Origin of the sequence: Flavobacterium daejeonense DSM 17708 (assembly GCF_000425425.1) — a bacterium.
GTDB classification, from domain to species: domain Bacteria; phylum Bacteroidota; class Bacteroidia; order Flavobacteriales; family Flavobacteriaceae; genus Flavobacterium; species Flavobacterium daejeonense.
In genome coordinates this window covers 1-354,128 of sequence record NZ_AUDK01000002.1, presented here as the reverse complement: position 1 = coordinate 354,128, position 354,128 = coordinate 1, and the positions used below count along the sequence as shown (strand labels likewise).

297 protein-coding genes, 2 tRNA genes, 2 pseudogenes and 2 riboswitches are annotated in these 354,128 nt (G+C 34.6%); of the genes and pseudogenes, 133 read left to right on the top strand and 168 right to left on the bottom strand.

Translation table 11 applies throughout. From position 1 onward, the window contains the following. Positions 1-261: transposase (locus tag H599_RS0103375; protein ID WP_026712829.1), on the top strand; the 261-nt coding region annotated here is incomplete at its 5' end. Positions 262-433: 172 nt separating this feature from the next. On the opposite strand, the gene H599_RS0103370 is transcribed toward H599_RS0103375, so the two are convergent. From H599_RS0103370 to H599_RS19145, 5 genes are all read right to left on the bottom strand, one after another. Continuing rightward, on the bottom strand, positions 434-1,606 hold the full coding sequence (locus H599_RS0103370; RefSeq protein ID WP_026712828.1) for a trans-sulfuration enzyme family protein: 1,173 nt from the start codon (positions 1,604-1,606) through the stop codon (positions 434-436). A gap of 123 nt (positions 1,607-1,729) precedes the next feature. Next, complete coding sequence (locus H599_RS0103365; RefSeq protein ID WP_026712827.1) at positions 1,730-2,161, bottom strand: OsmC family protein; 432 nt, start codon at positions 2,159-2,161, stop codon at positions 1,730-1,732. A 115-nt stretch (positions 2,162-2,276) separates the two neighbouring features. Continuing rightward, positions 2,277-4,688: a bifunctional aspartate kinase/homoserine dehydrogenase I gene (gene thrA / locus H599_RS0103360; RefSeq protein WP_026712826.1), complete on the bottom strand. Its 2,412-nt coding sequence runs from the start codon at positions 4,686-4,688 to the stop codon at positions 2,277-2,279. 23 nt (positions 4,689-4,711) lie between these two features. Then, positions 4,712-5,674, bottom strand: coding sequence for an alpha/beta fold hydrolase (locus tag H599_RS0103355; RefSeq protein WP_245600479.1), 963 nt, complete (start codon positions 5,672-5,674; stop codon positions 4,712-4,714). 71 nt (positions 5,675-5,745) lie between these two features. Continuing rightward, a riboswitch (SAM riboswitch) is annotated at positions 5,746-5,854 on the bottom strand. Between the two features lie 173 nt (positions 5,855-6,027). Beyond that, positions 6,028-6,234: a hypothetical protein gene (locus H599_RS19145; protein WP_026712824.1), complete on the bottom strand. Its 207-nt coding sequence runs from the start codon at positions 6,232-6,234 to the stop codon at positions 6,028-6,030. A 966-nt stretch (positions 6,235-7,200) separates the two neighbouring features. Here H599_RS19145 and metK point away from each other — a divergent pair. Beyond that, positions 7,201-8,451 (top strand): methionine adenosyltransferase, encoded by a 1,251-nt coding sequence (metK, locus tag H599_RS0103345; protein WP_026712823.1) that lies wholly within the window; start codon positions 7,201-7,203, stop codon positions 8,449-8,451. 169 nt (positions 8,452-8,620) lie between these two features. Beyond that, positions 8,621-9,235, top strand: coding sequence for a deoxynucleoside kinase (locus H599_RS0103340; protein ID WP_026712822.1), 615 nt, complete (start codon positions 8,621-8,623; stop codon positions 9,233-9,235). Between the two features lie 69 nt (positions 9,236-9,304). On the opposite strand, the gene H599_RS19140 is transcribed toward H599_RS0103340, so the two are convergent. The 4 genes from H599_RS19140 to H599_RS0103320 all read right to left on the bottom strand — a co-directional run bounded on the left by H599_RS19140 (position 9,305) and on the right by H599_RS0103320 (position 16,002). Continuing rightward, a complete protein-coding gene (locus tag H599_RS19140) occupies positions 9,305-11,707 on the bottom strand; it encodes a sodium-translocating pyrophosphatase (protein ID WP_081810497.1) in 2,403 nt (800 codons plus the stop codon). Positions 11,708-11,816: 109 nt separating this feature from the next. Next, the gene (locus H599_RS0103330; RefSeq protein WP_026712821.1) at positions 11,817-12,347 is read right to left on the bottom strand and encodes an inorganic diphosphatase; all 531 of its coding nucleotides are present in this window, start codon (positions 12,345-12,347) and stop codon (positions 11,817-11,819) included. Between the two features lie 109 nt (positions 12,348-12,456). Beyond that, positions 12,457-14,946: a DUF5686 and carboxypeptidase-like regulatory domain-containing protein gene (locus H599_RS0103325; RefSeq protein ID WP_026712820.1), complete on the bottom strand. Its 2,490-nt coding sequence runs from the start codon at positions 14,944-14,946 to the stop codon at positions 12,457-12,459. A 69-nt stretch (positions 14,947-15,015) separates the two neighbouring features. After that, on the bottom strand, positions 15,016-16,002 hold the full coding sequence (locus tag H599_RS0103320; protein ID WP_262493877.1) for a pyruvate dehydrogenase complex E1 component subunit beta: 987 nt from the start codon (positions 16,000-16,002) through the stop codon (positions 15,016-15,018). A gap of 256 nt (positions 16,003-16,258) precedes the next feature. On the opposite strand from H599_RS0103320, the gene H599_RS0103315 reads away from it, so the two are divergent. The 4 genes from H599_RS0103315 (at position 16,259) to H599_RS0103300 (ending at position 19,727) form a co-directional block, all read left to right on the top strand. Beyond that, positions 16,259-17,005, top strand: coding sequence for an electron transfer flavoprotein subunit beta/FixA family protein (locus H599_RS0103315; protein ID WP_026712818.1), 747 nt, complete (start codon positions 16,259-16,261; stop codon positions 17,003-17,005). An 82-nt stretch (positions 17,006-17,087) separates the two neighbouring features. Further along, on the top strand, positions 17,088-18,056 hold the full coding sequence (locus tag H599_RS0103310) for an electron transfer flavoprotein subunit alpha/FixB family protein (protein WP_026712817.1): 969 nt from the start codon (positions 17,088-17,090) through the stop codon (positions 18,054-18,056). 146 nt (positions 18,057-18,202) lie between these two features. Beyond that, on the top strand, positions 18,203-18,820 hold the full coding sequence (locus H599_RS0103305) for a bifunctional nuclease family protein (RefSeq protein WP_026712816.1): 618 nt from the start codon (positions 18,203-18,205) through the stop codon (positions 18,818-18,820). 82 nt (positions 18,821-18,902) lie between these two features. Then, positions 18,903-19,727, top strand: a complete 825-nt coding sequence (locus H599_RS0103300) for a thymidylate synthase (protein WP_026712815.1) — start codon at positions 18,903-18,905, stop codon at positions 19,725-19,727. A 24-nt stretch (positions 19,728-19,751) separates the two neighbouring features. On the opposite strand, the gene H599_RS0103295 is transcribed toward H599_RS0103300, so the two are convergent. Then, positions 19,752-20,048 (bottom strand): isoamylase early set domain-containing protein, encoded by a 297-nt coding sequence (locus H599_RS0103295; RefSeq protein ID WP_026712814.1) that lies wholly within the window; start codon positions 20,046-20,048, stop codon positions 19,752-19,754. Positions 20,049-20,285: 237 nt separating this feature from the next. Here H599_RS0103295 and H599_RS0103290 point away from each other — a divergent pair, with 237 nt between their 5' ends. Together H599_RS0103290 and H599_RS0103285 are read left to right on the top strand one after the other, a co-directional pair. Continuing rightward, complete coding sequence (locus H599_RS0103290) at positions 20,286-20,621, top strand: 2TM domain-containing protein (protein WP_026712813.1); 336 nt, start codon at positions 20,286-20,288, stop codon at positions 20,619-20,621. 6 nt (positions 20,622-20,627) lie between these two features. Continuing rightward, positions 20,628-21,125, top strand: coding sequence for a dihydrofolate reductase (locus tag H599_RS0103285; protein WP_026712812.1), 498 nt, complete (start codon positions 20,628-20,630; stop codon positions 21,123-21,125). 48 nt (positions 21,126-21,173) lie between these two features. On the opposite strand, the gene H599_RS0103280 is transcribed toward H599_RS0103285, so the two are convergent. Then, the gene (locus tag H599_RS0103280) at positions 21,174-21,509 is read right to left on the bottom strand and encodes a hypothetical protein (protein ID WP_026712811.1); all 336 of its coding nucleotides are present in this window, start codon (positions 21,507-21,509) and stop codon (positions 21,174-21,176) included. 149 nt (positions 21,510-21,658) lie between these two features. Between H599_RS0103280 and ubiE the strand changes: the two genes are divergently transcribed. Both ubiE and porT read left to right on the top strand, forming a co-directional pair. Further along, the gene (gene ubiE / locus H599_RS0103275; RefSeq protein WP_026712810.1) at positions 21,659-22,390 is read left to right on the top strand and encodes a bifunctional demethylmenaquinone methyltransferase/2-methoxy-6-polyprenyl-1,4-benzoquinol methylase UbiE; all 732 of its coding nucleotides are present in this window, start codon (positions 21,659-21,661) and stop codon (positions 22,388-22,390) included. Positions 22,391-22,405: 15 nt separating this feature from the next. Then, on the top strand, positions 22,406-23,107 hold the full coding sequence (porT, locus tag H599_RS0103270) for a type IX secretion/gliding motility protein PorT/SprT (RefSeq protein WP_026712809.1): 702 nt from the start codon (positions 22,406-22,408) through the stop codon (positions 23,105-23,107). A gap of 3 nt (positions 23,108-23,110) precedes the next feature. Here the strand turns inward: porT and H599_RS0103265 are convergent, their stop codons facing one another. After that, positions 23,111-23,842 (bottom strand): TrmH family RNA methyltransferase, encoded by a 732-nt coding sequence (locus H599_RS0103265; RefSeq protein ID WP_026712808.1) that lies wholly within the window; start codon positions 23,840-23,842, stop codon positions 23,111-23,113. A 37-nt stretch (positions 23,843-23,879) separates the two neighbouring features. On the opposite strand from H599_RS0103265, the gene tamL reads away from it, so the two are divergent. The 4 genes from tamL to H599_RS0103245 all read left to right on the top strand — a co-directional run bounded on the left by tamL (position 23,880) and on the right by H599_RS0103245 (position 29,183). Further along, positions 23,880-26,429 (top strand): translocation and assembly module lipoprotein TamL, encoded by a 2,550-nt coding sequence (tamL, locus tag H599_RS0103260; RefSeq protein WP_026712807.1) that lies wholly within the window; start codon positions 23,880-23,882, stop codon positions 26,427-26,429. 69 nt (positions 26,430-26,498) lie between these two features. Then, complete coding sequence (gene fbaA, locus H599_RS0103255) at positions 26,499-27,566, top strand: class II fructose-bisphosphate aldolase (protein WP_026712806.1); 1,068 nt, start codon at positions 26,499-26,501, stop codon at positions 27,564-27,566. An 82-nt stretch (positions 27,567-27,648) separates the two neighbouring features. Beyond that, positions 27,649-28,503: an acetyl-CoA carboxylase, carboxyltransferase subunit beta gene (gene accD / locus H599_RS0103250; protein ID WP_026712805.1), complete on the top strand. Its 855-nt coding sequence runs from the start codon at positions 27,649-27,651 to the stop codon at positions 28,501-28,503. Between the two features lie 80 nt (positions 28,504-28,583). Continuing rightward, positions 28,584-29,183: a hypothetical protein gene (locus tag H599_RS0103245; RefSeq protein WP_026712804.1), complete on the top strand. Its 600-nt coding sequence runs from the start codon at positions 28,584-28,586 to the stop codon at positions 29,181-29,183. Between the two features lie 238 nt (positions 29,184-29,421). Here H599_RS0103245 and H599_RS0103235 read toward each other — a convergent pair whose 3' ends face one another. Beyond that, positions 29,422-30,672, bottom strand: a complete 1,251-nt coding sequence (locus H599_RS0103235) for an ABC transporter permease (protein ID WP_026712803.1) — start codon at positions 30,670-30,672, stop codon at positions 29,422-29,424. Positions 30,673-30,867: 195 nt separating this feature from the next. On the opposite strand from H599_RS0103235, the gene purH reads away from it, so the two are divergent. The 6 genes from purH to rodA all read left to right on the top strand — a co-directional run bounded on the left by purH (position 30,868) and on the right by rodA (position 38,092). Beyond that, entirely contained in the window at positions 30,868-32,394 is a 1,527-nt protein-coding gene (purH, locus tag H599_RS0103230; protein ID WP_026712802.1) for a bifunctional phosphoribosylaminoimidazolecarboxamide formyltransferase/IMP cyclohydrolase, read from the top strand. Positions 32,395-32,448: 54 nt separating this feature from the next. Beyond that, positions 32,449-33,477, top strand: coding sequence for a rod shape-determining protein (locus H599_RS0103225; RefSeq protein WP_026712801.1), 1,029 nt, complete (start codon positions 32,449-32,451; stop codon positions 33,475-33,477). Positions 33,478-33,568: 91 nt separating this feature from the next. After that, on the top strand, positions 33,569-34,396 hold the full coding sequence (gene mreC, locus H599_RS0103220) for a rod shape-determining protein MreC (protein ID WP_026712800.1): 828 nt from the start codon (positions 33,569-33,571) through the stop codon (positions 34,394-34,396). Continuing rightward, a complete protein-coding gene (locus tag H599_RS0103215; RefSeq protein ID WP_026712799.1) occupies positions 34,389-34,895 on the top strand; it encodes a hypothetical protein in 507 nt (168 codons plus the stop codon). Before mreC ends, H599_RS0103215 begins: the two co-directional genes overlap by 8 nt. Beyond that, positions 34,892-36,844, top strand: a complete 1,953-nt coding sequence (gene mrdA / locus H599_RS0103210) for a penicillin-binding protein 2 (RefSeq protein WP_026712798.1) — start codon at positions 34,892-34,894, stop codon at positions 36,842-36,844. The genes H599_RS0103215 and mrdA overlap by 4 nt, the downstream gene beginning before the upstream one ends. A gap of 15 nt (positions 36,845-36,859) precedes the next feature. Beyond that, positions 36,860-38,092 (top strand): rod shape-determining protein RodA, encoded by a 1,233-nt coding sequence (gene rodA / locus H599_RS0103205; RefSeq protein WP_026712797.1) that lies wholly within the window; start codon positions 36,860-36,862, stop codon positions 38,090-38,092. Here the strand turns inward: rodA and H599_RS0103200 are convergent, their stop codons facing one another. The 9 genes and pseudogenes from H599_RS0103200 to H599_RS21135 form a co-directional block, all read right to left on the bottom strand. Continuing rightward, complete coding sequence (locus H599_RS0103200; protein ID WP_051590621.1) at positions 38,093-38,449, bottom strand: HlyD family secretion protein; 357 nt, start codon at positions 38,447-38,449, stop codon at positions 38,093-38,095. A 92-nt stretch (positions 38,450-38,541) separates the two neighbouring features. After that, positions 38,542-39,468 (bottom strand): TlpA family protein disulfide reductase, encoded by a 927-nt coding sequence (locus tag H599_RS0103195; protein WP_035141080.1) that lies wholly within the window; start codon positions 39,466-39,468, stop codon positions 38,542-38,544. 123 nt (positions 39,469-39,591) lie between these two features. Beyond that, entirely contained in the window at positions 39,592-41,169 is a 1,578-nt protein-coding gene (locus tag H599_RS0103190) for a vitamin K epoxide reductase family protein (RefSeq protein ID WP_026712794.1), read from the bottom strand. Between the two features lie 137 nt (positions 41,170-41,306). Beyond that, positions 41,307-41,453: a hypothetical protein gene (locus tag H599_RS0103185; RefSeq protein WP_155960734.1), complete on the bottom strand. Its 147-nt coding sequence runs from the start codon at positions 41,451-41,453 to the stop codon at positions 41,307-41,309. A gap of 1,039 nt (positions 41,454-42,492) precedes the next feature. Then, on the bottom strand, positions 42,493-43,416 hold the full coding sequence (locus H599_RS0103180) for a carboxypeptidase-like regulatory domain-containing protein (protein ID WP_026712792.1): 924 nt from the start codon (positions 43,414-43,416) through the stop codon (positions 42,493-42,495). 86 nt (positions 43,417-43,502) lie between these two features. Then, entirely contained in the window at positions 43,503-43,676 is a 174-nt protein-coding gene (locus H599_RS20705; RefSeq protein WP_155960733.1) for a hypothetical protein, read from the bottom strand. A gap of 429 nt (positions 43,677-44,105) precedes the next feature. Next, a complete protein-coding gene (locus tag H599_RS0103170; protein WP_026712791.1) occupies positions 44,106-45,005 on the bottom strand; it encodes a peptidase associated/transthyretin-like domain-containing protein in 900 nt (299 codons plus the stop codon). A gap of 141 nt (positions 45,006-45,146) precedes the next feature. Beyond that, positions 45,147-45,356: a hypothetical protein gene (locus tag H599_RS0103165; protein ID WP_026712790.1), complete on the bottom strand. Its 210-nt coding sequence runs from the start codon at positions 45,354-45,356 to the stop codon at positions 45,147-45,149. Between the two features lie 263 nt (positions 45,357-45,619). Continuing rightward, positions 45,620-45,840: pseudogene (locus tag H599_RS21135) on the bottom strand (IS982 family transposase); the annotation flags it as partial. A 141-nt stretch (positions 45,841-45,981) separates the two neighbouring features. Between H599_RS21135 and H599_RS0103160 the strand changes: the two are divergent. The 4 genes from H599_RS0103160 to H599_RS21455 all read left to right on the top strand — a co-directional run bounded on the left by H599_RS0103160 (position 45,982) and on the right by H599_RS21455 (position 47,301). Further along, positions 45,982-46,329 carry an ISAon1 family transposase N-terminal region protein gene (locus tag H599_RS0103160; protein ID WP_026712789.1) on the top strand — a complete coding sequence of 116 codons (348 nt, stop codon included), beginning with the start codon at positions 45,982-45,984 and terminating at the stop codon, positions 46,327-46,329. A 145-nt stretch (positions 46,330-46,474) separates the two neighbouring features. Further along, positions 46,475-46,762, top strand: coding sequence for a transposase (locus H599_RS21465; RefSeq protein ID WP_449403923.1), 288 nt, complete (start codon positions 46,475-46,477; stop codon positions 46,760-46,762). A gap of 40 nt (positions 46,763-46,802) precedes the next feature. Further along, complete coding sequence (locus H599_RS21460; RefSeq protein WP_449403922.1) at positions 46,803-46,979, top strand: hypothetical protein; 177 nt, start codon at positions 46,803-46,805, stop codon at positions 46,977-46,979. Beyond that, complete coding sequence (locus tag H599_RS21455; protein WP_449403921.1) at positions 46,957-47,301, top strand: transposase; 345 nt, start codon at positions 46,957-46,959, stop codon at positions 47,299-47,301. The genes H599_RS21460 and H599_RS21455 overlap by 23 nt, the downstream gene beginning before the upstream one ends. 278 nt (positions 47,302-47,579) lie before the next feature. Here the strand turns inward: H599_RS21455 and H599_RS0103150 are convergent, their stop codons facing one another. The 3 genes from H599_RS0103150 to H599_RS0103140 form a co-directional block, all read right to left on the bottom strand. Continuing rightward, a complete protein-coding gene (locus tag H599_RS0103150) occupies positions 47,580-47,885 on the bottom strand; it encodes a hypothetical protein (protein WP_026712788.1) in 306 nt (101 codons plus the stop codon). A gap of 311 nt (positions 47,886-48,196) precedes the next feature. After that, positions 48,197-48,424: a hypothetical protein gene (locus H599_RS0103145; protein WP_026712787.1), complete on the bottom strand. Its 228-nt coding sequence runs from the start codon at positions 48,422-48,424 to the stop codon at positions 48,197-48,199. A 400-nt stretch (positions 48,425-48,824) separates the two neighbouring features. Continuing rightward, a complete protein-coding gene (locus H599_RS0103140) occupies positions 48,825-49,502 on the bottom strand; it encodes an ATP-binding cassette domain-containing protein (RefSeq protein WP_026712786.1) in 678 nt (225 codons plus the stop codon). Between the two features lie 997 nt (positions 49,503-50,499). On the opposite strand from H599_RS0103140, the gene H599_RS0103135 reads away from it, so the two are divergent. Beyond that, positions 50,500-51,276, top strand: a complete 777-nt coding sequence (locus tag H599_RS0103135) for a DUF3405 domain-containing protein (protein ID WP_026712785.1) — start codon at positions 50,500-50,502, stop codon at positions 51,274-51,276. A 14-nt stretch (positions 51,277-51,290) separates the two neighbouring features. Here the strand turns inward: H599_RS0103135 and glf (H599_RS0103130) are convergent, their stop codons facing one another. From glf (H599_RS0103130) to H599_RS0103115, 4 genes are all read right to left on the bottom strand, one after another. Continuing rightward, complete coding sequence (gene glf, locus H599_RS0103130; protein ID WP_026712784.1) at positions 51,291-52,400, bottom strand: UDP-galactopyranose mutase; 1,110 nt, start codon at positions 52,398-52,400, stop codon at positions 51,291-51,293. After that, positions 52,401-53,042, bottom strand: coding sequence for a DUF707 domain-containing protein (locus H599_RS19130; RefSeq protein ID WP_081810496.1), 642 nt, complete (start codon positions 53,040-53,042; stop codon positions 52,401-52,403). Positions 53,043-53,183: 141 nt separating this feature from the next. Further along, positions 53,184-53,996, bottom strand: a complete 813-nt coding sequence (locus H599_RS0103120; protein WP_026712783.1) for a DNA/RNA non-specific endonuclease — start codon at positions 53,994-53,996, stop codon at positions 53,184-53,186. A gap of 72 nt (positions 53,997-54,068) precedes the next feature. Next, positions 54,069-56,336 (bottom strand): carboxy terminal-processing peptidase, encoded by a 2,268-nt coding sequence (locus tag H599_RS0103115; RefSeq protein WP_026712782.1) that lies wholly within the window; start codon positions 56,334-56,336, stop codon positions 54,069-54,071. Positions 56,337-56,523: 187 nt separating this feature from the next. Between H599_RS0103115 and surE the strand changes: the two genes are divergently transcribed. From surE to H599_RS0103095, 4 genes are read left to right on the top strand one after another with little or no spacing between them, the layout of a single operon-like run. Next, entirely contained in the window at positions 56,524-57,303 is a 780-nt protein-coding gene (gene surE / locus H599_RS0103110; protein WP_026712781.1) for a 5'/3'-nucleotidase SurE, read from the top strand. 37 nt (positions 57,304-57,340) lie between these two features. After that, positions 57,341-58,456, top strand: coding sequence for a lipid-A-disaccharide synthase (gene lpxB, locus H599_RS0103105; RefSeq protein ID WP_026712780.1), 1,116 nt, complete (start codon positions 57,341-57,343; stop codon positions 58,454-58,456). Then, complete coding sequence (locus H599_RS0103100; protein WP_026712779.1) at positions 58,449-58,949, top strand: C40 family peptidase; 501 nt, start codon at positions 58,449-58,451, stop codon at positions 58,947-58,949. Before lpxB ends, H599_RS0103100 begins: the two co-directional genes overlap by 8 nt. Before the next feature lie 38 nt (positions 58,950-58,987). Then, on the top strand, positions 58,988-61,015 hold the full coding sequence (locus H599_RS0103095) for a ComEC/Rec2 family competence protein (RefSeq protein ID WP_026712778.1): 2,028 nt from the start codon (positions 58,988-58,990) through the stop codon (positions 61,013-61,015). Between the two features lie 8 nt (positions 61,016-61,023). Here the strand turns inward: H599_RS0103095 and H599_RS0103090 are convergent, their stop codons facing one another. From H599_RS0103090 to H599_RS0103080, 3 genes are all read right to left on the bottom strand, one after another. After that, complete coding sequence (locus H599_RS0103090) at positions 61,024-61,488, bottom strand: thioredoxin family protein (RefSeq protein ID WP_026712777.1); 465 nt, start codon at positions 61,486-61,488, stop codon at positions 61,024-61,026. 45 nt (positions 61,489-61,533) lie between these two features. Further along, the gene (locus H599_RS0103085; RefSeq protein ID WP_026712776.1) at positions 61,534-63,075 is read right to left on the bottom strand and encodes a peptide MFS transporter; all 1,542 of its coding nucleotides are present in this window, start codon (positions 63,073-63,075) and stop codon (positions 61,534-61,536) included. Between the two features lie 74 nt (positions 63,076-63,149). After that, positions 63,150-65,318 (bottom strand): S9 family peptidase, encoded by a 2,169-nt coding sequence (locus H599_RS0103080; RefSeq protein ID WP_026712775.1) that lies wholly within the window; start codon positions 65,316-65,318, stop codon positions 63,150-63,152. A gap of 179 nt (positions 65,319-65,497) precedes the next feature. On the opposite strand from H599_RS0103080, the gene H599_RS0103075 reads away from it, so the two are divergent. Both H599_RS0103075 and H599_RS0103070 read left to right on the top strand, forming a co-directional pair. After that, positions 65,498-66,817, top strand: coding sequence for a hydroxymethylglutaryl-CoA reductase, degradative (locus H599_RS0103075; RefSeq protein ID WP_026712774.1), 1,320 nt, complete (start codon positions 65,498-65,500; stop codon positions 66,815-66,817). A gap of 29 nt (positions 66,818-66,846) precedes the next feature. After that, on the top strand, positions 66,847-67,770 hold the full coding sequence (locus H599_RS0103070) for a GYDIA family GHMP kinase (RefSeq protein ID WP_026712773.1): 924 nt from the start codon (positions 66,847-66,849) through the stop codon (positions 67,768-67,770). Positions 67,771-67,856: 86 nt separating this feature from the next. Here H599_RS0103070 and H599_RS0103065 read toward each other — a convergent pair whose 3' ends face one another. From H599_RS0103065 to H599_RS0103040, 6 genes are all read right to left on the bottom strand, one after another. Continuing rightward, complete coding sequence (locus H599_RS0103065) at positions 67,857-69,956, bottom strand: peptidylprolyl isomerase (protein ID WP_026712772.1); 2,100 nt, start codon at positions 69,954-69,956, stop codon at positions 67,857-67,859. Between the two features lie 107 nt (positions 69,957-70,063). Beyond that, positions 70,064-71,323 (bottom strand): hemolysin family protein, encoded by a 1,260-nt coding sequence (locus H599_RS0103060; protein WP_026712771.1) that lies wholly within the window; start codon positions 71,321-71,323, stop codon positions 70,064-70,066. A 3-nt stretch (positions 71,324-71,326) separates the two neighbouring features. Continuing rightward, positions 71,327-71,521: a hypothetical protein gene (locus H599_RS0103055; RefSeq protein ID WP_026712770.1), complete on the bottom strand. Its 195-nt coding sequence runs from the start codon at positions 71,519-71,521 to the stop codon at positions 71,327-71,329. An 18-nt stretch (positions 71,522-71,539) separates the two neighbouring features. Beyond that, positions 71,540-72,094 (bottom strand): LPS export ABC transporter periplasmic protein LptC, encoded by a 555-nt coding sequence (gene lptC / locus H599_RS0103050; RefSeq protein ID WP_026712769.1) that lies wholly within the window; start codon positions 72,092-72,094, stop codon positions 71,540-71,542. 39 nt (positions 72,095-72,133) lie between these two features. Further along, complete coding sequence (locus tag H599_RS0103045) at positions 72,134-73,387, bottom strand: membrane protein (protein ID WP_026712768.1); 1,254 nt, start codon at positions 73,385-73,387, stop codon at positions 72,134-72,136. Further along, a complete protein-coding gene (locus H599_RS0103040) occupies positions 73,380-74,114 on the bottom strand; it encodes a type III pantothenate kinase (RefSeq protein WP_026712767.1) in 735 nt (244 codons plus the stop codon). The genes H599_RS0103045 and H599_RS0103040 overlap by 8 nt, the downstream gene beginning before the upstream one ends. A 99-nt stretch (positions 74,115-74,213) precedes the next feature. On the opposite strand from H599_RS0103040, the gene H599_RS0103035 reads away from it, so the two are divergent. Continuing rightward, positions 74,214-74,286, top strand: a tRNA-Phe gene (locus tag H599_RS0103035). A gap of 165 nt (positions 74,287-74,451) precedes the next feature. On the opposite strand, the gene chrA is transcribed toward H599_RS0103035, so the two are convergent. From chrA to H599_RS0102975, 12 genes are all read right to left on the bottom strand, one after another. Beyond that, positions 74,452-75,582 carry a chromate efflux transporter gene (gene chrA / locus H599_RS0103030; RefSeq protein ID WP_026712766.1) on the bottom strand — a complete coding sequence of 377 codons (1,131 nt, stop codon included), beginning with the start codon at positions 75,580-75,582 and terminating at the stop codon, positions 74,452-74,454. After that, entirely contained in the window at positions 75,572-76,003 is a 432-nt protein-coding gene (locus H599_RS0103025; protein WP_026712765.1) for a DoxX family protein, read from the bottom strand. The genes chrA and H599_RS0103025 overlap by 11 nt, the downstream gene beginning before the upstream one ends. A 1-nt stretch (position 76,004) precedes the next feature. Continuing rightward, on the bottom strand, positions 76,005-76,478 hold the full coding sequence (locus tag H599_RS0103020; protein WP_026712764.1) for a hypothetical protein: 474 nt from the start codon (positions 76,476-76,478) through the stop codon (positions 76,005-76,007). A gap of 85 nt (positions 76,479-76,563) precedes the next feature. Then, positions 76,564-77,358, bottom strand: coding sequence for an AraC family transcriptional regulator (locus H599_RS0103015; protein ID WP_026712763.1), 795 nt, complete (start codon positions 77,356-77,358; stop codon positions 76,564-76,566). 55 nt (positions 77,359-77,413) lie between these two features. After that, a complete protein-coding gene (locus tag H599_RS0103010) occupies positions 77,414-79,786 on the bottom strand; it encodes a beta-L-arabinofuranosidase domain-containing protein (RefSeq protein WP_155960732.1) in 2,373 nt (790 codons plus the stop codon). Positions 79,787-80,024: 238 nt separating this feature from the next. Then, complete coding sequence (locus tag H599_RS0103005) at positions 80,025-81,227, bottom strand: hypothetical protein (RefSeq protein WP_026712761.1); 1,203 nt, start codon at positions 81,225-81,227, stop codon at positions 80,025-80,027. 47 nt (positions 81,228-81,274) lie between these two features. Beyond that, positions 81,275-82,624, bottom strand: coding sequence for a vanadium-dependent haloperoxidase (locus tag H599_RS0103000; RefSeq protein WP_035141076.1), 1,350 nt, complete (start codon positions 82,622-82,624; stop codon positions 81,275-81,277). Between the two features lie 30 nt (positions 82,625-82,654). Further along, positions 82,655-86,068, bottom strand: coding sequence for a VCBS repeat-containing protein (locus H599_RS19125; RefSeq protein WP_051590620.1), 3,414 nt, complete (start codon positions 86,066-86,068; stop codon positions 82,655-82,657). A 150-nt stretch (positions 86,069-86,218) separates the two neighbouring features. Further along, complete coding sequence (locus H599_RS0102990; protein ID WP_051590619.1) at positions 86,219-87,874, bottom strand: RagB/SusD family nutrient uptake outer membrane protein; 1,656 nt, start codon at positions 87,872-87,874, stop codon at positions 86,219-86,221. A 10-nt stretch (positions 87,875-87,884) separates the two neighbouring features. Next, positions 87,885-91,274 (bottom strand): TonB-dependent receptor, encoded by a 3,390-nt coding sequence (locus H599_RS19120; RefSeq protein WP_051590618.1) that lies wholly within the window; start codon positions 91,272-91,274, stop codon positions 87,885-87,887. A gap of 139 nt (positions 91,275-91,413) precedes the next feature. Continuing rightward, positions 91,414-92,529 (bottom strand): FecR family protein, encoded by a 1,116-nt coding sequence (locus tag H599_RS0102980; RefSeq protein ID WP_026712758.1) that lies wholly within the window; start codon positions 92,527-92,529, stop codon positions 91,414-91,416. Between the two features lie 74 nt (positions 92,530-92,603). Continuing rightward, on the bottom strand, positions 92,604-93,206 hold the full coding sequence (locus H599_RS0102975; RefSeq protein ID WP_026712757.1) for an RNA polymerase sigma factor: 603 nt from the start codon (positions 93,204-93,206) through the stop codon (positions 92,604-92,606). Positions 93,207-93,550: 344 nt separating this feature from the next. Here H599_RS0102975 and H599_RS0102970 point away from each other — a divergent pair, with 344 nt between their 5' ends. The 16 genes from H599_RS0102970 to H599_RS0102895 all read left to right on the top strand — a co-directional run bounded on the left by H599_RS0102970 (position 93,551) and on the right by H599_RS0102895 (position 113,913). Then, positions 93,551-93,970 (top strand): IS1/IS1595 family N-terminal zinc-binding domain-containing protein, encoded by a 420-nt coding sequence (locus H599_RS0102970; RefSeq protein ID WP_026712756.1) that lies wholly within the window; start codon positions 93,551-93,553, stop codon positions 93,968-93,970. A 136-nt stretch (positions 93,971-94,106) separates the two neighbouring features. Then, complete coding sequence (locus tag H599_RS0102965; RefSeq protein ID WP_026712755.1) at positions 94,107-94,667, top strand: acetate uptake transporter; 561 nt, start codon at positions 94,107-94,109, stop codon at positions 94,665-94,667. Between the two features lie 330 nt (positions 94,668-94,997). Further along, complete coding sequence (locus tag H599_RS0102960) at positions 94,998-97,700, top strand: sensor histidine kinase (protein ID WP_026712754.1); 2,703 nt, start codon at positions 94,998-95,000, stop codon at positions 97,698-97,700. Further along, the gene (locus H599_RS0102955) at positions 97,697-98,059 is read left to right on the top strand and encodes a response regulator transcription factor (protein ID WP_026712753.1); all 363 of its coding nucleotides are present in this window, start codon (positions 97,697-97,699) and stop codon (positions 98,057-98,059) included. The genes H599_RS0102960 and H599_RS0102955 overlap by 4 nt, the downstream gene beginning before the upstream one ends. 24 nt (positions 98,060-98,083) lie before the next feature. After that, positions 98,084-99,991 carry an acetate--CoA ligase gene (gene acs, locus H599_RS0102950; protein ID WP_026712752.1) on the top strand — a complete coding sequence of 636 codons (1,908 nt, stop codon included), beginning with the start codon at positions 98,084-98,086 and terminating at the stop codon, positions 99,989-99,991. Between the two features lie 157 nt (positions 99,992-100,148). Continuing rightward, the gene (locus tag H599_RS0102945) at positions 100,149-101,954 is read left to right on the top strand and encodes a glycoside hydrolase family 13 protein (RefSeq protein ID WP_035141074.1); all 1,806 of its coding nucleotides are present in this window, start codon (positions 100,149-100,151) and stop codon (positions 101,952-101,954) included. A gap of 43 nt (positions 101,955-101,997) precedes the next feature. Beyond that, positions 101,998-102,678, top strand: coding sequence for a glycerophosphodiester phosphodiesterase (locus H599_RS0102940; RefSeq protein ID WP_026712750.1), 681 nt, complete (start codon positions 101,998-102,000; stop codon positions 102,676-102,678). 42 nt (positions 102,679-102,720) lie between these two features. Beyond that, entirely contained in the window at positions 102,721-103,128 is a 408-nt protein-coding gene (locus H599_RS0102935; RefSeq protein WP_026712749.1) for a GxxExxY protein, read from the top strand. Positions 103,129-103,208: 80 nt separating this feature from the next. Then, positions 103,209-104,417 (top strand): BaiN/RdsA family NAD(P)/FAD-dependent oxidoreductase, encoded by a 1,209-nt coding sequence (locus H599_RS0102930; RefSeq protein ID WP_026712748.1) that lies wholly within the window; start codon positions 103,209-103,211, stop codon positions 104,415-104,417. A gap of 85 nt (positions 104,418-104,502) precedes the next feature. Then, a complete protein-coding gene (locus H599_RS0102925) occupies positions 104,503-105,756 on the top strand; it encodes a hypothetical protein (RefSeq protein WP_026712747.1) in 1,254 nt (417 codons plus the stop codon). 130 nt (positions 105,757-105,886) lie between these two features. Then, positions 105,887-107,311: a rhamnogalacturonan acetylesterase gene (locus H599_RS0102920; protein ID WP_081810494.1), complete on the top strand. Its 1,425-nt coding sequence runs from the start codon at positions 105,887-105,889 to the stop codon at positions 107,309-107,311. A 128-nt stretch (positions 107,312-107,439) separates the two neighbouring features. Beyond that, positions 107,440-108,204: a sialate O-acetylesterase gene (locus H599_RS0102915; protein WP_211253735.1), complete on the top strand. Its 765-nt coding sequence runs from the start codon at positions 107,440-107,442 to the stop codon at positions 108,202-108,204. A 137-nt stretch (positions 108,205-108,341) separates the two neighbouring features. Further along, the gene (locus H599_RS0102910; protein WP_245600478.1) at positions 108,342-109,775 is read left to right on the top strand and encodes a glycoside hydrolase family 28 protein; all 1,434 of its coding nucleotides are present in this window, start codon (positions 108,342-108,344) and stop codon (positions 109,773-109,775) included. Positions 109,776-109,782: 7 nt separating this feature from the next. Beyond that, positions 109,783-112,632, top strand: a complete 2,850-nt coding sequence (locus H599_RS0102905; RefSeq protein WP_211253734.1) for a glycoside hydrolase family 2 protein — start codon at positions 109,783-109,785, stop codon at positions 112,630-112,632. 174 nt (positions 112,633-112,806) lie between these two features. Next, positions 112,807-113,550: a hypothetical protein gene (locus H599_RS0102900; RefSeq protein ID WP_026712742.1), complete on the top strand. Its 744-nt coding sequence runs from the start codon at positions 112,807-112,809 to the stop codon at positions 113,548-113,550. A gap of 9 nt (positions 113,551-113,559) precedes the next feature. Then, positions 113,560-113,913: an iron chaperone gene (locus H599_RS0102895; RefSeq protein ID WP_026712741.1), complete on the top strand. Its 354-nt coding sequence runs from the start codon at positions 113,560-113,562 to the stop codon at positions 113,911-113,913. A 62-nt stretch (positions 113,914-113,975) separates the two neighbouring features. Here H599_RS0102895 and H599_RS0102890 read toward each other — a convergent pair whose 3' ends face one another. Then, complete coding sequence (locus H599_RS0102890; RefSeq protein ID WP_026712740.1) at positions 113,976-114,452, bottom strand: TspO/MBR family protein; 477 nt, start codon at positions 114,450-114,452, stop codon at positions 113,976-113,978. Positions 114,453-114,606: 154 nt separating this feature from the next. Between H599_RS0102890 and H599_RS0102885 the strand changes: the two genes are divergently transcribed. From H599_RS0102885 to H599_RS0102855, 7 genes are all read left to right on the top strand, one after another. Beyond that, positions 114,607-115,701 (top strand): diphosphomevalonate/mevalonate 3,5-bisphosphate decarboxylase family protein, encoded by a 1,095-nt coding sequence (locus H599_RS0102885; protein ID WP_026712739.1) that lies wholly within the window; start codon positions 114,607-114,609, stop codon positions 115,699-115,701. A 23-nt stretch (positions 115,702-115,724) separates the two neighbouring features. Beyond that, positions 115,725-115,943 carry a hypothetical protein gene (locus H599_RS0102880; protein WP_026712738.1) on the top strand — a complete coding sequence of 73 codons (219 nt, stop codon included), beginning with the start codon at positions 115,725-115,727 and terminating at the stop codon, positions 115,941-115,943. Further along, complete coding sequence (locus tag H599_RS19115; protein ID WP_051590616.1) at positions 115,944-116,144, top strand: type II toxin-antitoxin system RelE/ParE family toxin; 201 nt, start codon at positions 115,944-115,946, stop codon at positions 116,142-116,144. It abuts the gene before it with no gap. A gap of 105 nt (positions 116,145-116,249) precedes the next feature. Next, positions 116,250-117,188, top strand: coding sequence for a mevalonate kinase family protein (locus H599_RS0102870; RefSeq protein ID WP_026712737.1), 939 nt, complete (start codon positions 116,250-116,252; stop codon positions 117,186-117,188). A 202-nt stretch (positions 117,189-117,390) separates the two neighbouring features. Continuing rightward, positions 117,391-118,827, top strand: a complete 1,437-nt coding sequence (locus H599_RS0102865) for a sensor histidine kinase (RefSeq protein WP_026712736.1) — start codon at positions 117,391-117,393, stop codon at positions 118,825-118,827. 133 nt (positions 118,828-118,960) lie between these two features. After that, positions 118,961-119,917, top strand: coding sequence for a geranylgeranylglycerol-phosphate geranylgeranyltransferase (locus tag H599_RS0102860; RefSeq protein ID WP_026712735.1), 957 nt, complete (start codon positions 118,961-118,963; stop codon positions 119,915-119,917). Between the two features lie 114 nt (positions 119,918-120,031). Beyond that, a complete protein-coding gene (locus tag H599_RS0102855) occupies positions 120,032-120,940 on the top strand; it encodes a pseudouridine synthase (RefSeq protein ID WP_026712734.1) in 909 nt (302 codons plus the stop codon). Between the two features lie 176 nt (positions 120,941-121,116). Here the strand turns inward: H599_RS0102855 and H599_RS0102850 are convergent, their stop codons facing one another. Genes H599_RS0102850 through H599_RS0102820 form a run of 7 tightly spaced genes read right to left on the bottom strand, consistent with a single transcriptional unit; the run spans position 121,117 to position 136,550 of the window. Further along, positions 121,117-122,865, bottom strand: a complete 1,749-nt coding sequence (locus tag H599_RS0102850; RefSeq protein ID WP_035141071.1) for a RagB/SusD family nutrient uptake outer membrane protein — start codon at positions 122,863-122,865, stop codon at positions 121,117-121,119. A 27-nt stretch (positions 122,866-122,892) separates the two neighbouring features. Next, complete coding sequence (locus tag H599_RS0102845; RefSeq protein WP_026712732.1) at positions 122,893-126,078, bottom strand: SusC/RagA family TonB-linked outer membrane protein; 3,186 nt, start codon at positions 126,076-126,078, stop codon at positions 122,893-122,895. A gap of 20 nt (positions 126,079-126,098) precedes the next feature. Continuing rightward, positions 126,099-127,601, bottom strand: coding sequence for a fasciclin domain-containing protein (locus tag H599_RS0102840; RefSeq protein ID WP_026712731.1), 1,503 nt, complete (start codon positions 127,599-127,601; stop codon positions 126,099-126,101). Positions 127,602-127,640: 39 nt separating this feature from the next. Next, positions 127,641-129,479 (bottom strand): fasciclin domain-containing protein, encoded by a 1,839-nt coding sequence (locus tag H599_RS19110; protein ID WP_081810493.1) that lies wholly within the window; start codon positions 129,477-129,479, stop codon positions 127,641-127,643. 15 nt (positions 129,480-129,494) lie between these two features. Continuing rightward, positions 129,495-131,015: a RagB/SusD family nutrient uptake outer membrane protein gene (locus H599_RS0102830; protein ID WP_026712730.1), complete on the bottom strand. Its 1,521-nt coding sequence runs from the start codon at positions 131,013-131,015 to the stop codon at positions 129,495-129,497. Between the two features lie 17 nt (positions 131,016-131,032). Next, positions 131,033-134,308, bottom strand: a complete 3,276-nt coding sequence (locus H599_RS0102825; protein ID WP_026712729.1) for a SusC/RagA family TonB-linked outer membrane protein — start codon at positions 134,306-134,308, stop codon at positions 131,033-131,035. A 1-nt stretch (position 134,309) separates the two neighbouring features. Next, on the bottom strand, positions 134,310-136,550 hold the full coding sequence (locus tag H599_RS0102820) for a fasciclin domain-containing protein (RefSeq protein WP_026712728.1): 2,241 nt from the start codon (positions 136,548-136,550) through the stop codon (positions 134,310-134,312). Positions 136,551-137,091: 541 nt separating this feature from the next. Between H599_RS0102820 and H599_RS0102810 the strand changes: the two genes are divergently transcribed. The 16 genes from H599_RS0102810 to H599_RS0102735 all read left to right on the top strand — a co-directional run bounded on the left by H599_RS0102810 (position 137,092) and on the right by H599_RS0102735 (position 161,116). After that, on the top strand, positions 137,092-137,829 hold the full coding sequence (locus H599_RS0102810; RefSeq protein WP_026712727.1) for an SDR family NAD(P)-dependent oxidoreductase: 738 nt from the start codon (positions 137,092-137,094) through the stop codon (positions 137,827-137,829). 148 nt (positions 137,830-137,977) lie between these two features. Then, on the top strand, positions 137,978-138,976 hold the full coding sequence (locus H599_RS0102805) for a GntR family transcriptional regulator (RefSeq protein WP_026712726.1): 999 nt from the start codon (positions 137,978-137,980) through the stop codon (positions 138,974-138,976). A gap of 3 nt (positions 138,977-138,979) precedes the next feature. Then, positions 138,980-140,461, top strand: coding sequence for a xylulokinase (locus tag H599_RS0102800; protein WP_026712725.1), 1,482 nt, complete (start codon positions 138,980-138,982; stop codon positions 140,459-140,461). Between the two features lie 15 nt (positions 140,462-140,476). Beyond that, positions 140,477-141,802 carry a xylose isomerase gene (xylA, locus tag H599_RS0102795; RefSeq protein ID WP_026712724.1) on the top strand — a complete coding sequence of 442 codons (1,326 nt, stop codon included), beginning with the start codon at positions 140,477-140,479 and terminating at the stop codon, positions 141,800-141,802. Positions 141,803-142,175: 373 nt separating this feature from the next. Continuing rightward, the gene (locus H599_RS0102790) at positions 142,176-143,288 is read left to right on the top strand and encodes a PKD domain-containing protein (RefSeq protein WP_081810492.1); all 1,113 of its coding nucleotides are present in this window, start codon (positions 142,176-142,178) and stop codon (positions 143,286-143,288) included. Between the two features lie 56 nt (positions 143,289-143,344). Then, the gene (locus H599_RS0102785) at positions 143,345-144,712 is read left to right on the top strand and encodes a glycoside hydrolase family 88/105 protein (RefSeq protein WP_245600477.1); all 1,368 of its coding nucleotides are present in this window, start codon (positions 143,345-143,347) and stop codon (positions 144,710-144,712) included. Positions 144,713-144,729: 17 nt separating this feature from the next. Then, positions 144,730-146,085, top strand: a complete 1,356-nt coding sequence (locus tag H599_RS0102780; RefSeq protein ID WP_026712721.1) for a sulfatase family protein — start codon at positions 144,730-144,732, stop codon at positions 146,083-146,085. A 149-nt stretch (positions 146,086-146,234) separates the two neighbouring features. Further along, a complete protein-coding gene (locus H599_RS19105) occupies positions 146,235-147,692 on the top strand; it encodes a glycoside hydrolase family 28 protein (RefSeq protein ID WP_035141069.1) in 1,458 nt (485 codons plus the stop codon). Between the two features lie 79 nt (positions 147,693-147,771). Continuing rightward, entirely contained in the window at positions 147,772-151,401 is a 3,630-nt protein-coding gene (locus H599_RS0102770; RefSeq protein ID WP_026712720.1) for a DUF4450 domain-containing protein, read from the top strand. Between the two features lies 1 nt (position 151,402). Beyond that, entirely contained in the window at positions 151,403-152,473 is a 1,071-nt protein-coding gene (locus tag H599_RS0102765) for a glycoside hydrolase family protein (protein ID WP_035141067.1), read from the top strand. A 10-nt stretch (positions 152,474-152,483) separates the two neighbouring features. Next, a complete protein-coding gene (locus H599_RS0102760) occupies positions 152,484-154,616 on the top strand; it encodes a hypothetical protein (protein ID WP_026712718.1) in 2,133 nt (710 codons plus the stop codon). 387 nt (positions 154,617-155,003) lie between these two features. Continuing rightward, entirely contained in the window at positions 155,004-156,782 is a 1,779-nt protein-coding gene (locus tag H599_RS0102755; RefSeq protein WP_211253733.1) for a rhamnogalacturonan lyase, read from the top strand. A gap of 346 nt (positions 156,783-157,128) precedes the next feature. Continuing rightward, the gene (locus tag H599_RS0102750) at positions 157,129-157,551 is read left to right on the top strand and encodes a VOC family protein (RefSeq protein WP_026712716.1); all 423 of its coding nucleotides are present in this window, start codon (positions 157,129-157,131) and stop codon (positions 157,549-157,551) included. Then, positions 157,551-157,826, top strand: coding sequence for a helix-hairpin-helix domain-containing protein (locus tag H599_RS0102745; RefSeq protein ID WP_026712715.1), 276 nt, complete (start codon positions 157,551-157,553; stop codon positions 157,824-157,826). The genes H599_RS0102750 and H599_RS0102745 overlap by 1 nt, the downstream gene beginning before the upstream one ends. Before the next feature lie 144 nt (positions 157,827-157,970). Further along, positions 157,971-158,366: a hypothetical protein gene (locus H599_RS0102740; RefSeq protein ID WP_155960731.1), complete on the top strand. Its 396-nt coding sequence runs from the start codon at positions 157,971-157,973 to the stop codon at positions 158,364-158,366. A 524-nt stretch (positions 158,367-158,890) separates the two neighbouring features. Beyond that, positions 158,891-161,116 (top strand): cbb3-type cytochrome c oxidase subunit I, encoded by a 2,226-nt coding sequence (locus H599_RS0102735; RefSeq protein ID WP_026712713.1) that lies wholly within the window; start codon positions 158,891-158,893, stop codon positions 161,114-161,116. A 58-nt stretch (positions 161,117-161,174) separates the two neighbouring features. Here H599_RS0102735 and H599_RS0102730 read toward each other — a convergent pair whose 3' ends face one another. From H599_RS0102730 to H599_RS0102640, 19 genes and pseudogenes are all read right to left on the bottom strand, one after another. Then, positions 161,175-161,984: an MOSC domain-containing protein gene (locus H599_RS0102730; RefSeq protein WP_026712712.1), complete on the bottom strand. Its 810-nt coding sequence runs from the start codon at positions 161,982-161,984 to the stop codon at positions 161,175-161,177. 173 nt (positions 161,985-162,157) lie between these two features. After that, a complete protein-coding gene (locus H599_RS0102725; RefSeq protein WP_026712711.1) occupies positions 162,158-164,701 on the bottom strand; it encodes a heavy metal translocating P-type ATPase in 2,544 nt (847 codons plus the stop codon). Positions 164,702-164,774: 73 nt separating this feature from the next. Beyond that, the gene (locus H599_RS0102720) at positions 164,775-165,140 is read right to left on the bottom strand and encodes a heavy metal-binding domain-containing protein (RefSeq protein ID WP_026712710.1); all 366 of its coding nucleotides are present in this window, start codon (positions 165,138-165,140) and stop codon (positions 164,775-164,777) included. Between the two features lie 96 nt (positions 165,141-165,236). Then, positions 165,237-165,797, bottom strand: coding sequence for an AraC family transcriptional regulator (locus H599_RS0102715; RefSeq protein WP_026712709.1), 561 nt, complete (start codon positions 165,795-165,797; stop codon positions 165,237-165,239). A gap of 108 nt (positions 165,798-165,905) precedes the next feature. Then, positions 165,906-166,604 (bottom strand): DUF3347 domain-containing protein, encoded by a 699-nt coding sequence (locus H599_RS0102710; RefSeq protein ID WP_026712708.1) that lies wholly within the window; start codon positions 166,602-166,604, stop codon positions 165,906-165,908. A gap of 165 nt (positions 166,605-166,769) precedes the next feature. Then, on the bottom strand, positions 166,770-167,981 hold the full coding sequence (locus tag H599_RS0102705; protein WP_026712707.1) for an efflux RND transporter periplasmic adaptor subunit: 1,212 nt from the start codon (positions 167,979-167,981) through the stop codon (positions 166,770-166,772). 47 nt (positions 167,982-168,028) lie between these two features. Beyond that, complete coding sequence (locus tag H599_RS0102700) at positions 168,029-169,261, bottom strand: efflux RND transporter periplasmic adaptor subunit (protein ID WP_035141065.1); 1,233 nt, start codon at positions 169,259-169,261, stop codon at positions 168,029-168,031. Between the two features lie 2 nt (positions 169,262-169,263). After that, positions 169,264-170,517, bottom strand: coding sequence for a TolC family protein (locus tag H599_RS0102695; RefSeq protein ID WP_026712705.1), 1,254 nt, complete (start codon positions 170,515-170,517; stop codon positions 169,264-169,266). Beyond that, on the bottom strand, positions 170,507-172,441 hold the full coding sequence (locus H599_RS21310; RefSeq protein WP_026712704.1) for an efflux RND transporter permease subunit: 1,935 nt from the start codon (positions 172,439-172,441) through the stop codon (positions 170,507-170,509). Before H599_RS21310 ends, H599_RS0102695 begins: the two co-directional genes overlap by 11 nt. 8 nt (positions 172,442-172,449) lie before the next feature. Next, on the bottom strand, positions 172,450-173,730 hold the full coding sequence (locus H599_RS21305) for an efflux RND transporter permease subunit (protein WP_035141063.1): 1,281 nt from the start codon (positions 173,728-173,730) through the stop codon (positions 172,450-172,452). 11 nt (positions 173,731-173,741) lie between these two features. Further along, entirely contained in the window at positions 173,742-174,206 is a 465-nt protein-coding gene (locus H599_RS0102680) for a heme-binding domain-containing protein (protein WP_026712702.1), read from the bottom strand. A 1-nt stretch (position 174,207) separates the two neighbouring features. Continuing rightward, the gene (locus H599_RS0102675; RefSeq protein WP_026712701.1) at positions 174,208-174,768 is read right to left on the bottom strand and encodes a DUF3347 domain-containing protein; all 561 of its coding nucleotides are present in this window, start codon (positions 174,766-174,768) and stop codon (positions 174,208-174,210) included. Between the two features lie 55 nt (positions 174,769-174,823). Further along, positions 174,824-175,159 (bottom strand): annotated as a pseudogene (locus H599_RS19100) (heavy-metal-associated domain-containing protein); the annotation flags it as partial. Positions 175,160-175,302: 143 nt separating this feature from the next. After that, positions 175,303-175,674 carry a hypothetical protein gene (locus tag H599_RS0102665; RefSeq protein ID WP_026712700.1) on the bottom strand — a complete coding sequence of 124 codons (372 nt, stop codon included), beginning with the start codon at positions 175,672-175,674 and terminating at the stop codon, positions 175,303-175,305. Between the two features lie 90 nt (positions 175,675-175,764). Continuing rightward, complete coding sequence (locus tag H599_RS0102660; RefSeq protein WP_026712699.1) at positions 175,765-176,106, bottom strand: phage holin family protein; 342 nt, start codon at positions 176,104-176,106, stop codon at positions 175,765-175,767. A gap of 87 nt (positions 176,107-176,193) precedes the next feature. Continuing rightward, entirely contained in the window at positions 176,194-178,110 is a 1,917-nt protein-coding gene (locus H599_RS20475; RefSeq protein ID WP_155960730.1) for a family 43 glycosylhydrolase, read from the bottom strand. Between the two features lie 13 nt (positions 178,111-178,123). Next, complete coding sequence (locus H599_RS0102650) at positions 178,124-179,221, bottom strand: glycoside hydrolase family 43 protein (protein WP_081810490.1); 1,098 nt, start codon at positions 179,219-179,221, stop codon at positions 178,124-178,126. A 144-nt stretch (positions 179,222-179,365) separates the two neighbouring features. After that, positions 179,366-180,127, bottom strand: a complete 762-nt coding sequence (locus H599_RS0102645; RefSeq protein WP_026712696.1) for an alpha/beta fold hydrolase — start codon at positions 180,125-180,127, stop codon at positions 179,366-179,368. A gap of 128 nt (positions 180,128-180,255) precedes the next feature. Further along, on the bottom strand, positions 180,256-180,969 hold the full coding sequence (locus tag H599_RS0102640) for a pyridoxine 5'-phosphate synthase (RefSeq protein WP_026712695.1): 714 nt from the start codon (positions 180,967-180,969) through the stop codon (positions 180,256-180,258). Positions 180,970-181,084: 115 nt separating this feature from the next. Between H599_RS0102640 and H599_RS0102635 the strand changes: the two genes are divergently transcribed. The 8 genes from H599_RS0102635 to murI all read left to right on the top strand — a co-directional run bounded on the left by H599_RS0102635 (position 181,085) and on the right by murI (position 189,380). Beyond that, the gene (locus H599_RS0102635; protein WP_026712694.1) at positions 181,085-181,741 is read left to right on the top strand and encodes a CBS domain-containing protein; all 657 of its coding nucleotides are present in this window, start codon (positions 181,085-181,087) and stop codon (positions 181,739-181,741) included. Between the two features lie 5 nt (positions 181,742-181,746). Next, positions 181,747-182,631, top strand: a complete 885-nt coding sequence (locus H599_RS0102630) for an NAD kinase (protein ID WP_026712693.1) — start codon at positions 181,747-181,749, stop codon at positions 182,629-182,631. Between the two features lie 170 nt (positions 182,632-182,801). Next, a complete protein-coding gene (gene porG / locus H599_RS0102625) occupies positions 182,802-183,485 on the top strand; it encodes a type IX secretion system protein PorG (RefSeq protein WP_026712692.1) in 684 nt (227 codons plus the stop codon). A 4-nt stretch (positions 183,486-183,489) separates the two neighbouring features. Continuing rightward, positions 183,490-184,230, top strand: a complete 741-nt coding sequence (locus tag H599_RS0102620) for an isoprenyl transferase (RefSeq protein WP_026712691.1) — start codon at positions 183,490-183,492, stop codon at positions 184,228-184,230. After that, positions 184,163-186,913, top strand: a complete 2,751-nt coding sequence (gene bamA / locus H599_RS0102615) for an outer membrane protein assembly factor BamA (protein ID WP_026712690.1) — start codon at positions 184,163-184,165, stop codon at positions 186,911-186,913. The genes H599_RS0102620 and bamA overlap by 68 nt, the downstream gene beginning before the upstream one ends. Before the next feature lie 37 nt (positions 186,914-186,950). Continuing rightward, complete coding sequence (locus H599_RS0102610) at positions 186,951-187,967, top strand: OmpH family outer membrane protein (RefSeq protein ID WP_026712689.1); 1,017 nt, start codon at positions 186,951-186,953, stop codon at positions 187,965-187,967. Positions 187,968-187,993: 26 nt separating this feature from the next. Beyond that, positions 187,994-188,494, top strand: a complete 501-nt coding sequence (locus H599_RS0102605; protein WP_026712688.1) for an OmpH family outer membrane protein — start codon at positions 187,994-187,996, stop codon at positions 188,492-188,494. A gap of 112 nt (positions 188,495-188,606) precedes the next feature. Next, on the top strand, positions 188,607-189,380 hold the full coding sequence (gene murI, locus H599_RS0102600; RefSeq protein ID WP_026712687.1) for a glutamate racemase: 774 nt from the start codon (positions 188,607-188,609) through the stop codon (positions 189,378-189,380). 1 nt (position 189,381) lies between these two features. On the opposite strand, the gene H599_RS0102595 is transcribed toward murI, so the two are convergent. Together H599_RS0102595 and H599_RS0102590 are read right to left on the bottom strand one after the other, a co-directional pair. After that, positions 189,382-190,623 (bottom strand): PorV/PorQ family protein, encoded by a 1,242-nt coding sequence (locus H599_RS0102595; RefSeq protein ID WP_026712686.1) that lies wholly within the window; start codon positions 190,621-190,623, stop codon positions 189,382-189,384. Continuing rightward, the gene (locus tag H599_RS0102590) at positions 190,624-191,946 is read right to left on the bottom strand and encodes a DUF4270 family protein (protein ID WP_026712685.1); all 1,323 of its coding nucleotides are present in this window, start codon (positions 191,944-191,946) and stop codon (positions 190,624-190,626) included. Between the two features lie 263 nt (positions 191,947-192,209). On the opposite strand from H599_RS0102590, the gene H599_RS0102585 reads away from it, so the two are divergent. From H599_RS0102585 to H599_RS0102565, 5 genes are read left to right on the top strand one after another with little or no spacing between them, the layout of a single operon-like run. Continuing rightward, complete coding sequence (locus H599_RS0102585; protein WP_155960729.1) at positions 192,210-193,025, top strand: DUF6268 family outer membrane beta-barrel protein; 816 nt, start codon at positions 192,210-192,212, stop codon at positions 193,023-193,025. Positions 193,026-193,040: 15 nt separating this feature from the next. Continuing rightward, the gene (locus H599_RS0102580; RefSeq protein WP_026712683.1) at positions 193,041-194,045 is read left to right on the top strand and encodes a Kelch repeat-containing protein; all 1,005 of its coding nucleotides are present in this window, start codon (positions 193,041-193,043) and stop codon (positions 194,043-194,045) included. After that, positions 194,035-194,391 (top strand): DUF4907 domain-containing protein, encoded by a 357-nt coding sequence (locus H599_RS0102575; protein ID WP_026712682.1) that lies wholly within the window; start codon positions 194,035-194,037, stop codon positions 194,389-194,391. Before H599_RS0102580 ends, H599_RS0102575 begins: the two co-directional genes overlap by 11 nt. Beyond that, positions 194,392-195,480: a sensor histidine kinase gene (locus H599_RS0102570; protein ID WP_026712681.1), complete on the top strand. Its 1,089-nt coding sequence runs from the start codon at positions 194,392-194,394 to the stop codon at positions 195,478-195,480. It abuts the gene before it with no gap. 5 nt (positions 195,481-195,485) lie between these two features. Further along, complete coding sequence (locus H599_RS0102565) at positions 195,486-196,202, top strand: LytR/AlgR family response regulator transcription factor (protein WP_026712680.1); 717 nt, start codon at positions 195,486-195,488, stop codon at positions 196,200-196,202. Between the two features lie 95 nt (positions 196,203-196,297). Here the strand turns inward: H599_RS0102565 and H599_RS0102560 are convergent, their stop codons facing one another. Next, a complete protein-coding gene (locus H599_RS0102560; protein ID WP_026712679.1) occupies positions 196,298-196,810 on the bottom strand; it encodes a gamma carbonic anhydrase family protein in 513 nt (170 codons plus the stop codon). An 11-nt stretch (positions 196,811-196,821) separates the two neighbouring features. After that, a complete protein-coding gene (locus H599_RS0102555; protein WP_026712678.1) occupies positions 196,822-197,820 on the bottom strand; it encodes a PorP/SprF family type IX secretion system membrane protein in 999 nt (332 codons plus the stop codon). A 125-nt stretch (positions 197,821-197,945) separates the two neighbouring features. Here H599_RS0102555 and H599_RS0102550 point away from each other — a divergent pair, with 125 nt between their 5' ends. Then, the gene (locus H599_RS0102550) at positions 197,946-198,845 is read left to right on the top strand and encodes a NifU family protein (protein ID WP_026712677.1); all 900 of its coding nucleotides are present in this window, start codon (positions 197,946-197,948) and stop codon (positions 198,843-198,845) included. 132 nt (positions 198,846-198,977) lie between these two features. On the opposite strand, the gene tsaB is transcribed toward H599_RS0102550, so the two are convergent. The 3 genes from tsaB to H599_RS0102535 form a co-directional block, all read right to left on the bottom strand. After that, positions 198,978-199,646 carry a tRNA (adenosine(37)-N6)-threonylcarbamoyltransferase complex dimerization subunit type 1 TsaB gene (tsaB, locus tag H599_RS0102545; protein WP_026712676.1) on the bottom strand — a complete coding sequence of 223 codons (669 nt, stop codon included), beginning with the start codon at positions 199,644-199,646 and terminating at the stop codon, positions 198,978-198,980. Between the two features lie 62 nt (positions 199,647-199,708). Further along, positions 199,709-201,004 (bottom strand): efflux RND transporter periplasmic adaptor subunit, encoded by a 1,296-nt coding sequence (locus tag H599_RS0102540; RefSeq protein WP_026712675.1) that lies wholly within the window; start codon positions 201,002-201,004, stop codon positions 199,709-199,711. 10 nt (positions 201,005-201,014) lie between these two features. Then, the gene (locus tag H599_RS0102535) at positions 201,015-202,388 is read right to left on the bottom strand and encodes a TolC family protein (RefSeq protein ID WP_026712674.1); all 1,374 of its coding nucleotides are present in this window, start codon (positions 202,386-202,388) and stop codon (positions 201,015-201,017) included. Between the two features lie 179 nt (positions 202,389-202,567). On the opposite strand from H599_RS0102535, the gene H599_RS0102530 reads away from it, so the two are divergent. Beyond that, on the top strand, positions 202,568-203,974 hold the full coding sequence (locus H599_RS0102530) for a DUF4403 family protein (RefSeq protein WP_026712673.1): 1,407 nt from the start codon (positions 202,568-202,570) through the stop codon (positions 203,972-203,974). Between the two features lie 81 nt (positions 203,975-204,055). Here the strand turns inward: H599_RS0102530 and H599_RS0102525 are convergent, their stop codons facing one another. The 27 genes from H599_RS0102525 to H599_RS0102395 form a co-directional block, all read right to left on the bottom strand. Continuing rightward, positions 204,056-204,274, bottom strand: a complete 219-nt coding sequence (locus H599_RS0102525; protein ID WP_051590624.1) for a hypothetical protein — start codon at positions 204,272-204,274, stop codon at positions 204,056-204,058. A gap of 67 nt (positions 204,275-204,341) precedes the next feature. Then, entirely contained in the window at positions 204,342-204,884 is a 543-nt protein-coding gene (locus tag H599_RS0102520) for a DUF420 domain-containing protein (RefSeq protein ID WP_026712671.1), read from the bottom strand. Positions 204,885-204,887: 3 nt separating this feature from the next. Further along, positions 204,888-205,574, bottom strand: a complete 687-nt coding sequence (locus H599_RS0102515) for an SCO family protein (protein ID WP_026712670.1) — start codon at positions 205,572-205,574, stop codon at positions 204,888-204,890. A gap of 9 nt (positions 205,575-205,583) precedes the next feature. Further along, complete coding sequence (locus H599_RS0102510) at positions 205,584-206,225, bottom strand: hypothetical protein (RefSeq protein WP_026712669.1); 642 nt, start codon at positions 206,223-206,225, stop codon at positions 205,584-205,586. Between the two features lie 75 nt (positions 206,226-206,300). Then, positions 206,301-206,651 carry a cytochrome C oxidase subunit IV family protein gene (locus H599_RS0102505; protein WP_026712668.1) on the bottom strand — a complete coding sequence of 117 codons (351 nt, stop codon included), beginning with the start codon at positions 206,649-206,651 and terminating at the stop codon, positions 206,301-206,303. Positions 206,652-206,671: 20 nt separating this feature from the next. Then, complete coding sequence (locus tag H599_RS0102500) at positions 206,672-207,643, bottom strand: cytochrome c oxidase subunit 3 (RefSeq protein ID WP_026712667.1); 972 nt, start codon at positions 207,641-207,643, stop codon at positions 206,672-206,674. Positions 207,644-207,686: 43 nt separating this feature from the next. Beyond that, on the bottom strand, positions 207,687-208,274 hold the full coding sequence (locus H599_RS0102495) for a cytochrome c oxidase subunit 3 (protein WP_026712666.1): 588 nt from the start codon (positions 208,272-208,274) through the stop codon (positions 207,687-207,689). A 2-nt stretch (positions 208,275-208,276) separates the two neighbouring features. Beyond that, complete coding sequence (gene cyoE / locus H599_RS0102490) at positions 208,277-209,191, bottom strand: heme o synthase (RefSeq protein ID WP_026712665.1); 915 nt, start codon at positions 209,189-209,191, stop codon at positions 208,277-208,279. 142 nt (positions 209,192-209,333) lie between these two features. Continuing rightward, positions 209,334-209,714 carry a DUF2750 domain-containing protein gene (locus H599_RS0102485; protein WP_026712664.1) on the bottom strand — a complete coding sequence of 127 codons (381 nt, stop codon included), beginning with the start codon at positions 209,712-209,714 and terminating at the stop codon, positions 209,334-209,336. A 48-nt stretch (positions 209,715-209,762) separates the two neighbouring features. Next, entirely contained in the window at positions 209,763-211,877 is a 2,115-nt protein-coding gene (locus tag H599_RS0102480) for an energy transducer TonB (protein WP_026712663.1), read from the bottom strand. 17 nt (positions 211,878-211,894) lie between these two features. Continuing rightward, positions 211,895-212,638, bottom strand: a complete 744-nt coding sequence (deoC, locus tag H599_RS0102475) for a deoxyribose-phosphate aldolase (protein ID WP_026712662.1) — start codon at positions 212,636-212,638, stop codon at positions 211,895-211,897. A gap of 145 nt (positions 212,639-212,783) precedes the next feature. Next, entirely contained in the window at positions 212,784-213,161 is a 378-nt protein-coding gene (locus H599_RS0102470; RefSeq protein WP_035141102.1) for a VanZ family protein, read from the bottom strand. Then, positions 213,154-213,534: a glycine cleavage system protein GcvH gene (gcvH, locus tag H599_RS0102465; protein WP_026712660.1), complete on the bottom strand. Its 381-nt coding sequence runs from the start codon at positions 213,532-213,534 to the stop codon at positions 213,154-213,156. Before gcvH ends, H599_RS0102470 begins: the two co-directional genes overlap by 8 nt. Positions 213,535-213,616: 82 nt before the next feature. Continuing rightward, positions 213,617-220,846: a T9SS outer membrane translocon Sov/SprA gene (gene sov / locus H599_RS0102460; RefSeq protein ID WP_026712659.1), complete on the bottom strand. Its 7,230-nt coding sequence runs from the start codon at positions 220,844-220,846 to the stop codon at positions 213,617-213,619. Positions 220,847-220,870: 24 nt separating this feature from the next. After that, entirely contained in the window at positions 220,871-221,452 is a 582-nt protein-coding gene (gene ruvA / locus H599_RS0102455) for a Holliday junction branch migration protein RuvA (protein WP_026712658.1), read from the bottom strand. Positions 221,453-221,464: 12 nt separating this feature from the next. Beyond that, positions 221,465-223,756, bottom strand: coding sequence for an NADP-dependent malic enzyme (locus H599_RS0102450; protein ID WP_026712657.1), 2,292 nt, complete (start codon positions 223,754-223,756; stop codon positions 221,465-221,467). Positions 223,757-223,905: 149 nt separating this feature from the next. After that, positions 223,906-224,340 carry a CBS domain-containing protein gene (locus H599_RS0102445; RefSeq protein ID WP_026712656.1) on the bottom strand — a complete coding sequence of 145 codons (435 nt, stop codon included), beginning with the start codon at positions 224,338-224,340 and terminating at the stop codon, positions 223,906-223,908. A 78-nt stretch (positions 224,341-224,418) separates the two neighbouring features. After that, entirely contained in the window at positions 224,419-225,342 is a 924-nt protein-coding gene (gene queG, locus H599_RS0102440; RefSeq protein WP_026712655.1) for a tRNA epoxyqueuosine(34) reductase QueG, read from the bottom strand. A 70-nt stretch (positions 225,343-225,412) separates the two neighbouring features. Beyond that, positions 225,413-226,435: a Holliday junction branch migration DNA helicase RuvB gene (gene ruvB, locus H599_RS0102435; protein WP_026712654.1), complete on the bottom strand. Its 1,023-nt coding sequence runs from the start codon at positions 226,433-226,435 to the stop codon at positions 225,413-225,415. A 99-nt stretch (positions 226,436-226,534) separates the two neighbouring features. Continuing rightward, on the bottom strand, positions 226,535-228,331 hold the full coding sequence (locus H599_RS0102430; protein WP_026712653.1) for a cytochrome c oxidase subunit I: 1,797 nt from the start codon (positions 228,329-228,331) through the stop codon (positions 226,535-226,537). A gap of 27 nt (positions 228,332-228,358) precedes the next feature. Then, positions 228,359-229,513 (bottom strand): cytochrome c oxidase subunit II, encoded by a 1,155-nt coding sequence (locus H599_RS0102425; RefSeq protein ID WP_026712652.1) that lies wholly within the window; start codon positions 229,511-229,513, stop codon positions 228,359-228,361. 19 nt (positions 229,514-229,532) lie between these two features. Beyond that, positions 229,533-230,897: a cation-translocating P-type ATPase gene (locus H599_RS0102420; RefSeq protein ID WP_026712651.1), complete on the bottom strand. Its 1,365-nt coding sequence runs from the start codon at positions 230,895-230,897 to the stop codon at positions 229,533-229,535. Positions 230,898-230,924: 27 nt separating this feature from the next. Next, positions 230,925-231,470 carry a c-type cytochrome gene (locus H599_RS0102415; protein WP_026712650.1) on the bottom strand — a complete coding sequence of 182 codons (546 nt, stop codon included), beginning with the start codon at positions 231,468-231,470 and terminating at the stop codon, positions 230,925-230,927. Positions 231,471-231,477: 7 nt separating this feature from the next. Beyond that, a complete protein-coding gene (locus H599_RS0102410) occupies positions 231,478-232,002 on the bottom strand; it encodes a DUF3341 domain-containing protein (protein WP_026712649.1) in 525 nt (174 codons plus the stop codon). Beyond that, on the bottom strand, positions 231,995-233,398 hold the full coding sequence (gene nrfD / locus H599_RS0102405; protein WP_026712648.1) for an NrfD/PsrC family molybdoenzyme membrane anchor subunit: 1,404 nt from the start codon (positions 233,396-233,398) through the stop codon (positions 231,995-231,997). Before nrfD ends, H599_RS0102410 begins: the two co-directional genes overlap by 8 nt. Before the next feature lie 29 nt (positions 233,399-233,427). After that, complete coding sequence (locus H599_RS0102400; RefSeq protein ID WP_026712647.1) at positions 233,428-236,478, bottom strand: TAT-variant-translocated molybdopterin oxidoreductase; 3,051 nt, start codon at positions 236,476-236,478, stop codon at positions 233,428-233,430. Positions 236,479-236,510: 32 nt separating this feature from the next. Continuing rightward, positions 236,511-237,839, bottom strand: coding sequence for a c-type cytochrome (locus H599_RS0102395; protein ID WP_026712646.1), 1,329 nt, complete (start codon positions 237,837-237,839; stop codon positions 236,511-236,513). Between the two features lie 218 nt (positions 237,840-238,057). On the opposite strand from H599_RS0102395, the gene H599_RS0102390 reads away from it, so the two are divergent. Continuing rightward, positions 238,058-238,447, top strand: coding sequence for an SPOR domain-containing protein (locus H599_RS0102390; protein WP_026712645.1), 390 nt, complete (start codon positions 238,058-238,060; stop codon positions 238,445-238,447). A gap of 327 nt (positions 238,448-238,774) precedes the next feature. Here the strand turns inward: H599_RS0102390 and H599_RS0102385 are convergent, their stop codons facing one another. The 21 genes from H599_RS0102385 to H599_RS0102285 all read right to left on the bottom strand — a co-directional run bounded on the left by H599_RS0102385 (position 238,775) and on the right by H599_RS0102285 (position 274,769). Further along, positions 238,775-239,809 carry a hypothetical protein gene (locus tag H599_RS0102385; protein ID WP_155960728.1) on the bottom strand — a complete coding sequence of 345 codons (1,035 nt, stop codon included), beginning with the start codon at positions 239,807-239,809 and terminating at the stop codon, positions 238,775-238,777. A gap of 143 nt (positions 239,810-239,952) precedes the next feature. Then, entirely contained in the window at positions 239,953-242,850 is a 2,898-nt protein-coding gene (gene infB, locus H599_RS0102380; protein WP_026712643.1) for a translation initiation factor IF-2, read from the bottom strand. A gap of 49 nt (positions 242,851-242,899) precedes the next feature. Continuing rightward, positions 242,900-244,153, bottom strand: coding sequence for a transcription termination factor NusA (gene nusA, locus H599_RS0102375; protein ID WP_026712642.1), 1,254 nt, complete (start codon positions 244,151-244,153; stop codon positions 242,900-242,902). A gap of 13 nt (positions 244,154-244,166) precedes the next feature. Next, complete coding sequence (rimP, locus tag H599_RS0102370; protein WP_026712641.1) at positions 244,167-244,631, bottom strand: ribosome assembly cofactor RimP; 465 nt, start codon at positions 244,629-244,631, stop codon at positions 244,167-244,169. A 191-nt stretch (positions 244,632-244,822) separates the two neighbouring features. Continuing rightward, on the bottom strand, positions 244,823-246,043 hold the full coding sequence (locus H599_RS0102365; protein ID WP_035141057.1) for a M24 family metallopeptidase: 1,221 nt from the start codon (positions 246,041-246,043) through the stop codon (positions 244,823-244,825). Between the two features lie 45 nt (positions 246,044-246,088). Next, positions 246,089-247,051: an ornithine cyclodeaminase family protein gene (locus H599_RS0102360; protein WP_026712639.1), complete on the bottom strand. Its 963-nt coding sequence runs from the start codon at positions 247,049-247,051 to the stop codon at positions 246,089-246,091. 16 nt (positions 247,052-247,067) lie between these two features. Continuing rightward, on the bottom strand, positions 247,068-249,269 hold the full coding sequence (locus tag H599_RS0102355; protein ID WP_026712638.1) for an alpha-galactosidase: 2,202 nt from the start codon (positions 249,267-249,269) through the stop codon (positions 247,068-247,070). A 40-nt stretch (positions 249,270-249,309) separates the two neighbouring features. After that, positions 249,310-250,683, bottom strand: coding sequence for a DUF6055 domain-containing protein (locus H599_RS0102350; RefSeq protein WP_155960727.1), 1,374 nt, complete (start codon positions 250,681-250,683; stop codon positions 249,310-249,312). A gap of 24 nt (positions 250,684-250,707) precedes the next feature. Continuing rightward, a complete protein-coding gene (locus tag H599_RS0102345; protein ID WP_245600476.1) occupies positions 250,708-252,873 on the bottom strand; it encodes a family 43 glycosylhydrolase in 2,166 nt (721 codons plus the stop codon). A gap of 11 nt (positions 252,874-252,884) precedes the next feature. Continuing rightward, positions 252,885-254,987 carry a beta-galactosidase gene (locus H599_RS0102340; RefSeq protein ID WP_155960726.1) on the bottom strand — a complete coding sequence of 701 codons (2,103 nt, stop codon included), beginning with the start codon at positions 254,985-254,987 and terminating at the stop codon, positions 252,885-252,887. Between the two features lie 5 nt (positions 254,988-254,992). Beyond that, entirely contained in the window at positions 254,993-257,680 is a 2,688-nt protein-coding gene (locus H599_RS0102335) for a DUF5695 domain-containing protein (RefSeq protein ID WP_026712634.1), read from the bottom strand. 9 nt (positions 257,681-257,689) lie between these two features. Next, complete coding sequence (locus H599_RS0102330; protein WP_026712633.1) at positions 257,690-259,381, bottom strand: DUF885 family protein; 1,692 nt, start codon at positions 259,379-259,381, stop codon at positions 257,690-257,692. A 40-nt stretch (positions 259,382-259,421) separates the two neighbouring features. Then, entirely contained in the window at positions 259,422-262,481 is a 3,060-nt protein-coding gene (locus tag H599_RS0102325) for a beta-L-arabinofuranosidase domain-containing protein (RefSeq protein ID WP_026712632.1), read from the bottom strand. A 143-nt stretch (positions 262,482-262,624) separates the two neighbouring features. Then, entirely contained in the window at positions 262,625-264,877 is a 2,253-nt protein-coding gene (locus H599_RS0102320) for a S9 family peptidase (protein WP_035141055.1), read from the bottom strand. A 238-nt stretch (positions 264,878-265,115) separates the two neighbouring features. Further along, positions 265,116-265,994, bottom strand: coding sequence for a phosphate acyltransferase (locus H599_RS19095; RefSeq protein WP_316930433.1), 879 nt, complete (start codon positions 265,992-265,994; stop codon positions 265,116-265,118). A 235-nt stretch (positions 265,995-266,229) separates the two neighbouring features. Beyond that, complete coding sequence (locus H599_RS0102310) at positions 266,230-267,639, bottom strand: APC family permease (RefSeq protein WP_026712630.1); 1,410 nt, start codon at positions 267,637-267,639, stop codon at positions 266,230-266,232. 72 nt (positions 267,640-267,711) lie between these two features. Beyond that, positions 267,712-269,871, bottom strand: coding sequence for a S9 family peptidase (locus tag H599_RS0102305; RefSeq protein WP_026712629.1), 2,160 nt, complete (start codon positions 269,869-269,871; stop codon positions 267,712-267,714). Between the two features lie 64 nt (positions 269,872-269,935). Continuing rightward, on the bottom strand, positions 269,936-271,168 hold the full coding sequence (locus H599_RS0102300; protein WP_026712628.1) for an NAD(P)/FAD-dependent oxidoreductase: 1,233 nt from the start codon (positions 271,166-271,168) through the stop codon (positions 269,936-269,938). Between the two features lie 80 nt (positions 271,169-271,248). Next, positions 271,249-272,259, bottom strand: coding sequence for a 4-hydroxyproline epimerase (locus tag H599_RS0102295; protein ID WP_026712627.1), 1,011 nt, complete (start codon positions 272,257-272,259; stop codon positions 271,249-271,251). Between the two features lie 3 nt (positions 272,260-272,262). Then, the gene (locus H599_RS0102290) at positions 272,263-273,831 is read right to left on the bottom strand and encodes an aldehyde dehydrogenase (NADP(+)) (RefSeq protein WP_026712626.1); all 1,569 of its coding nucleotides are present in this window, start codon (positions 273,829-273,831) and stop codon (positions 272,263-272,265) included. Positions 273,832-273,854: 23 nt separating this feature from the next. Next, positions 273,855-274,769 (bottom strand): dihydrodipicolinate synthase family protein, encoded by a 915-nt coding sequence (locus H599_RS0102285; RefSeq protein ID WP_026712625.1) that lies wholly within the window; start codon positions 274,767-274,769, stop codon positions 273,855-273,857. 141 nt (positions 274,770-274,910) lie between these two features. Here H599_RS0102285 and H599_RS0102280 point away from each other — a divergent pair, with 141 nt between their 5' ends. The 3 genes from H599_RS0102280 (at position 274,911) to H599_RS21120 (ending at position 277,142) form a co-directional block, all read left to right on the top strand. Then, positions 274,911-275,753, top strand: coding sequence for an AraC family transcriptional regulator (locus H599_RS0102280; protein WP_026712624.1), 843 nt, complete (start codon positions 274,911-274,913; stop codon positions 275,751-275,753). A 171-nt stretch (positions 275,754-275,924) separates the two neighbouring features. Next, positions 275,925-276,548 carry a hypothetical protein gene (locus H599_RS21125; RefSeq protein WP_245600475.1) on the top strand — a complete coding sequence of 208 codons (624 nt, stop codon included), beginning with the start codon at positions 275,925-275,927 and terminating at the stop codon, positions 276,546-276,548. A 9-nt stretch (positions 276,549-276,557) separates the two neighbouring features. Beyond that, positions 276,558-277,142 (top strand): transposase, encoded by a 585-nt coding sequence (locus tag H599_RS21120; protein ID WP_245600474.1) that lies wholly within the window; start codon positions 276,558-276,560, stop codon positions 277,140-277,142. A gap of 57 nt (positions 277,143-277,199) precedes the next feature. Here the strand turns inward: H599_RS21120 and H599_RS0102270 are convergent, their stop codons facing one another. The 3 genes from H599_RS0102270 to H599_RS0102260 form a co-directional block, all read right to left on the bottom strand. Then, complete coding sequence (locus H599_RS0102270; RefSeq protein ID WP_026712623.1) at positions 277,200-279,599, bottom strand: glycoside hydrolase family 127 protein; 2,400 nt, start codon at positions 279,597-279,599, stop codon at positions 277,200-277,202. Positions 279,600-279,695: 96 nt separating this feature from the next. Beyond that, a complete protein-coding gene (locus H599_RS0102265; RefSeq protein ID WP_211253732.1) occupies positions 279,696-281,156 on the bottom strand; it encodes a RagB/SusD family nutrient uptake outer membrane protein in 1,461 nt (486 codons plus the stop codon). A gap of 154 nt (positions 281,157-281,310) precedes the next feature. Then, positions 281,311-284,307: a SusC/RagA family TonB-linked outer membrane protein gene (locus tag H599_RS0102260; RefSeq protein WP_026712621.1), complete on the bottom strand. Its 2,997-nt coding sequence runs from the start codon at positions 284,305-284,307 to the stop codon at positions 281,311-281,313. Positions 284,308-284,773: 466 nt separating this feature from the next. On the opposite strand from H599_RS0102260, the gene H599_RS0102255 reads away from it, so the two are divergent. Further along, entirely contained in the window at positions 284,774-285,598 is an 825-nt protein-coding gene (locus H599_RS0102255; RefSeq protein ID WP_026712620.1) for a universal stress protein, read from the top strand. Positions 285,599-285,649: 51 nt separating this feature from the next. Here the strand turns inward: H599_RS0102255 and H599_RS0102250 are convergent. Further along, positions 285,650-285,720 (bottom strand) — tRNA-Gln (locus H599_RS0102250). 239 nt (positions 285,721-285,959) lie between these two features. Here H599_RS0102250 and H599_RS0102240 point away from each other — a divergent pair. Both H599_RS0102240 and H599_RS0102235 read left to right on the top strand, forming a co-directional pair. Further along, positions 285,960-289,238, top strand: a complete 3,279-nt coding sequence (locus H599_RS0102240) for a glycosyltransferase family 117 protein (protein WP_026712619.1) — start codon at positions 285,960-285,962, stop codon at positions 289,236-289,238. Positions 289,239-289,327: 89 nt separating this feature from the next. Beyond that, the gene (locus H599_RS0102235; protein WP_026712618.1) at positions 289,328-289,993 is read left to right on the top strand and encodes a polysaccharide deacetylase family protein; all 666 of its coding nucleotides are present in this window, start codon (positions 289,328-289,330) and stop codon (positions 289,991-289,993) included. Here the strand turns inward: H599_RS0102235 and H599_RS0102230 are convergent. After that, complete coding sequence (locus tag H599_RS0102230) at positions 289,990-290,286, bottom strand: thioredoxin family protein (protein ID WP_026712617.1); 297 nt, start codon at positions 290,284-290,286, stop codon at positions 289,990-289,992. The two genes, H599_RS0102235 and H599_RS0102230, sit on opposite strands and share 4 nt — an antisense overlap. Before the next feature lie 75 nt (positions 290,287-290,361). After that, complete coding sequence (locus H599_RS0102225; protein WP_026712616.1) at positions 290,362-291,594, bottom strand: metallophosphoesterase; 1,233 nt, start codon at positions 291,592-291,594, stop codon at positions 290,362-290,364. 194 nt (positions 291,595-291,788) lie between these two features. Between H599_RS0102225 and H599_RS0102220 the strand changes: the two genes are divergently transcribed. The 4 genes from H599_RS0102220 to polA all read left to right on the top strand — a co-directional run bounded on the left by H599_RS0102220 (position 291,789) and on the right by polA (position 296,160). Then, positions 291,789-292,247 carry a hypothetical protein gene (locus tag H599_RS0102220; protein ID WP_026712615.1) on the top strand — a complete coding sequence of 153 codons (459 nt, stop codon included), beginning with the start codon at positions 291,789-291,791 and terminating at the stop codon, positions 292,245-292,247. 72 nt (positions 292,248-292,319) lie between these two features. Continuing rightward, entirely contained in the window at positions 292,320-292,520 is a 201-nt protein-coding gene (locus tag H599_RS0102215) for a hypothetical protein (protein WP_026712614.1), read from the top strand. Continuing rightward, positions 292,508-292,633: a hypothetical protein gene (locus H599_RS21300; protein ID WP_262493876.1), complete on the top strand. Its 126-nt coding sequence runs from the start codon at positions 292,508-292,510 to the stop codon at positions 292,631-292,633. The genes H599_RS0102215 and H599_RS21300 overlap by 13 nt, the downstream gene beginning before the upstream one ends. A gap of 671 nt (positions 292,634-293,304) precedes the next feature. After that, complete coding sequence (gene polA, locus H599_RS19085) at positions 293,305-296,160, top strand: DNA polymerase I (protein ID WP_035141052.1); 2,856 nt, start codon at positions 293,305-293,307, stop codon at positions 296,158-296,160. A 61-nt stretch (positions 296,161-296,221) separates the two neighbouring features. Here the strand turns inward: polA and H599_RS0102190 are convergent, their stop codons facing one another. Continuing rightward, positions 296,222-297,268, bottom strand: a complete 1,047-nt coding sequence (locus tag H599_RS0102190) for a LacI family DNA-binding transcriptional regulator (RefSeq protein WP_026712613.1) — start codon at positions 297,266-297,268, stop codon at positions 296,222-296,224. A gap of 361 nt (positions 297,269-297,629) precedes the next feature. Between H599_RS0102190 and rplM the strand changes: the two genes are divergently transcribed. The 4 genes from rplM (at position 297,630) to tsf (ending at position 300,490) form a co-directional block, all read left to right on the top strand. Then, the gene (gene rplM, locus H599_RS0102185; RefSeq protein WP_026712612.1) at positions 297,630-298,085 is read left to right on the top strand and encodes a 50S ribosomal protein L13; all 456 of its coding nucleotides are present in this window, start codon (positions 297,630-297,632) and stop codon (positions 298,083-298,085) included. Next, on the top strand, positions 298,085-298,471 hold the full coding sequence (rpsI, locus tag H599_RS0102180) for a 30S ribosomal protein S9 (protein WP_026712611.1): 387 nt from the start codon (positions 298,085-298,087) through the stop codon (positions 298,469-298,471). Before rplM ends, rpsI begins: the two co-directional genes overlap by 1 nt. 176 nt (positions 298,472-298,647) lie before the next feature. After that, complete coding sequence (gene rpsB / locus H599_RS0102175) at positions 298,648-299,400, top strand: 30S ribosomal protein S2 (RefSeq protein ID WP_026712610.1); 753 nt, start codon at positions 298,648-298,650, stop codon at positions 299,398-299,400. A 127-nt stretch (positions 299,401-299,527) separates the two neighbouring features. Then, positions 299,528-300,490: a translation elongation factor Ts gene (gene tsf, locus H599_RS0102170; protein ID WP_026712609.1), complete on the top strand. Its 963-nt coding sequence runs from the start codon at positions 299,528-299,530 to the stop codon at positions 300,488-300,490. A 53-nt stretch (positions 300,491-300,543) separates the two neighbouring features. On the opposite strand, the gene H599_RS0102165 is transcribed toward tsf, so the two are convergent. Beyond that, entirely contained in the window at positions 300,544-301,578 is a 1,035-nt protein-coding gene (locus H599_RS0102165; RefSeq protein ID WP_026712608.1) for a LacI family DNA-binding transcriptional regulator, read from the bottom strand. Between the two features lie 153 nt (positions 301,579-301,731). Here H599_RS0102165 and H599_RS0102160 point away from each other — a divergent pair, with 153 nt between their 5' ends. The 15 genes from H599_RS0102160 (at position 301,732) to H599_RS0102090 (ending at position 316,943) form a co-directional block, all read left to right on the top strand. Further along, positions 301,732-304,359 (top strand): TonB-dependent receptor, encoded by a 2,628-nt coding sequence (locus H599_RS0102160; protein WP_051590614.1) that lies wholly within the window; start codon positions 301,732-301,734, stop codon positions 304,357-304,359. Positions 304,360-304,453: 94 nt separating this feature from the next. Continuing rightward, positions 304,454-305,755 (top strand): MFS transporter, encoded by a 1,302-nt coding sequence (locus H599_RS0102155; RefSeq protein WP_026712606.1) that lies wholly within the window; start codon positions 304,454-304,456, stop codon positions 305,753-305,755. Positions 305,756-305,759: 4 nt separating this feature from the next. Continuing rightward, positions 305,760-306,941: a glycoside hydrolase 100 family protein gene (locus tag H599_RS0102150; RefSeq protein WP_026712605.1), complete on the top strand. Its 1,182-nt coding sequence runs from the start codon at positions 305,760-305,762 to the stop codon at positions 306,939-306,941. Position 306,942: 1 nt separating this feature from the next. After that, positions 306,943-307,866 carry a carbohydrate kinase family protein gene (locus H599_RS0102145; protein ID WP_026712604.1) on the top strand — a complete coding sequence of 308 codons (924 nt, stop codon included), beginning with the start codon at positions 306,943-306,945 and terminating at the stop codon, positions 307,864-307,866. Positions 307,867-308,015: 149 nt separating this feature from the next. Beyond that, on the top strand, positions 308,016-308,663 hold the full coding sequence (locus H599_RS0102140) for a queuosine precursor transporter (protein ID WP_026712603.1): 648 nt from the start codon (positions 308,016-308,018) through the stop codon (positions 308,661-308,663). 2 nt (positions 308,664-308,665) lie between these two features. Beyond that, a complete protein-coding gene (locus H599_RS0102135; protein WP_026712602.1) occupies positions 308,666-309,229 on the top strand; it encodes a DNA-3-methyladenine glycosylase I in 564 nt (187 codons plus the stop codon). An 88-nt stretch (positions 309,230-309,317) separates the two neighbouring features. After that, positions 309,318-309,425: riboswitch (TPP riboswitch) on the top strand. A 65-nt stretch (positions 309,426-309,490) separates the two neighbouring features. After that, positions 309,491-309,697, top strand: coding sequence for a sulfur carrier protein ThiS (thiS, locus tag H599_RS0102130; RefSeq protein WP_026712601.1), 207 nt, complete (start codon positions 309,491-309,493; stop codon positions 309,695-309,697). 142 nt (positions 309,698-309,839) lie between these two features. Continuing rightward, positions 309,840-311,663 carry a phosphomethylpyrimidine synthase ThiC gene (gene thiC / locus H599_RS0102125; RefSeq protein ID WP_026712600.1) on the top strand — a complete coding sequence of 608 codons (1,824 nt, stop codon included), beginning with the start codon at positions 309,840-309,842 and terminating at the stop codon, positions 311,661-311,663. A gap of 84 nt (positions 311,664-311,747) precedes the next feature. Further along, positions 311,748-312,329 (top strand): thiamine phosphate synthase, encoded by a 582-nt coding sequence (locus H599_RS0102120; RefSeq protein ID WP_026712599.1) that lies wholly within the window; start codon positions 311,748-311,750, stop codon positions 312,327-312,329. Then, entirely contained in the window at positions 312,302-313,057 is a 756-nt protein-coding gene (locus H599_RS0102115) for a hydroxymethylpyrimidine/phosphomethylpyrimidine kinase (protein ID WP_026712598.1), read from the top strand. Before H599_RS0102120 ends, H599_RS0102115 begins: the two co-directional genes overlap by 28 nt. Continuing rightward, a complete protein-coding gene (locus tag H599_RS0102110) occupies positions 313,050-313,688 on the top strand; it encodes a thiamine phosphate synthase (RefSeq protein WP_026712597.1) in 639 nt (212 codons plus the stop codon). The genes H599_RS0102115 and H599_RS0102110 overlap by 8 nt, the downstream gene beginning before the upstream one ends. Then, positions 313,669-314,445 (top strand): thiazole synthase, encoded by a 777-nt coding sequence (locus tag H599_RS0102105; protein ID WP_026712596.1) that lies wholly within the window; start codon positions 313,669-313,671, stop codon positions 314,443-314,445. Before H599_RS0102110 ends, H599_RS0102105 begins: the two co-directional genes overlap by 20 nt. A 288-nt stretch (positions 314,446-314,733) precedes the next feature. Continuing rightward, positions 314,734-314,991, top strand: a complete 258-nt coding sequence (locus H599_RS19080; protein WP_316930432.1) for a GxxExxY protein — start codon at positions 314,734-314,736, stop codon at positions 314,989-314,991. A 46-nt stretch (positions 314,992-315,037) separates the two neighbouring features. After that, entirely contained in the window at positions 315,038-316,195 is a 1,158-nt protein-coding gene (gene thiH, locus H599_RS0102095; protein ID WP_026712595.1) for a 2-iminoacetate synthase ThiH, read from the top strand. Between the two features lie 37 nt (positions 316,196-316,232). Continuing rightward, positions 316,233-316,943, top strand: coding sequence for a HesA/MoeB/ThiF family protein (locus tag H599_RS0102090; protein WP_026712594.1), 711 nt, complete (start codon positions 316,233-316,235; stop codon positions 316,941-316,943). Between the two features lie 78 nt (positions 316,944-317,021). Here the strand turns inward: H599_RS0102090 and aat are convergent, their stop codons facing one another. Together aat and H599_RS0102080 are read right to left on the bottom strand one after the other, a co-directional pair. Then, on the bottom strand, positions 317,022-317,663 hold the full coding sequence (gene aat / locus H599_RS0102085; RefSeq protein WP_026712593.1) for a leucyl/phenylalanyl-tRNA--protein transferase: 642 nt from the start codon (positions 317,661-317,663) through the stop codon (positions 317,022-317,024). A gap of 128 nt (positions 317,664-317,791) precedes the next feature. After that, complete coding sequence (locus H599_RS0102080) at positions 317,792-318,169, bottom strand: DUF3127 domain-containing protein (RefSeq protein ID WP_026712592.1); 378 nt, start codon at positions 318,167-318,169, stop codon at positions 317,792-317,794. Between the two features lie 329 nt (positions 318,170-318,498). Here H599_RS0102080 and H599_RS0102075 point away from each other — a divergent pair, with 329 nt between their 5' ends. Continuing rightward, entirely contained in the window at positions 318,499-319,647 is a 1,149-nt protein-coding gene (locus tag H599_RS0102075; protein WP_026712591.1) for a sensor histidine kinase, read from the top strand. 5 nt (positions 319,648-319,652) lie between these two features. Here the strand turns inward: H599_RS0102075 and H599_RS0102070 are convergent, their stop codons facing one another. The 3 genes from H599_RS0102070 to greA form a co-directional block, all read right to left on the bottom strand. Beyond that, positions 319,653-320,834, bottom strand: a complete 1,182-nt coding sequence (locus H599_RS0102070) for a transglutaminase domain-containing protein (protein WP_026712590.1) — start codon at positions 320,832-320,834, stop codon at positions 319,653-319,655. A gap of 174 nt (positions 320,835-321,008) precedes the next feature. Continuing rightward, complete coding sequence (locus H599_RS0102065) at positions 321,009-321,398, bottom strand: HIT family protein (protein WP_026712589.1); 390 nt, start codon at positions 321,396-321,398, stop codon at positions 321,009-321,011. Between the two features lie 64 nt (positions 321,399-321,462). Continuing rightward, complete coding sequence (gene greA / locus H599_RS0102060; RefSeq protein WP_026712588.1) at positions 321,463-321,939, bottom strand: transcription elongation factor GreA; 477 nt, start codon at positions 321,937-321,939, stop codon at positions 321,463-321,465. Between the two features lie 161 nt (positions 321,940-322,100). Here greA and H599_RS0102055 point away from each other — a divergent pair, with 161 nt between their 5' ends. Further along, a complete protein-coding gene (locus H599_RS0102055; protein ID WP_026712587.1) occupies positions 322,101-322,520 on the top strand; it encodes a Rieske (2Fe-2S) protein in 420 nt (139 codons plus the stop codon). A gap of 59 nt (positions 322,521-322,579) precedes the next feature. Here the strand turns inward: H599_RS0102055 and H599_RS0102050 are convergent, their stop codons facing one another. The 6 genes from H599_RS0102050 to H599_RS0102025 form a co-directional block, all read right to left on the bottom strand. After that, positions 322,580-324,799 (bottom strand): TonB-dependent receptor, encoded by a 2,220-nt coding sequence (locus tag H599_RS0102050; protein ID WP_026712586.1) that lies wholly within the window; start codon positions 324,797-324,799, stop codon positions 322,580-322,582. A gap of 220 nt (positions 324,800-325,019) precedes the next feature. Continuing rightward, positions 325,020-325,283 (bottom strand): hypothetical protein, encoded by a 264-nt coding sequence (locus H599_RS0102045; protein ID WP_026712585.1) that lies wholly within the window; start codon positions 325,281-325,283, stop codon positions 325,020-325,022. A gap of 3 nt (positions 325,284-325,286) precedes the next feature. Further along, positions 325,287-325,688, bottom strand: coding sequence for an alternative ribosome rescue aminoacyl-tRNA hydrolase ArfB (arfB, locus tag H599_RS0102040; protein WP_026712584.1), 402 nt, complete (start codon positions 325,686-325,688; stop codon positions 325,287-325,289). Positions 325,689-325,690: 2 nt separating this feature from the next. Next, positions 325,691-327,250: a DUF4301 family protein gene (locus H599_RS19075; protein WP_081810488.1), complete on the bottom strand. Its 1,560-nt coding sequence runs from the start codon at positions 327,248-327,250 to the stop codon at positions 325,691-325,693. Between the two features lie 60 nt (positions 327,251-327,310). Beyond that, entirely contained in the window at positions 327,311-327,940 is a 630-nt protein-coding gene (gene pnuC, locus H599_RS0102030; RefSeq protein ID WP_026712583.1) for a nicotinamide riboside transporter PnuC, read from the bottom strand. A 3-nt stretch (positions 327,941-327,943) separates the two neighbouring features. Beyond that, positions 327,944-328,675 carry a geranylgeranylglyceryl/heptaprenylglyceryl phosphate synthase gene (locus H599_RS0102025; protein ID WP_026712582.1) on the bottom strand — a complete coding sequence of 244 codons (732 nt, stop codon included), beginning with the start codon at positions 328,673-328,675 and terminating at the stop codon, positions 327,944-327,946. Between the two features lie 91 nt (positions 328,676-328,766). Here H599_RS0102025 and H599_RS0102020 point away from each other — a divergent pair, with 91 nt between their 5' ends. The 3 genes from H599_RS0102020 to H599_RS0102010 all read left to right on the top strand — a co-directional run bounded on the left by H599_RS0102020 (position 328,767) and on the right by H599_RS0102010 (position 330,110). Further along, positions 328,767-329,363, top strand: a complete 597-nt coding sequence (locus H599_RS0102020; protein ID WP_026712581.1) for a Crp/Fnr family transcriptional regulator — start codon at positions 328,767-328,769, stop codon at positions 329,361-329,363. A gap of 74 nt (positions 329,364-329,437) precedes the next feature. After that, positions 329,438-329,716 carry a hypothetical protein gene (locus H599_RS0102015; RefSeq protein ID WP_026712580.1) on the top strand — a complete coding sequence of 93 codons (279 nt, stop codon included), beginning with the start codon at positions 329,438-329,440 and terminating at the stop codon, positions 329,714-329,716. Between the two features lies 1 nt (position 329,717). Then, positions 329,718-330,110, top strand: a complete 393-nt coding sequence (locus tag H599_RS0102010; protein WP_026712579.1) for a group III truncated hemoglobin — start codon at positions 329,718-329,720, stop codon at positions 330,108-330,110. A 1-nt stretch (position 330,111) separates the two neighbouring features. On the opposite strand, the gene H599_RS0102005 is transcribed toward H599_RS0102010, so the two are convergent. Continuing rightward, positions 330,112-330,744 (bottom strand): 4'-phosphopantetheinyl transferase family protein, encoded by a 633-nt coding sequence (locus H599_RS0102005; RefSeq protein WP_026712578.1) that lies wholly within the window; start codon positions 330,742-330,744, stop codon positions 330,112-330,114. 277 nt (positions 330,745-331,021) lie between these two features. Between H599_RS0102005 and ahcY the strand changes: the two genes are divergently transcribed. Further along, positions 331,022-332,338 (top strand): adenosylhomocysteinase, encoded by a 1,317-nt coding sequence (gene ahcY, locus H599_RS0102000; RefSeq protein ID WP_026712577.1) that lies wholly within the window; start codon positions 331,022-331,024, stop codon positions 332,336-332,338. 106 nt (positions 332,339-332,444) lie between these two features. Here the strand turns inward: ahcY and H599_RS19070 are convergent, their stop codons facing one another. Beyond that, entirely contained in the window at positions 332,445-332,699 is a 255-nt protein-coding gene (locus tag H599_RS19070) for a helix-turn-helix domain-containing protein (RefSeq protein WP_051590613.1), read from the bottom strand. Between the two features lie 106 nt (positions 332,700-332,805). Here H599_RS19070 and H599_RS0101990 point away from each other — a divergent pair, with 106 nt between their 5' ends. Continuing rightward, on the top strand, positions 332,806-333,204 hold the full coding sequence (locus tag H599_RS0101990; RefSeq protein WP_162174243.1) for a tetratricopeptide repeat protein: 399 nt from the start codon (positions 332,806-332,808) through the stop codon (positions 333,202-333,204). A 5-nt stretch (positions 333,205-333,209) separates the two neighbouring features. After that, positions 333,210-333,341: a hypothetical protein gene (locus H599_RS21295; protein WP_262493875.1), complete on the top strand. Its 132-nt coding sequence runs from the start codon at positions 333,210-333,212 to the stop codon at positions 333,339-333,341. A gap of 84 nt (positions 333,342-333,425) precedes the next feature. Here H599_RS21295 and H599_RS19065 read toward each other — a convergent pair whose 3' ends face one another. Both H599_RS19065 and H599_RS0101975 read right to left on the bottom strand, forming a co-directional pair. Next, positions 333,426-333,644, bottom strand: coding sequence for a HepT-like ribonuclease domain-containing protein (locus H599_RS19065; RefSeq protein ID WP_051590612.1), 219 nt, complete (start codon positions 333,642-333,644; stop codon positions 333,426-333,428). Beyond that, complete coding sequence (locus tag H599_RS0101975) at positions 333,634-333,927, bottom strand: nucleotidyltransferase family protein (RefSeq protein WP_026712575.1); 294 nt, start codon at positions 333,925-333,927, stop codon at positions 333,634-333,636. The genes H599_RS19065 and H599_RS0101975 overlap by 11 nt, the downstream gene beginning before the upstream one ends. 263 nt (positions 333,928-334,190) lie before the next feature. On the opposite strand from H599_RS0101975, the gene H599_RS0101970 reads away from it, so the two are divergent. Next, positions 334,191-335,909, top strand: a complete 1,719-nt coding sequence (locus tag H599_RS0101970) for a tetratricopeptide repeat protein (RefSeq protein WP_026712574.1) — start codon at positions 334,191-334,193, stop codon at positions 335,907-335,909. Between the two features lie 82 nt (positions 335,910-335,991). Further along, positions 335,992-338,814, top strand: a complete 2,823-nt coding sequence (locus tag H599_RS19060; protein WP_051590611.1) for an outer membrane beta-barrel protein — start codon at positions 335,992-335,994, stop codon at positions 338,812-338,814. Positions 338,815-339,057: 243 nt separating this feature from the next. Here the strand turns inward: H599_RS19060 and rpmA are convergent, their stop codons facing one another. Both rpmA and rplU read right to left on the bottom strand, forming a co-directional pair. Then, a complete protein-coding gene (gene rpmA / locus H599_RS0101960; protein ID WP_026712573.1) occupies positions 339,058-339,324 on the bottom strand; it encodes a 50S ribosomal protein L27 in 267 nt (88 codons plus the stop codon). 24 nt (positions 339,325-339,348) lie between these two features. Further along, on the bottom strand, positions 339,349-339,771 hold the full coding sequence (gene rplU, locus H599_RS0101955; protein WP_026712572.1) for a 50S ribosomal protein L21: 423 nt from the start codon (positions 339,769-339,771) through the stop codon (positions 339,349-339,351). A 242-nt stretch (positions 339,772-340,013) separates the two neighbouring features. Here rplU and H599_RS0101945 point away from each other — a divergent pair, with 242 nt between their 5' ends. Further along, on the top strand, positions 340,014-341,339 hold the full coding sequence (locus tag H599_RS0101945; protein WP_026712570.1) for a M16 family metallopeptidase: 1,326 nt from the start codon (positions 340,014-340,016) through the stop codon (positions 341,337-341,339). A 13-nt stretch (positions 341,340-341,352) separates the two neighbouring features. Further along, the gene (locus tag H599_RS0101940; protein WP_026712569.1) at positions 341,353-342,768 is read left to right on the top strand and encodes a M16 family metallopeptidase; all 1,416 of its coding nucleotides are present in this window, start codon (positions 341,353-341,355) and stop codon (positions 342,766-342,768) included. A gap of 70 nt (positions 342,769-342,838) precedes the next feature. Here the strand turns inward: H599_RS0101940 and H599_RS0101935 are convergent, their stop codons facing one another. Next, positions 342,839-343,705 (bottom strand): DMT family transporter, encoded by an 867-nt coding sequence (locus H599_RS0101935; protein WP_026712568.1) that lies wholly within the window; start codon positions 343,703-343,705, stop codon positions 342,839-342,841. A 150-nt stretch (positions 343,706-343,855) separates the two neighbouring features. Between H599_RS0101935 and H599_RS19055 the strand changes: the two genes are divergently transcribed. Then, entirely contained in the window at positions 343,856-344,506 is a 651-nt protein-coding gene (locus H599_RS19055; RefSeq protein ID WP_081810486.1) for a DUF707 domain-containing protein, read from the top strand. Beyond that, the gene (gene glf / locus H599_RS0101925) at positions 344,506-345,615 is read left to right on the top strand and encodes a UDP-galactopyranose mutase (protein WP_026712567.1); all 1,110 of its coding nucleotides are present in this window, start codon (positions 344,506-344,508) and stop codon (positions 345,613-345,615) included. The genes H599_RS19055 and glf (H599_RS0101925) overlap by 1 nt, the downstream gene beginning before the upstream one ends. On the opposite strand, the gene H599_RS19050 is transcribed toward glf (H599_RS0101925), so the two are convergent. From H599_RS19050 to H599_RS0101895, 6 genes are all read right to left on the bottom strand, one after another. Then, complete coding sequence (locus H599_RS19050; protein WP_035141091.1) at positions 345,612-346,388, bottom strand: DUF3405 domain-containing protein; 777 nt, start codon at positions 346,386-346,388, stop codon at positions 345,612-345,614. The genes glf (H599_RS0101925) and H599_RS19050 overlap by 4 nt on opposite strands. A 39-nt stretch (positions 346,389-346,427) precedes the next feature. Beyond that, the gene (locus H599_RS0101915; protein ID WP_026712566.1) at positions 346,428-347,261 is read right to left on the bottom strand and encodes a glycosyl transferase family 90; all 834 of its coding nucleotides are present in this window, start codon (positions 347,259-347,261) and stop codon (positions 346,428-346,430) included. 137 nt (positions 347,262-347,398) lie between these two features. Beyond that, positions 347,399-348,154 (bottom strand): galactosyltransferase-related protein, encoded by a 756-nt coding sequence (locus tag H599_RS19045; RefSeq protein ID WP_035141048.1) that lies wholly within the window; start codon positions 348,152-348,154, stop codon positions 347,399-347,401. Next, positions 348,151-349,161 (bottom strand): glycoside hydrolase family protein, encoded by a 1,011-nt coding sequence (locus H599_RS0101905; RefSeq protein WP_026712565.1) that lies wholly within the window; start codon positions 349,159-349,161, stop codon positions 348,151-348,153. Before H599_RS0101905 ends, H599_RS19045 begins: the two co-directional genes overlap by 4 nt. After that, positions 349,161-350,348, bottom strand: a complete 1,188-nt coding sequence (locus H599_RS0101900; RefSeq protein WP_026712564.1) for an alpha/beta hydrolase — start codon at positions 350,346-350,348, stop codon at positions 349,161-349,163. Before H599_RS0101900 ends, H599_RS0101905 begins: the two co-directional genes overlap by 1 nt. Positions 350,349-350,436: 88 nt before the next feature. Further along, a complete protein-coding gene (locus H599_RS0101895; protein WP_155960724.1) occupies positions 350,437-350,919 on the bottom strand; it encodes a hypothetical protein in 483 nt (160 codons plus the stop codon). A 179-nt stretch (positions 350,920-351,098) separates the two neighbouring features. Between H599_RS0101895 and H599_RS0101890 the strand changes: the two genes are divergently transcribed. Next, positions 351,099-351,278: a cysteine peptidase family C39 domain-containing protein gene (locus tag H599_RS0101890; protein WP_026712562.1), complete on the top strand. Its 180-nt coding sequence runs from the start codon at positions 351,099-351,101 to the stop codon at positions 351,276-351,278. Here the strand turns inward: H599_RS0101890 and H599_RS20700 are convergent. The 4 genes from H599_RS20700 to H599_RS0101870 all read right to left on the bottom strand — a co-directional run bounded on the left by H599_RS20700 (position 351,275) and on the right by H599_RS0101870 (position 353,768). After that, on the bottom strand, positions 351,275-351,451 hold the full coding sequence (locus H599_RS20700; RefSeq protein WP_155960723.1) for a hypothetical protein: 177 nt from the start codon (positions 351,449-351,451) through the stop codon (positions 351,275-351,277). The genes H599_RS0101890 and H599_RS20700 overlap by 4 nt on opposite strands. 206 nt (positions 351,452-351,657) lie before the next feature. Next, a complete protein-coding gene (locus H599_RS0101880) occupies positions 351,658-352,251 on the bottom strand; it encodes a hypothetical protein (protein ID WP_026712561.1) in 594 nt (197 codons plus the stop codon). A 1-nt stretch (position 352,252) separates the two neighbouring features. Then, the gene (locus H599_RS20215; RefSeq protein WP_155960722.1) at positions 352,253-353,119 is read right to left on the bottom strand and encodes a globin family protein; all 867 of its coding nucleotides are present in this window, start codon (positions 353,117-353,119) and stop codon (positions 352,253-352,255) included. A gap of 10 nt (positions 353,120-353,129) precedes the next feature. Continuing rightward, positions 353,130-353,768, bottom strand: a complete 639-nt coding sequence (locus tag H599_RS0101870) for a hypothetical protein (RefSeq protein ID WP_026712560.1) — start codon at positions 353,766-353,768, stop codon at positions 353,130-353,132. A 133-nt stretch (positions 353,769-353,901) separates the two neighbouring features. Between H599_RS0101870 and H599_RS21395 the strand changes: the two genes are divergently transcribed. After that, entirely contained in the window at positions 353,902-354,081 is a 180-nt protein-coding gene (locus H599_RS21395) for a cysteine peptidase family C39 domain-containing protein (RefSeq protein WP_026712559.1), read from the top strand. Positions 354,082-354,128: the final 47 nt, after the last annotated feature.

Below are 354,128 nucleotides of genomic sequence, written 5' to 3'. Positions count from 1 at the left end.
CAGTCAGGAACGTCTGTAAAAGGCAAACCGAAAATATCGAAGAAAGGAAATCGATATTTGAGAAGTGCTTTACATTTACCGGCACTTAGCACGATAAAATGGAATGATAACTTTCGAGATCAATACGCAAGAATAGTAGCAAAACACGGAATTAAAATGAAAGCATGCGTGTCTGTACAGAGAAAATTATTGGAACTGATATATGTTATTTATAAAAACAAAACAGTATATGACAAGGGGTATGAATTAAAAAAAAAATAGCGTGCTAGCACAAAAGGCATAAACACGCTATACAGTCTGGCTCTAAGACCGACTTAGACGACAAAATTAAGAATATTAAACATAGAAAAGGCTTCCCGATGAAAATAAAATTTAGTTTTATTAGGAAATCAACACAGAATCTATCGGGACGTTAATCAGAAGTCTTAAATCACTAAGAAAGCGCCTGCTCTAAATCGGCAATGACATCTTTTACGGTTTCTAAACCTACAGAAACACGAACTAAACCTTCGGTAATTCCAACCGCAAGTTTTTCTTCCGTTGATAATTTACTGTGTGTTGTAGAAGCCGGATGCGTTACAATCGTTTTAGCATCTCCGATATTTGCGGATAGCGAACATAATTTTATTTTATCCAAAAACGCTCTTCCAGCCTCAATACCACCTTTAATTTCAAAAGCAATAATATTTCCTCCTAAAAGCATTTGTTTTTTAGCCACTTCATATTTAGGATGCGACTTCAAAAAAGGATATTTCACACTGTTTACATTAGGGTGATTTTCTAAAAACTCAGCCACTTTCATTGCATTTTCACAATGTCTTTCTACTCTTAAAGCTAAAGTTTCTATACTTTTCGACAATACCCAGGCATTAAATGGTGACATTGCAGGACCTGTATTTCTGGAAAACAAATAAATCTGACGAATCAAATCGGCGTTACCCACAGCAATTCCCCCTAAAACACGTCCTTGTCCGTCCATTAATTTCGTTGCCGAATGAATCACAATATGTGCGCCGTATTTCATTGGTTGTTGAATATAAGGCGTTGCAAAACAGTTATCCACAATTAAAATCAAATTGTGTTTTTCAGCAATCTGTCCCAACAATTCCAAATCAATCACATCCACACCCGGATTCGTTGGCGTTTCAACATATAAAATTTTAGTATTTGGCTGAATGAAACTTTCAATTGTATCCGGCTCATTGATATCAAAATACGAAGTAGTAATATTCCATTTTGGAAAATAAGTCATAAACAACGCATGCGTAGAACCAAAAACACTTCCTGCTGAAACAATATGATCTCCTGAGCTCAACAAAGCTGCCAAAGAAGAATAAATCGCTGCCATTCCGGTTGCAAAGGCATAACCTGCCTCAGCGCCTTCCATAGTACAAACTTTATCTACAAACTCCGTTGTATTAGGATTCGAAAAACGGCTGTAAATATTACGTACTTTTTCCTCTGTAAACGAAGCTCTCATGTCCTCAGCATCTTCAAACACAAAGCTTGAAGATAAAAACAAAGGCGTTGAATGTTCCTGATAAGACGTTCTGTCGATATGTGTACGAATGGCTTGAGTTTCAAAACCAAATTCTTGTTCTTCCATTTTTTTCTTATTTTTTAAACACAAATTGCACTCCCGATAGCTATCAGGATAGCACAAATTCATATTGTTTTAATTTCACTAATTAAACTTTATAAAACAGTTTAATCTTTATTTATATTCTAATTACTTTGCTAATTCTACTCCGTTCAAAATTACTTTGTAATGGATTGTTGCAGTAGGTTCTACCGTTTTAGAAACAGAGCAATATTTTTCGAAAGACAATTGAGCCGCTTTAGCCGCTTTGTCTTCTTTAATGTTTCCTTCCAAAGAAAAAACCACATAAATATTCCTGAAAGGTTTCGCTTCTCCTACCTGAACTCTTTCACCTTCTACCTCAGCTTTGAAAGAAGTAATTTCCTGACGTTGTTTTTTCAAAATTGAAATCATATCAATTCCGCTGCATCCTGCCACTCCCATCAAAACCAATTCCATCGGACTTGGTCCCATATCATTTCCTCCAAAATCCGGACGCGCATCCACATTTACAATATGTCCTCTTTCATTTTTTAATTGAAAATGAAAGTTCTCGTTTACTCTGTCTAATGTTATTTTCATAATACTATTTATTTATGATACACGGATGAAACGAATTTCAAACGTGAATTTTTATTTTTTTAAATCTGAAATCAATCCCGATAGTTATCGGGACGTTAATCCTTAATCTAAAATTCTAACCTTTATCGGACAATCTCAAAATATCTCCAAAAACGCCTCTTGCCGTTACAGCCGATCCTGCACCTGCTCCCTGAATTACAATTGGTCTGTCTCCATAAGATTCCGTGTAAATTTCGAAGAAAGAATCCGAACCTTTCAATCCTCCTAAAGCGGTATCGGAAGGAACCGAAACTAATTTTACTTCTAAGATTCCTTTATCGTTTTGTAAATCTCCTGATAATTCACCTATATAACGCAATACGTGATTTGGTTCCTGCTCTTCTTTTATCTTACTATAAATTGGATCAAACTCTTTTAGTTTGGTTAGAAAATCTGCAACATTCCCTTCACGCAAATGTTCTGGAATCAGGTTTTGAATAGCAACTTCATCAAATTCGTTTTGCAAATCCAATTCACGCGCTAAAATCAATAATTTTCTACCTACGTCATTTCCGCATAAATCCTCACGTGGATCCGGCTCTGTATAACCATTATCAATTGCTTCTTTCAAAATATCACTAAACGGAACCTCTTTGGCTGAAAAATTATTGAATAAATAACTCAACGTTCCCGAAAACACTCCTTTGATTTTGGTGATATTCTCACCGGAAAGATGCAACAATTTAATGGTATCAATCAATGGCAATCCTGCACCCACATTGGTTTCATACAAATAGCTCTTTTGATTTTCAGCCAATACTTTCCTCAATTCTTTATAAAAACCATAACTTAATGTATTGGCTACTTTATTAGAAGAAATCAAATCAAAACCATTTTCAACCAATGGAATGTAATTTTCCACAAACGCTGCGCTGGCAGTATTATCAACAGCAATTAAATTAGCCAAATGATTCTCATTTGCGTAAGCAACAACATCATCAATAGTATAAGAGAATCCGTTAGTCTGAATTTCGTTTGTCCAATTTGGCGTTACACCATCTTTGTTAAACAACACACTTTTAGAATTGGCAATAGCAAAAACATTCAGCTTGATGTCTTTTCTTTTCTCGATAGCCACTGCTGATTCTAAAATTTGATTAATCAAAGTTCCTCCCACTAGTCCGTGACCAAAAACAGCAATATTTATTTTTTTAGAGACCCCGAAAATCTCACCGTGAATAACGTTTAACGCCTTATGCAGTTCGTGTTTTTTTACCACCAAACTCACGTTTTTCCCCGTAACGGTATTATTGAATAAAATCGGGATAATTTTGTTTCGAATTAAAGCCGTGTAAGGTTTATGAAAGGTACTCAAATCCTGACCAATAATCGAAATTACCGAAACATCATCGGTTACCGAAATCTTGTTGACATCCTTAGAATAAAAATCATTTTCAAATTCTTTTTCTAATTCAATCATCGCTTTAGTAGCCTGAGATTCGGCTACAACCAAACCAATTCCTCTTTCGGAAGATCCCTGAGAAATAATACTCACACTGATATTATTATCGCCCATTACTTTAAAAATTCGGGCGTCAACTCCGGTCTTTCCAAGTAACCCTCTCCCTTCTAAATTCACCAAAGCCAAATCTTCCAAAACAGAAAGCGTTTTAATACCGCCTGACGTTGAAGTTGCCGTAATTAAAGTTCCTTCATTTTCGTGATTGAACGTATTTAATATTCGCAACGGAATATTTTTCTCTAACAAAGGAATAATGGTTTTAGCATGCAAAATAGTCGCTCCAAAATTAGCCAACTCATTTGCTTCATTAAAAGTCAAATGATCAATTTTCTTAGCATCAGCTACTAAATCCGGATTGGCCGTATAAATACCATCTACGTGCGTATAATTCTGAAGCTCTGTCGCATTCAAATAATTAGCTAACAAAGAAGCCGTATAATTACTACCATTACGTCCTAAAGTAGTTGTAATTCCGTTAATATTCGAAGCAATAAAACCGGTTACAATATTTACAAATGCCGCATTATCTTTAAAATACTGAATTACATTTTTCTTTGAAACCTGTTCCAACGGCTGTGCATCGCCAAATTTTGAATCGGTTTTTAGAAAAATTCTGGAATCAGCAAACTTGGCGTTGATTCCTTTTTCAACTAAAATTGCCGTTAATAATTTTGCCGAAAGCAATTCGCCAACGGACAAAATCTGATCTTTAATTTTAGAACTATAATCACCTATTAAGCTTACTCCTTCATATAATTTATCCAAAACAGCAAATTCTTCCGACAAATCAACCGCGGTATAATCATTCTGCTGATACTGCTTGAATTTTTCAAGCAACGATTTATAATCGCCATTTTTAGCCGCTACAGCAAGAATTGCTTCTAATTCATCAGTTGCACTTCCACGAGCCGAAACCACAACAGCAATTTGCTCTCCCTGATTCACTTTATCAGTAATTATGGGAACCACTTTATTGATGCCTTCTCCATTCGATAAAGATTTTCCTCCAAATTTTAATATTTTCATCTCAAATATATTTTGTATTGCTGCTAAAAAATAGGAGCAAGTAAATTATTTAATTGTTCATACTCAATCAAAAAAGCATCATGTCCGTGAACAGACTTTATTTCTTTATAAGAAACATTTACATGATGCTTTTTTAACTCTTCATAAGTATCTTTATTTTCCTGTGCTGTAAAAAACAAATCTGAATTTATACCTATGATATGTATTGTGGCTTCAATTTTAGAAGCAAAAACTTCAAATGAATCGCTATTTCGGGTAACATCTATGGTTTTCAATAACTGATTCATCATTTTATATGAAGCTAACTGAAACCGTTTTTGTAACTTTTTCCCATGATGTAACAACCAGCTTTCGATATTAAATATAGCTAATTCTTCATTAATGGTTCTGTCAAATTTCAATTTAAAAGATTCCGGCGTTCTGTAACACAACATGGCATGAATACGGGCATCTTCAATTGGATTAGACGAATTTTTTAAAATTTGTTCCTGCAAAAAACAGTTAGCAATTAACCAATCGGTCGATTTCCAGTCGGTTGCAATAGGAATTAGATTTAGTGTCAATTTAGGTTCCAAAGCAATCATTTCCCAGGCAATTCCTCCACCTACTGAGCCACCAATAATAGCATACAATTGCTGAATTTTCAAAAATCTGACTCCTTCAACAAAAAGTCGGGCAATATCTCTGGCTGTAAAATCAGCATAGTTTTCTATAATTACTTCATCAAAACCATTTCCCGGAACATTAAAAGCCAGAATAGAATATTTATGGGTATCAATCGTTTTATTTTCACCAATTAAATCATTCCACCATCCATTCTCTCCAATAACCTGAGCGTTGCCCGTTAAAGCATGATTAACTAAAACAACAGGAGCCGTATGAAGCTCCGGACCAAAAATCTGGTAACTTAAATTAATAACAGGATAAAATGCACCACTCTCGGTAGTGAAATTTTCTATGATAATAGGAATGGGATTATTTTCCAATTTCAAATCTTTAAATAGGTTTGATGATGGAAACATTAAAAAGAAAGCTCAATAAACTAGAAGAATTTGCGTTGTTATCTTTCCACATTTTTTTGTGGTAGAATGCAGCACCTTCTTCGACAAATCGAAGGGTTGCTAAGGCATCATCGGGTCTAATCCCTCGTCCTTTCTTTATAACATTTCAATACGTTTATGAACTTAAAGCCACAAAGTAACTACTATTTTTTCAAACAAACAAATTTTGCCGACCCAGTTTTAAATCAGCAACTATATATCAAACAAACGCAAGTCATCACTGAACACAAAAATTCAGAAATCACCTGCGTTTGAGCCCTATATTCAAAATACTACAATTAGATAAACAGTGCTTCATTTTCCTTAGAATACATCATAAACGTTAATGAATTAGATGCTTTTTTTTGATCTTTCAAATCTGCATCTGTATTAATACCAAATCTGCTGTCGGTTAATTCTATCCTATTTTCTTTTTCTGCATTGTTAGTAGCCCTTATTTCTCTTATAAAGTCTAATGCCCTTGTGATCATTCTTTTTGTGTTCATGATGTTTAAATTTAATTTATTTGACTTATTTTTTGTTTGTTCTATTTTTTTGTGTTGTATAAAAAAACCCTTTTGATACTGCACCAAAAGGGTTTATATAAATTTATAAACGAATCTTTTGGATATCAACAGACCAGCTTTTGCACACAAAGTACAGCCGCCGAAAATTGCTTATTCATCTTAATGTTATTCTTAATACTAATCATCTGTTGTAATCTTGAAATCTTATTATTTGTATTTTAAACAAAAAAGCCTCCTAAATTTCTTTAGGAGGCTTTTGCTATATTTCATCTTATTTGAATAAAAAGAATTAAGCTACTGCACTCCTGCAGACCTCCTTTGCTTTAACCATCGATTTTTTACAAATAATAAAATTCATTTTTTCTTTTTCTTTAGTGACACAAAGATATAAAAAAATCTTTATCACCAATTACATTTTTAAAAAATTTACAACCAAATAAACTAATTAACAGTTTATTATGGATTTTTATATCTATTTTAAGACTCTGCCTGCAAAAACAAATCAAAAAAGAGCTTTTTCGCTCGGAAAATTCACTAAATCATCCTTATTCCACTCTCCTGATTTGATGTTTCAAAGATACACACAAACTCCTTTTGTCATGTTAGCTTAATTTTAAATTAAAATTATCAAAAGGATTCAAATCTTTAGCTATTACAACCCAAAACCACACATCAATTCTTTATAGAAAACCAAGCTGCATCGCCTCAAAAATTTAATATTAAAATTTTAGCTAAGTTTAATTTACAATTTAAAAATGGTTTTATACCTTTGCACCACAAAATACAAGAGGAAAAATTTGAACTGATTGCAACCTCTTCATAACGAAAGCTCTTCGTTATGGGTACTGAAAAAAATTTCAGTAGAAAAAAATGCTAAAGCAGAAACCCTCCTTTAGCCTTTTTCGGCAGTCTGTTTTCCTCGCTTAATTTTAAAAAAAAATTATTATGGCTTATTTATTTACGTCAGAATCTGTGAGCGAAGGACATCCGGATAAAGTAGCAGATCAAATTTCAGATGCACTAATTGATAATTTCCTGGCATTTGACGCAGACTCAAAAGTTGCTTGCGAAACATTAGTAACTACTGGTCAGGTTATTTTAGCCGGTGAGGTAAAATCAAACACTTATTTAGATGTACAACAAATTGCCCGCGATGTAATCAAAAAAATTGGATACACGAAAAGCGAGTACATGTTTGAAGCTAATTCCTGCGGTGTTCTTTCAGCTATCCACGAACAATCAGCTGATATTAACCAGGGAGTTGACCGAAAAATTCCTGAAGAGCAAGGTGCCGGAGATCAGGGAATGATGTTTGGTTATGCAACTAACGAGACTGAAAATTATATGCCATTGGCACTTGATTTATCGCACAAACTTTTAAAAGAATTAGCAGCTTTAAGACGCGAAAATGCAGCAATCACGTATTTACGTCCTGATGCGAAATCTCAGGTAACTCTTGAGTATAGCGATGACAACGTACCCGTACGTATCGATGCTATTGTTATTTCTACTCAGCACGATGATTTTGATGAAGAAACAGCTATGCTGGCTAAAATCAAAAAAGATATTATCGAAATTTTGATTCCCAGAATCATAGCTAAAAACCCGGAACACGCACATTTATTCAACGATAAAATCAACTACCACATTAATCCAACAGGAAAATTCGTAATTGGAGGACCTCACGGTGATACTGGTTTAACAGGAAGAAAAATTATCGTGGATACTTATGGTGGAAAAGGAGCTCACGGAGGTGGTGCTTTCTCTGGTAAAGATCCAAGTAAAGTAGACCGAAGTGCTGCTTATGCAACCCGCCATATTGCTAAAAACTTAGTAGCCGCCGGTGTTGCCGATGAAATCTTAGTTCAGGTTTCTTATGCAATTGGTGTAGCTGAGCCAATGGGAATTTTTATAGAGACTTACGGAACTTCAAAAGTAAATTTAACTAATGGAGAAATTGCTAAAAAAGTAGCTGCTATTTTTGATATGCGTCCTTATTTTATCGAACAACGTTTAAAATTAAGAAATCCTATTTACAGCGAAACTGCTGCTTACGGACACATGGGACGTACTCCTGAAGTAGTTACTAAAACTTTCTCTGCTCCTGGTGGCGAAGAAAAAACAGTAACCGTAGAATTATTCACTTGGGAAAAATTAGATTACGTTGACCAAATCAAAACTGCATTTGGTTTATAATCACTCTTCAATAATTTCAGAAAGCCATTCGCAAAAACGAATGGTTTTTTTATTTTACAAACCTCCGCGATAAAATTCAAAATCAATCTGATTTCTCCTGACAAAGACTATTTTTTTTTCTATTTTTACAACTTAAGTTAAATACAAATCATAAAAAGCTAACAACATAATGCACATAGCAGTAGCAGGAAATATAGGCTCAGGAAAAACCACATTAACCGCTTTACTCTCCAAACATTTTAAATGGGAACCCCATTACGAGGACGTAGTAGACAATCCTTATTTAGATGATTTTTACCATCAAATGGAACGCTGGTCCTTTAACCTTCAAATCTATTTCCTGAACAGTCGTTTTCGTCAGGTAATACAAATTCGCGAAAGCGGAAAAAAAGTCATCCAGGACAGAACGATTTATGAAGATGCTCATATTTTTGCACCCAATCTTTATGCTATGGGCTTAATGGCAACACGTGATTTCCAGAATTACTCTTCTCTTTTTGAATTGATGGAAGCCACGGTTAAAGCACCTGATTTATTAATTTATTTAAGAAGCTCCATTCCAAATTTAGTAGGGCAAATTCATAAACGCGGACGCGAATATGAAAATTCAATTTCTATTGATTATTTAAGCCGCCTGAACGAACGCTATGAAGCCTGGATACAAACTTACAGCAGAGGAAAACTATTAATTATTGATGTAGACAAAATCAATTTTGTTGACAATCCTGAAGATTTAGGAAATATTATTGAAAGAATCAATGCTGAGTTAAACGGACTATTTTAATCAAAAAAAACAAAAAATAAAAATGCCCCGATTATAAATTTCGGGGCATTTTTATTTTTTGCTATCAGCTTACTTTTTATGAACACAACTATTCTTCTTTAAAGACGAAGCCGAACCAATAAACCTACCATTCACATCATAATGAGACAAACAAACTTCTTTTTGCTCTGATGTACAGCCCAAACTATCACACATTTTCGCGCATTCTTCCTTAGTCATCATAGCACATTTGCTTAAATCGCAATGTCCGTCCATATGAATCCCCATCATGTGCCCTTCACTTTCAATGGTAGCACTTCCGCTTCCTAAGATGGGTGCAATAACCAAACCAATCAAGCAGGTTAACTTAATCAAAATATTCATCGAAGGCCCTGAGGTATCTTTAAACGGATCTCCAACTGTGTCTCCGGTTACAGCCGCTTTATGTGCATCAGATCCTTTATAGGTCATCTCGCCATTAATCATTACTCCGGCTTCAAAAGACTTTTTGGCGTTGTCCCAGGCACCTCCGGCATTGTTTTGAAAAACAGCCCAAAGCACTCCTGAAACGGTAACTCCTGCCATATAACCACCAAGCATTTCTGCAATTAATTGATTGTTATCTCCGTAAACTAATTTACCAATTAGTACAATTGCTATAGGAAAACCAATAGTCAAAACTCCCGGCAGCATCATTTCGCGCAAAGCGGCTTTAGTGGAAATATCCACACATTTAGCATATTCCGGTTTTGCTGTTCCTTCCATAATTCCGGGAATTTCCTTAAACTGACGACGTACTTCATACACCATATCCATAGCTGCTTTTCCAACCGAATTCATTGCTAATGCTGAAAAAACTACCGGAATCATTCCACCTACAAACAACATCGCTAAAACAGGCGCTTTGAAAATATTAATTCCGTCGATTCCTGTAAAAGTTACATAAGCCGCAAATAAAGCCAGTGAAGTTAATGCTGCAGAAGCTATTGCAAATCCTTTTCCTGTAGCAGCAGTTGTGTTTCCAACGGAATCTAAAATATCGGTACGAGTTCTAACTTCTTTTGGTAATTCGCTCATTTCAGCAATTCCTCCCGCATTATCAGATATTGGTCCAAAAGCATCAATAGCCAATTGCATGGCTGTGGTAGCCATCATAGCTGAAGCGGCCAGTGCTACTCCATAAAAACCTGCCAAAGCATACGAAGTCCAAATTGCTATTGCAAATAATAAAACTGTTGGAAAAGTAGAAACCATTCCTGTTGCTAAACCAGCAATTACATTCGTTCCCGCTCCCGTACTTGATTTTTGAACAATAGCCATTACCGGTTTTGTCCCTAAACCTGTATAATATTCGGTAACCGAAGAAATCACTCCCCCTACTATCAATCCGATAATAGTGGCGTAAAAAACCCGCATTGATGAAATTTCCTGACTTCCTTCTCCGAAAAATTCCATTCTCATAGTTTGTGGCAGCATGTATTGCACTAAAAAGAAACAACTAATAGCCGTTAAAACAATCGCAACCCAATTTCCTTTATTCAATGCTTTTTGCACCTGTGCTTCTTTAGCATTATCGTCAGTTATCTTAACTAATAAGGTTCCAATAATCGAGAATAGAATCCCAAAACCTGCAATGGACATGGGCAATAAAACAGGCCCAATTCCACCAAAAACATCCTGAATATTTCCTCCCATATCTTTGATAACATAATTTCCAAGAACCATAGCCGCCAAAACGGTAGCCACATAAGAACCGAACAAATCGGCCCCCATTCCGGCAACATCCCCTACATTATCCCCTACGTTATCTGCAATGGTTGCCGGATTTCGAGGATCATCTTCAGGAATTCCAGCTTCCACTTTCCCAACTAAATCTGCTCCAACATCGGCGGCTTTGGTGTAAATTCCGCCTCCAACTCTGGCAAACAAAGCTATAGATTCTGCTCCTAATGAAAAACCAGCCAGAGTTTCTAAAACAACTGTCATGTCTTCGGTAGAAGTCCAGGAACCATTCATAAAAAAATGGAAAAAGAAAATAAAAAAAGAAGTCAATCCTAAAACTGCCAATCCGGCTACTCCTAAGCCCATTACTGTTCCCCCACCAAAAGAAACTTTTAAAGCCTGAGGCAAACTGCTGCGAGCAGCCTGAGTTGTCCTTACATTGGTTTTTGTTGCTATTTTCATCCCCATATTTCCTGCTAAAGCAGAAAAGAAAGCACCAATAACAAAAGCTACTACAATTAATAAATGTGTTTTAACTCCGGGTAGAAAAGTAATTCCTGCTAAAACAATACTGGCAAAAAGAACAAAAACGGCAAGTAACCGATACTCGGCTTTTAGAAAAGCCAAAGCTCCTTCGTAAATATAATCCGAAATAGAAGCCATTTTACCATCGCCGGCGTCTTGTTTCAAAACCCAGGCTCTCTTTAAAAACATAAAACTAAGTCCAATCAAGGCCATTATAACTGGCACCCAAATCATAATTGTATTCATAAATTCGTTTTTGGTTAAGATTAATAATCAACAGCATACAAACGAATTTAAACAAAAAAAGCAATATTTCTGAGAAATATTGCTTTTTTATAAGATTTATAACCAAAAACTATTTAATACTAAATAATCCTTCTGGTTTGTTTTCAATTGCGTTAAAACGATCAGTACACTCTTTGATGATTGCTTTTGCTTCACTCAAATCTCCCCAACCTTCAACATCTACTTGTTTATTTTCAAGATCTTTGTACACTTGGAAGAAATGCTCGATTTCCTTCAATAAGTGTGCGTTAACATCTGATAAATCATTTAATTTATTCCAAATAGGATCAGATACAGGTACACAAACAATTTTCTCATCTGGTCCTTTATCATCTGCCATGTGGAAAACACCGATAGGCTTTACTTCCATAACACAACCTGGAAAAGTAGGCTCATTTACTAAAACCAAAACATCTAACGGATCTCCGTCTAAAGCTAAAGTTTCAGGAATAAATCCGTAATCAGCAGGATACATCATTGAAGAGAATAACATTCTGTCGAAACGCATTCTTTTGATTCCGAAATCATATTCGTATTTATTTCTACTTCCTCTAGGAATTTCGATTAAAACATCGAAAGTGTTTATTTTGTCTGCAGTCATTTTTTAATTATCTTAAGTTGAATTTATTTGGGCACAAAAGTAATTTAATTCCTCATTTATAGCAAAACATTTGTACTGAAAAAGAAGAACAAAACTTTTATTTAATGTTTTAGAAATAAAAACCAAATGAGCCTTTTACAGAAAATTTCTGTGCATCAGGAGCGTTCAAATAATTCCCTCTCCAGGTAAAATCGATTCGGAAGACTTTAAAAATATTTCCAATTCCGGCACTGTACTCCCAATATCCATTTTCAGGCGACTGATAAATTAAGCCGGAAGCATTAATGGCTCTGTTAGCATCTGAAATCGTTCCAAAAACCCCTCTGGCACCAATGATTTCCCTCCAATTTAACTTTCTCATAAAAGGAATTCTGGAAAACAAACGTCCTCCAAAATTATGCTCCCATTGTAAAGTAGCATATTGATCTGCTACAAACTCATAGAAATTAAGGTTTGTAAAAGTATTTTCAATGGTAAAATACGACTGATTCCCCGGAATCACACTCATCAAGCCTAAAGGAATAGTTCCAAATGTTTTTCCTAATTCCAAAGTCAAATTAGTACGTCCGAGAGGCCCGATAATAATAGGTTGCTTATAATACAATTGCAGTTTATCGTAATCAAAATCGCTATTGAACAAGCCTTTAAATCCATGACTGTAATTGATATAAAAACGACTAAACGGACTATCTACCACATTTCTTTCCACACCAAAACCTATCATTTTTCGATTTGGCGCCAATTCGACCTGGAAACTCACTTCTGATTGTTTTACATCGCTTTTGGTAGTCATAGTATTCAAATCGGTATAATAATCCAATTTAAAAGTGTCTGAAGCAGATTCTAAAGTTCTATACGAAAATCCTGCCTGAAACATCAGGTTTTTAACCGGCTCGATTTCAACTGCTAAATTCGACAAATTAATATTTGTCAATTTTCCGTTACTACTGGTTGAAACCAATGAAGACGACGCAAAACTTCTTCCTAAAACATCATTTGTTGTAGTTAAGCTCGCCCCGATTTGCTCTACATCCCGACGGTTTCCTCCCGAAATAATGATTCGGTTTTTCTTATCCACCATCCATTTTCCGGAAATACCGTATTTGAATTTATTATCATCAAAACCATAAGCAGTATATCCCTGAAGTCTCCACGGATCATTTGGACCAAAATAAGTTCGTCCTCCTGTTCGGATTCGGATTCCCTCTACCTGATTGTATCCAAAAGTGGAAAAAACAGGTCCATAATCAAAGTGTCCAAACTGAATATATCCACTACCCAGAATCGAAACCAGATTGTACAAACGCTTGAATTTCTTCACCGTTTGCAACGTATCCAGCATTTTATAAATTCCTTTTTCGTCTTTATTCAGATTTTCAAAACGGTTTTCTTCCCAATATTTATCCGATTTATTATAAACTTCATTGTCTATATAATTCACTTCCTCTTTATAAAAAGAAGCCGGTTTTTCGATATTGAATTTATGATTCTGATATAAAGTAGTACGTTTTCCATAAACTCCTCTGGATTCATCTTTTTTTCTCAAAGCAAAATCCGACATCATATAATCACGGGTTAACAAGAAAACCGAATCATTTTCCACCTCAAATTCCTGTTCGATGTATATATCTTTTACCCAGTTAATATTGGCACTTTTAGTTACTGCCATATTAATTTTTTTGATGGCAAAAGTGGTATCGTTTACCCAAAAATCACCTTTAAAAGTCAGCTCATTTTTTCTTCTCGGATAAAAAATAATGTTGTAACACCATTTTTTATCAATAAAAGCACTGTCCTTCAGGATATAATTATAAGTATCAATTCCAGTTTTTGACAAAGGACTCGTGAAACTTTTATCAAAAAAAGTCATGTGATTATTATAAATATCATAATCGGAATACAAGTCTTTTACAAAAGATAAAATCTGCTGATTATCACTAAATCCGGAGTTTTTATTAGCCTTAAGTTTCTCTTTTACCTTTTTAAGTTTATTATTTCCATAAACATCCATTAAAGACTCATTGATAAAAATAGGCAAATAGGTTTTTCCGGTAACTCTGGAAGTATCAACATGTTTAAAAACAAATTCCATCCCTTTGAAAAGTTTGCTTTTCATAAAAGCACTATCAATAGTATTCATATCGAATTCTACTTTTTCGTACTTCTCCATTTGATATTGATCAAACTGATACAAGCCGTTTTTACGTTTTCTTTCCCAAATTTTTCGAAGAATTTCCAAAGCCGGATTATTCTTTTTGGAAGTTTTACCGGTATAAATAACTACTTCTTTGAGTTCTTCGGCATCTTTTAAAACAATTTTAAAATTATAATTCACCGCTTTCTCCAAAGTAATTTCCTTATCCGAAAAACCTACCGAAGAAACCACTAAAATATTATAGGTATTTGGAGATTCAATATAAAAACGTCCGTCTTCATTAGACATCACCCCCCGATTAGAACCTTTCAAAACAACATTTGCAAAAGGAACCGGCTGATTGTTTTTATCCACAACCATTCCGCTCACTTTAGTCTGAGCAAAAAGTGTTGTAAAAACAGAAAAAATAAAAACCAATGCTAAAAATAAGTACTTCTTACTCATATAGTAAATTTAAAAAAAAAGCTTCATCAAACTAACGTAAGATGAAGCCTTCATAGTATTTATGATGTATTATTTATACATTACTTTCTTTACCGCTTTTACAACATCAGCTGCATTAGGCAACCATTCTTTCAATAATACCGGAGAATATGGCGCTGGTGTATCAGCCGTTGTGATTCTTTGAATAGGTGCATCTAAGAAATCAAAAGCCTGCTCCTGAACGATATACGTAATCTCAGAAGAAATACTTGCCACTGGCCAGGCTTCTTCAAGAATTACTAAACGATTTGTTTTCTTCACTGATTTCAAGATAGCTTCCTGATCCATTGGACGAACGGTTCTCAAGTCGATAATCTCACAAGAGATTCCTTCTTTAGCCAATTCATCAGCAGCAATAAAAGCTTCTTTGATAATTTTTCCAAAAGAAACGATAGTTACATCTGTCCCTTCTCTTTTGATATCCGCAACTCCAATTGGAATTACATATTCTCCTTCAGGAACTTCACCTTTGTCACCGTACATTTGCTCAGATTCCATGAAAATAACAGGATCGTTATCACGAATAGCTGCTTTCAAAAGACCTTTTGCATCATAAGGTGTTGAAGGCACAATCACTTTAAGCCCCGGAGTATTTGCAAACCAGTTTTCTAAAGCTTGCGAGTGTGTTGCTCCTAGCTGACCAGCAGAAGCTGTTGGTCCACGAAAAACGATAGGCACGTTAAATTGTCCACCTGTCATTTGACGCATTTTAGCAGCATTATTTATAATTTGATCAATACCAACTAAACAGAAATTGAAAGTCATGTATTCAACAATTGGTCTGCAACCATTCATTGCTGAACCTACAGCAATACCTGAAAAACCTAACTCTGCAATTGGAGTATCAATAACTCTTTTATCTCCAAATTCAGCAAGCATCCCTTTAGATGCTTTATAAGCTCCATTGTACTCTGCAACTTCTTCACCCATTAAATATATGGACTCATCACGACGCATTTCCTCACTCATCGCTTCGCAAATGGCCTCTCTAAATTGTATCGTTCTCATATTAGATATAGTATGTATATAATTTTCAAAGCAGCAAAAATAAATATTTTAAACCATTTAAGCATCAATTAAGCTAAATATTCCGCTTTAAATTCTAACATCTTATTATTCGTATGTGAATATCTTCTGTTTATCGCTCAATTTCGCAGCTAAAAAACAAACAAAAACAATTTTCAAAACCGCTAAGTAGTTATTAATAACAAATTATTCGAAATATTGTTCTAATTTTGTGACTCAATCTACGAAATATATAAAATATCCAAACATGAAAATACTAGTTTGCATCAGTCATGTTCCTGATACTACCTCAAAAATTAATTTTACCAACAACGATACTGAATTTGACACCAATGGTGTACAATATGTTATCAATCCTAATGATGAATTCGGACTAACCCGTGCCATTTGGTTCCAAGAACAACAAGGCGCAACTGTAACCGTAGTAAATGTAGGCGGTCCGGAAACCGAACCAACTTTAAGAAAAGCTTTAGCCATTGGAGCCAATGAGGCTATTCGTATCAACGCAACTCCTACAGATGGTTTTTTTGTTGCCAAACAATTAGCGGAAGTAATTAAAAACGGTGCTTACGATTTAGTAATTGCCGGTAAAGAATCATTAGATTATAATGGAGGAATGGTTCCGGGAATGACCGCAGCGCTTTCAGGATATAACTTCTTAAATTCATGTATTGATATTGCAGTTGACGGAAACAATGTAAAAGCCGTTCGCGAAATTGACGGAGGAAAAGAAACTGTTTCTACTTCATTACCATTAATTATCGGTACTCAAAAAGGAATCGTTGAAGAAAAAGATTTACGTATTCCAAACATGAGGGGAATCATGACTGCCAGAACAAAACCTTTAAATATTACAGAAGCTGTTGATGCTCCTGCAAATACCAAAGCAGTAAAATTTGAAAAACCGGCTCCAAAATCAGCAATCAAAATGATTTCTCCTGATAATTTAGACGAGCTAATCGACTTATTACACAACGAAGCGAAAGTAATTTAGTATTCAGTTAGCAGTCGCAGTAATCAGTTTTTCATTGCGACAAAAGACCGAATAAACAAATAACCGAATAAACATAAAGAATATGTCTATATTAATATATGCCGAATCAGCCGAAGGAAAATTTAAAAAAGTAGCTTTTGAAATTGCTTCTTACGCAAAAAAAGTAGCTGATTCTTTGGATACAACTGTAACCGCCTTAACTATAAACAATGACAATGTTGCTGATTTAGCAAAATACGGAATTGACAAAGTTTTAAAAGTAAACAATGACAAACTTGTCTCTTTCAATGCTAAAGCTTATGCCGATGTAATCAAACAGGCAGCGCAACAGGAAAACACCAAATTAGTAATCCTTTCTTCCAGCACCGACAGTATTTATCTTTCTTCTCTGGTTGCTGTAAATTTAGAAGCCGGTTTAGCTTCTAACGTTGTGGGATTACCTCTAAGCACTACGCCGTTTCAGGTAAAAAGAAATGCTTTTTCTAACAAAGCTTTCAACATTACCGAAATCAACACCGATGTAAAAGTAATTGGACTTGCCAAAAACTCTTATGGTCTTTTTGAAAACGCTTCAACATTAACCGAAGAAGCTTTCAACCCAAATCTTGATGACAATGATTTCGAAATCAAAGTAGAATCTGTTGAAAAAACATCCGGAAAAGTTTCCATTGCCGATGCTGACATTGTGGTTTCAGGAGGACGTGGATTAAAAGGACCTGAAAACTGGGGATTAATCGAAGATTTAGCCGCTGTTCTTGGAGCTGCTACTGCCTGTTCTAAACCCGTTTCTGATTTAGGATGGAGACCTCACGGAGAGCACGTAGGACAAACAGGAAAACCGGTTGCAACCAATTTATACATTGCTATTGGAATTTCGGGAGCTATCCAGCACATCGCCGGAATCAATGCTTCTAAAGTAAAAGTAGTTATCAACACTGATCCGGAAGCACCTTTCTTTAAAGTTGCCGATTACGGAATTGTAGGCGATGCTTTTGATGTAGTTCCAAGACTAATTGAAAAACTAAAAGCATTTAAAGCGCAAAACGCATAAAAGCATTTTCGAATTGAAAATTCTGCCTAATAAAATAAGATAATCGTATCTTTGTTTATTGGCAGATTTTTTAGTTAATATTGCAACCCAAATCAGTTTAAATTAAAGTCCAATAATAAAAAAAGATACTTTTCATTTCAACAATTATGAGCTTAGTAAAATTATCCATAAAAGGAATTTCATACAGCCAAACACAAAATGGAGCCTACGCTTTGATTTTGAATGAAGTAGATGGCGAACGAAAACTTCCTATCGTAATAGGTGCTTTCGAAGCTCAGTCTATTGCTATTGCTTTAGAAAAAGAAATAAAACCACCACGTCCGTTAACTCACGATTTATTTAAAAATTTTGCCGAACGATTCGACATCGTGGTCAAACAGGTTATTATCCACAAATTAGTTGACGGTGTTTTTTACTCAAGTATTATTTGTGAAAGAGATAAAATTGAAGAAATAATAGACGCCAGAACCTCTGACGCCATTGCTTTAGCATTACGTTTTAATGCGCCAATTTTTACCTATAAAAACATTCTTGATAAAGCCGGTATTTACCTAAAAACTAATCCTTCCGAGTCTGAAAAAGAAGAACCGGTAGACGATGTTATTTCTAATCCCGAATCTTTTTCAACCGAAGCCGAAAGCGGCAGAGCCTATATCAAATACAGCCTTCAGGAATTAAACGATTTATTAATTCAGGCTGTGGAGCAGGAAGATTACGAAAAAGCCGCAAAAATAAGAGACGAAATTTCAAAAAGAGAATCATAAAATAATGTTTAATCGTGGATTTGTTTATTCGTTTAATCGATTAAAAACTCCACAATTAAGCAATTAAACGATTAAACACGTTATGAAGCAATACCTAGATTTAGTAAAACATGTAATGGAAAACGGCTGCCAAAAAGGCGACCGTACCGGAACAGGAACTAAAAGTGTTTTTGGTTACCAAATGCGTTTTGATTTAAGCGAAGGATTTCCAATGGTTACCACCAAAAAATTACATTTAAAATCTATTATTTACGAATTGCTTTGGTTTTTGAAAGGCGAAACCAACATTGGTTACCTCAAAGAACACAACGTAAAAATATGGGATGCCTGGGCTGATAAAAATGGCGACTTAGGCCCGGTTTACGGACACCAATGGCGCAATTGGAACAGTGAAGAAATTGACCAAATCTCTGATTTAATCAAGGAATTAAAAACCAATCCAAACAGCCGCAGAATGCTGGTTTCGGCTTGGAATCCTTCGGTATTACCGGATACTACAAAATCATTCGAAGAAAATGTAGCCAATAACAAAGCCGCTTTACCACCTTGCCACGCTTTCTTCCAATTTTATGTTGCCGATAGCAAACTTTCCTGTCAGCTCTACCAAAGAAGTGCCGACATCTTTTTAGGTGTTCCGTTCAATATTGCATCTTATGCACTATTAACCATGATGATTGCTCAGGTGTGCGACTTAGAACCGGGAGAATTTATTCACACTTTTGGTGATGCACACATCTACAACAATCATTTTGAGCAATTGGAACTGCAATTATCACGCGAACCAAGACCATTACCGAAAATGATTTTAAATCCGGAGATAAAAAACATCTTCGATTTTGACTATAACGATTTTACACTCGTAGGCTACGAACCACACGAGACTATCAAAGGGAATGTTGCCGTATAAAACAAATAAAAAAAGCGTTTTAGATTAAATCTCTAAAACGCTGTTTTCTGCTCCTGCAAATTCGTTCCATTTATAAGAATCCGCTTCGCTTTCGTTGATATATTCTCCGTCAACCAGATATTTAAATTCGTAGGCAGCATCTTTATTTAAATCAAAAACACCTTTAAAAGTACCATTTTTTAATTTATTTAAAGCTCCTTCTTCCGGATTCCAGTTATTAAAATCTCCAACTACTGAAGCCTGAGCGGCTTCTTTAGCTTCAATAGAAAATGTTACTTTACAAACCGGTTTTGATTTTACAAACTGTTTTTTTATTGACATAACTGTTTCATTTTTAGTTTTATGAAACAAAGTAAGTCATTTTATTCGAACTAAGAACATCCGAAAGACACTTTTAGCAAAAACTTAATAAAACGTTAAAATTAAAGCAATTCAACAAATTAACTTTCGTATTTTTTGCAATAAATAAAAACCTAGTGCAGCCTTATTATTATTTTTTTAAGCATAAATAAGGATTTCAAAATTAAATTTTATCTTTATAAACAAAAAAACCAACCTATGAAATCCGAACAACATGAATTATACGAGTATGCCAGAAGACGTATAAAACAAAAAAAAAGGGTTTATTTTCATTTTGTTTTATTGTTTTTAGCCGGTATATTTTTATTTATTGCTACTAAAGTTTTTAATTTCAACCAAGATGCTCACTGGCACATTTGGCTCATAACAGCCTGGCTTTTTTTATTTATTTTACATTTTATTAAAGTTTTCATCACCGATCGTTTTATGGACAAAAATTGGGAAAGAGAACAAATCGACCGCTTAGTTGCACTACAGGAAAAGAAAATAGCCGAATTAAGCAACCAAATCAACGAAGAACCTCCTACTAAATAAACACGAATGATTACAATGATTGCTGCTGCTGCCGAAAACAGAGCACTGGGAAAAGACAACCAATTAGTTTGGCACCTGCCAAATGATTTTAAAAGATTTAAAAACTTAACCACCCGTCATCATATAATTATGGGAAGGAAAACCTTTGAAAGCTTCCCAAAACCATTACCTAACCGCACTCACATTATTATTACCCGACAAACAAACTATCAGGCTGAAGGTTGTATAGTTGTTAGCAGCATTGAAGAAGCCATTGAAAAATGTCCAAAAAACGAGGATGCTTTTATTATTGGCGGAGGTGAAATTTACAATTTAGCAATGCCTTTTGCCGATAAAATAGAACTAACCGTAGTTCATCACAATTTTGAAGCCGATGCATTTTTTCCGGAAATAAAGACAGAAGACTGGGAACTCATCAACAGTGATTTTCAGGCAAAAGATGACAAACACCTTTATGATTACACCTTTGAAACTTATATAAAGAAACAAAAAACACCTCAATAAAAGAGGTGTTTTTTTTTGACTCATTACAATACTTTTAGAACTGCTGTTCTATTCCTGAAAGATAATTTGACACATCAATACCAAATTCACAAATAATAAACTCATTCCCGAAACGAGAATAATAATATTTGCAATTTTTCGAGAAAACATCTCGAAATAGCCTTTTATACCAAATACCACAAAGATGCAAAAGGCAATGAAAATTAAAATTTCCAAAAACAAATTTAATCCTAAGAACGTGTTTTGCGCCTGAACCCTAACACCACTTTTAACCAAAGCGGCACCGTCAAAATACCCCACAAGAACAAATGAGATTGCCAACGCAAAAAACAACCATTTGAGCTGAACAAGTAGTTCTTTATTATGTATTGCAAAGAAATTCATTTGGTAAATTTAGGCACAAATAATCTGTCATACAATACCCACTTTTAGTGATATTTCAAAAAACCAAAAATTGCTATTTCAGTCAAATTGAAATTCAATTTAAAGACCAACTTAAAAGGCATTGTACTATATTTGTCAAAATTTAAAAAATGGCAAAAAATATCACTCCTTATAAAGATTCCACTTTAGGCAAAAAAGAACAGGTTGCAAAAATGTTTGACACGATTTCCGGAAATTACGACAATTTAAACCGTGTAATTTCTTTTGGAATTGATGTTAAATGGAGAAAGAAAGTTCTCAAAATAGTTGCCAACACCCAACCGGAAACTATTTTAGATATCGCAACCGGAACCGGCGACCTTGCTATTTTAATGGCAAACAGCAGCGCAAAAAAAATCACCGGTTTAGATATTTCTTCAGGAATGCTGGAAGTTGGAGTAAAAAAAATTGCTCAAAAAAACTTATCCGACCGAATTGAAATGATTTTAGGAGACTCGGAAAAAATTCCTTTTGACGACAATCATTTTGATGCTATAACTGTTGCCTTTGGTGTTCGAAATTTTGAAAATCTGGAAAAAGGTTTAGCGGAAATATTGCGCGTTCTAAAACCAAACGGCACATTTGTAATCTTAGAAACTTCAGTTCCTGAAAAAACACCTTACAAGCAAGGCTACTACTTTTACAGTAAAAACATCCTTCCAATCATTGGAAAATTATTCTCAAAAGACAATGTTGCCTACGGGTATCTTTCAGAATCGGCAGCAGCATTTCCTTACGGTGAAGCCTTAAACAATATTTTAAGAAAAATTGGGTTTATAGAAGTGAAAGCATTACCACAAACATTTGGTGTTGCTACGATATATACAGCTTCCAAAAAATAACCTAAGTTACTTAAAATGAAAAAAATAGTTGTCTTTCTTCTACTCCTACTTTGTTTTAGCGTTCATTCGCAATCTACCGGTATGTTTAGCAAAGACCCTATTATCAATTTAGAGAACTTTCAAAAACAACGCCTGTATTTTGGCTACTACTTAGGATTTAGCTCTTTTGATTTTAAAATAGACTACAAAACCGCAGGGCCTGATATTCAAACACAAAAATCCACCGGTTTTAATGTGGGTGTAGTGGCCGATTTAAAATTGCAGGAATACATCAACCTTCGTTTTGAACCCGGATTGTATTACACCAAAAGAACACTGCATTATCCTAATTTCACCAACGAAAATGACGCCTTGAGAGAAGTAAGCAGTACTTATATTCATTTTCCGCTGTTGTTAAAATTTTCTGCGCTGCGAACAGGAAACATCCGTCCTTACATTGTGGGCGGATTATCGACAACTTTAAATTTATCCGGAAATTCTAAATCTATAGACGACAATCAGCAGCAAAAATTCAGAGTAAAGCCCTGGAGCAATAATTATGAATTAGGTTTTGGTATTGATTTTTTCTCCGAATATTTTATTTTCTCACCTTCTATTCGAGGTTGTTTTAGTTTAAAAGACGAGCTTATTCGGGACAACGATCCTAACAGTCCCTGGACAGGAAACATCGAATCGATGAAAAGCAGAGCTATTTTCATCAACTTTACTTTCCACTAAAAACTAAGCTAATTTTCGTTTAAATTCACTCAGAATAATAGCCGTTGCAGTGGCTACATTTAAACTTTCAGTTTTTTGTAAATCTCCAAATCGGGGAATTGAAATTCTTTTTTGAACCAAATTCTCAATGGATGCAGAAATACCATTAGCTTCATTTCCCATAACCACAACTCCCTCCTGAGGCAAGTTGTTTTTATAGATATTTTCGCCATCCATAAAAGTGCCAAAAACCGGCAGTTTAGTTTGAGACAGATAATCTTCTAAATCCGCATAAGCAATAGTAACTCTGCTTATAGAACCCATCGTTGCCTGAACCACTTTTGGATTATAAACATCCACCGTTTCTTTCGAACAAACCAGCTGTTTCACTCCAAACCAATCGCACAAACGCAATATAGTTCCTAAATTTCCGGGATCACGAATATCATCCAGAGCGATAACCAAACCGGAATCGATAATATTTTTTTCTTCGGGAATTTTAAACACCGCCAGACAACTATTGGCTGTTGCCAAAGCACTGATTTTTTTTAAATCATTTTCGTGGATTAATGATTTTTTATGGGATGAAACTTCCTCAAAATCGTCCTGAGTCGTGTACAAATGTTCTAATTCAAAATTAGACTGCAAAAGTTCCTGAATCACCTTGACACCTTCTGCAAAAAACAATTGATGCTGGTTTCTATACTTTTTTTGCTGTAAACTAGTTATAAGTTTTATTTGGTTTTTACTAACCATAAAAATATGTACTTTTGAATTAAATTTTTTAGACCTCTTGAGAAAAGTTTCGACAAAAATATCACTATTTATTCTAATAGGAATAATAATATCCGCCTGTAACGCCGAAAAAAGAGTTCCGGACGGAAAACAACTCCTTGCCGGCAACCAAATTATTGTAAATGGCAAAAAAATCAATGATGAAGACGTTCACAATCAATTGTACCAAAAACCAAACGGCACCTTTTTAGGTTATCGCTTGCGATTAAATTTATACAATTTAGCCAATTTAAATCCCGACTCTACTTATCAGGCAAAATTTACCAATCATCCCGGGAAATACGAACGCAAAGCCAAATGGCTTTCGGCAAAACAGGTGGATCGCCTTGGAAAATCATTTTGGTATCACGGCATTCACGATTTCCTGAAAAAAACAGGAGAAGCGCCGGTAATTATTGATTCTGTCAAAACACAAAAATCGATTTCCCGATTACAATATTATTATTTCAACAATGGTTTTTTTGATGTAAAAGTCAACTCTCAGCACGACACAATCCGTCCCAAAAGAGGAAAAATAAAATACGAAATCACCACAAACGAGCCCTATACTCTGGATTCTATAAAAGCCACCATTAGTTCGGCTGCCTTAGATTCTTTGTACCAAAAAGCTAAAGAAGACGCGCTTATTCAATCAGGAAACCAATACAAAACGGTTGATTTCTCGGATGAAAAAAATCGCCTTTCGGCCTATTTCAGAAATCACGGCGCTTATTATTTCCAACCGACTTCGATTGTTTTTGATATTGACACCATTGGTAAAAAACACAAAGCCGATGTCAATGTTAACATTGGTAATTATAGTTATCAGGACAAAGATTCAACAAAAACAGAACCTTTTAAACTATACAAAATCAGCAAAGTTGATATTTATACCGATTATGCGCCGAATACCAGCAAACAAAATATCACCGACAGTGTTTCCTATCAAAATTTCAACCTCTACAGTCGCGAGAAATTAAAATACAAACCGCATGCAATAACGGATGCTATTTTTATTACAAAAGGAACTTCCTTTGCCGATTACAAAACCGTTTTAACGTCGCGTTATTTAACCAATCTTAAAATATTTAATCCACCAAGTATTCAATATGAAGTAGACAAAAAAGATACGCTGAACAATTCACTTATCGCAAAAATTTATCTGACACCAAGAAAAAAATACAGTTTTCAGGCTTCATTTGACCTTACACACTCTAACATTCAGGATATAGGAATTTCGTTTAGTCCGTCGCTTACCATCCGAAATATTTTTAACGGAGCGGAAACTTTGGAAATTTCGACCAGAGCCAATCTTGGATCTTCAAAAGATTTGGCTAATCCAAACAATCAGTTTTTTAATGTTTCGGAATACGGACTAAATTTCAAACTGAATTTTCCCAGAATATTTCTGCCTTTTTCTACCGAAAAAATCATCCCGAAAAGCATGATTCCTTCGACCCAAATCAGCGTGGGTTATGCTACTCAAAAAAATATCGGATTGGACAAAGAAAACTTCACCGGAATTTTCTCTTACAACTGGAATCCCAAAAGAAACAACACGGCTCGTTTTGACCTTTTTAACATCCAATTTGTCCGCAACTTAAATTCACAAAATTACTTTAACGTTTACGGCTCTTCCTATAATGCACTCAACGAAATTGGGCAATTATACAACACTAATCCGGATTATATTAACAACAACAACAATTTGATTATTGAATCCGGAACTTCAGGATTTACCAAAGACGTTTTAAACAGAACCATAAACGTACCGCAAAGCAGTTATGATGATGTAAAAAGTATCGAAGAAAGACGAGTGCGTCTAACCGAAAACGATTTTATTTTAGCGACTAATTTTACTTTTAGCAAAACCACCAAAACCGATTTAGCCGATAATAATTTTTATTTGTTCAAAACCAAAATCGAATCGGCGGGTTCTTTATTATCGCTTATTTCTAATTTGAGTAATCAAAAATTAAATTCTAACGGACATCATGAATTCTTTAATTTAGAATATTCCGAATACATTAAAACCGAATTTGATTTTATCAAGCACTGGGATTTAAGCAAGGAAAAAATTCTGGCGGTACGCAGTTTTTTTGGAATTGCCATTCCGTTTGGCAACTCTGATTACATTCCTTTTTCCCGAAGTTATTTCTCAGGAGGCTCCAATGATAATCGTGCCTGGCAGCCTTATAGCCTGGGACCTGGGCGCACCGGAGCGACAAACGATTTTAACGAAGCCAATATGAAAATTGCTCTTAGCGCCGAATTTAGATTTAAAATTCTGGGCGATTTAAAAGGAGCTTTTTTCGCCGATGCCGGTAATATTTGGAATGTATTTGACAATGTCACCGACGAAAAAGCAACTTTTAAAAATTTTTCCAGTTTAAAAGATATTGCTTTGGGTTCGGGATTTGGTCTTAGATACGATTTAAATTTCTTTGTAGTCCGCTTTGATTTTGGTTTTAAAACCTATAATCCGGCCGAAGAAACTGGCAAAAAATGGTTTAGAGATTACAATTTCGGACACTCCGTTTTAAATTTTGGAATAAATTATCCGTTCTAATCCTAATAAATTCTTATTTTTGCGGTCTTAATCTAAAAACAAAAAATCTAACTAAAAACAAAAAACAAAATGGGACACAACATTAAGCCTGGTGTAGCAACTGGAGACCAAGTACAGGAAATATTTAATTATGCTAAAGAAAAAGGCTTTGCACTTCCTGCCGTAAACGTTACAGGTTCTGACACTATCAATGGTGTACTTGAAACAGCTGCAAAATTAAATGCGCCTGTTATCATCCAATTTTCAAACGGAGGAGCGCAGTTTAATGCAGGAAAAGGACTTTCAAATGCAGGTGAAAAAGCAGCTATCGCCGGAGCTATTGCCGGAGCAAAAAGCATCCACACTTTAGCAGAAGCTTACGGTGCTACTGTAATTTTACATACTGACCACTGTGCAAAAAAATTATTACCTTGGATTGACGGTTTATTGGATGCTTCTGAAGCACATTTTGCTGCTACCGGAAAATCTTTGTTCAGTTCTCATATGATTGACTTATCTGAAGAGCCAATCGAAGAAAACATCGAAATTTGCAAAACTTACCTTGAAAGAATGAGCAAAATCGGGATGACATTAGAAATCGAACTTGGGATCACCGGAGGTGAAGAAGACGGAGTAGACAACTCTGATGTTGACAGCTCAAAATTATACACACAACCGGAAGAAGTAGCTTATGCTTACGAAGAACTTTCTAAAGTAAGCCCAAGATTCACAATCGCTGCTGCTTTTGGAAACGTTCACGGAGTTTACAAGCCTGGAAACGTTAAATTAACTCCAAAAATCTTAAAAAACTCTCAGGATTTCGTTCAACAAAAATTCAACACAGGACACAATCCTGTTGATTTTGTATTCCACGGAGGTTCTGGTTCTACATTAGAAGAAATCAGAGAAGGAATTAGCTACGGAGTAATCAAAATGAACATTGATACCGATTTACAATTTGCTTTCACAGAAGGAATTCGTGACTTCATGGTAAACAACATTGATTACTTAAAAACACAAATTGGTAACCCAACTGGCCCTGATGCTCCAAACAAAAAGTATTATGACCCAAGAAAATGGTTACGTGAAGGTGAAGTAACTTTCAACGCAAGATTGGAACAAGCTTTTGCTGACCTGAACAACGTAAATACACTATAATTTTAGATTGCTGATTTTAGATTTTAGATTTTTCGAAATCTAAAATCTAAAATCTAAAGTCTAAAATCTAAAATCTAAAAAAATGGCCTGGTTTAAAAGACAAGAAAAAGGAATCACAACTCCTACCGAACAAAAAATGGATGTTCCAAAAGGACTTTGGTACAAATCTCCAACCGGAAAAATTATTGATGCAGAAGAATTGGAACGCAACCTGTTTGTGAGTCCGGAAGATGGTTTCCACGTGAGAATAGGTAGTGCAACTTATTTTGAAATCTTATTCGATAACAATGAGTTTACCGAATTAGACCCCAACCTGACTTCTAAAGACAGCTTGCATTTTGTGGACACTAAGAAATATTCGGACCGTTTGAAAGATGTAATGGAAAAAACCAAACTGAAAGATGCGGTACGTACAGCTGTTGGAAAATCCAAAGGAAAAGATTTAGTAATCTGCTGTATGGATTTTGCCTTCATCGGAGGTTCTATGGGAGCGGTTGTAGGTGAAAAAATTGCCAGAGGAATTGATTACGCCATCAAAAACAAATTACCATTTGTGATGATTTCAAAATCAGGAGGTGCCCGTATGATGGAAGCTGCTTATTCTTTGATGCAATTGGCTAAAACTTCGGTTAAATTAGCTCAACTTTCTGAAGCTAAATTACCTTACATTTCTTTGTGTACCGATCCAACAACAGGAGGAACAACGGCTTCTTACGCTATGCTGGGAGATATCAACATTGCTGAGCCTGGTGCCTTAATTGGTTTTGCCGGCCCACGTGTGGTAAAAGACACTACAGGTAAAGATTTACCGGAAGGTTTCCAAACTGCCGAATTCCTTTTAGAGCACGGTTTCTTAGACTTTATTACCGCCAGAAAAGAATTAAAAGACAAAATTAACTTGTACTTAGATTTGATTCAGAATAACGAAATTAGATAGTTTTTAACTCCTAATACACAAAATCCCGTTTGCAATGCAAGCGGGATTTTTTTTATAGCTTTATTTCAAATCTTTCAATTATGAAAAGAATAATTATTGGTTTTATAATTTGTTTGCTTTTTGCAAATTGTAATAAAAAAGAAAAGAGAATTACCCATCTAAGAGATTCTTACATCATTTCTTATGAAGACAAAAAAATAAAAAATTATTACGATTCTATTGAAAGAAAAAACAAGATAAAAATCCCTCCTCCACCTCGCAAAGTATTTTATTCAGACAACCAACTTATCATAGACAATCAAAACAATTTATTTTTTTATCAAAAAGAATATATTCAAATTCTTTGTGATTTTGGTTTTATAGATGACTCAATCCCTGAATTCCTTGGAATCAAGCCAAAAGATATTGTTAAGATTCCTCAAAATAGTTTAAATGATTTTTTATCTGAAAACACCCTAACAAAAGACAGACAAATTTTAATTATTGCATCACAAAATGACACCATAAAAAACAAATCTTTCTTACACTTTTTAGATCACAACAAAATCCCAACATATCTCATCAGAAGAACAACTCAAGAAGAAGATACCGTTCTCCACTACAAAAAGACCAAGAAATATTATTATTCAGATGAAATTAAATGGGATACCACCAGAATTAAACTTCCAACTAAAAACTAAATATCATATCGTTCCTACGGAACTCTTGGATTCCATTTTTCATTTTCAACGGAATGAATTCCGTTGCTACAAAATATTTCATTCCTACGGAATTATCTTCAATACGAACCCAATGCGCTGGCGCAAGCATCTTGCTTGTGCACGCAAAGAATTTCAAAACTAGATGGAATTTCTTCGTGTGATTGCTTCGTTCCGATAGCTATCGGAACTCGCAATGACTCAGAACACTGAACGAAAACTACATTCCTGTTCTAATCGCTTCCACAGGATCTAATTTGGAGGCTGAAATTGCCGGTACAATACCGGAAATCAAACCGATGATTCCTGCCAGTCCGGCGCCTAAAAGAATATTATCCAATCCCAATACAAACTGAAAATCTAAAGCTTTGGTCAGGCCAACAGCAATCCCCCAAACCATCAGTAAACCAACCACTCCGCCAATTACAGATAGAATAATCGCTTCAAACAAAAACTGAAATAAAATAAATCGGTTTTTAGCACCTAATGATTTTTGAATTCCTATTAAATGGGTGCGTTCTTTTACCGAAACAAACATGATATTGGCAATTCCGAAACCGCCTACCAATAACGAAAATCCGCTTATCACCCAGCCTCCTAATTTCATACTTCCGATGATTCCATCGATAAAATCAGTAAATCCGGAAAAAACATTGATAAAGAAATTGTCAATTTCTCCGGCTTTAATTCCGCGAAAGGCTCGCAGTTTTTGAGAAATCTCCGCTTTATAAGCTTCCATATCTACGCCATCTTCGGGTTTAAAAATAATCACATTGGTTAACGAATCATTATTATCTCCAAATTTCTGCCGAACAAAATTCACCGGAATAAACACCGCCGAATCATTACTATCTCCAAAAAGCCCAGCTCCTTTTTTCTTCAAAACTCCAATAACCGTAAAACGCTGCCCGTAAAGTCGAACATCTTTCCCTAGCGGATCCAAATCATCAAAAAGATTAGTCGCAATATCATTTCCCAACACAATTACTTTAGCACCGGAATTCGATTCCGATTCATTATAAAAACGTCCTTTTTCAAATTCCAATCCCTGAATATCGATAAATTCATGTGAAACCGGAACAATATTCACATCACTTACCACCTTCGAATCGTACTTAATATTCTCGGTTTTGGTAAAAATCTGATAGCCCAATTCGGCAGTATGCGTCATTGCACCTTTTAAATACACATACTCGTCATATTTCACATTTGGAAATTGTTCTCTTTTCCATTTTGGAATATCCGAAGGACCAAAAGAAAATTTCATCAAATAAATGGTATTCTTATCCAAACCACTCAAATCACCGGCTATTTTCCGATCCAAGGAATCCACAGCAGCCAAAACCGCAATGATTGAAAAGATTCCAATGGTTACACCAAGTAAAGAAAGCAAGGTGCGTAATTTATTATTTCGCAAGGCATTAAGCGCAAAAGCAAAACTCTCTTTGAGTAATCGAAGATATAACAACATAAAAAATTGATTTTTAATAAGGTAAAATTCTGTAAATAATATTCAATTTCCTAATAAAAAATTCTTTTAACACAATAAAACACAGCGTTTTCAACAAGTTTTAATAAAAATAAATTAATTAAAAATTATCTCATTTTTTGATAGCCAATTTTAACATTAAAAAACTATTTTTGCATTTTATAATTTAAACTATTCATGAGCACATCAAAAACAATTCAATCTGCATTAATTTCGGTTTTTTCGAAAGAGGGTCTTGAGCCTATTGTTAAATTATTACACAGTCAAAATGTTACTCTTTATTCTACAGGAGGAACTGAGGAATTTATCAAAAATCTAGGCATACCTGTTGTTGCTGTTGAAGACATAACTGCATTTCCTGAAATTTTAGGCGGAAGAGTAAAAACATTACACCCAAAAATTTTTGGAGGAATTTTGAACCGTCAGGACAATGAGAGTGATGTGCAACAAATGACGGAATTCAACATTCCGCAGATTGACTTAGTTATTGTAGATTTATATCCATTTGAAAAAACAGTAGCTTCCGGAGCCAGCGAACAGGATATTATTGAAAAAATTGACATCGGTGGAATTTCATTAATCCGTGCCGCTGCTAAAAACTTTAAAGACACTGTAATTGTGCCTTCTATGAACGAATATGCTTTGTTCTTAGACATGATTACGAAACAAAACGGAGCAACTTCCTTAGAAGACCGAAAATTATTAGCTACCAAAGCATTCCACGTATCTTCTCACTATGACGGAGCTATTTTTGGTTATTTCAATACTGACGAAACGATTTACAAAGCAAGTATTGCCAACGGACAAGTATTGCGTTACGGAGAAAATCCACACCAAAAAGGATTTTTCTTTGGAGATTTTGACGCAATGTTCAAAAAATTACACGGAAAAGAATTATCATACAACAACTTATTAGATGTAGATGCTGCGGTGAATTTGATTAACGAATTCAAAAATGACGGTCCTACATTTGCAATCTTAAAACACAACAACGCATGCGGATTAGCTTCGAGAAATACTATTGCAGAAGCCTACTTAGCAGCATTAGCCTGTGATCCGACATCTGCTTTTGGAGGTGTTTTAATTTCAAATACTAAAATTGACGTTGCTACAGCAACCGAAATCAATAAACTATTCTGTGAAGTGGTAATTGCTCCTTCTTATGATGACGAAGCTATTACAATTTTACAAGAAAAGAAAAACAGAATTATTTTAGTGCAAAACGATGTTGAATTACCTCAAAAACAAGTTCGTACCTGCCTTAACGGATTGTTAATTCAGGAAAGAAACAACATCACAGACAATAAAAAAGATTTAACTACCGTTACCATAACAAGTCCAACAGAGCAAGAAATTGAAGATTTGATTTTTGCTTCTAAAATTTGTAAAAACACTAAATCAAACACAATTGTTTTTGCTAAAAACGGAACTTTAATTTCCTCAGGTACAGGTCAGACTTCAAGAGTAGATGCTTTACAACAGGCTGTTGAAAAAGCAAAACATTTTGGATTTGATTTAAAAGGCGCTTCCATGGCAAGTGATGCTTTTTTTCCTTTCCCTGATTGTGTTGCCTTAGCAAAAGAAGCCGGAATTACAGCTGTAATCCAACCTGGCGGATCTATTAAAGACCAATTAAGCATTGACTATTGCAACGAAAATAATTTGGCAATGGTATTTACAGGGACCCGTCATTTCAAACATTAATTTGTTTAACTTTGTGTGCTCCTAATTTTTAACTTTTAAACCCCTAAAAATCGTATGGGATTTTTTGATTTCATGACCGAGGATATTGCAATTGACCTTGGTACCGCTAACACACTAATCATTCACAATGACAAGGTAGTTATTGATAGTCCGTCAATCGTTGCCAGAAACCGAATAACGGGAAAAATCATTGCTGTTGGTAAAGAAGCCAACCTAATGCAAGGTAAAACTCATGAAAACATTAAAACCATAAGGCCTTTAAAAGACGGTGTAATCGCTGATTTTGATGCTTCGGAACAAATGATAAAAATGTTTATCAACAGCATTCCTGCATTGAAAAAAAGAATGTTTACTCCGGCTTTAAGAATGGTGGTTTGTATTCCATCCGGAATTACCGAAGTGGAGATGAGAGCCGTAAAAGAATCCTGTGAACGCGTAAACGGAAAAGAAGTTTATTTGATTCATGAACCAATGGCAGCCGCAATCGGTATTGGAATCGACATCATGCAACCAAAAGGAAACATGATTGTAGATATCGGAGGTGGTACTACTGAAATTGCTGTAATTGCTTTAGGCGGAATTGTGTGTGACAAATCGGTAAAAATTGCCGGTGACGTTTTTACTAACGATATTGTTTATTACATGCGTACACAACACAACTTATTTGTTGGAGAAAGTACTGCTGAGAAAATTAAAATTCAAATTGGTGCCGCCATTGAAGATTTAGAAACACCTCCTGAAGATATGTCTGTACAGGGTAGAGACTTATTGACGGGAAAACCAAAACAGGTTGATGTTTCATACAGAGAAATTGCTAAAGCTTTAGACAAATCAATTCAACGAATTGAAGATGCTGTAATGGAAACTTTGTCTCAAACTCCTCCTGAATTAGCAGCCGATATCTACAACACAGGTATTTACCTTGCCGGTGGAGGTTCGATGTTAAGAGGATTAGACAAACGTATTTCTCAAAAAACAGATTTACCAGTTTACATTGCCGAAGATCCGTTGAGAGCTGTAGTAAGAGGAACAGGAATGGCTTTGAAAAACATTGGAAAATTCAAAAGCATATTAATAAAATAAGCTTAACAAATGTCTTTAATTCTTAAGCTGTACTGGTTTTAAGAATTAAACACATTACAGCATACCCTTAAATTTATAACCTAATAAGAGAATGCAGCAAATATTTAATTTTATATTCAAAAACAGTAGTAGATTACTGTTTTTGCTGTTATTAAGCGTTTCGCTTTTGCTTACCATACAGTCTCATTCTTACCATAAAAGCAGAATTATCAGTTCAGCTAACTTTTTAACGGGCGGTGTTTATGAAAAAATAAACAACATCACCGAATATTTAAATCTTAAAACAGAAAATGATGCTTTGGCTCTTGAAAATGCAAGGCTCAAAAGCATGCTTTTCAACATGAAAGATACCGCCTCTGTAAAAAAGGTTGAAAATCTTAAAGGGGTTGCTCCCGAAGACATTGTTGTTTCAAAAGTAATTCACAACACTTACAACACACACGAAAACTTCCTGACTTTAAATTCCGGAGCTAATGACGGGGTAAAACCAGACATGGGAGTAATTAATAGTTTAGGAATCGTTGGAATCATTGACAAAACCTCTCCTAAATATTCGACGGTGGTAAGTATCCTGAATGTAAAATCTCAGATTAACGCCAAAATCAAAAAGTCCAATCATTTTGGTTCGCTGACCTGGAATGGAAAAAGTACCGGTTTTGTTCAGTTAATCGACGTACCAAGATTAGCTAATATTAGAAAAGGTGATACCATTGTAACTGGTGGACAATCGGTGATATTCCCGGAAAATATAAACATTGGGACAATTCACAAAGTTTACACACAGACAGAAACAAACTATTATGTAATAGATGTGAAACTATTCAACGACATGACTAATTTAGGTCACGTTTATATCATTAAAAGTAAAGACAGAGACGAAGTTAACAACCTGGAAAAAGAAAGCAAATCAAATGAATAGCACGCTGTTAGTTAATATTTTAAGATTTATCTTATTGCTAGCCCTTCAAATTGGCGTATTCAACAATATGACTTTTTTAGGCTATATCATGCCGTTGCCTTATATGTTGTTTATAATCTTATATCCGGTAAACTCTAATCGTTCGGCTTTGTTAATCAGCAGTTTTTTTCTTGGATTAATAATGGATTTATTTTCTAATTCAGGAGGAATTCACGCTACTGCCTGTCTTCTTTTAGCCTTTTACCGACCTTATTTGTTTAAATTTGCATTTGGTGTGAGTTACGAATACCAAACCATTAAATTAAATGAAGCACTAACCCCTGAAAGATTTACATTTATTCTTCTTGCTGTGGTAATTCATCATTTTACCTTATTCATTCTGGAAGCCTTTCAGGTTAGTTTTATTTGGGACATTTTACTCAGAACAGTATTGAGTACCATATTTACAATCATTAGTTGTATTATCATAATATACCTTATTAAGCCAAACAAACGATGAGAAAACTTCTGCTGCCTTCTATTATTATTGTTGCAGCATCCCTGCTCCTGATTCGGATTTTTTACTTGCAGGTTATCAATGATACTTTCAAATTAAAATCGGAAAACAACGCTATTAAAATAAAATACGAATATCCGGAAAGAGGTTATATCTACGACAGAAACGGTAAACTTTTAGTAGCTAATCAGGCTTCTTATGACATTATGGTTATCCCGAGAGAAATTAAAAATCTGGATACCGTAGAATTTTGTCAGTTATTAGACATTACCAAAGACGATTTTTTAAAGAAAATTGCCAAAGCAAAAATCTATAGTCCGAGATTGCCCTCTGTTTTTTTAGCCCAATTAAACAAAAGCGAATATGCCGCTTTTCAGGAAAAAATCAGAAAATTTGAAGGTTTCTATGTTCAAAAGCGTTCCCTTCGTGATTATGAAGTCGATTTTGGCGCGAATATCTTTGGATTCATTACTCAGGTTAGCGAAGGAATTATCGAAAAAAATCCGTACTACAAAAGCGGAGATTTAATTGGGAAGCAAGGAGTTGAGGAATATTACGAAGAAATTTTACGAGGAATCAAAGGAGTAAAATACATCCAAAAAGACAAATACAATCGTGAAATAGGTTCGTACAAAAACGGAAGATACGACACAATTGCCGTTCAGGGAGAAGACATCAACCTGACTATTGACGCCGAAATTCAGCGTTACGGAGAACAATTAATGATTAATAAACGAGGCGGAATTGTAGCTATTGAACCTAAAACAGGAGAAATTCTGACATTAGTAACCGCTCCTTCTTACGATCCATCTATTTTGGTAGGAAGACAACGTTCTAAGAACTACACACTGCTTTATCACGATTCGATTGCAAATCCATTATACGATAGAAGTTTATTAGCCGAATATCCCCCAGGTTCACCATTCAAAATCTTAACAGGACTAGTAGCTTTACAGGAAGGCGCTATTGACGAAAACACAACCGTATTTTGCCATCATGGTTTTAGTTACGCCAGAGGTCGCTTTATGCGTTGTCACTGTCATGGAGGTGCTTTACAATTGCATCGCGGGATTTATGAATCCTGTAATGCTTACTTTGGAACTGCTTATATGCGAACTATCAATAAATATGTAAAACCATCTTATGCGGTGGATGTTTGGAGTAAGCATGTTAAAAGTTTTGGTCTAGGACAATTCATGGGTTACGATTTACCTACCGGAAGAAGAGGAAATATTCCGGATTCTAAAACTTACAAGCGCATTTATCCAAATGGTGGATGGAGAAGTACCGCGATAGTTTCTAACGGAATCGGACAAGGAGAGGTTTTGATGACTCCGATTCAACTGGCTAATATGATGGCTACGGTTGCTAATGAAGGTTATTACTACACCCCTCATATCATTAAGAAAATAAAAGGCGGTACAATTGATCCTAAATTTAAGGAAAAACACCTAACAACCATCAACAAAGAATTATTCAAACCCATTATAAGCGGATTATTTGATGTATATAATTTAGGAACAGCCCGCGGCGTTCGTGTTGAAGGAATTGACATCTGCGGAAAAACCGGAACCGCTGAAAACTATACTAAAATTGACGGTAAAAGAGTAAAACTTCAAGACCACTCTATTTTCGTGGCTTTTGCTCCAAAAGACAACCCAAAAATTGCAATCGCGGTACTGGTTGAAAACGGAGGTTTTGGTTCGACCATTGCAGGACCAATTGCCAGCTTGATGATAGAGAAATATTTGAGAAAAAAAATCACCAGAACCGATTTAGAAAAAAGAATTTTAGAAACAAGTCTCAGAGACCGTTATGCGATTTTAGGAGGAATGAAGGAAGCCAGTGCTATCGAAAGTTCCCCAAAAGACAGTGTGCTTAAAAAAAGAGTTTTCCAACCCAAAACCGTAAGCACAACGGCGACTAAAGACAGTACACAAAAAATTAATTAAGACATTCTTTTACAAATGAAAAATCAAAGTGTAAAGAAAAATATCGATTGGATATGTGTTATTATTTACAGCGTTTTAGTTATAATGGGCTGGCTTAACATTTATTCTTCCTCTTTATCTTCAATGGAAGGAACTTCAAACAAACAATTAATGTTTATTGTTCTGACTATTCCCTTGATTTTTACTTTACTATTTGTCGATGGAAAATTTTACGAAAAATATGCCAGCGTCATCTATGTCATAGGACTGCTCTCCTTGGCCGGTTTATTCGTTTTTGGAAAAACGATTAAAGGTCAGGCCAACTGGTATTCCTTTGGTTCTTTTGGTATTCAGCCTTCCGAGTTTGTTAAATCGGCTACAGCCCTGGCTTTGGCTAAATATCTGAGTGATTCACAAATTAACTTAAAAGATGTTAACCGACAGTTTCAGGTATTAAGCATATTAGGATTACCTATTTTACTGATTGTTTTTCACGATCCGGGAAGTGCTTTAATCTATTGTTTTCTTATTATTGTCCTTTACCGCGAAGGTCTGCCAGCCTGGTATATCTGGACAGTATTTATAGCCATATTACTCTTTGTACTCACACTTATACTCCAGCCGCAATATGTCATTTTATTAGCGTTTATTACTACTGTAATTGTTTATTGGAGATCGCGTTTAGCCAACAGAAATATCATAGCCAGCACCCTTTTATTTGCTTTGATGTCCGGATTTGTTTTATCCGTAAATTATGTTTTTGAGAATGTATTCAAGCAACACCACAGAGACCGTTTCAATATTTTATTAGGTAAAACCGTTGATTTAAAAGGAATCGGATACAACACCAATCAATCTGAAATTGCGATTGGTTCGGGAGGTTGGTTTGGCAAAGGCTTTTTAGAAGGCACCCAAACCAAAGGCGGTTTCGTCCCTGAACAACACACCGATTATATCTTTACCACTGTGGGTGAAGAATGGGGTTTTGTGGGTTCGGTTGTGGTAGTTGCACTCTTTGTAACTCTTTTTCTAAGAATTATTTATCTGGCCGAAAGACAAAAAACCAAATTCAGCCGCGTGTATGGCTACTGTACCGCCGCCATCTTATTCATTCATTTCTTTGTAAACATTGCGATGGTTATTGGAATTTTCCCAACTATCGGGGTACCATTGCCTTTCTTTTCTTATGGAGGTTCCGGACTTTGGGGATTTACCATTTTGCTGTTTATCTTCCTTAAAATGGATGCTAATAAAGTAAATGAGTGGTAGTTATCTCTTAAAAACATCCCTAAACTGATACAATAATCGTTCTATTAAACGTAAATCTTCTGTAACAATTTCTGCTGTTCCAGACATTTCTTGTTGGAATGGAATTATTTTATGATATGATGTTTCTAGTTTTTTTGGAAAAATTACATCTATCAATAAATTACCTTCTTTATCTGGTGTAAGTGAAATATTTTTTATTACCCCCTGTAACATACCAAACTCATTATCAGGAAAGTTAGAAAGTCTGACATTTACTTTTTGCCCAGTTTTTATTTTTCCTGAATTGAGTACAGGAGCTTTTATCTTTCCTATAAATCCCTTTTCTTTATCTGGAATAATTACAAACACATTTTCCATATATTAATTACAACTCTAATTGATTCAATAACAAAAATTATTTTCTATATCGATTACTCTAAACAATAAGAAATATCCACCAAAACATACTCTTAATTATTAATTTCTTCTTCAAGCTTTGCTTCTAATTCTTTCATATTCAATTCTCCTGAATTTTTCCATTTTCCGATTATAATTCCAGTTTTATCAATTAAGACGTAATGAGGTATTGCACTTACAAAATAGTGTACATCTATAGAATGATTTTCATCTTTCAAATCATTGGAACAAATATTTAAATCACTTTCAATACATACTTGCTTCCAAATATTTGTTTTATGTTTTAAAATAGCATTTTTCCATTGTAATTTATCTGTATCTCTGGAAATACTTATAATTTCAAAATCTTTGTTGCTAAACTTGCTGTATATTTTTTTTAAATATTTTTGATCGGCGATACAAGGGGCGCACCAGCTTGCCCAAAAATCCAATAAAATATATTTTTTATCTCTAAAATCACTTAAAGCTAATTTTTGTCCATTAATATCTAAAACACTAAAATCAGGAGCGATACTTCCTACTTTACTCTGCTTAAAATATTTCAACTTTTCAGCCATTTTTTTCCCTTCTTCAGTTAATTTAATTTCTTCGGAAAAATTCTGAAAAACTTCTTCATATTGATCATAAAAGGTTAATCCTTCCTGTGTTTGTACACTACTTAATAGCAATTTAAGACATGAATGAGAATTAGGATGTAATTTAGCAAAATCAAGATCTTTTTGAACCTCTTCTTTCAAACTTTTGTCCAATTTACTCCACAAATCAGTGAGTTTTTTATCAAATTTCTTCTTTATAATTGAATCAGAAACTTTGTCCATCTCCAAATTGCAAGATTTAATTAAAACACTAATTGAATCTTGGTACTTTTTTAAGTCCTTATGAAGTTCTTTTATCTGCTGTTGTATAACAATTTCTTGTGCCTCTATTTGACAAGTGATATTTAATGAAATAATTGTTAAAATTAGTACTAACTTTTTCATATACATAAAAATTATTTATTATCCTTTTAATGAATTATCAAAATTTATTTTTTATCCATTTTCTTTTATTTCCTTACAAACAAAAAATTAACTTAAGTTTTTGACAATTCCATCCAAAATAAGTTATCTATTACAAAATGATTCATCATCAATCAATTCCCCTACAAAAAAGTTCAGCGATTCTCTCTCGTAAGTTCTTGGATAAGGATATTCATTAATATAAATCGCAGGAGTGAAATATAAATTATTTGATATGCACCATTGATTTTGGAAATCATATAGCAAATCAATTTTTTCTTCATCATAATCCAATTTATATTTTTTTATCCAATCTGTTAAATTTTTATTTTTGAACCAATCATGAAGTGCCTCTAAAAACAAATCTTCTCCTCTATCAATATAAATAGTCATTAGAATTCTAAAAAAAATCTTTTTTTCATCGTTCAAATTTTTTATATCAGCGTTTATTAATATTTTTATTTTTAAATCATCCTTGTATGAAAGTAGTATTTTTTCTAAAATTTTATGTGCATCTTTACAATAGCCACAAAAAGGACTTGTAATTATTGCAATTTCAAGGTCGCTTTCTTTGTTTCCTAAAATAATAGGGCTAAATGCTAATTCCATTTTTTCAGTGGCCACTAACGTATTCTTGAAAATTTCATAATTATTCATGAAGCGATTGGCTTTGATTTTGAATTCTTTTAATTCTTTTTGTAAAGTCAATAATCCTTTCAGTTTATCCCATAAAAATACTACGGTAACAAGAACAAAACTAAAAACACAAAATTCACTAACTGAAATATTTAAAATTATATTCTTTATGAATAATAAATAAAATAATTCAAATAAAATTATACCAATAATTGCTAAACAAATAGGACACCATTTTTTCTCTACAAATTTCTGATAATAAATAGAAATCAATATTATTGGTATAGCACAAACGAGCATTATCTTTTGAATATTAAAATAGGCCTCTACATCTGCCATAAAAATAAATAGAATCAACCCTAAAAATTGTGAAGTAAAAAATATGATACTTAAATCACTAAAATTAACCTTTTCAAAAATTTTCCATTTGTCCGAGCCCACAACTGATGTACAGCTACTAGAAACTGTCAAATTACAAAAACGATTCAGTAATTCACTTTTAGTACCAAATAAATCTTTTAACGCCGCTATTGAAAAAAAAACACCTAAAATTGGAAAAATAAAGAAAGTTTTATCGAGTAAGTCTATTTGAAACTGTAGAACAGTATAAAAAAATGAAACCAAGCTTAAAAAAAACAAGGTTGTAAACCAGGTTTTCTTGTTAGATTTAAAGTTATTTTGCTGGTTTTCAACTAATAACACCAAGCTATCCCATTGGTTTTCTAACTCTTTCTTTGAAATGACAGATAATTTATTATCTCTAGTAATACGATAAATTTCTTCATTTTTTTTCTCAATGTAATAAAATTTTGACTGATTTTGCTCTTCTTTTAATAATGCTATAAAACGATTAGGTAAAGATTCAATATCAGAGAAATTAATTCTCATTGCTCCATTATCAATATTAAAAAATAATAAAGTATCAGAAATAGTTAATAAGGATGGATAATCGGGATGTGACTGGGCTTGAAATTTAAATTCTTCTTGATTAATATTTATATTTTCACCTTTCAGATATTTAAAAAGGGCAGGTATACTCTCAATCATTTTTTTGTGTTTTTTTTTGTAAATTTTAAATTTTGTTTACTCAAAATTATTCCGCAATAAATTTCAAATAACAAGCTATCAAAGATATTACCATAAAAGAATATCTTTGATTAGCTAAGTAGGCCTAATAAAGGTAATTAACCTTCAATGCAAGTACAGGCTGGACCACAAACACCGCAAGTACCTTGGCACACTACACCATTATCTCCACACTCTTCTCCACAACCGGGAGTTGCACTGTAATACCCTCCACTAATTGCTTTCATTTCCTTTCTAGAAAGCATGTTTTTAGCATTTTTTAAACTTAATTTTTTCATAATTTAATTTCTTCATAATTTAATTTTTTAGTTAAATAAAATTCAATATTTCTTACTTAATATTCAACAAATAGCTCACGTGCACTTAAGTTTTATCAAATCTTAAAGTAAGATTATTTTTTCAAATATAAAAAAGATAAAAAATCACACCGTAAAAGTAGTGTTAATTTTTTCTTAAAAAAATAATGAATAATAAAACAATATATACCCTCATAGGTTTTAAAACTATTTATTATATATTGAAATAGTTTTTTTCAGAATGAGTGAACAAATAAAAAAGAGAGATTATAATTTATAAAAAACCGATAACATAAAAACTCTTGACATAATAAATGTTTTTTGTTCACTAATCAAATAATCGGAAAATAAATAATTACTTTTAGCTTTATTATTCTGTAAGTTATTTACAAAAATTTCGAATCCTATAGGACTGTTTTTCTTTTGGTAGCTGAAGAATGTATTTACTACTTCATAAAAATTAGCATGATTATTACTATTCGATTTTTTAATTTTTTATATCCCAATTTATAATTAAAACATTTCAAAAAAGCTATTTCGAAGCTAGAAATTATTGCATCCTTTTGATAACTTTATTGAGCTTCATAATTCTGAACACAAGGTTTTTAGGTTATTAATTCAACTAAAAATGAATTTATTGAAATTATGTCAGTTTCGGACTTATTCATACTTGTAAAACTAACCAGAGCGCTTGATTTTACTAGCGTAAAACCAAAACTTTCTAAATCTATTCTAACTCTAAGGGAAGTATTCTTTAAAATAAAGTCATATTTTCCTTAAAGATTGACTTCATTTTTAATTATTATATTATAAAATTTCCCAATTCTTTTTAAAGTGGCATCTATAGAAACATTAGATAATAAAAAATAATACTGTTTTCTGTATTTGCGGTTTCATTCTCATTAATAACCTCTTCCAGTTTGTCTTTATTTATGTATATTCATTTTGGGCTTAAATATAAAATTAAAGTAATTATAAAAATACATGTCTATTTTTCTAAAACTATAACAAGATCAACATTCATTGTCCATTGCTTTTTTATATTATTATCCATAAATCGTGTAAATGGTTCAAAGTCAAATTTATTTTCATATCTACATCTACTCCAAGATGTTTTGGGGTAAAGTTCTTTCTTTCCGGAAAAACCCATATTTGGTCCAATAAAGGCAAATGATTGCTTTGGATTTATATATTTTGTATTTATTAATTCGACACCTACACAAACACCATTTTCAGGAAAATCTATGTGTAATGAATCTAAATCAACTTTTAATAAATACGTTTTATTTTCAGGCTCTATAATGATATTTTTATCATAAATTTCGGTATCTGGTCCCCCTTTTTTATTGTTATAATTATAAAATTTAATATTATAAGCCGCTAAATAATCAACTTTGTACTTTTTGTTTATTAAATACCCTTTAGTTTTTTTTAAATCTAAACTTATAGATTTTATTTTACCTTTTTTTTTATACGGATTTTCGATATAAGTACAATTTTCTGTTCCAAACTGAAATCCCATAATTATCTCATTTTCGCGTTTGGTTTTCAAAACCTTCTCCCAAGTGTATTCTGTTTTTTTATTCTTAATTATAATCTCGTCTAATTGTTCTATTTTGGGGCTTAGATAGAAGACGGTTTCATATACTTTTTGATTATTAAAATCCGACAGAAGTATATTTTTATTCTTATAGCCAATTGCAGAAATTAATAAATTGTCTTTGGAGTTAGTAATATTAATTTTAAATTTTCCTTGTAAATCAGTAAAAACACCAAAACGAGTACTGAGAAAACTTATATTTACGCCCTCTATAGCCTTATGCGTAATACTATCAAGAATTTGCCCCGACAGAATTTGCGCATCCGAATAGTTAAAAAATAAACCCAATATTATAATGAGAAATCTTATCATAAAGTTATTTTTAAAAGCATGGAATGATTTAACATTCCATGCTTTTTGATTTTATCCATTCTTACTTAAGAATAAAATATTCTTTTTTAACCAGGGTAATATACTCCCATGTCTATATAGCTGCCTTGATAGCAAACCCATAAATGGTGATTTGAATCAATGTAATTACCGCTAGTACAACTACCATAACCACCATTAATCATTTTCATTTCTTTTCTGCTAAGCATGCTTTCAGCATTTTTTAAACTTAATTTTTTCATAATTTAATTTTTTTTAGTTAAATAAAATCCAATACTTCTTACTTAATATCCAACAAATAGCTCATGTGCACTTGAGTTAATTGGTTTTTAAGTAAGATTATTTCTTCAAATATCACTAAAACAAATTAATATAAAATAAAAATACTGTTAATTTTCTCTTAAACGATTGAAAAATGACTCTGTTAAATTGTTGATTTCAAAAAAATTGATTTTTCCGTACTTGTCTAAAATGTATTTTAACACACTATTTTACGCTTTATAGTTTATTGTTTTTTAATTAGGTATTTGTTAGTTGTTTTTTATTTCTAATCATAAGGGAGATTGATTAATATTTAAAAAATCCTTGCTTTTATTCTAATTGATAAATCATATATAATCGAGTTTTCAGTATTTATAGATAATAATACTCAATCAATTGATGATTGATAATCAATTATATTCAACATCAATCATATAATGCAGTTTTTGAAGAAGCCAAATATTACATTTATCCAAATAATTACACTCTCTAAACAAGTATGATTTTCGAATATACTGATCATCATATTTATACGCTTTCAGTGCGGGAACTGCTGATATCTTTCCGTATTTTGAATTAATGAAGTTTTGTTTATAGTTTTTTTCTTCTAAAATAATAAAAACAACAAAAATACCCTCATCTGGAATTATTATTTTAGATTTTGAAACATCAACCTTTGTCCAATTTTCATTATCTGTTTTTGTAACTAAAATATCTTCATTTAAAATAGGCTTAGATGGCAGTCCTATACTATCAACAGTATATAGATTTGTTTTGAATGGTAAATATTTTAAATTTTTAACTCCTCCATAATCAGAAACAGCAAATATGAGATTTTTAATATATTCATTACTTTTATTACTTTTAGGGATAAAAATAGCCGCTTTATTATTCCAACTGAAGTTAGTTTCAAAACTATTTAACTTTTCAAAAAAAGAAAGATGATTTTTGATTTTTGTATCTGGTTTAATAATAACTTCTGATAATTGATTTTGGTCATTATCCAAATAAATGGTGTCTAAGATTTTTTTGTCTATTCTTTTTTTATAGCCTAATGAAGAAACTTCAATAGAATCTATTGTGTTGTTTGGTATTTCAAATTTTCCGTTTTCATCAGTTATAAAATACTTTGATATATTATTTGAATATATTTTTAAATTTACATTTTCAATTGGTAATCGTTTGTCACTTGAATAAACATATCCCCAAATTATATGGTTATTGTTTTTGTGCAGTCTTTCTTGTGAAAAAATATTCTGAAGAAATAAGAACAAAATAAAACTTATTTTTAAAAAAAAATTTATGCTCATAATGTATTTAAAATTTAATAAAAGAGGCAGTGCTAAAAAGAGCACTAGCCTTCTTTTATTCAGGTAGCTTTCTAGAAAATATTATTAAAATATAATATTATCAAAAATGCTTTGGGCTTTTTGGATAAACTCATAGAAATATTAACCCCAAACAGAGCAACCACCCCATCTTAATTCTCCACCACAATTCCATTCGCAAACATAACTAACTGGTTCGCCCCCAGAATAAAGTATTTTTTCTTCCCCAGTAAGAGTGCAACCACTACCATAACCACCATAACCACCATTAATAGCTTTCATTTCCTTTCTTGAAAGCATATTTTCTGCATTTTTCAAACTTAATTTTTTCATAATAAAATTTTTAAAGTTAAATAGACTAATATTCTTACTTTCTTTAATTTTTTAAATGGCTCACGTGCACTTGAGTTTAATAGTACATTTTAAGTAAGATTATTTTTTCAAATGTAAAAAATATAAAAAAATCTTAAGCTAAAAGTATTGTTAATTTTTTCTTAAAAAGAGACATTATGATTTTTAGTTAATAAATAAAATTTGAAGAATAACAAAATATGACCTCAAGGGTTTAAATTATGAGACTTAAAAATTTATAATTCTTAACCAGTAGAGCATTTAGTCAAATTGATTTTTAAGTTATTAAATATTCCAGTTTGCATTTTTATTAATTATCTGTATAATAGTCATCGTTGTTATTTTAGATTATTCTTGTTTTAAATCCTAAATAGCTCTTGCATAATTTTCTCCTAATCATAAACTGGTCACATACTTGAGAAAACAAAGTTTCTATCATCTCGCTGGATTTCCGTATTATGTATGGCAGGTTTAACGGATAACTACATGTGTGTTTTTTATTTGGTAGTATTTACAGTTAGTATATACCGCTTAATTTCGGATAACGAACAAAACCTGGGAGGAAAAGTAAAAATAAATTCAGAACTTTGGAATTTAAGAATTACGTATGACTTCAATAGAGCTTTTAAAATTTATGCTTCCCGATTTTTTAGTAGACCACTTCGAAGCAGTCTCCACTACAAATACAGAAGAAATATTGCATTTGTATTTTGAGGAAAAAATCAATCCTCCAGAAGAGTTTAATGGACTTGAACTGGTTTCCAAAGGTTTTCTCGATGAGTTTACTATTCAGGATTTTCCCTTGCGGGGTAAATTTGTGTATCTGCATATAAAAAGACGCCGTTGGACCAATAAAGCCAATGGAGAGATTATTAAAAGAGACTGGACTCTAGTGGTTAAAGGAACTCGCATGACTCAGGAGTTTGCGGCTTTTTTTAAAGAAATTAATAGATAACAGTGCTATAGATTGTCATACCATTGGAGGATTCTTTGGTGTCAATGGTAAAAAACTCCAGAGACAATATAAAAAACATCTGAGTTCTTTTACTGCATGGGCTCAAAGAGAACATGCTCATCAATGGATTCTTTACCCAGAGAATATGGGAACTCATCTCTCTATTGATGAAGTAGCTTTGTCTCAGGGAGAACTCTATACAATTGTAACCAATAAAAGCTTTAAAGGCAAAAAAGGCTCCTTAGTTGCTATTGTTGCCGGAACAAAGGCTGATCAGGTCATAGAGCATATATCTAAGATTGATTATAAAAAAAGATGCCGTGTAAAAGAAATTACACTTGATATGGCTAACACAATGAAGTTAATCTCAAAGAAGTGTTTCCCAAAAGCGGTACAGGTTACCATAGATTTCATGTTCAGAATTAGCCCTTGAGGCTTTACAGGAGATCAGGATCAAACATCGCTGGGAAGCTATGGATCTAGAGAATCAATCTATAATAAAGGCTAAGGAAGAAAATAAAAAATATTTTGCGGAACTTTTACCAAACGGAGACTCTAAAAAACAATTATTAGCCAGGAGCAGATATTTACTGTATAAATCTCGTGAAAAATGGACTGAAAGTCAAAATGAAAGAGCAAATGATCTTTAGTTTATATCCCGATATTAAGACAACATACAATCTAAATCAACAACTCAGAGGAATCTACAATAACAATAATGATAAACACATTGCGATGACAAAACTAGCACATTGGTATAGGAATGTAGAGGAATCAGGCTTTAAAAACTTCAATATTCTACTCAATACTAAAACTCTTAATTATCAGTCAATCTTAAATTATTTTGATAATAGAAGCACAAATGCTTCTGCTGAATCTTTCAATGCTAAAATAAAAGCTTTCAGATCTCAATTTAGAGGAGTACGTAATGTAGACTTCTTCTTATTCAGATTATCCAATCTTTTTGCCTAATCCCCAACTTTTGAACCTGATCCTGAATTTCACTGAATATTTTCTCATCTTGATGTGTGTTCAATAAAAAAATAAATCTTTTAAAAAGAGTCTTTTTTTTAATGCTCTTTTTAAAAGATTTATTTTTTTATTTCTCGCTAGACAATTATTATTACATCAAAGATTAGATATTCATTCTAGTAAATAAAACACATAATTATTTTAGATATAGATGAACCAAAATTTTTATCATACTACTGGTGATATCTTTCGTTTTCTAGCAAGTATTCTCAGTAATCTTATTGCTTTTTTTTCTTTGTCATTTCAATAATTCTATTTTTTTTATCGATATTAATAGAATATTTTTGCATATTTAAAGTATCTAGAACCAATCTTATTTTTGATTTTTCTATTTTTCTTTTATCAATTATAAATGTTGTAGAAGTTGTGTCAATTGAATTATAAATTGTTTTTAAATCATTATTAGTACGAAAGTTTGCATCCAAATTAATACCTTCTATTTTGTTTTTTTTTATGTTTTTATTTACATTACAAGAATAAAACAAAATTAAAAATAGAAATCCAAAGATTGATTTTTTTTTCATTATAGTTGATTTTTATGAAGTTGTGAATTAAAATTATATCGTAAAAGTAATCAATATAGAGATTAAATTTTATATTTCTCAACTAGTTTAAAAAGTATTTTAAAATAACACTATCTAAATTTTTTAAAAAAGTGTAATTGAAAATATAAATCTATTCTCATTAATAATAATTAATTTGTATATCTATAATGTTTTCAACTAAGTTTTGGATTATAACCTTTCACATAAACTCAATTAGCATAAATGCGAGTTTGTTTTAAAAACTCTTTTTAAGTTCTAAAGACAGTACAACTTTGTTTTAATCCAATGAATTATGCAACATTTCCCCACCCACAAATATTATTCAAATATTGAGTTGCAGCACTTCCAGGAATAAAAAGACGTTCTCCATTATCTCCAGTAACCCAAGTTCCTGCTATCCAACAATCTTTACCATCATAAAAATATCCCGGTGCTGTTCCATAATACCCCCCACTAATTGCTTTCATTTCTTTTCGAGAAAGGATGTTTTTTGCATTTTTTAAACTTAATTTTTTCATAATTTAATTTTTTTAGTTAAATAAAATCCAATACTTCTTACTTAATATCCAACAAATAGCTCATGTGCACTTGAGTTAATAGGAATTAAACGAGTTAAGATTATTATTTCAAATATCATTAAAATTTATTATTGTTTGGTGTAAAATATTGTTAATTTTTATCAAATAATGAAAATTAATACATCATTCAAAAGTTAATTTAATTGAGGAGGTTAAATCGATCTAGGAGACAATATTATTTGACGAAATTAATATGTCATTAAATTTCGAATTGAGTCCTTACAAAATGGCAAATTGAATGAAAAAATAATAATTATTTTGTATCTAGATATTAAAGATTTTTTTGCGAATTTTAATTTTAAAATTAACTTTTGATATAGGAAACATAGTTGAGAAATAGTTAAGAATACAAGCGATTTTCTGATAAATAGCCAAAATTAATTAGGTCTTCTTTGTTTTTTAATAAGATTGTTTTTCCATCTTTTATAAGATATAATTTATTAGCTATATTCAAGACATTTAGATAATCATGATCAGTTATGATAATTCCTTTATTAGCAGAAGCGATTTGAATTAATTTTTTTACTTTTTCTATATAAATTGGAGATAATCCCATAAAAGGCTCGTCTAAAAATGAAAATTTTGTTTTTGAAAGTAGTATTAATTTTATTTCAAAATATCGTAGTTCTCCACCAGAAAGATTTTTCACTTTTTTATCTATAATCAAATTAATAATTTGATCGTTTAAAAACTCATGTTTAAAGTCAAAGTCTATGTATAGATTAATTATTTTGATAACTGTTAAATATTTAGGTAGAAAACTATCTTGCGGTAAAAAGGAAATATAGTTATTATTTAAATACCCTTTTTTTAATACTTTCTGGTCAATTTTTATAAATTTATTTTCGGCATCTTCAATTCCATAAATGATTTTAAGTAAAGTCGATTTTCCAATTCCATTTCTTCCAAAAAGGCCTATAATATCATTTGTTTTACAATTTATGTAAACATCTGAAAGTATAAAATTATTTCTGAAACGTTTTATTATACTATCAATAATTAAAGTGTGATTACCCATATTAATGTTTTTAATATTATTGATAAAATAATATTTAATATTAGACAATAAGCAAATAATTCTGCTTTGGAAAAGCTATTGTTGAAATAGAAAAAATATTCATTTTTTCTATAATTTTCTTTAAACAAAATACTTCCTAGTAAACCAATTAATATAAAAGAGTTAAAAAAAAAGGTTAAGTTAAAGGTTAATAAATAAATTAGAATAGACAATGGTAAGTTTATCAATAGTGTTGATTTATAAAACTCCCAAAATAAAAGAAACTTTCTTTTTTTTAACATTTTAAAATAAATTATCTCATTTACTATAGAACCTTAAATTTATTAAAAAAATTTAAGGTTCTGAATTTAATAATTAATGATTAACAACCATATACTAAGCTGCAATACCAACTATAATATTGTTTTAAACAAGTACAACATGTGAAATCTGTTGCTCCAAGACAACTCGTTCCACTACCCGCCATAATATTTTTCATTTCTTTTCTAGTAAGCTTGCCTTCTATATTGGCAAGACTCATTTTTTTTTAATTGTTTCATAATTAAATTTTTTAAAATTAATATAGGTATTATACTTACTTTGTTTATTTTTAGTATGTCACGTGCACTTGAGTTAACAAAAAGTAACTAGTAAGATTAACATTTCAAATATTGTAAATAACTAATAATATTCGATTAAAAATATTGTTAATTATTTCTTAAATAAACAAGTTTAATAATTTAACAAGATTCTTTGTCTTGAGTGATAAAATAAATAAAATTTATTTTGAGTACAGTAATTGTGTTCAAAGAATTGATTTTTTTATAATTTATAAATTTCGAAATTTCTAATTTATAGTATTTATATTTTTCATAGTTATTATTATATTTTTTGTTTTTTTAGCTGTCTTAGATTGATTTGGAAAAAATGATAATATTTATTTAAGATATTTAAAGAAAAAACAATACTGAAATTTTAAAAAAAAATACTACATTTATTTTTTAATTATTATTTTTTTATGAAACAAGCGTTTTTACTACTATCCTGTCACCTCTCTAATGCTGTAATTAACAGCTTTAATGAAATTGTGACAGCAACAAATTCCGAGAAGAATATAACATGTCTTTTATACCATCAAAAAGGGGATAATCTTCAAAAACAGATAAGCAATAATGATGTTTTTTATTTTTCAGATGATATATTAACTAATCTTAATTACAAACCCTTAGGCGAAAAACTAATTCCAGGGAATAACCATTTCCCATTATTGAAATTCTACAAGGAAAATCCCGATTATGATTATTATTGGTGTATTGAAGATGATGTTCGATATACAGGAAATTGGGCTCATTTTTTTGAGTACTTTGAAAAATTTGACAAATCTTTTATCAGTTCTCATATTCAAAGATTTACTGATGATCCACACTGGCCGTGGTGGAGGACATTATTGTACAATGGCAAAACATTAGAAACAGAATATCTGATACGATCATTTAACCCAATATATCGAATATCGAAAGAAGCACTGAGTTTTATTGATCAAGAATTATTAAATGGATGGCAAGGACATCACGAGGTATTATTTCCTACGCTTTTGAATGCTGCAGGGGCTGATTTAATGGATTTTGGAGGTAAAGGGGAATTTGTTTCACCTGGTGATGAAAATAAATTTTATTTGGGGAACTATACACAAAATAGTCATTTAGAAAACAGAGAATCAACTTTTAAATGGAGACCTGTTCTTGAAAAAATGGGAGATATACCCAATAAGTTATACCATCCTGTAAAAGATTAAAATATGGACCAAAATTAAAAAGTATCTTTTATAGTCTTTACTTTTGTAAGTGCTGCAGCAATTACCTGATGCATATCATAATATTTATATTCCGCTAAGCGTCCTCCAAAAATAACATGTCGTTCACTTTTTGCTAATTCATTATATTGACCAAATCTATTTGTGTTATTCACATCATTTATTGGGTAATAAGCCTCCAATCCAGGTTTCCATTCCTGAGGGTATTCTTTGGTTATAACAGTACCGGTTTGTTTACCAAATTCAAAATGTTTATGTTCTATTATCCGGGTATAAGGAATCGTTTTTTCGGTAAAATTTATAACCGAAACACCTTGATAGTTTGGAATATTCATGTACTCATGTTCAAATCGTAAACTTCGATATTCTAAATATCCAAATTTATAATTATAAAATTCATCTAGTTTTCCAGTATATACAATGCGGTTAGCTAATTTGCTAAGTTCATAACGATCTTTAAAAAAATCAACACCTGTTCTTACTTCGATACCAGCTAAAAGACCTTCAATTAATTTATTATACCCTCCAATTGGGATACCCTGATACTTATCGGTAAAATAATTGTTATCAAAAGTAAGCCTTACAGGTAGGCGTTTAATAATAAATGTTGGAAGATCTATGGCTTTTCGCCCCCATTGTTTTTCGGTATATCCTTTTATTAGTATTTCATAAATATCTTTACCTACCATGTTGATAGCTTGTTCTTCTAAATTTGACGGTTTAATACACCCTGCAATTTCAACTTGATTTTTGATTTTTTCTGCAACTTCCACAGGACTTTTTATATTCCATAACTGATAAAAAGTATTCATATTGAAAGGTAAATTATATAATGATTCTTTATAATTTGCCAACGGTGAATATATAAAGTTATTAAACTCTACATAAGAGTTTACATAATCCCAAATTTTTTTATCATTTGTATGAAATATATGGGGGCCATATTTATGAATATTGATCCCTTCTGTGTTTTCACAATAGATATTTCCTCCAGTATGAGATCTTTTATCTATGACAATACATTTCTTTCCTAAATTTGTCATTTCACGTGCAAATACAGCACCGTAGAGTCCAGACCCAACAATTAAAAAATCATATTCTTTCATTTAAGTGCTATAAATAGTGTAATTTAAATTGTATTTTTCCATATAATCAGACAATTCCTGATGATGATTAGATTGAACGGGTCTTGTGTGTATAGAATCAATATCGTCAATAATAGCCATGTTATATTCAGTATAGTCTAAAATTTTCCCCCAGTGAAAATCAATCCCCCAGCCACTTATGGTCTCATCAAAAGTAAATAACACTTTTTTAAGAGCTTCTCTGGAAAAACAAGGCTGCATAATTTCAACAAAATTTGTATGTCGAAGTATTGAATTTTCTTGTTTTGTAGTATGTGGATATGAAAAAAAAGAATTGGATATAGCAGGTTGTGCAATTTCCAATTGATACTTTTTCATGTACCTGAACAACTTTTTTATATTGGTAGTTGATATTTCAATATCATCATCTGGCATATAAAAATAGTCGTATTTTTCAATTAACTCAGGGTTATCACTTAAATAGTTATATATCAATTTAAATTTATAACCTTTGGATGCTGTAACATAAGGACTGTCATTTTTGAATAATTCATAGGAATCATCATAAACAATTAAATGTAAATCAAATGTAGCGCGTTTGCTAATCCATTGATGATGTAAACTTGAAGCTCCTATTGTAGCCAATACACAGTTTTTATTCATAGATTTTTTTTATTACAAATCAAATACCAACAAATTCTAACAATATAAAGTCACTAAATTTCAAAAACGCATACTTTAAAGAAATGCGTATTAGATAATTCAAAAAAGAGACCAATATAGATTGGAGTAAATATATTACAATTATTTAGATAGCCAAGAGTTAAGATTTACATTCTTTTCTAAACTATTTTCTAGCTTATCTTCTAATTTTGGAAAGAAATCAATTCCGGTTTTTGACTCAATTTCATCAACCGAAACCACATAATCAAAAATAGATTTACTACTTTTTTTATTGGGAACTAAAAAAGCAATGACTTTATAATTCCCTTTGGTATAATTCAAAGCTATTTTATAAAAATACTCAGGTACTTTTACATTTTCGCTGCCAATTGTTTTCAAATTTCCTTTCAAAACACCGCCGGTAACTACAATCAGCCCGTCATATTTAACGGCCCAAAAACGAATTTTCTGTTCCAGTCGGTTCCATATTCCGGAATTAAAATCGTGGTTTTGCGGACTGATATTCGAAGTAAAAAAAGTATCCTTATAAGCTGAAAGATTAAATTCCATGTCGGCTGCCGGACACAAATGACCTTTGTCATAACCCGAATTTTTATAACTTCTCCAATCTGCCGATTGCGAACTCACTTTGGGATCTTCAATAAAAAAAGGACGTTTAAAATCACTATTTTTCACATAATCTTTCTTCAGTTCATAAGCGACCCATTCGGCCTGCTCGGCATTTTCATTATAAGACAACGTAAAATAATCGTGTTTCACAATTTGAGCATTAGCCGATTTTGGCAAATAAAAATTTAAATCCTGCGCGGATTGCTTCCCTTCTATATCAACTACTTTTATCTTTTCATCTGAAAACTTTAGGGTTTCCTTTTGCTTACACGCTAAAAAAACAAACCCCAAAATGACGAACAGTACGCCAAACTTTTTATTCATAGTCTTTTTTTAAATAAAAACGCTCTGAAAACCGAATCAATTTCCAGAGCGTCCTCTATATTCAATATTTTATTATGATTTCGCTAAATTAGCTTTTTTCAGTTTATTAGCCGGAATCGTATTGTTTTTCAAATTTACTTTGGTTTGTAAATCATCTAAAACATTTAAGGCTTCTTCAACATAAATATCTTTAGACAAACTTTCGTGCCAACGATCTCTTTTCTCTTTCAAAATATTGTCTTTACTCATTTGCTCTGTTTCATAAGGCAGAGAAGTAAATTTCAAATTATTTTTATATTCAAAAATTGGCTTAAATTTCTTAGCTTTTTCCTCAATGGCACTCTGCGCTTTTCTAAACTTATCAATATTTAAACTATACTCATTTTCTTCACTACGGGCATCAATCCATTTGGCATTTTCCTCAATCAGCTTAAATTGCGGATTAGCCTCAATTCGCTCTTTACTGTGTGAAATAGCCTTGCTAAAATTAGCATTGTTATTCCAAACACTATAATCAGCAGCATCAATCTTATCCCAAGGCATTGCATTTTCTACATCGCGCTCTCCCATTTTTAAATAAGAATAACGATCCGGCATCACCACATCACTGCTCACACCTTCTAACTGAGTTGAACCTCCGTTGATTCTGTAAAACTTCTGTGTCGTAGTTTTTAGCGCTCCTAAATCGCCCACCGCACTGTTACGAACAAACTGGTTTAAATCAATCACATTCTGTACTGTTCCTTTACCATAAGTTTGTTTACTACCAATGATAACACCACGTTTATAATCCTGAATAGCAGCCGCCAAAATCTCTGAAGCTGAAGCCGAAAAACTGTTTACCATAACCACCAACGGTCCGTCCCATTCGATTTTCTTATCTCTGTCATACAAAACTTCTTTTTTTCTTCCGGAAGATTTGATTTGAACAATTGGTCCCTGCTCGATAAACAATCCGGCGATGTCCACAACTGTAGATAACGAACCTCCTCCGTCATCACGAACGTCCAGTACAATTCCGTCTACTTTAGCCTGTTTCAGTCTTTCAACCTCTAAAGCAATATCTTTACCGGCATCTCTTCCGTCTTTGTTTTCAAAATTGATATAGAATTTAGGCAAATAAATCACCCCGTATTTCAATCCGTTTTTGTTAACGATACTTGATTTAGCATAAGTTTCTTCAATCTCAACAATATCTCTGATAATCGAAATTACTTTAATCGTACCATCAACTTTTTTAACGGTTAAACGAACTTCAGTACCTTTTGGCCCTTTGATTTTTTTCACTACATCGTCTAAACGCATCCCAACGACATCAACCGGCTGCCCCTCTCCCTGAGCCACTTTCATCACAAGATCTCCGGCTTCCAACTCTTTTCCTCTCCAAGCCGGTCCGCCAGAAATCAATTCGGAGATTTCAGTGTAATCGTTTTTCTTTTGTAAACGGGCACCAATTCCTTCCAGAGTTCCACTCATACTTACATCAAAACGCTCTTTTTCTTCCGGTGCAAAATAATTGGTGTGCGGATCAAAACGGGCTGTAATGGAATTGATATAAACCGAAAACCAGTCGTTACGGTTTAAATCTTTCATAAAACCAAAATATTCGTCCAAAGATTTAGAAGTACTCTCTCTGGTTTCTTTTTCTAATTCTGCAAAAGATTTAGGTTTACTGTCTGCAGCAATGTCTTTTTTAGTCTCAGTTGGAACAACAGTCTCCCCGTCATTTTCTAAAGGATTAGAAAGTAATTCGGTTTCTTCTTTAGAAAGTTTCCCTTTATTTTCCTGCATTTTCAAACGATCAGTCAAGGAAGAAAGCGTTGTTAACTTCAACTGTTTTCTCCAACGCTCTTTAAGCTCCGCTTCATTTTTTGCGTAAGGCGCTTTTTCATAATCCGTATTAAAACTTTCATCGATATTAAAATCAAAAGGAGCTTTTAAAATTTCCTTATACAATCCCTGACTTTCTTTCATACGCTGCATCAAACGTTCGTAAGTCAACGTAAAAAAAGTTAAATCTCTGTTCATTAACTCATCATCCAATTCTAATTCGTACTTAGAAAATTCGTCAATATCCGATTGTAAAAAGAAACGTTTGGAAGGATCCAACGCCTGAATATAATCTTTATAAACCCCTTTAGAAAAATCATCATCTATAGTTGCCGGACTGTAATGTCCTTTTTCAATAACAAAAGTCAATAATTCTAAAAGTAATTTATCTTTATCCGGATCGACATCTGAAGCCGATTTTATTTTAAATGCAAATAGCGCTACCGATAAAAAAACAACGGTAAGAAGTAATTTATAATTTCTCTTCATAAGACTAATAATAGTATTCATTCATTTTTTTAAACTAAGTTAAGGGAAAAACCAAGTCAAGAATAATAAGGCTTCCATAATTTTTTGTTAAAGATATAAAATTGTTTTTTTCTTAATCCCAATAATCTGCCAACTGAATAAAATTTGTTTACTTTGTTTCAAATATGACTTTTTATCTGTCAAAAGTTCACAAAAATCATTCCTAAAAATGAAACAAAGCAAACCCTTAATTTTAATTACAAACGATGATGGTGTTTCGGCTCCGGGAATCAAAGCTCTAATTGATGTAATGTCCGAAATTGGCGAAATTGTAGTTGTTGCCCCTGATAAACCGCAAAGCGGCATGGGACATGCTATCACGACCAACGAGACTTTGTACCTGAATCCTATTTCGACCGAAAACGATCCGATTCGCATTTACAGTTGTTCCGGAACTCCCGCCGATTGTGTAAAAATTGCGGTTAACGAAGTTTTAAAACGAAAGCCGGATTTGTGTGTTTCAGGTGTAAATCACGGTTCCAATTCGTCGATAAACATCATTTATTCGGGAACGATGAGCGCCGCCATTGAAGCCGGAATTGAAGGAATTCCAGCGATTGGTTTCTCGCTTTTGGATTTTGACTGGAATGCTAATTTTGAAGAAATTAAACCGTACATCAAAAAAATAACTCTGGAAGCTTTAGAGAACAAACTTCCGAAAGACGTAGTTTTAAATGTAAATTTCCCCAAACTAAAAAAAGAAGAAATCAGGGGAATTAAAATTTGCCGTCAGGCTAAGGCTTTTTGGAAAGAATTATTCCACAAACGAAAAACGCCGCAGGGACGTGATTATTACTGGCTTTCGGGTGAATTTATAAATCAGGATCACGGCGAAGATACTGACGAGTGGGCATTGAAAAACGGTTACATTTCTGTTGTTCCTGTACAATTTGACCTGACCGCTTATCATGTCACACAACAACTCAACAGCTGGAATTGGAACGAATAATTCCAGTATTTTTACAGTTTTAAATTAAACAACAACAATGAAATACTACATTATAGCCGGAGAAGCCTCGGGTGATTTACACGGTTCCAACTTAATGAAAGCGCTGCTTAAACAGGATTCTAATGCCGAAATCCGTTTTTGGGGCGGCGACTTGATGCAGGCTGCCGGCGGAACTTTGGTCAAACATTATCGGGATTTGGCTTTTATGGGATTTGCAGAAGTATTGTTTAATTTGAAAACCATTTTAAACAATATCAAGTTTTGCAAAGAAGACATTCTTCAATTCCAACCTGATGTCATTATTTTTATTGATTATCCCGGTTTTAATATGCGTATTGCGCAATGGGCAAAAGAAAAAGGCATCAAAACCCATTATTATATTTCGCCACAAATTTGGGCCTGGAAAGAAAACCGCATCAAAGCCATCAAAAGAGATGTGGACAAAATGTATGTGATTTTGCCTTTTGAAAAAAACTTTTACGAAGACAAACACCATTATCCGGTGGAATTTGTGGGACATCCGCTAATTGATGCGATTCAGAATCAAAAAACAATTGACATTACCACTTTTAAAGCAGAAAATAATCTAAACGAAAAACCTATCATTGCCTTACTTCCCGGCAGCCGGAAACAGGAAATTACTAAAATGCTTTCGCTAATGCTGAGTGTGGTGGACGATTTTCCTGATTACCAATTTGTAATTGCAGGTGCTCCCAGTCAGGAATATGATTTTTACAAGGACTTTATTACAAAAAATAATATCAAATTCATTTCGAACAAAACTTATGATTTGTTAAAAATAGCTCATGCTGCCTTAGTCACTTCGGGAACAGCGACTTTAGAAACAGCACTTTTTAAGGTTCCGGAAGTGGTTTGTTACCGTGGAAACTGGATTTCGTACCAAATTGCCAAACGCATTATTACCTTAAAATACATTTCTTTAGTCAACTTGATTATGGACAAAGAAGTTGTAACCGAATTAATTCAGGATGCCTGCAATACTAAAAACATAAAAAAAGAGTTAACTAAAATATTAGATCCGGAATACCGAAAGAATCTTTTGACTAACTATGATCTTTTAGAACAAAAATTAGGCGGAACCGGAGCCAGCGAAAAAACAGCCCAATTAATTATTGCCGATTTGAATGCGTAACACCAGTCTCTTAAAACCGTTATTTACTTTAATTTTTATTTCAATTCTTTTTGCTTCCTGTAAATCAGCTTCGGGAATAAACAGCAACACCAGAAACCGTAATCATCTGGCGGAAGAAATCATCCACTCGGCTTCCGAAAACATTGGCGTTCCTTATAAATATGCCGGAACTACCAAGGCCGGATTTGACTGTTCGGGATTGGTTTTTACAACCTTTAACCAATTTGACATTAAACTTCCCAGAAGCTCGTATGAACAGGCAAAAATTGGCACCGACTTAGGGAAAAATGTTTCAAAAGCACAAAAAGGTGATTTGATATTTTTCAAAACCAATAACCGAAATCGGATTAATCACGTAGGAATTATTGTTGACACCAAAGATGACGAACTGCAATTTATCCATGCTTCAACTTCCAGAGGCGTTATAATTTCCTCAACCAAAGAAGCTTATTACGAAAAAGCTTTTGCTCAACTAAACAGAATTCTGCCTTAAAAAAACTTTTTGTTGCCGAAAATTCGTACTTTAGAATTATGAAAGTACTGCAATATCCTTTGGCAAAAATTACAATGGGTTTCTTATCAGGAATCCTGTTTGCTTTTTATTGGCAAGCGGATATTTATCTGGTCTTTAGCACATTATTGTTGCTATTAATGGTAGCGGCTATTTTATTTTTTGGAGCACGAAATATCAAAAAAAGTAAACTCTTTTTTTCGCTCCTCTCCTACGCGATTTCTTTTTTAACTGGAATGAGCAGCTTGATCATTCAAACTGAGGCTTTCCGGAAAGACAATTACAGCAATCTAATATCGGTTTTTGAAAAAGAATCCAAAATAAATCTGGTAATCAGAGAAAAACTAAAAAGTTCTCCGTACCATCAGCGGTATATTGCTGTAATTCAAGCCATCGACCACAAAAAATACAGCGGTCGCATTTTACTGAATCTTCCTAAAGAAACGATACCAAATTCATTCCGGGTGGGAACAATTATGGAAATTGAAGGTCATTTGCAAAAAAACCGAAAACCGGACAATCCCATGCAGTTTGATTATGGCAACTACCTGAACAAGAAACAAATTTACGCTCAACTATACAGCACTCCGGAACATCTTAAAATTGGAATCCATCTTCAAAAAGACATTTGGTTTTACATTGCTCAAATCAGAACCGGAATAATCTCCAACTTAGAGCACCGCGCTTTTAATGCAAATGCTCTTGCGGTTGCATCAGCCCTTATTTTAGGGCAACGCCAGGAACTTTCTTCTGAAATTATTCAGGATTACCAATATGCCGGAGCTATTCATATTTTATCGGTTTCAGGTTTACATGTAGGATTTATTTTCCTGTTCCTTAATTTTATACTCAAACCCATTCCAAATCATCAAAAAGGTGTCACCATCAAACTGACAATAGTCCTGACAAGCTTATTTTTATTTGCGTTGCTTGCCGGATTATCCCCTTCAATTGTTCGTTCAGTCACAATGTTTTCCTTTATGGCAATCGGTTTATACCTACGGAGAGGTGTCAATATTTTTCACACTTTGTTCGTTTCAATGCTGATAATATTGCTTTTTGAACCTTACTTTTTATTCGATGTTGGATTCCAACTGAGTTATCTTGCCGTATTTTTTATTGTTTGGTTTCAGCCGGTTTTGGCTTCTTTTTGGAAACCTGAAAATAAAATCACAAAATACTTTTGGGATATTCTAAGTGTTTCAATTGCGGCTCAACTGGGCACACTTCCTCTGAGTTTGTATTATTTTCATCAATTCCCGGGATTATTTTTTGTTACCAATTTGATTGTTATCCCTTTACTCAGCCTGATTATGTTTGTTGGAATTATTGTAATGTTTCTGGCAGCATTAGGACTCACTCCTTTTTGGCTTCTAAAAGCTTTTGAATGGAGTATTCTTTCCCTTAATAAAATTATTAACGGAATTGCTTCTTTAGAAAATTTTATCATCAAAGACATTCCTTTCAACTTTTATCTGGTTATTAGTAGTTATCTGCTTATTTGTACGATTATCATCTGGCTCACAAAACCTCATTTTAAAAGACTTTTGACGCTTTTATCTGCAATACTCTTTTTCCAGCTCATACTATTATTCAATCATTGGCAGATTCAAAATCAGAACGAATGGATTGTTTTGAATGCAAAAAGAAGAACAATCCTTGTAGAACGACATGGACAGAAAGTCTTTCTGTATTCCAATGACAGTTTGATCAAAAACCACAAACTCCTGAAAAGCTATTTAACGGGGAACTTTAGCCATTTGGTAAAACAACAAAAACTCCAACATACCGCTTATTTTAAAGGCACTAAGATTTTGATTTTGGACAGTCTTGGACTTTTTCCAAAAAATTGCAAGCCTGACATTATCCTGCTTACACAAACTCCAAAAATCAATATTGACCGAATGTTACGCACCTTAAAACCTAAATTGCTTATTGCCGATGGTTCTAATTATAAATCTGTTTTAACGCATTGGGAAAGCAGTTGCCGGAAACAAAAAATCCCTTTTCATGCTACTGCCGAAAAGGGATATTTCCAATTAAAGTAAAGATACTTTTATTTCTGATTTAAAATTCCATTGGCTACTTCCAGCCAGGCTACCGGACCTCCGGGAACATAACCTGTTTTTCCAAGTCCCTGAAAATTTATTTTACCATCTTCACGAGTGGAAGCTGTAGCAAAATAAACGGTTGGGTAACCCTGCACACCAAAGGCATTTTGCAATTCGTAATTTTGTTTTTTAACCTCTTGGGTTTGAGGTACGCTTCTTGGATAATCCAATTCAACCAAAACTACTTTTTCTTTTGCCCATTTAATGAACTCCGGCGTTAACAAAACTTCTTTTTGCAAACGAATACACCAACCACACCAGTCACTTCCTGTAAAAAACAACAGCAATGGTTTGTGTTCTTTGTTCCCAATAGCAATTGCTTCCTTAACATCAGTATGCCATTTGAGTTCCTGAGCCTGAGTTACAACCAGACCTAAAAAGAAAACAGCAATTAAATATATTTTTTTCATAATTGTTTTTTTTAAAATAACAAAAACAATATTAGTGAAATAAAATTAATTTACACCATGCATTAACTTTTTCATCACAGGTGTTAACAACAACATGATTACTCCTAATCCTATTGGAATAATCGTAAAAATCAAAAAGAATGTTGACAAGCTGTACTCCTGACTAATCGTTTCAATTAAACCTCCCATAGAACCGGCTAATTTATTCCCCATTCCTAAAAACAGATAATACACTCCAAACATAATGCCAATCCAGCTGGCCGGAATTAATTTACTGATATATGACAAACTCACCGGAGAAATACACAATTCTCCCAAAGTATGGAATAAATAAGCCGCAATAAGCCAAACCATACTTACACGCACCACAGAATCAGTGCTAATACCCATACTTCCGTAAGCCAAAAATCCGAAACCTAGCCCTAACAAAGTTAAACCAAGTCCAAATTTCATTGGTCCGGAAATATTATACTTACTTTCCCACCATTTTGAGAAAAAAGGAGCAAAACAAATAATGAATAAAGAGTTTAAAATTCCAAACCAGGAAGCCGGCACTTCGGCTTCTGTTGCTGAGAAATCCCTGTTGATTTTCCAAATTACAATTCCCCAGATAATGATAAAACTCAATGCCAGAATACTGTTTCCTAATGCGTATTCTTTTACCGTTTTGGAGAATAATTTCACTAAAACATAACTAATAACCAATAATGGCATAATAGTCAATAAAGCATCCACAATCTTGAAAGTCCAGGCAGCATTCCCAAACAATTCTCTTTGGGTAAATTTTTCTGCAAAAATAGTCATCGAACCTCCGGCCTGTTCAAAAGAAGCCCAGAAGAAAACCGAAAAAACCGAAAAGATAACCACTGCGATGATTCGGTCACGAATAATATGTGGCGCATCATTTTCCTGTGCTTCCTTCTCTTTAATCGCTTTTTTAGTTTCGGCTGTTGGTGGCAATCCAATATTTCCAAAAATATTTTGTGTAAAATAAAATTGTAACATTCCAAAAAACATAAAGATTCCGGCTAAACCAAAACCTAAACTCCAGGACACTTTTTCGCCAATATATCCGCAAAGCATAATCCCTAAAAAAGCTCCGGCATTTACTCCCATATAAAACAACGAATAAGCTCCATCTTTTTTTTCCGGGTGTTTAGCATAAGCATTTGAAATAATAGAAGTCATATTAGGCTTAAAAAAACCATTCCCTATCATTAAACAAACGATACCAATATATAAAAACGTCGGGGTTTCAATTGCCATCGAAGCATGTCCTAAGGTCATAATCAAAGCTCCAATAACTACAGCACGACGGTAACCCAAAAAGCGATCGGCTAAATAACCTCCAATAATTGGTGTAAAATAAACCACCATGGTGTAGGTTCCGTACAAAGCCATAGCATCTTCTACATTCCATGCCCAACCTCCATCTGCGATTGAAGTTGTTAAGAATAAAACCAACAATGCGCGCATTCCGTAATAAGAAAAACGCTCCCACATTTCGGTGAAGAAAAGCACAAATAAACCTGCCGGATGTCCCAGAACAGATTTTTTAAAAAAATCATTTTGATTGTCTTGATTCATAAACTTCAATATTAAATTTTTCTTTCTTTCTATTTTTATCGCGAATATTTTAAAACTAAATATCTTTCCGTGAGCTACAAATTTTCATGAATAAAATTGGTTATCTTATTAAATAACTGAATGCGCGTCATTCCCCCGTAAATTCCGTGATTGCAATCCGGATAAATTTGAGATTCAAATTGTTTATTAGCCTGAATTAAAGCCGACATCATTTGCATTGTATTTTGCAAATGCACATTATCATCGGCGCTACCATGAATCAAAAGATATTTTCCCTTTAATTGTTTGGCAAAATTAATCGGCGAATTATCGTCATAACCTCCCGCATTTTCCTGGGGTGTTTGCATGTATCTTTCGGTATAAACCGAATCATAAAAACGCCAGTTAGTCACCGGAGCCACCGCAACAGCCATTTTAAAAATATCATTCCCTTTCAAAATACAATTAGAAGCCATAAAACCACCAAAAGACCATCCGAAAATTCCAATTCTGTTTTTGTCCACATAAGGATAATTCCCTATTGTTTTAGCAGCATCAATCTGATCTTCCACTTCATATTTGCCCAATTGTAGCTGTGTTACTTTTTTAAAAGCAGCCCCCTTAAAACCGGTTCCGCGTCCATCCACACAAACCACAATATACCCCTGCTGCGCCAGCATCATGTACCAATAATCATCAATCGTATTCCATTTATTAGCTACCTGTTGTGAACCAGGTCCCGAATACTGTGTCATGAAAACCGGATATTTTTTGTTGGCATCAAAATCCTTAGGTTTTAAAATCCAGGTATTTAATTCGTTGCCTTTCTCGGTTTTTAACACAAAGAATTCTTTTTGAGGCAAATTAAAGCTTTTCAAACCGGAACTAAGTGCCGTATTATTTTCAATAACTTTTAATTCTTTCCCGGATTTAGTTTCATTTAAAGTATAAGTTGTAGGCTGACTGGCACTTGAAAAGGTCTGAATAAAATAACTAAAATCCGCACTAAAAGTAGCTTCATACGTTCCTGTTCCATTTGACAAAGCCACTTTATTATTTCCTTTCAACCCTATTTTATAGATAGCTCTGTTTATCGAACCATTTTCCGTTGACTGATAAAAAAGTGTATTTGTCTTTTCATCCAATCCGTAAAAAGAAGTTATTTCCCAGTTTCCTTTGGTTAGCTGATTTTTTAATTTGCCGTTTTTATCATAATAATAAATATGATTAAAACCGTCTTTTTCGCTGGTCCAAATAAAACTATTGTCTTTTAAAAAGGTTAAATTATCGGTTACATCAATATAAGCTTTGTCTTTTTCGTTCAAAACAACTTTTGCACCAGCTGTTGTCCCGTCAATAAAAAGTAAATCCAAATTATCCTGATGGCGGTTTAAAATCTGAGCCGATAAAACATTCGCATCATTAGTCCATTGCAGTCTGGCAATATAAAAATCGGAGTAATTACTTAGATTGACTTTTTGCGTTTGCTGGGAATTAATATCACAAATATGAAGAGAAACTTCGGAGTTTCTTTCTCCGGCTTTTGGATACTTAAAAGTTACCATCTGTGGATACAAACTTTCTCCGTAAACCGGCATAGAAACTTCCGGAACCTGAGACTCATCAAATCGGATGTACGCAATTTTCTTACTGTCTTTGGACCAGTCAAAAGCTCTCACGAAAGCAAACTCCTCTTCGTAAACCCAATCACAAATCCCGTTGATTACGGCATTTTTAACTCCGTCTTTGGTAATTTGAATTGTATTTTTAGAGGCAATATCATATACAAACAAATTATTATCACGGGCAAAAGCTATCTTTTTGCCATCAGGAGAAAAAGTAGGTTCCTGAATTTGAAAATCAAATAATTTGGTTATTTGCTTATTTGAAAGATCATATAAATAGTAATCGGCAGTAAAAGAGTGACGGTACATAGCATTCGAATTACAAGCCAGCAATATCATTTTTTCATCTGCATCAAAACTATAACTGTCCACCATTGGCATTCCCTGATGGGACTGTGTATCGATAAAAGTTGCCACTTTTTGAAGATTTGCAAAATCATACAAATCTATTTGTGTAGATCGGGTTGTGGGTACATAATTTAAAACGGTATATTGATTGCTTTTCTTCAGCGCCTGCAATTCATCCATATCCTGAGTTCTAAATCGCCCTCTGTAAATGGATTCTACGGTGATATTTTGTTGTCCAAATGCGACAACACCAATAAAAAACAAAACAAATGGATACAATTTATACTTCATAAACTTATACTCTAATTAAAATCTATTCAATTTTAATAAAAAAATAACAATAACACTTCATTTAACACCTAAAAATACATTTCGTAAATTACTACAATCTCATTATTGACACTAAATTAATGGCAAATAAAGGCTGTAAAACGTATATTTGCCGCTCATTACTTTATAATTCATTGAAAATGAACAAAGCCGTAACAGGATTCTCAAAACTATCAAAAGAAGAAAAAATAAGCTGGATTGCCTCTACCTATTTTTCTAATCCCGGGAACACTATTCAATTATTAAAAAAATACTGGAACAGTGACGAGAAACTTCAAAAACTACATGATGAATTCATAGAAAACACCATCAGTAACTTCTATATTCCGCTGGGAGTAGCTCCAAATTTCGTCATTAACGAAAAAAATTATACCATTCCAATGGCAATTGAGGAAAGTTCGGTGGTGGCCGCCGCTTCCAAATCGGCTAAATTTTGGGCAACAAGAGGAGGCTTTAAAGCAACTGTTCTGAACACCGAAAAAATTGGCCAGGTTCATTTTATTTACAAAGGGGACATTTCGAAATTAGAGCTATTCTTTGCTCAAACCAAGTCCAAATTTTTCTCAGAAACCGAAAGTCTGACCAAAAACATGCAACAACGTGGCGGCGGAATTCTGGACATCACTTTGGAAGACAAAACCCAATTGTTGCCAAATTATTTCCAACTACATGCTACTTTTGAAACCAAAGACAGCATGGGAGCTAATTTTATCAACTCCTGTTTGGAACAATTTGCTACAATTTTAAAAACAGAAGCACTGGCTTACGAACTTTTTTCGGAAAAAGAAAAAAACATCGAAGTAGTGATGAGTATTCTTTCGAATTATGTCCCAAACTGCATTGTCAGAGCCGAAGTTTCCTGTCCGATTGAAGCATTAGCCGAAAAACATATCCCGGATCCGCAGGCTTTTGCCGAACGTTTTGTTCAGGCGGTTCAAATTGCCGAAGCAGAACCTTTTCGCGCTGTTACTCACAACAAAGGAATCATGAACGGTATTGATGCCGTAATTTTAGCCACTGGAAATGATTTCAGAGCCGTTGAAGCCGGTGTCCACGCTTATGCCGCTAAAAAGGGACAATACAGCAGTTTATCACATGCTAAAACAGAAAACGGGATTTTTAGTTTCTGGATCGAAGTTCCTTTAGCCTTAGGGACCGTCGGCGGATTGACAACTTTGCATCCTTTGGTGAAATTATCATTAGAAATGTTGGAAAACCCTTCGGCCAAAGAACTCATGGAAATTGTAGCCGTAGCCGGACTAGCACAAAACTTTGCCGCTTTGCGTTCTTTAACCACTACAGGAATTCAGGACGGACACATGAAAATGCATCTGAACAACATTTTAAACCAATTAGAAGCCACCAACGAAGAACGTCATTTGGTACAAAAACACTTTAAAAACCATGTAGTTTCACATAGTGGTGTGGTAAATTTTGTAAATGATTTAAGGAAAAAATAAGTTTCTCCAAAGAATAACCCAATTCGTAAATGGATACAAAACAAACTTTTTACAGCAACGGAAAATTATTAATTACTGCCGAATACCTGGTTTTAGACGGCGCAAAAGCATTGGCTTTGCCTACAAAATTTGGTCAAAATTTAATTGTAGAAAAAAATAACACTGCACAAATCAGTTGGAAAAGCTACGATGCTGATGGCAGTATTTGGTTTGAAGACAATATTAGCTTTACTGAAATAGAAAAACCCAGTACGACCGATGAGGAATCGATTAGAAAAACTTTAATCAAAATTTTGCACGAAGCTTTTCTTTTAAATCCGGATTTTATAAAAGAAAACACGGGTTACCAAATCACCACCGAATTGACTTTTCCAAAAAAATGGGGATTAGGCACTTCGTCAACGCTTATCAATAATATTGCCCAATGGCTCCAAATTGACGCTTTTACTTTATTAGAAAACAGTTTTGGCGGCAGCGGATACGATATTGCCTGTGCGCAGAATGACAGCCCGATTATCTATCAACGAAAATCAGGAAAACCAAAAGTAGAAACCATACATTACCACCCTAATTTTACGGACAGTATTTATTTTGTGTATTTGAATAAAAAACAAAGCAGCAAAACAGCTATTGCCAATTATCAAAGAAACAAAACCTCAGATAACGAAAAAAACATTGCTAAAATTGACAAACTGACTCAGGAAATCATTCACGCAAAAACAACTCATGCTATGGCAGCTTCCATCGCCAAACACGAAGCTATTATGAGCACCATTTTAGAAACCAATACCGTTAAAGAAGATTTGTTTTCTGATTTTATTGGCGAAATAAAAAGCCTTGGTGCCTGGGGCGGCGATTTTATCATGGTGCTATCCGAAATTAATCCAAAAACCTATTTTATTTCCAAAGGATACCAAACTGTCATTCCTTACAAAGACATAATTTTAGAATAATTTAAAACCAAGCATATAAAAAAAATGTCCCGATTGTTATCGGGACATTTTTTATGAAATTAAAATTAATCTATACTATAAAAATTCTAGAAATTAAATTGCTTTCTGTTATCTTTAATATCAGCAATATCTTTAAGAGCCGGTAAAACTCTGTTTACATCAGCCGCAGATTGCGCTTTTACTTTTGCCACATAAGGAGCTACATCTTTTACAGCCGGAGCTTTCGCAATACTAATTGTTTTCACCACATAAACTCCTGTATTTCCTTCGATAGGCGCCGACATTTTGTTAGCAGCCAAAGCAAATGCATTCCCAACTACTCTTGGTTCCTGGCCTACCCCTCCGTTTAATACCGGATTATCTAAGGTAACATTCGTAGCCTGTTCTACTTTACTTCCAGTTGCTTTAGCGATAGCCTCTAAAGAAGAAGCTGTCATTTTAGCTTTCAACATTTCAGCTTTTTTCGCTTTTTTCAATTTTGACTCAATAAACGGTCTTACCTGTTCTATCGGAGCTAATCCTGAATCGTCAATGTTTTTCACCGTAGCAATTACATGACCTAAATTAGCTACTTCAAAACGTTTTACCGAACCTACTTTAGTATCGTCATCAAAAGCCCATCTTACAATAGCTCTTTGATTTCCTAACGGACCAAAATTTTCATCCAAAGCCCCTACAGTTACAGCCGGAGCAACCGTTAACTTCATTTCTTTAGCTACTTTTTTGAAATCATTATCAGCAGCTTCCATTTCAAATTTAGTTGCCTGAGTAAACACTTTATCAGAAGTAGCTTCTGAAGCTTCTAATTTTTGAGCTACAGTTGCCAAACGAATTCCATCTTGTTTATCGGTAATTTTAATAATATGGAATCCAAAAGGAGTTTCTACCATACCAATTTTTCCAATTCCGTTATTAAACACAAAATCATTGAAGTTTTTCACCATTTGACCAGGTCCGAAATAACCTAAATCACCACCTTGTTGTGCAGATGAATCATCAGAATATTGGAAAGCCAACATCATAAAACTATCCGGATTAGCCATTACCTGAGCTAACACTTCTTCTGCTTTTGCTTTTGCTTCTTCTTTCGTTCTTTTCTCTCTTTGGTTAGGAACCTGAGCTCCTTCATAACTAATTAAGATATGACTTGCTTTAGCATTCACACCTAATTTTTTACCCAAAGATCTTGAAATACAGTAGTAGTCTCCAAAAACATACGGTCCGTAAACCTGCCCCGGAGCTAAGTTAAATAACTGATCAGCATCAACAGCCGGTAAATCTTTCTTAGCTACATAAGTAGAATCATAAGGAATATCCGAATTCGCATTTACAAATTCGATTGGGTTAGCTGTAGTTCTAAAACCAGCCAAAGTATCATTTTTACCAGTTGCCTGATTGTAAACCACACTTCCTGACAACAAACTGCTGATTTTAGCTTTTACCTCAGCAATATCTTCTTTAGAAGCTTTGTCTTCTACTAAAACATATTCAATAGAGCGAGATTCCTCCGCTTTATATCTTTTATCGTCTTTCTTCATGTAGTCTAAAATCTCAGCATCAGTAACTTTTACATCACTGTCTTTGATAGAAGAATACATAGCTCCAACGTAAGAGAAATTAGCCTTATTAGCTTCCATTTCGTATTTCAATTTCCCTTCGGCTTTTGTAGTATATGAAGCCGATCTTACCAAAGTGCTGTAAATTTGGTATTTAGCATTCAATTCAGCGTCTTTTTCTCTTTCTTTAAGGAATTCAGCCTGAGCAGGATTAGCTTTGAAGTATTCTTTAAATTTAGCCAAATCAAACATTCCCGCAGCATTTAAGAACATAGGATTTTGACCAATATTTTGATCAGATTTTAAGATTTCAATAATGTGTTTTTCACCTACTCTTAATCCTAATTTTTCAAATTCAGAAGTTAATAAAGCTACAGAAACTTCCTGTTCCCATACTCTATTTGCCGCAGCTGTTGCAGTGATCCCCTGACCACTTTTTTCAACATTACTTACTTTAATTCTAAAATCCTCAAACGAAATATCTTTTCCGTTGATGCTTCCTACATCTTTCGAAGTACTGCTAAAGCTACCGCTTTTGAACAAATCTCCGATGATGAATGCAAATAAAGCTAGCGCAATAACTGCAATCATTAAAGCAGATCGTTGTCTAATTTTTGATAAAACTGCCATTTTTATTGTTGTTAATTTTATATTCAGTTTGCGAAAATACAATTATCTCGCTAATAACAATACAAGTAACGTTTTATTTTAAAAGATTTTTCACTTTTCTAAAAAAATCACTCTTTTACCGTCATTTTTACTAATTCGATTTTTTTGTTGGTCGCCTCTTCTATCACAAAATGATAGTTCCCAATGGTGATTACATCTCCTTTTTGCGGGATTTCTTTGGTAAAATCGACAATAAATCCACCTAAAGTTCCGTAAGAATCACTTTCCGGAATTTGAAATTTATAGGTTTGATTTAAATATTCCACATCAAAACGGGTCGAAAAGAGATATACATTTTCTTCCAATTCTTTCTCTATTAATTCCTCATCCGAATCGTGTTCGTCTTCAATTTCACCAAAAAGCTCTTCCACAATATCTTCCACGGTAATAATTCCCGAAGTTCCGCCGTATTCATCCAAAACCACCGCGACACTTTTTCGCTTTTTAATCAGCAAATCCATGACATCTTTGATAAAAATAGTTTCCGGAACAAATTCGACCGCAATCACCACCGATTTTATTTTTTTAGGTTTTTTGAACAAATCGAATGAATGCACGTAACCTACCATCTCATCCAAAGAATTTTCGTAAACCATAATTTTAGAATAACCGGTTTCCACAAATAATTCTTTTAATTCCGAAACCGAATCAAACAAATCCACAGCCACAATTTCCGTACGCGGCGTCATAATATCACGCGCTTTCACTCCTGAAAACTCTAAGGCATTTTGAAAAATCTGGATTTCCGAATCCACTTCTTCATCATCTTCCACCGTACTCATTTGTTCGGTAATATAATTCCCTAATTCTACTTTGGAAAAATACAATTGCACCTGATCGCCTTCGGTTTTAAAAAATCGTTTTAAAACAAAATCAGAAACCCACATGAAGAAGGACGAAATAAAATAAAACAACAGGTAAAAAAAGTAAGCCGGAACGGCAAAAAACTTAATTAAGGTATTGGAATAAATTTGAAAAAAAACCTTCGGAAAAAACTCCGCCGTAATCAAAACTATCAAAGTGGAAAGTGAGGTTTGAACAAACAAACTCACCACATCAGAAAATGGATAACTAAACGATTTTATCCATCCCATCAAAAGATCGCCCATAAAAAAACCATACACAACCAGGGCAATATTATTCCCGACGAGCATGGCCGCGATAAACTTAGAAGGTTTCTCGGTAAGTTTAGTTAAAATTTTAGAAACAAATCCTTCCTGTTTTTTTTCAATTTCAAGATAAATTCGGTTCGAGGAGACGAAAGCAATTTCCATCCCCGAAAAAAAAGCAGACAGTATTAGGCATAATATGATAATCCCAATTTCCATACATTAGGATTTTGGGTTACGGTTTTGCATTTTTTTAGCAAAATTTCTTCTGAAGAAAAACATAAAAACACCTAAAGCTGCAATGAAAAGACTCAAATAAGGCGTTTCATTAGGCTCATTCCATTTTTCGTAAGCATCGTAAACAAAAAAAGCGGCAAAAACTAAATAAAAATAAGGGGTATATTTTAAATAACTCATGGTATAATAAATTAAAAATTATTCGGCGGTAAGTACTTCACCGGTTATTCTTTGCGAATTAATCACTTTAAAGTCTTTACTAAAGTCAATTCCCTGACCGTTAGAACCTCCTTTTAAATCGGTAAATTTATATTTTCTCTCGGTAAAAAACCATTCATTTTTCTGGTCAAAATACAATTGCTCGGTTTCCAGCATCTGTCCGTCCTGAGAAACAATTTTTACTTTTCCCTGCAAATCGATGATATGGGTAAACTTGTACGAAATCGCGTAATTAGCGGTGATATGCGTTTTTTTGGCTTTGCTATCATAAACCGTCACATCAATTCCATTTGGAAATTCGGTAAACGGAAAATCCACCGCAGCATAATCCAACATTTTAGAACTTACTAAGACTGCTTTAATCAAACCCGAATCGGTATATTTCAGATTCACATTATCAGCATCACCTGTTGGGGTAAATTCGGTAAAATTATTTTGCTGAACTTTTTTAAAATTACTTTCACACCCAAAAAAGAGAGTCACGGCTATCGCCATGACTGCTATAAAAAATTTGTCTTTTTTTAATAAAAACATAAACAAGTACTACTAATTACAACTATTAGCATGGATTGATTAATCATACTTTCTCTTCACAAACCATCTGTCGTTTAACGAAAGTCCTACACTAAATTTAGCATAATTTTCCTGAATTAAACCTGCCGAAGTTGTTCCGCGTTTTCCAAATTCAAATCCAAAATTCACATTAGAAAAACTCCCTGTAATTGGCAATCCAAATCCTAAACTAAAACCTTTATCCTTAATTGATTCTGAATTCACAACCAATCCCGTTTCTTCATATTTCAAACCGGCTCTGTAAACCACTCTCTTGAAATATCCGGAAAAAGCACCGTAATTAGGAATAAAATAACCTCCAATACTATACTTCATTGCTTTTTCATACGATACATTTGGAGCTGCGTTATAGGTATTTTCTAAATCACCTTTACTTGCTGAGATAACCTGAGCACCTACCAACCATTTTTTTGATTCTCCAATTCCCAAACCAAATTTCAATTCGCCAGGCAACGTCAGGTTTTTTCTGTAACTATCATCACCTTCTGCTTGTACAATTGAATAATCATAACCTGAACTATAACTGATTGTAGCAATATTTCGGGTATTACGAGAAGCTAATTTACTTTCAAATCGGTAACTCAAACTACTAAACAACGTTAATTTCTTAGCTAATTTAGCCTGGTACATCGCCCCGAAAGTAAAGTTCACTCCGGATAAATCGGCTTTATTCAATTCACGACTTCCGGTAGACACACCATTTATTGCCTTAATATTAGTTGCTTCAATTGTTCCAAAATTATAATCTACACTGGCGCCAAAATTAAGATGAGGCAAAAGTTTATAAGAAGCTGCAAAAAACGCTTTATTCATTCCACCATTCCCCTTGTATTCTTCAAGTTTCGTAATATCTTCAACAGTTGTTATTTCTCTTATTTTATAACCCACAGAAGAATACGGAATTAAACCAAAGCCAACGCCTAATTTTCCCATTGGCAAACCAACCGCCAAATAATCAAAAGTGGTTCTCTTTGCTTTTTCAGAACTGCTTTCGTTTTTCAAAGTAGTTAAATTATAAGTCCCTCCTACGGTAAAAGTAGTCAACTTCAAATTAGAGAAACTCGCCGGATTATCCAAATTGATATGAATACTATCCTGCTCTACCTGAATTCCGGCCATCGAACGACTTTCTATAGTTCCTTTAAACCGGACATCTCCAATTCCGTAAAAAGAATAAGGAGACGAAGTTCCTTCCTGAGCAAAAGACACTACTGAAAAAAGCAAGCAAAGACCTGATATAATTTTTTTAATCATTGTTGATTGTGTATTGAAATGTTTGGTTCAAACTCTCCAAAAGGAAATTTGAATTGGCAAATATGGTATTTTTTAATCGTTTAGCCAAAAAATCTGCATCACCACCCGTTAAAATTATGATAATTTTCGGATAGACTGCCTTATATTCCTCTATAAAACCATCAATCTCATAGACCAAGCCGTTTACCACACCCGAATGCATCGACGAAGCTGTCGATTTTCCGATAAACGTTTCCGGGCTTTTTAAAGTCAGTAACGGAAGTTTTGCCGTATAATGATGCATCGATTCGTAGCGCAAACGCAATCCCGGCGAAATAGCACCTCCCTGATACACATTATGTTCATCGACAAAATCATAGGTAACACAGGTACCAGCATCTATCACTAACCGATTTTGACCCGGGTACAACAAAGTTGCTCCGGCAGCCAGCACCATGCGATCAATTCCCAGTGTTTTAGGTGTTCCGTAATTATTTACAAACGGAAACACATCTTCATGAGAAACAAAATGTACTTTTAGTCTATTCTCGAATTTCCGAAAAGCTTGCATTTCGACCTCTCCCACCGAAGAAACCACTAAAGTTACAACCAATGGAAAATCTGCTATAATTTTTTGAACATTTCCCTGAAGCCTCTCTTTTTCAAAAACAAAGCTTCCCAAAATAGTATCTCCCTCAAAAACAACAGCTTTAATTCGGGTATTCCCCACATCAATGGCTAGTATCATATTTCTCATTTTGATGTCACGAAGATACAAATAGATTTTTTCTTAAAATTGTTTTGCATATATTAAAAATGGTTCTATATTTGCACCCGCAACAAGCACGGTACCTTAGCTCAGATGGTAGAGCAATGGACTGAAAATCCATGTGTCCCTGGTTCGATCCCTGGAGGTACCACAAAACCCGAATTCTAAGAATTCGGGTTTTTTGTTTTTATAGGTCTTGAAAAAGTTATGGAACGCTGATGATGGATCAATCCTAAAACGGATCAATACAAAAAGCCATGAATAACTAAAAATAATTATTGGAATTTGGAATTTAAAAAATTGTATTTTTTTTCAATCAAATTAAAGCTAACAAATAACCCAGTAAAGAACCCCCAAGAACAACAAATGCGCTGTTTATTTTTTTGTAACCAAATGCAATTGCAATACTCAAAGCGGCTATAAAAATAGTTTTCCAGTCGGTAATAGTTTCTTTGCCCATAGCAATACAAACAGCAACAATAATAGCCACCGAAGCCACATTTACCGCATCTAAAAAAACAGAAAACATTTTTGAGTTTCGCATTTTCTTAACCAAAGGACTCAACAAGGCTACAAAAACAAAAGAAGACAGAAATATTCCGACAGTGGAAACAATAGCTCCTGAAAACCCATTAATTTGATAACCAATAAACGTTACCGAAGAAAAAACAGGCCCCGGTGTAAATTGACCAACAGCTATTGCGTCAATCAGTTGTTCTCTTGTTAAAAGCCCTGTTGACACCAACTCAGCATCCAAAAAAGCAAACAAAACATAACCGCTGCCATAAAGTATAGCTCCGATTTTTAGAAATATAAAAAACAGATTCGTGTTGGTTGCCGAAAGAAATACGGTATTGCTTATTTGCAAAAAAGTTAAAGGGAAAACACTATTCATATTTCCGTGCTTCCTATTCTGGATATAAGACAGAAACAAAGCCAGAAAACCCGCTCCAAACATCAGGTAAACTTCATTAAAATTCAATAAAGAACAGCTTAAAACGATAAGCCCAATAATTACCAGTTCGATTGATTTCAATGATTTTTTGGCTAACGGAAAAACAGCTGCAAGAATAATGGCAATAATGGCTGGTTTGATTCCATAAACAAAAGGCTGTACTTCCGGAATTTGTCCGTATTGTTTGTAAAGCCATGCAAAAATTCCTGTTATAAAAACAGCGGGCAAAATAAAACAAAGTCCCGCTACCAACAAACCTTTCCAACCTGCTTTTTCATGCCCAATATGAATGGCCATTTCAGTACTGTTAGGTCCGGGAATTAAATTGGTCGCACCTATTAGATCTAAAAAATGCTGTTCGCTGAACCATTTCCTCTTTACAACTACTTCTTCCCGCATCATTGCAATATGAGCTGCAGGACCACCAAAACCAATTATACCCAGTTTTAAAAAAAGCTTTGCCAGCTCTTTTAAGTCGGTCTTAATTTCCATTATTCATTAATCTTTTATCAAGTGACCAGAAACCACTGCCTTCGATTAATAAAAAAACACTACCTAAAAGCATCGCCCAATCGGTTCTGCTCCCGTGGAGCAATTCCCAAAATCCTTCTTCCAAATAAACTTCTGATTTTGTTGTTACCAATGCTACAAGCATAATTATAATTAAAGGTACACTCGCCAACCTTGAAAACAATCCGATTAGCAGTAACAAACCGCAAATGATTTCAAATGTCCCTACAAAACCACCCAAAAACTCCGGCGAAGGCAAGCCTATTTTTTCAAATCGCCCTGCACCACGGCTAGCGGGAAATAAAAACTTTTGAATTCCTTCTGATAAAAATACCGCTCCCACAATAAAACGAATAAGTATTGTAGTTTTAGAATCGCTGGTACTGATGATTTTTTCTAACATATTATTTTTTAATTGGTGATTGTCTGTCTGTTGGTGTTTTCACACTAAAATAAGGAACTTTTTCCATAGCGTGGCAATTGTTACAATTAACCGTTAAATCTTGAAAACTTTTATTGAATACTAAACTGTCTTTTTTTTCTAAGGATTTTTTCATTTCCGGCAAAACAGAGGTCAAAAAATATGCTGCCGATTTTGCTCTTTTAGGTCTTCGTTCCAATCCGTTTTCAATAGCTTTTTGTATCTTTTCCAATTGATATTCGGCATATTCCCAATTTTTATCCTGCCCCGCCCAATACAATTCCTGATAACGATATCCTGTTTCTACCATAGCATTATCAAAACCACGAAACTGATTTTCAATCTTTTCCAACTTTTGCTGCTCTGTCCCTACAATCCATTTTCCTTGTGCGGTTTCTGTATTTTGATTACAAGCTGAAAAAAGAACAAATCCTATTACTAACGAAAAATACTTCATACCTAATTCTATTTTATTGAATAGAGCAAAATTGATACAACAAAATAATATTCTACGGTATATTTGAAAATAACACGGTCTTTACTTATTCCTTGCGAAATAACTGTGGTGTTTTGAATGTATAACGTTTAAAATACTTTATAAAATGTGAACTATCATTAAACCCCAATGAAAAAGCGATTTCCGAAACCGTATTATCAGTATATAACAGCAATCGTTTTGCTTCATTGATAATACATTCCGACAAAATATCCGTAGCTGATAAATTAACGCTTTTTTTACAAATAGCGTTCAGATTCTGAGGGGTGGTATTCAACTGTTCTGCATAATGAGAAACGCTGTTTTTTAGCTCATCGGTTTTGCTTAACAAATCTCTGTAAGATTGAAAAAGATTAGTTGTCGTTTCTATTTTATTGATGAATGGATTTGCTGTTTCAAAAATTTTAGCAAACAAGGCTTTCAATAATCCTTCTACAATGGTAAAATTATTTTCTTTGATAAGTAATTCAAAAAGCTGCTCAATGGTTTCGTTTTCTTTTGGCTGTAACGAAACCAATCCACTCAATTTAGAAAGCAGTTTTTTTAATTCGTTATCATAACTTTCTTCGACAAACTCTTTTTTAATGATAAGCACATAACCTTCCGGAACACTCTGAATATCCCAATGATGGATTTGCTCCTTTCGAACAAAAAAGAAAATAGGCGGTTTAATTTGAAAAGTAGTATGATCAATATGATGCGTTCCATCACCTTTTGACAAGTAAATAATTTCAAAATAGCTTTTATGTCTGTGCACTTCGGTTTTCCTAATGTCTTTTTTAAAAGGAGCTACCTTGATAAACGTATCGCTATCAATTTTATTTTTTATCGCAATTTTCAATTTCAAATCGATTAGAGCCTTTAGAAAAATTATTTACAGAAAATTTTCAGTTCATCTATTTCATCAAACGTACTTCGTAAATACCCGTAATGGACGAATTAGATTTCGCCTGGAATTTTACTTCCAGCAATTTTGGATTTGACTTTAAAATTTCAGCAGGAATTGCAATCATTTTATCAATAAACTGATTGCCTTCTTTTCCATCCATTGCTATCGAAGCAACCAGAACAGAATTTAAATAAACATCAAAATTTCTGTTTTTATCCGAACCAAAATAAGTGATTCTTACATTACGTGCTTCCCCTTTTGGGTTTTTCAATTCGTAACTAAAAAATCCTGTTCCGTTTCGGTAATGACGCTCTTTATAAATTCCTGTATCGGTTTTTTCTCCCTTAAAATTATGATCATTTTCGGGTTGTTGTTCACCGGCAGTAACTAAATCTACTGTTACCGCTTCTAATTTCATTTTAGCCGCTTCTCTTTCTTTTATTGCTGCCTGTAATTCCGGTAATTTTTCTTTTGTGGTATAAGGCCAATATAACATATATCGGGCATCGTGGATTTCGAAAAAAGGAATTAGTTTTAAATTCTTAAACTTGTCCTGATACGTAATGTCTGAAACCGAAAAACTAAAAGGCTGGCTTTTTATTTCTTTCAATGATTGCGCTAAATCATTTTTATTTGAAACTAACATTGGCGCTTCTTCAATTGGATAGATAGGCCCGCTGGCAATATGCCCCATTCGGCTGCCGTCGGCTCTTAAACCATTTAAATCCGCGGTATCTGTAACGGCAGCCAAAACAATTGGTCCATGTACAAAGGAAACCCAGGCTGATTTATCCGGTAATTGTTCTGCGGAATTATGCATAGGCAACACAATCGAAATCACATCACCCGATTTCCATTTTCGATTAATCGAAACATACGAATTCGCATCTTTCTCAATCGCAACTTCCTTTCCATTAACTTTAATTTTTAATGCTCCATTAGTTACCCAGGAAGGATATCTGAATTTAACAGCAAACTTTTGCGCTTTTTTCAAATCCAACATAAAAGTGGATTGTTCTTCAAAAGGAAACTTCGTATTCTGAGTAACTTTTAACCCTTTTTCTTTCCATTCCAAAGTGGAAGGAATAAACAAATTCACATACAAATTAGTAGCATCATGAGCATAAATCATTTCGCCATATTTTCCGTGATTTTCCAATCCGGAACCCACACAACACCAAAAAGATTCCTGCGGCTCCGAATACACCCGATAATGACGCGGACGAATAGGTGTAAAATACACAAATCCCCCATCGGGATGTTGTGACGACAAAATATGATTGTAAGTGGTGCGTTCGTAATAATCCATGTACTTTGCCTGCGGATGCGCCAGAAACAAATGCTTACTCAACTTGAGCATATTGTAACTATTACAAGTTTCCGGACCTTCCCGGGATTCTAACATGGACGAGAAATCATTTTCCGGATTAAAATGTTCTCTCACACTGTTTCCTCCTATCGAAATGGTTCGGTTTTCGACTACGGTATTCCAAAAAAAGTTAGCTGCATCCGCCCATTTCGCATCACCACCTGCTTCGGCAACCCGCATGAAACCAATTACTTTAGGAATTTGGGTATTGGCATGCATTCCGTTCAACTTATCCTCATCCTTTAATAAGGGATCTAAAATAACCTTATGCGAAAATTTTTCAGCTAAAACCAAATATTTTTTGTCTCCGGTAAAATCAGCTACGTCAGCCAACACTTCGTTCATTCCGCCATGTTCGCTTTTTAGCATCATCTGGATTTGCTCATCAGACAAATTCGCCGTCAATTTCAAACACCAATCTGATAAATGAATCAGCATTTTTTTAGCTTTTTCATTCCCCGTTAAACGATAGGCATCGTCCAATCCGGCAAAAATTTTGTGAATATTATACCAAGGCACCCATTTCCCATTTAACGAAAAACCTCCTGCATCAATCTTGCCTTTAGCAATATCAGCCCATAAAGCTTTGCTTCCCGGCACACCACCAATGTAACCGTCTCCATTTTTTATCTGGCATTTTTCCAAATTATCCAGCATATAATCCAGACGCTCTTTTATTTGTGGATTTCCCGTTGCGGCATACATCTCCGACAAAGCCGACACATAATGTCCGCCAATATGCCCATCGAGCCCCGTATTTTCCCAGTTGCCGTAATTGTCTTTTAAAGGCGTAATCCCTGCCTCTTTTAAATACGGTGCCAATAATCGGTCGGCATTGAGTTCTAAAATGTATTTCATATCGGTTTGTTGTGCCTTTTGAAAAGGACTTTCCAACAAACGAACCGAGGACAATGGAAAACTTTGCAATTGTCCTTGTTGCCCATAAGCAGCAATACTTAAAGTAACTAAAACAACCGACCACAGATTGTTTTTTGTTTTTTTCAATATCATAATTTTTAGTTTAGGTTAATTTTAAGAAAAAACAAATACTCCCTTAGCTGTTTTTCAAATTCCGGTTATATAATTAAATCTTAACTTCTTATCAAAAAAAACAAAAAGCCTGAATTAACAAATGTAAAAAAAACATTTATTAATTCAGACTTTATAAAACAAAAAACTTTTTTAAAAATTAATTACCATGACCCAAATTTTGATCTAACACCGCATTCATGTTAATATTGATTTTGCTTTATGGTTTAATTTTCATTGAGACCTTCATTTTTTTTGCCAAACCAAATCTATAGGAATAACCAACATTGATAGAGTAATCAGCAAAAGCGGCATCACCCTGAACGTGTACATATTTGCTTGGATCTGTGATTACTGAATTTTGGAGATTTTGACTCGCAATATCAGCGGCACTCTGAATACGGTTTTTTACCACATTATAAGGGATAAATAAACTAAAGCCATGTTTTCCCAATCGATATGAGAAGCCGTATTCAACTGCAATAACATTTCCAGGACGACGATAAGCCACTTGTCCGCCAAAGGCATCATACGCTGGAATACCTTCAAATCTTCCTGCTAGTGATACCATGAAATTTTCTTTTTTGTCTACTGCGGCCATGAATCCTGCACGTCCAAAATATTGGTCAGGGCTTGCGTAAATTTCATACCCTTCCAGTCCTGATTTTGGTGCTGATTTAAAAGTACCATTCGATTCTCTTGGGTTAAACAAATAATAGCCATTTACAAATCCATATAAGCGCCCAGTCAATTTTCTGAATGCCTGTAATTCTACTGAAACTCCAATACCGCCGTCACCAGGTTGAATGGCTTGATCCATAACTACATTCTTAATTGTTCCGTCAGTTTGTGGTGCATCATCGGTTTTGTCATGACTTCCGTTATTTAATTTTACACCTAAGCCTAACATTATATTTCCTTTGTCTGCTTTTATTGGATCAATAAACCAATAGTTGATACTTAATCGGGCATCAGCAATTCCATTTGCATATACACTATAGCGTAATGTATTGATTACGGGTGTTTTTTGTCTTAGTACTTGTGAACGCTCATTGTTTACATAAGGTAAAGTAGCGTTTAACTGAATACGGTCTGTTAATCCGTAAGAAATATTTAAATCGACAGCATGGGAATAAATATTCACCGCATTACCTCTTTCTTTGCCATTTGCATCATGCCCTCCTCCGGTTGTTTGGCGGTGTAACTGTTCTTCTGTACCTACAAAATGTCTCCAGGAATGAAAATAGCGGTAATTTACTCCTACTTGAAACTCCCCTTTGTCTAAATTATAAGAATTGGAAGAATTCATATTTTGCCCCCCCATTTGGCGAACAGCCACACAACCTTGAGCCGTAATTTTTTCTGCTTGGAAAGTGATTAATATAAAAAAGAATACTGTGTGTAATGAGGATAATTTTTTCATGTTTTTGCATTAGTTTTTTTGTATTGTAATTGCTTCGCAGTTCTACCTCACAGCTTGCGTTTAACCCGATTCATCTCAAGCTTACTTACGATGTAATGCCCTAAACTTCTTCCTTGCAGTATTCCATTTTCAACAGCAGATCTGTAATGTATTCCTCCGTACATTCTACTCATCGCAGCTTCATTTGCAGCTTGATTAAAAGAATTAAAACTTCGAACTGGGATACCAAACTGCATTTCGGTATCATCATCAAATTGAAAATTATCCCCAAAAACATCGGTCAAGACTACTGCAGCTGCACCAGAAACAACACTATGACCACTTGAGTATTCTGGAAAAGGAGGCGTTTGTAATAATGGTTTCCAGTTTTGATCGATATATTTATTGATTAGCGTTTCTGGCCTTACTACATTACTTCTGTATTTTTCATCCCAACAACTGATGAATCCATCTGCTATGGCTAGAGCAGTTTTGGTATAAGCATACACAGTTTGGTCAAAATTATAATTGGCTTTTTTACAAGCAATTTTAGCAATTCCAATCCAATGAGCTCCAGGTGTAATTTTTTTCACTGCATACATCATGTGTCCATGTGTAACAGAAACATAAGGATTACAATCCCAAAAACGGGCTGTTTTAATTCCAACACAGGTATCTCCTTTTTTTACAATATCATTTCCGATATCATATACTTCTTTTAATTCTTTATAAAAAAGACTGCCTTTATCTAAAGAATACTTTGGAGGTGGAGGAGGAGCAAATTGATTGGCAGAATCGATTACAAAAGTTCTAATTTTACTCCAATGTGGTTCAATTCCGTCCATGTAGGCAGGTGGAGTTGGTTGCCACTTTGATGGATCATTGGTTCTAATGGTATATTTAGGCATTGATCTAGTTTCTTTGTAATGATCTTTACTTAGCCATTTTTTTATATGACTGGCCACTTCTAAACCGTATTCTTTAGCATTATTAAATTCGACTTTATTAGTGTTTTCCCACTTGGTATATAAACTATCTCTATACTTCACTATTGGTTCTTCAGAAAAAATCATTTCCTTACTCACATCAATATAAGCAACTAAAGCGGCTAACTGAACATTCAAATGGCCTTTGGATTTATCATAATTAGGAATTGGAGTCAATCCAGATAATTGTCCGCTTAATGATTTAAAGTCTTTATTATTGGTTGCTATAATTTCATATGCTGCGACATTAGGATAAGCAAAAATTCTGCTGGCAACAGGTGGCGAAAAAATATCATGAATCATTACATTAATAATTTGATCCATTGAATTATGATAATTATCTGGTGTAATTACAATTGATTTATCCTCTTTTTTGCAACCCAAAAACAGAATCATTACAATGAATAGAGCGGTATGTTTTATAAATTTCATTCTTTTTAAATGTTTAAGATTTAAAATATTCTATTTTGTAACTCCATTATTTAATGGATTGTTTTTGTTTAAAAACTCAATAGTTTGCATTTTGTCATCATTCTTTGATAGGACTATATTAAGGTGTTTACCTCCTTTTAATACTTTCATATCTCTCACATCACCACTAAGCCAAACGCCTAATTTATTTGTGTCCATTGGAGTAAAATTGCCTTTTCCATTTCCTTTCAGCAACAATCCTTTTGCAGCATCACAAGGCCCATATTGTACCCTGAAAGGATAATAATTCCCTGAAATAAGAATGTCAAGAATACCATCTCCAGTAAAATCATGTACAACTATTCCTTGTACTGCAGAGAACTGTGCATTTATTGGCAAAGGATGAATTTTAAAACCATTTCCGGTATTTTCTAAATACAAACTTTGGAGTTGATTGACACTGAAATGATTCGCTTTTTTTAATTGATCTGATGACAGTACATCATCCAAAGTTGCCGATGCATATTTATTATAGGTTAAGAATTTCTTTTTCAAGAATGGAAAAGCATCTTGCATTTCATCTAAGGAAGCAATAGGATATCTTTTTCCTTGTATATAAGTACTAATAACCGTATTTAAAAAGCCATCTCCTCTAAAATCCCCTACATAAGCTTCTAACGGTTCTTTTTCAGAAACTTTAAAGGGAACATTTAATCCTAAATTCCCAACAATAAAATCTAAATCTCCATCTCCATCCATGTCTGCTTTTTCAATACTCTGCCACATTCCATTAGTATTTGCGAGATTAAATTCTTTTGTTTTTTCAGTTAATTTCCCTTTTTCATTAATGAAAATCCGAATTGGCATCCATTCACCAATTAAAATTAAATCTAATGATTTATTATTGTCAATATCTGCCCAGATTGCTCCAGTAATTAATCCAGCTTGTCTTAAAGCAGGGTTTACATCCTTTGTTACAACAGTAAATTTGACTGCTCCAGTTTTAGGATTACTATCATTTCTTAAAATCCCCCCTAATGTACTTAATGGATAATTCCCGGAAACATTCCCCCCGCCTACAAACAAATCCTCGTCGCCATCGCCATCATAATCTCCTGCTGCAACACAACTCCCATTAGAATAGGCTTCGGGTAAGGCGCCCTGAGGGGCTTGTTTAAAATTCCCTTTACCTGTATTGATATAAAGTCGATCCATTAATTGAGGCGCACCTGATGTGAATTCACTTCCACCACTAACAACATATATATCTTTATCTCCATCACCATCAGCATCAAAGAACACTGAACCAGTTGTCTCAAAATTTTTATCTTTTTCAAAACACTCATTATTTGATTTATAAAATTTTCCATCAGGTCTCGATAAAAACAATTGGTCACTTTGTCCGGCAGCCCCTCCTATAAAAACATCATCAATACCGTCGTTATTAATATCCGAAACGGCCATTTTGGAACCTGATTTTGAGCTTTGTTTCAACGTAAGACGATCTATTTTAAATTCAATATAATCATTTTCATGATGGATAAAATCAAGACCTAAAGAGGTTGTAACATCTTTAAAGTAAGCTTGTTCAACTGTGTCTGGTTTTTCTATATCAAATTTAACTTTGTTTTGATCAAATACTAAAAGACTATTTAACTTAACATTTTTACTAATAGATATTTTCCCATCTGGCCATTGAATTTTTAAATCTGCTTTTTTTGATTTTCCCAGTCCAAAATAAAGAATAGGATCAACAGAAGATTGAAATCCACGAATGGTGTAATTTTCAATAAATTGTGTTGAAGAGTCGGTTGTTATCCAAATTTTTGCTCCCAGTCCATTCGTATTTTTACCTTTACCTTTTAATTTAATTCTGATAAAATTATTTTTTTGACTCTCTACTGTGTTTTTATAGACTCCAACGGCTTCATTCGAATTATTGACAATTAAATCTAAATCTCCATCATTGTCTAAATCAGCATAAACCGCACCTGCAGAAACATTAGGATTCGACAAACCCCATTGATTGGTCTTGTTTTCAAAAGTAAGATTACCATTATTTTTGTAGATATAATTGGAAACTTTTGATGAGGGCATCTTTTTTACTAAATCATAAATAAGACTTGAATAAGCTCTCTTACCATTATTGTCAAATAATTCTCCACCGCCATTTGCTCTTACTTTCTCCATGGCGTCATTGACTTCATACTTCATGAAATCTTTATTGGTATAATCCCGTAAATAACCATTGGTGATAAAAATATCTTTTTCACCATCACTATCAAAATCAGCGATAAGTGACGACCAACTCCAATCTGTATTTGAAATTCCTGCTAATTCCCCAATTTCACTAAATACAGGAACACCCTCTGCATCATTCCCTTGATTCAATTGCAACATATTACGCATTTGCTGTTTGTGATAACTACTATCAACCGCTAATTGGTATCGATCATATTCATCGGGACCTTTTAATAATTGTTGCCTAAAATTATCCTCTGGCAGCATATCTAAAGTAATCAAATCAACAAGACCATCGTTATTCAAGTCTGAAGCATCATTACCCATAGAGTATTTTGAAATGTGACCAAATGATTTTTTAGTAGCGTCTAGAAAAGTCCCATCTCCTTTATTGAGATATAAAAAATCTTGTTCATCATAATCATTAGTAACATAAATATCTGGCAGACCATCTTGATTGAAATCACTTATTGCAACCCCCAATCCAAAATTTAAACCACTTCCATAAATCCCAGCAGTTTCACTAACATTTATAAAATGTCCATTGTCATTTTTATACAAAGAATTTCCAAAATAAGGGTGTCTTGAATTTCTTAATTTGGTACTATTGTAAAAAGGAGAGTAAAAAGTTTTAGAATGGTTTAATAAAAACATATCTAAATCTCCATCAAGGTCATAATCAAAAAAGGCGGCCTGAGTACTAAAACTTCCCGGTGCATCCAGACCATATTCTGCGGCTTCATCAACAAATGTTGGTACATTATCCTTGTTATTCCCTTTGTTTATAAACAATTGATTTTTACGATCTTCTTTAGTCCCTAAACCAGAATAACAAACATAGATATCAAGTAGCCCATCTCCATTAACATCTGCCACACTTGTTCCTGTTTTCCACCCTTTTTTACCTCCAACACCAGCTAATTGAGTAATATCTTCAAATTTAAAATCCCCTTTATTAATATAAAGCTTATTTTCAACAGCATTCCCAGTTAGGTAAATATCAACCAAGCCATCATCATTAAAGTCTCCAACACCGACACCTCCTCCATTGTAAAGGTATTCGTATTGCATTATGTTTAATGATTCTGTTTCTGTAATTGTATTTACAAATGTGATACCTGTTTGATCTGCATCTAAACTTACAAATAAGGTAGTTTCTTTGTTTTTACAAGCTGTAATGACTAAAAAACAACTTAAGATTAAAAGGGTATTTTTTTTTTTCATTCTCTACATATTATTAAATAACAGTCAATTTACATTAATTTATTAGAATTCGAATGACAAGTTTAGCTATATAAAGCCTTTTATTTGACGTTAATATTAAAAAAAGCTGCGAATAGAATATTCGCAGCTTTTTATTTTTTATTTAAAAAACTACCATCCATTAATTTGCTTTGCAGCAGGATTTTTATCTCTTTCACTTTGAGGTATAGGCAAAACATATAATCTTTCTGGAAAACTACGTGTTTCTACGATTTGCTTTTGATATGAAAAACTTCCATCAAGATTCTTTGTTATTTTCATACCATAGACAGGCTTTCCATCTAATAAATTTTGAGCAATTTTCCATCTTCTTATATCGAAGAATCTATGCTCTTCAAAAGCTAATTCTATACGTCTTTCATTTCTAATTTTTTCACGCATTACACTCTTACTCAATCCTGCTGGTAAATCAGGATTGGTAATTCCTGCTCTTTGACGTATTTCTTTAATCGCATCATAAACAGAAGCATCTGGTCCTACAGCTTCATTTTGAGCTTCAGCATAGTTTAGCAATACTTCAGCATATCTTATAAATATCCAATCTTGATCACTTGAACGCGAATAAAGAGACAATGTTTCATCATGAAATTTACGTAGAAAATATCTCGTAAACTCAAAAGCACCTGGATCACCTTCTCTTCCTCCTTCAAACATTTCAATTACTCTTCCTCTAAAAGTAGATCCGTTATGTACAACTGTAGCCTCAAATCTAGGGTCTAAATTCACGTACGGATTGTTAGGGTCAAAAAGAGATGATGTTGCTTGTGATTCTCCATCAGCCATATCATAAGAATCTACAAAATTTTGGGTTACTAAATTACCTCCCCATCCACCATCACTAGTTCCTTTAAATGTATTTGGACTATTGTATACATCCCAACCAGCGTTAGGAGTTCCTCCAGCATTAGTTTGATGAGTTTTGTCTGGACCTTGGAATTTTTTAGCAAAAATAATCTCATCATTGTTTTTTACTAGAAATAACTTTCTATAATCTGGATAAAGTGTATATCCTACAACTAATTTTGCTGCAGCAGCAGCCTCTGCCCAGCGTTCTGCATAAAGCAATACTCTACTTTTTAATGCATAAGCCGCTCCTGAAGTTGCTCTTCCAGCTTCTATATTTCCTTTAGATGGAAGTAAGGATACTGCTTTATCTAAATCACCAATAATAAAATTCACGACATCATCATAACTAGATCTGTTAATTTGCAAATCATCATCCAATGTTAGAACTTTATCTATAATTGGTACCCCAGTTGGATCAGCTCCTGTAGACTTGATACCGTATAACCTTAATAGTTCGTGATAACAAAATGCTCTTAAAAAATGAACTTCTCCTTTAAGTCTGTTTCTAAGCACCTCATCTTGAAGACGGTCTAGATTTTCTAAAGCTAAATTTGTTTTACGAATCAATGCATAATAATCACCCCAAGTTTGCCCCCAAGGCACATTATCAGGTGTAAATTGTGCGTTTTGAAGAACAGTAGAATGCGTCCAACCCATACTTACATCTCCATCGTCAGTACATCCGTCTAAAAGGTAAAGTCCTTTAGCCCATCCATCATAATTACGATCAAATCCAGATTGCATTCCTCCATAAATACCATTAACAAATTGAATTGCTCCTTGTGGATCCGACCATACTAATTCTTCAGTAAGTGAGTCTTTAGGTGTTTGATCTAATATATCGCTACTACAGCTAAACAACATTGTAATGCACATTAAAGTACATCCAAATTGTATTATATTTTTAATTTTTCTGTTCATTATAAATAATTTAAAAATTAACGTTTAAACCTATATTCCAAATTCTTAACTGTGGATATCCCCAACCCCTACCTTGGCTGTTTTCAGGATCGAAGTCTTTAATCTTTGTTATTGTAAATACATTATTTGCATTGACATAAAGACGAGCGCTATTAATTAGATTTAGTTTAAGTAATTTTACTGGTACATTATAGGCTATTTCTACATTTTTAAGACGTAAATATGACGCGTCTCTTAGCCAAAAAGTAGATCCTCTACGATTTTGTGCCCCATCTAATAAAACACGCGGTTCACTAGCATCAGGATTATCAGGAGTCCATCGGTCTAAATTATGCACATAAGCAGGTCCTGTCCCTAAAAAGAAAGGTACAGATGCTTCGCCACCATAAGATTGTTTTATTTTTCCTGCGCCTTGAAATAGACAGGATAACTCTAAATTTTTATACTGTATACCAAGATTAAATCCATAGATAATTTCAGGCGTAAACGAACCACCAATTATGGTTTCATCGTATCTATCCACTACACCATCTGGCACACCATCTGGACCATTGATATCGGCATATCTAATATCACCAGGCGCTAATACATCATTAAACTGATGCGGAGCATTATCTATCTCCTCTTGAGATTGAAAAAGACCTGTAGCTATCAACCCTTGTTGTGACCCAATAGGATTTCCCGTTCTTCTTATCAGCAGATTGTCGGACGCTGGTTCATCTATAAAAACAATTTTATTTTTAGTATAAGTAAAATTTCCATTAATGGTATAACTTAAATTATCACTAATATTATTTTTATGTCCCAACTCAATTTCAAATCCTCTGTTGTTTACTTTAGCTAAATTTTCAACTGGTAAAGATGCACCTAAAAGAGCAGGAACAGAAAGATTTCGTTGTCCTAAAATATCACTTCTTTTGTCACTAAAATAATCGAAGTTTAGAGATAGTTTGTTATTAAACAATCTAGAATCAAAACCAATATTTAATTTTTTTACTGTTTCCCATGTTACATCTGGACTAGGTAAACGCCCTTCAGCAATTGCTTGTTGTACATCTGCATCACCAAAAACAGCATTACCGTTTGCATTAAAAGATTGTAAATAAAGGAATCTTTGTTCTTGATTATTAATTCTTAATCGATCATTTCCTAAAATACCATAAGATCCTCTTAGTTTTAACAAGTTTATTGGTTTTACATTTTGTAAAAAATCTTCTTTAGAAATTACGTAAGCAAAAGATCCTGAAGGAAAGTACCCCCATCTATTTCCTGGAGCAAATTGTTCGGATGCATCTGCACGAAAACTGGCTTCTAAAGTATATTTTTCATTGTAAGTCCAATTCACCCTACTAACTATACCTTGTCGTCCACTACTACCAGAATAACCACCATTTTCTCTAGTAGAAGCATTACCATAATTCATTTCGTCAATACCCAACTTAAATTCCTTTCTTCTAGCACTTAAAAAATTCCATTTTTCTCCCGTTTGGGTATATAAAACTAATCCTGTAAAATCATTATTTCCTATCTTTTTTTTGTAATTTAAATGCGCTTCGTAGGTAATGGATTGATAATCATTATGATCTTCATATAGAGATGATGCACCATCTGCTCCATATGCACTTTCTTCAAAAGTTCCATCAGCTTTATTTATAGTATAAAAAGGGATTTTAAGAAAAGACCAATTCTTATTGTCTGTAAATGTTTTGTCATATGAAATAATTCCCTTGACAGAAAGTCCATCAATAGGCAATTGCTGCTCTAATTGTATACGACCTTGAAATACTTGATTTCTTTTTCTTCTATATCCATTATCTGATAAAGTTAAATAAGCTGGCCCACTTGAATACCCCCCATTTGAAAATTTTATTGGTGCTAAATCTGGTTTAGCAGAAACTAACCATCTAAATACTTCTTCACCAGCAACAGAATTAATTTTCTCATCTCTACCAGAAACATCAAAAGATAGTTTAGTTGTATTGGTTACATCAGCATCAATATTGGATCTAAAATTAACCCTTCTAAAATCATCTGAATCTAGAAGCCCCTGTTGATCCAAAAGACTAATGGAAGTAGCATATCTTATTTTATCTGTACCTCCATTAGCAGACAAACTACTTGTTCTTATCGGTGAAGTTTTCTTTAGTACAGACATCCAATTTACATCTGGATGAGTATCTGGACTGCTCCCGTCTTTAAACTTTTGAAGATCACTATCAGAATATACAATTGGATCTCCATTATTCACACGAGCTTCATTATATAGTTTAGCATATTCGTAGGAGCCTAAAAACTCTGGTTCTCTTGTTCTTTCTTGAATACCAAAGTTGGAAGAAAAACTAATTTGCATTTTTCCTTCTTTTCCTCTTTTTGTAGTAACCATAATAACACCGTTACCACCACGGACACCAAAAACAGCCGCACTTGCAGCATCTTTTAATACAGAAAATGAAGCAATCTCGCTAGAGTTAAGTTGTGAAAAATCTCTAGCAGAGCGAACTATACCATCTATAACATAAATTGGACTTGCATCACCAGTAGTACCAACACCTCTAATAAAAACATCTGAATCATCTCTACCAGGCTCACCAGTTGTTTGTCTAGCAATAATACCCGTTGCCTGACCTACTAAAGCGTTACTAATATTTGCTGTAGGATTTTTAGCAATTTCTTTTTGGCTAATTTCAGAAACAGAACCTGAAATTTTACTACGTTTTTGCTCCCCGTAACCAATAACTACAACTTCCTCTAGTTTAGAAACATCTTCAATTAATGATACATTAATTATTTTTTGTCCTGAAACTGAGATTTCTTTTGATACATATCCAATATAAGAAATTACTAAAACATCAGTATCTAAAGCAGTAATACTATAACTCCCATCTAAGTCTGTAGTGGTACTTTTACCTGAGCTTTTGACAAGTATTGTTGCTCCAGGCAATGACACTCCTTGTTCATCAGTTATTTTACCTTTGATTATGATATCAGCACTTGTAGACTTTAATTGTTCTATTTCCCGTTGATTTTCATTTAAGGCATTTCCTTTTTGCAATACAATTTGATTACTAACTACTGCATAAGTAATATTTAGTGGTTTTAATATTCTTGAAAGTACTGCCGACAATACCTCACCCTCAGCTTTAACACTTACTTTTTGATCAAAAGGAACCATTCTGGAGTTATACGAAAACTTCACATCGGCTGATTTACCCAGTTCTTTCAAGGCATTATTTAAGTTCATATCTGTTATAGATATGGTAACTTTTGTATCTAATTTTCCCTGTCCATTTAGGCTATTTGCTGTGGCAACAGTCGAAAAAATGAGTGCTAATACAAATTGATATAATGTCATCTTCATGAGTCGGATTAGTAATCGTTGTTTTACTACGGTTTTTTTCATAATTTTGGTTTGTTTTGATTAATACTATTTTGAGGGTATTTAAGAAACATTTCAAACTCACTTTACAGAGTGAGAATGAAGCTTTATAGCGTCGATTGTATTGCAGTACATCGACGCTTTTTTTATTTATTTTATATAACTAATTACATCCTTTAGACAAAATGGTTATTTGATTTCCATTCATGGTATAACTGGAATTATTCCCTATACTTTTGCAAATAATTTTCAATTTTTCAGGCAAGGGTTGGTCACTTAACGAAGTCGTTAAATGGCATTTTTCAAATTCCTGTTTTGGAAAATCTATTTCTACTGAATAAGCTTGCTCAATTGTTTTAAAAATCTGTGCAACCGGTATATCCGTAAATTCAAAACTCAACTGCTCAATACTTTTTACTGAGTTTCGTAGCGACTTATCTATAGTTATATCAGTAATTTTATCAAAAGTCTGATTCTTACGTTCAAATCGAAGTGCCTGATTAGGCAACAACACAATTTCTTTTTGATTTGATTTACTACTTCCTTTTTCCGAATTCACTTTTACCTTTCCTGTTCGTACCAAAATCTCTACATCAGATTGATTTTCATAAGCTTTAATCCGGAAACTGGTTCCTACTACTTTAGTAACAATCTCATTAGCATGAACAAAAAAGGGCTTTTTTGGGTTTTTACTAATTTCAAAAAAAGCTTCTCCGGATAAAAAAACCTTGCGTTCATTTCCTGTAAAAATTTTAGGATAACTTAATTTACTTTTAGGCTGTAGTAATACCGAACTTCCATCAGAAAGAGTCACAATTTGAGGCCTGTTAGAATTATTAATTTGTTCCAATAAACCATCTTCATCAAGACCTTTTACAATTTGACTGTAATCATAATACAATTGTTCAGCAGCGAAATACTTGGTATAAGTATAAAAAGAAAGTAACCCAATAACAAAAATGGCAGCTATTTTTCTGAACCACCCTGTTTGCCATAATTGGATAAGCTGAATTTCCATTTTACTTTCCCGTTCTCTTTTCTCAATTTCCATCCAGGCATTTTGCAAAGCAACACCTACCTCTTCCTGAGACAAATCATCATTTGGCACTTTCATAGCAAGCAACCACAAACGGGCTTCTTCTACCAATTTAGCTCTTTTGGGATGTTCTAAGGTCCATTCTTCCCAACCATCAACATTTTTTTGAGAGCGCATCCATAAACAAAATGATTCGTCTGCCAAAAAGTCTTCTACTTCCCTATATTGATTTCGTTCTTTCATTTTTAAAGTATTTCTGCTATCTTAAAGGACAGCATCAAAATTACATACTCACTAATCCCTAATTATTCCCACAATTATTTTAACAACAACATTGTCAATAATAGCAATGCTCCATTCCATCCTTTACGAATATAAACCAAGGCACGATGCAATAAATTACTCGCCGATTGATAATTCACATTTAAAATCACAGCTATTTCATCTATATTCAAACTATTATGATATCTTAAATACAGTGCTTCTTTTTGTCTGGCAGGCAACTTATTCAGCACCTTATTAAGTTTCATAGCTCTGTTAGCGGTCAACTCATCAGAAATCAACTGTTGTTCAACGGAGAAATCCAACAAAAACACAGAATCATCGACCGATTTCGATCTATTAAAAACTTTATCACGTTGTTGCAAACGTACAATACGTTTTCTTACACTGGAAAGCAAATAAGCTTTAACAACAACTGTTTCACTCAAACTGTTGCGATAAATCCATACATCCGTAAAAACATCCTGAACACAATCCTGATTTTTTTCTGAAAACGGAGATAATGTATTTGCATATTGAACCAAACAATTGTAATATTTTTTAAAGAGAATTGAAAAAGCCTTTTCATTCCCAGCCTTTAGCTCAACCCACAATTCATCATCATTCAGAATATTCTTTTGGGAAACTTGATTTTTCAAATTCAAAACATTTTAAATTCAGTAATTCACTTTCTCTCTTTTCTTTTCTCCTAAATTTAGAAAAAGAAGAGTTGTCATCAAAAACAACAACTCTTTCACCTTAATAACATGACTAACCAAATCACATAACAGAAAAGCTCTTTTACACATAAAGGACAACTTTTTTATTATATACTCATTAAATTATAATTTTTTTTCATAAAATTAAAAAATACCAAATATCAATTTCGTAACACATAAAAAAACAGAGGTTTTTCAAAAATAAATTCAGAAAAAAGTATAAAAAAACAAATCTCAAAAAAACTTATTTGCTAAATTAGTATATTTATGCAAAAATTATATACATGGAACCCATCAGCTGTCCCAAATGTCAGAACAATAAAATTGTAAAAAGTGGCATTATCAACGAAAAACAAAGGTATTTATGCAAAAACTGCAACTACTTTTTTACCGTAGCTAAAATTGGAAAAAAAATAGACGACTACTATGTTACCAAAGCTTTACAGCTATACCTTGAAGGATTGAGCTATCGGGAAATCGAACGTATTATTGGCGTTTCACATGTCAGCATCAGCAATTGGATTAAATCTTTTAATATTAAAAAACCAGTTAACACCAATTACCACCCAACCTACAAAATACTAAATCACTTAGAACTAATAGAATACATCCGGGTTAAAGACACACTTTCGGGAGCCGGAATGATTATAACCGAATTAGGCGACAAATTCATGGTCATTAAATGGGAACGCTTTAAAAAATAACTATAGTATTAACACATATATATGTCCTATTTTTTTTTATTGGCAAAAAAGCTGAATTTGCTAATCTATTTAAACCAACCCATTATTTGAATATTAATTTTTAAAACCAAAATCAACCTTAACATTTTAACCCCTTATGGAACAAATTTTTAAAGACACGACAGCTAATCCGGCTCCGCTGGGCCTTTTTGGATTCGGAATGACTACTATGTTATTAAACATTCACAATGCCGGATTCTTCGAGCTCAATTCGATGATTATGGGAATGGGAATCTTTTTTGGAGGAACTCAACAAGTAATTGCCGGAATCATGGAGTGGAAAAAAGGTAATGGTTTTGCCATGGCTGCTTTTACCTCTTATGGCTTTTTCTGGATTTCACTCGTAACACTATGGCTGCTTCCTTTAATTGGAGTAACTAAACCGGACGGCCCTTCAATGGGATGCTATTTAGGAATTTGGGGGTTATTCACTCTGGCTTTTTTCATTGGCACACTGAACGGAAATACCATTGGAAAATTGATATTTGGTTCATTAGTGATTCTTTTTGGATTACTATCGGCAGCCAGTTTTACAGGAAGCGAAAGTATTCATACTTTGGCAGGTTACGAAGGAATTTTGTGCGGTTTTTTTGCCTTTTATGAAGCAGCAGCAATTGTTATCAATGAAAAATTAGGCAAACAAGTTTTACCTTTATAAAACACCCCGGTCTTCGACCACCCCTCTAAAAGAGGGGAATAACGCTCGGAATCCCCCTCCTTTGGAGGGGTGCCCAACGGGCGGGGTGGTTATAATAACATTCATATAATGCACTAAAAGTGTATTGTATTTTTATTATTTAAATGAAAAAGAGACACGAACAGAAACTAATTATTCTGTCAATGCTGATGATTTTAGCATTGAACATCCCTCTTATTCTCTTATTTGACAGTTCCAAACCATTATTTGGCTTCCCGATTATCTACATCTATTTTTTTTCAGTCTGGCTATTTTCAATTGGCATAACCTACTTAATTATCAAAAAATATTATGAGTAGCTTAGGACTGTTATTAATTTTAGTCGTCTATGTGGTCATTTTATTTTACATTGCCCACTGGTCAGAAAAAAGAAGCCATTCTAAATGGACGAACAATCCCTATATCTACTCTTTTTCTTTAGCCGTTTATTGTACTGCCTGGACGTATTACGGAAGTATCGGAATGGCAGCTAAATCCGGATTAGATTATTTACCTATTTACTTAGGACCAATAATCATCATCCCGACCTGGATTATTATTCTTAAAAGAATTATTCGAATAACCCGGATTAACAAAATAACCAGCATTGCTGATTTTATTTCGCTTCGCTATGGCAACAGCCGCTCACTGGGAGCACTGGTAACATTAATCTCAATTTTCGGGATTGTACCTTATATTGCTTTGCAGTTAAAAGCCATTTCTGACACTTACCATATTGTCACTAAAACCCAACCGCATTCTAATATTTTTACGGACAACACCACTTATATTTGTATTGCTCTGGCTTTATTTGCTTCTTATTACGGCAATAAATATGTAGATGCTTCTGAAAAAAGGCGCGGAATTGTAACTGCAATTGCTATAGAATCAATTTTAAAACTCGTTTTCTTTTCTATCATCGGAATTTATGTTACCTATTTTGTTTTTGACGGTTTTGATGATATTTATACCAAAGCTTCAGTCTTGGAAGACTTTAATAAAAAAAACACCATTGGTTCTTTAAGCAACGGAATCAACTGGTTCTTTTTGTGCCTTATTTCCATGTTTGCCATTTTTATTTTACCAAGACAATTTCACACTGCAATTGTAGAAAACAATCAGGAAAAACACATCCGAACGGCCATTTGGCTCTTTCCGCTTTATTTATTACTGTTTAATGTTTTTGTTTTCCCAATAGCCTGGGGAGGCAACATTCTTTTTGGGTCGCAAGGCCTGAATTCGGACACTTATTCCCTATTAATTCCACAGCATTTCAATAATAATTTCCTGACCGTTATTGTATTTCTGGGGGGATTTTCGGCAGCGATTTCTATGATTATCGTTTCATCAATCGCACTGGCAACAATGTTAAGTAACAACCTTTTAATTCCGTATGGTTTTATTGGTTCTCTAAAAAATATTTCTCCTGAAAAAAATACTAAAAGAATTGTTCTCAGCAGAAAAATTGGAATCTTTTCGCTCATTATTTTAGCTTACATTATTTATCGCGTTTTTATCTTAGATTACACTTTGGTCTCCATCGGATTGCTTTCGTTTGTTATCATCGCCCAATTAGCACCGTCATTTTTTGGTGCTTTATTTTGGAAACGCGGTTCTAAAAAAGGCGCTGTGACCGGAATTATTCTCGGCTTTTCAGTTTGCTTCTACACATTATTAGTTCCCTATGCTATTGGCACCACAAAATCGTCCAGTACTTTTGTGCAGGAAGGTGCCTGGGGAATCGAATTATTAAAACCTTTTCAGCTTTTTGGACTGGATTATTTGGATCCAATTCCACAAGCGGTTTTTTGGAGTTTATTAGTCAATATCTTAAGCTATTTAGCCATTTCTGTTAGTTTCAGCGGTAATTACAGAGAACGAAATTATGCCGAAATGTTTGTTGACATAGACAAATACATCAACAATCACGAAAATGCTTATGTATGGAAAGGAACCGCTAACATCTCGGATATTACAAAAATTCTGGAACGCTTTTTAGGAACCGAAAGAACCCAACGCGCCCTTACTATTTTTAATCTTAAATACAATATTGACAAAAACAACAATATTGCTGATGCCCGTTTTATCAAATTTGCCGAAAATTTACTCACAGGACATATCGGAACGGCTTCCGCCAAAATTGTAATTTCCAGTGTAGCCAAAGAAGACAAAATCAGTTTGCCGGAAGTACTGCGAATTTTGGAAGAATCCAAAGAAAATATTATCATCAATAAAATGCTGGTTGAAAATTCGAACGAATTAAAAACCTTATCCGAAAAACTACAAAGAGCCAATCAGGAACTCATTAACAAAGACATTCAAAAAGACGAATTTCTGGATACTGTAACCCATGAATTACGAACTCCGATTACAGCCATTAGAGCCGCAACCGAAATTTTGCACGATGATGAAAATATACCAACAGAAGTTCGTCAAAAATTCCTCCAAAACATCATTACCGAATCAGACCGACTGAATCGTTTGATTGACAAAATATTAGATTTAGAAAAATTTGAAACCGGAAAGCAAAAAATTTACCTGTCTAAAAATAACATTTGTCAAACGATTAACAACACTTTAGAATCTTTACAACAATTAATCGTTAACAAAAAAATTAAGGTAGATTTTGAGACAAAAACCTTTGAAATAAAAGCCATTTATGATGAAGAACGCATTATTCAGGTGTTAAATAATTTATTTTCAAATGCTATTAAATTTAGTTCTGAAACTGAAGGAAAAATAAAAATTACCATTACAGAAAACAATGATTTTACGGCGGTGAGCATTCATAACAACGGTAAAGCAATCAATCCGGAAGACTTGGAAGCTATTTTTGATAAATTTTATCAGGCCAGAAATCAGAATATCAAAAAACCAATTGGAAGCGGCTTAGGATTAGCCATTTGCAAAAAAATAATAGAACATCATAAAGGAAAAATTTGGGCCGAAAGCAGCGAAAGTGGCGGAACAACCATTACCTTTACATTACCCAATTACAATACTAGTGAAACATGAAAAAAATACTAATTGTAGATGACGAACCTAACATTGTCATGTCGCTGGAATACACCTTCAAAAAAAATAATTTTGAAGTCTTTATTGCCCGTGATGGACAGGAAGCGCTGGATACTTTAAAACATCAGCATCCTGATCTCATCATTCTTGATGTGATGATGCCAATGGTTGACGGTTACAGCACTTTGGAACAAATTAAACAAAACCCGGAACTGGAAAACTGCAAAGTCATTTTCCTTTCGGCAAAAAACAAAGAACAGGATATTGAAAAAGGGCTTTCGCTTGGTGCAAACCTATATATTACCAAACCCTTTTCTATAAAAAAACTGGTTGAACAAGTACAGAATTTATTAAACTAACAAAAACTATATAAACACAAAATCATGAGTCGTTACAAAATAAGCAATTTTGAAGAGTACTTTAAAGAATACAAAAAATCAATAAAAGACCCGAAAAAATTCTGGGATAAGATTGCATCCGAAAACTTTACCTGGTACCAGGAATGGGACAAAGTAGTTGATTTTAATATGGCCGACGCCCAAATTAAATGGTTTACAGATGCCAAGGTAAACATCACTAAAAACTGTATTGATCGTCATTTGGCTAAAAAAGGAGATAAAACAGCCATCATTTTCGAACCTAACAATCCGGACGAAGCAACACAATCCTTTACTTACAACGAATTGCACCAACAAGTGAGCAAAATGGCGAATGTACTGTTAAGCCAGGGCATTCAAAAAGGGGACCGCGTATGTATTTACCTGCCTATGATTCCTGAACTGGCGATTACTACTTTAGCCTGCGCCCGCATTGGAGCGATTCACTCGGTTGTTTTTGCCGGTTTTTCTGCCTCAGCACTTGCTGCCCGAATTAACGACAGCGAATGTAAAATGGTAGTTACTTCTGACGGAGCTTACCGCGGTAATAAAACTATCGACTTAAAAGGCATTGTGGATGAAGCATTAACCAACTGTCCTTCGGTAGCAACAACATTAGTAGTAAAAAGAACCAATGCTGACATCCAAATGAAAGAAGGTCGTGACCAATGGTTAGCCCCTCTTTTTGATCAGGCTTCAGATAACAATACTGCCGAAATTATGGATGCCGAAGATCCATTGTTTATTTTGTATACTTCCGGTTCAACGGGAAAACCAAAAGGAATGGTACACACCACTGCAGGTTACATGGTTTACACCGCTTATACTTTCCAAAATGTATTTAATTACGAAGAAAATGACATCTTTTGGTGTACAGCCGATATTGGCTGGATTACCGGACACTCCTACATTCTATACGGACCTCTGTTAAACGGAGCAACTACTGTGATTTTCGAAGGTGTTCCTTCTTATCCGGATTTCAGTCGTTTTTGGCAAATTATCGAAAAACACAAAGTAAACCAATTCTATACAGCACCAACAGCCATTAGAGCTTTGGCTAAAGAAAGTTTAGATTATGTTCAAAAATACCCGCTAAGTTCTTTAAAAGTTATCGGATCGGTAGGAGAACCAATCAACGAGGAAGCCTGGCACTGGTACAACGACCACGTAGGCGGCAAACGTTGTCCGGTTGTGGATACCTGGTGGCAAACAGAAACCGGAGGAATTATGATTTCGCCATTGGCGTTTATCACACCAACGAAACCAACTTATGCCACACTTCCATTACCGGGAATTCAGGCAGTTTTAATGGATGAAAAACGCAACGAAATCGAAGACAATCAGGTTGTAGGAAGCTTGTGTATCAAATATCCCTGGCCTGGAATTGCCAGAACGATCTGGGGAGACCACCAACGTTATAAAGACACTTACTTCTCTACTTTCCCCGGAAAATATTTCAGTGGTGACGGCGCTTTACGTGACGAAGTAGGTTATTACCGTATTACCGGACGTGTAGATGATGTCATTATTGTATCCGGACATAACTTAGGAACGGCACCTATTGAAGATGCCATCAACGAGCATCCGGCGGTTGCCGAAAGTGCCATTGTAGGTTTCCCTCATGACATCAAAGGAAATGCTTTGTATGGTTTTGTGATTCTAAAAGAAACAGGAGAGAAACGAGACAAAACAAACCTTGCAAAAGAAATCAATCAACACATTTCGGAACACATTGGACCTATTGCCAAATTAGACAAAATTCAGTTTGTTACCGGTTTACCAAAAACCCGTTCCGGAAAGATTATGAGACGTATTCTTCGTAAAATTGCCGAAGGAGATTTTTCTAATTTCGGAGACACTACCACCCTTTTAAATCCGGAAATTGTTGAAGAAATTAAAGAGAGACGTCTTTAAAAATCAATAACTAAAACCTAAAGCTGCTCGACATTGGGCAGCTTTTTTCGTTTTAAAAAAGCTTCTCCAAATAATAACACCGTAAAAAAATTATTTTTAGTAAATTCGTTTACAACAATGCCATCATTTGGGAAACAACCAAGAATCAGGTCGGATTATGAAAACAGCCTCCAAAAATCTTATCCAGAGAATCGAACCTCCTTTTTGGTTTTCTGACATGCACAATCCGGAACTTCAAATTCTTTTTTATGGACAAAATATCGCGCAATTCCAAATAACGATTGAAAACAGCTCCGCTATAACCAACGTAAAACGAACTGACAACCCCAATTTTATTTTTGTAACAATTGACACCAGAGCAATACAAAACAAGATATTTGAATTTATTTTTAAGCTCAAAAACAGAATTGTATTCATTCAAAAATATGAATTAAAAAAACGAAGGCACAACTCGGCTCTGCGCCAAAGCTTTGATGCTTCAGATGTAATTTACCTCCTTATGCCGGATCGGTTTGCCAACGGAAACGACAACAACCAAAACGATGGTCATTTAAACGAAAAATACAATCGGGAACTCTCCGGAGGACGACATGGCGGAGATATCGAAGGAATCATTCAACATTTAAACTACATTCAATCCCTTGGAGCAACGGCTATTTGGTGTACACCACTTTGCGAAGACAACGAAAAAGAATTCTCCTATCACGGTTATGCCCAATCGGATGTTTATAAAATCGACCCCCGATTTGGAACTAATGAAGATTATCTTCGCCTATCCGAAGAAGCGCATCGTCGGGGTTTAAAATTAATCATGGATTATGTTACCAATCACTGGGGACTGGAACACTGGATGGTTAAAGATTCTCCCTCTCCGGACTGGATTCACCGCTTTGAAAATTACACCCAAACCAACCATAAACGCAGCACTATCAGCGACATCAATGCCGCTGAAATTGACCGTTTTATTTGCCTCAACGGCTGGTTTGTTCCCTCCATGCCCGACCTCAACATTAGCAATCCGTTAGTCTTTACTTACCTTTGTCAAAATGCCATCTGGTGGATTGAATATGCGAATCTGGACGGTTTCAGAGTGGACACTTACAATTATTCCGAACCTGAATGTATTGCCCAATGGACCAAAGCGATTACCGATGAATACCCTAATTTCAATCTGGTTGGCGAAATTACCATGCGTAATCAGGGACTGCTTTCTTATTGGCAAAAAGACAGTCCCATTGGAAAAATCCAAAATTACAATTCTAATTTACCTTCGGTCATGGATTTTGCGCTTTCAGATGCCTTGCAAATTGTTTTTAACGAAGATGATGATAGCTGGGATCAGGGAATTACCCAAATTTATGATTTGTTATCTAAAGATTTTTTGTTCCCAAACATCAATAACTTACTAATTTTTGGAGAAAACCACGATAGCAAACGCCTGAATCAGATTTACAATAACGATATTCGAAAATACAAATTAGCCATGACCATGCTGGCTACTTTACGCGGCATTCCACAACTCTATTACGGCACCGAAATTGGTATGGCAGGTGACCAGAACTTAGGCGATGCCGATATTCGCAGGGATTTTCCCGGAGGATGGAAAGAAGACGAAAACAATGCTTTTAATCCGGAAACACGAACCGAATGTCAAAATGCATATTTTAATTTTACTTCCAAATTATTCCACTGGCGTAAAACAAATCAAGCAGTTCATTTTGGAAAAACAACGCATTACATTCCGGAGAATAATATTTATGTTTACTTTAGGCACAACAGCAACCAAACCGTCATGGTTATCATTAATAATCATCCTGAAAACCAAGAACTCAACACCAGCAGATTCAAAGAAAATATCAAAAATCACAAAACCGGAAAAGACGTTTTATCCAAAAAACAATTCAAATTACCTGAAAACATCCACCTCGAAGGGAAGTCAGCCTTAATTTTAGAATTAGAATAAACCTTAATTCCCCTATTTATTATCTTTGCAAAAAACACAATTTATGTTCAAAATTGGTCATCGTGGGGCTAAAGGTTACGAACCCGAAAACACCTTGAGAAGTTTTCAAAAAGCTATTGATTTACATGTTGACCGAATCGAACTTGATGTTCATCTAAGTTCCGACAAAGAAATCATCGTCATTCACGATGAGACAGTTGACAGAGTTACAAACAAAACAGGATTGATAAAAGAATTAACTCTCCCTCAAATAAAACGATTACGAATTGAAAAAAAATATCAAATTCCAACTTTGACTCAGGTCTTAAACCTTATCAATCAAAGATGTGAAGTTAATATTGAAATAAAATCTTTTGAAGCCACTAAAAAAGTTGTGGCACTGATTGAAAAATATATTGAAGAAAAAAAATGGAATTACAGTCAATTTATCATTTCCAGTTTTGATTGGAATGCTTTACGAGAAGTCCATTTTTTGAATCAGAATATCCGTATTGGGGTATTAACAGAAAGCGATTTAGATTTGGCTTTTTCTTTTGCTCAAAGCATTCATGCCAAATCCATTCATCCTTATTTTCACTTACTGACTGCCGAAACTACACAAAAAATGCAGCAGGCCGGTTTTGAAGTCTATCCCTGGACGGTAAATGAGCCGGAAGATATACAACAAATGAAATCCTTTAACGTAAACGGAATTATCTCTGATTTTCCAGACAGAGTTTTCTAAACCATGAAGAAAATTAAGTTAATTTATTAAAATAACAGACCGATGACTAAAAAAGAAATAACTCAACTTTCTTATGAAATAATTGGATATGCGATAAAAGTTCACAAAAAACTAGGACCGGGTTTATTAGAAAAAATATATGAAGAATGTTTAAAATATGAACTCGAAAAAAACGAACACAAAGTCAAGCAACAAATTAATGTACCAATCGATTATTATAATTTAGAACTATCAAATCCGCTTCGATTAGATTTACTTATCAATGATTGCATCATAGTTGAATTAAAAACAGTAGATAAATTCCATCCCATAGACGAAGCTAAACTATTAACTTACATGAAACTATTAAGTATTCCACAAGGTTTACTCATTAACTTTAACACCACCAATATTACAAAATCATATAAACCATTAATAAATGAATATTTTTCAAAACTCGCAGATGGATAGACAACTTAAAAACAATCACAAATATTCATATTAAGAGACAAATAAATCTTAACTTTCTTAACTCCCTTAATGGTTTTTAAATGAATCAAAACTTTGATATAATTATTGTAGGCGGCGGTGCAGCAGGATTTTTCACAGCCATCAATATTGCCGAAAAAAATCCGAAATTAAAAATAGCGATTTTGGAACGCGCTGCCGATGTTTTGCAAAAAGTGCGTATTTCGGGCGGTGGTCGTTGCAATGTAACTCATGCCTGTTTTGAACCGAATGAATTAGTCAAATTTTACCCTCGGGGCGAAAAAGAATTACGAGGTCCTTTTCATCAGTTTTGTTCCGGAGATACGATTGAATGGTTTGAAAAACATGGGGTTGAACTCAAAATTGAAGAAGACGGCAGGATGTTTCCGGTTTCCAATTCATCCCAAACCATCATTGATTGTTTCCTCAAAGCGACTCAAAAACTGGGCGTTCAGGTACTTACCGGACAAAGCGTTCAATCTATTTTTAAAAAAGATTCTATTTGGAAAATTGATACCCGAAACCACCAATTCATTTGCGAAAAATTGGTTTTGGCCACAGGCAGTAACCCAAAAATTTGGGACATGTTACAACAACAAGGCCATGCAATTATAGCTCCGGTTCCTTCACTATTTACTTTTAACATTAAAGATAGCCGCATCAAGGAATTACCGGGAGTTTCGGCACAGGTTTCGGTAAAAGTAAAAGATAGCAAATTAGCATCAACCGGACCTTTATTAATCACGCATTGGGGTATGAGCGGCCCGGCTATTTTAAAACTTTCGGCTTGGGGAGCACGCATTTTACACGACAAAAATTACCAATTCAGCATTTTTGTCAATTGGTTAAACGATATCGATTTGGAAGAAGCCGAACAACTTTTGAAAGAAATCAAACAGGAACAACCCAAAAAAACCGTTGCTAAAAAATCCCCATTTGAAATCACAAACCGACTATGGGAAAGTCTGGTGCTGGCTTCGGGAATTTCATCAGAAACCAAATGGGCTGATTTGTCCAAAATCCAAATTCAAAATTTAGCCCGGCAATTAACTAATGCTACTTTTCAGGTTAATGGAAAAAGCACTTTCAAAGAAGAATTTGTTACCGCCGGCGGAATCAATTTGAAAGAAATCAACTTTAAAACCATGGAAAGTAAATTACACAAAAACCTCTATTTTGCAGGAGAAATTATGAATATCGACGCTATAACCGGAGGCTTCAATTTCCAGAATGCCTGGACCAGTGGTTTTATAGTGGCGAATGCTATTTGAGTTTTTCTTTCAAAAACTTGGTAGAAACTTATTCGATAAGTAAATTTGATTTTTACCTTAATTTTTAAAAAATCCACACATAAAAATGGATAAACGACTACAACTTAAAGTAATTATTAAAAAATGTGAGCAAAAATTTGGTCGCGGAGATGCTGAAAATTGGAAACATAATGATTTCAATGATTTTAGTGCGGTCATTTTAGAGGAAACAAAAATTAACATAAGCCCAAACACTTTAAAACGTATTTTCGGAAAAATCCCAACAGATAAATATTACCTGCCACAACAAGCTACTTTTGATGCTTTGATAAGTTATTCAGAAATAGATGAAAATGAATTAGCTGATGAAACTAGTAATGCTGCAACAATTCCAGTTACTAATAAAACGAAAATAAAACCTAAGAATTCAAAAATTAAACTTGGAATATTTGCTTTATTATTGATTGCATTATTTGCTTTTGCTTACATTTATTTTGACAAATCTGGCATCGACACAAATGAAATTCAATTAAAACTTTCCTCATCTGAAGGACTATTACCCAAAACTTGTTATTTTGATATCAAACTACCAAACACAAATGAGAATTTATACATCGATTTTGGAGATCGTTCGCCTTTAATCAATTTGCAACCTAAGCAAAAAATAATTTCGCATACTTATTACATACCAGGCGTATTTGATGTGAGCATCACCAATAAAGTAAAAAAACTTAGTAAATCTAAAGTATTTGTATCTACAGACAACGAGTGGTATATGTTGGGATTTCAAAGACAGCGTATCATACCTGATAATTATTATGCGGTCCAGGTGCAAAAAAACCAGGATAGTTTATTTTATATTTCAAATAATCAGTTGCTCAAACAAGGCATAGATACCATTCAGCCCTTTTTTATCAGAGTTTGTAATTATGCACCTATAAAACAAAATGCAGATAATTTTATTTTTGAAGCTACATTTAAAAAAGGAGTACAGTATAATGCAATTTCATGCAATGGATTAGTCTTTAAAATTTCCGGAAGCCAAAATTATATTCGCTTCAATTTTGTTAATCCTGGTTGCAGTTCCAGAATAACAAACATCATTAGTGAAAAAACAATCAAAGGAACCAATCATAATTTATCTCCTTTTGTTGTTGATTTTCAAAAATGGAACACCATAAAACTAATCAACAAAGACAAAAAGCTACGCCTTTTTGTAAATGATTCTCCCATTTATGAAACTGTTTACAATAATTCATTGGGAGACCTAAGAGGTTTATTTGTGGAGTTTGAACGGAACGGTTTATTCAAAAATTGCCATTTAAGCTCTTTGAATGGCGAAATACTATATCAATTCTAAAAGACCATAAACCACTGACAACAAGCCTTTACAGCACATCCAAAATTATGGATAAGCTTTGATCAATACCTTTTAGCGCAAAATAGTTAGATATTTTTATTTTTGATATTCGATCATAAAATTTTGTGCTATGAATAGTAACCTGTCAACCTACTTATTTAAAAATTTCATTTTTAAAATTATTCCAAATTTAAAATTGGCGCTCCTATTAATATTCGTTTTTTGTTTTAGCCAAACTTGGTCAAAACCAAAAACTACCAATCCAAAGAAAATCAAAGAAATCCCAATCAGCTTTAAATTTGATTTTGGAAAAGGGAAAGCAGAAGCGGGATACTTAAAAGTATTACCGGAAACAATATATTCAGCTGAAAAAGGTTACGGGATCGATTTTGGAACATCGACAACAGCAAATACAAAAACAGGAAAGCAGGCATTGACCGATGGATTTCTGACTTCTGATAAACCTTTTTATTTCTCAGTAAAATTACCGGAAGGGAACTATCATATTAAAGTAACATTAGGAGATGACTCAGCTATTTCAGAAACAGTAATTAGAGCTGAAAACCGACGAATGATGGTTTACAGATTGCAAACAGAAAGCGGAAAACACAAGGTTGTTGAGTTTACACTTCACATTCGCGACAGCCTTATTCGTGGAGGTAAATATAAAAAGGTAAGTCTTAAACCAAGAGAAAAAGATAATTATCAATGGGATGATAAGCTAACTCTTGAATTTAATGGATTAAGTCCAAAGGTGAATGCTATTGAAATATATCCTGAGAATACTAATGTTACTACGCTTTTTCTAACCGGAGATTCTACAGTAGTAGATCAATCTAATGAGCCATGGGCTTCCTGGGGACAAATGATTCCGGCTTTTTTCAAAGCTGGCGAAGTAGCCGTAGCTAATTATGCCGAATCAGGAGAAACTTTGAGTAGTTCGATTGCTCAACATCGATTTGATAAAGTATATAGTTTGTTGAAACCCGGTGATTATGTTTTTATAGAATTCGGGCATAACGATCAAAAACAAAAAGGAGAAAACTACGGTGCTTTTAAAAATTACAAGACAAATTTAGAAAAAGTAATTGCCGAAATAAAGAAAAAGGGGGGGATTCCTGTTTTGGTAACTTCTGTTCAAAGAAGAAGATTTGATAAAACCGGAAAAATTTTGGAAACTCTGGGCGATTATCCTGAAGCGGTAAGAGTAACTGCCAAAGAACAAAATGTAGCATTAATTGACTTAAATACCATGTCAAAAATAATGTACGAAGCTTTAGGAGAAAAGGAATCGATTAAAGCATTTGTTCATTATCCGGCAAATATGTTCCCGGGAAAAGACAAGCCATTAGCCGATAACACGCACTTTAGGCCTTATGGAGCTTATGAAATAGCAAAGTTAGTTGTTAAAGGAATTAGAGATAATCATATGAAATTAGCTAATTCAATTTTAGCTGTTGTACCCGCAATAGATCCTGCAAAACCGGGAACTTTTGAAGATTTTTACTGGCCTTTAAGTCCGCTTAAAGAAGTTGTAAAACCAGATGGTAACTAAAGATTTTAAAAATTTAAATTAATTGAGTTGACCAATAAATTTATTTGCAGCAAATGAAAGTATATAATAAAAAATATGTCTTAATCTCGATCTTATTGTTTCAGTGCTTTTGTACCATGGCACAAAAAATGGATGAAGAAAGGACTAGAAACTTTCCACATAAGGAGGAAAAAGTAGTTACAATTCCCAATAAATCGAAAGTTTGGGTTTTTATAATGGCAGGTCAGTCTAATATGGAGGGACGCGGTTTAGTAGAACCCCAAGATACTATTGCCAATAACAGAATTTTAACCATAAATAGTAAAAACGAACTTATTGTTGCAAAAGAACCGATTCATTTTAGTACTCCGGCCTATAGAGGTTTGGATTGTGGAATGTCTTTTGCAAATGAGTTGTTAAAAAGTATTCCCAAAGACATAGTTATACTATTGCTTCCAACAGCTGTTGGCGGAAGTCCGATTGAAAAATGGATACAAGATTTACCACACCGTAAAATAAATCTGTATTCAAACTTTAAAGAGAAGCTTGCATTAGGAAAACAATATGGGAATATAAAAGGCATATTATGGCATCAGGGAGAATCGGATGCTAATAAAGAAGGGATTTCAAATCGCAATCAAAATCTAAAAACTCTTTTTGGCTCTTTTAGAAAAGACGTTGGAAATGAAAAATTACCAATATTAATCGGTGAAATAGGCTCTTTTTCAAAAGAACCGCAATTATGGGCAGAGATAAATAACGAAAGCCACAAATATATTCAGGAAGATAAATATGCAGATATAGTTGAAACTGCCGATTTAAAAGACAAGGGTGATAAAGTTCATTTTGATGGCGAAAGTCAAAGAGAAATGGGAAAAAGATTTGCAAAAAAGTACATTAAACGTTTTCTATGAAAAACATTCTAATACTGTTAGTAATTAATAGACCATACAAAACAACGATATAGAGATTTCTAAAACAAAACTTCTCTTTGAAATCAAATTGACAAAACCATATAGAGATAATTCCTACAAAAATAACTTAAAAAAAGATGAATATAAAAAAACTATTCACCATAGAAATTCCTTTGCTTATTCTATCCATTTTGCTTTTAGCATTAACAGCAAAGGAAGAACCTAAAAGATGGACTTCATCAGGACAGGCATTAAAAGAAATTGCCGCAATAAAAAAACAAATCAAAGCTCCCAAATTCAAGAATAGAGAATATCTCGTTACTAATTTTGGTGCTAAAGGAGACGGAGTGACTAAGAATACCGCTGCTTTTAAAAAAGCAATTGAAGCCTGCAATAAAGCTGGCGGAGGTAAAGTAGTAGTCCCTGCCGGAAACTTTCTCACAGGACCAATTTATCTAAAAAGCAATGTCAATTTGCATTTAAGCGAAGGAGCAACCATCATATTCTCTCAGGATACTAAAGATTATCCTTTGGTATTGACACGTTGGGAAGGTATGGATTGCATGAATTATTCTCCGCAAATTTATGCCTATAACGAGCAAAATATTGCCATAACCGGAAAAGGAACACTAAATGGGAATGCAGACAAAACCCACTGGTGGCCGTGGAAAGGAAGAGCACAATACGGTTGGAAAAAAGACGCACCAAATCAGTTTAAAGCCAGAGAAAGTCTGCATGTGATGATGCGCGAAAAAGTAGATCCACGAAAAAGAATCTTTGGGGACGGTCATTATCTAAGACCATATATGATTCAGCCTTATAACTGCAAAAACTTATTGATTTCAGGAGTTACATTAATCGATTCGCCTATGTGGTTTGTAAGTCCTGTAATGTGTGAAAATGTAACTATCGAAAAGATTAAAATTGATTCTGAAGGCCCCAATACAGATGGTATTGATCCTGATGCCTGTAAAAATGTACTCATCAAAGATTGTTATTTAAACACAGGAGATGATTGTATTGCTATAAAATCAGGCCGGGATGAAGACGGCAGAGACAATAAAAAACCTGCCGAGAATCATATTATTGAAGGTTGTGAGATGAAAAACGGGCATGGCGGTATCGTCATTGGTAGTGAAATTGCAGGAGGAGCTAAAAATATTTATGCGGTTAATTGCAAAATGGACAGCAAAAATCTGGACAGAGTATTACGGGTTAAAACATCATCATCCAGAGGAGGAACTATCGAGAATATTTTCCTGAAAGACATTACAGTGGGGAGTTATGGCGAATCGGCCATTCATTTCAATATGTTTTACGAAGATCCCGGGAAATTCATGCCTGTCATTCGTAATATTTGGGTAGAAAACTTAAATGTGGAAAAAGGCGGTGAATATGCGATATGGGTTAATGCCTATAAAGAATCCCCGATAGAAAATCTTAAAGTAATTAATTGCAAGTTTAATGGTATTAAAACCCCGTTGAAAATCGACAATGTAAAAAACATGCAATTAGAAAATGTAATCGTAAACGGAGAAATTTTTAAATACAATGCTAATCAAAAGAAATAAAATACTAATGAAATATTCTTTAAAAACTAATTCTCTGGCTCTTGTCTTATTTCTTTTGAGTATCCTGAATTCATTTGGTCAATCCGGCATTCAAAAAGAAATCCAATATCTTTCCGGCACCGATGTTACACATTCCAAAACCTGGAACTTTTGGGTAACAGCTGGATGTAACAGCGGAAAATGGACTACTATTCAGGTTCCCGGGCATTGGGAACAACAAGGTTTTGGTGGCTACAATTACGGAAGAGACAATGTTACCAATGGGAAAAATTTCCATTACAATGATGAAAAAGGGTTTTATAAATATGAATTTGAGGTACCTGATTCATGGGACAATAAGGAAGTAAATATTGTTTTTGAAGGGTCTATGACGGATACCGAAGTGAAAATTAATGGAAAGTTAGTTGGGCCAGTACATCAGGGAGCTTTTTATCGATTTAAATACAATATTGGTAATCAATTAAAATTTGGTCAAAAGAATTTATTGGAGGTATTAGTAAGCAAAATGTCAGCTGATAAATCAGTGAATGGAGCGGAACGTTTGGCTGATTATTGGATTTTTGGCGGCATTTTTAGGCCTGTATATTTAGAGGCTTTACCTAAAGCGAATATTGCCTGGACTTCTATAGATGCAAAGGCAACAGGTGCTTTTAGTATGAATGTTCATTTAAATAACAAATTAGATGGATATGATATTTTTGCTGAAATTATAGATGCTAAAGGTTTGGTAGTAGGAACAACAACCGCTAGAACAGTCGCTGCCGATTCTGTAATAAATCTTAAAACAACCGTTAAAAAACCAAAACTCTGGTCTGCTGAAAGTCCTAATTTGTATAGCGTAAAAGTTTCCCTTAAAAAAGGAGCTGATAAAGTTTATGAAACCTCAGATAAATTTGGTTTCAGAACTATTGAAGTTCGAAAAGGAGACGGAATTTATCTGAATGGAACCAAAATTAAAATCAAAGGGGTAAACCGTCATGTTTTTTGGCCTGAATACGGTCGTGCTACTTATCCTGAAGCCGATTTGATGGATGTAAAACTCATCAAAGAAATGAACATGAATGCCGTGCGTTGTTCTCATTATCCTCCGGATAAAAATTTCCTTCGTGTGTGCGACTCTTTAGGACTTTATGTAATTGACGAATTAGCAGGCTGGCAAAAAGCATATACAACTAAAGCCGGTGAGCCGTTAGTGAAAGAAATGGTGATCAGGGATGCTAATCATCCTTCAATAATTTTCTGGAGTAATGGTAACGAAGGCGGCCATAACTTTGATTTTGATGATGATTTTGGAAAGTACGATTTGTCCAATCGTACGGTAATCCATGCACATCATAAACCGGGAAATGCTATTAATGGTATCGATTGTAACCATTATGAAGATTACTATAGTACTAAAAAGCTTGTTACAGACGCTAATATTTATATGCCTACGGAGTTTTTACATGCTATGCAGGACGGAGGTGCCGGAGCAGCTTTAGCCGATATGTGGGAATTGCACTGGAATTCTGTTAAAGGTGCCGGTGGATTTATTTGGGATTTTGCTGATGAGGGCGTTGTACGTACGGATTTAAATAATATGATTGATGTAAACGGTAACAATGCAGCTGATGGAATTCTAGGGCCACATCGTGAGAAAGAAGGTAGTTTTAGTGCAATTAAAGAGATCTATTCGCCGGTACACATAACACTTAAGGAATTGCCTGAAGACTTTAAAGGAGAAATTCCAGTTGAAAATCGTTATCATTTTACCAATTTAAACCAATGTAATTTCAAATGGGAATTGATACGTTTTAATGAAAAACAGGATGAAACTATCGGACATATCGTACTAAATTCTGGCAGTGCCAAAGAATCGAATATCACTCCTATGGGCAAAGGAAAATTAAAAATAAACCTTCCAGCTGATTGGAAAAACGCCGATGCTTTGACTTTGACTGCTTATGGAACAGATGCTAATGAAATTTATAAATGGGTTTGGAAAATAAAATCCAATACAGATTTATTGAAAACTATTTTGACTGCAGAAACACCAAAAACAGTAGCAGTAAAAGAAGAAGAAAATATTTTAACCATTACAGCTAATGCCATTACAGTAACTTTTGATAAAAAAACAGGAGAAATTACAAAAGTAAAAAATGAAAATGGTGCTGCTTTGTCTTTCAACAAAGGACCGGTTTTAGTCAGTGGCACTACTAACTTTACCTCTTTAAAACATTATAAAGAAGGAGATACTTATGTAGTAGAAGCTAGTTATTCCGGCAACTTGAATTATGTCCGTTGGAAAATGCAACCTACCGGATGGTTAGAAATGAGTTATCAATATACTCTTGACGGTGGTTATCCTTTTGCGGGAATTAGTTTTAGTTATCCGGAAGGATTGGTTATGGGGGCTAAATGGTTAGGTAAAGGTCCAGGTCGTGTATGGAAAAATCGTTTACAGGGAGTTACTTTAGATGTTTATCAAAATCGATATAATACTACACAAACAGGGAATTTTCCTTGGATTTATCCGGAATTTAAAGGTTATTTTTCCGATATCGTGTGGATGGAGTTGAGTACATTGGAAGGTAAGTTTACCATTGCTTCTCCTGATAAAGATCTTTTTGTACGATTGTTTGATTTTTATGCTATTAATGCTAATAAGCCTCATCCTAAATTGCCAATAGGCAATATTTCTTTTCTTGATGGAATTCCTCCGGTAGGATCAAAAATGGGAGTTAATGATTCAAACGTCAGAGGATTTGGTCCCAATAGTGAATTGAACGCAATTCATAAATCGATTAAACGTAGTCTTTATTTTTATTTTGGCAGTCCAAAATTGAAAATTCAAAAAGAAGAAAAATTGCCTCAATAAAGTTTTTATATCTGTCCGCCCGCAAATTAGATAAACGTTATACGCTGGATATGAAAAAATGGCAAAAGGATAAACAGGAATAACGTTTTGTTTGTAAAAGGGTTTGATTATGTTTCTTAGTTTTGGATTAAAAATAATTGTATTTTTATAAAATATCTAGTTCAATTCAATCCCATGAAAACAAAATTGTTCTTACTTCTATTTACCTGTTTCTGTCAGTTTGTACTTGCTCAAAACCATAAATTACTTCGGGGGAAAGTCATGTCTGATCATTTTGTATTAGAAAATGTAGATGTGATTAATAAAAACACTGAAATGGTTACCAAAACCAATGAAAAGGGAGAATTCATTCTGGCTGCAAGTGTAAATGACAGTATTTTATTTTACGATAAGGATTACCATTTGAAAGGTATCAAATTGAGTTTGGAAGATTTAGAAGCTAACAATATGGTTGTTACTATTGACCAAAAACCGGAAGAATTAAAAGAAATTGTGATTCGGAAAGTAAGCGTTGATTGGGAATTTGACAAAAAGTGGGAACAACTCAAAAGAGATGAAGTAGCCGTTTACAGACAGTCCAATCAATTAAAAAATCCCGGTGTAAATGACGGAACTATTACTAATGGAATGGATTTTGTAAAAATTGGAAAATTACTTTTTGGCGACAAACTGAAACGAAAAAAGAATGCGGTTGCCAATGTTGAATTTAAAGATGTCGCTACCAATAATTTCGACGAAAAATTCTTTACCGAAACCCTGCAACTCAAAAAAGAAGAAATCGAGGCTTTCTTAACATTTTGCAATTTTGATCCCGAATCAAAAAAAATACTCGCAGATAAAAATTCCAATTCTCTTGTTTTAATGGATTATTTGTACCAAAAAAGTTTCGAATTTAAAAAAGTAAATGCTCCTGAATAAATTAAAACAATGGAAACAATTGAACAATATATAGCGGCGCTTCCCGCAGAAATTCAAGTAATTGCAGAACAAATAAGGCAAATAATTAAAAAAGAAGCTCCCGATTGTCAGGAAAATATCGCCTACGGCATGCCCGCCTACAAAACTTTTGGAAAACCTTTGGTGTATTTTGCCGCTTATAAAAACCACATTGGCCTATATGCTACTCCTTCGGGACACAACCATTTTTCAAAGGAATTAGCCAACTACAAACAAGGGAAAGGTTCAGTTCAGTTTCCACTCAACTCCCCTGTTCCTTATGAACTCATTCAACAAATAGTAGCTTTTCGTGTCAAAGAAAACGAAACTAAATACAGGAAATAATTACTCCGTTTAACCTACAGAAATTTGAATTTTGTATTGAAATTGTCATTGCTATTGATTTTTTATCGGTTCAACCACCAAATAGCAGCATTCAAAACTGCCGCAAAACTCACCCAAGCCAAATAAGGAATGAACAGATAACCCGAAATTTTATTGATTTTAAAAAATTGTAAATAAGTTTCATAAATCATCAACCACAAAAGAATAATTTCCAATCCCGCTAACATCGGATTGTGCAAACCAAAAAACAAATACGACCAAAGTGCATTTAAAGCCAACTGAACTGCAAAAACAATCAAAGCTTTTTTGACGATTTCTTTTTCAAAATCTATTCGGTTCCAAACCAATCCGGCAGCTACTCCCATCATAATATACAACAGCGTCCAAACCGGAGCAAAAACCCAATTGGGCGGATTAAAACTTGGTTTTATCAAAGTGGGATACCAATCTACAATTGCTGAACGGGTTACAATTCCGGAAAAATAACCAACAGCCAGACAAGTGACCACAACCGTGAGGATTTTTGTAATTTTATTCATTATCGAAATTATTTTTGACAAAAATAAGAAAACAGAACACTTTTCAGCCTACACAACATTATTTTAAAAACACTAATTATTTCGGAGTAAACGAGCAAAAAATCTGCGAATCTGCGGTTAGAAAAAAGTATCTTTGCGACAAATTTTAGCAAAAATGTTTACAGCAAACGATTTTATTCCTTCGTCTTATTCACAAACCATCGAAAAAGGTTCTTTTGAATGGAGCGCACCCAGCAACATCGCGCTGGTGAAATATTGGGGAAAAAAGGCAAACCAAATTCCTGCCAATCCATCGGTGAGTTTTACTTTGAAAAACTGTAAAACCATTACCAATTTAGTTTTTACTAAAAAAAACAATTCTGAGAATTTCTCCTTTGACTTGTTATTTGAAGGAAAACCCAAAGAAGATTTCAAACCTAAAATTCAGAAATTCTTTGAAAGAATTGAAAAATATTTACCGTTTTTAAAAGACTATTATTTTACGATTGATACACAAAACACCTTTCCGCATAGTTCTGGTATCGCATCTTCAGCTTCGGGAATGGCAGCTTTAGCAATGAATTTAATGAGTTTGGAAAAAGCTTTAAACCCTGAAATGAGCGAAGACTATTTTTATCAAAAAGCTTCTTTTTTGGCGCGTTTGGGTTCCGGCAGCGCTTGTCGAAGTGTAAAAGGTAAAATTGTTGCCTGGGGAAGTCACGTTAATATTGAAGGAAGTTCGGATGAATTCGGTCTTGAATTCCCGTATTCGATTCACAAAAATTTCAAAAATTATCAGGATACTATTTTATTGGTTGACAAAGGCGAAAAGCAGGTTTCCAGCACTGTTGGTCATGATTTAATGCACAACCATCCTTTTGCCGAAAGGCGATTTGCGCAAGCGCATGAAAACTTAGATAAATTAATAAACATTTTCGAAAACGGAAATCTGGAAGCATTTATCGAAATTGTAGAAAGCGAAGCTTTGACGCTGCATGCTATGATGATGACTTCGACGCCTTATTTTATCCTGATGAAACCTAATACTCTGGAAATCATTAATGCGATTTGGAAATTCCGAAAAGCAACCCAAATTCCGGTTTGTTTTACACTGGATGCGGGAGCTAACGTACATGTTTTGTATCCTGAAAATGTAAAAGACGAAGTGTTGCAATTTATTCAGGACGAATTAGTTGGCTATTGTCAAAATGCGCAGTACATTTGTGACGAAATTGGAGAAGGTGCTACTAAAATCAATTCATTTATTTAGTATCTTTAATGAAAATTTAGATTATGGATATTCAATTAGAAAAATTAGAACTAATAAAATTATTGGCTGAAACCAATGATGAGTCTATTATTCGGTCTATCAAATCTATTTTCAACAAGAAACAAAAAGATTTTTGGAACGATTTAACAGAGGAACAACAAAATATATTAAATGAATCTTTTGAAGAATATGAAAAAGGAAATTTTTCTTCATTTGACGAATTCATAAAACCACATCTTTAGATGATAAGGGAAGTTGTAATTACTCCCAGGGCAAAGAGAGAAATCAAAAATATTTTTGATTTTATAGAAGCAAAATGGAATATTGAAGTAAAAAGAAAACTTTCAAATAAAATAAATACTTGTATAAAATTAATCATTAAAACCCCTGAGTTATTTCCAATTTCAAATTCTAATAAAAAAAATAAGAAAAGTAGTAATTAGCAAACAAACAAGTTTGTTTTATCATTTCAATCAAAAACACATTGTTATTGTAGCTGTTTTTGACAGCAGACAAAACCCAAATAAACTAAAAGATTTAAAATAAATATGAAAGGACCTTTATTTTATTCAAAAATATTACTCTTTGGTGAATACGGAATTATCCGTGATTCGAAAGGGCTTTCTATTCCGTATAATTTTTATAACGGAGCCTTGAAAAAAAATGAAAATCCTTCGGCAGAGGCTTTAGCTTCGAACGCCAGTTTAAAGCGTTTTGCTGATTATTTAGAAAAATTGGAAAACGAAAAAACCAATTTGGTTTCTTTTGATTTACCATCTTTAAAAAACGACATTGATACGGGAATGTATTTTGATTCCAGTATCCCGCAGGGTTACGGAGTTGGAAGCAGCGGTGCTTTGGTTGCTGCTATTTACGACAAATATGCGTTAAACAAAATCACCGTTTTAGAGAATTTAACCCGTGAAAAACTGTTACAGCTTAAAAATATATTTGGACAAATGGAGAGTTTTTTCCACGGAAAAAGTTCCGGTTTAGATCCATTGAACAGTTATTTGAGTATTCCGATTTTGATAAACTCTAAAGACCATATCGAAGCAACAGGAATTCCTACCCAAAGCTTCGATGGCAAAGCCGCAGTTTTCCTTCTAGATTCCGGAATTATTGGCGAAACAGCCCCAATGATTAACATTTTTATGGAAAACCTGAAAGACAGAGGGTTCCGTGCCATGTTAAAAAATCAGTTTGTTAAATATACCGATGCCTGTGTGGAAAACTTCCTGGGTGGCGACATGAAATCATTGTTCAGCAATACCAAAAAATTGTCCCGTGTGGTTTTGAATCATTTCAAGCCAATGATTCCGGAGCAGTTTCATGAAATTTGGCAAAAAGGAATCGAAACTAATGATTACTATTTAAAACTTTGCGGTTCCGGAGGCGGTGGTTACATCCTTGGTTTTACCGAAGATTTAGAACGTGCCAAAGCTTCTCTAAAAGATTATAAACTGGAAGTTGTTTATCAGTTTTAAAAAAAAACTCCATTCTGACACCAATAAAGCATTAAACAACTGATGCTTTATTGGTGTTTTCATTTAACTAAGGAAAAAAATCTCCACTCCAATCAATAGTTTTTATTTTACTAAACAGATTGATAAATTCTTACATTTCAATCAAAAAAACGATGTATCTTTAAGTTACAGTTTTCATTTGTTAAACTAAAATAAAAACGATATGCTTAACAATACGCTCCTCAAAAAAATTAAGCTAGGCAATGTTTTCATTCCGTTACTAATCGTTACTCTTTCCTGCACTTTACTAATAATAAGTAATTATTTTACCATAAAAATTCTGTCAGCTTCCAGAGCCTATATTAATGGAGAATCACATTATTCCAAAGGGCAAAATAATGCTACACGTCACTTAACCACTTATCTTTTTACCAAAGATGTTGCCGAATGGAAATCTTTCAATAAAGAACTGAATGTTCCTTATGGAGACCAAATTGCCCGAATGGGTTTACTCAACAATGCACCAATAGAAACAGTGGAAGCCGGCCTTAAAGCAGGACGAAACAATCCTAAAGACTTTGATGACTTAATTTGGCTTTTTAAAAATTTCAAATCGGTTTCTTTTTTTGAAAAAGCAATAAAAGAATGGGAAAAAGGAGATTTATTAATTGATGAATTAAACCTTTTAGGACAGGAAGTACATCAAAAAACAACCACAAACAGTTTAAGTAGTACTGACCAACAAAACATTCTAAAAAAAATTAGCCGATTAAGCATTAAAATTAATCAACATGAAAGAGCTTTTTCGGAAAAACTGAGTTCAGGCTCACGCGCTATCAAAAGCCTTCTTTTAATAATCAATATTTTTTTTTTACTAATTATTATTGGAAGTGTCAGTATTTATTATCTGGTAATTGTTAACCGACTGAAACGTTCCAAAACAGAGACGGAGGAAACTAACAAAAATCTGACTATCGTCAACACCGAACTGGACAAATTTGTGTACAGTGCCTCACATGATTTAAGATCGCCAATTTCTTCGTTAAAAGGATTAATCGAAATCATGAATACCGAAAACAACATTACTCAATTGCGGGCATATTTGGCGCTTATGAATCAAAATCTGGATAAACAAGACCAATTTATAAAAGACATCATTAATTATTCCAGAAACAAAAAAGCCAAAATGGCTATATCCAATGTAAGTCTAGTGCAAATAATAGAAGACGCAATCAGCTTAAATCAATACAGACAGGAAACACAGCAAATAAAAATTAACAAAACACTGCATATTGACAACATTCTTAGCGATGAATTGAAACTAAAAACCATCATCAACAATTTACTGACGAATGCTATCAAATATTCGGATAGCGGAAAAGAAAATCGTTATATAACCATCAACACTTATGAAGACTATCAGAGTAATAAAATTGTAATTTCTGATAACGGTATTGGAATAAAACCGGAATACCAACATAAAATATTTGATATGTTTTTTGTGACCAATAATAGCAACAAAGGCACCGGTTTGGGACTTTATCTGGTAAAAGACGCTATCAAAGCACTTAACGGAACTATCGAAATTTCTTCAAAAATTGACATTGGTACAAAATTCACCATAAATTTGCCTAAAAAATACGATTCTCTCATCTCGTAATCCCAATAATGGAACTCATAATTATTAGTTATTTTATTCAATTGAAGTGTATTTTAAAAAACAAACCCTTAAATTTGATTTAAAAATTACTCTTTCGGTAAATCACAACAAATCAATTGACTAAAAAACAGTAATGTTTAGTAGAAAAAACAGACTCTTAGCGTTAAAAATTATCAGTTTGTTCTCTGTGGTCAGAGGCTACAATATTCCAATTATCATTCTGGCGCAATACTTATCGGCTATATTTATTCTGGCTCCCGAAATAAGGGCTTTGGATATTTTACTGGATTTCAATCTGTTTTTAATTGTTTTTACTTCCTCGTTAACTATTGCTTCGGGCTACATCATCAATAACTTTTACGACAGTAAAAAAGACTTAATCAATCGTCCTAATAAATCGATGCTGGATCGTTTGGTCAGCCAGTCAACCAAACTTAAAGTTTATTTTAGCCTAAATTTTATTGTAGCTATCATTGCCTGGTTTATTTCCTGGCGGGCTTTATTATTTTTTTCTGTGTATATTTTTTTGATTTGGTTTTATTCCCATAAAATCAAAAGATACCCTTTAATTGGAAATCTGATGGCCGCATTAATGGCAGTGTTGCCTTTTTTTGCCATTTTGCTGTATTATTACACGAAACTGCCTTTGTACGAAATCGAAAGTTACAAAAGCCAGTTCATGGTTATTTTTGCCCACGCCACATTTTTATTTTTATTGTTACTCATCAGAGAGATGATTAAAGATTTAGAAAATATTAAAGGTGATATTGCTGACAATTACCAAACCATTCCGGTACTTTACGGCGAGCAGAATTCTAAAAAAATAATTACTTTATTAACCTTTTTAACATTATTCCCCATTTACATTTTAATCGAAATTTACGATGTAGGCTACATGGACATCTATTTTTATTCCAGCCTGATCATCCTGATTTTTTTCCTGATGTATTTATGGAAATCCTCAACTAAAATCCAGTTCTTAATCCTTCATAACGTTTTGAAATTTCTAATCGTATCAGGAGTTTTTTGTATCGTATTGATTGACCCGAATGTTTTATGGCATGGTAAAAAATTACTGTTGTCGTTTTAGAAAAAGTCATAATTAACAAAAATCACTTTTTCTAAACACACTTTCAGTTTTATAATTTCCTTTTATCACTTAGCAATCATATAAATACTATCTTTGCAAAAATTATCTACGATTATGAATAATAAGGAAGGCAATAATAAAAGAGGTGGTTCCAGACCAAATAGTTCCAGACCAAGCTCTAACAAGCCGAAAGCTGCGTTGCCAAAAAGAGCACAAAGCCCTAAAAAAGCAAAACCACATACAAAAGCTACTGAAGTTTCTTCAAATAAAGTTGAGAAAAAACCAAATCCAACTGCCAAAAGACCTAAAGCAAAAGACGAAATTCGTTTAAACAAATACATCTCAAATTCGGGAGTTTGTTCCCGTCGCGATGCCGATATTTACATCCAGTCAGGAAATGTAAAAGTCAATGGTGTTCCGGTAACCGAAATGGGTTATTTAGTAAAACCAGGCGATGTTGTAAACTTTGACGGAGTAACCTTAACCCCTGAAAAGAAAGTATATATCTTATTGAACAAACCTAAAAACTTCACCACTGCTCTTGACGAAGGTCAGGAATACCGCAATGTGTTAGAATTAGTAAAAGGCTCTACCACTTCTAAAATTGCAGCTGTGGGAAGAATGGACAAAAACACAACCGGTCTTTTATTGTTCACGAATGACACCGATTTGATTCGTAAATTTTCGCTTCCTAATCAAAAATCATCCAAAATATACCAGGTTTCTTTAGATAAAAATCTAAAATTTGAAGATTTGGAAAAAATCAGCAAAGGTTTGTTTATTGACGGACACCGTGTTTTTGTAGAAGAAGTAAGCTACATTGAAGGAGAAGCCAAAAGCGAAATTGGACTTAAACTAAAAACGACTAACATCAAAGTAGTGCGTAACATTTTTGAACATTTAGATTATGATGTTTTAAGAGTAGATCGCGTTGCCTTTGCCGGATTGACCAAAAAGAATTTACCACGCGGTAACTGGAGACTCCTTACCGATCAGGAAATCATTAATATCAAGAACGCTTAAGTTTTTACCTGAATAAAATCTCAAAGCCGCTTTAGAATTGAATTCTAAAGCGGCTTTGAGATTTTTTTTGGGTGGTGATGTGGTAAAAAAGAGTTGGTAAAAATGCGGTAGGACAATAAAAAAACCGCCCTAATGTATCAAGGACGGCTTTTCACTACAATATTCAATTATTTAAACTACCAGTTAAAAGGCAGGTACCAGTTATCTGGATTCATTAATTTAGCTTTTACATTTTCAGCTTCAGCATTACCTTCTTTACTTAACTTATCGTAAATTTTATTCGCTAAGTAAGAAGGGTCATTTCTACGTCTTGCAATACGCACTAAATCTTCCCATCGGTTTCCTTCATAAGCCAATTCTAATGCTGCCTCATCAATAAGATTATTTTCTATAGAAATCAAACTATCACCTACAACTTCTTTTCTTAGTAAATTTGCTCTACCTCTAACTCCTAATGAAGCACGATACCAATCATCTCTGTAATAAGGAAATTGACCTTCACGACATTTAAAATCATAAGGAAATGGCTTATGAGTTTGCATCTCATTCGTAACATCATCTGAACCAGTATTTAGACCTGGACGAGTAAAAGCTCCTCTAATTCCACCTCTATTATATATACCATCAGCAATTCTATGCTCATTATCCCTATTAGCCGCTTCAGCATATCGCAAATGTAACTTAGCAGCACGATATAAAAACCAATCTCCTTCTGTCTTAAAAGGATCGCCAGCCGATTCATATTTATAAAGATACTTCATGATAACCGGCTCACCACCTACCATTTTATAAGTGTATTTAGGACCGCGGGCATCATAAGGGAAACCATTAGTCTGAGTTTCTGAATTCCATCTATCCATAGCACTTTGTGATGGTTTTGCCTGATAATCTCCTGAATTTTTAGAGAAAAACGAAATAAAAGGATTAGCAGGAGCAAATTCACTATCAAAAGGAAGAGACCAAATCCATTCATAAGTCCACTGTGCATCTACAGGTCTCGAAAAAATAGACCTCCATCCCTCAGTATCAGAATTTAACAAGCCATTAGTATCTAATTCACGCCCACTTATATAACTAACCATTATATTCGCAGCAGACCAACTTAAACGGTATTTATCAAACAAATATGCTGAAGATGCAGCACCGGTGGAAGTTTCCAACACTTTCTTATAGTAAGAAGCCGCCATAAGATAATCTCCTTTCCACAAGTTCAAATCACCTAAAAGACATTCTTTATTAATAAAAAAATATTCCGTACTGTATCCATCAACAGAGGTTCTCAAATTAGTGCCTTCAGGATAAGGTTTTTTGAAAGGTAAATTCTCCGTAAAATCAACCAAATTTTCAATTAATTGATTAAATGAAATTCTTGGATATTTAGAAATATTTTTAACATCATCAATATTTTCAATAGGATCTGTTATATAAGGAACACTGCCGTATTGAATTCCTAACTGCAAATACACCCAGGAACGAATACATCCAATATCCGAATAACGTTGATTGTACTCTTCCTGCTTAAATCTTTTTTCAGCAAGCATAATATCGAAATTCTTTAAAGCATCATTACAATTAAGAATCAATTCATAAAAATCCTTAGGACTAACATAAGGATTATCAGCGGTTTCATTATGCTCTGATAATTGTTTCAAATAAGGGCTGGAATTAGCAGTAGTCGTCATCAAATCGGCACGCATTTCATTCAAAATAACGTATTTTTTAGCTAATCCCATAAATTTCCCATAAATCCCTATTACGGCCGCATCGGCATCATTAACATTACGATACATCTGCTCCTCTGCTAACTTATCTTCCGGTTGAACATCCAAAAAATCCTGACAGGAACCAAGGCTTAACAGTAGTGTCATTGCTGACACCACTGATATAATTCCCTTAGTAGTTTTTGTTTTAATTGTTGTTATCATCTGTAAATTGTTTCTTGAATTAAAAAATTATAGTCCTAAACGTAATCCTAACTGAAGTGTTCTGAACTGTGGAGCTAAACCAATATCTGTTCCCTGTCCAAAAATTGATGAAGTAGGACTAAACTCAGGGTCATAACCTAAATACTTCGTAAAAGTTAGCAGGTTATTAGCCGTTGCATAAAGTTTAATATACTTAACATAATTAGCATCATTCACTTTAAAATCATAACCTAAAACTAAGGTTTTTAGTCTTAAGTAAGAACCGTCTTCAATCCAACGACTTGAGAAATCTGCATTCCCCATTGGATCTCCCCAGGTTGCTCTAGGAATATCCGTTTGTTGACCTTCGGCTCTCCATCGATTAGCTACAGCAACAGTTTGATTTTCGTAACCACTCATTTTCTCTAAATTATTACGTAACCCATTGTAGATATCATTTCCTACTGAGAAATTAAACAGAGCCTGTAAACTAAAACGCTTATAAGTAAAATTAGCCGAAACATTACCTGTTAAATCCGGATTTGGATTTCCAATTACCATGCGGTCATTTTCGTCGATAATATTATTACCATCAACATCTGCATAATGCATATCCCCTGCCCCAAATGGAACTAAATTACCGTTTTCCAAACGCTTATTTAAACCTGCAGCATTTGCCTCTGCAGTAGTACTAAACACACCCAAAGATTTCAAGCCATAGAATAAATTAGCATCCTTACCCACTGAAGTCAAATAAGTAGCACCAGCAAACTGAGTCAAGATATCACCATCAGGTAAGCCTTGTATTTCATTTTTATAACGACTCAGATTAATACCCAAATCAAAAGTAAAATCAGTAGATTTGATAACACGGGCATTCAATGCTAATTCAGCACCGGTAGTACGCATTGCTCCACTATTAACAGGCATATAATCAAAACCTGTTGCATTTGGGATTGATTTATAAACAATCATATTACGAGTCCTGTTAGTAAAATAATCCATGGAAGCATTTAATCTTTCGTTAAAAATCCCAAAATCGACACCTACATTAAATTTCTTTACCGTTTCCCATTCTAAGTCTGGATTTGCAATATTGCCTCTTACTAAACCTTGCATTCCAAGAAAATTTTGAGACACATAATATTGTTGAGCTGCAAAATTCCCTATATCATCATTTCCACTGTAACCATAACTAGCTCTCAATTTTAAATAATCAACAGCCTTCATATTTTTCATAAATCCTTCTGAAGAAACCATCCAGGCTCCTGACAATGAGGACATCAAAGCATATTTATTAGCTCCATTCATTTTATCTCCAAAACGGCTGGAACCATCTACAGCATAATTAGTAGTCAGGAAATATTTATTACGATAATTATAATCAGCATTAGCATAAATATTCATCCAATTCCACTCATTTAAAGCACCACCAATCTGACGCAACAAGCTAGAACTAGCTCCTACAGTAGTAAAATCATCTGTTGATGAATTATAACCTAAACCTAAATCACTTTCCGATTTATTACTTTGGGTTCGAACCCCAAAACGGGCATTAAAATTATGATCATTATTGATATGCTTCATATAATTAGCATAAGTATCGGTATAAATACTTTTGTAAACCTGAACCTCACTACCGGATTGATTAGTGCCAATAGCTGTTGGTAAAACAAAAGAAGCTATACCATAGTCCGGAATAAAGAAAGTTTTTCTCTCTTTATTATAAGTCAAACCTAAAATGGTGTTGATATCCCAATCTTTATTTAAGGCATAAGTAAATTTCAAATCACCAAAGAAACGATAGTTCTTATTCAATCCAAAACCATTTTGTAAAATAGCATTAGGATTTCCAATGTTAAAATAATCTACATCCGCTAAATTAGGAGAAACCTCACCGACATCATCAACTAATTGCTTAGCAAGCAAAGGCGATTTTGTCAAGGATAAATATAACGGGCTTGTAAAAGAAGCTCCCTGATTCCACTGATCCTGCTGATTTTGAACAAAAGACAAATTAGCATCTACAGTTAATTTATTAGTCAATTTTAATGCAGCATTCAAACGGGTACTGTAACGCTTACTCTCTGTTTTATCGATAGTACCTTTACTATCCAAATAACCTACCGACAATCCGAATTTTGCAATATCATCTCCACCACGAATCTTAACATAATAATTTTGATTTACGCTGGATTTCAAGACTTCATTCTGCCAATTCGTATTATTATGATAAGTATAATAGCCGGTTGATCCTACCTCATCATTCATATAGGGCAAAGCAGCAATTTGCGACTGTGTCAAACCTCTACTTGCTTCTAATTGTGACATATAAGTACGATACCCATTAGCTCCCAATAATGGTAATTGATCCGGAGTCTGATTCACTCCGCCATACATCGTAAAATCAATTTTAGTAGTCAACTCTGTTGGGCGTATTGTAGTAATCTTGATCACTCCATTAGCTCCTTTAGTTCCATATAATGAAGATCCGTCTTTAATTACGGTAATATCTTCAATATCTTTTACATCAATATTAGCTAATGGTGATGAAGAAGTATTTTGAATAATTCCTGAACCATAATCCTCATCATCATAGATCATCCCATCTACAACAATCAATGGTTTATTAGTTCCATACAAGGAGGTCATTCCACGAAGTGATAAATAACTACCTGCACCAGGGGTTCCGGAATTACGCACTGTATTTAAACCTGCTACTTTTCCCTGAAGAAAACCTCCTACGGCCTCGTTAAGCGGATTAGACCATTGGTCTTTATCAAAATCAACTACGGTGGCAGCATGGGTATTGTTGTATTGCATTTTAGAACCCTGTGCCATATCTGCAATTTGGTAAGCAGCTGCATAATTTGGCTCACTTAAATAAATTCCAATTCCGTCTTTCTGATTACGCAAAGGATGAACTTCAGTTTGGTAATTTTCCCCACTAATTTTAAGTAAAGCTTCCAAATTAGGTACTTTAATTTCAAAACTTCCATCATCATTGGTAATTGCTGAAGAGAACCCTTCTACAGCAACATTGATTCCGGATAAGGCTTTATTAGTGGCAGCACTTTTAACCACCCCTTTTACCAAAATCCCTTTTGTTTTATTATTTATAGTTGTATTTGCTGTAGTTTTTGGCTTTTGAGTTTCCTGCGCATACATTGGTACATAAAGACCACCGGCAAAAAAAAGACTCGCTAAGCAGCTTATTTTTATATTTTTTAGCATAACTAATTTTTTATAGTATATTATGGTATAGGTTTAACTTGAGGAACAAATTTCAAATAATCCAATGTAAGTGAGTTATTTCCGTTAGTTGTATTATCTGCAGCAATTAAGGATATTAAATCTAAATTACGTGCCGTATCTAATGTAAACTCACCAATATAAACTTCAGTATAAACATTTGGTTGAACAGCTACAGGATCAAAATGTTCAACTAAATCAGAAACTGTTCTTGTATCTCCCTCAAACTTAAATTTCCCGGCTACTCTTAAACTTTGATTGATAACATTAGTCTGAAAATCATTGATTGCTCTCCAATACACTTTATAAGTTGTACTGTACAAATCTTTTGCATTATAATCAAGCATAAATCTCCCAGTACCTGGATTAGTCACAATTACATCATAAAATAATGTTGGTTCTGGATAAAAAGCTAATGAATTATCCTTCTTATCACGATATTTAATTGCACTTCGAGGACCATTAATAAAACTAATATTTTTTTCTCCTTCAATCTGTCTTGTTAATAAACGACTGCTAAGAGGTACTTCCACCTGATCCATAATGTAAACAATTCCGTTACTTAAATGAATTTCTTCAACAATTTTAGTTTGATCAATTGGCACTTCCACTCCAAATTGCGACACTAAGGAAGCCGGTAATTCACTCTTTTTATATTTTTTGGCAAAAGCCAAATCTCTCAAAGTAAAATAACCCGCATATATCGCTGTAGAATCTACCGTAACATCATTAGATACTTTTATAGTATAAGGTTTCATCTTATTAACTTCTGTAGAATAACCAGCATCTTTCATTAAGAAAAGCGTATAATTATTTCTTTCATTATTCAAATTATACACATTCTTTAAATAAGAATTAGTCAATGAATCGGCACGATATCCCGCACCTTCCTCTTCAGACAAAGCTTTAGCATCAATATCTGATTCATAAATACTAAACTCTTTTAAACTCAATAAATAATCCGCCATAGCCGAGGTACCTGCCTGAGAATTTACATATTCCCAAATATTTAATTTTGGGGTTAAGGCATGATCAATAATATGAAACACACCATTTGCTGCATAATGATCCGCAGTAATAATAGTAGCTCCATCTATATCAGAAGTTCCTTCAAAATCCAAATATTTATTGCTTAACATTCTTACACGAACATCTTCAGAGCGCACCGAAGAATAAGCCGTTAAAGCAATATGATTAGCTACAAATTGTTTCAATGCATCAGCATCATCCAATATAGCAGTATCTACTTCAGCCATAGCAGCATTAGTAGGAGCAAAAACGGTATAAGTCTTAGATGCAGCTAATACTTTATCGTAACCTGTTTCTTTTAATAAAGCTGCGAATTGCGAAATTTCAGAACTATTAGAAATTGCTTCTGTTAAAGTAACACTCAGGTTGGCATCGTCATTGTTTTCACGATCATCCCAAGGATTAGAACAGGAGATTACTGCCAGTGCTAAAACACCGGCAAATAATCTTTTATAGTTATTTTTTAATGATATCATTTTTTGTTGATTAGTTTGTACTTATATTCAATTATAATTTTAATAACCATTATTTCCGTTATCTCCTTTGTCAGCCTCTTCTCTGGAAATCAAATAATCTCCATTTAAATCGTTCCCACTAGAAACTCCTGGTTGACTTTTATAACCTGCTCGGAATTTTGGCCATATTTGATCCATATCTACCGGACGGAATTCCACAACATCCCATCTGTCAGCATCTCCACCACCACAACCGGAACAAGAAGTAGTAACAAATTTAATTTTATGTCTTCCGGTTGTTTCCACTTCTACAATACCTGCTAATCTGGAGTACAAACGACTAGAGTGAACATAAGGGAAGATATAACGCTTATACCCCTGAGACTCCAGCACCCTGTCTGTCAAACCACTTGTAAGATTAGCCGGATCATTTGGATACTCACGCTGATTAATAAGTCTGGAGGTTTGCACACCATTAAAAAACACCTTGGTATCAGTAGAAGCTCTAGGATTTTGACAATAAGAAACCCAAATTTTATAACGTCCTTTTATAATTACCGGAGTAGTAAACTCAATGTCATTTAATCCTCCCGAACCTACACGGAAACGGAAAACTCTGCATAGATCTCCATTAGCAGCAGTTCCATAAGGATTCCAATCTAAAGTATAACTACTACTTCCTGTCCAGATAACATCAGCCATATCTCCTTTTTTAAATCCAAAACTTAATCCTCCGTCCTTTCTGTAATTTGCGGTATTGTTTGCATATTCAGGCTGGTCACACAAATCAAAATAAACCGGAGATGGTAAACGTTTTTTAATAGAGAAATTTCCATCTACATAATGCAACACTCCATTGGAACAGGTCTCATCACTTAGTGTTCTTATCATTCCAACACCTTCTTCGAGAACACCATTGAAAACATCCTCATTCAATAAAATATCCTGCCCTTTTAATTTTGAACTAATTACTTCCAGAGGTGCTTTTGTTAAAAATACCGGAGTAGTAGCAAAATCAGCCAAATAATTTAATCCTGGTATGATACGGTATTGCACATATAAATTCAAACTGTCAGCTGGATTAGTAGGATCCGCCGGATTATTCCCAATAGGTTTACTATATCTTAATTTTAAATTCTCTATCGTATTCAAAGTTATTGTTTGTCCATTAGCAGGATTTTTCCAAGTGGTAGTATTATACACTTCATTTGTTTGCGCTAATACCGTAAGAAAGTTACTTACATTATTCTCATCCGAAGTAATAGGCTGATTTAGTTTTTCATACCATCCGGTCGCTTTTAAAACTTCTGTGAATAAAGAAAGATTTGGATCAGCTTCTATTCGCTCTGCCAAAGTTTTAGTAGCTACACGTAAAACCTGATCAATTACATGGATAATTCCATTACCTGTTTCAATATTAGAAACAACAACATTTGCTGTCTTATTGACAGTTGTACTGGAAACATTATTATTATTTGCAGCACCAGTTATCAAATATTGTCCATACATACTTGGAGTAGCCAACTTTCCGTCAGTAAATTCCGTAGTATTAATTTTTTGCTCAAGAATATGCAATTTAACCAAAGCCTGTAAATCATCTAATGGAATTTGTGATAAAGAATTTACTCCCAAATCACTCATATACTCCTGTACCGCCTCATTGGTAGGCAAAAACATCGTATAAGTCCCATAGGTATTCATAAAGGAGGCATAATTAGTAATATCCAAAATTTCTAAAAACAGGGAATAATCCGGATTAGCTCTTATAAACTCTGTAATATTTGGAGTTTCATCGGTACTTTCTTTTATTTTTTGCTCTGAACAGCTTTGAAACACCAAAGCAATCAAAAACAACAAAGTAAGTCTCCACACACTAGGTAATCTTAATAATCTTTTCATGACTTAATTTTTTTATTATTTATAAAATGGATTTTGCTCAAGAGCTTTATTGGTATAAAGTTCGTAAGTATTAATTGGTAAATAATGACTATTATAATCTCTTAATTTAGCAATAATAGACTGTTGCTGATTGGCCGGAGCAGTTTTTACCGCTAAATCAATTAATAAATTCAAACGAGCATAATTATTAGCGCGAGCAACACGCAACACATCATACCAACGTTTCCCTTCAAAAGCCAATTCTCTGGCACGTTCCGCTAAAATATAATCAATTATACCATCAGGATCTCCTGCACTTACATTCTGTTCTGTTTGAAGAAGTGCTTTACGCTTTAGTCTAAGATTTGCAATAATATCAAGTGCCTCTTGTCCCTTACCTTCTTGACCTTGTCCTTGTAATCTCGCCGAAGCTTCTGCCTGCATTAACAATACATCAGCATAACGATATACAAACCAATGCGTATCTGAATCCTGTAACGCTTTACGCTCTTCATTATTCAATCCTGTAAATTTATAGATTTCTCCAGTAGCACCAACCAATGAAGCTCTGTCACCACGAATATCCTTTGTATTTACCGGATCATCAAAATCAATTCCGAATACCTCTTCCATCACCAAAGCTCCGGCTCTAAATTGTGGTCTTTGTAAAAAGATGTTATAAAAAGGAGGCAAATTTGAACTGGTATATTGGAACTCAAAAATACTTTCCGAAGAATTTCCAACAGCAAAAACACTATTATACCAGGTTGAAGCAGAAGCTTCTATTAAAGCAAATTTTCCTGAATCCGTCACTTTTTTAGTAGCATCATAAGCTTCCTGATAGCTCTCTGTCCATAAATAAACATCTGCCAACATTGCATTAATAGCATAAGAAGTAATACGTCCTTTGTTTGAAGCATTATCTCCGTAATCTTCAACAGCATATTCATCAGCTAATTTTAAATCTTTAATTACCTGAGCAAAAACCTCTGCCTGAGTACTTACAGGAATTTGATAATTATCCTGATCAGTCAAAGTAGCTTTCAATTTAAGAGGTACATCCTTAAAAGTACGAGCCAAAGTAAAATACAAATACCCTCTTATCGCCAAAGCTTCAGAAAGAAAATGATTTAACTGCATTTGAGTTAAAGTCGGATCCTCACTACGTACAGCAGGAGCTAAATCGATTACCGTATTACAATAGTTAATGGTTCTGTAAAAAGCAGCCCAGGATGTTAATTCATTAGAAGCGATAATATTCGCATTCATAATATCTCTTTGATCCTCACTTACATTAGGACCGGCAAGCAACATATCACCCCTTAATTCTCCGTACATAAAAAGATATTCAGTCAATGTTAAATCGCTAACATCAGGTGGTGAATTCAACATTGAGGAATAAATACCTATTACAGCAGCCTGTATATCTTCTTTTGTTTTCCAAAATTCATCACGTACGATACCATTCTCAGGACGTAAATCCAGATAATTATCACAGGAACTTGCCGAAACAAACAGGATAAATAAGGCTATTATTGTTTTTATTTTAGTTTGCATAAATCAAATATTTTGTATTAAAAACGGGTTGTTAAACCAAATGTGAAACGTTTAGTAGGTGGTGTAGCTTCTCCATCGATTGCAATTCCAAAAGGATCTCCACCCTTCATACTTACTTCAGGATCCTGACCTGTGTATTTCGTAAATGTGTATAAGTTATCAGCAGTTACCCAAAAACGAAGATCTTCTAAATTTAACTTTTTCAACAATTTTTTCCCTAAATTATAACTAAGTGTTACCGAACGTAAACGACAGAAAGAAGCATCTTCAACATAGCGATCGGAACCTAACCAGTTATATCCTGAACCAAAAACAGCTCTAGGCATATCAGTCACGTCACCAGGATTACGCCATCTTGATAAGACAGCTGTACTTTGATTACTCCATCCGTACATATTAGTCGTATTCATTTCAGTGCCATTTACAATATCATAATTCAAACGATAGGTAAAATACATCAACAATTTAAATTTATCATAACTTATTGAGGGACCAAAACCTCCGGCTAATTTAGGATTACTGTTTCCTAAATATACCACATCACGACTGTCTATATTACCATCTTTATTAATGTCTTCATAAATTGCATCTCCTGGTTGGAATGTATAATCAACTGCGGGGTAATTAAAACGCATAAACACTTCCTGACCATTTGGTCCTATAATAACGTTTCCGGCAGCATCTCTGGCTTTTGTAGCTTCTAAATCAGTATAAACTCCTTTGAAACGATATCCGTAAAAAGAACCAAATGGATTATCTACCTGAAGAAAACGTTTAAACTGCCCATTTCTGTCCGTATTTCCACTCTCACTTGGGTAAAACTCTGATATCTCTTTAATTATGTTCTGATTAGCAGAAATATTAAAATTAAAATCTACTCTCCATTTTTTTGATTTATAAGGAGTACTGTTTAAACCAATCTCCCATCCCTGATTTTGCATACTACCAACATTTTGATCAGAAATACTAGAATAACCGGAAACCGAACTAATATCAAGATCTCTAAACAACATATCTTTAGTTGTATTACGATAAATCTCAGCATCTATAGACAAACGCTTATTAAACATTTGCAAGTTAAAACCTAAGTTAGTACCTATTAATTTTTCCCATCGTAAATTACTTAACTCCATATTACCGGGAACAACTCCGTTTAGTCCTAAATATTGAGTATTGTAATTATCATATACATTAAAAAAACGATAATCATAACGCGGTGCTCTACCGGAATGACCATAACTCAAACGCATACTTAAATCATCAATACTGGTAAATTTTTCCATAAATTTCTCTCCTGAAATTCTCCAACGGGTAGAAATAGATGGAAACAATCCATATCGGTTATTAGCAGCAAATTTTGAATTCCCATCGCCACGTAAACCTACGTTAACAATATAACGATCTAACAATCCATATTGTAAGCTTACTAAAGCACCTACATCTCTTGATTGTCCATTTCCGTTTGACAAAGCAGTTCCTGAACCAGATGTCCTTCCGGGAACAGAAGGATCAGTCAATAAAGAAGAAGCAGTATTAGTTGTCATTACATAATGGCTAGAGCCACGATAATCATTAGACTGCAAAGACAATAAGGCCTGTAAGGTCTGATTCTTTCCAATACTTGGTGTATAAACAAAATTAGTTTTTGTTGTAATACCAACACCATCAGAATCCGAGTCTCCCGCTCTGTTCACCACTGATTCTGTAAATGGCCTACCGGTTGCACTCTGAGGTAAAAAGTTGTGTACTTTTAATCCTCTGAAATCAAATTGTATGTCAAAAGTCGAAATTAATCTATCTGGAATAAGATCCACTTTTACATTAAAGTGAGGCACAATACGGTCTTCCGTTTGGGTATTTAAAGCATACTCGCCCATGGCTACCGGGTTATAAGTCCCTGAATAGGTTCCCTGTACATTGGCAGCCGGAGTAAAATAATTAGGTGTTAAATTGCCCATCTCATCATATTCATAAATACTCATATTAGGCATTTTAGTATAAGCGACCCCTCTTAATCGGTCTCTATCTGTAGTACCATAACTATTTACATAATTACGTAAGGTTTCCGAATGGGTATAAGCAATATCTGTTCGAAAACGAATACGATCTGATACTACGTAATCTAAATTCAAACGGGCATTCAATCTCTCTAAACCAGTTCCAATAGTAACTCCTCTACCTTTATAATACCCCACAGAAGTAAAATACCTTGCTTTTTCTCCTCCTCCTTGTAAAGAAAGGTTATGATCTCCTGTTAAAGCAGTTTGCGTAATAGCATCTATCCAATTGGTATTTTGGCTGTAATTTTTATAATAATATACATCTTGTGGATCGTATTGAAACTCTTTAACCGTAAGTGTATTCAAAGGCACTCCGTTTCTGTTCATATATGCCTCCGGAATCAACTGTGAATATTGATCTCCTGTTAACATTGGAATCGTTGGAGGTAACTTTGAATAGGTTCCTCTAAAGCTATACGAAATTTTTGGTGCACTTACAGCTCCACGTTTGGTAGTAATCAACAACACCCCACTGGCAGCACGAGCTCCCCAAACTGCCGTTGCAGCAGCATCTTTCAAAATGGTAATCGTTTCAATATCTGAAGGAGCAATGTTCAATAAAGCCGCATAACCTTGCTCATCAGCCGAACCAAAATTAAAATCATCCGGAACAGATGTTTCATAAGGCATTCCATCCACCACAATTAATGGATCAGAAGAACCTGTAATAGAAGAGGTTCCACGAATACGGATTTGCATCCCAGCTCCCGGATCACCACTATTCGCAACGATATCAACACCTGGCATACGCCCTTGTAAAGCCTCATCAATAGAAGCTGCCTGCGTATTCTCTAAATCTGCAGCGTTAATAGAAACCGCAGCGGTAGTACGGTTACGATCGGCAATACTCATCAAACCATTATCAGACATTTTTTCTGATCTTACCACAATTTCTTTTAATTGTTCCGTACTGGATACTAAGGAAATTTTAATAGAAGCTTTTCCATTAATAGATACCGTTTTCGTTTTATAACCGATAGTTGATATTTGTAATTTATTATTTGGGTTTTTTACACGAATAGCAAAGTTTCCATCAAAATCGGTCACAACACCTCCTACGGTTCTATTGTCTGAATCTTGTTCAGCAATCGTTGCCCCTGGAATCGTTTGATTGTCAGCTGCATCAATTACCTGACCACGAACCAACAAAGTTGTTTGCTGCTGTTGCGCAATTACCGGTAAGGCTGCCAAAAATAATATAGCAAATGTAATTTTATAAATATATTGTTTCATTTTATTGCTGAGGTTTAGGGAATTTAAGATAGTTATCTACTAAATGAATTAAGGATCTATCCGCTAAGTTATTACTACTGGCCAGAATAAAATTAGCCGCTGGATTTCCACCTGAAGAAGCTTCAGGTGTACCATCTTTAAAAGACAATGAACCTCCTGAACTCGCTATATTCACATAAGTTTTTTCTCCAAATTCATCTTTCCTTAAGGTTTCACGTAAACCGGTAACCAATCCGTCATTTGAAGCTGTTGCGTTAACAATAATATGGTAACGGATAAAATCAGCCACAACATCTCTTTCTCCTGCAGTTCCGGGATTATTAGAAGCCGGAAGTTCCCCATCTAAGACTGCTTTGGCAATAGCTGCGTTATTAGGAACTACAAAAGTACAGGATGTACCTAGTTCAATTCCCTCAATTTTCCCTGTAGAACTGTTATAGACTGAAGAATTTTTTAGATACTGAAAAAAACTATTAAACTCAGTATTTGAAGTTGCCAAACGCTCAATTACTTTACCTTGCAAACCAGGATAATCGATAGAAAATTGTGGTACATTATCAATGTAATAAGCTGTTCCGTTTTCCTGAACATCACTACCTACTATATTAGCATAAGTACCTTTCTCAATATTACCTGCCGCCTGAATTCTATTATTGTCATATCTGATGTATTCCCCCGGAAGATCATAATCTCCTGTGCGAATTACTCCTGAAGAATTCGCAATATTATCCAATTCCCCATTAGGTGTATAAACAATACAGTTATATAATAATCTTACCAATCGGTTTCTTGCTGCTGTAGCTCCGTCAGCTGTTCCATTAGAAGGATTCACATAAACCCATTCCTGACGAAGTGAATTATACTCAAAACCTAAACCTCTTAAAACATTATCCGAAGGCAAGAAAATAGTGAATTTTTGATGAATATTACTAATCATATCTCTATACCCCGAACCATCATTAAAAATTCTGGTTGCAAAAGAATATTTAGGATCTAAATAAGCCGAAGTATAAACACTATAAAACAAATCGGAATGTTGAACTTTACTTGAACCATAGAAGAATCCATTACTCAACACTTTTTTATCGGTAATATCAGTATTGATATTGAATCTTAAATCTTCTTTTAAATAATTATTATAATCTCCGAATTTGGAAGGCCATGCGGCCCCCTGAATCATATGAGCATTTATGAAATCCTGAAAAACATAAATTGGCAACTGAGCTATGTTATCAAAATGCTTCAACAACACCGTATCTATAAATTCTTGTAAAGCATTATTTTCAGGCACAATCATAGTGTAAGCTTCCGATTGACCATCATTATCTTCCGCTTTTAAATAATTCTCATTATTAGGAGCAAAAGCAAGGGTTGGATCATAAACTTTCACAAAGACATCATCTGGCTGTCCTGTATAATTGCGATAAGCTGTTGTTGCTGTCTGATCAAAAACATACTTAACTAAGTAATCTTCCATTATACTTCGAAAGGTGCTATAATTAGAATTCCCTTCTAAGTATTGGTCTAAATTTAGTTTTGGTAGATTTACCTGATCTACCTCATGAATCACTCCATTTTCAGCAACAATATCTGCCTCAGTAACCTTTCCTTCAAAAAGATTCAAACCGGTATATTCTGCACCAGGATAAAAGAAATTGAAATCATTTGCAGTCAAACCTCGCTCTGTAAAATAATCTTCAGCAAAATAAGTCACATACTTATTATTATTATCTCCTGAAACATAATAAGATGCTCCATTCCTGTTAGAACCTACTATTATTTTAGGTTGGCCATTGATTGTTTTTGAAACAAAGCCATCGTAAAAAGCTGTTCTTCTTCTGAATGCGCTATTCTCAATCCATCCTCTTGAGGATTGATAATCTGAAAGTTGATCTTCTCTAAATTTATTATAAACTAAGGCATATTTTACAATTTTAGAAGCTGTAGCTGCATCAATTGCGCTTACATCAGCAATTCCGTTGTCCTGAAAATATTTTGCAAATGCAGCATCATTAGGCGCAAACATCGTCCAATAGCCTGATTTACTTAAAATATCCTTATAACCTGCTTTCTCAATTAAAGCAGTAAAGTTCTTAAAATTCCCCCTGGCATCCAGTTGTTGGTAAATAGGATCTTCCAGATAATCCGGACGCCCATAGAACTCATTAAAAGCGTCTCGGCTACAACTGGCAAATAGAGCCAGCAGCGGTAGAATTAATAAATAGTTAAATTTTCTCTTCATTATTTGGTTAGCTTTATAAAATGGTGAATAAATTAATTTGTGTTTTTTTTAACTTTTCAAATTTATAGGTTCAACTTTTTACATCTATCCTGCACTATCCTGTTTTTTATTATATATATAAAAAAAAAACATAATAAATACACACAACACATTCTTTATGTTATTATTTTAGCAATAGCAAATCCTCTATATTTATTGAAACTAAAGCATATTGCTAACATATTGTTAAAAATCAAAAAGCCATGTATATCAAATTAACACTTATTTTATATTTTTTTAGAAAACTTCAGTAAACAACAGGATAACATCTTTAACACTTTGTTTACATTCTTTTTTTGTAAGATTAAATGCTTTAAAAACATTCAGCCTAATAAACACTAACATTATTTTTTAATCTTCGACCAATCCAAAAAAAAGTAAAAAGCTAAAAATCAAACCACTACACCAAATAAATTTCAAGCATAAACCCGCACAACAACAGAAAATAATTATCCATAAAAAAAATCAACTATTTTTGACATAAAATCTAAACAACACACAAATGAAGACAAAAACAGCCATTGTAACCGGAGGAAACTCAGGCTTGGGTTTTGCCACTGCAAAAAAATTATGCGATAACGGAATTAAGACTTATATAATAGGAAGAACCAAAGACAAAACCGAAGCAGCCTGCTCCGAAATAGGCTCAAATGCTATTCCGGTTATTTTTGACTTAAATAATCTGGAAGGAATTCCTGATATGATTGCCGAACTTTGTAAAGAAGCTCCAATAGACATTCTGGTTAACAATGCGGGAATCAATTTAAAAAAAGAATTCACCGATGTTACTGACGAAGATTTTCTATCCGTGATTCACACCAATCTCTTAAGTGTTTTTGCTGTAAGCCGTGAAGTAGTAAAAAACATGAAAACACAAAATAACGGAAGTATTATCAATATCAGTTCTATGGCCTCGCAATACGGAATCCCAAAAGTCATCGGATACTCAGCCAGCAAAGGAGCTATTGAAGCTATGACCCGAGCTATGGCAGTCGAATTAGCACAATTTGGAATTCGTGTTAATTGTATTGCTCCGGGATTTATCAAAACTAAAATGTCAGCCAAAGCACTGGACACCGATCCGGAAAGAAAAAACAAAGTTTTAGGACGAACTCCTATGGGATTTTTAGGAGAACCGGATGATATTGCCGACGCCGCCTATTTCTTTGCTACAGCTGAATCTAAATATGTAACCGGAACTATCCTGCCTGTTGATGGCGGAAACAGTATTGGTTTCTAAAATAATTTCTCTAACGAAGTACAACAGCTTTAAACTCCAGCCTCATTTCTTTTTAGAAAATGAGGCTGATTTTTTTTTTTAGAAATTTTCTAAAAATATTTTTTAAAATCAAAAACTAATCTATATTTGCATACCGGAACAGAACAGCATGGGAAAATCATTTAGCTTTACAATCAATCACGACAGTGATACTCCAAAGTATCAGCAACTCGTGGACGCTATTAACAATGCGATTGCCGAGAACATTTTAGCCAAAGGAGACCAACTTCCTTCAGTAAACAACATTTGCATCAAAAACAAATTATCAAGAGACACTGTTTTCAAAGCCTATTCTTATTTAAAAGAACAAAAGATCATCGATTCTGTACCGAACAAAGGCTATTTCGTAGCTGGCGAAACCCGAAAAGTACTTTTGGTTTTAGATACTTTCAAAGCTTACAAAGAAGTACTTTATCATTCTTTTGTAAACAATCTGGCCGAAAATATTATTGTTGATGTGCAATTCCATCACTATAACATAGACAACTTTAAAACTATTATCAACAATAGCATTGGAAAATACTATAAATATGTAGTAATGACTTTTGATCATAAAGAAATTGCTCCTGCCCTTACAGTTATTTCAAATGAAAAACTATTATTAATTGACTGGAACATTCATTCTAAATCTAAAAACAATTATGTTTTTCAGGATTTTGGAAAAGCCTTTTATCAAGCCTTAAAAGAAGGTGAAAGCTTTTTTAAAAAATATTCTGAAATCGTTTTTGTGTATCCAACATATACTTTTCACCCAAAAGAAACACTAACTTATTTTAAAAACTTTTGTAATGATTTTAATTTCAAATATAAAATCAGTACCAATCCAAAAGATTTTACTATCGAAAAAGGAATCGCCTACATCAGTGTCAGCGACCGGATTTTAGGAAACTTTTTGGAACAGTGTCGGGAAAAAAATTTAGAACCCGGAAAAGATGTTGGCTTTTTATCCTACAACGAAACCCCGATGAAGAAATTCATCTACAAAGGAATTTCGGTAATTACCACCGATTTTGAAGCTTTAGGAAGCAAATCGGCGGAATTCATCAGCAATGAAGAACCAATGCAACTATACATACCAACAAAATTAATTTTACGCGAATCATTATAAATTATGTATTACATAGGATACGATCTGGGAAGTTCCTCCGTTAAAGTCGCCATCGTAGAAGCGGCAACAGGAAAAAAAATCATTAGCCTTAATGAACCGGCTAACGAAATGGAAATTATTGCTTATCACAAGGACTGGGCCGAACAGGATCCTGAAATGTGGTGGGAATATTGCTGTATAGCTACCAAAAGAGCCATCAAAGAAGCCGGTATTGATGCTTCCAAAATAACCGGTGTGGGTATTTCCTATCAAATGCACGGCCTGGTGGTGGTTGATAAAGAAGGGAAATCACTGCGTAATTCCATCATTTGGTGCGACAGTCGCGCTGTTGAAATTGGCGACCACGCTTTTGAAGAAATCGGAGAAGAACAATGTACTTCTCATTTGCTGAATTCTCCCGGAAATTTTACCGCATCCAAATTGGTTTGGGTCAAAGACAACGAACCTGAAATTTACAATCAAATTTATAAATACATGCTTCCGGGTGATTTCATTGCCTTTAAGTTAACCGGCGAAATCAACACCACCAAAAACGGTCTTTCGGAAGGTATGCTTTGGGACTATAAAGAAAATGAAGTTGCCGAATGGCTTTTAAGATACTATGGAATAGATTATTCTCTAACGCCGACAATTGTAGAGAATTTTACCAACCAATGTTTTTTAGACGAAAAAGGAGCTGCTGCATCCGGTTTACCTGTTGGAATTCCGGTGGTTTACCGTGCCGGTGACCAGCCAAATAACGCCCTTTCGTTAAACATTTTAAAACCGGGTGAAGTCGCTGCAACAGGCGGAACATCCGGAGTGATTTATGCGGTTACCGATCAGTTAAAATCCAAAGAATCTTCCCGAATTAACAGTTTTGTACATGTAAATTATATGCAATCAAAACCAACCGTGGGGAAATTATTATGTATCAACGGATCGGGAATTCAATACCGCTGGCTGCGCAATCATTGCGGATTAGATTCTTATGAAAATATGAATCAAAAAGCCGAAGAAATCGCTGTAGGTTCTGACGGCGTTATGGTGATTCCTTTTGGAAACGGCGCCGAACGTATGTTTAACAACAAAACCATCGGCAGTCATTTCCTGAATCTGAACCTCAACAAACACAGCCACGGACATTTGTACCGCGCCACACTGGAAGGAATTGCTTTCTCATTTGTATATGGAATGGAAATTTTAAAAAATGATAACGCTCAAATCAACGTTATTCGTGCCGGAAACGACAATTTATTCCGCTCCGAAATTTTCTCAAATACGGTTGCCACACTCATTGGTCACGAAATAGAAATTTACAACACCACCGGAGCCGTAGGAGCAGCGAGAGCCGTTGGTTTAATCGACGGCGATTACGAAACCTTTGGTAACAATATCATCAAAAACGACCACGTCATGACTTATATGCCTTTGCAAAACAGTCAACCCTATCTGGAAGCCTATCAAAAATGGAAAAAAGAATTAGAATACATTATAAACAAATAACTAAAAATAAAAAAAATGGCACTAATCGGAAACAAAGAATACTTTAAAGGTATTGGAGAAATTAAATTTGAAGGGGCAGCATCAGACAATCCTTTAGCATTCAAATATTACAACCCGGAACAAATTGTAGCCGGAAAAACGATGCGCGAGCATTTCAAATTTGCAATTGCGTACTGGCATACTTTCTGCGGACAGGGTTCGGATCCATTTGGTCCCGGAACTCAAAATTTTGCATGGGATCAGGCTAATGATTCTATTCAGGCAGCTAAAGACAAAGCAGATGCTGCCTTTGAATTTATCACAAAAATGGGTTTTGATTACTACTGCTTTCACGATGTAGATTTGGTAAGCGAAGGAAATTCTCTATCCGATTTAGAAAATAATTTGGCTTTAATCACAGAATATGTTAAAGAAAAGCAGGCTGCTTCCGGGGTAAAATTGCTTTGGGGAACTGCCAATTGTTTTTCGCATCCGCGTTACATGAACGGAGCCTCTACTAATCCTGACTTTAAGGTTTTGGCCAGAGCCGGAGCTCAAATAAAATTAGCAATGGATGCTACAATTGCTTTGGGTGGTGAAAACTATGTATTCTGGGGAGGTCGTGAAGGTTATATGTCATTACTAAATACGGATATGGGACGCGAACTGGACCACATGGGACAATTTTTGGCTAAAGCCAGAGACTACGCCCGTGCACAAGGATTCAAAGGAAACTTCTTCATTGAACCAAAACCAATGGAACCAATGAAACACCAATACGATTTTGATTCGGCTACAGCAATCGGATTTTTGCATAAATATGGTTTGGAAAAAGATTTCAAAATCAACATCGAAGTAAACCACGCAACATTGGCGCAGCATACTTTCCAACACGAAATTGAAGTAGCTGCCAATGCCGGAATGTTAGGAAGTTTGGATGCCAACCGTGGTGATTACCAAAATGGTTGGGATACAGACCAATTTCCAAACAACATTCAGGAAATTACCGAAGCCATGTTGGTATTCTTAAAAGCTGGCGGATTGCAAGGCGGAGGAGTTAATTTTGATGCTAAAATCAGAAGAAACTCAACCGATATGGAAGATGTATTCTTAGCTCATATTGGTGGTGCAGATACTTTTGCAAGAGCCTTACTAACTGCTGACAAAATTATTTCTTCTTCACCTTATGACAAATTAAGAGCCCAACGATACAGCTCATTTGATTCCGGAAAAGGAAAAGATTTCGAAAACGGAAAATTAGGTTTAGAAGATTTATACAAAATCGCTCAGGAAAACGGAGAATTGCAATTGCAAAGTGGTAAACAAGAGCTTTTTGAAAACATTATTAACCAATACATCTAAAAATTTTTCTTTTAAAATTACCAAAAATACCCCGGCAGCAATGTCGGGGTATTTTTTATTACTCCATTTCAAAATTAATTTTCATAAAAGCAGGACAGTACAGGATTCTAAATAAAAAAAACAATAGTAATATTGAATAGTTCAAAAATTTACAACAAATTCTTTTTTTGAATAGTTATAAATTTAGTTTTTAGTTTAGTTTTAGTGTGAGTTTTTTAGTTCTAAGCCCTGGCAACTGTTAGGGCTTTTTTTAATAAAAACCACTTTTTTAAAAGGAATTTAAAAACTGCTTTTTGACAATGCTGCCAAAATTTATGATATTTTTGAGTCAAAACAACGGTCTCTTTAAAGAAAAACAAATCTAAAAAACATCATGATTAACTTACGCCAGACATTCTTTTACCAAGCCCTGAAAAATAAATTTCTGCTGTCCTGCTGTGCCGTTTTAGCTATTATTTTTCAAATAAAAGCACAAGACAACAGAAGTTTTCAAATTTTTCAATTTCCTGCCAATAAAATCCCGACGATTGACGGAAATACAGACGATTGGAAAATAGTTCCCAAAAATTACGTTGTGGGCATGAATGAATTATGGGATGACAGCGGCAAACAACCGAAAGCCGATCCTAAAAATCTGGATATTAGTGTAAAAGTAGGCTGGGTAAAAGGACTCAATCGTTTGTATTTTCTCTATGAAGCCTATGATGATTATTGGGATTTTTCTTTGTCCGGATTACATAATGACACCTTTGAACTAATAATCGATGCCGATCAGTCCGGTGGTCCGTTTATTGATCGTTTTCACCCAAATAAAAGCCTGACCAATACGATGGAGGCTTATTTTTCCTATCATGGCGTTCATGCACAAAACTATCATATTTTTACTCCCGCCGTAGAAAAAGACTGGACGATGGTTTGGGGCAGCCAGCCTTGGATTAAAAATTTACCTTATGCGAATGCTGCTTATCATTACGATTTCAAACCGGGACAGGCTGGAAAATTAACGCTGGAATTCTGGATTACTCCTTTTGATTATGCAGGTAATGATCCTGCCAGAGCTATAGAATCTGTTTTAGAAGAAAACAAAAACGTCAGACTTTGCTGGGCAGTAATCGATTATGACGATGTCAATAAAACCGAAAATAATGGTTTTTGGAACCTTTCCAAAGAACACACTATGTACGGAAATGCTTCTTTCGCTTTACCTTTTAAACTAATGCCTTTGGAAGCGCAATTCAAAAAAGAAATTGAAGCCAAATGGACGCATAAAATCATCAATATGGAAAAACGGGAAATCGCTTTTATAGATAAATCAGAAGGAGAAATCAACTCCTGGAATTGGGATTTTGGTGACGGAATCACTTCCTCTGAACAAAATCCAATTCACCAATACAAAGATGCCGGAAAATATATTGTAATTTTAAAAATTCGTGGTCCAAAAGGCGAATCTAAACTTTCAAAAGTCTGGGATGTAGCCGTAAAATGACCAACAAAAATTAATATCAACAAAAACAACTATCAAACCATTAATACCAAACCAAAATGAAAACCACCTTAATTACCCGCGGAATCAAAACGGTTGTAGCTTCAGCTATGATTAGCATTCCTTTTAACGCTTCGGCACAAAATCCTGTAAATGATGCCACTACTCCACTGCATCTCTTACAACCTGATTATCCTACCCCTTACGGAGCCAAAACTCCTCAGGAAATCAAAGCTACAATAGACAAAATATACAATTTCCTTGAAAAAACAACTCCGGCGGGATTAATCAATAGTAAAACCCAACAACCCTTTACGGATTTAAAAAAGCTGGACGAAAACAGCATTTTTACGCCGGGAACTTTCCGACTGACCAGCTACGAATGGGGTGTAACCTATGCCGCTATGCTCTTAGCTACCGAAGCAACCGGAGATCAAAAATATGCCGATTACACCAATAAACGCCTACAATTAATGGCTGATATTGCTCCTTATTACAAAAAACAACTGGCTAAAAACAATAAATTTCCTTCACCAATTCACGGCTTTTTAATGCCACATGCTTTAGATGACGGCGGTGCTGTTACTGCTGCCATGATTAAAGCACAACGAGCCGGATTAAAAGCGGATCTAAAACCTTTGATTGACCATTTCATGGATTATATCAGCAATAAGGAATTTCGCTTAACCGACGGAACTTTAGCCAGAAACAGACCGCAACCGAATACCTTATGGCTGGACGACATGTTTATGGGCGTACCTGCTTTGGCACAAATGGGTAAACTAACCGGAGATGTAAAATACTATGATGATGCGGTAAAACAAGTGAAGCAATTTTCCGAAAGAATGTTCAACAGTCAAAAAAACTTATACATGCATGGCTGGGTACAATCGATGGAAGAACATCCTCAATTTCACTGGGCTCGTGCCAATGGCTGGGCCGTGATGACTTTAGTCGAATTACTAGAAGTATTACCAAAAGACCACCCGGAATACAATATAGTTTTAAACCAATTAAGAGCACATATCAAAGGATTGGTTGCTTATCAGGACGGAACCGGTTTTTGGCATCAGTTAATTGACCGCAATGATACTTATCTGGAAACATCGGCAACAGCAATTTATGCTTATTCCATTACAAGAGCCATTAACAGAGGCTATATTGACAAAGCCGCTTATGCTCCTGCAGCATTATTAGCCTGGAATGCCGTAGCTACCAAAGTAAACGACAAAGGTCAGGTAGAAGGCACCTGCGTAGGAACCGGAATGGGATTTGATCCTGCTTTTTACTACTATCGCCCCATCAATGTTTTTGCCGCACATGGTTATGGTCCGGTAATTTTAGCCGGTTCAGAGATTATTTTGATGCTTAAAAACAACGAATTCGAAATTAACGACAGTTCATTACAATTAAAAACCCGTAAATAATCTTAAAAATACATTTCATGAACAGACTCATCATCAGTAGCCTTGTCTTAGTCAACTCGTTTTTATCTTTTGGTCAATCAATGGATTCTCCCAAGAGGCCTAATTTCGTAGTAATCGTTGCTGATGATGCCGGCTGGAATGATGTGGGCTATAACGGTTCGGAAATTCATACCCCGAATATTGACTGGTTGGCCAAAAACGGAACCCAACTCAACCGCTTATATGCCGCTCCAACCTGTTCCCCTTCCCGAGCTAGTTTCTTTACCGGAAGACCTTCCAGCCGTATGGGGATTGTAGCTCCGATAAGCGATAAAAGTAATTTAAGTCTGCCAAATGATGTTACCACTTTACCGCAGGCTTTGCATCAGCAACATTACCAAACTGCTTTATTTGGCAAATGGCATTTAGGACTCAATCCGTCCAGCGGACCAAAAGCCTATGGTTTTGATTATTCTTATGGCTTTTTGCACGGACAAATTGACCAATACAGTCATGAATATAAAAACGGCGACCCAAGTTGGCATCGAAATGGTGTTTTCATCACCGAAGAAGGCCATGTAACCGATTTAGTAGAAAAAGAAGCCATCAACTGGTTGAAAACCCAAAGAAATTCAGACCAAAATTTCTACATCCAATTGAGTTACAGCGCCCCACATTTTCCTTTACAGGAAGAAGAGAAATGGAAAAAACCTTATCTAAAAACTATCAAAAACAAATCCCGAAGAGATTATGCCGCTGCTATGTCGCATTTGGATTATAGCATTGGACAAATATTAAAAACTTTAAAGCAACAGCATTTAGACCAAAATACCGTTGTTATTTTCATGAGCGACAATGGTGCAATGGAAAACTGGATTCCGGGTAATCAGTACCAGGGAAGACATGCCGCTAATGACGTTTTAGGAAGTAATTTCCCTTTGCGTGACTGGAAAACTACCAATTATGAAGGCGCTGTAAGAGTCCCTGCAATTGTCTATTGGAAAAATAAAATAGATCATTCGCTGAACCAAAATTATTTTTCAGTAAATGATTTAATGCCAACCATTTTAACTTTGGCCGGAGCCAAAACCATTCCGGCAACAGTAGAAGGAAAAAACATTTGGAATGCCATTAAAAATAATGATTCTATTTCAAATCAGCAAATTTACATCAGGGGACATTTACAAGAAAGCATTATAGAAAAACCCTGGAAATTAATCCGTACCCGACACAAAAATGCACCAACAGTTTTCGAACTTTTTAACCTCGAAAAAGATCCTGAGGAAAAAGAAAACCTGATGCTGTCACACCCAAATATTGCAACTAAATTACAACAGGATTTAGAAATTCAGTTTAGTAAAGATGCTAAAGAAGTCAATCTGGGCATCGAATAAAATCATTAATCCGCTATTCGAAAATCATAATAAAATTATCCAAAACTATCTCAATTTTATCCATTCAAACATTTTTAATCAAAAAACAGACCAGTACAGGATAGTTTTTAGAAAGGAAATAAAGATTTTCGGAAATAAAACCCATTCAAATGAAAATCGCTCCCCTTTTTTTAAATATATTGTGTTGCTTATTTTTTTCCTGCAAAGAAACTGCTCAAATTACTAAAAGCAAATCCAATTTTGAACCCGAATGGATTAACAAAGTTGGTGCAAAAAAAAATACTTTCAGTCCAAAAATCTATTATACTAATGATTTTGGTGCAGTAAATGATGGCGTAACACTCTCCACAAAAAGCATTCAAAAAGCCATCGACGAATGCAGTAAAAATGGCGGTGGAACCGTCACTTTTAAATCTGGAAAATATCTGATTGGTTCTTTATTTATAAAAGAAGGCGTTCATTTTAATGTTCCGGAAAACGTGACACTTTTAGGAAGTGAAAACATAGCTGATTATCCGGAAATTGACACTCGTGTTGCCGGAATTGAGATGAAATGGCCGGCAGCTTTAATCAATGTTTTAGACCAAAAAAATATCACTTTGGATGGCGAAGGAACTATTGACGGACAGGGGAAAGTCTATTGGGATTATTATTGGAATTTACGTAAAGAATACGAAGCCAAAAATTTACGCTGGATTGTAGATTATGATGCCAAACGCCCGCGAACTATCTTAATTTCTAATTCCAAAAATGTATTTCTTAAAAATTTAAATATTCAAAGAGCCGGCTTTTGGACCGTTCAGGTACTGTATTCCGAATATGTTACCGTTGACGGCATCAAAATCAGAAACAACATTGGCGGACACGGTCCAAGTACCGATGGTGTAGATATCGATTCTTCCCGATGGATTTTGGTTCAAAACTGTGACATCGATTGTAACGACGATAATTTTTGCCTCAAAGCAGGTCGTGACTGGGACGGACTGCGTATCAACAAACCAACCGAATATGTCGTGGTTCGCAATTGCATCGCCCGTCAGGGAGCTGGTCTATTTACTTTAGGCAGCGAAACTTCCGGAAGCATTCGTCACGTTTATGCTTCGAATATTCAAGGTTTTGGAACCAAAAACGGACTCAACATTAAATCAGCAACCAATCGGGGAGGAACGGTGGAAGACGTTTATATGGAAAACATCAAAATGGAAAGTGTAGGCACTTTTATCACAATTTCGATGAACTGGAATCCGGCTTACAGCTATTCCAAATTACCTGAAGGTTATACTGAGGAAAGTTTGCCACCACATTGGAAAAAAATGCTCACCAAAGTCGAACCGGAATCTAAAGGAATTCCAACATTCAAAAATATCTACTTAAAAAATATCGACATCAAAGGCGCTAAAAAAGCCATTTCAGTAAGCGGATTAAAGGAGTCAATTGTGGAAAATGTCCATCTAAAAAACGTTCATATTACAGCCCAAACCGCCGGAAGTATCAATTTTAGCCAAAATTGGTTTTTAGACGATGTAAGCATAAATGCCTTAGATAATTCGACACTAAAAATTGAAAATTCCACGAATGTAGATTTTTCAAAAGTTGCAAACAGATAATAAAAAATAAAGCCACGAATTCACTATGAAAATTATAAATAACACTCATGAATTAGCGGCAAAAAACAATTATTTTATAATGAAATCCAAAATCTCTATTTCCCTGTTACTTCTTTCTCTTTCTATATCTAATTTGTCTGTTCAAAGTCAAAATTTATGGCACGGAGAAAAACGAAAAATCCATTACAGCCCGGAAGGGAAAAGTTTTGTTTTACAAAATGGCTCCCGAAAATTCAATCGTGCTTTATACGGAAGTAACACCGCTTTTAGAGTGGAAGCCGGAGATTTACCGGAATTTGCCCTATACATGCCGGGAATGGGAGGCAATTTCAAACTGGGAATTAGTAATGGCAAAAACAGCAAATGGATTAACGAAGCCAGCAATATTAGCACCAAATACACACCGGGAACGGTTGAATATTTGATAAAAGACAGCCTTCTTGAAAATGGTTCTTTAAGTATTCAAATTGTAGCTTTGAACGACAGCGAAGGATTTATTATTAAAATTTCAGCAAACAATATATCTAAAACCAGCTCCTTATTTTGGGCTTTTGGTGGTGCCAGTGGCAAAAAATTCTCCCGAAATGGAGATATTGGTGGTGACCCGGAATCTGTTTTTTATTTGCATCCTGAAAATTGCATCAACAATCAATACCAAATAAGCAAAAACAGTTTTACACTTTCTTATGGGTCTGAAAGCAGTAAAAAAATAACCGAAAACAATCAAAATCTTACCGGAATATTCCCAGATTCCAAAGTACAAATATCAAGTGCTAATTTTCTAAAAAATCCTTTAGAGAATTGGGCTTCAAAAACAGATTCGGCTCCGATGCTGATTGGTCAATTAAATGAATTTTCGAAAAATGGAGATTATTGGCTAATTGAAAACATCAAAAAAGTTGAAAATGCAACTCAAAAAGGGCTAGCTGAAAAATTCCAAAAAGCGCTCCATCAAAGTGAAACTTTAGCCAACCGAATCAAAGTCAACACCCCTGATCCTTACATTAATACTTTGGGGGGCGCACTGGCGATGGCTGCTGACGCTATATGGGAAAATCCGGCTTATTTGCACGGTGCTATTGCCTGGAGAATGTACCTGAATGCCTGGCGAGGCGCTTATGTTGCCAATCCTTTGGGCTGGCATGACAGAGCCAAAACCCATTTTGAAAGCTATGGAAATTCTCAGGTTATCGAACCGGAATCAGGCCCTGTTGTACCAGATACAACCCGCAATTATGCCCGTCAACTCGAAAAAATAGGCACTTCAATGTTTAGTAGTGGCTATATTAGTCGCAATCCAAACAAAAACACCGTCGCTCATCATTACGATATGAATTTGGTTTTTATTGACCAATTAATTCGACATTTTAAATGGACGGGTGATAAAGATTTTCTCAAAAAAATGTGGCCCGTAATCAGCAGACATCTGGCTTGGGAAAAGCGAAATTATGATACAGACGGCGATGGCTTATATGATGCCTACGCAGCTATTTGGGCCAGTGACGGTCTGGGTTATAGCGGCGGTGGCGTGGTTTACACCTCAGCTTATAACTATTACGCAAATAAAATGGCTGCCGAATTAGCCAACATTATAGGCGAAGATGGTTCGGCCTACGCCAAAGAAGCGCAGCATATTTATGATACCATTCAGCAAAATTTATGGCTCAACAACAAAGGTACTTTTGCCGAATACAAAGATCTTTTGGGCAATCAATTAACACATGATACTCCGGGAATTTGGAGTATATACCACACGTTGGACAGCGAAGTAGCCAATCCATTTCAGGCTTATCAGGCTTTGCGATACATTGACAACGAAATTCCGCATATTCCGGTTCAGGCTGAAGGTTTGGATAAAAACAATCTGGAATTAATTTCAACGACCAATTGGCAACCTTACACCTGGTCTGTAAACAATGTGGCATTGGCTGAGATATTACACACTTCCCTCGCCTACTGGCAGGGCGGACAAGCCGAAAAAGCCTACCAACTTTGGGAAAGCGGACTCATTGAAAGTATGTATTTGGGAGCTTGCCCGGGCGGATTTGAACAGTTGTTATTTCAGGATGCGATTCGTGGCGAATTGTACCGTGACTTTGCCGATCCTGTGGGAATGACAGGAAGAACTTTAGTAGAAGGACTTTTTGGGATTCAACCCGATGCTTTAAAAAATACTTTAACTATCCAACCGGGATTACCAAGAGCTTGGAATGAGGCTTCGTTGGAAATTCCGGATGTTGCTTTTACTTTTGAAAGAAAGAACAATACCGACGGCTATCAAATTACTCCTCATTTTTCAACAAAAATGAATCTAAAATTAGTCGTTAATGCAACACATGAGAACATCAGCAAAGTCACTGTAAACGGTAAGGAAGTTTCCTGGAAACCAATTGAAGGAACGGTTGGAAACCCAAAAATCAGTATCGAAAGTCCTTATGCAGATAAATACCAAATCGAAATTATTTGGAAAGGCGAAAAACCTGAAAAAATCAGCTCTGATTTTAGCATTTGCGAAGGCGAAAAACTCAACATAAAAACCCAAAAAGCAACTATTTTAGAAATCAAAGACAGTCAAAATTGTTTGGAACAAATCAACCAAAAAAATCAGGAAATAGCTGCAGTTTCCAATGGTTTAGGTAATAAATCTTTCTTTATCAAACTACAACAAAAAGACATGATTTGGTGGCAGGCGATTGATCTAAAAATCAATCCTAAAATAGCAATTGTTTCGAATGAAATAAAATCTGAAAAAGTAATTTTGACATTTAAAAATCATTCAAATTCTAGCTTAAAAGCTTCCTTTGTTGTTAATCAAAATACAAACAACACAAATACAATTTTCGAAGCAAATTCAGAAAAAACTATTGAAATTCCCGTAAACCAATTGCATTCCGGAACCAACCAAATCGAGCTAAATTGGGATAACGGAACCAAAACCAAACTGACTTTTACCAATTGGGATATTGCAAGCCTTCCAAAAACAAAATGGGAGACTATAAAACTAGACGGAATTTTCAATGATAAAGTGACGAATATTTTTGAAAATAAATACCTCAGCCCAAGAGCGCAATCGCCTAGTTTGCAAATCCCTACTCAGGGCATTGGTAACTGGTGCTACCCTTTTATAAAACCTGAAATTGACGATTCAGGATTAAGAAAATTAGCAGGAATTAAAAACCAAATTACGAGTCCGCAGGGAGTTCCCTTCACAACAGCTTCATTGGCTACCGAAAAAAATATAGCCTTTGTATCCCAATGGGATAATTTCCAAAAAAGCATCAGTATTCTCCTTTCGGGAAAAGCTTCTCAGGTCTATTTGCTGATGGCAGGAACTACCAATCCGATGCAAAGCCGTTTTACCAATGGCGAAATAATTGTAACTTACAGCGATGGAAGCAGCGAAAAACTGGAACTGAAAAATCCGGAAAACTGGTGGCCTATTGAGCAGGATTATTATACCGATGGCTATGCTTTTACAACTAATGCTCCAAAACCGCCAAGAGTCTATTTAAAATCAGGAATCATTACCCGAGATTTCAATGACTTCAAAACGATTAAAGGTTTTAGTGATTTTGGTGTGGAAGGCGGTGCCGGAACGATTCTTGATATTCCATTGGACAAAAATAAAAAGCTAAAAAGTCTGGAAATCAAAGCCGTTGCTAATGAAGTATTGATTGGAATAATGAGTCTAACATTAAAAAGAGACTAAAATGAACAGAAAAGAATTTATAAGCAGTACTTTGCTGGCTTCTCTGGCAGCTATGCTTCCTGTACATGCGCATGATTTTTTGACTTCTGACAAAGAACCCAAACTTTCTGATTTTGCCAAAAGTTTAACGCCTGTGGGGCGTGCTTTGGAATTGGAAGACTATTACGTTTGGTGCAATAGTCCCCTTGAAGGACCGGATGGAAAAATCCATGTCTTTTTCTCCCGCTGGCCTAAAACTAAAGGAATGGGCGGCTGGATTAACAGTTCTGAAATTGCCCATGCCGTTGCCGATAAACCCGAAGGTCCTTACGAATATGTGAGTACCGTACTTGCACCAAGAGGTCCCGGTTTTTGGGATGCTACTACCTGCCACAACCCAAGTATCCATTATGTAGATGGAAAATATGCCTTATTCTTTTTAGGAAATTCCAATGGAAAAATGAACAGCAAACGCATCGGATTAGCAACCGCCGATTCTCTTTATGGTCCCTGGAAAAGACCCGATGAACCTTTACTGCTTCCGGGAAAAGAAGGCGAATGGGATGATTTATTGACTACGAATCCTTCTTTTATCAAACATAATGGTAAGTATTGGCTATATTACAAATCATTGGACACCGAAGGTTATGTACATCCAAAATTTGAAATCAAAGGCAATCGAAAATACGGTCTGGCTATTGCTGATTCACTTGAAGGCCCTTATATCAAATACGAAGGCAATCCTGTAGTTGATTTCCATAAAATGGGCAATAATCAGCAATGCGAAGATGCCTATGTATGGTATGAAAACAGCAAATTCAAAATGATTGCCCGCGACATGGGCGTTTTTGGCATGGACAAAGGTTTGTATCTGGAATCCAAAGATGGTAAGCATTGGTCGAAACCACAAATTGGCTATCAGGAACTCAGCAAATACATTGAGCAACCGCCTGCTCCCAAACATTTAAACCGATACGGCAGAGTCGAAAGACCACAACTCTTATTTCAAAACGGAAAACCTACTTATCTGTTTACTGCTTCACAAGGCGGAAAATATGAAACGGCTTCCGCTTTTATTTTTAAAATCAATTAAATTATAATTTATGCAAAAATTATTAATCAGCCTCTCTTTATGTTTGCTGCTAACCACAGCAAAGGCACAGCAAAAAATTGACCGAAAAGCCGTTGTAACCAGGCATAATGTCAATATTACCAAAATTGACACCTTAGCTTCTTTATCGGTGGGCAACGGAACTTTTGCTTTTACCGTTGATGCCACCGGATTGCAAAGTTTTCCCGACTATTATCAGGCGGGAGTCCCTCTGGGAACCCAATCGGAATGGGGTTGGGACGCCATTCCAAATACAGAAAATTACAAATTTGAGGAAACCCTTCGAAATTTTGAACAACATGGCAGACAGGTTCCTTATTCTATGCAACAAAAATCACCGGAACATGCTGCAAAAGCTGTGGAATATTTCCGTGCCAATGCGCATCGTTTACAATTGGGAAATTTAGGTTTTGAATTGTACAAAAAAAATGGAGCTCTGGCTCAACCGTCAGACATAAAAAACATTAAACAAATGCTGAATGTATGGACGGGAGAGATTGAAAGTTCATTTACATTTGAAGGAACACCAGTAAAAGTCTGGACAGCTTCTCACCAAGAAAAAGATGTTATTGGTGTAAAAGTAGCCTCCGATTTGATGAAAAAAGGACAACTAAAAATTCGTGTTCGAATCCCTTTTCCAACGATGAAATGGGGTGATAACGGCAACCTTTGGAAAGCTGATTTGGCTTATACCAGCACCCTTTCCAACAAAAGCAAAAATGAGGCGATAATCAATCATAAAATGGATTCCATCACTTATAACATTGGTCTAAAATGGAAAGGGAACGCAAGTATTGCCAAAAAAGTAGCGCATTATTTTCTTTTGACTCCAGCCAAAAGCAACAACTTTGAATTCAGTTGCGAATTTGCTCCGGCTCATAAAGGAAATCTAAACATTCCGGATGTTGCAGCGGTGCAAACAAGCAGTATTTCAGCCTGGGAAAAATTCTGGAAAAGCGGCGCTGCCGTTGATTTTTCGCAATGTACTGATGCCCGCGCTTTCGAATTGGAGCGCAGAATTGTATTATCACAATATTTAACCAAATTACAATGTACCGGAACAGAGCCTCCACAGGAAACCGGATTGACCTATAACAGCTGGTACGGAAAACCACACTTAGAAATGCATTGGTGGCATGGCGTACATTTTCCTTTATGGGGCAGAGCCAATCTATTAGAAAAAAGCCTGCCTTGGTACAATAAAGTGTACAATAATGCCAAAAAAATTGCCGAACGTCAAGGATTTGATGGCGTAAGATGGCAAAAAATGACTGACCCGGATGGTAACGAAGCACCATCATCCATTGGAGCCTTATTAATTTGGCAACAGCCACATTTCATTACTTATGCCGAGTTGATGTATCGCGACCACAAAGACAAAGCCACTTTAAATTTATACAAAAAACGCGTTTTTGCCACTGCCGATTTTATGGCTTCTTTTGCTTATTACGACAAAGAGCAAAAAAGATACATTTTAGGACCAGGCGTAATTCCGGCGCAGGAGCGATTTGTTGCTGCCGAAACTTACAATCCAACCTATGAATTAGCTTATTGGAATTGGGCTTTAAATACCGCTTTAGAATGGAAAAAACGATTAGGTGAACCGGAAGTTGCCAAATGGAAAGACGTGGTAACTCAATTATCTAAATTACCGGTTCAAAACAATGTGTATCTGGCTACCGAAAGCGCCACCGATTCTTATACCAATCCGGAATATAAAACCGATCATCCTTCTGTTTTTGGGACATTTGGTATGTTGCCGGAAACGACTTTATTGGATAAAAAAATCATGAGAAATACTTTTGATTTGATTTGGGACACCTGGTCGTGGAAAGAAACCTGGGGCTGGGATTTCCCAATGACAGCGATGACTGCAGCCCGATTAGGAATGCCGGAAAAAGCAGTTGAGGCCTTGTTTATGGACGTACAAACCAACACTTATTTGGTTAACGGACACAACTATCAGGAAGGTCGTTTGCCTATTTATTTACCTGGTAATGGTGGAATCCTAACAGCAGTTGCCATGATGTGCGCGGGTTGGGATGGTACTACCGAAAACAATCCGGGTTTTCCAAAAGATGGTAAATGGAATGTAAAATGGGAAGGTCTTGAAAAGATGTTTTAAAGGGTAACTTCTTTCATATATAGAAAAGCCACCCCGCCCGTTGGGCACCCCTCCAAAGGAGGGGAAGTCTCGTAATTTCCTCTCCTTTGGAGGGGTGCCTGAAAGGCGGGGTGGTTTATTTGCTATTGCTTATGTTAATTACATTAAGCTTTAGCCGAATGAAACTAAATCCTGAGAGTTTTTGATTCTCAGGATTTTTTTTAACAAAAAAACTTCCTTCCCATTAAACATTTTCACTTTTTTGCAGTCAAACGGTATAAAAATTGATAAATACAGTTTTTTCTATAACCAAACCAACAAAAAACCATGAAAACCCATTGGAATAAAAATCTCATTCTGCTATTCATTTTTCAACTATCCAGTTCTTTATTATTTAGTCAAAGACAAATGGAAAAACTGGACCGCGGACTCATCGCAGTCAAAGAAAAAGGTCATTTCTACATTAGTTGGCGTGTTCTGGGCACCGACCCTGATAATGTAGCTTTTAATTTGTATCGAAAAAGTAGCAACAAGGCTCCTGTTCGTGTCAACGAAAAACCCATTAGCGGCGCAACCAATCTGATCGATGAAAAAGCAAATCCCGCCGAAGAAAATACCTGGTTTGTAAAAACAGTGCTGAATGGTGTTGAAAAAGAAACCAAAGGAAATTTTAGCCTGGCAGCTAATAGTCCCGATAAAAACTATTTATCCATTCCGTTAAAAGCCATTCCGGGCTATACTCCCAACGATTGTTCGGTAGGAGATTTAGACGGAGACGGCCGCTATGAACTTGTGGTTCACATGACCGGAAAAGGAGCCGACAATTCGTTTACCGGATTGACCGACCCTCCTGTTTTTCAGGCTTATACCCTGGAAGGGAAATTTTTATGGGAAATTAATTTAGGGAAAAACATTCGCGAAGGCGCTCATTACACTCAATTTATGGTCTATGATTTGGACGGTGACGGCATAGCTGAATTAGTTTGTAAAACCGCCGATGGAACAACAGATAATACCCAAAATGTAGTAGGAGATGCCACCAAAGACTGGAGAGATTTGAATCCGAAATCAGGAACTTTTGGGAAAATTTTACAAGGACCGGAATACCTTTCGGTTTTTGACGGAAAAACAGGAAACCTAGTGACTACTGTTCCTTACATCCCCGAAAGAGGAAATATTGGAAAATGGGGCGGCAAAGGCGGCAACGGAAAAAATGACAATACCGGAAACCGTGTCGATCGTTTTACGGCTTGTGTGGCTTACCTGGACGGTATACACCCAAGTGTGGTTATGTGTCGCGGTTATTACGGTCGTATTGTGATGGCAGCTTTTGATTTTAAAGATAAAAAACTGACTTCGCGATGGGTTTTTGATACAAAAGACGGCAGTAATCCTTATTCCGGAATGGGAAATCACGGACTCTCGGTTGCCGATGTCGATAACGACGGAAAAGACGAAATTATTTATGGTTCGATGGTGGTTGATGACGACGGAAAAGGATTGTACACTACCGGATTTCGTCATGGCGATGCGCTTCATGTAAGCGATTTAGATCCTGAAATTCCGGGTCAGGAAGTTTTTGGGGTACACGAAATCGAAGAAGGCACTAAAGGTCCCGGAGTTACTTTGTTTTCGGCTGCGGATGGAAAAGTGTTGTTTACCGCAGCTCCTAATGAAGATGTAGGTCGTGGCGTAGCCGATAACATTGATGCAACGCGAACAGGCGCTCAAATGTGGTGGTCCGGTTCCAAAGGTTTGTATGACATCAAAGGAAATAGAATTGGCGATGCGCCTCGCTCTACCAATTTCTTAATTTACTGGGATGGCGATGCTTCGAGAGAAATTTTAAACGGGAACTATATTGACAAATATGGCACAGGCAGAATCTTTACCGCCGAAGGTGCCCGTTCTAATAATGGAACCAAATCTACTCCTGCCCTTTCAGCGGATATTTTAGGCGACTGGAGAGAAGAACTTATTTTAAGAAGTAACGACAACAGCGAATTGCGTATTTATTCTACCACGATTCCAACTACAATTAGGCAATACACCTTAATGCACGATTCCCAATACCGACTGGCGATTGCCTGGCAAAATGTAGGCTACAACCAGCCGCCACACACCAGTTTTTATATGGGAACCGGAATGAAAGCAGCTCCAAAACCGAATATTAAACTAGTTCCTTAATAGTTATTATTTAAAGATGCTTTCCAAAAAGCTTCTATCAAAGTGCAGTTTGTCACTCCGACGAAAGAAGGAGTCTCATTATGTGATTTGCTTTGCCTGTTCGAGCAAAGCTCTTGAGTCTCCCTTTGGTCAAAATGACACTCGAGACTAAGACAACTTTTAAATATATTTTAAAAAGCACAGCTAATACCGTGTTTTTTTGTATGAAAATGTTTTTATTTATTTTAGCGAAATAACAAAAAACAGCAACAATCTACCTAAATTTGGGTGTATAGGCGCTAATTGATAGCGGTTATAAACAAGTTAGTGGCAATTATACAGACAGACACATCAAAAACAATAGACAATGCGACAAAAATTGAATTTAATAACACTTGGAACTGACGACTTTGAAAAATCGTTAGACTTTTACGAAAACGGACTTGGTTGGAAAAAATCTGATAAAAGTATGGACGGCTTGGCTTTGTTTGACTTGGGCGGAATCATTTTGGCATTGCACCCAAGACACGAACTTGCGGACGACACGACATTGACATATCAACCGACAACATTTTCGGGACTAACTATTTCGCACAACACAAAATCGGAAAAAGATGTGGACGAAATTTTAGAAAAGGTTGCGAAACTTGGTGCGACAATCGTAAAACCTGCACAGAAAGTTTATTGGGGCGGTTACAGCGGTTACTTCAAAGACCTGGACGGACATTTGTTTGAAGTTGCTTACAATCCGTTTTGGAAACTTGACGAAAACGACAACGTAAAACTTTAATGACAGCAACGCAGACAATAAAAGCATTGACAATAATTCCGGGTGTTGGAAAATCTATTGCGACTGATTTATACAACATCGGCATTAGACACATTGACAACTTAAAAGGCAAAGACCCAGAAGTGCTTTACGACAATTCAAACCTTTTTGCAGGTTGCGTTCAAGACAGGTGTTTACTTTATGTTTTTAGGTGTGCCGTATATTTTGCAGAAACACCGACAAACATACAATACAGCGAAAAACTAAAATGGTGGAATTGGAAAGACAAAAAATAACTGCCACTACACGGGTTTTGCGTCAGGCGGGCTTACGTGCAAACTTGGAGCTTTGTGCTTCTATTCAAGTTCAGTGCTGGCAGACAGTTTTGTGCTCCGAAACCAGCCCGAACGCAAAGCCAGAAACCGTTATGCGCAACTAATATGAATTACTACGTTAAAATAATTTTAATCTTAATTTTTTATTTCATAATAAATCCTATTCTCGTTGGTGTTTATTTAGACATTTCTGGCTTGCCGGGTGGGAATGTAGGAATGTTGCCTTTATTAATTTTAATTGCGGTTATTATCACTATTCCGATTTCTTTACTCATTCTTTATGTGATAAGACTAAGAAAAGCAATCGAAATCGGTCAGTCAATAATGGTGAATAATTTTATTTACATTACTGTTCTTGTTTATTTTGGAATTAATCCATTTTATAGTGAATTGGGGCAAGAATATGCAAAACTTGATTTCATAATTCTTTTGATTTCCTTAATATCTTCAGTAATATCATTTGTAGTTTTTAAAATATTTAATAAAGTTGGCAGCACATAACCCCATCTCGTGCGCGAAATGAAATTCAGCGAAGCTAATCCTTTCGCATTCGAAATAGCAAATTTTCACGCAGATTTTGCAGATTTCCGCAGATTAAATAATATTCTTCTCAAATCTGCCAAATCTGCGTGCCATTGTATTATTGCTCCGCAAAGTCCCCCATCTGGCTCGTTTGCAACGAGTACCCACTTACTTTAAAAACTAAATAAAGCATTTGCCACGCGACTCTTAAAAAAATCTTTCGCGTTCGAAACAGTAAATCTTCACGCAGATTTTGCAGATTTCCGCAGATTACCGAATAAATTTTCAGCTCAAATCTGCAAAGTCTTCGTGCTAAATTTTAATAAAGGATGTTTTTGTCTTTTATTAAAATTAGTGTACTTTTGTATCGAATAATTAAAACCTTTACACAAAATGAAAAATCAACATCTGGCAGTAAACAATAAAAGATAAAAAACTCTTTTTATCTTTTATCAAAAGAAAAAAGTAAAAAAATCACAACAAATTAATTCCAATTAAATAAAATGAAAATGAAAAAAACGTGGTTAGCCTTTATAAGTGTGGTAATCATCTCATTTATAGTCCTTCTGGGAGTGGGGAAAGAAATCTATCAAACACAGCCTCCTATTCCGGAAAAAGTAATCTTAAAAAACACAGGAACGGTAATTTATACCAAAGAAGATATTCAAACCGGCCAAAATGTATGGGAATCCATTGGCGGAATGGAAGTAGGTTCGGTTTGGGGACACGGGAGTTATGTAGCTCCGGACTGGACCGCCGAATGGATTCATAAAGAAGCCGTTTTCATGCTGGACAATTGGGCAAAAGCCTTTAACACTTCTTATGACAATTTAGATGTTGAAAAAAAAGCGGCGCTAAAAGCCCGATTAATCCAGGACATCCGAACCAATACTTATGATGAAGCCACAAAAACCATCAGTATTTCGGAAGAACGCTACAATGCCATCAAAAACAATACGGCACACTTTAGCAGTATTTTTTCAGAAGGAAATGCCGAATATGCTATCCAGAAAAAAGCATTAACCGACAGCAAAAAATTAGCTCAGCTAAATGCTTTTTTATTCTGGACTTCCTGGGCTGCCAGTACCAACAGACCCAACGCCGATTATACATATACGTCTAACTGGCCGCACGAACCCTTGATTGACAATAACATTACCAACAGCTCGGTGATTTGGTCAGGTTTGTCAATTGTATTGTTGTTATTGTTCATCGGAATATTAACTTACTATTACCTTCTTAATCATGAAAAAGGCGAATTGCTGGACAAACCACAAAGCAATCCGTTACAGGACTTAAAATTATTGCCTTCTCAAAAAGCAGTTTTAAAATATTTCCTGGTTATTTCATTATTAATCGTTTTACAAATTGTTTTAGGAATTGTCACGGTGCATTATACCGTAGAAGGTCAGGCGTTTTTTGGTTTCGAAATTTCCAAATTCCTGCCTTATTCTGTCACAAGAACCTGGCATACGCAGTTGGCTGTATTTTGGATTGCCGCAACCTGGTTAGCCACCGGATTATTCCTGGCACCGATGATTTCCGGAAAAGAAATCAAAAAACACATTTTGGGAATCAATTTTCTGTTCATTGCCTTACTGATTATTGTATTGGGTTCTATGTTTGGCGAATGGCTTGGAATACACCAATTCTTAAGTCTTACAACCAACTTTTTCTTCGGGCATCAGGGCTATGAATACATGGATTTAGGACGTTTTTGGCAAATATTACTGGGAGTAGGATTGGTTTTATGGGTTCTTATGGTAAGTCAGCACATTATTTTTGCCATACGTAAAAACGATCATTCTAAAACATTGCTCACCATATTATTGATTTCGGTAATGGCCATCGGAATGTTCTTCTTCTCAGGATTAATGTATGGCGAAAACAGCAGCTTGCCGGTTATTAATTACTGGAGATGGTGGCTGGTTCACCTTTGGGTAGAAGGTTTCTTTGAAGTATTTGCCACGGTGGTGATTGCTTATATTTTCTCTCAAATGAAAATAATTTCAGCCAAAACAGCGGGAAGAGTTTCAGTAGCATCAGCGACCATCTTTTTAGCCGGAGGGATTTTGGGAACTTTGCACCATTTGTATTTTTCAGGAACTCCGGTAAAAGCCATTGCTTTGGGAGCTACTTTTAGTGCTTTAGAAGTTGTGCCGCTTACTTTAATGGGATTTGAAATCAGAGAAAACTGGAATTTATTAAAAAGTACTGCCTGGATGCAAAAATACAAATGGCCTATTTTCTTTTTCATTGCCGTCGCTTTTTGGAATTTTATGGGAGCCGGAGTATTTGGATTCTTAATCAATCCGCCAATTGCTTTGTATTATATTCAGGGATTAAATACAACAGCTGTTCATGCCCATACTGCTTTATTTGGCGTATATGGAATGCTCGGAATGGGATTCATTTTAATTTGTTTGCGTTTCTATTCAGACAGAGACTGGGATAACAGCAAACTTAAAAAAGCTTTTTGGGCTTTGAACATCGGTCTTGTTGCAATGGTTCTTTTTAGCTTATTGCCAATTGGAATTATTCAGGCATACACCTCAATTACCAAAGGCTATTCCTTTGCCAGAGAAAGCGAATTACTGTACTCTCCAACCATACAAACCTTAAAATGGTTGCGCATGATTGGTGATATTATTTTCTCAGTGGGTATTTTTTACTTCTGTTGGTTTACCGTAAGTGAAACCATTTATAATTTAAAAAGAAAAATAAAATAACGCTTTCCTTTTTTTAAACGAAAGCCTGTCAGGAATCATGAAATCCCCGGCAGGCTTTTTATTTTTTCAATGCGATTGCAGCTCCGGTTGCAAGAACTCCCTCCTGCTGCGCGATTACATTTTGCCCGAAAATCACCTTATTCCCTGCTTTTTTATACGTAGACAGTGTATATAAAGGTTCTTTTCCTGCAAAAACTCCTTTTTCAAAATCAATGGTCGTCATAATACAACGTCCGCAGGGCTTAACCCCGTAAAAAGTATGTGTGCTAATTTGAAATTCCCGCCATTTTTCTTCTTCATAAGCCTTTCCTCCGCTAAACACAAAATTAGGCCGAAAACGTCGGATAGAAACCGGATTTTCCAATCGGGTATTTAAATCGTCTAATGAAGCCTGTCCAATAAGCAAAAACGGAAATCCATCCGAAAAGGAAGTAATATCATCCGGAGTAACGGCATAATCCGGATCTACTTTGCGCAAACTGCCTTCGGGCATATAAACCAATCGGACTTTAATGCCTAAAATTTCCGAAAACCAGTCCGAAACCGCTTCGTCCACCTCAACAGCCTGCACAACATCTTCCCAAACCATTACTTCTTCTAAAAGACTTTCCTCTTTTGGCGAAAGCGGAAAACGAATACTTCCTTTAGCAGCATCATTGTGAGAAATTTGTAAAAAACTGTCTTCAATTTGAGGGTGAAATAATGCCAATTCCGGATGTTTACGTTGGCTAACAAAAACGCCATTTTCATCCACCAGCATCCATCTTCGGTCAAATTCCAACCCTCTTGGAGTGACTTTTGCTTTTTCCAAACGAATGCCGGCAAGCGATTTTACCGGATAAATCCAAATTTCAGAGAGTTGCATCATTTTGTCTTTTTTTCAAAAATAATAAATTAAAATCTTAACCATATAAGTTCATTTAGTCAATGATAAACTTATACAGTAAAAAAAACAGGAATCAAACAAGCAGATTTTAGCCCTTAAAACTTATCTGCGGTAATCTGCTAAAATCCGTTTCATCTGTGTCCCAATTTATATTTTTATAATTTCAAATTTCGCAATCGCAACGCATTGGTAATCACTGAAACCGAACTAAAACTCATGGCCAAAGCCGCAATCATGGGTGACAATAAAATTCCAAAAACAGGATATAAAACCCCTGCCGCAATTGGAATTCCGATAACATTATAGAAAAAGGCAAAAAACAAATTCTGATGAATGTTTTTCATTACCGCCTGGCTCAATTCTTTGGCTTTCACAATTCCCTGTAAATCGCCTTTTACCAAAGTAATTTTAGCACTTTCAATCGCCACATCGGTTCCGGTACCCATGGCAATCCCCACATCCGACTGTGCCAATGCCGGTGCGTCGTTAATTCCGTCTCCCGCCATCGCTACCATTTTACCTTCATTTTGCAATTTCTGAATCACTTTCAGTTTGTCTTCCGGCAAACATCCCGCCTGAAAAGAGCTCAATTGCAAAGCATTGGCCACTGCCTCAGCCGTATTTTTATTATCTCCGGTCAGCATCACCACTTCCACACCTTTTTGCATCAACTCTTTGACCGCCGCCGCGCTATTGGTTTTTATAGCGTCAGTAATCACCACAAATCCCAAAACCGAACGATCAACAGCAATATAAGAAACGGTTTTCCCCAGTTTTTGCTCGGTAATAACCTGCTCCTCCATCTCAGAAGGAATTTCGGCCTGAATTTCTTCCATAAGCTTGCTGTTTCCTAAAGCAACCCGTTTTCCGCTCACAATGCCGCTTACTCCTTTTCCGGTAATCGCTTCAAAGTTTTCAGCCGCAGTTAAAGTTATGTTTTTCGCTTTCGCAAAAGAAACGATGGCTTGTGCCAAAGGATGTTCGCTGTATTGATTAACAGATGCAATTGCCTCAAGCGCCACATTTTCCTTTTCGTCAGAAACCTGAATGTGCTCCACCGAAGGTTTTCCTTCTGTCAAGGTTCCGGTTTTATCCGTAATTAAAACATTTACCTTATTCATGTTCTCCAAAGCTTCGGCATTTTTTATCAAAACCCCCAATTGCGCTCCCTTACCCACTCCAACCATTACCGACATAGGTGTTGCCAATCCCAAAGCACAGGGACAGGCAATAATTAAAACCGCAACAGCATTGATAAATCCGTAAATCAAAGCATTTTCTTCCGGACCAAATTGAGCCCAAACCAAAAAAGTAATTACAGCCACGGCAACGACAATAGGTACAAAATATTTAGAAATTCTGTCGGCTAATTTTTGAATGGGCGCTCTGGAACGGCTGGCATCATTCACCATTTGTACAATTTGTGACAATAAGGTTTCGGCTCCTACTTTTTCGGCCAGCATTAAAAAAGATTTATTTCCGTTGATGGTCCCCGCCACCACCGCATCGGCTGTCTTTTTATCCACCGGAATGGGTTCGCCCGTCAACATCGATTCGTCAATAGTGCTTTCTCCTTCGATGATTTTTCCATCCACCGGAATTTTATCGCCCGGTTTTACACGCAATAAATCGCCTTTTTTAATTGCATCGATAGCAATCACTTTATCTGTACCATTTTCTACCAAAATGGCTTCTGTAGGAGCTAATTTCAACAATTCCTTAATGGCACCACTGGTTCGGCTGTGGGCTCTGGCTTCTAACAACTGTCCTAACAAAACCAGTGTCAAAATCACGGTTGTGGCTTCAAAATACAAATGCACCGTTCCCATTTCAGTTTTAAATTCTGCCGGAAAAAAATCAGGAAACAACAAACCAAATACACTGAACAAGAAAGCCACACCAGCACCAATTCCGATAAGCGTGAACATATTCAAATTCCAACTTATTATTGATTTCCAGGCGCGTTCAAAAAACATCCAACAGGCATAAAAAACAACCGGTAAAGACAATACAAACTGCACCCAATTCCAGCTTTCCATATCCATCACTTTCATTAACGGATTATTAGGAATCATATCCGACATGGCAATAATGAAAATAGGCAGCGTAAATACTACGGCAATTTTCATTTTTTTAAGTAAATCGGTATAAGTTTTATTATCCTCGTTTTCTACAGCTTTCATGGGTACCAAATCCATTCCGCAAATAGGACAGGAACCCGGTTCGTCCTTAATCACTTCCGGATGCATGGGACAACTATATTGGGTTTTAGCAGCGGTTATTTCAGGGGCTTTTACTAAATCCATTCCGCAAACCGGACAACTTCCGGGTTTATCATACACCTTATCTCCTTCGCAAAACATAGGGCAATAATATTTCCCGGCTTGTTTTGCGGACAATTCCGGATTCTCTTTTGGCTGATGATGATGCGAATGAGAAGAAGTCCCGCAACAGGATTTGGATTCCGGTTTCGGTTTATCTTTAGCTTCCGGATGAGCCATTTCGATGGTATAATTTCCGGCATTTGCCAAAACTTCCTGTAATTGTGAAACAGGCAGATGTTTTTCCATTTGGATAATAGCTTCCGGCGGATTCAACGTAACCTTTGCTTCAATGCCTTCAATAGTATTCAGCGTTTTTTCAACCTTGGTTCGACAACCGTCGCAACTCATTCCTGTGACTGTATAAGTATGTTTCATGATTATAAACGATAAAAATAAGTCCCGTAAATACAGGACTCTTCAATTAAAAAATATAAATTCTAAAAACTATTTATTCTTCCGAATCCATGTTTTTATGCATCTCTTCTTTCATCTTAGGCATGTCTTCTTTCATATTTTTCATCGCTTTCATATCCATACCACATTTAGGACATTTGCCCGGTTTGTCACTCATTTCGTTAGGATGCATCGGACAGCAAAATTTATCAGCATGCTTCTCGGCTTTCATTTTTTTAGCCACTAAATCCATCCCGCATTTAGGACATTTTCCGGGTTGGTCACTTTTCACTTCCGGATGCATCGGACAAGTGTACATGGCTTTTTGAGCTTCATTTTTAGAAGCTTTTTCGGTGGTTTGAGCAACAGCTGTTACCGAAACCGCTAAGAACAGGCTTAGCAAAAGGAGTATTTTTTTCATGATTTTATTAATTTATTTTTGGTTATTTTCTTAATACAAAGTTCAGAAAATCATGCATTTTTTGCCTTGTACAATTTTGATAAAGATTTGTAAAATTTACAATTTATCAATCTGTTTCCGGCTATTTTCCTGAGATTGTTTGTAAGCCGTAGGCGAAAATCCGGTAATTTTTTTAAACTGATTACTCAAATGTGCCACATCGGTATAATTGAGCTGAAAAGCAATTTCGCTCAAACTTAATTCGTTGTAATTCATCAGTTCTTTTACTTTCTCAATCTTTTGTGTAATAAAATAATGCTCGATGGTAATGCCTTCATTTTCCGAAAACAAATTGCTTAACGCATTATAATCCTGTTTTAAATCTTCGGCGAGATATGTGGACAAATTAATTTTGAGCTGGTCTTTTTGATAATGCACCAAATTGACAATCAGTTTTTTTATTCGCTCAATAGTTTGGCTTATTTTGTCATCCAATAATTCAAAACCCAAGTCTTTCAAATTTTCAGACAACTGTTGTTTTTCGGTTTCCGTAAGCGGATTTTCAATTTCAGCTTCTCCTAATTTTAAGGTGCGCACCGAAATATCCATTTCTTCCAATAGCTTTTTGACGGCCATTTCGCAACGGGCACAAACCATATTTTTGATATAAATTTTCATTTGAAAAATTATTTTAAAACTACTTTAAACAAAAAAATCCCAACTTAGAAAAACGAAGTCAGGATTTGGATTGCTTTCATCAACTACAATAATTAAGTTGGAAAAAGATTATTTAATTTCTTTAATCATACCTCCGCATTCAAGCATTTCGGAACCATAATACGGATTTTTGATGGCTTTAAATTCACTAATCCAATACCCGCTTTTTCCTTCGTTATACATTGGGCAATAATCCTGATACAAATGCTGACTGCTCCCAAAAGTGGCAATCAAAGTTGAAATATCTTTGCTTAAAACCGCAAAATACTTTCTTTGCAAATCCATTTTAGTCTCATTTTTAGCGATTAATCCGGCTTGGATTTTAGCATCGTCAGTACTATTTAAATATTTTGTCAATAATTTGGAATCAATTTTTGTAACATCAGTTGCCGAAACTGCTTTTTCAAAATCGGCTGCTACGGTAGCTGCTTCTTTTGCATTATCGGCTGCCAAGGCGTTTTTGATTTTCAAATAAGCATTAATAATCGCATCAGTAGAAACAGAAGCTTTCACAGCATCGCTTACTTCTGCAATTTCAACTTTAGTGTCTGCCGATTCTTCTCCTGATTTTGCGGGTTCTAAATCCATTCTGCATTTACTGCACACATCGCCTTTTTTTCCTGTAATTTCCGGATGCATCGGACAGCTGTATTGCACATCGGATTTGACAATTACCTGTCCTTCTGTTTCTTTTTCTTCTTTATTCTTTTGATTACAACTTACTAAGGCAAGTGTTAACATGAAGCAGGAAAACATTATTTTTTTCATTTTTTTTATTTTTTAATCTTTAAAATTAATTGGTTCTTTTTATAATTTATTTTCACGTAAACTGTACCGAAGGTACGACATCTGGATAAAATTTCCCATTTTTGATGACATGCTTTGTTTAAAAATTTCAATCTCAGCGCATCTTTTATACCAAAAATGATTCCGCTACATTTTCATTCCCGCCATAGGATCTTTTCCTTTTCTAAATTTATATTCACTGTTAATGGCATAAGCACCGGTAATTACCACTTTTTTATCTGAATCCAACGGGGAAGTAATTTCAACCATCCCCCCCGATTCTACACCGGTTGTTACCATCACATTTTCAAAAACACCGTGACTTTTTTCCAGCCAGATAAACGTGGCATTTTCATCTCTGATGACCGCATCAACAGGAACAAAAATTCCTTTTCGTATCGTCATTTTTAATCGGGCAATAGCCTGCATTCCCGGTTTTAAATCCAAACGAGGATTAGGAACTTCCATTCGGACGAATAACAATCTAGAATTAGGATCAATTTCCGGATTAATAAAAATCACCTGTGCCCGCACAACCTGATTCGGATAATCCACAAAAGACAAAGTTGCCTTTTGTCCCAGATGCAGTTTTTTAGCATAATTAACATTAATCTGAGTTTCGAGCCACAAACTCCCTAAATCGGCCAGTTTAAGTATCGGTGTTCCTTCCATTACATAACTGCCTTCGGTAATGGCAATTTCCGAAACCGTTCCGCTGTAAGTGCTGTAAAAAGTGGTATAAGGAGAAACCTCTTTTTGCGTTTTAATGGCTTCAATCTGTTTTGGCGACAAGCCGTAAAACAACAGTTTCTCTTTGGCTGAGGCCAAAATATTTTGGGCATTTTTACCAAAATTTCCCGGCATACTCAGTTGTTTAAAAGCCGCCAGAAAATCCTGTTTGGCTATCGCCAAATCTTCACTGTACAACTGATACACCGCCTGATTTTTTTGTACAAAATCACCTTCGGTTTTAACATACAACTTTTCTATTCTTCCCATCGCTCTGGACGAAATACTCTTAATTCGTTCCTGATTAACGGCCAGTATTCCGTTATAGCTTTCCTCCGGACTAGCTTGTGAAGCAACTAACGGAGCGGTTGTGATATTCCCTAACTTTAGCTGTTGGTCGCTCAACGAAATTTCATTTGACTGGTCTTTATCTTTTTTCATCAAAGTTAATTCCATGTGACAAATAGGGCATTTTCCCGGTTTGTCTTCTTTTACCTGAGGATCCATCGAGCAGGTATAATACGCCTCTTCCTCAGAATGAAGATGCGCATCCTTACTCTTGGAATTACAGGACAAAAGCAAAACAAAAACCAATAAGCTAAGCCAACTTATTTTTCTAGATACTTTCATTTCTTCTCTATTTTTTAGAATCGTTTTTTCTATTTCAACAATAATTTCTAGCGAATAAAACTTTCACTGTCCATCAGATAGTATCCGTTTTCGGCTACCTCCTCTTCGGTGCTTATTCCGCTTAAAATTTGTATCCAGCCCTTTCTTTCAACTCCGGTTTTTACCTTAGTCGATTGGAATCCGTTACCTTTTTTTACAAATACAAGCTGATGACTTCCTAAACTCACCAAAGTTTGTTTGGGAAGCCAGATTCCCTTTTGCGAAAGCGTTTCAATCTTTCCTTCTAATCGCAAACCAATTGGGAACTGCCGTTGCGCATTATTGAGGTACACCCTGATGCGATTGGTTTTTTCCGAAGGATTGAGTTGGGCTTCTACAAAATCTACTTTAGCATTCACTACCTCATCCGAATCTAATTCGCTCCTAATCTCAATAGACTGCCCTACTTTAATTTGCCCGGCATAACCCTGTATCACATTAAATACGCCCCAGACTTTATCAGTACTAACCAACTGAAAAACCACGGTATTTTTAGTAATATAATAGCCTTCTTTCAACAAAGGAGCTCCCGAAGCAGCGGTAGTTTTCATCGCATCATTAACAGTTGTACTTTTTGAACCACTCACAACACCACTAACCGGACTGTAAATTGAAATTATCGGGTGGACTCTTTGTGTTGTAACCAACGAATTAATCTGGTTTTTAGTCATGCCGTAAAGCAGTAATTTTTGTTTTAAAGCGTTTATAATAGGCTTGTTTTCTGAATCATTATGAATCAAATACAGGAAATTTTGCTGCTCGGTAAGCAATTCCGGACTGTACAAATCGAATAATTTTTGTCCTTTTATTACTTTTTGGTATGCATAATTCACATACATTTTTTCGATTCTTCCGTTTACTCTTGCTGCAATATTTTCATAGGAATTCGCGTCATAAGTAACAATTCCCGGTAACTTTAACTCGCTGCTTATTGCGGTATCTTTGGCTTGGGTAGTTTTAAAATTTCCCGCCACAAACTGATTGCCCGGCTGAAGTAATTCTTCAACATCGGGACTTTGTGACTTTTCTCCTTCTACTGTTTTTTTGACCAAATCCATGCCGCAAATGGGACATTGTCCGGGTGCATTTCGAATGATTTCCGGATGCATCGGGCAGGTATAAACGGCTTCTTCATGCGAATGAGCGGACTCATTTTTAGATGTACCAACAAAATAATACACCGCAAATCCCAGCAATACAACTGCTATAGCCAACAAACCATATTTTAGATAGTTATTCATGTTTATTTTCTTTCTAGTTGTTTTTCAATTTCTACCTGAACATTCAAAATCATTTGCAATTTATCCAGCTTTTCCATTTGCGCCATATTGAGTGCTTCCCAGGCATCCAGTACCACAAATAAATCGCCGGTATTGTTTTGCCAGGCTAAAACCGCCGTATCATAATTACGCTTTAAAGCCGGAATAATGTGCTTTTCTGCAATATCGTATTGCTTTTTCAGGCTGCTCCATTCTGCCTGCATACCGGCAATCATTCCCGAAACTTCATTCAGAATCATTTGTTTTTGCCATTCCAGACTTTCGTTTTTAATCTTAAAACTATTAGCATTCGCCTTATTCATTTTAGTGGACCAGGGCATTGGCAGTTTGATCATTCCCATTAAAGTAAATTGTTGGGGCATTTGACCAAAAGCAAACATGTGATCGTATTTTATGCCAAATTCCGGCAGCTGTTTTGACTTTTCAATTTCCATTTTAAGTTCATTCAACTCCATCGTTTTTTCGATTGCCTTAACATCGCTTCGGTTTTGAGCAAGCATAGTCACATCCGTTTGAAACGAATCGGCTTCTTTGAGCGTATAATTCGAATCAATTTCAAAAAGCAAATTTTTATCTCTTGCCATCAGCGTATTGAGTGCAATTCGTTTTTGGGAAATTTCATTTTGCAGCATTAGCGCTTCACTTTGCAAAGCACTGTATTTGGATTTGGCCTTATAATACGTGGGCAATTTATCCATATTATACTGATAGCGGATTTCCATACTTTTAATCATGTAATCCAACAGCAACAGATTCTCTTTGATAATTTTAATTTTTTTATCTAAAACCAGCCATTGGTAATAATTGGCTTTGGCCAAAGCATTCAACTGATTACCGGTATATTTTTTATTTTCGGCTTCCACCGAAGACATGGTGTTCATGTAATTAGCTTCGGCTTTTTGTCGGGAAGCATTAGGAATCATTTGAGTAAAACCAACCATATACGAACCCATTCCCCGGCTCATTTCATCGGCTTTCCACATTTTAGTATTGTAAGGCGTCATAAAAAACCCGGTACTAATTTCGGGAGCCATCCAGCTTTTTGCTCCTTTTGCAGCGGCATCCATACTTTGAATATCGGCTTCGTACATTTTAAGCTGAGGATTATTGTTTTGAATTTGCATCAAAATTTCATCCAATGAAAGCGTTTGTCCTGCAGCTGCTAAGGCATTTAAAAGCAAAAAAACTATACTGATGTAATATTTACTAATTTGCATCGATAATATCTATTTTCCCTTTTGTTTTCAATTCTCTTAATTTGGTGATTTCAAAAACAACAGGGGTTACTAATAATACATAAATAACAGAGGAAATTGTTCCTCCAATCAAGGGTACGGTAATTGGAACCATCACGTCGGCGCCGGTTCCGGAAGACCAGAGTATTGGCACTAACCCAAAAAGTGATACCGAAACCGTCATTAATTTTGGTCGCAATCTTTTTGCCGAACCTTCAATAACATATTCCCGTATAATATCTTCGTTGAGAGTTTTGCTGCTGTTTCCATATTTGGCAATCATTTTATCCATTGCTTCATTGAGGTAAATGGTCATCAACATAGCGGTTTCGACCGCCATTCCAAACAAAGCGATGAAACCTACAGCAACAGCCACTGACAAATTGATTCCGTAGAAATACACCATAAATATTCCTCCAATTAGAGCAAAAGGAACAGTTATCATCGTGATTAAAGCTTCCTTCATGGAACGATACGTGAAATACAAAATCATAAAAATAATGAGGACAACAATCGGTAAAATCAGACTTAAGGTTTGGTTTGCCCGAATTTGATTTTCCCATTGACCGCTCCATTCCAAATAATAACCTTTAGGCATTTTAGCCATCATAGCATTGAGTTTATCCTGAGCTTCTTTTACGGTACTGCCCAAATCCCGGTCGCGTACATTAAACAAAACACTTCCGCGAAGCATGGCATTTTCGCTATTAATCATCGGCGGTCCGTCACTTATTTTAACTTCGGCAACTGATTCGAGAGGAATTGGTCCAAATTCCATGGTTTGAAGTTGTAATTGCTTTAAGGCGCTCAGACTGTTTCTGTATTCCTGAGCATATCTCGCATTGACCGAAAAACGTTGCCTCCCTTCGATGGTAGAAGTCAGCGTCATTCCGCCAATGGCAGTTTCTACCACATTGTTTACCTCATCAACACTAAGACCGTAGCGGCCAATTTCTTCTCTTTTGGGAATAATATCGATGTATTTTCCGCCGGTAATAGGTTCGGCAAATAAATCTTTGATCCCCGAAGTGCCTTCTAATGCATTTTTAATTTTTTGGGATAAAGCATCAATAGTATCCAGACTGGTTCCGTAAACCTTAATCCCAACATCGGTTCGGATTCCGGTTGAAAGCATATTAATCCGATTGATAATTGGCTGAGTAAAACCATTGGTTACTCCGGGAATTTGAAGTTTATTATTAATTTCGGTAATAATATCATTCTTCGTTATTCCGTCTCTCCATTCGCTTTGCGGTTTGAGTAATATTATGGTCTCAATCATACTTATCGGACTGTTATCGGTCGCTGTATTGGCTCTTCCGGCTTTTCCTAAAACATGAGTTACTTCGGGAATTGAGCGGATTAATTTATCCTGAACCTGCAAAATTCGTTTGATTTCCGTATTCGAAACATCCGGTAAAGTCACCGGCATAAACAAAATGGATCCTTCATCTAAAGGTGGCATAAATTCCGAACCCAATCGGGTGAACATAAAACCACCAATTAACAAGGCTGCTACATTTATGGCCAAAATTGTTTTTCGCCATTTTAAACAAAAAATCAAAACCGGTGTATAAACCTTTTCTAATTTTCTGTTTATCGGATTTTTTTCTTCAGAACGCAATTTGCCTTTGAGCAAAAAACTAATCAACACCGGAGTGAGCGTTATTGCCAAGAAAGCATCAACAATCAAAATAAATGATTTTGTCCAGGCCAGCGGACTAAACAGCTTTCCTTCCATTCCCGTTAACAAAAACACGGGCAGAAAAGAAGCAATAACTATAAGCGTAGAATAGAAAACTCCCGGACCGACTAGTTTGGAAGAATCTTCAATAATCTTCATTCGCTCCTCGGAAGATAAAGAATCCTGCTCTTTATTAAACCTATTTTTAAATATATTTTTCATAGTTCCGCTTATTGAATTATACCTTTTTCTTCCTGTTTTTCCGAAAGTCCCCGATAGGCATTTTCAACCATAACAATTCCGTCATCCACTACAACACCAATTGCCAGAGCAATTCCGGTGAGCGACATAATATTGGAAGAAATTCCAAAAGCTTCTAAAAGAATAAACCCCACAGCCACCGAAATAGGCAATTGTATCAGGATAATCAATGCGCTGCGCCAATGAAAAAGGAAAAGAAGAATTACGATAGATACTGCAATCATTTCCTCTATCAAAGTTCCTTTAACCGAATCGATAGCCTTTTCAATCAGCTCGCTGCGATCGTAAGAAGTTTTGAAAGTAACGCCTTCCGGCAAACCTTTTTCGACTTCTTTCATTTTGACTTTTACAGCCTCAATAACTTTATCGGCATTCTCTCCGTATCGCATGACCACAATTCCGCCTACTACTTCTCCTTCGCCATTGCCATCAAAAATTCCCAGACGCAAATCGCCACCCATTTGTACCGAACCGATATCACTCACCTTTACCGGTACCGAATTGTAATTCTTGATGGCTATGTTCTCAATATCTTTGATATTTTTAATATAGCCCAATCCTCTCACAATATAAGCCCGGTCGCTCATTTCGAATTTTCTTCCGCCTACATCGTTGTTACTGGTTTTTACCGCCTGCATCACTTCCATCATACTGACATTGTAGTATTGCATTTTGAGTGGATCCAAAACCAGCTGGTATTGTTTTTCAAACCCTCCAAAAGAAGCTACTTCGGCTACTCCCGGAACAGTTTGCAAAGCAAATTTCACATACCAATCCTGTAAAGCGCGCTGCTCTCCCAAATCCATTCCATCTGTTTCCAGATGATACCAAAACACATGACCTACTCCGGTTCCGTCAGGCCCCAGAGTGGGTACCACATTTTGAGGTAAGAGACGCTGAGCATAATTCAATCGTTCCAATACCCGGGTTCTTGCCCAATACGGATCAACCTTGTCCTCAAAAATGATATAAACAAAGCTCATCCCAAACATCGAGGAAGCGCGGATATTTTTAATTTTTGGAATTCCCTGTAAATTGGAAACTAGCGGATAGGTCACCTGATCTTCAATTACCTGCGGACTTCTTCCCATCCACTCCGTAAAGACGATAATTTGATTTTCAGACAAATCCGGAATAGCATCAATAGGATTTTGTTGTACACTGTAAACGCCCCAACCAAATAAAAAAGCGGAAATCAACAGAACAATTATCCTGTTTTGTAATGCCAGTGCTATTATTTTTTTGACCATTTTTCTATATTTTATAACGAGATACTATCTTTTATTTTATTCATCCAATAAATTACTTCCTTTTTTTGAGCGGTCGTAAGAATTGCTTCTTTATGGATTAAAGTATATGAACTTAAAGGCATTTCATCTGATTTTATTTGTTTCACAATTCCATCCAATTTACTTTTTTGCTTTCGTTTAGAATAATTTCCAAATTCATCAAAGTTTAAATCCTTTTTTCCCTTCTCTATATGACTATCCATAAAAAAACGTATTGGCTGAATATTAGAATACCAAGGATAATAAGTGTTATTACTGTGACAATCATAACAAGAAGTACGTAAAACAGTCTTGATATTCTCAGGAACTGTATACACCCTGACAAAACTTTCAGTCATCTCTTTTTTACTGCCTTCATTACGAGAAGGCTGATACAACTGCATCAGCAAAAAAACAATTGTCCCAATAAAAAGTATCCTTTTGGTAATCTTTTTCATTTTAGAATTCTTTTTTTACAGAACCACAGCTAAGCATTTGTGAACCAAAATATGGATTTTTGATTTCTTCTTTTTCACTTATCCAAACAGCTCCTTTGTTTTCATCTGCCATTGGACAAAAATCCAAATAGAGCTTTTTATTGGTTCCAAATAATTCAATTAAATCCTCTATATCCTTACTTAAGGTTACAAAATGCTCTCTTTGATGCGCTATATTGTCAGCATTTGCACCTATGTGATCGGCATGTTCTTTGGCATCTTCTAAAATATCAGCATATTCTTTTTTTAATTCCTGCTCTATTTTATCAGTATTTAAATCGTTTAATGTTACTGCTAATTCTTTTCCTGACTGAGCGGCTTCTTCTGAATTGTCTTCAACTAAAGCATTTTTCAATTTTAGATAATTGTCCAAAATAGTTTCTATCGAAAAAGAAGTCTGGCTTTTCTTAGTTGTTGGTTGGTTACTCTCCTCAACTGTCTCTTTATTTCCTGATTTGTTATCCTTACATGAAGCAAAAACTACCATCAGAACTAATATGCTTATTTTTAAAATATTTTTCATTTTTATATCTTTTAATTGTTTTGTTGTTTAATCTATTTTAATCCTTTTTTTAATTTCTATCGTATTGACAACAACCAGGAAGGGCATTGTAAGCGGCAGCTGAAGCTTTATTTTTTTTACTGTCGTAACCCGCAGCAGCAATGCGCTTTAAAATCTCCTCTTGGTTTGTTTTCTCCACATTATACGTTATAGTAGCTATTTTTGTCTCCTTATTCCAATTAACCTCAGCCACGTCCTTAAGATTTCCGGCTTTTTCGATTGTCTTTTTACACATTCCACAGTTTCCGTATATTTTTACCGTTTCAGTTTTTGCATTTTTTATTTGTGCCTGTACAGCAACACCTGACAACAATACAATGATTGCCATCAATACTTTTTTGATTGATTTCATGATGTTAAATTTAATAAGAGAAAATAGTTAACCAATAGCAAAACGGTTCAAAAAACCATTATGACATTGTACTAACAAAAAAATGAATGGGTAAAGCAAATATGCTTTGAATTTGATGCACTTTTGGCTATCAAAAAAGAAGTTTAGCCTATTTTAGGAATAAGCCAAAGAGAGGTATATCCGTCCGAAAGAACAGATATTAATGAAGAAAAATTTTGTTTTTTTGAAGAAAAACCAAAATGCGTTTGCAGCATTTCGTATGCTATTGAAGTGGTATTTCCAATATTCACGGAAGACACACCACACATTGCTTGTCCGCATTTACCGGAACAACCTTTATGACCTTTGGTTTCTTTAGATTTAGAATCTTTACAGCAACAAGCTTTCATTTTGGTTTTAGAAGACATTTCCATTTTACAGGAATGCTTACCTGAACCTGATCCACAAGCATAGGCTTTTGCCGGCAACAAAAAAAAGCCTAAAAGCAAAATCAATATGAGGCAGAATTTATTCATTTCTAAATCGTTAATGCTACAAAGTTACTATTTTTTATATTGTATAAATAAAAGCCAAAGTCATTTATGCTTTTTTTATACTTTCTAATTTTACTTATCTCCGATAAAAAGATTGACAATCGATTGGGAAACCGACAAAATAATACTGAATAACAGCGCTGTAAAAAAAGTATCTACATCAAAACCTCCCACAATATTATCGCAAAGTATAATAATCAAACCATTAATAACCAGCAAAAATAATCCTAATGTAACAAAAGTAATTGGCAACGTAAACAAAACCAAAATAGGTTTGATAAAAATATTCAGCAAGCCCAAAACAATAGCTACAAAAATGGCTGTTGAAAAACTGGCTACATGAACGCCTTTCATAAAGTGCGAAATCAGTAATACCAAAATGGAAGTAGTAAGTACTCTTAAAATTAATTTCATTTACCGTATTTTAATAGGTCAAAAATACTCTTTTTTAGATTACAGCAATTTGTTTTAAAAAGAAATTGCTGTAATCTGTTTAGAATCTTATTTTGAAACACCTTCAGAAGTCATCATAACTCTTTTTAAACTCCCATCAGTATTATATTCTAATTGATCAATACAAACCGAGCGGCTGTAACTTCCGCCGTTAGTTTGAATGGCACCGTTGTGATAAATAAAATAAGGTTTCCCTTTAAACTCTAAAATCGCCTGATGATTGGTGTTAGAATTTCCGGCAATTTCGTTTAATATTCCTTGATATTCATAAGGTCCTTCAATAGAATCTGCCATAGCGTATGCTATTTTTTCCGGAAAACCGCTGGCATAACTCAGGTAATATTTACCATTCTTTTTGTGTACCCAAGGCGCTTCGGTAAATTGTAATCCATTAAAATCAATTTTCTTAACCGGACCATCAATTTCAATCATATTTTCTTTTAGTTTGGCATAATAACAAACCCCATTCCCCCAAAACAACCAGGCTTGCCCGTCATCATCAATAAAAACAGCAGGATCGATACAAGTCCAACCATGAGTAGAAGCAAAACAATCAGCATTTGTTAAAAGTGGTTTCCCAATTGCATCTTTATAAGGACCTTGAGGCCTATCAGCTACTGCTACACCTATTCCGGAACCATTGGTACTGATATACCAATAATACTTTCCATTTCTTTTAATGGCTTGTCCGGCATAAGCATCATTGGTTTTATCCCATTTAAAATCTTCTATTTTCAACGGAACAGGATATTCGGTCCAATTTTCCAAATCGGTCGTTGAAAAAACCAACCAATCTTTCAATTTATAACCCTTTTGTCCACCTTCAAAATCATGTCCGGTAAACAACCACAAAGTATCGTTCTCCACGAAAGCGGCAGGATCTGCGGTATATTTATGCTTGATAATCGGATTCCCTGTGGATTGAAAACGATACAATCCGTCTTCTGACAACAACAAACTTTGAGGCACTCCACCCCATTTTTCGTTCAATTGTTGTGCTTCTTCCTTAGTTATACTAATCACACTTCCGTGTCTCGGAAAGAAATCTTTAGTAAAAGATTCGGTCTTTTCAGTAAAATGATACAAATCTTTAGAACGCTGAAACTCATATCGCCCGCTTGAATACAAATCATACATCAAAATATACTCATCACTGTTATTTAATTTAAATACAGAAGAACCTTCTACACCGGTTTTATCATTCGCATAAGCATCCAAGTACTCAAAACTTTCTTTCCAAGGTCCTAAGAGTTTTTTACTTGTTGCTTGTTTAATTCCGTTTTTTATTTCTTTTCCGTTTGCATCTTTGGTATTTCCTTTATAAAACAAATGATACACTCCGTCTTTATAAATGATATCGCCATCAATAGCACCATCTTTGGCACTGTACAATAATTTTGGTTCTGCTTCCAGAGCAGTAAAATCTTTATTGGCATAGGCACAATAAAAATCCAATTTTTCATTGTATTTGAAACGTACCGTAAAGTATACCAAATACTTTTTGGCTTTTGCATCGTAAAAAGTTTGCGGTGCCCAAACCCATTTGATATCCTTAAATTTCTTAGGATATAATTTTTCCAAATCAATAACCGATGATTTCCAGTCCAAAAGATTTTTTGATTGCATCAGGACGATTCCAGGATTATAATCCCATCCATTTTTCTTAGTATTCATATCAGTTGCAACGATATAAAATCCGTTTCCATCTGCTTTTCTAAGAATATGCGGGTCACGAATTCCGCCGGTATTAGAAATATCTTTTGACGATATAATAGATTCATTATTATTTAATGCTCTCCAGTTTACCGCATCTTCACTCACAGCAAAACGCAACTGTTCCTGCTGACTGGCAGCACCTTTTCCTTCAAAATAAGCAAAAAGATAGCCTTTAAAATCTTTGTTTTGAGCGTACAAATTGGATAAACTTAATACCGTAAAAAAGACAATTTTATATACTTTTTTCATACTTTTCTAATTCTTAAAATAAAAAATTCAAATTCCAATGTTTGGCCAAACGTTCGGCTTCTTTTTTAGTCAAATGGATCACCGCTCCGTGTTTTTGAACTGAAAAATTAGTACGCTTCATAACTCCCTCATCAAAATGCCCCAAATTGGTGAAATTTTTAAAATCACTAGTTTCAGCAAACCCGAAATTATGTGGGTTTACACTAAAAATATCGTACATCAGCACCCATTTATTATCACTTAAACGTTTAAAAACATTTGGCGCTTCACATGATTTCTTTTCAAAATCAATTTGTTCCGGCTGATATACATAACCCGAGTTAATACTTTTTGAAAATGCCATTTTTATACCACCCGGATTTTCCTGAGCTACATACATCATACAAAATCTTCCATCAGGCAGTTTGGTAATGTCTGCATCCAAAATCTGTTTCGTACTATCAGGATATTCAAAAAGAATTTCAGGAGTGGTTTCCAAAGCTGTAAAATCTTTATTCATATAGGCATAATACAACTTAGTTTTCCCTTTTCCTTTTCGCATCGTAAAATAAATCATAATTCTGTCCTTTGCTTCATCATAAATCAGCTCAGGCGCCCAAACACAACCTACATTCCATTCCGGATAAGCCTTATCGATATCTAAAATAGAATGCGACCAATGAATCAAATCTTTGGATTTCATCAAAACCAAATCACGGTTATTTCCCCAGTCGTATTTTTCTCCCGGACGCTCCCACTCGGTATCGCGATAGCCTTTTTGTTTGCCATAAATATGCAAATCAGTCATCGCAATATAAAAATAACCGTCGTTACCGCGCATGATATAAGGATCCCGAATTCCTTTTTGTTCAGCAATCGTATCGCCCGCAATTACGGGCTTGGCATTATTCACATCGGTAAAAGTATAGCCGTCTTTACTCAAAGCAAAGTATAATCCGTGAGTGTCGTCTTTAAAATAAGTTAGTAAATAGGCGGCCATTTTGTCTTTTGAGGTATTACTTTTTCCGTTTTTCACCGAACTACAGGCAGAAAAAAGAAAAATGCCTCCCAAAAGCATTGCCAACTGTTTGACAATTTTATGTTGCCCTAAAAAAAGATTGAATATTTTCATTTGAATTGGTTTATAGATTTTATGGTTAATTTTAGTTAGGTAACAAACTTAAGTGTTTTTTTTACATTTATCAAAATAACAAATAAAAAAAAAACAGCAACTTCAAAAAAAGTTACTGTTTCTATATTCTTAAAATCGAAAAGATTATTTCAAAAACGAAATTACCATTTGATAAAACAAAGCAGGATTCTCAGCATGCAACCAATGTCCGGCATTTGGTATAGTTTTTAATTGCATCAGCGGAAAATGTTCTCTGATACTTTCAATATCCGAATCTAAAACATAATCCGAATTCCCTCCGCGAATAAACAATGTAGGTTTATCGAATACTAATCCATTTGGTAATGCCACACCAATTTCCTCAATTTTTTCATTAAAAACAGCCAGATTAAAACGGAATGCTAATTGTCCCGGTTCCAGCCAATAAAGGTTTTTTAATAAAAATTGTTTGGTTCCAAAATCATGGATATACTGACCAATAATTGCTTCCACCTCTGCTCTAGTTGGTTTTACAGAGAAATCAACCGCATTCAAAGCAGCTAAAATAGCTTGGTGGTGTGGTGCATAATATTTTGGACCAATATCGGCCACGATTAACTTATCGACTAAATCAGGGAAACGCGTAGCAAAAAGCATAGCAATTTTCCCGCCCATAGAATGACCTAAAATGTTGATATTCTCTAAAGCATGTTCCTGACAATAGGCAAAAACATCCTCAACCATCAACTCATAATTAAATTCATCCGACTGAAAACTGCGCCCGTGATTGCGCATATCCAGCATGTGCACCTGAAAACCTTCGCTGGCAAACTGCTGCCCTAAGGTTTTCCAATTGTCTGACATTCCCAGAAATCCGTGTATAATTAAAAAAGGTTTTCCTTCGCCTTCTATTTTTGAATATAACATTTATTAGATTTTAAAAATTATTTCGCAGAGATTCACAAAACAGACACAGAGATACACTAAGCTATTTAAAACCACTCCTTCTTTGTTACTCTCTGCGAAATCCTTGACGTATCTTTGTGAAACAAAAATTATTTTAATTTTCGCAAGTACATGTTCACTACGTTTTCCAAACCAAGATATAAAGCTTCGGAAATCAATGCGTGACCGATGGAAACTTCCAATAATCCCGGAATATTTTGTTTAAAAAACTGAATATTATCCAAACTCAAATCATGTCCGGCGTTGATTCCTAATTCTAATTCGTTAGCCAATTTGGCTGCGGTCACATACAGATCAATTCCTTTTTCGTTTCCTAAACTGTATTGATGAGCAAAAGATTCGGTATACAATTCAATGCGGTCAGTTCCAGTTTTCTTAGCACCTTCAATCATTTCCAAAACGGGATCCACAAAAATAGAAGTACGGATTCCGTTGTTTTGAAATTCCTGAATCATTTCGGTTAAATAAGCCTGATTTTTTACGGTATCCCAACCTGCAGAAGAAGTAATCGCTCCGATAGCATCCGGCACTAAAGTCACCTGATCCGGTTTGCACTCCAAAACTAAATCCACAAAATTATGCTGCGGATTGCCTTCAATATTGTATTCGGTATAAACTATCGCTTTCAAATCGCGGGCATCCTGATAACGAATGTGACGCTCATCGGGACGTGGATGAATAGTGATTCCCTGTCCCCCAAATTTTTGAATATCGCTGGCTACTTTTAATAAATCGGGTACATTTCCACCGCGTGCATTACGCAAAGTAGCTATTTTATTGATGTTTACACTTAATTTTGTCATTAGAACGTATTTTGATTACGAAAAACTATATTTTGGTTACAAAAATACAAAGTAAAAGCTAGGCGTTTTTGCCTTTTTTTGATTATTTTGCATAAAAATTGAGCCCTCAAAGAAAATGGAAATTACAAATTACATAACAAATGATTTCAAACCTATTGACAGTCAGGAAACTATTGAGGTCGCAAGAGATTTTTTGAGCGATTTCAATTTTTCGCATTTCCCTGTTGTCGAACATGGCGTTTATATCGGAAGTATTTCGGCAGAAGATGTGGAAACTTTTGATGAACAAAAAAAAGTCGCCGACTACAAATACAGCCTGGAAACTTTTTTCATCAGAACCGATGCGCTTTGGTTAGAAGTTTTAGAAGTTTTTGCCAAAAATCATTCTAATTTGATTCCGGTTTTAGACGAAAACAACAAATATGTAGGCTACTACGAAATGGAGGATATTATTAATTTCTTCCACCAGACTCCTTTTATTAAAGAGCAAGGGGTTATCATTAAAATCAGAAAAGGGATTTTAGATTATTCCATGAGCCAAATCACGCAGATTGTTGAAAGCAACAACGGAAAACTTCTGGGTTTGTTCATCTCTGAATCGGATATCAACAGTGTGGAAATTACCATAAAAATAAGCTCAGGAGCTATCAACGAAATTATCCAGACTTTCAGAAGATACAATTACGAAATCATATCCGAACATCACGAAGATTCTTATATCGCTAATTTAAAAGAACGTTCAGACTATTTAGACAAATATCTTAACATGTAACCTCAATGAAAATAGCCATTTACGGTCAATATTATCAAAATAGTACAGAACCTATCATCAAAGACATCTTCGTTTTTTTTAACAAAAGAAATATCGAAATTGTTATCGAATCCAATTTTCTGGCTTTAATTCAGGAAAAAAAAATCATCGAAAAAGAATACAAAACTTTTTGTTCGCATACCGAACTGGATTCCAGTTTTGACATGTTACTCAGCATTGGCGGTGACGGAACTATTTTAAGAGCAGCCACTTTAGTTAGAAATTCCGGCATTCCAATTTTAGGAATCAACGCCGGAAGACTGGGTTTTCTTGCCACAGTACAAAAAGAAAATATCGATGAATTTTTACAAATGGTTCTTGACAAAAAATACACCCTTTCTAAAAGAACCTTATTAAGCCTTACTTCTTCGCCAGAGAACGAAGCTTTAAACGATATTAACTTTGCCATGAATGAAGTTTCGGTGAGCCGAAAAGACACTACTTCGATGATTACTATTGATACCTATCTGAATGGCGAAATCTTAAATTCCTATTGGGCTGATGGCTTAATTATTTCAACTCCGACGGGTTCTACAGGCTATTCTTTAAGTTGCGGAGGACCAATACTTACGCCGGATGTTACCAGTTTAGTAATCACTCCTATTGCTCCACATAACCTGAATGCCAGACCTCTGGTAATTCCTGACGATACCGAAATTAAACTAAAAGTATCCGGCAGGGAAGAAAATTATTTGGTTTCTCTTGATTCCAGAATTACATCAGTAGGCAATGAAACCATTTTAACGGTAAAGAAAACCCCTTTTCAAATTAACATGGTCGAAATTCCCAATGAAACCTTCTTAAAAACCTTAAGAAGTAAATTGCTTTGGGGAGAAGACAAAAGAAATTAATTTTTTCAGTTGCCATTTATACAATATCATTCGTTTTTAGCGTTTTAGTACAACAAAAAACAAATTCCCATTAAAACAAGCGTATCTTTTTTCAAAAAAAAGTACATTTATTTTATTGGGCATTGATTCGTATTGATAATTATTATATTTGCAGGCAATTTTCTATGAAAATGAAAAAAATTTTAAGCGTACTGGTAGTTTTTTTTCTATGCACAAAAGCACAGGCTCAAATACATGAAATAGGTGTTTTTCTGGGTGGCAGCAACTACATTGGCGATGTGGGCAAAACTACCTATATTGCTCCAAATGAGCTTGCTTTTGGAGTTTTGTACAAATGGAACAGAAGTCCGAGACATGCTTGGAGAATTTCCTACATGCAGTCAACAATAAGTGCTGACGATCTGGATTCTGAAGAACCCGGCAGAAGTCTGAGAGGCTATAATTTTGAAAATAGCATAAAAGAACTATCTTTAGGGCTTGAATTCAACTTTTTTGATTTCAATCTTCATACTTTAGCACAAAAATTCACCCCTTATGTAAGCTCCGGAGTGAATTTCTTTACGTATGAAAATATGTATATTGAATTAGGAGAAACAAAAAAAATAAACAGAAAGAACTCCATTGCAATCCCAATGATTCTTGGAATAAAAACAAATATTTCCAGAAGTTTGGTACTTGGAGCTGAAGTAGGAGCCCGATATACATTTTCGGACAATCTTGACGGGAGCAATCCTAAAAAAGAAAATCTGAGTGCATTTCGGTTTGGAAATTTAAATAATAATGATTGGTATGTTTTCTCAGGTATAACATTAACCTATACCTTTGGCGAAAAACCCTGCTATTGTCCGCAATAAAAAAATGAGTGTATTAAATACAATAAATAAAGATAATCTCCCAAAACACCTTGCCATTATCATGGACGGCAATGGGCGATGGGCTAAACAACAAGGTCTTTTAAGAACAATTGGCCACGAAAACGGCACCAAATCAGTACGAATCACCATCGAGAACTGTGCAAAATTAGGAATTGAAAACCTGACTTTATATGCCTTTTCGACCGAAAACTGGAACCGGCCTAAATTAGAGGTTGAAACCTTAATGAAGTTATTGATTAAATCTTTGCAAAAAGAATTAATTACTTTGCAAAACAACAACATCCGACTTAACGCCATCGGGAATCTCGATATGATGCCAAAATCGGCTCAGAAAGAGCTTCTGGAGGTGATGGAAAAGACCAAGAATAATACTCAAATGACCCTGACACTTGCCCTCAGTTATGGTTCCAGAGAAGAAATAGTTAGCGCTGTAAAAAAGATTGCAGATAAAGTTAAAAATAATATAATTTCAATCGATTCTATTGACGATTCAATTATTAATAAGCATCTTTACACGCAAAATTTACCTGATGTAGATTTATTAATCAGAACGAGTGGAGAACACAGGATAAGCAATTTTCTATTATGGCAAATTGCTTATGCTGAATTGTTTTTTTCTGAAGTTATGTGGCCTGATTTCAGAGAGGAGCACCTTTATGAGGCGCTTATTAGTTATCAAAAAAGAGAACGTAGATTTGGAAAAACAAGTGAACAAATTAAATAATTTTTTAGTGTTGAATAAGAGTATCAAAGCATTACTTACCCTTGTTTTTTTGGGTAGTTTTTCACAAATAAAGGCACAAGACAGAGTACCATTCGACCAAGGTAAAAAATACATATTGGCTAAAGTTGAACTCACTAACAAACTTAGTTTTAATGACCAAACCGTGGTAACATTTGCCGGTTTGCAAAAAGGCCAGGAAATCACCGTACCCGGAGAACAAATTAGTGCAGCCATCAAAAAACTGGGAAAACTGGGGCTTTTTGATGAAATTGCATTTTACATCAATCACATCGACAACGATAGTATTTATCTGGATCTGGACATTAAGGAACTTCCTAAACTAAATGACGTAAAATTTGTTGGCGTTAAAAAAGGAAAAACCGAAACCTTCATCAAAGACAATGGTTTGACAAAAGGAAAAGTAGTCAATGAAAACCTCATTACCACAACTAAAAATTACATTGAAAACAAATACAAAAAAGACGGTTATTTTAACACCAAAGTTAATATCAATACTGTAAAAGACACTACTGCCGGTAATTTAGTAAATATGGTGGTTAGCGTTGACAAAGGTGATAAAATTAAAATCAGCCATATTGATTTCGTGGGCAACAGCAAGTTGACAGACAAAAGCCTGCGCAAGGCCATGAAAAACACCAAACAAAGAAATCCTATCCGATTACTAAAAGCTTCTAAATTTGTAAAAGACAAATACAAAGAAGACTTAGAAAAAGTAATCGAAACCTACAAAGAAAAAGGTTATCGTGATGCCCGAATTGTTTCGGACAGCGTAACTTACAATAAAGAAAAAAACAAGCTGGCTATTAAGATTCATGTTGAAGAAGGGAACAAATATTACTTTGGAAACATCAAATTCTTAGGAAACACCGTATATTCTGACCAACAATTAAATCGTTATTTAGGCATCAAAAAAGGAGAAACTTACAACGGTGTTTTATTAGAAAAAAGAATTGCCGACAAAACAAAACCGGATGGAGAAGACATTACTAATTTATACCAAAACAACGGATATTTGTTCTCAAGCATCAATCCGGTTGAGGTAAAAACGGCTAACGACACAATTGATTTCGAAATCAGAATCACCGAAGGACCGATTGCCTATTTTAACCACATTACAGTAGTAGGAAATGACAAAACCAATGACCGCGTTATTTACCGTGAATTAAGAACAAAACCAGGAGAAAAATACAGCAAAGAAGAATTGGTAAGAACCGTTCGTGAAATTGGACAATTAGGTTATTTTGACCCGGAAGCGATTGATCCAAAATTCAAAAACGTTGATGGTGCTGCCGGAACGGTTGACATCGAATACAACTTAGTAGAAAAAGGATCGAGCCAAATCGAACTTCAGGGAGGTTACGGAGGCGGAGGTTTCATTGGAACCTTAGGACTTTCGTTCAATAACTTTTCAGCCAGAAACATTGGAAACAAAGCCGCCTACAAACCACTTCCAATGGGAGACGGTCAAAAAGTTTCTTTACGTTTACAGGGAAGTACTTATTTCCAAACTTATAGTGTTTCTTTCTCTGAGCCTTGGTTTGGACAAAAAAAACCAGTACAATTTAGTACCTCGATTTCATACAGTAAGCAATTCTTAAACAACTATATTACTTACAAAGTAGATAAATCAAAAAGCTTTAACATCTTTACCGTATCGGTAGGACTTGCTAAAAGATTAACCGTTCCGGATGATTTCTTTGTATTGTCACAGGCAATTAGTTACCAAAACTATGATTTGAACAATTACAATACCGGTTTGTTTACTTTTGGAGACGGATCATCTAAAAACTTTGCTTACACTATTGGACTTTCGAGAAGTAACAAAGGGGTAAATCCAATTTTCCCAAATTATGGTTCTGAATTTAGTATTTCGGCTAAAGTTACCCCTCCTTATTCCTTATTCAACGGTGTGGATTATGCCAACTTAAAAAACCAGAAAGAAAACAAATTACAATATGATTCTTCTAATCCAACTCGTGTAACATTGGATCAAAATTACACTTACACTAATGGGGAATATTTAAAAGAAACCTATAGCGGATCCGGAGTATATACCAAAGCTACTTCTGCTGACGATGCTTCGGCAGATGCCTCTAAAGTGGATCAAAAGAAATTTAATTGGCTGGAATATTATAAAATTAAATTCAAAGCCGACTGGTATACAAAAGTTTATGGTAAATTTGTTTTAAGAACATTAACTGAATTTGGATTCCTGGGTGCCTACAATCAGGACAGAGGACTGGTTCCTTTTGAACGTTTTTATGTAGGAGGAGACGGAATGGCTAACTACTCTATGGATGGTAGAGAAACGGTACAGTTGAGAGGTTACCAAAACAACTCTTTAACCCCAATCAATAGTGCCGGGCAACAAATTGGAGCTACAGTATATAATAAATTCTCTATGGAATTACGTTATCCTATAACATTAAAAGCAGCAGCCTCAATTTATGCCTTAGCATTTTTAGAAGCGGGTAATTCATTTGAAAGCTTTAAAACTTACAATCCGTTTGACATTAAACGTTCGGCGGGTGTGGGTCTGAGAGTATTCATGCCGGCATTTGGTTTATTAGGAATTGATTTTGGTCACGGATTTGATGCTATGCCAGGAACAACAACACCTAGCGGATGGCAAACCCATTTCATCATTGGACAGCAATTCTAAAAAATTGGTTTCTGATTTTTTCTAATACTTAAAAGCTATGAGAAAACATTTTTTATTTCTATTTTTAGCCGCTTTAGCCAGCAACAGCCTTAGCGCGCAGGCACGTGGCAACCGTGTGGGTTTTATAGACATGGAATACATTTTAGAAAATGTAAATAGCTATAAGGAATCGAATGCGCTTCTGGAAGAAAAAGCAGAGAAATGGAGACAGGAAACAGAAGCTAAAAAAACAGAAATTAACAAGGTTAAAGAAGCCCTCGCAGCCGAGAAGCCGCTTTTAACTAAATCATTAATCGAAGAAAGAGAAACCGAAATCACGTTTCTGGAAAACGAATTATTAGATTTACAACAAAAACGTTTTGGCCCAAACGGCTTATTAATGAATCAAAAAGCATTATTAGCCAAACCGATACAGGATCAGGTTTTTACTGCCGTTCAGGACATTGCTGAAGCAAAAAAATATGATTTCATATTTGACAAATCCTCTGACTTAACGCTGCTTTTCGCCGACAAACGATTTGACATCAGCGATCAGGTGTTAAGAGTCATTAACCGAACTGAAAAAAGAGAACAGCTAAGCAAAAAGGAATTAGCAGCCGAACAGGAAAAAGAAAATAAAGAAGATGCTATATCCGATAATCCGGAACTTGCCGAAAGACAAAGAATCTTAGACGAAAGAAAAGCGGCAAGAGATAAAATTATGGCCGACAGAAAAGCTGCTATAGAACAAAAGAAGAAAGAATACGAAGAAAGAAGACAAAAAATATTAGACGAAAGAGCCGCTAAAAAAAATGGCACGGTTTCTGAAACAGCTAAAACAGCAGCCGCTGTGACTACTGCTAAAACAACAGTTAAAAAAGACACCACCGCTACAAATGCTCCAACAGAAGCCGAATTAGCCCGACAAAAAGCAGAAGAAACAAAAGCTAAAACACTGGAAGAAAGAAAAAAAATTATTGAAGACCGTAAAAAAGCATTAGAAGAAAGAAGATTAAAAATTATCCGAGAAAGAGACTCTATCAAAAAAGCTAGAGAAGAAAAATTAAAACAATAAATTAATTACTTAATATTTTAAAACCAATGAAACAAATTAAAACTTTATTAATTGCCGCTCTTTTCGTTTTAGGAGCAAACCAAACCATCAATGCACAAGCAAAGACTGCCCATGTAGATGTTAGTGAGATTATGGCAAAAATGCCGGCTATGCTAGATGCTCAAAACCAATTAGAAAAACTCAGCACTACATACGACGCCGATTACAAAAAAATGGTAGAAGAATACCAGGCTAAATTAAAAAAATACGAAGCTGAATCTTCTACAGTAACTGACGCTGTAAACGGAGAACGTTCTAAAGAGGTTCAGGACATGCAAAAAAGAATTGTTGACTTTAGAGATAACGCTCAAAAAGAATTGCAACAAAAAGAATCTGACATCGTAAAACCATTAATGGAAAAAGTAAGAGCTTCTATCCAAAAAGTAGGTAAAGCTAAAGGCTTCCAATACGTTTTAGACGGTTCTTCACTTTTATTAGCTGATGGTCCAAACATCACTGCTGACGTTAAAAAAGATTTAGGATTCTAAGATTCTGATTCTAAAACATATTAAAAAACCGCTCTTTTTGTATGCAAAAACGAGCGGTTTTTTTACAGCTTATTTTTAGGAAAATTAATTCATAGCTATTAAATTTGTTGCAATGGACAACAAACAACCCATAGGTGTTTTTGACTCCGGCATTGGAGGAACTTCGATTTGGAAAGAGATACATCATCTTTTACCTAACGAAAAAACAATCTATTTAGCCGACAGCAAAAACGCTCCTTATGGAGAAAAATCCAAAGAAGAAATCATTCGGTTAAGTATGAAAAACACCGATTTTTTACTCGACATGGGTTGCAAATTAATCGTTGTAGCCTGCAATACGGCAACCACCAATGCCATCAGAGAATTAAGAGCAAAATACAATGTTCCATTCATTGGTATCGAACCTGCCATAAAACCAGCTGCCATAAACTCCAAAACCCAAATAATAGGCATTCTGGCTACAAAAGGAACCCTAAACAGCGAGTTATTTAACAAAACCACCGAAATGTTCTTTGAAACTAAAATCATTGAACAAATTGGTTATGGATTAGTCGAACTCATTGAAAATGGTCAAATCGATTCTCCTGAAATGGAACAATTGCTTCGCTCCTATTTAAATCCAATGATTGAAGCCAATATCGATTTTCTTGTACTGGGCTGCAGTCATTATCCCTATCTCATCCCTCAAATAAGAAAAATTATCCCCAATCATATTCAGATAATCGATTCTGGTTTGGCCGTGGCAAGACAAACGCAAAATATATTAAAAGAAATCGGTTTTAATCCGGATAACAACAACGAGCCCATTTTTTATACCAATACCAACCCAAAAGTTTTAGAGAACATCCTGGGCAGCGAGTACATAGTACAAGAAAAAGATTTTTAACCTAATCAAATTTTCTTTTTACAAACCAAATTCCGTCTAAAGACAGATTAAGCGATATTTTGTGATAATTCTCTTTTATCAGTCCGTTACTGATTCTTCCTTTTTGTCCATAAGAATACGAAATATTCAACACTGAAAAAGTATTCTCAATTGGCAACGAAACCCCAAAAGAAATCGCTGTATTTTCTATCCTTTTATTATCTATTTCCAAAAATCCGGTATCATAACTGAAACCTGTTGAAAACTGAATACCATCAAAGTAACTTCTTTGATTTTTCCCTCTTCGATAAGACAATCCCATCTTAAATTTTTCCTGATTCAAATAATTCCCGTACAAATCGGCCTGATTGGTATTTCCCCAAAAAGCCATTTCATAATCCATCGTCAGATTCAGATTATTTTTAAATTTCTTACTTAATCCCGCCGAAAATTCGAAAGGCAAATAATAATCATCCGTATCGGATGCTGCATTAGTTTCCACCGTATTTGATGCTTCCAACTCTGAATTATACGTAACCACCGATTGGACTTTAGTAGCATTTACTTTTGCGGGAGATTTCAATGTAGTTCCAATCGTAAAAGTGGAATCAATTTTAAATTGGCCGCCAAAATTAAATCTCGTACCATTATAAGACGATTCTTTAGCGATAGTCGTGATCGAATTGGAGATGATATATTCTCTGGAATCCTTGGTGCTTCCAAAAAGAATTGAGGTCGATAAACCCAAAGACAATTTATTTCCAATGCGGTGTGCATAAGAAATATCAAAATTATTCAATCCTCCGGTTCCCGTAGCGCTTAAAGTGTATTCTTCATTACTGTCCTGAATAGGTAACTTATAATCAGAGATTTTAAACCCGGCACTCGAATAAGGTTTTAAAGCTACACTTACTGCCGATTTAGAACTTAACGGAAAAGCAAAAGCAATATGTGAAAACTGCACATTATTGCGGCTTTCTTTTCTGGATAAATTTTGATACGAAGTCTGAATCGCATTACCTCCCACATCAAAAATAAAATGATTTTTATACATGAATCCCAAAGAAGCCGGATTCAAATTATTAATAAATCTATCAGACGGCAAAGCTGCTCCGGAACCTCCAATACCCGGAAGCGAACCAAAATCGGATTCATACAAACTTCCTAATCCGAAAATAGAATACGGAGAACTGGACAAACTTTGTGCATAAGAGCTAAAAGATGCGACAATCAAAAAGCTTATTATTGCGATTATTTTTTTCATCTAATAAGAGATATAATATATTTTCAACTGAACTTTATTACCGGTATTTTTTTGATTCCCTAACACCAAACGATCTACAGCCTTAGAAATATTAGGAATCGTTAAAATCAAAGACAATCTGGAATCGGATTGCTTAATCATTTCGTTTTGCATAAAAGTTCCCAAAGGAATGCTGTAACCAATATTTTCGTCAAACTCGTCATTATCTTTATTCAACACTGCATAAATGGGATAACCGGAAGACGAATTCAAAGTTCCTTTCAATCGGTTTAAATCATCAGCGAGATAAACATTCAAAGAATCAGCTAGCGGATACACAGCCGAATATGTATTATTCACTGGTCGGATAACTAATTTCGCATCCACAATAGCCCCTTTTTCTGTAATATATTTCAACTGCTTAATATTAGGAAAATCAATTCTGCAAGCCAGTCCCGTACCTGACTGGATAAAGGATTTGTTCTCGGTTAGATTACTGGACAAACGCTCCGTGGTTCCTGGCAAATCTTTCAAAACCGTTCCGGTTCGGTCTAAAGTAATTCGGTTAAATTGCTTTGAAGCATCCGTAATAGTGAATTCTTTCAAGATGGAAGTTTGTGCATCGGTTACTTTTTTCGAATAATACAATTGCATCAAACTCGTCGTTTTAAAACCCATCACACAAGAAGAGGTTTCTGACACCGAACGAATAACTAATCCTTTGAAATACTCAATAAACTGATCTTCGGTAGTAATCTCACGCTTTTTTAATTTTTGAAAAAGAGCCTCACCAAAAGTAGTATCCAGTTTTACAAAAATACTGTCCTGTCTTAAAGGCATGGAACTAAAAGTAACCGTGGCAAGACTGTTAGAATCATAACTCAAAGCCGAATTATTATAAAAACTATCGTCATCCGTATTCGGTTTTACCTTTTGCAACAAACGATGAATACTTATTGACTGAGTCTTAGTGGTATCGCTGTAATAATATTTATCCGGAATTAATACCATTCGAATAGAATCGAAAACATAATTAGCCCCTTCCAAATCCGAACTGGTGGTCTGCAAAGCAAAACTTGAAGAACTTAACTGAAAATAACTATCCGATTTTACTTTTCCAAATATAGGATCATCATAATTCCCCAAAAGAATTCTGCTTTGACCGGAAGTAGCCAGGGAATCAAAATTAATCGTCGAAACCTCAACAGTAGCGGTATCAATTAAAACAACCTTATTCGTAATCGCTAAATTATCTGAGCCTACGACAAATTCTCCCGCATCAACATCCGAATTACACGAAGTGAACAACGCTCCAAAAATCAAGACTATAATGAATCTGTACATAAAAAATTTTTGAACAAATATAGCAGAGCACCTTCTACAAAGCCTAACAACATATACAATCCCGTATTTTATATCTATAAATTCCTTTTTTTTATCTACATATCCAAATAGAAAATCCAAATCGGATTCAACGGAATAAAACGGGGTTTTGTCTATGAAAAAAAGGTATCTATATATCTTCTTTTTTTAAAATAAGGAATGCACATACTTTTGAAGCAATAAAAAATTAAATGAAATTAAAATATTTTATAAGCCTGATTTGTATGATTTCAATTCTCAAAACAACAGCTCAAAGTGGCTATTCTTTAGAATTGAACATTAAAACCGTTCCTGCCGAAATGACTACAAAAAATGAAACAGGAGCCAGTTTTTCATTGTATGACAATTGGAATACCAAAAATAAAATAAGCAATACAATCAGCTATAAAAACACAGGACTCAATTTTGACTTAGACGATTACTATTCAAACGACATAGATTATCGTTTGAACCGAATAGAAAACAATTTGGAATTGAGTCATAAATTCAACAAAAAATTAAGTCTCGATTTAGAATTTAAAACTGTCGCGGCTTTTGAAAACAATTTCGGCATTTCAGACGTTAGCATTTTTGGAGGAGCCGAAATACGTTATTCATTTAACGAAAAAAACAGCCTGGAGTTAGGTGTAAAAAGAATGCGTGTTTTTGGAAAAGCAGCCATATTACCTACTCTTGCTTTTTACAGCAAACTCAATCCGGACACTGATATTGAAATTGGATTTCCTAATTCGGCAATTCATTATTCAAACAACGAACGCAACCATTTTAACCTAACCAATAGTTTTGATGGGGAATATTACAAATTAGATCAAAGCAAAAAAATCGAGAGCAATCAGACGGCTTCGAGAATCAGTTTTTCTCAAATGACAACAGTATTTGAATACGAAAGAAATATAGATAAAAATTGGTTTCTAAGTTTTCAGGGTGGGTATCAGTTTAACAAAAAATACAGATTAACAGATAATAGAGGAACAACAAAATTTAATTTCGATGCTAATGATGGAACCCTTTTCAATATTGGCATAAAATACAAACAATAACAAATAAACTAAATTATGACTATTTTTAAAGGAAGAACACTAATCGCCATGCTATTGATGAGTTTGGTATTTGTAGGTTGCAGCAATGATGACGATGAAGAATTGACTGGTAACTGGATCAAAAAATCCTCATTTGACGGCCCGGCAAGATCAAGCGCAGCGAGTTTCGTTATTGGTTCTTATGCTTATGTGGCTACAGGATATACCGGAGATGAATATCTAAAAGACCTTTGGGCCTATAACTCTGATGGTGATTATTGGGAACAAAAAGCCGATTTTACAGGTATTGCCCGAAGTTCCGCTTCAGGATTTAGCATTGACGGAAATGGTTATATCGGACTTGGTTATGACGGAATAAACAAATTAAACGATTTTTTTCAATACAATCCAGACAATAACACCTGGACTCAAAAAGCGGATTTTACAGGAACAGCTCGTTATTCGGCTGTTGGATTTCAGGTAGGCGGAAAAGGGTATTTTGGAACCGGATACGACGGAAACTACCTGAAAGATTTCTATCAGTATGATGCTAATTCCGACACCTGGACACAATTAAATGGTTTTAGCGGAAATAAAAGAAGAAATGCAGCTGTTTTTGTAATTGACGACAAAGCTTATTTAGGAACCGGAGTTAACAACGGTTCTTATCAGGTGGATTTTTGGATGTTTGATCCAAGTGACGAAAGCTGGACCCGAAAACGTGATATCGATCAGGATACAGACGATGATGAATCTTACAACGACGATTACGTAATTGTACGTTCGAATGCTTCTGCATTTACGATGAACGGATTAGGTTATATTGCCTGCGGTGAAAGTTCGAAAACAATTTGGGAATACGATCCGGCAACTGATGTTTGGAAAGAAAGAACTGCGCTTGAAGGTTCAGGAAGAACTGATGCAATAGGATTCTCAATCAACGAAAGAGGATTTGTTTTACTAGGACGTTCCGGTTCTTCTTATTATGATGATATTTGGGAATTTAGACCACAAGACGAACAAAATGACGATGACAACTAATACAAAAACAAAATTCTTCTGGGGCATTTCCCGGAAGAATTTTTCATTCAGCACAGCCAAAACACTTATTTTAAGCAGCTTTTTACTGATTCTCCTGGCCTGTAACCACAACAAAGGATTAACTTTAGAATCCTTAAAAACCGACAATGGCTGGGGTTATATTATTAAAAACAACGATAAAATTATTATCAAACAGTCGATAATTCCAGTAATTCAAAATCAAAAATCATTTGAAAACGAAGAAGATGCACTAAAAGTTGGTAATTTAGTACTCAAAAAACTGGAAGCACATTCATCGCCGACAATTACAAAAAAAGATTTAATTTTATTATCAATTAAAACCTAAATGAACTTAGAGGGCATCACCACCAACAACCATTCAAACAAAATACTGATACACAGTATTGTTTGGTGCTTTTTAATAATTGCCTCACTGTTACCTTTTTATCAAAACTTCACCGGAATTAACGCCGAATTTTACGTTCAGTGGTCCAGTGGCATCTTATTATTTTATGCCAATTATTTTTATTTTGTACCTAATTTACTTTTGCAAAAAAAATACGTCGCTTATCTGGGAATCATCTTCGGAATTATAGCTATTTTAACCTCTATTAAAATCGTTTATTTTAGTCCGGATTTTCATAATTTACCACAACATCAGCGAATATTTGATATTCACGGAAAAGAAATCATTCGTGACAAACGTTTTTTAAGAAAACCTCCTCCGTTTTTTTTCAAATTTTTCCCTTCGCTTTTCTATCTGTTTATCATCACGATAAGTACTATTATTAAAACGCTTTCGGAATTTTACACCAATCAACAAAACAAATTAATTTCTGAAACCAGTAAAACTTCTACCGAGTTAAACTATTTAAGAAAACAAACCAATCCGCATTTTTTATTCAATGCTTTGAACAGTATTTATTCGCTGGCTTATAAAAAATCCGATTTAGTTCCCGATGCCATTGTAACTTTGTCCGAAATGATGCGCTATATGTTGTATGAAACTGACAACAAAGCAGTATCTTTAGAAAAAGAAATCAACTATATTAAAAACTATATCGAATTACAAAAATTACGATTAAACAATATTGAAAACATTTTTATAAATATTCACGGCGATACCCGAAACAAATCGATTGAACCTTTGTTACTAATTTCGTTTATCGAAAATGCCTTTAAATACGGCACCGATTACAAGGGAGCTGCTTTTGTAAAAATTAAAATTAGTATTGAAGACAATGTTTTGGATTTTTGGATTGAAAATAAAATAGAGAACCAGATAAAAGATCCTAACAATTCCGGAATTGGCCTGAATAATATAAAAAACCGACTGACTATTTTGTATCCTAATGCACATCAGTTACACATTAAACAAGAGGATAACAAATACAAAGTGTATTTAAAATTAGAACTAGAACCTTTGGAAAATTAAACAAAATGAAGTGCGTAATTATTGATGACGAACCTTTAGCAGTCGATTTAATTAAAGAATTTGTGAGCAAAGTAGAAAGTCTTGAACTCATCAATACTTTCAACAATGCTATTGATGCCATCGTGATGATTAACACTTCCAATGTGGATTTGATTTTTTTAGACATCGAAATGCCTCATTTTTCCGGAATTGATTTCCTGAATGCGATTGACAAGAAACCTTTGGTTATTTTCACCACTGCTTACTCTGACTATGCCGTAGAAGGGTTCAACTTGGGTGCGGTAGATTATTTGGTAAAACCAATTCCTTTTAACCGTTTTTTAAAATCGGTTATGCGGGCACAGCAATTATTTCTTTCCAATAAAATAGTTCCTAACACCACAACGCCAACAGTAGTTCCCGAAAACGAACCCGATTTTATGTTTGTGCGTTCGGAATACGAAAACGTAAAAATTAACTTTTCGGATATTTTATTTATTGAAGGACTGAAAGATTATGTAAAAATTTACACCACCGACAATAAATTTACGCTCACCTTAACCAGCCTAATCAAACTGGAAAACATGCTTTCTTCAAAAGGTTTTGCGCGAATTCACCGTTCATACATTATCAATATCAAATACGTAAAATCAATACAAAAAAACAAAGTCTTACTGGCCGACAAACGCATTCCTATTAGTGAAAGCTATAAAAATGCTTTCTTTGAAAAAATCAATTTGTAGTTTTTAAAATCCCAAACAGAAAATTCCAAATTCCAATATTATTCAAACTACATTGAAATTTGGAATTTAAAATATAGGTTTTTATATTTTGAAAATTATTCCTTAAACCAACTGGAATACATCAGATAATTATTGGCAATTCGCTCAATTTCGCCTGCAAAACCCGATTGATTTATATCTTTTACTTTTTTAGCCGGAACTCCCGCCCATATCGAACCGGATTCCACCACCGTATTTTGAGTAATTACGGCACCAGCGGCAATAATAGAATTACTTTCGATAGTGCAATTATCCATAACAATCGCTCCCATTCCTATCAAAACATTGTCATGAACCACACAACCATGCACAATGGCATTGTGCCCAATAGATACATTATTCCCTATAATTGTTGGATATTTTTGATAGGTACAATGAATCACAGCTCCATCCTGAATATTTACTTTGTTTCCAATTTTAATATAATTCACATCCCCACGCACCACCGCATTAAACCACACACTGCAGGAAGTTCCAAAACTCACATCCCCAACAATAGTCGCATTTTCAGCCACATAACAATCTTCCGGAATTAGTGGCAATTTTCCGTTAACCGATTTTATCAACATAATCAAAGAAATTAATTAATAGCAGGGCAATAACATTCATACTTCTCCCGACGGCAGAACAAATCAAGTCCCAAAGTAATTTGGTGAAAACCTCCGGTATCAAATTTCACATCACCCGCTAAGTGAGAATAGGTGTAAGCAAACATAAAGTTTTTATAATTCACCCCTATAATTGGATTAAAAGACTGGTATCTTTGTTTTGAAGTACCGCTACCATTACTATATTCGGCACCATCAAAACTGGTTCTATATGATAAACCGCCCCATAATCTTCCAAAATCCATATTTTTATAAGCTTTCAAATTAAAATCGATCGCTTTTTCTTTGGTCAAATCAGCATATTGAAACATGATGGAAGGCTCCCATAAAATACGGTCTCTGTTTCCAAAAATATAACCCGAACTCAGGATAAATTTTCTCAAATTATCACTTTCGTATCCGGTGTAAATTTCCCTGCGGGTTTCAATCGCATTTTTAATGGTGGCATGCACATAAAAATCAAGATAATTGTAGGACATTCCAAAATCAATATTGAAATAAGAATCTTTCTGAACAATCGTTCCATCTACAATTGGGTCATAATCTCCTGATTGCAAAAACTTAGTTTCATCCAGCTGACTTTGAATTAATCCTCCGCTAATACCAAAAGACAACTGATTCAAATCGATTTCATCTCTGGAAAACATCAAATGATAGGCATAGGTAAACTTCACTCCTTTTTGAGAATGATACCCGTTTTTATCATTAAAAAGAATAATTCCCCCTCCGGCTTTCTCTCCAATTCTCCCGTTATAACTCAGCGTTTGAAGCGCAGGAGCATCTTCCTGATCAAACCATTGTTTACGGGCTGTTAATCGCAATTTTGCACAATTAGAAGCTCCCGCCATCGAAGGATGTAACAAATAATAATTATCGGAAAGATAATCTGAATATACCGGAATCCCTTCCTGTGAATAGGCAGTTATTCCAACAAACAAACAGATTAATAAGAATTTTATTTTGCTATACATTTATAATAGAATTTATCAGGATGTACGGAAATAACTAAAGTTAAGTTAATTTATTCATTAATAATCCAAATATAGTTATTCGCTGAAAATAACTTTACTAAATTTGTAAAAATTTACAAAAAATCATGACAAAAATAACAATTAAAGAAACTCAGAATCCAACGATTTTAAAGTTTGAATTTGAGGATTTTATTACCCGAAACGAAAGTTTTGAGTTTAAAAATATAGACGAGGCCAAATCTTCTCCCCTTGCCCAACAATTATTTTATTTACCATTTGTAAAAACGGTTTATATTTCGGGTAATTTTATTGCTATTGAACGATTTAGCATTGTAGAATGGGAAGATGTTCAGGACGCTGTAGCCGAACAAATTGAAAAATACGTAAACAATGGCGGTGTAATCATCAATCTTGATGAAAACAAACCTAAAAAACAACCGATCACGGTTTACGGAGAAACAACTCCAAATCCTTCGGCTTTGAAGTTTGTAGTAAGCCGAATGCTGACTAAAACAGCTGTTGAATTCAAAAATATTGACCAAACGGCTTCTTCACCATTGGCTAAGGAATTGTTCAAATTCCCTTATGTAAAAGAAATTTTCATTGACGAAAATTACATTTCGGTAACTAAATACGATTTAAACAGCTGGGATGAAATCACCTTAGAACTTCGAACTTTTATCAAACAATACATTGAAAACGGAGGAATTGTTCTGGATGACAGCGTTGCGGCTAATGCTGAAAAACAGGAACAAATCAAGAATGAAGAATTCGAAAAACTGGATGTAACTTCGCAACAAATCGTAAATATTTTAGAAGAATATGTAAAACCTGCCGTTGCTGCCGATGGCGGAAATATTGCTTTTGAATCTTATGACGAAGAAAGCAAAACGGTAAAAGTAATTCTTCAGGGTGCCTGTAGTGGTTGCCCTTCTTCAACTTTTACTTTGAAATCCGGAATAGAAAACATGTTGAAAAGCATGTTGAATGACAACAGCATTCAGGTGGAAGCTATTAATGCTTAAAATATTATTAAATAAAACAGAAAAGCGTTTCAATTGAAACGCTTTTCTTGTTTGTTTTCATAAACGATTTATCATTATTCCTTTCATTAAATCATTAAGCCTTAATTTCTTAATGGTGAAATATATATATTCTTATTTTTTTGAAGTAGTCACCATAAAATCTTTTAGGTAATAAGGCTCAAAATAAGCCACATCCGCAAAATCATTTTTAAGGAATTTATCATAACTAAAAGCACTCATCTCTTTAGCAGACGGGTATACAATTTCATCCAAAAACACAAAATTAGCTTTAGTCAAAACAGCTTTGCATTTTTCGGCGCAGTCACCCACAAAATAAAGTGTCTCCTCAAATTCCTGAAAAGAATTTTCGTCAATAATCTCAGCCTGAATTGCTCTTTTCGACTCCAAATTTGTCGAAAAAACAGCACTATACACTTCCATTCTTCGGGCGTCTAACATGGGAATAATTAAGCCAGAATCTACCTTAGCCTGATCCGCCAAGGCTTTTAAAGTATCTACCGCAATTAACGGAATCCCCAAAGCAAAACACAAGCCCTTTGCCGCCGAAACTCCAATCCGAAGTCCGGTATAAGAACCCGGCCCCTGACTCACTGCAACAGCAACTAAATCCTGATACGTTATTCCGGCTCCCTTAATACTTTCTTCAATAAAAACATGTAATTTTTCTGCGTGAGAATAACCTTCTTCGGCTATTTCATTACAAACAATCGTTTTTCCTTCTTTGGCAATGGAAACGGAACATTTTTTAGTTGCCGTTTCTATATTAAGTATGTAGCTCAATGGTATATTTTTTTTTTGCAAAGGTCTGAAAAAATTCAATTTTCCGGGTCTAAAGAACTAAATTATTTCTTTTTCCCCTCTGTTTTGAGTTTCACTTTATCTCCGGAATTCAATTCTTTACTTACCGTTGTATAAGGTCCGGTTATCACTTCGTCTCCATTTTTAACGCCGCTTAAAATTTCGATATTCGTATCGTCCTGAATTCCTGTTTTTACGATTTTAATTTTCGCTTTTTCACCCGATTTGATAAAAACGCATTCCAGTTTTTTATCGTTTTTAGGAACTACATTTTTCTCTTCTTTTGGATCCGGTATTTTTTTATCTGAAACCTTAACCGCAGCCGTATCCGATTTCACAACCACAGCACTAATAGGCACTGCCAAAACATTTTTCTTAGTTTTTGTAATAATATCAACCGTGGCGGTCATTCCCGGTCTGAAAGGCGAATAAGTAGCCGGTTTTCCTTCTAATAAATCTTCGTAGGATTCTTTTAAAATGCGAACTTTTACTTTAAAATTGGTCACCTGATCTGCAGTTAAAGTAGAACTTGCCGAGTTAGAAATACTCGTCACCACGCCTTTGAATTGTTTTTTTAAATAAGCATCGACTTCCACTTTTGCTAAATCCCCTTCTTTGATTTTAACAATATCATTTTCATTCACATCCACTTCCACTTCCATATTGTTCAAATTGGCTACACGCATCAATTCGGTTCCGGCCATTTGCTGTGTTCCCAAAACTCTTTCGCCTAATTCTACGTTTAGCACCGAAATCGTTCCATCGGCAGGCGCATAAATATTGGTTCGTCCTAAATTATCTTTAGCCTCATTCACGGAAGCCGAAGCACTCTGCACATTATAATAAGCCGATTGTTTGGTAGCTTTTGCAACTTCGAAAGAAGCGATGGATTTATCCCAATCGGATTTGGAAATAATTCCTTTTTCAAATAAAACTTTATTGCGCTCATAACTGGCTTTGGCTTCTTTAAACTGAGCTTCACTCTGCGTCAGTCCCGCCTTGGAACCGGACAATCCGGCAACAGTTCTGTTCAAACTGGACAAATACAAATCGGGATTTATCTTAACTAGCAAATCACCTTTTTTAACTATCTGACCTTCTTTTACCGGCAAATCGATAATTTCTCCCGAAACCATCGAAGCAATTTTCACTTCAATTTCCGGTTGGATTTTTCCGGTTGCCGAAACGGTTTCCACAATAGTCATTGGAACCACTTTGGCAATTTCAATCTCTTTTGCATCGTCTTTATTTCCTAAAAGACCTTTTTTCCCCAGATACAAAAGCACTCCAAGAACTACTACAAAAACAGCAAGAAGGATATAAATATTTTTCTTTGACATAATGATGGTTTTATTTTTTTATGATTGGAATTCCAAAATAGAATTCTACTATTTTCGTTTTAAAAATGTAATCGTATTTGGCTCTCAACACCTCCGATTGCGCTGCCGACAACAAAGTTTGCGACTGACTCAATTCGAAAGCATTCATCAAACCTACTTCAAATTTTTCTTTGGCATAATTGTACGATTCCAAACGGGAATCCAACGCCTGAACCGCTGATTCATACGCTTTTAAAGCTCCTTTTGCATCGGTAAAAGCCGTATAAACATTGCGTTGCAAATCTAATTCCTGTTGTTCCAAGGCTATTTTTGATTTTTCAAAACTCACTTTTGAACGCTCTACATTGTTTCGAACAGCAAATCCGCTAAAAATCGGAATATTCAATTGCGCACCGAAAGACTGCCCTTTATTATCATTAAACTGATCGAAAAATTTAGGCGGTGGTTGAGTTCCAATTATTGCTCCTGTTGTTGGATCTCTTAACGCAACATCGGCATAAGATACACGGGTATTGAAATTATAAAAACCTCTTAATGTAGGCTGGTAAGCGCCTTTAGCAATACTCACATTTTTTTGGGCAATTTCAAGATTGGTCTGCGCTATTTTCAACTCGGCTCTTTCCTGTTTGGCTTTATTATAAATGGATGTTGGCGTTTGATTTAAAATCGACTGATTCATTTGAAATTCCTCCGAATCAGCGACATCAAAATTATCAAAACTGTCTAATTGTAATAATTGCGCCAGACTCAATTTGGAAATCAACAAAGCATTTTCCGCAGCAATTACCTTTTGATTATCGGCAGCAATAGTCGCTTTTACATCCAGCAAATCTCCTTTTGGCAAATTTCCGGCGTTGACTAATTCCTGAGTTCTTTTTAATTGCTTGTTATCGATAGCCAATTGCTCATTTTGAACCTTTAAATTTTCTTTATTAAAAAGCACCTGCAAAAAAGCATTGGCAACATTCAACGCGATATCTTCCTGCATTTTTTGCAATTGATACCGGGAAGCTAAAAGTGATAATTTGGCTTTTCGCAAATTATTTACATTTTGCAAACCTTTATAAATATCAATTCCCACATTAGCACCAGCCGAAGTAAACTGCGTTGTTTGATTTTTTAAAAGTCCTGTGGTAATATCCTGATTCAATCCAATATTCCAGGAATGCGAAGCTGAAGCCGATACTGAAGGCATAAATTTACCATAAGCATCTTTCTTGTCAATTACGGCTGTTTGAGTATCTAATTCCGATTGTCGAATAGAAATATTATGATCCAAAGCATATTTCACGCATTCTTCCAAGTTCCATTTTCGGGTTTGTCCCATCGAATAAAAATGAGTTAAAACCAGAAGCAGTAAACTAAAATATTTTTTTCGGTTCATAAGATTCAGATAAAATGAAGTAAAGTTACTACACAAAAATAAGTTTTTCTGATTAAGAATCATACATATAAAGAAAACATTTGAAAATCTTAAAAATGAAAACAAAATCTACTTTGACAAATTCTTTTTCAAACAAAAAATCAAAGCTTTTTCTAAATTTACGACTTCAAATTGAACCCATGAAAAAAACTGCTTTTTCCCTTATTTCTTTGAGCCTGCTAACAATTATGAGTTGCTCTACTTCTCAAAAACTTGCTACCTTAAAACCGGAACCGGACGATGCCAGCCCTATTGTTTACAACAATGTTCCTTCGTTTATCAACATGCCGATAAATATAAAACTTAATGACATTGAAAACAAAACCAACAGCTTTTTGAACGGTTTGATTTACGAAGACAACGACATTGAAGATGACGATATTGAAATGAAAATTTGGAAATTAGCTCCTATTTCTATCAAAAACAGCAATGAAGTCAATGCAGATAAAATTACTACTGTACTTCCGTTAAAAGCAACTATAAAATACCGCATTGGCACTCAAACAATGGGAGTAAATCTGTACAACACCAAAGAATTTCATCTGAATGGCGTTGTAACACTAAACAGCAAAGTGAATTTAAACAACTGGAAACTAAAAACACAAACCGAGTTAAAATCATTAGACTGGAATGAAAGTCCGACGATGAGTATTTTTGGCAAAAACATGCCGGTAACTTATTTGATCAATCCTTCTATAAAACTTTTTAAAGCTAAAATTGAGAAAAAAATTGATACAGCTATTGAAAAAGCAACAGATTTCAAGCCGAATGTTTTAGCAGCATTGGAAAAAATTTGTACACCTTTCCAAATGAATGAGGCTTATGAGAGTTGGCTGCGAATTGTTCCAACAGAAATCTACTCCACCGCTTCTCATTTAAAAAACGATTCTTTTGTATTGCAAATGGGAGTAAAATGCAACATGGAAACCATCATCGGTCAGGTTCCCGAAACCCAATTTGATGCAGAAAAAATTGTTTTAAAAGCAGTAAGTAAAATCCCGAATCAAATAACCGCCAACATTGTAGCTGTTTCCAGCTATCAGGATGCTTCCCGTATTATAAAAAAGAATTTTGCCGGAGAAAGTTTTAGTTCCGGTTCCAGAAAAGTAACCGTTCAGGATGTTTCTATTTGGCACAAAAGCGGCAAAATGGTCATCGCTCTGGACTTAATTGGTTCCCTGAACGGAACGATTTACCTGGCGGGATTTCCTAAATATAATTCGGAGAAAAAAGAAATTTATTTTGACGAGCTGGATTATGTTTTGGATACCAAAAACAAATTATTACGAACTGCTAACTGGCTCGCTCAGGGAATTATTCTGAAAAAAATTCAGCAAAATTGCCGTTATTCTATTCAGCCAAATTTAGACGAAGGCAAGAAAACCATGCTGAATTACCTCAACAATTATTCGCCAATGAAAGGTGTTTTTGTAAACGGTAAAATGGAAGACATTCAATTTCAGAAAATAGAATTGAGTCAAAATGCCATTATTGCATTTGTAAAAGTAAACGGAGAAATCAACATTGCTGTTGACGGATTAGAATAAACGATTGAAATGACAATTTCAGTTTCAATGGCAATATCAAATATCAATTAATCCTAAATTAGAAATTTCCTTTATATAGAATTATTCAGATTTTGACTTGGATTTTCTCATTTTGTAAACAAAATAACCAACGAGAGCAACCAACAAATAAGGAATCACCATCAGGTAAACAATACCATCGTTAACCGCTTTTGCCTGCTCAATATTTCCATCATTTGTCAAAGCAGCTCTACACATGGCGCATTGCGCATAAGTTGAAATTCCAAAAAACAAAAAACAAATTCCAAAAAAAATTGTCATAGTTTTAGAATTTAGAATTTGAGATTTGGGACTTTCTCCCCTAACTTCTAACATCAGACTTTTAACTTTAGTGCGCATAATAAGGAGCAATCATTAAATAAACCACTACACCGGTTACAGCTACGTACAACCAAATAGGATAGGTAATTTTAGCAATCTTTTTATGCTTATCAAATACCTTTGCCAAAGCACGCACATACGTAATTAAAACCAATGGAATAATCACAATAGAAAGTACAATATGGGTTACCAAAATAAAATAGTAGATGTATTTTATTATTCCTTCACCACCAAATTTAGTCGAATCAGATGTCATATGATAAGCCACATACATTCCTAAAAAAGCTACCGAACAGCCAATAGCTGTTTTCATCAGGTTTTCGTGTAATTTTACTTTTCCGTTTTTTATAGCGTTAACAGCCAGTAATAATAAAATAGCAGTTATACCATTAATCGTAGCATAGATAGGAGGCAAAAAAGATAATGGTTCTACATCATAACCCATTTTTCTTAAATTCACTCCAAAAAGCAAAGCCACCACTAAAGGTATCGCTACAGATAATACTACAATCCACTTGTTGTATTTGGTTTCCAAATTTTGTTTTTCCATTACTTATTCTGCTAATAAAATACTGATATCCTGTTGAATATCCCTAACTCCTTTTTTGTCTAAGCCGTCATAATATAAAATCGGATTTCCAAATTCATCTTTTCTGCAACGAATATTACCGTTTTTATCAATTAAAGCAAACATTCCGGAATGCTCAAAACCGCCGTTTACTTTACTGTTTTCTCCTGCATACAAATTGAATCCTTTGTTAGCCAAATCAAAAATAGTTTGACGGTCTCCGGTTAAGAAATTCCAGTTGGATGATTTTACCCCAATCAGTTCGGCATGTGATTTTAAAACTTCCGGTGTATCATGCATCGGATCAATGGTGATAGAAACAATTCCGAAATTAGGATTTCCAAAAAATTTCTTTTCGATAATCAACATGCTTTGATTCATTTTAGGACAAATGGAAGGACAGGTCGTAAAGAAAAATTCCAAAACATATACCTTCCCTTTATAAGTTTCATTAGTAACTTTTTTTCCGTCCTGATTTATCAAATCGAATTTGGGAGCCGGACCAATTTTTTCTAAAGCCACTTCGGCATTCGAATCGGAAGAAAGTTTATCCAAACGATCTGCTTTTACGACATCAGAATTTTGAATTCGGGAAACAATCTTTGGAACAGCATAAATTCCAAAAATTAAAACGATAAATGCAATTCCGATATAGGATTTATTTTTAAACATAATAACTATTTACAATTGTTTAGTTGCGTTGTGATTCTTTTTCAATGCTGCACGATATTCGTAAAGAATAATTTTAAAATCGTCTAGCATTTCATTACTCAAATCAGACGGATGAAAAGTATCATAACCTTCTTTATAATCTTTGTCGCCATTTCTTCCTCTCAAATTTCTCTCCTTATCTACGATATACACATTTGAAGTCCCAAAGTTAGCGCCTAAACTTTCTTTTAATTTCAACTGACTGTAATAGTTTTTGATTTCTTCAGGAGTTGTAAAAACAAAATACCAATGTGACACATCGGTAAAATCATCGAAAGCATCCATGATACTTTTGACATCTTTTTCAGTTCCTAACGGGCAAACCATTACAAACTGTAAATCTTTAAAATTGTGATAACGTTGGTAGATTTTTTCGTTTAGATTGAATAGATTTCCTCTGTTTTTCAAAACCTCAGTCCCCGAAAAACCCAAAATGGTAATTTTATTATTCAAACTTACTTTCTCTCCTCTTAATGACTCCCAATTTCCTAAGTCGACAACTTTAGGCGTAATGACAGGTAATTTTGTAAAACTGTTAACTCCTGAAGCAAAAAAGAGATAAGCAACAATTGGCAACACAAAAAGTACAAAAAGAACAATATTTTTTTTCATTAGGGAAAGTAATTTTAATTGCAAAAATAAAAAAAGGCACGCAATAGCGTGCCCTTTTTTTGAATTAATATAGTGTTAAAAATTCCATTTAATGGTTGAATCTTTAAAAACCCCATAAATATAATGCCCTTCAGTCAACAGAATGAAAAGTAAGTATAAGACAAGAAAAACAATAGGTAAAACGATAGACCATCTAAGGCTAGGTTTTTCACCTTCTAAGTGCATAAAAGCCCAAACAATGTAATAAGCTTTAAATACTGTAAGCGCGTAGAAAATCCAATTCAACAAGCTTAACCCAAGGAAGTACTGACGATGAATAACATCTGGTTTATAAATCCCTAAAAGTACCTCTATAATTGTAACTACTGATAAAATTCCAAATACTTTCCAAATTCTACCTGCATTTGATTCATGTGCGTGTGCCATAATATAAAAACTTTAAAAAATTAAACTAGATAGAAAACTGTAAATACAAATACCCACACTAAATCTACAAAGTGCCAGTACAATCCAACTTTTTCTACCATTTCGTAACTTTTTCTTTTCTCATATGTTCCTATCAACACATTAAAGAAAATAACGATATTAATAATAACTCCCGAGAACACGTGGAATCCGTGGAAACCAGTAATAAAGAAGAAGAAATCAGCAAACAATTTATTACCATATTCATTTCTTACTAAGTTAGCCCCTTCAACAACATAAGCAGCGTCTTTTAATCTTACTTCAGATTCTGCTCTTGAAAGAATAACTTTGCTTTTATCATGAATCAATTCCGTTCTGATTAACACATCAGGATGCGCTTTGAAACCAGCCTGAATTTCAGCTACAGAATAAGAAGGCAAGCTTGATTCTTCCATAAACCATGTTGCACGGCTTCTTGACAATTGCTCCCTTTCTTCAGGCAACTTTACTGCAAAATCAGCAAGAGCAATTTGTTTACCATCTTTAACAAACTGAAGAACACTTCCTCCTTTTGTTTCAATAGCTCCGTACTCTCCTTTGATGAAGTTTTTCCACTCCCAAGCTTGAGAACCAACGAAAATTAAACCCCCAATAATAGTTAAAAACATGTAAAGTGTCACTTTATTTTTCTTCATTTGGTGACCTGCATCAACAGCTAAAACCATTGTTACAGATGAGAAGATCAAAATAAAAGTCATAAATGCCACATAGTACATTGGAGCAGAAACTCCATGCATAAATGGGAAGTGCGTAAACACCTCATCGGCCAATGGCCAAGTTTCAATAAATTTAAATCTTGAAAAACCGTAAGCTGCTAAAAATCCCGAGAAAGTCAAGGCATCAGACATGATAAAGAACCACATCATCATTTTACCATAACTTGCTCTCATTGGCTCATTGCCGCCTCCCCAAGTTGTTCCTTCGTTATTTGCAGTAGTAACTGTCGCTTCCATATAAAGATATTCGTTAAAAAGTTCCCAAATTTACGTTTTTTTCTTATTTAAAGAAATATATAAATAAAAATAATAAAACCCACAGTAAGTCCAGAAAGTGCCAATACATCGCACCTAGTTCTATACCAAGAGTTTGAGCTGAATTGTATTTTTGTTTAAAATGATTATAAATTATGATTAAAAGCGAAATTATCCCTCCCGCCAGGTGCAGCAAGTGCATAAACGCTATAATATATAAGAAAGTTACTGTTATCGAACTCCCTTCTCCGGTCATATAATAACCACTTTCGATGATTTGTCCAAAACCAGCAAACTGTGAAATCACAAATACAACACCTAAAGCCAATGTAGCTAACAACATCGCCGTAGTTTTAGAACGGTTATCCTGCTGAATTGCTTTTTTAGCCAAATGAAAAGTTACACTACAAGCCAAAATAACTGCCGTACTAAAGTAAAAAGCCGTTGGTAATTGAAAATTATTCAACCAGTCCACCCTTGACTTACTTACAATAAAAGCACTCGTCAATCCGGCAAACATCATAAACATACTCACCATTGCAAACAACAAAATCATTTTGGACGATTTTGCACTTCGCTCTTTTTGCTCTTCCGCTGTGATTGAAACACTCATAACTATCTTAAAAATTTATCAATTATATAAACCAATTGCAACAAGGAAATATACGATACGCTCACCAACATTAAGGTTCGGGCCGCCTTTGCTGTTTTTATTTTATGCAATCGCACTGCATAATACAGCATCCAAAGTCCTAATAAAAATACCGCAACAGCCGCATAAGGAGAAATAAACAATTTTCCGGTATAACCTAAACTTGGCAAAAGCGAAGCAATAATCAACCAAATCGTATATAAAATTACCTGCAAAGCCGTTCCGTTATCTTTTTTACCCGTTGGCAACATATAAAAACCGGCTTTCGCATAATCATCATATAAAAACCAGCCAATAGCCCAGAAATGAGGAAATTGCCAGAAAAACTGAATCAAAAACAAAGTCCCGGCCTCAATTCCAAAATCACCAGTCGCAGCCACCCAGCCTAACATAAAAGGAATCGCTCCCGGAAAAGCCCCCACAAATACCGATAAAGAAGTAATGGTTTTAAGCGGCGTATAAACACTGGTATATAAAAAAATGGAAATCGCCCCAAACATCGCTGTTTTAGGATTAATCATATACAACAATGTAATTCCCGCAATGGTCAGTAAACTAGCCACAACCAAAGCAACATTTGGCGCCATTCTTCCTGAAGGCACCGGACGGTTTTTAGTTCGATCCATCAAGGCGTCCAAATCTCTTTCGATTACCTGATTGAAAGCATTGGAAGCCCCTACCATGCAATAACCACCTACACAAAGCATTAATAACACCGACCACTCAAAAGGTTGCGCATCATTAAAACCTAAAAGATAACCCGCAATAGACGAAAACAACACACTAATGGCTAATCCTGCCTTAGTGATTTCTTTAAAATCGGTAAAAATTGATTTCAGGGAAACTGTATGTGTAGTTGTGCTCAATGCCGTTTTCATTAGGTTTTTGTAAAACTGCTGCAAAAGTAACGCATCAAAAGGGAATTGACAAAAAACTAATCATAAAATATTGTTGAAGAAAAATTTAAGTTGTTTTAGAATAATATTTTTAAACATTAACTTAATAAGCCCCTTGAAAAAACTAATAATTCTCTAATTCATCGCTTAAATCTCTTGCAAACTCATCTAAACCAACCACAAAACCTGATTTTCCATTCACAGGAAAAACATTAATTAAATAATTTTCAGATGCTATTAAATCAAATATTTCATCCTCTAAATCTCCCAGTGTTAATTTTTTAGGTCTGCAATTTTCCCATCCATTATTTAAATTCGAATTAACGAATTCTTTAGCAGACCAAAATGAAATCAATACTTTACCGTCAATATCAGAAAGAGCAAAATCTCCACTACCATTAATTATCGTCCACAATTCTTCAAAATCTGCAATCTTTTTAATAAAATATTGATACCTTTTAAAAGGCTCTAAATTTGATACGCTTTCAATTTCTTTATCATTCATATCTCTTTTTATTAAAATTAATGCCAAACTACGATTTTGAATATACTATCAATAATCAAAATACCAGTTAAAAATATCCGAGCGTATTCCAATTGAAAACCAATGAGTGCTTTCTTTAAATACTGTAGTTGTATTTTCTATTGGGTTGAAATCCCTGTAGATATAACTCGCAAATAATTTCAAATTAGTGGACGGATTAATCAAATAACCGCCCTGAACATCGGTCATGAAAAAATTGGTTTTATTTCCTTGCCCCACTTTTACACCTGAATTAGCAAAACGCTCTTCATCATAATCACGATAAATATTCGTTCCGTAATTAGAATTGGCTCCCGAAGCGACAAAATCAAATCCTCTTATAGCACTGGTTACTTTCAAATCAGCAAACCATCTTCCCTGGTGGTAACGGGCAATAGCGATGAATTCGCCAAAATTAGCTCCCCACTGATGCCCTAAACTTTGGTTATTATGTCCGTAATTAGTAATTGGTTCACTGTGCGAATACACATAAGGTCGCACTCTATTATATTCCACTTGCAATAACAAATTTGGCACATGGAATGCATTGTAATATTTTGCACCTACTTGATAGCCATATTTATTTTTCCAGCTATTATTGCCTTCTTTAATATCATTCAAAGAAAATTCGTCTAAGAGAAATTGTCCGTAAAAATTAAGCTGATTATTCCATTTGTATTTAAATGTCAAACCAAGTAAGGCATTCCCCGACTTAGAAGAAGACCCAAATTCCACCGCGCGATAAAAAATAATCGGATTTACAAAACTGGCATCAAAACCTCTGTCGTTTCCATTCGTCCACACCACCGATTCAAAAAATCCTAAATTCAATCGATTGGACACATTCCAACTCAAATAATGATTCGCCATAAACTTAGTCGCATAGGTTTTATCCTCCGTTACTTCCGGACGAATATCTTTGAGCCACATATAAGTGTTTGTATATTTTATCTTCCAAAACTTTGTATTCAGCTTAAAATAAGGATACGGACTCGCGCCATCACTTTCCAACAAAGAACGATAACCATCACCAATAAAATTTCTGCCATATCCCAATTGCATATCCATAAATTTATTGGGAGTAAAAGTAATATTGGCTTCTGCCATCGGAAAATCATAAGCATCCGTTTTAAATTCTTTGGCTATCCCAATTCCCGGAACAACCGCCGGATTTCCCCCCGAAGGTTTAATCGATTCGGCATATTGGTTATAATAATCCGCAAAACGCCCCTGGCTTTCAAAAATAGTAGTCGAAAAATTAAGCTTATCACCTAAACCTCCTCTAAAATTAATGGCTCGGGTATTGACAAAAGTATTCACATTGGTATTCCCGGAAGACCTCCCTAACTGCAAATCAAAAACCGGATTTAACGTAAACCAATAATCTTCTCCTTTAATCTCAACCGTGTTTTCATTCCATAATTTTCGGGTCCACCAGCCGGTAGTTTGTTTCTTCAATTGCTCATTGACTTTTTTAAAATCATAATATTTAGCTACTTCTGCATACGTATAAGGCTTTGAAGCGGTATGATTATTACTTCCTACTTGATTAATTGCAGCATCAAATTGTGCATAATAGCTATGTGAAAAAGGAATATTTAAATGACTTTCTAACTCCGGATTATTATATTTATGATATACCATGCTATCCAATTCGGTCAATTGTTGGGTTGTATTTCTAAGAATATCGGCTTTCGCCAAATTCTCAGCTGCCAGAGTCGCAGCACTTTTTAATGGTATGGCTATTGTTATGTTATATTTCGAATATTCCGGTTTTCCATTATATGTTGCCGGAGTAATTTTTGGAAATTTTGAAAAAACTCTTTTGGTTTCCTCAATTAATTTTTCGTCAACGGCGTTCACATAAATCACTTTGAAAACCCCTTTGGCATTGACTTCAAAAAGCACTTTTACATTTCCTTTGAAATTATTTCGAACTAAATCTTCAGGAACCACAAAATTCTGAAAAACAAAATCCTGCACTTCGGTATAAAAACAATTTTGCAATTCCTGATTTTCCAGATTTTCACAACTTGAAAAAACCGGAAAACGGGAAGTATTAACGGTACCTAAAGAATTCAAATTTGTATTTTGGGCAAAACCCAAAACGGAAGTAAAAAACAAAACCAGCCAGCTTTTTTTCATATATTTTAATCTAAATCTTAATATCCTTTTTGCACTTTTCCTCCGTTAACAATTGCTAAAGCCGATGAAGTCCCGATACGTTTAACACCCAGTTTAATCATCGCCTCCGCCTCTTCATAAGTACGAACGCCTCCGGCTGCTTTTACCGGAAGTGGCGAAGCATTTTCTAACATCATTATAATCGCTTCTTTAGTCGCTCCGTTAGGTTCATTATTAGGCATTTTATAAAATCCTGTAGAAGATTTCACAAAAACAGCCGAATAATCAGCTTCTTTAAAATGAGCCATAACCACATTTTTAATCAAAGCAGAAAGCTGAATAATTTGTTTATCGGTCAGCGCTGCTACTTCGATAATCCATTTTATAATTTTATGATTGGTCAAAGCCAGTTGAGTCCCTCTCAAAATTTCGCCTTTGACTAAATCGACAGCTCCGTTTTTAAAAGCTTCGTAATTACAAACAAAATCCAATTCGTCAGCACCGTCGGCAATAGCCTGAGCAGCCTCTTTTAATTTTACTTCAATAGTTGCATTTCCTTCCGGAAAATCAATCACCGTTCCCACTTTTACATTCGAAGCCGCATTCACAATCATTTGCTTAGCCAATGACACCATTTCGGGTCGAATCATCACCAACTTAAAGCTTTCCCTAATGGCTTCTTCAACCAAAGTTGCTACGACTTCCTGATTTCGTTCCTCATTTAGTCCGGATTGTGAAAACGTTTTTAAATACGTAGAATCTATATACGACCTGATATCCATACTTCAGCTTTTAGGTTGGTGTTTACACAAAAATACATTTAAATTTTAAATGGATTCCTGTTCTGTTCTTTTTGATGAAATCAAATGCAACTGAATGACGAAAACAAAGTTATCAATAAAAAAATCCCGCCGAAGCAGGATTTCTTTATTTACAATTGAATTTTTTATTCAAAATCTGTATGGTTAAAATTGCCAGTAATGCTCCGGTAGAATTTGCCAAAACATCAACTGCATCTCCGTTTCGGGTTACCATTAAATAGGTTTGAAAAAGCTCAATTGCAATTCCGAAAACCAAAGACATTACAAAAACGATACTTAATAATTTTACACGATGAACCATTTTGAATGAAAAACGAAAAGCATAAAACCACAATAAACTAAATACAAAATGGAAAATAGCATGAACGTACTTGTCTATATAAGGAATCGTTATTTGAGGAAGTTCACTGGCTTTTATCAAACAGAGATAAATAATATTCCCTGTCCAGGCGAGTGCTGCTCCCAAGCAAATTTTCTTAAGCACCAATCAACGCTTTATAACCTTCGCTGTCTAACAAAGTATCAAATTCAGCTAAATCTGAAACTTTCACTTTAATCATCCAACCTTCTCCGTAAGGATCAGAATTCACTAATTCAGGTGCATCTTCCAAACCTGTGTTAAATTCAATGATTTCGCCAGATAAAGGTAAAAACAAATCCGAAACCGTTTTAACAGCTTCTACAGTACCAAAAACTTCATCTTTATCAAGAGTTTGATCTAAAGTTTCTACTTCTACATAAACAATATCACCCAACTCTTTTTGGGCAAAATGTGTAATTCCAACTGTTGCAATATCTCCGTCTAAACTTACCCATTCGTGGTCTTTAGTGTACTTTAAATCTGCTGGTATGCTCATAATAATAGTATTTGAAATATGAAATTTATTTTTTTGGCAAATGTAACAATCTTCAACTTAAATTATATGTAGATTTCACAAATTAATTACCAAAATTATATCGAAGTGTAAATCCGGAACGAATATTCGTAATCGGATACGAAGTCGATATTACTGCTTTTGAAAATGAATGGTCATAATAGAAAATCGCCGTAAGGTTTTTACTAAACGAATAATCAGCTGTTACTTTCAAAGACCATAAATTTTGCCCGCCAGCCAATTGGTTATTATCATAATCCAAATAACGCACTATCGTTTGATTGTTTCGATATGACAAATCGGCTTTTAAATTAATATCTCCTTTGATAACCCCCGTAGGATTATCAGCTAATCGGGAAGAGAAAACCACATTTTTAAAGCGATAACCCAAACCTACGATATATTCAATTCCTTTTACTTCGGTCAATAAATTATTATCAAAACTCATCGACAAAGCGCGGTCCTTTTTAATCTCGGTAAGCACTTTTAAGGAATTTTTCAATTCGAAATCCAATCGCACCAAAGGACTAAACTGCTCCACTAAATTGACATTCGAAATAAGTGTTTTGTTGTAAAAATTTCCGCTATCATCCATTCCTGACGAATCATTATCATAATCAAAATTAGAACGGAATTGATTAATGGTATAAGAAGCCCTGTAACTGTGTTGTAAAGAAAAACGCTTGAAAGTTTTTTTAAAAGTTTCATAACGCATCAATCCATTGTATTTTATCGTCCAGTTAGGAATCGGGAAATTTCTGAAAATACCCGTCGAAACTTTTGAAGCATCCGTTCCGGAATAAGCTGCTATAAAGGCCGGCAACAACACCGCTTGATTATTTTTTCCAAAACCTATCGGATATCCATCATTTACAATAATTCTTTTTCGCTCCGGATTGTTAGGATTCGCCAAATCAGTTTCATCTGCGGCTGGATTCTCAGCAGGAAGCGATGCTGCATCATATCTTTGAATTATACCTCCTGCATAAAGCTCAGGATGTTCAGCAGCTAACCTATTAGCTACTGTAAGTCGGTTACTTCTAAAATCATCAAAAGCAGCCGAAGAATTTTCGTCACTTTGTAAAAAAGCCGTCTTGATTAAGACTGTCGAAATAGAAAACATTCCGTAATTGTATGGTGAACGCGAGTTGTACGTTCCGTCGGCTGAAACATCGTACTGTTCAGAATAATTTTCCGAAAACGATCGGTCCATATTCAAATCAATTTTGAAATCCGGGAACAAATCCACATTAGCCGTAGCACGCAATACCTTATTACTTACCTGCGTGTAATTTTGGCTAAATTCCTGATAATTGGTCAGCCAACCATTTTTAGCCGCTTCATAACGCACATCGTCCTGACTGCCAAAAATAAATCCTAACGAAGGTCTTGAAGAACCTAAGAAACCAATACTTGGTGTATAACCCGGCAGGAGCGTTCCGCTATTTTCCGAATAATTAATCTGAATATTTTTAACACTGGTTAGCACACCTAATAATCCGTCCACAAACGGATTAGACTGAACCTGAGGTTTAGGAGCGGCGGTAATTTTCTGTCCTGGTTTAGGTGCAACAGCAGGCGCTTTTCTAACCGGAGTTTTAGCTTTTGGAGACAATCCTAAATATTTGTACAACATATCCATGTTGAAACTGGCATTCAAATTATTAGTTCGGGCATTTTGAATTGTATTCCCTAAGTTATAATTCATTCCATCCACAACAATTTCCGACAATGCATTAGCTGATTTTTGCCAACTATAATCTCCCGTATAAGAATAATTTGCCTTCACAAAACTAAACAACGGAATCTTATTAATTGGAAGATCGTAATTCAAAATAATTTGTTGGGTATGACGGTTTGGATCTCCAATATCCCAATAGCTGTCCCAAATAGAGAAATCTTCTATTGGCTGATCGCTATCATCCAAATAATTCTTAACCAAATTATTGGTTGAAGCCGCATAACTGAATTTTAATGATTTTGTTAAATTAAAGTTGAAACCATAATTATAATTAAAACCAAAATTTCGGCGGTACAACGGTTGCAACTCTAAGCCGGGAACATTATCCACCTGTCTGTATTGCTGACGATTGTATTGACGGTTAATATTAGTATTGAAAGTAATATTAGATGGCAAATAATTAAAATTAAAATCACTCAGCAACTTCCAATAACTACTTTTCTTCATGAATTTTGTTTTCTTGAAAGGCTCTACCGGTTTGTTTTCAAAACTATAAGCATAATCTACGGTTGTACTTGCCTGCTGATCTAAATAGTCTTCAATTTCATAATCATGACGCTCCACTTTATTAAACGATTGCGAAAAAGTAAAGTTCTCCGGATCATAAACATGTGGTTTTTGCTCGGCACTTCTTTGTTTTCTCACCCCAATAAAATTAATGCTGGTACGCTTCGTATAATCAATGGCGCGGTTTCTTAAATTTGCTCTAGTATCGGCATCATCCGTTTCTTTTAAAAGCTGTTTCAATTTAATATCCTGATTAAACGGATCGTATTCAGGCTTAATGGTTTCTTCGCCTACACTATAATTAAACGGCAAATTAATTCCCCATCTGTTAGGCAACAGCTTTCCTAGATTGATATTAGTTACAATATTGTATTGCTGAATATCCTCTCTGCTTCTTTCATTCGGACCTTGCTCAATAGTTCCAAAACCGACAGTACTCATTTTTCCGGTAGCGGAAACAGTAGCAAAATCGGCAAAATTAGTATCCACATTCAATACAGCAGCCATACCGCCATGATTGTCCATTTCAGCCAAACGAAGTTCGTTAAACCAAACTTCTCCTTTAATTTTTTGACGCGTATCATTACTTTTTACTCCAACCATCAAAGTACGCACCATTCCAAAATTAGGATTCCCTTTAATTCCTAATCTTAGTTTGTTAACTTTATTAGCCAAATCTCCATCCAGTTCATCTTCATTTTTATAATAAATTCCGTCCAATGGCAAAGTGCTTGCATCCACGCTCATGGATTCGATTTTTAATTTGGTAAGCAATGACAAAGCCAAGTCAATTTCATTGGCATCCGGCCAAACTTCACTGGCGGTATATTTACAATTACCGTCCGTTGTAGCGGTAACTTTTAACGGAATCTCAATTTGGTAGAAGTTTTGCGTAAAATCATTACCAAAACGAATAAATCCAACCATTTGGTCATCTGTTAACGGAATCTCCCCTTTTAACGATTCAGCATGTAAAAACATTTTCAGTCTTTTAAACTGACGCATATCGACACTCACATTTTTGAAAACCGCTCTGGAATCTTCTGTTTCTAAACCGTCTCCGCTAACTCTTAACGATAAGGATTGTTCGTTTTGATTAATCAGCGTATTATTGTTATACAACTGCTCGCGGATAACGCCCGGAGGAGTAACATAATTTACCGGACATCTTTCGTCATTTTCCTGAATATTAACCGCGGTAATGTCTAATTCGGTGTTATCATCATCTACATTGGTATCATTAGGATCCAGAGTTGTGGTATATCTTCTCCACTCGCCGCGAACCAAATCCAAAGCACCAAAACGTACTGTAACTTCATTCTCAAATCCGGTCATGAACATTCGCATAAAACGAACAGATCTAAAATCACTAATGTTTCCAATGGTATTCTCCGGCTGAGAAACCGGAATTTTAAACTGAATCCATCGGGCATCTGTTGTCCCTCCATTGGGTAATGGCACGGTGGTTTCTCTAATATCAGTAATATAATTTTCACCCACTTTCATATCGGGTCTAACTTCAATGCTGTATTCATAATAAGCATTGATCGTATTCATCGTATTATCCCTGTTGATGTCTTCTACATCCGGAACGGTAGTAGCACCACGGTTAGGATCGTTTATATCAACAGCCGAATTACCATCTACACCATTATAATTTTTATAGCGCTCTTTAACACCTCCGGAAGTATTCAAATAATAGGTATAATCATCGGCTGCAGGATCAGATTCGCCGGCAAAATTAGTATAAACCGCCGCCTCATCATTATTAGTCAAACCATCCAAACCAACATCCTGATTTTTTCTGTTATTGGCATCGGCATCAAAAGCATAAATCAACGATTGCGAAGCCGGAACATCTCCCCAAACTGGTCTTGGATTAGTCATAATCTGATCCGGACCTAATCCGTTTTCGTATTGTTTTCTTCCGTCTTTTAAAATATCTTCTGAAATTTCACCCAGATTAAAATAAATTTTACCAGTATTTGTTGCGTCTGATTTTCCATTACCTACATAAGGATCTAAAACCCATAACTGGATGTACTCCACATTCCCCTGTTCGAAATTCGTGGAACTGATGGAACGCATAATCCCTCCGTAATTTTCTTTGGGAGTCAAATTAAAACTGGAATTATTGTTATACGGTCCTCTTTCGGATGGAAAATAAGACAAATCCAAGGTGTTAATTACCTGTGTTTGCCCTTGCGCAATATCCAGATTAGGATACAATTCTTCACTATAAATCCTTCTGGTAGCGTTTAACGAAATATCATCATTTGAAATTCCCGATGGTCTTTGAACATAAAAAATCGGATCGATGGTGTACCAAGCCAATTTGGCTCTTTTAAAACCATAACTTAAATCATTTGCCGAAGCATTAAAATTATACGTACTGTTCGTATTATTTTCAGGTGTTGAAGCCAAACTCCAGGAATAAGCCGAACGCATATCGATCGTGGACTGAGAACCTTCAAAATCGTCAACATACAAAGTTGATTCCCCCTGAAACTGGTCGGCTTTAGAAGTTCCCGGTTTTAGGAAAGCAACTTCTCCTCTAACCGATAAATTAGACGGCACATCGGTATCTACGTTAGGCAACATATTTACTAATCTGGTAAAGAAAGGAACTTCGGCAGAGAAATTAGTATTAAACCCAAAAATGGTATTATTAACCGATTCCTGACCATAATTGGATTTTTGAGTAAATGGTTTTTCGGTCATTTTCAAAAAGGTTCCACCCAAGGTAAAGTTATCCGAAAATTTATGTTCAACATTTACCCCCATAAATCTTCTGGTTTGCTGACCAAAAACGGTATTGTTTTCCAAAGAAACATTAATCGGCGTGTTAGATGCCTGCAGGGAAGGATCCAAAATCTGAACACGCCCCAATCGATAATTCACGCTATAATCTACACCTTCAACTAAAACTCTTCCTCCTGCTGTAACCACCACAGAACCTTGTGGCACGTTATAAGCTCCAATCGGGATTCCGTCGCCGGCAGATGATTTATATTTTCCTCGTAAAAGAAATTTATTTTTATCACTATCTTCTAAAGCTTTCGCCTGTGTTTTTCGATACATTGCTGTAAAAACATACTTGCTTTGGTTTGTATTATACGTGGAAGCATTAGCATAATCTTCACCGGCATTATTAGATAATTTTTTAAATAACAACTCCCCAAAAGGCTCTTTAGTGGTAAAAATAATTCGCCCGTTTTGAGTGTCCATAGTTAATCCCGAAACAAAATCAAAGAAACCGTCTCCGCCAGCCTGACGGTCGTTGTTATAATTTAATTTATCCAAATTGAATACATTCAACAAAGGAGTTTCAGCTACTTTATCATCCGGAGAAGGATTTACCGGAAAAGGATTTCCGGCTACCGGAGTAATGTAATTTAACGGTGAAGGATCGGTATAAAGAATGTTAAATCTAAAATCTTCCTGTTTAATTTGGTAAGCACCCGGAATTTGATAAATGTTTTTCATCATCAGGTTCCACACCGGATTAGAAACATTGGTCAAATTACTTTTCAACATTTTCAAAATCAAACTTTGGGTAACCACCGCCTGTGTACTTTGAGGAGTTCCGGTTACTAAAGTAGCATCAACGCCGTCATTTCCAAATTCACCTACCTGATATACTTTGTCTCCGATGGTATATTCATAAGCCACCGCTAAAATCTCATCATTGGATAACCTTTGCTGCAACGAAATATATCCTAATTGCGGGTGGTAAGTAAATTCATTGGTTGTTAATTTGCGGGCATTTTCCAGTTTGGAATAATCCTGTCCTTCGGTTACTGACACTTTAAAACCCGATGCTGCCGTAGCCATTTCACGAATGGAAGTTGTCAGATAACCATCTGCCTGACCAATTTTAGACGGATCAAATTTATTATTGGCATTATCTGACGGAGTATCAGCAGGAACATTAAACATTCCTGTGGAAGGATTTAAAACCACTACTTCATTATCATCTAGTCCGTTTAATTGTGATTCTCCTAAATCCTGCAGCGCAATTACATTTCTAAGGTTATTAGAAGTGGTATTCAAACGTGTTTGCTTGTTAGTTACCCAAACTTCAATTCGGGTAATTTGCACCCGACTGTCAATAAAAGGATAACTTTTTAAAGCCACATCGTATCGGTTTCTAAAATATTGTGATAAAAAGAAGTGTCGGTCATTATCATAATCCAAGGCAAATAAATCAAAATCCTGAATAGTTCCTCCACCTTGAGAAACAACCGTTTTTGTTTGCGATTTTTGCTCGGAGAAAACTCCGGTAACCGTTGTTTTTCCAAATTGCAACTGCGCCTTCACCCCAAATAAACTCTGCGCTCCTCTAATCAGGGAACTGTTTAAAGGCATACTTACATTTCCAACTTCAATTTTTTGAATAATATCATCTTCTGTTGGCGCATATTCTAATTTTAACAGATTTTGAAAAGCAAAAGAAGACTGCGTATCATAATTAGCATTAACACTCAATCGGGTTCCCACTTTCCCCATCAGACTCATACTAATTCTTTGGTCAAAATCAAAAGCCAGATTGGTTCTGTTTCTTGGCGAAAACGAAGGATTATCCTGTTTAGTAAATCGGGCTCCCATATCCATTTCTACCGAACCCGTTGGTTTTACATCTATGGTATTACTTCCAAAAATAGATTCAAACAAACCTGAATTCACGTAATATCTGGGCAACAAATCTTTTTTAGCGGCTTCACTTCCTTCTTTTTTCCCGTCAATAGCATCCGATTTTTTTTTGAAATAATCCTTCATTGATTCTTTCAAAACCAAATTTTCATATTCTTTTGGCGTTAGAATAACGGGATACTTTATTGAAAATCCGTCAACCGAATTCGTATAGATATAACGATCTGTTTTAGGATCATAAGTATAAGCCGACAAGATACTCTTTGGGTCTTTCATCTGAACTTTCCCTAAAGAATAGGTTGCTTTAGTTGTGTCCTGAGCCGGCTGATTTACCTGAGCCAAGGATACAAAACTGCATAATAAAACTGCCCAAACAATACAAATTTTATGCATACAATGTTTTTTTTTGCGGTGCTTTTATAAGCTTTTTAAGGCTTGTTTAATAATCGATTCTACGGAGGCATCCGGATTCTCTTTCACAATTTTATCAATCACTTTTTCAGAAGCCTTTCTTACAAAACCTAAAACTTCTAATGCAGATAACGCTTCATCACGGTTTGTATTGTTTTGAGCAATGGAAACTTCGTCTAAATCGTACAATTTCAATACTTTTTCTTTCAAATCCAAAATTACGCGCTGCGCTGTTTTTCCTCCAATTCCTTTTATTGACTGGATTGTACTTACATCAGCCGAAGCAATAGCGTTAATAATTTGCTTAGGTTCTAATGACGACAACATGGTTCTGGCAATTCCGGCTCCAATACCTGAAACTGACAATAACATTTTAAATATTTCCCTTTCGGATTTTTCCACAAAACCAAAAATAGTATGTGCATCTTCTTTTATCTGAAGATAAGTAAACACCTTAACAAAATCTGAATTAGGAAGTAATGAATAAGTATGCAGTGAAATATGAACTTCATAGCCCACACCTCCACAATCAATAACGAGCTGTGTTGGTGTTTTTTCAACTAACTTCCCCTGTAAATGCGCAATCATCTATTTATCTAACTATTTATTTAACTTTTTTTCTCTGTTTTCTTTTTCCTGTGCATCTATAACGGTAATAGCAGCCATATTTACCATTTCTTCCACACTTGCACCTAATTGAAAAATATGGACCGGTTTTCCCATTCCCATCATAATAGGACCTATGGAACCGGTTTTGTATAATTCTTTCATCAATTTATAAGTAATGTTTGCCGAATCCAGATTGGGAAAAATTAAGGTATTTACCTTTTTTCCGGCTAATTTAGAAAATGGAAATTTCTCGGTTAACATTTCAGGATTCAAAGCAAAGTCGGCCTGAATATCGCCATCAACAATCAAATCAGGATGATTTTCATGCAAATAAGCTACGGCATCTCTAATTTTTGAGGCATTTTCATGAGTTGACGAACCAAAATTAGAATAGGAAACCATTGCAATTACCGGTTCAAGGCCAAACATACGGGCGGTTTTGGCCGTCATTACCGCAATTTTAACCAATTCCTCCGAAGACGGATTAATGTTAATCGCTGTATCGGACAAAAACATTGGCCCCCGGCTGGTCATCATCATATTGGAAGTGGCAACTAAAGAAGCTCCCTGTGCTTTATCAATCAATTGCAACATCGGTTTTACCACCGTCGAATAACTTCTGGAATAACCGGTAACTAAACCGTCGGCCTCGCCGGTATTAACCATCATCGCGGCAAAATAATTCCGTTCACGCATTAATCTTTGAGCGTCTAACAACGAAATTCCCCGGCGCTTTCTGGATTGCCAATAAGTTGTAGCATACCGGTTTCTTCTTTCTATCTCGCTTTTGGATTTTGGGTCAATGATTTCAACTTCGGCATCAAAACCTAATTCCTTCATTAATTCTTTTATAATGTCACGACTTCCTAATAAAATTGGAAAACCAATTCCTTCTTCGTAAACAATTTGTGCTGCTTTTAGCACATCCAAATGATCAGCTTCCGAAAAAACAATTCGTTTCGGATCCATTTTAGCCCGATTGCTAATCAATCGAACCATTTTATTATCATTCCCTAAACGTTCTAAAAGTTCTTCTTCATATTTATCCCAATCGGCAATTGGGTTTTTAGCAATCCCTGATTCAATGGCTGCTTTTGCAACAGCAGGAGAAACAGTATTAATCAAACGCGGATCAAAAGGTTTCGGAATAATATATTCGCGACCAAACCCTAATTTAGTGGCTCCATAAGCTACATTTACCTGTTCCGGAACCGACTCTTTTGCTAAAGCTGCCAAAGCACGAACCGCTGCCATTTTCATTTCTTCGTTAATTTTAGTTGCACGCACATCCAACGCTCCTCTAAAAATATATGGAAAACCTAAAACGTTATTAATTTGATTTGGAAAATCCGAACGACCGGTGGCCATAATCACATCTTTTCGGGTTTCTACGGCTAAGTTGTAATCAATTTCAGGATTAGGATTAGCCATTGCAAAAACTATCGGATTTTTGTTCATCGACAACAACATTTCAGGCAACAGAATATTTCCTGAAGAAAGTCCGATAAAAACATCCGATCCTTTCATCGCTTCTGCTAAAGAAACTGCATCGCCTTCTACCGCAAATTTCAATTGCATTTCCGTAAGTGACGGATTGTTTTTAGTTAACAAACCTTTACTGTTAAACATCAAAATATTTTCGCGTTTCACACCAACAGCAATATACAAATCAGCACAGGCCAAAGCCGCCGATCCGGCACCGGAAATCACCATTTTTACTTCTTCCGGTTTTTTTCCGGCTATTTCTAATGCATTAATCAATCCGGCTGCCGAAATAATTGCCGTTCCATGCTGATCATCATGCATCACAGGAATATTCAATTCTTCAACCAATCGTCTTTCTATTTCAAAAGATTCCGGCGCTTTGATATCTTCCAGATTAATTCCTCCAAAAGTTGGCGCTATATTTTTTACTGTTTGAATAAATTCTTCAACATTTTTGGTATCCACTTCTATATCAAAAACGTCAATGTCAGCAAAAATTTTAAACAATAAACCTTTCCCTTCCATAACAGGTTTTCCGGCTTCGGGACCTATATCTCCCAAACCTAAAACAGCTGTACCATTACTAATTACAGCCACCAAATTTCCTTTGGCCGTATATTTATAAACGTTTTCTACGTCTTTTTCTATTTCTAAACAAGGTTCGGCTACACCCGGCGAATAGGCTAAAGACAAATCCCTTTGGGTAGCATATCTTTTTGTTGGAACAACCTGAATTTTCCCCGGAGTAGGTTTCGCATGATATAATAACGCTTCTCTCCTTTTGCTTTCTTTATTCATAATAGCAGTTTTATCTTATATACAAAGATAGAAGTCTTAACTTAAAAAGTTAACATTTTCATAATTCTTTTAAAATAATCTACAAATAAGTTCATAAAAAAAGCCACTAAAATTAGCGGCTTCTTCTATTCAATAACTTTACAAAAAAATCAGGACTGTGTTCCATTGATATAAGAATCTAACAACTGAATGGTTTCCTTCTGTTTTTCTATAATACATTTTACAACATCTCCAATCGAAATAAGTCCAACAACCTTATCATTTTCCACAACCGGTAAATGACGAATCCTTCTCGAAATCATCAATTCCATACAATTATCAATATCATCCGTTGGATTAACCGTAATAACATTACTAATCATTATTTCCTGAACCAAAGTAGTTTTAGACGCCTTATCTTTAAGAACAATTTTTCGGGCATAATCCCTCTCAGACAAAATCCCTTTCAGTTGGCCGTCTTCGATGACCAAAATAGCACCAACATTTTTCTCACCCATTACTTTTATAGCATCATAAACGCTAATAGTAGAAACAACTGAATATACATCGTTCCCTTTCGTACTTAATATTTGATTTACAGTCATATCGAGATTTTTTTAAGAGATATAAATATAAAAAAAAATCATCAAAAACAACTTTAAGATGATTCATAATTTAAATTTTTATTTTTTTAAAAAACTGATATTCCGCTGTAAGCCCTGAAATTTCGTTCTTTTAACCGCCGAATCCTTAAACACAACCCTAAAAGTTTCTTCGGTCATTTCTTCCCAATCTTTTTTTGACATAGAGAGTATTTCAGGATTTGGGTTAAACAAAGGCTCTTTATGACTTTTAGAAAATCGATTCCAGGGACAAACATCCTGACAGGCATCACAACCAAAGGCCCAATCATCAAATTGTCCCTTCATCTCATGAGGAATGTTTTCTTTTAATTCGATAGTAAAATACGAAATACATTTACTTCCGTCAACTACATAAGGCGCCACAATTGCCTGCGTTGGACAGGCATCAATACAAGCCGTACAACTGCCACAGTGATTTGTAACAGCATGATCATATTCTAAATCCAAATCAATAATGAGTTCTGCTATAAAATAAAAAGAACCTATTTTTTGAGTTAACAGATTACTGTTTTTTCCAATCCATCCCAAACCGCTCTTAGCTGCCCAGGCTTTATCCATAACCGGAGCCGAATCAACAAAAACTCTTCCGGAAACCTCGCCGATATTCTCCTGAATAGAAAACAATAATTCTTTTAATTTGTCCTTGATTACAAAATGATAATCTTTTCCATAAGCATATTTGGAAATTTTATAAGAATCAGGATTTTGTTCTTTTTCTGGATAATAATTTAACAGAAGCGAAACGACACTTTTGGCATCATCCACAAGCAAGGTCGGATTAAGTCTTTTATCAAAATGATTTTCCATATAAGCCATTTGACCATTTCGATTATTTTTCAGCCAATTCTCTAATCGGGGAGCTTCCTCCTCTAAAAAACCCGCTTTCGAAATACCACAAGACAAAAATCCGAGGCGTTTGGCTTCGGATTTGATAAACTGCGTGTATTTAGCTTTTAAGTCTATGGGTTATGAGTTATGGGTTATGGGTTATGAGTTTCATACCATACTCATAACTTTTAACTTGTTTACAAAATTAGAAAAGTCCCCCCTGAATATTAGCTCTGACTTTTCCCAAATGTTTATAGGCTTTCTCCGTAACTTCACGGCCACGTGGTGTACGCATAATAAAACCTTCCTGAATTAAAAAGGGTTCGTAAACTTCCTCAATGGTTTCACTGCTTTCTGAAACGGCTGTTGCCAAAGTAGTAAGTCCAACCGGACCTCCTTTAAACTTATCAATAATAGTATTCAGAATTTTGTTGTCCATTTCGTCCAAACCATGTACATCGACATTTAATGCTTTTAAGGCATATTTAGAAATTTCAACATCAATAGTACCATTCCCTTTTATTTGTGCAAAATCACGAACTCTTCTCAGCAAGGCATTTGCTATCCTTGGTGTTCCACGGCTTCTTCCGGCAATTTCTATAGCGGCTTCCATAGTAATTGGCATTTTTAAAATAGAAGCACTTCTTTGAATAATAGTAGTTAATAACTCGACCGTATAATATTGTAGTCTTGAAGAAATACCAAAACGAGCTCGCATCGGTGCTGTTAAAAGTCCGGAACGGGTGGTAGCACCAATTAAGGTAAATGGATTCAGATTGATTTGAACCGTTCTGGCATTAGGACCCGATTCTATCATAATATCAATCTTAAAATCTTCCATTGCCGAATATAAATATTCTTCAACAATTGGACTCAAACGATGGATTTCATCAATAAACAAAACATCACGTTCATCCAAATTGGTCAATAAACCAGCCAAATCGCCAGGTTTATCTAAAACCGGACCTGAAGTAATTTTGATACCAACTTCCAACTCATTCGCTAAAATATTAGCCAAAGTCGTCTTACCTAATCCAGGTGGTCCATGAAACAAAGCATGATCAAGTGCTTCCTTTCGCTGATTGGCAGCAGCCACAAAAACCTTTAAATTTTCTAAAACCTGATCCTGCCCAGCAAAGTCATCAAAACTAAGCGGTCTCAATCTTTTATCCAGATCAAGTTCTTCAGGATTATATCCTCTTGTTGTTGGGTCTAAGTTTTCATTCATTTAGCAAAGATAAAGAAAACGGATTGTGATTGCTAAATAATACATACAACAAAATAAGGCATAAAAAAAACCTCTGCCGAAGCAGAGGTTTTAAATATATTAGTGGTGTAAAACTGATTCACCTGGTTTCATTGGAACCGTTTGAGGAACGAAATCTTCTTCGTGCTCCGGGTTACTGTAATCATAAGCCCAACGGTGAACTTCTGGAATTTCACCTGGCCAGTTACCATGAATATGTTCTACCGGTGTAGTCCACTCTAATGTAGTAGATCTCCATGGGTTTTGTTCCGCTTTCTTACCGTAGAAAATACTACTAAAGAAGTTATATAAGAATACTAATTGGAAAGCACCTCCTACTAAAGCAAATGTTGTAATTAAAACATTCACATTTTGTAAATCATCAAATAATGGGAAGTTCGTATTAGTATAATAACGTCTTGGTAAACCTGCTAATCCAATGAAGTGCATTGGGAAGAAAACTCCATAAGCACAAACAGCCGTTACCCAGAAGTGAACATAACCTAAGTTCTTGTTTAACATTCTTCCGTACATTTTAGGGAACCAGTGGTAGATTCCTGCAAACATTCCATAAAGAGCAGATATACCCATTACTAAGTGGAAGTGTGCAATTACAAAGTAAGTATCGTGAACGTTAATATCTAATGTACTATCTCCTAAAATAATCCCTGTTAAACCTCCGGTGATGAATGTTGAAACCATTCCGATAGAGAATAACATAGCTGGGTTCATTTGTAAGTTACCTTTCCATAAAGTTGTAATCCAGTTGAACGCTTTTACAGCAGACGGAATTGCAATCAATAAAGTGGTAAATGTAAATACAGATCCTAAGAAAGGATTCATACCCGAAATAAACATGTGGTGACCCCATACAATTGTAGAAAGGAAAGCAATTGCAAGAACTGACATAATCATCGCTCTGTAACCAAAGATTGGTTTACGAGAGTTTGTTGCCATAATTTCAGACACAAGTCCCATTGCAGGCAAGATTACGATATATACTTCAGGGTGCCCTAAGAACCAGAACAAGTGTTCGAATAATACAGGAGAACCACCTTGGTAATGTAAAACTTCTCCAGCGATATAAATATCAGACAAGAAGAATGAAGTACCAAAACTTCTATCGAAGATTAATAATAATGCTGCAGATAATAATACAGGGAAAGATAAAACCCCGATAATTGCAGTTACAAAAAACGTCCAAATTGTAAGTGGAAGTCTGGTCATAGACATCCCTTTAGTTCTTAAGTTAATAACTGTAACAATGTAATTTAAAGATCCCATTAAAGAAGAAGCAATAAATATAGCCATAGATACTAACCAAAGTGTCATACCAGTTCCAGAACCAGGAATAGCCTGTGGTAAAGCACTTAAAGGAGGATAAATTGTCCAACCTGCTGAAGCCGGTCCTGATTCAACGAATAATGAAATAATCATTACAACAGCTGATAAGAAGAACAACCAGTAAGAAATCATATTCATAAATCCTGATGCCATATCACGTGCACCAATTTGAAGTGGAATAAGTAAGTTACTAAAAGTACCACTCAATCCGGCTGTCAATACAAAAAATACCATGATAGTACCGTGTATTGTTACTAATGCAAGATAAACATCATTAGCCATTACACCATCTGGTGCAAATTTATCACCTAATAAAATATTGAAAATTTTAAAAGATTCTTCAGGCCATGCTAATTGCATTCTGAAAAGCAAAGACATGACAATACCAATAATCCCCATAATAATACCTGTAATAAGGTATTGCTTAGCAATCATTTTATGATCAATACTAAAGATGTATTTAGTAATGAATGTCTCTTTATGGTGGTGTTCGTGTTCGTGATCGTGAGCGTGATCGTGACCTTCTGCTGACATATATTATACTTTAAATATTCTTAATAATTATTTCATAGCAACTGTAGCAGCCGCTACAGTATCATTCTCTTTAGCCTCAGCCGGAGCTGCTGATTCACCCTCCGCTGGTTGCTCTAATGAAGCTTTTACTTCATTAACTAGAGTAGTTTGTTGTGCTAACCATTTTTTGTAATCTTCCGGAGTATCTACAACAATTTTCATTTGCATGTTGTAGTGAGAAGCTCCACAAATTTTATTACAAAGCAATAAATAGTCAAAAGTATAAGGATCTAATCCCGATTCTCCTTTTGCAATTAATTCTGTACTTCTTTTAGCTCTCAACTCATTGATGTGAGCCACTTTTTCAACCATTTCTGGTAACTCTCTGTACTCAGAAGTTGTATAAATTGGTGTAAAAGCAAATTCAGTAACCATACCCGGAACACAGTTCATTTGCGCTCTGAAGTGAGGCATATAAGCAGAGTGTAAAACGTCCTGAGAACGGAATTTAAAGTGGATTTTCTTTCCTTTTGGGATATGCAATTCAGTAACTACAATATCATCCTGAGCATTTGGATCTGATAAATCAACACCTAAAGTATTTACTCCTTCAATATATCTTACGTTAGCTTTACCTAAAACATTATCTTCACCAGCAATTCTGGCAGTCCATTTAAATTGTTGAGCATAAACTTCTACCACTACAGTATCTTCATCCTCATCAATAAACATAATGTTTGTCCAGGCATATAATCCGTAAAGGATTAATCCGGCTAAAACAACCGCTGGAATGATACTCCAAATTGCTTCTAATTTATTATTATCAGCAAAATATAAAGCTTTTTGATCTTTCTTTCCTTTGTATTTAAAAGCAAACCAGTATAATAATACTTGTGTTACGGCCTGAACAATGAAGATCAAAACCCAGGTAATATTCATCAAATTATCTACCTGACCTCCATGAGCAGAAGCTGGAGTATGAAGAGGTAAGTTACCCCATTTAAGCAAACCGTAAATTGTAAATACATAAAGGAATGCTAAAAACCCAAACATCAAATAACCTTGAAGATTATTATCTTTATCATTAGCTACTTGCGAATTATCCGAAGAAGCACCAACTTGAGTCAGGTCGAAAATTTTAGTCAATTGCCATAAAGCAATAGCTAATAAAACTAAAACTATAATTACCAACAAACTTGTCATCTGTTTATCTCTTTAAAAATTAATAATGAAAATGTTTACTTTCTTCGATATAAGGATTTCTTTTTGCTAATAATGGAGCTTTAGTTAATGCTGTAAATACAGTAAAAATAAATAATCCAAGGAAGAAAAGAACTGATGAGATTTCAGGAATACCAATAAACCATTGGTCTCCAACTGTACCTGGCATAATCATATTAAAGAAATCAATATAGTGACCTGCTAAAATAACAATACCAGCCATTACGATAACCCAAGTAATTCTTTTGAAATCAGTATTAACAAGAATTAATAACGGGAACACAAAGTTCATAACAACAGCACCAAAAAATGGTAAATTGTAATCATTAATTCTGGTTACGAAATAAGTAATCTCTTCAGGAATATCAGCATACCAAATTAACATGAACTGAGAAAACCATAAATAAGTCCAGAAGATACTGATACCAAACATGAATTTAGCTAAATCATGGATATGACTAGTATTTACATACTCTAAATAACCTTTAGATTTTAAATAAACAGTAACCATAGCAATTGTTGTAATACCACTTACAAAGAAACTGGCAAATACATACCATCCAAACAAGGTAGAGAACCAGTGTGGATCTACAGACATAATCCAGTCCCAAGACATGATAGACTCAGAAACAATAAAGAATACTAAGAAACCTGCAGATAATTTAAAGTTCTTTTTATAATTCGCATTATCATCAGCTTCATCCTGAGCTAAACAATTTTTTCTTGACAAGTGACGGTATAAATTCCATCCTGCAATGAAAATAAAAGCTCTGGCAATCCAGAAACCAAAATTTAAATATCCCGCTTTACCCGCAATTAATGCATCATAATTTGGACTAGCAGGATCAGTCACACCTTCATTTAACCAGGAAAAAATATGATTAAAGTGAAGACCACACATTACTAATATTACAAAAAATATAGCTGAACCTATCGGAAGATAAGCCGTTATACCTTGCATAACTCTATTTAAAACCGGAGACCATCCTGCTACAGCAACAACATTAATAGCATAGAAAACTAAAGTTCCCATAGTCAATAACATAAAGAAAATACAAGCTACATATAGAGCTGACCAAGGTTTATTTTGCAACTGGTGCAAAACATGGTTCAAATGCTCTTCGTGTTCATTAGCTTCACTAACTTCACCTTTAGCTTCATGTTTAGTTGTTGTGTGAGCTTCTTCATGAGATTTAGCTTCTTCATGAGTAGCTTCTCCATGACCACCATGAGATGATGCAGAAAGGATATTCTCAACTTCGTGAATATCTTTAGGGGCGTTTAAAAAACCGTAACCAATTCCTAATATACCAACGGCCATTAAGATAAAAGAAAACGTTTTTAATTTACTTGAAAATGTATACATATCTATTACGATCAGTTTGTTCAACAATTATAATTGGCTTCTAAGTTTTAGAACGTAGTCAGCAATTAACCAACGCTCATGAACACTTAGTTGATTGGCATGAGAACCCATTGCATTTAAACCATACGTCTCAACATGAAAAATACTTCCTTCTGTGATTTCTCTATCTTTATAATTAGGAACACCTAAGAATTTTTCTCTTTCAACTAATTTTCCTTTACCATTACCAGTTGCACCATGACAACTAATACAATAGATTTCGAAAAGTTCTTTTCCTTTACCAGAATTTCTATCTAATGAATCTAAAGGCGATTTTAAATTAGCTTTTGCTAATTCATAACCTTCAGTTGTATTAGGATATTCGTAAGGTTCATAACCTCTGTTAATGCTACCTTCAGCAGGAAGTTGTCCTTCTTTACCATTTGCAAAAGCTTTAGACTCTGAATAAGTTTCGTAGCCTACTGATTCATACATATTTGGAAAATACTGATAATTCGGCTTTTTATCATTATGACATGAAGCTAATAAAGCAGTTATGCCTAATAATAGTGTTATTTTATATACCCTTTTCATATCTAAATTAATTCTTTTCAATTACTTTAACTTCTACAGCTCCTGTACCTTGGAAAAAAGAAACTAATTCTTCTTCATTATCATTTACAGCAACTTCCATTAGGAAATGATCGTCTGTAGTTCTTACATCCGGATTCTCAGCTTTTTTAAATGGCCACAATCTACTTCTCATATAAAAAGTAATTACCATTAAGTGCGCTGCAAAAAACACAGTCATCTCAAACATAATAGGCACAAAAGAAGGCATATTTTGAATAAAACTAAAACTTGGCTTTCCTCCGATATCCTGAGGCCAATCATGAATCATGATATAACTCATCATAAAAGTTGCAAAAGAGATACCGACACATCCGTATAAGAATGAACAAATAGCTAATCTTGTTGGGGCAATCCCCATAGCTTTATCCAAACCATGCACAGGAAATGGACAAAAAACATCTTCAATATGATGGTGAGCTGCTCTGGTTTTCTTTACAGCATTCATCAATATATCATCGTCATTATAAATGGCGTAAATAACTTTATTACTCATGGTGTGAATCTTTATGTGCTTCTCTTTCTCTAATATAATTATCTCCGGTTGCTTTCAAAATTGTTTTAACCTCTGCCTGTGCAATTACAGGGAAAGTTCTAGAGTATAATAAAAACAATACAAAGAAGAAACCAATTGTTCCAATGAAAATACCAATATCTACAAATGTTGGAGAGAACATTGTCCAAGAAGACGGTAAGTAATCTCTATGTAAAGAAGTTACAATGATTACAAAACGCTCAAACCACATTCCGATGTTTACCACAATAGAAATAATGAATGAAAACATGATACTGGTTCTTAACTTCTTAAACCACATAAATTGTGGTGAGAATACATTACAAGTCATCATCGACCAGTAAGCCCACCAGTAAGGTCCGGTAGCTCTGTTTAAGAAGGCATATTGCTCATACTCTACTCCTGAATACCAAGCAATAAATAACTCAGTAATATAAGCCACCCCTACAATAGACCCTGTAATCATAATGATTAAGTTCATCAATTCGATGTGTTGTAAAGTAATATAAGCTTCTAAGTTAGATACTTTTCTCATGATGATAAGCAAAGTATTTACCATCGCAAATCCTGAGAATACCGCTCCGGCAACGAAGTACGGAGGGAAGATTGTTGTATGCCATCCAGGAATTACCGAAGTAGCAAAGTCCATAGATACAATAGTGTGTACAGAAAGTACAAGAGGTGTTGCTAAACCAGCAAGTACCAAAGATACTTCTTCAAAACGTTGCCAGTCTTTTACTCTCCCGCTCCATCCAAAACTAAGGATAGAATAAATTCTTTTGTTAAATGGAGTGATAGCTCTATCTCTTAACATTGCAAAGTCAGGCAATAAACCAGTCCACCAGAAAACTAACGATACTGACAAATACGTAGAGATTGCAAATACGTCCCAAAGAAGAGGTGAGTTAAAATTTACCCAAAGAGATCCAAACTGGTTTGGAATTGGTAATACCCAGTACGCTAACCATGGACGTCCCATGTGAATAATTGGGAACAAACCTGCCTGAACTACCGAGAAGATTGTCATCGCCTCAGCCGAACGGTTAATTGCCATTCTCCATCTTTGACGGAATAACAATAATACTGCAGAGATAAGAGTTCCGGCGTGTCCGATACCTACCCACCAAACGAAGTTAGTGATATCCCATGCCCAACCAACTGTTTTATTTAATCCCCATGTTCCAATACCTGTAGATACTGTATAAACTATACATCCTATTCCCCAAAGAAAGGCTGTTAAAGCGATTGAAAATACAATCCACCAATGTTTATTAGCCAAACCTTCGACAGGCGCTGCCACATCTACTGTTACATCATGATAAGACTTATCACCTATAACTAAAGGCTTTCTAATACTAGAGTCGTATATATGAGACATATTCCTTTATATTGATTTTTAATTTATTCTTAAGTGTTTCTAACTTTTACGTGATAAACCACATTTGGTTTAGTTCCGATGTGCTCTAATAAGTGATAAGATCTTTCGTCAGCGGCTAATTTAGCAACTTTACTTTCTTTATCATTTACATCTCCAAAAATCATTGCTCCAGATGAACAAGCATTAGAACAAGCTGTTTGGAATTCACCATCAGCAACAGGACGTCCTTCGTTTTTAGCTTTCAACTTAGTTGCTTGTGTCATTTGAATACACATAGAACATTTTTCCATAACCCCACGAGAACGAACATTCACATCCGGATTCAATACCATACGACCTAAATCGTCATTCATATGGTAATCAAACTCACTGTTTTTGTTGTACAAGAACCAGTTGAAACGACGTACTTTATAAGGACAGTTGTTAGCACAGTAACGAGTACCCACACATCTGTTATATGCCATATGGTTTTGACCTTCACGACCGTGAGAAGTTGCCGCAACCGGACATACAGTTTCACAAGGAGCGTGGTTACAGTGTTGACACATTACCGGTTGGAATGCTACTTGCGGATTATCAGAAGCTTTTTCCATTTCGTTGAAAGTAGAAAGTGAACTTGATAAACCAGCTATTCCTTCTTTTCTTTCATTATCTCCTTCAAAAGTTTCTTCAGAAGAATAATATCTGTCAATACGCAACCAGTGCATATCACGGCTTCTTCTTACCTCTGATTTACCTACAACCGGAACGTTGTTTTCAGCGTGACAAGCTATAACACAAGCTCCACAACCTGTACAGGCATTTAAATCAATAGAAAGGTTGAAGTGGTGACCTACAGAACGATCAAATGATTCCCATAAATCAACAGTTGTAGATTCAACTTCTTTGTGATCTAAAGATACTTTTGGTGTTTCGTTCCAAATTTTAGAATCCTTAGTATTGAAGATTTCAAGAGTAGTTTCTTTAATAATATCTCCTCTACCCATCAATGTTTTTTGACCTTGAACACAAGCAAACTCATGTTCACCGGCAGCTTTAACTAATTCAACTGACTGAACTTCGTTAAATCCTTTATATAAAGTGTAAGCATTTAAACCTACCTGCATTTCTTCTTTTAAAGCCGCTTTACGACCATATCCGAAAGCTAAACCTACTGTTCCAACAGCCTGACCTGGTTGTACAATAACCGGTACATTTTCTAATTTAGCACCATCAGCAGTTGCAATTGTAGCATAACTACCATTCAAACCTCCATTAGCAACAATCTCATTAGACAACCCTAAAGTTTTAGCATCGGTATTAGAAACAGTTACATAGTTATCCCAGGAAACTCTTGTAATTGGATCCGGAAACTCTTGTAACCATGGGTTATTAGCTTGTTGACCATCACCCATTCCGGTTTTAGTATATAATACTAATTCTAATCCGGCACCAGCTTTAGATTTCGCTAATTCATTAGCTGCAGAAGCATAATCAGCAGTTCCTCCTGAAGTAACCTGAGGAGCTCCTACAAAAATACCATCGTGTAAAACTTTATTCCAAGTTGAACCAACAATATAATTTGAAGAATACGCTTTTAAGTAATCGTAGTAAGAACCTGTAAGTCCGTTAATAGACATCAATACATCCTGAAATTGTTTAGTATCAAACAACGGACGGATTGTAGGTTGAGTCAAGCTGTAAGTTCCTTTTGTTAAAACTAAATCTCCCCAAGACTCTAAATAGTGAGGAACCGGAGCAGCAATAGTTGCAACAGCAGCAGTTTCATCTTCTTTTAAAGATAAAGCAACTGAAGTTTTAACTTTTTTAAGACCTTCAACAAATGAAGCAGAATCCGCTAAAGTATAAACCGGATTCACACCACTCATAATTAAAGTATGAACGCTTCCCGCTTTCATATCAGCAACTAACTGAGCTACCTGAGCATCAGAACCTTTTCTGATTTGTCTTGTTCCTACAGTTGAAAAAGCTTCGCTAGCCAACACCTGATTGATAGCTAAAACTAACAATTGTGCATTTTTATCCTGAATACCAGAAACTAAAAGTCCTTTAGCACCAGCAGCTTTTAACTGTTGAGCCGCTTTAGTAACTTCAGCTTTTAATTCAGGAGCTAAGTTTACAGAAACCGAAGAACCTGTAATGATATTATATATAAGTACTAATGCTTGTTTTTGATTCGCAACCGACATCGGTAAACGTTTATCAGCAGCAGCACCAGACAAAGTCATGTTTGCTTCTAATTGGAAGTGACGGGACATTTTTCCATTTTTAGGAATTCTTCCTTGAGCATATCCTGCATCAAATCCTCCTCCTTGCCAGTCTCCTAAGAAATCTGCACCAACAGAAACGATAAGAGAAGCTTTTGAGAAATCGTAATCTACTAAAGCTCTTTCTCCGTAAACGGTTTCAAAAGCATCCAAAGCAGCCGATGAAGAAACCGCATCATAAACTACGTGTTTCGCATTTGGATTAGCAGCAATAAAATCAGCAATTAATTTTTCTGTCGAAGGACTCGCTAATGTATTCGTCAAGAAAACCACCTGACCACCTTTAGCTTTTGCATCAGCGATACTTGATTTAATTTTCGAATCTACTACTGACCAAGATGAATCTTTTGCTTCAACTTTTGGTGCTTTCAAACGCATATTATCATACAATGACAATATTGAGGCGTGAATTCTGGCATTTGCAGCAAATTTTGCTCCCGAAATAGTATTATTATCTATTTTAATAGGACGCCCTTCACGTGTTTTAACAAGTAGGTTTGCAAAATCAAAACCATCAAAAACCGAAGTTGCATAATAATCAGCTACTCCAGGAATGATTTGCTCTGGCTGCAATACATAAGGAATCGACTTGTTCACAGGGCCTTCGCATGCTGCAAGAGTAGCTGCTGCAGTACTAAACCCAACGTACTTTAGAAAATCACGTCTAGATGTTGAAGATGACATCGCATCAGCATTTCCTAAAAACTCATCCGTAGGAATCTCTTCGACAAACTCGTTATTTCTAAGCGCCTCAACAATAGAACCATTTTCTAGTTCCTCAACACTTTTCCAGTATTTTTTGTTTGATGACATTGTATATATATATTAAAATCTTAATAATTAAATTAATAGTGGCATTTTCCACACTCTAAACCTCCCATTTGTGCTTCAGTCAATTTATCCACACCGTATTTTTTAGAAAGTTCTTCATGTATCTTAGTATAATACCCATTTCCTTCCATTTTAACTTCTGTTTTTCTGTGACAGTTAACACACCATCCCATAGTTAATGGAGCAAATTGTTTTTGAATTTCAAAAGTCTCAACAGGACCATGACATGTTTGACATTCAATTCCCGCAACAGTTACGTGTTGAGAGTGATTGAAGTAAACAAAATCAGGTAAGTTATGAATACGAACCCATTTAACCGGTTGTGTTTTTCCAGTGTAAGACTGAGTCGTTTTATCCCATCCAACTGCATCGTATAATTTTTGGATTTGAGCATCATAGAAAGCTTTGCTGTATTCCGGAGTAGCAGTTGACTCAGCAACTTCCGAAATATTTTTATGACAGTTCATACACACATTCAAAGAAGGAATACCTGCAGTTTTACTTACTCTGGCAGCAGAGTGACAGTATTTACAGTTAATTTCATTATCACCAGCGTGAATCTTGTGCGAATAGTGAATTGGCTGAATAGGAGCATAATCCTGATCTACACCTACCTGCATCAAGTAACCGTAAACAAAATATCCACTAGCCAACAATAAGAAAATACAGGAAACCAATACTAAAAACTGATTTTTAACAAAAGCTTTCCAGATTGAAATTTTTCCAGCTTTTGGCTCAACTTCGATTCCGTTAGCCTTAGCAACTTTTCTTAACACATTGTTAACCATGAATAACATCACAACCAACACTACTAATACTAAAGCAAGAACTCCTAAAATTACATTATTAGAACTCCCCCCCTGATCAGCAGCACCAGCCGCAGCCTGAGCGCCAGGTAAAGCAGCAGCAGGCTCTGCTTTTGGCTCAGATGTATAAGCTATAATATTATCGATATCAGCCTCAGACAATTGAGGGAAAGATGTCATTACAGCTTTATTATTTTCATTAAATAATTTTACTGCCGCAGCATCTCCTGACTTAATCATGTCAGAACTATTATGAACCCATTTATAGATCCAAGCCATGTCATGCTTCTCAGCAACCCCTCTCAACGCAGGCCCTGTTGATTTAGCATCAAGCTTATGACAAGCAGCACAATTAGAATTAAAAAGCGCCTTACCTTTTACCGGATCACCACCAGTTGTAGCAGCTGCAGGAGCAGCTTCGGTTGCAGCTGCAGGAGCAGCATCTTGCGCAAATGAAGAGAAGGAAAAAGCCAGCATCATAGCTAAACTTAAAAACATTTTCCTTGAGTTCGGATTATGGTTACCCACCTTTTTCATAAAGTATATTGATTATCTACTAAAAATTGGCACAATTTTTTATGCAACAAAATCACATAAAAAACGTTCCTTTATTTTAAACAGCCACAAAAATACGACTTAAGAACTATTCTCAAAACCCTAACTTCTTTAAAAAAACAATTTATATTAATTCTAAATAACTTTTTTATTGCTGTTTCAGCCAATAAATTTTACTTTTACTTAAAAATCTTCACATTATGAGAATTTTAACAATTCAAAAAACACTAATTGCACTTCTCTTTTTTTCAATTTACTCTTTCAAATTGACTGCACAGGAATCAAAAATTAACATTCAGCAAAACCCTAAGTTCGAACAACTACTTAATGAGAAAAGAAAAATAAACCCCTCAATTACTGTAAATGAGCAATATAAAATCCAGATTTTTAGTGGCAACAGCGAAAAAGCCAAAAGCACACTTAATGACTGCAAACAAAGTTTCACCAACCTTGACGGAACCATTGTATTCAACACGCCTAATTATAAAGTCTGGATTGGGAATTTTAAAACCAGAATAGAAGCCGAACGAAATTTAATCGAAATCAAAAAAAGCTACCCAAATGCTTTTTTGATTAAACCCAAAAAGTAACGTTTTAACACTACATCTATTATCAAAATATAGAGGTAAAATCTTATTGATTTTACCTCTATATTTTTTTATAACAATTTTAATGCGAATACTAAAAAATTATAACTAGCAAAATTCATTTATAAATCATAGTTACAAAACAAACAAAGCCATTCCGTTATAGAATGGTTTCGTTTGTTATAACCGCGTTAAAAACGCAATGATTTATCTTTTAATCAATGTCGGCACTCGAAAAGACAAACACCAAAATCATAGATAAACAATGACCAATGTGGTTTCACAATTTGAAAAATGCCCTATACGAAACTATAACTATTAGTCACAGATTCACTTATTAATTTCAATAATTTCAGTTTTATATTGTGGCGTATATAAAATATATTTTGAATTCAAATTACTTACTGTAGATAGCATGATAATTCTCTTTGAAAAGTCGTCGAATTTATTTACTTCTTCTAATTTTTCAAATGTCATCAGTTTATCAAATTCGTCCAATGTTATATTTGGATATTTTTTGAAAATATCATAAAACAATTCAGGAACACCAGAAGTCGGACTAATATAAAAATTTACTTTATTTGCAAAGGCTTTATCGTTTTCCCTTAAATTGTTAAACTCTAAATTTGAATAAGGCTTTATTAATTTGCCATCAGGCGTTAAATTAACAATATGAATACTCTCAACGGGACCCGCTAATTTTTTAATTATAAAATAATTATTGTAATAATCTATTAATTTATACTTTGAATTACCAAGCATAAAATCACTTCCAATTTGATCTAAACTTATCTCTATTTTATCATAATTAGTCAAGAATTCCATTGCATATCTTATAGTCCCTTTAAAATTAATAGATTCAAATTTATGCATAGTGTCCTTAACAAACATTCTACTGTATATAATTTTTTTGGAACTATAATCTTCAGTGACGTAACCTAACTTTAAAGGAGTATTGAATTCATCTACCAAATCGCTATAGATATTTCTAATCTTTATTTGATTATGAAATAGTTCATAAAATTTTTGACTGGTTAAATCTTCGAAGAAATCAGGCAAATTAACTGTAAGTTTTAAATCAGAAAAACCATCAGTATTCGAATTTTTAATAATTTCTAATTTTAATGACTTATTTATGTGGTCTAAATATTCTTTGATTTTATTTTCATCAATTATCTTGTAATAATAATCCGATTCAATAAAATCAACTTTATGAAATACAAAATCCTTTTTTTTAAATAATTTTGAATAATGTAAATAAGCTCGTTTAGTCTCCGCTTTCCTATTTTCCTCCGATTTATTTTGGGCTTTTAAATAATTAGAAAAAACAGAAAGCATAATTAAAAGTAATAATCTATATTTCATTGCATTTTTGTATAGTTGGGTGGTTGCTATTGCTCACATAGCCAATATAATTTTCTCTTTGAACAAAATTTCCTCAAAAAAAACCTAAAATACAAAAAATCCCGATTACTCGGGATTTTTCTTATAAAATATATTTCGAAATATTATTTCAATTTTTTCTTAATTGCTACTTCGTGGTACGCTTCAATCACATCATCAATTTCGATATCATTGAATCCTTTAATTTGGATACCGCAATCGTAACCTTTGGTTACTTCTTTCACATCGTCTTTGAAACGTTTCAAGGCTACCAATTCGCCTTCGTGAACAACTACTCCATCACGTATAATTCTAATTTTCGCCTGACGGGTAATCTTACCATCCGTAACCATACATCCGGCAATAGTGCCCACTTTAGAAATTTTGAACAACTCTCTGATAGAAGCATTTCCTAAGACTTCCTCTTTCATTTCCGGAGCAAGCATTCCTTCCATTGCATCTTTCAAATCATCGATAGCTGCATAGATAATAGAGTAGTAACGGATATCGATTTCCTCTTTATCAGCCAACTGTCTTGCATTTCCGGCAGGACGAACGTTAAATCCGATAATAATTGCATCAGAAGCAGAAGCCAACATAACGTCGGTTTCAGTAATTGCTCCAACCCCTTTATGAATAATATTGATTTGAATTTCTTCAGTCGATAATTTAGAGAAGGAATCCGATAATGCCTCAACAGAACCATCCACGTCTCCTTTAAGGATTACGTTCAATTCTTTAAACTGACCTAATGCAATACGACGACCAATTTCGTCCAAAGTAATATGACGTTGTGTACGTACGGATTGTTCACGCATCAATTGAGAACGCTTAGCCGCAATTTGTTTTGCTTCTTTTTCATCTTCAAATACACTGAACTTATCACCTGCAGTAGGCGCTCCATCCAGACCTAAAATAGATACCGGAGTTGACGGTCCTGCTGCTGTAACAATATTACCCCGCTCATCATGCATTGCTTTCACTTTACCATGATGTTTACCTGCTAACAGATAATCTCCAATTCTTAAAGTTCCGTGTTGAACCATGATAGTCGAAACGTATCCTTTACCTTTATCTAAGAAAGCTTCCACAACAGCTCCCTGAGCCAATTTACCAGGATTTGATTTCAAATCTAAAATCTCAGCTTCCAATAATACTTTTTCCAAAAGGTCTTTTACACCAAGACCTGTTTTGGCAGAAATATCATGCGATTGGATTTTACCTCCCCATTCTTCAATAAGCAAGTTCATACCCGCTAATCTTTCTTTAATCTTATCCGGATTCGCATTTGGCTTATCGATTTTGTTGATAGCAAAAATGATCGGTACACCAGCCGCCTGAGCATGTGAGATTGCCTCTTTGGTTTGTGGCATGATATCATCATCGGCAGCAATTACGATAATAACAATATCTGTCAATTGCGCTCCACGGGCACGCATCGCGGTAAACGCCTCGTGACCTGGTGTATCTAAGAAGGCTATTTTTTGACCATTCTCTAATTTCACACCATAAGCTCCAATGTGCTGCGTAATACCTCCGGACTCACCGGCAATTACATTTTCTTTACGAATGTAATCCAGTAAGGAAGTTTTACCGTGGTCAACGTGACCCATTACAGTTACAATTGGCGCTCTGTTTACTAAATCTTCTTCTTTATCTTCAACTACTTCAATAGCATCTTCGATATCCACGGTGATAAATTCTACATCATAACCAAATTCGTCAGCAACAATTGTTAAAGTTTCTGCATCCAAACGTTGGTTCATGGTTACCATGATCCCTAAAGACATACAGGTTCCAATTACCTTAGTAATAGGCACATCCATCATGATGGCAATTTCACCTACGGTAACAAACTCGGTTACTTTAAGGATTTTGCTTTCTTCATCTAATGCTCTTTGCTCATCATCCGATTTTTGACGGTGCGTATCTCTTTTATCTCTTCTATATTTAGCCGCTTTAGATTTCCCTCCTTTTTTACCTTGAAGTTTTTCTAAAGTCTCTCTAATTTGATTTTTAACTTCCTCTTCTGTTGGCTCAACTTTAGCTACAATCGCAGGACGATTTCCTTTATTAAATCCAGGTCTTGCGCCTCTGTCTTTATTAGCGTTAAAACCTCCACCTGTATTAGGAGTTATTTTATTTGGATTAGGAGTTCCCGGAGTTCTTTGTTGATTACCTGCATTAGGAGCCGGCGCACCTGGTTTAGGAGCAATTCTTTTACGTTTGCTTTTATTAGCATTCGCACCCGGCGCTCCCGGAGCAGCCGCTTTATTGGCCGCATTTTTAAAATCTTCTTTTTTCTTCTTAGGCTTCTCAAATTGAGACAGATCAATAGTTTGACCTGTTAATTTAGCCCCGGAAAGTTTTTGATACTGAGTAGCAATAGCGTCTTCTGCCGGAGCCTCCTCTGTTTTTGGAGCTTCTTTAGCCGGAGTCTGAGATTCAGCCTTAACGGCTTTCTCCTCTTTTTTAACTTCAGCTTTAGCTGTATTTTCAGGAGCGGCTTTAGGCGTTTCAGCTACAACTTTCTCTTCTTTTTTGTCTGAATCAGTTTTTTCTGGAGAGCTAATTTTAGCAGCCGGTTTTTCTTCGGCAACTTCAGGCTTAGTAGCGCTTACTTTTTCTTCAGCTACCGGAGAAGGAGTAGGTTTCGGATTTAAATCAATTTTTCCAACTTGTACAGGTCCTGAAATTACCGCTCTTGCTTTAATTACTTCCTGTTGTTGTCTTTGTAATTCTTCTTCCTGCTTACGTTTATCTTCCGCTTCTCTGTCGCGCTCAATACGTAATGCTTCTTTTTCTTTTCTCTTCTCTTCGCTTACTTCTTTCGAAGCCTCTTTTTTCCCTCTGTCACCCGCAAACTGACCGCACAGGATATCGTATACATCATTAGAAATTTTTGTGTTCGGATTTGACTCAATCGCAATCCCTTTATCCTTAAGATAATCCACAGCTCTTTCTAAAGAAATATTCAATTCCCTTAAAACTTTGTTTATTCTTATTACTCTCTCTTCAGACATATAAACTTTTTAATATTACCTATTCCGTTGTGTTGTTAGAAGCATAGATCTAACTATCAAACTCTTCTTTCAATATTTTCATTACATCTAGAATTGTTTCTTCTTCTAAATCTGTTCTTCTTACTAAATCTTCTACGTCATGTTTCAAAATACTTTTTGCAGTATCCAATCCAATTTTCGCAAATTCTTCAATAATCCACTCATCGATTTCATCTGAGAACTCTGTTAATTCTACATCGTCTTCATCAGCAGTAGTACCTTCAACATCACCTTCTCTGATAACATCTAACTCATAACCTGTTAATAAACCGGCTAATTTAATATTGTGCCCTCCTCTACCGATAGCTTTTGATACTTCTTCTAATTTCAAGAACACATCTGCTCTTTTGGTTTCTTCATCAATCTTGATTGAAGATACTTTTGCAGGACTTAACGCTCTTGTTATAAACAATTGAATATTATTAGTATAATTAATAACATCAATATTTTCATTTCCTAATTCACGAACGATACCATGGATACGAGAACCTTTCATTCCCACACAAGCTCCTACCGGATCAATTCGATCATCATAAGAATCCACCGCTACTTTAGCTTTTTCACCTGGAATTCTCACTACTTTTTTAATCGTAATTAAACCATCGAATACCTCAGGAATTTCCTGTTCAAATAATTTTTCCAAAAACTTCTCAGAAGTTCTGGACATAATAATCTGAGGTTTGTTTCCTTTTAATTCAACGCTTTCAATAATTCCACGAACGTTATCTCCTTTACGGAAAAAGTCAGATGGAATTTGTTTTTCTTTTGGTAAAACAATTTCATTTCCTTCATCATCCACCAAAATAACCACTCTTGGACGCACGTGATGTACTTCGGCAGTGTAAATATCCCCAATTAAATCTTTAAATTGTTTGTAAAGATTGGTGTTATCGTGTTCGTGTATTTTTGAAATCAAGTTTTGACGCAAAGCCAAGATAGCTCTTCTACCTAAATCAATCAATTTCACCTCTTCCGAAACTTCTTCTCCAATTTCAAAATCAGCTTCAATTTTTCTGGCTTCAGTTAAAGTAATCTCTTCATTTTCGAAATCCAAATCTTCATCAGCAACAATTACTCTTCTTCTCCAAATTTCCATATCACCTTTATCAGGATTGATAATGATATCGAAATTATCATCTGATCCGTATTTTTTCTTCAATGCATTTCTAAATACATCTTCTAAAATTGCCATAAGCGTTACACGATCAATAAGTTTATCATCTTTAAACTCTGAAAATGAATCGATTAATGCTAAATTTTCCATGCGAATTCTTTAATTAAAATGTTACTGTAACAACTGCCTCTTTAATATCTGTATAAGGTATTTGTTGTTCTTTCTGTACTGTTTCTTTTCCTTTCCCTACTTTCTTAGGCTCTCTTGCTTTCCAAGACAAAATTATGAAATCTTCATTAGCATCAACTAATTCAGCTTCAATTTTTTCAGTATTTGTAGTCACTATCAAAGTTCTGCCAATATTTTTAATATATTGACGTGTCAATTTTAATGGCGAACCTATCCCTACCGAAGCTACTTCCAAAGAATAATCCTGCTCTTCTCTGTCTAACTTACTTTCAATTGCACGACTAATATCAATACAATCCTGCAAAACTACTCCGTTATCATCATCCAAAGTAATCATCACTTTAAATGCATCAGTAATAGTTAAGTCAATTAAAAAAAGTGAAGACTTTTCCTCGAGAACCTCTTGCAATAACGAACTTACTTTTTCTTTAAATGTCATATTTTTTTATAAAAAGAGGGGACATTTAGTCCCCTCATTATCTAGATTTTAATAAATAACGCTGCAAATATAGTGTTTATTTTTAGAAACCAAAAATAATTACCCCTTGTTAATCCTTTTCTTAAAGTTTCAATAAACAAACTACAACAAATTTAAAAGAAAACTAACATTCGATTCTCTTCTTTAACCCTTTAATAACCAAAAGGATTTTCAATACTCTCCATAGGTATTGTAAACCACTGAGGACCATTTTTTGTCATATAGAAATGATCTTCGTGCCTGATTCCAAATTTCCCTGGAATACAAATCATTGGTTCATTACTAACAACCATTCCTTCTAAAAGTTGAATCTCACTTCCTCTTACTAAATATGGGTATTCATGAATATCCAAACCTGTTCCATGACCTACACGGTGCGGTAAACCCGGCAAACTATAATCAGAGCTCAAACCTGTATTTGCTAAAGTTTTTCGGGCAGCGTCATCTACTGAACCGCATGTAACACCAATAACTGCTGCCTCAAAAGCAGCTAATTGCGTAGCTTTTTCTAAATTCCAAATTTCTTTATATTCGTCAGAAGGGGTACCGTAAACATATGATCTGGTTATATCCGAAAGATAACCTTCTAGACGACAACCGGTATCAACAATAACTGCATCATTTTCTTTTAAGACTTGAGGAACAACCACACCATGAGGATATTGGGTGTCATCTGAAAACAAAACAATACAAAAATAAGATCCCGAAGTTATACCTGCTTTTTTATGTGCTTCATTGATAAAACTAACCACTTCATCAACACTGATACCTGGTCGTAAAATCTTAGCAGCTGCCCTTTGCACCACCATCGTAATCTCTTTTACCTGCTTTATAATAGCCAATTCATTTGCTGATTTTTGCATGCGACATCCGGCAGTAATTTGCTGAGCGGTTTGAATACTACAGGATGGATTTGCTTTTAAAATTCCATCTGCCAAAAAATATGATGCCGATTCATCAATAGCTAAAGTTGCAGTGGTTTTGTTTTTCGTTTTTAACAATTCATTAATTAACTCATAAGGTGATTCATGTTCTTCCCAACAATAAATTTTTGCCTCAACCTGACTGTATTTTTTAAAAGTACCTTCTTCAAATTTTGGAACTATATACACTAAAGTTCCGTCATCAAACAACAAAGCACCAACCATTCTTTCCGAGGGATTCCATTGTGTTCCGGTAAAATAATACAAATTAGTACCTGCATTCAAATACATCACTTCAACAGAATGCTCTTTCATTAAAAAGACTGCCTTTTGCATTCTTGATTGATATTCATCGATTGTAATTGGTTTTACATTTTGAGTCATATCAACAATTTTTTCTAACTCTATAGCAGCTGTCGATCCACCCACTCCAATTGTCTTTTTTGTCATTCGCAAAAAATAATTAATTGTTTATAATTGTAAAAAAGTTTTGTTTTACTCCTTTGAATCAAATAACTGATAAAAATAAGATGCCGCTATTAAATCCTCTAAAGCATGTCCTACAGATTTAAAATAAGTAATTTCAGTATCTGAACTCCTTCCTTTTTTAACATTAGAACACAACTCAAACAAATCAGCTTTGATACTTTCTTTAGTAATAATACCGTTAGTCAATGGAATCAGGATATCACCACTTTCTTTTAGTCCGCCTTGATAAGTATCTAAAAAAACAGATGATTTTAAAATCGCTTCGTCATCAGCTTCTCTGGTATTTTTTTTATAAGCCCCCACTAAATCCAGGTGTTGTCCTTCTTTTAGATATTTTCCAAAAACCAAAGGAGTAGGAGACAATGTCGCTGAAGAAATAATATCTACTTCGGAAATTTTATCCTCTATCTGTTCAATGGCAGTACAAGTAAACGAAAAATCTTTTAGAATATTTACAATTTTCTGTGCTTTCTTTTTATCTCTTCCCCAGATAAAAACTTGTTTAATAGGTCTTACACTAGCATGAGCTTTAATTAAATCAACAGAAAGTGCACCTGTACCAATCATCAACAAAGAACTGGAATCAACTCTGGAAAGATAACTACTTGCCAAAGCGGATGTTGCCGCAGTTCTTTTAGCTGTTAGCGATTTTGCATCCAAAATAGCATTAATATTTCCTTTATGAGCATCCAAATAGATATACGTCCCCTGAATGGCCGGCATATCATATTTACCATTATTAGGACTCACAGTCACTATTTTTACACCTAAATTTTTCCCCGGATTAAAAGCAGGCATCAATAACAAGGTAGAATCCTTATCTTCTTCCGGATTAGAAAAATCATGATGGTGGCGCATAGGAACTTCGATATCAGAATTTGAAAACCCATCTCTCAGTGTCTCAATCAATTCATTAAAATTGCAATTTTTTTCTATGTAATCATCTGATATATGATGAATTTTTTTCATGTTCTTTATTCAAAAATTATTCAACTGCATTAATTTCGAGAATCACACTAGACTCTGGTTGAGAAGAAGAAACTTTCAAACCAATTTTCATTAGAAAATCACCTGAACAGACATTGCCTGATTCCTCAAAACTCTTTCTTCCGTGAGGCATACTATTGATTTCTTCTACTTTATATTTTTTATTCACATCAAGCCCTTTAAACTTTACTAAACCATAATTAGGATCCGTAAGTGGTTGTAAAGTATATGAAAAAAGAACTGAATGATTCTTCTCTTTATCAACATACATCAAAACCGCTCTGGTATCTTCATACGGAGAAACTAATCGATATAAATCTCCTTTCCAAATTGTAGGACTCAATCGTTTATAATTGACAACAGCATCCTGACAAAATTTAAGTTCATCTTCTTTTAATCCACCAACATGAATATCAAATCCTAATTTACCCATCATAGCCACATCCGTCCTGAATTTGATGGATTGTTTTCCCATTGAGGTAACATGATTACAGGTTGCCAAAGCAGGATAAAAATAAGAATATCCCCATTGAATAAAAATACGATTAAAAGCATCTGTATTATCACTAGCCCAGAACTCAGTAAAATAGTTCAACATTCCATAATCTACCCTTCCTCCACCACCAGCACAAAGCATCATTTCTAAGTTTGGGTACTTTGCCTTAATACGATCCAGTACTTTATAAAGCCCATTTGTATATTCAATAAACAGATGCGATTGTTGTTTTTTTAGATAATTAGAATAAGCACTAGTCATCATTCGGTTACAATCCCATTTAAAGAACGAAACTCCTGATTTAATTTGCATAATATCATCTACAACTTTAAAAACAAAATCCTGCACCTGAGGATTGCATAAATCCAAAACAAGTTGCGTACGGTAAACATCTTTTGCTCTGTTAGGCAAACTTAAAACCCAATCCGGATGTTTTTCATAGAGTTCTGTTTTCTCATTAATCATTTCCGGCTCAATCCAAATTCCAAATTTTACTCCCGTTGCTGTTGCCTGATCCATCAAATAACCAATTCCATTGGGCAAAATTGCCTTAGTGGCCTGCCAATCTCCTAATCCTGATGTAGAACCGCTTCTTGGATATTTATTTCCAAACCAACCATCATCTAGCAAAAACATATCCACTCCCAGTGTTTTAGCATCGGAGAACATATTCGTTAATTTTTTTTCATCAAAATCAAAAAAAGTAGTTTCCCAATTATTCAATAAAGTAAGTCTTGATTTATTTCCATCTTTTAAGCCATAATTCATAGCCCAGGAATGTAAATTTCTACTAGCCAATCCTTTTCCCTGATTGGAAAAAGTATAGATAAAAACTGGTGTTTTAAAAACCTTTTGAGGTTCTAGACTATACTCTGAAGCAAATTCATTAATTCCCGAAATAATTCGAAGTTCATTATTATTGTCCAAATCAAATGTAAATTTGAAATTTCCTGACCAGGCAATTGTTCCAGCCAAAACTTCTCCGGTTTCTTCGGTTGATTTTGAATTTAAAGACAGGAAGAAATTAGGCGCTGCAAACATATTGGTTCTTACCCCCAACTTAGAATCAATTATCTTTATACCTTTGGTTAATTGACTTTCTTCAATCCTAACTTCCTCAACAACATCACTGTAAAACTGAGTTAACCAATATTTATCAGCATCTAAATGCAGCGCTGATGAAGCGTAATTATATAAGGTAATAGGTTCTTTTTCTTTGTGTTCGATTACTGTCCAGGACTCAACTACATTTTGTTTATAAAATGCTTTAAAGTGTAATTCTACAAATACAGGATATTGAGGATCCTTTAATTTTATGATTGTTTCAATACAATTGTCATCTATCTTTTTAGTGCTATGCTTTTGATATTCTAATTCTAATGAAGGATTTCCATCGTTATGTGTCACACGAATTGCTGGTTCAAATAAATTAGTTGTTCCAAAAGTAGGATAAGCAGCATGACGTAAATCAATCAATGGATTTCCATCATTAACTACAAATTTCTTTATATTTTCCTTAGAAACAGCCTCGTATTCTGCATTGTTATTCAGCTTAGTTCCAATATAGGTTTGATACAATTTATGATCAAGTCCTATCTTTAAAACATGAGCAAAATTTTCAGTTTCGATACGAATCATACTCCCTTCTTGTGCCTGGCTATTGAAATATATCATTGAGAATATAAATAATAAGATTGTATTCATTTTTTTAAATTTTATAAAATGTAAGCTTTTTTAAAAAATGCTATTCAAGTGTAGTACCAGATAATTTAAACTGATAAGGCCATTGTTCATCTGGTGTTTTATTTTGATTAGCGTCCCGTCTATTAGGGCGCTGCCAATGTTCTTTTGGAGCCCCCATAACTACTAACCAAAAATATTCTGTATTTTGAGGAATCTTAAACGATACTTTATCATTCGGTTTTTTAAAAGTCTTGCTATAAACCCGCTGTCCGTTTTTTAATTGTGCAACAAATCCATAATGCCATGCCGCATTTTCAACTTTAACATTTGAAAAACCTTTAGCTCCTGAAATTCCTTTAAAATCTAATTTTACTTGGGTTCTAAATTCTGGGACTCTTAATTTTATTCCATTGTAACCATAGTTTTGAGGACAATTAATAGAATCTACCTGATACCAACCATTTTCTAAAAGATTTACTTTGGCATAATGTGTATTAGCATATTTCTTAGCAACTGAATCAATTCTCATTAAATCCCAAGTAATAAATCGTCTGGAGGCATCAAACATTTCATCATTGAATTGGTCTTGAGAAAGCTGATTCAAACGCTTATAAGTCAATACAGGATCTTCACCTTTTTCTGTGTTACGCATGAGTTTTCCATAGAATTCTTTACCATGCTTTTGTGACCAATACTCAATTACAAATGGAGAATGATAGGTATTATAAGGATGTAAAAAACCATAATGCGTACCTTTTAAATAATCAACCAAATGATAATTTTCAAAAGTAATCCAGTCAGAATATACTTGCCAGAGCATGTATTGTGCTGACATTTCCTGAATAACACCTGAAGGACCTTTTCCTGAATCAGCATTACTTAAATATTGAAAACTATGTCCTAATTCATGAGCTAATACGCCATATGGTTCTTTATTTACACGAACAGCTGGTGTCCAAAAGATTCCTACCTTATTTTCCTCTCCTCCTCCAAAAGCCGCTTTCTCTTCTCCTTTAAATACATAAACCAGAATCTTGTATTTATCTGTTAAAGAATGACCTGATTCCACAAGTTTTAATTCGTTTACATAAACATTATAGATTCTTTCGCATTCACTCAACATTTTGACCGGATTAAATCTTTCTGTTTCATCTTTATTTGTCATTGGATCTTTACCATAATCCTTATGCCACAATATTGCTACATTATCCGAAGTGACCATGTTCTCAAAATTATAATCACTATTTGGATTAGCATAGTCGTTTCCTTCGGGAATCATCCACACCTTAGAAGGTATATACAACTCTTTCTTTAGTTTTTCCTGAGATAAAAGACAAAAAGAATTAAAACACAATATCAATGCTAAAAAAGTCCCAAATGGTTTCAAAATCATCAGCTGTACTTTATTTTTAGACAAAATAATTCGTTTTCTCATTTTCATATTCTTAATACAATATCTTTAAAGCAATCCTTTTGGCTTTGTAGTATTCATTAGTTTCAAAAGTTCCTGCTGATCAATTGCATAATCATACATTTGTAAAGAAGCCATATCTCCTGAAAAATTCTCTCCAATATCAGAAGCTCCAATTATAATTTTTGCTTTATCAATTGCTGAAGACAACAACATACTTTGAGAATTGTCTAAAACACCATCAACATATATTTTTTCGACAACTCCATCAAACGTTACAACAATGTAATGCCATTTGTTTGCTTCAGGTAATTTAGAATAACGCATATCAAAATGACCATCTAAATGAGCTACAGCTCCATAATTACCACTATTATATGCCAATGCATTATAAGAATTAGCTAAACTAAATTGATGTCGATCACACCAAGAGGCGATAATCTCTCCTTCATTTGCGATTTCAGGATTTTTAACCCAAGTTGTCACAGTAAACGATCCATTCCATGCTAAGGTTTTTGGAACAGCTTTATCCAAGATTAAAGCTCCGTTTGTAAAATTTAAAGCCTTAATTCCTTCTTTCTTTTCTATAGATACTGTACCACTTTTGGTAAAAATTCCACCTAAACTTCCTTTATTAGGAATTGAGTTTAAACCATTATTATCTTTAATGGTATCAACATTAAGATCAACTAACAGTTTTTTTGAACTTACAGGAGCAACTGCTTTATCAGATTTTTTATTTTGCAATTGCAAAGGAATGTCAAATAACGAACTATATACTTTAATATTCCAAACAGCAGCATACAATCCCATCTTTTCCGTTCCTAAAACAGTTAATTTTAGATAACGCGCTTTTACGTCATTATCATCAATCATTGGACTTCCGGCTATCAGATTTTTAGATTTATCAGCATACAAATTCCATTTATTTCCATCAACAGAATATTCTAATTTGTATTGGTAATAATAGCTGGCAAATTCAAATTGAGTCATCACCCTTTTTATTGGTTTAATAAAACCTAAATCGATTGTCAAATCTTGCGGTGAACTGTTATTGGCAGCTTTCCACATTGTTCCATTATTATCATCAGTAGCGTAAGAAGATTTATACTCATAATCATATTGTGTAGATTTCAAATGATAAGAAGAAGCTATTGTTTTTGCCTTGAAAGCAATATTTTCAGGCACATCAGATTTCATCAAATTATTAATTCCTTTTATTGTGGGAACAACTGTTTTTATAGTTGAATCATTTTCAAAAATCATTTTATCAATACAAACCTGTCTGGCAAGACCTCCGCGTGTCATAGGATAATCATGCTTATGATATACAATGTAATAATCTTCTTTTTCTTTTAGTACCGAATGATGTCCCGGACCATGAACTGTCTGATTAGCATTTGTACTGAGAACAGGATTGTTTTTACCTGGTGTAAAAGGTCCGTAAGGAGAATCTGCATAAGAGTAGCGAACATTATAGGTTTCGTCATGACAAGAAGCTCCCGAATACATTAAGATATATTTACTACCTTTTTTCATCATATAAGCTGCTTCAAAAGGCTCTGGTGTTTGTACCAAAGGTATATTCGTTGAATTTACCATATCTTTCATAGTGTTCTTATTGAGTTCACCAACAGCGTATCCTCCATTGTAATGCACCCAAGTCCCCCAATAACCATATACTTTACCATCGGTATCCGTAAAAAACTGAGCATCTAGTGAAGGAAATCCATCTCTGGGATATCCGTTTGAAATCACAGGAACATCATTATCACTTAATTTAATCCAAGGTCCAACAGGAGTATTAGAAACATAACCATAAATATTACAGCCCATTTCACAATTTCCAAAATATAGATAATACTTCCCATCATTCCCTTCTACAATGTCCGGAGCCCAAAAATTTGTGATAGATTTCGCTGAAAAAGAAGGAATTTCCATGGTATAATTGTACCAATTTTGAAAATCTTTACTATACCAAACTGTAGGTGCTCCCGAAGCTAACATTTCGTTATCAGTAGTCGCGTATATATAATAAATATCGCCAAATTTTTTAATAGTAGGATCAGCAAACCATCCCGGTAAAATAGGATTTTTGACTCCAAGAGCATTAATATCAGTATCTTTTTGAGCTAAAAGAGTTTCTGTAAAAAAAAGTATGACTAAACTGCATAATAATTTATTGTCCCACATCATAAAGCAAACATTATTCATTTTTTAATTCCTCAATATTTCCACACCAAAACATCTGCAGTTTTTATATCATTTTTCCCAATAACAACCTTAGCATTAGATGGTAAATCAATATGAAATACTTTATCCGTATAATTCACAGCAATACCAAAGCCGTCACGATATTCAACCATCACACCTTCCGGATAATTCTCAATAGAAATATTCTGCTGTTTGTACAATTTCGTCAAAACCTGTTTTTCAAGATCCCCATTTTTCGAATCTAGCCCAATATAAGTCACAGTTCCTTTACCTAGTTTACGTGAAATAACAGCTGGTGTCCCTGCATAAAAATCACCCTGATACGTTGCCCAAACAGCTGTCCCTTGATTTGGCTTTAATAAATCGCCCCAACTAGTCCATGTAAAATCTTGATCATTATACTTAACCGTTCCTGGAGATTGTGCCATAAGTAAATCATAAGAATCTATTTGAGAACCTATTAAATCCCACATTGGCTCATAAAATTTGGCTTCCCATAAATGCCCCAAACGATTTTGAATTCCTGAACGACAACTTAACACTAAATTCCCTCCATTCTTTGCATACAAAGTAAGTTTATCTATCATTTTTTGATCAATCATCTGATAAGCAGGCACGAGTAAAACAGGATAATTAGCAAAATCAGTTGTATCCCGAACAAAATCAACAGGTGCACCAAAAGATTTTGCCGCCTTATAATATTTCATAAAATGGCCAAGCGTACTCCACTCTCTTGTTTGCTTATTTAGGTCAATTCCCATTACATTATCAGCATTGAACAAAATAGCTGTTTTACGTTTTAGATAAAAATCAGGCAAGGTAGCCTTAGCATCATATTTTGTACGTAGTGTGCCCAATTCCTTGATAAACTGAGCAAATTCCTGACCTCCCGGAGTTGGTGTAACCCCATCTGTCCCCACAATCCCATAATGAAATTGTTCATAACCATACAACGGAGCACGATAACGATAGGTACAAGTAAACTTACTACCACCAGCAAAAACATGCCATAACCATAAACGAACAGCACCTGGTAACGGCTGTGGATTTATACTTCCCCAGTTTACCTGACCCGGTTGTAATTCCATACATCCATACATTCCTTTTATTGGACGAAAAAAATCGTTTGACATCGCTACGTCAGTATAATTACCTAATCGATATCCATTTTTACCTATTCCTAAACTTCCTCCATAAACTATGTATCGCGTATAACAATCAAAATCTAATTCTTTACTCATCCCTACAAAACTTTCATTGTAATTGGATCTGTAATTAGACGTAATCCACTGGTCCTTTGTAATGTTCTTACGAATAGTAACAGCCTGAGAATCGAGAAAAGTAGCCGTTTCCTCATCTGCAAATCGGTAATGGTCTAATTGTGCATGTAAATTCATCCCCCATTCTCTGTGCAATGGAATATTAACTTGATTAAAAGAACTGTAAGTTCCACTCCAAAAACTATTACCCCAAGCATGATTTAAGGTCTCAATCGTTTTATATTTGGCTTTTAACCATTCGCGGAAACGTTGTTGCGCATCTGCTCCATAATCCAGAAAACGAGCAGGTTCATTATCAACTTGCCAACCAATGATATTTTTATTATTCCCATATTTTTTAGCTAATTGCTCGATCATTTTCAACGAATAAATCCTATAATAATTACTTGAAAATGAAGCATGTTGTCTGGAACCATGGTCTGTTTTTGTACCATCCTCATAAGTACAAAGTATGTCCGGATGCTTGCGCGTTAACCAGACAGGAGGAGTAGCTGTAGAAGTACACATTACAATTTTCAAATTGTATTTTGCAGCAATGGCTACTGCTTTGTCTAACCATTTAAAATCGTAAACTCCTTCCTGTGGTTCTAATTCAGCCCAGGCAAATTCACCAAAATGAGTAAATTCAAAACCCATTTCAGCAATCTTTTTCAAATCACGATCCCATTGACTTGGGTCCCAATGTTCAGGATAATAATAAACCCCTACTGTAGTTAGGTCTTTCTTTGGAAAATATTTATCAAATTTTTGAGCATTTAGATTGAAGCCAAAAAAAATACTCAAAATGACAAAAAAAACTTTTTTAAAAAAATGTGATTCCAATATCTGTCCCATTTGAATTATAATTTAATTTGAATCTCTTTAGTTTTTAATGGAATTTTGAAAGCATCTCTAGTTTTCTCATAAGATAATTTCACTTCCTGATCTACTCTTAAATAAGCGTAAGGCGTATAAGCAGTTTTAGCATCTAAAGTAATTTCAACTTCTTTAGTTTTTGTGTTATAGCGTACCTTTTTAAATGTGCCTGAATCTAGGGTCAGCCACATTTTTTTAGGAGCGATATATACCTTAGATTTTGCTGCAGTTGTAATTGCTACTTCAACAACATCACCTTTTGTTTTAAGATTTCCTCCAAAAGCCAGCCAACCCAAATCTTTCTCATAAGTGATAAAAGTAGCCGTGTTTACAGCATAACCAAAAAACCCGGAACCATAATCTCCCGACAGATAATCAATGCGAAGAGTCTCAGGATAGGAGTGAAAAGCAGCAGGCCCAAAACCATCTTCTGTAATATTTGAAATTCCACCTAATAACCCACCATATCCTACTTTTAACAAATGAAAATCATCTGGCGTTTTTCTGAATTGTTCTAAAACAGGAATAGCATTCAAAGCTGACCCGTAATGATGAATCTGACGCTCTACTCTGGACAATTTTCCTCCATATAAAAAATCCCAATACCTACGTGCATTCCCATTGTAAGCCCAATGCGGCATTACTGGCATATAAGCCAAGATTGCATCTAATGTTACCTTTGCTTTATCATCATATCCAAAATAATCCGACCACATATAAACTTCTTCCTGACCTGTAGAATCCCAAGGCATTTCACTACCAAATGGATAATTTAGTGTTCTCCAATGATCAGCTCTACTTTTCATTTTAGCTTCTAAATCATTTGCCATTTCAGTATAACCTTCGGTTTTCAAATCTTTTAATATCAATAAAAAAACCGTGCCTTCCATTTGACCAAATTGTGCATAATAAGGAGCTAGCGTTGTCATAGCAATACTAGTTTCATAAGCATTTTTCAAATACCAATCCCAAGATTGATTTGTTACCAAACCTTCATGATAACGTGCCAAACGGTACATTGCCCAATGTGCTGCAGCAACGTGAGGATAATTATAAGATCTTCCCGGATCATCTGAAGCTTTTTTGTTCCATGCTGCCCAAGTTCCATAATTAATATCCTTGCTATAAGTCCCTTCCGGCATTAATTTTGGCTCATAGTAAAAAACACTCTTTTTAACACCAAATTTATTTTTCCCGTCTTTATACTGAATAACTCCCCAAAGTGTACTATCTACAAATTGTTCCAGTTTTTTTATTTCTTTTACATCTGGCTGAACCAACTGCTTCATAATAGCAGCTAACCAACCACCAGCTCCTCCTTCATCGCTAAGTCCTGCTACCCATACACGGCTATCCTGACTTAATTGTTTCTTTGTTTCATAATCATATGAAATCACAGAAGGATTTCTATGAAAAAGATCATCTTTTTGGTCAAACCATTGAGCAGTTGTCAAAAAATGGCCAAAATCTGCAATAACATTCGTTTCTGATTTAATTATTTTATAATTAATTGTTTGTTCCAAACCATCCTCATAAACTACTGTTAATCGGGCTCTACCCCATTTCTTCCCATGAACAATATATTCTGCAAAAGATTTTTTATCCTTTGATTCCTTTTCTATAACTAAAGCTCCTTCAGGTTCCACTTTAAAAGTCTTAACCGCCTTATTGTATTTTAGAAAAAGATGTCCGTCTACATCCTGAGGTAAAACATAACCTGGAACTCCTAATGCGACTGGACGTTCATTTTTAATCAAAGCTGTTTGAATATTTTTGATTTCGTCAACCAATACCAACTTTAATGAAAAGTTTTGAGTTGCTCCCGATTTTAAAATCAAAGACGTAGGTGTATTCCATTGTTCCGCAGCTTTCCATTCATTTTCGGCATAAGCCTTACTAAATGGCATCCACTCATGAAAACCTTCAAAAACTATCGTTCTGGGTGTAGGATCATCTAATAAAGGACGGTAGGCTTCAAAAGGCATGTTTTGATCAGGAAGCACTAATAAAGCCGGACCATGACCACTTAATCTTTTCACTTCAAGATAACCGGCATCTTTACCAATGTATGGATCATAAAATACATTTTTAATATGCGTTTCGTCTAATGTTTTTCCTTCCAGAATATTATTAAAAACCATAGGAATTCCTAAAGCTCCTATTTCTAAATCAGCATTGGTTTTATTAGTAATCTCAAAACGTAAAATTAAATTTCCGTCTTTCTCTTCATAAAAACGCTTTATCGTTACAGGAATATTTGCAGGTAATGTATTCGAAAGATCGGCTGCCGCTATAATATTTCCTGAAACCTCTAACGGAATTATCGCAGTACGTTTAGCAGCTGTCGAATAACTTTCCCAACTTCCATTTGCAGCTTTAATTCGAAGATTAATATCCCCTAAATGATAGAGCCCATCTTTATCTCTAATAGCTAATCGGTCACCTGGAGTAAAATCAAAACTCTTATCCGAAAGCGGGGATAGTTCCGCAACAGTTTGAGAAGACTGAAGCAATTTAAGTGCAAAAGATTTAGTAGTCAAATTAATAAATCCTTTATCTACTTCAAGCGTTGCTTTTTTTGCCTTAATTTTATCCCAATATTCTTGCGCCTGTAGATTATTTGATACTATGTAACAACAGATAAACAAGACTAATAAACGTGTTTTTTTCATTTTTGTCCTTTATTTAAAATCAGTTGAGAATTTCCATGTTGATCTATAATCCTCATTAACTTCTAAATTTTCAAGCAAGATTCTTAGCATTTCTACAGGCATCATATTCTCTTTTAAAACACGATCGTGAAATTGCTTTTCAGTCCAACCTTTAGCTATTAATTCCTTTTTCAATGCATAAAATTGTAAACCACCGGTCATATACGCCATTTGATACAAAGGAGCATCTCCGCTTGCAAAAGAACGTCTTACCTCAGCCTCAGCATTAGCATATTCATGACCCACTTCGTTTACCAATAAATCAATACATTGCTGTGGTGTCATTTCACCTAAGTGGTATTTTAGTGAAAATATAATTCGGGCACAACGATGAATTCTCCAAAATAACATCCCTAATTTTTGTTCCGGTGTTTGCGGAAATTGTTTGTTCCAAAGTTCAATTTCCCAATATAAAGCCCAACCTTCCATCCAAAAAGGCGTATCAAAAAGTTCTCGGTACGGCTTATTACGACTATTCATAAAAAACTGCAAGTTATGTCCCGGCAACAATTCATGCTGTACAGTAGCGCGCGAAAAATTAGGATTATTTCCTCGCATGCTCATCAGTTTATCAGACTGATCCATATCTTCTGTTGGATATGAAATACTAATTTCCCACCCCCCTGTAAAAAACGGATTAATTTTTTGACGTTCCGGTGTCATCATAATCATTTGCCAAGTCTCTTTAGTTAAATCTGGCAAAGTAATTAAATCTCTTTCCTCAATAAATTTTACCGATTGATTGTACAAATCAGTTATGGTTTGAGGTTGTTCTCCGGCCGGAACATAGGTTTGTTTTACATGTTCTAAAGCAGCTTTCCAGTCTTTTCCGTAACCTAATTCAGTCGAAGCTTTAATCATTTCCTGTTTGCACCATTCAAATTGCTTTTGTGCAGCAAGAATCATTTCCTCAGGTGTATAAGGAATGTATTCAAAAGCAAAGCTTTTCAAAACGGCTTCCCTTCCTAAAGGTTTTCCAATAATTCCACTTCCATCATCTTTGATACTTGTTTTGGAATAATTAGTACTTAAGAAACTACTATATTCTTTCAATTTTGCTGACAAACTTTGGTATGGTTTTTCCATCCACCAGGTAAACTCAGGATCGTAACTATAATAAAACCCATAAGCTTCTTTTAATGATCTTGCAAATGAGTTCACCGCTTTCGAGGCTTTCTCTGCCTCAAACCAATCTTTAAAAGGTTTATTTTTAAGCAATTCTATTTTTTTATTGATATTAGCTTCAGCAATACCAAACTGCTTTGCCAAATCAGCAGATACTGGCTTCTTTCCTCTTCTTCTTTCTTTTATAAAAACATTAATATCTGTTGTAAAATCAATTACCGAAGCAATTTCTTTAAATGATTTGTATTCTATTTGTAAAAAGTAATCGTCTTTATTGATAACGTTTTTCAACAATAAATAATCTACTTTTCCTTGTTGAGAGAGACTCTTAAAATCAATTTCTTTTATTGTTTTTTTCCAATCCTCATATAACTTTGAAAAACGTACATAATATTCCTCTGATTCTCTGTTAGAATAAAAATTTTTCAGCGCGGTTTTATCAGCTTTATATGTATTGACTACATCTATGAGCTCGCTGGAAAAAGTGGGAGTAAGCATAAATAAAAATATAATAAAGGTTAAAATTGATTTTTTCATACAAATGAATTTAAAGATTTATACTTCCATAATCTAAACACTATTTTAAAGTTACATCGAGATAAACCGAATGACGATCATAAGTATTATAAAATGGCTTGAAGATTACTCCATCAATAGTAAACTCTAATTTTTCAGGATTTCCCTGAATTGATTTACTAATATCTTTAGCATCAAGGGTTACTTTTCGCCAATCTTTTCTCGGTTCTGTTTCTTGAGCAGCAAGTAAAACAGGGCCATAAAATAAACTGGCAATATTTTGCTGATCCATGATAGGTTCTAAATGAAATTCAAATGGCATACGCAATTCAATTGTATCTCCATTTTTCCATTTACGACTTAGAGTAATATAACTACCCGGCTGAGCTTTTACAGTTTCTTCTTTTCCATTTATTTTAACAAAGAAACCTTTTGTTGCCCAATGTGGTACACGTACATTAATATCAAATTTACCTTTACCCTTAATGGTTAATAATGTTTTATCGGTATTTGGAAAGGAAGTTGTTTGCTCTACAATTACATTTTTATCAGTCCATTTCAACGTTGAAGGCATAAATAAATTCACATACAATGCATTATTATCCTTGCTTTTAAAATAAATTGAATTTTGCAATTTTGTACTGCTTTCTAAGGCTGTACCATTACAACAGGTAAAACCTGACATGTCACCATTACTGAATTGTTTTGTCGCACCGGCTCTCAAGGACACATGATACGTATTTGCCGGACTGTCTTCAGCTACAGATGCAAGGATATGATTGTATAAACCACGTTCATAATAGTCCATTAATTCAGCACGCTGATCGTATAAAAACAAATCACCTGTTAGTTTTAACATATTATAAGTGGCGCAAGTTTCATTTTGCCCACCTGCAGACAACCCATTCTCATAAATAGTAGATGGTTGTGCAATAAAACATTCCGCATTAGCAGGATTACGTGCTCCGGCTACACCACCTATACTATATTCGTATTCATTAGTAACTTTGTACCAAAAATTATCAGCAACATGGTAATAAGCAGGATCATTCGCATTACGGTACATTTCAAGTGCACCTACAATTTGCGGAATATGCTGATTAGCATGCAAACCTCTGAAAGTATCAACATTTTTAGCTAAGCCATGAGAATGCTGTACATCTCCATAAAACAACTTAATATTATCGAATAATTGAGCTACTTCCAGATATTTATGATCATTGGTAATTCTATACAATCTTGCCATTACCTCGTTCATCCCTCCAAATTCACCAGCTATATACCTATTCCACATACTCACTAATGTCTCAGTAGGCAATTTACTTAAGCGGGTATTAACCCAGGTTCCCATTCCTTTGGCTATTTCAAGTGCTTTCTTGTTACCACTAACTTCATAAACATCAATCAAACCAGCCAAAATCTTATGTAAGGTATAATAAGGTGCCCAAATTTGAGTTTTTTGCCCTCCATAATTGGCTCCTTTTTCCAGCATGATAAATTGATCCGGCGGATAAGCACTGATGAAGCCTTCTCCCCAATTCCAATAATCCTTGCGAATACCTTCATCACTTAAATCAGAATCATAAGTTGTTTTTCCTTGAACCGGAGGTACAGCAGTTGGATCTGACACATAAGATCCTCCAGTTGTTTTGGGATGGCCAGACATTTGGGCTAATTGATACAAGGTATTCACCATGTATTCCATTTTATTAGCAAAATTTGCCTGCAATTTTTTATCATAGCCTGTACCTGCATAAGCCTGCGCAATCGCAGTAAGATAATGTCCAGTAGCGTGTCCTCTTAATTTTGTTTCCTGACTGTCCCATACTCCTAGTGGATTTGCCCCTACAGGTTGTTCCTGACCAAAAGCATTGCGAAACATAAAGAGAAAATCATCTGGATTAGTTTTAACAAGTGTGTTTATGAATTTATCTCTATTTTCAATAAACTTTGTATTATGCCCTTGAAGATCTGTATTCAAAGAAACTTGATCTAAATTGAAAACCTCTAACTTCTTGTTTGGTGGTGTAATCTCTTTACTATTTACTACAGTTATAATTGCTTTCGGTTTTAAATCAGAACCAGCAATACGTCCTGTCACAGTATAATTTCCAGCTTTTAACACATCGCTATTATCTTTTGGCGAAGGCCAAATCACACGTACATCATGACCCCGAACCCCGTCTTTATAAACACCCTTTACGTAACTTGGAATTCTTGGAAGCTGACCTAATTCTGTTTGTACTTCGACATCAGATACATTAACTAAATATTCATTATAAAGCTGAGGATTTGTTTTAGAAAAAACCTGAAGTACATCTACACCCCCTTTTTCTTCATTTACATCTGAGTTGCCTTTCCCCGAAGCATTTTTATAAATCATGCTAATTTGCTTTTCGCTCAAAGGAGTTCGGTAGATTCGAAAATCATGCAATTTAGCGTTGAGATAACCATTTTCATCTATCAAAGATTTACCAATATATAGCTTGTTTTTAATCGCAGAATTTTTGCCAAACAATTGCTTCAATTCCAAATCCATATTTTTAGTTACACTTGCAAGTACACCATTAACATAAGTGCTCATTGTTTTATCTGAAATTGCAATAACTATTACCACATGATTCCACTTATCAACTTCAAGAACTGCTGATTTAGAGTTATAATTATTTCCGGATTCAGTGGCTATTATTGTTTGAAAACCATTCGCTTCCTTAGTTCCCGTTGGAGCAACAAAAAAGTGAGACTTAGCAGTTTTCCCGAAGTCAAAAAATAGTTGCCCCGATTGTCCAGAACACAAATAAATCCATCCCGATATACTTACAGATTCCTCTCCTATCAAGGCTTCACCTGGCAGAGTTACATAAGCTTTACCATTTGGAGATAAAGACAAAACCTTACCGAACAACATATCATTTTCAAATTTAGCTCCTGTACCTTGGATCTTTCCATGCCAGTTATTTCGAGACCAATCTTTAGTATCTCCATCAAAAACATAGCGGGCTATCAAATCTGTTTCGCCAATTCCGTCTAAAATTTGATCTCCACTTTGCGCCAACAAAGTAGTAGTCCCCAATGTCCAGAAACTTAGCATACCAAAAATAAATGACTTGTATCTTTTCATATTTAGATAATATTTGTTTTAAAAAAATATTGAATTTGCTTTGAAATTCATTTAGCGCTTGCATTAAGAGCTTATAATGCCCTCCTGAAAATTAAACTTTTTTACTAATTCTAAAAATTTCAATTTCAGACCTTAGAAAAAAACTATTTGTATACTTTATCCCAAGTTGGTGGTGTAACCCCCATTAAATGTTGTACAAAATAATCTCTACGCTTGCGTTCACCGTAATCTCCTCCTGCCGAATGCCCCATCCCTGGAATAGTAACCAATTCAAAGTTTTTATTGGCTTTTATCAAAGCATTTGCAAACTGCATTGTTGAAGCCGGATCGACATTGTCATCAAGCTCACCTAAAATCAACATTAAATTTCCGCCCATTTGAGCTGCATTGGCGGTATTAGAACAAGCTTCATATTCAGGTCCTATAGGATAACCCATCCATTGTTCATTCCACCACATTTTATCCATTCGATTATCATGACATCCACAAGAAGAAACAGCTACATCATAAAAATCAGAATTAAATACTAAAGCTGCTCCTGCATTCTGCCCTCCGGCTGAAGTTCCATGAATTCCAACTTTATTGATATTCATATAAGGATATTTAGCAGCTGCTGCTTGCATCCACAATTTTCTATCCGGAAATCCACCGTCTTTTAAATTTTTCCAACATACATCATGAAATGCTTTGGAACGATTAGAAGTTCCCATTCCGTCAATTTGTACTACAATAAATCCTAATTCAGCTAAGGCTGTCATAGACCAATAATAAGGCTGAAAATTCTTTGGCACAAAAGAATCCTGAGGTCCTGCATAAATATATTCGATTATTGGATAAGTACGATTGGGATCAAAAGTAGTAGGACGCACAATAATCCCCCAAATATCTGTTTTTCCATCTCTTCCTTTTGCAGTAAAAACTTCAGGAGCTCTCCACCCTGCATTTAACAAATCAGTAATATCTGCTTGTTGTAATTTTACATTTACTTTTGAATTTGTAACACTTTTCAACAAAGTAACAGGAGCTTTATCTACACTTGAATATTGATCCACATAAAACTGATAATCCGGAGAAAAACTCACTTTATGATTGCCCTCTTCAGTAGTTAAACGCTTAAAATTTTTACCATCAAAATCAATACGACAATAATGTAATAAATATGGATCCTGATTTTTATCTAATCCACTAGCTGTAAAATAAATCTGATGGTTTACCTCATCTACCTTAATTACTTCTCTTAATGGCCAATTCCCTTTTGTAATTTGATTTTTCACCTTGCCAGTATTGGCATCTATCAAATACAAATGATTCCAGCCGTCACGTTCTGATGCCCAAATTATTTGATTTGCTTTTCTTAAATTGTAACGGTATTTTTTTCCACTATAGTTAACAAAAGTTGGGCTTGTTTCATCAATAATCACTTTTACTTTTCCATCGGCTGCATTAACCTCCAAAACTCTGTAAACCTGATGCCCTCTTTGATTGAATTCAAATGTAAAAGCAGAACTATCATCCTTCCAGTCAAAATCAGAAAGCTCATACTGTTCCTGAAACAACCCCGTTGCAATTACCAAATGCTTTTTAGATGCAATATCAAATAATTGCGGACTTTTAAAAGGTAACTGATCTCCGGGTTTTAAATAATCTCTATCCTGTAATTTGGGTTGAAATTGATCCTTAGGACTAGATTCAACAAAATAAATTTTATGTTCTTCCCCTGGTCTTACTTTATAAGCCATAATTTTTCTACTATCTGGTGACCATTCTAAATAGGACGAATAATAGAAACCTTTTGAACCATCGTAACTCAATTGAGTTTCTAGCTGAGTTTTTATATTTTTTATGTATAAATTGTAGTTTTTTATAAAAGCAACGTTAAGCAAATCCGGTGATTTAACTTCTCGTTTACTTTGTTCATCAAAACGATCTCCCCAATATGCATTTCTTCGTTGAGGCTTTTGGTAGCCTCCTTGTATTTTACTTAATTCATAACTTTTTAAATCACAAGATATTTTTAAAGTATCTGTTGTAAAAACAAGATGCGAAAAATCTTTACTGAACTCTAAATTTTCAATTGGAAGTTGTTTAGAAATTATTTCCTTATCTAAAATTTCAGAAAGTGACACTGCCAAACGTTCTTGATTAAAAGCAGGAATTTGTTTTTCCTGTTTAGCATCAACCAACAGAAACTCATTTCCATTCTTAGTATTACTAATATACCAAAAAATAGTATTATTTACCCAATGAAATTCTTTTGGGGATTTAAAAACTTTATTCTTGAATAAAGAATCTACTGTATTTGCTTTTTGATACTCTTTTAAAGTGCCTTGAGAATAACTCATAACACCTACTAAAAGTATTAAAACTACACTTATATTTTTTTTAGCTTTTATCATATTATAAAAGTATATTAAATCATTTTTCGGAAATTTGTTAATATTAACCACTTCTAATACTATATTGGTCTGTTTAATAATCTGACTAGAGAAAATTAGTTAATTTATACTAAAATCACCTTTCCTTAAACAACTCTATTTTATTTAGTAGATTAATCAGCTTACTCGTTTTTTAATTAAAATTAATTTAACATCAGGCTTTGCTTACGTTGTTGAGCATCAATTACAGCTACAGCTGTCATATATTAACTATTTCATTCACACTTGCTCCTAATTGCAGAATATGAACTGATTTACTTAAACCTAACATTATCGGTCCTATTGAATCGGCTTTATTGAGTTCCTTCAATAATTTATAGGTAATATTTGAGGCTTCAAAATTTGGAAAAATTAAAGTATTGACTTTCTTTCCGGCTAATTTTGAAAATGAAAATTTACTTTGTAACAACTCCATATTTAAAGCAAAATCAAATTGTATATCTCTATCAACAACCAATTCAGGCACACTAGAATGTAAAATTTCCACTGCTTCTCTCACTTTAGTAGCATTAGAATGTGTAGAAGAACCAAAATTAGAATATGATAACATAACTACTACAGGGTCAAAACCAAAGGCAGTGGCTACATTAGCAGTCATTTTAGTAATATCGGCTAACTCTTCGGCTGTAGGTTCAATATTAATAGCTCTATCAGCTAAAAACATTGGCCCTCTTTCAGTAGTTAAGATATTGGCTATAGCTGCTTTTTTTACATTAACCACTTTACCAATTACTTCAAAAACAGGTTTCACAACAGTAGAATAAACTCTTGAATAACCCGAAATCATTCCGTCAGCGTCACCATCATGTATCATAATAGCTGCAAAATAATTACGTTCACGCATTTTGGCTTGAGCACTATAAAGTGTTATACAATTTCGCTTTCTTTTGTTCCAAAATTTTTCAGCATATTGTGCTCTAATACCTTTTGATTCCTCACTATGCATATCAATAATAGTGATATCGGCATTAAAATCAATCTTTTTTTTCAGTTCAAGTATCGTTTCTCTATCTCCGAGCAAAACAGGTGTAGCAATACCTTCTTCAAAAGCGAGTTGTGCTGCCTTTAATACATCCAACTGATCAGCTTAGGCAAACACAATTTTTTTAAAATATTTTACCGAAAACTTCATAGTGAAAACCACTATTCAAATGCTATTATTTATCAAGAATTACTAGTTTATTCATTAAATTATAATTTTACAATCACTTTATTGCTAGCAAGATTTACACAATAGAAAGCCTATCCGCATTTATGCAGATTATATTTTTTACTTTTTCAAAATGTTTTATTTAATTTTTTTTTTCTAAAAATTACTTCTCCCTTTTTATCAAGTAATAAACAGGAATTCCCAGTAGCATGATAAGCACACCCCAGCCACAAGTAGAAAATTTAGTAAATAATAAAGAAATGGAAACAGCTGAAGCTACAAAAACATAAATAGCCGGTAATACAGGATAAGCGAATGCTTTGTAAGGCCTTTCTAATTCTGGTTTCTTTTTCCTAAGAATAAATATTCCAAAAATTGTCAGAATATAAAAAACAAGTACAATGATAATTACAAAATCAAGTAAATCGCCATATTTACCAGTAAAACATAAAGCAGAAGCCCAAATACACTGTGCCCAAAGTGCCCAAGCAGGCACACCTGCATGATTCAAAACAGCTGCTTTTTTAAAAAACAGACCATCTTTAGCCATTGTATAGTAGACTCTTGCTCCTGCCAAAATCAATCCATTATTACAGGCAAAAGTTGAAATCATAATCATTATCGCAATAATCAAAGTTCCTATATTACCCAAAATATATTGAGCAGCCACTACCGCAATTCTATCAGATTTAGCAGTTGCTAATTCATCTAAAGACAAAACAGAAACATACATTACATTAATCAAAACATAGATTATTGTCACAATTAATGTACCTAAAAACATACTCAATCCTACATTTCGTTTTGGATTTTTAATTTCTCCTGCAATAAAAGTGACACCTGTCCAAGAGTCACTTGAAAACAAAGTTCCAACCATTGCTGCAGAAATTCCTGAAAGTAAGGCAACTCCTCTTATAGGTAACCAACTAGCTGTTGACAAATCAAAAGAACGAGGCGACCATGCGTTAGCCCAATTCATATTCCAGACTTCAGCTTTTGCACCAAGCAGAAATCCAAAAATAATGAGTCCGGAAATAGACACAATTTTAATTATAGTAAGAATCGTTTGTAATAGCTTACTATTCTTAACACCTCTTGTATTTAAATAAGATAGAAAAACAACAGTAACTACTGAAAGAATTTGAGCGGCATTCAACTTAAAATTTCCCGACTCAAAAAGTATATTTTCGTCACTTACTATTAAAAAAATATAAGCGGTAAACTTAGAGAAAGCCACACCTACAGCAGCAATAGTTCCTGTTTGAATGACAGAGAAAAAACTCCATCCATATAAAAAAGCAACTAATTCATTATAAGCTTCTTTCAGATATACATATTGTCCTCCAGCTTTTGGAAACATAGCACTCAACTCGCCATAACTTACCGCAGCAATCATAGTGATTATACCCGAAATAAGCCAAATAAGAAGCAACCAGCCCACTGAACCAACCTGTCTGGCAATATCTGCACTAACAATAAAAATACCTGATCCAATCATCGAGCCCACAACTAACATTGTTCCGTCAAGCAATCCTAATTCTTTTTTGAATTCTGTCTCATTATTTATTGCCATTTTGTTTCTTTTTTTAAGATTAATTAATTAAAACATGCTTAGACTATGACTGCCGGAACAACTCCAATTGAATTATTTTGCTCCCGGTGGGCAATTTTCAATAATGTATTTCATAAATGTATCATTCAGATGTTTTCTCGTTCCCATACCTTCATTAATACTATGAGAACGATTAGGATAAATCATTAAATCAAACATTTTATCATATTTGACCAATTCATTGATGAGTACTTCTGCATTTTTATAATGTACATTATCATCGCCAGTACCATGAATATATAATAAATTCCCTTTGAGATTTTTAGCATGATTAACTGGTGATGCTTTAGCGTATGCCTCTTCACTCTCTGAAGGCAAGCTCATATAACGCTCTGTATAAATATTATCATAAAAATGCTGATCAGTAACTGCAGCAACCGCAATTCCTGTTTTATAAATTTCAGGGTATTGAAACAATAAGTTTAAGGTTACAGTTCCGCCACCGCTCCAGCCGTGAACAGCTACACGGGTGGTATCTATAAAATTCCATTTCAAAATTTCTTTGGCAGCCATTGCTTGATCACGCGCATTTATAATTCCAATATTTTTATAGATAGACTTACGCCATTCTGTCCCTTTCATTACCGGAGTTCCCCGATTATCAAGAGCAATTCCAATATAACCTTGAGGAATTAAATTAGAAATAAATCCATTAAAATAAGGCACATCATTAGCTACAGAAGCTGCAGGCTCCCCATACACATAAAAAAACAACGGATATTTTTTTGTCGCATCAAAATCCAGAGGTTTTGCCATAATCCCATCAAGCTCTACTCCATCGATTGTTTTAACTTTAAACTTTTTAAGACTAAAATTTCTAGTTGGTGTTACAAAAACATCCGCTTCTTTTGGAAAAATCTTTTTATGTTCAACTAACGATAGCAGGCGTGAATTCCAATTTCTGTTGATGTTAGAATTTGTATGAACTGCATAAGCTGCATCTGATGAAAAACTATAGGTATTTGTTCCTTCAAAAACAGAAGGAGTCACTCGTTTTGTTTTCTTAGTATTCAAATTGGTTTCATACAAATAGCGTTGAGTCGCATCAGATGGACTTGACAAATGATAGATACATTTTGTATTTTTATTATAAGTCAAAAAATAGGTATCAAAATTTACCTTTGTAATTAAGTCTTTCTTTTTTCCGTCAACACTTATTTTATAAATATGCATCCAACCATCTGCATCTGAACTCCAAAGAAATGCTTTACCTTTATCAACAACTGTACAAGGAAAACTATCATATTTTCCCGCTGAGCTATCAAAAACATCAATCCAGGTATTTGAACTTTCCTGATAAACTTTATTAGCGACCCCTGAATTTGAGTTGCATCTGTAAAGCGTAACCTGATTTTGTTTTCTATTCAATTGAACAGCCATTAACTCTTTAGAGTCCAGCCATTGTATTCTTGGCAAATAATTATTATCAGCTTCACCCGGTATTTTCAACCAATTTACTTTTTTATCTGCAAGAGTAATTACTCCCAATTTTACAGCAGAGGGTTTCTCTCCTGCTTTAGGATATTCAACAGGTACTGTAAATGGATAAAGAGCATCTGTATTATTAATCATCAAATGGAATTTAGTCTCAGTAGTGTCTACTCTCCAAAAAGCTATTTGTGTTCCATCCGGACTCCATCTAAAACCATCCCTTGCCATGAGTTCTTCTTCATAAACCCAGTCAAATGTTCCATTTATAATTTTTTCATTACCATCAAATGTCAATTGAGTAATCACTCCTGAAGTCACATCTTCTGTATAAATATTATGTTTTGAAACATAGGCTATAATATTTCCATCACTAGAAAATTTAGCAAACATGAGTGAAGCCTTATCTAAACCCTGACCAATTTGTCTTCCTTGTTTTGTTGTTAAATCAACAAACCAATAATCTCCTTTTGTATTGGCCCTCCAGACTCTTTGAGAATGAGTGTAAATTAAAATTTTATCTTGCTTTGTATTCCAAACAACACTTTCAATTCCTCCTTCAAAACCAATTATCTTGAGTTGTTCTTTAGTTAAAAAAACTGTCTTTTTATCTAATTCATCAGCGTTATAAATTACCAAATCTCCTTTTTCATTCACCCAAAAAGAATGAGATTCCGGCAACCAATTTATTCGATTCAAATCAAGAGTAGTTTGTCCTAAAACAATATTTACAAAAAAGAAAAGAAACAAAACAAATCTATTCATATCAATCAGACTATTAAATTATGAAAATGCATTTTCAAAGAAAAATTTAAACCAAATGAATTTTCTATTGAAACATGGAGATATCAACTGAAGTTGGTTTTTCGGCAATCAGTTCTGCCACAATCTTACCTGTTGCAGGTGCTAAGCTTAATCCCATCATAGCGTGTCCCGTTGCTAAAATTAAATTTTTGGTTTGGGTATCTCTCGTAATTATAGGCATTCCAGAAGGTGTACATGGTCTAAACCCAAACCAGGTATCCCTTTCTTTTGGCATTGTAATATTTAAATCCGGATAAAAATCGTTTATTGAATTTACAATCCCTTTAAGTCTGTTTTGATTAATCTTGGTATCTTTAGTACTGGTAATTTCCATGGTTCCTCCAAAACGTATATCAGTATTCATTGGTGTTACGGCTACTTTTCCTTCACATAGAATAGCCGGAATACGCGGCTTATGAATTCGATCTTTAAGCGTAAAACTATAACCTTTTCCTGGTAAAATAGTGATGGATAAATTAAGTTTTTTAGCCAATTCAGGACTCCAGGAACCTGTAGCTAATACTACCTCATCTGTAGTAAAAACTCCTTTATCAGTGTTGATACCTGCTATTGTATTTCCTCTAAAAATAAAATCTTTTACATAAGTATTACTATATATTTCCACATCAAAACGTTTCAATTCAACCTTAATGAATTGCATGAATTTTTGAGGATATAAATGTGCATCACTTTTATAATGAACACCACCTATCACGTTAGTTTTAGTACCTGTTTCTAATTTAGCTACCTGTTCTTTAGAAAGAAAATCAACCTCTAAACCTAATTCTTCTGCCAATTTCCCTTCATGATAAATTTCTTCTGCTGTCTTATCGGTTTTATAAAGCATTAAAAGTCCTTTTTCTTCATAAAAAAAAGAAGCACTTTCTTTAGCCAAATCTTGATATAATTCTTTACTTAAAAGTGACAAATTACAAAGAGCTGGCATCGATTTTTCAACATGTTGCGGAGTAGCACTTTTATAAAATTTCCATCCCCATTTTAATAAATCTATGTTCAATCTTGGCTGAACATAAAAGGGACTTTGACTGTCAAACATCCATTTTATTCCTTGCGCCATCATTCCGGGTTGTGCCAATGGAATAATATGAGAAGGAACAATCATTCCTGCATTTCCATAAGAACAACCATCTGTCATATCCGACTTATCAAAAACGACTACTTCATGACCTTCTTTAGCCAAATAATAAGCTGAACACAAACCTATTATACCACCACCAATAATACTTACTTTTTTCATTATCCTATAAATTTAAAAATCATTGGCACGAAGCATTTACAACACACCAATGATTTTTTTTAAATAATCATTAACCAAAATTAAATCACCTGAAAACCAAACGCATAAGGATCATCTTCATCATCAATAATGATGTTATTGTATCCATACACTTTTGCCCATCCCTGAATACTTGGAACAATGGCTTTAATATCTCCGATAGAAGTTTCTTCTTCTACCCTTCCAATAAATTTACTTCCAATATAACTTTCGTGTATAAAATCTCCTCCTTTTTTTAATTTCCCTTTGGCGTGAAGCTGTGCTATTCTTGCAGAAGTTCCAGTTCCGCAAGGAGATCTGTCAATGGCTTTATCTCCATAAAAAACAGCATTTCTGCCAGAAGAAGTTGGATCGATAGGATCACCTGTCCAAAGCATATGCGTCACATCCCTGATGGTATCATTTTCGGGATGAATAAACATATTTGGGTATTTTTCATTAATTCTTTTTCGAACTTCCTGACTGTATTGCACAATTTTAGAAGCTGTAAAGTCCTGAACTCCGGAAAAATGTTGCTGTGGGTCTACAATAGCATAATAATTTCCACCATAGGCTACGTCAAAAACAATTTCCCCTAACTCCGGGCAATCCACCGTAAGTCCTTCGGCTGCTAAATAGGATTTGACATTCGTTAATCGAACCCAATCTACTTTTTTACCCGTTTGTTGGTATTCAATTTGAACCAAACCTGCCGGAGCTTCCATTTTTATTTTTCCTGGAATTTTTGGAGTCACTAAACCTTCTTCAATAGCAATGGTAATAGTCCCAATCGTCCCATGTCCGCACATAGGCAAACAACCTGAAGTTTCTATAAATAGGATACCAAAATCATTTTCCGGATTACTTGGTGGATACAAAATACTTCCACTCATCATGTCATGTCCGCGAGGTTCAAACATGAGTCCTTTTCTAATCCAATCGTATTCTTTTAGAAAATGCTGGCGTTTTTCACTCATATTGACTCCCACTAGATTAGGGCCTCCACCAGCTACCACTCGTACCGGGTTTCCACAAGTATGAGCATCTACACAAAAAAATGTTTTTCTTGGCATATTTTAAATACTATCCTTAGTTATTACATCATTCAACGTTCTGGTAATCGATAAAGGATTTTCATTTTTTAAAGCATCAGGAAGCATCTCGTTTGGCCAGCCCTGAAATGACACTGGACGCACCCATCTTTTTACAGCAGTAATCCCTACCGAAGTAAACTTACTATCTGAAGTTGAGGGATAAGGACCTCCGTGAGTCATTGCTGAACAAACCTCAACACCTGTTGGTACACTATTAAAAATTAATCGCCCAACTTTATTTTTAAGAGTATCAATTGTGGTTTTAAAACTTTCTAATTCAGTAACATCTGCATTAAGAATCGTACCTGTCAATTGTCCTTCTATAGTAGCAATAATAGTATCCAATTGTTCTTGCGACTCACATTTAACTACTACCGAAAAAGGGCCAAAAACTTCATTATGAAAAGCTTTGTTTTTCAAAAACAATTCTCCTGACACTAAAATTAGATTCTGCAAAGCAAAATTCTCTTTTACTTTGGTATCTAAGTTAGTTAATTGGTTATATCCTTCTTGAGCTAAAACTTCCTTTTTATGAGATTCGTATGCTGCTTTAATGTTTGGGTGCAACATACAACTCGGTTGAATAGCGTTAAGTTCTGATGCTAAATTAGTTGCAAAATCATCAAATTCTTTGCTTGCAATTCCTAAAATAAGTCCTGGATTGGTACAAAATTGCCCAGTTCCCATAGTGATAGCCGCTGCATATTTTTGAGTCCATTCTTTGTTTGCTTTTTGCAACACCGAAGGTAAAACGACCACCGGATTAATACTAGACATTTCTGCATAAACAGGAATAGGTATTTCACGCTTAGCTGCAATTTCACAAAGAGCGGTTCCTCCTTTAATACTTCCAGTAAAACCTACAGCTTTTATAGCAGGATGTTCCACTAGTTTTACTCCAACAGCGATTCCGCTGCTATTTAAATTTGAAAAAACACCATCTGGCATTCCAGTTTTTTGAGCTGCTTTGATAATTGCCGAAGCTACCATCTCTCCAGTTCCAGCATGAAGCGGATGCGACTTTACAATAACAGGACATCCAGCAGCAAGCGCACTTGCTGTATCACCACCAGCTGTTGAAAAAGCAAGCGGAAAATTACTGGCACCAAAAACCACTACAGGCCCAATAGGGATTAACATTCTTCGAATATCTACTGTATCACCAACTTTATTAATGATAGCTTCCACCCATGATCCCTCTCTAAGCATTGTAGCAAAGGCTTTCAACTGACCCATTGTCCTGGCTCTTTCACCTGTAGCTCTTCCCGAAGGCAGCCCTGATTCTTTAGTATATATTTGCAATAAATCATCACCAAGAGCTTCTATTTCATCTACAATTGCTTCTAAAAAGTCAGCTTTTTTAGCATCAGAAATGCTACTGTATTCTTGGAATGCTTTTGATGCTAATGCAGTCGCTTCATTAATTTCTGCATCCGTTGCTTCAACAAAAAGCGATTCATTTTCTACATTCTCTACTGGATCTATTGTTCTAAATTTGATATCTCCTTTGGCGGAAAGTGAATTTCCAATATAATTTTTTCCAGTAATCATAAACTTGTTTTTATTTTTATTGATTATATATTCAAATAATCAGGTAATACAGGTCTTGTTTTTAACGCATTTTCAATAATTGCAATAACACGAGCTCTTTCATCTCCTTGCAAAGGCAATCTTGGTGCACGTACAAATTCAGTTCCTAAATTAGTATAAACTTCTGCTAATTTAATATTCTGAACTAACAATGAATTAATATCTAATTCTAATAAAGGTAAGAACCATCTGTAGATTGCTAATGCTTCATCGTATCTCTTTGCTTTAGCTAACTTATAAATAGCTACTGTTTCTCTTGGAAATGCATCTACTAAACCAGAAACCCATCCATCACCTCCCATAAATAGACTTTCTAAAGCTAATGTATCAACCCCAGATAAAATTTTAAGACGAGAACCAAAACGATTAATAATTCTTGTTACATTAGAAATATCTCTGGTAGATTCTTTAACTGCCTGAATATTATCAAACTTCAGCATTTCTTCAAACATATCCAAAGTCACTTCAATCTTATAATCCACTGGATTATTATAAATCATAATTGGCAAAGAAGTATTTTTTGCCACTTCAGAAAAATAAGTTACTGTTTCGTGACTTGTAGCATTATATCGCATTGGAGGTAACATCATAAGTCCTATGGCTCCATCTTGTTCTGCTTTATTTGCTGCAATAATTGCCGCACGTGTTGTTTGCTCAGCAATATTCATAATCACAGGAATTTTACCATCTACCAATTTTACAGTTTCTCTAACTAACTGCGTTTTTTCTTCTTCTAAAAGTGTACTTGCTTCCCCAAGGGTTCCTCCCAAAATAATACCGCTCACTCCTGCGTCGATCTGTTCGTTTAGATTAACTTCAAACATGTTGAAATCTAATTTATCATCAGCAGTAAACTTAGTTGTAACTGCCGGCATAACTCCTGACCAATTTACTTTCATAATATATTCGTTTTTTAACAAAAATAAAGCTAATTATATGGTTCAACTTAGAGATTGTTAACCTTTATTAATACTATATTACCATTAATATTGCATAATTATTTTTTTTTGTTAATATTTACATAACTAAAAACTAATCCATTGAAAGTCCTCCCTTTTAAAATACCCAAACCCGAAAAAGAAGCACTAATATATCAAGAAGATATTGGAGTCGTTTTTTACGATCAACTGCATCAACATGAAGAAATTCAGATTAGTTATATTGTCAAAGGACGTGGCACATTAATTATTGGTGATTCAATTAATGATTATAAAGAAGATGATATTTTAGTTATTGGTGAAAACATCCCTCATGTTTTTAGAACAGATCGAAATTCTTCTTCTTCGTCAGAAATGCTTACTTTGTTTTTTACCAAAAATTCATTTGGTAAAGATTTCTTTAACTTAACCGACATGAGTAATATTGATGATTTTTTTAAAAAATCTGAATACGGAATGAAAGTCTTATCCAAAAAAGAAAAAATAAGCATCTTATTTTTTAAATTAAGTAGGCAAAATAAAATCCAACGAATTTCTTCCCTTTTAAAAATTCTTAATCTTATCATTTTTGCCGAAACTAGCCCTCTTTCTTCATTTGTAAACAGAAAAAAATACACTGAAGACGAAGGCCGACGCATGAATGATGTTTTTGATTATGCAATCAGTTCGTTTAATGAAGTAATCACACTTGAAGAAGTAGCTGAAAAAGCTAATATGACCAAAAATGCTTTTTGTAGGTATTTCAAAAAACGAACAAACAAAACTTTTTTTCAATTTTTAATCGAAATCCGAATAGAAAATGCCTGTAAAATGCTTCACCACAATAAAGACTTATCTATATCTACCATTTCAGAATTATCCGGATTTCAGGACATTGCTAATTTTAATCGAAAATTCAAAGAATTAAAAGGCATTTCTCCTTCACAATTTAGAGCTCAGTTTTAAATAATAACAAAAAAAAGAGGGGAAATCCCTAGTCATGGTCGGAAGATTATTCTTCCGACTTTTTTTTGTTTTATAAGTCACATAAATCAATAATTCGATCCATATTTTTATGTATTTCTATTGTTTAAATGAATGAAATCTCTTATATTTACAGTTGTAAATATAGATATAATGAGTACTTTTAGAGATCACAAAATTTCACTTAAACAGATTTTAGAGTTTATACCTGAGGCTCTTTTATGCCATCTTTCGGCAACTACTAAGGTAGATTATTATAGTAAGGTTCTTCATGGTAGAAAAATGTTTTACCTGCTTTTGTTTTCTATTTTCGACAATGAAAAATTAAGCCAGAGAACTTTAGAAGATACTTTTAACAGTAGTGGATTCAAAGCTTTGTTTGGTTTAGGAGAAGAAGAAAAAGTAAGACGTAGTTCAATTTCAGAACGGCTTTCGAATATCGATGCTAATTATTTCAAAGAAATATATGAGCAGATGTATGGACAATTTTCTAATCTTTATGATAAATCAGAAATAGAGAAGTACAACTTAATCCGTGTAGACAGTACCATTGTTGCAGATGCCTGTGTGAAACTCAAAGAAGGAATCGATCAAAAAAGAGGAAAAAAGCTGGTGAAATTTAGTTTTTCTTTTGATGGTATTTTGCCTTCTGGTGTCGAAGTTTTTACCGCACAGAAATATTCTTCAGAAGAATCGGCTCTTCCTGAAGCTATTTTGAAACAAGTAAAAAAAGACCAACATCACGGTAATATTTATGTTATTGACCGAGGACTTTAATCCACACGGATGATGAAAGATTTTGAAGAGAAATCAGTAAAATTCATTATCCGCGCAAAAGAAAACCGCAAATTTGAAGAAATAGAATCTTTTCTTATTTCATCAAGTCTTAAAAAATGGGGTGATTGGGAAATAATAAAAGATTCTAAAGTAAAACTTTACACCGGAAAACCTATTGAAAACAAACGAGGTAACCTACATTTTCGACAAGAAAAAGTAGAAACAAAATTTCGTTTAGTGGTCATAAAAAATGAAAAAACAAACAAAGAATTTTGGTTTCTAACTAATGAATTCGAACTTACTGCCAAAGAAATTGCAGATTATTATCGTAAAAGATGGGATATAGAAGTGTTTTTTAGATTCCTAAAACAAGAACTAAACCTCAGTCATTTGGTTTCTCTCAATAAAAACGGTATCCAGGTTATGGTGTATATGACAATGATAGCCGCTATGCTACTTTTAATTTATAAAAAAGCAAATAATTTAGGCTACAAAACTGCTAAAAGAAGAATCGCAATGGAGCTTAGAGATATGATTACAGCTATTTTGATAATATTCGCAGGTGGAAATCCTGATAAAGTATTTAAAACATAAAAAAAATGGCCGGAATTTCTTCCGACCATGGCTACTTATTCGCCTCTTTTTTTTTTACTATTCTATACTCCATTCAAAAATTCCTGCTGCATTTTTCTCTGCGAGTTTGACTTCAAGTTTCATCGCTTTGGTGGTTACAGGGTTAAAAACAACTTCATTTCCAAAACCTTTTTCAACACCATAAACCGAACTATTCTCAACGGGTTTCCATGCTCCAGAATTGTCTTTGTAATACAATACCCAACTTTGTGGCACCTGACAACCTCCCCAAGGTTTATCATCGTACCAATAAACTGTAGAACGACTAATTGTTCTTTCAGAATTAAAATCATACGAAATCCATTCGGTTGTTCCTTCCTTTGGCCACCAATGATAATAAGGCAAAGCACGATCTTTATCTTCTTTAGGCACAATACCATCATTAATTGCTGCAATTGATTTTACATTATGCGAAGCATTTATTTCACTTTCTGAAGCTATAGTAGGAGGCATTGAAGGTCTTGTTGCATTCAATTCAACAGGCAACCAAACTGCCATATCGCCACTTCCTCTGTGTGCCCATGCATAATAAGGAATCAAATTTAACTGAACATCTTTAGCAATCAATTTACCATTATCATCGTAACTTAATGTTTGTGCTTGTGTTTGAATTTCATTAATTCCCGAAAGCAAATCTTTTTTAAACTCTACATTGAATAATGGTTTCTTGTTCATGATAACACTAAAAATGCTAAAATCATTATCTGGCCACTCAGCACAATAAACAATAGGCCCACGTTCAACAGCAATTTTTCCTCGATCTGCTTCTACTGCCTGATTTGCTTTTACGGTTCTGGTTTCCATATCAAAATGAATATCAACTTGATCTCCTTTTTTCCAAATGCGTTGAATACTAAAATAACCTTTTTCTATTTTACTATTCACCAACTTACCATTTACTTTTATCGTATAATTTAATGATTTCTTATCAGCATAACTATATAAATTACTGGAAACTACGTTATTTTGTACCCATCCTGGAACACGTATCTTTAGATTAAAATCTTGCTTTGTCTTTGGAGCAATTTCCAAAGTCACATCGCCAACCCAAGGATATCTTGTAACTTGTTTAATATTTACTATTTTTCCATTCACATTAATATCAGAATGATTCGCCATAAAAAGATTTACATACAAATCATTATCATGTACAGCATAAATATATCCCGGTACCGAAGGAATAAACCGACAAATATTTGACGGACAACAAGCACAACCAAACCAAGCCTGACGTTGATGTTGCCCATTAGATTCTAAAGGATTCGGATAGAAAAAACCACCACCATCTAAAGAAACGCCCGAGATAAGGCCATTATAAAGGGTACGTTCCAAAACATCATAATATTTGGCATCTCCATGCAATAAAAACAATCTATGATTAAGATATACATTACCAATTGCTGCACAAGTTTCACAATATGCTGACATATTAGGCAAATCATAGTTTGCACCAAAAGCCTCTCCACTACCAGTAGCTCCTATTCCTCCTGTTATATATAATTTCTTGCTTACAATATTATTCCAAATATGATTAATGGCATCAATATACTCTTTATCTCCTGAAAGTGCTGCAACATCAGCCATACCTGAATACATATAAGCTGCACGAACAGCATGTCCTACTGCCTCTTCCTGTTTTAAAACCGGTAAATGAGATTGAGAATATTCACTTTTGAATGTCGTTTTTCCTCTTTTATCTAATAATAATTTAGCAAAATCAAGATACTTCTTTTGACCTGTAAAAATATATAATTTCGAAAGGGCCATTTCGGCAATTTGATGCCCAGGAACCACCATCGTTTGCCCAGGCTTATCCCCTACTTCTCGTATTGCACAATCAGCAAATTTAATTGCTATATCTAGAAAATTTTTCTTACCTGTAGCCTGGTAGTGAGCAATTGCTCCTTCAACCATATGACCAAGATTGTACAATTCATGACTTAAATTTTCTTCTTTTTCCCAACGTTTACTCCCTACCCATTCATGTGTATGTTTAGGATTCATGGTTCTAAAAGTATATAGATACCCATCAGGCTCTTGTGCTTTTGCCACAATCGTCAATACACTGTCTATATACCTGTCTAATTTAGGATTAGGAAATGTTTGCATTGAATAACTAGCACCTTCGATTGTCTTGTATACATCGGTATCATCAAATGTAAACCCTTCAACTTTATTAGATTCACTTGGATGAGCTGCCATTTGAAAATTTTTATATCTTCCCGTTTCTTCGCATTTACTAAATGCTAACGGAATTGTCACTTCACGGCTTGCTTGTAAACGTTGACCCCAAAAAGCATCATTAACTTTTACTGAAGTAAAAGGAACCGGAGAAATTGGATAACCTACTTTGTCTTTTTTTTGTGCTTGAAGAGTTAAACAACTACACAATAAAAGACTTAAAAACACTTTATTCATACATTAGGATTTTAAACAAAATAGTTATCGAAATTAAAAGCCAAAGACAGAAAACCCCTCTTTGGCTTTTACAATAAAAACTTTTAAACCAATAACTTAACTACCATAACCGGTATTTTGTTTCAATTTAGAATTAGTTTCCATTATCGACTGAGGTATTGGAAAAATCTTTCGATAATCACCATTAGGTTTATGTGAAAACCAAGATTTTGTAGTATAGACACCAAAACGAATTAAGTCTTGTTTTCTATGATGTTCTCCTACAAATTCCCAAGCTAATTCATCCAAAAACCCTCCATATAAAATATCGGCACCACCTTCAAATTTTGTAATATTTCCATAAGAATACTCTCCATATTTATAGACACTGCCTCCTAATAATTTAGCACCAGTTACCGTAGCCTTAATTGGATTAGTTTTAAAAGACCTAGCCCTTACTTGACTAACAATAGTAGCTGCTCCTGCAACATCTCCCATTCTTAACAAGCATTCTGCTTTAATCATTAATGCATCTGTTAATCTATAAAAAGGAACATCATTAGATAAACTCGAAGCTGTACCTGAGCCAATTTCGTATTTTATACATCTATATCCTTCATTATATACCGTACCATCTACTTCTGACATATAATTGGTATAATTTAATTGAATATTATTAAACATTAATGGATTTCCTGAACTATCATATTGTAAACCTCCTAACCAAGTATCCTTTAATCTTACATCATCGACATCATAAGTATCGATAAACTGTGGAATCGCTGCACTTCCTCCCCATGGTGAACCAGCCATATTAAATGTAGCCTGACTTGCAGGATGTAAAGTTTTAAATGGGTAATAAGAGCCCCCAGCATACTTTTCGTCATAAGGAATTGATAAAATTTCTTCTGATGATCCTTCATTTTTAATCTTAAAAGAATCAGAATAATTTGCTGTTAATTCAAATTTATTGCTGGAAATAATATCATTAACTTGTTCTAAAGCCTTATCCCATTTTGGTGTATTCAAATAAACCCCAGAATTCAAATATAATTTAGCCAAAGTCATCTTTGCTGCCCATTTTGTAACCCTTCCATATGTTTTAGAGTTATTATCCTCACTCAATGAAGGTAAAGCTGTAAGCAATTCATTCTCTATAAAATTATAAGTTTCTTGAGATGTACTTTGAGTAGGTAGAAAACCTACTGGCGTAACAAAATCTGTTACAATAGGAATATTTCTAAAGTTATCATACAATAAATAATAATAAATAGCCCTTAACGCTTTCAATTCCTGAACACTACTTTTTTGGACAGAAGCTTCAAGACCATCTAAATTCTCAACCTGATACAACGCCCTATTACACTCATTAACAGCGGTATAAAGATAATACCAATTCCCTTCCGCATGACCTAAATCTGGCCCCCAGGTATGCTTATGCATTGTTATATACAAATCTCCCCAACCTATACCTATACGAAAAGGAGTTACAATTAAGTCTGAAGATTCTTCATAAAGATCAAACAATCCATTCCATCCCCAATAAACCGTACGAAATGAAGCATAAGCAGGCGCCATAATGTTAGTTAAATCTTCAGCTTTTAATTGAGTATCTTCTGCCGAAATTTTATCATAAAGAGTTTCATCTAAATTTGTACAACCTATCCCTAAAAAAACGATAGATATAACAAAAAGTCTACATATTATATTATTTTTTTTCATGAGATTATCTTTAAAAAGTTAAATTAATTCCTAGTGTAAATGTACGAATTGTAGGAAACTTATCTCTATCATCATTTCCTGGAGTTATTGCCTCGCTAGTTACCTCAGGATCTTGACCTTTATATCCTGTTATAGTAGCAATATTTGAACCTGATGCATAAATTTTTGCTGAATTAATAAATTTTAATTTCTTAACATCAAGATTATAAGCCAATGTAACATTGTCTAACTTTACATAATCACCTTTTTCAACATAATAACTTACAAATGTCTGATCATATGTCAATAAAGATTTACCATAAACTAAATCATAAGCTGAATCTAATTTATTATATACAGCTTTTGGAACCTCATAAAACATCCTTTGCTGATTTATTATTTGAAAATCAAAAGATCCAATAAGCGCTACATTCAAATCAAATTGCTTATACTTAAAAGTATTAGCCCATCCTACATTATAGGCAGGTCTACCGTTACCTAAATATTGTTTATTCTCATCAGTATACAAATTAGGTTCAAGTGTTTTTCTTGTCCCGTCCTTTGTCTCTATTATCCAAGTACCCCCATCAGTAATATCGACTGTTTTCAATCCCCAAATATTTCCTACAGGCTGACCTACTTCTAATCGGTGAGTACTCATTGATATTGGATCACCAACTCCACCTGTATTGATATAATCACCATCGATTTCATACAAATCATTTGACAAACTCAATAATTTATTTTTATTATACGCAAATGTCAAGTTAGAATCCCAAGAAAAATTTGATAGCTTTATTGGATTTACATTTAAAAGAACTTCTATACCTTTATTTTCCAATTTACCTACGTTTGCTAATGTACTACCATATAAATTGGGAGGTGTAGGAACACTATAATCCCATAATAAATCTTTAGTTTGCTTATTATAAACATCAACACTACCGCTGATACGATTTTTTAAAAACGAAAAGTCCAAACCAATATTAAACTCACTTGATTTTTCCCATTTCAAATCAGGGTTTGGATTACTTGCAGGAACTAAGCCCTGAACCCATTTACCATCGCTATATATATCTCCCGCATAGTTATAAAGTGTTTGCGATAGATATGATGCTCCAGGAGTAATCCCGGTAACACCAAAACCTGATCTCAATTTTAGGTTATCAATAAATGATAAATCCTTCATAAAAGACTCGTTGCTAATTGTCCATCCAGCAGATACAGAAGGAAAAGTTCCCCATTTATTATTTTTACCAAATTTAGAAGACCCCTCTTGTCTCAAACTCATCAAGATGTTATACTTATTATCGTAACCATAACTTACCCTACCAAAGAAACCTATCAATTTCTCATCATTTTTATAACTCCCCACTAAACCTCTTTGCCCCTCAATAACTTTTCGACCAGCTCCTAAATTATTATACGAAAATGCATCTGTAGGAAAATCTGAATTATTTGCATTAAATCCCTCTCTGACAATATATTGATAACTATATCCTGCTAAAGCAGAAACTCTATGCTTATCAAGTTTCTCACTATATTTTGTAGTAAATTCAAGTAGATCTGTTTTATCATTATAAGTTGAACGAGAAGCATATCCATTTCTATTATCTCTAGTATTTGAAATATGCTGCTTACTTTCAGCATAGCCGTTCAATCCCATACTTCTCAGCGTAGACAAATTCAAACTTGTATCCCAACCAGGAAGTAATGTAAGTGTAGTATTTCCTGTTAGTCTCATCCACTTATTTTGATTTAAGCTTTCAGTTTCTTCAATTAAAGCCAGTGGATTTTCATATTGAAATATACTTCTTTCTTGCCAAGTACCATCTTCCTTTTTTACTCTATCTGTTGGATTTCTTATTAATGCCTGTCTATAAACTCTTGGGTTAAATGCTGCATTAATATTTTGAATCCCATTAACCAAATTTAAATTTACTTTCAACTTGTCATTAAACATAAAATGATTAACATCAAGAGATATTTTAAATTCATTATTATCCGAACCCTTAAAAACCCCCTCTTGTTCCATATAACTAACACTTGCAACATAATTTGATTTCACATTTCCTCCTTTCATTCCAATCGTATGATTTTGAGTAAATGCTTTTCTTGTTATTTCACCAAGCCAATCAGTATCGAATCCTAAATCTGCGTTTAAAGAATTCTTTACAATCAAAGGAAATGTATTATTTTCCCTAAGCTCTCTAAGTTGTCCAGCATCAAGAAAATTAGCTTTTTTCCCAAAAGAAGAAAAAGCAGTATAATGAGAGTAGGTTATAGTAGTTGGAACATCTCTACCTACCGTTTTAGTAGTTATTAATATAACTCCATTTGCCCCTCTAGTACCATAAATTGCTGCCGCTGAAGCATCTTTAAGTACATCTATAGACTCAATATCTTCTGGCGCAATACTATCAAATCCACCGGGAACACCATTGATTAACACTAAGGGAGCAGTATTTCCTTGTAAAGAAGCCACTCCTCGTAATGAAACACTCGAAGAAGCAGAGGGATCACCAGATCCATTTGTAATACTCAAACCAGCAACTTTACCCCTTATAAGTTCAGAAGCATTCCTGACAGATCCAGCTGCAAAATTTTTTGATTTTACCGTTGCAATTGAACTGGTCACATCTCCTTTCTTTTGAGTTCCATAACCTATCACAACTACTTCTGATAAGTCACTCACAGCATCTTTCATTACGACATTTACAATTGATCTACCATCAACTGCAATTTCTTTCGTTTCCTGACCAACATAAGAAAAAATTAATGTAGGATGACTTGTCATGGAAATAATTTCGTAATTCCCATCAAGATCTGACACCACCGAATTTTTTGTTCCTTTTTCCATTACTGTAACACCAGGTATTGGAAAATCAGCACCATCTTTAATTGTCCCTTTTATTCTCTGCTGAGAAAAAGAAGAAAAAAAGACAAAGATAAAAATCAATGTCCATAATTTCTTCCCAAAAAAAGAACTTTTCTTTATTAGCTCAAAGTAATAAATGAATTGTTTCATAATTTAACATTTTAATTTAAAAATTAATTATTGGTAATAAGTTCAGCATATAATTGTAAAATTATGTTAAAAGAACACTTCCTTAGAAAGTATATATTAACACATAATAAGATTATATTATCCTCTTTTTAACATAACAACTGCTATTTAAGTTAAAACCTTTAAATAAGAAACAAAAACAACTACTATAGAAAACATTGAATGAAGAAATAAAACAACTAGATTTAAAATAATTCAAAATCTAATTAGCAAAAGAAACGCCGGAAAACAAAACATCCCAACTTATAACACAACCTAAAAAAACCGAGTTTCTCCAGAAAACAACTCAGGAAAGACATTAACATTTTTTGGATTAACAGACTTACAATTAAACTTTTAAACTTTAACAATTGATTACTGTAAAATTATTCCTTACCTTTAGTACTGCAACCAAATAATTTCAAAACTACCTCCCAAAATCAAAACTATGAAACGAATCTTAGTCCCTACCGACTTCTCCAGCCGAGCCGATAACGCGCTGAAATTAGCCGCACAGCTCGCCCGAAACAACGATTTTGAAATTCATCTTTTACACATGCTGGAAATTCCCAGCCAAATGAATGATGCTATTACCGGCGCTACCCCAATACCGGAAATCATGCTTTTTATCCAAAAAGCAAAAGAAACTATGCAACTAGCCAAAGAGAGAGACTTCCTCAAAAACATTACCGTTATAGATTCTATCAAATTAGAAAAAGCCACTCAAGGCATTCTCTCCTACAGCAAAGAACACCAAATTGATTTAATCATTATGGGATCTAACGGTGCTTCGGGACTAACAGAAATTATTATTGGTTCTAATACCGAAAAAGTAGTACGCCTGTCAACAGCACCCGTCATGGTTATTAAAGAAGAAATCGACTCCTTCTCTCCAAAAAATATTGTTTTTGCTTCCGATTTCTCAGAAGAAATCAAAAAACCTTTTCACAAAATACTGGATTTTACCAAAAAATTTGAAGCCAAACTCAACCTAACCATGATTTGCACTCCAAACAGCTTCAAAACTACAGCCCTGGTCAACAAAATAATGAATGATTTCACTAAAGAATTCGATATACAAAACTACGAAACCCACATTTACAACGACACCAACATCGAAAAAGGAATTATACATTTCTCCAATGAAATCAAAGCCGATTTAATCGCTCTTTGCACTCACGGACGCACCGGACTTTCTCATTTTTTTACCGGAAGCATTAGCGAAGATTTAGCTAATCACGTAAACAAACCACTTATTGTTTTTAAAATATAAATGCAAAATTTACCGCATAAAAAAAGTCCCGATTAAATCGGGACTTTTTTGTTGGTCCACTAGGACTCGAACCTAGAAAGACGGCACCAAAAACCGTAGTGTTACCATTACACCATGGACCATTCCATGTTTGCCTTACATCACTATTGTTTTGTTTAGCGAGTGCAAATTTAGAGCATTTTTTAGTTTCCGCAAATTTTTTTTTGATTTTTTTTGAAAAATTTTTTCAAAAACCCAAAAGCATTTCACAATCAAGACTTTAAAAAAACCATGCTTTTGCAGAAAATTTTGTTAATGCCTATATCCTTAAATAAAAAAACATTTTCTTTGTAACTCGAAAAAATTAACTAAAATTTACTACATGAATAAGGAGACTTTCAATTTCAAAAAGTGGAATACTATTATCGGATGGATTGCATTTGGAATCGCTTTAATAACCTATTCTCTTACCGTTGAGCCGACAATGAGCTTTTGGGACTGTGGGGAATACATTGCCACAGCTGCAAAACTGGAAGTAGGTCATCCGCCCGGAGCTCCTTTGTTCCAAATGATTGGTGCTTTCTTTGCCATGTTTGCTTCCGATGCCCAACATGTAGCTTTAATGGTTAATATGACTTCGGTATTTTCCAGTGCTTTTACTATTCTTTTCCTGTTTTGGTCTTCGACGATGATTTTGAGAAAAATCATTTCAAACTCAGAAGAACCTAACAAAAGCAACGATATTGTAATTTTAGGAAGCTCTCTTGTTGGTGCTCTTGCTTATACTTTTTCAGATAGTTTTTGGTTTAATGCCGCTGAAGCTGAAGTGTATGCCATGGCCTCCTTATTAATTGCCTTGCTTTTTTGGCTGGGCTTACGCTGGGAACAGGACATGGACAAACCCAGAGGAAACAAATGGCTTTTAATCATTTCCTTAATTGTCGGACTTTCGTTTGGTGTACACTTCATGGCTTTACTTACCATTCCGGCTATAGGATTTTTATATTATTTCAAGCACTACAAAACAGTAACGATTAAAAACTTCATTATCGCTAATATCGTTGTCGTTTCCATATTATTATTCATTTTTAAATTATTACTTCCGCTAACGATGGCTTTTTTTGCCAAAGCAGAGGTTTTTGCTGTTAACAGTCTCGGCATGCCTTTTAACTCAGGTACTATTATTGCCGTTTTAGCAGTGGTTGCTGCTTTTTACTTTGGATTAAAATACACTAAAGACAAAGGTTTAGTTACTTACAACACTCTTATACTTTGTATTTTATTTATCTTAATCGGATTCTCAACCTGGTTAATGCTTCCTATTCGTGCCAATGCCAATGTGAATATTAACGAAAACAAGCCATCGGATGCCCGAGAAGTTTTAGCCTATTACAACAGGGAACAATATGGTTCAAACCCATTATTTTACGGTCCTCAATATACCGAAACCTTTGCAGGATTAGATAAAGACACGCCTTATCTTGACAAAGCTCCCAACTATGAAAGAAACTACAAAACCGGTAAATATGAAATTGTAAACAATTACAAAAATGCCGAACAAAATAGTGATAATGCTCAAAAAGCAATCCTTCCAAGAATGTGGAGTACGGAACATATTGAAAATTACATCAACTTTACAAATCCACCCCAATTTAGTATCAATCCTAACTATCCTTATGAAAATGATTTAGCGCGTTACGGAATTGATGCCAGCAAATTATCTGAGGAAGATTACAACAGAGCCATTGCACAATTGAGAAACGAAGTTGAAAAAACCATTTCAGAATTCAGACAGGCTTACGCTCAAAAACAAATTGATAACGAAGGCTATGTAAAATTCCTTAAAACTTACAGCGACTACTTAATTATCGAAAAACCTACTACAGCCGATAACCTTAGCTTTATGGTGGAATACCAATTTGGCTACATGTACTGGAGGTATTTAATGTGGAACTTCGTTGGACGTCAAAGCGACAATCAGGGAAGATACGGTAACCAGGACGGAAACTGGCTAAGTGGTATTAATTTTATCGACACTTTACACCTGGGTTCTCAGGACAACCTGCCTGAAGATGCTTTAAACAACAAAGGACGAAATGTATATTACTTTATTCCTTTTATTTTAGGATTAATAGGTTTAATGTTTCATGCCCAAAAAAACCTAAAAAGCTTTTATGTTTTATTGGTATTATTTCTTTTCACAGGACTTGCATTAAAAATTTACCTGAACGAAAGACCTTTTGAGCCTAGAGAAAGAGACTACGCTTTAGTAGGTTCATTCTATGTTTTTGCAATTTGGATTGGATTAGGTGTTTATTCTTTATACGAAAGCGCTAAGAAATATGTCTCTCCAAAACTTATAGGCCCGGCAATTGTAGCTGCATCATTATTAGGTGCTCCTGTTATTATGGCTTCCCAAAATTGGGATGACCACGACCGTTCCGGAAAATATACAGCATTAGCAATGGCTAAAGCTTACTTAAGTTCCTGCGACCCAAACGCTATTTTATTTACTATTGGAGACAATGACACTTTCCCGCTTTGGTACGCTCAGGAAATTGAAGGCTACCGTACCGATATAAAAATCGTAAACACCAGCCTTTTCATGACCGATTGGTATATTGATCAAATGAAGAGAAAAACATACGAATCAGATCCGTTACCTATTTCGTTTACACACGATCAATATGTTGGAGATAAATTAGATTACGTTGTTAATATTCCAAAAATAAAAAGTCGTTGGAGCGTAAAAGGATTGATGGACTTTATCAAACATCCTAAATCGACTGTAGAAATGCAAAACGGACAAACCATCCATTTCTACCCAACTAATCAGGTTCGAATTCCGGTTGATAAAAACACCATTATCAAAAACAAAATCGTTGCAGCCAAAGACTACGACTCCATCGTTCCTTATATCGATATCGACATTAAAGGAGGTGCTTTATACAAAAACCGTTTGATGATGCTGGATTTAGTTGCCAATAACAACTGGAAACGGCCTATTTATTTCAGTGGAGGCGCTTTTGACGACGAAGAGTATCTTTGGATGAAAGATTACCTGCAATTGGACGGAATGGTTTACAAATTAGTCCCTGTTAAAACCACCATTCCTAAAGACGGAAATCCTATGGAAATGGGAAAAATTGATTCGGACAAAATGTATAATATTATCATGAGTTGGGATTGGGGTAACAGCGATGGCGACATTTACCACGATCCGGAAACCCGTCGTGAAAGTATTACTTACCGAACTAATCTTTCCCGATTAATGGATCAATTAATCAAAGAAGACAAAATTGAAAAAGCCAAAAAAGTGATTGAACTGGCTATGCAAAAAATGCCGGTAGATAAATTTGGTTATTATTCATTACTGGAGCCTTTTGCAAATGGATATTATAAAGTTAGCGAAACGCAAAAAGCGCATGAACTGTTGGATAAATTAGTAAGCAAATACAAAGAAAACCTAAATTACTACAGCAAAATGCCTGCTTCAGACCAATCAGATTTAGCAATAGATATTGTAACCGATATTGAGCGCTACAGAGCCTTATTGGAAGTAATGAAGAAAAACAACGACACGGATTTTTTCCAAAAACACCGAGCCGTATTCAACACTTATATTGATGTTTTCCACCGTTTTGGCAGAGACAAAGAATAAGTAAAACTCAAAAATCATAAAAAATGTAGCAATCCCAACAAAACAAGATTGCTACATTTTTTTTATCTTTAATATCAAATGATTTTCAGATGAAACCCTATTGGATAAAAACCCACCAAATCATCAAAAAACTGTTCTCTAATTTTGTTTGGGACATCCCCAATAACGAAAACAAAGTTTACCTTACTTTTGATGACGGTCCCACTCCTGAAATAACCGAATGGGTTTTAGCCGAATTAGAAAAACACAATGCCAAAGCTACTTTTTTCTGCATTGGTAAGAATATTGTTGCGCATCCAGAAATCTTCACTAAAATTATTGAAAAAGGGCACAGTATAGGCAATCACACCCACAATCATTTGAACGGTTGGATAAATAAAACGGATGATTATATTAAAAACTTTCAATTATGTGAAAACATCATTTCCACTCATAAATCTAAAATCAATCCCGAAGCTTCGGGACTAAAACCTAAAATCTTTCGTCCGCCTTACGGCAAAATTAAGCCAGCTCAATCTAAAAAATTAAGACAACTAGGCTACAAAATAATCATGTGGGATGTTCTAAGCGCCGATTTTGACCAAAATATCAGTAAAGAAGAATGTTTGAATAATACGGTTAATCATATTCAATCCGGTAGTATTGTCGTTTTTCACGACAGTGTAAAAGCTTTTAAAAATCTGGAATATGTTTTACCCAGAGTGTTAAAACATTTAACCCAAAACAACTTTAAGCTTGAAGCAATTCGCTTTTAAAGTTGTTCCTGAACAATCGTTATTAACGAATTGGCATCCAATTCACCGGATTGTCTCCAAACCATCTGACCGTTTTTATAGACCATCAATGTTGGTAATCCTTTAATTCGCAATGCTTCGGCAAGTTCCTGATTTTTATCCACATCAATTTTAATCACTTTTGCTTTATCGCCTAAAGCTGCCGCAACATCTCTTATCACTTCATGCATAGAAACTGAAGATTCGTTCCAATCGGTGTAGAAATCAATCAACACTGGTACTTGTGCACTTATTAGTTCTCCAAATTTTGACATAAAACCAACGAATTATTTTTTTAAATCTAAGAAAAAATTATTTTTCTTTCATACAAATGTAGCATTTTTAACGAATTATGCTACTTTACCCCCTTTTTTTAGTTCGATAACCGTAATTTCGGGCATAATTCCTACTCTGCCGGGATAAGCATGAAAACCAAAGCCTCGATTTACATACACATAACGCCCCAAATGCTCATACAAACCAGCCCATTGTTTATAGACATATTGCGCTAAACTCCATTTGAAATAGCCCGGAATTTCAATCCCAAACTGCATGCCGTGCGTATGTCCGGAAAGGGTTAAATGATAATTCATATCATCATTTTTTACTTCATATTCCCAATGGCTCGGATCGTGACTCATCAGAATTTTAAACTCATTTCCTCTCAAGCCTTCAGAGGCTTTTTCCAAATCGCCTGCCTGCTTAAAGTTTTTTCCCCAGTTTTCTACCCCTACTAAAGCAATTTTATCCTTTCCTTTTTTGATAAAAGTATGCTCGTTCAATAATAACTGAAAACCAATTTGCCCGTACAAATCTTTAATTTCTTTAAAATTCTGATCTTTGGCAGTCTGTGAAGGCCAGGTCACGTATTCGCCATAATCATGATTACCCAGAACGGAAAATTTACCATATTCGTGTGTTTTGATACGATTAAAAGTTTCAACCCACGGATGCATTTCGATAGCATGCGTATTTACAATATCTCCGGTAAACAAAATCATATCCGAATTTTGCTCATTTACTAAATCAATGGCATAATTAATTTTGTCCGCATTATCAAAACTCCCCGAATGCACATCCGAAATTTGTGTTATCGTAAAACCATCAAAAGCATCCGGCAAATCAGGGAAAAAGATACGTTGTTTAATTACTTTATAATTGTATTTCCCAATTGTCACACCATAAATCAAAGATAAAAACGGAATGGAAGCCAATCCCAAACCCAACTGACTCACAAATTTTCTTCGGCTAGGAAGAAATCCTTCATTGCTGTTCTCTACAAAATAATTCACCGAACCCATAACCAGCCTGAAAATATCTTCTCCAAGTAATACGAGCGCCAACACAATCTTAGGCACATACACCACCAGCATTAACCCCATCACAAACATCGTTTGCTTGGTTTGCCCTACGGAACGGTCAAAATTCATAAAACCGTAAATAATATAAATTAAAATCGCCAGACTTAACACAGCGTATCCAATTAAAAACCATTTATCTTTCAGAATTGTTTTGAAAGCCTGAAAAGCATACAATTCGATTATAAAAAGAAATACTATAAAAAATAGCAACCTAAAACCCATGTCAATACATTTTTTCACAAAATAACAACTTCTACCGTTTAGTTAAGAACTACTTAATTAAACTTTAACGGAATCTTGATTTTTTATCATTTAAAAACTTACTAGGTTTCTAAAATCTAGTAGGTGTGGATTCAAACAAATAATATCTTGTAAGAAAATTTTAATATATTTGAAAGAAAAAAAACATACCAAAGATGAATCTAGCTCTTAATAAACCCTATCATTTTTTCTTTTTAATAGTCCCTGTTATTTTGGTTTTTGGATTTAGTAAATCCAAAGGAATATTTAACATTAATATTCGCGACACTTACTTTATTATCAAATATTCTCACTTAGGAATTATATTAAGTGCTTTTTATTTATTACTTGGATTATTTCATTTTTTTATATCAAAAAAAGGAATTGAAATAAACAATTGGATTATTAATTCGCATACAATTTTATCAATTGGTGGATTAATTTTAATTTGGATATTATCAAAAAAATCCAACAATGCACCCCAACAAAATATTGAAGAAACGCTTAAAAATATATGTATCAATGAATACTTGAATTTTAGTTACTTAATCATAAGTATAAGTATCCTTCTCGTTCAAATTATCTTTTTTAGCTCTATTTTATGGAAAACGGTGAGAAATTTATTTTCAACTTAAAAAAACACAAATCAAAATCAAATAATTTTTTTAAAAAAAATTAGTCGTACCTTTGAATAAATCATTGAAGTTATGAATGTTGCTGCCAAAAAAATGGAATTGATTAAATGGTTGTCTTCTATTGAGGACAAAACCATTATTGACCAAATTGATAGCTTTAGAAAACAACAAAGTAGTTTTGATTTTGAAAAAGAAATAAACTCCGCCATTACAGCTGATGAATTAAAAAAACGCACTTCTGATTTTTTAAAGTCATTAGAATGGGAAAAATAAAGATTTTCTATAAAGCTGAAGTTAAAAACTACATAAACGAACTAATTTACATCCTTCACAAAGAAAACTATTTCAGCTATCTTGAAAATGCAATTGAATACAAAGACCAATAATTGATTTTATTGAACAAAACATTGCATCTTTCCCTTCAAAAGCTACTCCTTTACCTCTTTATCATCTGGGTTCAAAATACATTTTCTACAAAAGCAATCCACGTACAACTTGGTACATTTTCTTCGAAAAAAAGGAAAATCAATATTTGATAACCTACATCACCAATAATCATACCGAGATAGCAAAATTTCTATAATACTAACTCCTATAACGCGAATCTTTTCATAAGTCATATTCTCTCAAATCTTCATAGAGCTACTTGGTGAGATTTCTCCTTCGTCGAAAAGACAAGATTATGGAAAATTGTCTCCCTAAAGAAATTTCTACGTAAAAGCAGAACATCATCTCTTAAAAGTCTCGCCCAGTCCTTAACTTCCGCAGTCGAGTGTCAAATGTTTGAAGAATACGTAAAAAGAAAAGCTGTTTGAGTCCCGACATTTCGGGACGAGTTCTTTTCTTTTAGTATTCGAAAACTAATTTGACCGATGAGGAAGTGTAAGACTTGATTTTTTTGTTTCTTTTTTGATCAAGCAAAAAAGAAAAAGCTACTTAACAAGATTAAGAAAAAATGACTTTTCATAAACAAACCAATCTCAACAAAGCAATTAGAAATAATCATAAAGTAAATTGAATTCTATATTTTTACATTTTAAATTCAATTTATTAATCAATGTCACAAAAACGTCTTTTTCTACTCGATGCCTATGCTTTAATTTTTAGAGGTTATTACGCCTTTATTAAAAATCCAAGAATTAACTCTAAAGGCATGGATACATCAGCCATTATGGGATTTATGAATTCGTTAATGGATGTGATTAAGCGTGAAAAACCAGATCATTTGGCGGTAGCTTTTGACAAAGGCGGCAGTGATTTACGTAACGAAATGTTCCCGGAGTACAAAGCCAATCGTGACGCTACTCCCGAAGCCATCAAAATTGCCGTTCCTTATATTCAGGAATTGTTGCGTGCCATGCACATTCCTATTATTGAAGTAGCGGGTTATGAAGCCGACGATTTGATTGGTACCATTGCCAAACAGGCCGAAAAACAAAATTATCAGGTGTACATGGTGACTCCCGATAAGGATTTTGCCCAATTGGTAAGCGAAAATATTTTTATGTATAAACCCGCCCGAATGGGTAACGGAATAGAAATATGGGGAATTCCTGAAGTTTTGGAAAAATTTGAAATCGAAAGACCGGATCAGGTGATTGATTATTTGGGAATGATGGGTGACTCCGCCGATAACATTCCGGGACTACCGGGTGTAGGTGAAAAAACCGCTAAAAAATTCCTGGCCGAATACGGTTCGATGGAAAATCTTTTGGCAAGCACCCACCAACTCAAAGGCGCGATGAAAACCAAAATAGAAGCCAATGCCGAATTAGGTTTATTGTCTAAAAAACTAGCTACTATCCTATTGGATTGTCCGGTGACTTTTGACGAGAAAGATTATGAATTATCTAAACCTGATGTTGAAAAAACAGATGCTATCTTCAACGAATTGGAATTTAGAAGAATGGCCGAACAATTTGATGCTATTTTCAAAAACCCATCACCAGCTTCCGCAAACGTAGAAAACACAGTTGACGAAGCTAAACTTTACAAAAAAACATCACCTAAAAACGAAGATCAGTTTGACTTATTTTCGGCAACCACTCCGGGTCAGGATGCTGAAATCGCACACACACAATTTTACAACACACTGGAGAACACTCCGCATTCGTATCAAATTATCCAAGGCGATTTAGGAATTCGTTTGCTGTTGCAAAATTTAGAAAAACAAACTTCCGTTTGCTTTGACACCGAAACCACCGGACTGGATGCTTTGCATGCTGAATTGGTTGGAATGTCGTTCTCTTATGAAAAAGGCAAAGGTTTTTATGTTCCGTTTCCAGAGAATCAAGAGGAATCTAAAGTTTTAGCCGAAAAATTCATTCCGTTTTTTGAGAATCCTGAAATTGAAAAAATAGGTCAAAACATCAAATACGATTTGAAAATTCTGGCTAATTACGGCATTCGCGTAGGCGGAAAATTATTCGACACCATGATTGCGCATTATCTGATTAATCCGGATATGCGTCATAATATGGATATTTTGGCAGAAACTTATTTAAAATATTCGCCAAAATCGATTGAAGATTTAATTGGAAAAAAAGGAAAAAACCAAAAATCAATGCGTGAAGTCGATTTGGAAGACATTAAAGAATATGCCGCCGAAGATGCCGATGTCACTTTTCAATTGAAAGAATTATTTGCAGTTGAACTGAAAAAGACCGAAACCCAAAAATTATTTGACGAAATTGAAATCCCACTGGTTCCAGTATTGGCTGCTATGGAAACCGAAGGAATTAATCTCGATGTTCCGTTTTTGAAAAAAATGTCGGTCGAAATGGCTGCCGAAAGCAAGACGCTGGAACAAAAAATATACGAAACCGCCGGAGAAAAATTCAATTTGGCTTCACCAAAACAACTCGGCGATATTTTATTCGACAAATTAAAAATTGGCGGTGCCAAACAAAAGAAAACCAAAACCGGACAATATGCTACCGGTGAGGAAGTTTTATCTTATTTAGCCAATGACAACGAAATTGTGCGCGATATTCTGGAATGGCGCCAAATGGTGAAACTACAAAGCACTTATATTGATGCTTTGCCTAATCAGGTCAACCCAAAAACAGGTCGTGTTCATACCGATTATATGCAAACAGTAGCTGCAACGGGACGTTTGAGTTCGAATAATCCGAACTTACAAAACATCCCTATTCGTACCGAAAGAGGACGATTAATCCGTAAAGCTTTTATTGCCCGCGATGAAAACTACACCTTAGTTTCTGCCGATTACTCCCAAATTGAATTACGTGTTATTGCTGCCTTAAGTGGCGAAGAAAACATGATTAAAGCGTTTCAAAATAATGAAGACATTCATAAATCGACTGCTTCTAAGGTTTTCAATGTACCATTAGAAGAAGTAACCCGTGAACAACGTAGTCATGCCAAAACGGTAAACTTCGGAATTATCTATGGCGTTTCGGCTTTTGGCCTTTCGAATCAAACCAATCTGAGCCGTTCGGAAAGCGCCGAATTGATTGAGGCTTATTACAAAACCTACCCAAGATTGAAATCCTTTATTAATGAGCAAATTGATTTTGCCAGAGATCATGGCTATGTGCAAACGATTTTAGGTCGTCGTCGTTATTTAAAAGACATTAATTCGCAAAACGCCGTGGTACGTGGTGGTGCCGAACGAAATGCGGTAAATGCTCCTATCCAGGGTTCGGCTGCCGATATTATCAAAATTGCGATGATCAACATTCATAATAAATTAGTTTCTGATCCCGACGGTTCGGGATGGAAATCGAAAATGTTATTACAGGTTCATGACGAATTGGTTTTTGATGTTCATAATGACGAATTAGAACGAATCCAACCGATGATTAAAACCGAAATGGAAAATGCTTTCCAATTAGCAGTTCCATTGGTTGTTGAATTGGGTATGGGGAAAGACTGGCTGGAAGCGCATTAGGATTCTAGAATACAGAATTTAGATTTAAGTAACACTAAACAGAAAACAAAAAATCCATTGCCTACTTCTTGGCAATGGATTTTTTAGTTCGGGAAGATTCTCTTTCCTTCAGATTGGTTTTAATGACCACAGTTTGATAAGGAGCTTCATCTTCTTCGTCGGCTTCTAAGCGGTCGATAAGCAGTTTGGCCGCTACTTCTCCAATTTCCACTCCGTGCTGACTTACTGTACTTAAACTTGGTGTCAATCGTCTGGAAGCTAAAATTCCGTCGGCAAAACCAATGATTGATAATTCATCCGGAATTTTATACCCTTTTTTGATGGCTAGTTTTAAAGCCGCCACTGAATCACGTTCGTCCAAAGCAAAAACCGCATCAATCGTATTATTTTCAAAAACAGCTTCAATTTTTTTCTTCATTTCATCTTCTGAATTAGTACGAAGAATAATATTTTCATTGACTGCAATTCCATTATCTGCTAATGCTTTCAAATAGCCTTCAGTTCTTAATTTACCCACACTTAAATCGTCAACTGAGGAAATCAAAGCAATATTTTCACACCCGGTATCAATCAAACGTTGGGTAACATTTATAGCCGAATCGTAATCGTCCACCACTACTTTATCACATTCTACCTCATCGGCAATACGGTCAAACATCACAATTGGAGTCCCTTCATTAATAATATCATTAAAATGAGAGTAATCCTGAAGTTTTTGCGCTTCCTGAGATACCGATAAAATAAAACCATCGGTAGTTCCATTACTCAACATTTCTAAAGTATTAATTTCTTTCACTAAGGATTCATTCGAAATACAAGTGATTACATTATAACCTTTAGCATCGGCTACTTTTTCAATACCGCTGAATACTTTGGCAAAAAAAGAATTTAAAATATTCGGGATGATAACCCCAATAGTTCTGGTTTTTCGGTTTTTTAGATTCAAACCAATGATATTGGGCTTGTAATTTTTAAGTTTAGCATACTCTTTAATTTTAACTTTAGTCTGGTTACTAATTTCCGGACTATCGTTTAGTGCTTTAGAAACTGTAGAAACAGAAACATTAAGTTCCTTTGCAATTTGCTTCAGTGTTGCTTTAACTTTCATAATAGTTTATATTGTTCTTATTTTTTAGTCATTTTCAAAATAGTATTACACAAAAACGCAATACAACTTAAACGGCACCTTAAAAAGGATTTCATGCTTCATTTCTTCCATCGCAAGAATGCAAGGTAATCAAATTATTTTTCATATCAAATGTAAGATAATTTTAAAACCAAAGCACGAACTCGAATTAGAAAAAAGACAGCTCTGCCACCGGAATAAATATCCGATTGATAATCAGCTTCAAAACCAAAAAAAATTATTCATTTAAGGTATTTGTATTTAAAATAATTAATTGTACTTTTGCAACCCTTTTCCCGACGATTCGGGAGGGGACGGAATGTTTAATTAAAAAATTTTTATTGTGAACGCATTAAGCTACAAGACAATTTCAGCTACAAAGGCAAACTCTAACAAAGAGTGGATCGTTGTAGATGCAGAGGGTCATAACTTAGGACGTCTTGCTTCTAAAGTCGCTATGATTTTAAGAGGAAAGTACAAGCCAAGCTATACCCCACACGTGGACTGTGGAGATAACGTAATCGTTATTAACGCTGAGAAAATTAACCTTACAGGTAACAAAATGGACGAAAAAATTTACTTACGTCACACAGGTTATCCAGGAGGTCAAAGAACTTTAACTGCTAAAGTATTGCAAGCTAAAAATCCTGCAGCCTTAGTAGAAAAAGCAGTAAAAGGTATGTTACCTAAAAACAAATTAGGAGCTGAACTTTTCAGAAATTTAAATGTTGTTGTTGGTTCTGAGCACAAACAAGCGGCCCAAAAACCAAGAACTGTTAACCTAAACGATCTTAAGTAATGGGAGTTATTCACAAAATCGGTAGAAGAAAAACCGCTGTTGCACGTGTTTATGTTTCAGAAGGAACAGGAAAAATCACTGTAAACAAAAAAGAATTAGCCACTTATTTCCCAACAGCTACTTTACAATACAAAGTGATGCAACCTTTGTCTATGACAGAAAACGCTGAAAACTTTGACGTAAATGTAAATGTTTACGGAGGTGGAGTTACTGGTCAGGCAGAAGCTGTAAGAATGGCAATCGCTCGCGCTATGTGTGAAGCAAACGCTGAAAACAGATCTATCTTGAAACCAGAAGGTTTATTAACAAGAGACCCAAGAATGGTTGAACGTAAGAAATTCGGTCAGAAGAAAGCTCGTAAGAGATTCCAATTCTCCAAACGTTAATATTTACCTGTCTTGTACAGATGGTGCAAGACTTTATCAATTATTTATTGAAATTAAAAAACACAGTTATTGTTGCTCTCCTATCGAGGTAGGATTTAGTTTAGCATCTAAATGTATAAAGCCGATTAACGCCATTTATACATTGCTAATCAACAGAACGTAAACTAGTTAAAAAAATGGCAAACAAAGTAGAAGTTAAAGAATTACTAGAAGCAGGTGTTCACTTCGGACACATGACTAGAAAATGGGATCCAAACATGGCTCCTTACATTTATATGGAGCGTAATGGAATTCACATTATCAACCTATATAAAACTGCAGCTAAAATCGAAGAAGCTAACGAAGCTTTGAAAAAAATCGCTGCATCAGGTAGAAAAATCTTATTCGTAGCTACCAAAAAACAAGCAAAAGACATCGTTGCTGAAAAAGCAAAAGCTGCTAACATGCCTTACATCACTGAAAGATGGCCAGGTGGAATGTTAACAAACTTTGTTACAATCCGTAAAGCAGTTAAAAAAATGTCTTCTATTGATAAAATGAAGAAAGACGGAACTTTCAATACTCTTTCTAAAAAAGAGAAATTGCAAATCGATCGTCTTCGTGCTAAATTAGAAAAAAACTTAGGTTCAATCGCTGATATGTCCAGACTTCCAGCTGCATTGTTCGTAGTAGATATCAAAGCTGAGCACATCGCAATAAAAGAAGCACAAAAATTAAACATTCCAGTATTCGCAATGGTTGATACTAACTCTGATCCACGTGAAGTAGATTACGTTATCCCAGCCAATGATGATGCTTCTAAATCAATTGAGAAAATTTTATCTATAGTAACTACTGCTGTTGTTGAAGGACTTTCTGAAAGAGGTTCTGAAAAAGAAACTGCAGAAGAAGCTCCAGCTGCTGAGGCAGCTCCGGCTACTGAAGAATAAATCATTTTAAATTCCAAATTTTAAATTCCAAATTCCAAAATCAGATTTTTAACCATCTGATAACGTTGGAATTTGGGATTTGAAGATTGGAATTTTTACTTTTAACATTAAAATAATAAAATATATTATGGCAACAATTACTGCTGCAGACGTAAATAAATTAAGACAAGCTACAGGTGCCGGAATGATGGACTGTAAAAAAGCTTTAGTTGAAGCTGAAGGAGATTTTGATAAAGCTATTGAAAACCTTAGAAAAAAAGGACAAAAAGTTGCTGCTAACCGTTCTGACCGTGAGTCTTCTGAAGGAGCTGCTGTTTCTTTTATCAACGCTGACAACACTAAAGGAGCTATCATCACTTTAAACTGCGAAACTGACTTCGTAGGTAAAAATGAAGCTTTCGTAACTTTAGCTAAACAATTAGTTGAAAAAGCAATCAATTTCTCTTCTAAAGAAGAATTTTTAGCTTCAGATTTCAACGGAATCACAGTTGCTGAGAAATTAATCGAGCAAACTGGGGTTATCGGTGAAAAAATCGAAATCGGTGGTTTTGAAATCATTGAAGGTGCTTTCGTTGGATCTTATGTTCACGTAAACAAAATTGCCGCTTTAACTGCAATTTCTGCTCCAATTGCTAACGCTGAGACTTTAACAAAAGACATCTCTATGCAAGTTGCTTCTATGGGTGCTGACACTTTATCTTACAAAGATTTCGATCCTGCTTTCATCGCTTCTGAACTTGAAGCTCGTATCGCTGTAATCGAAAAAGAAAATGAAGAAGCTGCTCGTTTAGGAAAAACTTTGAAAAATGTACCTAAATACATCTCTTACGCTCAATTAACTGAAGAAGTTATCAAACAAGCTGAAGAAGATGCTAAAGCTGAATTAAAAGCTGAAGGCAAACCAGAACAAATCTGGGACAAAATTATTCCTGGAAAAGTACAACGTTTTATCTCTGACAACACTACTTTAGATCAAGAGAAAGCTCTTTTGGATCAAAACTTCATCAAAGATGACAGTAAAAAAGTAGGTGATTACGTTAAAGGTTTCAACGTTGAAATCACAGGTTTCAAAAGAGTAACTTTAGGATAATCCTAAACCGTACCATACAAAAAAGCAGTTTGATTCATTCCAAACTGCTTTTTTTATGCCTCTATTTTTTTCAGAGTAGACTCACGCGTAATAATTGACGTAGGCAACTCAATTGTTTTGGGCTCAAAAATCTTTCCTTTTTTTCTATAAATCATTTCTTCTAACAACAAATTAAAAGCCGCAACTCCCATTTCATAACTTGGCTGATCTACGGTGCTTAGTTTTGGGGTAATAACCTGAGAAACTAACCAATTACTAAAACCAATTACTGCAATTTGACCCGGCACCTGAATTCCTTTTTCATTAAAATGGGCCAAAAGACCAACGGCAACCAAATCTGTTATAACAAAAATTCCGTCAATCCCTTTATCTTCTTCTAAAATCTGTTGAGCAAATTCAACTCCCTGCTCAAAAGTGATACTCTTACAGGAATAAACTAAACTGGAATCAAACGGAATTCCGTTTTTCTCCAAAGCTTTTTTATAACCTAAAAACCGATCAATAGAATTTTGCGGATTAGCCAGTCCCCGAATATGAGCAATCTTTTTACAACCCATATCAATTAGATGCTGTACCGCTTCCATAGCTGCTTTTTGATCATTAATTATCACTTTCGAACTCGGAATCAACTTGGAAATTTTATCAAACTGTACAAAAGGAATTCCTTTCTGAATAATCTCCTTAATATGAGCATCATCATTAGATTCATTAGACAGCGACATAATAATTCCGTCAACTCTTTTATTAAGCAACAGTGCCACTTGTTTTTTCTCTAACTCTAAAGACTCATTAGACTGAAGAATAATAACTAAATAACCATTTTTTTCAGCCTCATCAATAATTCCATTAACAACTCCTGAAAAAAAATGATGCACTACTTCCGGAATAATAAGACCAATGGTTTTAGATTCCTTGGTTCTTAAATTAACCGCAAAACTATTAGGAGTATAATGCAATTCCTCGGCAAGAGCAATAACCGCTTTCCTGGTTTTTTCACTAACATCAGGATAGTTCTTAAGTGCTTTTGAAACAGTAGTGATAGAAATTCCCAAAGTATGAGCTATTTCTTTTAATGTAGCTTCTCTCATGCCGGCAAATATCAAAATAAATTACTAAAATCGAAAACGTTTTCGGTAATTTCGAAAACGTTTTCGAATAAAAATATTGATTTTTTTAACAAAAATAAAAATAGATTTGATAAAAAATAACCAAACAAATTACTAACTAAACAATTTTAAACCATGAAAACAGATAATTTACTATGGAAAAGAATAGGTTTGCTCATAGCACTATTGTTATTCAATGTTTCTTTTTCACAAAATTCAAATTTATCAGGAACTGTGACAGATACTTCAGGAGCACCGCTTCCGGGAGTAAATATCGCCATTAAAAACAGCTCAAAAGCAATAGCCACTGATGCTAATGGAAAATATGCATTTAACAATTTAAAAAATGGCAGCATTGGACTTATTGTTACTTATATTGGATTCAAAAAAACAGAAATCAGCGTTAACATTAATGGAAACACAGTTCAAAATATTACCCTGACAGAAGACACTAATATTCTAGAAGATGTGGTAATCACAGGGGTTGTAAATCCTAAAGCTAAAATAAAATCCAGTGTTTCCATCACTTCTTTAGGAACAGAACAAATCAACCAATCAGCTCCGAGATCAACCGCGGAAATTTTCAGAACTATTCCCGGAATCCGCTCAGAATCATCAGGTGGAGAAGGAAACTCAAATATTTCGGTACGTGGAGTTCCAATTTCATCAGGAGGGTCTAAATATTTGCAACTTCAGGAAGATGGTCTTCCGGTATTATTATTTGGAGATATTGCCTTCGCAACAGCAGATATCTTTACCCGTTTTGATGGCAACATTGCAAAAGTAGAAGCTATTCGTGGAGGTTCGGCATCTACACTTTCTTCGAATTCTCCTGGTGGTATTATCAACTTTATCAGTAAAACCGGAAAAACAGAAGGCGGAAATATCAGCACAACTTTTGGATTAGATTATGGAAATTTCAGAACTGATATTGACTACGGAGGGAAAATTGGAGAGGGATTATATTTTCACGCTGGTGGTTTTTACAGAACTGGTGAAGGTGTTAGAAAAACAGGTTTCAACAGCAATAACGGTGGTCAGTTTAAATTCAACATTACCAAAGAATTTGAAAACGGTTCGATTACTGTTTACGCTAAATTCTTAAATGACCGAGCTGCTGCTTACATGCCAATGCCAGTTGCGGTTTCCGGAACAAATGCCAATCCAACCTGGAAAAGTGTTAACGGATACGATGCAACAACAGGAGCTTTACAATCTATTTATTTAACTCATAATCTTGGATTAGGTCCTGACGGAAATGTTCGCAGAGAAGCAGTAGCAAATGGTATGCATCCTATTTCAAGATCTATCGGTGCTAATGCAAATTTTGACTTAGACGGAGGTTGGAAAATAACAGATAACATTCGATTCACTTCAAACTCAGGAGGATTTATTTCTCCTTTCCCTGCCGAGTTAGCAACTGCTGCTACAATTGCAAATTCATTTGGAACCGGATCTACATTAGTATATGCTGATAACGGCGCTGCATTTAACAATTCAAATGGATTAGTAGCCAGAATTCACATGTTTGACACCCAACTTAACAATATGGGTAACTTCATGAATGATTTGAGATTAACCAAAAAATTTGACAAAGTAGGTATCACGGCAGGATTGTTTAAATCCATGCAAAACATTTCCATGTCATGGTTATGGAACTCATATGTACAGGAAGTATCCGATAACAACCCACGTTTAATTGACGTTAAAAATGCTGGCGGCGCATTATTATCTGAAAACGGCCTATATGCTTACGGAACACCTGCCTGGGGTAATTTAGCCCGAAATTATGACACACAATACAATGTTTCTGCTCCTTATGTAAACATTTCCATCGATGCAACCGACAAATTATCCTTAGAAGGTGGATTACGTTATGACAAAGGAAAAGTTACAGGATCTTTTGCAGGCGGAACATCAACTGCTTACGACATTAACAACGATGGTACGATTTCAGTTCCGGAGCAAAATGTATTTGCAGTGGATAATGCAAATGCAACAGCGGTAAACTATGATTACGATTATTACTCTTACACTTTAGGAGCTAACTTTTTAATCAACAACAAACAATCGGTTTTTGCTCGTTACAGCCGTGGTGCATCTGCTAAAGCGGACAGAATTTTATTCAACAGTGATTTGGATTACTTAAACGGAGATAAAATCAATGCTTTGGACTTCTTACAACAAGCCGAAATTGGGTACAAACAAAAATTCAACAAAGGTTACTTTTATGCAACAGCCTTCCATTCTAAAACGGACGAACAAGGTGGATTTGAAGCAACCTCTAACAGTATTATCCAAAACAACTATAAATCACTTGGTCTAGAATTAGAATCATCTTACGATGTTGTTGACAATTTAAACTTAAGAGGTTCATTAACTTATACTAAAGCTGAAATTACTTCTGGAGCTAACGATGGCAACCAACCAAGAAGACAGCCAAAATTAATGTATAGTTTCATCCCTACTTACAAATTTATGGATAACAAAAATACTTTAGGACTAAGTTTTATCGGTCAGTCAAAAGCATACGCACAAGACTCCAATCAATTAGTAATGAACGGATTTGTAATCATAAACGGATTTGTAGAAGTAGGTATTGCAAAAGGTTTATCTTTAAATGTTTCAGGAAACAACCTATTTAATACTTTAGCAATTACTGAAGCTGAAGAAGGAAGTATCACTGAAAACACAGTGAATTATGTAAGAGCAAGATCTTTAACAGGAAGATCAGTATCAATGTGTTTAGCCTATAAATTCTAAATAATTTTTTTCATAATAGTTGGTTGGTAATTCCTGTATTATAATAAGACATAAAAAGTACAGGAATTCATTTAAAAATTTTAAAATCGCAATTATGGCATTCGTGAAACCTAAACTAAGTTTTTGGCAAATAATCAATATGAATGTTGGTTTTTTTGGCATCCAATACAGTTTTGGTTTGCAACAAAGTGCCGTAAATCCTATTTATGATTTTCTACATGCCAGTCCGGATCAAATTCCAATTCTAAATTTAGCAGGACCATTAACCGGTTTATTAATCCAACCGATTATTGGCGCTATGAGTGATAAAACCTGGCATCCTAAATGGGGACGAAGAAAACCTTATTTCTTCATTGGCGCTCTTATTTGCAGCATTACTTTATTCCTATTCCCATTCAGCAGTTCGCTATGGATGGCAGCAGGTTTACTTTGGATTTTAGATGTAGGTAACAATACAGCTATGGAACCTTATCGTGCTTTTATCGCCGATACTCTTAACGAAGACCAACAGCCTATAGGATTTCAGGCGCAAAGTTTTTTCACAGGTTTCGGACAATTTTTATCCTATATCTCTTTGTTTTTGTTTCCAATAATTTTTGCAGGTTATACCGGAGAATTACCCAACTGGATTTATGCTTCGTTCTTTCTTGGAGCAATTCTTTCCATAACATCCATTTGGTGGAGCATGAAAAAAACGGCTGAAATTCCACCAACCGCCGAAGAAATTGAAAAAATAAAAGCTGAACCTTTAAATCTTTTAAGTCCGTTTGTAGATATTTATCATGCTGTATTAGAAATGCCAAAAGTAATGTGGCAACTTTTTTTAGTGTATTTGTTCCAATGGTATGCTTTAATGTGTTTCTGGCAAAACAATTCAAAAAGCATCGGCTTATCTGTTTGGGATGTGACTCCGGCAAACAAAGAAGGTTATGAAAAAGCAGTAGAATGGATGGGACTAATAGGAGCTTTTGGGTTTATTGTTACCTTTTCAGTAGCTTTTTATCTGGCTAAGCTGGCTAAAAAACACAGTCCTAAAATGGTTCATTTTGTGAGTCTGCTATTTGGAGCTGTTTCCTTTTTATTTTTCCCTTTAATACACAACCAATATTTATTTTTTGCCGTAATCATAGGCTACGGAATAGCCTGGGCGAGTATGATGGGAATACCTTATTTAATAGTTGTAACAACAATTCCTAAAGAACGTTATGGTGTTTACATGGGTATTATCAACATGATGATTGTAATCCCAATGATTTTTCAAAATATCTCATTTGGTTACATTCTAAAGAATTTTTTAAATAATGACCCCCGATTAGCGATAAGTTTTGCCGGAGTACTCTTAATACTGGGTTCTTTGAGCACTCTTTTCATTAAAGCACATAAAACAACATATTAGCATTATGAATTCTGACACTATCACATATAACAAAGCAATTGAACTACTCGAAAAATCATCTTCTTCAGAAGGTTTTTTAGCAAGTGCACAAAACATTTCCAATTACAAAAGAGTTTGGGCACGAGACGGTGTCATTTGCGGATTGGCAGCTTTGGCTTCCGGAGATAAAAATTTGACAGACACCTTCGAAAAAACATTAGAAACACTGGCAAAAAACCAACATCCTATTGGTACAATCCCTTCAAATGTGATGACTAACGGAGATAATGTCGAAGTAAGTTATGGAGGATTAGCCGGAAGAGTTGATGCGGCCACCTGGTTTATTATTGGAATTTGTCAATATGCTTTTTACCAAAAAGAGGCTTCTTTTGTTGAAAAACACGAATCCCATATCCAAAAATGTCTAACCTTAATGGAAGCTTGGGAATTTAACAACAAACACCTGATGTATGTCCCTTTATCCGGAAACTGGGCCGATGAGTACATTACAGATGGCTATGTTTTATACGACCAACTGCTTCGTATCTGGGCGCTAAAAAGCTACAATTACTTTGCAAAAAATACTGAAATCAGCTTAAAAATTAAACAAATAACCGAACAAATTGAATCCAATTTCATTCCTGGTTCACCCGGAGAGAAATACCACGAAAGAACTTACAACGAATTAAACATAAAAGATTTCATGCCTTGCTCCTTCTCGCCTGCCGGATACAAAACACCGTTTGATTCGTTTGCCCATTCGTTAGCACTATTGTTAAATATCGGTTCAGAGGAATTTCAGCTAAAGATTATTCAACATGCTGAAAAAACAAGAACTCAAACAGCTCTGAAAATACTTCCGGCTTTTTGGCCTCCAATAAAAGAAACAGATGCCGATTGGAATTTACTGAAAAACAATTTTAAATATGAATTTCGAAATTACCCTAATGAATTCCATAATGGAGGAAGCTGGCCAATGGTGAATGGTTTTTATGGAGTTGCCCTGCTTTCAAAACAACAAAATGACATTGCACAGGAGCTGCTAAAATTTATCAATGAAGCCAATGCAAAAGAAGATTTTAGTTTCTATGAAAATTTCAATACTGAAACCCAAAAACCAAACGGGGTTCCGTTTTGTACCTGGAGTGCCGCGGCAACCGTTATGGTTCATCAAGGAATTACAGCCAATTTTAAATTATTGATTTAAAATGAAAAAGACAATCGACATAATCTGTGCAGGTGAATTGCTCATTGACTTTATTGGCAATGAAATCAACACCCCTATTTCAGAAATAGAAAATTACTCCCGCTTCCTTGGTGGCTCACCCACTAATGTTGCCATTTATGGTGCAAAATTAGGATTGAAAACTACTCTGGCAGCAAGTTGTGGCAATGATGGATTAGGTCATTTTATGGTTGAAAAACTAAACCAAAATCAGGTAACCACAACTCTTATTGAAAAAACAAACGATTACCCCTCTTCGGTGATTTTTGTTTCAAAATCAAATGCCACCCCTGAATTCATAGCTTATCGACAAGCCGATTCCCATATTAATGAAGCTCAAATTCCGGACACTGTCCTCGAAGAAGCCCAAATTTTTCATACGACCTGTTTTGCCTTAAGCAAAATTCCAGCGCGAGAGACCATTTTAAAAAAAGCTAAAAAAGCCCTTCAATTGGGATTACAAACGAGTATTGACCTTAATTTTTCCGAAAAAATATGGCCTGACAGAAAAGAAGCCATAGAGGTAATTGCAGCATATTTGGGCACAAAACCCTTAGTAAAATTAAGCGATGACGATTGTTTCCGATTATTTAACGAAACCAAAAGTGACGAAGAAATTATTGAATATTTTCGAAATTTAGGTGCATCAGCAATTTGTTTAACCAAAGGGAAAAACGGAGTGAGCTATTGGGATTCTCAATTAGGTATTTTACACAAAGAAGCACCATTTGTCGAAAACATCAAAGACACTACCGGAGCAGGTGATGCTTTTTGGACCGGATTTTTATACGGAAAACTTAAGGGCAAAACGCCTCTTGAATGCATTACTATTGCTCAAAAAATAGCAGCCATAAAACTGCAACATCTGGGGCATCTTCCGGATAATATTCAGGTGGAAAAATTTTAAAGAAAAAACACAAAACTAAAACCCTAACCGTGACTTTGATTAAGTTCCCTTTTGTATAAAAAGCGGAACTTTTTCTTTTATTGGCAAATAAATCATTTAATCAATTCTAAAAATAATAAACTAAATTTGGTTGCATCAAAAACCAAAATATGTTTCAATCCCAAAAAGACCTTGTTTACATAATCCTTGCCGGAATATTCATTACCAATGCCGTTGTTGCCGAATTAATTGGTGGAAAACTCATTTATGTTGGCCCTTATTTAATGAGCATCGGGATTTTACCCTGGCCGGTTGTCTTTGTAACTACCGATTTAATCAACGAATATTTTGGGCAAAAAGGAGTTAAAAAACTCTCCCTGATTACCGCCTGTCTGATTGCTTACTGTTTTGTTTTATTATTTTTTGCGCTAAAAATTCCCGCTGTTAAAGGCGATGGACTCGTGACAGACGACCAATTTCATGCGGTATTTGGACAAAGCATGTGGATTATTGTAGGGAGTATAACCGCCTTCCTAATCTCACAACTCATCGATGTGAGTATTTTTCATTTTTTCAAAAACAAAACCGGCAACAAAATGATTTGGTTAAGAAGTACTGGATCCACTGTTATTTCCCAACTTTTTGACAGTTTTATCGTTTTGGGAATTGCTTTTTGGATGACAGGAAAAATCAACACCGAACAGTATATTGCTTCGGCATCTACAGGTTACTTTGTCAAATTAATTATCGCCATTTTACTAACTCCTCTAATTTATTTGGGGCATTCACTAATTGAAAAATACATTCACAGAAACTAACTATGGAAAACAAAACACGCTGCAACTGGTGCGAAAAAGACGATTTATATCGTAAATATCATGATGAAGAATGGGGAAATCCGGTGTATGACGACCCTACATTATTCGAATTCTTAACGCTGGAAACCTTTCAGGCAGGATTGAGTTGGTACACTGTTCTCGCCAAAAGAGAAAGTTTCCGCGAAGCTTTTGACCAATTTGATTATCAAAAAATTGCCACCTATTCTGAAGCTAAAATTCAGGAATTAATGCAGAATCCTGGAATTATTCGCAATCAATTAAAAATACGTGCCGCAGTTACAAATGCCATTGCTTTTATGAAAGTTCAGGAAGATTTTGGCAGTTTCTCAAAATACATTTGGGCTTTTACCGATGGAAAACCTATTGACAACAACCCTAAGACACTCAAAGAAGTTCCTGCCACTACTCCACTTTCAGACGCTATCAGCAAGGATTTAAAAAAACGCGGATTCAAATTTGTGGGTTCCACTGTAGTTTACGCCCACATGCAAGCCACCGGAATGGTTAACGACCACGTTGAAGAATGTTGGACAAGAAACCAGTAATCAGTGTTCAATTTTAAAAGTATTCAGCACAAAATTGTTAAACTTCTCCTTTTTAACTACCAACTTCTAACTTTTTAATTACATTTGTCACACACTTTAGGGGTGTCTGCTTCCGGAAAATCGGAAAAAGGCTGAGATTTTACCCTCTGAACCTGATCTAGTTCATACTAGCGTAGGGAAAAGTAAGATGACTTCTACAGTCCGGTTTTCGGACATTTTGCAGCCATTCCTAAAGTATTTTTTATTTTAAAAAATCAAGGAATGGAACTAAAAATCAACAATCAATTCAAACAATTTCAAGCAGATACGCTGAGTATTCAATCCTTGCTTGACATTGAATTTCCACAAAAACAAAATGGCATTGCCGTAGCCATTAACCACAATGTGATTCCAAAATCCAATTGGAACAGCCATCTCTTATCCGAAACTGACGATATCCTAATTATTTCGGCTACACAGGGTGGATAATCAATTCTAAAACTCCAATAATCAAATTCCAATAATCAAATTCCAAATTCCATTTTTTTCCTCAGAACAACAAACTAGATGTTATACCAAACCCACAACCTACAATTCACAACCCATAACTCATAACTCATAACTTAAAAATATGAACAACGAAGAAAAAATATCCAGACAACCTTTCCCTAATTCGACTAAGGTTTACATCGATGGCGAAATTCATCCTATAAAAGTAGCCATGCGCGAAATTCAGTTATCAGACACTAAACTTTCAAATGGCGGCACTGAAAAAAATCCTCCTGTAACGGTTTACGATACTTCTGGTTCTTACACCGATCCAAATATCGAAATCGATGTTAGAAAAGGATTACCGCGCCTTCGCGAACAGTGGATTTTAGACCGAAATGACGTAGAAGAATTAAGCGAAATTACTTCTGATTACGGAAAAGAACGCCTTACCGATGAAAAATTAAATCATTTGCGTTTTGAATATTTACACAAACCAATGCGTGCCAAAAAAGGCGCAAATGTCACCCAATTATACTATGCCAAACAGGGAATTATCACTCCCGAAATGGAATACATTGCTATTCGTGAAAACCAACGCATCGAACAATTAGAAACGGCTCAAAAAGCGATGCAATGTCAACACGCAGGTCACAGTTTTGGCGCCAATACGCCGAAGAACAAAATCACTGCTGAATTTGTTCGTTCCGAAGTAGCTGCAGGTCGCGCTATCATCCCAAATAACATCAACCATCCGGAAAGTGAACCGATGATTGTGGGACGTAACTTTTTGGTAAAAATCAATGCTAATATTGGAAATAGCGCCGTAACTTCTTCTATTGAAGAAGAAGTTGAAAAAGCCGTTTGGGCTTGTCGTTGGGGTGCAGATACCATTATGGATTTATCAACCGGAAAAAACATTCACGAAACCAGAGAATGGATTATCCGTAACTCTCCGGTGCCAATTGGAACGGTACCTATTTATCAGGCATTAGAAAAGGTTAATGGAATTGCCGAAAATCTAACCTGGGAGATTTTCCGTGATACTTTAATCGAGCAGGCTGAACAAGGCGTTTCCTATTTCACTATTCATGCCGGAGTTTTATTGCGATATATTCACCTAACTGCCAATCGCGTTACCGGAATTGTTTCCCGTGGCGGATCGATTATGGCAAAATGGTGTTTGTTCCACCACAAAGAAAACTTCTTATACACACATTTCGAGGAAATTTGCGAAATCATGAAACAATATGACGTTGCTTTCTCTCTTGGAGACGGTTTGCGTCCGGGGTCCATTGCTGATGCAAATGATGCCGCCCAATTTGCCGAATTAGAAACTTTAGGCGAACTGACTAAAATTGCCTGGAAACACGATGTTCAGGTATTTATTGAAGGTCCGGGTCATGTTCCGATGCACATGATTAAAGAAAACATGGACAAGCAACTGGAACATTGCCACGAAGCACCTTTCTATACTTTAGGTCCTTTAACCACAGACATTGCACCCGGTTACGATCATATTACTTCAGGAATTGGAGCAGCAATGATTGGTTGGTACGGCTGTGCGATGTTATGTTATGTAACACCAAAAGAGCACCTTGGTTTACCAAATAAAAAAGACGTAAAAGACGGTGTTATTACTTATAAAATTTCGGCTCACGCAGCCGACCTTGCCAAAGGGCATCCGGGAGCACAATACCGAGACAATGCTTTGAGCAAAGCCCGTTTTGAATTCCGTTGGGAAGACCAGTTCAATTTATCCTTGGATCCGGACACAGCCAGAGAATTCCACGATGAAACGCTTCCGGCTGATGGTGCTAAAGTAGCGCATTTTTGCTCGATGTGTGGCCCAAAATTCTGCTCTATGAAAATATCGCAGGAAATTCGTGATGTGGAAGAAGCCAAAAAAGGGATGCAGGCCAAATCAGAGGAATTCATCGAACAAGGAAAAGAGATTTATATCTAAAAAGAAGGAAGCTGGGAGATGGAAGCAGGAAGTAAGAACTTCACTTCTAACTTCCAGCTCCCTACTTCTAACTCCTAATTAAAAATGATAGTCATATCCAATCCAACTGCAATAGCAAATGAAATCAAAACCATCCATGCTCTTTTTGAAAATGGGATGGAAATATTTCATATTCGAAAGCCTGACTTTTCTGAAGAAGAAATGAAAGCTTTTGTGACTTTAATTGGATTGAAATTTAGAAGTCGATTGGTTTTACATAGCCATCATCATTTGGCTGAAGAATTAGAAATTAACCGGATTCATTTTTCTTCAACAAACAGACCTGACAAGTTTTTAAAACCTGCCAGATTCAAGCTATCAACTTCTTCTCATTCAATCGAAGAATTTAATATGCTGCCGGAAGATTTTGATTATGCTTTTTTGAGTCCTGTTTTCAAAAGTATTTCCAAAGAAAATTACGAGCCGAAGACAAATTGGGCAACCGAAATAAAAAAACGAACCAATTTCCAAACAAAACTCATTGGTTTAGGCGGCATACAAGATGCAAATATCCATCAGGCTTTACAGCTTGGTTTTGATGAAGTCACACTTTTAGGAAGCATTTGGAACAGCGAAAACCCAATACAAAATTTTAAATTATGCCAACAAATCGTCCTTTCGTATTAAGTATTGCGGGTTTTGATCCCTCGGCCGGAGCAGGTGTTTTAGCCGATATTAAAACATTCGAACAGCATCAGGTGTATGGCTTGTCAATTATTACAGCCAATACCATTCAAACTGAAAATGAATTCATCAACATTCAATGGACAGCTCTGGATTTTATTTTACAATCCATCCGGACTCTTTTTGATTCTTATAAAATCAAAGCGGTTAAAATTGGCATTGTTCCTTCATTGACTTACTTAAAAGAATTTGTTTTTTTGATTAAAAAGCTTTCTCCTAAGACCAAAATAATTTGGGACACCGTTCTGAAATCGACTACGGAATTTAACTTTTTACAAATTGAAAATCAGGAAGATTTATTAGCTATTTTAAACCAAATCGAACTCATCACGCCCAATTACAACGAAATTCTGAAATTGAATCCGGAAGAAAAACCGGTCGAAATGATTATAGCAAAATTAGTCAAAAACTGCCCCATTTTATTAAAAGGCGGACATCATCCTAAAGAAACAGGAACCGATTATTTACACACCCAAAATCAGTTTTTCAGGCTTTTGCCAAAAAACACTTCGATTTATCAAAAACACGGTTCTGGTTGTGTTTTATCGGCTGCTATTACGGCTAATATAGCCTTAGGAAAAGAGCTTTTATTGGCATGCAAAGAAGGCAAAAATTACACCGAAAACTTTTTACTATCAACCCCAACATCATTAGGAAATCATTATGTATAAACGTTTACAATACATCTCTCAAGGAAACAGCATTGACGAGCAATTGCACAACATCCGGGAAACCTTAGAACAAGGCTGCCAATGGATTCAGTTGCGTTTTAAGAATGCAACTTCTGAAGACATTTTTACTTTGGCGGAAGCCGTAAAAACCTTATGCCAAGAACATCAGGCTACTTTTATCATTAATGACAATGTTCCGCTAGCGCAAAAAATTGATGCCGACGGCGTTCATTTAGGACTAAAAGACATGAAAATTGCCAATGCCCGCGAAATTTTAGGCAAAAACAAGATCATTGGCGGCACAGCCAATACACTGGAAGACATCAAAAAACAAATAAATCAGGGAGCCGATTATATTGGATTAGGTCCTTTCCGATTTACAAAAACCAAAGAAAACCTAAGTCCAATTTTAGGATTGGAAGGCTACCAAAATATTTTGGATCAACTAAAATTACAGGGAATCGAAACACCGGTTTATGCCATTGGCGGTATTCAATTTGAAGACGTATCGGCAATTATTCAAACTGGAGTTTACGGCATTGCCGTTTCGGGATTAATCACTCAAAGTGACTATAAAAACGAATTAATAACAGCACTTAACGAAAAATTATATGAGTCAGTCATTATTTAAAATAGGCGATAAAGAACTGCAATCGCGTTTGTTTCTAGGAACAGGAAAATTTGGTTCGAATGCTCAGATGGAAGAAGCCATACTGGCTTCCGAATCGGAATTAGTCACCGTTGCACTTAAACGTGTCGATTTAGAAACCGACACCGATGCGATTTTATCCCATTTGAAACATCCTAAAATCAATTTATTACCCAATACTTCGGGCGCCCGAAATGCCAAAGAAGCGGTTTTCGCTGCACAATTGGCTCGTGAAGCATTGGAAACCAATTGGCTAAAACTGGAAATCCATCCGGATCCGAGATACCTACTTCCTGACCCGATTGAAACCTTAAAAGCTACAGAAGAATTAGCAAAATTAGGTTTTATCGTTTTGCCATACATTCATGCTGACCCTGTTTTGTGCAAACGTTTGGAAGATGCCGGAACCGCAGCAGTAATGCCTTTAGGTTCGCCAATTGGGAGCAACAAAGGCTTAAAAACCATTGATTTTTTAGAAATTATTATCGAACAATCCAAAGTTCCTGTAATTGTTGACGCCGGAATTGGTGCTCCTTCTGATGCAACAAAAGCAATGGAAATGGGTGCCGATGCGGTTTTGGTAAACACAGCGATTGCCGTAGCCGGAAATCCGAAAATGATGGCAGAAGCGTTCAAAGAAGCCGTTATTGCAGGAAGAAAAGCTTATGAAGCCCAATTGGGACAGCAATTCAATCAGGCGGTGGCTTCGAGTCCGTTAACCGCATTTTTATATGAATAATTGATTTTAAATAGCACGCAGATTTTGCAGATTTGAGCAGATAATATTAAAATTATATCAAAAAAATCTGTAATAATCTGAAAATTCTGCGTGCAACAGAAATTTACTGATGTCATTTTTGAAATAAAACAATTACATTTAGTTAATGCCAATTTTTAAAAAAGTTAAAATGACAGAAAACGATATTTCATTTAAAATCAGAGGAGCTGCTTTTAATGTTTATAACACTCTTGGACCAGGCCATTCGAATCTGTTTATGAAAGCGCTTTGTATTATGAAATAACAAAAATGAATTTAAAGGTTGACAGACAACTCGAAATAAAAATTCCATATAAAGAAACAATACTAGATGTTGGTTTCAAAATTGATTTATTAGTAGAAGACAAAGTAATCATTGAGCTAAAATCTGTTGAAGATTTGGCACCAATTCATTACAAAAAAGTCACAAATTATTTAAAATTAACAAATAAAAAATTAGGCTTACTTATCAATTTCAATACTACCAACATTTTGGACGATATAAAAAGAATTGTAAATAAAATATAAAAAATAATGAATCTGCAAAAATCTGCAGAATCTGCGAGCAATTATAATGACAACATTCAAATCTGTTTTTAAACAATACAATTGGAACGAAATTAAAAGCAAAATTTATCAGACTACTACTAAAGATGTCGAAAATTCATTAGCCAAGTCCAAAAAAAATCTGGATGATTTTTTAGTGATGATTTCTCCGGCGGCGCAACCTTATTTGGAATTGATGGCCCAAAAATCCCATGAATTAACCAAAAAACGTTTTGGAAAAACTATCCAAATGTATGCGCCTTTGTATTTGAGTAACGAATGTCAAAACATCTGTACCTATTGTGGTTTTAGTCTGGATAACAAAATCAAACGAAAAACTTTAAGCGATTCGGAAATCAAACTTGAAGTTCAAGCCTTAAAAAATTTGGGATTTGACCATGTTTTATTGGTTACCGGCGAAGCTAATTACACCGTAAACATCAATTATTTTCTAAATGCCATTGCCCAAATCAGAAAGGATTTTTCTATTATTTCGATCGAGGTACAGCCACTTTCACAAGAAGAATACGAGCGTTTACACCAAGCGGGGGTATATTCTGTTTTAGTTTATCAGGAAACTTACCATCAGGAAGTCTATAAAAAATACCATACCAAAGGCAAAAAATCCAATTTTGATTTCAGACTCGATACTCCTGACAGAATTGGAAAAGCAGGAATTCACAAAATTGGTTTGGGCGTTTTATTAGGTTTGGAAGACTGGAGAGCCGACAGTTTTTTCAATGCTTTGCATTTGGATTATTTGCAAAAAACCTATTGGCAAACCAAATATTCGGTTTCTTTTCCGCGATTGCGCCCGGCTGAAGGAATTATCGAACCCAATTTTATCATGGACGATAAAGATTTAACCCAGCTTATTTGTGCTTATCGTCTGTGGAATGAAAATTTGGAAATTTCGATTTCAACCCGTGAAAATGAAAAATTCCGCAACAACATAATTCCGATTGGAACCACCAGTATGAGTGCGGGTTCCAAAACTAACCCGGGAGGTTATGTGGTGGATCCGCAATCTTTGGAGCAATTTGAAATCAGCGATGAACGTTCGGTTGCCGAAATTACCAAAATAATTACCGAAAGAGGCTACGAACCGGTTTGGAAAGACTGGGATAGGACTTTTAGTCAAACGTCGAAAGTCAAAAGTCTTAAAGAAAATTCAGTTTTCAATTAATCATAATTCCGACTTTATAACTTTAAGACTTAATAAAATGAGCGTAATACAAGATTTTTTAAGATACAATCGACAGGTTATTTTACCTGAAATTGGCGAAGAAGGCCAGCAAAAACTCAAAAAAGCCAGAGTTCTTGTTATTGGAGCAGGCGGTTTGGGCTGTCCTATTTTACAATATTTAGCTCCGGCGGGTGTTGGAACCATTGGGATTGTAGATTTTGACAAAATTGAAATTCACAATTTACACCGTCAAATTTTATATACCGAAGGACAAATAGGCTTATCGAAAGCTTTAACCGCCAAAGAAACGGTTGAAAAACTGAATCCGTTAATTCAGGTTCAGGTTTTTGAAGAAAAATTAACCGCTGAAAATGCCAGCAGAATTATTGCCGATTTTGATATTGTGGTGGACGGTTCGGATAATTTCAGCACACGCTATTTGGTCAACGATACTTGTGTAGCACTAGAAAAAACTTTGGTTTACGGAAGTATCCTTGGTTTTGAAGGGCAAATTGCAGTTTTTAATTACCAGGGAAGTAAAAATTTGCGGGATTTATTTCCGGAACCACCAAATCCAAAAGATGTGCCTAATTGCAGCTTAAACGGTGTTCTGGGAACTTTACCGGGAATGATTGGTACGATGATGGCACACGAAACTTTAAAACTAATTATCGGTTTACCGAGTTTAAAGAATGAATTGATTTTGTATAAAACTTTGGATTGGAATTTTATTAAACTAAATTTTTAGTTTTTTTGGAACACAGATTAAAGAAATCTTAGAAATAACCTTGGCGGACTTTGGGAAAAACTTTTGCCAACTTTGCGGTTAAATACCTTTTTTTAGCATCGTCATAAACTCTTCGCGTTCAATTTCGCGACAGCCTAAACTTTCCAAATGTTCATTATACACCTGACAATCCAGCAATCGATAATGCTCTTTTTTTAGTTTTTCAACCAAAGCGATAAAAGCCACTTTTGAAGCATTGGAAACCAAAGAAAACATACTTTCTCCACAAAAAACATGACCTAAATCAACTCCGTAAAGTCCGCCAACTAATTCATCTTCCTTCCAAACCTCAACTGATTTAGCAATTCCTAATTCATGAAGTTTGCAATAGGCTTCAATCATATCATCAGTAATCCAGGTTCCGTTTTGACCTTCACGTTTTATTTTTTGGCAATTTGAAATTACCGCTCTAAAATTCTGATTGAATGTTACCGTAAATATTTTTCGGTTAAGAATATTCCGCATGCTTTTAGAAACCACCAATTCTTCTAAAAACAAAACCATTCTGGGATTAGGCGACCACCAGGTAATGGGTTCCCCATCTTCAAACCAGGGGAAAATACCGCTTTGATAAGCCAGTTGCAATCGTTCGGGAGACAAGTCGCCACCAAGCCCAATAATTCCAGAGGAATGAGCTAAATGTACAGGTGGAAAGAATAATTCTTCGGTTAAATAAAACATACCTAAATTTCAAAAAACAATAGCAATTTCAATAGTAATAATCCATTCAAATTTCAACCAAAAAGAAATTCCAAATTCCAATTAATATCTAATTGGAATTTGGAATTTAAAAATTTCGAATTTAATTCTTAGAACGGTAAATCGTCCGGTTCATCTTCATTTAAATTAGTAGCGGGAGCAAATGCCTGAGCAGCCGGCATTGGAGGAGGCATTTGAGCAGCAGGAGCTTCAGTAGCCAGTCTTTCAATTCTCCACCCTTGAATACTGTTAAAATATCTGGTTTCTCCTTGCGGATTAACCCATTCTCTACCTCTTAAATTGATAGAAACCTTAACTGCTTCACCAATATTATAATTACTTAATAAATCGCATTTATCTTGTGTAAATTCAATCAATATGTGTTGAGGATATTGTTCCTCTGTAGTTACAACTACTTCTCTCTTTCTAAATGACGCACTTACCTGTTGCTCCGGATTGACAACTTTAATTTTCCCTGTAACTTCCATCTTCGTTATTTTAACTGTTAAATAATATTATTTTTCAAAAGTATTCCTAAACCGGAAAACAACTTTTCTCTTTCAAATTTTTATTTCCTCAAAATCAAAGGAATGCAAAACTCTTCCGGAAAAACATTTGATTTACAAATATAACAACTTCTTCTGTGTGATAATAATGTTTGTTTTACTATTTCGATGATAGTTTTTAACAACTTGTTTAACAAGTTCTTTTTTCTAAGAATGATTGGGCTTTTGAGGCGAACTATCTTCAAAATTGTAAGCTAAACTAAAACAACAACAGGGATATTTCGTTATATTTATAGCTCAAAATATCATTTATGCAATTTTCTGATAAAAGAAGTACCGGAAGGTGGATTCTTATATTCGCTTCATTTCTTATTATTTCCTTAATCCTTTGGAACACTTATACTTTTTTTCAGATTTTTAAAAATGAAGAACGTCTGAAGATGAATCTTTTGGCAAAAGCCCAAAAAACACTCATCAATGCCGATGAAAATACCGATGTAGAACTTCCATTGCAAATTTTCAACAACAATACTTCTATCCCGGTGATTCTTACCGAAAACGACAGCATCATTAACACCCTCAACATCGATGAAAATATTGTAAAAGACAAGGAAAAAGCCATGACTTTTTTGGCCGGTTTAAAAAGAGAAAACGAGCCGATTATTATTGAATATGCACCTAATAAATTCCAAAAATGGTACTATGGCAACTCGGCTTTACTCAATAAATTGAAATATTATCCTATTGCTCTGCTTTTGATTATTTTCCTGTTCTCGGCATTGATTTATTATTTTTACCGCAGTACCAAAATAGCTACTCAAAACAAACTTTGGGCCGGAATGGCTAAGGAAACCGCACATCAAATAGGCACACCGCTTTCTTCATTAATTGGCTGGGTAGAAATTTTAAAAACCGAAAACATTGATGAAACCACCACTTCAGAAATTGAAAAAGACATCAATCGTTTGCAAACTATTACCGAGCGTTTTTCAAAAATTGGGTCGGAACCGGTTTTAGAAAAAGTCGATATTATCGAAAGCACGCTTCAAACTTACAATTATTTGCAATCGCGATTTTCCAAACAAATTGAATTTTCATTTGAAAGTCCGAAATCAAATATTTACACCTTACTCAACCCTACTTTGCACAGCTGGACTATAGAGAATCTCATCAAAAATGCTATTGATGCCATGAAAGGAAAAGGCAAAATAGCTGTCAGCATTCAGGAGGATTCAGAAACCGTAAAAATCAACGTTTCTGACACCGGAAGCGGAATTCCTAAAAATCAATTCAACACCATTTTTGAACCCGGTTTTACCACCAAAAAAAGAGGTTGGGGATTGGGACTTTCGTTAACCAAACGTATTGTAAAAGAATACCACAAAGGCAATATAAAGGTTTTGAATTCTGAATTAGGCAAAGGGACTACAATGCAAATTGTCTTAAAAAAATTACTGTAACTTTTTTATTTTGTTTTGGTAACCACTTTATAAAACATCATTTTTCGGGCAGCAAGCGGTTTGGATAAATACGCATTTACAAATTGCAAATACTCTTCTGATTTATCAAGTCTTTTAGAAATGGCTTCTTTCAGATTATCGACACTCATTTTATTAGCACTACTGATATTTTTTTCAAAATCAAAAAGATGTTCCCGGCATCGCACCAAACTATCTCTGGCATCCAGAATTCGTCTTTTTAGTTCATCATCCGAAACTAAAGGCTGAAATTGTTTGTTTCTGTAATTGATAAAATCATTCAACTGTCGGTTAGCACGGTTAAACTGATTCACGATTTCTGAATACTTTTTGCCGTTCTCTCTTTCGTTTTCATTTCTCCACGCAGTTTTAGCATGAACATACGCCTGAGCAATATGCTGATTTTTCATGCCGCCCTTTTCAATTCGTTGCGCAACATCATAAAGTCTTTCCAATTTAGGCAATCGTTCAAAACGCTCCAACTCTTTTCCATAATCAAATTTTTGCTTTTGCTCATCCCCTTCATAAACGCCTTCCATGAATTCCTGATTGCTTACAGGATAATTTTTAAACTGCCACAAATAATCAAAAGGCATGTGGGTATTAATCATGATTTCGGGATCAACCATAAAATTTTTATCGTCAAGTCTTCGGGTAAAAATGCCGTTTAAAACATAACCCGAACCCCAGGTAGGATCAAACAAACACCATTTATTATCAATTCGGGCTGCGTTCCAGGCATGCGATAAATTATCAACCTTTATCTTATTCCATTTGGTATAACCCGTAATCACATAGGATTTTATTCCAACTGCATTCGCTAATTCATTAAAAATACTGGCATAATCAAAGCAAACTCCTTTTCTATTATCGAAAGCTCTCTCTATCCGATCTTCTAATTTTTCATCAAATTTTACTTCAAACATATTATCGACATCATAACTAATGGTTTTGGTTGTCCAATAAAAAACAGCACGTATTCGTTCTGGTTCTGTCGTAAAATTATTCTTTATATAATTACTAATACCTTCCATCGACTGCGCAGCAGTCACAGGCATTTTATCCATTTTTGCATCAATTACATCATAATTATGTTGGACTTTTTGCCTTTTTTGAGCAAAAACCGTAAAACAGCAAACACAACAAACTAATAAAAAGAAAGATTTCATAGTCAAATAAAAAAATACTTACAGAATAATTGCCAAATATATAAAATAAGATTCGCTCTACAAGTTGTTACAAATTACTTTCTAACAAATTCCAAACCAGAATGATTTATGAATAAAAAAATCGTTTAAAGAAAGACTCTCTAAACGATTTTTTTTAAAATTTTATTTTACAAACTATAAATTACTCCTAATTTCCTGAGCTAAATTTTCAAATTCTTCTTTGCTCAAAACTACCTTTTTCTGAAAGCGAATGTCATCCATTGTGTTTAACGGAATCAAATGAACATGAGCATGCGGCACTTCCAATCCGATAACCGAAATGGCAATTCGGTTACAAGGAACGGTTTTTTCAATAGCTTTGGCTACTTTTCTGGAAAAATGCATCAAGCCTAAAAAATGTGCTTCGTCCATATCAAAAATCTTATCGACCTCAAATTTCGGAATACACAAAGTATGTCCTTTTGCATTTGGATTAATATCTAAAAACGCAAAATAATTCTCGTCTTCAGCGATTTTATAACATGGAATTTCTCCGTTTACTATTTTGGTGAATATTGTACTCATAGTTTATTCGTTTATTTGATTCATCGTTTAACCGATTTTAACGATCAAACGGTTAAACTAAAATTTACTCTCTGGTAATTTCCAAAATTTCGAATTTCAATTTTCCGTTTGGCACCGTAATTTCCGCTACTTCACCAACTGATTTCCCAAGCAATCCTTTTCCTATAGGAGAAGTTACTGAAATCTTTCCTGTTTTTAAATCGGCTTCACTTTCGGCTACCAACGTATATTTCATTTCCATGCCATTGGCCTGGTTTTTTATCTTTACACTGGACAAAACCAACACTTTGGACAAGTCTAATTGCGATTCGTCAATTAATCTTGCATTAGCATATAACTCTTCCAGTTTAGAAATTTTCATCTCTAATAATCCCTGAGCTTCTTTCGCAGCATCGTATTCTGCGTTTTCAGACAAATCACCTTTATCACGGGCTTCAGCAATGTCCTGAGACGCTTTTGGACGCATCACTGCTTTTAAATAATCTAACTCTTCTTTTAATTTTTTTAATCCCTCAGCAGTATAATAAGATACGTTACTCATAATTTCATCGTTTATATAAATACAAAAAATCCCATCGGAACGGGATTTCTTTCCACAAAGATACTATATTTTTTTATAGTATATAATTATATGTTAACCATATATTATTTCAAATGTAAATAAATTAAATTTGTTTCACCAACACTTTTACAAATTAAAACATGAAAAAAATCATCACGCTTTTCACTATTTGTCTCTTATTTTTTTCCTGTTCTGACAATGGTTTTAACAACAAAAACCCATACATCCCTAACTATAGTTTTACTGTAACTTTCGACCTGAATTATCCGGCTTACTCCAAACTCAATTTCGTGAGCAATGCCATTTATTATGCCGGTCCCGAAGTAGGACCAAAAGGAATTTATGTTTTCAATACCGGAAGTGGCTACAACGCTTTTGATGCCGCCTGTCCTAATCAAGCACTCAGCAGTTGTTCGACTTTAACTTTGGACGGAATCAATTTAGTGTGTCCTTGTGACAATGAAGAATATAGCTTATTTACCGGACAGGGGAAACTACAATATCCTTTAAAACAATACCGGGTAGAGAAAATAGGTAGTATTCTTAGAGTATATAACTAAAAATAAAGTGGGCTGAAAATTTAAATTTTCAGCCCACTTTAAATATAAAAAACTACAAATTAAAACTTCAGGGTCAGCCCAGCCAGGAAATTAGCTCCGGCCTGCGGATAATAATACACATAACCTCCGCCATAATCGGCTCCGTTGGAAATGTATTTTCTATTAGCAAAATTATTAGCTAACATGCTTATACTGATTGATTCAAAAACGCTTTTTGGGAAAATAGTATAAACCACATTAAAATCATTTACAAAATAATCCTTCAACTTACCCTGACCGTCATTAATATTATTCATATACTGACTCCCCACAAATTTTGACAATAAATTCAATTGTAAATTTTCAATTGGTGAAAACAACACGCTATTTGCTGCAATTAATTTTGGTGAAAAAGCAATATTAGTATCTCCTAAATTAGTCAAACCACTTCCGTTATCCAGAACAAAATCGATATTTTTATTATCACTCAAAGTAAAATTAGGAGCGATTGCCCATTTTTTATCCAATTGGAATTTAGCATCCACTTCTAATCCTAAACGATAACTTTTACCTACGTTTGTTCTAATTGGGTTTCCTACATCATCCAATTCACCTGTTAACACCAATTGGTCTTTGTATCGCATATAAAATCCATTCAGATTAATTTGTGCTTTAGGCGCCACAAATCGCCAGCCTAATTCAAAATCATTTAATTGCTCCGGCTTTACACTTCCGCCTTCATAATCGGTTCTGTTTGGTTCACGATTCGCTCTGGCATACGAAAAATAAATCGCATTAGCATTATCAACCGTATAAGTCAAACCTGCTTTAGGATTAAAGAAATTAAAATTATCATTTACAATTCCTGTCTCAGAACTATTGGCTTTGTAATGTACATTTCGCAATTGCAAATCAGCAAAGAAGTTCAAGCTTGGTAAAAGTTGGTAATTTACTTTGGCAAAAACATTCACATCATTTTTAGTCGCCATGTTATAATTCATTGGCGTTCCTATTTGACTATTTGATGGATATTGTAACCATAATAATTCGGTAAAATGTGCTCCTTCATAACGATTAGCTCCACCTCCTACAATTACATTCAGTTTTTCATCTGTATAATTCGCTGAAAAAGTTGTCCCGTAAAAATCATTATCCAACCATTTTCTTCTGGTATAATCTGTAGAGGTTATCGTTTGTCCGTCAACAACAATTGGATCTAAACCTAAAAATGAATATTGCGCATCATCGGAATAATACAAATTGGTATATTTCCAATCATCTACATATTCTTCATAATACCCTTTTCCTTTAGTATAATGAAAAGCCAAATTAGTACTCCATTTATCTGAAATTTTTTCGTTCCAATGCAATTGCGCATGATCCTGATTGTAATTATCTACCTGATCTTTATAAAATCCCTGAAAATTACCCTCATTATCAAATATTTCTCCTACAGAGTTGTACTTCCTATCCACAGCCATCATAGCCGCATCTATTCCGTTCCAGGATTGATACGTTCTTTCTTTTCCTCCAAAAACTAACGCTTTTATCAAAGTAGTTTTTCCCACATAAGTTCCCTGTAAAAAGTACGATTTTAAATCAGAAGAGGCTCTGTCTACATAACCATCCGATTTTAAAGTGGATAAACGTCCGGCAATTTCAAAATGATCATTCATCAATCCGGTACTGAATTTCACGGTATGTTTATGAGAATTAAAACTTCCGAAGGAATTCGAAATTTCTCCGCTGCTCTTTTTCGAATAAGAATCAGTCAGCATATTCAAACTCGCCCCAAAAGCACCCGAACCGTTTGTTGAAGTTCCTACTCCGCGTTGCAATTGTAAACTTTGCAATGAAGAAGCAAAATCAGGCATATTTACCCAAAAAGTGCCATGACTTTCCGCATCGTTATATGGAATTCCATTAATCGTCACATTGACCCTTGTTGCATCACTACCACGTACACGAATACCTGTGTATCCAAAACCATTTCCGGCGTCTGAAGTTGTCACTACCGACGGCATGTAATTCATCAACACCGGAATGTCCTGACCTAAATTGCGAGGTGCAATATCTTTTTTGTCTAAATTGCTAAAACTTACCGGCGTTTTTGTAGTAACCCGTACTGCCGAAACCAGTACTACATCCAATTGATTTACTTGAGTACTGTCTTTTTGTTTTTGCTGTGCAAATGAAAAAAGAGAATAAAAAACAGAAAATAGAGAATAGAAAATAGACTTTTTGCTACACTTAGAACCTTTGCAACTTTGCAACTTAGTAGCTTGAAAAATAGTTTTCATCCGTAATTTTTTTTACGAATAAAAGGGGGAATTATTCTTTTTGTTAATGTAATAAATAGATTTGTTCAACTGACAAACTCATGATTTTCTACATGAATTCATCTTAATTTCCCTTAGCAACATTACTCGCTCAGGTTCGTTGGGTATGATCTCAGCTCGTTATTTTGAGCACCCCTTTGAGACGGTGCAAAGGTAATGTTAAAAATTGCAATTACAAAAATCAATAGCAATTACAAAAAATCAAACCACAGATTACTTCATTTTTTTTTGAATAAATACTTCCAAAACCACCTATAATTAGGAGAAGTCCATAAAAAGCTTCCATAAATCCATTATGAACTCCCATTATACCCTTTGAATTATACCCTATCGAACCTTTAAAACCATCATCAATTCCAAACTTAAAAATAATAGTTCCTAAAATAATGCATAAAATTTCCCAAAAATATTTTTTAGCAGTTTTATTTTTATTCTGTTCTTCCATTATTTAAAACTTTGGTTTTTTACGTGATTTTTTTAAGTCGGAAAGATTCTTTTTATCCTTAATTCGTTTTTTAATTACTGATTTGGGAACTTTGGTAGCCTTTCTGATTTTAGGAACAATTAGTCCTTTTCTAATCAATTCCAAAAAACGCTTGGTTACAATTTCTTTATTTTTAAGTTGGCTTCTGTCTTCATCACAGTTGAGATTCAGAATCAAATCTCCGGTTAATCTGGAAGCCAAATTCATTTCTAACAATGCTTTTTCTTCTTCTGACAAAGCCTGAGAATTTTTCAAATCGAATGACAATACGACTTTCGACGAAACCTTATTCACGTTTTGCCCTCCTGCTCCGCTGCTTCGAACGGCTTTGTATTGTAACTCCGATATGATTTTTTGAATCTCCATTTCTATGACGACTGATGCGCTTCTTTTAATAAATCATTGACGGTTTTCACCGGATTAAAGGTAATCAAAGGTACTTCAACAAAAACAGTCAGCCAGTTCGCCATGGCCCCATTCCATAAGCCCGGCAATTCATAACCCTTGATATCTTTTCCCAAATGATTTTTTTCTACAATAAACCCAGCATTTTCATCAACAAACTGATGTAAATCGAACTTTTCACTTTTATAATTTCTGGTAGCACATACTAAATCCACCGGATTAAAATGAGTAGCATTAGCCATAATTTTAGCCTGCTTTTTATTAGTCAGATCCACTTGTGAAGATTCTACAATTTGCAACGAAGCGCCTTTTCCTCCATTTTTTACCCAAAAAGGTCCGCCACCCGGTTCGCCTTCATTGATTACCATTCCGCACACTCTGATTGGTCGGTCTAAAATTTCTCTTAACACCTTGATTTTATTTTCCAAAGTATATAAATCAAAATCAGCTTTTACACTAACATTCAACTTCGTTTTCAGGAAATTTTTAATCTCTTCGATTTGTTTATCATCAATGGTGTACAAATCCATGAGATTCAAACAGGCAAAAATCTCCTGCTGCAATTCCAGCAAAATTCCGGCCAAAGCTTTTTTATACAATGCAATAGTTTCATTATTATGCAAAATCACATTGTCTATATTTTTGATAAAAATAATATCGGCATCCAAACGATTCAAATTACCAATTAAAGCTCCATGTCCGCCAGGTCGGAAAAGTAATTTACCCTCTTCGGTTCTAAACGCCTTATCATTCATATTTACTGCAATCGTGTCGGTACTTTTATCCTGACAGGAATAACTGACTTCAACTTTTGTCTGCGTTTCATTTTCAACATTAGCTTTTACCTCATTAATAATTTGTTCAAATTGCGTTTGATGTGATTCAGAAACGGTAAAATGCAGATAGGATTTTCCATTGGTTGTGGAATAATACCCACACTCATACAAATGTTCTTCAATTGGAGTAGCTATTCGCGTGGCATATTTATGAAAAGGCAAAATTCCTTTAGGTTTGGAAGCAAAATCAAAATAATCTGCATCCAACATGAATTTTATAAAATAATAATTTTTATAGTCCCGTGGAAGTGAATCAAAATTCTGAATTTCTTCTTTCAGCTTTTTATAAATGATTTCAAAAAAAGGCAACTTTTCCATACCTACTAAAAAAACAGGTAATTTACTGTCTTTTTTTCTATTGATGTAAGCATTTATCGTTTCCTTTTCGATATTAAAATCATTCAAAAAAGCTGTCAAAAACTTAAACATTCTGGTAGCAGCCCCGGAAGCCGGAACAAATTTCAATAATTTTAAGTCTGATTTATGTTCGTCAAAAAAATGCGCTTTTTCAACAAAATCTTCATTAGTCAATTTCAGAATTCCGTTGCCCACAGTTGCCGCTTCCAGCAATTCCATCCTGGCAATACCTTTCTTAAAAATAGCAAGCTGTTTTTTTATAGCATCTATAGAAACACCATGTTCATTGATTTGCTTCAAATCCTGTTCAGACAAGCCCATACTTTTCATTTTTTTAAATCTTCAACTGACTTTGATTTCTCTACTATTGAGATTCCTCTTTCACCCATATTATTCTAAATAAACTGCCTCTTGGTCACTTAAAATTTTCTTCCATTCTAAATAAGCTGAAACAGCCAAAATTGTAAAAATTAAATATTGGAAAGATAACATCCCCAGTCCACGATAAGCGTATAAAGGTGTCGCTATAAGGTCCCCTACAATCCAAAGTGTCCAATTCTCAATTTTTTTCTTCGCCATATACCACATTCCTGTAAAGAACAGACCTGCAGTAAAAATATCGATATAATTATCTTTTTTAATTTCGTAATCAAAAAAAGTATAAATGCAGAAAACTACGATTATTGTTAGAAAAAACAATGCAATTCCTATTATTTTTTCTTTAATATTAGTTCTCGTTATAGGAAAATCGTTTGTTTGATTACCATTTTTAACCCAATAATACCAGCCATAGATACTCATTATAGCAAAATATCCATTGACTAACATGTCCCCCAAATAACCCGCAAGATATAGCAAATAAGTGGTAATAGCTGTCGCAATTAATCCTATGGGGTAAACCCAAATATTTTCTTTTTTAGCAAACCAAACACTCAGAATACCACATACAAAGGCTATAAACTCCAATATAATGTGGTATGTTGGAACATTTTTATAGGTATCCAGAAAAAACGCTATCATTTACTATTTTATTGAAAAATTAAAAAAATTATTATCTCTTTCAAAAGCTGTACCTATCACCACCAAATCCGCTCCGGAATCATAAGCCTTTTGAATTCCTTTTCGGTCTGTAATTCCACCACCTACAATGAGAGGGATGTTAGTGTTTTGAGCGACCAACTTAATGATCTCCTGCGAAACGGCTTTTTGAGCACCGCTTCCGGCTTCTAAATAAATCAATTTATTCCCTAACATTTCCCCTGCCAAAGCCGTTGCCAAAACCAAATCTAAATTATTGCTATCCAAAGGCTTGGTTTGACTCACACGTTCTACAGCGGTTTGCGAGCCACTTTCAATTAAAATGTATCCTGTTGGAATAATTTCAAGTTGCAATTTTTTTAAAATCGGAGCTGCTTTTACCTGATGACCAATTAAATAATCCGGATTTCGACCAGATAACAAAGACAAAAACAAAATTCCGTCGGCATGATTGGAAATTTGTGAAACATCGCCCGGAAAAAGCACAACTGGTAACGTACAGTCTTTTTTTATTTGCTGAATTAAGGCATCAAGAATACTGTTCCCAACCAGACTTCCACCAATAAAAACATGCGTTGCCGGCGATTGATTAATCTTCAAAATCAATTCCGGGAGACTTTCCCAAACTATTTTATCAGGATCTAAAAGAATCGCTAATAATTGCTTACGCACTAACTTCGCCTGAAGGATTTCCTGATATATGGTATTATTTTTCATTTGAGGTAAAAGTAAAAAGTTTTTACAGTACCGGAACCATTTTGAAACAATTATCTTTGTTAACAGCTAAAAATCCTAAAATTTCTTCCTTATGATTACTGTTGCTTTACTCGAAAAATATGGCGGAATCCGAAAAAATTATAAGAGTGACGACTTCATTTTTAAAGAGAATAGTTTGGCTTTACTGTATTTCCAAATCATTTCGGGCGAAGTAAAAATGAATAATTATAACGAAGAAGGCAAGGAATTTATTCAGGGAATTTTCTATGAAAACCAATGTTTTGGCGAACCTCCCTTGTTTATTGAACAAGTTTATCCCGCCAATGCTGTTGCTGTTACTGACACCGAATTGATTGTGATTACCAAAAACCAATTATTGGATATGCTGCAAAATCATTCGGATATTAGTTTAAAATTCATCAAAAATCTTTCCCAACGATTGTATTACAAATCGGTAATGGCAGCTGAAATTTCCTCACAGGATCCCGAACATCGCATTTTAAGACTAATTGATTATTCGATAAAACAATTGAATTTCAAGAAAGAAACGGCCGGTTTTCATATCCATTTTACCCGCCAGCAAATAGCCGATTTAACCGGGTTGCGGGTAGAAACCGTAATCAGAGCCATTAAATCACTGGAGAAAAAAGGCGATTTAAAAATAATTAACCGAAAAGTGTACCGATAATTTCGTTTTATGATTTAAGTCATAAAATATGACTTGGAAGCCGTCGTAATTTTGTGTTATTAAAACAAATTATTATGACACTTTACAACCATACCTTCGAAAAATTTGACTCTAATTATTTTGCATCAGCAGCTTTAAGCATCTTGGTACAAAGCTGTTTAGGAGGTGCTGCCGCGATGGCTGTATTAACCAACGGAACTTCGTTAATACAAATGATTCAACTGGTGCTTGTAGTATTTATTTCAATGTTAGCGAATACTTCTATTTTGGCACAAATGAAACACAAAGTAGTTTTCAATGCTGTTTTAGCCAGTATGATTTCCAGCATCTTTTTTATCATCATAAATCTGTAAGATGAAAAAAGATATTCAAAACAGGGCCGATATTTCGGTTTTAGTTCACCAATTTTATGATCAAATAAGGGCTGATGAAGAAATTGGCCCTTATTTTAACGAACTCATTAGTGATTGGGACAGTCATCTGGAAAAACTCACCGATTTTTGGGAAACTAATTTATTTGGCATTCGCAAATACAAAGGCAATCCGATTGCGGTTCACAACAAAGTAGATAAACATTTTCAGGGAAAAATTACTCCCTACGAATTTGGAATTTGGTTGAATTATTGGTTTCAGACCTTAGACAGCCTTTATGAAGGAGAAAATACAACTATTTTGAAAAACAGAGCCCGCAGAATGGGAGGTAATATTTATCTCAATATGTTTAGAAACCGAAGTGTTTCCGTGTAAATTATTTCTCTAAAGCATACACTAAAGTAAAATTTTCCACTTCTTCAAAAAAGATTTGGAACTCTTTATTCCAACCTGAAAAATGAAGATTTGCTAAAGTTTCCGTCTGATTCAAATCGAATGCATTCACAGCAATATGATCTTTAAAACTGATTCCTTTTTCGTTTTGAATTTTAAAAATAGCTTCTTTGGCTCCCCAAATTACCGTTAATTTCCGAATATATTCTGCGGTTTCTTCGCGGTTTAAATATTGAAATTCGGCTTCACAAAATTTATCGGCAATGCAGATAATTTTCTCTCTTTGCAATTCGATATCGATTCCAACCACCTCGTCACTTATAATGATGGAAGAAAATTGATGGGAATGTGTGATGGAAATGTGCTTCCCGTCCTGCAAATGCGGTTTACCAAAAGCATCATAATACAAATCAAAATCGCTATAACCAGCTTCTTCCAACAGCTTACGTACGCTAAGAAAACCGCGTTGGTGCATTTCGGATTTCATGTTACTAATGCGTTCCTGACAAACGGGATTTAAACGAACTTCCTGAACCAATTGTTCAAAAGATTCGGTTATTTTCCAAATGTAAATTTTTGTAGTAGGGTTAAATATTATCTTTTTAAATAATGGCATTCTTTTGAATTATAAATTTGAGTCCCGATAGCTATCGGGATGAGTTTTCTCTCTTAACCCAGATATATTTCTAGCCCTGACAGCAACGGCATCCTTTCCTGCCGGTGTTCGGCTGGAAAGATATAGTGAATGGCAGGATTAGCTTCTAAAAAACATTTTCAAACTAAAGTTCTAACTATTAATGCATTAAACATTTCATAAATATTAGATAAATTAGTTTAATTCTAAAGTTATTATGTAATTTTGCAAAAAATTTATAATTACAAATATACTATAAATGAGTACTACAACTACGCCTTATGTGGCTTATAAAGTAAAAGACATTTCTCTAGCGGCTTGGGGAAGAAAAGAAATTGAACTTGCTGAAGCTGAAATGCCAGGTTTGATGGCACTTCGCGCTGAATATAAAGACGAACAACCTTTAAAAGGAGCTCGTATTGCAGGATGTCTTCACATGACCATTCAAACGGCTGTTTTGATTGAAACTTTAATCGCTTTAGGAGCTGAAGTTACTTGGTCTTCTTGTAACATTTTCTCTACACAAGATCAGGCTGCTGCTGCTATTGCTGCTGCAGGAATTCAGGTTTATGCTTGGAAAGGTCTTGATGAAGAATCATTTGACTGGTGTATTGAGCAAACATTATTCTTTGGTGAAGAAAGAAAACCATTGAACATGATTTTGGACGATGGTGGAGATTTGACTAATATGGTTATTGACCGTTACCCTGAATTAGTTCCTGGAATCAAAGGATTATCTGAAGAAACTACAACGGGAGTTCACAGATTATATGAAAGAATGAAAAACGGAACATTGCCAATGCCTGCAATTAACGTAAATGATTCTGTGACTAAATCTAAATTTGACAACAAATACGGATGTAAAGAATCGGCTGTAGATGCTGTTCGTCGTGCTACAGACATTATGTTAGCCGGTAAAAGAGTGGTTGTTTGCGGATACGGTGACGTAGGTAAAGGAACTGCGGCTTCATTCAGAGGTGCTGGTTCTATTGTTACTGTTACTGAAATCGATCCAATTTGTGCTTTACAGGCTGCAATGGACGGTTACGAAGTAAAAAGATTAAACACTGTAATTGGAAATGCTGATATCATCATTACGACTACAGGAAACAAAGATATCGTTCTTGGTGAGCACTTTGAGCAAATGAAAGACAAAACTATCGTTTGTAACATTGGACACTTTGATAACGAAATCGACATGGCTTGGTTAAACAAAAACCACGGTGCTTCTAAAATCGAAATCAAACCTCAGGTTGACAAATATACTATCAACGGAAAAGATATCATTATCTTAGCTGAAGGTCGTTTAGTAAACTTAGGTTGTGCTACTGGTCACCCATCTTTTGTAATGTCTAACTCTTTCACAAACCAAACTTTGGCTCAAATCGAGTTATGGAACAACAGTGCTGCTTACAAAAACGAAGTGTATATGTTGCCTAAACATTTGGATGAAAAAGTAGCTAGCTTACACCTGGCTAAACTAGGTGTTGAATTAGAAACTTTACGTCCTGATCAGGCGGCTTACATTGGTGTGGAAGTTGAAGGACCATTCAAACCGGAATATTACAGATACTAAATGATTTTAGATTGCTGATTAGCGATTTATGATTTCAGATTTAACCCTTGCAGTGATGTGAGGGTTTTTTGTTTTAAAAATCTAACAACACATTCATCCTAAACTCTTATTTTGTAGTTGGAATATTTATTCCTTTAAAAAAATCCTCTAAACTCACTTCCAATAGCTTACAAATTTTAATAAGAGTCTTTAATTCAAAATTTGCACCTGTTTCCAATCTCCAATAGGCAGACCTACTCATTCCTAACTCAAAAGCAATATGCTCATAATTGGAATAGCCTTTCAATTTTCGTAGTTCTTTTAATCGCAATGCTATTGCTTCGAGTTCGGGGGATTTGAGGTTTTCTGAAGAATTTTCCATACCTCAAATCTCAAAAATTTGTATTTTTTGTGGTACTCTAAAATAAAGTACACTATATAATAGAATTTTTTATTACATTTGAATCAAATAAAAAAACACTATGGGTTTGTTTTCAAAAAGCACATCTGAAGAATATATCAATAAAGCAATAGAAAAGTTTTACAATCCACATCGAAGTCCTTTTACTTCTTATGTTGAAATTCAAGACTTATTATATAAAGCAGAAAAATTAGATCAAAACAATGCTGAAATATATTTTCTAAAAGGCTGGGTTAATAATCATTATGATTACTACGACAATGCTATTATAGAAATCAACAAAGCAATAAAACTAAAACCAAATTATCCCGATGCATATTATAATCGGGGCTTTGCGAAGTTTCAAAAAAATGACTTTATCGGAGCTTTAGAAGATTATAATATGGCTATTCTTTTAAAACCAAATTTTTCAGAAGCCATTGAAGATAAAAAAAATTTATTAATTCTCATAAACAAAAAAATATAATTGCAATGGAAATTTTAATAGGTATAATAATAGTCGGTTTTGGTATTTGGTTATTAATAACACATCCCGTTATTACAATAGCAATTGCTGTAGTAGCAATCGCAATAAAAATGTTTTCATCAGACGACAGATTTTAAATTACTTTCTACTCTTCAAAAATATTCAGCCATTTTAAATAAAAAAACTAACCTCTAAAATTTAAAAAGTCTAGGAGTTTTTTTTTAAAACCACCAAGGAATAGCAGAATTATCATTTAATAACTTTTCAGACAATCGATTACTGGCTTCGCCAATTATTTCAAGTTGGCGTAAACTAGAATTAAACATCATGGAATTTTTTACAAAATGATCAAAATCGACATCTTGTATGTAATTTTCAATTTCGTTTATAGCATCAATGATATGAAGCAACTTAACTTTATCTCCTAATCTATCTTGCATAAATTAGCTTTTTTTCTTTATCCAGAATAGGCTGAATATATTTTGAAAGCCCTCGTGCGGAAACTAAATCAACCTTTTTGGAAAGTAGATTTTGTAAATCCAATTGCATTTGGATAAATTCCAAACCAATGGGTTGACTGTAATCTAATTCAACTAATAAATCAATATCACTATCCTGATTCTCATTTCCTCTTCCATAAGAACCAAAAAGATAGGCTTTCAAAACGGGTTGTTTCGAAAAAAAATCTTTTATGATATTTATTTGAGAATTAGTAAGCCCCATCTTTTCAATTGTTTAAACAAATTTACTTAAAAATACCAAACAAATTGCAGGCTGCTAATTTTTGATTCTAAAAAGCTAATTCATAATTCATACTCGTATTTTCGTTGAAATAAGAATTTCAAATTGCTATACTATTTTTCAAACCCGACCGCTTTTAAAAGCGGTCGGGTTTTGTTTTTATATACCACCCCCAATTAAAAACACACAACTTTTTGATTTCAAATACATTTAATTTAAATTTGATATAGATAAATTCAGAAATCATGAGAACCTTAATCCAAATAATGATCGTCTGTGTTTTATTTTTCTCCTGCAAAAAGGAAACTCCGCAAAAAGAGAAAATCGTTGCAGGAAAAAACAGTCTGAGTTGTGCTCCTGCTACAACTGACGCCAAATGGTTTGAAACCGACAACAAAGCACCACTATTTAAAGGATTAGATGTCATAAACTACCCCATAACTACTAAAAATACAGAAGCCCAAAAATATTTCAATCAGGGACTAGCCCTTGCCTATGGCTTTAATCATGCAGAAGCAGCACGCTCATTCTATTATGCTACAAAATTAGATCCGCAATGCGCCATGTGTTTTTGGGGATATGCCTATGTACTGGGTCCCAATTACAATGCCGGAATGGAACCGGATAATTACAAAAGAGCTTATAAAGCCATCCAACAAGCGATAAAACTTTCTGATAAAGCGAATGAAAAAGAAAAAGAATTAATCATGGCTTTATCCAAAAGATATGTTTCCAAACCAATTGACGACCGAAGTTCCTTAGACATTGCTTATTCAGAAGCAATGAAAAACGTGGTCGATAAATTCCCGGAAGACTTTGATATCGCTACCATTTACGCCGAATCGATTATGGATTTACATCCCTGGGATTTGTATAACAAAAATGGAACTCCTGAAAAATGGACTCCTGAAATTGAATCAATTTTGACAAATATATTAACCCGAGACCCAAAACATATTGGCGCTAATCATTTCTATATTCATGCTGTAGAAGCATCCAAAACTCCAGAAAGAGGCAATCCATCGGCAAAACTTTTTGACGAAGGATTAGTTCCCGGTTCCGGACATCTTATTCATATGTCATCGCATATTTATATCAGAACCGGAGAATACCACAAAGGCACTTTAGCCAATATAAACGCCGTCAAAAAAGACAGCAGTTATGTAACTTTATGCCACGCACAGGGAGCTTATCCGCTGGCTTACTATCCGCACAATTATCATTTTATGGCTGCTTGCGCCACATTAGAAGGAAACTATAAATGGGCAATGCCGGCCGCTAAAAAAACCTCCGAATTAGTTCATCCCAAAACCATGATTGAACCCGGATGGGCAACACTACAGCATTATTATGTAATACCTTATTTTGTTGCGGTAAAATTTGGAAAATGGAACGAAATTCTAAAAATGAAATTAGTATCCGACACCTTAAAATATCCGTTAGCTATTTCTCATTATGCAAAAGGCATGGCATATCTTGGCAAAAAAGATTTTACAAAATCCAAAGCCGAATTGGTCAAACTCGAAATTTTAGCCAATGATCCCGCCATGAAAAAAATGACCATTTGGGAACTTAACTCCATGCACGATATTCTTCAAATTGCAACTAAGGTTCTTAAAGGAGAAATTTTAGCTTCTGAAAAAAAATACGACCAAAGTATTTCACTACTTGAAAAAGCCATAAAAACAGAAGACAATCTCAACTACAACGAACCTCCGGATTGGTTTTTCTCGGTAAGACATCATTTGGGAGCTGTTCAAATTGAAGCCAAAAAATATAACGAAGCCATCAAAACCTACGAAATAGACCTCAAACAATTCCCAAACAACGGATGGGCGCATCACGGATTAAAATTAGCTTATAAAAAACTAGGCAAACAAAATTTAGCGAAAGAAATAGATCGTAAAATAACCAAAAGCTGGGCTACAGCAGATATTAAAATAACCACCTCAAGAATCAAATAAGCCCCAATAAATATAATTTTCACACTTTTAATTAAACCTTTCCGGTTAATTAACATCTTATGTTAAGTTTAACCAAATTATTATGTGTAAATATTTATCATTTCTGTTCTTATTATGCTTTCCTTTTTTAGCATCGGCTCAGGGCAGCTACATCTTAAAAGGAAAAGTACTCAACATCAACAACCAACTTCCGCTGGAATCAGCAACTGTGTACATTACAACCGTAAAAGATTCTACTGTTTTAGAATACACTTTAACCGATAAAAACGGAGACTTCAATTTTGCTGCGAAGAAAAACGACAAACCCGTATTTTTGAAAGTCACTTACATGGGATTTGACACTTTTATCGAAGAACAAAAAGGAATTACATCTAATAAAGATTTTAACAACATCTATCTTTCTGAATCGGTTAACACATTGAACGAAGTAACCGTAAAAGGAGAAGACCCGCCTATTCGGGTTAAAAACGACACCATAGAATTCAAGGCTTCTTTATTCAAAACACGTCCGGATGCTAACGTAGAAGCTCTTTTAAAACAACTTCCCGGAATTGAAGTGGATAGCGACGGGAAAATTACCGCTAATGGTAAGGAAGTTACGCAGGTTTTAGTAAACGGCAAACCTTTCTTTGACCGTGATGGTGCTATGGCTTTGAAAAATCTTCCTGCAGAAATCATTAATAAAGTTCAAATTTCTGATTTTAAAACCAAAAAAGAAGAATATTCTAAAGATCAGGCTGCTTCAGACAATTCCAGTATCAACCTGACGATTGATGAGGATAAAAACAAAGGTTATTTTGGAAAATTCCTGGCCGGATATGGAACAGACGACCGCTATGAATCCAGTTTTATTCTAAATTATTTTAACAATAAACGAAAAATAAGTTTGCTAGGTTCTTCTAACAATATTAATGCACAGGGATTTTCGCAGGACGAAGTTTTTGACAATATGGGCGGCGGAAGAAATAGCAGAGGATCAACGGTAAACAGAAGTCAGGCAAATGGAATCACCACATCCAATTTACTTGGTTTTAACTATTCTGACGAATTAATCAAAAATTTTAATTCTAATGCAAGTTATAACTATTCAGACGCCCATACTGAAAACAAACACTATTCTGAATCAACCGAGTTACGTGAGGATGGCAATTCGTACTATACTGTTTCTAATTCCAAAACGGACAACAGAAACAGCAGTCACAAAGCCAATGTAGAATTAGAATACAAAATATCGCCAACCGTAAGATTATTTGTTGCTCCCAGATTCAACAACTCTATTTCCGAAAGCAATAACACTTCTAACAACACTAGTGACAACCTAACTACTGGTAAGCGAGCTTATGACACTGATACTCCATTATCGTCCAATAGAAACGAATCAAACAGCTTTAGCAACTCAATCAACTTCAATAAATCTTTCGAGAAAAAAGCCCGAAATTTAAGCTTCGTATTCAATAACAATAATTCAAATTCAAACTCAAATAACTTTGTTGAATCAGAAACAAATTTTTACAAACCTGACGGAACACTAGAAAAGAATATCTCCAGAGATCAGAACAGTAGAAACAATAGCATCAGCGATTCTTATTCTGCCGAAATTGAATATACCGAACCCGTAACCGATTCCATTCGATTTAAAATTGGAGTAGAATACAATTATCAAAACAACATTAACGACAATAAAACTTTTGATGATATCGGAAACAATGTTTACACCAATATTAACGAGGATCAAACAACCTTTTTGACATCTAAACAAAATAGTATTGTTCCAAAAACAGGTATCCGTTTTCAAAAAAACAAATTCACTTTTGACATCAACTCATCAGCCTCTATTTTACAATATGATAACCATTCGTTTTACAAAGGAGAAGCCATCGATTTGAATCAAAAACACATATTACCAAGTAATGCTTTACAAATTCGATACAGACTAGATCGTTCTAAATTTTTTACTTTTAGATACAACTACGACCAGTCGTTACCTTCGGCTTCTCAACTACTTCCAATTACAAACGTATCCAGCACCATAAACACGGTTACCGGAAATCCGGATTTGAATCCTACCGAAACACATAGCGCAAGGTTAAATTATAGAAATTTTGATTTCCGAACCCGTTCCGGATACAACCTTTACTTGAATGCCAATTATAACAAAAATGACATTATCAGCACTTCTAATTACAATCCTAACAATAGCCGAACCACAACTTATACTAATATTTCAGGAACCTACTCCTTTTCCGGAGGTGGTAGTTGGAATAAATCTATCAAACAGGAATCTAATTTATTGAGATACGGAATTGCCTTAAACGCAAGTTATAATTTCGACAAAGCATCAACCAATGGCGTTTTATACGGAGCTACTTCCAAAGGAATTACCCCAAGAATCTATTTAAATTATGATTATGGCGAATTTTTCACTGTCGCTCCTTCTTATAATTTCTCTTATAATGAAACCGATTATGATATCAGTTCGCTTAAATCAAGATCCAATGTAGTACACCGAATTAATCTGCAAACAACATCATACTGGCCAACCAATTGGATTTGGGGGAATGATTTTGGTTACACTTACAACTCCATCAATCAAAGTTTCTACTTATGGAATACCAGTTTATCATACACTTTCTTAAACAAAACCTTTGTTGCCAAAGTAAAAGTTTATGACATTTTAAACCAAAACCAAAGTATTACCCGAAGCATTTCATCAACGGCAGTTACTGACAACTACAATACGGTTTTACAACGCTATGCAATGTTCTCACTTACTTATAAAATTCAAAACTTCTCAGGAACACAAAAAGCTCCCGGAAGAAACAATCGTAACATGGAAGGCATGGACAGAGGCAATCGCCCACCGGGAGGATTTGGCAGTGGCAGACCCCGAGGTCCAATGGATTAAGCTACTATAATTATTAATTCAGTTTTCAACGATAAATCCCCTTGTTTCTCATTTAAAACAAGGGGATTTATTATTTCTTAGAGATAATAAGCTTGCAAAAAAGCATCTAATTTCCACTATTTAGCTTTACACAACCAAGCTTAACTCCTTTTTATTAACCATGAAAATCTCATCACATAGCTTTAAACACAAAAAAACCCATTCATTAGGAATGGGTTTTTTAAATAATTCTGAGAAAATCAATTAAGCTTCTACTTCAAATGGAAGGATAGAAACATAAGATTTGTTATCTCTTTTCTTTTGGAACTTCACAATTCCGTCTACTTTTGCGTGTAGTGTGTGATCTTTACTGATGTAAACATTTTCACCTGGATTGTGTTTAGAACCTCTTTGTCTTACGATGATGTTCCCTGCGATAGCAGCTTGTCCACCAAAAATCTTAACACCTAAACGTTTCGATTCTGATTCTCTACCATTCTTAGAACTACCGACACCTTTCTTGTGAGCCATGATGTTTAAGTTTTAATATTGTTATTATTCTTGAGTATCTTCTTTTTTAGCTTTAGCCGCTTTTTTCTTAGGAGCTTCAGCTGTTTCTACAGTTGCTTCAGCTGCTGCTTTTTTAGAAGCCGCTTTTTTAGCACCTGCTGCAGTAATACCTTCAATTACAATTTGAGTAAGATATTGTCTGTGACCATTTCTTTTTTTGTATCCTTTTCTTCTTTTCTTTTTGAAAACGATAACTTTGTCTCCTTTTAAGTGTTGTAACACTTTAGCTTCTACTGAAGCACCTTCTATAGCTGGGGCGCCTAAAGTTACATTTCCATTGTCATCTAACAAAAGAACTTTATCAAAAGAAATTTTTGATCCTTCTTCGTTAGCTAAACGGTGAACATAAACCTTTAAGTCTTTGCTTACTTTGAATTGTTGCCCTGCTATCTCTACGATTGCATACATACCAAATTGATTTATTGATTTTTAAGGTTGCAAATATACAATTATTTTTTTACCACACAATCACTTAATTTAAAAAAATATTTTCTCTCATTTGCACTTTATTTTCAGCACCTTAGAAACGGACAACCGACTTATATTTTTGTTAAAAAAACCAGAATCACCGAATCAAAACTAAAAAAAGGTATTTTTGAAACAATAATAATACACAGCCGTGTATTGTCAACTCCTTTTTATTAATCTATATGAAAAAATTAATAATGTCAATTAGTTCTACACTTTTACTCAGCGGTGCTGTCACAGCTCAAAAAATAAACTTCGAAGAATACAACCTCGACAATGGGCTACATGTTATCTTACATCAGGACAATAGCGCACCGGTAGTAATCACTTCGGTAATGTATCACGTAGGATCTAAAGACGAGAACCCTAACAAAACAGGCTTTGCACACTTCTTTGAACATTTATTATTTGAAGGAACAAAAAACATCAAAAGAGGCGAATGGTTTAACATCGTAACTTCTAATGGCGGAGTAAACAATGCTAACACTTCCGACGACCGAACTTATTACTACGAAGTTTTCCCATCTAATAATTTAGAACTGGCACTTTGGATGGAATCCGAAAGACTGATGCATCCTATTATTAACCAAATAGGAGTTGACACTCAAAAAGAAGTTATCAAAGAAGAAAAAAATTCACGCTACGACAATCAACCCTACGGAAGAATTATTGAAGCGGTTAAAAAAAACCTATTTGCAAACCATCCTTATCGTTGGACCACGATTGGTTCTACCGAACATTTAGAAGCCGCCAAGCTGGAAGACTTCAAGGCTTTTAACGAAAAATTCTACGTTCCAAACAATGCCGTTTTAGTAGTTGCCGGGGATTTTGAACAAAAACAAGCCAAAGAATGGATTCAAAATTATTTTGGACCAATCAAAAAAGGAAATGATATTGTAAGAGAAAAATTTGTTGAAAAACCAATTACCGAAACCATAAAAGCCACTCACATCGATCCCAATATCCAAATTCCGATGATTATCTCGGCTTACCGCACCCCTTCTATGAAAACCAGAGATGCACGCGCTTTAGATTTTATCTCCGCCTATTTAAGCGACGGAAAAAGTTCTAAACTGTATAAAAAAATAGTGGACGAGAAGAAAAAAGCACTTCAAATTGGCGCCGTGAGTTTTAACGAAGAAGACTACGGCATGTACATAGTTTACGGATTACCGATGACCAACTACACCGGTCAGGATTTACTTCAGGAAATTGACGAAGAAATAGCCAAACTACAAACGGATTTAATCTCCGATAGAGATTATCAAAAACTTCTGAATCAGTTTGAGAATCTTTATGTAAACGACAATTCAAACGTGGAAGGAATTGCCGAAAATCTAGCCAAATATTACCTGTTATACGGAGATGTAAATCTTATTAATAACGACATCAACATTTATCATTCCATCACCAGAGAAGAAATCAGAGCAGCAGCAAAAAAATACCTGAATCCAAACCAACGCTTACTATTGGATTACATTCCTACACCGGAAAAAAACGAAAACTAAGTCCTTTCGAACCATGAAGAAATCAAGTATATTACTCATTCTAATATTAGTTACCGCAATCATGCCAGCACAAGACCGTAAACAACCTACAGCAGGAAAACCTCCTGTAGTGCATCTAAAAAAACCACAAACTTTTACCTTAGCCAACGGACTTAAAGTTATGGTTGTTGAAAACCACAAACTACCCAAAGTAACTTTCAACCTCACGATAGACACCCCTCCATTTGCCGAAGGCAATAAAAAAGGAGTCGATGAATTGTGTAGCAATTTAATAGGTAACGGAAGCACCAAAATTTCCAAAGAAGACTTTAACGAAGAGGTTGATTTCATGGGCGCTAACATGTCTTTTAGCTCCGGCAGCGCTCACGCCAGCGCCCTGTCTAAATTTGCAAAAAGAACTTTAGAGCTTCTTTCTTACGGAGCTTTAGCCCCTAATTTTACTCAGGAAGAACTTGACAAAGAAAAAGCCAAATTAATTGAAAGCTTGCGCTCTCAGGAAAAAAGTGTTTCAGCAATTGCCGGCAGAGTAGTCAACGCTTTAACTTATGGAAAAAATCATCCTTTAGGCGAATTCATCACCGAAAGTACCCTGTCAAACATCACATTAGAAGATGTCATAAAAAACTATCAGGCACATTTTGTTCCTCAAAACGCCTATTTAGCCATTGTAGGCGACATTAAATTCGAAGAAATAAAACCACTTGTAGTGCAACTTTTTGGTTCCTGGAAAAAAACATCCAACAACGATATTACTTATCCGGATCCCAAAAATGTAACCAACATCCAAATCAACTTTGTGGATGTTCCCAATGCCGTTCAATCGGATATTTCCGTTGTAAACTCATATCGCTTAAAAATGAACGACAAAGATTTCTTCCCAACCGTTATTGCCAGTTACATTTTAGGCGGCGGTTTTAACAGTTACCTAAACATGAATTTAAGAGAAACGCATGGTTGGACCTACGGAGCAAGTTCGAATATTGGAGCAGGAAAACACGTAACCAGTATTCGCTCAACTTCAGCCGTAAAAAACAATGTAACCGACAGTGCTGTTGTAGAATTCATCAAAGAAATCAAAAAAATAAGAACCGAAAAGGTGACAACCGAAGCCCTTGAAAGTGCCAAAGCAGGTTACATTGGTCGTTTTGTAATGAAAGCCGAAAAACCGGAATCGGTAGCACGATACGCCCTAAACACAGAAATCGAGGAACTTCCGGCTGATTTTTACGAAAACTACATCAAAACCATCAACGCCGTTACCAAAGAAGATGTTATAGCGGCCGCTAATAAATATTTCTTACTCGATAACTCCCGAATAATAATCGTAGGAAAAGGCAAAGAAGTTATCCCTGCACTGGAAAAACTCAACATTCCTATTTTCTATTTTGACAAATATGCTAATCCTGTTGAAAAACCGGTTTTTGAATAACAGATAAATAGTAATAGTTACAGGTTATGAGTTAGAAGTTCAAGCTGTTTAACTCATACCCTTCAACTCCTTATTTCCTCGCACTCAAATACACTCCGATTAAAATAATAAAGGCTCCAAAAAACTGAACGGGAGTCAGGATTTCATTATCCAACAATCCCCAAAAGAGTGCTACAACAGGAATTAAATAAGTTACCGATGCAGCAAAAACAGCAGAAGCAATCTGTATTAGTTTAAAGAAAAGAATATTCGCAATCCCGGTACCCAAAACACCCAAAATCAGTATAAAACAAACTGCTCTTTGTGTTTTCTCCAAATGAATTTGCTCCGGAAAATCTGAAAAAACCAAAATAAGTATTGCAGGCATCAAAAGCACCACAAAATTCCCCGTCGTAATACTTACCGGACTTATATCGGACAAATGTTTTTTTATCAAATTGACATTGGTAGCATAACTAAAAGAAGCCATAATAATCAACAAAGCATAATAATAGTTTTGTTCCGGATTGTTTTGCGCACCATTATAAACCAAAAGCAAACTCCCTAAAAGCCCGATTAACAAACCCCAAAGTTGTTTTCGTTGAAAATCAATCCCAAAAAACAACACTCCAATTGCCAATGTATTCAAAGGTGTCAAAGAATTCAAAATTGAAGTCTCCGAACTGTCTAATTCCGTTTGAGCAACAGCAAACAAAAAAGCCGGAAAAAAAGTCCCGAAAAGAGCCGTTACAGCAATGTATTTCCATTTGGATTTCGGAATCAGCTTTAGACTTTTAAACCCAATTAGCAACAGAAAAAAAGAAGCAAAAATAATCCGTAACGAACCTACCTGAATAGCCGATAAGCCTAACAAGCCTTTCTTTATTAAAATAAAGGAACTACCCCAAATTAAAGAAAGAACCAGTAAATAAAACCATTTTAATTGTTTGGATTCCATATTCACAATTTGGAGACAAAAGTAATTATTTTAAGAATCAGCAATGGAGTTTTGAATCGAATTTCGTCAAATATAATTTTTAAATTAAGTATGCTTTTTTGTAATAAAAAACATATATTTGATTTCTGATTTAGCAAAATAAATTTAACAATGAATAAACACTGTGTAATAGCTACCGTTGGAGCAACGAGTTTACATCGCCAATGGATTAGTAAACGCTCTACATTTGATCTACACTTAATTGTTTATGACGATTCTTATGAATTATTTAAAAATGACAGTCCTTATGTCACAGCATCCAAAGGTTATAAATTTAAATTGATATATAATTATTTATGTAATAATCCTGAATTAATTGAACAGTACGATTATTTTTACATGCCGGATGATGATATTTCAATAGACAGCGCTAGCATCCAAAAACTTTTCATATTGATGAAAAAATATCAATTGGCAGCAGCACAGCCCGCTATAGCTAATTCATTTTTATCCTATCGCCATACTAAAAGACAAGAAGATTCAATTCTTCGTTATACTAATTTTGTCGAAATAATGCAGCCTTGTTTTTCCAGAGAAGCACTGAAAAAAGTCTTATTTACTTTTGATGAAACAATTAGTGGTTGGGGGATTGATTACCATTGGGGAAAAATTCTGGACTATACTCAAATGAATATGGCTATCATTGATGATATAACTTCTGAACATACCAGGCCTGTACAATCCGACCATCGCCAAGAACTGTTTAATTATATGAAAAAATATAATTTAAACTTTAATATTTATATCACACAAACAGTATAATGAAAAATTACGATTTTCTAATTGTTGGATCTGGTTTATACGGTGCTGTATTTGCACGAGAAATGACAAATGTAGGCAAAAAATGCCTTGTTATAGATAAAAGAAACCATACTGGAGGAAATGTTTATTGTGAAAATAAAGAAGGTATAAATATTCATAAATATGGTCCACATATATTTCATACAAATGATAAAAAAATTTGGGATTATGTGAATTCTTATGTAGAGTTCAACAATTTCATATATTCTCCATTAGCAAATTATAAGGGAGATCTATATAATTTACCTTTCAACATGAATACTTTTTATCAATTATGGAAAATTAAAAGTCCTGTTGAAATTTTAGAAAAAATCAAGAATCAAGTTGATACAGCTGGATTTACTACTCCATCAAATTTAGAGGAACAAGCCATAAACATGGTAGGTAAAGATATTTATGAAATATTAATAAAAGGATATACTGAAAAACAATGGGGTCGAAAAGCTATAGATCTTCCAACGTTTATCATTAAGCGACTACCTGTAAGATTTACTTTTGATAACAATTATTTTACCGATAAATATCAGGGAATCCCAATTGGGGGGTATAATAAATTAATAGATGGACTTTTAGCTGGTATCGAAGTAAAAACAGGTGTTGATTTTTTTGAAAATCGAGATAAACTTTCCAGATTAGCTGATCGTGTAGTTTATACAGGTAAACTGGATGAATTTTATAATTATAAATTTGGACATTTAGAATATCGAAGTTTACGTTTTGAACATGAGTACATGAATCAACCGAACTACCAAGGTGTTTCCGTCATGAATTTTACCGAAAAAACGATTCCTTATACTCGTATCATAGAACACAAACACTTTGAATTCAGTAAACAATCTGGAACTGTTGTAACCAAAGAATATCCCCAGGAATGGAAACCGGGTATGGAAGCTTACTATCCTATAAACGATGCTGCTAACACCGAGAAACTTAAACAATACAATAAATTAGTAAAGAATGAACCTAATGTAATCTTTGGAGGAAGATTAGCGGAATATAAATATTATGACATGCACCAAGTTATTGCATCTGCACTTACAAAAACAAAAGCATTAAAAGAAACTTTTTAATCTTTTACAGGATGATATAGTTTATTAGGTATTTCTCCCATTTTTTCATGAATAGGTCTCCATCTAAAAGTTGATGCTGTGTTTTCTATATCGCTATTTTGGATATAATTTCCAAAATAAAATTTATCTTCATCTCCATTTGATACAAATTCTCCTTTACCCCCAAAATCCATTATTTCAAACCCTCCAGCGTACAAGAGAGTCGGAAGTAATACCTCATGATGTCCTTGCCATCCATTTAATAATTCTTGATCAATAAAACTTAGCGCTTCTTTAGAGATTCGATATATTGGGTTAAATGACCGTATAAAATATTTTTTTTTTAATGTCATGCCATTGTATGCTAATGTGCCCCACCATGGCCAGTATGGATCATCAACAAATCTTTGAATATGAGAACTGATAAAAGATTTATCGAAATTTTCAAAGTACTCAAAAAAATGAGCCCAATTTCCTGTATACCGCACATCATCTTCAATACACCAATAATAATCATAATCAGGATTTTCCTTATAGAACTTTAATAAAGGGAAATGATTATTTCCCGGAATTAATTTTTCTCCTAAAGATTTGTAATTAAAGTCAGTTAATATATTATCTGTAAAATAAAAAACATCTTCATCATCTATCTCCTTTTGTTGATTATTGCCTTTTAAATGATATAAAAGATATGTTGTGTGTTTTTTAGACTTTGTTGTTTTGTAAATTTTAGTAAAGGTATCAATTGCAGTTTTTGACAACTGACAGGATAAAAATAAAAATACTTGTTTCATTTTTTTTAATGTCCTTATAATTTATATAATAAAAAAATATTACAAATAATTAATCCATTGATTAGTAAGATATTCAATAACACTTTTTTTACTTAAATTCTCTATCGCAAATTTTCTAGCATTATCTGCAATGGCAATTGCATCTGCATAATTATTTTCCGCCCACTCTAATTGGAAAATTAAATCACTTAAATCTTCTTTTACTGGTATAAAATGTTTGAATGGGACAAGTTTATCATAAAAATATTCTTGTTTATTTTTATCTCTATTTACCAAAAACAAAGGTCTGTTTGTATATAGCAAAAATTTCAATCTACCACTAAATCCTCTTGCACCACAATCTATTAAATATTTATATTTTGTATGATTTTCAAGGCTTGTAAATTTTGTAAAATCATGCATACTTCCTTTGTGAAAAATTCTTTTCCATTCCATAGGAACTATCTCCATTTTGTTATCAAATAAATTACCTAATCTTAATAATTCATAACGCAATGGTTGAGTATTAAGATTCCCTATCCAAAAAAGCTTTTCTACCGTATATTTATTATTCCCTTCATCTATTATTTTTTTTATGGTTTTATTATATGCAACTATACCACATTCCAACCATTTATCAAAAGTAAAATCCGGACACAATATAACATCATTCGAATTTGTGTAACCAAAAGTTAATGTATTGTTTATTTTTGAAGAAACATCATCAGTACTAATATAAAAATGCTTTGTTTTTAGTGTTGTTTTATCTTTTATCTGATCAAACGCTTCCTTAAACAAAGCCATTGTTGACTCACTTCTTGATTCAAACCCTAAATGATCCACAAAAGCTATTTCACCATGAGGACTAATAAAAGCTTCGATATATTGCCTCATAACATTATTCTAATCATAATCAAACACTACAACAAAATAAAAAACAAACTAATTTAGATTCACTGTAAACTTCCTGAACCTCTTATTTTTTTTGGTGATTTCTCCTGCGATTCACAATAAAGTCATTGCCGTGGAGGTTACTTTATTAACTCTTCGGATGAACTTTTTCTAGTTTTTTCTAGTTCAGCAGTGGTAATTTGCATCTGACGTTTTGAATTAAATTTCCCATTTATGTCCCGAGGATGTGTTAAATGGTACAGGCCTCCAGTAATAAAAGAAATCATAAAACCCATATTATACCAACGTTCGTATCTTTCAAAATCTTCAGGCCCCCATCCATAAAAATTTTCATTCTCCATTCCTGCTATTCGGTATTTTTTCGTGTTAGCGATGAAAGCACCTCCTTTATGATTACTTCCATATGGTAAAAACATTCGATTAGCATATTTATGTAAAATAGATATACGTTGCTTAATTAGAAATAAATCGCGGATTATAGGAGAAGTATCATAAAAGCGTCCATCATAAGGATAAGCTATATCTGCTTCATCTTTACGAAGCTTGAAAACTGCATCCATAATTTGTCTTTTATCAATAATTACGTCAGCATCCCAAATTGCAATAAATGGCGTTTCCACTTCATTCGCAAATCGGTTCAGATATTTTGTTCTATGGAAGATAGGATCTTTATCCTCAACAAAAATATAATTGATATTTCGATTCAATACTTTACCTAAAATATGATTATTATACTTAGCAATCTCTGTTACAATTATATTAGTATTAAAATTTTTGATAATATAATTAACAGTTGCTAGCAAATTTTCAATTCGAATGACAGAATCAACTTTTACTGGAATTAAAAAAGTCACGTCTTTTAAGTTAACCTTCATTGATTATTTGTTTTTATTAGAGAGTAAACCAAAATTACCCCGCTGAGACCATTTACGAGACCTAAATTTGAAGTAGCCCATCTGTTATTTTTCCAAAGTTCCGAATCTTTTAATTTTTCTTTTATCCAATTAACATCAAACTGTATTTTATTTATCGTGCTTGACAACTCATTGAGTAGTAAATACACACCAGCTAAACCATCCCTAATAGCAATATTTTTACTCCTTAGTTCTTCAAAAATAATTTTTTCGCAATTTATATGCTGGGTTAATATTTCAATTTGCTCATCCCAAATTATGGAATTTGTAGCTTCTTTGAGCTTAGTCAGTGACCAAAGTAAGTATAGACGATTGGAGTGTAGAACTGGAAGTCTAGATAATATAAGTCCAGATACTTCTTTTATTATCGCATCAAATCTGTAATTATAAAAACCTAAACCATAAAGTTTACTTAAAATAAAGATAAAAAGTGGGAGTTGATAGGTTAATGAAAAAGATAAAGGCTCATCAAAAAACGAGCTATCTATTGTTTGGTAAAAATTATTAAAGGTTAGGATACATAATTCTTCCAATATAAAACAGGCATCACTTTCTTTCTTTTGCTTTTCAATACGAATACACAGGTAATAAAGTATAATAACTGTTTCGAATGGCTTTATATTTGCTAAATCCAAAACCAACAACTTTTTAAAAATGAGATCATCAAAATCCTCCAGCAGTCTATTTATATCCGCGTGAATGTAATCTCTTTTTACAAATAAATCTATAGCGATACCTATTTGGGCGAGTTCATATACGAAGTTGTTCGCAGAATATGCAGGTAATTCTCTGCGTATTTGTTCAAATAAGTTGGTTGCCAGCTTTAAATGTTTGGGGGATTTCTCAATGGTTGCCAGCTCAAAAAAATAAAAGCAAAATCCAAGTTTTCCATTTTCGAAATTTAGCAACCTTGTTACACTAGCATGTTTTGCTATTCTTTCGTTAATCAACTCAAGTATTACTTCCATTATTTGATATTTATTTCATCTAACCAATGCACGATATCATTAAACACATAATCCGGGACAGTTTCTCCTGTGGGGCGTTTCTCCTTTTTTTCACGATAAGGAAACAAACTATGATCTAATCCGTCGTAATATTTCAAGCTAAAATTGGTTAATTTACAGTCCTTAATGATTTGCCTAACGGAATCAACCCCTGGTTTTAAGCTGATATTTATATCTTTTTCGCCATAAAGCATTAATACCGGCTGTTTAATTTTAGGAAAATACAACTTAGGATCCCATTTTGAGAACTCTATGTATCTTGGATTAAACATTGCTCCCAACAAGATACCGTCCTTAATCAATTTCTCAGTAGGTATTTTTCCTTCTTTTGGGTCGTTGTAATATGGCTTAAATTTAGTCCCTTTCCACTTTTCATTAAACAATTTAAATGCCTCTGTCTTGATGGTATCGTAACTTGAATATTTAGGAATAATTTGTCTCCCAATTGAAGCAATTCCTTTGTAAAAGTTATCATAAAAAACCTCCATAGAAGCCTTTTTTTGATAACTAAATATATATTTATTTCCATTGTATATATAAACTGAATCACTCATGCTAGTTTGAAAGCCAGCCGAAATTACGAAAGGACGAACTCTTTTTTCAACATCATAATCAAATTCATCATAGCCCGTTACACCAGGCGTGGACATTAAAATTGAAAAAGTAATATCTTTATGCTTCGAAACCACCATAGCAGCAGCACAACCAGCCTCACTTGACCCCATAATCCCAATCGGGATTTTTTTGTATTCTTCTTTTGATTTTAAATAATTCAAAACTTTTTCAGTATCAGAAGCCAAAGTTTTTATTGATAAAGATGACCGAATAGAATCACCCCATTTAGTATTTCGAGTTAAAAGCAGTACCCCTATATGATTATCAGTAAAATGCTGAACGTATTGCCGCATCACTAAAAGTGTATCTCTGGTAGCAGTAAAATCAGGGTGAATACCATCTTCCATTATAGAAGTTAAGTATATAATTATTTTATCGGGCTTTCTATTAGCAGGTAAATACATTGTTCCTTTTAAAGAATGCAATGTGTCTTTTTCGATTGCTATTTTTTCGATAATGGGAACACCACCTACATTTTTACAAAAACAAAAAGAAACACTAAAAAGAATAACCAAAATATAATTAAAACGCATTTTACAAAGGAATATAGTGAAAAAAAATACTATTTTATATTTGTGTTTGATATTAGAACCCCGTTTAAATGAAATTAATTTCTCAACTTTAAGGAGTTGTAGGTGCAACATATCCAGAATTTGGATAATAATAACCCATGTATGAATTTCCTCTATTGCTTGCATCATTTTCATATCCTGTAGAATAATATTCGCTATCTATCCCAATAAACTCTAGCCCATTCTTGTATCCACTTTCAAGACCAACAGTACCATAATAACCAAAGCTATTCGTTTCTAATGATTGTAAATAATGTCCATATTCATGGATAAATTCATCAATAGTTAATCCACTTCCAATGTGAACTACTCCATCAGAAGACGTATAAGCTGACAAGCCTCCATCAGCTACTCTTACTCCATCAAAGACGAATTTTTTCCCATCAGGTGCAGTTACAATTGAATAAGACCCCGTCCCTCCCAAATCCCAAGACTCTACGGTACCTCCTCCGGTTAGATCATGACATGTAACTATAGGGTCAATTCCCCCCATGTGCATTGCTTGTTGCTCTGGACTTAGAACCGAGTTCATGATCTTTAGTTGGTCTAAAGAAAGTTTCTTTAGGTTGTTTTGTTTCTTCATATTTTTTTGACTTTTAAGTGAAAATATTTTTTTTCAAATATTAGAAAAAAATCTTATAAAAAAAAATTAAAAGTAATTTTTTTTTTACAATAAACACCCTAGGTTTGCTTTATTTGTTAAAATAGCCTATGAAATTAAATGGATTTCCCTGTGACAGACAAATGGACATGATGGATTGTGGTCCTGCCTGTTTAAAAATGATAGCCAAACATCATGGCAAGTTTTACTTGGAATATAAATATTATGACATGCACCAAGTTATTGCATCTGCACTTACAAAAACAAAAGCATTAAAAGAAACTTTTTAATCTTTTACAGGATGATATAGTTTATTAGGTATTTCTCCCATTTTTTCATGAATAGGTCTCCATCTAAAAGTTGATGCTGTGTTTTCTATCTCGTTATTTTGGATATAATTTCCAAAATAAAATTTATCTTCATCTCCATTTGATACAAATTCTCCTTTACCCCCAAAATCCATTATTTCAAACCCTCCAGCATTCAAGAGAGTCGGAAGTAAAACCTCATGATGTCCTTGCCATCCATTTAATAATTCTTGATCAATAAAACTTAGCGCTTCCCTTGATATCCTATATAATGGATTAAAAGATCGTACTTTATAATCTGATTTTGACTTTTTGGGATAGTGTTTTTTTGAAATTAATCAAAAAAATCTATTGGATGTAATTATTTATTGTGACATTTTTTTAGATAAGTCGTATAATATTCAAAAAAAATATTTTGCTCTTCTAAGAATACTTGCTGGTTATTATAGCTTCTCTTTTCTGGCTTTTCAAAATCAATATAAATAATCACGTTTTTTTGAGGAAAAATAACAAAAGAGCCAATTATTCTGTTAGCCGAGGTAGAATTATTAAACCCATAAATGCTATAACCGTTCACTTTAACTTCTACACTACCTTTTGAACCTGAATGGTTTGATATAAAATTTAAATGTGCTAATAAATTCTTTTGATCGTCTTGATAAGCCTTTGAGTCAGAATACTCAACCTTTAAATTAACAAAGGGAAAATTTTGTTTATTATAGAGAATTCTATAACCATCTAGCTGTGATATTTTTTTTAACCCTTCTGTTGTTGGTAAAATCCTATACTTGTTCTTCTTAGCAGGAAGCCTGTCTATTCTAACGTTTGTGACACTTTTATATCCTTTAAATGAGATAAAACAATCTGGAATATCTTGAGCTCTTAATGAATGAAGATTTGCTAACATGAAAAAGTATACAATTCCCGTTTTTAATATTTTAAAGTTTTTTGACATGTTAAAAATTTCGTTTAATATGTAATATGCTATCTATCCTGAAAATTATATTTTTCTGAAAAATAGTAGTTGCTTTTTGTTTTTCTATTGAAGTTAATTGATCATCATAAAATCTTACATTATCAGCATTGCAAATTCCTATAAAAGATAATTGACATTCATTATTCTCCCAGTTATCATTGCGACCAACAAAGCCACACCAAAAAATTGATCCTTTTTTACTTCCAGGAATATACATATGAAAACTCACACTATCATTTGTCATTCTTTTAAATGCTTCTCCTTTATTACCACTATATTCTATAGTATATTTTCGTAAACTATCGGGCACAATATATTCAGGATGTAACTTAAATAATTCCTTTATAGCTTTATTTACCTCTTTTTTACTCTTAGAATAAGCATAGTTTTTGATCCTGCCATGAGTACCCGCAGTTGCTAAAAAACTAAAACAAGTAATTAGAAAGATTACAACTGAAAAATATTTTGTAGTCCTTAGTGAAAATTTAACATCCTTAGGTTTATAATAATAACTTATTGGAAGAACCAGTAATGCTACTAAATCAGTATAATCAATCACTCTATTTATTTGCCAAAAAGCAAAATCATTCCAAAAATGAATAACTAAAGTAGAAAATGGTGATTTCCAAATAATAAAACCAATAGCCGTTAAAATGTAAATAAGTTTTCTTTTTTCAAAAAAGATGCACATAAAAAGAGGAAAAATAAACAACCCCACAAAATCACTTAACTTGCCAGTTAAACGATTATGAAAATGATATTTCAAAAAAAAATCATTTAATAGCAATATCATAAGACATAAAATAAAGCCCTTTGAAATTAAAATTTCGCTGTTTTTCGAAGACATAGTGCTATAGTTAATTTTGAATAGAGGCAGCACCATTTATACCCATTTTAATGAGAACACCAACGGAAATACCTGTTGCTACAGCTAAGGCTTCTAACCGTGTCATAATGTCAGAGCCATATTGACCTTGAGAAACTTGAATCTCATTCATTATTAACCTTAAGTCAGCTGATAAAGTATTCATATCTACCAACACTCCTCCAACACCTTGAGCATTAAGAGCATCATAATCTAAATCATGCACCATAGCAAAAAAATCTGCCATGTTTGCAGGGGCTAATGTATAACCATACGGATTATTAGGCCCTATATAATTTTCTATCCAATTTCCTGTCCAACCTGTACTACCAACAGAAACCTCATTTAATTGTTCCATCCATATACTAAATTCCGAACTCCAAACAAAGGTAACTCCATTTACTACGTATGAACCATAACCTCCACTACTATAACTAGACCAGTTAAACCCATCACTAGAACTATAAGTACCTGAAGATATTCCGCTTAAATTACCACTCATTACAGCATCAACAAATTGTTGCCATGTATATCCACCGCTTCCTCCAATAAATTGCATTAATTCCTCTTTATAGATTACTTCCATTTCCTGCTCTAGTAATTCGAATGCTAATTTCGCTTTGTTTTTCATAATTAAAATATGTTAAAGTTAAACAATAAGAGTAGTTTATAATTTTATCGCAATACAATATTAGAAAAAAATCTTATAAACAATATTTTTTCTAACAATAAATCACTTAGGTTTGTTATTCTTAAATTAACCTATGCAAATAAATAGTTTCCCCTGTGACAGACAATTGGACATGATGGATTGTAGTCCTGTTTGTTTAAAAATGATTGCCAAACATTATGGTAAGTTTTACTTGAAATATAAATATTACGACATACGCCAAGTCATTGCATCTGCACTTACAAAAACAAAAGCATTAAAAGAAACTTTTTAATCTTTTACAGGATGATACAACTTATTAGGTATTTCTCCAATCTTTTC

Bases quoted from the DNA above. Each gene is read 5' to 3' on its own strand.
- H599_RS0103370 (WP_026712828.1), bottom strand. From the start codon at position 1,606: ATGGAAGAACAAGAATTTGGTTTTGAAACTCAAGCCATTCGTACACAT.
- H599_RS0103365 (WP_026712827.1), bottom strand. From the start codon at position 2,161: ATGAAAATAACATTAGACAGAGTAAACGAGAACTTTCATTTTCAATTA.
- thrA (WP_026712826.1), bottom strand. From the start codon at position 4,688: ATGAAAATATTAAAATTTGGAGGAAAATCTTTATCGAATGGAGAAGGC.
- H599_RS19145 (WP_026712824.1), bottom strand. From the start codon at position 6,234: ATGAACACAAAAAGAATGATCACAAGGGCATTAGACTTTATAAGAGAA.
- metK (WP_026712823.1), top strand. From the start codon at position 7,201: ATGGCTTATTTATTTACGTCAGAATCTGTGAGCGAAGGACATCCGGAT.
- H599_RS0103340 (WP_026712822.1), top strand. From the start codon at position 8,621: ATGCACATAGCAGTAGCAGGAAATATAGGCTCAGGAAAAACCACATTA.
- H599_RS19140 (WP_081810497.1), bottom strand. From the start codon at position 11,707: ATGAATACAATTATGATTTGGGTGCCAGTTATAATGGCCTTGATTGGA.
- H599_RS0103330 (WP_026712821.1), bottom strand. From the start codon at position 12,347: ATGACTGCAGACAAAATAAACACTTTCGATGTTTTAATCGAAATTCCT.
- H599_RS0103325 (WP_026712820.1), bottom strand. From the start codon at position 14,946: ATGAGTAAGAAGTACTTATTTTTAGCATTGGTTTTTATTTTTTCTGTT.
- H599_RS0103315 (WP_026712818.1), top strand. From the start codon at position 16,259: ATGAAAATACTAGTTTGCATCAGTCATGTTCCTGATACTACCTCAAAA.
- H599_RS0103310 (WP_026712817.1), top strand. From the start codon at position 17,088: ATGTCTATATTAATATATGCCGAATCAGCCGAAGGAAAATTTAAAAAA.
- H599_RS0103305 (WP_026712816.1), top strand. From the start codon at position 18,203: ATGAGCTTAGTAAAATTATCCATAAAAGGAATTTCATACAGCCAAACA.
- H599_RS0103300 (WP_026712815.1), top strand. From the start codon at position 18,903: ATGAAGCAATACCTAGATTTAGTAAAACATGTAATGGAAAACGGCTGC.
- H599_RS0103295 (WP_026712814.1), bottom strand. From the start codon at position 20,048: ATGTCAATAAAAAAACAGTTTGTAAAATCAAAACCGGTTTGTAAAGTA.
- H599_RS0103290 (WP_026712813.1), top strand. From the start codon at position 20,286: ATGAAATCCGAACAACATGAATTATACGAGTATGCCAGAAGACGTATA.
- H599_RS0103285 (WP_026712812.1), top strand. From the start codon at position 20,628: ATGATTACAATGATTGCTGCTGCTGCCGAAAACAGAGCACTGGGAAAA.
- H599_RS0103280 (WP_026712811.1), bottom strand. From the start codon at position 21,509: ATGAATTTCTTTGCAATACATAATAAAGAACTACTTGTTCAGCTCAAA.
- ubiE (WP_026712810.1), top strand. From the start codon at position 21,659: ATGGCAAAAAATATCACTCCTTATAAAGATTCCACTTTAGGCAAAAAA.
- porT (WP_026712809.1), top strand. From the start codon at position 22,406: ATGAAAAAAATAGTTGTCTTTCTTCTACTCCTACTTTGTTTTAGCGTT.
- H599_RS0103265 (WP_026712808.1), bottom strand. From the start codon at position 23,842: ATGGTTAGTAAAAACCAAATAAAACTTATAACTAGTTTACAGCAAAAA.
- fbaA (WP_026712806.1), top strand. From the start codon at position 26,499: ATGGGACACAACATTAAGCCTGGTGTAGCAACTGGAGACCAAGTACAG.
- accD (WP_026712805.1), top strand. From the start codon at position 27,649: ATGGCCTGGTTTAAAAGACAAGAAAAAGGAATCACAACTCCTACCGAA.
- H599_RS0103245 (WP_026712804.1), top strand. From the start codon at position 28,584: ATGAAAAGAATAATTATTGGTTTTATAATTTGTTTGCTTTTTGCAAAT.
- H599_RS0103235 (WP_026712803.1), bottom strand. From the start codon at position 30,672: ATGTTGTTATATCTTCGATTACTCAAAGAGAGTTTTGCTTTTGCGCTT.
- purH (WP_026712802.1), top strand. From the start codon at position 30,868: ATGAGCACATCAAAAACAATTCAATCTGCATTAATTTCGGTTTTTTCG.
- H599_RS0103225 (WP_026712801.1), top strand. From the start codon at position 32,449: ATGGGATTTTTTGATTTCATGACCGAGGATATTGCAATTGACCTTGGT.
- mreC (WP_026712800.1), top strand. From the start codon at position 33,569: ATGCAGCAAATATTTAATTTTATATTCAAAAACAGTAGTAGATTACTG.
- H599_RS0103215 (WP_026712799.1), top strand. From the start codon at position 34,389: ATGAATAGCACGCTGTTAGTTAATATTTTAAGATTTATCTTATTGCTA.
- mrdA (WP_026712798.1), top strand. From the start codon at position 34,892: ATGAGAAAACTTCTGCTGCCTTCTATTATTATTGTTGCAGCATCCCTG.
- rodA (WP_026712797.1), top strand. From the start codon at position 36,860: ATGAAAAATCAAAGTGTAAAGAAAAATATCGATTGGATATGTGTTATT.
- H599_RS0103200 (WP_051590621.1), bottom strand. From the start codon at position 38,449: ATGGAAAATGTGTTTGTAATTATTCCAGATAAAGAAAAGGGATTTATA.
- H599_RS0103195 (WP_035141080.1), bottom strand. From the start codon at position 39,468: ATGAAAAAGTTAGTACTAATTTTAACAATTATTTCATTAAATATCACT.
- H599_RS0103190 (WP_026712794.1), bottom strand. From the start codon at position 41,169: ATGATTGAGAGTATACCTGCCCTTTTTAAATATCTGAAAGGTGAAAAT.
- H599_RS0103185 (WP_155960734.1), bottom strand. From the start codon at position 41,453: ATGCTTTCTAGAAAGGAAATGAAAGCAATTAGTGGAGGGTATTACAGT.
- H599_RS0103180 (WP_026712792.1), bottom strand. From the start codon at position 43,416: ATGATAAGATTTCTCATTATAATATTGGGTTTATTTTTTAACTATTCG.
- H599_RS20705 (WP_155960733.1), bottom strand. From the start codon at position 43,676: ATGAAAAAATTAAGTTTAAAAAATGCTGAAAGCATGCTTAGCAGAAAA.
- H599_RS0103170 (WP_026712791.1), bottom strand. From the start codon at position 45,005: ATGAGCATAAATTTTTTTTTAAAAATAAGTTTTATTTTGTTCTTATTT.
- H599_RS0103165 (WP_026712790.1), bottom strand. From the start codon at position 45,356: ATGAAAAAATTAAGTTTGAAAAATGCAGAAAATATGCTTTCAAGAAAG.
- H599_RS0103160 (WP_026712789.1), top strand. From the start codon at position 45,982: ATGACTTCAATAGAGCTTTTAAAATTTATGCTTCCCGATTTTTTAGTA.
- H599_RS21465 (WP_449403923.1), top strand. From the start codon at position 46,475: ATGGGAACTCATCTCTCTATTGATGAAGTAGCTTTGTCTCAGGGAGAA.
- H599_RS21460 (WP_449403922.1), top strand. From the start codon at position 46,803: ATGGATCTAGAGAATCAATCTATAATAAAGGCTAAGGAAGAAAATAAA.
- H599_RS21455 (WP_449403921.1), top strand. From the start codon at position 46,957: ATGAAAGAGCAAATGATCTTTAGTTTATATCCCGATATTAAGACAACA.
- H599_RS0103150 (WP_026712788.1), bottom strand. From the start codon at position 47,885: ATGAAAAAAAAATCAATCTTTGGATTTCTATTTTTAATTTTGTTTTAT.
- H599_RS0103145 (WP_026712787.1), bottom strand. From the start codon at position 48,424: ATGAAAAAATTAAGTTTAAAAAATGCAAAAAACATCCTTTCTCGAAAA.
- H599_RS0103140 (WP_026712786.1), bottom strand. From the start codon at position 49,502: ATGGGTAATCACACTTTAATTATTGATAGTATAATAAAACGTTTCAGA.
- H599_RS0103135 (WP_026712785.1), top strand. From the start codon at position 50,500: ATGAAACAAGCGTTTTTACTACTATCCTGTCACCTCTCTAATGCTGTA.
- glf (WP_026712784.1), bottom strand. From the start codon at position 52,400: ATGAAAGAATATGATTTTTTAATTGTTGGGTCTGGACTCTACGGTGCT.
- H599_RS19130 (WP_081810496.1), bottom strand. From the start codon at position 53,042: ATGAATAAAAACTGTGTATTGGCTACAATAGGAGCTTCAAGTTTACAT.
- H599_RS0103120 (WP_026712783.1), bottom strand. From the start codon at position 53,996: ATGAATAAAAAGTTTGGCGTACTGTTCGTCATTTTGGGGTTTGTTTTT.
- H599_RS0103115 (WP_026712782.1), bottom strand. From the start codon at position 56,336: ATGAATACTATTATTAGTCTTATGAAGAGAAATTATAAATTACTTCTT.
- surE (WP_026712781.1), top strand. From the start codon at position 56,524: ATGAAACAAAGCAAACCCTTAATTTTAATTACAAACGATGATGGTGTT.
- lpxB (WP_026712780.1), top strand. From the start codon at position 57,341: ATGAAATACTACATTATAGCCGGAGAAGCCTCGGGTGATTTACACGGT.
- H599_RS0103100 (WP_026712779.1), top strand. From the start codon at position 58,449: ATGCGTAACACCAGTCTCTTAAAACCGTTATTTACTTTAATTTTTATT.
- H599_RS0103095 (WP_026712778.1), top strand. From the start codon at position 58,988: ATGAAAGTACTGCAATATCCTTTGGCAAAAATTACAATGGGTTTCTTA.
- H599_RS0103090 (WP_026712777.1), bottom strand. From the start codon at position 61,488: ATGAAAAAAATATATTTAATTGCTGTTTTCTTTTTAGGTCTGGTTGTA.
- H599_RS0103085 (WP_026712776.1), bottom strand. From the start codon at position 63,075: ATGAATCAAGACAATCAAAATGATTTTTTTAAAAAATCTGTTCTGGGA.
- H599_RS0103080 (WP_026712775.1), bottom strand. From the start codon at position 65,318: ATGAAGTATAAATTGTATCCATTTGTTTTGTTTTTTATTGGTGTTGTC.
- H599_RS0103075 (WP_026712774.1), top strand. From the start codon at position 65,498: ATGAACAAAGCCGTAACAGGATTCTCAAAACTATCAAAAGAAGAAAAA.
- H599_RS0103070 (WP_026712773.1), top strand. From the start codon at position 66,847: ATGGATACAAAACAAACTTTTTACAGCAACGGAAAATTATTAATTACT.
- H599_RS0103065 (WP_026712772.1), bottom strand. From the start codon at position 69,956: ATGGCAGTTTTATCAAAAATTAGACAACGATCTGCTTTAATGATTGCA.
- H599_RS0103060 (WP_026712771.1), bottom strand. From the start codon at position 71,323: ATGGAAATTGGGATTATCATATTATGCCTAATACTGTCTGCTTTTTTT.
- H599_RS0103055 (WP_026712770.1), bottom strand. From the start codon at position 71,521: ATGAGTTATTTAAAATATACCCCTTATTTTTATTTAGTTTTTGCCGCT.
- lptC (WP_026712769.1), bottom strand. From the start codon at position 72,094: ATGTTTTTATTAAAAAAAGACAAATTTTTTATAGCAGTCATGGCGATA.
- H599_RS0103045 (WP_026712768.1), bottom strand. From the start codon at position 73,387: ATGATTAAAAAAATTATATCAGGTCTTTGCTTGCTTTTTTCAGTAGTG.
- H599_RS0103040 (WP_026712767.1), bottom strand. From the start codon at position 74,114: ATGATACTAGCCATTGATGTGGGGAATACCCGAATTAAAGCTGTTGTT.
- chrA (WP_026712766.1), bottom strand. From the start codon at position 75,582: ATGGAAATTAAGACCGACTTAAAAGAGCTGGCAAAGCTTTTTTTAAAA.
- H599_RS0103025 (WP_026712765.1), bottom strand. From the start codon at position 76,003: ATGTTAGAAAAAATCATCAGTACCAGCGATTCTAAAACTACAATACTT.
- H599_RS0103020 (WP_026712764.1), bottom strand. From the start codon at position 76,478: ATGAAGTATTTTTCGTTAGTAATAGGATTTGTTCTTTTTTCAGCTTGT.
- H599_RS0103010 (WP_155960732.1), bottom strand. From the start codon at position 79,786: ATGATATTGAAAAAAACAAAAAACAATCTGTGGTCGGTTGTTTTAGTT.
- H599_RS0103005 (WP_026712761.1), bottom strand. From the start codon at position 81,227: ATGAAAAAATTATCCTCATTACACACAGTATTCTTTTTTATATTAATC.
- H599_RS0103000 (WP_035141076.1), bottom strand. From the start codon at position 82,624: ATGAAATTTATAAAACATACCGCTCTATTCATTGTAATGATTCTGTTT.
- H599_RS19125 (WP_051590620.1), bottom strand. From the start codon at position 86,068: ATGAAAAAAAAAAATACCCTTTTAATCTTAAGTTGTTTTTTAGTCATT.
- H599_RS0102990 (WP_051590619.1), bottom strand. From the start codon at position 87,874: ATGAACAGAAAAATTAAAAATATAATACAATTTGGATGTACTTTAATG.
- H599_RS19120 (WP_051590618.1), bottom strand. From the start codon at position 91,274: ATGAAAAAAACCGTAGTAAAACAACGATTACTAATCCGACTCATGAAG.
- H599_RS0102980 (WP_026712758.1), bottom strand. From the start codon at position 92,529: ATGAAAGAACGAAATCAATATAGGGAAGTAGAAGACTTTTTGGCAGAC.
- H599_RS0102970 (WP_026712756.1), top strand. From the start codon at position 93,551: ATGGAACCCATCAGCTGTCCCAAATGTCAGAACAATAAAATTGTAAAA.
- H599_RS0102965 (WP_026712755.1), top strand. From the start codon at position 94,107: ATGGAACAAATTTTTAAAGACACGACAGCTAATCCGGCTCCGCTGGGC.
- H599_RS0102960 (WP_026712754.1), top strand. From the start codon at position 94,998: ATGAGTAGCTTAGGACTGTTATTAATTTTAGTCGTCTATGTGGTCATT.
- H599_RS0102955 (WP_026712753.1), top strand. From the start codon at position 97,697: ATGAAAAAAATACTAATTGTAGATGACGAACCTAACATTGTCATGTCG.
- acs (WP_026712752.1), top strand. From the start codon at position 98,084: ATGAGTCGTTACAAAATAAGCAATTTTGAAGAGTACTTTAAAGAATAC.
- H599_RS0102945 (WP_035141074.1), top strand. From the start codon at position 100,149: ATGAAAACAGCCTCCAAAAATCTTATCCAGAGAATCGAACCTCCTTTT.
- H599_RS0102940 (WP_026712750.1), top strand. From the start codon at position 101,998: ATGTTCAAAATTGGTCATCGTGGGGCTAAAGGTTACGAACCCGAAAAC.
- H599_RS0102935 (WP_026712749.1), top strand. From the start codon at position 102,721: ATGACTAAAAAAGAAATAACTCAACTTTCTTATGAAATAATTGGATAT.
- H599_RS0102930 (WP_026712748.1), top strand. From the start codon at position 103,209: ATGAATCAAAACTTTGATATAATTATTGTAGGCGGCGGTGCAGCAGGA.
- H599_RS0102925 (WP_026712747.1), top strand. From the start codon at position 104,503: ATGGATAAACGACTACAACTTAAAGTAATTATTAAAAAATGTGAGCAA.
- H599_RS0102920 (WP_081810494.1), top strand. From the start codon at position 105,887: ATGAATAGTAACCTGTCAACCTACTTATTTAAAAATTTCATTTTTAAA.
- H599_RS0102915 (WP_211253735.1), top strand. From the start codon at position 107,440: ATGGATGAAGAAAGGACTAGAAACTTTCCACATAAGGAGGAAAAAGTA.
- H599_RS0102910 (WP_245600478.1), top strand. From the start codon at position 108,342: ATGAATATAAAAAAACTATTCACCATAGAAATTCCTTTGCTTATTCTA.
- H599_RS0102905 (WP_211253734.1), top strand. From the start codon at position 109,783: ATGAAATATTCTTTAAAAACTAATTCTCTGGCTCTTGTCTTATTTCTT.
- H599_RS0102900 (WP_026712742.1), top strand. From the start codon at position 112,807: ATGAAAACAAAATTGTTCTTACTTCTATTTACCTGTTTCTGTCAGTTT.
- H599_RS0102895 (WP_026712741.1), top strand. From the start codon at position 113,560: ATGGAAACAATTGAACAATATATAGCGGCGCTTCCCGCAGAAATTCAA.
- H599_RS0102890 (WP_026712740.1), bottom strand. From the start codon at position 114,452: ATGAATAAAATTACAAAAATCCTCACGGTTGTGGTCACTTGTCTGGCT.
- H599_RS0102885 (WP_026712739.1), top strand. From the start codon at position 114,607: ATGTTTACAGCAAACGATTTTATTCCTTCGTCTTATTCACAAACCATC.
- H599_RS0102880 (WP_026712738.1), top strand. From the start codon at position 115,725: ATGGATATTCAATTAGAAAAATTAGAACTAATAAAATTATTGGCTGAA.
- H599_RS19115 (WP_051590616.1), top strand. From the start codon at position 115,944: ATGATAAGGGAAGTTGTAATTACTCCCAGGGCAAAGAGAGAAATCAAA.
- H599_RS0102870 (WP_026712737.1), top strand. From the start codon at position 116,250: ATGAAAGGACCTTTATTTTATTCAAAAATATTACTCTTTGGTGAATAC.
- H599_RS0102865 (WP_026712736.1), top strand. From the start codon at position 117,391: ATGCTTAACAATACGCTCCTCAAAAAAATTAAGCTAGGCAATGTTTTC.
- H599_RS0102860 (WP_026712735.1), top strand. From the start codon at position 118,961: ATGTTTAGTAGAAAAAACAGACTCTTAGCGTTAAAAATTATCAGTTTG.
- H599_RS0102855 (WP_026712734.1), top strand. From the start codon at position 120,032: ATGAATAATAAGGAAGGCAATAATAAAAGAGGTGGTTCCAGACCAAAT.
- H599_RS0102850 (WP_035141071.1), bottom strand. From the start codon at position 122,865: ATGATAACAACAATTAAAACAAAAACTACTAAGGGAATTATATCAGTG.
- H599_RS0102845 (WP_026712732.1), bottom strand. From the start codon at position 126,078: ATGCTAAAAAATATAAAAATAAGCTGCTTAGCGAGTCTTTTTTTTGCC.
- H599_RS0102840 (WP_026712731.1), bottom strand. From the start codon at position 127,601: ATGATATCATTAAAAAATAACTATAAAAGATTATTTGCCGGTGTTTTA.
- H599_RS19110 (WP_081810493.1), bottom strand. From the start codon at position 129,479: ATGAAAAGATTATTAAGATTACCTAGTGTGTGGAGACTTACTTTGTTG.
- H599_RS0102830 (WP_026712730.1), bottom strand. From the start codon at position 131,015: ATGCAAACTAAAATAAAAACAATAATAGCCTTATTTATCCTGTTTGTT.
- H599_RS0102825 (WP_026712729.1), bottom strand. From the start codon at position 134,308: ATGAAACAATATATTTATAAAATTACATTTGCTATATTATTTTTGGCA.
- H599_RS0102820 (WP_026712728.1), bottom strand. From the start codon at position 136,550: ATGAAGAGAAAATTTAACTATTTATTAATTCTACCGCTGCTGGCTCTA.
- H599_RS0102810 (WP_026712727.1), top strand. From the start codon at position 137,092: ATGAAGACAAAAACAGCCATTGTAACCGGAGGAAACTCAGGCTTGGGT.
- H599_RS0102805 (WP_026712726.1), top strand. From the start codon at position 137,978: ATGGGAAAATCATTTAGCTTTACAATCAATCACGACAGTGATACTCCA.
- H599_RS0102800 (WP_026712725.1), top strand. From the start codon at position 138,980: ATGTATTACATAGGATACGATCTGGGAAGTTCCTCCGTTAAAGTCGCC.
- xylA (WP_026712724.1), top strand. From the start codon at position 140,477: ATGGCACTAATCGGAAACAAAGAATACTTTAAAGGTATTGGAGAAATT.
- H599_RS0102790 (WP_081810492.1), top strand. From the start codon at position 142,176: ATGATTAACTTACGCCAGACATTCTTTTACCAAGCCCTGAAAAATAAA.
- H599_RS0102785 (WP_245600477.1), top strand. From the start codon at position 143,345: ATGAAAACCACCTTAATTACCCGCGGAATCAAAACGGTTGTAGCTTCA.
- H599_RS0102780 (WP_026712721.1), top strand. From the start codon at position 144,730: ATGAACAGACTCATCATCAGTAGCCTTGTCTTAGTCAACTCGTTTTTA.
- H599_RS19105 (WP_035141069.1), top strand. From the start codon at position 146,235: ATGAAAATCGCTCCCCTTTTTTTAAATATATTGTGTTGCTTATTTTTT.
- H599_RS0102770 (WP_026712720.1), top strand. From the start codon at position 147,772: ATGAAATCCAAAATCTCTATTTCCCTGTTACTTCTTTCTCTTTCTATA.
- H599_RS0102765 (WP_035141067.1), top strand. From the start codon at position 151,403: ATGAACAGAAAAGAATTTATAAGCAGTACTTTGCTGGCTTCTCTGGCA.
- H599_RS0102760 (WP_026712718.1), top strand. From the start codon at position 152,484: ATGCAAAAATTATTAATCAGCCTCTCTTTATGTTTGCTGCTAACCACA.
- H599_RS0102755 (WP_211253733.1), top strand. From the start codon at position 155,004: ATGGAAAAACTGGACCGCGGACTCATCGCAGTCAAAGAAAAAGGTCAT.
- H599_RS0102750 (WP_026712716.1), top strand. From the start codon at position 157,129: ATGCGACAAAAATTGAATTTAATAACACTTGGAACTGACGACTTTGAA.
- H599_RS0102745 (WP_026712715.1), top strand. From the start codon at position 157,551: ATGACAGCAACGCAGACAATAAAAGCATTGACAATAATTCCGGGTGTT.
- H599_RS0102740 (WP_155960731.1), top strand. From the start codon at position 157,971: ATGAATTACTACGTTAAAATAATTTTAATCTTAATTTTTTATTTCATA.
- H599_RS0102735 (WP_026712713.1), top strand. From the start codon at position 158,891: ATGAAAATGAAAAAAACGTGGTTAGCCTTTATAAGTGTGGTAATCATC.
- H599_RS0102730 (WP_026712712.1), bottom strand. From the start codon at position 161,984: ATGATGCAACTCTCTGAAATTTGGATTTATCCGGTAAAATCGCTTGCC.
- H599_RS0102725 (WP_026712711.1), bottom strand. From the start codon at position 164,701: ATGAAACATACTTATACAGTCACAGGAATGAGTTGCGACGGTTGTCGA.
- H599_RS0102720 (WP_026712710.1), bottom strand. From the start codon at position 165,140: ATGAAAAAAATACTCCTTTTGCTAAGCCTGTTCTTAGCGGTTTCGGTA.
- H599_RS0102715 (WP_026712709.1), bottom strand. From the start codon at position 165,797: ATGAAAATTTATATCAAAAATATGGTTTGTGCCCGTTGCGAAATGGCC.
- H599_RS0102710 (WP_026712708.1), bottom strand. From the start codon at position 166,604: ATGAAAAAAATAATGTTTTCCTGCTTCATGTTAACACTTGCCTTAGTA.
- H599_RS0102705 (WP_026712707.1), bottom strand. From the start codon at position 167,981: ATGAAAGTATCTAGAAAAATAAGTTGGCTTAGCTTATTGGTTTTTGTT.
- H599_RS0102700 (WP_035141065.1), bottom strand. From the start codon at position 169,261: ATGAATAACTATCTAAAATATGGTTTGTTGGCTATAGCAGTTGTATTG.
- H599_RS0102695 (WP_026712705.1), bottom strand. From the start codon at position 170,517: ATGCAAATTAGTAAATATTACATCAGTATAGTTTTTTTGCTTTTAAAT.
- H599_RS21310 (WP_026712704.1), bottom strand. From the start codon at position 172,441: ATGAAAAATATATTTAAAAATAGGTTTAATAAAGAGCAGGATTCTTTA.
- H599_RS21305 (WP_035141063.1), bottom strand. From the start codon at position 173,730: ATGGTCAAAAAAATAATAGCACTGGCATTACAAAACAGGATAATTGTT.
- H599_RS0102680 (WP_026712702.1), bottom strand. From the start codon at position 174,206: ATGAAAAAGATTACCAAAAGGATACTTTTTATTGGGACAATTGTTTTT.
- H599_RS0102675 (WP_026712701.1), bottom strand. From the start codon at position 174,768: ATGAAAAATATTTTAAAAATAAGCATATTAGTTCTGATGGTAGTTTTT.
- H599_RS0102665 (WP_026712700.1), bottom strand. From the start codon at position 175,674: ATGAATAAATTCTGCCTCATATTGATTTTGCTTTTAGGCTTTTTTTTG.
- H599_RS0102660 (WP_026712699.1), bottom strand. From the start codon at position 176,106: ATGAAATTAATTTTAAGAGTACTTACTACTTCCATTTTGGTATTACTG.
- H599_RS20475 (WP_155960730.1), bottom strand. From the start codon at position 178,110: ATGAAAAAAGTATATAAAATTGTCTTTTTTACGGTATTAAGTTTATCC.
- H599_RS0102650 (WP_081810490.1), bottom strand. From the start codon at position 179,221: ATGAAAATATTCAATCTTTTTTTAGGGCAACATAAAATTGTCAAACAG.
- H599_RS0102645 (WP_026712696.1), bottom strand. From the start codon at position 180,127: ATGTTATATTCAAAAATAGAAGGCGAAGGAAAACCTTTTTTAATTATA.
- H599_RS0102640 (WP_026712695.1), bottom strand. From the start codon at position 180,969: ATGACAAAATTAAGTGTAAACATCAATAAAATAGCTACTTTGCGTAAT.
- H599_RS0102635 (WP_026712694.1), top strand. From the start codon at position 181,085: ATGGAAATTACAAATTACATAACAAATGATTTCAAACCTATTGACAGT.
- H599_RS0102630 (WP_026712693.1), top strand. From the start codon at position 181,747: ATGAAAATAGCCATTTACGGTCAATATTATCAAAATAGTACAGAACCT.
- porG (WP_026712692.1), top strand. From the start codon at position 182,802: ATGAAAAAAATTTTAAGCGTACTGGTAGTTTTTTTTCTATGCACAAAA.
- H599_RS0102620 (WP_026712691.1), top strand. From the start codon at position 183,490: ATGAGTGTATTAAATACAATAAATAAAGATAATCTCCCAAAACACCTT.
- bamA (WP_026712690.1), top strand. From the start codon at position 184,163: ATGAGGCGCTTATTAGTTATCAAAAAAGAGAACGTAGATTTGGAAAAA.
- H599_RS0102610 (WP_026712689.1), top strand. From the start codon at position 186,951: ATGAGAAAACATTTTTTATTTCTATTTTTAGCCGCTTTAGCCAGCAAC.
- H599_RS0102605 (WP_026712688.1), top strand. From the start codon at position 187,994: ATGAAACAAATTAAAACTTTATTAATTGCCGCTCTTTTCGTTTTAGGA.
- murI (WP_026712687.1), top strand. From the start codon at position 188,607: ATGGACAACAAACAACCCATAGGTGTTTTTGACTCCGGCATTGGAGGA.
- H599_RS0102595 (WP_026712686.1), bottom strand. From the start codon at position 190,623: ATGAAAAAAATAATCGCAATAATAAGCTTTTTGATTGTCGCATCTTTT.
- H599_RS0102590 (WP_026712685.1), bottom strand. From the start codon at position 191,946: ATGTACAGATTCATTATAGTCTTGATTTTTGGAGCGTTGTTCACTTCG.
- H599_RS0102585 (WP_155960729.1), top strand. From the start codon at position 192,210: ATGATTTCAATTCTCAAAACAACAGCTCAAAGTGGCTATTCTTTAGAA.
- H599_RS0102580 (WP_026712683.1), top strand. From the start codon at position 193,041: ATGACTATTTTTAAAGGAAGAACACTAATCGCCATGCTATTGATGAGT.
- H599_RS0102575 (WP_026712682.1), top strand. From the start codon at position 194,035: ATGACAACTAATACAAAAACAAAATTCTTCTGGGGCATTTCCCGGAAG.
- H599_RS0102570 (WP_026712681.1), top strand. From the start codon at position 194,392: ATGAACTTAGAGGGCATCACCACCAACAACCATTCAAACAAAATACTG.
- H599_RS0102565 (WP_026712680.1), top strand. From the start codon at position 195,486: ATGAAGTGCGTAATTATTGATGACGAACCTTTAGCAGTCGATTTAATT.
- H599_RS0102560 (WP_026712679.1), bottom strand. From the start codon at position 196,810: ATGTTGATAAAATCGGTTAACGGAAAATTGCCACTAATTCCGGAAGAT.
- H599_RS0102555 (WP_026712678.1), bottom strand. From the start codon at position 197,820: ATGTATAGCAAAATAAAATTCTTATTAATCTGTTTGTTTGTTGGAATA.
- H599_RS0102550 (WP_026712677.1), top strand. From the start codon at position 197,946: ATGACAAAAATAACAATTAAAGAAACTCAGAATCCAACGATTTTAAAG.
- H599_RS0102540 (WP_026712675.1), bottom strand. From the start codon at position 201,004: ATGTCAAAGAAAAATATTTATATCCTTCTTGCTGTTTTTGTAGTAGTT.
- H599_RS0102535 (WP_026712674.1), bottom strand. From the start codon at position 202,388: ATGAACCGAAAAAAATATTTTAGTTTACTGCTTCTGGTTTTAACTCAT.
- H599_RS0102530 (WP_026712673.1), top strand. From the start codon at position 202,568: ATGAAAAAAACTGCTTTTTCCCTTATTTCTTTGAGCCTGCTAACAATT.
- H599_RS0102525 (WP_051590624.1), bottom strand. From the start codon at position 204,274: ATGACAATTTTTTTTGGAATTTGTTTTTTGTTTTTTGGAATTTCAACT.
- H599_RS0102520 (WP_026712671.1), bottom strand. From the start codon at position 204,884: ATGGAAAAACAAAATTTGGAAACCAAATACAACAAGTGGATTGTAGTA.
- H599_RS0102515 (WP_026712670.1), bottom strand. From the start codon at position 205,574: ATGTTTAAAAATAAATCCTATATCGGAATTGCATTTATCGTTTTAATT.
- H599_RS0102510 (WP_026712669.1), bottom strand. From the start codon at position 206,225: ATGAAAAAAAATATTGTTCTTTTTGTACTTTTTGTGTTGCCAATTGTT.
- H599_RS0102505 (WP_026712668.1), bottom strand. From the start codon at position 206,651: ATGGCACACGCACATGAATCAAATGCAGGTAGAATTTGGAAAGTATTT.
- H599_RS0102500 (WP_026712667.1), bottom strand. From the start codon at position 207,643: ATGGAAGCGACAGTTACTACTGCAAATAACGAAGGAACAACTTGGGGA.
- H599_RS0102495 (WP_026712666.1), bottom strand. From the start codon at position 208,274: ATGAGTGTTTCAATCACAGCGGAAGAGCAAAAAGAGCGAAGTGCAAAA.
- cyoE (WP_026712665.1), bottom strand. From the start codon at position 209,191: ATGAAAACGGCATTGAGCACAACTACACATACAGTTTCCCTGAAATCA.
- H599_RS0102485 (WP_026712664.1), bottom strand. From the start codon at position 209,714: ATGAATGATAAAGAAATTGAAAGCGTATCAAATTTAGAGCCTTTTAAA.
- H599_RS0102480 (WP_026712663.1), bottom strand. From the start codon at position 211,877: ATGAAAAAAAGCTGGCTGGTTTTGTTTTTTACTTCCGTTTTGGGTTTT.
- deoC (WP_026712662.1), bottom strand. From the start codon at position 212,638: ATGGATATCAGGTCGTATATAGATTCTACGTATTTAAAAACGTTTTCA.
- gcvH (WP_026712660.1), bottom strand. From the start codon at position 213,534: ATGAGCATACCAGCAGATTTAAAGTACACTAAAGACCACGAATGGGTA.
- sov (WP_026712659.1), bottom strand. From the start codon at position 220,846: ATGCATAAAATTTGTATTGTTTGGGCAGTTTTATTATGCAGTTTTGTA.
- ruvA (WP_026712658.1), bottom strand. From the start codon at position 221,452: ATGATTGCGCATTTACAGGGGAAGTTAGTTGAAAAAACACCAACACAG.
- H599_RS0102450 (WP_026712657.1), bottom strand. From the start codon at position 223,756: ATGAATAAAGAAAGCAAAAGGAGAGAAGCGTTATTATATCATGCGAAA.
- H599_RS0102445 (WP_026712656.1), bottom strand. From the start codon at position 224,340: ATGACTGTAAATCAAATATTAAGTACGAAAGGGAACGATGTATATTCA.
- ruvB (WP_026712654.1), bottom strand. From the start codon at position 226,435: ATGAATGAAAACTTAGACCCAACAACAAGAGGATATAATCCTGAAGAA.
- H599_RS0102430 (WP_026712653.1), bottom strand. From the start codon at position 228,331: ATGTCAGCAGAAGGTCACGATCACGCTCACGATCACGAACACGAACAC.
- H599_RS0102425 (WP_026712652.1), bottom strand. From the start codon at position 229,513: ATGACAAGTTTGTTGGTAATTATAGTTTTAGTTTTATTAGCTATTGCT.
- H599_RS0102420 (WP_026712651.1), bottom strand. From the start codon at position 230,897: ATGTATACATTTTCAAGTAAATTAAAAACGTTTTCTTTTATCTTAATG.
- H599_RS0102415 (WP_026712650.1), bottom strand. From the start codon at position 231,470: ATGAAAAGGGTATATAAAATAACACTATTATTAGGCATAACTGCTTTA.
- H599_RS0102410 (WP_026712649.1), bottom strand. From the start codon at position 232,002: ATGAGTAATAAAGTTATTTACGCCATTTATAATGACGATGATATATTG.
- nrfD (WP_026712648.1), bottom strand. From the start codon at position 233,398: ATGTCTCATATATACGACTCTAGTATTAGAAAGCCTTTAGTTATAGGT.
- H599_RS0102400 (WP_026712647.1), bottom strand. From the start codon at position 236,478: ATGTCATCAAACAAAAAATACTGGAAAAGTGTTGAGGAACTAGAAAAT.
- H599_RS0102395 (WP_026712646.1), bottom strand. From the start codon at position 237,839: ATGAAAAAGGTGGGTAACCATAATCCGAACTCAAGGAAAATGTTTTTA.
- H599_RS0102390 (WP_026712645.1), top strand. From the start codon at position 238,058: ATGAGAATTTTAACAATTCAAAAAACACTAATTGCACTTCTCTTTTTT.
- H599_RS0102385 (WP_155960728.1), bottom strand. From the start codon at position 239,809: ATGAAATATAGATTATTACTTTTAATTATGCTTTCTGTTTTTTCTAAT.
- infB (WP_026712643.1), bottom strand. From the start codon at position 242,850: ATGTCTGAAGAGAGAGTAATAAGAATAAACAAAGTTTTAAGGGAATTG.
- nusA (WP_026712642.1), bottom strand. From the start codon at position 244,153: ATGGAAAATTTAGCATTAATCGATTCATTTTCAGAGTTTAAAGATGAT.
- rimP (WP_026712641.1), bottom strand. From the start codon at position 244,631: ATGACATTTAAAGAAAAAGTAAGTTCGTTATTGCAAGAGGTTCTCGAG.
- H599_RS0102365 (WP_035141057.1), bottom strand. From the start codon at position 246,043: ATGACAAAAAAGACAATTGGAGTGGGTGGATCGACAGCTGCTATAGAG.
- H599_RS0102360 (WP_026712639.1), bottom strand. From the start codon at position 247,051: ATGAAAAAAATTCATCATATATCAGATGATTACATAGAAAAAAATTGC.
- H599_RS0102355 (WP_026712638.1), bottom strand. From the start codon at position 249,269: ATGAATACAATCTTATTATTTATATTCTCAATGATATATTTCAATAGC.
- H599_RS0102350 (WP_155960727.1), bottom strand. From the start codon at position 250,683: ATGAGAAAACGAATTATTTTGTCTAAAAATAAAGTACAGCTGATGATT.
- H599_RS0102345 (WP_245600476.1), bottom strand. From the start codon at position 252,873: ATGAATAATGTTTGCTTTATGATGTGGGACAATAAATTATTATGCAGT.
- H599_RS0102340 (WP_155960726.1), bottom strand. From the start codon at position 254,987: ATGGGACAGATATTGGAATCACATTTTTTTAAAAAAGTTTTTTTTGTC.
- H599_RS0102335 (WP_026712634.1), bottom strand. From the start codon at position 257,680: ATGAAAAAAACACGTTTATTAGTCTTGTTTATCTGTTGTTACATAGTA.
- H599_RS0102330 (WP_026712633.1), bottom strand. From the start codon at position 259,381: ATGAAAAAATCAATTTTAACCTTTATTATATTTTTATTTATGCTTACT.
- H599_RS0102325 (WP_026712632.1), bottom strand. From the start codon at position 262,481: ATGAAAAGATACAAGTCATTTATTTTTGGTATGCTAAGTTTCTGGACA.
- H599_RS0102320 (WP_035141055.1), bottom strand. From the start codon at position 264,877: ATGATAAAAGCTAAAAAAAATATAAGTGTAGTTTTAATACTTTTAGTA.
- H599_RS0102310 (WP_026712630.1), bottom strand. From the start codon at position 267,639: ATGGCAATAAATAATGAGACAGAATTCAAAAAAGAATTAGGATTGCTT.
- H599_RS0102305 (WP_026712629.1), bottom strand. From the start codon at position 269,871: ATGAATAGATTTGTTTTGTTTCTTTTCTTTTTTGTAAATATTGTTTTA.
- H599_RS0102300 (WP_026712628.1), bottom strand. From the start codon at position 271,168: ATGAAAAAAGTAAGTATTATTGGTGGTGGTATAATAGGTTTGTGTTCA.
- H599_RS0102295 (WP_026712627.1), bottom strand. From the start codon at position 272,259: ATGCCAAGAAAAACATTTTTTTGTGTAGATGCTCATACTTGTGGAAAC.
- H599_RS0102290 (WP_026712626.1), bottom strand. From the start codon at position 273,831: ATGATTACTGGAAAAAATTATATTGGAAATTCACTTTCCGCCAAAGGA.
- H599_RS0102285 (WP_026712625.1), bottom strand. From the start codon at position 274,769: ATGAAAGTAAATTGGTCAGGAGTTATGCCGGCAGTTACAACTAAGTTT.
- H599_RS21125 (WP_245600475.1), top strand. From the start codon at position 275,925: ATGAGTACTTTTAGAGATCACAAAATTTCACTTAAACAGATTTTAGAG.
- H599_RS21120 (WP_245600474.1), top strand. From the start codon at position 276,558: ATGATGAAAGATTTTGAAGAGAAATCAGTAAAATTCATTATCCGCGCA.
- H599_RS0102270 (WP_026712623.1), bottom strand. From the start codon at position 279,599: ATGAATAAAGTGTTTTTAAGTCTTTTATTGTGTAGTTGTTTAACTCTT.
- H599_RS0102265 (WP_211253732.1), bottom strand. From the start codon at position 281,156: ATGGCGCCTGCTTATGCTTCATTTCGTACGGTTTATTGGGGATGGAAT.
- H599_RS0102260 (WP_026712621.1), bottom strand. From the start codon at position 284,307: ATGAAACAATTCATTTATTACTTTGAGCTAATAAAGAAAAGTTCTTTT.
- H599_RS0102255 (WP_026712620.1), top strand. From the start codon at position 284,774: ATGAAACGAATCTTAGTCCCTACCGACTTCTCCAGCCGAGCCGATAAC.
- H599_RS0102240 (WP_026712619.1), top strand. From the start codon at position 285,960: ATGAATAAGGAGACTTTCAATTTCAAAAAGTGGAATACTATTATCGGA.
- H599_RS0102235 (WP_026712618.1), top strand. From the start codon at position 289,328: ATGAAACCCTATTGGATAAAAACCCACCAAATCATCAAAAAACTGTTC.
- H599_RS0102230 (WP_026712617.1), bottom strand. From the start codon at position 290,286: ATGTCAAAATTTGGAGAACTAATAAGTGCACAAGTACCAGTGTTGATT.
- H599_RS0102225 (WP_026712616.1), bottom strand. From the start codon at position 291,594: ATGGGTTTTAGGTTGCTATTTTTTATAGTATTTCTTTTTATAATCGAA.
- H599_RS0102220 (WP_026712615.1), top strand. From the start codon at position 291,789: ATGAATCTAGCTCTTAATAAACCCTATCATTTTTTCTTTTTAATAGTC.
- H599_RS0102215 (WP_026712614.1), top strand. From the start codon at position 292,320: ATGAATGTTGCTGCCAAAAAAATGGAATTGATTAAATGGTTGTCTTCT.
- H599_RS21300 (WP_262493876.1), top strand. From the start codon at position 292,508: ATGGGAAAAATAAAGATTTTCTATAAAGCTGAAGTTAAAAACTACATA.
- polA (WP_035141052.1), top strand. From the start codon at position 293,305: ATGTCACAAAAACGTCTTTTTCTACTCGATGCCTATGCTTTAATTTTT.
- H599_RS0102190 (WP_026712613.1), bottom strand. From the start codon at position 297,268: ATGAAAGTTAAAGCAACACTGAAGCAAATTGCAAAGGAACTTAATGTT.
- rpsI (WP_026712611.1), top strand. From the start codon at position 298,085: ATGGGAGTTATTCACAAAATCGGTAGAAGAAAAACCGCTGTTGCACGT.
- rpsB (WP_026712610.1), top strand. From the start codon at position 298,648: ATGGCAAACAAAGTAGAAGTTAAAGAATTACTAGAAGCAGGTGTTCAC.
- tsf (WP_026712609.1), top strand. From the start codon at position 299,528: ATGGCAACAATTACTGCTGCAGACGTAAATAAATTAAGACAAGCTACA.
- H599_RS0102165 (WP_026712608.1), bottom strand. From the start codon at position 301,578: ATGAGAGAAGCTACATTAAAAGAAATAGCTCATACTTTGGGAATTTCT.
- H599_RS0102160 (WP_051590614.1), top strand. From the start codon at position 301,732: ATGAAAACAGATAATTTACTATGGAAAAGAATAGGTTTGCTCATAGCA.
- H599_RS0102155 (WP_026712606.1), top strand. From the start codon at position 304,454: ATGGCATTCGTGAAACCTAAACTAAGTTTTTGGCAAATAATCAATATG.
- H599_RS0102150 (WP_026712605.1), top strand. From the start codon at position 305,760: ATGAATTCTGACACTATCACATATAACAAAGCAATTGAACTACTCGAA.
- H599_RS0102145 (WP_026712604.1), top strand. From the start codon at position 306,943: ATGAAAAAGACAATCGACATAATCTGTGCAGGTGAATTGCTCATTGAC.
- H599_RS0102140 (WP_026712603.1), top strand. From the start codon at position 308,016: ATGTTTCAATCCCAAAAAGACCTTGTTTACATAATCCTTGCCGGAATA.
- H599_RS0102135 (WP_026712602.1), top strand. From the start codon at position 308,666: ATGGAAAACAAAACACGCTGCAACTGGTGCGAAAAAGACGATTTATAT.
- thiS (WP_026712601.1), top strand. From the start codon at position 309,491: ATGGAACTAAAAATCAACAATCAATTCAAACAATTTCAAGCAGATACG.
- thiC (WP_026712600.1), top strand. From the start codon at position 309,840: ATGAACAACGAAGAAAAAATATCCAGACAACCTTTCCCTAATTCGACT.
- H599_RS0102120 (WP_026712599.1), top strand. From the start codon at position 311,748: ATGATAGTCATATCCAATCCAACTGCAATAGCAAATGAAATCAAAACC.
- H599_RS0102115 (WP_026712598.1), top strand. From the start codon at position 312,302: ATGCCAACAAATCGTCCTTTCGTATTAAGTATTGCGGGTTTTGATCCC.
- H599_RS0102110 (WP_026712597.1), top strand. From the start codon at position 313,050: ATGTATAAACGTTTACAATACATCTCTCAAGGAAACAGCATTGACGAG.
- H599_RS0102105 (WP_026712596.1), top strand. From the start codon at position 313,669: ATGAGTCAGTCATTATTTAAAATAGGCGATAAAGAACTGCAATCGCGT.
- H599_RS19080 (WP_316930432.1), top strand. From the start codon at position 314,734: ATGAATTTAAAGGTTGACAGACAACTCGAAATAAAAATTCCATATAAA.
- thiH (WP_026712595.1), top strand. From the start codon at position 315,038: ATGACAACATTCAAATCTGTTTTTAAACAATACAATTGGAACGAAATT.
- H599_RS0102090 (WP_026712594.1), top strand. From the start codon at position 316,233: ATGAGCGTAATACAAGATTTTTTAAGATACAATCGACAGGTTATTTTA.
- aat (WP_026712593.1), bottom strand. From the start codon at position 317,663: ATGTTTTATTTAACCGAAGAATTATTCTTTCCACCTGTACATTTAGCT.
- H599_RS0102080 (WP_026712592.1), bottom strand. From the start codon at position 318,169: ATGGAAGTTACAGGGAAAATTAAAGTTGTCAATCCGGAGCAACAGGTA.
- H599_RS0102075 (WP_026712591.1), top strand. From the start codon at position 318,499: ATGCAATTTTCTGATAAAAGAAGTACCGGAAGGTGGATTCTTATATTC.
- H599_RS0102070 (WP_026712590.1), bottom strand. From the start codon at position 320,834: ATGAAATCTTTCTTTTTATTAGTTTGTTGTGTTTGCTGTTTTACGGTT.
- H599_RS0102065 (WP_026712589.1), bottom strand. From the start codon at position 321,398: ATGAGTACAATATTCACCAAAATAGTAAACGGAGAAATTCCATGTTAT.
- greA (WP_026712588.1), bottom strand. From the start codon at position 321,939: ATGAGTAACGTATCTTATTATACTGCTGAGGGATTAAAAAAATTAAAA.
- H599_RS0102055 (WP_026712587.1), top strand. From the start codon at position 322,101: ATGAAAAAAATCATCACGCTTTTCACTATTTGTCTCTTATTTTTTTCC.
- H599_RS0102050 (WP_026712586.1), bottom strand. From the start codon at position 324,799: ATGAAAACTATTTTTCAAGCTACTAAGTTGCAAAGTTGCAAAGGTTCT.
- H599_RS0102045 (WP_026712585.1), bottom strand. From the start codon at position 325,283: ATGGAAGAACAGAATAAAAATAAAACTGCTAAAAAATATTTTTGGGAA.
- arfB (WP_026712584.1), bottom strand. From the start codon at position 325,688: ATGGAGATTCAAAAAATCATATCGGAGTTACAATACAAAGCCGTTCGA.
- H599_RS19075 (WP_081810488.1), bottom strand. From the start codon at position 327,250: ATGAAAAGTATGGGCTTGTCTGAACAGGATTTGAAGCAAATCAATGAA.
- pnuC (WP_026712583.1), bottom strand. From the start codon at position 327,940: ATGATAGCGTTTTTTCTGGATACCTATAAAAATGTTCCAACATACCAC.
- H599_RS0102025 (WP_026712582.1), bottom strand. From the start codon at position 328,675: ATGAAAAATAATACCATATATCAGGAAATCCTTCAGGCGAAGTTAGTG.
- H599_RS0102020 (WP_026712581.1), top strand. From the start codon at position 328,767: ATGATTACTGTTGCTTTACTCGAAAAATATGGCGGAATCCGAAAAAAT.
- H599_RS0102015 (WP_026712580.1), top strand. From the start codon at position 329,438: ATGACACTTTACAACCATACCTTCGAAAAATTTGACTCTAATTATTTT.
- H599_RS0102010 (WP_026712579.1), top strand. From the start codon at position 329,718: ATGAAAAAAGATATTCAAAACAGGGCCGATATTTCGGTTTTAGTTCAC.
- H599_RS0102005 (WP_026712578.1), bottom strand. From the start codon at position 330,744: ATGCCATTATTTAAAAAGATAATATTTAACCCTACTACAAAAATTTAC.
- ahcY (WP_026712577.1), top strand. From the start codon at position 331,022: ATGAGTACTACAACTACGCCTTATGTGGCTTATAAAGTAAAAGACATT.
- H599_RS19070 (WP_051590613.1), bottom strand. From the start codon at position 332,699: ATGGAAAATTCTTCAGAAAACCTCAAATCCCCCGAACTCGAAGCAATA.
- H599_RS21295 (WP_262493875.1), top strand. From the start codon at position 333,210: ATGGAAATTTTAATAGGTATAATAATAGTCGGTTTTGGTATTTGGTTA.
- H599_RS19065 (WP_051590612.1), bottom strand. From the start codon at position 333,644: ATGCAAGATAGATTAGGAGATAAAGTTAAGTTGCTTCATATCATTGAT.
- H599_RS0101975 (WP_026712575.1), bottom strand. From the start codon at position 333,927: ATGGGGCTTACTAATTCTCAAATAAATATCATAAAAGATTTTTTTTCG.
- H599_RS0101970 (WP_026712574.1), top strand. From the start codon at position 334,191: ATGAGAACCTTAATCCAAATAATGATCGTCTGTGTTTTATTTTTCTCC.
- H599_RS19060 (WP_051590611.1), top strand. From the start codon at position 335,992: ATGTGTAAATATTTATCATTTCTGTTCTTATTATGCTTTCCTTTTTTA.
- rpmA (WP_026712573.1), bottom strand. From the start codon at position 339,324: ATGGCTCACAAGAAAGGTGTCGGTAGTTCTAAGAATGGTAGAGAATCA.
- rplU (WP_026712572.1), bottom strand. From the start codon at position 339,771: ATGTATGCAATCGTAGAGATAGCAGGGCAACAATTCAAAGTAAGCAAA.
- H599_RS0101945 (WP_026712570.1), top strand. From the start codon at position 340,014: ATGAAAAAATTAATAATGTCAATTAGTTCTACACTTTTACTCAGCGGT.
- H599_RS0101940 (WP_026712569.1), top strand. From the start codon at position 341,353: ATGAAGAAATCAAGTATATTACTCATTCTAATATTAGTTACCGCAATC.
- H599_RS0101935 (WP_026712568.1), bottom strand. From the start codon at position 343,705: ATGGAATCCAAACAATTAAAATGGTTTTATTTACTGGTTCTTTCTTTA.
- H599_RS19055 (WP_081810486.1), top strand. From the start codon at position 343,856: ATGAATAAACACTGTGTAATAGCTACCGTTGGAGCAACGAGTTTACAT.
- glf (WP_026712567.1), top strand. From the start codon at position 344,506: ATGAAAAATTACGATTTTCTAATTGTTGGATCTGGTTTATACGGTGCT.
- H599_RS19050 (WP_035141091.1), bottom strand. From the start codon at position 346,388: ATGAAACAAGTATTTTTATTTTTATCCTGTCAGTTGTCAAAAACTGCA.
- H599_RS0101915 (WP_026712566.1), bottom strand. From the start codon at position 347,261: ATGAGGCAATATATCGAAGCTTTTATTAGTCCTCATGGTGAAATAGCT.
- H599_RS19045 (WP_035141048.1), bottom strand. From the start codon at position 348,154: ATGAAGGTTAACTTAAAAGACGTGACTTTTTTAATTCCAGTAAAAGTT.
- H599_RS0101905 (WP_026712565.1), bottom strand. From the start codon at position 349,161: ATGGAAGTAATACTTGAGTTGATTAACGAAAGAATAGCAAAACATGCT.
- H599_RS0101900 (WP_026712564.1), bottom strand. From the start codon at position 350,348: ATGCGTTTTAATTATATTTTGGTTATTCTTTTTAGTGTTTCTTTTTGT.
- H599_RS0101895 (WP_155960724.1), bottom strand. From the start codon at position 350,919: ATGAACTCGGTTCTAAGTCCAGAGCAACAAGCAATGCACATGGGGGGA.
- H599_RS0101890 (WP_026712562.1), top strand. From the start codon at position 351,099: ATGAAATTAAATGGATTTCCCTGTGACAGACAAATGGACATGATGGAT.
- H599_RS20700 (WP_155960723.1), bottom strand. From the start codon at position 351,451: ATGGATTTTGGGGGTAAAGGAGAATTTGTATCAAATGGAGATGAAGAT.
- H599_RS0101880 (WP_026712561.1), bottom strand. From the start codon at position 352,251: ATGTCAAAAAACTTTAAAATATTAAAAACGGGAATTGTATACTTTTTC.
- H599_RS20215 (WP_155960722.1), bottom strand. From the start codon at position 353,119: ATGTCTTCGAAAAACAGCGAAATTTTAATTTCAAAGGGCTTTATTTTA.
- H599_RS0101870 (WP_026712560.1), bottom strand. From the start codon at position 353,768: ATGAAAAACAAAGCGAAATTAGCATTCGAATTACTAGAGCAGGAAATG.
- H599_RS21395 (WP_026712559.1), top strand. From the start codon at position 353,902: ATGCAAATAAATAGTTTCCCCTGTGACAGACAATTGGACATGATGGAT.